Origin of the sequence: Candidatus Symbiopectobacterium sp. NZEC127 (assembly GCF_025962675.1) — a bacterium.
Taxonomy (GTDB): domain Bacteria; phylum Pseudomonadota; class Gammaproteobacteria; order Enterobacterales; family Enterobacteriaceae; genus Symbiopectobacterium.
The window spans coordinates 1-461,373 of record NZ_JAGFPG010000001.1; the positions used below are offsets into that span (position 1 = coordinate 1).

Annotated in this window: 402 protein-coding genes, 4 tRNA genes, 3 pseudogenes, 1 riboswitch and 1 other annotated feature (1 of these 411 only partly in view); of the genes and pseudogenes, 233 read left to right on the forward strand and 176 right to left on the reverse strand. The window is 53.3% G+C overall.

Going from position 1 to position 461,373, the window contains the following annotated elements; genetic code table 11:
- Nucleotides 1-172: 172 nt before the first annotated feature.
- Nucleotides 173-1,093 (reverse strand): hypothetical protein, encoded by a 921-nt coding sequence (locus tag J5069_RS00005; protein ID WP_264641934.1) that lies wholly within the window; start codon nt 1,091-1,093, stop codon nt 173-175.
- Nucleotides 1,094-1,437: 344 nt separating this feature from the next.
- Entirely contained in the window at nt 1,438-1,788 is a 351-nt protein-coding gene (locus J5069_RS00010) for a hypothetical protein (RefSeq protein ID WP_264641935.1), read from the reverse strand.
- Between the two features lie 129 nt (nt 1,789-1,917).
- Between J5069_RS00010 and J5069_RS00015 the strand changes: the two genes are divergently transcribed.
- Complete coding sequence (locus tag J5069_RS00015) at nt 1,918-2,103, forward strand: hypothetical protein (RefSeq protein WP_264627904.1); 186 nt, start codon at nt 1,918-1,920, stop codon at nt 2,101-2,103.
- Between the two features lie 74 nt (nt 2,104-2,177).
- Here J5069_RS00015 and J5069_RS00020 read toward each other — a convergent pair whose 3' ends face one another.
- From J5069_RS00020 to J5069_RS00030, 3 genes are all read right to left on the reverse strand, one after another.
- On the reverse strand, nt 2,178-3,461 hold the full coding sequence (locus J5069_RS00020; protein WP_264641936.1) for a tyrosine-type recombinase/integrase: 1,284 nt from the start codon (nt 3,459-3,461) through the stop codon (nt 2,178-2,180).
- A gap of 161 nt (nt 3,462-3,622) precedes the next feature.
- A tRNA-Asn gene (locus J5069_RS00025) sits at nt 3,623-3,698 on the reverse strand.
- A gap of 188 nt (nt 3,699-3,886) precedes the next feature.
- Complete coding sequence (locus J5069_RS00030; RefSeq protein ID WP_264641937.1) at nt 3,887-4,630, reverse strand: aspartate/glutamate racemase family protein; 744 nt, start codon at nt 4,628-4,630, stop codon at nt 3,887-3,889.
- A 206-nt stretch (nt 4,631-4,836) separates the two neighbouring features.
- Between J5069_RS00030 and hypT the strand changes: the two genes are divergently transcribed.
- Entirely contained in the window at nt 4,837-5,724 is an 888-nt protein-coding gene (gene hypT / locus J5069_RS00035) for a hypochlorite stress DNA-binding transcriptional regulator HypT (RefSeq protein ID WP_264643668.1), read from the forward strand.
- Nucleotides 5,725-5,807: 83 nt separating this feature from the next.
- On the opposite strand, the gene J5069_RS00040 is transcribed toward hypT, so the two are convergent.
- The gene (locus J5069_RS00040; protein WP_264641938.1) at nt 5,808-7,094 is read right to left on the reverse strand and encodes a dicarboxylate/amino acid:cation symporter; all 1,287 of its coding nucleotides are present in this window, start codon (nt 7,092-7,094) and stop codon (nt 5,808-5,810) included.
- Nucleotides 7,095-7,727: 633 nt separating this feature from the next.
- Here J5069_RS00040 and J5069_RS00045 point away from each other — a divergent pair.
- Complete coding sequence (locus tag J5069_RS00045; protein ID WP_264641939.1) at nt 7,728-9,917, forward strand: sigma 54-interacting transcriptional regulator; 2,190 nt, start codon at nt 7,728-7,730, stop codon at nt 9,915-9,917.
- Between the two features lie 344 nt (nt 9,918-10,261).
- Here the strand turns inward: J5069_RS00045 and fdhF are convergent, their stop codons facing one another.
- Nucleotides 10,262-12,415 carry a formate dehydrogenase subunit alpha gene (gene fdhF, locus J5069_RS00050; protein WP_264641940.1) on the reverse strand — a complete coding sequence of 718 codons (2,154 nt, stop codon included), beginning with the start codon at nt 12,413-12,415 and terminating at the stop codon, nt 10,262-10,264.
- 38 nt (nt 12,416-12,453) lie between these two features.
- Nucleotides 12,454-12,996 carry a 4Fe-4S dicluster domain-containing protein gene (locus J5069_RS00055; RefSeq protein WP_264641941.1) on the reverse strand — a complete coding sequence of 181 codons (543 nt, stop codon included), beginning with the start codon at nt 12,994-12,996 and terminating at the stop codon, nt 12,454-12,456.
- Between the two features lie 535 nt (nt 12,997-13,531).
- On the opposite strand from J5069_RS00055, the gene J5069_RS00060 reads away from it, so the two are divergent.
- Nucleotides 13,532-15,211, forward strand: a complete 1,680-nt coding sequence (locus J5069_RS00060) for a methyl-accepting chemotaxis protein (protein WP_264641942.1) — start codon at nt 13,532-13,534, stop codon at nt 15,209-15,211.
- 66 nt (nt 15,212-15,277) lie between these two features.
- Here J5069_RS00060 and hycI read toward each other — a convergent pair whose 3' ends face one another.
- The 11 genes from hycI to J5069_RS00115 all read right to left on the reverse strand — a co-directional run bounded on the left by hycI (nt 15,278) and on the right by J5069_RS00115 (nt 26,664).
- On the reverse strand, nt 15,278-15,724 hold the full coding sequence (hycI, locus tag J5069_RS00065) for a hydrogenase maturation peptidase HycI (protein WP_264643669.1): 447 nt from the start codon (nt 15,722-15,724) through the stop codon (nt 15,278-15,280).
- 72 nt (nt 15,725-15,796) lie between these two features.
- Nucleotides 15,797-16,198 carry a formate hydrogenlyase maturation HycH family protein gene (locus J5069_RS00070; protein ID WP_264641943.1) on the reverse strand — a complete coding sequence of 134 codons (402 nt, stop codon included), beginning with the start codon at nt 16,196-16,198 and terminating at the stop codon, nt 15,797-15,799.
- Nucleotides 16,195-17,001 (reverse strand): NADH-quinone oxidoreductase subunit B family protein, encoded by an 807-nt coding sequence (locus tag J5069_RS00075; RefSeq protein WP_264641944.1) that lies wholly within the window; start codon nt 16,999-17,001, stop codon nt 16,195-16,197. The genes J5069_RS00070 and J5069_RS00075 overlap by 4 nt, the downstream gene beginning before the upstream one ends.
- The gene (gene hyfH / locus J5069_RS00080) at nt 16,994-17,575 is read right to left on the reverse strand and encodes a hydrogenase 4 subunit H (RefSeq protein ID WP_264641945.1); all 582 of its coding nucleotides are present in this window, start codon (nt 17,573-17,575) and stop codon (nt 16,994-16,996) included. The genes J5069_RS00075 and hyfH overlap by 8 nt, the downstream gene beginning before the upstream one ends.
- Nucleotides 17,576-17,587: 12 nt before the next feature.
- Nucleotides 17,588-19,327 carry an NADH-quinone oxidoreductase subunit C gene (locus tag J5069_RS00085; protein WP_264641946.1) on the reverse strand — a complete coding sequence of 580 codons (1,740 nt, stop codon included), beginning with the start codon at nt 19,325-19,327 and terminating at the stop codon, nt 17,588-17,590.
- Nucleotides 19,320-20,903 carry a hydrogenase 4 subunit F gene (locus J5069_RS00090; protein ID WP_264641947.1) on the reverse strand — a complete coding sequence of 528 codons (1,584 nt, stop codon included), beginning with the start codon at nt 20,901-20,903 and terminating at the stop codon, nt 19,320-19,322. Before J5069_RS00090 ends, J5069_RS00085 begins: the two co-directional genes overlap by 8 nt.
- Nucleotides 20,904-20,907: 4 nt before the next feature.
- Nucleotides 20,908-21,558, reverse strand: a complete 651-nt coding sequence (gene hyfE, locus J5069_RS00095; protein WP_264641948.1) for a hydrogenase 4 membrane subunit — start codon at nt 21,556-21,558, stop codon at nt 20,908-20,910.
- A gap of 24 nt (nt 21,559-21,582) precedes the next feature.
- A complete protein-coding gene (locus J5069_RS00100) occupies nt 21,583-23,037 on the reverse strand; it encodes a hydrogenase 4 subunit D (RefSeq protein WP_319801648.1) in 1,455 nt (484 codons plus the stop codon).
- Nucleotides 23,038-23,052: 15 nt separating this feature from the next.
- Nucleotides 23,053-24,021, reverse strand: a complete 969-nt coding sequence (locus J5069_RS00105) for a respiratory chain complex I subunit 1 family protein (protein WP_264641949.1) — start codon at nt 24,019-24,021, stop codon at nt 23,053-23,055.
- Nucleotides 24,022-24,031: 10 nt separating this feature from the next.
- Nucleotides 24,032-26,050 (reverse strand): hydrogenase 4 subunit B, encoded by a 2,019-nt coding sequence (gene hyfB / locus J5069_RS00110; protein ID WP_264641950.1) that lies wholly within the window; start codon nt 26,048-26,050, stop codon nt 24,032-24,034.
- Nucleotides 26,047-26,664, reverse strand: a complete 618-nt coding sequence (locus tag J5069_RS00115; RefSeq protein ID WP_264641951.1) for a 4Fe-4S dicluster domain-containing protein — start codon at nt 26,662-26,664, stop codon at nt 26,047-26,049. The genes hyfB and J5069_RS00115 overlap by 4 nt, the downstream gene beginning before the upstream one ends.
- A gap of 324 nt (nt 26,665-26,988) precedes the next feature.
- Between J5069_RS00115 and J5069_RS00120 the strand changes: the two genes are divergently transcribed.
- From J5069_RS00120 to J5069_RS00160, 9 genes are all read left to right on the forward strand, one after another.
- The gene (locus J5069_RS00120; RefSeq protein WP_264641952.1) at nt 26,989-27,867 is read left to right on the forward strand and encodes a hypothetical protein; all 879 of its coding nucleotides are present in this window, start codon (nt 26,989-26,991) and stop codon (nt 27,865-27,867) included.
- A gap of 83 nt (nt 27,868-27,950) precedes the next feature.
- Nucleotides 27,951-28,220 carry a HypC/HybG/HupF family hydrogenase formation chaperone gene (hypC, locus tag J5069_RS00125; RefSeq protein ID WP_264641953.1) on the forward strand — a complete coding sequence of 90 codons (270 nt, stop codon included), beginning with the start codon at nt 27,951-27,953 and terminating at the stop codon, nt 28,218-28,220.
- 84 nt (nt 28,221-28,304) lie between these two features.
- Nucleotides 28,305-30,224, forward strand: coding sequence for an FTR1 family iron permease (locus J5069_RS00130; protein WP_264641954.1), 1,920 nt, complete (start codon nt 28,305-28,307; stop codon nt 30,222-30,224).
- Nucleotides 30,225-30,274: 50 nt separating this feature from the next.
- The gene (locus J5069_RS00135; protein WP_222160176.1) at nt 30,275-30,805 is read left to right on the forward strand and encodes an iron transporter; all 531 of its coding nucleotides are present in this window, start codon (nt 30,275-30,277) and stop codon (nt 30,803-30,805) included.
- Nucleotides 30,806-30,886: 81 nt separating this feature from the next.
- On the forward strand, nt 30,887-32,308 hold the full coding sequence (locus tag J5069_RS00140) for a Fe-S-containing protein (protein WP_264641955.1): 1,422 nt from the start codon (nt 30,887-30,889) through the stop codon (nt 32,306-32,308).
- A 2-nt stretch (nt 32,309-32,310) separates the two neighbouring features.
- Entirely contained in the window at nt 32,311-33,615 is a 1,305-nt protein-coding gene (locus tag J5069_RS00145; protein WP_264641956.1) for an ABC transporter permease, read from the forward strand.
- Entirely contained in the window at nt 33,605-34,759 is a 1,155-nt protein-coding gene (locus J5069_RS00150) for an ABC transporter permease (protein ID WP_319801649.1), read from the forward strand. Before J5069_RS00145 ends, J5069_RS00150 begins: the two co-directional genes overlap by 11 nt.
- Before the next feature lie 4 nt (nt 34,760-34,763).
- On the forward strand, nt 34,764-35,462 hold the full coding sequence (locus tag J5069_RS00155) for an ABC transporter ATP-binding protein (protein ID WP_264641957.1): 699 nt from the start codon (nt 34,764-34,766) through the stop codon (nt 35,460-35,462).
- On the forward strand, nt 35,449-35,949 hold the full coding sequence (locus tag J5069_RS00160) for a TlpA family protein disulfide reductase (protein ID WP_264641958.1): 501 nt from the start codon (nt 35,449-35,451) through the stop codon (nt 35,947-35,949). The genes J5069_RS00155 and J5069_RS00160 overlap by 14 nt, the downstream gene beginning before the upstream one ends.
- A gap of 48 nt (nt 35,950-35,997) precedes the next feature.
- Here J5069_RS00160 and J5069_RS00165 read toward each other — a convergent pair whose 3' ends face one another.
- On the reverse strand, nt 35,998-36,972 hold the full coding sequence (locus J5069_RS00165; protein WP_264641959.1) for a DMT family transporter: 975 nt from the start codon (nt 36,970-36,972) through the stop codon (nt 35,998-36,000).
- 109 nt (nt 36,973-37,081) lie between these two features.
- A complete protein-coding gene (locus J5069_RS00170; protein WP_264643672.1) occupies nt 37,082-37,903 on the reverse strand; it encodes an AraC family transcriptional regulator in 822 nt (273 codons plus the stop codon).
- Nucleotides 37,904-38,250: 347 nt separating this feature from the next.
- On the opposite strand from J5069_RS00170, the gene cbl reads away from it, so the two are divergent.
- Nucleotides 38,251-39,204, forward strand: coding sequence for an HTH-type transcriptional regulator Cbl (gene cbl / locus J5069_RS00175; RefSeq protein WP_264641960.1), 954 nt, complete (start codon nt 38,251-38,253; stop codon nt 39,202-39,204).
- Between the two features lie 509 nt (nt 39,205-39,713).
- The gene (gltP, locus tag J5069_RS00180; protein WP_264641961.1) at nt 39,714-41,033 is read left to right on the forward strand and encodes a glutamate/aspartate:proton symporter GltP; all 1,320 of its coding nucleotides are present in this window, start codon (nt 39,714-39,716) and stop codon (nt 41,031-41,033) included.
- A gap of 66 nt (nt 41,034-41,099) precedes the next feature.
- Here the strand turns inward: gltP and J5069_RS00185 are convergent, their stop codons facing one another.
- A complete protein-coding gene (locus J5069_RS00185) occupies nt 41,100-42,440 on the reverse strand; it encodes an anaerobic C4-dicarboxylate transporter (protein WP_264641962.1) in 1,341 nt (446 codons plus the stop codon).
- A 336-nt stretch (nt 42,441-42,776) separates the two neighbouring features.
- On the opposite strand from J5069_RS00185, the gene J5069_RS00190 reads away from it, so the two are divergent.
- From J5069_RS00190 to ygjG, 4 genes are all read left to right on the forward strand, one after another.
- On the forward strand, nt 42,777-43,007 hold the full coding sequence (locus tag J5069_RS00190) for a hypothetical protein (RefSeq protein WP_264641963.1): 231 nt from the start codon (nt 42,777-42,779) through the stop codon (nt 43,005-43,007).
- A gap of 196 nt (nt 43,008-43,203) precedes the next feature.
- The gene (locus J5069_RS00195) at nt 43,204-43,365 is read left to right on the forward strand and encodes a hypothetical protein (protein WP_264641964.1); all 162 of its coding nucleotides are present in this window, start codon (nt 43,204-43,206) and stop codon (nt 43,363-43,365) included.
- Nucleotides 43,366-43,472: 107 nt separating this feature from the next.
- Nucleotides 43,473-44,897, forward strand: a complete 1,425-nt coding sequence (gene patD / locus J5069_RS00200) for an aminobutyraldehyde dehydrogenase (protein ID WP_264643673.1) — start codon at nt 43,473-43,475, stop codon at nt 44,895-44,897.
- 362 nt (nt 44,898-45,259) lie between these two features.
- Complete coding sequence (gene ygjG / locus J5069_RS00205) at nt 45,260-46,666, forward strand: putrescine aminotransferase (protein ID WP_264641965.1); 1,407 nt, start codon at nt 45,260-45,262, stop codon at nt 46,664-46,666.
- A gap of 67 nt (nt 46,667-46,733) precedes the next feature.
- Here the strand turns inward: ygjG and J5069_RS00210 are convergent, their stop codons facing one another.
- Nucleotides 46,734-47,045 (reverse strand): ArsR/SmtB family transcription factor, encoded by a 312-nt coding sequence (locus J5069_RS00210; RefSeq protein ID WP_264628262.1) that lies wholly within the window; start codon nt 47,043-47,045, stop codon nt 46,734-46,736.
- Nucleotides 47,046-47,148: 103 nt separating this feature from the next.
- Nucleotides 47,149-48,405, reverse strand: coding sequence for an NEL-type E3 ubiquitin ligase domain-containing protein (locus J5069_RS00215; RefSeq protein ID WP_264641966.1), 1,257 nt, complete (start codon nt 48,403-48,405; stop codon nt 47,149-47,151).
- 402 nt (nt 48,406-48,807) lie between these two features.
- Here J5069_RS00215 and fusA point away from each other — a divergent pair, with 402 nt between their 5' ends.
- Both fusA and mltB read left to right on the forward strand, forming a co-directional pair.
- Complete coding sequence (fusA, locus tag J5069_RS00220) at nt 48,808-50,910, forward strand: elongation factor G (RefSeq protein ID WP_264641967.1); 2,103 nt, start codon at nt 48,808-48,810, stop codon at nt 50,908-50,910.
- A 176-nt stretch (nt 50,911-51,086) separates the two neighbouring features.
- Entirely contained in the window at nt 51,087-52,232 is a 1,146-nt protein-coding gene (gene mltB, locus J5069_RS00225) for a lytic murein transglycosylase B (protein WP_264641968.1), read from the forward strand.
- Between the two features lie 3 nt (nt 52,233-52,235).
- Here the strand turns inward: mltB and J5069_RS00230 are convergent, their stop codons facing one another.
- The 9 genes from J5069_RS00230 to nifJ all read right to left on the reverse strand — a co-directional run bounded on the left by J5069_RS00230 (nt 52,236) and on the right by nifJ (nt 66,070).
- Nucleotides 52,236-53,675: a glycoside hydrolase family 1 protein gene (locus J5069_RS00230; RefSeq protein ID WP_264641969.1), complete on the reverse strand. Its 1,440-nt coding sequence runs from the start codon at nt 53,673-53,675 to the stop codon at nt 52,236-52,238.
- A gap of 28 nt (nt 53,676-53,703) precedes the next feature.
- Nucleotides 53,704-55,173 carry an FGGY-family carbohydrate kinase gene (locus J5069_RS00235; RefSeq protein ID WP_264641970.1) on the reverse strand — a complete coding sequence of 490 codons (1,470 nt, stop codon included), beginning with the start codon at nt 55,171-55,173 and terminating at the stop codon, nt 53,704-53,706.
- A gap of 35 nt (nt 55,174-55,208) precedes the next feature.
- A complete protein-coding gene (locus J5069_RS00240) occupies nt 55,209-56,471 on the reverse strand; it encodes a PTS sugar transporter subunit IIC (protein WP_264641971.1) in 1,263 nt (420 codons plus the stop codon).
- 106 nt (nt 56,472-56,577) lie between these two features.
- The gene (locus J5069_RS00245; RefSeq protein ID WP_264641972.1) at nt 56,578-59,307 is read right to left on the reverse strand and encodes a sigma 54-interacting transcriptional regulator; all 2,730 of its coding nucleotides are present in this window, start codon (nt 59,305-59,307) and stop codon (nt 56,578-56,580) included.
- Between the two features lie 134 nt (nt 59,308-59,441).
- Nucleotides 59,442-59,735 (reverse strand): PTS sugar transporter subunit IIB, encoded by a 294-nt coding sequence (locus J5069_RS00250; protein ID WP_264627681.1) that lies wholly within the window; start codon nt 59,733-59,735, stop codon nt 59,442-59,444.
- A gap of 15 nt (nt 59,736-59,750) precedes the next feature.
- Entirely contained in the window at nt 59,751-60,122 is a 372-nt protein-coding gene (locus J5069_RS00255; RefSeq protein WP_264627684.1) for a PTS lactose/cellobiose transporter subunit IIA, read from the reverse strand.
- Nucleotides 60,123-60,409: 287 nt separating this feature from the next.
- Nucleotides 60,410-61,831, reverse strand: a complete 1,422-nt coding sequence (locus tag J5069_RS00260) for an esterase/lipase family protein (RefSeq protein WP_264641973.1) — start codon at nt 61,829-61,831, stop codon at nt 60,410-60,412.
- 43 nt (nt 61,832-61,874) lie between these two features.
- Entirely contained in the window at nt 61,875-62,312 is a 438-nt protein-coding gene (locus J5069_RS00265; protein ID WP_264641974.1) for a hypothetical protein, read from the reverse strand.
- A gap of 245 nt (nt 62,313-62,557) precedes the next feature.
- Nucleotides 62,558-66,070 (reverse strand): pyruvate:ferredoxin (flavodoxin) oxidoreductase, encoded by a 3,513-nt coding sequence (nifJ, locus tag J5069_RS00270; RefSeq protein WP_264641975.1) that lies wholly within the window; start codon nt 66,068-66,070, stop codon nt 62,558-62,560.
- Between the two features lie 476 nt (nt 66,071-66,546).
- Between nifJ and nifH the strand changes: the two genes are divergently transcribed.
- The 15 genes from nifH to nifM all read left to right on the forward strand — a co-directional run bounded on the left by nifH (nt 66,547) and on the right by nifM (nt 84,343).
- Entirely contained in the window at nt 66,547-67,428 is an 882-nt protein-coding gene (gene nifH / locus J5069_RS00275) for a nitrogenase iron protein (protein ID WP_264641976.1), read from the forward strand.
- Between the two features lie 57 nt (nt 67,429-67,485).
- The gene (gene nifD, locus J5069_RS00280; RefSeq protein ID WP_264641977.1) at nt 67,486-68,934 is read left to right on the forward strand and encodes a nitrogenase molybdenum-iron protein alpha chain; all 1,449 of its coding nucleotides are present in this window, start codon (nt 67,486-67,488) and stop codon (nt 68,932-68,934) included.
- Nucleotides 68,935-68,989: 55 nt separating this feature from the next.
- On the forward strand, nt 68,990-70,558 hold the full coding sequence (nifK, locus tag J5069_RS00285) for a nitrogenase molybdenum-iron protein subunit beta (RefSeq protein ID WP_264641978.1): 1,569 nt from the start codon (nt 68,990-68,992) through the stop codon (nt 70,556-70,558).
- A 73-nt stretch (nt 70,559-70,631) separates the two neighbouring features.
- A complete protein-coding gene (nifT, locus tag J5069_RS00290; RefSeq protein WP_264641979.1) occupies nt 70,632-70,850 on the forward strand; it encodes a putative nitrogen fixation protein NifT in 219 nt (72 codons plus the stop codon).
- A gap of 10 nt (nt 70,851-70,860) precedes the next feature.
- A complete protein-coding gene (locus tag J5069_RS00295; protein ID WP_264641980.1) occupies nt 70,861-71,523 on the forward strand; it encodes a NifB/NifX family molybdenum-iron cluster-binding protein in 663 nt (220 codons plus the stop codon).
- A gap of 357 nt (nt 71,524-71,880) precedes the next feature.
- Complete coding sequence (locus J5069_RS00300) at nt 71,881-75,969, forward strand: hypothetical protein (protein ID WP_264641981.1); 4,089 nt, start codon at nt 71,881-71,883, stop codon at nt 75,967-75,969.
- Between the two features lie 176 nt (nt 75,970-76,145).
- Entirely contained in the window at nt 76,146-77,519 is a 1,374-nt protein-coding gene (nifE, locus tag J5069_RS00305; RefSeq protein ID WP_264641982.1) for a nitrogenase iron-molybdenum cofactor biosynthesis protein NifE, read from the forward strand.
- Nucleotides 77,520-77,529: 10 nt separating this feature from the next.
- Nucleotides 77,530-78,915: a nitrogenase iron-molybdenum cofactor biosynthesis protein NifN gene (nifN, locus tag J5069_RS00310; protein ID WP_264641983.1), complete on the forward strand. Its 1,386-nt coding sequence runs from the start codon at nt 77,530-77,532 to the stop codon at nt 78,913-78,915.
- Nucleotides 78,902-79,369: a NifB/NifX family molybdenum-iron cluster-binding protein gene (locus J5069_RS00315; RefSeq protein WP_264641984.1), complete on the forward strand. Its 468-nt coding sequence runs from the start codon at nt 78,902-78,904 to the stop codon at nt 79,367-79,369. Before nifN ends, J5069_RS00315 begins: the two co-directional genes overlap by 14 nt.
- A 214-nt stretch (nt 79,370-79,583) precedes the next feature.
- Nucleotides 79,584-80,432 carry a Fe-S cluster assembly protein NifU gene (gene nifU / locus J5069_RS00320; RefSeq protein ID WP_264641985.1) on the forward strand — a complete coding sequence of 283 codons (849 nt, stop codon included), beginning with the start codon at nt 79,584-79,586 and terminating at the stop codon, nt 80,430-80,432.
- Between the two features lie 30 nt (nt 80,433-80,462).
- Entirely contained in the window at nt 80,463-81,668 is a 1,206-nt protein-coding gene (gene nifS / locus J5069_RS00325) for a cysteine desulfurase NifS (RefSeq protein ID WP_264641986.1), read from the forward strand.
- A gap of 15 nt (nt 81,669-81,683) precedes the next feature.
- On the forward strand, nt 81,684-82,877 hold the full coding sequence (gene nifV, locus J5069_RS00330) for a homocitrate synthase (protein WP_264641987.1): 1,194 nt from the start codon (nt 81,684-81,686) through the stop codon (nt 82,875-82,877).
- Nucleotides 82,846-83,103, forward strand: coding sequence for a nitrogenase-stabilizing/protective protein NifW (locus tag J5069_RS00335; RefSeq protein ID WP_264629001.1), 258 nt, complete (start codon nt 82,846-82,848; stop codon nt 83,101-83,103). The genes nifV and J5069_RS00335 overlap by 32 nt, the downstream gene beginning before the upstream one ends.
- On the forward strand, nt 83,100-83,543 hold the full coding sequence (locus J5069_RS00340; RefSeq protein ID WP_264641988.1) for a nitrogen fixation protein NifZ: 444 nt from the start codon (nt 83,100-83,102) through the stop codon (nt 83,541-83,543). Before J5069_RS00335 ends, J5069_RS00340 begins: the two co-directional genes overlap by 4 nt.
- Nucleotides 83,543-84,343 (forward strand): nitrogen fixation protein NifM, encoded by an 801-nt coding sequence (gene nifM, locus J5069_RS00345; protein ID WP_264641989.1) that lies wholly within the window; start codon nt 83,543-83,545, stop codon nt 84,341-84,343. The genes J5069_RS00340 and nifM overlap by 1 nt, the downstream gene beginning before the upstream one ends.
- Here the strand turns inward: nifM and J5069_RS00350 are convergent.
- Entirely contained in the window at nt 84,340-84,753 is a 414-nt protein-coding gene (locus J5069_RS00350; protein ID WP_264628439.1) for a GNAT family N-acetyltransferase, read from the reverse strand. The genes nifM and J5069_RS00350 overlap by 4 nt on opposite strands.
- A gap of 145 nt (nt 84,754-84,898) precedes the next feature.
- Nucleotides 84,899-85,432, reverse strand: a complete 534-nt coding sequence (locus tag J5069_RS00355) for a flavodoxin (RefSeq protein WP_264641990.1) — start codon at nt 85,430-85,432, stop codon at nt 84,899-84,901.
- Nucleotides 85,433-85,824: 392 nt separating this feature from the next.
- Between J5069_RS00355 and nifL the strand changes: the two genes are divergently transcribed.
- From nifL to J5069_RS00375, 4 genes are all read left to right on the forward strand, one after another.
- Nucleotides 85,825-87,321 carry a nitrogen fixation negative regulator NifL gene (gene nifL, locus J5069_RS00360; RefSeq protein ID WP_264641991.1) on the forward strand — a complete coding sequence of 499 codons (1,497 nt, stop codon included), beginning with the start codon at nt 85,825-85,827 and terminating at the stop codon, nt 87,319-87,321.
- The gene (gene nifA, locus J5069_RS00365) at nt 87,318-88,886 is read left to right on the forward strand and encodes a nif-specific transcriptional activator NifA (protein ID WP_264641992.1); all 1,569 of its coding nucleotides are present in this window, start codon (nt 87,318-87,320) and stop codon (nt 88,884-88,886) included. Before nifL ends, nifA begins: the two co-directional genes overlap by 4 nt.
- Nucleotides 88,887-89,067: 181 nt before the next feature.
- Complete coding sequence (gene nifB / locus J5069_RS00370) at nt 89,068-90,474, forward strand: nitrogenase cofactor biosynthesis protein NifB (protein ID WP_264641993.1); 1,407 nt, start codon at nt 89,068-89,070, stop codon at nt 90,472-90,474.
- Entirely contained in the window at nt 90,474-90,989 is a 516-nt protein-coding gene (locus J5069_RS00375) for a nitrogen fixation protein NifQ (RefSeq protein WP_264641994.1), read from the forward strand. Before nifB ends, J5069_RS00375 begins: the two co-directional genes overlap by 1 nt.
- Before the next feature lie 4 nt (nt 90,990-90,993).
- On the opposite strand, the gene J5069_RS00380 is transcribed toward J5069_RS00375, so the two are convergent.
- Nucleotides 90,994-93,177 (reverse strand): TonB-dependent siderophore receptor, encoded by a 2,184-nt coding sequence (locus J5069_RS00380; RefSeq protein ID WP_264641995.1) that lies wholly within the window; start codon nt 93,175-93,177, stop codon nt 90,994-90,996.
- Nucleotides 93,178-93,360: 183 nt separating this feature from the next.
- Nucleotides 93,361-94,575, reverse strand: coding sequence for a TetR family transcriptional regulator (locus tag J5069_RS00385; protein WP_264641996.1), 1,215 nt, complete (start codon nt 94,573-94,575; stop codon nt 93,361-93,363).
- A gap of 124 nt (nt 94,576-94,699) precedes the next feature.
- Between J5069_RS00385 and J5069_RS00390 the strand changes: the two genes are divergently transcribed.
- Nucleotides 94,700-95,944, forward strand: a complete 1,245-nt coding sequence (locus tag J5069_RS00390) for a multidrug effflux MFS transporter (RefSeq protein ID WP_264641997.1) — start codon at nt 94,700-94,702, stop codon at nt 95,942-95,944.
- Between the two features lie 60 nt (nt 95,945-96,004).
- Here the strand turns inward: J5069_RS00390 and yghU are convergent, their stop codons facing one another.
- Both yghU and J5069_RS00400 read right to left on the reverse strand, forming a co-directional pair.
- Nucleotides 96,005-96,835, reverse strand: coding sequence for a glutathione-dependent disulfide-bond oxidoreductase (gene yghU / locus J5069_RS00395; RefSeq protein ID WP_264641998.1), 831 nt, complete (start codon nt 96,833-96,835; stop codon nt 96,005-96,007).
- Nucleotides 96,836-97,007: 172 nt separating this feature from the next.
- Nucleotides 97,008-97,718, reverse strand: coding sequence for a hypothetical protein (locus tag J5069_RS00400; RefSeq protein ID WP_264641999.1), 711 nt, complete (start codon nt 97,716-97,718; stop codon nt 97,008-97,010).
- A gap of 445 nt (nt 97,719-98,163) precedes the next feature.
- On the opposite strand from J5069_RS00400, the gene J5069_RS00405 reads away from it, so the two are divergent.
- The 3 genes from J5069_RS00405 to J5069_RS00415 are packed head-to-tail and all read left to right on the forward strand — an operon-like array spanning nt 98,164 to nt 99,058.
- Nucleotides 98,164-98,517 (forward strand): DUF1971 domain-containing protein, encoded by a 354-nt coding sequence (locus tag J5069_RS00405; protein ID WP_264642000.1) that lies wholly within the window; start codon nt 98,164-98,166, stop codon nt 98,515-98,517.
- Nucleotides 98,517-98,879 (forward strand): DUF1971 domain-containing protein, encoded by a 363-nt coding sequence (locus J5069_RS00410; protein ID WP_319801650.1) that lies wholly within the window; start codon nt 98,517-98,519, stop codon nt 98,877-98,879. Before J5069_RS00405 ends, J5069_RS00410 begins: the two co-directional genes overlap by 1 nt.
- Nucleotides 98,876-99,058 carry a DUF1869 domain-containing protein gene (locus J5069_RS00415; protein ID WP_264642001.1) on the forward strand — a complete coding sequence of 61 codons (183 nt, stop codon included), beginning with the start codon at nt 98,876-98,878 and terminating at the stop codon, nt 99,056-99,058. Before J5069_RS00410 ends, J5069_RS00415 begins: the two co-directional genes overlap by 4 nt.
- 52 nt (nt 99,059-99,110) lie before the next feature.
- Here J5069_RS00415 and J5069_RS00420 read toward each other — a convergent pair whose 3' ends face one another.
- From J5069_RS00420 to J5069_RS00440, 5 genes are all read right to left on the reverse strand, one after another.
- Nucleotides 99,111-99,920 (reverse strand): 3-keto-5-aminohexanoate cleavage protein, encoded by an 810-nt coding sequence (locus tag J5069_RS00420; protein WP_264642002.1) that lies wholly within the window; start codon nt 99,918-99,920, stop codon nt 99,111-99,113.
- Between the two features lie 16 nt (nt 99,921-99,936).
- Nucleotides 99,937-100,599 carry an aspartate/glutamate racemase family protein gene (locus J5069_RS00425; RefSeq protein ID WP_264642003.1) on the reverse strand — a complete coding sequence of 221 codons (663 nt, stop codon included), beginning with the start codon at nt 100,597-100,599 and terminating at the stop codon, nt 99,937-99,939.
- A 13-nt stretch (nt 100,600-100,612) separates the two neighbouring features.
- Nucleotides 100,613-101,020, reverse strand: a complete 408-nt coding sequence (locus J5069_RS00430; RefSeq protein ID WP_264642004.1) for a GlcG/HbpS family heme-binding protein — start codon at nt 101,018-101,020, stop codon at nt 100,613-100,615.
- 54 nt (nt 101,021-101,074) lie between these two features.
- A complete protein-coding gene (locus J5069_RS00435) occupies nt 101,075-102,946 on the reverse strand; it encodes a TRAP transporter large permease subunit (RefSeq protein ID WP_264642005.1) in 1,872 nt (623 codons plus the stop codon).
- Nucleotides 102,947-103,065: 119 nt separating this feature from the next.
- A complete protein-coding gene (locus J5069_RS00440; protein WP_264642006.1) occupies nt 103,066-104,091 on the reverse strand; it encodes a TRAP transporter substrate-binding protein in 1,026 nt (341 codons plus the stop codon).
- Between the two features lie 455 nt (nt 104,092-104,546).
- Between J5069_RS00440 and otnK the strand changes: the two genes are divergently transcribed.
- The 4 genes from otnK (at nt 104,547) to J5069_RS00460 (ending at nt 108,129) form a co-directional block, all read left to right on the forward strand.
- Nucleotides 104,547-105,854: a 3-oxo-tetronate kinase gene (gene otnK / locus J5069_RS00445; protein WP_264642007.1), complete on the forward strand. Its 1,308-nt coding sequence runs from the start codon at nt 104,547-104,549 to the stop codon at nt 105,852-105,854.
- Nucleotides 105,854-106,474, forward strand: a complete 621-nt coding sequence (locus J5069_RS00450) for an aldolase (RefSeq protein ID WP_264642008.1) — start codon at nt 105,854-105,856, stop codon at nt 106,472-106,474. Before otnK ends, J5069_RS00450 begins: the two co-directional genes overlap by 1 nt.
- An 18-nt stretch (nt 106,475-106,492) precedes the next feature.
- A complete protein-coding gene (gene otnI / locus J5069_RS00455; protein ID WP_264643675.1) occupies nt 106,493-107,275 on the forward strand; it encodes a 2-oxo-tetronate isomerase in 783 nt (260 codons plus the stop codon).
- 92 nt (nt 107,276-107,367) lie between these two features.
- Nucleotides 107,368-108,129, forward strand: a complete 762-nt coding sequence (locus J5069_RS00460) for a DeoR/GlpR family DNA-binding transcription regulator (protein ID WP_264642009.1) — start codon at nt 107,368-107,370, stop codon at nt 108,127-108,129.
- A gap of 121 nt (nt 108,130-108,250) precedes the next feature.
- On the opposite strand, the gene nudK is transcribed toward J5069_RS00460, so the two are convergent.
- Nucleotides 108,251-108,835, reverse strand: a complete 585-nt coding sequence (gene nudK, locus J5069_RS00465; protein ID WP_264642010.1) for a GDP-mannose pyrophosphatase NudK — start codon at nt 108,833-108,835, stop codon at nt 108,251-108,253.
- A gap of 83 nt (nt 108,836-108,918) precedes the next feature.
- Here nudK and J5069_RS00470 point away from each other — a divergent pair, with 83 nt between their 5' ends.
- Nucleotides 108,919-109,674, forward strand: coding sequence for a DeoR/GlpR family DNA-binding transcription regulator (locus J5069_RS00470; protein ID WP_264642011.1), 756 nt, complete (start codon nt 108,919-108,921; stop codon nt 109,672-109,674).
- 8 nt (nt 109,675-109,682) lie between these two features.
- On the opposite strand, the gene J5069_RS00475 is transcribed toward J5069_RS00470, so the two are convergent.
- Nucleotides 109,683-111,410: an HD domain-containing phosphohydrolase gene (locus J5069_RS00475; RefSeq protein WP_264642012.1), complete on the reverse strand. Its 1,728-nt coding sequence runs from the start codon at nt 111,408-111,410 to the stop codon at nt 109,683-109,685.
- A gap of 501 nt (nt 111,411-111,911) precedes the next feature.
- Here J5069_RS00475 and J5069_RS00480 point away from each other — a divergent pair.
- From J5069_RS00480 to ccmI, 17 genes are all read left to right on the forward strand, one after another.
- On the forward strand, nt 111,912-112,652 hold the full coding sequence (locus tag J5069_RS00480) for an EAL domain-containing protein (RefSeq protein WP_264642013.1): 741 nt from the start codon (nt 111,912-111,914) through the stop codon (nt 112,650-112,652).
- A gap of 360 nt (nt 112,653-113,012) precedes the next feature.
- Nucleotides 113,013-114,434 (forward strand): ammonia-forming nitrite reductase cytochrome c552 subunit, encoded by a 1,422-nt coding sequence (gene nrfA / locus J5069_RS00485; protein WP_264642014.1) that lies wholly within the window; start codon nt 113,013-113,015, stop codon nt 114,432-114,434.
- 43 nt (nt 114,435-114,477) lie between these two features.
- Nucleotides 114,478-115,044: a cytochrome c nitrite reductase pentaheme subunit gene (nrfB, locus tag J5069_RS00490; protein ID WP_264642015.1), complete on the forward strand. Its 567-nt coding sequence runs from the start codon at nt 114,478-114,480 to the stop codon at nt 115,042-115,044.
- Nucleotides 115,041-115,712 (forward strand): cytochrome c nitrite reductase Fe-S protein, encoded by a 672-nt coding sequence (nrfC, locus tag J5069_RS00495; protein ID WP_264642016.1) that lies wholly within the window; start codon nt 115,041-115,043, stop codon nt 115,710-115,712. The genes nrfB and nrfC overlap by 4 nt, the downstream gene beginning before the upstream one ends.
- Nucleotides 115,709-116,671, forward strand: coding sequence for a cytochrome c nitrite reductase subunit NrfD (nrfD, locus tag J5069_RS00500; RefSeq protein WP_264642017.1), 963 nt, complete (start codon nt 115,709-115,711; stop codon nt 116,669-116,671). Before nrfC ends, nrfD begins: the two co-directional genes overlap by 4 nt.
- A gap of 21 nt (nt 116,672-116,692) precedes the next feature.
- Nucleotides 116,693-118,567 carry a heme lyase CcmF/NrfE family subunit gene (locus J5069_RS00505; RefSeq protein WP_319801651.1) on the forward strand — a complete coding sequence of 625 codons (1,875 nt, stop codon included), beginning with the start codon at nt 116,693-116,695 and terminating at the stop codon, nt 118,565-118,567.
- Nucleotides 118,560-118,958 carry a heme lyase NrfEFG subunit NrfF gene (gene nrfF, locus J5069_RS00510; RefSeq protein ID WP_264642019.1) on the forward strand — a complete coding sequence of 133 codons (399 nt, stop codon included), beginning with the start codon at nt 118,560-118,562 and terminating at the stop codon, nt 118,956-118,958. Before J5069_RS00505 ends, nrfF begins: the two co-directional genes overlap by 8 nt.
- On the forward strand, nt 118,955-119,773 hold the full coding sequence (nrfG, locus tag J5069_RS00515; RefSeq protein WP_264642020.1) for a heme lyase NrfEFG subunit NrfG: 819 nt from the start codon (nt 118,955-118,957) through the stop codon (nt 119,771-119,773). The genes nrfF and nrfG overlap by 4 nt, the downstream gene beginning before the upstream one ends.
- A 138-nt stretch (nt 119,774-119,911) precedes the next feature.
- On the forward strand, nt 119,912-120,532 hold the full coding sequence (ccmA, locus tag J5069_RS00520) for a cytochrome c biogenesis heme-transporting ATPase CcmA (RefSeq protein WP_264642021.1): 621 nt from the start codon (nt 119,912-119,914) through the stop codon (nt 120,530-120,532).
- Nucleotides 120,532-121,188 (forward strand): heme exporter protein CcmB, encoded by a 657-nt coding sequence (gene ccmB / locus J5069_RS00525; protein WP_264642022.1) that lies wholly within the window; start codon nt 120,532-120,534, stop codon nt 121,186-121,188. The genes ccmA and ccmB overlap by 1 nt, the downstream gene beginning before the upstream one ends.
- A 63-nt stretch (nt 121,189-121,251) precedes the next feature.
- Nucleotides 121,252-121,992 (forward strand): heme ABC transporter permease, encoded by a 741-nt coding sequence (locus J5069_RS00530; protein ID WP_264642023.1) that lies wholly within the window; start codon nt 121,252-121,254, stop codon nt 121,990-121,992.
- A complete protein-coding gene (ccmD, locus tag J5069_RS00535; RefSeq protein WP_264642024.1) occupies nt 121,989-122,207 on the forward strand; it encodes a heme exporter protein CcmD in 219 nt (72 codons plus the stop codon). The genes J5069_RS00530 and ccmD overlap by 4 nt, the downstream gene beginning before the upstream one ends.
- Complete coding sequence (gene ccmE / locus J5069_RS00540) at nt 122,204-122,689, forward strand: cytochrome c maturation protein CcmE (protein ID WP_264642025.1); 486 nt, start codon at nt 122,204-122,206, stop codon at nt 122,687-122,689. The genes ccmD and ccmE overlap by 4 nt, the downstream gene beginning before the upstream one ends.
- Entirely contained in the window at nt 122,686-124,641 is a 1,956-nt protein-coding gene (locus tag J5069_RS00545) for a heme lyase CcmF/NrfE family subunit (protein ID WP_264642026.1), read from the forward strand. The genes ccmE and J5069_RS00545 overlap by 4 nt, the downstream gene beginning before the upstream one ends.
- Nucleotides 124,638-125,195 (forward strand): DsbE family thiol:disulfide interchange protein, encoded by a 558-nt coding sequence (locus tag J5069_RS00550; RefSeq protein ID WP_264642027.1) that lies wholly within the window; start codon nt 124,638-124,640, stop codon nt 125,193-125,195. The genes J5069_RS00545 and J5069_RS00550 overlap by 4 nt, the downstream gene beginning before the upstream one ends.
- Nucleotides 125,192-125,653 (forward strand): cytochrome c-type biogenesis protein CcmH, encoded by a 462-nt coding sequence (locus J5069_RS00555; protein WP_264642028.1) that lies wholly within the window; start codon nt 125,192-125,194, stop codon nt 125,651-125,653. Before J5069_RS00550 ends, J5069_RS00555 begins: the two co-directional genes overlap by 4 nt.
- Complete coding sequence (ccmI, locus tag J5069_RS00560; RefSeq protein WP_264642029.1) at nt 125,650-126,516, forward strand: c-type cytochrome biogenesis protein CcmI; 867 nt, start codon at nt 125,650-125,652, stop codon at nt 126,514-126,516. Before J5069_RS00555 ends, ccmI begins: the two co-directional genes overlap by 4 nt.
- Before the next feature lie 379 nt (nt 126,517-126,895).
- On the opposite strand, the gene napC is transcribed toward ccmI, so the two are convergent.
- Genes napC through napF form a run of 7 tightly spaced genes read right to left on the reverse strand, consistent with a single transcriptional unit; the run spans nt 126,896 to nt 132,777 of the window.
- A complete protein-coding gene (napC, locus tag J5069_RS00565) occupies nt 126,896-127,495 on the reverse strand; it encodes a cytochrome c-type protein NapC (RefSeq protein WP_264642030.1) in 600 nt (199 codons plus the stop codon).
- 8 nt (nt 127,496-127,503) lie between these two features.
- Entirely contained in the window at nt 127,504-127,950 is a 447-nt protein-coding gene (gene napB / locus J5069_RS00570; protein WP_264642031.1) for a nitrate reductase cytochrome c-type subunit, read from the reverse strand.
- A complete protein-coding gene (gene napH, locus J5069_RS00575; RefSeq protein ID WP_264642032.1) occupies nt 127,947-128,810 on the reverse strand; it encodes a quinol dehydrogenase ferredoxin subunit NapH in 864 nt (287 codons plus the stop codon). Before napH ends, napB begins: the two co-directional genes overlap by 4 nt.
- On the reverse strand, nt 128,797-129,489 hold the full coding sequence (napG, locus tag J5069_RS00580; protein ID WP_264642033.1) for a ferredoxin-type protein NapG: 693 nt from the start codon (nt 129,487-129,489) through the stop codon (nt 128,797-128,799). The genes napH and napG overlap by 14 nt, the downstream gene beginning before the upstream one ends.
- Before the next feature lie 5 nt (nt 129,490-129,494).
- Nucleotides 129,495-131,981 (reverse strand): nitrate reductase catalytic subunit NapA, encoded by a 2,487-nt coding sequence (napA, locus tag J5069_RS00585; RefSeq protein ID WP_264642034.1) that lies wholly within the window; start codon nt 131,979-131,981, stop codon nt 129,495-129,497.
- A complete protein-coding gene (gene napD, locus J5069_RS00590) occupies nt 131,978-132,247 on the reverse strand; it encodes a chaperone NapD (protein ID WP_264642035.1) in 270 nt (89 codons plus the stop codon). The genes napA and napD overlap by 4 nt, the downstream gene beginning before the upstream one ends.
- The gene (gene napF, locus J5069_RS00595) at nt 132,244-132,777 is read right to left on the reverse strand and encodes a ferredoxin-type protein NapF (RefSeq protein WP_264643676.1); all 534 of its coding nucleotides are present in this window, start codon (nt 132,775-132,777) and stop codon (nt 132,244-132,246) included. Before napF ends, napD begins: the two co-directional genes overlap by 4 nt.
- A gap of 252 nt (nt 132,778-133,029) precedes the next feature.
- Between napF and narQ the strand changes: the two genes are divergently transcribed.
- Both narQ and narP read left to right on the forward strand, forming a co-directional pair.
- Nucleotides 133,030-134,748, forward strand: a complete 1,719-nt coding sequence (gene narQ, locus J5069_RS00600) for a nitrate/nitrite two-component system sensor histidine kinase NarQ (protein WP_264643677.1) — start codon at nt 133,030-133,032, stop codon at nt 134,746-134,748.
- Nucleotides 134,749-134,822: 74 nt separating this feature from the next.
- Complete coding sequence (narP, locus tag J5069_RS00605) at nt 134,823-135,455, forward strand: nitrate/nitrite response regulator protein NarP (protein ID WP_264628303.1); 633 nt, start codon at nt 134,823-134,825, stop codon at nt 135,453-135,455.
- A gap of 11 nt (nt 135,456-135,466) precedes the next feature.
- Here narP and J5069_RS00610 read toward each other — a convergent pair whose 3' ends face one another.
- On the reverse strand, nt 135,467-136,342 hold the full coding sequence (locus J5069_RS00610; protein ID WP_264642036.1) for an EamA family transporter: 876 nt from the start codon (nt 136,340-136,342) through the stop codon (nt 135,467-135,469).
- 82 nt (nt 136,343-136,424) lie between these two features.
- On the opposite strand from J5069_RS00610, the gene J5069_RS00615 reads away from it, so the two are divergent.
- Nucleotides 136,425-136,931, forward strand: coding sequence for a MarR family winged helix-turn-helix transcriptional regulator (locus J5069_RS00615; RefSeq protein WP_264642037.1), 507 nt, complete (start codon nt 136,425-136,427; stop codon nt 136,929-136,931).
- 17 nt (nt 136,932-136,948) lie between these two features.
- Here the strand turns inward: J5069_RS00615 and J5069_RS00620 are convergent, their stop codons facing one another.
- The 5 genes from J5069_RS00620 to J5069_RS00640 are packed head-to-tail and all read right to left on the reverse strand — an operon-like array spanning nt 136,949 to nt 143,488.
- Entirely contained in the window at nt 136,949-137,962 is a 1,014-nt protein-coding gene (locus J5069_RS00620; protein WP_264642038.1) for a substrate-binding domain-containing protein, read from the reverse strand.
- Entirely contained in the window at nt 137,955-139,391 is a 1,437-nt protein-coding gene (locus tag J5069_RS00625; RefSeq protein ID WP_264642039.1) for an inositol monophosphatase family protein, read from the reverse strand. Before J5069_RS00625 ends, J5069_RS00620 begins: the two co-directional genes overlap by 8 nt.
- Nucleotides 139,392-139,446: 55 nt before the next feature.
- Complete coding sequence (locus J5069_RS00630; RefSeq protein WP_264642040.1) at nt 139,447-140,553, reverse strand: ABC transporter substrate-binding protein; 1,107 nt, start codon at nt 140,551-140,553, stop codon at nt 139,447-139,449.
- Nucleotides 140,554-140,577: 24 nt separating this feature from the next.
- Nucleotides 140,578-141,663: an ABC transporter ATP-binding protein gene (locus tag J5069_RS00635; protein ID WP_264642041.1), complete on the reverse strand. Its 1,086-nt coding sequence runs from the start codon at nt 141,661-141,663 to the stop codon at nt 140,578-140,580.
- A 1-nt stretch (nt 141,664) separates the two neighbouring features.
- The gene (locus tag J5069_RS00640; RefSeq protein ID WP_264642042.1) at nt 141,665-143,488 is read right to left on the reverse strand and encodes an ABC transporter permease; all 1,824 of its coding nucleotides are present in this window, start codon (nt 143,486-143,488) and stop codon (nt 141,665-141,667) included.
- A gap of 1,224 nt (nt 143,489-144,712) precedes the next feature.
- Between J5069_RS00640 and tssB the strand changes: the two genes are divergently transcribed.
- The 16 genes from tssB to J5069_RS00720 are packed head-to-tail and all read left to right on the forward strand — an operon-like array spanning nt 144,713 to nt 166,374.
- On the forward strand, nt 144,713-145,216 hold the full coding sequence (tssB, locus tag J5069_RS00645) for a type VI secretion system contractile sheath small subunit (RefSeq protein WP_264642043.1): 504 nt from the start codon (nt 144,713-144,715) through the stop codon (nt 145,214-145,216).
- Between the two features lie 31 nt (nt 145,217-145,247).
- Nucleotides 145,248-146,726: a type VI secretion system contractile sheath large subunit gene (gene tssC / locus J5069_RS00650; RefSeq protein WP_264642044.1), complete on the forward strand. Its 1,479-nt coding sequence runs from the start codon at nt 145,248-145,250 to the stop codon at nt 146,724-146,726.
- A gap of 5 nt (nt 146,727-146,731) precedes the next feature.
- On the forward strand, nt 146,732-147,163 hold the full coding sequence (tssE, locus tag J5069_RS00655) for a type VI secretion system baseplate subunit TssE (RefSeq protein WP_264642045.1): 432 nt from the start codon (nt 146,732-146,734) through the stop codon (nt 147,161-147,163).
- Between the two features lie 18 nt (nt 147,164-147,181).
- Nucleotides 147,182-148,948, forward strand: coding sequence for a type VI secretion system baseplate subunit TssF (gene tssF, locus J5069_RS00660; protein WP_264642046.1), 1,767 nt, complete (start codon nt 147,182-147,184; stop codon nt 148,946-148,948).
- Nucleotides 148,912-149,910, forward strand: a complete 999-nt coding sequence (tssG, locus tag J5069_RS00665) for a type VI secretion system baseplate subunit TssG (protein ID WP_264642047.1) — start codon at nt 148,912-148,914, stop codon at nt 149,908-149,910. The genes tssF and tssG overlap by 37 nt, the downstream gene beginning before the upstream one ends.
- A gap of 38 nt (nt 149,911-149,948) precedes the next feature.
- Nucleotides 149,949-151,169 (forward strand): type VI secretion system-associated FHA domain protein TagH, encoded by a 1,221-nt coding sequence (gene tagH, locus J5069_RS00670; protein WP_264642048.1) that lies wholly within the window; start codon nt 149,949-149,951, stop codon nt 151,167-151,169.
- Nucleotides 151,169-151,690, forward strand: a complete 522-nt coding sequence (gene tssJ, locus J5069_RS00675; RefSeq protein WP_264643678.1) for a type VI secretion system lipoprotein TssJ — start codon at nt 151,169-151,171, stop codon at nt 151,688-151,690. Before tagH ends, tssJ begins: the two co-directional genes overlap by 1 nt.
- A gap of 2 nt (nt 151,691-151,692) precedes the next feature.
- Nucleotides 151,693-153,033, forward strand: coding sequence for a type VI secretion system baseplate subunit TssK (gene tssK / locus J5069_RS00680; RefSeq protein WP_264642049.1), 1,341 nt, complete (start codon nt 151,693-151,695; stop codon nt 153,031-153,033).
- Between the two features lie 13 nt (nt 153,034-153,046).
- The gene (icmH, locus tag J5069_RS00685; protein WP_319801668.1) at nt 153,047-153,823 is read left to right on the forward strand and encodes a type IVB secretion system protein IcmH/DotU; all 777 of its coding nucleotides are present in this window, start codon (nt 153,047-153,049) and stop codon (nt 153,821-153,823) included.
- A gap of 13 nt (nt 153,824-153,836) precedes the next feature.
- Nucleotides 153,837-156,479 carry a type VI secretion system ATPase TssH gene (tssH, locus tag J5069_RS00690; RefSeq protein ID WP_264642052.1) on the forward strand — a complete coding sequence of 881 codons (2,643 nt, stop codon included), beginning with the start codon at nt 153,837-153,839 and terminating at the stop codon, nt 156,477-156,479.
- Nucleotides 156,480-156,481: 2 nt separating this feature from the next.
- Nucleotides 156,482-158,020 (forward strand): sigma-54 interaction domain-containing protein, encoded by a 1,539-nt coding sequence (locus J5069_RS00695; protein ID WP_264642053.1) that lies wholly within the window; start codon nt 156,482-156,484, stop codon nt 158,018-158,020.
- Entirely contained in the window at nt 157,996-158,568 is a 573-nt protein-coding gene (gene vasI, locus J5069_RS00700) for a type VI secretion system-associated protein VasI (RefSeq protein ID WP_264642054.1), read from the forward strand. Before J5069_RS00695 ends, vasI begins: the two co-directional genes overlap by 25 nt.
- A gap of 11 nt (nt 158,569-158,579) precedes the next feature.
- A complete protein-coding gene (tssA, locus tag J5069_RS00705) occupies nt 158,580-159,980 on the forward strand; it encodes a type VI secretion system protein TssA (protein ID WP_264642056.1) in 1,401 nt (466 codons plus the stop codon).
- A 25-nt stretch (nt 159,981-160,005) separates the two neighbouring features.
- The gene (tssM, locus tag J5069_RS00710; protein ID WP_264642057.1) at nt 160,006-163,503 is read left to right on the forward strand and encodes a type VI secretion system membrane subunit TssM; all 3,498 of its coding nucleotides are present in this window, start codon (nt 160,006-160,008) and stop codon (nt 163,501-163,503) included.
- A 49-nt stretch (nt 163,504-163,552) separates the two neighbouring features.
- The gene (locus J5069_RS00715) at nt 163,553-164,989 is read left to right on the forward strand and encodes a VasL domain-containing protein (protein WP_264642058.1); all 1,437 of its coding nucleotides are present in this window, start codon (nt 163,553-163,555) and stop codon (nt 164,987-164,989) included.
- A gap of 26 nt (nt 164,990-165,015) precedes the next feature.
- Nucleotides 165,016-166,374 carry a tetratricopeptide repeat protein gene (locus tag J5069_RS00720; protein ID WP_264642059.1) on the forward strand — a complete coding sequence of 453 codons (1,359 nt, stop codon included), beginning with the start codon at nt 165,016-165,018 and terminating at the stop codon, nt 166,372-166,374.
- 155 nt (nt 166,375-166,529) lie between these two features.
- On the opposite strand, the gene J5069_RS00725 is transcribed toward J5069_RS00720, so the two are convergent.
- A complete protein-coding gene (locus tag J5069_RS00725) occupies nt 166,530-166,874 on the reverse strand; it encodes a hypothetical protein (protein ID WP_264642060.1) in 345 nt (114 codons plus the stop codon).
- A gap of 142 nt (nt 166,875-167,016) precedes the next feature.
- Here J5069_RS00725 and J5069_RS00730 point away from each other — a divergent pair, with 142 nt between their 5' ends.
- On the forward strand, nt 167,017-168,012 hold the full coding sequence (locus tag J5069_RS00730; protein ID WP_264642061.1) for an alpha/beta hydrolase family protein: 996 nt from the start codon (nt 167,017-167,019) through the stop codon (nt 168,010-168,012).
- A 175-nt stretch (nt 168,013-168,187) separates the two neighbouring features.
- Here J5069_RS00730 and J5069_RS00735 read toward each other — a convergent pair whose 3' ends face one another.
- Complete coding sequence (locus J5069_RS00735; protein WP_264642062.1) at nt 168,188-168,931, reverse strand: SDR family oxidoreductase; 744 nt, start codon at nt 168,929-168,931, stop codon at nt 168,188-168,190.
- Between the two features lie 230 nt (nt 168,932-169,161).
- Here J5069_RS00735 and J5069_RS00740 point away from each other — a divergent pair, with 230 nt between their 5' ends.
- The gene (locus J5069_RS00740; RefSeq protein ID WP_264642063.1) at nt 169,162-169,581 is read left to right on the forward strand and encodes a winged helix-turn-helix transcriptional regulator; all 420 of its coding nucleotides are present in this window, start codon (nt 169,162-169,164) and stop codon (nt 169,579-169,581) included.
- 294 nt (nt 169,582-169,875) lie between these two features.
- Here the strand turns inward: J5069_RS00740 and J5069_RS00745 are convergent, their stop codons facing one another.
- Nucleotides 169,876-170,619 carry an SDR family oxidoreductase gene (locus J5069_RS00745; RefSeq protein ID WP_264642064.1) on the reverse strand — a complete coding sequence of 248 codons (744 nt, stop codon included), beginning with the start codon at nt 170,617-170,619 and terminating at the stop codon, nt 169,876-169,878.
- A 121-nt stretch (nt 170,620-170,740) separates the two neighbouring features.
- Here J5069_RS00745 and J5069_RS00750 point away from each other — a divergent pair, with 121 nt between their 5' ends.
- Both J5069_RS00750 and J5069_RS00755 read left to right on the forward strand, forming a co-directional pair.
- Nucleotides 170,741-171,088, forward strand: coding sequence for a winged helix-turn-helix transcriptional regulator (locus J5069_RS00750; protein ID WP_264642065.1), 348 nt, complete (start codon nt 170,741-170,743; stop codon nt 171,086-171,088).
- 223 nt (nt 171,089-171,311) lie between these two features.
- Nucleotides 171,312-171,929: a LysE family translocator gene (locus J5069_RS00755; RefSeq protein ID WP_264642066.1), complete on the forward strand. Its 618-nt coding sequence runs from the start codon at nt 171,312-171,314 to the stop codon at nt 171,927-171,929.
- Between the two features lie 153 nt (nt 171,930-172,082).
- On the opposite strand, the gene J5069_RS00760 is transcribed toward J5069_RS00755, so the two are convergent.
- Nucleotides 172,083-172,736, reverse strand: coding sequence for a CPBP family intramembrane glutamic endopeptidase (locus tag J5069_RS00760; protein ID WP_264642067.1), 654 nt, complete (start codon nt 172,734-172,736; stop codon nt 172,083-172,085).
- 191 nt (nt 172,737-172,927) lie between these two features.
- Here J5069_RS00760 and J5069_RS00765 point away from each other — a divergent pair, with 191 nt between their 5' ends.
- From J5069_RS00765 to J5069_RS00795, 7 genes and pseudogenes are all read left to right on the forward strand, one after another.
- A complete protein-coding gene (locus tag J5069_RS00765) occupies nt 172,928-173,086 on the forward strand; it encodes a hypothetical protein (protein WP_264642068.1) in 159 nt (52 codons plus the stop codon).
- A gap of 1,207 nt (nt 173,087-174,293) precedes the next feature.
- Nucleotides 174,294-175,712: a toll/interleukin-1 receptor domain-containing protein gene (locus tag J5069_RS00770; protein WP_264642069.1), complete on the forward strand. Its 1,419-nt coding sequence runs from the start codon at nt 174,294-174,296 to the stop codon at nt 175,710-175,712.
- A 1,248-nt stretch (nt 175,713-176,960) separates the two neighbouring features.
- Nucleotides 176,961-178,104, forward strand: a pseudogene (locus J5069_RS00775) (IS3 family transposase).
- Between the two features lie 335 nt (nt 178,105-178,439).
- Entirely contained in the window at nt 178,440-179,168 is a 729-nt protein-coding gene (locus J5069_RS00780) for a hypothetical protein (protein ID WP_138255513.1), read from the forward strand.
- Nucleotides 179,168-179,779: a TIR domain-containing protein gene (locus J5069_RS00785; RefSeq protein ID WP_264642070.1), complete on the forward strand. Its 612-nt coding sequence runs from the start codon at nt 179,168-179,170 to the stop codon at nt 179,777-179,779. Before J5069_RS00780 ends, J5069_RS00785 begins: the two co-directional genes overlap by 1 nt.
- Nucleotides 179,780-180,325: 546 nt before the next feature.
- Nucleotides 180,326-181,519, forward strand: a complete 1,194-nt coding sequence (locus tag J5069_RS00790; RefSeq protein WP_264642071.1) for a toll/interleukin-1 receptor domain-containing protein — start codon at nt 180,326-180,328, stop codon at nt 181,517-181,519.
- On the forward strand, nt 181,516-182,334 hold the full coding sequence (locus tag J5069_RS00795) for a hypothetical protein (protein WP_264642072.1): 819 nt from the start codon (nt 181,516-181,518) through the stop codon (nt 182,332-182,334). Before J5069_RS00790 ends, J5069_RS00795 begins: the two co-directional genes overlap by 4 nt.
- Before the next feature lie 322 nt (nt 182,335-182,656).
- On the opposite strand, the gene J5069_RS00800 is transcribed toward J5069_RS00795, so the two are convergent.
- Genes J5069_RS00800 through J5069_RS00820 form a run of 5 tightly spaced genes read right to left on the reverse strand, consistent with a single transcriptional unit; the run spans nt 182,657 to nt 186,456 of the window.
- Nucleotides 182,657-183,319: a hypothetical protein gene (locus J5069_RS00800; RefSeq protein ID WP_264642073.1), complete on the reverse strand. Its 663-nt coding sequence runs from the start codon at nt 183,317-183,319 to the stop codon at nt 182,657-182,659.
- The gene (locus J5069_RS00805; RefSeq protein WP_264642074.1) at nt 183,313-183,804 is read right to left on the reverse strand and encodes a TIR domain-containing protein; all 492 of its coding nucleotides are present in this window, start codon (nt 183,802-183,804) and stop codon (nt 183,313-183,315) included. Before J5069_RS00805 ends, J5069_RS00800 begins: the two co-directional genes overlap by 7 nt.
- A gap of 36 nt (nt 183,805-183,840) precedes the next feature.
- Complete coding sequence (locus tag J5069_RS00810; RefSeq protein WP_264642075.1) at nt 183,841-184,866, reverse strand: nucleotide kinase domain-containing protein; 1,026 nt, start codon at nt 184,864-184,866, stop codon at nt 183,841-183,843.
- Nucleotides 184,859-185,413, reverse strand: a complete 555-nt coding sequence (locus J5069_RS00815; protein ID WP_264642076.1) for an adenylate kinase — start codon at nt 185,411-185,413, stop codon at nt 184,859-184,861. Before J5069_RS00815 ends, J5069_RS00810 begins: the two co-directional genes overlap by 8 nt.
- Entirely contained in the window at nt 185,410-186,456 is a 1,047-nt protein-coding gene (locus J5069_RS00820; protein WP_264642077.1) for a thymidylate synthase, read from the reverse strand. Before J5069_RS00820 ends, J5069_RS00815 begins: the two co-directional genes overlap by 4 nt.
- An 899-nt stretch (nt 186,457-187,355) precedes the next feature.
- Here J5069_RS00820 and J5069_RS00825 point away from each other — a divergent pair.
- From J5069_RS00825 to J5069_RS00835, 3 genes are all read left to right on the forward strand, one after another.
- A complete protein-coding gene (locus tag J5069_RS00825; RefSeq protein WP_264642078.1) occupies nt 187,356-188,300 on the forward strand; it encodes an ArdC family protein in 945 nt (314 codons plus the stop codon).
- A 319-nt stretch (nt 188,301-188,619) separates the two neighbouring features.
- Nucleotides 188,620-188,856, forward strand: a complete 237-nt coding sequence (locus J5069_RS00830) for a type II toxin-antitoxin system CcdA family antitoxin (protein ID WP_264642079.1) — start codon at nt 188,620-188,622, stop codon at nt 188,854-188,856.
- A gap of 2 nt (nt 188,857-188,858) precedes the next feature.
- On the forward strand, nt 188,859-189,173 hold the full coding sequence (locus J5069_RS00835) for a CcdB family protein (RefSeq protein WP_039535807.1): 315 nt from the start codon (nt 188,859-188,861) through the stop codon (nt 189,171-189,173).
- A 33-nt stretch (nt 189,174-189,206) separates the two neighbouring features.
- Here the strand turns inward: J5069_RS00835 and mobC are convergent, their stop codons facing one another.
- Together mobC and J5069_RS00845 are read right to left on the reverse strand one after the other, a co-directional pair.
- Entirely contained in the window at nt 189,207-189,959 is a 753-nt protein-coding gene (mobC, locus tag J5069_RS00840; RefSeq protein ID WP_264642080.1) for a MobC family replication-relaxation protein, read from the reverse strand.
- An 8-nt stretch (nt 189,960-189,967) separates the two neighbouring features.
- The gene (locus tag J5069_RS00845) at nt 189,968-191,704 is read right to left on the reverse strand and encodes a type IV secretory system conjugative DNA transfer family protein (protein WP_264643679.1); all 1,737 of its coding nucleotides are present in this window, start codon (nt 191,702-191,704) and stop codon (nt 189,968-189,970) included.
- Between the two features lie 1,624 nt (nt 191,705-193,328).
- On the opposite strand from J5069_RS00845, the gene gcvA reads away from it, so the two are divergent.
- Both gcvA and J5069_RS00855 read left to right on the forward strand, forming a co-directional pair.
- Nucleotides 193,329-194,234, forward strand: a complete 906-nt coding sequence (gene gcvA, locus J5069_RS00850) for a transcriptional regulator GcvA (RefSeq protein ID WP_264642081.1) — start codon at nt 193,329-193,331, stop codon at nt 194,232-194,234.
- A 188-nt stretch (nt 194,235-194,422) separates the two neighbouring features.
- Nucleotides 194,423-195,313, forward strand: coding sequence for an oxidoreductase (locus J5069_RS00855; RefSeq protein ID WP_264642082.1), 891 nt, complete (start codon nt 194,423-194,425; stop codon nt 195,311-195,313).
- An 83-nt stretch (nt 195,314-195,396) separates the two neighbouring features.
- On the opposite strand, the gene J5069_RS00860 is transcribed toward J5069_RS00855, so the two are convergent.
- A complete protein-coding gene (locus J5069_RS00860) occupies nt 195,397-196,191 on the reverse strand; it encodes an AraC family transcriptional regulator (RefSeq protein WP_264642083.1) in 795 nt (264 codons plus the stop codon).
- Between the two features lie 77 nt (nt 196,192-196,268).
- Here J5069_RS00860 and J5069_RS00865 point away from each other — a divergent pair, with 77 nt between their 5' ends.
- The 3 genes from J5069_RS00865 to J5069_RS00875 are packed head-to-tail and all read left to right on the forward strand — an operon-like array spanning nt 196,269 to nt 199,385.
- Nucleotides 196,269-198,320: an FUSC family protein gene (locus J5069_RS00865; RefSeq protein ID WP_264642084.1), complete on the forward strand. Its 2,052-nt coding sequence runs from the start codon at nt 196,269-196,271 to the stop codon at nt 198,318-198,320.
- Nucleotides 198,310-198,525, forward strand: a complete 216-nt coding sequence (locus tag J5069_RS00870) for a DUF1656 domain-containing protein (RefSeq protein WP_264642085.1) — start codon at nt 198,310-198,312, stop codon at nt 198,523-198,525. Before J5069_RS00865 ends, J5069_RS00870 begins: the two co-directional genes overlap by 11 nt.
- A complete protein-coding gene (locus tag J5069_RS00875) occupies nt 198,522-199,385 on the forward strand; it encodes an HlyD family secretion protein (RefSeq protein WP_264642086.1) in 864 nt (287 codons plus the stop codon). The genes J5069_RS00870 and J5069_RS00875 overlap by 4 nt, the downstream gene beginning before the upstream one ends.
- Nucleotides 199,386-199,564: 179 nt before the next feature.
- Here J5069_RS00875 and J5069_RS00880 read toward each other — a convergent pair.
- The 3 genes and pseudogenes from J5069_RS00880 to J5069_RS00890 all read right to left on the reverse strand — a co-directional run bounded on the left by J5069_RS00880 (nt 199,565) and on the right by J5069_RS00890 (nt 200,559).
- Nucleotides 199,565-199,773: pseudogene (locus J5069_RS00880) on the reverse strand (TraR/DksA family transcriptional regulator).
- Nucleotides 199,763-200,347, reverse strand: coding sequence for a DUF2857 domain-containing protein (locus J5069_RS00885; protein WP_264642087.1), 585 nt, complete (start codon nt 200,345-200,347; stop codon nt 199,763-199,765). Before J5069_RS00885 ends, J5069_RS00880 begins: the two are co-directional and overlap by 11 nt.
- Nucleotides 200,348-200,349: 2 nt before the next feature.
- A complete protein-coding gene (locus J5069_RS00890; RefSeq protein ID WP_264642088.1) occupies nt 200,350-200,559 on the reverse strand; it encodes a helix-turn-helix transcriptional regulator in 210 nt (69 codons plus the stop codon).
- Nucleotides 200,560-200,892: 333 nt separating this feature from the next.
- Between J5069_RS00890 and J5069_RS00895 the strand changes: the two genes are divergently transcribed.
- Nucleotides 200,893-201,819 carry an Rpn family recombination-promoting nuclease/putative transposase gene (locus J5069_RS00895; RefSeq protein WP_264642089.1) on the forward strand — a complete coding sequence of 309 codons (927 nt, stop codon included), beginning with the start codon at nt 200,893-200,895 and terminating at the stop codon, nt 201,817-201,819.
- A 73-nt stretch (nt 201,820-201,892) separates the two neighbouring features.
- On the opposite strand, the gene J5069_RS00900 is transcribed toward J5069_RS00895, so the two are convergent.
- Nucleotides 201,893-202,813, reverse strand: a complete 921-nt coding sequence (locus tag J5069_RS00900; protein WP_264642090.1) for a hypothetical protein — start codon at nt 202,811-202,813, stop codon at nt 201,893-201,895.
- A gap of 532 nt (nt 202,814-203,345) precedes the next feature.
- On the opposite strand from J5069_RS00900, the gene J5069_RS00905 reads away from it, so the two are divergent.
- Nucleotides 203,346-204,260: an Rpn family recombination-promoting nuclease/putative transposase gene (locus J5069_RS00905; RefSeq protein ID WP_264642091.1), complete on the forward strand. Its 915-nt coding sequence runs from the start codon at nt 203,346-203,348 to the stop codon at nt 204,258-204,260.
- A 350-nt stretch (nt 204,261-204,610) separates the two neighbouring features.
- Here J5069_RS00905 and J5069_RS00910 read toward each other — a convergent pair whose 3' ends face one another.
- Nucleotides 204,611-204,961 (reverse strand): hypothetical protein, encoded by a 351-nt coding sequence (locus J5069_RS00910; RefSeq protein WP_264642092.1) that lies wholly within the window; start codon nt 204,959-204,961, stop codon nt 204,611-204,613.
- Nucleotides 204,962-205,100: 139 nt separating this feature from the next.
- Between J5069_RS00910 and J5069_RS00915 the strand changes: the two genes are divergently transcribed.
- Nucleotides 205,101-205,271, forward strand: a complete 171-nt coding sequence (locus J5069_RS00915) for a hypothetical protein (protein ID WP_164669135.1) — start codon at nt 205,101-205,103, stop codon at nt 205,269-205,271.
- 86 nt (nt 205,272-205,357) lie between these two features.
- Here the strand turns inward: J5069_RS00915 and J5069_RS00920 are convergent, their stop codons facing one another.
- The 3 genes from J5069_RS00920 to mtfA all read right to left on the reverse strand — a co-directional run bounded on the left by J5069_RS00920 (nt 205,358) and on the right by mtfA (nt 207,778).
- Nucleotides 205,358-206,641 carry a tyrosine-type recombinase/integrase gene (locus tag J5069_RS00920; protein ID WP_264642093.1) on the reverse strand — a complete coding sequence of 428 codons (1,284 nt, stop codon included), beginning with the start codon at nt 206,639-206,641 and terminating at the stop codon, nt 205,358-205,360.
- Nucleotides 206,642-206,802: 161 nt separating this feature from the next.
- A tRNA-Asn gene (locus J5069_RS00925) sits at nt 206,803-206,878 on the reverse strand.
- A gap of 108 nt (nt 206,879-206,986) precedes the next feature.
- Nucleotides 206,987-207,778: a DgsA anti-repressor MtfA gene (mtfA, locus tag J5069_RS00930; RefSeq protein ID WP_264642094.1), complete on the reverse strand. Its 792-nt coding sequence runs from the start codon at nt 207,776-207,778 to the stop codon at nt 206,987-206,989.
- Nucleotides 207,779-207,874: 96 nt separating this feature from the next.
- On the opposite strand from mtfA, the gene J5069_RS00935 reads away from it, so the two are divergent.
- From J5069_RS00935 to J5069_RS00970, 8 genes are all read left to right on the forward strand, one after another.
- A tRNA-Ser gene (locus J5069_RS00935) sits at nt 207,875-207,964 on the forward strand.
- A gap of 329 nt (nt 207,965-208,293) precedes the next feature.
- On the forward strand, nt 208,294-209,559 hold the full coding sequence (locus tag J5069_RS00940) for a CobW family GTP-binding protein (RefSeq protein ID WP_264642095.1): 1,266 nt from the start codon (nt 208,294-208,296) through the stop codon (nt 209,557-209,559).
- Between the two features lie 122 nt (nt 209,560-209,681).
- Nucleotides 209,682-210,404: a zinc ABC transporter ATP-binding protein AztA gene (gene aztA, locus J5069_RS00945; protein WP_264643680.1), complete on the forward strand. Its 723-nt coding sequence runs from the start codon at nt 209,682-209,684 to the stop codon at nt 210,402-210,404.
- A complete protein-coding gene (aztB, locus tag J5069_RS00950; RefSeq protein ID WP_264643681.1) occupies nt 210,404-211,291 on the forward strand; it encodes a zinc ABC transporter permease AztB in 888 nt (295 codons plus the stop codon). The genes aztA and aztB overlap by 1 nt, the downstream gene beginning before the upstream one ends.
- A 15-nt stretch (nt 211,292-211,306) precedes the next feature.
- Nucleotides 211,307-212,254 (forward strand): zinc ABC transporter substrate-binding protein AztC, encoded by a 948-nt coding sequence (aztC, locus tag J5069_RS00955; RefSeq protein ID WP_264642097.1) that lies wholly within the window; start codon nt 211,307-211,309, stop codon nt 212,252-212,254.
- 58 nt (nt 212,255-212,312) lie between these two features.
- On the forward strand, nt 212,313-213,569 hold the full coding sequence (gene aztD / locus J5069_RS00960; RefSeq protein WP_264642099.1) for a zinc metallochaperone AztD: 1,257 nt from the start codon (nt 212,313-212,315) through the stop codon (nt 213,567-213,569).
- 190 nt (nt 213,570-213,759) lie between these two features.
- Complete coding sequence (locus J5069_RS00965) at nt 213,760-213,927, forward strand: YqaE/Pmp3 family membrane protein (protein ID WP_264642100.1); 168 nt, start codon at nt 213,760-213,762, stop codon at nt 213,925-213,927.
- A gap of 251 nt (nt 213,928-214,178) precedes the next feature.
- A complete protein-coding gene (locus tag J5069_RS00970; RefSeq protein ID WP_264642101.1) occupies nt 214,179-215,090 on the forward strand; it encodes an AEC family transporter in 912 nt (303 codons plus the stop codon).
- Here the strand turns inward: J5069_RS00970 and J5069_RS00975 are convergent.
- A complete protein-coding gene (locus tag J5069_RS00975; RefSeq protein ID WP_264642102.1) occupies nt 215,087-216,592 on the reverse strand; it encodes a sensor domain-containing diguanylate cyclase in 1,506 nt (501 codons plus the stop codon). The two genes, J5069_RS00970 and J5069_RS00975, sit on opposite strands and share 4 nt — an antisense overlap.
- Nucleotides 216,593-216,885: 293 nt before the next feature.
- Here J5069_RS00975 and J5069_RS00980 point away from each other — a divergent pair, with 293 nt between their 5' ends.
- Nucleotides 216,886-217,776 (forward strand): lipid kinase, encoded by an 891-nt coding sequence (locus tag J5069_RS00980; protein WP_413542191.1) that lies wholly within the window; start codon nt 216,886-216,888, stop codon nt 217,774-217,776.
- Nucleotides 217,777-217,821: 45 nt separating this feature from the next.
- On the opposite strand, the gene J5069_RS00985 is transcribed toward J5069_RS00980, so the two are convergent.
- The 3 genes from J5069_RS00985 to moeA form a co-directional block, all read right to left on the reverse strand.
- Nucleotides 217,822-218,421, reverse strand: coding sequence for a nitroreductase family protein (locus J5069_RS00985; protein ID WP_264642103.1), 600 nt, complete (start codon nt 218,419-218,421; stop codon nt 217,822-217,824).
- A 310-nt stretch (nt 218,422-218,731) separates the two neighbouring features.
- The gene (moeB, locus tag J5069_RS00990; RefSeq protein WP_264642104.1) at nt 218,732-219,514 is read right to left on the reverse strand and encodes a molybdopterin-synthase adenylyltransferase MoeB; all 783 of its coding nucleotides are present in this window, start codon (nt 219,512-219,514) and stop codon (nt 218,732-218,734) included.
- 2 nt (nt 219,515-219,516) lie between these two features.
- Nucleotides 219,517-220,755 (reverse strand): molybdopterin molybdotransferase MoeA, encoded by a 1,239-nt coding sequence (gene moeA / locus J5069_RS00995; protein ID WP_264642105.1) that lies wholly within the window; start codon nt 220,753-220,755, stop codon nt 219,517-219,519.
- 351 nt (nt 220,756-221,106) lie between these two features.
- Between moeA and J5069_RS01000 the strand changes: the two genes are divergently transcribed.
- The 4 genes from J5069_RS01000 to gsiD all read left to right on the forward strand — a co-directional run bounded on the left by J5069_RS01000 (nt 221,107) and on the right by gsiD (nt 226,574).
- Nucleotides 221,107-223,017: a dipeptide ABC transporter ATP-binding protein gene (locus J5069_RS01000; RefSeq protein ID WP_264642106.1), complete on the forward strand. Its 1,911-nt coding sequence runs from the start codon at nt 221,107-221,109 to the stop codon at nt 223,015-223,017.
- A 27-nt stretch (nt 223,018-223,044) separates the two neighbouring features.
- Entirely contained in the window at nt 223,045-224,604 is a 1,560-nt protein-coding gene (gsiB, locus tag J5069_RS01005; RefSeq protein WP_264642107.1) for a glutathione ABC transporter substrate-binding protein GsiB, read from the forward strand.
- Between the two features lie 134 nt (nt 224,605-224,738).
- A complete protein-coding gene (gene gsiC / locus J5069_RS01010) occupies nt 224,739-225,659 on the forward strand; it encodes a glutathione ABC transporter permease GsiC (RefSeq protein ID WP_264642108.1) in 921 nt (306 codons plus the stop codon).
- Nucleotides 225,660-225,668: 9 nt separating this feature from the next.
- Complete coding sequence (gene gsiD, locus J5069_RS01015; RefSeq protein WP_264642109.1) at nt 225,669-226,574, forward strand: glutathione ABC transporter permease GsiD; 906 nt, start codon at nt 225,669-225,671, stop codon at nt 226,572-226,574.
- 61 nt (nt 226,575-226,635) lie between these two features.
- Here gsiD and J5069_RS01020 read toward each other — a convergent pair whose 3' ends face one another.
- The 5 genes from J5069_RS01020 to bioA all read right to left on the reverse strand — a co-directional run bounded on the left by J5069_RS01020 (nt 226,636) and on the right by bioA (nt 232,081).
- Entirely contained in the window at nt 226,636-228,333 is a 1,698-nt protein-coding gene (locus J5069_RS01020) for an NAD-dependent malic enzyme (RefSeq protein ID WP_264642110.1), read from the reverse strand.
- 180 nt (nt 228,334-228,513) lie between these two features.
- Entirely contained in the window at nt 228,514-229,401 is an 888-nt protein-coding gene (cdd, locus tag J5069_RS01025; protein WP_264642111.1) for a cytidine deaminase, read from the reverse strand.
- A gap of 189 nt (nt 229,402-229,590) precedes the next feature.
- The gene (locus J5069_RS01030) at nt 229,591-230,286 is read right to left on the reverse strand and encodes a CidB/LrgB family autolysis modulator (protein WP_264643683.1); all 696 of its coding nucleotides are present in this window, start codon (nt 230,284-230,286) and stop codon (nt 229,591-229,593) included.
- A complete protein-coding gene (locus J5069_RS01035) occupies nt 230,286-230,696 on the reverse strand; it encodes a CidA/LrgA family protein (protein WP_264642112.1) in 411 nt (136 codons plus the stop codon). Before J5069_RS01035 ends, J5069_RS01030 begins: the two co-directional genes overlap by 1 nt.
- A 92-nt stretch (nt 230,697-230,788) precedes the next feature.
- Nucleotides 230,789-232,081: an adenosylmethionine--8-amino-7-oxononanoate transaminase gene (bioA, locus tag J5069_RS01040; protein ID WP_264642113.1), complete on the reverse strand. Its 1,293-nt coding sequence runs from the start codon at nt 232,079-232,081 to the stop codon at nt 230,789-230,791.
- A 132-nt stretch (nt 232,082-232,213) separates the two neighbouring features.
- On the opposite strand from bioA, the gene bioB reads away from it, so the two are divergent.
- From bioB to J5069_RS01075, 7 genes are all read left to right on the forward strand, one after another.
- A complete protein-coding gene (gene bioB, locus J5069_RS01045; RefSeq protein WP_264642114.1) occupies nt 232,214-233,251 on the forward strand; it encodes a biotin synthase BioB in 1,038 nt (345 codons plus the stop codon).
- Between the two features lie 5 nt (nt 233,252-233,256).
- A complete protein-coding gene (bioF, locus tag J5069_RS01050; RefSeq protein WP_264642115.1) occupies nt 233,257-234,429 on the forward strand; it encodes an 8-amino-7-oxononanoate synthase in 1,173 nt (390 codons plus the stop codon).
- Nucleotides 234,422-235,183 (forward strand): malonyl-ACP O-methyltransferase BioC, encoded by a 762-nt coding sequence (bioC, locus tag J5069_RS01055; protein WP_264642116.1) that lies wholly within the window; start codon nt 234,422-234,424, stop codon nt 235,181-235,183. Before bioF ends, bioC begins: the two co-directional genes overlap by 8 nt.
- Nucleotides 235,176-235,856 carry a dethiobiotin synthase gene (gene bioD, locus J5069_RS01060; RefSeq protein ID WP_264642117.1) on the forward strand — a complete coding sequence of 227 codons (681 nt, stop codon included), beginning with the start codon at nt 235,176-235,178 and terminating at the stop codon, nt 235,854-235,856. Before bioC ends, bioD begins: the two co-directional genes overlap by 8 nt.
- Before the next feature lie 114 nt (nt 235,857-235,970).
- Nucleotides 235,971-236,624: a hypothetical protein gene (locus J5069_RS01065; RefSeq protein WP_264642118.1), complete on the forward strand. Its 654-nt coding sequence runs from the start codon at nt 235,971-235,973 to the stop codon at nt 236,622-236,624.
- Between the two features lie 1,201 nt (nt 236,625-237,825).
- On the forward strand, nt 237,826-239,838 hold the full coding sequence (gene uvrB, locus J5069_RS01070; RefSeq protein ID WP_264642119.1) for an excinuclease ABC subunit UvrB: 2,013 nt from the start codon (nt 237,826-237,828) through the stop codon (nt 239,836-239,838).
- A gap of 26 nt (nt 239,839-239,864) precedes the next feature.
- Nucleotides 239,865-240,299 carry a VOC family protein gene (locus J5069_RS01075; protein WP_264642120.1) on the forward strand — a complete coding sequence of 145 codons (435 nt, stop codon included), beginning with the start codon at nt 239,865-239,867 and terminating at the stop codon, nt 240,297-240,299.
- 18 nt (nt 240,300-240,317) lie between these two features.
- Here the strand turns inward: J5069_RS01075 and J5069_RS01080 are convergent, their stop codons facing one another.
- Nucleotides 240,318-241,226 (reverse strand): gluconeogenesis factor YvcK family protein, encoded by a 909-nt coding sequence (locus tag J5069_RS01080; protein WP_264642121.1) that lies wholly within the window; start codon nt 241,224-241,226, stop codon nt 240,318-240,320.
- 31 nt (nt 241,227-241,257) lie between these two features.
- Between J5069_RS01080 and J5069_RS01085 the strand changes: the two genes are divergently transcribed.
- The 9 genes and pseudogenes from J5069_RS01085 (at nt 241,258) to J5069_RS01125 (ending at nt 246,058) form a co-directional block, all read left to right on the forward strand.
- Complete coding sequence (locus J5069_RS01085) at nt 241,258-241,416, forward strand: hypothetical protein (protein ID WP_264642122.1); 159 nt, start codon at nt 241,258-241,260, stop codon at nt 241,414-241,416.
- Between the two features lie 47 nt (nt 241,417-241,463).
- Nucleotides 241,464-241,613: riboswitch (molybdenum cofactor riboswitch) on the forward strand.
- A complete protein-coding gene (gene moaA, locus J5069_RS01090; protein ID WP_264642123.1) occupies nt 241,601-242,590 on the forward strand; it encodes a GTP 3',8-cyclase MoaA in 990 nt (329 codons plus the stop codon). (Overlaps the previous riboswitch by 13 nt.)
- A gap of 32 nt (nt 242,591-242,622) precedes the next feature.
- Nucleotides 242,623-243,141 carry a molybdenum cofactor biosynthesis protein B gene (gene moaB / locus J5069_RS01095; RefSeq protein ID WP_264642124.1) on the forward strand — a complete coding sequence of 173 codons (519 nt, stop codon included), beginning with the start codon at nt 242,623-242,625 and terminating at the stop codon, nt 243,139-243,141.
- Nucleotides 243,142-243,143: 2 nt separating this feature from the next.
- Nucleotides 243,144-243,629: a cyclic pyranopterin monophosphate synthase MoaC gene (moaC, locus tag J5069_RS01100; protein WP_264627517.1), complete on the forward strand. Its 486-nt coding sequence runs from the start codon at nt 243,144-243,146 to the stop codon at nt 243,627-243,629.
- The gene (moaD, locus tag J5069_RS01105; protein ID WP_264642125.1) at nt 243,626-243,871 is read left to right on the forward strand and encodes a molybdopterin synthase sulfur carrier subunit; all 246 of its coding nucleotides are present in this window, start codon (nt 243,626-243,628) and stop codon (nt 243,869-243,871) included. Before moaC ends, moaD begins: the two co-directional genes overlap by 4 nt.
- 2 nt (nt 243,872-243,873) lie before the next feature.
- Complete coding sequence (gene moaE, locus J5069_RS01110; RefSeq protein WP_264643684.1) at nt 243,874-244,341, forward strand: molybdopterin synthase catalytic subunit MoaE; 468 nt, start codon at nt 243,874-243,876, stop codon at nt 244,339-244,341.
- Between the two features lie 137 nt (nt 244,342-244,478).
- Nucleotides 244,479-245,189 (forward strand): Bax inhibitor-1 family protein, encoded by a 711-nt coding sequence (locus tag J5069_RS01115; RefSeq protein WP_264642126.1) that lies wholly within the window; start codon nt 244,479-244,481, stop codon nt 245,187-245,189.
- A gap of 173 nt (nt 245,190-245,362) precedes the next feature.
- Nucleotides 245,363-245,658, forward strand: a pseudogene (locus J5069_RS01120) (type II toxin-antitoxin system MqsR family toxin).
- Between the two features lies 1 nt (nt 245,659).
- Nucleotides 245,660-246,058 carry a type II toxin-antitoxin system MqsA family antitoxin gene (locus J5069_RS01125; RefSeq protein WP_264642127.1) on the forward strand — a complete coding sequence of 133 codons (399 nt, stop codon included), beginning with the start codon at nt 245,660-245,662 and terminating at the stop codon, nt 246,056-246,058.
- Between the two features lie 23 nt (nt 246,059-246,081).
- Here the strand turns inward: J5069_RS01125 and J5069_RS01130 are convergent, their stop codons facing one another.
- Genes J5069_RS01130 through cecR form a run of 5 tightly spaced genes read right to left on the reverse strand, consistent with a single transcriptional unit; the run spans nt 246,082 to nt 251,803 of the window.
- Nucleotides 246,082-247,188 carry an ABC transporter permease gene (locus J5069_RS01130; RefSeq protein WP_264642128.1) on the reverse strand — a complete coding sequence of 369 codons (1,107 nt, stop codon included), beginning with the start codon at nt 247,186-247,188 and terminating at the stop codon, nt 246,082-246,084.
- An 11-nt stretch (nt 247,189-247,199) separates the two neighbouring features.
- Nucleotides 247,200-248,360, reverse strand: a complete 1,161-nt coding sequence (locus J5069_RS01135; protein ID WP_413542192.1) for an ABC transporter permease — start codon at nt 248,358-248,360, stop codon at nt 247,200-247,202.
- On the reverse strand, nt 248,353-250,095 hold the full coding sequence (locus J5069_RS01140; protein ID WP_264642130.1) for an ATP-binding cassette domain-containing protein: 1,743 nt from the start codon (nt 250,093-250,095) through the stop codon (nt 248,353-248,355). The genes J5069_RS01135 and J5069_RS01140 overlap by 8 nt, the downstream gene beginning before the upstream one ends.
- Nucleotides 250,092-251,090 carry a secretion protein HlyD gene (hlyD, locus tag J5069_RS01145; RefSeq protein WP_264642131.1) on the reverse strand — a complete coding sequence of 333 codons (999 nt, stop codon included), beginning with the start codon at nt 251,088-251,090 and terminating at the stop codon, nt 250,092-250,094. Before hlyD ends, J5069_RS01140 begins: the two co-directional genes overlap by 4 nt.
- Before the next feature lie 32 nt (nt 251,091-251,122).
- On the reverse strand, nt 251,123-251,803 hold the full coding sequence (gene cecR, locus J5069_RS01150; RefSeq protein ID WP_264642132.1) for a transcriptional regulator CecR: 681 nt from the start codon (nt 251,801-251,803) through the stop codon (nt 251,123-251,125).
- Nucleotides 251,804-252,138: 335 nt separating this feature from the next.
- On the opposite strand from cecR, the gene rhlE reads away from it, so the two are divergent.
- The 11 genes from rhlE to pbpG all read left to right on the forward strand — a co-directional run bounded on the left by rhlE (nt 252,139) and on the right by pbpG (nt 264,140).
- Entirely contained in the window at nt 252,139-253,503 is a 1,365-nt protein-coding gene (gene rhlE / locus J5069_RS01155; RefSeq protein WP_264642133.1) for an ATP-dependent RNA helicase RhlE, read from the forward strand.
- Nucleotides 253,504-253,751: 248 nt separating this feature from the next.
- On the forward strand, nt 253,752-255,140 hold the full coding sequence (locus J5069_RS01160) for an MFS transporter (RefSeq protein ID WP_264642134.1): 1,389 nt from the start codon (nt 253,752-253,754) through the stop codon (nt 255,138-255,140).
- 97 nt (nt 255,141-255,237) lie between these two features.
- Complete coding sequence (gene dusC, locus J5069_RS01165) at nt 255,238-256,173, forward strand: tRNA dihydrouridine(16) synthase DusC (protein ID WP_264642135.1); 936 nt, start codon at nt 255,238-255,240, stop codon at nt 256,171-256,173.
- 65 nt (nt 256,174-256,238) lie between these two features.
- On the forward strand, nt 256,239-257,192 hold the full coding sequence (mmuM, locus tag J5069_RS01170) for a homocysteine S-methyltransferase (RefSeq protein WP_264643685.1): 954 nt from the start codon (nt 256,239-256,241) through the stop codon (nt 257,190-257,192).
- A gap of 10 nt (nt 257,193-257,202) precedes the next feature.
- Entirely contained in the window at nt 257,203-257,739 is a 537-nt protein-coding gene (locus J5069_RS01175) for a hypothetical protein (RefSeq protein WP_264642136.1), read from the forward strand.
- A 64-nt stretch (nt 257,740-257,803) separates the two neighbouring features.
- Complete coding sequence (locus J5069_RS01180; RefSeq protein ID WP_264642137.1) at nt 257,804-258,271, forward strand: GNAT family N-acetyltransferase; 468 nt, start codon at nt 257,804-257,806, stop codon at nt 258,269-258,271.
- A 163-nt stretch (nt 258,272-258,434) separates the two neighbouring features.
- Nucleotides 258,435-258,974, forward strand: coding sequence for a class IV adenylate cyclase (cyaB, locus tag J5069_RS01185; protein WP_264642138.1), 540 nt, complete (start codon nt 258,435-258,437; stop codon nt 258,972-258,974).
- 341 nt (nt 258,975-259,315) lie between these two features.
- Nucleotides 259,316-260,734 (forward strand): flavocytochrome c, encoded by a 1,419-nt coding sequence (locus J5069_RS01190; RefSeq protein ID WP_264642139.1) that lies wholly within the window; start codon nt 259,316-259,318, stop codon nt 260,732-260,734.
- A gap of 74 nt (nt 260,735-260,808) precedes the next feature.
- The gene (locus J5069_RS01195) at nt 260,809-261,162 is read left to right on the forward strand and encodes an FMN-binding protein (protein ID WP_264642140.1); all 354 of its coding nucleotides are present in this window, start codon (nt 260,809-260,811) and stop codon (nt 261,160-261,162) included.
- A gap of 401 nt (nt 261,163-261,563) precedes the next feature.
- Nucleotides 261,564-262,982 carry a flavocytochrome c gene (locus J5069_RS01200; RefSeq protein WP_264642141.1) on the forward strand — a complete coding sequence of 473 codons (1,419 nt, stop codon included), beginning with the start codon at nt 261,564-261,566 and terminating at the stop codon, nt 262,980-262,982.
- 204 nt (nt 262,983-263,186) lie between these two features.
- Nucleotides 263,187-264,140 (forward strand): D-alanyl-D-alanine endopeptidase, encoded by a 954-nt coding sequence (gene pbpG, locus J5069_RS01205; protein ID WP_264642142.1) that lies wholly within the window; start codon nt 263,187-263,189, stop codon nt 264,138-264,140.
- Nucleotides 264,141-264,212: 72 nt separating this feature from the next.
- Here pbpG and J5069_RS01210 read toward each other — a convergent pair whose 3' ends face one another.
- On the reverse strand, nt 264,213-264,899 hold the full coding sequence (locus tag J5069_RS01210) for a glutathione S-transferase family protein (RefSeq protein ID WP_264642143.1): 687 nt from the start codon (nt 264,897-264,899) through the stop codon (nt 264,213-264,215).
- A gap of 252 nt (nt 264,900-265,151) precedes the next feature.
- Here J5069_RS01210 and bglX point away from each other — a divergent pair, with 252 nt between their 5' ends.
- Nucleotides 265,152-267,482: a beta-glucosidase BglX gene (bglX, locus tag J5069_RS01215; RefSeq protein ID WP_264642144.1), complete on the forward strand. Its 2,331-nt coding sequence runs from the start codon at nt 265,152-265,154 to the stop codon at nt 267,480-267,482.
- Nucleotides 267,483-267,743: 261 nt separating this feature from the next.
- Here the strand turns inward: bglX and J5069_RS01225 are convergent, their stop codons facing one another.
- Together J5069_RS01225 and J5069_RS01230 are read right to left on the reverse strand one after the other, a co-directional pair.
- On the reverse strand, nt 267,744-268,385 hold the full coding sequence (locus J5069_RS01225) for a LysE family translocator (RefSeq protein ID WP_264642146.1): 642 nt from the start codon (nt 268,383-268,385) through the stop codon (nt 267,744-267,746).
- 61 nt (nt 268,386-268,446) lie between these two features.
- On the reverse strand, nt 268,447-269,286 hold the full coding sequence (locus tag J5069_RS01230) for a helix-turn-helix domain-containing protein (RefSeq protein WP_264642147.1): 840 nt from the start codon (nt 269,284-269,286) through the stop codon (nt 268,447-268,449).
- Between the two features lie 130 nt (nt 269,287-269,416).
- Between J5069_RS01230 and dinG the strand changes: the two genes are divergently transcribed.
- The 4 genes from dinG (at nt 269,417) to J5069_RS01250 (ending at nt 278,714) form a co-directional block, all read left to right on the forward strand.
- Nucleotides 269,417-271,516, forward strand: coding sequence for an ATP-dependent DNA helicase DinG (gene dinG, locus J5069_RS01235; protein WP_264642148.1), 2,100 nt, complete (start codon nt 269,417-269,419; stop codon nt 271,514-271,516).
- A gap of 56 nt (nt 271,517-271,572) precedes the next feature.
- A complete protein-coding gene (ybiB, locus tag J5069_RS01240) occupies nt 271,573-272,541 on the forward strand; it encodes a DNA-binding protein YbiB (protein WP_264642149.1) in 969 nt (322 codons plus the stop codon).
- Nucleotides 272,542-272,862: 321 nt separating this feature from the next.
- Entirely contained in the window at nt 272,863-276,783 is a 3,921-nt protein-coding gene (locus J5069_RS01245; RefSeq protein ID WP_264642150.1) for a hypothetical protein, read from the forward strand.
- Nucleotides 276,784-276,839: 56 nt separating this feature from the next.
- Nucleotides 276,840-278,714, forward strand: a complete 1,875-nt coding sequence (locus J5069_RS01250) for a M3 family metallopeptidase (protein ID WP_264642151.1) — start codon at nt 276,840-276,842, stop codon at nt 278,712-278,714.
- A gap of 54 nt (nt 278,715-278,768) precedes the next feature.
- Here J5069_RS01250 and J5069_RS01255 read toward each other — a convergent pair whose 3' ends face one another.
- The 6 genes from J5069_RS01255 to rhtA form a co-directional block, all read right to left on the reverse strand.
- Nucleotides 278,769-279,083 (reverse strand): DNA-binding protein, encoded by a 315-nt coding sequence (locus J5069_RS01255; protein ID WP_264628834.1) that lies wholly within the window; start codon nt 279,081-279,083, stop codon nt 278,769-278,771.
- Between the two features lie 353 nt (nt 279,084-279,436).
- Nucleotides 279,437-280,159, reverse strand: a complete 723-nt coding sequence (gene glnQ, locus J5069_RS01260; RefSeq protein WP_264642152.1) for a glutamine ABC transporter ATP-binding protein GlnQ — start codon at nt 280,157-280,159, stop codon at nt 279,437-279,439.
- A complete protein-coding gene (gene glnP, locus J5069_RS01265) occupies nt 280,156-280,815 on the reverse strand; it encodes a glutamine ABC transporter permease GlnP (RefSeq protein ID WP_264642153.1) in 660 nt (219 codons plus the stop codon). Before glnP ends, glnQ begins: the two co-directional genes overlap by 4 nt.
- A gap of 26 nt (nt 280,816-280,841) precedes the next feature.
- Nucleotides 280,842-281,585, reverse strand: coding sequence for a glutamine ABC transporter substrate-binding protein GlnH (gene glnH / locus J5069_RS01270; RefSeq protein ID WP_264642154.1), 744 nt, complete (start codon nt 281,583-281,585; stop codon nt 280,842-280,844).
- Between the two features lie 362 nt (nt 281,586-281,947).
- On the reverse strand, nt 281,948-282,454 hold the full coding sequence (gene dps, locus J5069_RS01275) for a DNA starvation/stationary phase protection protein Dps (RefSeq protein ID WP_264642155.1): 507 nt from the start codon (nt 282,452-282,454) through the stop codon (nt 281,948-281,950).
- 341 nt (nt 282,455-282,795) lie between these two features.
- Nucleotides 282,796-283,677, reverse strand: a complete 882-nt coding sequence (gene rhtA, locus J5069_RS01280; RefSeq protein WP_264642156.1) for a threonine/homoserine exporter RhtA — start codon at nt 283,675-283,677, stop codon at nt 282,796-282,798.
- Between the two features lie 409 nt (nt 283,678-284,086).
- On the opposite strand from rhtA, the gene ompX reads away from it, so the two are divergent.
- Together ompX and J5069_RS01290 are read left to right on the forward strand one after the other, a co-directional pair.
- The gene (gene ompX, locus J5069_RS01285; protein WP_264642157.1) at nt 284,087-284,602 is read left to right on the forward strand and encodes an outer membrane protein OmpX; all 516 of its coding nucleotides are present in this window, start codon (nt 284,087-284,089) and stop codon (nt 284,600-284,602) included.
- Nucleotides 284,603-284,837: 235 nt separating this feature from the next.
- Nucleotides 284,838-286,013 (forward strand): MFS transporter, encoded by a 1,176-nt coding sequence (locus J5069_RS01290; protein WP_264642158.1) that lies wholly within the window; start codon nt 284,838-284,840, stop codon nt 286,011-286,013.
- Nucleotides 286,014-286,052: 39 nt separating this feature from the next.
- Here J5069_RS01290 and J5069_RS01295 read toward each other — a convergent pair whose 3' ends face one another.
- A complete protein-coding gene (locus tag J5069_RS01295; protein WP_264642159.1) occupies nt 286,053-287,474 on the reverse strand; it encodes an EmmdR/YeeO family multidrug/toxin efflux MATE transporter in 1,422 nt (473 codons plus the stop codon).
- A gap of 317 nt (nt 287,475-287,791) precedes the next feature.
- Here J5069_RS01295 and J5069_RS01300 point away from each other — a divergent pair, with 317 nt between their 5' ends.
- Nucleotides 287,792-288,094, forward strand: a complete 303-nt coding sequence (locus tag J5069_RS01300; protein ID WP_264628100.1) for an ArsR/SmtB family transcription factor — start codon at nt 287,792-287,794, stop codon at nt 288,092-288,094.
- A 15-nt stretch (nt 288,095-288,109) separates the two neighbouring features.
- The gene (locus tag J5069_RS01305; RefSeq protein WP_264642160.1) at nt 288,110-288,652 is read left to right on the forward strand and encodes a rhodanese family protein; all 543 of its coding nucleotides are present in this window, start codon (nt 288,110-288,112) and stop codon (nt 288,650-288,652) included.
- A 238-nt stretch (nt 288,653-288,890) separates the two neighbouring features.
- Here the strand turns inward: J5069_RS01305 and J5069_RS01310 are convergent, their stop codons facing one another.
- Both J5069_RS01310 and J5069_RS01315 read right to left on the reverse strand, forming a co-directional pair.
- Nucleotides 288,891-291,509, reverse strand: a complete 2,619-nt coding sequence (locus J5069_RS01310) for an ADP-ribosyltransferase (protein WP_264642161.1) — start codon at nt 291,507-291,509, stop codon at nt 288,891-288,893.
- A 47-nt stretch (nt 291,510-291,556) separates the two neighbouring features.
- A complete protein-coding gene (locus tag J5069_RS01315) occupies nt 291,557-291,994 on the reverse strand; it encodes a hypothetical protein (RefSeq protein WP_264642162.1) in 438 nt (145 codons plus the stop codon).
- A gap of 276 nt (nt 291,995-292,270) precedes the next feature.
- On the opposite strand from J5069_RS01315, the gene J5069_RS01320 reads away from it, so the two are divergent.
- Nucleotides 292,271-293,677, forward strand: coding sequence for a GGDEF domain-containing protein (locus J5069_RS01320; RefSeq protein ID WP_264642163.1), 1,407 nt, complete (start codon nt 292,271-292,273; stop codon nt 293,675-293,677).
- On the opposite strand, the gene J5069_RS01325 is transcribed toward J5069_RS01320, so the two are convergent.
- Nucleotides 293,668-293,943 (reverse strand): YceK/YidQ family lipoprotein, encoded by a 276-nt coding sequence (locus J5069_RS01325; protein WP_264627567.1) that lies wholly within the window; start codon nt 293,941-293,943, stop codon nt 293,668-293,670. The two genes, J5069_RS01320 and J5069_RS01325, sit on opposite strands and share 10 nt — an antisense overlap.
- A 67-nt stretch (nt 293,944-294,010) precedes the next feature.
- Nucleotides 294,011-295,027 (reverse strand): diguanylate cyclase domain-containing protein, encoded by a 1,017-nt coding sequence (locus tag J5069_RS01330; RefSeq protein WP_264627566.1) that lies wholly within the window; start codon nt 295,025-295,027, stop codon nt 294,011-294,013.
- A gap of 255 nt (nt 295,028-295,282) precedes the next feature.
- Between J5069_RS01330 and J5069_RS01335 the strand changes: the two genes are divergently transcribed.
- Nucleotides 295,283-295,786, forward strand: a complete 504-nt coding sequence (locus J5069_RS01335; protein WP_264627565.1) for a phospholipase D family protein — start codon at nt 295,283-295,285, stop codon at nt 295,784-295,786.
- A gap of 137 nt (nt 295,787-295,923) precedes the next feature.
- Here the strand turns inward: J5069_RS01335 and J5069_RS01340 are convergent, their stop codons facing one another.
- Entirely contained in the window at nt 295,924-296,373 is a 450-nt protein-coding gene (locus J5069_RS01340) for a hypothetical protein (RefSeq protein WP_264627564.1), read from the reverse strand.
- A gap of 398 nt (nt 296,374-296,771) precedes the next feature.
- On the opposite strand from J5069_RS01340, the gene J5069_RS01345 reads away from it, so the two are divergent.
- Nucleotides 296,772-296,999 (forward strand): YdgH/BhsA/McbA-like domain containing protein, encoded by a 228-nt coding sequence (locus tag J5069_RS01345; RefSeq protein WP_264627563.1) that lies wholly within the window; start codon nt 296,772-296,774, stop codon nt 296,997-296,999.
- A 55-nt stretch (nt 297,000-297,054) separates the two neighbouring features.
- On the opposite strand, the gene J5069_RS01350 is transcribed toward J5069_RS01345, so the two are convergent.
- From J5069_RS01350 to J5069_RS01370, 5 genes are all read right to left on the reverse strand, one after another.
- Nucleotides 297,055-297,339 (reverse strand): type II toxin-antitoxin system RelE/ParE family toxin, encoded by a 285-nt coding sequence (locus J5069_RS01350; RefSeq protein ID WP_264627562.1) that lies wholly within the window; start codon nt 297,337-297,339, stop codon nt 297,055-297,057.
- On the reverse strand, nt 297,329-297,574 hold the full coding sequence (locus tag J5069_RS01355) for a CopG family ribbon-helix-helix protein (protein WP_264642164.1): 246 nt from the start codon (nt 297,572-297,574) through the stop codon (nt 297,329-297,331). The genes J5069_RS01350 and J5069_RS01355 overlap by 11 nt, the downstream gene beginning before the upstream one ends.
- Nucleotides 297,575-297,803: 229 nt before the next feature.
- Nucleotides 297,804-297,880: transfer RNA gene (locus J5069_RS01360), tRNA-Pro, on the reverse strand.
- Nucleotides 297,881-297,958: 78 nt separating this feature from the next.
- On the reverse strand, nt 297,959-299,662 hold the full coding sequence (yejM, locus tag J5069_RS01365; RefSeq protein ID WP_264642165.1) for an LPS biosynthesis-modulating metalloenzyme YejM: 1,704 nt from the start codon (nt 299,660-299,662) through the stop codon (nt 297,959-297,961).
- A gap of 15 nt (nt 299,663-299,677) precedes the next feature.
- Complete coding sequence (locus tag J5069_RS01370) at nt 299,678-299,905, reverse strand: YejL family protein (protein ID WP_195312827.1); 228 nt, start codon at nt 299,903-299,905, stop codon at nt 299,678-299,680.
- Nucleotides 299,906-300,071: 166 nt separating this feature from the next.
- On the opposite strand from J5069_RS01370, the gene yejK reads away from it, so the two are divergent.
- Nucleotides 300,072-301,082, forward strand: coding sequence for a nucleoid-associated protein YejK (gene yejK / locus J5069_RS01375; protein WP_264642166.1), 1,011 nt, complete (start codon nt 300,072-300,074; stop codon nt 301,080-301,082).
- Between the two features lie 114 nt (nt 301,083-301,196).
- Here yejK and rplY read toward each other — a convergent pair whose 3' ends face one another.
- The 3 genes from rplY to J5069_RS01390 all read right to left on the reverse strand — a co-directional run bounded on the left by rplY (nt 301,197) and on the right by J5069_RS01390 (nt 303,663).
- Entirely contained in the window at nt 301,197-301,481 is a 285-nt protein-coding gene (gene rplY / locus J5069_RS01380) for a 50S ribosomal protein L25 (protein WP_264642167.1), read from the reverse strand.
- A gap of 172 nt (nt 301,482-301,653) precedes the next feature.
- Entirely contained in the window at nt 301,654-303,420 is a 1,767-nt protein-coding gene (locus tag J5069_RS01385) for a DEAD/DEAH box helicase (RefSeq protein ID WP_264642168.1), read from the reverse strand.
- A 3-nt stretch (nt 303,421-303,423) separates the two neighbouring features.
- Complete coding sequence (locus tag J5069_RS01390) at nt 303,424-303,663, reverse strand: YecH family metal-binding protein (RefSeq protein ID WP_264642169.1); 240 nt, start codon at nt 303,661-303,663, stop codon at nt 303,424-303,426.
- 227 nt (nt 303,664-303,890) lie between these two features.
- On the opposite strand from J5069_RS01390, the gene rsuA reads away from it, so the two are divergent.
- The 3 genes from rsuA (at nt 303,891) to J5069_RS01405 (ending at nt 306,766) form a co-directional block, all read left to right on the forward strand.
- Nucleotides 303,891-304,592, forward strand: a complete 702-nt coding sequence (gene rsuA, locus J5069_RS01395) for a 16S rRNA pseudouridine(516) synthase RsuA (RefSeq protein ID WP_264642170.1) — start codon at nt 303,891-303,893, stop codon at nt 304,590-304,592.
- Nucleotides 304,593-304,765: 173 nt separating this feature from the next.
- Complete coding sequence (locus J5069_RS01400; RefSeq protein ID WP_264642171.1) at nt 304,766-305,947, forward strand: Bcr/CflA family multidrug efflux MFS transporter; 1,182 nt, start codon at nt 304,766-304,768, stop codon at nt 305,945-305,947.
- A 459-nt stretch (nt 305,948-306,406) separates the two neighbouring features.
- Entirely contained in the window at nt 306,407-306,766 is a 360-nt protein-coding gene (locus tag J5069_RS01405; protein ID WP_264642172.1) for a YejG family protein, read from the forward strand.
- Nucleotides 306,767-306,801: 35 nt separating this feature from the next.
- Here the strand turns inward: J5069_RS01405 and yejF are convergent, their stop codons facing one another.
- The 9 genes from yejF to mtr all read right to left on the reverse strand — a co-directional run bounded on the left by yejF (nt 306,802) and on the right by mtr (nt 317,406).
- Entirely contained in the window at nt 306,802-308,397 is a 1,596-nt protein-coding gene (yejF, locus tag J5069_RS01410) for a microcin C ABC transporter ATP-binding protein YejF (RefSeq protein WP_264642173.1), read from the reverse strand.
- Nucleotide 308,398: 1 nt separating this feature from the next.
- Nucleotides 308,399-309,424, reverse strand: a complete 1,026-nt coding sequence (locus J5069_RS01415; protein WP_264642174.1) for an ABC transporter permease — start codon at nt 309,422-309,424, stop codon at nt 308,399-308,401.
- Nucleotides 309,421-310,518, reverse strand: coding sequence for a microcin C ABC transporter permease YejB (locus J5069_RS01420; protein WP_264643686.1), 1,098 nt, complete (start codon nt 310,516-310,518; stop codon nt 309,421-309,423). Before J5069_RS01420 ends, J5069_RS01415 begins: the two co-directional genes overlap by 4 nt.
- A 9-nt stretch (nt 310,519-310,527) precedes the next feature.
- Nucleotides 310,528-312,336 carry an extracellular solute-binding protein gene (locus tag J5069_RS01425; RefSeq protein WP_264642175.1) on the reverse strand — a complete coding sequence of 603 codons (1,809 nt, stop codon included), beginning with the start codon at nt 312,334-312,336 and terminating at the stop codon, nt 310,528-310,530.
- 318 nt (nt 312,337-312,654) lie between these two features.
- Nucleotides 312,655-313,230 carry a bifunctional murein DD-endopeptidase/murein LD-carboxypeptidase gene (mepS, locus tag J5069_RS01430; protein WP_264642176.1) on the reverse strand — a complete coding sequence of 192 codons (576 nt, stop codon included), beginning with the start codon at nt 313,228-313,230 and terminating at the stop codon, nt 312,655-312,657.
- A gap of 422 nt (nt 313,231-313,652) precedes the next feature.
- The gene (locus J5069_RS01435) at nt 313,653-314,354 is read right to left on the reverse strand and encodes a phosphatase PAP2 family protein (RefSeq protein ID WP_264642177.1); all 702 of its coding nucleotides are present in this window, start codon (nt 314,352-314,354) and stop codon (nt 313,653-313,655) included.
- Nucleotides 314,355-314,393: 39 nt separating this feature from the next.
- Nucleotides 314,394-315,380 (reverse strand): GTP-binding protein, encoded by a 987-nt coding sequence (locus tag J5069_RS01440; protein WP_319801652.1) that lies wholly within the window; start codon nt 315,378-315,380, stop codon nt 314,394-314,396.
- A gap of 71 nt (nt 315,381-315,451) precedes the next feature.
- On the reverse strand, nt 315,452-316,024 hold the full coding sequence (gene yeiP / locus J5069_RS01445; RefSeq protein ID WP_264625602.1) for an elongation factor P-like protein YeiP: 573 nt from the start codon (nt 316,022-316,024) through the stop codon (nt 315,452-315,454).
- Between the two features lie 131 nt (nt 316,025-316,155).
- Nucleotides 316,156-317,406: a tryptophan permease gene (mtr, locus tag J5069_RS01450; RefSeq protein WP_264642178.1), complete on the reverse strand. Its 1,251-nt coding sequence runs from the start codon at nt 317,404-317,406 to the stop codon at nt 316,156-316,158.
- 211 nt (nt 317,407-317,617) lie between these two features.
- Between mtr and J5069_RS01455 the strand changes: the two genes are divergently transcribed.
- Nucleotides 317,618-317,872, forward strand: a complete 255-nt coding sequence (locus tag J5069_RS01455; protein ID WP_264642179.1) for a YkgJ family cysteine cluster protein — start codon at nt 317,618-317,620, stop codon at nt 317,870-317,872.
- Nucleotides 317,873-317,983: 111 nt separating this feature from the next.
- On the opposite strand, the gene J5069_RS01460 is transcribed toward J5069_RS01455, so the two are convergent.
- Together J5069_RS01460 and J5069_RS01465 are read right to left on the reverse strand one after the other, a co-directional pair.
- Nucleotides 317,984-320,578 carry a M66 family metalloprotease gene (locus J5069_RS01460; protein WP_264642180.1) on the reverse strand — a complete coding sequence of 865 codons (2,595 nt, stop codon included), beginning with the start codon at nt 320,576-320,578 and terminating at the stop codon, nt 317,984-317,986.
- Between the two features lie 293 nt (nt 320,579-320,871).
- Nucleotides 320,872-322,050, reverse strand: a complete 1,179-nt coding sequence (locus tag J5069_RS01465; protein WP_264642181.1) for a sugar efflux transporter — start codon at nt 322,048-322,050, stop codon at nt 320,872-320,874.
- 420 nt (nt 322,051-322,470) lie between these two features.
- On the opposite strand from J5069_RS01465, the gene fruB reads away from it, so the two are divergent.
- From fruB to fruA, 3 genes are read left to right on the forward strand one after another with little or no spacing between them, the layout of a single operon-like run.
- On the forward strand, nt 322,471-323,601 hold the full coding sequence (gene fruB / locus J5069_RS01470) for a fused PTS fructose transporter subunit IIA/HPr protein (protein WP_264642182.1): 1,131 nt from the start codon (nt 322,471-322,473) through the stop codon (nt 323,599-323,601).
- Nucleotides 323,598-324,539: a 1-phosphofructokinase gene (gene fruK, locus J5069_RS01475; protein WP_264642183.1), complete on the forward strand. Its 942-nt coding sequence runs from the start codon at nt 323,598-323,600 to the stop codon at nt 324,537-324,539. The genes fruB and fruK overlap by 4 nt, the downstream gene beginning before the upstream one ends.
- Before the next feature lie 16 nt (nt 324,540-324,555).
- Nucleotides 324,556-326,244, forward strand: a complete 1,689-nt coding sequence (gene fruA, locus J5069_RS01480) for a PTS fructose transporter subunit IIBC (protein WP_264642184.1) — start codon at nt 324,556-324,558, stop codon at nt 326,242-326,244.
- 56 nt (nt 326,245-326,300) lie between these two features.
- On the opposite strand, the gene nfo is transcribed toward fruA, so the two are convergent.
- The gene (gene nfo, locus J5069_RS01485) at nt 326,301-327,143 is read right to left on the reverse strand and encodes a deoxyribonuclease IV (RefSeq protein WP_264642185.1); all 843 of its coding nucleotides are present in this window, start codon (nt 327,141-327,143) and stop codon (nt 326,301-326,303) included.
- A gap of 113 nt (nt 327,144-327,256) precedes the next feature.
- A complete protein-coding gene (locus tag J5069_RS01490) occupies nt 327,257-328,327 on the reverse strand; it encodes a YeiH family protein (RefSeq protein WP_264642186.1) in 1,071 nt (356 codons plus the stop codon).
- Nucleotides 328,328-328,441: 114 nt separating this feature from the next.
- Between J5069_RS01490 and yieE the strand changes: the two genes are divergently transcribed.
- From yieE to J5069_RS01505, 3 genes are all read left to right on the forward strand, one after another.
- Nucleotides 328,442-329,314 carry a DNA-binding transcriptional regulator YeiE gene (gene yieE / locus J5069_RS01495; RefSeq protein ID WP_264642187.1) on the forward strand — a complete coding sequence of 291 codons (873 nt, stop codon included), beginning with the start codon at nt 328,442-328,444 and terminating at the stop codon, nt 329,312-329,314.
- 143 nt (nt 329,315-329,457) lie between these two features.
- On the forward strand, nt 329,458-330,933 hold the full coding sequence (locus J5069_RS01500) for an amino acid permease (protein ID WP_264642188.1): 1,476 nt from the start codon (nt 329,458-329,460) through the stop codon (nt 330,931-330,933).
- A gap of 513 nt (nt 330,934-331,446) precedes the next feature.
- Entirely contained in the window at nt 331,447-332,409 is a 963-nt protein-coding gene (locus J5069_RS01505; protein ID WP_264642189.1) for a 2-hydroxyacid dehydrogenase, read from the forward strand.
- Between the two features lie 74 nt (nt 332,410-332,483).
- Here the strand turns inward: J5069_RS01505 and J5069_RS01510 are convergent, their stop codons facing one another.
- The 4 genes from J5069_RS01510 to ptrR all read right to left on the reverse strand — a co-directional run bounded on the left by J5069_RS01510 (nt 332,484) and on the right by ptrR (nt 335,904).
- A complete protein-coding gene (locus J5069_RS01510) occupies nt 332,484-332,693 on the reverse strand; it encodes a KTSC domain-containing protein (RefSeq protein ID WP_264642190.1) in 210 nt (69 codons plus the stop codon).
- A gap of 275 nt (nt 332,694-332,968) precedes the next feature.
- The gene (fghA, locus tag J5069_RS01515) at nt 332,969-333,811 is read right to left on the reverse strand and encodes an S-formylglutathione hydrolase (RefSeq protein WP_264642191.1); all 843 of its coding nucleotides are present in this window, start codon (nt 333,809-333,811) and stop codon (nt 332,969-332,971) included.
- Nucleotides 333,812-333,836: 25 nt separating this feature from the next.
- A complete protein-coding gene (locus J5069_RS01520) occupies nt 333,837-334,958 on the reverse strand; it encodes an S-(hydroxymethyl)glutathione dehydrogenase/class III alcohol dehydrogenase (RefSeq protein WP_264625882.1) in 1,122 nt (373 codons plus the stop codon).
- Nucleotides 334,959-335,037: 79 nt separating this feature from the next.
- Nucleotides 335,038-335,904: a putrescine utilization regulator PtrR gene (gene ptrR / locus J5069_RS01525; RefSeq protein WP_264642192.1), complete on the reverse strand. Its 867-nt coding sequence runs from the start codon at nt 335,902-335,904 to the stop codon at nt 335,038-335,040.
- 762 nt (nt 335,905-336,666) lie between these two features.
- On the opposite strand from ptrR, the gene J5069_RS01530 reads away from it, so the two are divergent.
- The 3 genes from J5069_RS01530 (at nt 336,667) to yeiB (ending at nt 340,463) form a co-directional block, all read left to right on the forward strand.
- The gene (locus J5069_RS01530) at nt 336,667-338,343 is read left to right on the forward strand and encodes a methyl-accepting chemotaxis protein (RefSeq protein WP_264642193.1); all 1,677 of its coding nucleotides are present in this window, start codon (nt 336,667-336,669) and stop codon (nt 338,341-338,343) included.
- A 216-nt stretch (nt 338,344-338,559) separates the two neighbouring features.
- Entirely contained in the window at nt 338,560-339,228 is a 669-nt protein-coding gene (folE, locus tag J5069_RS01535; RefSeq protein ID WP_264642194.1) for a GTP cyclohydrolase I FolE, read from the forward strand.
- 71 nt (nt 339,229-339,299) lie between these two features.
- Complete coding sequence (gene yeiB / locus J5069_RS01540; RefSeq protein WP_413542211.1) at nt 339,300-340,463, forward strand: DUF418 domain-containing protein YeiB; 1,164 nt, start codon at nt 339,300-339,302, stop codon at nt 340,461-340,463.
- A 14-nt stretch (nt 340,464-340,477) separates the two neighbouring features.
- Here the strand turns inward: yeiB and sanA are convergent, their stop codons facing one another.
- A complete protein-coding gene (gene sanA / locus J5069_RS01545; RefSeq protein WP_264643688.1) occupies nt 340,478-341,251 on the reverse strand; it encodes an outer membrane permeability protein SanA in 774 nt (257 codons plus the stop codon).
- A 177-nt stretch (nt 341,252-341,428) separates the two neighbouring features.
- Entirely contained in the window at nt 341,429-342,766 is a 1,338-nt protein-coding gene (gene rimO / locus J5069_RS01550; RefSeq protein ID WP_264642196.1) for a 30S ribosomal protein S12 methylthiotransferase RimO, read from the reverse strand.
- Nucleotides 342,767-342,997: 231 nt separating this feature from the next.
- Here rimO and J5069_RS01555 point away from each other — a divergent pair, with 231 nt between their 5' ends.
- On the forward strand, nt 342,998-344,131 hold the full coding sequence (locus J5069_RS01555) for a PQQ-dependent sugar dehydrogenase (RefSeq protein ID WP_413542193.1): 1,134 nt from the start codon (nt 342,998-343,000) through the stop codon (nt 344,129-344,131).
- Between the two features lie 40 nt (nt 344,132-344,171).
- On the opposite strand, the gene J5069_RS01560 is transcribed toward J5069_RS01555, so the two are convergent.
- A complete protein-coding gene (locus J5069_RS01560) occupies nt 344,172-344,789 on the reverse strand; it encodes a glutathione S-transferase family protein (RefSeq protein WP_264642197.1) in 618 nt (205 codons plus the stop codon).
- A gap of 250 nt (nt 344,790-345,039) precedes the next feature.
- Here J5069_RS01560 and J5069_RS01565 point away from each other — a divergent pair, with 250 nt between their 5' ends.
- From J5069_RS01565 to J5069_RS01580, 4 genes are all read left to right on the forward strand, one after another.
- Nucleotides 345,040-345,891 (forward strand): MetQ/NlpA family ABC transporter substrate-binding protein, encoded by an 852-nt coding sequence (locus J5069_RS01565; RefSeq protein WP_264642198.1) that lies wholly within the window; start codon nt 345,040-345,042, stop codon nt 345,889-345,891.
- An 84-nt stretch (nt 345,892-345,975) separates the two neighbouring features.
- Nucleotides 345,976-346,992: a methionine ABC transporter ATP-binding protein gene (locus J5069_RS01570; protein WP_264642199.1), complete on the forward strand. Its 1,017-nt coding sequence runs from the start codon at nt 345,976-345,978 to the stop codon at nt 346,990-346,992.
- Nucleotides 346,985-347,644 (forward strand): methionine ABC transporter permease, encoded by a 660-nt coding sequence (locus J5069_RS01575; protein WP_264642200.1) that lies wholly within the window; start codon nt 346,985-346,987, stop codon nt 347,642-347,644. The genes J5069_RS01570 and J5069_RS01575 overlap by 8 nt, the downstream gene beginning before the upstream one ends.
- A 306-nt stretch (nt 347,645-347,950) precedes the next feature.
- Entirely contained in the window at nt 347,951-349,120 is a 1,170-nt protein-coding gene (locus tag J5069_RS01580) for a serine hydrolase (RefSeq protein ID WP_264643690.1), read from the forward strand.
- Here J5069_RS01580 and deoR read toward each other — a convergent pair.
- Complete coding sequence (gene deoR / locus J5069_RS01585) at nt 349,117-349,890, reverse strand: DNA-binding transcriptional repressor DeoR (protein WP_264642201.1); 774 nt, start codon at nt 349,888-349,890, stop codon at nt 349,117-349,119. The two genes, J5069_RS01580 and deoR, sit on opposite strands and share 4 nt — an antisense overlap.
- Nucleotides 349,891-350,129: 239 nt before the next feature.
- A complete protein-coding gene (locus J5069_RS01590; protein WP_264642202.1) occupies nt 350,130-351,818 on the reverse strand; it encodes an aspartate:alanine antiporter in 1,689 nt (562 codons plus the stop codon).
- 360 nt (nt 351,819-352,178) lie between these two features.
- Between J5069_RS01590 and J5069_RS01595 the strand changes: the two genes are divergently transcribed.
- Nucleotides 352,179-352,547, forward strand: coding sequence for an inner membrane protein YbjM (locus tag J5069_RS01595; protein WP_264643691.1), 369 nt, complete (start codon nt 352,179-352,181; stop codon nt 352,545-352,547).
- A gap of 64 nt (nt 352,548-352,611) precedes the next feature.
- Here the strand turns inward: J5069_RS01595 and J5069_RS01600 are convergent, their stop codons facing one another.
- Nucleotides 352,612-352,875 carry a GrxA family glutaredoxin gene (locus tag J5069_RS01600; protein WP_264642203.1) on the reverse strand — a complete coding sequence of 88 codons (264 nt, stop codon included), beginning with the start codon at nt 352,873-352,875 and terminating at the stop codon, nt 352,612-352,614.
- A 263-nt stretch (nt 352,876-353,138) separates the two neighbouring features.
- Between J5069_RS01600 and nfsA the strand changes: the two genes are divergently transcribed.
- The 9 genes from nfsA (at nt 353,139) to rlmC (ending at nt 361,729) form a co-directional block, all read left to right on the forward strand.
- Nucleotides 353,139-353,861, forward strand: a complete 723-nt coding sequence (gene nfsA / locus J5069_RS01605) for an oxygen-insensitive NADPH nitroreductase (protein ID WP_264642204.1) — start codon at nt 353,139-353,141, stop codon at nt 353,859-353,861.
- Between the two features lie 18 nt (nt 353,862-353,879).
- Complete coding sequence (rimK, locus tag J5069_RS01610; RefSeq protein WP_264642205.1) at nt 353,880-354,758, forward strand: 30S ribosomal protein S6--L-glutamate ligase; 879 nt, start codon at nt 353,880-353,882, stop codon at nt 354,756-354,758.
- Between the two features lie 107 nt (nt 354,759-354,865).
- Nucleotides 354,866-355,345 (forward strand): YbjN domain-containing protein, encoded by a 480-nt coding sequence (locus tag J5069_RS01615; protein ID WP_264643692.1) that lies wholly within the window; start codon nt 354,866-354,868, stop codon nt 355,343-355,345.
- A 384-nt stretch (nt 355,346-355,729) separates the two neighbouring features.
- Nucleotides 355,730-356,839 carry a spermidine/putrescine ABC transporter substrate-binding protein PotF gene (gene potF, locus J5069_RS01620; protein WP_264642206.1) on the forward strand — a complete coding sequence of 370 codons (1,110 nt, stop codon included), beginning with the start codon at nt 355,730-355,732 and terminating at the stop codon, nt 356,837-356,839.
- Nucleotides 356,840-357,003: 164 nt separating this feature from the next.
- Nucleotides 357,004-358,137, forward strand: a complete 1,134-nt coding sequence (gene potG, locus J5069_RS01625) for a putrescine ABC transporter ATP-binding subunit PotG (RefSeq protein ID WP_264642207.1) — start codon at nt 357,004-357,006, stop codon at nt 358,135-358,137.
- A 12-nt stretch (nt 358,138-358,149) separates the two neighbouring features.
- Nucleotides 358,150-359,130, forward strand: a complete 981-nt coding sequence (potH, locus tag J5069_RS01630) for a putrescine ABC transporter permease PotH (protein WP_264642208.1) — start codon at nt 358,150-358,152, stop codon at nt 359,128-359,130.
- Entirely contained in the window at nt 359,127-359,972 is an 846-nt protein-coding gene (gene potI, locus J5069_RS01635) for a putrescine ABC transporter permease PotI (protein ID WP_195312871.1), read from the forward strand. Before potH ends, potI begins: the two co-directional genes overlap by 4 nt.
- Before the next feature lie 79 nt (nt 359,973-360,051).
- The gene (locus J5069_RS01640) at nt 360,052-360,528 is read left to right on the forward strand and encodes a YbjO family protein (RefSeq protein ID WP_264642210.1); all 477 of its coding nucleotides are present in this window, start codon (nt 360,052-360,054) and stop codon (nt 360,526-360,528) included.
- A 64-nt stretch (nt 360,529-360,592) separates the two neighbouring features.
- Entirely contained in the window at nt 360,593-361,729 is a 1,137-nt protein-coding gene (rlmC, locus tag J5069_RS01645) for a 23S rRNA (uracil(747)-C(5))-methyltransferase RlmC (RefSeq protein WP_264642211.1), read from the forward strand.
- 43 nt (nt 361,730-361,772) lie between these two features.
- On the opposite strand, the gene J5069_RS01650 is transcribed toward rlmC, so the two are convergent.
- From J5069_RS01650 to artP, 6 genes are all read right to left on the reverse strand, one after another.
- Nucleotides 361,773-362,552: a class I SAM-dependent methyltransferase gene (locus tag J5069_RS01650; RefSeq protein WP_264642212.1), complete on the reverse strand. Its 780-nt coding sequence runs from the start codon at nt 362,550-362,552 to the stop codon at nt 361,773-361,775.
- 272 nt (nt 362,553-362,824) lie between these two features.
- Nucleotides 362,825-363,556, reverse strand: coding sequence for an arginine ABC transporter substrate-binding protein (locus J5069_RS01655; RefSeq protein WP_264642213.1), 732 nt, complete (start codon nt 363,554-363,556; stop codon nt 362,825-362,827).
- 175 nt (nt 363,557-363,731) lie between these two features.
- Entirely contained in the window at nt 363,732-364,400 is a 669-nt protein-coding gene (gene artM / locus J5069_RS01660; protein ID WP_264642215.1) for an arginine ABC transporter permease ArtM, read from the reverse strand.
- Entirely contained in the window at nt 364,400-365,116 is a 717-nt protein-coding gene (gene artQ / locus J5069_RS01665) for an arginine ABC transporter permease ArtQ (protein WP_264642216.1), read from the reverse strand. Before artQ ends, artM begins: the two co-directional genes overlap by 1 nt.
- A gap of 9 nt (nt 365,117-365,125) precedes the next feature.
- Nucleotides 365,126-365,857 carry an arginine ABC transporter substrate-binding protein gene (artJ, locus tag J5069_RS01670; RefSeq protein WP_264642217.1) on the reverse strand — a complete coding sequence of 244 codons (732 nt, stop codon included), beginning with the start codon at nt 365,855-365,857 and terminating at the stop codon, nt 365,126-365,128.
- A 20-nt stretch (nt 365,858-365,877) separates the two neighbouring features.
- The gene (artP, locus tag J5069_RS01675; RefSeq protein WP_264643693.1) at nt 365,878-366,606 is read right to left on the reverse strand and encodes an arginine ABC transporter ATP-binding protein ArtP; all 729 of its coding nucleotides are present in this window, start codon (nt 366,604-366,606) and stop codon (nt 365,878-365,880) included.
- 261 nt (nt 366,607-366,867) lie between these two features.
- Here artP and J5069_RS01680 point away from each other — a divergent pair, with 261 nt between their 5' ends.
- From J5069_RS01680 to J5069_RS01690, 3 genes are all read left to right on the forward strand, one after another.
- A complete protein-coding gene (locus tag J5069_RS01680) occupies nt 366,868-366,993 on the forward strand; it encodes a hypothetical protein (RefSeq protein ID WP_264642218.1) in 126 nt (41 codons plus the stop codon).
- The gene (locus tag J5069_RS01685; protein WP_264642219.1) at nt 366,990-367,802 is read left to right on the forward strand and encodes a polysaccharide deacetylase family protein; all 813 of its coding nucleotides are present in this window, start codon (nt 366,990-366,992) and stop codon (nt 367,800-367,802) included. The genes J5069_RS01680 and J5069_RS01685 overlap by 4 nt, the downstream gene beginning before the upstream one ends.
- Nucleotides 367,803-368,006: 204 nt before the next feature.
- Nucleotides 368,007-369,125, forward strand: coding sequence for a glycosyltransferase (locus J5069_RS01690; protein WP_264642220.1), 1,119 nt, complete (start codon nt 368,007-368,009; stop codon nt 369,123-369,125).
- 28 nt (nt 369,126-369,153) lie between these two features.
- Here the strand turns inward: J5069_RS01690 and hcr are convergent, their stop codons facing one another.
- Both hcr and hcp read right to left on the reverse strand, forming a co-directional pair.
- Nucleotides 369,154-370,170 carry an NADH oxidoreductase gene (gene hcr, locus J5069_RS01695; RefSeq protein WP_264642221.1) on the reverse strand — a complete coding sequence of 339 codons (1,017 nt, stop codon included), beginning with the start codon at nt 370,168-370,170 and terminating at the stop codon, nt 369,154-369,156.
- A gap of 59 nt (nt 370,171-370,229) precedes the next feature.
- Nucleotides 370,230-371,882, reverse strand: coding sequence for a hydroxylamine reductase (gene hcp, locus J5069_RS01700; protein WP_264642222.1), 1,653 nt, complete (start codon nt 371,880-371,882; stop codon nt 370,230-370,232).
- A 264-nt stretch (nt 371,883-372,146) separates the two neighbouring features.
- Between hcp and J5069_RS01705 the strand changes: the two genes are divergently transcribed.
- Nucleotides 372,147-373,031, forward strand: coding sequence for a hypothetical protein (locus J5069_RS01705; protein ID WP_264642223.1), 885 nt, complete (start codon nt 372,147-372,149; stop codon nt 373,029-373,031).
- 118 nt (nt 373,032-373,149) lie between these two features.
- Complete coding sequence (locus J5069_RS01710) at nt 373,150-374,817, forward strand: ATP-dependent endonuclease (RefSeq protein ID WP_264642224.1); 1,668 nt, start codon at nt 373,150-373,152, stop codon at nt 374,815-374,817.
- 93 nt (nt 374,818-374,910) lie between these two features.
- Here J5069_RS01710 and cspD read toward each other — a convergent pair whose 3' ends face one another.
- Complete coding sequence (cspD, locus tag J5069_RS01715) at nt 374,911-375,132, reverse strand: cold shock-like protein CspD (protein ID WP_252318527.1); 222 nt, start codon at nt 375,130-375,132, stop codon at nt 374,911-374,913.
- Nucleotides 375,133-375,489: 357 nt separating this feature from the next.
- Here cspD and clpS point away from each other — a divergent pair, with 357 nt between their 5' ends.
- Together clpS and clpA are read left to right on the forward strand one after the other, a co-directional pair.
- The gene (clpS, locus tag J5069_RS01720) at nt 375,490-375,882 is read left to right on the forward strand and encodes an ATP-dependent Clp protease adapter ClpS (RefSeq protein WP_264642225.1); all 393 of its coding nucleotides are present in this window, start codon (nt 375,490-375,492) and stop codon (nt 375,880-375,882) included.
- A gap of 30 nt (nt 375,883-375,912) precedes the next feature.
- A complete protein-coding gene (clpA, locus tag J5069_RS01725) occupies nt 375,913-378,189 on the forward strand; it encodes an ATP-dependent Clp protease ATP-binding subunit ClpA (protein WP_264642226.1) in 2,277 nt (758 codons plus the stop codon).
- A 141-nt stretch (nt 378,190-378,330) separates the two neighbouring features.
- On the opposite strand, the gene J5069_RS01730 is transcribed toward clpA, so the two are convergent.
- The 7 genes from J5069_RS01730 to trxB all read right to left on the reverse strand — a co-directional run bounded on the left by J5069_RS01730 (nt 378,331) and on the right by trxB (nt 385,661).
- The gene (locus J5069_RS01730) at nt 378,331-378,780 is read right to left on the reverse strand and encodes a hypothetical protein (protein WP_264642227.1); all 450 of its coding nucleotides are present in this window, start codon (nt 378,778-378,780) and stop codon (nt 378,331-378,333) included.
- A gap of 155 nt (nt 378,781-378,935) precedes the next feature.
- Nucleotides 378,936-379,382, reverse strand: coding sequence for a hypothetical protein (locus J5069_RS01735; protein WP_264628578.1), 447 nt, complete (start codon nt 379,380-379,382; stop codon nt 378,936-378,938).
- Nucleotides 379,383-379,880: 498 nt separating this feature from the next.
- Entirely contained in the window at nt 379,881-380,099 is a 219-nt protein-coding gene (gene infA, locus J5069_RS01740; protein WP_002211347.1) for a translation initiation factor IF-1, read from the reverse strand.
- A gap of 127 nt (nt 380,100-380,226) precedes the next feature.
- Nucleotides 380,227-380,940, reverse strand: coding sequence for a leucyl/phenylalanyl-tRNA--protein transferase (gene aat, locus J5069_RS01745; protein ID WP_264643694.1), 714 nt, complete (start codon nt 380,938-380,940; stop codon nt 380,227-380,229).
- Nucleotides 380,940-382,700, reverse strand: coding sequence for a heme ABC transporter ATP-binding protein/permease CydC (gene cydC, locus J5069_RS01750; protein ID WP_264642228.1), 1,761 nt, complete (start codon nt 382,698-382,700; stop codon nt 380,940-380,942). The genes aat and cydC overlap by 1 nt, the downstream gene beginning before the upstream one ends.
- Before the next feature lies 1 nt (nt 382,701).
- Nucleotides 382,702-384,465, reverse strand: a complete 1,764-nt coding sequence (gene cydD / locus J5069_RS01755; protein ID WP_264642229.1) for a heme ABC transporter permease/ATP-binding protein CydD — start codon at nt 384,463-384,465, stop codon at nt 382,702-382,704.
- Nucleotides 384,466-384,701: 236 nt separating this feature from the next.
- Complete coding sequence (trxB, locus tag J5069_RS01760; RefSeq protein ID WP_264642230.1) at nt 384,702-385,661, reverse strand: thioredoxin-disulfide reductase; 960 nt, start codon at nt 385,659-385,661, stop codon at nt 384,702-384,704.
- Between the two features lie 548 nt (nt 385,662-386,209).
- Between trxB and lrp the strand changes: the two genes are divergently transcribed.
- From lrp to J5069_RS01790, 6 genes are all read left to right on the forward strand, one after another.
- The gene (gene lrp / locus J5069_RS01765) at nt 386,210-386,704 is read left to right on the forward strand and encodes a leucine-responsive transcriptional regulator Lrp (protein WP_196906846.1); all 495 of its coding nucleotides are present in this window, start codon (nt 386,210-386,212) and stop codon (nt 386,702-386,704) included.
- 117 nt (nt 386,705-386,821) lie between these two features.
- Complete coding sequence (locus tag J5069_RS01770) at nt 386,822-390,250, forward strand: DNA translocase FtsK 4TM domain-containing protein (RefSeq protein ID WP_264642231.1); 3,429 nt, start codon at nt 386,822-386,824, stop codon at nt 390,248-390,250.
- A gap of 145 nt (nt 390,251-390,395) precedes the next feature.
- On the forward strand, nt 390,396-391,007 hold the full coding sequence (gene lolA, locus J5069_RS01775; protein ID WP_264642232.1) for an outer membrane lipoprotein chaperone LolA: 612 nt from the start codon (nt 390,396-390,398) through the stop codon (nt 391,005-391,007).
- A gap of 7 nt (nt 391,008-391,014) precedes the next feature.
- The gene (locus J5069_RS01780; protein ID WP_264642233.1) at nt 391,015-392,358 is read left to right on the forward strand and encodes a replication-associated recombination protein A; all 1,344 of its coding nucleotides are present in this window, start codon (nt 391,015-391,017) and stop codon (nt 392,356-392,358) included.
- 97 nt (nt 392,359-392,455) lie between these two features.
- Nucleotides 392,456-393,751 carry a serine--tRNA ligase gene (gene serS / locus J5069_RS01785; protein ID WP_264642234.1) on the forward strand — a complete coding sequence of 432 codons (1,296 nt, stop codon included), beginning with the start codon at nt 392,456-392,458 and terminating at the stop codon, nt 393,749-393,751.
- A gap of 165 nt (nt 393,752-393,916) precedes the next feature.
- Entirely contained in the window at nt 393,917-395,065 is a 1,149-nt protein-coding gene (locus tag J5069_RS01790; protein WP_264642235.1) for an MFS transporter, read from the forward strand.
- A 43-nt stretch (nt 395,066-395,108) separates the two neighbouring features.
- Here J5069_RS01790 and pflA read toward each other — a convergent pair whose 3' ends face one another.
- From pflA to ycaO, 4 genes are all read right to left on the reverse strand, one after another.
- Entirely contained in the window at nt 395,109-395,849 is a 741-nt protein-coding gene (gene pflA / locus J5069_RS01795) for a pyruvate formate lyase 1-activating protein (protein ID WP_264642236.1), read from the reverse strand.
- A gap of 261 nt (nt 395,850-396,110) precedes the next feature.
- Complete coding sequence (pflB, locus tag J5069_RS01800; RefSeq protein ID WP_264642237.1) at nt 396,111-398,393, reverse strand: formate C-acetyltransferase; 2,283 nt, start codon at nt 398,391-398,393, stop codon at nt 396,111-396,113.
- A gap of 54 nt (nt 398,394-398,447) precedes the next feature.
- Nucleotides 398,448-399,305 (reverse strand): formate transporter FocA, encoded by an 858-nt coding sequence (gene focA / locus J5069_RS01805; protein WP_264643695.1) that lies wholly within the window; start codon nt 399,303-399,305, stop codon nt 398,448-398,450.
- A 477-nt stretch (nt 399,306-399,782) separates the two neighbouring features.
- The gene (gene ycaO, locus J5069_RS01810) at nt 399,783-401,540 is read right to left on the reverse strand and encodes a 30S ribosomal protein S12 methylthiotransferase accessory factor YcaO (RefSeq protein WP_264642238.1); all 1,758 of its coding nucleotides are present in this window, start codon (nt 401,538-401,540) and stop codon (nt 399,783-399,785) included.
- Nucleotides 401,541-401,809: 269 nt separating this feature from the next.
- Here ycaO and serC point away from each other — a divergent pair, with 269 nt between their 5' ends.
- The 6 genes from serC (at nt 401,810) to J5069_RS01840 (ending at nt 409,238) form a co-directional block, all read left to right on the forward strand.
- Nucleotides 401,810-402,895 (forward strand): 3-phosphoserine/phosphohydroxythreonine transaminase, encoded by a 1,086-nt coding sequence (gene serC / locus J5069_RS01815; RefSeq protein ID WP_264642239.1) that lies wholly within the window; start codon nt 401,810-401,812, stop codon nt 402,893-402,895.
- A 141-nt stretch (nt 402,896-403,036) separates the two neighbouring features.
- The gene (gene aroA, locus J5069_RS01820) at nt 403,037-404,323 is read left to right on the forward strand and encodes a 3-phosphoshikimate 1-carboxyvinyltransferase (protein ID WP_264642240.1); all 1,287 of its coding nucleotides are present in this window, start codon (nt 403,037-403,039) and stop codon (nt 404,321-404,323) included.
- Nucleotides 404,324-404,508: 185 nt separating this feature from the next.
- Nucleotides 404,509-405,198 (forward strand): (d)CMP kinase, encoded by a 690-nt coding sequence (cmk, locus tag J5069_RS01825; RefSeq protein WP_264642241.1) that lies wholly within the window; start codon nt 404,509-404,511, stop codon nt 405,196-405,198.
- A gap of 123 nt (nt 405,199-405,321) precedes the next feature.
- Nucleotides 405,322-406,995, forward strand: a complete 1,674-nt coding sequence (gene rpsA / locus J5069_RS01830; protein WP_264642242.1) for a 30S ribosomal protein S1 — start codon at nt 405,322-405,324, stop codon at nt 406,993-406,995.
- A 100-nt stretch (nt 406,996-407,095) separates the two neighbouring features.
- Nucleotides 407,096-407,380 carry an integration host factor subunit beta gene (gene ihfB, locus J5069_RS01835; protein WP_195312909.1) on the forward strand — a complete coding sequence of 95 codons (285 nt, stop codon included), beginning with the start codon at nt 407,096-407,098 and terminating at the stop codon, nt 407,378-407,380.
- A 238-nt stretch (nt 407,381-407,618) separates the two neighbouring features.
- Nucleotides 407,619-409,238: a methyl-accepting chemotaxis protein gene (locus tag J5069_RS01840; RefSeq protein ID WP_264642243.1), complete on the forward strand. Its 1,620-nt coding sequence runs from the start codon at nt 407,619-407,621 to the stop codon at nt 409,236-409,238.
- A gap of 64 nt (nt 409,239-409,302) precedes the next feature.
- Here the strand turns inward: J5069_RS01840 and hisIE are convergent, their stop codons facing one another.
- Genes hisIE through hisG form a run of 8 tightly spaced genes read right to left on the reverse strand, consistent with a single transcriptional unit; the run spans nt 409,303 to nt 416,376 of the window.
- Nucleotides 409,303-409,917 (reverse strand): bifunctional phosphoribosyl-AMP cyclohydrolase/phosphoribosyl-ATP diphosphatase HisIE, encoded by a 615-nt coding sequence (hisIE, locus tag J5069_RS01845; protein WP_264642244.1) that lies wholly within the window; start codon nt 409,915-409,917, stop codon nt 409,303-409,305.
- A complete protein-coding gene (gene hisF, locus J5069_RS01850; RefSeq protein ID WP_264642245.1) occupies nt 409,911-410,687 on the reverse strand; it encodes an imidazole glycerol phosphate synthase subunit HisF in 777 nt (258 codons plus the stop codon). The genes hisIE and hisF overlap by 7 nt, the downstream gene beginning before the upstream one ends.
- A complete protein-coding gene (gene hisA / locus J5069_RS01855; RefSeq protein ID WP_264642246.1) occupies nt 410,669-411,406 on the reverse strand; it encodes a 1-(5-phosphoribosyl)-5-[(5-phosphoribosylamino)methylideneamino]imidazole-4-carboxamide isomerase in 738 nt (245 codons plus the stop codon). Before hisA ends, hisF begins: the two co-directional genes overlap by 19 nt.
- Nucleotides 411,407-411,411: 5 nt before the next feature.
- Nucleotides 411,412-412,002 (reverse strand): imidazole glycerol phosphate synthase subunit HisH, encoded by a 591-nt coding sequence (gene hisH / locus J5069_RS01860; protein WP_264642247.1) that lies wholly within the window; start codon nt 412,000-412,002, stop codon nt 411,412-411,414.
- Nucleotides 412,002-413,069, reverse strand: a complete 1,068-nt coding sequence (hisB, locus tag J5069_RS01865; protein ID WP_264642248.1) for a bifunctional histidinol-phosphatase/imidazoleglycerol-phosphate dehydratase HisB — start codon at nt 413,067-413,069, stop codon at nt 412,002-412,004. The genes hisH and hisB overlap by 1 nt, the downstream gene beginning before the upstream one ends.
- 15 nt (nt 413,070-413,084) lie before the next feature.
- Entirely contained in the window at nt 413,085-414,155 is a 1,071-nt protein-coding gene (hisC, locus tag J5069_RS01870) for a histidinol-phosphate transaminase (RefSeq protein WP_264642249.1), read from the reverse strand.
- Nucleotides 414,152-415,471, reverse strand: a complete 1,320-nt coding sequence (hisD, locus tag J5069_RS01875; RefSeq protein ID WP_264642250.1) for a histidinol dehydrogenase — start codon at nt 415,469-415,471, stop codon at nt 414,152-414,154. Before hisD ends, hisC begins: the two co-directional genes overlap by 4 nt.
- A 5-nt stretch (nt 415,472-415,476) precedes the next feature.
- Nucleotides 415,477-416,376, reverse strand: coding sequence for an ATP phosphoribosyltransferase (gene hisG / locus J5069_RS01880; RefSeq protein ID WP_264642251.1), 900 nt, complete (start codon nt 416,374-416,376; stop codon nt 415,477-415,479).
- 65 nt (nt 416,377-416,441) lie between these two features.
- Nucleotides 416,442-416,563, reverse strand: a sequence feature (His leader region).
- A gap of 384 nt (nt 416,564-416,947) precedes the next feature.
- On the opposite strand from hisG, the gene J5069_RS01885 reads away from it, so the two are divergent.
- Nucleotides 416,948-417,769 carry an SDR family oxidoreductase gene (locus J5069_RS01885; protein ID WP_264642252.1) on the forward strand — a complete coding sequence of 274 codons (822 nt, stop codon included), beginning with the start codon at nt 416,948-416,950 and terminating at the stop codon, nt 417,767-417,769.
- 46 nt (nt 417,770-417,815) lie between these two features.
- Here J5069_RS01885 and J5069_RS01890 read toward each other — a convergent pair whose 3' ends face one another.
- Entirely contained in the window at nt 417,816-419,747 is a 1,932-nt protein-coding gene (locus J5069_RS01890; protein ID WP_264642253.1) for a methyl-accepting chemotaxis protein, read from the reverse strand.
- Between the two features lie 576 nt (nt 419,748-420,323).
- On the opposite strand from J5069_RS01890, the gene J5069_RS01895 reads away from it, so the two are divergent.
- The 3 genes from J5069_RS01895 (at nt 420,324) to J5069_RS01905 (ending at nt 424,351) form a co-directional block, all read left to right on the forward strand.
- Nucleotides 420,324-421,685, forward strand: coding sequence for a 2-hydroxycarboxylate transporter family protein (locus tag J5069_RS01895; RefSeq protein ID WP_264642254.1), 1,362 nt, complete (start codon nt 420,324-420,326; stop codon nt 421,683-421,685).
- A gap of 194 nt (nt 421,686-421,879) precedes the next feature.
- Entirely contained in the window at nt 421,880-422,638 is a 759-nt protein-coding gene (locus J5069_RS01900; protein WP_413542212.1) for a flagellar brake protein, read from the forward strand.
- A 348-nt stretch (nt 422,639-422,986) separates the two neighbouring features.
- Nucleotides 422,987-424,351, forward strand: a complete 1,365-nt coding sequence (locus J5069_RS01905; protein ID WP_264642256.1) for an APC family permease — start codon at nt 422,987-422,989, stop codon at nt 424,349-424,351.
- 83 nt (nt 424,352-424,434) lie between these two features.
- Here J5069_RS01905 and sbcB read toward each other — a convergent pair whose 3' ends face one another.
- Complete coding sequence (gene sbcB, locus J5069_RS01910; RefSeq protein ID WP_264642257.1) at nt 424,435-425,865, reverse strand: exodeoxyribonuclease I; 1,431 nt, start codon at nt 425,863-425,865, stop codon at nt 424,435-424,437.
- 380 nt (nt 425,866-426,245) lie between these two features.
- On the opposite strand from sbcB, the gene J5069_RS01915 reads away from it, so the two are divergent.
- From J5069_RS01915 to J5069_RS01970, 12 genes are all read left to right on the forward strand, one after another.
- Nucleotides 426,246-426,731, forward strand: a complete 486-nt coding sequence (locus tag J5069_RS01915; RefSeq protein WP_264628235.1) for a hypothetical protein — start codon at nt 426,246-426,248, stop codon at nt 426,729-426,731.
- A gap of 601 nt (nt 426,732-427,332) precedes the next feature.
- Nucleotides 427,333-428,274, forward strand: a complete 942-nt coding sequence (locus tag J5069_RS01920) for a siderophore ABC transporter substrate-binding protein (protein ID WP_264643696.1) — start codon at nt 427,333-427,335, stop codon at nt 428,272-428,274.
- Nucleotides 428,275-428,295: 21 nt separating this feature from the next.
- Nucleotides 428,296-429,255: an ABC transporter permease gene (locus tag J5069_RS01925; RefSeq protein ID WP_264642258.1), complete on the forward strand. Its 960-nt coding sequence runs from the start codon at nt 428,296-428,298 to the stop codon at nt 429,253-429,255.
- Nucleotides 429,245-430,249, forward strand: coding sequence for an iron chelate uptake ABC transporter family permease subunit (locus J5069_RS01930; RefSeq protein WP_264642259.1), 1,005 nt, complete (start codon nt 429,245-429,247; stop codon nt 430,247-430,249). Before J5069_RS01925 ends, J5069_RS01930 begins: the two co-directional genes overlap by 11 nt.
- Complete coding sequence (locus J5069_RS01935; protein ID WP_264642260.1) at nt 430,246-431,004, forward strand: ABC transporter ATP-binding protein; 759 nt, start codon at nt 430,246-430,248, stop codon at nt 431,002-431,004. The genes J5069_RS01930 and J5069_RS01935 overlap by 4 nt, the downstream gene beginning before the upstream one ends.
- Before the next feature lie 152 nt (nt 431,005-431,156).
- Nucleotides 431,157-431,498, forward strand: coding sequence for a PTS system regulator TmaR (tmaR, locus tag J5069_RS01940; protein WP_264642261.1), 342 nt, complete (start codon nt 431,157-431,159; stop codon nt 431,496-431,498).
- A gap of 247 nt (nt 431,499-431,745) precedes the next feature.
- Nucleotides 431,746-434,025: a ComEC family protein gene (locus J5069_RS01945; protein ID WP_319801653.1), complete on the forward strand. Its 2,280-nt coding sequence runs from the start codon at nt 431,746-431,748 to the stop codon at nt 434,023-434,025.
- A 37-nt stretch (nt 434,026-434,062) separates the two neighbouring features.
- On the forward strand, nt 434,063-435,811 hold the full coding sequence (gene msbA, locus J5069_RS01950) for a lipid A ABC transporter ATP-binding protein/permease MsbA (protein ID WP_264642262.1): 1,749 nt from the start codon (nt 434,063-434,065) through the stop codon (nt 435,809-435,811).
- The gene (gene lpxK / locus J5069_RS01955; RefSeq protein ID WP_264642263.1) at nt 435,808-436,800 is read left to right on the forward strand and encodes a tetraacyldisaccharide 4'-kinase; all 993 of its coding nucleotides are present in this window, start codon (nt 435,808-435,810) and stop codon (nt 436,798-436,800) included. The genes msbA and lpxK overlap by 4 nt, the downstream gene beginning before the upstream one ends.
- A gap of 43 nt (nt 436,801-436,843) precedes the next feature.
- Entirely contained in the window at nt 436,844-437,026 is a 183-nt protein-coding gene (locus J5069_RS01960) for a Trm112 family protein (RefSeq protein ID WP_222157225.1), read from the forward strand.
- Nucleotides 437,023-437,769, forward strand: coding sequence for a 3-deoxy-manno-octulosonate cytidylyltransferase (kdsB, locus tag J5069_RS01965; protein WP_264642265.1), 747 nt, complete (start codon nt 437,023-437,025; stop codon nt 437,767-437,769). Before J5069_RS01960 ends, kdsB begins: the two co-directional genes overlap by 4 nt.
- Nucleotides 437,770-438,039: 270 nt before the next feature.
- Nucleotides 438,040-438,933, forward strand: coding sequence for a YcbJ family phosphotransferase (locus tag J5069_RS01970; RefSeq protein WP_264642266.1), 894 nt, complete (start codon nt 438,040-438,042; stop codon nt 438,931-438,933).
- A gap of 5 nt (nt 438,934-438,938) precedes the next feature.
- On the opposite strand, the gene elyC is transcribed toward J5069_RS01970, so the two are convergent.
- A complete protein-coding gene (gene elyC, locus J5069_RS01975) occupies nt 438,939-439,727 on the reverse strand; it encodes an envelope biogenesis factor ElyC (RefSeq protein WP_264642267.1) in 789 nt (262 codons plus the stop codon).
- A 188-nt stretch (nt 439,728-439,915) separates the two neighbouring features.
- Between elyC and cmoM the strand changes: the two genes are divergently transcribed.
- The 7 genes from cmoM to J5069_RS02010 all read left to right on the forward strand — a co-directional run bounded on the left by cmoM (nt 439,916) and on the right by J5069_RS02010 (nt 450,662).
- On the forward strand, nt 439,916-440,701 hold the full coding sequence (gene cmoM / locus J5069_RS01980) for a tRNA uridine 5-oxyacetic acid(34) methyltransferase CmoM (protein ID WP_264642268.1): 786 nt from the start codon (nt 439,916-439,918) through the stop codon (nt 440,699-440,701).
- Nucleotides 440,698-442,020, forward strand: a complete 1,323-nt coding sequence (gene mukF, locus J5069_RS01985) for a chromosome partition protein MukF (RefSeq protein WP_264642269.1) — start codon at nt 440,698-440,700, stop codon at nt 442,018-442,020. The genes cmoM and mukF overlap by 4 nt, the downstream gene beginning before the upstream one ends.
- Nucleotides 442,001-442,723 carry a chromosome partition protein MukE gene (gene mukE, locus J5069_RS01990; RefSeq protein ID WP_264642270.1) on the forward strand — a complete coding sequence of 241 codons (723 nt, stop codon included), beginning with the start codon at nt 442,001-442,003 and terminating at the stop codon, nt 442,721-442,723. Before mukF ends, mukE begins: the two co-directional genes overlap by 20 nt.
- Nucleotides 442,724-442,725: 2 nt before the next feature.
- Complete coding sequence (gene mukB / locus J5069_RS01995) at nt 442,726-447,165, forward strand: chromosome partition protein MukB (protein ID WP_264642271.1); 4,440 nt, start codon at nt 442,726-442,728, stop codon at nt 447,163-447,165.
- A 329-nt stretch (nt 447,166-447,494) separates the two neighbouring features.
- A complete protein-coding gene (gene ldtD / locus J5069_RS02000; protein WP_264642272.1) occupies nt 447,495-449,219 on the forward strand; it encodes a L,D-transpeptidase in 1,725 nt (574 codons plus the stop codon).
- 179 nt (nt 449,220-449,398) lie between these two features.
- Nucleotides 449,399-449,947, forward strand: coding sequence for a YcbK family protein (locus tag J5069_RS02005; protein ID WP_264642273.1), 549 nt, complete (start codon nt 449,399-449,401; stop codon nt 449,945-449,947).
- An 82-nt stretch (nt 449,948-450,029) separates the two neighbouring features.
- Nucleotides 450,030-450,662 carry an MBL fold metallo-hydrolase gene (locus J5069_RS02010; RefSeq protein WP_264642274.1) on the forward strand — a complete coding sequence of 211 codons (633 nt, stop codon included), beginning with the start codon at nt 450,030-450,032 and terminating at the stop codon, nt 450,660-450,662.
- 43 nt (nt 450,663-450,705) lie between these two features.
- Here J5069_RS02010 and J5069_RS02015 read toward each other — a convergent pair whose 3' ends face one another.
- From J5069_RS02015 to pncB, 4 genes are all read right to left on the reverse strand, one after another.
- Nucleotides 450,706-451,896, reverse strand: coding sequence for an amino acid aminotransferase (locus J5069_RS02015; RefSeq protein ID WP_264642275.1), 1,191 nt, complete (start codon nt 451,894-451,896; stop codon nt 450,706-450,708).
- 230 nt (nt 451,897-452,126) lie between these two features.
- Complete coding sequence (locus tag J5069_RS02020; RefSeq protein ID WP_319801654.1) at nt 452,127-453,242, reverse strand: porin; 1,116 nt, start codon at nt 453,240-453,242, stop codon at nt 452,127-452,129.
- Nucleotides 453,243-453,556: 314 nt separating this feature from the next.
- Nucleotides 453,557-454,957, reverse strand: coding sequence for an asparagine--tRNA ligase (gene asnS / locus J5069_RS02025; RefSeq protein ID WP_264642276.1), 1,401 nt, complete (start codon nt 454,955-454,957; stop codon nt 453,557-453,559).
- A gap of 161 nt (nt 454,958-455,118) precedes the next feature.
- The gene (pncB, locus tag J5069_RS02030; protein WP_264642277.1) at nt 455,119-456,324 is read right to left on the reverse strand and encodes a nicotinate phosphoribosyltransferase; all 1,206 of its coding nucleotides are present in this window, start codon (nt 456,322-456,324) and stop codon (nt 455,119-455,121) included.
- A gap of 243 nt (nt 456,325-456,567) precedes the next feature.
- Between pncB and pepN the strand changes: the two genes are divergently transcribed.
- From pepN to J5069_RS02045, 3 genes are all read left to right on the forward strand, one after another.
- The gene (gene pepN, locus J5069_RS02035; protein ID WP_264642278.1) at nt 456,568-459,180 is read left to right on the forward strand and encodes an aminopeptidase N; all 2,613 of its coding nucleotides are present in this window, start codon (nt 456,568-456,570) and stop codon (nt 459,178-459,180) included.
- A gap of 316 nt (nt 459,181-459,496) precedes the next feature.
- Nucleotides 459,497-460,507, forward strand: a complete 1,011-nt coding sequence (gene pyrD, locus J5069_RS02040; RefSeq protein ID WP_264642279.1) for a quinone-dependent dihydroorotate dehydrogenase — start codon at nt 459,497-459,499, stop codon at nt 460,505-460,507.
- Nucleotides 460,508-460,729: 222 nt separating this feature from the next.
- Complete coding sequence (locus J5069_RS02045) at nt 460,730-461,296, forward strand: cell division protein ZapC (protein WP_264642280.1); 567 nt, start codon at nt 460,730-460,732, stop codon at nt 461,294-461,296.
- 14 nt (nt 461,297-461,310) lie between these two features.
- Here J5069_RS02045 and J5069_RS02050 read toward each other — a convergent pair whose 3' ends face one another.
- Nucleotides 461,311-461,373, reverse strand: the 3' end of a protein-coding gene (locus J5069_RS02050) for a YcbX family protein (protein ID WP_264642281.1). 1,041 nt of this gene lie beyond the right edge of the window; 63 of the gene's 1,104 nt are visible here — the last part of the coding sequence; its start codon lies beyond the right edge, outside the window; the stop codon is at nt 461,311-461,313.

Consider the following 461,373-nt stretch of genomic DNA (forward strand, 5'->3'; position numbering starts at 1 on the left):
AAAATTGTTAGCACCATGCGGCAGAATGGCATGGATGATGCGGCTGTAATGAAAATGACTGGGCTGACAGCAGAGGAACTGGCGCAACTGCATCAGTAATCGCTTATCAAACAACAACGCGCGTTGTGAGCATGGGCGATGAGTATGCCTGAGTCTGTCTTCGTAGTGAGTTTTATCCTTTCAATATATGAGGCTTGCCGCGTTCAAGTGCAGCTTTCAATGTGTCGCCACTGAGTCGATCGCTGATCCCGTCAGCCTGAGCCCACTGCTCAAAGATAGACACCAGTTTATACGGCTGATTAATTAATGGGGTGATGATTTGATTATGCTTACAGGAAAGCCAAAAAAGACGTGAGAGAGGAGATGATATACGCGTGGATGAGGGTGGAGTTGAATCTTTTTTTAATAATATTCTACGAAGTTTATCGAGTTCAGTTTGACGGAGTACAAAGCAAGCATCCTGAGGGATATGATGGATAGGAAAATACCGCTTTTTGCAATGATCCTTTAGACAGCAGGAAGGAATATGCTGATTAACCTCTTCGGCTAATGCTTTGGGTAACCTAATTATTTGTTGTTTTATTCTTTCGGATAATGAGTTTATTTCAAATGCCTGAAATAACTCTCCTGCATGTATGACTGAGATACCATAGTTTACATCACAGTCTTGCTGCAAGGGCCGACGTAGATGCAGCGTAGTTGCTAATAATCGTTGTGTTTCAAAAAACTCATGTCCAATTAACGCCGTATCAATAATTTGGGAGTGAGGCGATATATACTCACCTGTTGCACTAGGTATTAAATTGTTTCCGTTAGAAAAACTGTGAGTGTCAAGAAAACATAAACGGTTAACCAATGAATCATCAATTTTAATCAGATGTATTTTACCTTGCGATAATCGTACTCTTCTAAGTTTAATCGGTGATTGAAAGTAAATGGATAAATGTAATTTATTGCACAGAGCATATCTGTATATGTCACTGTCTGATAAATCCAGACTGGCTTGTTTTTTCATAATGTGAACAGCTTCATTAACTGTCACCCAGTCGCACATCTTGCTGCCAGCTTTTGCATATGGATCATGTTGTTGCATAACACGCCTCCTTGTGACCTAGGCTGACGTTACGATGCTATCATTAATTATCATGTCAAATTTAAACGGTGTGTGTCGATAACTTAATACTTCTCAAGAGTAAAAATCGAGTGGTTAAACCTGAGCTGGGTGTTATTTATAATAATGCCCATCACTTTTAGAGGGTTGGGTTTGGGAATTTTCTTTAGCGGGAAAAAAGAAATGAAATCTTTATTTGCAAAGATGATTTTAATAAAGAAATGCGAGCAGCAATGAAAAAATAATTTGTAGAATATTCTGTTAATGCAAAACTCCTCGTAAACATACCCCAACCATCCTCACTGACGGTTGGGGACTTATCACAGTCAGATACTAATCTTGCTAGTCAATGCTTGCGCGCGTTCTTGCATATCGGTGAGGGCAGGAATAAGTAGGCAGATAGCCGTCAGCCCATGACCTAATTGGCACAGGCTCTCAGGCGTGGATTCGTATACCTCATTCTCGGCAAAGGTGATCAGTGCATCGCCAATAAAATTGAGGCAATGACAAAGCCCGGCGCGCGCCTCGGCACAGTAATAGGCGGTCAGCGACAACTCATCCTTGTTCATGCTTGCGAAGTCCAGATGAGCCAGTGCGGCACTCATGGCAGAATAGAGGCTATCGCACTCCGCCAGTGATTGATAAGGCGTGCTCGTGTTACAATCGATATCAGCCATAGCATTAATCTCCTTAATGTTGTGGTTAGACGCCCTGGCAGTGTTACAGCACTGTTGGGGCGTTGTTTTGACCGGTATTACCATGATAGGGTGTACACCTAAATGTTACTCTACGCTTTAGGTGTACACATGTCAATCAGGGATAGTCAGGCGCGCGGTGCAGGAAAATCGCCTCCGTTCCATATGCGCATTCATCCTGAGTTGAAAGCGCAGCTCGAATCGGCAGCGGCGGATGCAGGGATGAGTCTCGGTAATTGGTTGAAAACGCTTGCCCGGGCAGAGTTAAAGCGCCTTGGTATCGAGCCAAAAGGTTAAGTGAGTCTGGTTGGGGCCACCTGTATTGCATGGCCCCTTACTAACCTTTTCGCTAAGAGAAGGGTAGAAACGCCTTAACCACTGACTCTGCTCTTTTCATTTTCCCGACAGCTTCTCGCATAAATATACGGCGCAACGTACCCCTCACGGTTTACATCCAGATAATCCGACCACCACTGCATCATCGCAATGCGCGCATGAAGGTGCTCCGCTTTATGAACATAGGCTGCCCGCACGCTGTTACGCTCCTGATGGCTCATTTGGCGCTCGACGGCATCCCGCGACCACAGTTCCGATTCCATCAGGGCACTGCATGCCATCGCGCGGAACCCATGACCACAGACATCATTTTTGGTGTCATACCCCATTAACCGCAGTGCCCTGTTAACCGTGTTTTCACTCATCGGTTTGGACGGGTTATGGTCGCCGGGGAACACCAATGCCTGATGGCCGGAGATATCTTGTATCTGTTGCAGAATAGCTACGGCCTGTTGAGAAAGGGGGACGAGGTGCGGGGTGCACATTTTTGCTCCGCGCCCGGAGTAGCGCACGTTAGTAATGGCCTCCCGGGTGGCGGGAATGGTCCATATCTTGTTTTTGAAATCAAACTCACCCCAGCGGGCAAAACGTAATTCACTGGAGCGGATAAACAGATGCAGGGTGAGCATCACCGCTAATCGAGTCAAATGCCTTCCGGCCGTATAATCGCCAACGCGCGCCAGCAACTCCGGCAAGCGCTCAAGCTCTAGGGCAGGGTAATGACGCTTTACCGGCGGTGCGGTTACCCCTTCAAGGTTCAGCGCCGTGTTGTTTTCTACCAGCCCCTGCTGCACGGCATAACGCATGATGTTGCACAGATACTGCCGGGAGCGGGATGCGACTTCCAGCAATCCCTTTGCTTCGATGCCTTTTAGCAGAGTGGTGAAGTGCTGCGTTTTTAACTCCGTCACGAGCATGTTTCCAATCGACGGAAAGAGATGGTTGTTCATGCTGGCAAGCAGTCGGGCGGCGTGGTTTTCTGACCAGGCCTTGTTGCTGCGATGCCAGTCAAGTGCGACGGTTTTAAAGCATTTTTCAGGGGAACTGGCAGCCTTTTCAGCGATACGCTGCTGCATCGGGTTGATGTTCTGCGCCAACTGCTTGCGGATGGTTTCACTCTGCTGACGTGCTTCGGCAAGGGTGATCAGCGGATAAGCCCCCAGGCTGAGACGGGATTCTTTGCCTTTGATGCGATATTTAAGATACCAGTTGCGTGAACCGTTGGGATTGACGAGTAAATACAGACCGTGTGAATCGGAGGCTTTAAAAGGTTTAGCGGATGTTTTTAAGTTGCGGATTTTTAGATCGTTAAGAGCCATTTGGGGGTAACTCCATTATCGAACCAATCTGACCCCAAATCTGACCACCAAATTCGCCCGATGCAGAGGGAAAAGTAAGAACGCATCGGGAAAGGTTTTCACGCTAACCTGTTGAACCTAAAACACATAGGGATTCGCAAGGATGCATAAGAACAAGAATTTGGCTCCTCTGACTGGACTCGAACCAGTGACATACGGATTAACAGTCCGCCGTTCTACCGACTGAACTACAGAGGAATCGTGTGAACGGGGCGCATAATAACGGCGTGGTGCGGGGATGTCAAAGGAAGAACATGCAAAGGACGATCGTTTGCTGAGAGATTAGGCAGATCGCCCTTTTTTTCTGCGTTGCGGCGAAAATCAGGGCAAATCAGCGGTGTTTATCGCGGTCAACCTTGGTGCATAAAAGTGGTGGGGCATCGTTCTCAGGCAGCAATCGGGTGATGGGGCGTACCCTGATGGCTGGGATGGCGCGGAGAGTGGGCGAAATACCACTCAACGGTTTTCTTGATCAGTGCATCCGTTGCATCAATGTAGTGTTCTGGTGCTGATGTCATATCGTGCTGGAGAATTAACGGCAGCTCAGTACAGCCGAGAATCAACTTTTCCACGCCCGCATCAAGCAATCTGTCTCTGACCGGTGCCAGAAGTCGATGCGCATCGGCAATGCGGCCTGCCTTGTAGGCATAAATGCTGTCCATTACCGCCTGCTGTGCAGTGTCATCCGGGATCTGGCAGGTGACACCCAGCGCGCTAAGGTTATCCTGATAAATTTTTGCTTTGCACGTGGCGGTGGTTGCCAGTAATCCAACAGCGTGCAAATGTTGCTGTTTAATCAACTCGCAGGTGGTGTCGATGATACTGATCATTTCGACATGAGTGCGTTTTTTTAATTCATCAAACCAGAAGTGAGCGGTATTACAAGGAATGATAATACATTCTGCTCCGGCATTTTCGAGGATTTTCATATATTGAACCATTTTATCCAACGGTGATGCGCCATGGTTCAAAATACATTGCGTTCTATCCGGGATGTCAGGGATGGATACCGCAATGGTAGGAATATGATCCTGGTCTTTATTGGCCGGTGTGTTGTTAATTAATTTCTGCATGGCGTCAACCGTCGCCCCTGGCCCCATTCCACCAAGAATACCGATTAAATTATTCACGTTATTAACCTCAATACATGAAAGGATTGAAAATATCTTCGCACAACCAGCCGGAATGTGAATTGCTAAATTCCCATCCCCTATGTATGATTTGCATAGCCAACCCGGTGGCTATGCTTTTCCTGGTTATGCTACTGCGCAGGCTGTACAGCAGCGGTGGTGGTAGCGTCAGGCGCTGTGCGGCCTGAGGATGAATAGAGGTGAGTGTGCTTAATAACATTGAAACAAAATGGCTGTATGACTTTATTGCGTTGGAAGAACATCGCAGTTTTACGTTGGCTGCGGAAAAACGTAATATTTCTCAGTCGTCATTCAGCCGTCGAATTCGTGCGCTGGAAACGGCCATCGGCATTGAATTATTTGACAGAAATGCCACCCCGTTAAAACTGACGGAGCAAGGGCGGCTGTTTCATGCCCATATTCGTAATACGCTAGACGATCTGGCCTATCAGTTAAATAAATTACACGGCGGTAGCCACTATAAAAATAAAATCACCCTGGCCGCCGCGCATTCACTTTCGGTATTTATTCTTCCTGAATTGTTAAAAACGGTACCGGAACCACAGGAAAAAATATTCTATGTGGAATCTATCGATGTCGATGAGGCTGTTCTCAATCTTAAAGAGGGGAAAAGCGATTTTATTTTTTCCTTCTTTAATGAAGAACTGATGTCTGAACCTTTTATGCACACCAAGATCCTCGAATCCCATCTCTATCCGGTCAGCGCTTGCGATAAAACCGGAAAGCCCGTTTTTAACCCCCGATCCGAAACGGTGCCGCTGCTCAATTACACCGATACCAGCTATATGGGGCGGCAGGTGAACCGTTATCTTTCTGCCACCAACAGCGAGCGTTTTTCAATAACGTTTGTTTCTTCGATGAGTGACCTGCTTAAACGTATGACGTTGCAGGGCTACGGCATTGCCTGGTTACCGGATTACTCCATTCGGGAGGAACTTAAAAATCGGGAGCTGGCAGTGCTGGATATGCCCGATGCGGTAATGCGCATGGGGGTTTACCTGTATCGAATGAATGCCAAACTCAATGTCGCGTCTGAGAAATTTTGGCGCTATATGAAGAGCTTGAATCATTAACCAGCGGTGCGTAGTTTCGCAGGTAAAAAAAGCGGCCAATCGGCCGCTTTTCAGTTGTGTGCTATTTCACTGATGTTGATGGTTTAGCTGACTTTGACTTCGTCGTATTCGACTTCTTCGTCAACGTCATCCTCAATCAATCCATTTTTCTGTTCGAGCTTCGCGACCACTGCGGTGGAGATACTGTTGCCCACTACGTTAGTGGCAGTACGGCCCATATCCAGGAACTGGTCGATACCGATAATCAACAGAATACCGGCTTCCGGCAGGCTGAACATCGGCAGCGTTGCCGCCACGACAACAACAGAAGCGCGTGCAACACCCGCCATGCCTTTACTGGTGATCATCAGCGTTAACAGAATCAGGATCTGCTGAGTGATGCTCAGGTCAATGTTGTAGGCTTGCGCGATAAACAGGATGGCAAAAGACTGGTACATCATCGAGCCGTCGAGGTTGAACGAATAACCCAACGGCAATACGAAGCTGGAGATCTTTTTCGGCACACCAAACTTGTTCAGTGCTTCCATGGTTTTAGGATAAGCCGATTCGCTGCTTGCCGTAGCGAAGGCCAGCATGGTGGGTTCGCGAATCAGTTTGGCCAGGTGGAAAATCGGTTTGCCGAGGAACAGATAGCCAGCGCCAAACAATACCGCCCACAGCACAGCCAGACCAATATAGAACTCGCCAATCAGTTTACCAAAGTCATAAATCAGACCCAGACCTTGCGTGGTGATAGCAGAAGCCAACGCAGCAAACACGGCGATGGGTGCCAGATTCATCACGTAGTCAGTGACGCGGAACATCACTTTAGCCAGTTCATTAATCAAAGAATCGATGGCTGTGGCTGCTTTGTTTTTCGCTTTGACATAGGCCAGCGCAGAACCAAAGAACAGTGAGAACACTAAAATCTGGAGGATTTCGTTGTTCGCCATGGCTTCTACGATGCTTTTCGGGAAGATATGGCTGATGAAGCTCTTCAACGTAAAGCCGTCAGTATTCAGTCCAGTTGCAACCGCTGTGGCTGGCGCGGTCAGGTTCATGCCTGCGCCTGGTTGGAAAATGTTGGCAAACAGCATACCGATCAGCAGTGAAATAACTGAAGCGGTAATGAACCAGGTCATCGCTTTAAGACCGACACGGCCTACATCCGATGAGTTGCCCATACTTGCCAGCCCGGAAACCAGGGTAGCAAACACCAGCGGTGCGATGATCATTTTGATCATGCGTAAGAAGATGTCGGTGACCATGTTGAAGTATGATGCAACTTCTTTTGCTCGTGCGCCATCCAGAAAATGATGACAAGCCCAGCCAATCAATATCCCTAAGATGATAGCCAGCGCTATCTGCTTAAATAACTTCTGCCTTTGCATAGTGACCTCATGTTGATGAATAAACTCAGGCAATAAACATTGTTATTGGTAGTCAGCAGATCTCGGCGGCCATGCCTGCGAAAAGCACGACCTGCTGCACCAGTCATGTTTTATGGGTGATATTGCCTGGGCCAAGATATTACAACGATTCTACGGTTTTACCTTTTTTTTCTTATACCTCACCATGCAAAGACAGAAACAATTATGCAAAAAACGCATTTATTTTAGTTTTTTTATCTAAAATGAGAATTAAATGGTGATTGTTCATTCGTTGAGCTGAATTTAATTTATATTTAAAACAATAAGTTAATGGTTGTTGTTGTCATTGATATGCATGGTTATCATTTTTGCTTATGAAAACTGCGCTCTTAGTAATTAATAGAATGAAGAGCTGAGGGAAAAGTGTGCTGCAACAGCGCGCCGATCGCAGACAAATTCTCTGTTGCGGCATTCATTTATTGCAGTAATTTTCTGTGAGTAATATCAAAATTCGTTAATACGGGCCACCCTGGTTGTCTTCAGGAAAATGAATCACGATTCAGATCAAGCTATGGCTATCGCATCGTGTCATTTCCTGTGGTCAGCCCTTACACTATTACCCTTAAGGATTATGGTGATTAAACTGCGGTGGCTATGGCGATACATTTGACGGATTCTCCATCCCGACAGTCTATTCTCTGGCAGGATACGCTGTTAAAGGTTTCCCAATCATTGTTGCAACAACGCACAGTCGACGATCTGTTGCAGGTTTTGCAGGGGGCCTCCTTTTCGGTGGTGAGGTTTCAGCGTGTCCATCTGCTCTGGTTGAACCCGCTACATAATCAGATTCGCTTTTACCGCTACGATCCGCTTACCGACAAGGTGATGAGCAGTGAAGAGGGGGCATTGCTGGCTGAAGGGCCGGGCAGTGCGAGCTGGACCTATGCCACACTCCAGCGGCGCGATCGGTTGCATTTTTTGCGCGATTACCCTTATCTGGCGCAACATCCTGCCTATTTAGGGTTAAGCGATTACTGCCTGGTGCCACTGGTACGAACGGGTGCGGATCGCGTGATGGGGGGCCTGGAGTTTCTCAAGGCGGACGGCAGCCTGTTTGATGACAGTGAAATCGCTTTTTTTCAAGCATTGGCCAGTGTAGTGACCTGCGCGCTGGAAAATATCATGACGCGCGAGCAGTCGCAGAAAGAGACAGAATCCCTGCGCCATGAACGCGATCACTACCGCATTCTGGTGGATGTTACTAATACCGTTATCTCCAAACTGGAATTAAAGGCGTTAGCGCAAGAGGTCTCGCGCGAGATCCACCGTTTCTTTGGCATTGATTTTATCGCGCTGGCGCTGGGGGATGGTGAGAACGAGGACGGGCCGTTAACCTACTATGCCACTCATTATCCTGCTGGAGAAAGTCCCGCAGGAAAAACCTCATACCACAAACAAGGCAAAGTGCCGCTGACGGAAACCCTGGCAGCGCAAGTAATGCAAAACAATGCCGTGGTGCTGAGTGCACCGGGTGAGGGGACACCCGGTACACCGACGCGTTGTTCGTTGGCGCAGCGACTAGACGGGGGCTTAACCCACGCGTGTCTATTGCCGCTAACCTTTGGCACCAGAGTATTAGGGGTGTTGGAGTTGGCCCACCGTCATGAATTGGCGGTAACCGACGCGGATATTCGGCTGTTGCGGCAAATTGCGGCACGTATCGCAATTGCGCTGGATAACGCCGTGGCCTACGAGCAGATAACCCGCCTGAAAGACAGCCTGATCCATGAAAACTTCTATCTGACGGAACAGTTGACCGAGCATGTGCGTCAGCATGGCGACGATGCTTTTGGTGAAATCATTGGTTGCAGCCAGGCCATTCGTCAGGTGTTGGAACAAGTAGAGATGGTGGCCGCCAGCGACAGCACGGTGCTGATTTTGGGCGAGACGGGCACCGGCAAAGAGTTGATTGCCCGGGCCATACACCGCTTGAGCCCAAGGCAGGGCAAACGCATGGTAAAAATGAACTGTGCCGCTATCCCTTCCGGGCTTCTGGAGAGTGATCTGTTTGGTCATGAAAAAGGGGCTTTTACCGGGGCAAGTGCGCAACGTCAGGGCCGTTTTGAACTGGCGGATAACAGCACGCTGTTTCTCGACGAGGTGGGCGATATTCCACTGGAGTTGCAACCCAAACTGCTGCGCGTGTTGCAGGAGCGAGAAATTGAACGACTCGGTGGCAGTAAGGTCATCTCTGTTGACGTGCGCCTGATTGCAGCCACCAACCGTGATTTAAAACAGATGGTGGCAGATCGAGAATACCGCAGCGATCTCTATTACCGGTTGAATGTCTTCCCCATCGTCATTCCCCCGTTGCGGGAGCGCCCGGAGGATATTCCGCTGCTGGTGAAGTTCTTCACGCACAAGATAGCCCGCCGGATGAACCGCACTATCGACAATATTCCCTCTGAGGTGCTGCGTCGTTTAAGCCGCCTGCCGTGGCCGGGCAATGTGCGGGAATTGGAAAATGTCGTCGAGCGCGCGGTGATCCTCACGCGTGGCACCACCTTGAATCTGCAACTGGCGGAGTTTCAGCAGATGCCACCGTCAGCGAGCGATGTTCAAAAACCTGCAACTACCTCACTGGATATGCCACCCCGTCAGCCGTTACAGGACGACGAAGTGGAATCCGAGCGGCAAAAAATTATCCGCGTGCTGCGTGAAACCAACGGCATTGTCGCCGGGCCAAAAGGCGCAGCGGCACGCATGGGGGTGAAACGTACCACATTGTTATCGCGGATGCAGCGTATGGGGATCTCGGTGAAAGATATCGAGGAGATGGAGTAAGTCCAGGGATTACTCAAAAACTTTTTCGCTACATGTGGGGTGTTGATATCCGCGTTGAATGGTGCTGAGGAAAACGATGACGCCAGGATGAGCCGCATGGATGCGGCGAAAGCCAGCGCCGTGCCGGGAGCACGTCGCTGGCGGTCCGTCCGGCGACAACGGTTTCCGAAGGTATCGCGTAGCGACACCATTCCGCAAAGAGCGCGGGGTCACGGGGTGTGGGCGACTGCACACCCCGTGTCGGGCGCGTGCCACGCGAGTGGCAGAGATATGCAGAACGGTTAGCGCACGAAACATAGCGCAGTCCTCTGCATAAATTCGCCCTCCGTCGGATGACGGATCCTTTACGCTCCCGCCACCTCGGCTTCCTTCCGCAGGCGGGCTTTCAATGCGCTGTATTCTTGTTGCACAAAGTTTTCAGCCCATGCCTGATTCTCAATGGCTTCCAGTTTCACCGCGCAGTGCTTGTATTCTGGCGTTTTGGATATGGGGTCAACTTCATCCAGCGTCAGTTCGTTACAGGCACCGATCCACCATTGATAGGTCATGTATACCGCACCTTTATTGATGCGTTCGCTGACCATCACGCGGCTGATCACCTTGCCACGACGGGAAGAGACCCACGCCAACTGCTGATCGCGCAGGCCAAGGTGTTCAGCGTCTGCCGGGCTGACTTGTACGTAGCCCGGTTCGTCCGCCAGCGTTTGCAGCGCAGTACAGTTGCCGGTCATGGAGCGGCATGAGTAGTGGCCCACTTCGCGCACCGTGGAGAGCACCAACGGATAATCGCTGTCGGTTTGTTCCATCGGCGGACGCCATTCCGTGGCAAACAACAATCCTTTGCCGCCGGGACGGTCGAACTTGTTACCGGCGTACAGCCACGGTGTGCCGGGGCTATCCTCCGTCAGACACGGCCAGGGAATGTAGCCCAAACCGGACATTTTCTCGTAGGTTGCGCCGAAGTAGAGCGGGCACAGGTGGCGCAGTTCGTCCCAAATTTCTTGAGTATTGTTGTAGTGCATCGGGTAGCCCATCGCCGTTGCCATCAGGCTGATGATCTCCCAGTCAGGCTTGACGTTGCCTTTTGCCTGCACCGCTTTGTAGAAGCGCTGGAAGCCACGGTCAGCAGCGGAATACACCCCTTCATGTTCTCCCCAGGAGGTCGCCGGGAAGATAACGTCCGCCATTGCCGCCGTCTTGGTCATAAAGATGTCTTGTACGATCAGCAGTTCCAATTCGGCGAAAGTTTCACGCACCATCGACAAATCCGGCTCCGTCTGAAGTGGGTCTTCCCCCATCAGGTAGTTGGCCTTGATCTTACCTTCCTTGATTTTGTGCGGCACATCCGTCAGTGAATAACCGACATGTCCGGCCAGATCTTGCACGCCCCAGGCTTTGGCAAACTTGGCTCGCACGTCTGGGTCGGTCACATTCTGGTAGCCGGGGAATTGGTTCGGCAGTGCGCCCATGTCGCACGCCCCCTGCACGTTGTTTTGACCACGCACCGGGCCAACGCCGACGTTGGGACGCCCCAGATTACCAGTGAGCAACGCCAGACCGGAAAGCCCTTTCACCACGTCAACGCCCTGCGTCCACTGTGTGACGCCCATGCCCCACAGGATGGTGGCAGACGGCGCGGCGGCATACATACGCATGGCATCGCGAATCAACTGCGGAGACAGACCGGTGATTTCTGCAACGTATTCCGGAGTGTATTTGGCCACCAACGCACGGTATTCATTAAATCCTTCCGTGTGCTGTGCCACAAAGTTGGTGTCGTAAAGTCCCTCGTTGATCAATACGTTGGCAAACGCGTTAACCAACGCCATGTTGGAGCCATTTTTCAGTGGCAGCCAGAGATCGGCGATGCGGGCGGTTTCGATGTGGCGCGGATCGCACACGATAACTTTTGCGCCACGCTCTTTGGCTTTGATGATGCGACGTGCCACGATGGGGTGAGAGTCAGCGGCGTTGTAGCCAAACACCAGAATGCACTCAGTATTCTCAATCTCGCAAATGGAGTTGCTCATGGCACCGTTGCCGAGCGTCACCTGCAATCCGGCCACGGAAGGGCCGTGGCAGACGCGAGCGCAGCAGTCGATATTGTTGGTGCCGGTCACTGCGCGCGCAAATTTTTGCATCACATAGTTGGTTTCGTTACCGGGACCGCGTGATGAACCGGTATGCATGATGGCATCGGGGCCGTACTTTTCTTTGATGGCGAGCAGCTTCGAACTGGCAAAACCGATAGCTTCATCCCAGGACACTACCTCAAACGGCGCGCCTTTTTGGCGCCGGATCATCGGCTGGGTCAAACGCGGGGTGAGCAGTTTGGTGTCGTTGAGAAAATCCCAGCCGTAGTAGCCTTTCAGGCACAGTTCGCCCTCGTTGGTTACGCCGTTCGCACCTTCTGCGCCAACCACTTTGCCGTTTTCAACCAGCAGGTTGATCTTGCAGCCTGACCCACAGTAAGGACAGACGGTAATCACTTTTTGCATGATGTTGTATCTCCTTGCACGTACCTGGACGGCACCGTTCAGAACTGGATTCCTGCGGCGTCATCAAGTGCCGCACGCCGTTGTTTTTGTTGGATCATGGTGTCGATATCATCGCGGCTGACCAGATGCAGCGCCTTGGTGGGGCACACCTGAACACACGCCGGGCCAGCCGTGCGCTCCTGACACAGATCGCATTTATGTGCTTCGGCTTTCATCCCACTCCCCATCAACTGATGATGGCTGATTCTGACGACCGGTTTACTGATCACGGTCATGGCACCGTAGGGACATGCCACCACGCAGGTCTTGCAGCCGATACATTTTTCCTGCCTTACCTGAATGCTGTCCTGCGCGCGGACAATGGCGCCGTTGGGGCACACATTGGCACAGGGGGCGTCCTCACAATGGCGGCATTGAACGGTGGTGCTGACATCAAGACTCTTTACCACCGTGAGACGCGGTGCAAACTGCGTTGCACTGAGCGATGCCGTATTGCCATCGCCGTGGGCCAGCACGCAAGCGACTTCGCAGGTGCGACAACCGATACATCTTTTGGAATCTGCAATAACGAACCGGTTCATGACGGGCTCTCCTTCCTCGGCTCTGTACATAACGTAGGTGTCGACACTTTGCCGGTGTCGGCGGATCGCCCTACATAAAGCAGGGTTTATGCCAACCTGATAATAAAAATGTAATATGTTGATTGGTATATTAAAAATAAGATGTTGTTGGGTGTCGATATCCGGTGACGACACCACTGAAGCTGGATTTCGGCAGATTTGACGATGGCAGTGACGGGAATAAAGAGCGTTTTATGTAATTTGCCTCACGTTTCCTTATTCACTGCCTATACTTCAAAAGGGTGCCTGTAATGGACTCGGCGTGCATATTTTATAAAAAAGGGTTTCTTATTTAACGGTGTTCTCATTGGCCGATATTCCGGTGCAGGCAAGCTTTCAGGGCGCATGTCTGAAACTCGGTAATGTTTCCTGCTGGCTCCTGTCGGTGGGTCTGACTATACGATGGCGATTCAACCTCCTTCCGTTTTTCGGTGCAGTGTTGTGCCTTTGGGCTTGCCTGTCACTGATGTATGGGAAGGCATGATGGAGTGGTGATATGAGCTTTCTGAAGAACATCAGTATAAGAGTTATGGTGTTGATGATTGTGGCGTTTCTCTTGGCAATCTGGGGCGTAGCATCTGGCTATAGCCTGTACTCCCTGCAACAGGCGACCCAGCTTATCGCGCAAAGTGAAGTGCAAAAAAAGAGCCATGCGCAACTGCTCTACGGTGTTGAACAATCTTTTCGTGCCATGACGACGCTCGAACGGGCGGCAAACTACACGCAAAACGGTGAGGCGGAAAATGCCCGGCAGGCGCTGGCGCAGGCACAGCCGACGATTGCCAATGTGAAATCGGCGTTGGACGCGTTCAAAAACAGCGCACACGGCGATGTCACATCCGCTGCGGTTGAGGGCGTGGTTCGCACTTGGTCGGCGTTGGTGACTTCTGCATTGGAACCGTTACAGCAGGCGTTGCAGCAAAATGATGCGGATGCGTTACGGCAACGTCTGAACCAAACCTCTCCCATGGTGAATGCCTTTGGCGATGAAATCAAACGCTACACCGATCAGGTTGCCGCATCGCCCGCCATCGGCGAAGCGCAAGGCCACCACGAGAATAACCGTAATGCGCTGATTGCTGCCTTGCTTGTCGGGGTGTTGGCACTGTTTTTCACCGAATATTATCTGAAAAATTATCTGGTGAAGCCGATCAGCGTGCTGAAATCCCATCTGGCACAGTTAACAGCGGGGCGTTTGGGCTATGAACTCACCGAGTTTGGCCGCAACTGCGCGGGCCGTCTGATTCCCGATATCAAACTGCTACAGAAAACTTTGCGCGATACCGTCACCTCTATCCGACAAGGCGCAAGCGTTGTGCAGGATCGCACGGCCAACATCAAGGAGGGGAACGATAGCCTTTCCTCGCGCACCGAGCAGCAGGCGGCGGCGCTACAGCAGACCGCTGCCAGCATGGAACAGATGAGCGCCACGGTAAAACAGAATACCGAAAACGTGCATCAGGCGCGTCGTTTGGCGCAGGATGCGTCAAATATGGCGAAACGCGGTGGTGACATCAGCAAAAATGTAATGCAAACCATGAATGACATCAGCGCCAGTTCGCGCAAGATCTCTGATATTAACACCGTGATTAATGGTATCGCGTTCCAGACCAATATCCTGGCGCTGAATGCGGCGGTAGAAGCGGCGCGGGCCGGTGAACAGGGCAAGGGTTTTGCCGTGGTGGCCGGTGAGGTGCGCAGTCTGGCGCAGCGCAGTGCTCAGGCGGCGAAAGAGATTGAAGCGCTGATTGCGGAATCCGTCACGCGTGTGTCAGCCGGGGCCAGTCAGGTGCAGCAATCCGGTGAAGCCATGAGTGGCATTATCGAGTCAGTGAGCCACGTTAATGATGTGATCAGTGAAATTGCTGCGGCGACCGAGGAGCAGAGCCACGGCATTTCGCAAATCAGCCAAACGGTGCATGAAATGGATCGTGTGACACAGCAGAATGCGGCGCTGGTGGTGCAGTCTGCCGAAGCGGCGGCCGAGTTGGAAGACGAAGCCGACGGCTTGTTGGCGGCGGTCGATGTGTTCCACCTGACGGAGTCAGCGCCTGCATCCCGACCGACACAGAGTGTCATTAAACCGTTGGTCAAACGGCCAGGCGTAGCGCCTCGACCCACGGCGCTGCTTTCCGGCGGGCAGAACGCGGCCCATGGCGGCTGGGAGAAATTCTAAGCCGCAATAGCAACGCCCCGCCTATCGCGGGGCGTTTTGCTTTTTGATATCCGTAACTGTAAATGCTTACAATCGCGCGAATCCGCCGTCACCGTGCCAGTGCGGTAACTGCTGATAAATCTGCTCTACAGCCTGCGTGACTGCGCGGTTGACCGGGCAATAAAATGCCACCAGTGCTGGCTGAATGCCGACAAAAATCACTTCCGGAATAAACGTTTGCAGCGTATCAATCATAAAGGTGAGCGGCATGCTGTGGGTATTCATCAGCATATCTTCGGCAATGCGCGTCGGATCGACGATGCGTATGGCTCCCGGTTCGAGTCCCATGTCCGTGGCGTCTACCACTAACAGGCGCTGCGGCGGCGCGGCGCGCAGGCGATGGACCGCATTTTCCGGGATGGCACCCCCGTCGATGACCGCCCAACCCGCTAGCGGACTCTGTTGCAAGCGCTCGGCGAGCAACGGGCCTGCGCCGTCGTCACCCATCATCACATTGCCTACCGCCAGTATCATGTTAGGGGCAGAGCGCGGTGCATCCGTATCAACCGCTTCCAGACTGGCAAGATGCGTTTCCCAATCCATGGCTTACTCCTCCCTCCGTTTAACCATCAGGTACAGCGCAGACTCGCGCTCAATGGCGACCAGATAGTCGAGCAGGGTGGCGCTCCAGGCGGCAAAACGATCGCCGTCTCCCAGCGCGCTAAATGCCTGATGCAACAACCGGGTATGTGAACTGTCGAGGGTAATTTCGCCAAATTTCAGCAAGCCCGCCATTTTGCGCTGTGCATCACCTGCAGGCAATTGGGCTATCCATGTCTGATAGTCGTCGAGCGGACACGTCAGCACCGGTTTCAGGCAGTCGATCACGCCGACATGGTGGCCGATGGCCAGCGAATAATACATGACTTGCTGCGCCTGTTCCGGCACCTTCTCTTTACTGTCGAGAAACTTTTGGCTTAGCGCGTAAAAGATGACTTTTGCACTCATAGTGGCCGAACTCCCTGCTGCCAGCCGTGATATTGCGCCAGTAAGCGCCGCACGATTTCACTCAAACGCGGATCGTTTTGGTGTGCCAGATAGGCGTTAACACGCGCCTCCAGCATCTCCTGCGGTGACTGGAGCAGCAGGTTGATAAACGCGTCGCTGATTTCTCGGCCCTGACGATAGCCCGCCATGCGTCTGGCTTCCCGCTCCAACTGCACGCGTAAATCCAGCGGCGCGTCAGGCAACAGCAGCGCGGCCTGCTCATCTTCTCCTTGTTGCGTGCTGACGCCGTGCAGTTTCTGCTCCAGCAACCCCAGCGCCACGGCAAAGCCGTATATCGTGGCGGCTGGCGTAGGGGGGCAGCCGGGGATATACACATCAATCGGCACGATGGTATCGCTGCCGCCCCACACGCAGTAGAGATCGTGGAAGATACCGCCGCCGCAGCCGCAGGCACCGTAGGAGATACAGATTTTCGGGTCGGGTGCAGATTCATAGGCACGCAGCGCCGGGCTGCGCATCGCCCGCGTGACCGCGCCGGTAAACAGCAGAATATCGGCATGGCGCGGCGAGGCCACCACCTTGATGCCAAAACGCTCGGCATCGAAAACCGGGGTGATGGCGGAGAATATTTCGATTTCACAGCCGTTGCAGCCACCGCAGTCGACTCGATAGACGTAGGCAGAACGCTGGATATCTTTCAGCAACGTTTTCTTTAACTGCTGGGTCTGTTCATCTAGCTGGATGGGCGTGCTGCGCGTATGGACCGATGAAGGAACCTCTACGCCGTTGAGTGGTTCACTCATGATGGCCCCCTTGACTGAAAGCCGCCGCAGGCGGCGTGATAAAATGCTGGCTCAGCGTTACGTTGCCTTTATGCGGCATGCTCTGTTTGCGTTTGCATTCCGGGCAGGTTTCGAACTGCGCGCGCCGGGCTTCTGCGTCCTCCGCCGACATGCCAGCCTGTTGCAGCAGGGCTACCGTATAAGCCACCTCTTTCTCCGGGGCGAAGGGGCGGTGGCATTCGTGGCATGCCAGCAGTCGGAAGGTGGCGCGTTGAAACAGGTCCGCTTTATTGGCGACAGCCATCTCAAACTCTTGCGACAGCACGATCGCACGCGTCGGGCACACTTCCTCGCAGCGTCCACAAAAAATGCAGCGTCCGAGAAACAGTTGCCAGGTGCGGGTGCCGTTCACCACATCGGTTTCCATGGTCAGCGCATTAGCCGGGCAGGCAACGGTGCAGGCCGCGCAGGCAATGCACTGCTCGGGGTCGTACTGCGGTTTGCCGCGAAACCCGGCGGGCACCTCGAGCGGTGCAAACGGGTATTTGACCGTACTGTTGCCCGCGTCGCGCAGGATTTTGAACAGTTTTAACATGGTGTCATCCCTCTATTTCAGCGGCGAACGCGTGCGTTCCAGCCCATAGCGCTCGATCTCTTTATAGGGCACGGTAGTGATTTTCTGTTTGCGCACGTCGATCAGCGTCACCCGATCGGTACAGGAGTAGCACGGATCCAGGCTGCCGATGATCAGCGGCGCGTCGGACACCGTATTACCGCGCAGCATATAGCGCAGCACCGGCCAGTTGGCGTAGGTAGCGGCACGGCAGCGCCAGCGGAACAGTTTCTGGTTATCGCCGGTCATGCTCCAGTGCACGTCTTCGCCACGCGGCGCTTCTGCGTATCCCAGGGCGAACTGATAAGGTTTATACGCAAACCCTTCGGTCAACAGCGGGCCTTCGGGCAGATTGTCCAAACCGTATTCCACGATAGCCAACGAGGTCAGCACTTCGCGAATGCGCACCAGCACACGGGAATAGACGTCCCCGGCGCTCAGGTGGTGCAGTTCCATCGGCAAATCGATGTAGGCGGAGTAGGGGTGATCGATACGCATGTCGCGTTGGAAGCCGCTGGCGCGAATCATCGGGCCCACCGGGCTGTAATCACGTGCCACCTGTGATGACAAAATGCCAATGCCCTGCGTGCGTTGCAGCATATTGGGCGTATTCAGCAGCATGTCAGAGAGTTGCATAACTTCGGTACGCATCTCACGAATCAGCTTGATGGTTTTCAGCCTGTCCTCTTTCAGAATATCGCGGCGAATGCCGCCAATCAGGTTCAGGCCGTAGGTTTTACGCGCGCCGGTCAGCATTTCGGCAATGGTCATGGATTTTTCGCGGATGCGAAAGAATTGCATAAACCCGGTATCAAAACCGACGAAGTGGCTCGACAGACCGATGTTCAGCAGGTGACTGTGCAGGCGCTCCACTTCCAGCAGAATACTGCGAATGGCGTGTGCCCGTGGCGGCACCACAATGCCCATCGCATTTTCGATCGACGTGGTGTAGGCCACGCTGTGGGTGAAACCGCAGATGCCACAGACCCGGTCGGACAGGAAGGTGACTTCGTTATAGCCCATACGGGTTTCCGCCAGTTTCTCCATGCCGCGGTGGACGTAGAACAGTCGGTAGTCGGCGTCGATAATTTGCTCGCCGTCGACAAACAGGCGGAAGTGACCGGGTTCGTCGGAGGTGATGTGCAGCGGCCCAATCGGCACCACGCGGGTGTCGCCAGTGGCTTCGTTCACAAAGGAGTAGGTTTCATTATCCTGTGTCGGTGCCGGGCGCTGGCGGTAATCCATCGCATCTTTGCGCAGCGGGTAAAGATCGTCCGGCCAATCATCGGGCAACACCAGACGGCGTTCGTCCGGCAGACCGACGGGGATCAGGCCATACATATCGCGCACTTCGCGCTCGCCCCACACGGCGGCAGGCACGCGCGGCGTCACCGAGGGAAATTCAGGGTTGATCGGGTCTACCAGTGCCTTGACGATCACCCAGCATTTTTCTCCCTGTTCCATCGACAGCACATAGTAAATGGCAAAATAGCCGTTCAACGTCCGTTCATCGTTACCAAACAGGACTGACAGCCAACCGCCATGCTGATAGTAGAGATGCTCCACCACATCCGGCAGGCTTGCCAGTTTCACCGTCAGCGTCAACTGGTCGTCGGTTTGCCACGCCTGTTCCAGTATGGCGTGGGGGAACCGCTGCTGCACCTGCGCGGCATAACCCGCGCCGCGTTTGGCGTTGGTTGCAGCAGCCACGGGGGGAGTAGGATGTTCATTCATCACGGGACGTCTCCTGACGAGAAAGGGTAAGCGGTGCGCGTTCGATCGGCGACAGTGCCGTGGCAGTGGCGGCCTCGGTGGTGTGCGATTGCAACACCAGCGCGCTGGCGCTTTCCAGTAAACGGGTAACGGGTTGTGGAATATGCGTGCCCATCAGCAGCATTAATGCCAGCAGAATCGCCATCGGTGCGGTGGTCAGAATGCCTAACTCACCTTTGCTGACGGCGGCGGGACTGTTGCCCAACACGGTGCTGGCGACCATGCGTACCAACCCAGCCAGCACGATAGTCAACAGAAACAGCAACACGATAACCAGCCACAGATAGCCCGCATTGATGCCGGCGGTGACGGTCATAAACTCGCTTAAAAACAGATTGAATGGCGGCATGCCGCCCAGCGCCAGCGCGCCGCCGGCCAGCAGCGCGCCGGTAATAGGGGTGACACGCAGGATGCCCTTCACCGCATCCATATCGCGCGTGCCATATTTAAGCAGCACGTTGCCGGAGCCGCAGAACAGCAGGGTTTTCGCCAGACTGTGATTCAGCGTGTGCAGCAGTGCCGCCAGCACGCCGAGCGGGCCACCAATACCGAGCGCCACGGCAATCAATCCCATATTTTCCACGCTGGAGTAGGCGAGCAGACGTTTCATGTCGCGCTGAACCAGAATCAGGAACGCGGCCACCGCGACAGACAGCAGCCCGAACACCAGCAACAGTCGCTGCGGAAATACCGGGCCGATGGCGGCGCTGACGATCATGGTATAACGCACGATCACCAGCAGCGCGCAGTTGAGCAGCACGGCAGAAAGCAGGGCGCTGGTCGGGCTGGGCGCTTCGCTGTGGGCATCCGGTAACCAGGCGTGCATCGGGAACAACCCGGTCTTGGTGCCGAAGCCGATGATGACGAAGATAAACGCCAGATGCATCAGCGTGCTGTCCAGTTCGGAAGCGTGTTGCAGCACTTCGGTCCAGAAGATGGCATCACCCGGTGTCGCCATCACGTTGGCGGCGTTGGCGTAGACCAACACGGTGCCGTATAACCCAAATGCGACCCCGACAGTACAAATGATGACATACTTCCAGGCCGCCTCCAGCGACGAGCGCTGGCCGTACAGGCCAACCAGAAATGCAGAGCTGAGCGTGGTGGCCTCAATCGCGGCCCACATCACAATCAGGTTGTTACTGGTGATCACCAGTAACATGGTGAACAGAAACAGGTGGAAGAAGCCGTAGTAGTGGCACAACGTCGGGACAGAGACCTCGCCGCTGTTCACTTCATGGTTCATATATCCCACTGAGTAAAGCCCGGTGAGAAAGCCGATAATGCCGAGAATGGCGAGAAACAGCGCGCTCAGGCTATCCAGATGCAGCCAGCGATGTGCTGCCAGAATCTCGCCCTGAGAAGCAATCATGCCCACCACGTACAGCGACAGCACCAACAGCAGGCTGATGCCGCACAGGTGAATAATGCTCACCGCCGTGCGCGCCGCGCCGCCGCACCAGCGGCAGAGAAACGCCAGCAGCGCGGTGATGAACGGCGTGGCAAGCAGGGTGAAAAGCAAGGTCGAACTGGTCATGCGCTTACCCCTTCAGTGCCGTAAGTTGTTGAACATCCAAGGTATGCAAGGTGCGATGGATTTTACGTGCCATCAGCGCCATGACGATAACGGCAAAGATGGCGTCGGTGGCGATACCAATCTCCACCAGCTCCGGCGCGCGGTGCGCCAGCAGCGCCAATGTCAGATGCGCACCGTTCTCCATCAGGCAATAGCCAAATACCTGTTTGAGGATGTTACGTTGGGTGACGATACACAGCAGACCGATCATAAAGTGACCGAGAGACACCGCGAGCGCCGGTTTAAGCGCACTGACCATCGGCAGTTGCACCGGGGCCACCACAAAGTAGCTCAGCACCACAATCAATACCGCCAGTAGCAAGATAGCCACCGGGCTGATAATGCCGCCGTCGGCGCTGGGGTCGTCCAACCGGCGAAAGGCGCGGTACATGATGGCGGGCACCAGAATCACTTTGGTGACCAGCGCGGTCAGCGACCAGAGATACAGCTCGTGCGCTTGCAACAGGTTTGCCAGCGCGACGAATATCAGCACCAGCACCAGCGATTGCAACGCGTAGAGTAACGATGAGGTGGTAGGCCGTTTGGCGACGATCACCAGTAGCGAGGTGATGATCAACAGTCCGGCCAAATTGTTGACGATAAGCGAACCAGTCATTTCATTTTCTCCTTTCGCCCGTGCCTATTGCAGCCACAGCGCAGCAAACACGCTGGAACACAGCGACATGATGATTAACACCACCAACACGCCCTGCATGGTGACAGGGAGCGGTGCCGCCGTTGCCACCTCTTCCGACGGCTCACCCGGTACCGTGCGTCCGAACCAGTAAAGGAACCAGGCAAAGCTGGCGACGGACTCCACTAACGCGATCGCCAGTAGCGGTAACAGCCAGAGGTGCTCTGCCGAAAGCGAGAAACCGGCGGCAAACAGCGGGAATTTGCTGAAGAAACCGTTAAACGGCGGCACCCCGGTAATCGCCAACGCGGCCACGCAAAAACCAATGCCGAGCAACGGCGTTTTACGCATCAATCCTTTCAACCGTGGCAACATGCGGGTGCCGCAGCTGTAGCTGAGCGCACCGGCGACCAGGAAGAACAGGCTCTTGGCGAACGCGTGGTTGAAGATGTAGGCAATCCCAGCTTCAAACGCCATGCGTGAGCCGAAGGTCGCCAGTGACAGTGCGAAAAAGATGTACGACAGTTGGGTGATGGTGGAGTAGGCCAGCAGGCGTTTCATGTCCTTCTGCGGTAAATACATCAGAAAGCCGTACACCAGCGTGAAGGTGGCCATCACCAGCCCGACCACGCCGATCACATGCGGGATGTCGTCCGTCGCCAGAATGGCGCGGGCAAAAATATACACGCCCACTTTCACCATCGAGGCGGCGTGCAGATAGGCACTGACCGGCGTCGGTGCTTCCATCGCATCCGGCAGCCAGACGTGCAGCGGCCACTGGGCCGATTTCCCCCAGGCGGCGAACATGATGCCAGCGAACACCACAATTTTGTCGGCACTGTCTAACTGGCTGATGGCGCTCAGCGCAAAGGTGCCGGTTTTGGCAAACAGCCAGGCGGTGGCAAGGTAGAGGCCGATAGAGGCCACGTGGGTGATCAACAGCGCTTTTAGCGCTGAGCGCAGCGGCTTGGGTTGCTGGTAGTAACCAATCAACGCCCAGGAACACCCGCCGGTGATTTCGAAAAACAGCAATTGCCCGAGCAGCGTTGAGGAGAGCGTCAGGCCCGCCATCGCCCCGATGAACACCAGCAGAAACGCATAGTAGCGATTGGTGCCTTCGTGCGGGTGCTCCCGGTTGCCTGAGGTCAGATAGCCGCAGGAGTAGACGCTGACCAGCAGGCCGAGGAACACCACGGCAAAACCGATGAGCAGGCTGACGCGGTCAAACACAAAGCCGAACAGCTCGGCATCGCCGTAGCGATACAGCGTAATCACCGTATCGTGCTGCCCTGCCGCATGCCAGCCCCAGGCCAGCGACGCCATACCTAACGTCGCCAACAGGGCAAACAGACTGCACAGCACTTTGGCGTGACGCTGTGGCGCAATGGCAATCCACAGCGCGCCGATAAAGGGCAGCAGCAGCGTCGCCAGCGCGCGACTTTCTATAACGAACGTATCCATAATCGCGATGGGCTCCTATAGACCGGTGAGGTAAAAAACAAAGGCCAGCGCGGCGATACCGAATCCGAGCCAGGTAACGCGCCCGGTCAGCAGAAAGCGCCCGCGCGCCAGGCTGTTTTCAAACACCGCAGCGGCGACAAACACCAGCAACAGCTTTAATAGCAGCGTGATGCTGCCCCACAGCATGGCACCGAGGGTGAAGCTGTCCGCCTTGCCAAACGGCACGAAAATGGAGAGAAACAGCACCGCTACCACTACCTGCTTGAGGCTGATCCCCCATTTCACCAGTGCCAGTCCGGCACCGGAATATTCGGTCAACGGGCCTTCCTGTAGCTCCTGTTCAGCCTCGGCAACGTCGAAAGGAATTTTCCCCATCTCGATAAAGGTGGCGAAAGCGCAGGCCAGCAGCGCCAGACCGGTCGCGGTAGGCGAGAGCCAGGCCCCCTCTGCCAGCACATGGCTGATATTGCCGATATTGGTGGAACCGGCAATCAGCGCCACCACCAACAGAGACAGAATCAAAATCGGCTCGACCAAAATACCGAGCGTCAGTTCGCGGCTGGCACCGATACCGGCAAACGGGCTGCCGGAATCCAGTCCTGCCAGTGAAAAGAAGAAGCGAAACAGGGCAAACAGATAGAGCAGGGTGATGATGTCGCCACCGGCACCAAACGGCGAACGCAGCGTCACGGCCGGCAGCGTCATGGCAACCAACAGCATGGAGCCGATCAGCACAAAGGGCATCAGGCGAAACACGCCGCCAGCGTGCTCCGGCGCGACGGATTGCCGCTTCAGCAGCTTGATGATGTCGCGGTAGTCCTGTAACAGTCCCGGCCCTTGACGCGAATGCATCTTGGCGCGAATCACCCGCGCCAGCCCGGAGAACAGCGGGGCAAGCGCGAAGAGCGCCAGCGCCTGTAACAAGGCGCACACCAGACGGATGAGGAGCGGGGCGGCACCGGATAACGTGGTTTCAGTAAACATCGGATTCTCCTTATGCCATCGTGATCAGCAGCAGCACCACCAGCGCCGCTACCACGTACAGGCAATAGAGCCGGAAATCGCCGTGTTGGATCCACTGCATCGCACGGCTCACCCGCTGCAAGGCGCTGGCTAACGGCATCACCACGCGGTTATCCAGCATGGGCTCGGCGTTTTCAGCGGCACGCGTCGTCTGTTCCAGCGCCCGTTGTAGCATCGGGCCCGGTGCCAAGGTTTTCCGTATGCGGTAGAGCGGGGCAAACAGCACGCGCAGCGGCTGGGTAAAGCTGCCCGCCGAAGCGGCCATGGCACCTTCGTACTCATAGCCGCACGCCCAGGGCGTGCCACGCTGGCGAAATGCCTGACGACCGCCTTTTGCGCCCACGTAGAGCAGCAGTGGCAACAGCGGCAGCGCCAGCAGCAAAATAAAGATCAACGGGGTCGACAGAGAGGTTTGTGCCGGATTGCCGGGGAACAGCGTTAGCCCGTGTGCCACCACCGGAGCAGCTGTGCCGGTCAGACTGACGGCAACCTGGGTGATAACCGGCGCCACCAGACTGGCTCCGACGCCCAGCGCGACACACAGCAGCGCCAGCAGGCCCATGGCGAGGGTCATCGGCCAGGGCACTTCCCGTGCCCGATCGGCTTTCTCACTGCGCGGGGCACCGGAGAAGCTGATGCCATACACTTTAACGAAACACATGGCGGCCAGCGCACCGGTGATGGCGAGCATCACAATGGCAATCGGGGCAATCAGTCGCAACCCAAAGCTCCCCTGATGACTCAGGGTGAACAGCGACTGATAGGTGAACCATTCGCTGACAAAGCCGTTGAGCGGTGGCAGCGCGGAAATCGCCATACAGCCGACCAGAAACGCCAGCGCGGTATAAGGCATGCGGCGGGCAAGGCCGCCCATCTTTTCCATGTCTTTGGTGTGCAGCCGGTAGATCACCGCGCCAGCGCCAAGGAACAGCAAGCCTTTAAACAGTGCATGGTTCAGCAGGTGGTACAGCCCTCCCAGCAGGCCTAACGCGGCCAGCAGCGGCTGATGCGTGGCGATACCAATCATGCCAACGCCGACGCCCATCAGAATAATGCCGATGTTCTCTACCGTGTGATAAGCCAGCAGGCGCTTGATATCGTGCTCTGCCAGCGCGTACAGCACCCCCAGCACCGAAGAGACCGCGCCGAATGCCAGTACCACTACGCCCCACCAGGTTGCGGTGGCACCGAGCAGATCGATTCCCACCTTGATGATGCCGAAGATGCCGATTTTCACCATCACGCCCGACATCAGCGCAGAGGCGTGGGACGGTGCGGCGGGGTGGGCGCGCGGCAGCCAGCCGTGCAGCGGCAACATCCCAGCCTTTGCGCCAAAGCCGAAGAATGCCAGCAGGAACACCACGGAAGCCTGTAGCGGCGGCAGTTTTGCCTGACGGAAATCGGCAAAATCCAAACTGCCGCTGGCGCGGTAAAGCAGGAAGAATGCCACCATGATCAGCACCGATCCGGCATGGGCGATCAGGAAGTAGAGCAACCCGGCGTTGATGGCTTCGTCATCCTGATCGGAGATCACCAGGAAGTAGGAACTGAGCGACATCACTTCAAACAGGATGATGAAATAGAAGGCGTTATCCGTCACCACCAGCGCCACCATCGAGGCGATAAACAGGTTCATATAGAACCCCATCGCGCCAGCGCGTCCGCGATACTCTTGCAGATAGGCGAACGAATACAGGGCGGTGATGGTTGCCAGCAGTGAAATCACCAGCACCATAAAGGCAGCCAATGCATCCAGCCGCAGCGTTAATCGCGCAAAGGCGACGAAGGGGCCATCGAACGATGCCAGTAACGGCTGGGCACCGGTCAGCACCGGAAGCGCGGCGGCGACACCGGCGAGTCCGGCGAGCAATGCAGCGGCGCCACTGAGCTTGATCGCCCAGTCGTCGTTGCGGGCCAGACAAAGCGATAACAGCGCGCCCGCCACATAGAGCGCCAGCGAGAGAGCCAGCCATGCAAAGGGGGTCATCATGATTTTGGCTCCCATTCCGTTGCCGCAAAGGGTTGATTGCCCTGCGGCCACATCATTGCCTGACGGCGCTTGGCCTCGGTAGCGGCGGCAATATGTGACTCATCCACGATAAAGAGTGCCTGCGTTGGGCAAACACGCACACATTCCGGTCTATCCTGAAAGGCACACAGGTCGCATTTTACCGCCACGCTTTTCACACCCGCATTCCACGACAGGAACGGATTGATGGAGGCAACGCTGACGGGCACGTCCGTTAATGCTTCAACGGGAATGTGGTGAGCGAAGGTCTGCGGCACGGCCAGCGGTTTGCTGCCAGACGGGGTTATCGCGCCGAACGGGCACGCGATGGCGCACAGCTTGCAGCCGATACAGGCCACTTCATCCAACACCACAGAATTATTGCGCTGCGTGATGGCGTTAACCGGGCATACCTGTGCGCACGGCGCATCCTCACAGTGGCGACACAGCACGGGGGCGGTGCCTTGGGCATCTCGCTCCACCGTCAAACGGGGATGGGTTTGCAACCCATGCTGGCGGTGGACCTGCGTACAGGCCGCCATACAGGTGTTACATCCGATACAGCGTTTGGGCTCCGCAATGACGAAGCGATTCATAGCCATACCCTCCGGGGCTTTCTCCTATTGTTGGGCTGCGTGAAGCATATTCTGTGCCACGTCAGCGAGTTAGCCGGAGAGGCCCGTCCTTGCTCGGGTGCTGTGCTGCGGCGTCCGTCGGTGACGGCATTGACGATGTCGGTTTCGACATTAGTGACGAGAAGGGTGACGATGGCGTGACGCACCGGCTTACCGGAATTGCCTTATCATTTTCCACTGAAGAGGGATAAAATATTTCTGTCTGTGTTTAATCGCCCTAAAGTTGTTTTCTTGAAGGGGCGGCGATAATTATTGTGTACATTAGTATTTTTACTGAGGTGCACGATGTTTTTCATAAATACTCAATCTCGAATTGATGTTAAAAAAGACACAATCTATTCCGCGTTGCTGAAAAAAACCAATAACAATACCCTTTCCTCGAAAACATTAAAGAAGTTAGCGAAAATAGCCACTACTTCCTTCGAGTTGCCCAAGTCGGATGCCAGGGGAATTTTTATACATAATAAACCCGTTATACCATCGGGTCCGTCGATAATATTGGCGTATAATATCTATAAAGCACTGGCACAAGTGTCTAATGATAATCTCAGGCCGCAATTGAAGGTGTTTATCGCGCATTGCGGAAGACCCTCTATGGATAGCCATCAAAGAACAGGGATCCCGAACTCTGCGTCATCATGTACAGCCACTACATCTGAATTTATAGAAAAAAATAGCGGTAGAATCGGAGCTACGCTGGGCGAGGGGGCGCAGGCCATTGTGGTCGAAGATAACAAAAACCCCGGGAAAGTGTTGAAAATTTTCTTTGATGATGTTTCGGCCGATGAGGTCGCGCGGCAAGCAGATTCTTTCCGGCTATTTTATGGAAAGAATTCTGCCTGTATTATTGCGCAGGGAATTATTCAGTTGGATAAAATTGATGGTGTTCCTTTGTCCAAGGTTGATTATTTTTATGATAATGCAGCGGAGGATTTTATTTTGTTATTATACGAAATGTGTGAAAAAGGTTGTCCTCCCACAGATATGTCGGAAAATAACTTTTTATACAATGCCTCAAGGAACCAATTTTACCCTGTTGATATCTCCTATTTCCCTGGAGACAACATTGACAGTAGCGGTTTGCATTATATTCTCAAGTTCATCGAAGAAAAAAGCAAACCTCAGCCAGTTGGGTCATCGACAATGACGGGTATAGCGATATAGGCGGAAACATTGATTGTATCGTTGGCATAAACATTGCTAAATCGGTATACGGCAGCCCATATTCATCAACAAGGATCATCACCATGTGTCTCGGCATTCCCGGAAAAGTCATCGCATTAGCGGATAACGTGCAGGATACGGCGTGGGTGGATGTCTGCGGCGTTAAGCGTGAAGTGAATGTCGCGCTGGTGGCAGACGGCGTTGACGCTGCCAGCCTGATCGGCAGTTGGGTATTGGTACACGTCGGATTTGCCATGAGTCGGCTGGATGAACAGGAGGCGCTCGACACGCTGGCAGCGCTGCGCCAAATGGAAGAGGTAGAGCACGATGTTACAATATTTCTGAAACAGTGAGGCATTTTGTGATTTACGTCAAGAAATGTAAATGTTAAAACGTGATAATGAAAATAACTCTCATTGTCGATGACCATCGTATTTATGTCTATATGGCAGAAGTGTTTGATTGTACTGTGTTTTGTGTTTTCCAGCCTGTCGGCGTTTGCCGCAACGGATTACAACACCTTCATCCATGACATTCAGGGCCGCCTGGATAAGACCGCTGAGCTCTACCAGCAGAAGAAACCGGATGAAGCCCGTACCGAAGTTCAAATGGCCTACTTCGAGGTGTTTGAAAACCTGGAAGGGCCGATTCGTATCAATATCTCCGCACAGAAAAGCTATCAACTGGAAGCCACCTTTGGTGAAATTCGCCGCATGATTGGCGAAGGTAAGCCGCAAGCCGACATCCAGGCCAAGGTGAACTGGCTGAAAAGCGAGCTGGACAGTGTGCTGCCGGTGCTGACTGACGGTCACAAATTGGTGGCGCAGGAGCAGCACGGGGCCTATGGCAACAGCGATATCGCCCTCTACTGGCAGCAAAGCTTCAAGACCATTGATGATGGGTTGGCTCAAGCGGTGGCTGACTATCAGACGGGTGATTATCAAAAAGCCAGTCAAAGCGTACAGCAGGCACACTATCAGGGATTTAAAAACTCCGAGATGGAAATGTCGGTGCGCCAAAACCGCTCCTCGCAGCAAGCCGCGTCTATCAACCAGCAATTTAGTGCACTGATTGCGCTGACTACTCAGCCGGATCAAATGAGCGAAGTGGCTTATCGGGTCACTACGCTGCTGCAAGATATTGAAGATGTGCTGCCGGGCTTGCCCACCACCCGTGACGATCAGCCGGTGTCAGCGGCACCGGATAACAGCATGGCTGGCGCTGACGTCCCGGATGCGGACTGGGCCAGCGTGGTGAACAACATCAATCAGGCTATCGCGGCAGCGATTGCACAGTATGAAAACGGGCAGGCGAAACCGGCCATTATGGCGGTGCAGGATGCCTACTTCGATCTGTTCGAAGCCAGCGGTATGGAGAACAAGGTCGGCTCGCGTGATTCTGCGTTCAAATCCACGCTGGAAGGCTACTTCACCCGTCTGGTCAGTATGATGAGCGCCGGACAGCCGGTTTCTGCGCTGCATGCGCAGGCCGATGCGATGCAACAGGACTTGGCTAACGCGGTCACCATGCTGGGCAGCGGCAGCGAAACGCACTGGAGCCTGCTGATTTACAGTCTGTTGATCATCGTGCGTGAAGGGCTGGAGGCGCTGCTGATCGTGGCTGCCATCGTGGCCTATCTGGTGAAAAACAATCATCATGACAAGCTGCCGTTAATCCGCCAGTCGGTGTATGTGGCGCTGGTGTGCAGCGTATTGACCGCCGTGCTGTTCCAGATGCTGTTCAGCAATTCCGGTGCCAGCCGCGAATTGCTGGAAGGGTTCACCATGCTGATTGCGGTGGTGATGTTGTTCAGCATGAGTTATTGGCTACTGTCGAAAGTCGAAGCCCGACACTGGAAAGCCTACCTGGAAGGAAAGCTGTCGCACTCCCTGAGCAGCGGGTCGGTGATCGGGTTGTGGCTGACCAGTTTCCTGGCGGTATACCGCGAAGGCGCGGAAACGGTGCTGTTCTACTTTGCATTAGTGGGGGATGCCAGCAACGTGGCGGGGCACCTCTCTATTCTGGCGGGCTTCCTGATTGGCTGCGTGATTTTGCTTATCGCTTATCTGGTGATGCGCTTTACCGTGGTCAAACTGCCGCTGAAACCCTTCTTTATGTTTACCGGTTGTTTCATGTACCTGATGGCGTTTGTGTTTGCCGGTAAAGGTGTACTGGAGTTAATCGAAGGCAAGCTGTTCGAGCCCACGCTGTTGACGTGGGTTCCGGAAATCAGCGTATTGGGGATTTACCCCTACGTAGAAACGCTGATACCACAAGTCGTATTGGTGTTCGCTGCTCTGGCCGCGCTGTGGATTATGCGTCGGCGCGCTGAGACGTTCGAATACGGGAAGCAATGATAAGCAAAAATCAAAAACAACATGATAGTGATGATATGAGGATGGGTTTGATGAAGATGCAAAAGAGTTTGATTGCCAGCGCGATTATTGCCGGAGTATTAACGGCACCTGCCGCGTTCGCGTTTACCGAACATCCGGCTGGTGAGCCGATCACCATCAACGAACTGGAGATCGCTGCGGTCTACTTGCAGCCGATCGACATGGAACCGCGCGGCATGGGTCTGCCTGCGGCTAAATCCGATATTCACCTGGAAGCCGATATCCACGCCGTGGAAGGCAACAAAAACGGCTTCGGTGCAGGTGAATGGATGCCGTACCTGACCATCGCTTACACCCTGGTGAACACCGATACCGGTGCCAAGCAGGAAGGGACCTTCATGCCGATGGTCGCGAGCGATGGCCCGCACTACGGTGCCAACATCAAAATGATGGGCGTTGGTAACTACAAAGTGACCTACCACATCGAGCCGCCGTCAAAAGCTGGTATGCACCGCCATACCGATGGCGAAACGGGTGTTGGCCGCTGGTGGAAACCGTTTGATGTCAGCTACGACTTCAAATACGTTGGTCTGGACAAATAATTCGATTCTGGATTGCGTAAGGCCGTTACGGAAATTCCCCCTGCCGCCCTGGGCGCGGGGGGCTTCGCCTGAGTGTGCGCTATGAGTCATTTTTTTGTTACCGTGCTACAAGCGTTTCTGCCTGTTGCACTGCTGTTAGGGCTCCACTGGAGTCACCGTTCTGCCCCTCGTCTGCGCCCGCTGGTGTGGACCACGCTGCTGGCCCTGCTGGTCGGTACCTTGGTGGGAATTCGCCTGCCTTCAAGCCAAACCGTTCAACTCATATTTACCTTGATTCAACTGGTCGCGCTGGCGCTGTTTTTGCTCAGCCAGCTAATGCAGAGTAGCAAACTCGGCTATCTCTGGCAGGGGCTGTTGATCATCGGGGCCGCAGTGCATTGGGGCGACGATCCCAATCTGACGGCACTGACTACCACCCACGTGGTGAATACCGATTTACTGTTGAATATCAGTGCGGTGATCCTGGCCTTTGGCTGGGTGGCTTTCAGCGCCGTGCTGTGCGGCATGATGGTGCGGCGTTTACCGCGCCTGCGCTGGCCGCTACTGTTGCTGCTGGTGGCACTGTTGGTGCTGCCGCTGAGCGGCGGCCTGATGTTGCTGTTGATGAAGCTGCAAGCGTTGGGATTGACCAAACCGCGCCTGAGCTTTGTGGCGCGCGTCACCAATAACGGCGCGGCGCTTAACTACCTTTGCGCATTGCTGCTGGCGCTGCTGTCGGCGGGGTTCATGCTGCCGCTACTGAAAACCCGTCAGCAGATGCAGGCAACTGACGAAGCGATCGCCAAACGCAAGGCAACCGCCGATTACCGTAATACGCGCCGGACCTTTACCGCCGCGTTGGTGGCGCTGCTGGTGGTGGCGCTGGGGCAGCTTTATTGGGATCAGGTAGCCTCGCAGCCGCCGCGCTTGTCGGAAGCGCAACCCGTGACGCTCGGTCCGGATGGCAAAGTGCATATTCCTATCGAACAGGTGCGTGACGGCAAGCTGCACCGCTTTGTCTGGATTGCCGATGACGGCAAAGCCGTTCGCTTCTTTGTGATTAACCGCTATCCTGACCGGCTTCGCCTCGGCGTGGTGTTTGATGCCTGTCTGCTGTGTGGCGATCAGGGCTATGTGATGGAAGGTAACCAGGTGATTTGTGTCGCCTGCGGTGTGCGCATCTTTATTCCGTCTATTGGTAAAGCCGGTGGATGTAACCCGGTACCGATTGAAGGCTGGAGCAACGACGACAACGAACTGGTGATCAGCTATGCGTCGCTGGCGGTGGGGGCGAACTACTTCACCACGGTGGTATCCATGGATGTGGTGGACCCGGTCGACGGCAGCAAGCTGACCAACCTGAAAGCCGAGCACAAATACCGTTATGCCGGCAAGACCTACTTCTTTGCGTCGGAAGCCAACTACAACAAGTTCCGTGACAACCCCCGCAGCTTCGTGACAGCACATTCGGCGGGTAATACCGAGTCTGCGACGGATAACGCCGCAGCGGACGAGGAGGAGTAATCATGTTATGGCGCATGCTACGTCAGTCATGGAGCCGCAATGTGCGGCGCAAATCGCTGGCGGTATTGACGGTGTTTCTGGCCGCCGGGTTGATCTCGGCGCTGCTGGCGGTATCGATCGATATTGGCGACAAAATGGCGCGCGAGCTGAAATCCTACGGTGCCAATATTCTGGTGGAGCCTGCCGGTCAGGCGGCGCTGCCGGCGCTGTTTGGTGAAAACAGCAATCCGCTGGCCAGTGAGGAATTTCTTGATGAATCAGAACTGCCCAACATCAAGGATATCTTTTGGCGTAACAATATCGTTGGCTTCGCACCGCTGCTCAGCGGGGATGTGATCGTCGCCGGCAAGCACATTTCCGTGCTGGGCACCTTCTTTTCGCAACCGATCACCATCCCGGACGAAGAGGATTACCACACCGGGCAACAGAGCGTTAGCCCCTACTGGCAGGTGACCGGCAACTGGCCGAGCGAACCGGTGAGCGAAAACGCCTTGCAGAGCGGGCAGGGGATCGACGTGTTGGCGGGAAAACAGCTGGTACAGCAAAACGGTTGGCAGGTGGGGCAAACCTTACGTTTGCAAGGGCCAGAACACGCGCTGGAGGTGCGTATCAGCGGTATTCTCGCCAGCGGTGGCGATGAAGAAAACCGTCTGGTGATGCCGCTGGCGGCGGTGCAGAACATGCTGGGGCTGGAAGGGAAGATTCAGGCCGTGCGTGTGTCTGCGCTGACGGTGCCGGAAAACGAACTGTCACGCCGGGCGCGCGAGAATCTCGAAGCGCTTAACGCCGAAGAGTACGACCTGTGGTACTGCACCGCGTACGTGTCGTCGATTGCCCACCAGTTGGAAGAAGCCATATCAGGATCGGTGGTTCGTCCTATCTGGCAGGTGGCGGCGTCAGAAGGGGTGGTTATCGACAAGATTCAGTTGCTGCTGGGCGTGGTAACCTTTGCCGCACTGGTCGCTGCTGCCATGGGCATCGCGTCATTGATGACCAGTACCATTATGGAGCGTTCCAAGGAAATCGGTTTGATGAAAGCGCTTGGCGCACGGCAGTGGCAGATCATGCTGCTGTTCTATCTTGAAGCGGCAATGAGCGGCCTGCTCGGCGGCGCACTGGGCTGCATTGCAGGCTGGGGATTGGCGCGCGCGATTGGCCTGATGCTGTTCGGCGTACCGCTCAGCTTTGCCTGGGTGGTGATCCCGTGCGTGCTGGTGATCGCCATGCTGATTGCCATCATCGGCACCTGGTTCCCGGCGCGGCGCATTGCCCGTCTCTATCCGGTGGAGGTGCTGTATGGCCGTTAATCCATCGGGTTCAGATCGCTGGATCGGCAGTATGTTCTGGCGGCTGGTGATTCGCGCATTGCGCTTGCGCATGCAGCGTGTCAGTGTGGTGTTTGCCGCACTGACCGTCGGTGCCGCCATCGTTACCGCCATGTCGGCGGTGTACTTTGATATCAATGCCAAAATGAGCCAGGAACTGCGTACCTTTGGTGCCAACTTTTATATTGGTCCGGCGCACGGCGGCTCCCTGGCACAAAGCGGCTTTCAGCCGATTCTCGATAACGCCCCGACGGGGTTGATCAATGCCGCCAGCCCGTATTTGTACGGTATGGCGCGTACCGAGTTGGAGAAAGTGGTTTTGATGGGCGTGTGGTTTGACGCGCTGCGTCAACTCTCTCCCTACTGGCAGGTAACCGGCGACTGGATCGGCGTCAAGTTTGACGATCGTAACGCGATGATCGGCGTCAAGCTGGCGGAGCGACTGCATGTCAAAGTCGGCGATAACGTTACGCTTATCGATGGCAGCGAGCGTCAGCGCCTGCGCATCAAAGGGATCGTTGAAGCCGGTGACGCTACCGACAATATGCTGATCGTGAATCTGGAGCTGGCGCAAAAATGGCTGCAAAAGGAAGGCATCATCAGTAACGCCCTGTTGAGCGTCAGTAACGATCTGGGGCAGGTAGATCGCTTTGCGGCCAGCCTGCAACAACAATATCCCGATCTGGAAATCCGGCCTATCCTCAAGGTTTCCGCCTCGGAAGGGCAGGTGCTGGACAAGATTAAAGGGCTGATGGGACTGGTTTCTGCCGTCATTCTGGTGCTCTCTTCACTGTGCGTGAACACCACTTTGATGGCGATTGTCGGCGAACGTGCCAAAGAGTTTGCGTTGCAGAAGGCGTTGGGCGCGAGCGGTAAAGATATCGTGCGCCAGATGCTGGCCGAAACTGGCGTGATTGCGCTTGCAGCGGTGGTCTGCGGTTGCCTGCTCGGTTATCTGTTGGCTCAGGTGCTGGGACTGACGGTGTTCAACGCCAGCATTTCGCTGCGTGCGCCGGTGCTGCCGCTGACGCTGCTGCTGTCCTTGCTGGTGGCCGCCGCCGCCGCTGTGTTTCCTACCCGGCGCGCGATCCACGTCGAGCCCGCAAAAGTGTTAAAAGGGGAGTGATTCAATGGGTGTTGCACATAACCCGCAAGAGGCGGTGATTGAAACCCGCCAACTGTACAAACGCTTCGGGCAGGTCACTGCGCTGGAAAACATCAATATTTGTATTCAGCGCGGTGAATTTGTCGCCATCATGGGGGCATCCGGCTCGGGGAAAACCACGCTGATGAATATCCTCACCTGCCTTGATACCGTGACGGAAGGACAGGTGCTGCTGGATGGCGTCGATGCTGCCGCGTTGGATGAAGAAGGTCGGCGACGCTTTCGCGCGGACAAAATCGGGCTGGTGTTTCAGCAGTTCCACCTGATCCCGTTCCTCACCGCGCTGGAAAACGTGATGCTGGCGCAGCACTACCATAGCGTGGTGGATGAAACCGCGGCGCGTCAGGTGCTGGCGCAGGTCGGGTTGGAGCACCGCACCGATCACCTGCCTAGCCAGCTTTCCGGTGGGGAACAGCAGCGCGTCTGTATTGCTCGGGCGCTGGTGAACGAGCCGCCGGTGATTTTTGCCGATGAACCGACCGGTAATCTGGACGAAGAGAACGAACAGCGCGTGCTGGCGTTGTTGCAGGATCTTCATCATCAGGGACGTACTATTGTGATGGTGACGCATAACCCGGAACTGGGGCGGTTTGCCGATCGTATTATCCGCTTGCAGCACGGCAAGTACCTGAGTGAGGAGGTTCAACAACATGCAGTGGCGTAAACTGATAACGCTGGGGTGCCTGATGGGCGCGCTGGCACTGCTGTCGGGCTGCAAAGAAGAGCAGGTACAGGTTGGCGCACGCGCGCCTGCGCTGGCGGCCTACGATCTGACCGGTCAACAGGTGGAACTGGCACGCTGGCAGGGCAAACAGGTCTATCTTAACTTCTGGTCTTCCGGCTGTGGCGGATGTCTGGCGGAGATGGGCACGTTGGAAAAACTGAGCAAAACCTACGCGGATAACGTGGTGGTGGTGGCGGTGAATACCGATCCTGACGGGGTGGACATTGCCGCGCTGTTGGCCCAGCAGCACATCAGCTATCCGGTCATCCGCGACCAACTGGGCATTACCAAAGAGCGCTATCAGGTGGTGGGCACGCCGACCTCGTTCGTGATTGACGCGTCTGGCAACGTGACAGCCCAGCATGAAGGGGCGCGCAATGAGCAGCAGCTAACGGCGTTGTTCAAACAGCTAGCCACCGGGGCTTAATGCCCTTTTAGCGCGTGGCGCAGAGGGAACCCTGCGCCACCGTCAGGTTTATTTTTTCTGCGCCGCCGTCTCCACCTTCACCACCACGGGTTTTGGCTTGATGCGCATGGCACCCACCACACCCACCAACAAACAGCAGATACCGCACAGCGTCAGCAGCGGCGGCCATGCCTGACGCAGCATAAAGGTGTAGGTCAGCCCTGCCAGCGTTTCGAACACGATCAGCGGCCCCACCAGCACCGTCGGCAGACGTTGGCTGGCTTGGTTCCAGCAGAAGGTGCCAAGCCAGGAGCAAAGCAACCCGATCGCCAGCATCAAGCCAATAAACACCAGCGGACGCGGGCCAAACGGCAGGGCAAAATCCGGTTTGGTCAGCGCAAGTTGCCCGCTGACAAGGACGTAGGCCAGCAACGCCATCGGCAACGTCACGAGCCCTTGCGCGGTGGCCCAGGTGGTGGATTTTTTATCCAGATTACGACGCAGCCAGCGCGCATTACGCAGTGGATACCAGGTCCAGCAGATCACGGCGACGACCGCCATACCGATCCCACCGAGATAACGCTCCATATCGACCTGCTCATCCTGGGCGCTCAGTTCCGCCAGATTCACACATAACAGTCCAAGCAAAATCAGCACCAGCGGCGGCGTTAATCGCCACCAGGAGAGCGCGCCTTCCTGTCGTCCGTACAGCAGATTAGCGGTAACGGCAATCACCACCGGCAGCGTGCCGATAATCATGGTAGAGACCGGAGCGCCGGTACGCTGGATGGCGCTGGCAAGGAAAAAGTAATAGAGCAGATTACCCACCGCCGAGAGCTTCAGCGCTTCGGTCCAATCTGCCCGGCTTAAGCGGCGCAGACGTGTTCTGTCAGCCCATGCCAACGGCAGTGCGATCAGCCCAAACGCTACATAGCGACCCGCAGACTGCAACGCGGCAGGATATTCCGGCACCATCAACGGGCCCACGAAAATCAGCCCCCACATCAAACCCGCCGTCAGGGCGAAAACGATACCGCTTAACATATCACACCCGTTACCCATTTATGCTTGAAGGGCCAGGCCCTTGTGTTGTCGTATCAACGGCAGCCTAACCGGTAAGACGGATAACATATTGTAGGATATTGCGCTTTTTTTAGCGGTGGCGGCCGTGCGGCGCAACCTGTTTTTGATAGCGCACCGGCGTAATGCCGTAACGTTGGGCAAAGCTGCGCGTCAGATGGGCTTGATCGGTCAGTCCGACCTCCGCAGCCACCTGCGCGGCAGGCATACCGCGGCACAGCAGCTGTTTGGCCCGCTGCAAACGGATCGCCATCAGCATCTGGTGCGGGGTGACGTTGTAGTGCGCTTTGAAACGCCGCAGGAAGTGGTAAGGGCTGAGGGCGGCGACGGCGGCCAGCTGGTTAAGCGTGACTGCCTGCGCAAAGTTATCGTTAAGGTAGTGCTTCACCTCGTCAAAACGCGACAGGGCTTGCGTTTGCAACGGCTGTGCCACGCGGGCAAAGGGCCGAAAAATATCGATGATGCTCAGCATCAGGCTATCGCAGGCCAGCGGGTCGTGAGCACGCCACAGCGCAGCCAGCAGAGCAGACAGTTGGCGGGCTGCCAGTGGGTCATGACGCACCACATCGTTGAACCACCAGCCTTGCTCACCGGAAAGCGCCTCCAACTGCACAGGATCAATATAGATCATGCGGTAACGCCACCCTTCTGCGCCGACGGCCTGCCCGGTATGCAGTTCGTCAGGATTCATCAACACCAGCGTATCCTGCGCTGCCACGTGCTGAGCGCCCCGATAGCGAAAACGCTCGGCACCAAAGTCAATGGTGCCGATACCAAAGGCGTCATGGGTATGGGGTTCAAAAGCACAGCGAGCAATGTGCGCCTGATATAATTCAACGCCGGGTTGCTGTGGCACATGGCGAAATTGCGCGCGATCCAACGGACCTTGAAACATCTCGCGATCGACGCCTTCTTTTTTATCCAGTAATGAGAGCGGGGCGTTATTCATGTTCAGGTCCATGACGTTTTTTTGAATGGGTAAGACTGGATTTGTATAAATCATAACAAAAAGATTTATAGTTCCGCGATGAAAATTAAATCCACAGAAAAAGTAATTATATTAATATGTTGATTTTTAAGTGTTTTACTGGCTTATGCGCCGCAAGGAATAACTCAACCTGTCTCTGCTTATTTTCTTAGTAGAAAATAATATAACACCATCCGATTGCTTATTTGTCGCGGCATTTTTTCCCCCGTATCTATATGGTGTTAGGGTAAAACGATGCAGAGATGGAGAACCAAGTGAATTTTCAACAACTGAAGATTATTCGAGAATCGGCACGGCGTAACTATAATCTGACGGAAGTCGCCAATTCGCTGTTTACGTCTCAGTCGGGCGTGAGTCGCCATATCCGTGAACTGGAAGAAGAGCTGGGCATCGAAATTTTTATTCGCCGTGGCAAACGACTGCTTGGCATGACCGAGCCGGGCAAAGAGTTGCTGGTGGTTGCTGAACGTATTCTGAATGACGCCAACAACATTCGCCGTCTGGCTAATGTGTTCACCAACAACGATGTGGGTCAACTGGTGATTGCCACCACGCATACTCAGGCGCGTTACAGCTTGCCCAATGTGATTAAAGAGTTTCGTGCCATCTATCCGCAAGTACGCCTGGTGCTTAACCAGGGCACGCCGGACGATATTGTTGCCATGCTGCACTCCGGCGAAGCGGATATCGGCATCGCCAGCGAGCAATTGATGAATGACGCCACGCTGGCGGCATTTCCCTACTACCGCTGGCATCACGCTATCCTGGTGCCGCAGCAACATCCCCTGATAGACGTGCCAACGGTGACGCTGGATATGCTCAGCAAAGTGCCGCTGATCACATACCGGCAAGGGATTACCGGGCGTTCTCGCGTCGATCGCGCTTTTCTGGCGGCAGGCATGACGCCGGATATTGCCCTGAGTGCTCAGGATTCGGATGTGATTAAAACCTACGTTGAATTGGGCTTGGGCGTGGGGATTGTTGCCGATCACTCCTACGAACCGGCGCGTGATAAAGGGCTGGTGCGCCTGAATGCTGAGCACCTGTTTGAAGGGAACACGGTGTGGATTGGGCTAAAGAAAAGCCAGCTACAGCGCAATTATGCCTGGAAATTCCTGCAACTGTGCAACAGCGAGCTTTCGCTGGATGAGATCAAGGATAAAGTCTTCTCGGATAACGGAGAGTCCGTTATCGACTATCAGATTTAGCGCCTATTCCATTAGGCCCTCAACCCCCAGACTCTCGGCACTAACGGTTTGCTTGATATCGATCAAGTGAACCGTTGTTGGCTGCCGTTATGCATCCTGCTGCTTCTTATGCCTCCGCCTGACATATCTTCTTTATCTTTTCTTTATCACGGTGAATAACTGCTTTTTTCACGCGTTTTTCAGTGTTTTATCACATTTTTTTGACATAACTGTGACTTTTAACCCGATTTGGCTGCTTGATCTCACGGAAGTGGGATAGTAGTATCCCCGGCCATAACAATAACGTATGTCTGATGTTTTGCTTTCAGATACAGTCACTTGTCAATCCATTCAACGCTATTGCGGGCATATTCGAGCGCGCGCCGCAGCGCAGGGTTATCAAGGCGTGCTGCATCGGCATTCACATTGGTCGCATTTTATCTCAGTCACCCGTGTGCGCCGTTCAACCGGAAGAGAGGCGCAGTGGCCGTGCGTTCGCGGCGCCGGGTGGTGTTGCAATGGAATTCACTATGAAATCAGTCAAAATCAGCCTTGCCTGGCAAATCCTTATTGCGTTGTTCCTCGGCATCCTTGTCGGTGCCGTACTGCATGAAAGCCCCGATGACCGCCAGTGGCTTATCAGTAACATTTTGATGCCTGCCGGTGATATTTTTATCCGGCTGATCAAAATGATCGTGGTGCCGATTGTGATCGCAACGCTGATTGTGGGTATCGCTGGGGTAGGGGATGCCAAGAAGCTGGGGCGTATCGGTCTTAAGACCATTGTCTATTTTGAAGTGATCACCACCTTTGCCATTATCCTTGGCATTACGTTGGCAAACCTGTTCCAACCCGGTCACGGTATCGATATGTCGTCATTGACCACGGTTGACATCTCTCAATACCAAAAGACCACCGAACAGGTGCAGAGTGGGTCGCACAGCTTGGTGGTGACCGTGTTATCGCTGATCCCGCCCAACATTTTTGCCGCGATTGCCAAAGGCGACATGTTGCCGATTATCTTCTTCTCCGTCCTGTTCGGGCTGGGGCTGTCGTCGCTGCCCAAAGCGCATCGCGATCCGTTGTTGAACGTGTTTCGCGGCGTATCGGAAACCATGTTTAAAGTCACGCACATGATCATGCGCTATGCGCCGGTTGGGGTGTTTGCGCTGATTTCGGTGACCGTTGCCAACTTTGGTTTTGCATCGCTGTGGCCGCTCGCCAAACTGGTGATTCTGGTGTACGTCGCCATTCTGTTCTTCGCATTGGTGGTATTGGGTATGGTGGCACGCTTGTGCCGTCTGCGGGTCACCATGTTGATCCGTATTTTGAAAGATGAATTGATTCTGGCCTACTCCACCGCCAGTTCTGAAACCGTGTTGCCGCGCATCATTGAAAAGATGGAAGCCTACGGTGCGCCAAAATCGATCACCAGTTTTGTGGTGCCGACGGGCTACTCATTTAATCTGGATGGCTCCACGCTTTATCAAAGTATTGCCGCCATTTTTATTGCTCAACTGTACGGCATCGATCTCTCACTGTGGCAAGAGATTGTGCTGGTGTTAACGCTGATGCTGACCTCCAAAGGGATTGCCGGTGTGCCGGGCGTCTCGTTTGTGGTGCTGCTGGCAACCTTGGGCAGTGTCGGCATTCCGCTGGAGGGTCTGGCCTTTATCGCCGGTGTGGATCGCATCATGGACATGGCGCGCACGGCGCTGAACGTGGTAGGCAATGCGCTTGCCGTACTGGTCGTCGCGAAGTGGGAAGGGCAGTTTGATGAAGAGAAAGCCCGAGCCTACGAGCGTGAAATCAAAGGCACTGGCGAAACGCTGGTACAGCGCAAGGTTTGATCGGCGCGTTGGACAGACAATAAAAAAACCGCCCGAGAACCGGGCGGTTTTTTTGTGTGGCAAGAATCAGAGGAAGCCGTACATGGCGGCAAATACCCAACCAAACACACAGGATGTGGATACGCCAATCAACCCCGGCAGAATAAAGCTGTGGTTGATAACGAAGCGACCAATCTTGGTGGTCCCGGAGCGGTCAAACTGGATGGCAGCCAGATCGCTTGGGTAGGTTGGCAGAATATAGTAGCCGTAACAGGCTGGCGCTGAGGCGACGATATACGCCGGATCCACACCGATGGCTAACGCAACCGGCACGATCGCTGCCAGTGCTGCCGCCTGAGAGTTAACAAACTTCGACACCAGCAGCAGGATCAAGGCATAGGCCCACGGGTACTGTTTCACCAGGGTACCCAGCGTGGCCTTGATTTCCTCCAGATGCGCACCGAACATGGTCTCTGCCATCCAGGCAATCCCATATACCGCAACGATGGCGATCATCCCAGAGCGGAACACCTCGTTTTTGGATATATTGGCCGGGTTGGTTTTGGTGGCAATGATAATGATGGCACCCGCGAACAGCATGAACATCTGGATGACCAGCACCATGGAGAGCGGTTTGCCGCCAAAGCTTGGACGCAAACCTTCATCAGCACCGAGAATCGCTACCGCAGCAATGGCGGCCAGGAAGATCCACATGGCGACCCAGTTGCTCTTGGGCAGTTTTTTATCCAGCAGCGTCGCGGTATCACCGTAAACGTAATGCTTGTTTTCCGGCACGGAGATAAATTTCTGGAAGTCTTCATCTTTATCCAGATCTTTACCGCGGAACCAACTGAAAATACCAATTGCCAGAATACCTAACAGCGTGGACGGAATGGTAATGGCCAGCAGGTCGAGAAATTCCAGATGGCGACCGTTAAAGGTAAAATTCCCCAGCATGGCGACCAACGAAACCACCGCCACGGAAACCGGGCTGGCGATAATCCCCATTTGCGCGCCGATCGAACTGGCGGCCATGGGGCGTTCCGGGCGGATATTATTTTTGATGGCGACATCATAAATAATCGGCAGGATGGTATACACCACATGCCCTGTACCGCAAAGAATGGTCAGGATACAGGTGACAAACGGTGCAATGACAGAAACATATTTCGGGTTACGGCGCAGCAGACGCTCTGCGATTTGCAGCATCACGTCCAACCCGCCGGAGGCCTGGAGGGTGGCGGAAGCAGCAACCACCGCGATAATCACCAGCATAACGTCGACGGGCGGCGTGCCGGGTTTGAGTTTAAACACAAAGACCAGAATAACCAGCCCGATACCACCGAGCAGGCCGAGCGCTATACCGCCTTTTCTTGCCCCGTAAAAAAGGCAGATCAGAACGATCACTAATTGTAAGATAAAATCCATAAGTACCCCATTGCTCAATATTGACGAGTTAAATTAATTAAGTTGGCTTACTGTCGTCGTGGGTACTATAGGGATTATTCGATTATTATTTATTTGATCCATGTCTACAAATTTTTATATTTATAAACTTTAATTCAAATAAAAGAAGCAGATCCCAATAATAATTATTATTTGGTTTATTTAGTTATTTAACACTAAAAATAATTATATTAGAGAAATTAAAACAGAAGGTGAATTTATTGCGTTAATTATCTTAATTAATGTTCATTATATTTTTCAATGTTGTTTTTGATTTGTTGTTTTATTGCTTTACTTAAGTATGTTTTTTGCTGCCAAATGGATAATGAAAATAAGGCAGGGTGTTTTGTCACGGTGTTTATTACCTATGATAATGATTTTCAATGCCTTTACCTCTTTGGTGGTAAGAGGTTTTTTTTTCGTTACCGTTACGCCATTGCAGCAATCATTGTGCCAGTTGTCATGTTATGGCTTTCGCTAAAATCGTTTTTCACCTTTATTGCGTTTTCTGATGCAGAAGTGGAAACCGATAACGGTGTTTTTTTATAGCATAATCGGTTATTAAAAAAATTATTTACTGTCTGATTTAAGAATAACTTTAGTTAGCGTGAAGAAAATATTCAGACAGTGCCTGCAAGGCTCGCCGATTTGCCATTGTTATCGTCGTGCCGCGATGAGCAGGCCGAGATGTTCGACTACACTTAAGGGTCAAAGACGCAGTCAGTAACAGGCGGAAGAGGTCAATATGGCAGAGCAACAAGCGGACGATCCCAAAGCGGTTACGGTAGGGGATGGATTAGCCAAAGTGCACGAAGCGGCAGAGCAGTTAACCGAAGAGGAGATCGACGCGTTGGCGGATGCTGCGCGTGCAGCGGCGCAAAATGCTAATAAAGAACGTCCGGATTGATCGCAGGGTGGTGAACGAAAGTGGCAGGTTTTTTGCACACTTAGCACCACAATGCAGAGAAACCCTATGCAGACAACAGACTGATTTCTGGTGACGAGGACGCGATGATGGACGACAAACTGCTGATAGACGGTAAGCTCGAAGCGGGCCAGGGCGCTGCGCTGACGGTGTTCAACCCCGCGACGGGGGAAGAGATTGCACGTATACCCCAGGCAGACCTGCACCAGGTTGATGCAGCCGTGCGTGCTGCGGAGAGCGCTTTTGCGCAATGGGGGCAGACCACGCCAAAAACCCGCTCGTTGCTGCTGTTGGCACTGGCGGATGCTATCGATCAGCACGCAGAATCCTTTGCGCGTCTGGAGTCGCTGAACTGTGGCAAACCCTACCACGCCGCGTTAAATGACGAACTGCCCGCCGTGGCGGACGTGTTCCGCTTTTTCGCCGGTGCAGCAAGATGTCTGAGTGGTTCTGCCGCCGGTGAATATCTGGAAGGGCACACCTCAATGATTCGACGCGATCCCATCGGCGTGGTGGCATCCATTGCGCCCTGGAACTACCCGTTGATGATGGCCGCCTGGAAACTGGCACCCGCGCTGGCGGCCGGTAACTGTGTGGTATTGAAGCCGGCGGAGCAAACGCCGCTCACCACGTTTCATCTGGCATCTTTACTGGCCGACATTTTCCCTGCGGGTGTGGTCAACGTGGTATTCGGTACCGGAGCGGCCATCGGCGACGCGCTAACCGGGCATCCGCTGGTGAACATGGTGTCGCTCACCGGATCGATTGCAACCGGGGCACACATTTTGTCGCATACCGCCCCCAGTATTAAACGCACGCATATGGAACTGGGCGGCAAAGCGCCGGTAATCGTGTTCGATGATGCCAATATCGATCAGGTAGTAGACGGCATCCGCAGCTTTGGTTTTTACAACGCCGGGCAGGATTGCACGGCGGCCTGTCGCTTGTATGTGCAGCGCGGCGTCTATGATGAGGTGGTCAGCAAATTGGGTCAGGCCGTCGCCAGCCTCAATATGGGCGACCCTAACAGCGAGGATACTGAGCTTGGGCCGTTGATCACCGCCGCACAGTTGGAGCGTGTCGCCCACTTCGTCGAGCAGGCCAGCGCGTTGCCACACATTCAGGTGGTTACGGGGGGGCAACGCGTTGAAGGGCCGGGGTACTACTTCCAGCCGACCGTTCTGGCGGGCGCACAGCAGGATGATGATATTGTACAAAAAGAGGTGTTTGGCCCGGTGGTGTCGATTACCCCGTTTGACGATGAGGCGCAAGTCGTCGCCTGGGCCAATGCGTCCGGCTACGGGCTGGCGTCCTCGGTGTGGACGCGCGACGTGGGGCGGGCGCATCGTCTGGCGGCCTGTCTGCAATATGGCTGCACCTGGGTCAATACCCACTTTATGCTGGTGAGCGAAATGCCGCACGGTGGGCAGAAACTGTCCGGCTACGGCAAAGACATGTCGATGTATGGATTGGAGGATTACACCGTCGTGCGACATATAATGATTCGTCATTGATCGTTGCGAGGTTGTGTTTCGTAAATGTTAATGTAAACCGCTGTTATCAGTGTTGATATCCGGCGTCAGGGGCAATAGAGGCACTGACGCCAGCGCCTTTTAGGGGGTTATTCAGATGCCCCATCGTGGGGCAATATGCGCGATAATGGGGCAATCATGTTGTTTTTCCATATATTTACTCCCATTAGCGTTTCCGATACGGTAGTTAATTCCGATAAGTACGCATAATCCCACCGCTTTGTTCTTGCTGGCCTTCCAATGTAAAAATTTTGTTTCAAAGTGCGCCTTTTGACAGACAATTGGCGTGTTCTGTGCATTAATTAAATTGATATCACATGATATCCGTTGCGAAGGAGCACAGTTTGTCCAGACTACGCACTACACTCACCCCGTTAGAGTGTTCTCAACGGGCGCTACAGTGGGTCCATAAAGAGACCCTCACGCAAGAAGAAACCATCGCATTAAATCAGGAAGTGCTGAGCAACTTCCGCGATTACGTCAATCCGGGTTTTCTGAGCTACAGAAAATCCGTCACCTCTGGGGGGGACTTTGGCGCCGTAGAGTGGCGCGCCAGCGGTCCGAATACGCTTGTTGATACGCAAGGAAAGGAATATCTCGATTGTCTGGGGGGGTATGGCATTTTCAACGTTGGCCATCGTAACCCGACGGTGCTTGCGGCAGTAGAGAGTCAGTTGGCCAAGCAGCCGTTGCACAGTCAGGAATTGCTCGATCCGATGCGTGCCATGTTGGCGAAAACGTTGGCGGCGCTTACGCCGGGCAGTTTGCAGTACAGCTTTTTCAGCAACAGCGGCACCGAAGCGGTGGAAGCGGCGCTGAAATTGGCTAAAGCCTATCAGGCACCGCGCGGACGCTTCACTTTTATCGCGACCAACGGTGCCTTTCACGGCAAATCGTTAGGTTCATTATCCGCAACGGCCAAACCGGCATTCCGTCAACCGTTTATGCCGCTGTTGCCCGGTTTTCACCATGTGCCCTTTGGCGACATTGAGGCCATGAAACAGCAGGTTGCCCTGTGTGAAAAACGCGGAGACGGCATTGCGGCTATCATCCTGGAGCCAATTCAGGGAGAAGGCGGTGTTATCGTTCCCCCCGCTCACTACCTGCCGGCGGTTCGCGCGCTGTGCGATGAAATTGGCGCGTTGCTGATTCTGGATGAAGTGCAAACCGGAATGGGGCGCACGGGTAAAATGTTTGCCTGTGAGCACTATGGTGTGCAGCCGGATATCCTCTGTTTGGCGAAAGCGCTGGGGGGCGGTGTGATGCCCATCGGCGCGACCGTGGCGACAGAAGCGGTCTTTTCCGTGTTGTTCGATAATCCGTTCCTGCATACCACGACGTTTGGCGGTAACCCGTTGGCCTGTACTGCGGCGTTGGCGACCATCAACGTTTTGCTCACGCAGAATCTGGCGGACAGAGCCGCACAACAAGGGGCGTTTTTACTGGATGGATTACGGCAGTTAGCCACCGACTATCCAGAACTGATTGTCGAGGCGCGCGGTTTAGGATTGCTGCAAGCGATCGAATTCAGAGAAAACGAAATTGGCTACGCCTTCGCCAGTGAGCTGTTTAAACGCGGCATTCTGGTGGCGGGTACGCTGAACAATGCCAAATCGGTCCGTATCGAACCGCCGTTAACCATTACCCACAACCAGTGCGCACAGGTTTTGCTGCAAGCCGGTGAGGTGTTGAAAAAACTGCGGGGAGCACAACCGAATGACATTCAACTTAAGGAATACGCTGTAGGGTGAAACGCTACCTTGATACGCTGAGTAAAACTCATGCACGAAAGCCGGTCTGCAACCAGACCGGCTTTTTTTATGCGCCGCGCTGCTCCAGTGCGGTTAACAGTGTGTCTAACAGGCCGGGGAAAAGCGCATCCAGATCGTCACGTCGCAGTGAAAGGAGGTTTTCTCGGCCATTAGGGCGTTGCCAAATCACGCCACTGTCGCGCAATACCCGCCAATGGTGCGACATGGTGGATTTTGCCGCCCCTTGCGAAAGGGCTCCGCAGGATTGCTCCCCCTGCTGGGCTAAAATACGTACTACTTCTAACCGTACCGGGTTACCCAAAGCCAGTAAAACGTTCTCTAATCGAATCTGCTCAGGTTCGGGATGGTGAGCGATCATAGTACTCCGTATCCATTTATTAACGACGCCATCTGGTCGCCGTAACCGTTCGTCAGCGGTCACTATAGCGGGAGTGTTTGATGATGTCATCCTGACGTGTGTTTTACGCCTTGCTGTAATTATCCTTGCTCCAGAATTCATTCTCAATGGCACTATTGAGTTGATGTTGAGAAAAGAAATCAGCAATCAGCGCGCGATCAATCTCAAGCTGCATTTTTTTTAATACTATTTTTCCCGCATTTATTTCGGCATCTGGGATATTTTTTAATATGTTCTTTCGCAGCAAATCATCAACATTTTTTTGGTATTCAAACTCCAGCATATGGTATCTTTTCTCCTGAGCGGCCCGTATTTTTTCTGGCGCAAGCCGTTCAATCAACGCATGTAACGGCTCCCACTGTGCGAGCCAGGCTGGAAATTGAATGTTTTCATTTTTTTTAATGGTTTTCTCCGCCGAGATTAGGTCTTCTGCTGAAATTTTTGAGCAAATAAAACTGTGCATATCTGGCGCGAAGTGTTGCAAATCTAACGCGCTGTGCAAACGGGTTTGGAAACCGAGGTAAACTTCAACTTCATCCGTGTTAGGATGCCGCTTCATATGCTGATTGGCCATTATCGTTAATTGTCTGGTGCGATAAACGCGTCTGGCCATGATAATCAACGCATCCAGTTGGTTGTCATATTTTCCCTTGTTAATGTCGTCAACAATCATCACTTGCTGCATCTGGTTGTAAGTAAACAGGGTCTTGTCGTTGCAACTGGCGGTTCCGTCATAGGCGATAGCAAACAAGGTTTCTGCCAACGAGGGTGATAAAACAATATTGTCCAGAAACGTTCTGATGTGCTGTTTAAATTCCGAAGAGTGAGTAACGACATCACAGGCTCTGAGTTTACTCAAGAATTGGGAAAATGATGCACTGTTGCTGTTTTTAGCCAGCGTCTCCCAGTGTGCCAATTTCGTTAGGTGTGGTTGTGATACCAGAAGTTTGCTGTTTAGATCTTCTGGCGTATACCAATGGTGGATCTCCATAAGCAACATTCTACCCTCTGTGGCAGTGTTTATATTTACCTCTGAGGGAAAGTAATTTAACTGCGGCTGGAAAAGAATTCTCAGTATATCTGCCGTGGTATTTCCTGCATTCACAGAAGGGCGGGGCGGGGCGCTGATGGGTATTTCTTGGCTTAACTCTGAGAGATTGCCGGGATATATGGCGTTATACTGTAGTTGAAGATATTCGTTTTGTGCACGATTGACCCTTGTTAAAAAAATACCGGCTCTGATTGGGTTTCTATTACTCCATCTGGCGTCTGATGTGAACGTGAGATGATCTGCTAATTCATTAACATGGGAGTAGGGCATGGTGATATCCTATCAGTCAAAGGATTAATATCTTTTTTTTTGATAGCCATGTCTTGCATATTCCAATTTAGTTTTTAGGGATAAATAAAAGTTATTATTCACGCTTTTGTTTATATTATGGTTTTTATAAAAAGCGTTTCGAGTTAGGCCCGTTTTTTGTAACCAAAACCTATCACCGATTGCAGGGAATGTTGCTGAGGCGTAGGCTGCAAGTGGGCCATCCTCCAGACGTCCATCAACGCGCAACGGATCGCGATTGGGCAACCTGTTGAATGACATTTTCAAAAAAATAGTTCGAATATACTCGAACAGTTGTACTATAATCGTCGCCGTTATCAATCCGGGTTCTCCCTGCGACAGTTCACTGCCACGTCCGAACCCTTTCGTTATTAAGGACACATCATGGCTCGTACAACGTCTATTGACCGTTACCGCAACATTGGCATCTCTGCACACATCGACGCGGGGAAAACCACCACCACGGAGCGCATCCTGTTTTACACCGGGATGAGCCATAAGCTGGGTGAAGTGCATGACGGTGCGGCCACGACTGACTGGATGGCGCAGGAGCAGGAGCGCGGGATCACCATTACCTCTGCGGCAGTGACCTGTTTTTGGCAGGGGATGGACAACCGCTTTGCCCAGCACCGCATCAACATCATCGACACCCCGGGGCACGTGGATTTCACTATCGAGGTAGAGCGCTCGATGCGCGTGCTTGACGGCGCGGTGATGGTGTATGACGCCGTGGGTGGCGTTCAGCCGCAATCGGAAACCGTCTGGCGTCAGGCCAATAAGTACCGGGTTCCGCGTCTGGCGTTCGTGAATAAAATGGACCGCGCCGGTGCCGATTTTTTCCGCGTGCGCCAGATGATGGTTGAGCGCCTGAAGGCCAATCCGGTGCCGATCGTCGTGCCCATCGGCAGCGAAGAGCATTTCAGCGGCGTGGTGGATTTGGTGAAGATGCGTGCCATTTTTTGGGATGATGCCACTCAGGGGATGACCTTCAGCTACCAGCCCATCCCGGCTGAGGTGGTGGAAACGGCGCAGGTATGGCGTGAGCAGATGGTGTCTGCGGCGGCGGAAGCCTCCGAGACGTTGATGGATCGCTATCTTGAGCAGGGCGATCTGAGCGAAGCGGAGATCGTACAAGGCTTGCGTCTGCGCACCATTGCCGGTGAGATTCAGCCTATGCTGTGCGGCAGCGCGTTCAAAAACAAAGGGGTGCAGCGCCTGCTGGATGCCATTGTGGAACTGATGCCCTCACCGCTGGATATTCCGGCGGTGCAGGGGGTGGATGAGCAGGGCGCACCAGCAGAACGCCATGCCGATGACGATGAAGCGTTCTCGGCGTTGGCATTCAAACTGATGAGCGATCCGTACGTCGGTCAATTGACTTTCGTGCGTGTTTATTCGGGCGTGCTGAGCAAAGGCGACAGCGTCTTTAACCCGGTGAAGGGCAAACGGGAACGTATTGGCCGTATCGTACAAATGCATGCCAATACGCGCCACGAGGTCGATGAGATCCGCGCCGGTGATATCGCCGCCTGTGTCGGACTTAAGGATGTCACGACCGGTGATACCTTGTCCGATCCCGATACGGTTATCACGCTGGAACGGATGGTCTTCCCGGAACCGGTGATCGCGTTGGCGATCGAACCGAAAACCAAAGGCGATCAGGAAAAGATGGCGCTGGCCTTGCAGCGATTGGCGGCAGAGGACCCGTCGTTACGCCTGAAAACGGACGAAGAGTCAGGCCAGACCCTTATTGCCGGTATGGGGGAACTGCATCTGGAGATCATCGTTGATCGCATGCGACGTGAATTTGGCGTGGAAGCGAATGTCGGTCGACCGCAGGTGACCTATCGCGAAACGATACGCCAGACGGTAACGGACGTAGAAGGCAAGTTTGTGCGCCAATCTGGCGGCAAAGGGCAGTATGGTCATGTGGTGCTGTCACTCGAACCGCTGGCCGCCGGTGCCGGGTTCACCTTTGTGGATGCCACCAAGGGCGGCGTGGTGCCGCGTGAGTACATCCCCTCGGTGGAAAAAGGGGTGCGGGAAGCGATGAGCAACGGCGTGTTGGCGGGTTATCCGCTGGTGGATGTGAAAGTCACGCTGACGTTTGGTTCCTATCATGAAGTGGACTCGTCAGAAATGGCGTTTCGCATGGCGGCGATCTTCGGTTTTAAAGAGGGAGTAAAACGCGCTCATCCGGTGATTTTGGAACCGATGATGCAGGTGGAAGTGGAAACACCAGAACCCTACGCCGGGAACGTGATGGGGGATTTATCCTCACGGCGTGGCATGGTGCAAGGCATGGAAGAACGGCTGGGTGACCGGGTGATTCGCGCTGAGGTACCGTTGTCAGAGATGTTTGGCTATGCCACCACGCTGCGTTCCATGACCCAAGGGCGCGCTACCTTTACCATGGAGTTCAAGCATTACGCGGAAGCACCGCGCAACGTGATGGAGGCGATTATCACGGCGCGCGCCAAAGCCTAGTGCACCCTTTCATGTGAGTGAAAAACCCCGGCAAACGTTGCCGGGGTTTTCTTTTTTTTGCACTTACCACAACATACCCATTATCGCGCTGTTTCATTTCGATATTTCTGTTTTTTCATACCGAACTTTGGCTTACCATAGCTGTATCCTATCATTTGGCGTTAAATGGCTTTCTGATGCGTTATTTGGCTGTTGTGTTACCCCTGCTGTTGGCTGCCTGTAGCAGCCATGCCCCCGCACCTTCGGCGGCAGATCCTGCCACCCAACCGCCGGTAGCCGGTGGCTTTCTGTTGCAGCCTGAACATACCGGGCCACTGCAACAGGGTGATTTTGCATTCAATAAAGAAACAGACCGTTTTGTTGCGCGAATGGTGCAAGAGCACGGTTTCGATCGCCAGCAATTGCACGATGTCCTGATACAGGCCAAAAAGCTCGATTGGGTGATCCGTTTGATGGATCAGCAAGCACCGGTCTCAGCCGGTGGACCTCCGACGCCAAACGGGGCCTGGGTGCGTTATCGCAGCAAGTTCATTACGCCGGATAACGTGCAAAATGGGGTGCTGTTCTGGAATCAATATAACGACGCATTACAACGCGCCTGGCAAACCTATGGTGTGCCGCCCGAGATCATCGTCGGCATTATTGGCGTGGAAACCCGCTGGGGCCGGGTGATGGGAAAAACCCGCATCATTGACGCCCTGGCGACGCTGGCGTTTGCCTACCCACGCCGTGCCGACTATTTTGCCGGTGAGCTGGAAACCTTCCTGCTGATGGCGCGCAAAGAGGGAGACGATCCGCTCTCGCTCAAAGGCTCCTATGCGGGTGCCATGGGCTACGGCCAGTTTATGCCATCGTCGTTTAAGCAGTACGCGGTCGATTTCAACGGTGATGGGCATATCAACTTGTGGGACCCGGTCGATGCCATTGGCAGCGTGGCCAACTACTTCAAAGCGCACGGCTGGACCGCTGGTGCCGAGGTAGCTATCCCGACACAAGGGCAGGTGCCCAACACCTGGGACAGCGGTTTCAAAACGCGTTATCCAGTGGCGACGCTGACGGCGGCCGGGCTGCGTACTGCCCAACCGCTGATTGGTCATACCGAGGTCAGTTTACTGCGCTTGGATATGGGCAACCAATTCCAATACTGGTTCGGCTTGCCGAATTTCTACGCCATCACCCGCTATAATCACAGCGTCCACTATGCGATGGCCGTGTGGCAACTGGGGCTGGCGGTGAAGCAGGCCAGCCAGGGTAACGCCGTACAGGCAATGCCCACCCGTCAGCCGACGAGTGGGGCGCAGCCTAGCCTGCGCTGGGAATAAACGTCACGCTGGGGCGTTGCCGTTATTGCGGATCAACGCCTGATACCAGTAGAAGCTGTCCTTCTTGATGCGCGTCAACGGGGTGGGATCGAACTCACCCCGATCGATATAGACAAAGCCGTAGCGCTTCTTGAAACCATCGCTCGAACTGAGCACATCGATAAAGGTCCAGGGGTTGTAGGAGATAACCTCTGCACCGTCCTGAATGGCGAGCCGCATCTGCTCGATGTGATCGCAAATATAGGCAATGCGATAGTCGTCGTGCACCTGACCGTCCGGCGTGAGCTCATCGCGTGTACCCAATCCATTCTCTGTCACCATCAGCGGTAGCCGATAGCGTTCATGCAGTTCACGAAATGCCAGGCGAAAGCCAATCGGATCGATCTGCCAGCCATATTCTGTTGCCTTCAGGTAGGGGTTCTTTTCACGCTGATAGTAACCGGGGATTACGGACGCCAAACGATCGCCCGTTTCGTCTTTGATGCGCTCAATGTCCTGTACGCTGATGTCTGCCGGGCAGGCGCTGGCAACGTTGGTGCGATAGTAGTTAAAGGCGATGAAATCCGGCGCATGCTGGCGCAGATAGTCAAAATCACCGTCTTCCACCTGCGGATACCAGCCGTGCTGTTGCAAAAATGCGGTGTAGTAACCGGGATAGTCGCCATAGCAATGCACGTGCAGCATGGCGTGGTTGCGCAGATCGTGGTTGTGACGCGCGGCTAAAACATCTTCAGGGCGCGGTGATGCCGGGTAGATAGGCACATAGGAGACCGCCGGACCAATCTTCGCCTGTGGCAGCAGTTCATGGCAGGCTTCAATCGCCTTGGCGGTCGCCAGAAACATGTGGTGGTTCATCTGATAGCGGCGGCGATCGGCCTCGTTGGCGTCCAGACCCTGCAATCCCATAAGCACATCCACTGACAGCATCAGGTTCTGTTCGTTAATGGTCAGCCAGTATTTCACGCGGTCGCCAAAGGCGCTAAACAAGGTGCGTGCATATTTCTCGAAATCGGCGATGGATTCACGCGCCAGCCAGCCTCCGTACTTTTTATTCAACCCTTCCGGAAAATCGAAATGGTACAGGGTGACGATGGGTTCAATGTGGTGGTGGCGCAGTTCATCAATCAGTGCCAGATAAAAATCAATCCCAGCCTGATTCGGCTCGGCTTCATCGCCATTGGGGAAAATACGGGTCCAGGCGATGGAAAAACGGTAGGAGCGCAGGCCCAGTTCGGCCATCAAGGCGATATCTTCCCGCCAGTGGGTGTAGTGTCCACTGGCGACTGTGGTATCAGCTTGTTGATGAGATTTCAGCAACGCGCGCGTGTCCGCGGTGGAAAGCCCTTTGCCATCCTCCAGATAGCCACCTTCTACCTGAAAAGCGGAGGTGGCGGCGCCCCACAGAAAGTCGGCGGGAAAGTCAGTTTTTATCTTGTTCAGCATGCAATCACCTTGGTGTAGTAGAAAACGGTCATGAGTAAATGTGTTCTCGCACGGTGCGGCTTTTTACCGCCTGCGCTTGATACAGCGCCACGTTGTCCGGCTGCGGCGAGAAGCTCCGTGTGTGTTGATGGCGGGCAATCTGTTGGTGGGCTTGCGCGTAGCTGCGGTAGTGTTGCAGCGTGACCACCGCAGAGATCCAGGCACCCGCCGCCGTGGCGTTCTCATCGAGTGCCACCACCGGGCGGTTGTAAATATCTGCCTGAATCTGGTTGAAGGTGCCGAATTGGGTGATGCCACCCGCGGTGTAGATATCGGTTATTTCCCCCACCAGCGGGGCGATGCCCTGAATCTGGTGATGAAGTTCATGGGCAATACCTTCCAGAATGGCGCGGGCGAAATCCCCCCGTGTGTGGTGCAAGGCGATGTCATAAAAGAACGCTTTTGCTTCACCGGGCGATTGCTGGGCGAGCTTCCCTTTGAAAAAAGGCGACAGCACCAGCCCGTAGCCGCCGGGTGAGGCGGCGCTGACTTCCTGATTGATGGTGTGATAGTCGCCGTCAGCCTGATAGAACGTGCGGTTGAACCAGTCATAGGCGCAACTGGCGGAGAGCAACGCGCCTTCAATCACGATGTTGCCCGGCAGGGCGGCGTGGTTGTAGGCAAAATGGCCGTCGAGTGACGTAGTGCTCAGCGTTGCGGCCATGCCCATGACGTAGGCACCGGTGCCGACATTGACGATCACCCGGTCTGAAGCGAACTGCCCCATGCCCAAGGCGCAGCACTGCTGATCGCCACCGGCGCTGATCACCGGAATGCCCGCCGGCAGACCGACCTGCGCGGCGATCGACGGTTGCAGTGCACCGACCACGCTGCCGGGAGGGAGCAAGGTGCAGAGCTTGTCCTTATCGAGCTCGAACAGCGCCAATAAGCTGTCATCCCACTGCCGGGTGCGCAGGTTAAACAGGTTGGTGCGTGACGCCAGCGAATAGTCGGTACAAAAACGGCCGGTCAGCCTGTGTAGCAGGAAGTCGTGGATGCCGACCAACTTTGCGGCGCGGTGATACAGTGCCGTTTGGTTTTGCTTCAGCCAGCGCATCTTGGCGGCGGAAAACACCGGTGAAATCGGCAGTCCGCAGCGTTGATGCACCTGAGGGGAGGCATCAGCCAGGCTGTCGCACAGCGCCTGTGAGCGCGTGTCTTGCCACATCAGCGTGGGTGACAGCGCGTTGCCTTGCGCATCGACAGCGATAATTGACGAACGCTGTGACGTCAACGCCAGCGCGTGCAGCGCCAACCCCTGAGCGGAGAGATACTGCGCCGCCGCGTGCAGCAGCACCGCCAATGCATCATGCCAACGCTGTGGATCCTGTTCCACGCGTCCGTCATCGAAATAGCGTGGCGTGGTGCTGACGGCGTGCTGAAACTGCGTGGCACCCTGTATGTCGAACAGCACCAGCTTCATCTGTGTGGTGCCGGTATCAATCACGGCGATCGTCATCTGTGCGGCCTCCCTTGTTTCAAATCTGTCTCGCCTCAAGCCTGCGTGGCCTGAGTGCGCATGGTATTATCCAGCCGTTTGAAAAACGGATAGTAAATCAGCGTGTTGAGCACGATCAGAAACACCTGTAGCAGCGCAAACAGCCAACTGCCCTGGATAAAGGCGTTAGCAAATACCGGCATACCGATCACGTTGAACACGCCAATCATGCGTGGCAGCACGTCGGTTGCGATCAGGAAATAGGCGACGGTGACGTTCAGTGCCGGGGCCAGCACGAACGGAATCGCCAGCATCGGATTAAGTACAATGGGAATACCGAAAATAATCGGCTCGTTGATGCACAGGAACGAGGTTGGCAACGCCATACGGCCTAACTTCTTCAACCCTTCACTTTTGGCTTTGAAGGCCATCAACAGGTTCAGACCCAGCGTGGAGCCACTGCCACCCAGACTGGCCCAGATGCCCCAGAAGGCATAGCCGACAATGTGCGGCAGCGGATCGCCGTTTTGGAACGCAGTCAGGTTTTCCAGATCCATCGCCAGATAAAGCGGTTTCCAGATAGTCCCGGTCACCATCGGACCGTGAATGCCAAACAGCCACAGCACGTGCGCTACCACCACAAACGTGATCATGCCGCTGTAAGAGCCGGTGATGCCGAGTAAGGGCTGCTGGATAATAAAGTAAATGTAGGCGTGCAAGCTGCCGGCAGAGGTCAGTTTGAACAGGGCCGCAATGGTGGCAAAAATAATGACGTTGATGATGGCGGGGATCAGGCCGTTAAAGGTCTCCGCGACCACCGGAGGGACATTGTCGCCCATACGTATGGTGAGCTGGCGATCGACGACAAAGGAATAGATTTTATTCACCAGCAGGGCAACCATAATCGCCACAAACAGCCCGCCCGCCCCGAGATATTTAAACGGCATGACCTCCGCGCCATCCACTATCGTCACCGGACTGGTGATCAGAAAGCACATGATAGCAATCGAGCTGACCACCATTTCATTATGGCCCAACGATCCGGCCAGTTTATAAGCAATAAAGAAACACACGTAAATCGACATTATTTTTAACGTCACGCTGGCGGGTAATGCAATCGCCTGCTGTAATCCGTGTGCCTTAATAAAAGCCAAATAACTGTCAATCGGCAGATTCGCCAATAGCGTGGAAAATGCCCCGATAATAAATACTGGAAGTGCAGCGGTAAAACCGTTGGAAATTGACATCAAATATTTGTTGCTTTGCATGTGCGAGGCGGCTAATTGCAGCCCGGACATGGCATTTTGTAGGTTAGCCATCTTTCTTTCCTTTATAATTATACGTACCGGATAGAAAATTTTTGGTATAGAACGCCCGGCAACGTGACTCGCCTGGTCGATGCTTTATATATTTTCTACACATTCATTATGGATATGCGTTAATAACCTCTTTTGTTGATTGACTGATGTCCTGTGAAATAAAAAAACGGCAAAGGGTACATATTTCGTCTTCACTGATGTTCAGCGAAAACGCCTGTTCAATGGCGGCCAGCTCGTGACGAATAAGACGAATCATCGCGTCATGCTGTTGTAGGTAACGCACCTTGTCGGGAAAGTCGCTATGGGTTGGCCCCTCCAGCAAACGATCGAGCAGGCACGCCAGATGCATGGTCAGCCCGATAAGCATATTGGAAGAGAGTGTTATCCCCAGCGCCGCAGACACGCGCGCGTTAAACCCTTTGATGGTAAGCAGCGCCGTATCGGGTTTCACATGCTGCAAAATCTGTGTCAGCGTTTCGGCTACCAGCAGATAGGTAGATTCTCGCTCGATCAGCCGATCCAACGCCGTCACGCCGTCGTAGTACAGCACATCAGCCAGATCGAACTGGGTGAGCGCCGTGGCGAGGGGGAACGGGCTGACCAGCGCAACCAGCGTATAGCGTTGGCCCAGTACAGCCAGTTCCTGATTGAGCTGGGCATCGTTATCAAAACGCTGCGAGAGCACGGCGACGCGCTGCATACGACTCGATAGCGCCTGTGACAGGCGGTTTTCCAATACTTTTGCCGTGCCTTCTCCGGTGGTGCAGATCATCACGATGGCCAGTTTCTTCTCGGCGGCGGCGGGCACGCGGGCGGGTGCTGGATCTCTATCGCGCGGCACTTCCTGTTCAAGCAACTGGTTAACCATCAGCACGTTATGGTACACCTCCTGTAACGGTAGGCCGTTCATGGCGCTCTGGATCGCCTCGACAATGTGCATGGTGCTGATTAACTGTATGGTACGCGTTGCCACATCGCAGTGTTGCGCCAGGGCGGCACCAAAGGTAGTCAGTGAGCCCATATCGACCAGCAACAGCACTTCCGACACGCCTTCGCTGGCCTGAATGTGACGAATAATCCGCTCCAGCACCAACTGCGCCTTTTCGTACAGAGGAACGTTAAAACCCACCGCATAATTGACCCCGAGCAGCTCGTTGGCGGTGGCAACCAGTGCGCTGGCGGTGTCCATCCCGTGCGCCACCACGATCACCTTGACATCGGTCTGTCGCTGCTCCAGATCCCGTTCGCTGTAGACAAAGAACATGGCGAGAAACCCTGCCTCATCAATGGGCAGCGTGATTTCCATCACTCGCTCAATCATGCGCAGGCAATCCAGCGCCGCATTGAAAGCCTCCGGGTGACCGGTGCGAATACGGTTAAGCTGCGGATGGACAATGCTTTTGTTGCGACGCACGCGATCGAGCGCATTTTCAATATGGGTTGCCAAACCGTAATAGACTTTATTGTCCAGCGTGCGCTGCAATTTCCCTTCGGCATAGCGGATGATCTCTTCGGTCAGGCGCAGCACTGCTGCCGTGACCAGATTCTCCAGACGACGCGTATCATATTTGCCCTGATAGCGGCTAATCCGAGTTTGGAAATAGTCCGCGATATCTTTCTCAATCTCTTCTTCCAGGGTATTGCCTTCAATCCCCTGGCTGCGCAGTTCCGACATGCGCAGATTAAGCATGTCGTAAATGTCGTTGAGCGCATCGTCTTCAAACAGCGGCGTGTTGCTGGTGCCAGAGAAGGTGACGCTCTTCTTGTTGATGCCAATAATGGTGTTCCAAATTTGGCGATGCTCAAGATGGGTATACAGCGCCTGACTGACGTGGTTAGGCAGCGTTCGACTGTTGATGGCGAAGCTGGTTTTTTTGCCGGTCATGAATTCCGCATACGCGCCCGCACAGGCGAAACGAATATCCGCTTTGAGCTGACCAATGTTGTTCGGGCAGTCGTAGCTCAGCAGGGCGCGCAGGGCATTTACGGAAACGCTGATACTCTCCTGCAAATGCGCCGCTTCCTGATTGAAAAAAAACTGGATCAGCGCAAAACGTTCCTGAAAGGTGCGTTTTCTCAAGGCAGGTAAATGGATAACCATCGGAAAACGGCGGGTAAAGGTGCGTAACAGGCTGGAGTCCGGCTCTTCCGTGGTGGCGGAAAAAATGCGCACGCTGGCGGTGCGTTCGACCTGCGTTTCCCCTAAACGGCGGAAAATTCCCTTGTCGATAAAGGTGAAAAAGATTTCCTGTCCTTCTGGCGGCAAACGGTGCACTTCATCCAAAAATAGCACCCCGTGATTCGCCTTTTCCAGCAGGCCAACCTTATCTTCATCGGCGCCGGTATAAGCCCCTTTTTTACAACCAAACAATTGCGCCAGCAGCAGTTGCGGATTGTTAGCATAATCGGCGCAGTTAAAAATCACAAACGGAGCCTGTGCCGGCAGTTTGCCGATGGCTTTGGCATACTGGTACATCAGCTCGGCAAACAGGGATTTTCCCACGCCGGTTTCACCCAGAATCAGCATATTCATCCCGTTGGGGGGATAGAACACCGCCGCCTTGGCCTGCTCTATCGCCGGAAACAGACTGGCGTTGCTGCCGATAAACTGCGCGAATTCGCCTTCACTGTTACGGGCCAGGGTTCCTGGGTTGATTGCCTGAAACAGAACGGGTTTACCTTTTATTTTGACCGCTTTTCCTTGCGCGACCAGGCTGTTCAGATCGTTGCTGACATTGGCTCTGGCATAGCCAAGCGCCTCCGCCAACTGCGGGGCGGAGATGCCAGATTCGACGCTAAGCGCCTTCAATTTGTCATAGACGATGTCGATCCGCATGCTCTGGTGCTCCTGATCCATTTGCGCAAAATAGTGCTGGTGCAAGGACTATCATTAGCCTGAGAACTATCTGCTGCCAATATACCGAGTGACGCACGGCGCGGCGAAACAATGCGCCAGTAATAACTGCATGCTCACAAATTACGGGCGAATTCGAGTACCTTTCCACCGTTCATCGAGCCGTAATCTACGGCGTTAATCACCGCGATTTTCAAATTTGGGTAGCGGCTTTTCATCGTGCCTTCAATAAAACTCACCTGCGGCCCGATCAGTAAGACGTCGGTTTTGTCGGCGAAGTTTTTAAAATTGCTTTCCGACGTCGCGTTAATTTCAACATCGAGCGCTTGTTTGACGGCATCCTCACGCATTCTTTTTACCAACATGCCCGTGGAAAAACCGCCCATACAAACCAGCGTAATATGCAACATGGCCTACTCCTTGTTTCAATAATGTGCCTGGGTAAGTGAGAGTGCTTGCACCTGTTTGCTTAATTCAGCCATGTGCTGGTAGCAAGCCACCTGCTGCCGGGCCAAATCTTTCACCGTGATGGCGTTCATCAAATGATCCTGAGCGTGCACCATCAGCAGCGTGACGGGGTGATGCACACCGCGCGCTTCATCTTCTATCAGGTTAGTTTGTGCCTGATGAGCAACACGCAACGCCTCGGTGGCTTGTTCCAACAACTCCTGTGCAGGAGCAAACTCCTGACGCGCCGCGCACTCAATGGCCTTGATGGCATGGCTTCTCGCCTGACCTGCGTTGACAATGATGTTAATCACCAACTCCTCAAAATCGCTATCCACCTGCTCGTTCATCACTACCAGCTCCTTAAATGATGACAATCACTGCTCTGTTTTTCACTGACAAGGTATAAGCAATAACAATGCCAAGAAAATAAAATGATTATTTTCAATGCATTAAATGATGTTTTGGCAAACTGTATCGATCTGTTTTACCCACAGCGCGTTATTGGCAATCGGGATAACGGGGTGAAATACGACACCCAGAAGGGCAGAAGCGGAGGACGTGCTCGCACAGGGGGAGAACGGCGCGAGTGTCTAGCCAGCGCGTCTTAACATAAGACGCGCTGGTGGCGTAGGGTTTAGACTTTGTCGAATCGTGTTAACGCGAACACTTTATTGCCCGGCTGACGCGGTAGAATAATACGCACAAAATGGGTGGAGTTTCGTTTAAACCATCGAGTTGCTGATTCATCTTCGTAATGAATGGGAATCTGCATCTCTGCGCCCAGTTTTAAGTTAGAAAAATAACTGATGTTTTTACCTGGCGCAGCAGCAGAAATCGAGAGGAAAAGTATTGGTTTGTCGCGCTTGGGTAACAATGGATAATAACCTTCTACCAAGTCAGTTCGATCGAAATAGATGTTTCTTCGCGCTGCATTTTGCAAATTGACGTGAACGCCCTGAATGACTGAAGAGTGAAAGTAAACATTGGCCGAATCACTTTGTTTATTGGTATTGGAAAAAAACTCCAAAAAATAATCCGTTACCGGTTGATCCTGATCGTCAGTGACGTAAAAGTTTGCCTGCAAATATTGATGGTAATAGTCGGCGTTTTCTTTTCTTTCCGCTGTTTTTTCACTGAATGCCTGCCACTCTAGTTGAATCTTCAGGTATTGGTCAAACGCGTCGCAGGCCAGCGCCTCTAATATAAACGTGCCCAATTGCGCTTTTTCTTCTGGTGTTTCTTCAATATCGTCCTGATTGCTTTTATCTGCTCTGTCAGGATCAATGACAGAGCCGTGGGTTCGGGTAGGTAATACGGCAAGCGGTATGGAAAAACCATCAAGCCGTGATTGCCAACAAGTGACGGCTTTATCAATGTCACTTTCCCGGAAATCAATCGTGATTCCTTGCGTATTCAAATTGGCGGCACAAACTCTTACTGTGCCGTCAGCGCCATCTTCATTGACGATTTGGCGTAATAGGGAGGTATAGGGATGGGTGCCCACAATTACAAACGGCCAGACTTTATCTTCACCGTAATAGCGTGCCGTGTCGTCAGAATCGGGGCCAATGAGCATATCGCGCTGGGCTAATTCCCACTGGTAGGGTGAGCTCAGTTCAAGATCGTTAAGGATACCTTGCCCGGTATGAAACCAGTTGTTATAGCCCTTGACGATACGCCCCAGCATACTCTTGCCCGTTGCTGCCAGTTTGGATCCATAATTGGCGGGGGCGAGCATAATAAAACGTTTCATCGGACAGGCTTCGGCTTTACCACGGTAGTGTGAGGTGAGCCATTCACGCGTTACCAGTCCCCCGGTACTGTGAACAATAACGTCGAATAAGGGGGGCAACTCTGCTTTTTCCATCATGTCATCGATGACTTGTCCCATCTTTTTGCCGACATCGGCCACACGCACATCGTCATCCAGTGATATATAGTCTCCTAACCATAACTCGGTGGTTGTATAGTTATTTTTTCGTAAGAATTCAGCCAAAGCATAAAATGATTTAGAGGTGTCACTCCACCCATGAATAATTAACACATGTTTTTTCATTGAGGTATCTCCTCGATTGTGTGTGTAAGTCTGAAGTGAATTTTTATTGAAATAAAAAGAAGGTTATTATTTTATTGTCAGTGGGTTCGGGAATTGATTTATGTGCAAATATATGCCACAGCACGATAATGTCGACGGCTACATGTAAAAGCAACGTGAGCGTATATCGGAATTTAAAGCCATCTTCAGCAAAGGCGAGAGATAATTTTTTACTTGTGAAAGGGATATTTTGTGCTTGCAAACGGATTTCATCACGCACGCTGGCGGCCAGTCGTGTACAGGGTAATAGCACGCCTAAATTGGCAAAGAAAAAAACGGCTGCACCCAAGGCGATCCCTATTTTTTGATCAAGAATGAGCGTCTGTTTTCCTGAAAATAACCAACCCGCTATCGCAAATATAGCAACAGACCAATATGTCCAATAAGCATTAATACGGCTTTCAAGTCTTTCATGCAAATCAAGAAGCTCTTTAAATTCCATAAAGGTACGCCGCAAGATTGAACAATCTATGTTGTCAGGGGAGTCTATTCATAATGATTAATCATGAGTGATTATTTTATATTCGCTTTATTTATGATGGCTTTTTGTGATCGATATCAAAAAACGATTCTTTATATTTTTGCTTAGCGTGCAATGCTTTATTTCGGGTTGGGGTTTACATCTACCAACCCGATAATAAGGAAAGCATTATTCCATTAGGTGTGCCAGAGATACCCGAAACTCGATCAGCCCTCCGCCAACCGACGATAACGTTCAAAGCGATCTTTGGCATCCTGCTCGGTTTGCTCAAACAGGCTGTCGGCGACTGCCGGATGCTGGCGTTTGAGCGAGGCATAGCGCACTTCGCCCATCAGAAAGGCTTGAAAATCCTCTTCCGGCTCGTCCGAATCGAGCACAAACGGGTTTTTGCCTTTATCCTGGCGCAGCGGATCGAAGCGATACAGGTGCCAGTAACCGGCGTCCACCGCGCGTTTTGCCTCGCGCTGGCTGCATCCCATGCCTGCGCTCAGTCCGTGGTTGATACAGGCCGCGTAGGCGATGATCAACGACGGGCCCGGCCAGGCTTCCGCTTCGGCAATGGCGCGCAGCGTTTGCGCCTTATCGGCCCCCATGGCAATCTGCGCCACATAAACGTTGCCGTAGCTCATCGCCATCATACCGAGATCTTTTTTGCGCGTGCGTTTCCCCTCTGCGGCAAACTTGGCGATGGCCGCTACCGGTGTGGATTTGGACGACTGGCCGCCGGTGTTGGAATACACCTCGGTATCGAATACCAGCACATTGATATCTTCCCCAGAAGCCAGCACGTGATCCAACCCGCCATAGCCAATATCGTAGGCCCAGCCGTCGCCACCGAAGATCCACTGCGACGGTTTCGGCAGATAGTCGCGATTCTGGTAGATGCGTGCCAGCAGCGGTGAGGTGGTGTGTTCCTGCGCCAACTGGGCGATAACGGCTTCAGCCCGTGCCCGCGTGCCATCGCCGCGCTCTTTGTGCTCCAGCCAGTCGGTGAGCACGGTATGCAATGCCGGGGTGATAGGCAACGCCAGCGCGGTTTGAATATCGCTCGCCACTTGTGCACGCACGGCCCGGCTGCCGAGTAACATCCCTAAACCGAATTCGGCGTTGTCTTCAAACAGCGAGTTGGCCCAAGCCGGGCCTTGCCCCTTGTGGTTGGTGGTGTACGGGATCGACGGTGCGCTCGCGCCCCAGATTGACGAGCAACCTGTCGCATTGGCTACCAACATGCGATCGCCAAACAGTTGCGTCAGCAAGCGCGCATAAGGCGTCTCTCCGCAACCGGCGCAGGCACCGGAGAATTCCAGCAGCGGTGTTTCAAACTGGCTGCCTTTGACGGTGGTTTTGCTAAACGGGTTCACTTTGGGCGACAGTGCCAGCACATGTTCCCATAGTCCAACCTGATGCCGCTGGCTTTCCAGCGGTTGCAGGGTGAGTGATTTGCCACGTGACGGGCAGATATCCGCACAGTTGCCGCAACCGGAGCAATCCAGCGGCGATACCGACAGATGATACTCCATCGTCTTGGCCCCTTGTGCCGGGGTGCTGAGCAAGGAAACCGGCGCTGCTGCGCGCTCTTCCTCATTCAACAATGCCGGGCGGATAGCCGCGTGCGGGCAGATAAAGGCGCACTGGTTACACTGGGTGCAGCCTTCCGGCTGCCAAACCGGAACCTGAATCGCAATGCCGCGTTTCTCATAGGCTGCGGTACCGGGGGGAAAGGTGCCATCTTCCATGCCAATAAAGGCGCTGACGGGCAACGCGTCACCTTCCTGGCGGTTCATCGGTTCCAGAATCTGGCGGATAAAATCGGGTACGGCGCGCGCGAGCGGGCGTGTGTCATCGGGCAGCGTGGCCCACACTGTGGGGATAGCCACTTCCACCAACGCCTGCATACCCTGATCGATCGCGGCATGGTTCATCTCCACCACCTTTGGCCCTTTACTGCCATAGGATTTAACCACCGCGCTTTTTAAATAGTCGGCGGCGGTTTCCGGAGGAATAATGTTGGTGAGCTTAAAGAAGGCGGCCTGCATGATCATGTTAAAGCGCCCGCCCAGGCCGAGACGTTGAGCAATCTGCACCGCATTGAGGGTGTAGCAGCGAATGTGGTTCTGGGCCAGATAGCGCTTCATGGCGGTGGGCAGCTTTAACGCCAGCTCATCCGGCGTCCAGGTGCAGTTGAGTAGAAAAGTCCCGCCCGGTTTCAGCCCGGCCAGCAGGTCATATTTTTCGACGTAGCTCTGTTGCGAACAGGCAATAAAATCCGCGTGATGAATAAGATAGGGTGAGGTGATCGGGCTTTGCCCAAATCGCAGGTGAGAGACGGTGATCCCACCCGATTTCTTCGAGTCATAGGAGAAATAAGCCTGGGCATAGAGCGGCGTTTTATCGCCGATAATCTTGATGGCGCTTTTGTTGGCACCCACCGTGCCGTCCGATCCCAGCCCCCAGAATTTGCAGGCGGTGGTGCCGACGCGCGCGACATCAATAACCGCGCTGGCCTGCGGCAGTGAGGTGTGGGTGACATCATCGGTGATGCCGACGGTAAAGCCATCCTGCGGCAGTGGCCGGGTAAGATTCTCAAAGACCGACACGATGTGCGTTGGCAAAATGTCCTTGCCGCCCAACCCGTAACGACCGCCGACGATCAGTGGCGGCTGAGCGTGACGATAGTAGGCATTTTTCACGTCCAGACACAGCGGCTCCGTTTGCGCGCCGGGTTCCTTGGTGCGATCCAGCACGGCAATGCGTTGTACCGAATCCGGGATCTGCGCAAAGAAGTGCGACAGCGAGAACGGGCGGTACAAATGCACCGTCAGCAATCCCACTTTCTCACCGCGCTGGTTGAGATAATCCACCGTTTCCTGAATGGTTTCGCATACCGATCCCATGGCAACGATCATCCGTTCGGCATCGGGCGCGCCGTAATAATTAAACAGATGGTATTCACGTCCGGTGAGTCGGGTGATGTCAGCCATGTAACTTTCCACCATCGCAGGCAGCGCGTCGTAAAAACGGTTGGCGGATTCTCGTTCCTGAAAGTAGATATCCGGGTTTTGCGCCGTGCCGCGCACCACCGGATGGTCGGGGTTCAACGCGTTGCGGCGAAAGCGGTTGAGCGCGTCGCGGTCCAGCAGCGGTTCCAGCTCATCGTACTCCAGCACTTCAATCTTCTGGATCTCATGGGAGGTGCGAAAGCCGTCAAAGAAATTGATAAAGGGCACGCGCCCTTTGATGGCCGTCAGATGCGCGACCGCAGACAGATCCATCACTTGCTGTACGCTGCTTTCTGCCAGCATGGCGCAGCCGGTTTGGCGCACCGCCATTACGTCCTGATGATCGCCAAATATATTGAGCGAGTTGGTCGCCAATGCCCGGGCACTGACGTGAAACACTCCCGGCAACAGTTCGCCGGCGACTTTATACAGGTTGGGGATCATCAACAGCAGCCCCTGCGAAGCGGTATAGGTGGTGGTGAGCGCTCCGGCCTGTAGCGCACCGTGCACTGCACCGGCAGCGCCGGCTTCGGACTGCATCTCGATCAAACGCACCGGCTGGCCGAACAGGTTTTTTTTATGCTGTGCGGCCCATTCGTCCACGTTTTCCGCCATCGGCGTGGAGGGCGTGATGGGATAGATAGCGGCCACGTCGGTAAAGGCGTAAGAGATGTAGGCGGCGGCGGCATTTCCATCCATCGTTTTCATTTTTCTGCTCATGCGGGCTTCCTCATTGGTATGGCGCGGGTGATTACGGGGCGCAGAGCGGTCGCGCCATCGATTCGCCGTTTCAGCGAGGCTTGAAGCACAGCCTGTGCCATTTCGCTATCGAGATGAAAAAATGTTTTTATTGAATGGGTTATGCGCTTTTCTTTGCTTCTGGTGCGGTGTGCCATCAGGGAAAATTGCATGAAATAAGACAGAAAGCACCACATCCTGTCGTGCAGCCAACAAACTGTCGTGCCTGTCACCGCAAAACCGCGTTGCCGCTCCTCCGTGGCGCGATTGTCCGCTTTACAACAATTGGTTTGCCCTTTGTCTTGTGTTTGTTTCTTCCCCGGCGGCTAAGCTTCTAACAAAATGAATACTTTCAATATATTAACCGTTTTGGCATGGCTGGTACGTTCCCTGCAACAGGGAGAATGCAACATATTCGGCGTACCACACGCCGCCAACCCGAAACAGGAGAAGCAATCATGGCTTTGCGTCAATGTGCCATCTATGGCAAAGGGGGGATTGGTAAATCCACCACCACTCAGAATCTGGTCGCCGCACTGGCGGAAATGGGCAAGAAGGTCATGATCATCGGTTGTGACCCCAAGGCGGACTCCACGCGTTTGATCCTTCACGCCAAAGCGCAGAACACCATTATGGAAATGGCGGCAGAAGTCGGTTCAGTTGAAGACCTCGAACTGGAAGATGTTTTGCAAATTGGCTACGGCAACGTGCGCTGCGCCGAATCCGGTGGTCCGGAGCCGGGTGTGGGCTGTGCGGGACGTGGGGTGATCACCGCCATCAACTTCCTGGAAGAAGAAGGGGCGTATGAGGAAGATCTTGATTTTGTGTTCTACGACGTCTTGGGCGACGTGGTGTGCGGCGGCTTCGCCATGCCGATTCGCGAGAACAAAGCGCAGGAGATTTACATTGTGTGCTCCGGCGAAATGATGGCGATGTATGCCGCTAACAACATTTCCAAAGGGATCGTGAAATACGCCAAAACCGGCAAGGTGCGTTTGGGGGGATTGATTTGCAATTCGCGTAATACCGATCGTGAAGATGAGCTAATCGTTGCGCTGGCAGAAAAACTCGGCACGCAGATGATCCACTTCGTACCGCGCGACAACATCGTACAGCGCGCTGAAATTCGCCGTATGACGGTCATCGAATATGACCCGAACTGCAAGCAGGCTAACGAATACCGCACGCTGGCCCAGAAGATTGTCAACAACACCATGAAAGTGATCCCAGTGCCTTGCACCATGGATGAACTGGAAGATCTGCTGATGGAATTCGGCATCATGGAAGAGGAAGACACCAGCATCATCGGTAAAACCGCTGCCGAAGAGAATGCGGCCTGATTGCTCAACGGCGTCAGCCCCCGCCCGTGGGAGCCTTGATGCAGAAGGAACAGTGAAATGACAAACGCAACCCGTGAACGCAATCAGGCGATCATCCAGGAAGTGCTGGAGGTTTTCCCTGAGAAAACGCGCAAAGAGCGCCAAAAACACATGATGGTTACCGACCCGGCGCAGGAGAGCGTGGGGAAGTGCCTGGTATCAAACCGTAAATCGCAACCGGGCGTGATGACGGTGCGCGGCTGCGCCTACGCCGGTTCCAAAGGCGTGGTGTTTGGACCGATCAAAGATATGGCCCATATCTCACACGGTCCGATTGGCTGCGGCCAATACTCCCGTGCCGGACGCCGCAACTATTACACCGGGGTCAGCGGCGTAAACAGCTTTGGCACCCTGAACTTTACCTCGGATTTTCAGGAAAAGGACATCGTGTTTGGTGGTGACAAGAAACTCACCAAACTGATTGAAGAGCTGGAAATGCTGTTCCCGCTCAGTAAAGGGATCTCCATTCAATCGGAATGCCCGGTGGGATTGATTGGCGATGATATCGAAGCAGTGGCGAATACCAGCCGTAAAGCGATCGGTAAACCGGTGGTGCCGGTGCGCTGCGAAGGGTTTCGCGGCGTGTCGCAATCCCTCGGTCACCACATTGCCAACGACGTGATCCGCGATTGGGTGCTGGATAACCGTGAAGGGAAACCCTTTGAATCCACGCCGTATGACGTGGCGATCATCGGGGACTACAACATCGGCGGTGACGCCTGGGCGTCGCGTATTCTGTTGGAAGAAATGGGGTTGCGCGTGGTGGCGCAGTGGTCAGGCGATGGCACGCTGGTGGAAATGGAAAACACCCCTAACGTGAAATTGAATCTGGTGCACTGCTACCGTTCGATGAACTACATCTCGCGGCATATGGAAGAGAAGCACGGTATTCCCTGGATGGAATACAACTTCTTTGGCCCGACCAAGATTGCCGAATCGCTGCGCAAAATCGCCGAGCAGTTTGATGACACCATCAAGCAAAACGCCGAAGCGGTGATTGCCCGCTATCAGGCGCAAACGGAGGCGATTATCGCCAAGTATCGTCCGCGTTTGGAAGGGCGTCGGGTGCTGCTGTATCTCGGCGGTTTGCGTCCACGCCATATCATCGGTGCTTATGAAGATCTCGGCATGGAGATTATCGGTACCGGTTATGAATTCGGCCACAACGACGACTATGACCGCACGCTGCCGGATCTGAAAGAAGGCACCCTGCTGTTTGATGATGCCAGCAGCTATGAGCTGGAAGCGTTCGTCAAGGCGCTGAAACCCGATTTGATCGGCTCTGGCATTAAAGAAAAGTACATCTTTCAAAAAATGGGCGTGCCTTTCCGCCAGATGCACTCCTGGGATTACTCCGGTCCGTACCACGGCTATGACGGTTTCGCCATTTTTGCCCGTGACATGGACATGACGCTGAATAACCCCTGTTGGCGTGAACTGACGGCTCCGTGGCTGAAATCGGCCTAACCCTTATCCTGATATCCCGTTTGTTCACCGATTTGTGGCGCGGGAGGAGTACACCATGAGTCAAACTGCTGAAAAAACACAGTCCTGCTTTCCGTTGTTTGAGCAGGATGAATACCAGGCGCTGTTTCACAATAAACGCCCGATGGAAGAGGCGCATGATGAGCAGCGTGTGCGTGAGGTCTTCGAGTGGACCACCACCCCGGAGTACCAGGAACTTAACTTTGCGCGCGAAGCGCTGACCATTGATCCGGCGAAAGCGTGCCAGCCGCTAGGCTCGGTATTGTGTGCGCTGGGTTTTGCCAACACCTTGCCCTATGTCCACGGCTCTCAGGGGTGCGTTGCCTATTTTCGCACCTATTTTAACCGTCATTTCAAGGAGCCCGTCGCCTGCGTTTCCGACTCCATGACGGAAGACGCCGCGGTGTTTGGCGGGAATAACAACCTGAATGCCGGTTTGCAGAACGCCAGCGCGCTCTACAAACCGGAGATGATTGCGGTTTCCACCACCTGCATGGCGGAAGTGATTGGCGATGACCTGCAAGCGTTTATCGCCAATGCCAAGAAAGACGGGTTTGTGGACGCGCAAATGCCGATCCCCTACGCCCACACGCCGAGCTTTATCGGCAGCCATATCACCGGCTGGGACAACATGTTTGAAGGGGTTGCACGCACTTTTACCGGCGGTGAAGACAAACACTACCAGCCAGGCAGCCTGGCGCGTCTGAATCTGGTTACCGGCTTTGAAACCTATCTGGGTAACTACCGGGTGCTGAAACGCATGATGGAACAGATGGGGGTGCCGTGCGCCATCCTGTCCGATCCGACTGAGGTGCTGGATACGCCAGCCGACGGCCACTACCGCATGTACGCTGGCGGTACCACCCAGCAACAGATGCGCGACGCACCGAACGCCATCGATACGCTGCTGCTGCAACCGTGGCACCTGATAAAAACCAAGAAAATGGTGCAGGAGAACTGGAACCAGCCGGCCACCGAGGTGACGGTGCCGATTGGGCTGGATGCGACGGACAAACTGCTGATGGCGGTTAGCGCACTGACCGGCGTGCCGGTCGGCGAGGCGTTGACGTTAGAGCGCGGCAGGCTGGTGGATATGATGCTGGATTCCCACACCTGGCTGCACGGCAAACGCTTTGGCCTGTACGGCGACCCGGATTTTGTGATGGGGCTGACGCAATTCCTGTTGGAGTTGGGCTGTGAACCGACGGTGATCCTGTGCCATAACGGCAACAAGCGTTGGCAGAAAGCGATGAAAAAAATGCTGAGTGCCTCTCCCTATGGGCAGGAGAGTGACGTGTATATCAACTGCGATCTGTGGCATTTTCGCTCGCTGATGTTCACCAACAAGCCGGATTTTATGATCGGCAACTCCTACGGCAAATTTATTCAGCGCGACACATTGGCGAAGGGGGAACAGTTTGAAGTGCCGTTAATCCGCCTGGGATTCCCCATTTTCGATCGCCATCATCTGCATCGCCAAACCACCTGGGGCTATGAAGGGGCGATGTCGATTCTCACGCAGTTGGTCAATGCGGTACTGGAGAAGCTCGACAGAGATACCATGAAGCTCGGCAAGACCGACTACAACTTCGATCTTGTTCGTTAATCCCCTGACCAAAGTGGCCTGCTTTGCGGCCCGGCACTGTCCGGGCCGTCACCTTGCCACTGAGGAGGTGTGTATGCCGATAGTGATTTTCCGTGAGCGCAACGCGCAGCTGTATTGCTATATCGCCAAGCAGGATTTGGAGGCGAGGGTGATCGGAATAGAGTTTGACCGTCAGGATTGCTGGGGGGGGGAGGTGGCGTTGGAAGGGGGAAAACGCTACTACGTGAACCCACAAACGGAAAAACCGCAGTTTCCCATCAGCCTGCGCGCCTCGCGTCCCGGCCTGGCATGAGGAGGTGAAGATGTCTGATGATGATCGTCTGTTCTGGCGACTGTTTGCGCTGATGCATTGCCTGCCAGAGCTGTCCTCGCCGCAACTGTTACGCTGGATTGCGCAACAGGATGAGGCCTCGCTCGATCTGGCCTATTTGTCGTCGCTGGATCAACCACAACTGATGGCGCGTTTTCCCGGCGATCGCGCGGTAATGACCCGGGGCCGGTGGCAACGGGTGATGGCGTGTCTGCGCGGTGAACTGCCTGCGCATCTGGCGGTAATGTCGCCGCCGGGGCGCGAACCGCAACTGCTGGTGGCCTTTTCGTCACAGGATGGTATCGCGATTAACGGCCATTTTGGGCAGTGTCGCCTGTTTTTTATCTATGCGTTTGATGGCAACGGCTCGTGGCTACACGGGTTGCGTCGTTATCCCAGCGAACCGGGGGAGCAGGAAAGCAACGAAGTGCGTGCTCAACTGCTTGCCGGCTGCCACCTGCTGTTCTGTGAAGCGATTGGCGGCCCGGCCGCAGCGCGGATTATTCGCCACAATATTCATCCGATGAAGGTGCCGCCCGGTACCACCGTCTCTTCACAACGTGACGCTTTACAAACGCTGATGGCCGATCGCCTGCCGCCTTGGCTGGCAAAACGGCTGGAGAAAGGTAACCCGCTTGAGACGCGGGTGTTTTAGCTATCGTAATAACCATGCCGTTCCCGCGTAAGCGGGAACGGTTAACCGCGTAAATGCCTTTCTTGCCTCAAAATCCCCTGATTCTCGTTTAATAGTGAAAAACGCTAATCTTGCTCCTCACCGAGGATGAGCCCGCGCCGCGTTGCTATAGGTATCAGGGGGAACCTGATTCGTGAATTATCGCTTTTGTTCCATCAGCCGTGAGGAACAGGACGCTAGAGTGTTGACGTGACAATGCGCCGTATATTTACCCGCATGACCGAGTCGTAAATTCAGAACCTGTACCCGTTGCGAAAATCAATGTTAACTCCCTGTGTGACTATCCTCTTTTTAATAAACGTACAAGGAAAGTAGACCATGCCAGTAATATCAACCGCGTCTCCTTTACTCAATGCTGTTTTGCCTCTCAACGCTGAAGCAGAGAAAAAGCAACATTACAAAAATCATTCAGTTAATAGCCATCTCGTTTCAATAACCTCACCGTCTGATGCTGATGCCAGACATTTGAAAAAAAGCAGTGTCAGCGTTAGCTATAACCTGCTGAGTTGGTTGAAGGCATGGTGTCCAATTAAAAACACCCAAAAGGCCGCAGAAAATGATGAGCTCAGTGTCATGGGACCTTCATTATTACAGCAGGCAGAGGCTATTTCCGCTCAGCGTCATGAGGGGTTGGCACCTTTCTCACCACCGCCCTTAAGGCTGAGGGGGAAAGCCGGATGGCTTATGGGGGCAGGTATTTTGGCGGGTGCAACAGCGGGCACATTAACGTTGCGTCACAACGCAGCGCATCAGTCGAGCGGCGCCACGGACTGGCCCGCAGGCACGCGTACACTCGCTGCACCCGGCAATGATTCGATTGGAGAATATCATCACATTGAAAATATCGGGTATTTTGAACATATTCCTCCCGCGTTACAAAGTGCCAACCTTATCAGCGAATCGTACCTGCACCCAAACGAAAAAGATCATTCAAATTCTGATAATAACCATGACATAAGATCGGGTGTTATCGGGTTTTTGAAAAAGAATAATTTTCTGGATAAAAATGTAGTCAATAATCAAATCAAAAAAGAAGTTTTGGTCTCGGCGGTGGCTGAATATATTTATGGTGATGACGGTGATGGTGTTAAAACGCTAGCCAATAAAGAAATAAGCGTTGCCAAACATATTTTGGCGGAAACCGATCTCTACGGTGGAAGAAGAGGGGAGAGTATCTCTGCTGAATTTTCTCAGGCCGTAATCAGTCACTGGATGTTCAATCAGGTTCTCGGTATGTATCCGGGAGAGTATCTGGCGGATAAAATTAAATCTAACGACTACCCCTCCTATTTTACGGTCAGCAGCCTTAAGTACATTCTAGGATTGAATCAGATCTTTAATGATGGCCTGCTGAACTATCAAGAGATTCCTGCTGACCGCTGGGGGGAATTTAATAGCATGTGGTATTTATATGTAGAAAAAGAGATCCCCATGCTGAAATGGCCAGAAAAGAACATTGATAAAATTTCACTGGGGAGTCAGGTTTTTGCCGATCTCTATGCAGGGTCTGCCCTGTTAGATAAAACGCATGATTTGAAAAAATTCACCCTCAACGAAACGTTACAAATCGGAAGTGGGCTATGGGATATGGTGACCGACCAGGGCGCCGGCCTGGATAATATTGGCTATTTTTTGCTTCCCTCTCTCATTATTCCCGTGAGTAACCAGAAGAAACTGCCAGTCACCCGTGGACATTCATTCAGAACACAGGTTGCAGCTGTAGAGGATTATATTCATTATCGAAAAGAGGTAATGGCTATACAACAGGCGTTAACCAAGCAGTTTGAAAGATATACCTCCGCTGTCAATGCCTGGCTCAGTAAAGGAAAACTGGCTGATAAAATTATTGCTGATTGCCCTACATCGGAGCTGCCAGGGTTGCCTGATTTAGCCGATGGGATTCGCTCTAAGCAACAAATGCGTGAAAAAAAAGAAAAACAAGCCAAGCAGTTGTACTTGAATGAATTTGTAAAACCCTGCAAAAAAGCGCCAGAGAAACTCGATGATGAATATAATAAACTGACTCGCGAGGTGGTGAGCAGTTTTCAAAAACTCGATGAGAATATTATTTTTTCTTCGTTTGGTACGATTGATAGAACTGAAGCGGATTTTATTTTATCATCAGATGTAAAAATAAATCCCGTGCAGTTTTATATGCGCGCCGATCGTCCCGTTGCTTGTGTGCACGGCGTCTGCCGAATCACTGATTTTGATGTCAAGTTAAAAGACACCGATCTGTTTTCTGTAAATAAAGATAATCAGGAGAGAATTTATGCGTTGAAGAGGGTGATGAGTCATTCAACCTTTTCCTATCGACTTATCCGTGTCGATCGTGATATCAGAAAGTATATTAATAACGGGCTGCTCGATAATGGTTTTACTAAAAATTACGTGGTTGAGACAGATCGAGTAATCGACAGCGATAATTTTAATTTCAGCATCACTACGCTACGTTCCCCAATCGAAAATAATAATACCGATGCTCATCCTTTGATAGGCTATCTTTCCAAAAAACACAGTGATGATTTCTATCATCAGTTATATGCTTCCGGTAATGATAAATCCGGATTGCAAAAAGCGTGGGGTTTTGTCAAACACGTAATTCCTTTTTATGATTGTATTGAGGGTATTGTTAATAATGATGCCGCACAAGCGGTTCCCGCTTGTATGATGGATATTATTGGTCTGATTCCTGTCGCAGGGCAGGCGGCAAACATGGCAGGTAAATTTGGAACGGGGCTGGCAAAAGGCTTACGCTATGGAGGTAGGTCGCTAATGCGCGGAACGGTAGGTGATGCCGGAACTGTGCTGCTTAAGGAAATCAGACTCCCCCACGCAAATGAATTCCTCGGGTTAAGTAAAAGTGCATTGAGAGCCGTAGACCCGGGGTTCGAATTATTAAGTAAGGGCGGTAAATTGTTGGACCGCAAACTAGAATCTTTTCTGAGAATGAAACAGAGTAGTATCCCGTTAGCGGATAAAATGTCTTCTTTTCGCTCGGTGGAACCATTACCGTTAACCACCAAAGCCTACATGACCGCGCGTTTGCCTCATTCAGAGATTGAAGTACCCATACAAAAAGTAGGTGCGGATTTGCGCGGTGAATATTATTCATTGGTTAATCCTGAAACCGGCGGAATGTTTGGACGGCATTATCACCTATTAGACGACGGCAGGTTGAAACCTGTTGCAACGAGAATACATCAACAGAAAATCAGGCAAAAAAGCACAGTAGAAATAAACCGAATGGATCAAAACCATTTTCCTATGGCAGCCCATAGCCCTGCTATCGATATCACACACATCCCTCCGCTAAGGAAATTTTTGTCATCGTCTGCTTATCTTCCTCCTCATATGCAATTTAATCGCGCTCCCATTGTTCATCAGGGAATACAAAGGCATCTTTCTGACGATTTCACGCATATGGGGGTGGAGTTAAAAAATTTTGTTACCACCAACTATAACCAAAATGATGTCTATTTTGGCCGTTTTAGTCAGACTCCCGATGAAATTCCCGTGCGGTTTGCTCAATTGAAAAATAATCTTCAGCACTATAAAGAAGGTGTTTTATTGGCGAAGCACTGTGCCGATGCTTTGGAGTATGAATTTTCTCGTACGACGATGAGAAACATTCACGGTGAATTACAATTCGCCCCTAGGGGAAACAGGATTGAGTCCTATTTATCCAAAGTGATGAAACTGGATGAAATAGCAGATGCAAACATTGCTAAGATAATAAAGAAAGAAATGATGCAAAGACTGAGGTATCACACCGAAAAAATTAAAGATTATCTCAACAATGAGATTGATAATATCTATTTTGCCTCAAGTGACACTTATGCCCATCCTTATGTTTATAATCCTAATAGCCCAATGGGCTTTGTGGGCAAAGAGGATACTTTTAGACGAATCATTATTATGGTGGATAATTATCATGCCTCACCCCTACTCAGTACAAAATTACACCTTACGGCCTTACATGAGGCGTCACATTTTTCCGGAACACTCGATTTTCAGATTGCACCGTCAACCAGTTTGGTGGGCGATGCCAGTGAATTTATCGAAACGTTTAATGATGGATTGTTGGGGATCAATAACGAATACGTTCATATTGACGACGATTTTATCAATGCGTATCGGCGTGAATTCCCCCATATCGCCATTACTGAAGGCCAATTTAGAGAACTGCTCAAAAGGGATCCGGTGTTAAGAGCGAATGCCTTTATAGAGAATGCGGATTTTCTGGCAAGAATCATCTCCGATCTCGCCAGTCGCGCGCGCCACAATAGCGATATGTATCATCGGAGTAGGAGAGAAACTCAGTTACCTCGCTCGATGGTGTCCGTACTTCTCTACCGATTGATGATTGCCAGCATGAAATCGGTAACACCGGATGCCCACGTCTAAGGCTGATTCCGCCGCGCTGCACGGCGGTGTGTTGACGGGTTTTGCTCCTGTCTCTTTTACGTCATTGTCACGTTTGTTGCAAAGCGAACAATTGTATCATTATGAAATAAAGAGATTTATTCATGGCCCGCGAATTGCAATAGCGTCCTAAAGTCAACTGACATGACGAGGGCACTATGAAGGGGAATGACATTCTGGCGCTGCTTGATGAGCCCGCCTGTGAGCATAACCATAAACAAAAAACCGGGTGCAGCGCACCGAAACCCGGCGCCACGGCAGGGGGGTGCGCCTTTGATGGCGCACAGATCACCTTGCTGCCGCTGGCGGATGTCGCTCATCTGGTGCACGGCCCTATCGGGTGCGCGGGCAGTTCCTGGGATAATCGCGGCAGTCAGAGTTCCGGGCCAAGGTTGAACCGGCTCGGCTTCACCACCGATCTCAATGAGCAGGATGTAATCATGGGGCGCGGTGAACGGCGGCTGTTTCATGCCGTGCGCCATATCGTGGAACGCTACGATCCTGCCGCCGTTTTTGTCTACAACACCTGCGTTCCCGCGATGGAGGGTGATGATATCGATGCGGTGTGCCGTGCCGCAACCGTGGCAGTGGGCGTGCCGGTGATCGCCGTCGATGCCGCAGGGTTTTACGGCAGCAAAAATTTTGGTAACCGTCTGGCCGGTGAGGTGATGCTCAAGCAGGTGATCGGCACGCGCGAACCGGCTCCGTGGCCGGAAAGCAGCCCGATCCCTGTCGCGCAGCGTCACGATATCGGCTTAATTGGCGAGTTCAATATCGCCGGTGAGTTCTGGCATGTACATCCGCTACTCGACGAACTGGGCATTCGTGTGTTGGGCAATTTGTCCGGCGATGGACGCTTTGCCGAAATTCAGACCTTGCACCGCGCGCAGGCTAACATGCTGGTGTGTTCCCGCGCGCTCATCAACGTGGCGCGCAGTCTGGAGCAACGTTACGGCACACCGTGGTTCGAAGGTAGTTTCTACGGGGTACGTGCCATGTCTGACGCGCTGCGCCAGCTTGCCGCCCTGTTGCAGGACGATTCTCTGATGCAACGTACCGAAACGCTGATCGTTCGGGAAGAAGCCGCTGCGGAAAAGGCGTTGGCACCGTATCGCGCACGGCTTAAAGGGCGCAAGGCACTGCTCTATACCGGCGGTGTGAAATCCTGGTCGGTGGTATCGGCGCTGCAAGATCTCGGTATGACGGTGGTTGCTACCGGCACGCGGAAATCCACGCAGGAAGATAAAGCGCGCATCCGCGAACTGATGGGAGATGATGCCGTGATGCTTGATGAGGGCAATGCGCGCACCCTGTTGGACGTGGCCTATCGCTACGGTGCGGACATGATGATTGCCGGGGGGCGCAACATGTACACCGCCTACAAAGCGCGCATTCCGTTTCTTGATATTAATCAGGAGCGTGAGCACGCCTATGCGGGCTATCGCGGCATTGTCACGCTGGCAGAACAAATTTGCCTCACGTTGGAAAGCCCGGTCTGGCCGCAAACCCATCTCTCTGCCCCCTGGCGCTAAGGAGTACGCAATGGCTGACGTTATCCGTAATAAGAAACCCCTTGCCACCAGCCCTATCAAGAGCGGGCAACCGCTCGGTGCCATTCTGGCGAGTCAGGGCTTTGAGCAGAGCATTCCGTTGGTACACGGCGCACAAGGGTGCAGCGCTTTTGCCAAAGTGTTCTTTATCCAACATTTTCATGACCCGATCCCGCTGCAATCGACGGCGATGGACCCCACCACCACGGTGATGGGCGCGGATGGCAACATTATGACGGCGCTCAGCACCCTGTGTCAGCGCAATGCTCCTAAAGCCATCATATTGATCAGCACCGGGCTGTCGGAAGCGCAGGGCAGCGATCTGACGCGCGCGGTACGTGAATTTCGTGCAGAGCACCCGCGCTTTAAATCCACCGCTATTCTGACGGTGAACACGCCGGACTTCTATGGATCGCTGGAGAACGGGTTTAGTACCGTGGTGGAAAGTGTGATTGAACAATGGGTGCCGGAAAAGCCGCCGGCGGGCGTGCGCAACCGGCGCGTCAACCTGCTGCTCAGCCATCTGGTGAATCCCGGTGAAGTGGAACTGCTGCGCAGTTACGTTGAGGCATTCGGCCTGCAAGCGGTGATGGTGCCCGACCTGTCGTTGTCGCTGGATGGGCATCTTGCCAGCGGAGACTACCAGTCTGTGACGCAGGGCGGGACAACGCTGCGCGCTATCGAACAGATGGGGCAGAGTCTAAGCACCATCAGCGTGGGGCTGTCACTCCAGCGTGCTGCCGGGTTGATGGCGCAGCGTAGTCGCGGTCTGGCGCTAACCGTGCCGCATATGATGACGATGGCGACGGTGGATGCGGTGATCCATCATCTGCAACAACTCTCCGGGCGCGAGGTACCGGCATGGATTGAGCGCCAGCGTGGTCAGGTGCAGGATGCGATGATCGACTGCCATATGGCGCTACAGGGCAGAAAGGTGGCGCTGGCGGCCGAAGGCGATCTGCTGGCCGCGTGGAGCGATTTTGCACTGAGCCACGGCATGCAGCCGGGACCGGTGGTTGCTCCCGTCAGCCAGCCCGGATTGCTTTCTCTGCCGGTTGAACAGGTGGTGATTGGCGATCTGGAAGACATGCAGGATCTGCTGGTTAAACACCCGGCGGATATGCTGGTGGCGAACTCTCATGCCGCCGATCTGGCGGAACAGTTTGGTATTCCGCTGATACGCGCGGGCTTCCCGGTGTTCGATCGGCTGGGTGAATTTCGCAGGGTGCGACAAGGCTACGCCGGGATTCGGGATACCTTGTTCGAACTGGCGAACCTGATGCTGGAACACCATCATCCGGTCTCTGCCTATCACTCGCCGCTGCGTCAGCAATTTCGCAGCGCACCGCGTTCGGAGGTGGGGCATGCAACCTGTTAGCCGTCATCTTAGCACCATCAGTTCGGCCGTCTGGTCAATGCAGGTCGCCTTCGCCAGTTCGGATTACCACCATGTGGATCAGCATTTTGGTGCCACACCGCGGCTGGTGGTCTATGGCGTAAAACAAGATCAGGTGCGGCTGCTGAAGGTGGTGGATTTTAATGTGCAGCACGGCCATCAGGAAGAGAAGCTGGCGAGCCGTATCAACGCGCTGGAGGAGTGCGTAACGCTCTACTGTGTCGCCATCGGCGATGCGGTGTTTCGCCAACTGTTGCAAGTGGGGGTGCGCGCCGTGCGCGTGCCGCCGGAAACCTCTATCGCGCAACTGTTGCAGCAGATACAGCTGTGTTGGGCAGACAGCGAACAAAGTTCCCGTCGACGCCAGCGCGATCCGAACCGCTTTGTACACCTGCTGGCGGAATCCGAATGGCAGGATGAAGACGACGCCTGTTAAACGCTGACAAGATCGTCGCTTGTGCGACAAAACCGACATAAACCGCGACATTGGTCGCGGTTTTTTTTGCCCATTAAACCTTATCACATTGATTATAGGCGATTTTTGTGAGTGGTATCACATTTGCTAGTTCCTTGTGAACCCGTCCATGACGTGCGTGTGGGAGGAAGACGACCCGTGAGGCCTTCCCCCGTCACCCTAGGGAGCAAACAGCATGTGGAACTATTCCGAGAAAGTGAAAGACCATTTTTTTAATCCGCGCAATGCCCGCGTGGTGGAGCAGGCGAACGCGATCGGTGATGTCGGCTCGCTGAGCTGTGGCGATGCCTTGCGGCTGATGCTGCGGGTGGACCCGATAACCGAAACCATTTTGGAGGCCGGTTTCCAAACCTTTGGGTGCGGCAGCGCCATTGCCTCTTCGTCGGCGCTGACTGAGCTGATCATTGGCCGCACCTTGCAGCAAGCCGAGCAAGTGACCAACCAGCAGATTGCGGACTATCTCGATGGCTTGCCGCCGGAAAAAATGCACTGCTCGGTGATGGGACAAGAGGCTTTGCGCGCCGCCATTGCGCAATACCGTGGTGAAACGCTGGACGACGATCACGAAGAAGGCGCACTGATTTGCAAATGCTTTGCCGTGGATGAAGGGCAGATTCGTCGCGCGGTGATGACAAACGGGTTGACCACGCTGCAAGAGGTGATCAATTACACCAAAGCGGGCGGCGGGTGCACCGCCTGCCATGAAAAAATTGAACTGACGTTGGAAGCGCTGCTGGCTGAGCGAGATGCCGCTCCGGTAATGGCAGTGGCGGCAGCGGTGGTGGACGTTAAAGATCCCCAGTGGCGTCAGGTAGCGGATGCAGTGGCGGAATTGCGCCCGCATATTCAGGCGGATGGCGGTGACATGACGTTGCTCAACGTCAGCGGCCATCAGGTCACGGTCAGCCTGTCGGGAAGCTGTAGCGGCTGCATGATGACTGACATGACGTTGGCCTGGCTGCAACAAAAGCTGGTGGAGCGCACCGGGCGCTATATGGAAGTGGTTGCGGCACAGGCCGCGTGAGCTGACTGCGTATTCAGTGAGGCAACGAACATGAAAAATATCTATCTGGATAATAACGCCACCACCCGTCTCGATCCCATGGTGCTGGAAGCCATGATGCCCTTCCTGACGGATTACTACGGCAACCCCTCGTCGATTCACGATTTTGGTACGCCCTGTCGCGGGGCGCTAGAACGGGCGCGGCAGCAGGTCGCCAGCCTGCTCGGTGCGCGCCACGACAGCGAAATTATCTTTACCTCCTGTGCCACAGAGGCGACGTCTACGGCGATCCACTCTGCCGTTGCACTCGATGCCAAGCGGCGCGAAATCATCACCACCGCGGTAGAACACCCGGCGACGCTGGAAGTGTGTGAACATCTGGAGCGTCAGGGCTATACCATCCATCGCCTGGGCGTGTCGGCGCAGGGCGAACTGGATATGGCGCAGTATCGCGCCTTGCTAAGCGAACGCGTGGCGCTGGTGACGGTGATGTGGGCGAACAATGAAACCGGAGTGCTGTTTCCGGTGCGTGAGATGGCCGCGCTGGCCCATGAGCACGGCGCACTGTTTCATTGTGATGCGGTTCAGGCCGTCGGGAAGATCCCGATTGTGCTCTCCAGCAGCGAGATCGACATGCTCTCTTGTTCAGCGCATAAGATCCACGGGCCGAAAGGGGTGGGCTGTCTCTATCTGAAACGCTCCACCCGGTTCCGTCCGCTGCTGCGTGGCGGACATCAGGAGCGCGGGCGCCGCGCGGGCACGGAGAATATTGCCGGCATTGTCGGTATGGGCAGCGCCTGCGAACTGGCAGACGTGCATTTACCCATGATGACTGCGGCGGTTGCCCCGCTGCGCGATCGCTTACAGCACGCGCTGAGTCAGATCATCCCAAGCGTGATGGTGATGGGTGGGGAGCAACCGCGCACCCCTAACACGCTCAATATCGCCTTTGAGTTTATTGAAGGCGAAGCCATCCTGCTGCTGCTCAACCACGCTGGGATCGCCGCTTCCAGCGGCAGCGCCTGCACATCGGGTTCGCTGGAGCCTTCCCATGTGATGCGCGCCATGAGCATTCCTTACACCGCCGCTCACGGCAGCATCCGCTTCTCCCTGTCGCGCTATACCCGTGAAAAAGAGATTGACGGGGTGATCGCCGCGCTGCCGTCGATCGTCGAACGGTTGCGCACGCTCTCGCCCTATTGGCAGCAGGGAAAACCGCAGGCGACGGCGGGCGATTTTGCACCGACCTATGGCTGACACAGGGGAGAAAACATGGCGGATATGACGCTCAACGGCACGGTGATGATAAACGACACCACGCTGCGTGATGGGGAACAAAGCCCCGGTGTGGCGTTTCGCGCCAGCGAGAAGCTGGCGATTGCCGAGGCGCTGGTGGAGGCGGGCGTTCAAGAGTTGGAAGTCGGCACGCCTGCGATGGGTGGTGATGAGCGGGCGCGCCTGTCGGTGATCCGCCGTCGTTTGCCGGAAACCGTGATGATGACCTGGTGCCGGATGAACGCGCAGGAAATACAGCAAAGTGCAGATTTGGGCATGAACTGGGTCGATATTTCCATTCCGGCTTCCGATCGCTTACGCCAGCAAAAGCTGCGCCAACCGCTTGATGCCTTGTTACCGCAGCTTTGCCAATTGATCGAGCTGGCACGTCGGCAGGGGGTGCGCGTCTGCGTGGGGTGTGAGGATGCCTCTCGCGCCAGCGATGAAACCTTAGCCACGCTGGCGCAGGCGGCGCACGCTGCTGGCGCGCAGCGCCTGCGTTTCGCCGATACGCTGGGCGTGCTCGATCCTTTTACCACCTTCACCCGCATCAACGCCCTGCGGCAGGTTTGGGCAGGGCAAATCGAAATGCACGCCCATAACGATTTGGGGATGGCAACGGCAAATACGCTGGCGGCGGTCAAGGCGGGGGCGACGCATGTCAATACCACGGTGTTAGGGCTGGGCGAGCGCGCGGGCAATGCGGCGTTGGAAACGGTGGCGCTGGCGCTGGAGCGCTGTCTGAGATACGACAGCGGTATCCATTTTCCAATGTTGCCCGCACTGTGCCAACGGGTGGCGAACGCCGCGCAGCGCACGATCGATAAACAGCAACCGCTGGTGGGTGAGCAGGTGTTTACTCATGAGTCGGGGATTCACGTCGCGGCGCTGTTGCAGGACAGTGGCAGCTACCAGGAAATTGAACCGTCGCTGCTGGGACGGGAATATCGGCTGGTGCTGGGTAAGCACTCTGGACGGCAGGCGGTGGAAGGTATTTTTGCCCGACTTGGCTATCAGCCCGATGTGGCGCAGACCGCGGCGCTATTAACCGCCGTGCGCGAGTTTGCCGAAAGTACCAAGCGTAACCCGCTGGATTATGAACTGCTGGAGATGTTCCAGTCGCTGTGCGACAGCACGTTATTACCGGGGAGGCGGGACGATGGAATGGTTCTACCAACTGCCCGGCGTTGAAACGCTGGACAGCGCCGAGGCTTTTTTCAGGTTTTTCTCGGTTCCTTATGAAACCCAGGAACTTCAGGCGTGCAATCTGACGGTGCTCAGCGAGTTTCACCGTCGACTGCGCGCGGCGGTGCCGCTGCGCAATTCGTTGGAACTGGCGCCGGATGCTGATTGGCAACTGGCACGCCGTCTGTTGGCAGAGAGCTATCAGAGCAAACGGCCGGGAGCTCTATCATGATGGCGCGCTTCGAATTTGGTGATGCGGTGCGCGTGGTGCGCCCACTGCGCAATGACGGCACGGTGGCAGGGCTAAAACGCGGGGAGCTGCTGGTGCGGCGTGGCAGCATCGGCTATGTGCGCGAATGGGGCACCTTTCTACAGGACCAGCTGATTTATCAGGTGCATTTCCTCGAGGGAGACAAAATCGTCGGCTGCCGCGCACAGGAACTGATCGCCGCAGATGCCCCCTGGCACCGCGGCGAGTTTCAATACGGCGATTGGGTGGTTTGCCTGCACGCTCTGGCGGTAAACGGCGAGACGGTAGTCAGTGCGGGTCAGCAGGGACAGATTCAGGCGACCGATCAGGGCGAGCGCGGCGAATGTTACACCGTGGTGTTTGGTGAACGCTGGTTTCAGGTGCCCTCCAGCACGCTGGAACTGTGCGAGGAGACGTCCTGATGCTGGCCTGGCAGCGTTTTAGCCAGTGGCAACTGGCGCACAAACTGTGGAACAGCGCGCCTGATACGCTGCCACCCGAGCGCCAGCGCGCGCTGGAACGGCAACTGGCACCGCAGTTGCGCTTGGAGCAGGCCGTGGAGGAGGCGGCATTGCAACATCAGCCGACGCTTCCTGACGCCTTGACCCTTGCCGTAACCGATGCGCTGGCGGCTACGCTCGGCGAGGCGGGGTTCTCAGCGACCGATCGGCAGGCGGTGATTTTGCATCATACGTTGATGGAATGGCAGATGGCGCAGGTATCAGCGCGAGCAACTGAACCGACATCCTCAGAAGTGGACGACTGGTATCAGCAGCATGTAGATCGCTTTTGTCGCCCGGAGCAGCGACTGGCACGGCATCTGCTGCTGACGGTTGATGACGGAGAAGAGACGGTGGTGAAAGCGCAAATCCTGACGTTGCGGGACAAACTCACGCGTGAGGGTGAAACCTTTGCCGCGCTGGCGGCGCGTTACTCCCAGTGTCCGACGGCGATGGAAGGCGGCGTATTGGGCTGGGTCAGCCGAGGTTTGCTGTTTGCGCCGCTGGAACAGGCACTGTTTGCGCTGCCATCGGGCGCGTTGAGCGAGCCCGTGGCGACCGACCTCGGTTGGCATCTGTTGCAGTGCGAAGCGGTTCGGCCAGAAACACCGCTGGCACGGGAAGAGGCGTTGCCGAAAGTCTTTCAGCACCTGCTGCACCAGCGGCAAAAACAGCAGCAGCGGGCGTGGCTGCGCAGCCTGACCGATGCCTGGCGTGGCTAGCGCGTTTTGGTCATTTTCACATAGGCGACGCCCTCTTTGTGGCACACTTCGCCCGCCACCTGAAAGCCAAAACGCAGATAAAATTCCGTGGCGGTGAGTCGGGCGTTCAACATGATGTCATTGATGCCCTCCGCGTGGAGTTTATCTAACACCTGAGTTAACAGCCTGCTGCCATATCCCTGACGCTGAAAAGCGGCATCAGTGGCGAATTTGCGTATCTGCCGCGCTGTGTTGGTGAGTGGGAAAACAGAAAGACAGCTGACAAGCGTATCCTCCTGATAGAGCCCGTAATGCTGGGCCTGCTCATCGCCTTCCATACGCAGAAAATCGAGAGGGCGATCGGGCCACAACTCTTTTTGACGCAGTGGCAGACAGGTATCAACCGTGATAGGGCGGACAGTGATTGGCATGGTGTTCTCTTGCGGGGGCGTCGTCTCGGTGAGTATCAAGACTATGATGAAACCTGTAGGAGGGGAAAGCGGAAAATGCGGCGACGCTAAAAAAGACAAGGTGCATTTCGTCGTGGAGAAACACACCTTGTGCTCGATAACTGCATCAGGCGGCCAATGCGGTTTTTATCTGCTCAAGCCAACTGTCCAGTCGCTCTTCGGTCAGATCGTACTGGTTGTCCTGATCCAACGCTAACCCGACAAACCTGTCGTCAATCAGTGCGGCAGAGGTATTGAAATCATAACCTGCACTCGGCCAGGCACCGACCACGCGGGCTCCGCGATCGGTCACAGCGTCATACAACGCTTTCATGCCGCTGACAAAATTGTCTGGGTAGCCGACCTGATCGCCCAGACCGAACAGCGCAACGGTTTTGTCCGCCAGTTCCATGCCGGATAATCCGTCAATAAATTCCTGCCAGGACTCGCCTTCGCACCCGGCATCCATACCCGGTAGCTGTCCTTGCCCCAGCGTAGGCGTGCCGAGCAGCAGCACGGGATAGGACAGAAAACTGTCCAGCGTGGTTCGGTTGATATTGACCGGCGCGTCTGCCGCATCGCCCAGTTTTTGATGAATCAACTTGGCGATCTTGCGTGTTTTACCGGTATCGGTGCCAAAAAATATACCAATGTTCGCCATAACATGCTCCTGACTGACTCGATGAAAGTGGAAAAGCGGCGGTGGGTATCCGCACATTCTGGTGACTATCAGGGTGCGAAGATCGTGCCAGCTTTTGATAGGGTGCAGTTGGCGATAATTTGCACATTTATGGCGCAATATTGCACTATCAGTGACCGTTCTGGTGCTGATGCCACCCGAGAAAACAGGACAATGATCCAGGGAAAACGCTGCCAGCGCATGAAATGGCGAAAAAACCCGCATCAGGATCAATGTTCAGGCGAGTTAATGAATAAAAGGTGCAGTGTTTGCATGGTTATTCGCACCGGTAACAGGCCGGAGAAGGTTGTCGGATCGTGGCACAAATTGTTGCGAACCTGACATAACGGCGTCGGTTGTTGTAAGGATAAGCCATGACCATGAACCTGATGACGGAATCTTTCCCACTGGGGGAGATTGCCAGCCATTTATCGCGCCAGCATCCGGCGCTGTTTTCTACCGTGGTGGAGCAATCGTCGGTGGCCATTTCCTTAACGGACCCGCAGGCGCGCATTGTCTACACCAACCCGGCATTTTGTCGCTTGACCGGCTTTTCGCTGTCGCAGCTGCTTGGGGAGAATCACCGCGTGCTGGCGAGCCAGCAGACGCCGCGCGAGGTCTATCAGGAGATGTGGCATACCCTGCTGCAAGGAGAGGCCTGGCGCGGTCAACTGATCAACCGGCGCAGTGATGGCAGCCTTTATTTGGCGGATATCGACATCACCCCCATCGTGAATTCGCAGGGGGAGTTGGAGCACTATCTGGCCATGCATAAGGACATCAGCGCGCGCTATGCCCTCGAACAGCGGCTGCGTAACCACATGACGCTAACCACGGCGGTGCTGAACAATATCCCTGCGGCGGTGGTGGTGGTGAATGAAAACGACCGCGTGATCATGGATAACCTGGCGTACAAAACCCTGTGTGCCGATTGCGGGGGACAGGAACTGCTGGCGGTGCTGGATTACCACAATAATAAAGCGGCGCTGCGTGACGGTGTGCCGCAACCGGTGTCGGTGCGTGGCATGACGCGCTGGCTCACTGTGGGTATCTGGGCGCTGCCGGGCGTTAATGAAGAAGCCAGCCGCTATTTCACCGATAGCGCATTGCCGCGCACGCTGATTGTGATCACCGATTGCACCGAACAGCAACAACAGCAGCAGCAGGGGCAACTCGACCGATTAAAGCAGCAGATCACCAGCGGCACGTTGCTGGCGGCGATCCGCGAATCGCTGGATGCGGCGTTGGTGCAGCTTAACTGTCCGCTTAACATGCTGGCGGCGGCACGGCGTCTTAACGGTGAGGATCGCAGCAATGTGGCGCTGGAATCCGCCTGGCGTGAGGGCGAAGAGGCCGTGGCGCGCTTACAGGCTTGTCGTCCATCGTTGGCGTTTGAAGCGCCAGATGAATGGCCGGTTAAAACCCTGCTGGACGATCTCTGCGCCCTCTACCACACCCGTTTTAACGGCTTGCACTGCGTGTTGGCGTCGCCACACCTGACCGGATTTGGTCAGCGAACGCAGGTGCTGGCCTGCCTCAGTTTGTGGCTCGATCGTACGCTGGCATTGGCGACGGAGATTGTGCCCGCCGAGACCTTTCCTTTTTCACTGGCGGTACAGATCTACGCCCGGGAAGAAGGCGGCTGGCTATCACTCTACATTGAAGACAACGTCCCCTTGATGCAGGTGCGCTATGCCGCTGCGGCAGCTGCAACCATCAGCACACCGGGCAAAGGCATGGAGCTACGCTTGATACAAACGCTGGTGGCGCATCATCAAGGCGCTATCGATCTGACATCGCGTCCGGCAGGCGGTACGTGCCTTACGCTCCGCTTTCCCCTCTCTGCGGTTTTGACTGGAGGTGCAAAATGACTCGCGTACCTGATACCGGCACTGTGGTGTGGCGTTTCGATCTTTCACAGCAATTTACCGCGATACAACGTCTTAGCAGCGCCTTGAGCCGCTCAACCAATGTCCGTGAGGCGCTGCAATCCGTGCTGCGAATATTGCATGACGATGCCTTTATGCAACATGGCATGATCTGCCTTTATGATACCCAGCGCGGGGTGCTGGTGGTGGAAGCGCTGCACCAGGCAGATGAGCAGTTAATTGCCAGCGGCAGTCAGGTGCGCTATCGGCCCGGCGAAGGCTTAGTGGGCACCGTGCTGTCACAGCACCAACCGCTGGTGTTGCCGAGAGTGGCTGATGACCAACGCTTTCTCGATCGTCTTGGCTTGTACGACTACAACCTGCCGTTTATTGCGGTACCCCTGTTTGGCGTGGAGACCCAACCCATCGGGGTATTGGCGGCCCAACCGATGGCTCGCTATGAAGAACGGCTTCCGGCCTGCACGCGCTTTCTGGAAACAGTCGCCAATATGGTGGCGCAAACGGTGCGCCTGATGCAGCCTGCGCGTCCGGGGGCGGAAGCGCCAAGCCCTGCCGAGCGCGCTCCTGTCTGTGCCGCTGCTCCGCGCCCGTTCGGGTTTGAAAATATGGTCGGAAAAAGTGCCGCAATGCGCCAAACCATGGAGATTATCCGTCAGGTTTCACGTTGGGACACCACGGTGCTGGTGCAGGGAGAAAGCGGCACCGGTAAGGAGCTGGTGGCTAATGCCATTCATCACCATTCGCCGCGAGCCGCCGCACCGTTTGTGAAGTTCAACTGCGCTGCCTTGCCCGATAACCTGCTGGAAAGCGAACTGTTCGGCCATGAAAAGGGGGCATTCACCGGCGCAGTTCGCCAGCGTAAAGGCCGGTTTGAACTGGCGGATGGCGGTACATTGTTTCTGGATGAAATTGGTGAAAGCAGCGCCTCGTTTCAGGCCAAACTGCTGCGTATCTTACAAGAAGGCGAAATGGAACGGGTGGGGGGTGACGAAACCCTGCGGGTGAATGTGCGCATTATCGCCGCGACCAACCGCAATCTGGAGGAGGAAGTGCGTGCCGGCCATTTTCGTGAAGATCTCTACTATCGTCTGAACGTGATGCCGCTGGCGCTCCCGCCGCTGCGCGAACGTCAGGAAGATATCGCCGAACTGGCGCACTTTCTGGTACGTAAAATCGGGCAGCATCAAGGCCGTGCGTTGCGTATCAGCGACGGGGCAATCCGCATGCTGATGAGCTATAGCTGGCCGGGCAACGTGCGCGAGCTGGAAAACTGTCTGGAGCGCTCCGCTGTGATGTCGGAAAGTGGGCTGATCGACAGAGACGTCATTCTGTTCAATCACCGCGAAGCGGCCCCCAAGGCGAGCGTGGTGGCACCTGCGCACGAAGAGAGCTGGCTGGATCAATCGCTTGATGAGCGGCAGCGGCTGATTGCCGCGCTGGAGAAAACCGGCTGGGTGCAGGCCAAGGCGGCACGCCTGCTGGGCATGACACCGCGCCAGGTGGCCTACCGTATCCAGACGCTGGATATCAATATGCACCGCTTGTAATCACCCGCCCGTGTCGGGATTGTGGCATTAGAGACATTGTCGCGTCACTGCGACAATCCCGACAAAGCCTCTCTAAGCAAAAATATGATAATTCATTGTTTATAAATGTTTTTTATATTAAATCCAATCGGTACGGCCTTTGCAACTCTATAAACAGGATTCCGTAACCGTAGGCACTATTATGACAGCATGTCCTTCCGCATCCGGCGCAGCAGGCTGCCGGACATCTCAATTCAACGGGTTGACGCCGTTGCAGGCCAGCAAAGCTGCGCACCATCCTTGCTATTCGGTGAATGGTCACCACCGTTACGCGCGTATGCATCTGGCAGTCGCTCCTGCCTGCAATCTGCAATGCAACTACTGCAACCGCAAGTATGATTGCAGCAATGAATCGCGACCTGGGGTGGTATCGACGCTGCTGACGCCCGAGCAGGCGGTGGCACAGGCGCGCCAGGTGGCCGCGGCCATTCCACAACTGTCGGTGGTGGGTATTGCCGGGCCGGGCGACCCGCTGGCGAATATGACGCGCACCTTTAACACCTTGACCCAACTGCGCGAGCAACTGCCGGATGTGAAACTGTGCCTGTCCACCAACGGCCTGCTGCTGCCAGACGCGGTGGATCGTCTGCTGGACGTTGGCGTGGATCACGTCACCGTCACGCTCAACACGCTGGACCCCGCCGTTGCTGCACAGATCTATGCCTGGCTGTGGTTGGATGGCGAACGCTATACCGGCGAAGAGGCGGGCAGAATACTGTTGGCGCGTCAGGAAGAGGGCATTCGCCGCCTGACGGAGCGCGGGGTATTGGTCAAAATTAACTCAGTGCTGATCCCGGATATCAACGAGGCGTCGATGCTGGCCGTCAGTGAAAAAGTCCGCGAGTGGGGCGCTTTTTTGCACAACATTATGCCGCTGATTGCACGTCCTGAGCACGGTACGGTCTTTGGTCTGCAAGGACAGCCGGAACCGGATGCGGACTGTATGGCGCGCGTGCGGTCGCGCTGTGGTCAGGCGATGCCACAAATGTCGCATTGCCAACAGTGCCGTGCCGATGCAATCGGGATGCTGGGCGAGGATCGCAGCCAGCAGTTCCCGCTGTCGGCGTTGCCTGCCACGCCACAGCCGTACACACCGTTGATGCACCAGCGCGCGCAGTTGCATGCCAGCATGGCGACGCTCGGTGAGTCGGAGGAGCCTGACGCCTGTTTGGTGGCGGTGGCGTCATCGCACGGCGACGTGATTGACCAGCATTTCGGGCACGCGCAACGCTTTCAGATATACAGCCTGTCGGCGGCGGGGGTGGTGCGGGTCAATGAGCGTTTTACCCCGCAATATTGTCACGGTAGTGCAGAATGCCCGCCGGAGGAAAATGGCGATCGCATGGCGCGACTGCTGGAACTGCTGGCGGATGTGCAGGCGGTCTTTTGTGCGCGCATCGGTTACGGTCCCTGGCAGCAGTTGGAACAGCGTGGCATTCAGCCCTGTGTGGAAGGTGCCTGGCAGAACGTGAACGAGGTGCTGGCCGACTGGTGGCAAACGCGGCAGGCACAGCCTGCTGTACAACCTAAGGCGCAAGGGGCGGCCTGATGACGCAAGCGCATTACTGGCTACGCCGACTGCTGGCACAATATGAATCGGGGGCGGCCAGCTTTCCTTACCATATGGGGCTATCCACGGCGGCCTGGCGCGCCTTGCTGGCGCAATTGCGCTGGTCGGCCGCGCCGCTCACCCCAGCGCATCAGCAGCGGTTGATACTGTTAACCGAGTTGCAATCACACCGCAACGCCGAGTGCGACCAGCTTGCCAACTGGCTGGACGAACATAGGGTAGACGACGCGGCACCGATGCACCGTGTGATTGCCCGCGCATCGCTGGGATTTAACCACCTGTGGCAGGATTTGGGGCTGGATTCACGGGCGGAACTGCGGGAGCTGATGACGGACTGCTTTCCATCGCTGGTGGCACTCAACGTGAACAATATGCGCTGGAAGAAATTCTTCTACCGTGAGCGGTGTCTGCACAGTGACGGGGAGCTGGTGTGCCGCTCCCCCAGTTGTGATGACTGCTGTGAATGGGCGCACTGTTTCGCGCCCGAAGTGTGAGGGTTTAGAACGACGTGGTGACGCCCAGATAGTAGGCACGCCCCGGTTCGTTGTAGGTGGAAGCCCCATCTGCGGCGCGGTACAGGCGTTTATCAAACAGGTTGCTGATGCCGCCGTTGACGAGCAGGTTTTTATTCACCTGATAGCTTGCGCCCGCCCCCCAGACGGCATAACTGCCGATGGTGCGCGAAGAAAGGCCATTTGGTACATTTTCTATGCGGTTAGTCGCGGTATGGCGCGGCTTCTGCTCGCCGTACTGCGTCCAGCTCAGGGTAGTGGAGAACGCCTCGGTAGCTTGCCATTCCAGCATGGTGTTAACGGTGTATTTGGGAATGATGGAGAGCGGGTTACCGGTTTTCTTCTCTTTTGATTCGATCATGTAAGTGGCATTGGTGCGCCAGTTCAACACATCGTCGACCAGAGGAACCAGCAGATTGCCTTCTAGCCCTTGCACGATAGCCTTGCCGCCATTTTCCCAGCGCAGCACGTTATTGTTGCCGACTGTTGGGACAACCAGATTGGAGCCGGAAACGATTTTGTTGTTATAGTCGTTGCGGAAATAGGTCACACCCGCTTGGTAGCCCGCGTGATTAAACTCCAACCCGATTTCTTTGTTGATACTGGTTTCCGGTTTCAGATCCGGGTTTCCCAACAGGTAACAGCCGCCATTAGATATGTTTATCGGACAGCCGTTACCGCGCGAATAGAGGAGATAACCGGCCGATGACTGGTACAGGTTAGGGGCTTTAAACACACGCGCAATGCCAGCTTTCAGGCTAAACATGTCGCCCAGTTCCTGTTGCAGATTAAGGCTGGGGCTGTAGTTGCTGCCAAAACGGCTATGATAATCAAAACGCAACCCAGGGATCACTTTGGTTCCAGGCACCACTTCAATGTTGTCTTCCAGATAGACCGCGCTCAGATCCGCACTATTCTTGCTACTGCGCTGGCTGGGATCGATCGACGATCCTGGCAGTGCCACACCTGAATTGTCGGTATACGAACTGGAGGCCGGGTCATTTAACTGCTCGCGGTTCCATTCGGCACCCAGCGTCAGCGTCTGCTCGACCCATTGTTCCAGCGGAATATTCACTTCGCCGTTGACGCGGTAGTTATCCAAGCGGCTGGTGTTGTAACGTCCCGGATCGGTGATCGAGCCTTCAAAACGACCATACAGCCCCTCTTCCAGACGGGTATTGTTGGTGTGATCGTAGGCAACGCCAAAGCGTGATTGCCCCCAATCCCAAATGCCGTTATGGGTCAGCGCGTAGTTCTGGCGATACATGCGGTTGGTTTCTGCGCCACTTTCTGCCAGTGCCTGAGGGATTACCTGACTACTGCTGAACTGGGTGTCACCGGTATAGATATTGCCCTGACGGCTGTAGCCCGCATCGAAATCGATAATCTGCTGCGGCGACAGTTTCCATGACAGCTGGGTGTTGATGTCACGATTGCGCACCCCTTCGCGGCCCGCCGCGTAGGAACCGTTCTGATTATGGTTAATGTTCGGGTCATCCGCGTCAGTTTTATTGATATTGCCGTACATGCGCATGGTGAGTGCTTCACCCGCTAACGGGCCGGACAGCGTGAAATTGGTGCGTCGGGTGGCACCTTCCTTGCTGCTCTCTGGCTGGTTACCGTACAGGGATAGCGTGCCCGTCCAGTCATTGGTTGGGCGTTTGGTGATGATGTTGACCACGCCGCCGGCAGCACCGGAACCATAACGCGCCGCTGCCGGGCCGCGCAGTACTTCAATGCGTTCCACGGCTTCGACCGGCACCCAGTTAGTATCACCGCGCGTGTCGCGTTCACCGTCCCACGAATAGCGGATGGCGTTGCGCGAAGTAACCGGGCGGCCATCAATCAGAATCAGGGTATTTTCCGGCCCCATGCCGCGCAGGTCGATTTGGCGGTTGTTACCGCGCGCGCCCGTGGCGCTGTTACCGGTCAGATTCACCCCCGGCATCTTGCGGATGATCTCTGACAGATCGTTGACCGGCGGTGATTTTTGGATGTCTTCTGCTGTGATAATCGAAACACCCGGCTGCTGCTTTAGCTCCTGTTCGGCGGTGGCTCTGACGGTGATGGTATCTTCATCGGCAGCATACGCCATGCCGGAGACGGAACCGACCAAACCCGCGACGATCAGCGTCAGCGGCGTGAGTGTGAAGAGAGGCGCTTTGTGCATTGTCCTTTTCCCTTTTGTCAGTAAGATGGGCTGCGCTGGCCCAAACGCTAATGATTCGCGTTCGCTAATCTGGCAAAAAATAGTACGTATGTACAGCTTTTTGTCAATAAAATGTAAAGGCACAAAAAGCATAAGGGAATGGCAATGCGTGGAGAGGTTCTCCCGCAGGAAAGCCGTCAGGGATTAACGGAAGGCGTGATACAGCGCGGCTATCGCCGGGTAAATTTGCCGATGGGTCAGCGGGTGTTCATGTTGCGTTAACAGCGCGCGAATGAAAAAGCCGTTCATCAGCGTCCCGAGCGGCTGGGCGGCATTGTCGGGTACCACCAGTTTCAACAGCGCAATTACCGTGTTTGACCATTCCAGTGCCATAGGACGCAGGGAAGGGCGCGAAATAGCGGCGGTAAACAGTTCGTACTCGCGCGCCAGATCTTGAATGTCGGTGGTGCCGCGCAAAATAAACTGGGTCAGTACTTCGCAAGGGTCGTCATGGCGGCGCGCATTGAGCCAGTGAAACATATCTTCGCGAAACAGGGCGATGGCTTCACGCATCACTGCATTGAGCAGGTCGTCCAGGCTTTTAAAATGGTAGGTCGTTGATCCCAGCGGTACTCCGGCTTCAGCGGCGACCGCGCGGTGCGTCAGCGTGGCGATGCCGTCACGGCGGATAATCTGCGTAGCGGTGGCAATAATCTGTGCCGCGCGTGCATGCCTGCGCTCTACCGACAGGCTGACCCCGTTCACGCCGTTGGCGGATAACCAGGCGACCGCCGGTGTCGGGGGAAACGGTGGCGAACTGGGGGAATAGGCCTGTATTGAACCGCTAGGTCGTGCGGTTTCTTCATGGCTGTTATAGGCCGAACGCACCATATCGCAGACGTCATCAAGCATGGATTGGCGTTCATCCCGGCTGATGGCGGCAAAGCCGGTGCCGTGAAGCAAGAACACGCCTTCTGCGGCCAGAAAAGCAATGCGCAAGCGTTTGGTGAGCGGTGTCGCTTGTGCCAGACGCGCCAGTTGCGTGCGGTAAAAGGTTTGTACCGGTGCCAGCATGGCCGGGGCATGGACCAGCGCGGTCAGCAAGCCAATGGCGCGCGACGCAGTTTCTTCAGTCTCTTGTCCGATAGCGCTGATATGACCCAACATATCGGCACCCGGTGTGTCGCCATAACGCACGCTTTGCTGCTCAGCGTCTTGCGAAAAACGAGTCAGTTCCCGCTGTAACAGGGTTTGAATCAGTTGATCCTTACTGGGGAAACGGTAAACCAGCCCACCTTTACTGATGCCTGCCTGAGCGGCAACGGCATCGAGGGTGAAACCGTGCACACCACTGCGCAGCAAAACGGCTTCCGCTGCATCAAGGATCTGATCGCTATCAATGGTTTGTTTGCGTGCCATTTCCCTACCTTGCATTTCCGACTGATCAGTCATATATTGCGCTGCGTATTACGCATGTTAGCCGATTGGTCAGCACTTTGCCGACGGTTATTACTTCTTTTGCATTGTTAACAAGGTTACATCAATGTCTGAGTCTTTACGGCCGGGCGTGCACCGTTTTACCCTTATCGCCATTCTCGGGATACTGTGCGCGTTTGACGCCATGTCCATCGACCTCTATTTGCCTGCATTCCCTGCGATCGCCCACGCCATTGGTGCCGATGCTGCTGGTATGCAAACTTCGCTTTCGGTGTTTCTTATCGGGTTGGCGTTCGGGCAGATTCTCTATGGGCCGTTTACCGATCGCTACGGGCGAAAAGGACCGTTGCTGTTGGGTATCGTGCTGTTTCTGGCTGCATCGCTGTGTCTTTCTCATGCGACCTCATTGACCGAGTTTGTTTTCTTCCGCCTGTTGCAGGGCATTGGCGGTGCGGCAGGGTTGGTGATCCCGCGAGCCATCGTGGCCGATCTTTACGCCGAGCGTGAAGCGGCCAAGGTGTTTTCGCTATTGATGCAGGTGATGGCGATAGCGCCGATTGTGGCACCGCCGTTGGGCAACCTGTTGTCGGGTACGCTGGGTTGGCAGGCGATTTTCTGGGGACTGGGTATCGTCGGGGCAATCATGCTGTTTGCCACCTGGCGCTGGGTGCCAGAGAGTCTGCCGCGAAGTCAGCGCATGCAGGGCAATATTGGTGCGGCTTTTGTCGGTTATACCGCGCTGTTTCGCCAGCGCATCTATATGGGATTCACCCTGTCCGGGGCGTTTACCATGGGCGGACTGTTTACCTACATTGGCGCATCGGCATTTATTTTTATCGATTATTTCCATCTCTCTCCCACCCTCTACAGCACCCTGTTTGCCGCGAATGCGCTGGGCATGGTGGTGTGCGGGCAGATCAACATCTTTCTGCTTAACCGCTGGCGCGAGCAGCAGATTCTCGCCGTGGGATTAGGGATACATCTGGTCGGAACCTTGTTGCTGGTAGGGCTGTGGTTGAGCGGTGGCGCGACGCTGTGGCTGTTAACGGCGCTGCTGTTTATGACCATGAGCAGCCTGAGCCTGGTGTTTGGCAACGGCGTGGCGGTCGCCATGGGATCGGCGGCGGGGCAGACCGGCGTGGCGTCGTCGCTGCTGGGGGTGATGCAGTACCTGTTCGGCGGTGTGGTCGGCGTGCTGCTCGGCGTTTTACACGATGGTACGCTGTTGCCGCCGCTGCTCATGCTGGCAGTGTGTGCGCTGGCGGCACTGCTGTGCTGGCGCGATGCGCATCGACAACAGGCGGGAAAACATGCCGCGTTGTCCTCCACCGCCTCTGAGATATCGCACTGATAGCTTGGTGAGCATAACAACGCTATCGCCAGCGAACTGGCGATAGCGCCGGGAAGGGCATTAATCCAGGTCGGATGCCTGATGGCGTTCTGCAACGCCATCGTTGCCAGTGCGGTTGACCTTACGGCCACGGATGGCTGCGGGGCGTGCCGCAATCTCATCAGCCCAACGTTTCACGTGGGTATAATCCTGTACGGATAAAAACTCGCTTGCGCCATACAAGGTGCCTTGCACCAGCCAGCCATACCAGGGCCAGGCGGCGATGTCGGCGATGCTGTAGTCATCCCCCGCCAGATAACGGTTTTCAGCCAAACGGCGGTTTAATACGTCGAGCTGACGCTTGGTTTCCATCGCGTAACGGTTTATCGGGTACTCAAATTTTTCCGGCGCGTAGGCATAAAAATGGCCGAAACCGCCGCCGACGAACGGTGCAGAGCCCATCTGCCAGAACAACCAGTTGAGGGCTTCGGTACGCGAAGCCGCATCGTGTGGCAGCAGGGCACCAAATTTCTCTGCCAGATAGAGCAGGATCGAACCCGATTCAAACACCCGCACCGGTGTTTCACCGCTGCTGTCGAGCAGCGCCGGGATCTTGGAATTGGGGTTGACCTCAACGAAACCGCTGGAAAACTGATCGCCTTCGCCGATGCGAATCAGCCAGGCATCGTATTCGGCACCGGTATGTCCAAGCGCCAGCAGCTCTTCCAGCATTACCGTGACCTTTACGCCGTTCGGGGTGCCCTGCGAATAGAGTTGCAGCGGGTGCTTGCCGACCGGCAGCGCCTTTTCGTGGGTTGGGCCGGAAACCGGACGGTTGATATTGGCGAAAGCGCCGCCAGAGGGGGCTGGCTGCCATACGTTGGGCGGCACATAGGTCGAAGAACTGGCCATGAAAAACCTCCATTGATGGTTGACGTAGCGTGCAACAGCGCCTGAAACGCTGCTGCACACCCGAAAGGTAACGGTCCAGTTATAGCGCTGATGGGGGGTAAAGTCAGCACTGCGCCGAGAGTAAGCGCATTTTTCACCCCGAACTTCGCTAGCACCCCTTGCTGTGACGGTGTTATTTTCCTGCTTTAAAGCCGTCTTTTATCACGCGCTTTCCATCCATAGAGAGGGATGCCGTGACATATTTATTGATACCGTTGCTGGTTAATAGCCCATCCATTCTGATCGACAATACGTGCTTGTCATTAAACGGGCCCGGTTCATTTAGCGTTACGGAGTAAAGTGCGTGTTCGGAGAAATAGGTATCTAACCAGCTTTTTTTACCGTCAAGGAAAGGCTTGATGGCTGCGGCATCAACCTTGCTGAGCGCGATCAGGTAATCATCCAGTTTAAAGCTGTCGGCATTGCCCGTGACGGTGATTTTCACCCGAACCGGTGCTTTGAATTCGCCGGAAAAAGCATCCATATCGAGGCTGAGCAGTTTTTTGCCATCCTGCGGATCCTGGTATTCTACCGAGCAGGTTTTCAATACGCCTTTCGGTGTCACAAAGGCAGGGCTACTGCTCAATGCTTCGCCGGTGCCAAAAAAGGATTTAACCGACGTCACTTTGGTCTCTTTGCCCAATATCTCGACCACGCGTCGCAAGCAGATATCAGGGCCATCGGCTTGTAACGAATAACGATAATCGCTGGCAATGTCTCCACGCCGTTGTACCGGGGTTTTGGGTTTTTCCGCAGGAGCGGCAGCTGTCTGTTGTGTGGATTGATCGCAACCCACCAATAAGGTGGTGAATATCAGTGAAGCAAGCAGTGTTTTCGATTTCATCAGGTTCCTTCCTGCATTAAGAGTGACGCAGAAACCGAACGTCGGTTTATCACAAAATTAGCGCTACACGCTATTGCGCCAGCGACCTATTCCTTTAGCCACGCCGGTTTCTATCAATATCGCGGGGATTGTAGTAAAAGCTATTATAAATCTCTAGTATTTTCAGGTGACTAGGTAATTTTTGTCTTTTTTAATAATGGATGCGTCCCATAAAAGAAATTTTTATTCCAATAAAGAATAAAATCAATGTCGGGAATGGTTTATTTACCGTTAACCTTATGCGGTATTTTTCGCTTTATCTTTACCGCGTTAATTAATTATTTTCATCTGTAGGATGGTATTATTTTTGAAGTTGTATTTTTCATGAATCTTTTGTATTGTCGGAAGCGCATGAGGTCGTTTGAAAGGGTTCAAACGCACGCTGTACCCATAAAGGGGGATAAACATGCTACCTATTCCGCAGCAATGTATTCATACGCGGTCCACGCCTTTTTGGAATAAAGACACCGCGCCTGCCGGCATTTTTAAACGCCATCTGGATGCGGGCACCCAGCCCGGCGTTTACCCGCGGTTATCGGTGATACGCGGTGCCGTAAAGTATCTGGGTTTTGCCGATGCAACCACACCCGAACCTGAGCGTGAATTGCTGATTACTGCCGGACACTTTGGTGTATTTCCGCCAGAGAAATGGCACTGCATCGAAGTCATGACGGAAGATACCTATTTTAATATCGAATTTTTCGTTGAGCCCGACGTATTAAAATCTGCACCAGCAATGGTCAGTAACATCAAGGAATAATGATGATATTGATTCCTGAAAATTATATTCATAAATATGCCACGACGTTCTGGAGCAATACCACATTGCCAGAGCCGGTTTGCGGTATATATGCGAATAAGCCGGGCGTTTACGGACGTGTGTCGGTCATGCAGGGCGCAGTCAGCTATCAAGCGTTCTCTGCGGCGGATGCGCCGACGCCTGACAGCGAAATGCGCATTGAAGCGGGGGCATTCTTGGCAACGGCACCGTCGCAGTGGCAGCGTATCGCGCCGTTGACCGAAGATACCTATTTTATGATTGATTTCTTCGCCGATCCTGAGGTGAAGCTGCAAGGATTTGGGTTGAAAAAAGTGTTGAACGCAGAGCGAGGTGTAGAATGAGCAAAATAACGTACACGGTGACAGTCACCAACAACAGCAACGGCGTGTCAGCCGATTATGAGACTGAAACCCCCATTACCTTATTAGCGCCGGATGTGGCGGCTGAAGTGATCAGGGAGTTGATTAATACCGTGCGCGCGTATGACACGGAAGATGAACATAACGTCTGCGGCTGGTAGTAAAAAGGAAGTAGCAGACGCCGATTGACGTCTGCTTGATATCGCTATCCCGTCAGGCCAATGGCCTCAAACCAAACATCTGCCGGGCATCCTCCGGCGTCGCGACCTCGAAACCGATATTTTTGATGATGGTGCTCATGCGCTCAATCAATATCGCGTTGTGCTCCACTTTCTGCGTGGGCGACAGGTAGGCGCTGTCTTCAAACCCGACTCTGACCATACAGGCACCCAGACCCAACGCCGCCGTTAATATCGAAAAATCATCCCGGCGTCCGTAGTGGGTGATGCTCCACAGCGCATCGCGTGGGATATATTGGCTAAACAGCGCCAGCGTGGCGGGCGTTGCCGGGCAGCCACCTTTATGGCCTAACACCATGGCATAGATAACCGGCGTCGGCAGCGGCATTTCCTGCGCGATAAGCTGCATGTTATGGATCATGCCCAGTTCGAACACTTCAATTTCCGGCACAATGCCGGTCTGCACACAGCGCTCGGTGACGTACTTGATCTCCGGCATCGGGTTGCGATACACCACATCACCCAGATTCACGGAACCGGCATTCAGCGACGACATCTCCACCAGCGGGCAGTCCAGCGGTGAGCAGCGCTCTTCGATGGTCATAGCCGAAACGCCGCCCGTTGAGCCCTGAATAACCATATCGGTGTGTTGGCGGATCAAACGCAGCGTTTCCTGAAATTGCGTTGGATCGCGCGTCAATTGCCCATTACGCTCGCGCACGTGCAGGTGCACCATCGCTGCACCTGCATGGTAGGATTCGATCGCTTCTCTGGCGACATCTTCCGGATTGGCGGATGTGGTGTCTCCCGCCACCGGCGCGACGGAAATAACAATTTTTCTCATACCTTTGCCTCTGCGGTTAGTTCTGCGCATCCAGGCGCTGTTTCAACAACTGAATCCCGCGCTCTGGCGAGGTCAGCACCGGTACCGGCAGTTCACCCACTGACGCCAATACGCGCGACATTGACGCCTGAGCCAGCACGATGGCATCACAGTTTTTCCCGAGCGCCTCGTGAATGCCCGCCGCCACGATGGCATCGTGTTTATTCAGTTCACCGGCCAGAAACGCGGTGAACGCGTCGGCCATCAACTGCGAGTGAATCACCGTCTGTTTACCAAGCTCGGCCGCTTTGCGTTGAATCAGCTCGAGTGTGGGTGCCAGGGTCGTGCCAACCGTCGCCAGTACGGCAATGGTGTCGTAACGTTCAACCGCCTCCAACGCCATGGCTTCATCAATACGCATCACCGGGATCGGGCTGATAAACTGGCAACGCTCCACGCTTGCACCAATCGAGGAGCAGGCGGTAAAGAAGATGTCGCAGCCAGCCAGATTCGCGCTGGTGACATAGGCGGCAATGCGCGCATTGATGGCGGGTGTGACGCCGCCTTGTGCCATGACATCGGCAATCATGGAATCTTCCACGATGTGCATCAGTGTGACGTCCGGCATGATGCGTTTTGCCAGCTCATCCACCATCGCGAGCGTCCCTTTACTGGTGTGAAATATGGCCGCTTTTTTCATTGTTAACCCCTTATTATTCTGAGATCGCGGAAACGATCAGTTCAGCCGCTTCGACATCTTCCGCAACGCTGATTCCACCCACGGCGACGGCGCCAATCACAGCCTGACCGCGCAGTACCGGGATGCCGCCGGGCAGCGGTGAAAAGTTGTCGTCAGCAAAATAGGAGAGCGAGAGATTTTCTTTTTGCAGCCGCTCCAGCAATTTTGCAGTGGGAATACCAAACTGTGCGGCGGTATAGGCTTTGCGCTGTGTCAGCGTTGCCGTGAAGGCCTTGGTGCCATCCATGCGGGCATAGGCCAGCAGTACGCCGCTGCGATCGCATACCGCGACCGTCAATGGACGACCCGCGTATTTGTCTTGTGACAGCGCCAGTGCGACATTAACGGCGCGCTGCGCGTGTTCAAACGTCAGATTTTCCATGCTATTTCCTTATCCGCTGTCAACAGCCGGATGTAATGGTGTTAGCGGCTGCTGTTATAAGAACCCAATGGAAATCCATGGGAACATGGCAACAATAATCAGCCCGACCGTAGCTGCGCCCAGATAAGCCCAAATGTAAGGCAGCGGCTCATTGGGATCGGTTTTACTGACCGCACAGCAGCCGTAATAGCCGACGCCAAACGGCGGTGCGAACAGCCCGATGCCCATTGCCAGCACCACGACCATGGCGTAATGCACTTCGTGTACGCCCAAATCGCGTGCAATCGGGAACAGCAACGGCCCGAACAGCACAATGGAGGGAATGCCTTCCAGCACGCTGCCCAGAATGATGAACGCCACCACCGAGATAGCCACGAAGGTCATGCCGCCGCCCAGTGAGGCCATCAGTGTAGCCAGATCTTTGGAGAAGCCGGATTGCGTTAAGCCCCACGCCATGGCCGTTGCCGCACCGATGATAAAAATGATGGCACCCGACAGTGATGCGGTATCAATCAGCATCGACCAGGCGCGTTTCATATCAAAATGGCGGTAATACACGGCCCCAACCAGTGCGGTATAGGCCACGCCAATGGTAGACACTTCGGTTGCGGTAGCGACGCCTTCGATGACCGCGGCGCGGATGATGAACGGCAGGATCAGCGCGGGCAGCGCGATGACAAACAGCTTGGCGATCTCTTTTCTCTTATAGCGTTTGACCTGGCTTAAGTCTTCGCCCCGATTACGCCACCAGATAACCAGACACAGCATGGCACCGAGTACGGCAGAAGGCAGCAGCCCGCCGACAAACAGCGCAGCGATGGAAACCCCGGTGACGGAGCCGATGGTGATCAGCACGATGCTGGGTGGAACCGTTTCTGTTTGCGCACCGGTGACGGAGAGCAGGGCGACCAAATCCCCGCGCTTGGCACCGCGTGAGGTCATTTCCGGCAGCAGCACCGGCGCAATCGCTGCCTGATCGGCGGTTTTAGAACCGGAGATACCAGACACCAGATACATGGCACCGACCAGCACATAGGAGAGCCCGCCGCGCACGTGGCCGAGCAGACTGGAAAGGCACTGCACCATGGCTTTTGCCATGCCGGTCATCTCGATCAACCCACCGAGGAACACGAACAGCGGCACCGCCAGCAGCATCATGTGCGACATGCCTTCTTCCAACCGACCGACCATGGTGGGCATCGGGGTCCGCGTGGTCAATGCCAGATAACCGAAGGTCGCCAGGGCAAATGAGAACGCGATAGGCACACCGGACAGCACGCCGATGGCGACAATCACCACAAAGAACAGGATCAGGTTCAGCTTGCCGAGCGGCATCAGAATCGAGCCGGAGAAGGAGAAGGCCACCACTGCGATCGCCACGACCAGCAAGCCGAGATAGGTTGCCTGTGAACGCGGTGCGGACAACATCAGACGCAGTAGCATGGTGATCAGCATCAGCGTGATGCCAACCGGGATCGACGCAGCGCGCCAGAATACGCTGATCTCCAGCGCTGGCGTCACCACGATCAACTCTTCCAGCGCGTATTCCCAGGCGGGTTCGAAAATCAGAATCAGGAAGGCCAATGACACGCCCATCGCCAGGGCTTCAACAAAGGCGCGTTTCCCCTCGGACAAATGTGACACCAGTGCCGTCATGCGCATGTGCTGTCCACGTCGCAGCGCAATGACCGCGCCCAGCATGGTCAGCCAGACGAAGCCAATGGTTGCCACTTCGTCGGACCAGACCAGCGGTGCGTGAAACACGTAGCGGGAGATAACGCCGGAGAGCAGGACGATAATTTCCGCCAGCACCAGAAGCCCCGCCAGTGCCTCGATGCCACGGCCCATATAGTCATAAAAAATTTCCAGACCAGTGGCCAGTCTCCCCGGTGGCAGGAGCGGCTTGATGTGATGTGAAACTTCCATTCGCTTTACTCTTGTGAATGTTTGATAAACAGGAACGTTGCTAACAGGCCGTGACCTTAACGGTTCGCCACGGTGCCAGGGGCGTTTACCTTGGCACGTGGCAACCGCGCTGAACGCCTTTAGGAAAGTTTGCCCACCGCCCCTTCCAGCAGGGCCCAGGCCTCATCACCAAATTTCTTGTGCCAGGTGGCGTAGTAGCCGCTCTCTTTGAGTTTTTGACGGAAACTGGTGGGATCGGTGGTGTTGAAGGTAAGACCGGTCGCTTTCAAATCGTCCAGCAGGCTGGCGTTCAGACGGCTGATTTCCGCACGCTGATTCATCGCGCCTTCTTTGAACGCCGTGGCAACAATCTGCTGCAAATCAGGCGGCAAACTCTGCCAGGATTTTTTGTTCATGATGCACCAGTAGCCGTCCCAAATATGGTTGGTCAACGAGCAATACTTCTGCACTTCGAACAGCTTGCCGGTTTTCAGTACCACCAGCGGGTTTTCCTGCGCGTCGATCACACGGGTCTGTAATGAGGAGTAGACTTCGGAATACTGCATGCCGACGGGAGCGGCACCCATGCCTTTAAACATGTCCACGATGATCGGGCTGACCGGCACGCGGATTTTCAACCCCTGCATATCGGCCACGGTGTTCACCGGCCCGGCATTGCTGGTTATCTGGCGGAAACCGTTGTCCCACATGTTTTCCATTGCGTGCAGTCCCACGCGGTCAAATCCCTGGCGCACCAGTGCACCGAGCGGGCCATCCATGGTTTTCCACACTTGATCGTAATCGGCGAAAGCAAAGCCAACGGCATTGATCGCCGCCACCGGGGCCAGCGTGGCAATCACCAGCGAAGAGGGGTTAAACATATCGATACCGCCGCGCCTTACCTGAGCCAGCATGTCGGTATCACCCCCTAACTGGTTGTTCGGGAACACATCAATCACCACGCGCCCTTGAGTGCGCTCTTTGATCAGATCGGCGGTTTTCTGTGTCCAGATGCTGAACGGATGTTCTTGCTGCAAATTGGTGCCGTATTTGAAATGGAATTCAGGCTGCGCAGCGTTTGCAATAAAAGGGAATCCCATAACCGCCGTGGCCGGCGCGACAACGGCGGCGGCTTTTAGAAATGTGCGTCGTGTGATGTTCGACATGATGTCCTCTCTCAATCATTCTGGTTAGGTACAGAGAATATTGACCGGTTAGAACCGCTGGATCGGCCGGTTGGCTTATCTCTCGTTCAGTTCTGAAGCTGTTTTGTTGTTTTTTGTTAAATCTTGCGTCGGGCGGGTTTACGAGCATCGACCGCTGGCGCGTTCTCGTTTTTATTTCTATAACGTGCTTATTTATCACGTTTTTATTATGATTTATAAATACTGTCACCTGAGTGTTAGCGCGTTTTGTGTCCAGCATCAGTATGCGTTAATCGAAATAAACCACAATGACCTAACGCCCAATTTGTGACTTTTGTATAATTTCTCGGCCTTTTTTAAAAATAAATCACAAAAAAGTGCGCGAATCGGCGATAGTGTGACCCGTATTTAATATTTTTTCACAACCAGCGATGATAATGAGGCACTTTCCTCGACGACGGAACAGGGTTATCTCTATGCCAACCAACACACCACGGCTCCACGCCGTGCCGCCCAGAATAGGTGTTATCGCCGATGATTTTACCGGGGGCACCGATATCGCCAGCTTTTTGGTCAACGGCGGTTTGTCCGCTATTCAGGTGACGCAACTGGATGAACAAAAAATCACAACCGATGTGGATGCCATCGTTGTTAGCCTGAAGAGCCGTTCCTGTCCGGCAGAGGAAGCGGTCGCCCTGAGCCTTGAGGCGTTGCGTTGGTTGCAACAGCAAGGGTGTGAGCAGATCTACTTTAAATATTGCTCGACCTTCGACAGCACGGCGCAAGGCAACATTGGCCCGGTAACGGATAGTCTGCTGGACGCGCTGGCGCAGGACATCACGCTGTTATGTCCGGCATTGCCGGTGAATGGGCGCACCGTTTACCACGGTTACCTGTTTGTCAACGGTGTGCCGCTGGATGAATCCGGCATGCGTAACCACCCTGTGACGCCGATGCGCGATGCCAACGTGATGCGCTTAATGGAAGCGCAGGCGACAGGGCGCGCGGCAAACATTCCCTGTTTCGTGATTGATGCGGGCGTGCAGGCGGTGCAGCAGGCAATTGCTGATTTGCGTCAGGCGGGTTATCGCTATCTGGTGCCCGACGCGCTGAATTCCACGCATCTGGAAACCATTGCCGAGGCGAGCCAAACGCTGACGCTGCTTACCGGTGGCTCGGGTCTGGCGGGCGGACTGGCCTCTGTACAAACGCGGGGTTCATCGTCGCGTAACGTGGATGCCAGTGAGGCGGGCAAACCCGCTAACGGTGGCAAGACGGTGATTTTATCGGGTTCTTGCTCTGTCATGACCAATGCGCAGGTCGCCACTTATGCGGCTCAGGCCCCTGCGCTGCCGCTCGATGTTGCCGGTTGTATTGAACGCCTTGCGGATTACGTTTCAGAGGTGGCGGAGTGGGTCTGCCAACAGCAAGGTGCGCTTGCGCCGCTCGTCTATTCAACCGCTGGCGATGACGTTGCGCGCATTCAGGCGCGTTACGGTGCCAAGCCAGCCAGTGCGGCGGTAGAGGCTTTCTTCGCCGCGTTGGCGCTGAAGCTGGCTCAGCACGGGTTCGATCATTTTATCGTGGCAGGCGGAGAGACCTCTGGTGCGGTGATGCAGCGCTTGCAGGTGGGTGCGCTACTCATCGGCCCGCAAATCGCGCCCGGCGTTCCCTGGGTACGGGCGGCGAATGCAGCACGCTTTTTCGCGCTTAAATCCGGCAATTTTGGCGATGAACGCTTCTTTTTTACCGCACAGGATTTCTATCAGAAGGATAATAAATAATGGAACGTGAACTGCGTGAACAGATGGTTTCCTGCGGTGCGTCATACTATCAGCGCGGATATTCCGTTGGTTCTGCCGGAAACCTGTCGTTGCGCTTGCCGGATGGTCATATTTTGGCGACGCCCACCAACTCGTGTCTGGGATCGTTGAAGGCCGAACGGCTATCCAAAGTGACGATGGACGCAGAGCAAGTGACCGGCGATCGCATGTCCAAGGAGATCGCCTTCCACCTGGCGATTTATCGCCAGCGCCCGGACTGCAATGCCATTGTGCACCTGCATTCGACCTACCTGACCGCGTTGTCCTGTCTGGACAGTCTCGATCCGGATAATATCATTCGTCCTTTCACCCCCTACTATGTGATGAAAGTAGGCAAGATGCCTCTGCTGCCTTATTTTAAGCCGGGCAGCATTAAGATTGCGGAAACGCTGGCGCAGCGAGCGCACGAGGCGAATGCCTTTTTGTTGGCAAACCACGGTCCGGTGGTGTTGGGAACCTCGCTGACGGAAGCGGCCAATGCCATGGATGAACTGGAAGAGACCGCAAAGCTGATGTTTTTACTCAAAGATAGCAACGTGCGTTATCTCACTGAGGCCGAAATCAGTGAGCTGCGTCCCTGAGGGCGAAAAGGAGACATGATGCCCAGATTTGCCGCTAATCTCTCGATGCTGTTTACCGAAGTGCCGTTTCTGGCACGGTTTGAAGCCGCTGCCAGAGCCGGGTTCAGCGCGGTAGAGTTTTTGTTTCCTTACGCGTATCCGGTGGAGGATATTCGCCAGGAACTGCGTCGCAATGGATTGCAACTCGCCCTGTTTAACGTCAATCCCGGTGATTATGCGGGCGGCGAACGCGGTTTGGCGGTGCTGCCCGGCCGCGATCGTGACTTCGAAGAAGCACTGGAACAGGCTTTACACTATGCAGGGCACCTGGGGTGCAAAAAGCTGCACGTGATGTCGGGCAATACGCCAGCATCGCTCTCCACTGCTGATGCGACCGAACTATGGCTCGCCAATATGCGGTTGGCCGCGGATCGGCTGGCGCAGCAGCAGGTAATGCTACTGTGCGAAGCGCTTAATCCGCGCGATGCGCCGGGCTATTTTCTGCACGACCAGCGCCTTACCGATCGGCTGGTGAGTATGATTGACCGCCCTAATGCTCGCGTACAACTGGATCTCTACCATGCCCAGATTACCCACGGCGATCTCAGCATGCTGATCCGCTCGCTGGCCGGGCGTATCGGTCACGTACAGATTGCGTCCGTGCCGGACCGGCATGAGCCGGTATCGGGGGAAATCAATTACGCCTTTATTTTTCGGGAACTGGCAAAGGCGGGATACCGTGACTGGATAGGCTGTGAGTATCATCCCGAATCCGGTACGCATGCAGGGCTCATCTGGCGGAAAGCGTTTGACGAACCATAAACAGAATTGAACAATACGCCTTGGCAATAAGCGTATTCCATCAGGCGGTTACCGGCGCATGGCCGGTGAAAAACAGTATAAAAAGGCGATAGATGATTCCAGCTAAAAGACAGCAATTGATACTCACAGCACTGGTTGAACGCGAGCTGATCTCGATCACCGAATTGACCGAACTGTTGGGTGTGTCACACATGACCGTGCGCCGGGATATCCAAAAGCTGGAACAGGAAGGACGCGTGCTTTCCGTGTCGGGAGGCGTGCAACTGTCGGAAAAAATCACTTCGGAACCGTCGCACCTGACCAAACGTGCGCTGCAATTTGCCGAAAAGACGCTGATCGCCCATGCGGCGGCGCAGTACGTTCAGCCGGGGATGTCACTGTATCTGGATGCGGGCACCACCTCGCTGGCACTGGCGCAGGCGTTGGAATCTCTGGACGATCTGCTGATCGTCAGTAACGATCTGATGGTGATCAACTACCTTATCGAACATTCCGACTGCAAGCTCTACCACACCGGTGGCTTGGTGCTGCGCGAGAACCGTTCCTGCGTCGGCGACAGTTCCACCCATTTTCTGCATAACCTTAACGTGGATATCAGCTTTATCTCCTCCTCCTCGTGGAATGCGCGCTGGATTTCCACGCCGACCGAGGCCAAAGTTGCCATCAAGAAAGCGGCGGTGGCGGCGGCGAATAAACGTATCCTGATTTGTGACTCCAGCAAGTACGGCAAGGTGGGCACGTTTAATGCGGTCTCACTGGAAGAGATGGATATCGTTATCACCGACGGTAATTTGCCGGAAAGCGCAAAAAGCGCCTTGCTGCAAACCGGCGTGCACCTGGTGGTAGCGGAGTAGGGAACGCAACACCGGAACATGCCCTTTCTGATCCACGGCCAGCGCAGCGGCTTTCAGATGGGCAAGGTGGCTGGCGATCAAAATGGGTTGTGTTGCACTAGAGGGTGTCGACATCGCGCACTTAAAGTATGCCTTTCAGCGCGATGTACTGTAGCAACATGATGGTTTTGCCATCGGCGATCAGACCGCTGTCAATCGCCTCCAGCGCTTGCTCCAGGGGCATTTCCAGCACTTCGATATCCTCCCCTTCCGCTTTAATCCCTCCTCCGAAACCTGCACGATCGTGCGCGCGGTATTCGGCAATAAAGAAAAACAGCTTCTCGGTGACCGAGCCGGGGCTCATAAAGGCTTCAAACACTTTTTGCACGTTGGTGATGCGGTATCCTGTTTCCTCCTCCGCTTCCGCTTTTATCCGGCTTTCTGGATCCATGTTATCGAGCAGGCCAGCCGCGGTTTCGATCAGAAAACCGTGATAGCCATTGACATAGGTCGGAAAACGAAACTGGCGCGTTAACACCACTGTGCGCTGTTGCCGGTTATACAGCAGGATGGTGGCACCGTTGCCGCGATCGTAAACTTCACGGTGTTGTCGCTGCCATTCGCCGTCGCGGCGTTGTAAATCAAAGGTGTATTTTTTCAGCGTATACCAATCGTCAGAGAGAATCTGGCAGTTTTGTATGCGTATTTCTGCATGTTTAAATGGCATTTGGTGGCCTCTTTGTGTATTTTAGGCATCATAAACAGCAAAAACACGCATGGTCAATTAATTTCGTGCATAAAGAGGACCCGATGCTCACGCCACAACGTAAAAAAGCCATTCTCGAAAAGCTTGCCAGTGATGGGCAGGTGTTATCTAAAGCACTCAGTGAGTGGCTTGAGGTTTCGGAAGACACGGTGCGTCGCGATTTACGGGAATTGTCCGCCCAAGGGCTGCTGCAACGGGTACACGGCGGCGCCGTGCCTGCCGCTGATGCCAAGGTCACCTTTTCCGAACGTCAGTCGCTACGCATGGATTCGAAGATGAGGGTGGCGAAAAAAGGGGCCGAACTGATTTCACCAGGCCAGGTGGTGATTATTGACGGCGGCACCACCACGGCTGAATTGATCAAATTTCTGCCTGTGGATTTATCCATTACCGTGGTAACGCACAGCCCAAGCATTGCGCTGGGGTTGGTGGCACATCCGCTGATCGAAGTGATTCTGATTGGTGGCAAACTCTACAAACACTCCATCGTGACCGTGGGTGCTGCCGCCTTGGAAGGTATTGCGCAGTATCACGCCGATATTTTCTTTATGGGCGTCACCGGTGTGCATCCGGAAGCGGGGCTCACCACCGGCGACTATGAAGAAGCCTGCATCAAACGTGCGTTATCAAAACGTGCTGCCGAGACCATTGTGCTGGCCTCGGCAGAAAAAATAAACGCTGCATCACCGTTTGTCATCGGTGATTTGTCAGTGATGAATACGCTGGTGGTGGAAGAGGACACCGATGTCACATTGTCAGCGGCACTGGCGACCCACGGTGTTAGCGTTATCAATGCTTGAGCCCCACGCTATAACTTATGCACCTTGAGTCCGTACTCTTGCGGGTTGGCGATGTTAACCAGTTTGCCAACCTGAGATAAATCCCCTTTGGATACCACGCTGCTGATATTGGTATCGGGAAAGCGCAGATTTTTCACTAAATGCACCACCGTCGGCCGGCCTTTGTTATCAATATCAAGGATCCAGCCCAGGAAACCGGCCGAGAATTTCGCCAGGCTACCGATGGGATAGGGGCCATAAATCTGGATATATTTCACCAACAGCGGCTTGTCATAGGCGTCGTGCGCTTCATGAATTTTGCGATAAGCCTCCAGCGGCGTGCGGGGCGAAACGCTGTTGCGCGCGTGTCGTAATGTGTTGACGGCTTTGATCACCGACACCAACCTGACCAGCGGTGACAGTTGAGTGCCCGATTTGCCCGCTGGATAGCCGCTGCCATCAAGACGTTCATTGGCATTCTCGATCACTTCACGGCAAATGGGACTCATTTCCCAGCCAAGTTCGCTTAATTTATGGCACAGTTCGGTAACATGGCCGCGCAGTATCGCTTTCTGCGCCGGGTTCATATTGACCTTCAGGGAGGGAAGGTTGGCATTGACTAACAGCGGCTTACCCATGGTGTGCAGCAGCGTACCGAGAACCGCTTCGCGTATTTGCGCATCGTGAGGATCGTGAAGCAGCAACATGTCGGCTACTGTTCCGGAGACCTGCACCGCATGCCGCACCCAGTCGGCTTCGTCGCGCAGAAAAGAGAGCGCGTACAAGAAGGCTTTGCGATCGTTTTTGACCAGATACAGCAAGGTGTCGACGCAGTCATAAAAAATTTCCAGCGGCAGCTGGTTGCGGGTTTTTACGTACATCAGTCCAATCTGGAGGCGATGTGCCACTTCCAGCACGCCGCGTTCCATCGGGGTTTGGCGCGTACGTTTCTCGCGTTCCTGATTTTCCCGTAACAGAATGCTTTTCTCCTTGGCACTCGGAATGAACAGCGGAGATTGATAGATCATGCTGCCGGTGATACCGGTACGAAATGCCGCCTCTCTTTCCACTTCGTTCGTGCAATGAAACAGCGCTTCAGATTGTGATGAAGATAAATTAATGAATTGAACACCCACTGCGGCATAACCGTTATTGCCAAAGGGGCGCATATGTCGAATTTTGCCTTGTGCAAACAGGGTGGTGCCATTAGGAAATTCTATGGTGATACCCGGAATGTCCTGACCCACTTCTACGGCAATACTTTCTACCAGATCGATTTCGACCAGGCAGCCACCGGTTGAAAGATTGCGTAATTTCCCGGTTACGGTCAGCACATGGCGATAGATTTCAACGCGCACGCGTGCCTGCATCCCGAGAATAAAAGGAATCCGAATCGCGCCTCGGTTTTCATTGATAAATACCGACTCTGGCAGTTGGCATTCCAGTCGGTACAGCATGCTGTCTACCTTAAACAACCGGGTCGGGATATTACACAGGCTGTAGGTTTCTCGCTCACTGCTATCGACGCCTTTGAGGGCCTCCAGATCGAAATTTAATCCCCCTTCATCGAGGTAGTGCTCAATATCAGACCCCGAGTATTCGACTTCCAATATCATACTGCTGGTATCGAGACTGAGCTCCCTGACATCGGCTTTCAGAGGATATGGCATATTTTTGGCATAAATTGACATCGCGTGAGGGTGTTGAATCAGCGAACGAATAACATTATTTGGCGGGGGGGCGTAATGCTCCATCATACGATATCCCTCTTGGTATAGATAAGCCCTGGTGTTTGGCGACGTTTCCGTTTTCTTAGCCGAATGGTAAGCAAATTATTTGATGGATTAACGTTGGTAATAATCAAAAAAATCTAATGATTTATTGGTTAAAAGCAAACGCCAATCCTGTTAATAAGCTAATAAACTCAGCGTTTTTTTCATCCTAACAAGGTTTATACGCGGTTACAATGACTCTATTTTTGAGGTAAATCGAGGTATTTTTCGATAAAACGACATAATTTTCTTATTACAATTAAAATATTGAAATTTATCCTTATTAAATTCTTTTTTAATGGTTTTTAATGCTGCTTTATGATATAGATTTTAGCGATCATTAAATTGCGAGCAATAGATCAAACCTATCAAATAGGGATTATTGATCATTCTAAACAATTTTCAAATGCTTTGAATAAATGTTTAGAATTTATAAGGGCGAAATTAAAAAGCCTAATTCCTATGGAGAGGGAGTAAAACGGTAAGATGAACACGACTCTGTTATACGTTAATGGAAAACGGATTTGGCTAAAAGCCGAGTACCAACCTATCATTCATCTTCCTGAAAATAGAATCTTTAGGTATGAAACCCTTGCCCGGTTTTACGCTTCAAACGGCGAGTTAATCCCAACGCAATCAATGATAGAAGAGATCGAAGCGTGCGGATTGATTAACCAGGTCACCGATTTCATCTTCGACCTGGTCTGCCGGTTAATATATTGTAAGAAAACGTTATCAATCTCCTTCAACCTCTCGCCGCTTATTTTCAATAATATTGAGTATTTGGATAAGTTGCATCAAATATGCTTATTATATGATGTTGACCCGAGAAACATCGAAATAGAGTTGAGTGAAAAGATTACCCAAAAGCAATTGATTGAAGGCGTAGCGTTTTTAAACCAGGCAAAAAGGTATGGCTTCATGATCTCACTCGATGATTTTGGTGCTGGCTGCTTGAAAACCGATAGCCTTTCCTTGTTTAATTTCGATACGATAAAAATCGATCGCTCTATTGTTAATGGCATCGGTACCGATCCCAGCAAGTTGGAGAGGATGCAAAAATTATTGCATGTGTTAATTCCTCTTGGTGTCAATATCATCTGTGAAGGTGTCGAAAAAGCGGCAGATTTAAACAAGCTGAAACGCTATTTACCCATTTTTATTCAGGGTTATATTTTTTACCGTCCTCTGACGCTTAATCAGCTCAAGCTGCTGGAAAATTTTTAACCTTTCTCTCTGTCTCTCACCGTCCAGCGGGTGCCTGTGGGCACCTGAATCCCACCGTAGGCTAGCCGCACCCCAAAGCGGTTTAACACGCCATTGGCAAGGCGAACAGCACCTCGCCGGACTTAAATCCACAAAATAATTGTGGAAATGCGGTGGCCTTCATAAATACACGGATACATTTCATCACTTCTTCTTACTTTTGATCAAAAGCAATATTTTGAATGCATCTTTTTGCTACTGATAGTCGCGGGTAATGTCATGACAGTTTTTGGGGTTATGTCGTATTGCTGTCATCAAGATTCGTAAAATGGCCGCCAGCGGGTGGCCCAATTCGGACATATATGCATGGTCAGGATCAGCATGTTAATCCCCTCTCTATGGGGCATGGTAGCCAGCCTTTTTATTCTTTTTTCCGCGCACGCGGAGGATGCAGCGCCTGCGAAAACGCCTGCCGCTGTTGAAGCACGTAACGATACCTTCACGCAAAAACATCCCGACCAGTACAACTCATGGAAAGCGACCAGTGAGCAATCTGAGCGCCATGATGCCCTGGCCGAAGACCCCAGGATGGTGATCCTCTGGGCGGGTTATCCGTTTTCACGGGATTACAACAAGCCGCGTGGTCACGCCTTCGCCATCACCGATGTACGCCAAACCTTGCGTACCGGGGCACCCAAAAATGCAGAAGACGGTCCACTACCGATGGCGTGTTGGAGCTGTAAAAGCCCGGATGTTGCCCGCCTGATTCAACAGGAAGGGGAAGACGGGTATTTCAAAGGGAAATGGGCGCGCGGCGGACCGGAGATTGTTAACGATCTTGGCTGTGCCGACTGCCACAACACCGCTTCGCCAGAGTTTGCCCAGGGTAAACCGGCACTGACGCTTTCTCGCCCTTATGCCGCCAGAGGCATGGCGGTGATAGGTAAGCCGTTCGAAAAAGCCGGTCGTTTCGACCAGCAAGCGATGGTCTGCGGGCAGTGCCACGTCGAGTACTATTTTTCCGGCAAAGACAAAGCGGTCAAACTGCCGTGGGACAACGGCACCAAAGTGGAAGACATGGAAAAATACTATGATGCCATTGCCTTCTCCGACTGGAACAACTCACTTTCTCGTGCGCCGATGATCAAGGCGCAACACCCGGAATATGAAACCTGGAGCGCGGGCATTCACGGCAAAAACAACGTGACCTGTATCGATTGTCATATGCCCAAGGTGAAAAACGCGAAGGGCAAATTGTATACCGATCATAAGATTGGCAACCCGTTCGACAACTACGAGCAAACCTGTACCAACTGTCACACACAAGACAAAGCATCTATGCAGGGCATCGTGGCTGAGCGTAAAGCCGCTATTCAATCACTGAAAATCAAAGCGGAAGATCAACTGGTTCACGCGCATTTTGAAGCCAAAGCCGCCTGGGATGCCGGTGCAACCGAAGCCGAAATGCAACCGATTCTGACCGACATCCGCCACGCGCAGTGGCGTTGGGATCTGGCGATCGCCTCCCACGGCATTCATATGCATGCGCCGGACGAAGGGTTGAGAATGCTCGGTACTTCTCTGGATAAAGCGGCCGAGGCACGAACCAAACTGGTGCGCCTGCTGGCGACCAAAGGGATCACGCAAGAGGTCAAACTGCCGGATATCTCCACCAAAGAAAAAGCGCAGCAGGCGATAGGACTCAACATGCAGCAAATCACGGCGGAAAAACAGGACTTCCTCAATACGGTGGTGCCGCAGTGGGATGAACAGGCGCGCAAAGCCGGGCGATTGAGCCAATAACCCCTCACCGCCCGCGTGCGGGCGGTCATTACGTGGAGTGGATATGAGCGTATTACGTTCGTTATTAACTGCCGGGGTGTTGGTGCTAGGCATGTTTTGGACCGTGCCGGGGCAGACGGAACCCGCATCTCAGGCAGCGACAGGAAAACGGTGGACGGTGATGCCACAGCGCAACCCCGATGAGGCGTGTTTGCAGTGCCATAAGCCGGAAGAAGAGGGCATGAAGGGTAAACACGCTAAGGCAATGAATCCGCAGAATCGGCAACCGATAACCTGTACCAGTTGTCACGGCAAGCCGTCGCTGCATCACCGTGAAGGGGTGAAAGACGTGATGCGCTTTAACGACCCGATGTATACGGTAGAGCAGCAAAACGGCGTCTGTATGTCATGCCATACCCCGAAACAGCTGCAAAAAGCGTTCTGGCCGCACGATGTTCACATGGCAAAAGTGGCCTGCGCCAGCTGCCATCAGTTGCACCCGACACAGGATAAAATGCAGGGGCTGGATGACAAGGGGCGCATCAAGCTGTGCGTCGATTGCCATAGCGATCAGCGCAACAACCCAGACTTCAATCCTTCCTCGGTTCATCTGGGTAAGAGGCAGCCATGAGTTGTTCTCGTCGTCAATTTATTGCTCGTATGGGCGGGCTGATTGCTATCACCAGCACCACCGGGCTGGTGGTGGCGCAGACGCTGAATATCAACGGCGTGCGCTACGGCATGATCCATGACGAATCGCTGTGCATTGGCTGCAACGCTTGCATGGAAGCTTGTCGGGACGTCAATCAGGTGCCAGCGGGCGTATCGCGTCTGAAGATTATTCGCAGCGAGCCGATCGGCACCTTCCCGGATGTGAAGTACCGGTTTTTCCGTCACTCCTGCCAGCATTGCGACAACCCGCCGTGCGTGGATGTCTGCCCGACCGGTGCGTCATACCGCGATGCGGCAAGCGGCATCGTTGATGTCGATCCTTCCCTGTGCGTCGGTTGTCAGTACTGTATTGCCGCTTGTCCTTATCAGGTGCGCTTTATTCATCCGGAGAACAAGACGGCAGACAAGTGTGATTTCTGCCGCAAGACCAACCTGAAACAGGGAAAACAGCCTGCCTGCGTGGCGGTGTGCCCGACAAAGGCATTGACGTTTGGCAACCTTGACGATCCGGACAGCGACATCTCCCGTCTGCTTAATCAACGGGCGACCTATCGTTACAAAATTGCGCTGGGAACTCGGCCCAAGATGTATCGCGTACCGTTTAAATTTGGGGAGGTTCATCAATGACGCCTGTCTCTTCAAGCCCGTTCCACTTTGATTCATTAGTGTGGGACTGGCCGATCGCGATTTATCTGTTTCTGATCGGGATCTCCGCGGGGTTGGTCACGCTGTCGGTGCTGTTGCGTTGTTATCGCCCGGCTCTGGCAACGTCAGACAGTACCCTGATGCGCACCACGCTGTTGCTGGCACCCGGTGTGATTATTTTGGGATTGCTGATTTTGGTGTTCCACCTGACGCGCCCCTGGACGTTTTGGAAACTGATGTTCCATTACAGCTTTACCTCCGTAATGTCGGTGGGGGTGATGCTGTTTCAGGTTTACATGGCGGTGCTGGTGGTCTGGTTGGCGAAGATTTTCGATCAACAGCTGATTGGGCTGCAACAGCGCTGGTTGCCGAAACTCCGCATTCTGCCCGCGGTGCTGGCCCGGCTGACGCCGCTGATGAAAACGTTGGATATCGTGATGCTGGTGTTGGCGGTGATGCTCGGAGCCTACACCGGTTTCCTGCTGTCGGCGCTGAAAACCTATCCGCTGCTCAATAACCCAATCCTGCCGATCCTGTTTCTGTTCTCGGGCATCTCCTCTGGCGCTGCCGTGGCGCTGATCGCCATGACGCTGCGCGCGCGCCGCAATCCGCACAGTGAAGAAGCGCACTTTATTCATCGGTTGGAAACCCCCATCGTTTGGCTGGAAATCTTTGTGCTGTTTGCCTTCTTTATCGGTCTGGCATTAGGCGATGAAGGGAAACACCGCGCACTGATCAACGCGCTGGCGGGAGGGTTTTGGGCCACATGGTTCTGGGTTGGCGTGGTGGGGATTGGGTTGGTCGCCCCGTTGCTGCTCAAATCCTGGGCCAATCGTTGGCATTCACCCTATGGCGTGCTGGCCGTCAGTGGCATGAGCCTGACCGGCGTGTTGCTGCTGCGTTTCTTTATTTTGTATGCGGGACAGTTAACCGTTGTGTAGCCCCCGACAAGAGGCATGTTGATGTTGCTATTGCCAGAGTTTGGCTATATTGCGTTGTTGCTTGCAAGCGTCGTCGGCGTGGCGACGACGCTGCTTACCGCATCAGGCTGCTACCGCCATTGGCACACGGTTTATCGATTGGCGCGCGTGTGGACGTGGGTGCTGTTCGGTCTGGTGCTGTTTGCGTTTGTCGTACTGACGCTGAGTTTCATGCTGAATGATTTCTCGGTCAATTATGTCGCACAGCACGGACACCGTGATTTACCGTTTGGGCTAAAAATAGCCGCCGTGTGGGGCGGCCATGAGGGCTCACTGCTGCTGTGGCTGCTCTGTTTGTCGGGATGGAGCGCGCTGTTTGCCTTTCGCTATCGTCACGCGCAAGGAAATCTGTTTCCGCTTACGTTAGCGGTGCTGGCCGCCATCGCCAGCGCACTGCTGATGTTCATCGTGCTTTTTTCCGATCCCTTTACGCGTCTGCTGCCGCCTGCGGTGGCAGGGCGCGATCTTAATCCGATGCTGCAACATATCGGCCTGATTCTGCATCCACCGCTGCTCTACCTGGGCTACGGCGGGTTGACGGTAAGCGCCGCGCTGGCGCTGGCGGCGCTGCTCAACGGGGAATTTGACGCACGCGCTGCCTGGGTGTGCTGGCGCTGGGCGCTGCCGGCCTGGTGCGCCTTAACCCTGGGCATCATGTTGGGGTCATGGTGGGCCTATAACGAGCTGGGGTGGGGCGGTTGGTGGTTTTGGGATCCGGTAGAAAACGCCTCGTTGCTTCCCTGGATCACCGCCAGCGCGCTGTTGCACAGTTTATACGTGACCCGGATGCGCGGGATCTTCCGCCATTGGTCGATGATGCTGGCGATATTGACGTTTATCCTCAGCCTGCTTGGCACCTTGATCGTGCGCTCCGGCATTCTGGTGTCCGTTCACGCCTTTGCGCTTGAACATGACAGAGCCGTGCCGCTGTTTATCCTGTTTTCCGCATTAAGCATGGCCGCGTTGCTGATTTATGGCTGGCGCGCAACAACCTACCGCCCAGCGGCGCGCTTCTGCGGCTGGTCGCGGGAAATTGCCCTTCTGCTGGCATTGTTGTTATTTGCCGCTGTTGCGCTGGTGGTGCTGCTGGGCACGCTCTATCCGATGGTCTACGGGCTGGCAGGGTGGGGCAAAATGTCGGTGGGTGCCCCCTATTTCAACACGGTATTACTGCCTTTCGCGGGCGTGATGTTGCTGCTGATTGGGCTGTCGGCAGGGGGTTTTTGGAAACGCAGCGCGCGTTGGCCAACGCGACGTCTCGGTTGCACGCTGGCATTGAGCGTTATGACGATGCTGATGCTGTGGCCGCAGGGCGTTAACGTTGCGCTCGGTGCGGGGCTGGTGGTGTGGATGTTGGCGGCACAGTGGTTACAACCGATAACGGCGCTGCGCCAGCAACTTCCGGCGCTGCTGGCGCATAGTGGCGTCGCGCTGCTGGCGCTGGGGATCATCTTCTCTGCGGGCAGCAAACAGGAGATCAGCGCCAATGTGGCGCAGGGTGAGCAGATTGCGCTCGGGGATTACCGTTTCCATTTTCTTCAGCTTAATTTGCTGGTTGGGCAAAATTACACCGCCGAGCAAGCGGTGATCGCTATTTCTCGCGGCGACGCGCCGATCGCTACGGTCACGCCGGAACGCCGCCACTACAACGTACGCCAGCAGCAGATGATGGAGCCGGGCATCGCCTGGGGACCGATCCGAGAGTGGTACGCCGTGATGGGCGAAAAAACCGGTGAAAACCGCTACGCCATGCGTTTCTATGTACAAACCGGTATTCGTTGGATTTGGGGCGGCGGCCTGCTGATGATCGGCGGTGCACTGTTGGGATGGTGGCGCGGGAGGCAAGCCTATGACTAAACGTGCGATGCTGCTGTTCCTGTTACTGAGTGCGGTTGTGCAGGCGCAAGTGGTCGATACCTGGGCGTTTTCCAGCCCTGTACAGCGCGAGACGGCGCTGAATATCGCCGGGGAGTTACGCTGCCCGCAGTGTCAAAATCAAAGCCTGCTGGAGTCGACTTCACCCGTGGCGGTCAGTATGCGGCATGAAGTGTTCTCCATGGTCGAACAGGGAAAAACCAAATCAGACATCATGGCGTTCATGACCGAGCGCTATGGCGATTTTGTGCAGTATAACCCGCCGTTAAAAATGCATACCGGCCTGCTGTGGTTCACGCCGCTGCTGCTGCTGCTGGCCATTGTTGCCATCCTGTGGCGCGTGGTACGCAAGCAAGCCAGGGGGCGGTCATGATAGTCACTGCTGCAACCGTGCTGGTGGTTATCGTTGGTGGCCTGCTGTGGCCGCTGATTCCCGTTAAAAAAACCAAAGAAGACAACCGGCTGTCGGGTTTAACCCTGCATCTCTGGCAATGGCAGTGCCGACAGGCGAAAACGCAACTCTCGGCCCGTGACGCGCAGGCGTTGAGGGATGAGTTGGAGAAGGATCTACCCGTTGCCGAACGCGCAGCGGCGGCACAGCGGACGATGCCGCTATTACCGCTGGTTATCGCCGTTGCCGTTATCGTGGTGAGCGGTTTTACCGGCTATTCCCTGAGTCACCGTGGTGAAGCGCTCGTGGCCGAGCGTCAGCGGCTTGCCGATCCGCTGCGTGGTTTTAGTGACGCGCAGCAGCAGGAAAAACAGCTTGCGACCCTGCAACGGGCGATTCGTGCCACACCGGATAACAGCGTGCTATGGGCTGAACTGGGGGAGTATTACCTCTACCGTAACGCCTATGACAACGCACAGCGCGCTTACCGCCGAGCGATGGCGCTGAAAGGCGAGAATGCCGAGCTCTATTCGGCATTAGCCACCGTGCTGTACTACCAGTCCGGCCAGATAATGACGCCAGCGACGCGGGAAATGATTGATAACGCGCTGGCGCTGGATGCCAATGAAGTGACCGCGTTGATGCTGTTGGCATCGGATGCTTTCTTGCGCGCGGATTATGCCGCTGCCGTGACCCTTTGGCAGCGTTTGCTCGATGGCTACAGCCCGCGCATTAACCGGGTTCAGCTGATAGAAGCCATTAACACGGCAAAGCTGTTACAGCAGAGCCAGCAATAGACGCACGACAGTCCTCAATCGCCGGTTTTATTGATCTCGATAAAACAGATTAACTCTTTATGAGTAGGCCGCTGACGGGGGGAAACAAGGGCGTCATGGTATGCTAAAACCCTCTGTAAGGTAAGGAGTTAACGCCTGATGCTCGAAGCGCGCGATGTGGTCTGCATTCGTGATGAACATGTGCTGTTTAGCGCCTTATCGTTCACGGCCAGCGCGGGTGACATGGTGCAGATTGCCGGTGCGAATGGCGTCGGAAAAACCTCGTTGTTGCGCATATTAAGCGGCCTGGCAAGGCCCGGTGCGGGTGAGGTGTTCTGGCAAGGACAACGCACGGAGCGGGTGCGAGCGCGTTTCAACCAGCAGCTTTTGTGGTTAGGGCACCAGCCGGGTATCAAAGGCGTGTTGACCGGGGAAGAGAATCTGCGGTTTTTCTATCCGCAGCACAGCCAGCAATCACTGTGGCAGGCGCTGGCCTCGGTTGGCTTAGCGGGCTATGAGGATGTGCCCGTCGCGCGCTTGTCGGCTGGACAACAGCGGCGCGTGGCGCTGGCGCGGTTGTGGTTGACGGATGTCCCGTTGTGGATATTGGATGAGCCTTTGACGGCGCTCGATGTCGCCGGTGTCGACATGTTAACGCAACGCATGGAGCTCCATGTCGCGCAGGGCGGCATCATTATCCTTACCACGCATCAGCCGCTGCACCCGCGCGCTCAGAACATACGCTGTATCCAATTAGTGCCGGATGAGGGAGACCGATAATGCGACGGCTTATGGTGCGTGAACTGCGCGTCGCGTTACGCAACAACGCTGAAATCCTTAACCCGATGTGGTTTTTTCTGATTGTAATCATTCTGTTCCCGCTGGCGATAGGGCCTGAGCCGCAACTGTTGCTGCGTATAGCTTCGGGCGTGGTATGGGTTGCCGCCTTGCTGGCGTCACTGCTGGCAATGGATCGCCTGTTTCGCGACGACTATCAGGATGGTTCGTTGGAACAGTTAACGCTACTGCCTTTGCCCTTGCCGTTAGTGGTTCTGGCGAAAGTGGTGGTGCATTGGATGGTCAGCGGATTGCCGCTGTTACTGCTTTCCCCTCTGGCGGCACTGCTGTTTGGTCTGAGCTTTCGTGAGTGGTCGGTGATGGCGCTGACGCTGTTATTGAGCACGCCGACGCTCAGTTTTTTAGGCGCTATCGGCGCTGGGTTAACGGTCGGGTTACGCCGCAGCGGCGTGCTACTGAGCCTGCTGGTGCTGCCGCTGACCATCCCGTTATTGATTTTTGCCACGGCAGCCATTGAAGCCGCCATGATGCAATTACCGGTCGGTGGCTATCTGGCGATCCTCGGTGCCTTTCTGGCGGGTAGCGCAACGCTGTGTCCGTTCGCTACTGCCGCGGCGCTAAGGGTGGGCCTGAATTGATTATCGATCTTCGGATTTTATCGTCCCGCAGGGATGCGTTTTACGCAAAGTGAGCACACGATTATGTTGAATAAAAACCATCAGCATACCCCGCCACAGCGGCTTTATCACCGCTGTGGCACGCTTGTTCCCCTCTTTGCGCTGATCAGCGCAGTGATACTGATCGGCGGTCTGGTGTGGGGATTTGGATTTGCACCCGCAGACTACCAGCAGGGGCAGGGCTATCGCATCATGTACCTGCATGTGCCCGCCGCCGTCTGGTCCATGGGGGTTTATGCCACCATGGCGATTTTTTCCGTGTGGGCGCTGAGTAAACGCTCGCAGACAGCGGAGCTGATTATCGCGGCGATGGCACCCGTCGGCGCGGTGTTCACCTTTATTGCGTTGACCACCGGCTCCACCTGGGGGAAACCGATGTGGGGCACCTGGTGGGTTTGGGATGCACGCCTGACGTCTGAACTGGTGTTGCTGTTTATCTATATTGGCGTGATTGCGCTCTACAACGCGTTTGACGATCGCCGGTTAGCCGGGCGCGCCATGGCTATCATGGTGCTGGTTGGCGTGGTGAATCTGCCTATCATTCATTTTTCCGTGGAGTGGTGGAACACCCTGCATCAGGGGTCGACGAAAATGCAAAAAACTATCGATCCGGCAATGCGTCTTCCACTGCGACTGATGATGTTAGGGTTTATGAGCCTGTTTGTGACTTTGTCACTGATGCGTTTACGTAACCTGATCCTGATGCAACAGCGCCGTTCCTCCTGGGTGGCTGCGCTGGTTAACCCAAAAGGAGCCGCACGATGAATATTGCGTTTACCAGTTGGCAAGCGTTCTTTGCAATGGGCGGCTATGCCTTTTATGTCTGGTTAGCCGCAGCGTTAACGCTGCTGCCGCTTTGTGCCCTGATAGGTCACACCCTGTGGTGCCGTCGCGTATTGCTGCGGGACATTGATCGTCAGCAGGCGCGTGAACAGCGCAAGCATCAGGCGCGCCAGAATACCGGGGAGGTGATGCCGTGAGTGTAGCGCGCAAAACCCGACTTTATGCCATTGGGGCCGTTGTTTGCGGGCTGGCGCTGACGATTGGTTTGACGCTCTATGCGTTACGCTCGAATATCGATCTCTTCTATACGCCCAGTGAAATCCTGTACGGAAAAAATGAGACGCAAGAAATTCCGGTGATCGGACAACGTTTACGCGTTGGCGGCATGGTGATGCCGGGCAGCGTGCGGCGTGATAGCCAAAGCCTGCAAGTGCATTTCACCGTGTATGACGCCCAAGGCTCGGTGGAGGTGACCTATCAGGGTATTCTGCCGGACCTGTTCCGCGAAGGGCAGGGCGTGGTGGCACAGGGCGTGTTGGAGTCTGAGAACCGCATTGCGGCAAAAGAAGTGCTGGCGCGTCATGATGAGAAATACACGCCCCCGGAAGTGAAAGCCGCCATGGACGGACAACATCAACACCAGCCATCGCCTGCGGCCAAAGAAGGTGCCCGCTTATGATGCCGGAAGTTGGGAATTATCTGCTCTGTCTGGCGCTGGGCGTGGCGTTATTGCTCAGTATTTATCCGCTGTGGGGGGCGACACGTCAGGATGCACGCTTAATGGCGCTGGCTCGCCCGCTTGCCTGTACGCTGTTTGCTTTGGTGTTGGCGTCGTTCCTGCTGCTGGTCTACGCGCTGGTCATTAACGATTTCACCGTGCTGTACGTAGTGAACAACTCGAATCGCGCTTTGCCGGTGTGGTATCGGGTAGCGGCGGCTTGGGGGGCACATGAAGGCTCGCTCCTGCTCTGGGTGCTCCTGATGAGCGGCTGGACCTTCGCGGTTGCCCTGCTTAGCCGCGGCATGTCGAGCGACGCCGTGGCGCGCGTGTTGGCGGTGATGGGGATGATCAACGTCGGTTTTTTACTGTTTATCGTGCTGACCTCGAACCCGTTTATCCGCACGCTGCCGGATTACCCGATTGAGGGGCGCGATCTCAATCCGTTGCTACAGGACATTGGTTTAATCTTCCATCCGCCACTGCTCTACATGGGCTATGTCGGGTTCTCGGTGGCGTTTGCCTTTGCGGTGGCGTCGCTGCTGGCTGGACGTTTGGACAGCGCCTGGGCGCGCTGGTCGCGCCCGTGGACGCAGGCGGCATGGTCGTTTTTAACCTTGGGGATTGTGCTGGGTTCCGGCTGGGCCTACTACGAGTTGGGCTGGGGCGGCTGGTGGTTCTGGGATCCGGTTGAGAATGCATCGCTGATGCCGTGGCTGGTGGGGACGGCGCTGATGCACTCGCTGTCGGTCACCGAAAAGCGCGGCAGCTTTAAAGCCTGGACGGTATTGTTAGCCATCGGCGCGTTCTCGTTGTGTCTGCTCGGCACCTTTCTGGTACGCTCGGGCGTGCTGGTCTCGGTGCACGCGTTTGCGTCTGACCCCTCGCGCGGGATGTTTATTCTGGCGTTTCTGGTGATGGTGATCGGGGGTTCGTTACTGCTGTTTGCCATCAAGGGCAACCGGGTGCGTTCGCGGGTCACCAACTCGCTCTGGTCGCGTGAAACCTTCCTGCTCGGCAATAACCTGATTCTGGTGGCGGCCACGCTGGTGGTGCTACTGGGTACGCTGTTACCGCTGGTGCACAAGCAGCTTGGACTCGGCAGTATTTCGATTGGTGCGCCGTTTTTCAACATCATGTTTACCGTGCTGATGGCCCCTTTTGCCCTGTTGCTGGGGGTAGGGCCGCTGGTGCGCTGGCGGCGCGATGAGCCGCAAAAACTGCGTAAACTGCTGTTGATTGCCATGGGTGTGACGGCGCTGCTGTCACTGCTGCTGCCGTGGCTGTTGCAAGACACCATTATCGCCATGACGGTGGTCGGGTTGTCGATGGCGCTTTGGGTGTTCTTCCTGACGTTTTATGAACTGCACAGCAATGCGACCCGACGCCACGGCCTGCTGCGCGGATTGACTTCGCTGTCTCGCAGTCAGTGGGGCATGACCTGCGCGCACCTTGGCGTTGCGGTCACCGTCGTGGGCATCGCGTTCAGCCAAAATTACAGCGTCGAGCGGGATGTGCGCATGAAGGCGGGCGACAGCGCGCTTGTCCATGATTACCGTTTTACCTTTGAAGGCGTGCGCGATGTGGCTGGCCCCAACTGGCACAGCGCCAAAGGAACCATTGTGATTACCCGCAACGACAAGCATGAAGCGACGCTGAAAGCGGAAAAACGCTTCTACACCACCAGCGGCATGATCATGACGGAAGCGGCGATCGATGCTGGCATTACCCGCGATCTCTATGCCGCACTGGGGGAAGAACTGGATGACGGCAGTTGGGCGGTACGGCTCTATTACAAACCCTTTATGCGCTGGATTTGGTACGGAGGCGGGTTGATGGCATTGGGCGGTATCCTGTGCATGTTCGATCCGCGTTATCGCCTGCGCCGCGCCGTTCGGGAGAGTCAACCATGAGCCGTAGAGTGTTGTTTATTCCGCTGGCGCTGTTTTTGCTGTTGGCCGTGGCGCTGCTGTGGCAACTGGTGCGTAACAGCGGCGGTGACGACCCGATGCGGCTTGAATCCGCGCTGATCGGCAAACCCATCCCGGCATTCCGTCTCGAATCGCTGGACGTGCCGGGAAAAATCTACCAGCAATCTGAACTGCAAGATGGCAAACCGCTGCTGCTCAACGTCTGGGCGACATGGTGCCCAACCTGCCGGGCGGAACACCGCTTCCTGAATATGCTGGCGGCGCAGGGCGTTCGCATTGTGGGGATGAACTACAAGGACGATCGCGTTAAAGCGGTTGACTGGCTGAAAGAACTGGGCAACCCGTATGCCATGAGCCTGTTTGATGGCAACGGTATGTTAGGGCTGGATCTGGGCGTGTACGGTGCGCCGGAAACCTTTCTGATCGATGGTAAAGGTATTATTCGCTACCGCCACGCCGGCGATCTGAATATGCAGGTGTGGCAGGAGACGCTGAAGCCGCTGTGGGAGAAATACAGTCGCGAGGGGGGCGTATGAAACTGATGGTTTGGTTGGGCGCTCTGCTGCTGTCGTTTGGCGTACTGGCATCCTCGACTGACGCGTGGCGTTTTGACAACGAGGTGCAAGAGCAACAGTTTCGTGAGTTAACCACGCAATTGCGCTGTCCGAAATGCCAAAACAACAGCATTGCCGACTCGAATTCGATGATTGCCTCGGATATGCGGCAAAAAGTGTATGAGCTGATGCAGCAGGGGCAGAGCAAACAGCAAGTGGTTGACTACATGGTGAACCGCTATGGCTATTTTGTGACTTACGAACCGCCATTAACGCCCTTCACCATTTTGCTGTGGCTGCTGCCTGCGCTCTTTCTGGTTGCCGGCATCTGGGTGATTGTGCGACGTACGCGTCGCACCACGCGCACTGAGCCACCGATAAGTGAACAAGAGAAAAAACGGCTGCAAGCGTTGTTGGGACGCACGGAGAAACGACCATGATGTTACTGACAACCGTCATTATTTTATCGTTGGTGGGGCTGACTGTATTGCTGTTTGCGCCTTGGTCTTCGACAAGCGAATACTCGCGCGACGCGATAAATCAGGCGCTGTATCACGACCGGCTGCGTGAAATACACGCAGATATCGCCAATGAAGGCGAGCGCACGCCACTGGTGGAAGATCTGCAACATACGCTGTTGCAGGACATTCCCGGCAGCGCGGGTGTGCCGCAACGTCCGCTGAGCCGCTGGGTGCTGTTGCCGGGCATTGTGTTGCTGGCGGCGGTAAGCCTGAGTGTGTTTTGGCACACATCCTCGATCGATCGGGTGCAAGAGTGGCAGCAGGTGGTGACATTGACGCCAGACCTGTTGAAACGTGCACTCGACCCGCAAGCGGAGCCGCTGACCATGGAAGAGGTCACTCGTCTTGGTCTGGGGCTGCGCAGCCAGTTGGAAGCGCAGCCGGATAATGCGCAGGACTGGTGGTTGCTGGGACGGATTGCCAGCTTGCTCAACAACTACGATATGGCGGTACAGGCCTATGCTAACGCCTATCGACGCGATCCGCACAACAGCGAGTTGGCGTTGGATTATGCGGATATCCTGTCGCGCTCTACCAACCCGCGCGACAGCGAGCGTGGCGGTGAGATGCTACGTGAACTGCTGCCAGCGGGTTCCAGCAATGTGCGCGCCTTGAGCCTGTTGGCGTTCAATGCCTATGAAGGGCAACGTTATCAGGAAGCTATCGACGCCTGGAAGGGGATGTTACGCGTCTTACCGCAAAACGATACGCGCCGTGGGGTGATTGAACGCAGTATTCAGCAGGCGGAAGCCGCATTGGCGGCGACACCGCAGCACCCGTGACGTTTTAATGCGTGGTCTGTTGTTGGTAAGTGTATTTTTGCCTCTACCGTTAGGGTTTCGTGCGCGCGGTTCGGACGGTATCTCTTTGTCCTCCTCGGCCTCTCTTTCGTCATCCCTGGCTTCCCACTCGTCATCCCTGGCTTCCCACTCGTCATCCTCGGCTTCCCTCTCGTCATCCTCGGCGAAAGCCGGGGATCTCTGACAGAATAAACGCGTTTCTGCTGCAAGAGATTCCCGCCTGCGCGGGAATGACGGAGGTAGGTGGGAATGACGGAGGTGGATGAGAATGATTGCTTTGGGTGAAATTCGCTATTTCAGTTAGGTTTTCAGCTGCAACGGAGTCAGTGTAAGCCGACCCCGTTGGGTAGAAAAGTGAGGATCAGAACTCGCTTTTGACACCGTGCATATCTGGCAACTGATGCGCGATGCCTTTATGGCAATCAATACAAGTTTGGCCGGTTTTAATCGCTTCGGTGTGTTTCTCCATCGCTACCGTTTTTTGCCCTGAGTAGTCCATATAGTCAAAATTGTGGCAATTGCGACACTCCTGCGAGTTGTTGTTTTTCATTCGTCGCCACTCGTTTTGCGCCATCGTCAGCCGGTGTGCTTCAAATTTTTGCGGCGTATCAATGGTGCCCATGATCTTACCGTAAAGCTCTTTGCTGGCCTGAATCTTACGCACCATCTTGGGCACAAACTCATGCGGAACGTGGCAGTCCGGACAGGTGGCGCGCACCCCGCTACGGTTGTTGTAGTGGGCGGTGGTCATGTATTCCTGATAAACGGTATTGTTCATCTCATGGCAACTAATGCAAAACGCCTCGCTGTTGCTGTTTTCCATGGTTTTCTGAAAGGTGGCCAGAAAGAAGATACCGCCAGCAAAACCGGCAATTAACAGCGTCCCTAATGCCAGCCGACTCGGTCGACGCCACCACTGCCACACTCTGTGTAGCCATCCCGCTTTTTCAGGTTGTTTCATTGAAAACCTCACTGTCCAAAACCTTTAGAAGGGGTGAAGGTGTTGCCGGTAATCGGTGTAGCATCCGTCTGCGGCACGTGGCATTGCAGACAGAAATAACGGGCTGGTGCGACATTGCCCAGCGTCTTGCCATCACGATCGACAAAGTGGGTCGGGCTGACGCGCGGCGCGTTGGTGGAGCGGTAGTTTTCTACGCTATGGCATTGCAGGCAGCGGTTAAATGTCGGCGTCACCTGATAGCCATCCACGCTGTGCGGGATCATCGGCGGCTGGTTGACGTAGTTGAGCGCCATTTTCTCCTGCTGTTTGGGCATGCGCGTATTGCCCGGTTGGGCAGTGGAGACTTCCGGTGACTGGCTTAACAGATCGGCCTGCGCCGTTGCGAAGGTACTGACAATCATCGCCAGGGCGGGTATCCAGCGACACCATCCCGTTCTTAAGCTCTGGCTTTTCATGATTTTGCTCCCGATTTCCATCTAAGGGTTATTTTAAAAACGTCTTCTGCGCAGACATCAATACAGCGTCCGCAGGTTATGCAGTCACGGTCGGTAACCTGCACCGGACTGTGTTTATCAAGTAAAGGGGCGCGCAGTACCTGCGGTTCCGGACAGACATGAAAGCAGTCCATGCAGCGGGTACAGCGCGCGCGTTCGGTGGCTTCCACTACCAGTGCGCTTTTGCTGCCCAGTGCGCTATACAGTGCGCCCGTTGGGCAGAGGTGGCCGCACCAGCCGTGCTCAACCACCAGTAAATCAAATAAGAACAGTGCGATAAGCAGCCAGACGCCCGCGCCAAAGCCGAAAATCAGCCCACGGCCGGTTAATGACACCGGATTGACCCACTCCCACAGCAATCCACCTGTCACGGCGCTGCCGAGCAGGATCAGCCCCAGCAGCCAGTAGCGCAGACTGCGGGACAGCGTAGCGGAGGTGGTAATACCGAGGCGTCGCCGCAGCCAGGCCGCCAAATCGGTCAGCGGATTGACCGGGCACGCCCAGCTACAAAACAGGCGCTTTCCTGCCAACGCATAGCCGACAGCAATAATCAGCGCGCCGACCAGTGCGAGCGTGGCGGGCAGATGACCGCTGGCGAGGCTTTGCAGCACCATCAGCGGATCGCTGAACGGCACGGTATCAAGCAACCGACTGGCGCTGTAATTGCCGTGCAGGATCCAGACACCGAACAGCGGACCACTGAGAAACATCAGCAGTATCAGCGATTGTGTCAGTCGCCGCAGCGCCAGCCAGCGATGGCTGCGCCACCACCCTTTTCTGGCCTGCGCCTCGCGTCCGGCGTCTTGCTTACGATTTGCCATCGCGCGCCTCCAGCCAGCTAAAGCGGTAGTGATGTCCAAGTTCCCCTTTTGCCAGCGAACGCGGCAACACCTTGATCGCCGGTTGCTCCAGTACGCAGGCTTTCTCGCATTTTCCGCAGCCGGTACAGGTATTGCTGTGTACCGTCGGCAGGAAGCGGGCGTGTTTGCCGGTGCGCGGGTTGCGTTCCGGTTCCAGCGTGATCGCGCTGTCAATCAACGGGCAGACGCGATAACAGACATCGCAACGTAACCCTTGAAAACTCAGGCAGTTTTCCTGGTCCAACAGCACCGCTAATCCCATGCGGGCATCATCGATGGCTTCCAATGGCTGTAAGGCGCTACTGGGGCAGGCCGCGACACACGGGATGTCTTCACACATTTCGCAGGGGATATCGCGCGCGGTAAAATAGGGGGTACCCGCCGCCGGACCGGAAACCAGCGTCGCCAGTTTCAACGTCTGGTACGGGCACGCCTGTACGCACTGACCGCAGCGAATGCAAGCACCGGAGAATGCCGCTTCAGGCATGGCGCCCGGTGGGCGCAGTCGCAGCACATCGGCCTGACTGCGCCGCTGCTGGAGACCGAGCACCGCCACCGCGGCCGATAATCCGGCAACGGTACGCACCGCGTCGCGCAGAAAGCGACGGCGGGCAGGCGATGAATTTTCCGGGCGAGCCATCTGTGTTACACCTTAGCCAACTTGACGGCACACTTCTTGAAATCCGCCTCTTTTGACAAGGGGTCGGTGGCGTCCAGCGTCAGGATGTTGACCAACTGGGCGGCGTCGAAGAACGGCATATACACCAGACCGCGCGGCGGCTTGTTACGGCCTCGCGTCTCGACCACGGAAACAATTTCTCCCCGGCGCGAGATAATCTTCACTTTTTCGCCGCGGCGCAGATTGCGCTCTTTGGCATCCAGCGGGTGGATAAACAGCACCGCCTCGGGAAACGCGCGGTGCAACTCCGGTACGCGGCGCGTCATGCTGCCGGTGTGCCAGTGTTCCAGAACGCGACCGGTGGAGAGCCAGAGATCGTATTCGCTGTCAGGGGCTTCCGCCGCCGGTTCGAAGGGCAGGGCGAAGATCACCGCTTTGCCATCCGGCTTGCCGTAGAAGCGATACTCTTCACCCGCTTTAACGTAAGGATCGTTCCCTTCGCTGTAGCGCCACTGGGTTTCTTTGCCGTCAACCACCGGCCAGCGCATGCCACGTACCTGATGGTAGGTGTCAAACGGCGCTAAATCGTGGCCGTGGCCCCGGCCAAAGGCGGCGTATTCTTCAAACAAGCCTTTCTGCAAGTAGAAACCGAGCTCGCGTGACTCATCGTTGAGCTGGTTTTCTGCCAGTTCACTGAGCGGGAAGCGTTTAACCGCATCGTTGGCGAACAGCACGTCATAGAGCGTTTTGCCGCGATATTGCGGTTTTTGCGCCAGCAGCGTTTCCGGCCACACCTCTTCGACTTTGAAGCGCTTGGCAAAGCTGACCACCTGCCACAGATCGGATTTGGATTCACCGGGCGCTTTAACCTGCTGACGCCAGAATTGCGTGCGACGCTCGGCGTTGCCGTAGGCACCCTCTTTTTCCACCCACATGGCGGTGGGCAAAATCAGGTCAGCGGTCAGTGCGCTGATGGTGGGGTAGGGATCGGACACCACGATGAAGTTGCGCGGATCGCGCCAGCCGGGCATACGCTCCTGGTTGATGTTCGGTCCGCCCTGCATGTTGTTGTTGCACATCACCCAATAGGCATTGAGCGTGCCGTCTTTCAGTGCACGGTCTTGCGCCACGGCATGCAAGCCAATTTTTTCGGGGATGGTGCCAGACGGCAGTTGCCACAGTTTCTCCGCGATGTCGCGGTGTTTCTCGTTGGTGACCACCATGTCCGCTGGCAGGCGGTGGGCAAAGGTGCCGACTTCACGCGCGGTGCCACAGGCGGAAGGCTGGCCGGTTAACGAGAACGGACCACAGCCCGGTTGGGAGATCTTGCCGGTCAGCAGGTGAATGTTATAGACCAGATTGTTGGCCCACACGCCGCGCGTGTGCTGGTTAAAGCCCATGGTCCAGTAAGAGATCACTTTCTTGTGCGGATCGGCATAGAGTTTTGCCAGCGCTTCCAACTGATCGGCGGGCACACCGCTGAGCGCTGCGGTTTTCTCCAACGTGTATTCCGCGACAAACGCTTTATAAGCCTCAAACGTCATTGGCTCAGACGCATCAGAACCGGGGTTTTTCGCTGCCTTTTCCAATGGATGGGTCGGGCGCAGGCCATAGCCAATATCCGTCGCGCCTTGACGAATGTTCACATGCGCCTTGAGGAATTTCTCGTTAACCGCATTATTCTGAATGATGTAGTTGGCGATGTAGTTGAGAATGGCGAGGTCGGTTTGCGGCGTGAACACCATGCCGTTATCCGCCAGTTCGAAGCTGCGGTGTTGGTAGGTGGAGAGCACCGCCACGTTGACATTGGGGTTCGACAGGCGGCGATCGGTGATGCGCGACCAGAGGATCGGGTGCATCTCGGCCATGTTTGAGCCCCACAGCACGAATGCATCGGTTTGCTCGATATCATCGTAGCAGCCCATGGGTTCATCCATGCCGAAAGTGCGCATGAAGCCAACAACTGCCGAGGCCATGCAGTGGCGCGCATTCGGGTCGATATTGTTAGAACGGAACCCGGCCTTGAACAATTTGGCAGCGGCGTAGCCTTCCCAGATGGTCGACTGGCCGGAACCGAACATGCCGATACCGTTCGGACCTTTCTCTTTCAGCGCGGTTTTGAACTTCTGCTCCATGATGTCAAACGCCTGATCCCAGGAGACGGGGGTAAATTCCCCTTCTTTATCGTATTGACCATCACGCATGCGCAGCAGCGGTTGGGTCACGCGATCCTGTCCGTACATGATTTTCGGCAGAAAATAGCCTTTGATGCAGTTGAGGCCGCGGTTTACCGGTGCGTCGGGATCGCCCTGGCTGGCAACAATACGGCCATTTTGCGTTCCGACCAGCACGCCACATCCCACGCCGCAGAAGCGACAGGGCGCTTTATCCCAGTGGATGCTGTCCTGCTGCTCGGTCACGGCGCGGACAGCCGTCGGTATACTGATGCCTGCTACCGTTGCCGCCGCTGCGACAGCGTTAGCCTTCATAAAGTGTCGTCGACTGAGTTTCATGGTGTTTCCTCACCCTGAGGTTGTTCATCAAGCTGGTGATAAACCAGCGAAACCGCCAGTACGCCTGCAACTTCACGTATTGACGCTATGTGTGTTAACAGCGTGTCTTCTGAATCTGACTCCAGCACCACGGCCATTTTTCCGCTCTTGCTGTCGCAGGCGGCAACCTCCACATTAGGGAGTGCGCCCAATGTCGCCGCCACGCTCGCGGTGTTTTGCGTGCGGGCGTGAACCACCAAACTGCAAACGTGCCAGACTGTGTTCATCGGTTTTCCTGTTGCGCCGTGAGACGCGGTGCGGGGGTGTGCGTAACCACCGTTTTTATTATTGATATCGCGTGAGCGGGGCACCCGGCGATACAGGCGCCACAAGCGGTACAGACCGCCTCATCGAGTTGCGGTGTGGCAACGCGATGAAGCGTTGGGCGAAACAGGATGGCTCCCGCTTCGCAGCTATCCTGACAACTGCGGCACTCCACCTGCTGTTGCGCCAGACAGCGCTCGCCGATCAACAGGGAGTACTCCCAAGGCGTGGTGTGACGCTCGGCAAACAGCGCTTGCGGGCAGGCACTGGCGCAGTCATAACAAAACGTGCATTCACCGCGCAGGAAGTCGATCACCGGAAATCCCCCCGGTCCGCGTTGCACGATGCCGGTGTCGCAGGCATCAACGCAGGCGTTGCAGCGCGTGCAGGCATCGATAAAAACCGCTTCCGCACCGCTCCACGGAGGGCGCAGCGTGCTGTCTGCGCGCTGTCGGCCACCGCTGAACAGGAAACGACGGGAGAGATCGGTCATGGCAATACGTTGCTCCGGCAGGGGAAACATGCCCCCAGAAAAAACACTGTTTTTGTAGGGGTTACACTATTCCTCTTACCGTTTAGTGGATAATCACCCTTTAGAGGTAAATACGGATGCAGGATCAAGCTTATGCCGGATTACCCCACGGCCTGCTCGCCTGATTGACGGCAGAAAGTGATAATGGTGCCAGCAGCATTCTTGCTGCTTTCTGGGTGACTCATGTGATGTGAAAGGGGATTAATCGTCGTGATGGTCAAACGTCCTGTCTCTACCAGCCTTGCCCGCGCTTTCTTTTACATTGCCTTGCTGTCATTCCTGACAACCGGTATTGCGTTGTTAACCTTGGCCAGCGGCCTGCGCGATGCCGAAGCCATCAATATCGCCGGTTCAATGCGTATGCAGAGCTATCGCATGGGCTATGACTTGCAGGGCGATCGCGCCGAATTAACCCAGCACCGCCAGTTTTATGCGCAAACGCTGGATTCGCCGGTGTTTCATCTGTTGGCGCGTTGGTACGTGCCGCGTGAGGTGCATGAACAATACACGGCGCTGTTGGTGAACTGGACCCTGATGGACGAGCGGTTGGGCGCGGGGGATCTGGTCTGGTATCAACAGAATATTGCCCGCTATGTCACGCAGATCGACCATTTCGTACTGGCATTGCAGCACTATTCCGAGCGCAAAATGAAGATAGTGGTGGCGACATCAATGATTGGGGCCGTCACTATTTATATACTGATCTTCTTCACGCTGCGCCGCATTCGCCGTCAGGTGGTAGTGCCGCTTAGCAAACTGATGGCAGCCTGTGCGGCGGTGGAGAAAGGCTACTTCACCCATGCGCGCCTGGACACGTCGCTGCCAAATGAACTGGGGCTGCTGGCGCAAACCTTCACCCGCATGACGGACGAGTTGCATAAGGTGTACCGTTCGCTGGAGGAGAAGGTTCGGCAGAAAACGCTGCGCTTGCAAGAAGCGAACCGCATGCTGAAGGTGCTGTATAACTGCTCTCAGGCGCTGAATGTCAGCACCATCGACAGGCACTGTTTCCAGCGCATCTTGCAGATCGTCCACCGCTATGAAACGGTTGGCTGTCTGGAAATGTGTGTCGGTGAGAACTGGCGGCTGAGCGAAGGGAAGGAAAATGGGGGGGCGGCGTGGCAGGCATTGCCCATTCGCTTGCAGGACGTCGAGTTTGGGCAACTGCGCTGGCAGGCCTCCACGCAGCAGCCGTCGACGCAACTGATGGAGAGCGTCGCCAACATGCTGGGTCGCGGTCTCTATTTTAATCAGGCCCAGAAGCACTACCAACAGCTGTTGCTGATGGAAGAGCGCGCCACGATCGCCCGAGAGTTGCATGACTCGTTGGCCCAGGTGTTGTCGTATTTGAATATCCAACTGACGCTGCTCAAGCGCGCGGTATCGGAAGAAAATGTGCAGGCCCGGCATATCATCACAGATTTTGAGCAGGCGCTGAGCGATGCTTATCGTCAACTGCGCGAGCTGTTGGTGACGTTTCGTTTGACGTTGCAGCAGGCGGATTTACCGGCTGCATTACAAGAGATGATTGAACCGCTGCGTGCGCAAACCAGCGCCAGCATCCAGATCGATTGCCGCATTCCGACGCAGGCGCTGGATGCCGCGCAGCAGGTGCATTTGTTGCAGATCATTCGTGAAGCGGTGTTGAACGCCATCAAGCACGCGCAGGCAACGACTATCGTGGTCAGTTGCCGCACTCAGCCTGATGGCGGTCACTGTGTTGATATTCGTGATGATGGACGCGGTATCAGCAGCCACGAGGAGCCCGTGGGGCATTATGGCCTGAATATTATGCATGAACGCGCCGAGCGTTTGGGAGGCACGCTCTCTATCGGTTCCCATCCTGACGGTGGAACGCGGGTAAGCGTGTGCTTTTCAGCGCCAGCGACCGAACACAGCAGTACCAACAATATCAATGATAAAGAAGAATAAGATCTAGACCCTAAATAATTCGCGTGTTGTCTTGCAACGTGAAGTATGACGGGTATGTCCTTTGGGAGTGGGTAATGTCAGATACATTGAGCTACCGCGTGATGATTGTCGACGATCATCCGCTTATGCGCCGGGGCATCCGCCAGTTATTGGAAACCGATGCAATTTTTGAGGTAATTGGGGAAGCCAGTAATGGTATGGAGGCGCTTAGCCTCGCCAATCGCGATTCACCCGATATTATTTTGCTCGACCTCAATATGAAAGGGTTGAGCGGACTGGATACGCTCCACGCACTGCGGCGCGATGGCATCTGCGCGCGCATTATCGTGCTGACCGTGTCGGATTCACCGGGCGACATTTACGCGCTGGTGGATGCGGGGGCGGATGGGTATCTGCTGAAAGACAGCGCCCCGGAGAACCTGTTAGCGGCAATCCGTAACGGCGATGCCTTCAGTGAGCAGGTGAAGGAGGTTTTACAAAACCGCATGGCGGTGCAGGAGATCCCTTCGCCGTTTACCGTACTCACCGAGCGTGAACTGGACGTGCTTCAGGAAGTGGCGTCGGGGCTGTCCAACAAGCAGATCGCCTCTGCGCTGTTTATTTCGGAAGAGACCGTGAAGGTGCATATCCGCAATATCCTGCGCAAGTTAAACGTCAGTTCACGCGTGGCAGCTACCGTGCTGTACCTGCAAACGCGCGGTTTATAACGTCAGGGGCGTCAGATCTTCGGTTTTTTGATCAGCGCCCACTGGATCGACAATACGCTCACCATCACGATAATCAGCCCGGGCAACGCCATTCCCTGAATGCGCTGCCCGAGAAATACCCACCCGAGCACCACGGCCGTGACCGGGCTCAGCAGGCTCATCGCCGACACCGCGACCGGAGAAAGACGGCGAATGCCGCGGAACCACAGCGCATAGGCCAGCATCGCACCTGCCACGCACAACCACAGATAACCGGCAATCTGGGTGACTGTCAGCGTGGGTAGCGGCGGATCGACCAGCAGCGCCACCGGCAACAAAAAGATTCCGCCGAGCAGTAACTGCCATCCGGTCAGTGCCATCACCGGCATCGAGAGCGACCAGCGCCGTGACAGCCAGGTGCCCAATGCCATGCTGACCGCACCCAGAAATGCCGCGCCGATCCCGATGGTGTCTACCACCGTTTGCGGTGAAAGCAGTAACATCGCCATGCCAATAATACCGGTAACCGCTGCCAGGACGGCGGTTAGCGGGGATCGCTGCCGGTCAATACCCCAGGCCAGCAGCATCACCAGCAGCGGCTGTATCGCACCGATAACGGCAGCCATGCCGCCGGGTAAACGGTAGGCGGCGATAAACAACAGTGCCTGAAACGCGCCGATATTGAGGATGCCGGTGACGATGAGCTTCCACCATTCGTTTCGTAAAGGGAAATGGCGACACCATAACAGCAGCGCAAACCCGGCAGGCAGCACACGCAGCAGTGCCGCGATAAAGGGTCTGTCAGGCGGCAGAAATTGGGTGGTAACGATATAGGTTGTGCCCCAAATCGTAGGTGCCAGCGCGGTGAGCAGCAGATCGAAAAGGGGATAACGTGACAGAAAGGCCATGATTTTATCTTTGCTTCAAGCTAAATTAGTGAGCAAAGTATGCAATGATAATTATCTTGATATCAAGATAAATGAGCGAGTGATGACAAAAAAAACGCAGGCGGATGCCGTCGATCGAATTTTAGAACAGTGGAAGCGTGAACGCCCGGATCTGGATTGCAGCCCGATGGGACCGATTGGCCGCCTGAAGCGCTGCGCATTGCTGCTGGAGCCGCGTGTCGATGAGGCCTTCGTGGAGCATGGCTTGGTACGTTGGGAATTTGATATGCTTGCCACGCTGCGGCGCGCTGGTGCGCCGTTTGTGCTGTCACCCACGCAGCTGTTTTCGACCCTGATGATCACCTCTGGTACCATCACACACCGACTGAAAGCGTTGGAGAAACGCGCGTTTATTTCGCGACTGCCCAATCCAGAGGATGCTCGCAGCATGCTGGTGGCGCTGACGCCACAAGGCCGCGAGGTGATCGACCGCGCCGTCGAAACCCATATCGAAAACGAACGACACCTGCTGTCCGGGCTATCTGCGGCACAGCGCCAGCAGTTGAACGAGGCGCTATCCACCCTGATGCGCCTGCTCGAGGATGAGTAACGATCATCAGGGAAAATCTAGCGTAAGCTGCTGCGCCGCACGGGAAGGGCGTTGAACACGTGCCGCGACGGTGTTCCCGTTGCCGGGGCGATCACCAATTGGCACGCGGCTTCCGCCATCTCGGACAAAGGCTGGGCGAAAGTGGTCAGGTCATAGCCCAGCCAACTGGCCTGTTCGATATCATCGAAGCCGATGACGCTGATATCTTCTGGAATGCGTAGGCCGAACTCGTGCCGAGCGACGTCGATAAAGCCACAGGCAAGCAGGTCGGTGACGCAAAACACCCCGTCCGGACGCGATTCTGCGTTTAACAACTCGCGCGCGGCGGCAGCGCCAGTAAGGTAACTGGCGCTGCCCGGTTGGGTCAGCGTGACGTTAATCCCCCGTTCAGCCGCCGCATCGAGAAAGCGCGTTTCGCGCAGCACCATACTGGGAGAACGCGCCGATGACGACACCAGCGCAATCTGCTGACAGCCGGCAGTGAGCAACAAGTTCAACGCATCGGCCATCGTCGAACGGTAGTCAATCTCGATATTGTCCGCCCCGGAAAACTGTCCCATGCGGTTGATCAAAATCACCTGCTGTCCGCTTTGCAGGCAGGTTTCAATCAGCGCACCCGGCGGCTTTCCTGACAACACAATCGTTGCCGTCGAACGATAATTCAGGGTTTGTTGCAGGGCTTCCCTGACACTCTCTTCACCGTCGTCGGTGTTGATCACCATCACCGCGCGTCCGGCGTGGTTCAAACGACGGGTGAGGTGTTCCAGCAAACTGGCCTGATAAGGTGCAGCCAGATTACCGCCCAGAATACACACCGGGCGGCAGGCCTCTTTGGAGAGGCCGCGTGCCAGATGATTGACGTGGTAGTTAAGCGTTTGTGCGGCGGCAAGGACCTTGCGCCGCGTCTCCGCTGAGACGCTGCTGCCCGGCGTGAAGGTGCGCGATACCGCCGAGCGCGATACGCCTGCCAATTGCGCGACTTCGGCGGCGCTGGCAAACCCGCTGTTTTTGCTGTAACTGCTCTCACTCATCGTGCCATTCCGTTGCAATCAATGCCTTTTCACGCAGGATGGCATGTTCAGCCAGACGCGTCAGCGACGGCTTCGGCGTTTCAAACCATTCGTCCGGGTGTAGCTGACGCTTTTCTCGAATCAGCGCGATGGCATCGTCAAGCGTCGGGTAACGTTCCGGGCATTCAAGGTGCATAAACAGGGCGACCAGCGCCACAGAACGGCTGCGTCCGCCGCGACAGTTGACCAGAATATTGCCCCGACGGCGGTTGCGATAAGAGGGTTTATCGGGAATTTGCTGCAACAGCGCGGAGCGCATCAAGTGATAGCCCGCGTGAAGCATCTCCTGCGCATTGCCTTCGCCATCAATCAGCCCGAGTTTGTAATAGCGAACCGGTCCGGCACCGTGGGAAAGCAGATGGGCATCAGGTGCCGCTTCCTGGGTGGTCACCCAATCGATATCGAGATTCACCGCGCAATTAATCACAATACCGATATCGTGTTCGGCCAGCAGCGCGGCGTCGCAGACGCCGCTGGCACCGCCGATATAGATATCCATGCCCCAGCCGGGGAAGTTTTCGCTAATCAGGCTGATAGGCGGACGTGGGTATACCGGCGTGGACGGAGAAACTGGCGCAGGCGTGACCGTCCCGCTGGCCAACGGAATGCTGGCGGCGCGCGCCAACGCTGCGGCGACGCCCGGTGCTGCTGCCAGCACGGGCAAACCCTTATACAGGCCGGCGGCATCCTGAGGAATGATGCCGGTTTGCCCTCCCGCTTCGCGCACCAGCAATAATCCAGCCAGACAGTCCCAGGCGTTCATATGGATTTCCACATAACCCTCCGTGCGGCCTTCCGCGACCCAGGCCAGCGCCAGCGCGCCCGAACCGCCACGGCGAATGCTGGCACCCAGATTGAGCAGGGCGGCCATCACGTCCAGATAGCGGCGCTGGCTGTGACGCGCAGACCACCCCAGTTCAAAAGAGGCCAACTGCGTATCTGCGATGGTAGTGCAGCGCAGCGGTTGGTCGTTTTTCAAGGCGTAGTGTCCACGGCGTGCCAGATAGAGTTCCTGACTGACCGGGTTATAGATGGCGCCAAGCTCGGTGGTGCCACGATAAACCCAGGCGATGCACACGCAGAAATGGGCGATGCCGCGCGCAAAGTTGGCGGTACCATCAATCGGATCGACAACCCACAAACTCGCGGTGTTGGCGGGTTGGCGCGCGGATTCTTCACCCAAAACCAGATCGTCGGGAAAAGCTGCGCCAAGTTCCCGTAAAATCAGGGCTTCAACCAGGGTGTCTGCTTCGGTCAGGATATCCTGATGGCCCTTGAGTTCATATTCTCCCGCTTTGCGCGAAAGAAAATAGCGCAGGGCGGTATCGCCAGCGTCCAGAATGATGCGTTTTAATGCCGCTTCGCGCTGCTCAATGTCGATGTTCGTCAACGTAATCTGCCTGTTTAAAAGTGAAGTTGGGTAATGTCATGGTCAGCGTGAAACGTTATTTCTTGTAGTTCAGGCTCCAGATATCCTGCCAGTCCTGACGGCTTTTCCAATCCTCTTTAGCCGTGACCGTCAGGTATTCCATTAACTCTGAGCGGTACTTTTCGATCCCGGACGCTTCGTTGGCGGGCAGTGAGACCGTCTGGTTGGTGGACATTTTGCCATCGACGCTCTGCGGCTCAATCCCTTCTGCGGTCAGCAAATAGTGGATAAACAGCTTGGCGGCGTTAGGGCTGTGGCTGCCGGTGGCGATCACCCCCAGGCTGGGATAATTCCAGCCGATAAACGGTTTGAGTCCGTTACACAGTCCCAGCTTCATCCCCTGTTGGTTATCACGGAATTTCGCGGTTGAAACCAGACCGACAAAATCCGCATTGCCGTCCGGTGCGCCAATGGCAGAGGCCGCGTCATTATCGGAGTGGGTGAGCAACACGCTGTTTCCTGCCAGCGCTTTGACAAACGCCGCCGTAGCTGATTTCTCGCTGGTTTGCAGCGGCTTACCGAATTGTTGCTGATACGCATCACGAATTTGCTGATCGTAGTGGGTTTCCATCTGGCTAAACCAATCGGTGTAGGCAGGTTTGCCGGTCGGATCCTGCATCGCCACCTTGCCCCGCCACGCGGGTTGGGTAAGCTGCCAGATATTGGTGACAGGGCAGGTGGTGTGACGCGCGGTATTGTAGGCAAACACGTTAGGCGCCAGCACCACGGTTAATGGGTTTTGATAACGGGCGGCGATGTTGCCTTTCAGGTCATCCGGAACCCAGCTTTGCACATAGCCTTTACTGAGCAATTGCGTGATTGCCGCAGGGGTATCTTCCACGATGGCGACATCGGCCCTGACGTTTTTGGCTTGCGCTTCGCGGCTGATAATTTCGATGATTTGCGGCGCATCGGCTTTTACACCGGTGGCTTTAAGCCCGTATTTTTCGCTAAAGGCTTTGGCCTGCTGCACGATTTTACCGGTTGAAGCATAAACGGTGATCGGGTTCTCTTGCTGTGCGGCGGCGATCAGCGCTTGCAGTTCGGCGGTTTCAGCATGGGTTAATGGGCTGCTTAGCAAGGTACTGGTGACCAACAGTGCGGTGAACGTGCGCTTCATCATGACTCCTGATAATAAGTTAGGGGGTTACTGGGCGGCTATCTCGTGGCGCAGCCCGTGACGATTGAAAAAGTGCAGAGAGTGGGACGGCAACTGACAGAACACTTGCTGATGAGGCTGCCAGCGTGGCCGCAGTTGCGTCGAATGAAACAGGCGATCGTTGCCGGTGACCAGTTCAATGATCCAACTGCCGCCGGTAGGCATGATGTTATCGATGGTCATGGCAACGCCGTTATGGCCCGCATCCGCGCTGAGGACGATCTCTTCAGGTCGGATACCGCACAGCTCGGTGTGCTCGCTGTCGTGCAGGGAAAATCGCTGGTGCAGATGCTGTGCCAAATGGCTCAACGGCGGGTGTAACGGGATCATATTGAGCTTGGGCGTACCAATAAATTCGGCGACAAAGCGGTTGGCGGGGGCGGCATAGATTTGATCCGGCGTCCCAACCTGCTGCATCTGCCCGGCGCTCATCACCGCGATGGTGGTCGCCAGGGTCATCGCTTCCCACTGGTCGTGACTGACAAACACGATGGTAGTACCGAAAGTTTCGTGTAAGCGACGCAGTTCGGCCCGCATTTCCAGACGCAACGTGGCGTCCAGATTCGAGAGCGGCTCGTCCAGCAACAGCACGCCGGGATTAACTGCTAGCATGCGCGCCAGGGCGACGCGCTGCTGCTGTCCTCCGGAGAGCTGCGCCGGATAGCGCTTGGCATAATCCGCGATGCGCAATTTTTCCATCACGTCCTGAGTGCGTGCGATACGCGCTTGTGTCGGGACTTTTTGCAAACGCAGACCAAAATCGACATTCTGTTCGACCGTCATATGGGGCCAGAGCGCGTAGCTCTGAAACACCAGACCGATGCCGCGTTTTTCGGGAGGGACATAAAGGCCCTGCGTGACGGAATCGACCACCTTGTCGCCGATGATAATCTCCCCGCCGCTGGCGTGCTCAATCCCGGCGATCATACGCAAAATCGTGGTTTTTCCGCAGCCAGACGGCCCGAGCAAACACATGAATTCGCCATCGTTGACGGTCAGACTGATGTTGTTGACTGCCGGACTGTCGCTGCCGGCGTAGGTTTTGGTGAGGTGGGACAACTGGATGGAAGGCATGTTAGTTCTCCAGCGCGTCAGCCAGACCGGTGCCGGTGATCTTCTGGATCATCACCGTACCTGCCCATGAAATCAGCGCAATCATCAGTACCACGGCGTTGGCCGCCTGCTGGTAGTTGTAGTCAATCAAACGCAGGGAATAGGTGGTCAGCACGTCGGTTGCTGGGGTGGCGAGAATGACGAACAGACTGACGCCCTTAATGCCGGAGATAAACGGCAGCAGGATGCCGGTCGCCAGCGGGCCTGCTTGAATCGGAATCACGATGCGGCGCAGGCGCGCCAACCAACCGGCGCCGGCAATCTGCGCGGCTTCTTCGGCCTCTTTGCCGAGCTGGGTCATGGCGGCAATGCCCGAGCGGCTGGCATACGGCATTTTTTCTGCAATCAGCGCCAGAATTAAGATCAACGGCGTGCCGTACAGCGCCGGAATGGGGCCTCTTGCTACCGCAAACAGAGAGAGAAACGCGGTGGCAAAGGCAATGCCAGGTACCAGATAGGGCAGAAACGTCAACTGACGCAGGAAGGCGGCAATCCAGCGGAAGTGGCAGCGCATCACGGTATAGCCCACCAGCAGACCGAGCACGCCGCAGGTAACCGAGGCGGATCCGACGATAAGCAAGGTATTTGCCACCGTGCGCCAAAATTCAGGCGTCAGTAATATGCCGTTATGCAGCGCTACGGTATCGAGGTTGTGACCAACCCAGTAGGCCAGGGTGAAATTATCCGCCGTGAAGCGACCGGGCAGCAGCATCACCGTAGAAAGAAACAGCGTCAGCAGCGGAATGGCGACCCCTATCAAAATAAAAGTAAGCGGTACGGCGGCGGCCAAAATCCGCCAACGCCCGAGCGCGCGGCGACGCTCCATGACCCCTTTGCCGCCTACCGTGACAAAGCGTTTCGCTTCGCGCAGCATTTTCATATCCAGCAGCAAGGTGATCATACCCATCAGCATGATCACCGTGGCGATAACCGCCGCCACGCCGGACTGTCGGGTGCTGATGGCCCGATACAGGCTGGTCGATAACGTATCAAAATGGACCGGCAGGCCGAGAATATAGGGCAGGGCAAACTCGCCGATGCAGTCGGCAAAAATCAACAACGACGCCGATAACAGCGCGGGACGCACCAGCGGGATAATGATTTTGAACGCAATCACCTTGCGTGAGGCACCCAGCACGCGGGCGCACTCTTCCATCTGACTGTCAATACGCCTCAGGGCATTGCCAACGATCAGGATAACCAGCGGTGTGTAGTGCAACGTCATGATGACCACAATGGGAAAATAGCCGTAGGCCATCCAGTTGGGCGTCTGGATCCCCATTGCCTCCAGCCAGCCGGGCTGACCGCCAATCGCATGGTTCTTGAACAGGGTGGTCCAGGCCAGCGCGAAGGTCCAGGAAGGCAGCATAAACGGTACAATCAGCAGGGTGGCAAACCCTTTGCGCCCGGCAATATCGGTGCGGTGGATAAGCCAGGCCAGCGTGATGCCCACCACCAGTGCGCCCACGACGGTACTCACTGCCACAGCCAAGGTGTTCAGTAAGGGTGTCCACAGCAACAGGTCGGACATTCTCGAGGCCAACGTGCGCAGCAGGTAATAGGCGGTAAATGCGCCCTCGGCGGCATCGGTGCGGCCTTCATCGCCGCTTTGCACCAGTGTTGCATTCAGCAAAACGGAAAGCACCGGTGACAGAATGATCCCGCTAAACAGCATCAGCAGCAGTGCGCCCAGTAAGTTGGCAGGCTCGTGGCTGGCGATAGACAGCGCATGGCGCAGCTTTGGCCACGCGATTTTGCGGTGGCGAATTTCGGCTTGGTAAGACACAGATTTACCCCTGTCTGTTGACAACAGGCAGGAATATAACGAGGCAATGTTACAGTTTGTCGAGTTGTTTGCACCTATGTGCAAATCCTATATTGCCGTTCATTGTTGTTAAGGTCAGGAGCCTAAATGGGCCCGTCTACAGAGAAGTGAGCCGCGACAACACCGCTTTTTTCAGGACGAACCAATCGCCACTGAATATTTTCTTTAGCGCAGCATGATGAAGTTTCGTCTATCGGCCCAGCCTTGGGCGTATTCTCTTTCTTCAACCTTGCTATTGATGGCACAGATTAACCTGATTGGTATCGAGCAATGAACGCGTTGCAGAAAGTTGCACTAGGGATTAAACGGACCCGCTGTTTTCAATTTGTGCGATGGCTTATTATAGGAATATTCTCATTCTGCTTCTTCAGAAAACTCCTCCCTACGAGCAGGCCCATAAACAAAGCATTGCGGGGCTGTTTCATTTTTGTCCAGTAAATCGATCAAATACGCAGATTTTCAGACTTTATTGCATTGCTCTTTTTGTCATTATCTGATTTGTTGGAATTTGTTTGCTGGCATTTGGTTTAAGTGCGCGGATTTTATCGTTTATCATGTTGTTTTCCTCTGTGTTAACCCCAGAAAATAAAGGTGAGAATAATCCTAAATTAACGCCGTGATGTTAAGGGCTAATCCAGGAATGGTGGTATTTAATCGAGGTTTAAGAAAAAGGGAAAAATCAGAATAATATCCAAATGAATTACTTAACATGCTAACTATTTTGTTTTTATTAAAATAAAAAGGGTATAAATACCCCTGTTTTTCCCTAATGAAAATCAGTCGTTTTTTGTTCGATTTTTTCGATTTTTAAAAAAAACTTATCAATGTATGTTATTTATATTGTTGTTTTTGATCGTTTTTTTATTTTTTCCACGCTGTGCGTAGTGTCTGATTTAAGACCCGTTGACCGTTGGTTTATATTATGTGTATGATTGCGATACATGTGGCAACAGTTGTTTTTCTTCCTTTTTGGGTAAATATTCCGTTTGCTCCGTTTTACCGTGCATGCATGTCTTTAAATATTTATTTTCATTTTTTTAACACGGTTTTGAATTTTACATCGCTGGTCGAATGACAAATCTTATTTGCTCTCCGCAGGTTTGCTCTCTCATTACTGATGACAGCATTCAGTGGGATTCGGCTTTACTTTTCCTGGGTGATGGAGCCCTATACTGGTATAGACTTATGGCAAAAGGAACTGACGGTGCATCTGTCGCACCAAAAGAGCGTATTAATATCAAATATGTCCCCGCCACTGGAGGCCAGCAGGCAGAAATAGAGTTGCCGCTGACGTTGATGGTCGTGGGAAATATGAAAGGACGTACCGAAGAGACACCGATCGAGGAGCGTGAGACGGTATCAATCGATAAAAATAATTTCGCTTCGGTAATGAAAGAGGCCAAGCTGGAACTGAATTTCAACGTTCCGAATCGCCTGGAAGACGATTCTCAAGATGATATGCCGGTGAAGCTGAATATTGCTTCACTGAATGACTTTTCCCCCGATCGTATTGCTCAACAGGTGCCTGAATTGCGCAAACTGTTGGCGCTGCGTGAAGCACTCGTTGCCCTCAAGGGGCCGCTCGGCAATATTCCCGCTTTCCGTAACCGTTTACAGGATCTGTTAGCCAGCGATGAAGCCAGAGAACAACTGCTGAAAGAGCTGGATCTGGTGAAACCGGCTGAATAATTGATGCCCACAACGAGATAGGGAAATAACGATGTCAATCATTGAAGCACAAACACAGGCCAACGCCGCCAGTGCCTCTGGCTCATTGCTGGATGAAATCATGGCGCAGGCGCGCATTACGCCAGTCGATGAGGGCTATAGCGTCGCCAAACAGGGAATTGCGGCGCTGGTGGCCAATATTCTTGACAACGGCAATGCCGCAGAACCGGTAAACAAAGCGCTGGTTGATAGTATGATCGTCGAACTGGACAAGACATTGAGCAAGCAGGTCGATGTCATTCTGCATGCTAAACCGCTACAGGAACTGGAATCCTCCTGGCGCTCGCTGAAACTGCTGGTCGATCGCACTGACTTTCGTGAAAACATCAAGCTGCTGGTGCTCCATGCTACCAAAGAAGAGTTGCTGGATGATTTTGAGTTCGCACCGGAAATTACCCAGTCTGGCTTTTACAAACACGTTTATTCCAGTGGTTACGGGCAATTTGGCGGCCAGCCTATCGGTGGGGTGATCGGCGACTATGCCATGACGCAAAGCTCACCTGATATCAAACTGATGCAATACGTCAGCGCCGTGGGTGCCATGGCGCACGCACCGTTTGTTTCTTCCGTCGCGCCGACCTTTTTCGGTGTCGATAGCTTCACCGATCTGCCGACCATCAAGGATCTTAAATCGGTGTTTGAAGGCCCAGCCTATACCAAGTGGCGTTCGCTGCGTGAGTCCGAGGATGCGCGCTACCTGGGATTGACGGCACCGCGCTTCCTGGCACGTTTGCCCTACGATCCGATTGAAAACCCCATCAAGGGCTTCAATTACAAAGAAGATATTAGTTCCGATCACGATCACTACCTGTGGGGCAATACCGCTTATCTGATGGGCTCGGCCATCACCGACAGCTTCGCCAAATACCGTTGGTGCCCGAATATTATCGGCCCGCAAAGCGGTGGTGCTATTACCGATCTGCCCGTGCATGTGTATGAAGCCATGGGGCAATTGCAGGCAAAAATCCCGACGGAAGTGCTGATCACTGACCGCCGCGAATATGAGATGGCCGAAGAAGGTTTCATCACGCTGACCATGCGCAAGGACAGCGACAACGCCGCGTTCTTCTCTGCCAACTCGGTGCAGAAGCCCAAGGTGTTCCCCAATACCAAAGAGGGTAAAGAGGCGGAAACCAACTATAAGTTGGGCACCCAACTGCCGTACATGTTCATCATCAACCGTCTGGCGCACTACATCAAGGTGTTACAGCGCGAGCAGATTGGCGCGTGGAAAGAGCGTCAGGATCTGGAGCGTGAGCTGAATACCTGGATCAAACAGTACATCGCGGATCAGGAAAACCCGCCGGCAGACGTGCGTAGCCGTCGTCCGCTGCGTGCGGCGCAGATCAAGGTGCTGGATGTGGAAGGGGAGCCAGGCTGGTATCAGGTCTCGCTGTCAGTGCGTCCCCATTTCAAATACATGGGCGCTAACTTCGAACTGTCGTTGGTTGGGCGTTTGGATAAGGAATAAGGCCGATGCCGTCACTTTCTGCCTGGGAACGGGGAAATACGGCAAGTCTGTTCGATCGTATTCGGGGGGAGACGCGGCGCGCCTCCCCTGAAACGGAGCTTGAGACACTGATTTTGTCCATCAAACGCCAGTTGGACAACGTGCTCAATACCCGTCCGGGCAATTGCCGCAGTGCACCTGAGCTGGGCGTGATTGATTTCAATGACGCGACGCAGGGGGGCGCAGATATCTACGGCAAAATTTGCGAAGCGATCCGGCAGTGCATTTGCCGCTTTGAACCGCGCATTGTGCATGTGGACATCCTCGACTCGGGTTCGTTATCGAATCCTTTGGAGATGTCATTTCAGGTGACCGCTCACGTCAAGCTGGACGATTTGGAGCAGGTCACTTCGTTCAACATTCACATGGATAACCACCGCCATTACCGAATGGTCTGACCCTGTCATTGAGGCGTTATGTCATTGGAACAGTTTTTCAGGGATGAGTTGACCTTCTTGCGCTTGCAAGGGCGTGAATTCGCCAAGGCCCATCCTGAGCTTACGCGCTTTTTGTCCGAGCAGACCACGGACCCGGATGTCGAGCGGTTGCTCGAAGGGTTTGCCTTTCTGACCGGAAGCCTGCGCGCCAAGCTGGAGGATGAGTTTCCCGAACTGACTCACGGTTTGCTGGGCATGCTGTGGCCGAACTATCTGCGCCCGGTGCCGAGCATGACCATCATGCAGTTTTCGGTGCTGCCTGGGGCGCTGGCACAACCTGCTTTCGTGGCCGGAGGGTGTGAGCTGGATAGCTTGCCGATGGACGACGTGGTGTGCCATTTTCGAACCTGTCATGACGCCTGGATTTACCCGGCGGACATTCGCCACATCAATGTACAAAGCGGCAACGATCTCTCCACCATCACCGTTGATATCGCGCTGCATGGCCCGCAGTCGCTGCAACAGTTGCAATTGGACAAGCTGCGCTTTTACCTCGGCGGCGATACCTATACCGCCTCTGAGCTCTATTTCTGGCTTGCCAGTCAACTGTCGCACATTGAGCTGGAGGTAGCAGGACAGCGTTTTCGCCAGGAGGCGAGCGCGCTGAAGATGGTCGGCTTTGAGCGCGAAGACGCGCTGCTGCCGTACCCCGGTAATGTCTACTCCGGTTATCGCATTTTGCAGGAGTATTTCTGCTTTCCAGAAAGCTTCCAGTTTTTTGAACTGTCCGGCGCCCATTGGCCCGATTTGCCGCTGACGCTTACCTCGTTCCAACTGCATTTCTGCTTCGATCGTCCATTGCCAGCCGAACTGAAGATCCGATCGGACGCGTTTTTGCTCAACTGTGTGCCCGCCATTAACCTGTTTCAGCATGACAGCGAGCCTATCAACCTAAGCGGCCGTCAGACGGAGTATCCGCTCAAAGCCAGTTTCCGCCATGCTGACAGCTTCGAAATTTTCTCGGTGGATAACGTGGAAGGGTGGGTGGAAGGTCGAGCCGGGCGCTCGCGCGGCGTGCCACGAATCTACCAACCCTTTGAAAGTTTCCAGCATCAAATCGAACGTGCCAAAGGGCGGCTGGCGCTCTACTACCGTATTCGGGTGAAAGAGGCGGTAGAGGGCAATGGGTTCGAGCACCTGCTGTCATTTGTGCGCGGGGATGAACGTGAAGCGATCAATCTTGATGAATCGGTCTCGGTCACGTTGACCTGCACTAACCGCGCTCGCGCCGCGCAACTGCCAGTGGGCAGCATCTGTGTGCCTACCGGCACATCGCCCACCTTTGCCACCTTTCGCAACCTGATGCGACCTACCCGGCCGCTGCGTCCGGCGATGGACGGCAGCCTGCACTGGACGCTGATCTCTAATCTGTCGCTCAACTATGTGTCGCTGTTGCGCCGTGATGCGCTGGTGCAGATTCTGCGTACCTACGATTTTCCCGCGCTGCACGATAAGCAGGCAGAACAGGCATCGCGCAAGCGATTGGCTGGGATAGAAACCATCGAAACCACACCGATCGACCGGTTGGTGCAGGGGATGCCGGTGCGTGGTCTGAAATCGGTACTGTCGGTGCGGCAATCGGCCTTTGGTAACGAAGGTGAGCTGTATTTGTTCAGTACCGTGCTGGCGCACTTTTTCTCACTGTACGCCAGCGTTAACGCCTTCCACCTGCTGGAGGTGGTCAATCTCGATAACAAGGAGCGCTACCGATGGCCGGTGCAGATAGGTCAGCACTCGATGATGTGACGTTCTATCAGGACGCATCGCGCTTTAATTTCTACCAGTTGGTGGAACTGCTTAACCAATTGGAAGGGGTGGATCTGGAACGGGCATTGGATTTCCGCCCGGAACAAGAGCGATTGCGTTTTCGTTCCACCGCGTCTATCGGCTTTCATCCCGGCGATATCGTACAGGTGGAGCGCGATGAGAACGGACGTCAGGCGCTCGAAGTGGCGTTTCTGGGTCTGCACGGCAGTCAGTCGCCACTGCCAGGCTACTACCTGGACGATCTCGCCTGGGAGTACGCACAGGGTGAACAGAAACTGGGGCTGTTCCTCGATTTCTTTCATCACCGCTTGCTCACGCTGCTGCACCGTGCCTGGCGTAAATACCGCTATCACGTGCGTTTTCAGAACGATGGCGAAGATGGCTTCTCACGGCTGATGTTTGCGCTGGTTGGGCTGGGGAACGATGCAGTGCGCGACAGCTTGCCGGTCAACCGCGCCAAGATGCTCTCTTATGCCGGGGTGCTCGCCAGTCCCAGTCGCTCACCGGAAGTGGTGGCGGGGCTGGTGAGCCACTGTTTTGATCTGGAGGACGTCGAGGTGCTGGCCTGGCAAAAACGTCGGGTGGCGATCCACGACAGTCAGCAGAACCGGCTTGGCAAGGCCAATATCGCGCTGGGCGGTGATTTTGTCATTGGTGACAGCGTCAATGACTGTGCGGGCAAGTTCCTGTTGAAGATTGGCAGCCTGAGCTTTGGCCGATTCCTTAGCTTCTTGCCCAACGGCGAGCACTTCCAGCCGCTGGTGCGTTTCGTCTCTTTTATCCTGCGCGATCAGTTGGCCTGGGATTTACGCCTTGGCTTTGCCGAGGGTGAAGCCAAAGGGTTGAGGTTGGGCAGTGAGCAGAGCGGCATTTTGGGTTGGAGCAGCTTCCTTGGGCAGCCTCCGACGGAGCCTTACGTAACCATCTGTGTTCAAGAGTAAATCGTGTCTTCACGTATACATCGCGTTCAGGAGTCAATGTGACCGTTAGTCATCCACTCACTCTGGTTGTTCTCAACAGCGAACAGCTGGATATCAATTCTCAGGTGCAGCACCAGTTTGACCACAACGGCGGCACGCTGGGGGCGTCAGAAAAGGACCATTGGCAACTGCGCGACAGGCTGGGTGCCGTGCTGCCGGAGCATGCCCGCATCGAGATGAGCGACGGCCATTTCAGTTTGTGCGATCTGAGCGGACAGTCCTTTATCAATGGCTCGCTGTCGCCGATCGGCCGCGGGCGCAAAGTGCTGTTGTCACACGGCGATGAGTTGGTTATTGGCCCATTTCGTCTCGGTGTCTATCTGAGCGACCTGATGCAGGAAAAAAGTATCGACCAACTGCTGGGGCAGGGCACTGCGCGTGGGCTCGATGGCTGGCTCGGGGATGCGACCAAACGTCAGACACAGACGGACGCCCCGCGCGATGACGTCACTAACGATCCGCTGTGGGCATTGCAGCAAGAACGGCGCCATAGCCTGCTGAGTGCCCACGGTGACGATGCGCAGGCGGCGTTACCGACTGCGCTTACTACTTTTTCAGCTGCTGAGGACACCATGGACCAGAAATTTGTGGAATTACCCGACATCAATAATCCCCTTGCGACGCAGGATGCCGCGGGTTCACTGGATAGCCACCTGTTGGCACCGTTGATGCGCGGGCTGGGACAGACGTTGACAGTGGAGGATGCCAGGCAACAGCGAGAGATGCTGGAAGAGATGGGAAAAAGCCTGCGTGCCATGGTGGAAGGGCTGTTGGTGTTGCAGCGCGGGCAAGGCGCATTGGCAGATACCCATCTGCGCCCGATTGAAGATAACCCGCTGCGTCTGGGCCTGGACTATGCCGACACCTTACCGTTGCTGTTTGCCGATGGGAAAAGTCCGGTACACCTTTCTGCGCCAGCAGCAGTCGCTGAAGTGCTGAATAACGTCCGGGTGCACCAGGCGGCAAACCAGCAGGCCATTACCGTTGCGCTGGAAACCATCCTGCAAGCGTTCTCGCCAGCCGCCTTGCTCGACCGTTTTGCGCACTATCGCCGCAGCGGCGAGCAAGATGTGGTGGATGACGGTTGGGCTTGGGAAATGTACCAGCACTACTACCGTGAACTGACCTCTGTACGTCAGCAAGGTTTTCAGAAGCTGTTTCAGCAGGTGTACGCCCAGGCGTATGACCACGCGGTGCGCCAGCAGCAGGTACAACAATGATGTGGCGTCTGCTCTGTTTTGTCAGCCTGTTGGCTTTGCTGCCAGGCTGCACCACCCTCGGCAAGATGGCGAAAGTCGCCGCCAATCCCGATATTCAGGTGGGCAGCAACGATCATCAACCCTCCACGGTGGGGTTTAGCCTGCTGGCAGAGCCGGACGTAAACCCTAACGAGAGCGGTGATGCCGCGCCCATCGAATTCCAACTGGTGTTACTGGCTGAGGATTCACGCCTGCTGGCCGCCGACTACGACCAGATCACCGAGGATATCGAAAAAGCGCTGACCAAGAACTATGTCAGTCATCAGGACTATACCCTGCTGCCGGGGCAGTTTAAGTACCTGCCGCCCGAAGCGTTGGATGCCAAGGTGCATTACATCGGCGTTATCGCGCGCTATGCCGATCCAGAGAGTGCGGAATGGCGCAAGGTGATCAAACTGAAAAACACCGGGCGCAGTTATCAGGTTCTGGTGCACCTGCGCCGGGATGAAGTCGACATCAAAAAAGACCAGGAAGAAGAATAACCATGTCGAGTCGAAATCGCATTATTTGGCGGGAAGGGCTGTTCATCAAACCTCAGCATTTTCAACAGCAGCAACGGCATACCGACTACACCCTGCACGCGCGTCTTAGCGCGCTCAGCGACTATTTTTATGGCCTGCAAACGCTGGCTATTAACGAAGAGTATCTCAACTTTGGCCGTATCGCGCTGGTCAACGCCAGCGGCGTGATGCCGGATGGCACCGTGTTCAACATTCCCGGTGACGATGTGCTGCCACCGCCGCTGGAAATCACTGATGTGGCGCTGGCGAATCAAAAAGTTTATCTCGCCTTGCCGCTGGCGGTAAGCGGTGTCAGCGAAGTCGGGCAACCGGGGCAGGGGGTTGCCAGCCGCTTGCAGGCGCAACGCCACGATGTGCGCGATCTGCACAGCGAGGGCGGCGATGTGGTGTCGCTCGAGGTGGGGAAGGTCAGCCTGCGTCTGATGCTGGAGCGCGACGATCGCAGCGCCTACGCCTCATTGGCTATTGCCACTATTCTCGATAAACGCCCCGATGGCGGGTTGGTGCTCGATCCGAACTTTATGCCGTGCAGTGTGAGCATCACGGCCATTCCTGCCCTGAAGCGTTTTTTGGGGGAATCTGCCGGGCTGGTCGCCGAACGTGCGCGCAGTCTGGCACAGCGCATCGCCGCGCCAGGACAACAAGGCGTCGCCGATGTGGCGGAATTTATGATGCTGCAACTGCTTAACCGCGCGCAGCCCCGCTTGTCCCACCTGGCGCGCCTGGGCACGTTGCACCCCGAAAGGTTGCATGAAGCGCTGGTCGCACTGTGTGGCGAACTGATGACTTTTACCGATGAATCCCGACTGCCGCCAGAGTTTCCTGCCTATCGCCACGAACATCCGCAGAGCAGCTTCGAGCCGATAATGCTGGCGCTGCGTCAGGCTCTGAGCACCGTGCTGTCGCCGCGAGCCGTCTCGGTCCAGCTCATTAAGCAACCCTATGGGATTATGGTGGCGATGGTGGGCGACGCTGAGCTGTTGTCCAGCGCCGAGTTTGTGCTGGCGGTGAAAGCGCGGATGCCGCAGGAGCACCTGCGCAAGCAACTGTTGCAACAGACCAAGATTGCCTCCAGCGAGAAGATCCGCGAACTGATCAGTCTGCAACTGCCGGGCGTGCCGCTGCTGCCGCTGCCGGTTGCACCACGCCAACTGCCGTATCACGCCGGTTACAGCTATTTCCAATTGGACAGACAAAGCCCTTCCTGGCAGGTGCTGGTGTCCGGCAACACCCTGGCGTTCCACATCGCGGGCGAATTCCCGGAGCTGGATATGCAGCTGTGGGCCATCCGCGGTCAGGGTTAACTGAGGGGAAATGATGAGCATCGACGTGATTAAAAACGATCAACTGGGCGACCTGCTGTATGACCATGCCCGGCAACTGGATAGCGACTCCGATTACTGGTTCAGCCTGCGCGGACAAAGTATCAACCCGATGATCGATGCGGTGACGCCGCTGTTGGGGATGGTAGAGCGGGTGCGTCAGCTCTCGGCTTACGAGGGCGTGGCCGATCTCTACCAACGGGTGGTGTCCGAGATTCAGGCCATTGAGCAGGAGTTGCAGGCGCATGGCTACGAAAACGGCGTGATCCTGTCGTTTCGTTACATTCTGTGCACCGTTATCGATGAGGCGGTGATGGCGCGGGAATGGGGGGCGCAGAGTATCTGGTCCGCACATTCGCTGCTGACGCGTTTTCACAATGAAACCTGGGGCGGTGAAAAAGTGTTTGTGCTGCTGGATCGCCTTCAGGAAGACCCGGCTCGCTACCGCGACATCCTCGAGTTTATCTATCTGTGCCTGTGTCTGGGGTTTGAAGGGCGCTACCGGGTAATGGTGCAAGGACGTGAGGAGCTGGACCGTGTGGTGCGCAAACTGCACGACACGTTGCATCCGGAACCTGCTGCGATCCCTACGGTGTTTCACCAACATCTCGGGCAGCAGGCATCGCGCTATCGTCTGCGCAAACAGGTGTCGCTCAGCGTCCTGTTTCTCGGCCTGTGTGTCGTGCTGGCTGCGGCGTTCGGGGCTTACCACTACCAGTTGATTCACCAAACCCAGGATGTGCTACGCCAACTGGGCGAATTATTACAGTAACAGGAGCTGCACCGTGATTCGAATCGAACTGCCTACGCTGGTTGAACGTCTCAACCCTGTGTGTCGCCATATGCTGGAACAAGCGGCGGCGCTCTGCATACAGCATCAGGGCGCGGAAATCCGCATTGAGCACCTGTTGATGAACATGCTGGATACGCCGCTGTGCGACGTACGCCAGATCTGCACGCGCGCCGACGTGGATGTGCAGGCCCTCGGGGCTCTGCTCGAACCAACCGTCGCAGACAGCGATTTCGTGGCGGCAGGCTATCCCTCTTTCTCACCGCTGCTGGTGGAGTGGCTGCAAGACAGCTGGTTGCTGGCATCGGCTGAGTTTCAGCACAGTCACCTGCGTAGCGGCGTGTTGCTATTGGTATTGCTGATGATGCCAAACCGGTATCTGTCGGCAGTCGCATCGCGCCCACTGGCACACATCAACCGTGAACTGCTGCGCCAGCAGTTTGATGAGTGGGTGAAAGAGTCATCGGAAACTCCGGTTGCTGTGAACGCGATGGCTGCAACGGAGCAAGCGGCAGCGGTGAGCGCTCAGCTGGGCCGCTATACCCAGAATGTGACTGAGGCTGCACGGCAAGGACAGCTCGATCCGGTGCTGTGCCGCGATCGCGAAATCGATGTAATGATCGATATCCTTTCACGTCGCCGTAAAAACAACCCGATGGTGGTTGGGGAAGCCGGGGTGGGTAAAAGTGCACTGATTGAGGGATTGGCCCTACGCATCGTTGCCGGACAGGTGCCGGAACGGTTGCGCGAGGTGGAACTGCTGACGCTGGATCTGGGTGCGATGCAGGCCGGTGCTTCGGTGAAGGGGGAATTTGAGAAGCGCTTCAAAGGTGTGATGCAGGAGGTCAAAGACTCGCCCCGGCCTATCATTCTGTTTATTGATGAGGCACACACTCTGATTGGTGCGGGTAATCAGGCTGGCGGACTGGATGTCTCCAACCTGCTGAAACCCGCGCTGGCTCGGGGGGAGTTGCGCACCATTGCCGCGACCACCTGGAGCGAATACAAGAAATACGTTGAGAAAGATGCTGCACTGTCACGCCGTTTCCAACGGGTCAACGTGGGAGAGCCGAGTGCGGACGAAAGCGCCGTTATTTTGCGTGGGCTGCGCGCCATTTATGAGAAAGCGCACGGCGTACTGATTGATGAGGATGCGCTGCATGCGGCGGCACACCTCTCCGCGCGCTATATCTCTGGTCGCCAACTGCCGGATAAAGCGATTGATGTGCTGGACACTGCCAGCGCGCGGGTTGCCATCAACCTCACCACGCCGCCTCGTGCTGTCAGCCAGTTGCAAACGCGCCTGCATCAGCAGGAGATGGAAATCGCACAACTGGAGCGCCAACGTCGCATTGGGCTGGGTGATACCGCTGAACGACTGGCGACATTGCGTACCGAGTGTGAAACCTGTGTCGCAGAGCTGGCGCAGCAGGAAGCCGATTGGCAACAGCAGAAGCTGCATGTGCAGCGCATTATCGCCTTGCGCAGCGCTCTGCTGGCCGATGAACGACCTGATGATGATCAACTACCCGATGATATCGAAGCGATGGCTGATGAACTGACGGCGTGCGAGCGTGAATTGGAGGCGCTCCAGCAGGCGTCTGTATTGGTATCCCCACACGTGGACAAAACCCAGATTGCCGCCGTGATCTCCGAGTGGACCGGCGTGCCGCTCAACCGCATTTCGCAAGGAGAAATGGAGGTGGTGACTCGCCTGCCTGAGTTCCTGGGTGAAACCATCAAAGGCCAAACGTTGGCTATCGCACACCTGCACAAACATCTGTTGACGGCGCGAGCGGATCTGCGTCGTCCTGGTCGTCCGTTGGGCGCTTTCCTGCTGGTCGGGCCGAGCGGTGTGGGGAAAACGGAAACGGTGTTGCAGATTGCCGATCTGCTGTTCGGCGGGCGTAATTACCTGACCACCATCAACATGTCGGAATATCAGGAAAAACACACGGTATCGCGCCTGATCGGTTCCCCGCCCGGATACGTAGGGTTTGGTGAAGGCGGTGTGTTGACCGAAGCCATCCGTCAGAAACCCTATTCAGTCGTGCTGCTGGACGAAGTGGAAAAGGCCCATCCTGACGTGCTTAACCTGTTTTATCAGGCGTTCGATAAAGGTGAATTGGCCGATGGTGAAGGGCGGGTCATCGATTGCCGCAACGTGGTGTTCTTCCTCACCTCTAACCTCGGTTTTCAAACCATTGTTAACTATGCCGCCCATGCGTCACAGGATGTGCAGACGGAACGCTCGAATGATCTGCTGGATGCGCTCTATCCCGAGCTGGCGGCATTCTTCAAGCCGGCGCTGTTGGCGCGCATGGAAGTCATTCCCTACCTGCCGTTGGATCACGCCACGATGGTCGCCATCGTCCACGGCAAGCTGGCGCGCCTGGTGGCACTGCTGCAACAGCGTTTTGGTGCCGAAACCGTGATCGACGAGGCGGTGCCGGAAGAGATTCTGCGTCTGGCAAACCGCAGCGAAAACGGTGCCCGAATGCTGGAATCGGTGATCGATGGCGCGCTGTTGCCACCGGTTTCATTGCAACTGCTGCAACGCCTTTCCGCTGGCGAGCCGGTTCGGCGGGTGCATTTCCAGGTGAAAGAGGGCCAGTTCCAGTCTGAGGTGGAGGGCTGAATATGCAACGAGCCCTCGATCTGGCGCTGGCGCTAACGCAACCCCGAGACGAAGCGGCGTTGCGCGACTGGCTGCTGGAGACCATTCAGCGCGTCTGGCAACCGCAGGGGGTGCTGCTGGGCATGGTGGATGTCAGCGGCCGTCAACTGACGTGCCACGGGCACGTTCATGATGCGCCAGTATCGTTGCAACTGGCGGTGGATGATTTTAGCCACCCACTGGCCTACGTATTGCACAAAAATCAGGTGCGCACCTGGGATTCTTTGTACGGTGGCGCACGCATCGAGCATCACGATTTTCGTCAGATGTTGTGCCGTGTTGGCACGGCCTGCGGGCTGCATGCGTTACCGTTGTTGGCAGAAAATGGCAAACCGCTGGCGGTGTTGGCGCTGCTGGATTCGTCTGACCGCCTGTTTGCACTGCATCACAGCGGCGAGGGAGTGCGCCTTGGGCAAGTATTCTGCCGCCAGTTAATGTTGCTGCGTCAGTTAGCCATTACCCAGCGTGAACAGACGGCGCTGCGTGATTCGCTGCGCCAAATCAAAGATCAAGATGTGCATCGCCGCGATCGGGAGAAGCAGGTTGAAGCGACGCTGATCGGCCAGTCTTCCGCCACCAAGGCACTGCATACCCAGATCTATCAGGCGGCACATCATCGTCTCGCGGTGTTGATACTGGGCGAAACCGGTGTCGGCAAGGACGTGGTGGCACGCTTGTTACACCAGTGCTCGGACCGTGCGGATAAGCCATACGTCGCGATCAACTGTGCGGCTATTCCGGAGAATCTGGTGGAAAGTGAGCTGTTTGGCTACGAAAAAGGCGCGTTTTCTGGCGCGCAGAGCAACAAGGTTGGACTGGTGGCACAGGCTAACGGTGGCACGCTGTTTCTCGATGAAGTCGGCGATATGCCACCGTTGATGCAGGCCAAGCTGCTGCGCGTGCTGGAAACACACCGTTTCCGCCCGCTCGGCGCGGGCAAGGAGAGCCATTCCGATTTCCGCCTGATTGCTGCCACGCACCAACCGCTGGAGCAGCGCGTGGCAGAAGGCACCTTCCGTCAGGATCTCTACCACCGCCTATGCCAATGCCTGATGCAGATCGCGCCGCTGCGCGAACGCCCGGATGATATCAGCCTGCTGAGCGAACACTTTATCGTACAGATTAGCCGACAGCAGCAGAAACGCGTCGGGCCGTTGCACCGCGCTCTGTTGCGCCAACTGGTGGGATATGACTTCCCCGGCAACGTGCGTGAACTGCGCAACTTGCTGGAGATTGCCTGCGCGCATACGCCGGAGGGGGAAACGGTGACGTTGGCTGCCTTGCCACAAGAAATATGCGAACGCATGGCGGGAAGCGCGGAGGAAACCAAAGCGCATTTTCAGGAGATCCACGATCTGCGCGTCGCCACGCAGCAATATGAGGCCGCGGTGATCAAAGCACGCATGAGCCAGTTCCATGGTAACCGTCTGCTGGTGGCGGAGAGTCTCAATATTCCCAAACGTACACTCGATCACAAATGCCAGAAGCTGGAGGTGAACTGATGCTGCTGACTGCATTACCGCTGCTGTTAGCGACGACGGGCGCTCCGGATTCGGCTTGGCTGGCATTGTGGGAACAGTGCCGCAGTGAAACCACCTCTGAGGTACGGCTGGCCTGCTATGACGCACTCAGTCGTGAAGGGGAGCGTGCGGGAGCAATGTCGTCTGCGGAGAAAAACGATGGCTTCCACTTACAGCGTGAGGCAAACGGTGGCGATATGACCTTAACGCGCTCGCTGGCTGACGGCAATCAACTGGTAGTGAGCTGTACCAGCAACATCACGCACCTGCGGCTGACGCTGGTGACGCCCTGGGTGGGAGAGGCGGTTAACGTGCAGTTGGACGGTATCCGCAGCGCAGACAGCTGGTTTGTGCGCAACCACGGTCAACTGCTGGAGTATGGGCGTGGCTTGCCGGCGATCGATGCACTTAAACGCTGGATGGGACATCAGCAATTAGTGTTAAGCGATGCCAGCGGCAAACCGCTCCGCATCGACCTTACCGGTCTTACTGAGGCGCTGACGCCGTTGCGTCAGCAGTGTCACTGGTGATGGCGGTGTTGATGCATACCCATCCCTGGGCCGGGCGCTTGTTGACACCGTTGCCGGACGACCTGTTGCGCGCTGCCGTGGCGGCGGACGATCCCTTGTGGGAACAGGTGGAAAACGAGCTGGTCAAGCTGGGATCGCTGGCGCACAGCCAGGTGGATCTCAATGCGGTGGCGGGTCAATGCCTGACGCTGCTGGAGACGCGCACCAAAGATATGCGGGTGCTGGCGCAACTGTTGCGCTGTTTACAGCATCCCGCCAGAGCGACGCCGTTCACCACCGCGTTAACGCTGTTGGATGCCTGGCTGGCGCACTACTGGCAAGTCGCCTGGCCAGCCAGCCCGGTGCAGAAACAGAAAGTGATGATCTCTATCTTGCGCCGTTTTGAGAGCGTGCTGCCGCGCGCCGTGGAAAACGCGTCTGCCAGCGAATTGGAACAGCTGGAGCGCCAGGCGCTGGCGCTATCAGAACGCTGGCGTCAGCTTGCAAACGACAAAACGGCACTGATGGATGAACTGGTCAGCAGCATCAGTCGTGTGCGGCAACGCCAGCAGGCTCAGGCCGATCGTGAGTCAACGCCTGCCGCAGCGCCGAGCCATGACGCGGCATCTTTGCACGTCACTGCGCCAGCACCGGCCAGTGCCGTAGAGATCAATGCTTCCGATGAGCGCGGCTGGCGTCAGACACAGCTCAATGTGGCGGCGCTGTTGGTTGAACGCCAACCGGATGCGCCCGTGGGTTACCGGCTGCGGCGCAATGCCCTGTGGTCCGGCATTACCACGCCGCCGATGAGTACCCAGGGCAATAAAACCCCATTGGCACCGGTATCGCCGGACCGCGTGGATGAATACCAGGGTGCGCTGGCGCAGGCCGATCAAAGCCTGTGGCAGCGCATTGAACAAAGTCTGGTGCTGGCACCCTACTGGTTTGACGGTCATATGCTCTCGGCTACGGTTGCGACACACCTCGGGCACGCTGCGGTCGCTCACGCTATCGCGGATGAGCTATCCGTATTTCTCCAACGGGTGCCCGAACTTAGCGATTTGGCGTTTAGTGACGGTTCGCCCTTTTTAACCAGGAAGTGTCACCAATGGCTGCAATCCAGCCAGCCAGCACACGGTGGCGGCAGGCGTCAGGAGGGGTTGGCAACGGAAGTCGCCAACTGTCGCGTCGAAAAGGGCATCAATGCGGCGCTGGCGCTGATGGATGAACGGATGCATCGCCTGAAAGCGCCGCGCGATCGCTTTTATGCCGAGTTGGTGCTGGCGGATTTACTGATGGAAGAGGGCATGAAAGCGCTGGCCGCACAGCACTATCAGCATTTGTGGCAGACCTGTCAGCGTTTAGCGCTGATGCAGTGGGAGCCAGAAATGGTGGGCCGTGTGGAGCAATTGGCTGCGATCCGTCAACGATAAGAGATTCAGGAGTGAGTGGTTACCTATGTTCAAAACGATTTTAACGTTTTTGCGCAAGCAATTGCCAAAATTGAAACCCTCCTGGCTGTTGCTGGGTGTGCTGCTGTGGAGCATTGTGCTGATCGCGGCCTGGTGGTTCGGCCCACTGTTGCAGGTGGGGGAACGGCGTCCGCTGCAAGGGATATGGGAACGGGTGGTGTTCAGCGTTATCTGGTTATGGCTGGGATTTGCCTACAGCGCCTGGTGCGTTTGGCGACGCGTTCGACAACTGCGTGCCGAGCGGCGTGAACAGCAGGTCATCGAGCTGGATCCGCTGCAACGCGATGTTGACCATCAGCAAACCTTCCTCGATCGCTGGCTGGCGGCGTTCCAGAACCAACTCGGTGCGCGGGCGTTGTACACCATGCCGTGGTATCTGATGATTGGGCTGTCAGGCAGCGGTAAAAGCAGCCTGGTGCACCGCGCCAACCCGGCCAATAAGCTCAATCCCAAGCTGGATGCGGAACTGCGGGATATCGCTTCCGGCCAGCAGGTCAGCTGTTGGGTTGGAGAGTCGGCGGTGATTTGGGACCCTAGCGGTCACTTGTTAGCTCAGCCAGCGCTGGATGGCGATATGGACGGGCAGCGCCATGCGCGCCTGTGGCAGCATTTACTGCAATGGCTGTGCGAAAACCGTCGACGTCAGCCACTCAACGGCTTGGTGTTCACGCTGGATATCGCCTGGCTGGCTCAGGCCAGCGTGGCGGAACGTAAAGCCTATGCGCAGGTGATGCGGGCGCGGTTACAGGATATCGCGGTTAACATCAATACCCGGTTGCCGGTCTACATCGCCTTGACCCGGCTGGATATGTTGAGCGGTTTTGACAAAGTGTATCGTCAACTTAACCGTGAGGCGCGTCAGGCGGTGCTCGGTGTGACGTTTACCCTCGAATCGAGTCAGGGCAACGCGTGGCTGGATGATTTGGCTGGCTTTTGGGATTCCTGGACGGAACACCTCAACAGTAACTTGCCGGATATGTTGCTTAATCAGACCGATCGCGGCGTGCGCAATAACCTGTTTGCCTTTGTGCGTCAGTTGGCCGGCTTGAAAGCGTATGTGCTTGAGGTGCTGACGGAAACCCTGACGGCGGGCGATGAGCGCGCTTTCATGGTGCGTGGCCTGTATGCCTGCTCCGTGTACCAACAGGGCGTACCGTTTGATGCGTTTGCCCAGTCCGCTTCGCGACGCTATCAGTTACCGGAGCCGGTGAACAGCGCGATGCGCGGGGAGTCGACCACCTTTTTTGTACAGCGCCTTTTCCCTGAGGTGATCTTTTCTGAAGCGAGCCTGGCGGGGGAAAGTCGCCTGCATCATCTCTATCGCCGTCGCCGTTTGAGCATCGGCATCAGCGCTATGGTAGTGGCTGGCATTGCCTTGATGGGCGGCTGGCACCATTTTTATCGTGTCAACGAAGAAGCCGGGCGCAACGTGCTGACCAAAGCGCAAGCGTTTATCGGTACCAATGAACTGGAAGGCCAGCCGGGCTACGGTTTCCAGCAGCTACCGCGTCTTAATCTGATCCGCGACGCCACCTTGTCGTTCGGTAACTACCATGAGCGCACGCCGATGCTGGCGGATCTCGGCCTGTATCAGGGGGGGAAGATCGGTCCGTTTGTTGAAGGAACCTACCTGCAAATGCTCAATCAGCGCTTTCTGCCTGCGGTGATGCAGGGGTTGCTGGAAGATCTGATGCAGGCACCGGCCAACAGTGAACAGAAGCTGACCATTCTGCGCGTGATGCGCATGCTGGATGATGCCTCCGGGCGTAACAATGCGCTGGTGGAACAGTTTATGGCCCAACGTTGGCAGCGCGCGTTCCCGGGACAAGGCCCAGTGCAGGAACAACTGATGCAGCATCTGGATTACGCGTTGCTACATACCGACTGGCACCGTGACCGCGAGCAGAAAGACGCCGTGGCGATAAGCAGCTTTGAACCGTTCAATGCGCCGATTAGCGCGGCACAGCGGGAGTTGGGCAAACTCCCGATGTACCAGCGGGTGTATCAGAGTCTGGTGATGAGAGCAATGGAGGTGTTGCCACCGGATCTGGCGATTCGTGACGAAGTGGGGCCGACGTTTGAATCGGTATTTACCCTGCGCAATGAAAGCGCAGGCAGCGTGCCGCGCTTGCTTACCTATCCGGGGTTTAGCGACTACTACCTCAAGCAGGATAAGGCGTTGCTGGAATTGACGGCGCTGGATGCCTGGGTACTGGGACAGCGTGAACGCGCCCAGTTTAGCGACGCAGACCGGCGTGAGATTCTGCGCCAGGTGAACGATCGCTATATCACCGATTACATCAACCAGTGGCAAAAGGTACTGGCTAACATCGATGTGCAGACGTTGGCAACCCCGGAACAGGCGCTGGATATCCTGACGGATATCACCGGTAACGATCAACCCTTCCAGCGTGTGCTGACCACGGTGAACGACAATACCCGTATCCGTAAGCTGGCTGATGATGACAACGACACGGCGCAAAACATCAATACCCGCGCTGGTCGCCCCTTCATGGCTATTAATGCGGCATTGAGCGGCCGGGGAGAACAAGGCCCGCTGGTGCAGGAAGTGAACCAGAAACTGACCGATCTGTACCACTATCTGGATCAGATAGTGAATGCCACCGATCCCGGGCAGGCCGCACTTAAAGCCCTACAGGCGCGTCAGGGTAACAAATTTTCCGATCCACTGTTTGCTTTGCAGCAATATGCGCGCGGCTTGCCGGCGCCGCTCGATCGCTGGGTGGGCAGGTTGGCAGCGGAGAGCACCAGTCTGGTGACGGGGCTGGCGATGTCTTCCCTCAATGATGAGTGGCTGAATAAGGTGGTGACGCCGTTTAACGAGAAACTGGCGAATCGCTACCCGTTCGATCCCACCTCTAACAAGGATGTACCACTGTCAGAAATAGAACAGTTCTTTATGGCGGGTGGCACGCTGGACAGCTTTTACCAGACCAACCTCAAAGCCATGCTGGAGAGCGGGATGCTGGAGGAGGGCATGTCAACGCCGGGCCAAACCGAGCTGATGAAGCAGTTGGAGCGCGCCAACCGCATTCGACAGACGCTGTTTAATGCGCAAGGCAGTCTGGAAGTGCATTTTGTGCTGGAGCCGCTGGAGCTGACCGCGAACAAGCGTCGCAGCGTATTGAACCTTGACGGCCAGTTGTTGGAATACACCCACGGTCGCCGTTTGAAAACGCCTCTGGTATGGCCGAACAGCATGCGCGATGGCGCGGAAAGCAAGCTGACGCTGGTACCGGACGATCGCGAGCGTTCGCCGCGCAGTGTGAGTTTTAGCGGACCCTGGGCGATGTATCGCCTGCTCGACAGCGCCCAGCTTACTCAAGTCAACGACAATACCTTTGACGTGCGCTTCGGGCTGGAACAGGGGGCGATGACCTATCGCGTCTACACCGATGCCAGCCACAACCCGTTTGCAGGCGGCCTGTTCAGCCAGTTTACGCTGCCAGAGTCTCTCTACTAACTAACCGGACGGGCATCCCGTGTGGTGCCTGCCTGCGAGATGAAGTGATATGCAAGATGCACAACAGGCCCTGAATGTGGGCCGCGATCCACGGATGTTGCCTGAGTTTGACGCGTTGCGGGCAGAGATCAACAAACTGAGTCACGCCTCGCGTCCTGATGTTGACTGGATGCGGGTGCATGATATGGCGACCACCCTGTTTGAAAAACAGGGAGTGGACTTGCAAACCGCCCTTTACTTCGCGCTGGCACGTTCACGGTTGGCGGGGTTGAGCGGTTTTACCGAAAGCTGCGAGTTTCTCGCCAATCTTATCGTCACCCAGTGGGACAACTTCTGGCCGCCGGTGCATCAGGAACGGGCACGCGTGGAGATGTTGGATTGGTTTATTGCCCGCATCAGTGAAGTGATTCGCCAGTACGACATCAGTCATGAAGATAAACGGCTGGTGTATCGCTGTGAACGCGCGCTGCAACTGATGAGCGAGAAGCTGCATAACGTTGGACTGAGCCGTATTCCGCGCGTGGAGAATTTGCTGCATTTTATCGAAGGTTATACCCACCTGTTTGATGAGTCGGAAATCGTCATCGTGTCGGACGATCCGGCATTGAACAAGCATGACATGCAGGTCCCGCCGATGGTGTTTTTTCACTCCGAGATGGAGGCCGTGACGGCGGACCCGAGCGGCGTTGTCACGCGCGACGGAAAGGCGCCGTTACCAACGGGCAGCATACTTATCGGACGGGAGAAAGGGCAGATGAAACCGACGGTGCTGAAAATTGAGACACACAAGAAACCCACACCGGCCTGGTTGTGGTTCGCCGCCGGTTTGTTGAGCTGTGCGCTTCCCGTGGCGGCATTCAGCGTCTGGCAATACGTGCAGGAGCAAAAGGCGCAGGCACTGGCATTAGTGCAGCAGTCGGCTTCTGCGCTGCCGAGTGCCCCCGATTACAACGCGATTCGCAGCGTACGCATTGCGCTGGGAGAACAAAAATTGCAAAGCATGGAAGGGGCACTGATCGGTCATTATCAGACGCAACTGGAGCAGGTGAAAAATACCTCGCCGCTCTACCTCTATCAGTACGGCGATGGGCTGAAAAACGTCATGCATCAACTCTATCCCGATTCACTGGCGGTGAAGGAGATGGAGCGCCAGTGGCAACGCTCGCTTGACCAGCTCCAGGGAGAGCAACCGCGTATTACCGGCTACGAGCAGGCGCGTGCCAACGTTGACGATACCCTGCAACACTTGCTTGAACTGGAACGGCAGCGGCGTACGGTGACCCTCTCGTTCCTCAAATCCAAACTGTACGATCTGCAAAAGGATTTGGCCGCAGACGTGCCCTTTACCCTGCGCCTGCGTGAGCTTGAAGCGCGCAATGCCAAGCATCAATCGCTGTCTCCGGCTGAACTGCGCGGGATTGAGGATGAGCTGCGCGCTTTCTCCATCAGGCTGTATCGCCTGCAACAAGGCGATGTGGCGCGTTAATGATGAAACCAAACGGTCTAAATTGCATGTTCAAAGATAAACGACTCGCACTGGCGTTCGCGGCTTGCTGTTTGGTGGCGTGCCAGGCTCCGGTGACCACGCTGTCAGAGGCAGAACTCACTGCATCGGCGCAACGGGGCAACGGTGAGGCGCAGTATCAGTTGGCGAAACAGCTGGCGGGGCAGAGAAAGTATCCCGAAGCGATGAAATGGATGCAGCAAACGGTCGGAGAGACGCAACGCGCGGCGACGCCTGAAATGCGTGGCGCGGCGGCTCTGCAAGTCGGTGACTGGTATCAGGCTGGGCTGGGGGAACCGAAGAATGCGCTTGCCGCACGGCACTGGTGGAACAGGGCCTCACGCCTTGGCAATGGTGAAGCGGGGTATCGTCTGGGAACGGATTGTCAGGCGCAGCATCAGGGCAAGCTGGTTGCCGCCTGTCTGGATGATTTTGAAACCTCTGCGGCCAATGGTTACGCGCCATCACAGTTGAGGGTGGCGCAGTGGCATGCCAGCCGAACAGGCGGTGAGGCTGATGCCGTCAATTGGTTGCAGAAGGCCGCTGAGCGCGATAACCGGGATGCGCAATATCAACTGGCAAAACGCTATGAGCAGGCCAGCGGTGTGGCAGTTCGGCGCGATGTGGCGGAGCGCTGGTATTTCCGTGCGGCAACGCTCGGTCAGCCGCAAGCACAGCTGTGGATCGCGCAACATGAAAGCGGGCAGAACGCGTTGGCCTGGTATCAACGGGCGGCATCTAACGGCGAGCCGAGCGCTCAGCTGTGGCTGGGCAAAGCGTATCGGGAAGGCACATTGCTACCGATGGATGGACAAAAATCCCACGACTGGCTGACGCGCGCGGCAGCAGGGGGATCGGGCGAAGCCAGCTATTTACTCAGCCAGCAGCAAACTCGACACGAAGGGCGTGAGCAACTGTTGCAGCAATCCTCCGCAGCGGGGTTCGTGCGGGCGCAGCGTGAATTGGGAGACGTGTTTTTCAAACGCAACGCGCTGGAACGCGCGCGCGAAGAGTATGCAAAGGCTGCGGCGAGCGGTGATACTGCTGCACGCGTGGCCTATGCCGATATGCTGCGGCTTGGGCAGGGTGGTAAAACTGATTATGTGGCGGCGGCAAAACAGTACGGACTGGCGGCGCAAACCGGGAGCCGCATGGCGCAATACCGGATGGGCATGATGCGCCAGGATGGGATGGGGGTTTCGCGTAACCGCATTCATGCTTATGCCTGGTACGCCATGGCGGCGACGGAGGGAATGAACGATGCCATTCATGCACGCAACGATCTGGAAGCGGTGATGCAGCCCGATGAAATCAAAGCCGGGCAGCGGCTGGCGATGCACTGGTCGTCAGGGAAAATGGACGAGTAGACGGTGGATGTTTATCTGAGTCAAAAGGCGGCTAGTACCCAGTACTATGATGCACTGGGTCAACGTGCCGCTTTCAATCTTTTACTCACGCTAAAAAGGGCAGGTACAGGAAATAAGATACGGATTATGTCTAAGAGATATAATGAAGAGCCCTGTTATTTATTTTTCTTACAATAGCAGTAAGATTTATAACTCAGGGGTAAAGCGCCAATGTGATATGTACAAAACAGGCCAAAGAGCGTCACGATAAAATTGCTTATAAACGATGGCGTACTGATTGGATATTTAAAATAAATGTTTAAAATAAACACTGCGATTATCAGCAAAACTATCGAAAATAGGTTATAAAAGCGATTTTTTAAGGTGTGTACTAAGGAAAGTAATGTTTCTTCGGTATCACCTTTTTTTACACCACGACTGATGATCTTTTTCATATGCGCAATGTCTTTGGGCGTGAAACCCTTGCCCAGCAGTTTTTCTTCCATGTCATCGTTGTTCATGTTTGATCCTTCAATTTTTTGACTATCAAACAAGTATACATTATTCTATCTAATTGAATGTAGTGGTATTTGCTGCGTTCTCTGTTATTTTTGGGAATGATGGATATTATTCAGTGCCAGTTCAAACGATAAGGATTTCGTAATGAGATGTTATACCCGTTTCACCGGCGGTGTGCTTTTGCTCGCCGCGCTTTCTCTCTGTCTGCCAGCCACAACCCTCGCACAAAACAGTCAAAAAAATGCAATAAGTATCGACAGTTTGAGTAGTGCGCGGGCAAAATTCAAGACCGAAATTATTGATACCAGTTTCCAGGGAGATGGTGAACCACAAACGCCGCCTGCTGATATTTTTTCGCTGGTTCATTATCCCGCCAAAGATGGCCCCATGGCTGCTTTTCTTACGCCCAATCCTAATGATGGAAAAAAATATCCGGCTGTAATTTGGTTGGTGGGCGGGTATGGTGGTATCGGTGATGATGATTTTTTCTGGGCAGAGCATCCCAAAGATAATGATCAGAGCGGAAGCGCATTCAGACATGCGGGTTTAGTTATGATGGTACCAAGCTTTCGTGGAGAAAATAATAACCCAGGGCGCTATGAGATGTTTTATGGCGAAATTGATGATATAGCGTCTGCCAGAACGTATTTAGCCTCATTGCCGTATGTCGATCCAAACAGAATTTATTTGGCCGGGCACAGTACAGGCGGCACCCGTGTTTTGCTGGCGAGCGAAGCGCTGAGTGGTTTTAGAGCCGCGTTTTCTTTAGGAGGAATCCCCGATCTGAAAGCGCGTATTGAAGGCGGCCGCATGATGGTCGCTGTGCCATTTAACCAGAAAAATCCTGAAGAGTTCCGCCTCCGTTCACCCGGTATGTTCGTAACATCAATAACATCGCCAACGTTTTACTTTGAGGGTGAAGAAAGTTACTGGCCGGAATTTAATCGTTTAAAAAATCAGGCAAAAGATAATAACATTCCTTTTCATGTCTATGAGATTGAGGGGGCTGACCATTTCAATATAATTAGCCCTGTGACAGAAATGATTGCTCAGAAAATAGTGGAAGATACGGGTGAAAAGGTAAATATTTCATTCAGTGCTGATGATATTAACCGAATAAAACGTGATATTTCGCGTTGATTGGGGGCTACGCGGGCTAGCACTACACTTTTTTTGCTGATCTGACAGAGAACGGCAAGGAGTGCAGAACCGCATTCAAGTAAACATGCTGTGCGTGTCTTGGCGACCACGCTCAGCATTTACGTCGGGCATCATGGGGCGCTGCTTACTCTGACTCGCAGGCTTGCTCTCGTCCTCAATGCCCATTGATCCGTTCAAATACCTGGTCAAAGCGTCCTTCCCGTTCAGCCAGACGTTGCAACCGGGCGCGTTCGACAACGATTTCTTCTGGCGTTGGCTTTTCGCAAAAGAGTGCCATTACCTCATCGATAAACGGTGTGAGCGGCAGATACCCTTCCCGGTCGGCCTGACCGGGCGTAAGTTCGGTCTGAACAGCGGGTGGAATCAGTTCGATAACTTCTATCTGCCCGGTAAGACGATGGCGTAAAGACTGGGTCAGGGAATGGATAGCAGCCTTGGTTGCGCTATAGATTGCCGCGTCAGTGCGCGGCACAAATGCCAGACCGGATGAGACATTGACAATGACAGGGGCCTGTTGCTTCCGTAGATGGTCAAGCAGGGCATTAGTGAGACGAACGGGTCCGAGTAAATTGGTAGTGATATGGGCCTCAGCATCAAGCAAATCGCCGGTTGTACCGAGATCGTCGTAACGCATAATGCCTGCATTGTTGATCAGCACATTAAGAGCCGGATGCTCGTCCACCACCCGCTGTGCAAACGCGTTAATGGACTCGGGGTCATCGATATCAAGCTCAATCGCATACATATTTGCTCTTCCTGCGATCGTTTCTCTGAGGGACTGCAAGCGCCTGCCGCTGACAATGACGGTATTACCCAGTTCGTGGAAACGCAGGGCAAGTTCCCGGCCAATGCCCGAACCACCCCCGGTGATGAGTATGGTGTTGTCTGTTGTTTTCATGCTGAAGTCTGCCTTCTGAGTTGGCGTAAGAATGGGTACGCTTCAGACAGTAAGTGTATTTACTTTTTTTAGGAAGTAGGCACCGAAAAGTACCCTACTTACCTTTCGGTTAGATTTGGGCACACCTCAGCGGCGAGCCGTTTCATTCTGGTAAGAAAATTCGATTTGCCGCATACTTTCTGAAACAAACAGCCCAAAAGGGCGATAACCCTCGAAAAGAGAGTAAAGGTATGAGCGACAACACACTCGGTCATGAAGACGTGCAGAAAAAGCTCTCGCAGGCCGATAAACTGGACCCTCAGGTTGAAGCGCTGGTTAATGACGTCATCGCCAGGGTTGCAGACAAGTGGACCATGCTGATCCTCGAGGTACTGGCTGAACAGGGCAAACTGCGCTTTACACAACTGGCGAAACACGTGGCTGGGATCAGTCAGAAAATGCTCACGCAGACGCTGCGGGATATGGAACGGGAAGGGTTGGTTATTCGTACGGTTTATCCTGTCGTGCCGCCCAAAGTGGAGTACCAGTTGACGGATCTGGGTCTCAGTCTGGGGGCTGCATTTTGTGGCGTGTGGATGTGGGCTGAAGAAAACCTTGCAACGATCAAGCGTGCTCGCGCGACCTTTGATCAGCGAAAAAATGGTGAATAAAACTCATTGCTCCGGCGATCCAGCGTAAAAACGCAGGTGGGAGACGGGTACATTCATGTATTGATTGGGTAACAAAGCTCAGCAGACACGAACATGGCATTTCTATTGATGTGAATTGCCACTGTTTAACAGGCATCTCGGAGTCGCAGTGCTAACTAACAGTCAAATTTTACTTCTGCTCCTCGCATATCGCTGCCCCACTTAACTTCCAGGCAGGCAGCTTCGTGCCAGAAGAGGACTGTGCGTCCTTTATATTTAATAAATGACACATAGTCCTACGGGCATGTTACTCAGCTAAAGATTACCAACCCCGCCATCAACCAGCAGTTCTGTGCCAACGACGAATGAAGATTCATCAGAAGCAAGAAAAACTGCCGCTTTAGCTAATTCATACGGCGTTCCTAAACGACCGATAGGTACCAGAGCTCGAATCTCTTCTCGAAGCTTATCTTCATTTGCTCCGCCACTCAGTTTGTTCAATGCTGGTGTTTCAGTAGGCCCCGGACTTAAGCCATTTACCCGAATTCCACGGGGGTGAAGCTCCGCAGAAAGTGTTCGAGCCAGGGAAAGAAGAGCGGCTTTACTTGCAGCGTAAGCACTACTTTGTGGAAGACCAATCCGTGCGCTCACTGAGCCACAAACAATGACGGAAGAGGGATTAGAAAGCATTGGAAGCAGCGCCTTAATGAGGAAAAAGGGGCCTTTAAGATTCGTGTTCATCAAACGATCGTATGCTTGCTCATCCCAATTCTCCAGCGGTTTGTGTGTCACATCCCCTGCATTTATATACAAAATATCAAGTCTTGGCCATTGTTCCTGTAACGCTGCGGCCAGGCTGATTTGTTGGGAGATATCTCCGGCATCGCTTAGAAAAGTGGTGATGTCTCCGTACTCTTTTTTTATCTCCAAAAGTTTTTGTTCGCTACGACCTGTGATTGCTACCTTTGCTCCCTCTGCCAGAAACTGGCGCGCAGTTTCTAAACCAATACCGCTGTTGCCACCCGTAATCAGTGCATATTTACCATCAAGTCTGCCCATCGTTTCACCTCATGTTTTATTCGTGGCGTAATTATTTATCCTTTAGTATCCTTTGGGAAGTAGGCACCATTTGGATACTAAAGAACCACATGGGATGCTTTGACGTGAGGCGGGGGATGCTATGACACAAAATATTTTGCCCTTAACTGAGGCGGATGCAGGATGCCCGATGGTAAGTTTTGTGAGTCTGATTGCGGGTAAGTGGGCGATCCCAATCCTTTATCGTCTGATTTCATTAAATAAGCCTGTTCGTTTCAGCGATTTGCTGCGGGCTGTAGAGCCTATCACTCAAAAAGAACTTACTCGCCAACTACGGCAGTTTGAGGCCCGCGGGTTAGTCACCAGAAAAGTGTTCGCTGAAGTTCCCCCAAGAGTTGAGTACCAAATAACCGAGTTGGGGAAATCATTGCGTCCGACATTAGACTCATTGGCTGATTGGATGAGGGCTAACGCGGCTGCGTTGAAATGAATTGCCGCGGGCAATATTAATGGCCCTCAGCCATGAATATCATCATATCCGGTGTCTGTTTCTTGCTCTTATCAGCCCTGGAATCCCGCTAACGGGCGGCGCAATGCCAGAAGTGGTCGTTGCTAACATCGCACTATGTTAATTTATGGGAAGCAGGTCATGAGGTGTGCTGTTCACGCACTGGGCAGACTGACTAAACGTATAGTATGCGTGGGGGAAATTTATGACAGATGATTTGATTGCACTCTCTGCTATTGGGATCGCAATCCTTTTTGGTGCAATGAGTCCAGGGGCCAGTTTCCTTCTCGTTGCCCGTACGGCCATGTCCAGTTCACGGCATGCGGCACTGTCCGTGGCAGCGGGTATGGGCCTTGGTGCTCTTGTCTTTGCTGTTATCGCGTTAGCGGGCCTGCATGCTCTGCTGACGCTGATTCCATCGCTTTACACCGGTCTGAAAATTGCTGGCGGTTGTTATCTTTTATGGCTGGCGTTGAAAATGTTTCGTAGTCCCTCAAAGCCGCTTATCAACCCAACCGGTATAGGCGAAATGAGCGCGTTAAAAGCCTTTGCAACAGGCATCATTACACAAATCAGTAATCCCCATACGGCTCTGGTATTTGCCAGTATTTTCTCCGCCGCGCTCACCACGAATATCCAACCCGCCATGTATATCGTCTTGCCCGTAATGGCGTTTACTATTGATATGCTCTGGTATGCATTCGTCGCATTTTTATTATCAACTGATAGACCCCGTCAGGCGTACATTAAGTACCGTAAGCTCATCGACAAATTAAGCGGGGGAATAATGGCCTGGCTGGGAGTGCGGTTGCTGTTAAAGTGATCTGTAGGCGAGGTGCTGGAGATATCCGAGTCTGTTGAACTCTGCGTTTATCAGGGCTGCAATACCAGCCCTGTGCGAGGCGTGGAAATTCATCACTGCATGCTAAATAAATCCGCACGACCATTAAGTATCATATCCAAGCCTTAAATTACATCAGACTGTGGAGACATACCAGAATAGCAAAACGGCTGAATTGGTCAGCATATGTGTCAATATTGGCATCAGCAGCCCTTTGCTGGTCAGACGCGCGTAACACAGCAGCAATGATATTGTGATTAACTCAGTCAGCGTTACCGTGGATGTATATTGTGTATGCGCAGCGGCAAAGAGCAACGACACAAGAATACAACACGCCAGCCTATTGTTAGGCAACCACGTAAGAAGCCCTTGCAGCAAAAAACCTCGGAAAACGATCTCTTCAATGATTGGGCTGAAAAGGATCATCGCCAACACAACGCTCAGCCATCCTTGTTTCGAAAAATCAGCCATCTGCTGTACCCAACGCTCTTCACTGGGCATCATCATGCTTGTCAGCATCAAAATGAGCAGCAGAACAAAGGCGAGTTTAAGCATCAAATGGGAGGAAAAAAGCCCGAGAGGCAGTAACCCATACCGTTTTGTATACCTAAACCAGAATGGCACAATGATAATAAAAGCCAGAAATGAAAAAAAAGCTAACGAATAGGCAGGATTAATCGATACACCGCGATATAGCCAGACCCCGGTAAAGATTGAAATACTGTACCAGAGCACGGGCAACCCGAAGCACCAAAGCGATTGTTCCAGACGATCTGTATGATGTGACATATCTTCCCTGAGTTAATGTAACTATCTCATCGTAAGTGAAATCTAATTTCGCAGTAACGAATATCACCTTCCTTCGACGCGCGCAAGGCATGGATTAATATGATGTAATTGAATGAGGGGATCCTGACTATTCGCCCTCCTGTTCGTTAGAAAAAGATAATTATGGTATCTGGTTGGAAAGATGCCCCACTATGAGCCAACAAGCGCAGCGCGATCTGGCGGAGTTGATGGGCAGACTGGTGACGCTTTTGCTGGCGGGTTACATGGCCAGACAACAGACGATATCACTGGTAAACGACGTGGATGATGCGGATGTAATGAAAATGAGGACAGCAGAGGAGTTGGCGTAACTACATCAGTAATCGCTTATCAAGCGAGAATACGTGTCGAGAACAGGGGCTATCGCTCTCTACGCGTGACGCTATGTTATTCTCCCTCCCTTCAGAAAACTAAATCTGCTACGTTCAAATTCTGCATTCCATTGATCATCTTCACGTTAAAACGTTGTGGTATCAACAATAAAGGTGTCAACAAAATAGCATGCTGTCGGTAGTTTCATTATTAAAAATTGAAATTTTATTGATATGCAGGAATAGCTAATTTACCGGTGATGGCGCTGATGCATTTATAGCGAGTGTCTGTGTGCGGTATGTTTTAGCTGGCGAGGAGGCTATCTGTGTTAGAGAAGGGGATCGGGGCAATCTACAGACCATGCAAATCGGACAGTTTTATCAGGGTAACGGGAGGCTTTACGTTGCGGGTCTTTAGATCGTTAAGAGCCATTTGGGGGTCACTCCATTATCGAACCAATCTGACCTCAAATTTGACCACCACATTCTGCCGACACAGCGGGGAAAACGCACACGCATCAGGAAGGGTTCTTGCGTTATTTTCTTGAATCTAAAGCAAAAAGCAGACGCCCGAGGACATCTGCTTTTTTGAATTTGGCTCCTCTGACTGGGATCGCCTTTGCCTGTAGTTGGCTAATAAATAAGCTAAACGAGGAGGGGGTTTCTGTCAAGACCACCAGAATGACCACCAATTTTGCTCGGTCTGAACATACAACGAGTTAACATTTTAATCTTCACTACCCTATATATTTCTTTGCAAAACTAGCTAACTCTTTCGCTCTGACGGGACCCCTGCCATTATTGACTGCGAACTGCCTGATCTCGTCTTCTGTTGCTCTGAATCCTTGCTTTTTTAGGCTAGCAAAAATTCGTTTTACCATGTCTTTATCCGATGAATGACTAAGTCCTGTTGGCATGTTGATGCAACGACCTAGGCGTAGAATTTTATCCCCAATGGAGGGTAATAGCGGTGCTTTTTGTACTTCCTAGGTCGATGGGCCGACTATTTCAGGCACCCTGTGGATAACCAGCGTTTACTTTGACCTCTGACCAGGATAAGAAAACGATGTTATCGACGTTTCGAACACTACGGTCAATAGTGTTGTAACTTGATAAAAGTTTAATACTCAATACATTGAGTCTATAATAGGCACTTCGATCGGGTAACCGTTATCTGAGTATTTATTTGATATTAGGGGCAGATGTAGTGAGACTTGAGGATTTTCTTAGAAATTCTGTGCTGCCAGAAATTCAGGTGACGTCGCTGTATTTCAAGCCAAACATACCTAAAAATAAACTGTTCAACGCAATTCAAGGATATGCCCCTAACGTAGGGATGAGCACTGTCGTAGCTCTGCTTGATGAAAGTATCTGGGGTAGCGGTAAGGAAGGGATGATTATTACAAATGATGATATTATTCTTAGCAAAAGGCTTGGCGGCCATATTATCTCTCTTACCTTAGTGAATCAGATACATATTGATAACAAGAATCTTATTGTAAATGATCTGCCTGTGGCTAAATTCAGTAACTCTGAAGTTCTGCCTCTTGCGGCCTTCGGCGAAAAACTAAATGAGTTCGTGATTGCTACCAAAAAGGCTGGGTGCAGAGTAGAGAGTTCTACAGCTCTTGACGACTCTATAGTGGAAAAACTGAACTCGTTTTTGGTATGTATCACCGAGCCGATTTATTTCTCATCCGCGCCAATAGAACGACGTAAGCCTGGAGCTGTTACAATTAACTATGAGCTTGGTGCAAGCATTAGCGAGGAGCAACGTCGACTTATACGTTTTAAGGGTAATTTTGCCGCTAATGAAGACATTCTTAGTGTATCTTGGTTAGATGGGCATAACTGCAAGGACTATTTTTTTTGCATAACCAACTATGGAGTTTATTCAATCAGACCTGGTTCGTCGGTAGTTTTTATCTCCCATGATGATTTGCGAAATCTAGATGTAATTGAGGAGTACGAAGAAAGTAGATATATTGGTGTTCGCTTATCAAATGATCAAGAGATTATTGTTTTAGTACGGAATGTTTTCATTCGTCCATATGCGTATAAACTATTTATCGGCTTGATAAATATATTAAAAAAGTATAAATCGTCAAATCAACGTCACTCTCAAGTAGAAATCAATAAAACCTCTAATTCAACTATTTCAGTGAAAGATATGATGACTTTGCAGAATGCCATAAAGTATGATTTATTTATCTCCCATGCTTCAGAAGATAAAGATAAATTTGTTCGCCCGCTCGCCAAGGCGCTAGAATCTTTAGGGGTTAAAGTCTGGTATGACGAGTTTACGTTGAAGGTTGGGGATAGCTTAAGAAAAAGCATCGATCAAGGGTTGGTTAATTCGAGATTCGGAACAGTTATTCTATCATCTGCTTTCTGCTCAAAGCACTGGACGCAATATGAGTTTGACTCGATGGTCGCTAAAGAGATGAATGGTCATAAAATGATCTTGCCTGTTTGGCACAATATTACGAAAGATGAAGTTATTAATTTTAGCCCTGCACTCGCTGATAAGGTTGCGTTGAACTCTTCTTCACAGAGTATTGAATATATAGCTGAACAGCTTGCAATGGTAATATTAAGTGCAAAGGAGTCTGTCCCTAATTCTTGAACTGATCCTCAAGGTTGTGATAGTAATATATTTGGCGATTATCTGTACTTGAGGCAGGCATTCAGTCGGACTCAAGCCATTTAATTTAAGTTATAGGGTTTATTGTAATTTTTACGTTTTGTTCATGAGTTTATGTTTGTTAATATAAAATCACCTTTTATTTTTATTTTCTCATCATCCCTTCAATCAACGTTGGATGCAAATAAGTTATTTTCTCTTTAGGAATGCTAATTATAGATTTATTTTCTTTTAATAACACACCATGCAAATGATTTTTTTCTTGAATTCGTCCCAGAACTTTTCCTTATTTTTTGAATTGACAGCCCTTTTAGGTATTAACAAGTAAAACAAAAAGCTATTAAACGCCACCATTCTGACTATATAATTATTTGTGCTAAGGTTTAATCTATCAATTGAGGTGCTTCTTAAAAAATAGGGTTCCAAAGGCTCAATTAGACTGTTTTTTCAATGTTGATTCTATTTGCTGATGTAACCAATTGAAGTGATATAATAACACCTGGTGGCTTTCTATTGTCATGGATTATATATGAATAAAATCTCTTCAAGGCTGCCACTGCTTCATATCCATTTTTTGAGGCGCGTGCGGAGTTATATGATATCTTAAGTAGTTCACGCAATAAGGGATTGTAATCGTATTCAAATGTTATACTATCACCTGGCTTTAATGGCGCTCCCATATATTCTTTGAAAAGTTTTACAAATTAACAATCAAGTTGAGATAATACTTCATTGTTACATGTGGTACAAACATCTTTAATAACAAGGTCTCCTTTGAAAAAAAGAATCGTTTTTATCACTTATAGTTAACAAGTCAACCTGGAAAAAATCAATTATTCCAGAAGGGAAAATATGTTCTCTTGTAAAGTCTGTTTTGATTTCGCAGAATGCACAAACTTTGTTTTTTCTCATGAAAATCACCAGTTTTTGAAATTAATTTCTCTCGTTCATTCTGTCATTTTTCGTTCACCAGGCAAGTCGAATATGACAAAATCCCCTTTTCTCCAGAAAAGGGGCTACTTTATAGGCTGTTAGTCATTACCAGTCAACGCTAAACCCAGCAGAGCTACCAACGGTATGCTGAGTATCTAACGAAACTTTGGCCGATATGTTCTGTTTGATGTCACGTTATAGAAGAAACCGGCAGAGAGGTCTTGTTTGATCCTGATCTTACCCGCTAATAGTGGACACGCGACTAAGTGAGTAAACTCTCTACCAGAGGTGACTCGCATGACAAAGTCCGTACCAACAAGCAAGAAGCCCCCGAAACAGCATCCACCGGAGTTTCGCCATGAAGCCCTGAAATTGGCAGAGCGTATCGGCCGCTGCTCGAGAACACAGTCTTTATGAATCACAACTTTATGCATGGCGCAGTAAACAACAACAGCAAATGACATCTTCAGAGCGCGAAAGCGAACTGGCCGGAGAGAATGCCCGCCTTAAGCGGCAGTTGGCTGAGCGGGATGAGGAACTGGCCATTCTCCAAAAGGTCGCGACATACTTTGCGAAGCGCCTGAAATGAAGTTTGTCTTTATCGAAAAACACCGTGTAGTGTTCAGCATCAAAGCCATGTGTCGGGTAATGCGGGTCGCCCGCAACGGCTGGTATGTCTGGCGGTGTCGCCGTCATCAGGTCAACTTGCGTCAGCAGTTCCGGCTTATCTGCGATGATGCCGTCAGCAAGGCATTCCATCACGCAAACAGCGGTACGGTGCCCCGCGGCTGTCTGATGAGTTACACGGACTATAAAGCGAAAACCATTGCTGCCAGTCTGCGCCATCTGGGGCTACGGGCAAAAGCCGCCCGGAAGTTCAGTCCGGTCAGCTATAGGGAGTACGGGCTACCTGTGTCTGAAAATCTGCTGAAACACGATTTTATCGCCAGCGGACCGAATCAAAATGGGCAGGAGACATCACTTACTTACGTACAGATGAAGGCTGGCTGTATCTTGCCGTGGTCATTGACCTGTAGTCGCGAACCGTTATCGGCTGGTCGATGTCATTGAGAATGACGGCGGCACTGGCCTGTAATGCACTCCACATGGCACTGTGGCGGCGAAAACGCCCCCAAATCCTCATTGTTCATACCGATCGTGGCAGTCAGTATTGTTCAGCAGATTGTCAGGCCATGCTGAAGGACGATAATCTCCGTGGCAGTATAAGTGCAAAGGGATGTTGTTACGACAATGCCTTAGTGGAGCGTTTTTTCCACTCGCTTAAAGTGGAATGTATCCACGGAGAGCACTTTGCCAGTAAGGTAATAATGCGAACGACGGAGTTTAATTATATCGAGTGCTATAACAATCGCTGGCGTCGCCACAGTGCCTATGTGGCGGTCTCAGCCCGGAACAGTTTGAAAACCAGAACTTCGCTTAGAGCTGTGTCCATATATGGTGGGTAGGATCACTCTGCTTATCGATATGGATTGCAATAGACAGCTAGCTGGTGAAGATATCCACTGCTTTGTGCTAAGAAAACCCTATTGCAGTCCACCAGATATATCTAAAATTTGGTCGGGTTGAGAAAAGTGAAACTGGCATCACCCAAATATTTCGGATAAATCCTAATTAGAGTATAGTGGTGTTTGAACATTAACTAATAGTTGTATTATGGTTGACGTTAACTAATTGATAGTGTTATAAAATATTAATAATCTCAACTTTTTTGATAAAAAATGCGCTGTGATTGAAATTTTTCATAAGGATTCACTTATGGTTAGGGGATTGTTACTGGCTGGAATTATTTTAATTGCAATTATTTTGATGGGGTGCTTCTCATTTTTGCCTGCCTCGCAATGGTGGTTTATCAAAAACATTATATCAAATTTTGATCTTGTAAAAGCACTCCTTTCTATTCTAATATTATTATTGATTACTATATTTTTGTTCTTCGGTGTTATGGAGAAAAAATACTCATTAAAGTTAGAAAAATTAACTTTCGGTGGGTTAAATATTTTATTTGACAGTTCTGACTTGCTATATGAAAGATCTGTTCGAAATTTTCTTGATACTAAAAGAAGTGTATTCAAAATTGATCCACATTCTGACTCATTTGAAGAGGTTTTTAACTCTCTATATGATATTTATAATTTCATTCGTGTTGAAATAAGAGTGCTGGATGTAAAGCGAAAAAGAGATATGGAATTGTATCGTATATCTAATAAAATGTTAAAAAAACTAAATCAACTTCTTACCAAACATCAGAATAATTATAGGCGTTGGCATAAATACATTTCAGCAAACGATACTGTACTGACGGGAAATAAAGATTCTACCGGTGAAAGTGTTTCTTTAATTTATCACTTAACGCCAATTGGAATAATCCAGACTCATTACTATCATTTCAGTCAATTGATGGCTGACTTTGAAGATATTAACAAGTTTTTCTGTACGGAAATTAGTGTTAAGTTTAACATTGATATTGCTAAGTGGGAGGGATAATGCATAAAACTTTTCTGAGTTATCATCATGCAAACGAACAGGATTTGAAGGACGAAATCATTGAAACATATGGTGGTGAGTTGTTTATTGACAAGTCTGTGAGTGACGGAGATATCAGCACTAATGTTAGTGATAATTACATTATGAGGAAAATTCGGGAAGATTATCTTGGTGACTCTACCGTAACAGTAGTACTCATCGGGACAGAAACTGCCAACAGACCTTTCGTTAACTCAGAAATTCAGGCATCTTTATGGGGGGACAATCCTGCTGGATTACTCGGTGTAATTCGAGATGAGATATATTCTAGCGTGTTTAGCTCTGGTGTGTGTGATGATACTTCATGTAATTGTGGCATTGGAATTAGAACCATTGAATGGGGATATGAACATTATCTTCCCTGGTTAATTAAAAATAATCATAGGTATTCAAAGGTCGTTCCTCACTACGAGGATACTGATGTTTACTGCTCACTTGTTAAGTATTCGGATTTTATAAGTGACTGTGAATTTTATATTAACCAAGCATTTGATAAAAGAAGTGCTATGGAACCAGCATCAAAGAGAAATCCCCCTGATGTTTCTGCTATAAGAACTAGTTCATTATGGTGATAAAGTTATTTTTACTCTCAAGTTAGATTAAGGGATTAGACATATGTAATACCAAGAAAATTAAAGGAAAGGTGTTTTTAAGTTATTGTCATGACGGTAAAATATTTCCATGATGAATTTTCAAAGAAATTACATGATGAATTTGAATCTGTAATGGATAACTCTCTTGAGCGTCGTTTTGGCAGTGAAGATATTGACTACGTCATGTGCGTATTCTTGAAAATCATATCACTAAGATTTCATATGTTAGTGTCTTGGTCGGTAATTAAGCATGGGGGATATTGACTGGAAAATTAAAAAGACGCTTGACAAACAACATAGACTTATTTGTGTCCAGTTGCCAACATTGTTATCGAATTACTCTGGACAAGTAAATGTGTTCAGTCGAGTCAATGATAATATTGAGTCAGTATTTGCGCTGTCAGTAATTTTTGCTAATTATTACAGCTAATATTTCATCGTTTATGGGATATATAGAGCAAGTCAATTGTTGTAGTAAAACTCTGATAAGAAATACTCGTGAACGCCGCTTAAGGAATGTATAATATGCATGAGCCAAATTTAGCAAAACCATTTCTGGTTGTTTATATTATCTGGCATCCGGATTTCACCGATGGTGCTGAACTGGCTGAAATATTGCGTGGACACTTTCGTCGAGAACTCTATCAGAATGTTGCTGGAGGAACCGGGTTAAGCGTTATTTTTCGTTCTGAGTCTCTACCTGGAACGGGGAAGCCGTTGCCGATTAATTTTTCAGAATCAGAGGCCACCGCAGTCCTCATACTTGCAGAATCATGTATGGCAAATGATCCTGTATGGGGGATTTACCTTCGGGAGCTATCCACGCAGTCAGAAATAGCTGGACTGGGTACACATCTTTTTCCCGTTGCTATTGAAGCCGAAGGATTAAATCTTGGACTGGAAGAGCAGGCATTACGCTGGGATCAATGGATACAGGATGGAAGCAGCAATACTGCAAATCTTCATATACGATTGATTAGTGAGCTTACATACGAATTTTGCAGGATGCTGCGCCATTACCTGGAACATCTGAAACAACCAGAAAAAGATGAAGATGAGTTGCTTAATTATCTCAGGAAAGTTCAGATATTCCTTAGCCATTCTAAACATGATGAAGATGGAGAGCGGATTGCTCGTTTGATACGTGATCAATTACATAGTGGGCATGGGCTAAGTTCATTCTTTGATGTCCATGACATCCCTGCCGGGCTTCGGTTTCATAAGGTGCTATTGAAACAGTTAGCGCAAAGCGCAGTTGTTGCCATACATACCGATTCTTATTCTTCGCGTGAATGGTGTCGCCGAGAGATTATAGAAGCTAAACGAAATAGTGTGCCTTTAGTTGTTGCCAACTGTATTAGCGAACTGGATGAAAGGGGATTTCCTTATATGGGAAATGTCCCCATAGTGAGAATGGATCCCCGGCAGGATGAACGGATTAATGTCATTATTGCCCGCCTGCTTGATGAGGTACTGAAAGATTTTCTGTGGCGTTGTCGTATACAATTGGTTAATACTGAGCAAAGTGCAGTACAGTTTGTTCCGCGTGCACCGGAGTTAATTTCACTTGCTGGCTTAAAGTTTCCCGACGTCGGGCAGCCTACAATTGTATACCCTGATCCTCCTTTAAGCGCGGAAGAGGAGCGTTTATTTGAAGAAATTAAGCCTGGTATTAGGCTTAGAAGTTTTACCGAATGGCTGGCAGAGGGGACATCATGACTTATCGTGAAATGCTTAGTCAGCATGTTATTGCAATATCTATATCAGATAGCCCAGATATGCCTGTACTGGGGTTAAGTGAACAACATTTATATGACGCGATGACAGAAATTGCGCGTCATTTATTGGCCTTAGGAGCCAGGATTGTTTATGGCGGAGATTTACGTGTTAATGGTTTTACTGAACTGTTATTTGAGTTAGTAGCGCGCCATCGAAGGGATGCTGATGAGGGGGATGAACGCCCCAGTATACTGAATTATCTTGCATGGCCGGTGCATATGCAAAAAGATGTCAGTGACTTGGAAAAGTTCAGTGCGGATCTGATCGGGATGGCAAAGCTTGTTTTGTTCAATCGGGATGGCGAGTTGTTGCCAATGGCAGAACGGGCCCATTACACAGCAGCTATGCCTTCTGATGACGACTGGGCAAAAGGTTTGACAGCAATGCGACAGGCTATGTTACAGGGCACACACGCCCGTATTATACTCGGCGGGCGGGTTGATAAGTATAAGGGGGCAATGCCGGGTATAGCAGAAGAGGCCTTATTATCACTTCATGCCAAACAGCCCCTTTTTATTATGGGGGGCTTTGGTGGATGTGCAAAAGATATCACAGAGTCACTGAATATAGTGGCATCTGACGGAATGTCGCAACGCAACTGGGTTGGTCGGGAAGAATTTGTCGGTTTTTCTTTTCAGGATCTGAACAATGGCCTCACTGAGGATGAAAATTTTGTGCTTGCACAGACTCCGCATGTGGATCAAGCTATCACTATGATTTTGAGAGGTTTTTTTCGATTAGAGAAAAGTGGCTGAAAAAGTGGTTTTAACTTCCAATATACCTACCAATTCTATTGTATCGGCAAGGTATTACCCACATAAATAGATCGCTTCGTTTGTTGATTTAGGCACTATAGGCTTTGTCGAACAATTTAACCGGACGCATCTAGCAGAAATCTTAAGTTTGATTTTTCAGAGTATTGAATTAAGTCCGAGATATCACGAAGCTCTGAGTTACCGAATTAAATATTGAGTTTATCTATTGATTGATAAATAGATTTATGCCGGGAGAGTACCAATTGATGGTTGAAAAATTGGTACTCTCAAAAAATATATGTAACCAAAATATGTATACTTACTAATAGAGTTCTCCTGTTTTCTGATCTACGCGTTTATAGAAATCAGAAAAATCACATGGGTCAGATATAACTAGATTTTTTTCACTGCGAAAATGAAGCTCTATCCTTTTTATAAGTTCAATTGCAGACGTGGAGTTATTTAAGGAGATCTTTTTATAATTTCTAATTTTATGATATTCAATTGAGTCTAAATCTACTTCAACTGCTTTATGACCGAAATAATAGAAGTGGTCTGAAATCAACACTTGGTCAGTGCTAGTATCTCGTTCAAGATTGGTAATATTATATGAACCATTAGCATTACTATGATGAGAATCTTCTTGAATCCACTCATTGTTGTCATTTTGATGGTAGATATTATCTCCTAACATCTGTACATGACTACCATTTCGCGCTGGTTTTTTGATAGAGAACCTAGAATCTTCCCAATAATCATTGAAACTAATTTTCTCAGAAACTTTCATTAATAGGATACATTTTTTTTTAGCTGATTTTAAATTGGAGCCACCAACTCCTAGTATCCAATCACCTACTTTAGCAGACTTTCTAATTCCAGGTTTGCATGTTGCTAGGGTACAACTGCCATGAAATGGATTAGGTGCAAAACCAAAGTCTCGCGTTATTGCATAGGCATACAGATGAGAGTTAGATTCAATCAGCATACGACATTTCCCCCTTGCACTTTATCCCGAACCGTACCATCAGGCTTTTCAAAGGATGTTTTACCTTCTAGTGCATTGATAATGGCGTCACTTCTCCAGGCAACGATAGATGTTGCATATTTTTCGAGATTCTCTGGTAATTTTACATCTCCTTTTAAACCATTCTCATATACACCGATTATTGGTTTTCCAAGCTGATGAGCTACTTGAATTTCCCAGTTTACCCAAGGTCTGGTATGTGTCTCTCTCCCGATAACAACTATAACTTGACCTGCCCATCTCATTTTCATTCTAAGTAAACGTGCAATCGTTCTATCACTAAGTTTTTTTTCATCAACACGTTTCTGGTTTTCAGGTTTCATTCTGATAGAACTATTACGTAGCTGATAACCCTTTGCTGCAGCTAAACGAGAAACTCCATCAACACTAGCATCATCCTTGTGGTGATGGCTAACAAAAACATTTTTCTTAATTTCTTTAGTCATTTTTAAATCCTTCTGAATACTTAGTTTTATCAATTTTTAAATTAATATTGAATTGTTACTTTGGTAATGATATTTTTGTTTTGGTCTTTTATTACTAAACTTAGTTCGACATCTTTTATCTATCTCGCATGCACCACTGTTTTCCATATCCATTAAGGTATAAACTCTTTGTTCTTTAGGTAGAAAATGGAATATATCATTTACATCCCATTCCTCACTATATTTTTCTGCAATGTTATTTTGGTTAATAGTAAACCAAAACAAACACTCTTCACTATTCATTCCGTCCCTATCAGCAAAAATCCAATTTATACCTCTTTCACACCCTGGGCCTGAAATAACAAAATTCATCTCTGTAAAAGGAAATTTTGTTATGTATGTTAAATCTACAAATATCTGGTAAGCAAGGAAATCTCCAATGCCTGAAAATGATTTTAGATGTTTAAATACTTCGAGCTGATTTGCCGAAGATTGTACGCCATTAATTATCTTATCTTGGTTGTAAAAAACAAACTTTATCATTCTAATAATCATGTTTTTTTCAGTCATATTCTCTATTTTCTCTAGGAATTTTCCAAAGTTAAACTTTGGCCCACCTAAAATATATGCTGCACTAAAAAATACATAATCTGGTTTTTCTCTAGAAATAATATTTATTTTCTCTCTAATTTTTTCATTAATATCATTAATAGTGATTTTTGAAAAATCTAAGGGAGCATTGATTTCATTTAATGTATCACTTTTATTTATTACTCTAAATAAAAAGCAATTGAGAATTTTATTTTCATAACTCAAGAGGTTATTGTTAATTACATTTTTTAATAACCATTTTGTTTCTCTGTCCCAGACTCTTTTAGTATTTACAAATTTGTAGTTTCTCAATATTTCGTCATCTGTCCAATAAGGTGGAAGATTCAATATTTCTTTTTTGTAATATATGGAAGTTCTTTCTCTCTGATGATAAAACCATTCCCTTATAACAGTTTCATTTAAAATAGGTTTAGCGGTTTTAATCTTCATCTCTCTGACATTACAAAAAATCTGATCATTTTTGCTATTCACTAAATAATACCTTTTCGAAGAATTTTTTAAAGCTATCTATTCCGTTCGTGCTATTGTCGAAATGATAGTCTGATTTTGATTTATTCTCAGTGACATACTTATCGATTTCATATTTTTTATAATTGTTATTTTTTCTTTCGATATGAACTATAATAAACTTATTATTCTTGCACCACGCGAATTCTTCATTCGATCTTATGTCAGTAATTATTATGTTTTTATTCGACTCTTTGTCCTCTTCTAACAATTTCAACTCTTCTGATAGCATTCTAATAAATATTTTTTCTTCGATTGCTCTTAGCTTGTCTAAACTTAGCCATATGTCTCTTGGTGAATGGGAAATTAAGTCGCCGGTAGGTAAGGTTATATTTAATGGTGACATTTTTTCTTCAGGCTTATAGTCTTTTTTCATCCAGGGGTAGATATAGTTAGCCAATTTCTTTAGTTGATCGCTAAATGATACTCTAATAAATTTTTGATTGGATATCAGATAATTAGCGAGGAAATCTTTCCCACTACCCGATATGCCCATGAATGCAATTTTCACAGACGCTCCTTATTGGATTTATTAAAATGATTTGAATCTACGCTTAAATTGAAATCATTGCTTAAGTTGGTTGTTAACGCTATTGATTTGTTAAATCTTTCTTGAAAGATATATGACAAAGCTGCTTCTGCATATCCCCATAGTAAGTTTTTTTCAGTTTCTACAAGATGTTTACGAAATATATTTTTTAGTTTTTCTACCTCCTCTTCTATTGTGTTTATTTTATGTTGGGGAGCCGTTATTTCTTTTTCAAGAAATGAAACTATATCACAGAATAATAATTTTATACTAGGTAATGTTAGCGGGAATGATATTTCATCATCGTTTATCAATCCTGTTATTTGTTTTTCTTTTCTTTTGAAAATCTCATTGGCTTGCTCCATTCTATCTTCATATATATGTAGGTTGGTTACTGATTGATGTAAATATCCTAATTTAATCTGACTGTCAACTTCTCTTTGTAATATAAAAAGCACTATTTCTTGAAGTAAGCTAAATTCGAATATATTTATATTGCTTACACCAAATATTAGATCACCACTTCTTTGAGTTATTTTAATGTTTAATTTTTTATCTGGAGTGATAAAAAAATGGATTAAATTATTACAAGGTATATCTACACTATTTTCTAAGTTGTATAAATTTATTAGGCTATTATTAGTGTCTCTGTCAGGCATGTATAAGCTAATGACTGCTCTTCTAGTAAATATTCCTTCTTTTTTGAATTGTTGCACAACATTTTCGAGTTGTCCATGAGCGTAGAGTCTTTCTCCATATGCCGCTCGCCAAATGATCCCATCATCTGAATATTTAGGTGCTCTTGGCAAAAAAAAGGTTAGATATGGATTAATTCGGTTATCGCCAGCGAGCACCCACATAGCCTCAGCAAAAGTAGAGAATATGTTGTTTTTTCGGCCTGATAAACTTAAATGCCTTGATCTCGGATTACGTAGGATCATACTCACGTCATGGATAGTCACAGCATCCCCGTTCCTTGTCGATATTTGAACGCCTTCATTAAGTACTTTTTCTAGAGTCTTCATTATTACATCGTTAATAGTTTCTCCGTAAACGACGTGCATAAACAAAACCTCATGCTATGAAAAAAGATTTTCGTAGTTAATAAACTGCATTTGACTCTGACTCTGACTCTGACTCTGACTCTGACTCTGAATTTGATTTAGCCATAGTCAGGACTAAACGGATAGCTCGTTTCTTCTCTTGCCTCTGAGAGAATGCCGAATGTGATAGTCACTTGGCTTTCAACTGCAACAGGTGATGACCCATCGAGGCTAGCGCCTTCAGTTCATAGTAACTGCTCTTGTATGAACGTGTACAAATGTTACTCAAGATATGTACTTAGTCAATCGCGCAATCAGATAGTTATGGAAATTTAGCTTTATTACACAAGGAACCTTGGTTCAAGCTGTTTGCGAGTAAAAATGACGATGCAGATTACTACCTACTACCTACTACCTACTACCTACTACCTACTACCTACTACCTACTACCTACTACCTACTACCTACTACCTTATACTACCTACTACTTACTACCTACTACCTACTACCTACTACCTACTACCTACTACCTACTACCTACTACCTACTACCTACTACCTACTACCTACTACCTACTACCTACTACCTACTACCTACTACCTACTACCCCAAACCCCAAACCCCAAACCCCAAACCCCAAACCCCAAACCCATTTCACCGCCGCAGACCAAGGGGCGCTACGCCCGGCTATGCAGGGGCAGTTTTTTCTCCCGTGTGTTTTCCGTTCCCGTATCAGCTTCCGGTTAATCGTTTCCCAACACAACCCGTCCCGCAAGGGTAAATGGCACGCATTCTGCGCCCTTGCGTGCCGGAACGATGCCGGGAAAACGAACCGTCAGGCGACACGAAGACGAAATTCACACCACTGACGGAGAAAAAACATGACTATTTTCCTGCATACCCAGACTAGCGCCCCTAACACCGCAGCGGCGACCAGCGTATCCCCGCTGGAGCAGTCAGGCTCCTCAAAAACGAAATTTTCTAAAACCAAAACCGATATTTACCAGACCGTCACCGACAGCATCATCGCCGCGCTGGAAGCTGGCGTAAAACCGTGGTCTTGCCCGTGGCAACGAGTGCCGGGCATGTCTGGGTTGCCTTCCAACTTCGCAACCGGTATTGCGTATAGCGGAATGAATATCATGCTGCTGTGGTGCAGTGCATCAGAACAGGGTTTCGGTGATTCACGCTGGATGACCTACAAACAAGCACAGGCAGTAGGTGGGCAGGTTCGCAAAGGCGAGCACGGCACGACAGCCATTTTCTACACCACCCTGGAGAAGGAAAACGAAGACGGAGAAATCGGCCAGATCCCGATGCTGAAAACTTTCAACGTGTTTAACGTTCAGCAAATTGACGGCTTGCCTCTGACAACTGAAACAGTCAGCCCGGAAGCAACCTTTGACCCGTTGCCGGAGGCTGAAAATCTGTTCCAGAAGAGCGGCGCAAACATCATTGAGAAAGGACAAAATGCCTTTTTCAGACCCTCAACCGATGAGGTTTGGTTACCCGAGCGTCATCTTTTCGCTGATGCAGCTAACTTTTACGCTACCGGCCTGCATGAGCTGGTTCACTGGAGTGGTGGTAAAAAACGCCTTAATCGTGAAATGAAAGGGAAATTTGGCAGTACAGATTATGCGGAGGAGGAATTAGTGGCGGAACTGGGAAGTGCTTTTCTGATGGCAGATTTGGGGATTGTCGGAGAGGTGCAGCATGAAAGCTATATTGCCTCATGGCTCCAGGCGCTGAAAAACGATAAGCGCTATGTTTTCAAAGCGGCCAGCGCCGCCTCAAAAGCGCATCGTTATCTGATGGATAAGATTTGAGTCGGATATGATAAGTCGCAAAGGAGTGCGGCTCTAACCTTATATCGGGGCAGGGAAGGTGACAGATGTTTAAATTTCCCTGAGAATTTTCCGGGCATCGAATGCCCGGAAAATTCTCAGGCTGCGGGTGCGGGCGGCAAAGAGCCCGCGCATCTCGCAAACGGCGTTTGTACAGCGGTGATTGCTGTAAACGACGGCTCAGGTATGGCGGCTGACTGTGAGGTTTGCAGGACTATAACAGTAGCAGAGCCTGTTTTTGGTGTTATGATAAGTGTATTATTCCGTGTAATACGCACGTATTTCATGCAGGAGAGAAACCATGACCGCGAAACAACGCAACACGCAGAGCGTGACCATGACAGTGGAGCGTGCCTTACTGGTAAGAGCGCGTGAGGCGGGTATTAACCTGAGTGCTACTCTGTCAACCGCATTGGATGCGGAGCTTCGCTCTCATGAAGCGAAAAAATGGCAGGAAGAAAACAGGGAGGCTCTCGCAGCACTCAATTGTTTTCATGATGAGCAGGGTTGTTTCAGCGATGAATACAGGACGTTTTAACCATGCAATTCACTGTATACGGTAATACCGGGAAAAGCGTCGTTTACCCACTGTTGCTCGATGTCACGAGCGATATTATTGGGCAATTGAATCGTCGGATAGTGATCCCATTGCTGCCTATTGAAAAGTATCCGGCAGGCCGCCGACCGGATCGCCTTGTCCCCGTCGTCAGGCTGACGGACGGCAAAGAATACGCCGTAATGACTCACGAGCTGGCAAGTATCCCTCTCCAGGCTCTGGGGGCGGTGTTTTGTGATGCGTCGCAGTACCGCACTCAGATAAAGGCTGCAATAGACTTCCTCATCGACGGGTTCTGACGTTTCTTTCTATGCTGTTAAACAGGCATGCCTTTAATCGTCGCTGGCGGGAGTCTGTTCAAGTTCGTCTATCGTGCGGAAGAGAAACATCTCCCGGTTTTTCGCATTAAACGGAACCAAAATTCCGTTCCTTACCACCGTCCTGATACTGTCAAATAGCCTGATGAGCGCGATTTTGGTTTTGTTGTTCTGCATAACATACATCGCATAGTGCCAGCGTCCGGCGTCGCTGGCGGCGAGATGACTGTTAATGATGCTGATGTAACGGGCGCGGGTTTTCATCGACCGCTCTGTTTCCACTGCAACGATGGCACCGCTGCTTAAGGTAATAATGCCGTCCGGTCGGTGTCGGAAGCCCGGGTATCGCAACATAAACTCTCTCCGATCGCCGTTAAGCCAGCCCGTACCGCCTTTTTCCTCAAGGGCGATCCTGACCCGCTGATTTAACAGTCGATGTTCCAGCGTCGAGTGTTTGAGTTTTCCCGGTTCAAAATAGGCGGGGAAAACCTTGTCATCAGCGCTAACCACCATCGCCAGTCCCTGCATGCTGAGCCCCCACAATGATTTTTTCCCGGTCAATACCGGATATTCGTGTTTAATCAGGAGGCCCATCGCAACCGCTTTATTGAGCAGTTTATACATCGCATGGTTATGTTTTCCTTTATAGCCGACAACTTTTTTTAAGGTCCGCAAATCAGAGATCGTTTCTTCCTTGAGAAAATACAGCAATGCCCGCATTCTTCGTTTTGCGGCTTCATTTCTTTCAGCAACGTTATGAATAAGCATTGATAGCCTCACAGGTTAATGGAAGGTTTGTGAATCTGATTTTCTTTTTCGGTGTGCGGAGGATTTTTATGCTCAAACGAAAGCAGATCGATATATTGCTTTTTTGCCGGTATGTGGAATAGTTTGGTTGCCTTCGCCAGATCATTCTGGGTGAAAACAAAACCAACAAATTGGGGGAGGTTAAGCAACATGTTGCTGTCTATATAATATCTCTCAGCCTGGCGGATCATCCTGTCCGTTTCCATTTTCTCCGTCAGGGATATATCCGTTTTCACTTTCCTCATTTCATCGTCTACCAGAATTGAGCCGGTCATCCTTGCCACCCAGTCGGCAGTGTCCGGATCGCGAAGGCGATAAACCAGCATAAACTTGCAATTCTCAATCACAGAACCGGCAACGGCATCACCCTCCAAATCTGCCGGGCAATCATACAAATCTTTTACCGACTGGTGGGCCATGATGATATGCACACCTTTGTCCCTCGCTGCGCCAAGTCCTTCAAGCGCAGGGCGGGACAGGTGATACTTGAGTTCATCAAGAAAAATAGCGACGGGACGAGATTTGTCTTTTATCCGGTCACGCATTTCGGCTATCTGAATCAGGCGAGTTAAAATCATTCGCTGAGCCGATATGATTTTCTGATTACGCATTGAGCCGATGATGTAGCAACATCCGCCTTCATCAAAAATGGTCTTTAAGGAAAATCCGTTGCGGGCATTAATGGAATTCACTAAAGCGATTTCTTCAAGCTCGCCATAAAAAGCAGGCACATCTTCACTGAGGGATTTCACAAAGTCAGTGTTAAATAAGTCGCGTAACGTCATGCCCTTTTCATAAATAGCTGCCGTATTTCTGGCTGCGCGACGGTCGGCGATACGGTAAAAGTCAGCACCTTCGCCTTTTTTACCCAGGCTGAAACCGGCATTAAACAGCTCCTCCAGTTGTTCATGAGAAATATCAGCCAGTAAATCAAGCTGAAAATGAAGGTCATTCAGATTAATAAGAAAAAATTGTTTTCCCGCTTTCTGACAGGCCTCCCGCAGAACATGCGGTGCCCACTCATCATTTTTGGGATCTTCGACAAACACGCCTTCACCTGCAAGTATTGCCTGATAAAGCAGTTCACAGGCACTGACGCCTTTACCAGAACCTGTGGTGCCGATAAGGTCAGCGTGTTGAGTTTGAAATTCTTCGGCGGTGATATATTGTGGCTGATTATCTTTGTCCAGCCCGATAAAGATACCGTTATTAAGGTTAATATAATCCAGCGGATTATACGCAATGCTGTCAGGTAACATGTCCCTGACTTCACGAACATCCGTTCTGACATTTCTTTCCAGCTTGCTTTTTTTAATCATCCGATGTTTTAAACTGTCGATTTCACCCGTCAGCAGCCTTCGGACAGTAATATGAAAAGCCAGACCAGCCAGCGTAAATCCGACAGTCAGTATCCAGAGTGATAATCTGAGCAAAATGTTATTGTCGAGTACTTTGAAGAAAAAACTTAGCCCCTGAATGGTCAGCGGTGACAGGGTGCCAAATATGAAAAAGAAGGTGGATACACCCGCCACCAATTTTAACCAAAAGGGGGCGTTTTTTCTTTCTTCACGTGGCAGATTAAATATAAATGGCAGCGTCAGTCCGGCAAATATGGATAATATTACCGGGTTGTGTTGCAGCCAGAGTAGAAAAAAAGAAAAGGCATCCGTAAAGGCATTCAGCCTTTGTATCAGATGGGTTGCCATTGCAGTGATCTCCGGTGTGATTGTGGTGTTATGGGGGCAGTGCATGGGCGTCACCGATGGGCGTGATACCCCACGCCCATCGGTGACGCCCACGAAGGACGCCCACCAGGGGGCAACAAAGCAATGAACGCCTGCGGCGCTCATGCCCGTTATCCGCGCTTTCAAGGTCCCGCCGACCCGTGGTCGACTGTCCCCTGAAACGCCCGCATGACGGGCAATGACATGCGCCAGTACATGCGGGCTGGACGCCCTTATTGCCTGGCGCATGGGGGTAATGTCGCGGCTGGACGCCGCACCAAAACCCCCAGGGTCAAGAGCGGCACACCGTCGCGCGCTACGCGCGACCAACCCCTTTAAGACGGTCGCTTTGGCCCTTTATTTCCCTTGCGCGTTCCTTGCAACGTGAAATAAGCGGGAAGCTGACCTTTAAAGGGGTTGGTCGCGCCACGCTACCGGCTGTTGGCCGGAGACTTAGCCGCGACGGTGTGCGGGGCTGCGCCCCCCAAATAAACCGACGCGTGGGCGCGTCTTTTTGCTCGCTGGGGCGGCAAAATTTATTCGGCTCCCCCCGGCCTGCTCGGCTCCCTGGGGGGAACGCTCGCCGGTGGGTGCGGGCGACGCCAATTAGCAATTTCTGCGAAATTGAATTTACTCGCCGCACACCACTTTTTAATGCCTGCGCGGGGCAGGCATTAAAAAGCCTGAAAGCGCCATGCCCTGCGCCGGACTTGCCCAAATTACTGCGTAATTTGCCCCGCCCCTGCGGGGTGGCTATCGCCATCCGTTGCTAAAGACAGGTCGGTATTTATGGAGGGTATTTTGCCGAGGGCGCGTTATTTTTATGCGCAGGCTTATTCTTGGTTATTGCGGATCGTTTCGAGTGTGTCGAGATAACACTGGTGGTGACTTTGTTTCACGCGGTTTTCATCCAGATAAAATCCGTGTTTGACGGTGGCCTGGGTGAATTTCTATTTGTCATCATCGAGTGATTATCTGGCGGATAACGACAGAGTCTGCGGATGCGTATTCAACTAAAGAATATGGCATGTCGGGTGGTTTGGCATTCGCTGCTTGCGCTTCTTCCTGCCATTTTTCCGTAAAGACATAAACGCCAATTTATTGAGTTAATAAATGAGTCACATCCCGATCCTGTATTCCGGTTTTAACGGGTCAGCGAGAACATTCAGCGGCACCCTGAATTGTGGTTATGTGACAGCCCGGTCTTATTGTTAAAGAGCGATACTGTGTCCGAACGAATAAGCGTCCTTGCGGTTAGCCAGACAGTGCTGGCGAGAGTAGGGTGCGCTATGGAGGGGCTGTTTCGATAGGGAAAACTCAGATTGGAAAAATCAAAGAAAAAAGAGGAGTCGTTAGAAGGGGGTTAGTGGTATTGGTTCAGCGTAGGGCTGATATTTTTGTGGGTTAGGGCAGTGTCTTAGCTAATTATCTGTTTTGTGCCAAAGACGGATGTTGGAACAATATACCTCAATTGATTTTTATGGCGGGCATCCATGCTGCATTCTGGTAAGGCAATCCGTACGTCTAATGGCCTTTGTTATTTCTCTGGCGCAGGGGGGCGGATCTGTAGTGATATGAGTATTCACTCATTAAAAGAGAGAAAAGAATGCGTAATCTTCCACCTACTGCCACGCTGCGCGCGTTTGAGGTCGCCACGCGCCACGCTACCTTTACCTCCGCCGCTGAAGAGCTGTTTATTACCCAAAGTGCCGTCAGCCATCAGCTAAAAAACCTTGAGGATCTCTGGGGCCTGCAACTTTTTCAGCGCGGGAAAACACTGAGCCTGACACCTGCTGGAGCAGCGCTCGCGCCGCTGGTGCGGGAATTTTTCAGCAAACTCGATACTACCCTTTCGGAGCTGCGTGAGCAAAACGGCCGGGTAAGATTGCATGTAAATACCACCTACTCTTTTGCGCTGAAGTGGCTGTTGCCGCGTCTGCCTGCCCTGGCTTGTTTACATCCAGAGATCTTGGTGTCGTTGAGCAGTTCGGATCAAGCTATCAATTTTGCAGGGACAGAGTCCGATGTGGCAATCCTATTTGGTCACGGCAACTATCCTGCACTTTTCACCGAGTTTTTGTTTCGCGAGCAGATATTTCCAGTGGTCAGCCCGTCGCTCCTACAGCGTTTTGGCACTCCTGCGGAACCTGCTGAACTGCTGCGCTATCCGTTGCTGACGCGTGACGGTGCTGATTTGGTGCCAAAATGGGATACCTGGTTTGAGCAAACCGGAGTCAATATCAATGTACTGCACGAGAGTGTGCGCTTTGCTGATACCAATATGACGATTGAGGCCGCGCTCCTCGGTCAGGGTATTGCGCTGGCACGTAGTGGACACGTTGAAAAAGAGATCGCCAGTGGCACGTTGGCGCGTCTTTTTAACGTCCGGTTTCCTTCACCGGCGGCCTATTACTTTGTCTGTCCGCAGGGGATCGAAACACAGCCGCACATCATGAAATTCCGGCATTGGTTGCTGGAAGAGTCACAGCAGGCGCAGCGGCGTTATCATTGAGGTATGAGTATTTTTTCATGCCATGATGACGACACTTCACTGTTCTTCATGGTGTGTACTGTTTAGCATCTGTGCATGTCCGTAACTATTATTTCACTTAACGTTATTTGCTGCCTTGCTACATCTCACTTGGAATACGCTGTTGCTGGCACACTGATGGTAGGTTAAGTGAATCAGGAGAACTAACGATGCCAGACCATCCGAGAATTGCGCTGATTGGGCCAGGTGCGATTGGTACCACCATTGCCTCGATGTTGCATGAAGTGGGTCGCACGCCGTTACTCTGCGGGCGCTCGGCGCATCCGAGGTTACTTTTGCGTTACGATGATGTCGAAATTGTTGTTCCTGGTCCGGTATTAAGCGATCCCAAGGAGGTGTCCGATCCCTGTGATCTGGTTTTTGTCGCAGTGAAAACAACCCAGAACGCCGATATTGTTGGTTGGTTAAGCGCGTTGTGCAATGAAAACACAGTGGTCTGCGCTCTGCAAAACGGCATCGAACAGAAAACCCAGCTTGAACCTTGGGTCAATGAAGCAACGGTGCTGCCCTCAGTGGTTTGGTTCCCGGCTCAGCGCGAACCGAATGCATCGGTCTGGCTACGCGCCAAACCGCGTCTGACGCTGCCGGATGTTTTGCCGGCAAAACGTGTGATTGATGCGCTGAGCGGTTCTTGCTGCGCGGTTGAGCTGTCTGCTGACTTTGCCTCTGTTGCATGGCGCAAGCTACTGCAAAATGCGCTTGCTGGTCTGATGGTGCTTGCGAATCGCCGCGCAGGAATGTTTTCCCGTGAGGATATTATCGTGTTGGCTCAGGCGTATCTGCGTGAGTGTCTCACCGTCGCCCGTGCCGAGGGGGCGGTGTTGGACGATGAGGTTGTACAGGAGATCGTGGTTAATTATCAGCGTGCATCCCCAGATTTAGGCTCGTCGATTCTCGCCGATCGTCAGGCTAACCGTCCTATGGAGTGGGATATTCGCAATGGCGTGATACAGCGCTTAGGTCAGGTTCACGGGATCCCCGTTCCCATCAGTAATGTGCTGGTTCCACTGCTGGCGGCTGGCAGTGAAGGGCCGGGTTAAAGCGCAGAAGTTACCGGTTTGGCCTGTCATTCAAACAGCAGTCTGTCGCTTAACATTGTCCTTTAATGCACTAGCGCATGCGTTTAACGTGCGCTTGTTTTCCGTTCGGCAAAATAGTGAGCGGGCGTGCTGCCCATCGTTTTCCTGAACATCGTAATAAAGGCATTAACAGATTCATACCCTAATTTAGACGCCACGTTTTGTACCGATATGCCGCTTGCCAGTTCCTGAAGCGCAATAATCAAGTGCAGTTGCTGACGCCATCGCCCGAAGGTTAACCCGGTCTCGCGCACCATCAGCCGCGCTAATGAACGCTCGCTGAGCGCCAGTCGCTTTGCCCACGCATTAAAGGTGCTCCGGTCCTCCGGGTGGCTGACCAACGCATCAGCCATGGCGCGGATTTTGGGATGAGACGAGACCGGCAGGCTCAATTTCTGCTGCGGCATGCTGACTAATTCATCGAGTGTGACTCTGGTCAGCCTGGCAGCATGGCTATCCGGCGGATAACCAATATCCTCGATGGCTAACCGACCAACCAGTTCTTTAATCAACGGGGAAATCGCCAGCGTGCAGCATCTCTCCGGAAGCGCTGCGGCTCCGGGTTCAATGAATAAATAATTGAGATGTGCGTTCCAGGTCGCGTTAGCGCTATGAGGGATCCCGCCGGGGATCCAGACGGCACAGTTTGGCGGCACAATCCATATATCGTTTTCCGCCCGACAGATAACCGCGCCATACAGCGTAATAATCAGTTGCCCTTTACGGTGCGTATGAACCGGCACTTCTGCCTCGTAATCAACAAAATCAAGGTGACGTGCGACCGCCGGGCACAGCGTGGCGTCAGGATCAAACAATGTAGTAGCGAACCGGGATTTCATAACATTGGCAGGATATAGGGATTTTTTGACAGAATAGAGTATTTAAGCGGGGACGCAAGCCGGTAATAATCCCCGGCATGAACAAAATTGATTTCGGCCACTTTCCTTGTTTACGCACACTACACGCTGTGTACCGTCGGATAAGCCTTTTGCAGACTCCCACTGCGCTGCTAAGCGATGCCAATGCCTTACTCTATTCCGCGAGAAGCTTTGCCGCTGCAATGCTCGCTTATTACATTGCGTTATCGATAGGCCTTGAGAGTCCATCCTGGGCGATCATTACCGTTTATATCGTTTCACAAACCTCGGTGGGCGCGTCACTGAGCAGAGGCCTCTATCGTCTGGTCGGAACTCTGGTTGGTGCCGGGGCGACCGTTTTCATCGTGCCCGCTTTCGTCAATATGCCGATCTTTTGCAGTGTGATGCTTTCTGGCTGGATCGCTTTCTGCCTCTATTTATCCCTGCTTGAACGCACACCCCGTGCGTATGCCTTTGTGTTAGCCGGGTACACCGCGAGCCTGATTGGCTTTCCGGCGGTAGTGGATCCCGGTGCAATTTTTCATATCGCCATTATCCGGGTGCAGGAGATCATGATTGGCATTTTCTGTGCTGCACTGATTCACCGGTATATTTTGCCGACGCGTATCTCTGGGCTGTTTAACAGCACGTTATCCCAGACGCTGCGCTCAGCACGGCAGGGGATTGCCGACACGTTAGCAGGCAAACCCGATGGGGTTGCAGGGCCCTTGCATCTGGCGCTGGCATTGCAGTTTTTGCAGGGCATAAGCCATCACATCCCTTATGACTTTGCCCTATCGGTTCCGGTCCGACAGGCCAGAAAAGCTATCCATGACAGGCTGGCACGCTTATTAATCGTGAACTGTGAATTACGCGACCGCTTACCGATGATAGAGACGATGTCAGCCGATCTACAGATCCTGCTGGACGATGCTCTGTCCTGGTTTGTCTGCGAGGATAAAGCGGAACGGAAAAGCACGGCAGAAGCGCTAAAAAAACGCAGTGAACAGTTTGCGCAGCTGTGTGCGGCGCGTGCCATGACGTTCGAAGACGCGTTGCGGGCGAGCGTTGTGCGTTATCTGACGGAGGCTATTATCCTCATGCAACAGTGTGAGCGCCTTTCTGACGCCATCTATCTGGCAAAGCCGGCGTCAGCGCAGACGGAAGGCAGGGCGGTGAAAGGTTACGTTTTTCACCGCGATCCCTATACCGCTGCCCGCACGGCGCTGGGCGCTTTCGTCATCATCCTGAGTGGCTGCCTGATGTGGATTTACTCTGCCTGGTCAGAGGGCGACACGGCAGTTTCTATCCTTGGCGTCTGTTGCACGCTGTTTGGCAGTTTCGACACGCCGTCCCCGCATATTGTGAAATACATTATTGGCTCCGTTTGGGGCGTATTGCTAAGCCTGGTCTACAGCTTTGCTGTGCTCCCTCAGGTGAGCGATTTCACGGTGTTGGTTGCGGTGCTTGCCCCGGCATATCTGCTCGCCGGATCGCTCCAGGCCCGGCCACCCACTACCTTTATGGCGATGGGGATCACCCTGACGCTGCCTATTTTGAGCGAGCTAGGCGCACACTATCGGGGAGATTTTGTCGTGGCGGTTAACACGGCTATCGCATTATTCACCGCGACCGGCTTTGCTGTCATCAGCATGAGCCTGCTGCAAACCGTGCAGGCAGATGCGGCCATAAACCGTCTGCTGAAGCTTTGCCAACGCGACATTCGCCGAAGCGTGAACGGCAAGTTTAACGGTGATGAAATGCACTGGACTCATTTAATGATCGACAGAGCGGCGCTGTTGCTGCCGCGTTTGCCACGCAGCGGGAAGTCATCGGCGCTGGCACTTAACGCTCTGTTGCACTATCTGCGTATTGGACTCGCGGTGATGCACTTACGTCGCTGTGATACGCCGGCGGGCAGAGAGATCAATGAGGTGCTTTATCTCCTTACTCGCATGACCAGCACCGGGTGTTTGCAGGCGCGCATTGCCTCCATCATCGACCTCCGTGTGCCTGCACCAGATGAACAATCGCGCCAGTGGGTCGACAGGCTGGTTGATCTGCATTGTGCGCTGCGGGAGCAGAAGAAGGCGCTCGCTGATGATGAATGACATGAATATCGGGGGAGTTTTTATACCCAGCCTGCTGGTGGCAGCCATCGTTGCCCTGGCCTGCACGTTGTTACTTGTGCCAATTTTCTCTTTCAGCAGGCTTTACCGTCGCTTGCCTTTTCGCCCGCTGATTGATTTCTCAATCTATATCGTTACCTTTTTTCTGCTCTTGCAGAGCCTGACCGCGCTGGGAATATTCGCATGAAATCTTTACTCTCTCTGTTGGGCCGCTATGCGCTGACGTTAAGCGCAGTAGCGGTGGCAACCCTTCTGGCTTTTATGATGTTGCGACACTATGCGCAGACGCCCTGGACCCGTGATGGCCGGGTCCGTGCGGATGTGGTGCGGGTTGCGCCGGAGGTTTCCGGCCAGATAAGTAACGTGGCGGTTCGTGACAATCAGTGGGTTAATCATGGCGATGTTCTCTATTCCATCGATCCACACTGGTTAACGCTGGCGGTGGTCAGCGCGCAGGCAGACGTTGAAGCGAAACGTCATGAGATGCTGATGCGCCAGGATGCTGCCCGGCGTCGCTCTCAGATCAAAGGGGTGATTTCCGGCGAAGATGTACAGCAAACCGGCAGTGCGGCAAACATCGCGGTAGCCAATTATCATAGCGCGCTGGCCGCGCTGGAACTGGCACAGCTTAATTTATCCCACGCCACCATCAGGTCACCGGTTGCAGGATATGTCACGCATCTCCGGCTTCGCCCTGGTGATTATGCTAGTGCGGGGGAGACAAAAGTCGCTATCGTCGATGCGCAGAGTTTCTGGGTAGTCGGCTATTTTGAAGAGACCAAATTGCGTCATATTCGAGTGGGGAGCAGCGCACATATCGCGCTGATGGGATTTGACCCCGTTATAACCGGCCATGTTGAAAGTATCGGCCATGGTATCGGTGACAATAATGACGAAACGGGTGGGCTTGGCCTGCCGGAAGTTGAACCGACATTTAGCTGGGTGCGGCTGGCACAGCGTATCCCGGTTCGCATTCATATAGACACGTTGCCTGAGGGTGTCGAATTAGTGGCAGGATTGTCCGCCAGCGTGTCTGTTACTCCATAACATGGGTTTTGAAGATGCAGCAGGTCGATAAACGTCCTAGTTATTCAATGTCACTACCACTTTTCGCACGCAACAGACTGTCATGTTTAATCGTATTTAAATACAGGACACCGCCAGCTCACGTCCGAGCGAATGTCATCTACCCAAAAAGAGATATTCTGTGTCTGACATTGCATTTTCTAGCAACGCTTACATTCAATCTGGGTCTGGCAATCAATACATGTGGTCACACCGGGCAAGGTCTGGCGGCGTTTATCTGGAATGGGGTCACCACAAAGTCGACAGTAAAATAATGACGATGTTGAAGCCGGTTTAAAACGGATTTTTTTATCATGGTTTCCAAGGGCTGCTCATTGAATTCCTGCTCGCGATTGATTTTATCGGGCATTCGCCTTTCCCCTGACTAATTTTTCTTTTTCACTAAGCACGATACGCTGCCAGACAGCGGTCAGGGTGGGAGCATCATCCTTGCCAGCGAGTTCTTCGGTGATTTGCATCATGGCATCGAGTGCATGCAGTGATTCGATATTATCCACGCGTTGCTTTTGCCAACGTAGCCAGATATCTGCATCGATATCTTCATTTGGAAGCCGCGTTCGTCCCTGAGCAACACGAAGACCCAATAACCGGCGACGGGCACACGTTTCATGGCTAGTCAGGCCAAAATACCGGTTTATAAGTTCAAGTGAACCGCCAAGCGAAATTGCCCGATTAATTTGATGCTGAAGTTTCACTTCCTGGTCGGATTGGAGCAGAAGAAGATGCAAAGCCTCATGGTGAATGATCACATTCATAAACTGGGCAGATGCTCTGCTGATAATAAAAAAATCATCCAGGGTCATTCTATTGAGCGCATTCATTTCATCGTAAGTGAAGCCTAATTTTTCGCAATAACGAATTTTCCCTTCTTTTAGCGCGCGTAAGGCATCAATCAATATGACGTAATTGAGTGAGGGGATCATGGCTAGTCACCCTCCTGTTTTTTCTGGTTGCGGTAGAATAATTTTTGTTCAATCCATTCATTAATCTCGGATTCAAGCCAGGCAACGCTGGTGGGGCCAATTTTAATAGATTGCGGAAAATCACCTGTTTTCATATACAAATAAATTTGTGAGCGCTTAAGCCCTGTTTTTTCTCTGACTTGTTTCAAACGCAATAATTGATGAGATGTCATTATTATCCTCCTGAGTCCGTCAGACACAATGTGCACTAACACAACAACACAGACGGAACTGAAGAGAAAGCTTGTGAGCTCGTATTACGGGTTATTCAACCCTTAATACGGATCGCCTAATAGTCTTTTCATGAAAGCGCGTAGATTTTCACCTCTTGAATTGCATCGTTAAAAAAGACAATTACGGTATCTGGTTGGATAGATGTCCCACAATGAACCAACAAGCGCAGCGCGTTAGCAGCTAATGCCGTACTAAGGATCACGTTCTCTTTGACGAAGCAGAGAGGTCGGGATTGCTAACATTGCAACAGATGACTTTTCGAGCCTGACACAATGAAAAAGAGCAGCAACACGCCGACGCCCCATGATGCGGCTTTCAAACAGTTTCTGACCAACCCGGATACCGCCAGAGATTTTATGCAACTGCATTTGCCTGGCGAACTGCGGGAGCTGTGTGACCTTACCACCCTGAAGCTTGAGTCAGGCTCTTTTATTGAAGAAGACCTGCGCACCTACTTCAGCGATGTGCTCTACAGCGTAAAAACGCGGGTAGGGAAAGGGTATATTCATGTGCTGATTGAGCACCAAAGCTCAGCGGATAAGCACATGGCATTTCGCCTGATGAGATACGCCATCGCGGCCATGCAGAAGCATCTTGATGCGAAACACAAGACATTACCGCTGGTTATCCCGATACTGTTTTATGCAGGCAGCCCCAGCCCCTATCCGTATTCCACCAACTGGTTAGACGGATTCGATCGTCCGGACGTGGCTGAACGGCTTTACGGTAACCCTTTCCCGCTGGTGGATGTGACAGTGATCCCGGATGATGAGATCATGGAGCATCGCAGCATGGCGGCGCTGACTCTGTTGCAAAAGCACATTCGTCAGCGCGATCTGGCGGAGTTGATGGACAGACTGGTGACGCTGCTGCTGGCGGGTTACATGACCAGACAACAGACGATATCACTGGTAAACTACATGGTAGAGGCAGGAGACGCGTTAGACGTAGAGGCTTTTGTCCGAGAACTGGCATACCGTGTGCCACAGCATGAGGAAGAACTGATGACCATAGCGCAGCGACTCGAGCAGAAGGGTATTGAAAAAGGCATTGAGCAGGGCGTTGAATTAGGAAAGCGCAGTGAACGCCTGGCTATACTGAAAATTGTTAGCACCATGCGGCAGAATGGCATGGATGATGCGGCTGTAATGAAAATGACTGGGCTGACAGCAGAGGAGCTTGCGCAACTGCATCAGTAATCGCTTATCAAGCAACAACGCGCGTTGTGAGCATGGGCGATGAGTATGCCTGAGTCTGTCTTCATAGTGAGTTTTATCCTTTCAATATATGAGGCTTGCCGCGTTCAAGCGCTGCTTTCAATGTATCGCCACTGAGTCGATCGCTGAGCCCGTCAGCCAGAGCCCACTGCTCAAAGATAGACACCAGTTTATACGGCTGATTAATTAATGGGCTGATGATTTCATTATGCTTACAGGCAAGCCAAAAAAAACGTGATTGAGGAAATGACATACGCGTGGATGATGGCGCTGTTGATTCTTTTTTTGATAATATTCCACGAAGTTTATCGAGTTCGGCCTGACGGAGTACGAAAAAAGCATCCTGAGGGATATGATGGATAGGAAAATAACCCGTTTTACAATGATCAGTTAGATAGCATGAAGGAATATGCTGATTAATCTCTTTCGCTAATGCCCTGGGCAACCTCGTTATTTGCTGCTTTATCCTATCGGATAATGAATTTATTTCAAATACTTGAAATAATTCTCCGTCATGTATGACTGAGATACCATAATTTGCACCACAATTTTGCGACAAGGGACGACGTAGATGAAGCGTAGCTGCCAATAATCGTTGTATTTCAAAAAACTCATGACCAATTAACGCCGTGTCAATGATTGGAGAATTAGGAGATATATACTCACCTGTTGTACTGGGTATTAAATCGTTTCCGTTAATGAAGTTGTGAGTATCAAGAAAACATAAACGGTTAACCAATGAATCATCAACTTTAATCAGATGTATTTTACCTTTCGATAGACTGACTCTTCTGAGTTTAATCGGTGATTGAAAGTAAATAGATAAATGTAGTTTGTTGCACAGAGCATATCTGTATATGTAACTGTCTGATAAATCCAGACTGGCTTGTTTTTTCATAATGTGAACAGCTTCATTAACTGTCACCCAATCGGACATCTTGCTGCCAGCTTTTGCATATGGATCACGTCGTTGCATAACACGCCTCCTTGTGGTTAATGCTGACTTTACGGTGCTGTCATTAATTATTATGTCAAATTTAAACAGTGTGTGTCGATAATTCAACACCTCCCAATTGTAAAAAATAAAAAGTCGAATGATTAAGCCTGCGTTAGGTGTTTTCAGAATAATGCTTGTGACTTTTAGCAGGTTGGGTTTGGGAATGTTCAGTAGCGGGAAAAAAGAAATGAAATCTTTATTTGCAAAGATGATTTTAATAAATAAATGCGAGTGGGAAAAAAGAAATAATATGAAGAATATTCTGTTAATGCAAGACGCCTCGTAAATATACCCCAACCATCCTCACTGACGGTTGGGGTCTTATCACAGTCAGACAGTTAGCTTGCTGGTTAGCGCTTGCGCGCGCTCTTGCATATCGGTGAGGGCTGGTATAAGCAGGCAGATAGCCGTCAGTCCATGACCTATATTGCCTAAGAATCACGTTCTCTTTGACGAAGCGGAGAGGTCAGGGTGGTTAATATCGTGTCAGACGACTTTCGAGCCTGACACAATGAAAAAGAGCAGCAGCACGCCGACGCCTCATGATGCAACTTTCAAGCAGTTTCTGGCAAACTCAGATACCGCCAGAGATTTTATGCAACTGCATTTGCCTGGCGAATTACGGGAGTTGTGTGACCTTACCACTCTGAAACTCGAGTCAGGCTCTTTTATTGAAGATGACCTGCGCGCCTACTTCAGCGATGTGCTCTACAGCGTAAAAACGCGGGTAGGGGAAGGGTATATTCATGTGCTGATTGAGCACCAGAGCTCAGCGGACAAGCACATGGCATTTCGCCTGATGAGATACGCCATCGCGGCCATGCAGAAGCATCTCGACGCGAAACACAAGACATTACCGCTGGTGATCCCGATACTGTTTTATGCAGGCAGTCCCAGCCCCTATCCCTATTCCACCAACTGGTTAGACGGATTCGATCGTCCGGACGTGGCTGAACGGCTTTACGGTAACCCTTTCCCTCTGGTGGATGTGACAGTGATCCCGGATGATGAGATCATGGAGCATCGCAGCATGGCGGCGCTGACTCTGCTGCAAAAGCACATTCGTCAGCGCGATCTAGCGGAGTTGATGGACAGGTTGGTGACGCTGTTGCTGGCGGGGTACATGACCAGACAACAGACGATATCACTGGTAAACTACATGGTAGAGGCAGGAGATGCGTTAGACGTTGAGGCCTTTGTCCGTGAACTGGCATACCGTGTGCCACAGCATGAGGAAGAACTGATGACCATAGCACAGCGACTCGAGCAGAAGGGTATTGAGAAAGGCATGGAATTAGGAAAGCGTAGTGAACGCCTGGCTATACTGAAAATCGTTAGCACCATGCGGCAGAATGGCATGGATGATGCCGCCGTGATGAAAATGACAGGGCTGACAGCAGAGGAATTGGCGCAACTGCATCAGTAATTGCTTATCAAGTAACAATGCGAACCAAGAACCGGGGAGCCACCGCTCTCTGCATGTTATGCCGCGCAGTTCTTTATTCCTTCAGTACATCAGACTTATCGCGTTCAAACTCTTCATACCATTGATCATCACCACGTTGTGACTTTGTCGTTATTCAATCTATAGCAAGTGTCTTCGTGCGATATATGTTAGCTGGCGTAGGAGGCTATTTGTGTAAGCACCGGGAACATGACAAAGGCATGCGATAACCACGGGGTATGCGATACGAAAAATGGTCGTTATACCGCTAGACCAACAAAAAGCCCTGACCGTTAACGATCACGGCAGAGCTTTAATGGGCAGTGCTACATTCAGAGAGTGGTCTTGGTGGTCAGCGCTTGCGCGCGCTCTTGCATATCGGTGAGGGCAGGTATAAGCAGGCAGATAGCCGTCAGCCCATGACCTAATTGGCACAGGCTCTCAGGCGTGGATTCGTAGACCTCATTCTCGGCAAAGGTGATCAGAGCATCACCGATAAAATTGAGGCAATGACAAAGCCCGGCACGCGCTTCGGCACAGTAATAGGCAGTCAGCGACAACTCATCCTTGTCCATGCTTGCGAAGTCCAGATGAGCCAGTGCGGCGCTCATGGCAGAATAGAGGCTATCGCACTCCGCCAGTGATTGATAAGGCGTGCTCGTGTTACAATCGATATCAGCCATAGCATTAATCTCCTTAATGTTGTGGTCAGAAGTCCGGTTAGTGTTCCTAGCACTGCCGGGCTTCGCTCTTGCAGTTGCAAAGCACCGTGTAATTGCGGTGTAATTACAACGATACCATGCTAGGGAATTTGTAATTACAATGTCAAGTGAAAAATCAAAAACAGACCAGTACCAAATCCGGCTTTCTCACGAGTTTCGAGCACAACTGGAAGAACAAGCCCATAAGGATGGTGATAAGACATTGGCTACGTGGATAAAGCGCGTTTTGCGCAAGGAACTCCAGACACGCGGTATTGAACCAAAAGGTTAAGTGAGTCTGGTTGGGGCCAACTGTATTACATGGCCCCAGGCTAACCTTTTCGCCAAGAGAAAGACCGAAACGGCTAACTCACTGCTTTATCCACTGACCTGGCTCATTTCATTTTCCCGACAGCTCCTCGCATAAATATACGGTGCAACGTATCCCTCCCGATTCGCATCCAGATAATCCGACCACCACTGCATCATCGCAATTCGGGCATGAAGGTGCTCCGCTTTATGGACATAGGCTGCCCGCACGCTGTTGCGCTCCTGATGGCTCATTTGGCGCTCGACCGCGTCCCGTGACCACAATTCTGATTCCATCAGGGCACTGCATGCCATCGCGCGGAATCCATGACCACAGACATCATTTTTGGTGTCATATCCCATTAACCGCAGTGCCCTGTTAACGGTGTTTTCACTCATCGGTTTAGACGGGTTATGATCGCCGGGGAACACCAATGTCTGATGGCCGGAGATGTCTTGTATCAGTTTCAGAATAACTATCGCTTGTTGGGAAAGGGGGACGAGGTGCGGGGTGCACATTTTCGCTCCGCGCCCCGAGTAGCGCACGTTGGTAATGGCCTCCCGGGTGGCGGGAATGGTCCATATCTTGTTCTTGAAATCAAACTCACCCCAACGGGCAAAGCGCAACTCACTGGAGCGGATAAACAGATGCAGGGTGAGCATCACCGCTAATCGGGTCAAATGTCTTCCGGCCGTATAATCGCCAACGCGCGCCAGCAGCTCCGGCAGGCGCTCCAGCGTAAGGGCAGGGTAATGACGTTTAACCGGCGGTGCGGTTACCCCTTCAAGGTTCAGCGCCGTGTTGTTTTCTACCAGCCCCTGCTGCACGGCGTAACGCATGATGTTGCACAGATACTGCCGGGAGCGGGACGCGACTTCCAGCAATCCTTTTGCTTCGATGCCTTTAAGCAGTGCAGTGAAATGCTGCGTTTTTAACTCCGTCACGAGCATGTTGCCAATCGCCGGAAAGAGATGGTTGTTCATGCTGGCAAGCAGCCGGGCGGCATGGTTTTCTGACCAGGCCTTGTTGCTGCGATGCCAGTTCAGTGCGACGGCCTTAAAGCATTTTTCAGGGGAACCGGCAGTCTTTTCAGCGACACGTTGCTGCATTGGGTTGATGTTGTGCGCCAGCTGCTTGCGAATGCTTTCACTCTGCTGCCGTGCGTTGGCAAGAGTGATCAGCGGATAGGCACCCAAGCTGAGACGGGATTCTTTACCCTTGATGCGATATTTGAGATACCAATTGCGTGAACCGTTGGGATTGACGAGTAAATACAGACCGTGAGAATCGGAGGCTTTGAAAGGTTTAGCGGAAGGTTTTAAGTTGCGGATTTTTAGATCGTTAAGAGCCATTTGGGGGTCACTCCATTATCGAACCAATCTGACCCCAAATCTGACCACCAAATTCGCCCGATGCAGAGGGAAAAGTAAGAACGCATCGGGAAAGGTTTTTACGCTAACCTGTTGAACCTAAAACACATAGGGATTCGCAAGGATGCATAAGAACAAGAATTTGGCTCCTCTGACTGGACTCGAACCAGTGACATACGGATTAACAGTCCGCCGTTCTACCGACTGAACTACAGAGGAATTGCGTAAGCGGGGCGAATATTATCGGTCGGCTGGCAGGCTGTCAACGGTAAATTCGCCCGTATTGTCTGATTGCTTAGGCTGTGTACAGTTAAGGCTAATTCTTCATCAATAGAGTACGGGGGCCCGCTGGTTGGCCTGCTGCCAGGATTGTAATCGCGCCAGTGGGTCTTGCTGGTAGAAGCGACTAAAACAGCCATAAAGTGTCGGAAAACGTTCGAACAGAAGTTCTGGTGCACTAAAGAAGTATTCAGATAGCACCGCGAAGCATTCCGTCGGATCCTGTGCTGCGTAAGGATCCATGCTGGCGGCATCCTCTCCTACTTGATCGATTTCATCTTGTAGTGCTTCCATTGCTGCATGTAACTGCGTTTCCCACTCCACCACATCGCGTAAGGGAATCGGTGGAATACCGGTGGCTTCCCCGCCGTTACGGATATCCAGCTTGTGTGTGACCTCGTGGATAACCAAATTGAACCCCGATAAATCAAAGCTGTCCTGCACTTCTTGCCAGTTCAAGATGATGGGGCCCTGATCCCAGCTTTGGCCGGATTGCACTACTGGCCCGGCGTGCACCAGACCGATATCATCCTGCCATTCATCATTAACAATAAAAGGGCCCGGATAGATTAACACCTCATGAAAGCCGTTTAGCCACTCGATGCCGAGCCGCAGAACGGGCAGGCAAAACAGCAGTGAGATCCGCTGCTCCATAACGGAAGTCAGCGTCAGTCCCTGTAAAGGAATGATGCGTTTTTGATGTAAAAATTCACTGGCAAGCACGATAAGTCGTTGTTGTTCGCTATCGCTCAACGGCGCCAACAGCGGAATAGCAAGGGCATCTTGCCACTGAATAGGGGTGTTTTCCGGTGCGTGCTGCGTTTTCCATGGCCATTTCATCGTCGTGTTGCTCGCTAAGTCGTCACTTGAATACAAAGGCAAGGATATCTGCTGTTAAAATGCCGTAAAACAGGGCATGATAGCAACCACTTAAACGGAGAGGTGCCAGAGCGGCTGAATGGACCGGTCTCGAAAACCGGAGTAGGGGCAACTCTACCGAGGGTTCAAATCCCTCCCTCTCCGCCACATATTCAAGCAGTTATAGCCATTCCCTTCTGTGATTAAAATCCCGCTGAGATGATCTGAGAGAAAATCCAGCTTGCGCGCTGCGCTCGTCGGTACCCATTTCACTCTTTCCTATTGAGACAAAAATAACCCCTGAAACGAAGGGTAATCCCTGAGCTTTCTGCCCTTTCGCTTGTTTTCATTATTCCAGCGTCATGCGGGTGCGTTGTTACTTATCTCAAAACTTTAATTGTTATGTTATAACATAATGAAAATTTGACGGTCATGACGGTTGTGGACTGGGTGTGGGTCTATGCCGGGAAATGACAGGGTGAAAATAGGGGAGGGATATGTCGGATACAGTATCAACGATGAGGTGGGGTAAACGAATACCGCTGATTATTCTCAATGGGTTTCTCGGTGCGGGGAAAACCACATTACTAAAAAGCTTACTGGTTCAAGCCCATAAACGCGACTATGCCGTTGCGGTGATTGTCAATGATATGAGCGAGTTGGATGTCGACGGCGTGCTGATTTCAAATACGGAAATTGTTTCGTCTCACCGCCAAAATATGGTCAGCATCGCCGCCGATAATATCAGTAGTGATACGGGGATTGTGAAACTCGACAACGCCATCACGCGCTTGTTAAGTAGACAAACGGGAAGTGATAAGACGCCTGATTTCATCTTGCTTGAGACCTCTGGCAGTAGTCATCCTCTTCCGCTGGTACGCTATTTTCGCGATCACCCGCAAGTTTGTCTGCATGCTTTCCTGTCGCTGGTAGATGCGGTGATGCTCCATGAGGATTATGACGATGGGCATAGCCTTATCACTGCCTTGCAGCAACATCTGGATCAGGGAAAAAGAGGTGTGGTCAACCTGTTGGCAGAGCAACTTATGTTCTGTAACCAGATAATTTTGACCAAATATGACAGATTACCGCGCGAGACGCTCGCTGACATTGGCGCGGCTATTCATCCATTAAACCCACAGGTTGGCATTATTGCTGTACCGTGGGGAAACCTTGATCTGGAGGCGGTGCTGGCGTTACCTCCTTACGACTTTCACCGTGTCGCGCTGTTGATCGACGAATTGGCCGATGACATTGACACCCGTTGTGCGCCGGAATCAACAGCACCATCGCACTCTGTTCTCTCTTCATGCGTCATTCAGGATGAACGTCCTTTCCATCCTCAGCGGTTGTGGGATATCTACCACCACCATATGGGTACCGGGGTGTATCGCAGTAAAGGGTTTTTCTGGTTGCCGGGAAGGGACGATCTTGCATTGTTGTGGAATCAGGCTGCTGGCAGCATCAGTCTGGCGTTCATTAGCTATTGGAAGTCGGGTGTGCTTGAACATACGGACAATCATTTGACCGCAGAAGAGCGACAGGCACTTCAACAGCAGTTAGCCACATCATCAGGTCGATTTGGCGATCGACATTGTCATCTGACCGTAATCGGCGAGAAAGCGGAAATAGAGGCGTTTGCTACCGTGCTGCGCCAATGCTTTCTTACTGAAGACGAGATTATCTGGTGGAAAACAGGAGGGATATTTGCCGATCCCTGGCCCAGCACGGTTGTTCATTTAAAGGGACACGGCACCCTCTGAGCTGATTTTCACTCGGCCCGACACTCCCCCTCTACAGAAATGGATTTATTGTCATTTACCAATTCTTAATTGTTATGTTATAACGTATCAATTCGTAACCTGTTGTATGGGAAGTGGCAAATATGATTGATGCCTCGGTGCACCTCAATGGATTGGCATTCGGGTATGGCCGTCATCCCGCGATAAAAAGTATCACGGGCACTATTGCCGCGGGCACATTAACGGCGTTGGTAGGGGCTAATGGATCGGGGAAATCGACGTTACTCAAAGGTATTGCCGGCATTTTGCGCCCGATGGCGGGGCGTTATACCAAGGCTCTGGGCGCGCGCATTGCCTATCTGCCACAAACGACTGAACTGGATCGCAGTTTTCCTGCTTGTGTGCGTGATGTGGTTGCGCTTGGGCTATGGCCTGAAAGGGGATTGCTCCGGCGACATCGCGCACAGGAGCGCCAAAGGGTGGTCGATGCATTGACTGCGGTCGGTCTGGCGGGTTTTGAAAACACACCGCTTGCCGCATTGTCAGGGGGGCAATTTCAACGAGCGCTGTTTGCGCGGGTTATTGTGCAAAATGCTCACATCATCCTGCTTGATGAACCGTTTAATGCCATCGATGCAGAAACCACTCGGGTGATGTTGTCGCTCATTAATCACTGGCATCAACAGGGCCGAACGGTGCTGGTGGTTATTCACGATCTCAATCTGGTTAGAGACCACTTTCCTGAAACCCTAGCCGTTAATGGCGAGTTGCTGGCCTGGGGAAAGACTCATGCGGTGCTCGATTCGCTTGCGTCATCACTGTCAGCGGACACATCGTACGCCGTAGCGAATGGGGTTGTGGAATGATGGACTGGCTTTATACCTCTTTATTCGCGCCCTTTATTGAATTTGGTTTTATGCGGCGTGCCCTGCTTGGTGCACTTTTCCTTTGTTTTAGCGCCTGCCCGGTGGGGGTATTTTTAACGTTGCGTCGCATGAGCCTGATGGGGGATGCGATGTCACATGCCATCTTGCCTGGGGCTGCTGTCGGGTTTTTGTTGTTTGGGCTGGATATCGTTCCGATGACGTTGGGGGGCGCTGCCGCAGGGGTGATTGTGGCCCTGAGCGCAGGCGTGGTGTCGCGCTTGACGGTTCAAAAAGAAGATGCAGCCATGGCGGCGTTCTACCTGATTTCTTTGGCGTTCGGTGTACTCATCGTGTCACTGCGTGGTTCCAGCGTCGACTTGATGCACGTGCTGTTCGGTACGGTTCTGGCCTTGGGGAACGACGCGCTGTTGCTGATTTGGTCGGTAACGCTGCTCAGCCTGTTAACACTGTTGGTTTTCTGGCGCGCGCTGATTGCCGAATGTCTGGATCCGCTATTCTTACGATCGGTTTCGCGCTTGGGCTCGCCGGTTCATTTTCTTTTTCTGATGCTTGTCGTGCTCAATCTGGTTGCTGGCTATCAGGCGTTAGGCACGCTGTTATCCGTAGGTGTCATGATTTTACCCGCGGTAACGGCGCGCTTCTGGGCCCAAAGGGTACAAACCATGTGCGCGCTTGCCGTACTGCTGGGGATCGTCGCCTGCGTCAGCGGTCTGCTGTTCTCTTTCCATTTCTCGTTGCCTTCCGGCCCCACCATCATTCTTGCCTGCGGGTTTTTATACCTGTTATCCGCCGCCATCGTTGTGCTGAAAAATAGTCATGTCATCACCCGAATCACTTTTCGTCGAGTGAATAACGGGCAATCCTGAAAGGAGTTAATGGTTATGCGTTTCACTGATTTTTTACGCGGTAATGTGGCGATATTGCTCTTTATCGCTGCGTGGAGTCCTTTACCGGCTAATGCAAAAATACAGGTTATTGCCAGCTTCTCGATTATTGGCGATATCGCCAGCAATATTGGTAAAGAACGCATTGAACTGCGCACGGTTGTTGGGCCAGACAGTGATGCTCACGTGTATGAGCCTTCTCCGGCAGATGCTATTGCGCTGTCCAAAGCAGATGTCATCCTCACTAATGGCTTGCAGCTCGAAGGTTTTATCACGCGTCTGGTTGCCGCGAGTGAAACGTCGGCACAGATAATTGAGGTCACCAAGGGCGCGAATATTATTCAGGATCCCGCTGGTGGGCATTACCATTTTTATAATGGCAAAGCGGTATTTCATGCCGCACCTTTCGATCCCCATGCCTGGCAATCTATTGCCAACGTGCGTGTTTATGTGAAAAACATTGCTGATGCCTTCTGCGTTGCGGATAAACCAGGGTGTGATAGCTATCGGGCCAACGCCAAAATATATGATGCCAGACTGACCCAATTGCATGAATATATTCAACTCAGCATTAAAACGATTCCAGAAAACAGACGCACGGTGGTAGTAGGGCATAATGCATTTCGTTATTTCGAACGTGACTATGGCATTCATTTTTTATCACCGCAAGGGGTGTCGACCGCATCTGAAGCATCTGCGGCCGATGTAGCTGGAATATTAAGAGAAATAAAGAAGAATAACGCGGCAGCGGTATTTTCCGAGAATATCGCAAACTCGCGTCTGGTTGAGCAAATCGCTGCTGAAGCCGGGCTCAATCTCGCCGGTGTGCTCTATTCAGACGCACTATCTGGCGCAGCAGGGCCTGCACCAACCTATATCGAGATGATGCAGCACAACGCCAATACGTTGATTGCTGCGCTGAGTAAAAACCAAAAGACCCAATAATTATCACCGTGACAGGTGAGATTTATCATTGCTGAAAATAATGAATATGGAGATAACCATGAAAAGACACTTATTGTCATTAACCATTGCCACAATATTTATCGGGTTTGCTGCTACACCGTCTTTGGCTGAAGATGTCAATGCCTGGCGTTTATTCGTCGCCGATCATGATAAACCGGTGATCACTGTGATTGATGCGCTTGACGGTGACAAACTGAATACCTTTAGCGTCACAGGACCGGCCACGTTATACCGCAGCGAGAGTGGTGCGGTGGTTTTTGCGGTGCAGGGCAGTGCCAATACCGTAACGGCCCTTTCATCGGGAATTTCTTTCCACGATCACGGCGATCACGCGGATATTGACGTTGATGACCCTGCGTTGCTCAATGTCGAATTTACCGGTGCCAAACCCGGCCACTTTGTGGAGCGGCAAGGCAATGTGGCGCAGTGGTTTGATGGCGAAAAGCATGCACTGCTGTTTAATGAACAAGCCGTTCTGCAAGGCAAAAATGCGGCAACCAGCGTGAACGTTGTGGCGGCGCATCACGGGGTCGCTGTGCCCTACGACCACTATGCTGTCGTCTCAATTCCTAACCCGGAGGATGCTTCCAAACGGCCTGTCGGGGCGCGCGTAGTGGGACTGGATGGGAAAAAAGTGGGTGAAGACGCCTTATGCCCAGGATTGCATGGTTCAGCCGGTTCGGGAAATCGTTATGCGCTGGCATGCAGCACCGGATTATTGCTGATTACGCAAAACACTGCGGCACCGGAAATCAAACATCTGCCTTATTCGCCTTCGCTCCCGCAAGGCAGCGTATCCACGCTGATTGGCGGAAAAGGGATGCAATATTTTATCGGTAATTATGGCCCTGACCGCATTGTGTTGATTGATCCTACCCAGTCTGACAGCTTCCGGTTAATTCAATTGCCAACCCGTCGCGTGCATTTTGCCGTCGATCCGGTGCGCGCTAAATATGCCTATGTGTTTACCGAAGATGGCAAGCTGCATCAGGTTGATGTGATAAAGGGGCAAATTACCCAATCGGTCCGTGTCACCGAACCCTATTCTATGGATGGGCATTGGAACGATCCGCGGCCACGTATTGCGGTGGCTGACGACAAAATTTTTGTTACCGATCCTCTGAAAAGTAAAATACATGTTCTGGATGCCGTGGCATTCACCGAAAGCGGAGAAATCCCGGTTGATGGGCAGCCCTTCAATATTGTGGCTGTAGGCGGTTCCGGCAAGGTGCACGACGACGGACATCATCATCAGCACGAGCATCATCATGATGATGCAAAAAAAGGGAAATGAGGTATCACCTTTTGAGGTGATGTACTCCTGCTGAACTTGAAAAACGGCGCTGTCATGGATGGCGCTGTTTTTTTATTAGCGAATCGCGCTGAATTCATTTGTTTTTTCGCCATCAGAGCGCTTTTGTACTAGGTTGAATAGTGACGGGTTAATGGTAACCCGTGGTTTGTAACGGTGACTGGAGGTGACCATGGGATTCTGGCGTATTGTGTTAACCATTCTTCTTCCGCCGTTGGGTGTGTTATTAGGGAAAGGGGTAGGGCTGGCGTTTTTGCTTAATATCATACTGACATTGCTGGGTTATATTCCGGGCTTGATTCACGCCTTCTGGGTGCAGACTCGGCCTGAAACACACTGAGCGCTTGCCGCGCTGTTGTTCACCAACACCACGGCACGCCGTGGTGTTTCATTTAAAGAGCATTTGCTGCTTTTAGCATCGTTGTGATGTCGATCGTTGACGTCTCTGGCCTTTTTGTGCTCATCAAAGGCGATTGTCATGATATCCCTCATTACTGGCGTAACGGAGAATGGTATTGTTACACCTTCACTGCTGCTGCATTTAACCCTGCTCAAGGCTGATGCGGTGCGGTCTGTTTTCGGGGATAAGAGATGGTTGATGTTCTGATAAAAGCGTTTTCATTTATTCTGGTTATTATAATTGGCTATCAATTAAAACGGCGTGGGGTGTTACAGCCGGAAAGCGGAACGGCGTTGTCCAAGTTGATGATGAATTTCACGTTGCCAGCCGCCGTTATTACGGGTTTTGCCAGCTTTCAGGTCGATCACTCGCTGTTGATTTTGGTGGCGTTTGGGCTTGGCTGTAATCTGCTGTTGCTCGGCATTGGCTATATGATTGGCCGTCGTCGCCCGGAAGGGCTGAAAGCGTATTACATGATCAACTCACCCGGCTATAACATTGGCTGTTTTACGCTGCCCTATGTGCAGAGTTTTCTTGGGCCGGTTGGCATTGTGGCGACGTGCCTGTTCGATGCCGGTAACTCGGTCATCTGCACCGGGGGAAGCTTTGCGGCGGCGTCCGCAGCAACCGGCAGAAGCTCCGGTTGGCTGAACATTATCAAACGCTTGTTTTCCTCCGTGCCGTTTGATGTCTATGTGTTCCTGATGATTGCCGCGTTGATGGGATGGCATTTACCGCCGCAGGTAATCCTGGTGGTCTCCACGCTGGGCAATGCCAACCCGTTTGTGGCGATGTTGATTATCGGCATGCTGCTGGAGATCAATATCGAACGCTCGCAGTTAAAACACGTGCTGACCATCCTGCTGCTGCGTTACGGTTCGGCGGCGGCATTTGCCTGCTTGTTCTATTTCTTCACGCCCCTGCCGTTAGAAATCCGCCAGGTGTTAGCGGTGGTGGTGTTTGCGCCGCTCTCTTCGTTATCACCGATATTTACGTCGCGCTTTAGCGGCAATTTATCCGTGGTTGCCAGCTTTGCCAACTCGGCATCGATCATGATAAGCATTGTTATCATGACCGTACTGCTGACCAGTATGCAGCTTTAAAGTGATGGGTTGCGGCGATGGCGCTCTGCGTTATTGTCCGCACTTTCCACCCGGTTGCGGCCGAGTTGTTTGGCGCGATAGAGCGCAATATCGGCGCGATTGATAAAGGTATCCAGATTCTCGTTTTCACGGTACTGGGTGACGCCCACGCTGATGGTGATATGGATTTTTTCTTTCTGGTAGGACACTTCGGCGATTTCCACGGCGCGGCGCAGAATATCCGCCCGTTGCAGCGCATTCTCCAGCGTGCAGTCATCAAGTAGCACGACAAACTCCTCGCCCCCCCAGCGGCACGCCTGATCGGAGCTGCGGATCGCCTGAAGCAGAAGCTGTGCGATATTTTGCAGCACCAAGTCGCCCACACCGTGGCCGTAGGCGTCATTGACCCGTTTAAAATGGTCGATATCCAGAATCAGGATCGACATGGGTTTGCGGTGAGTAAAACGCATGGCACGCAGGCGTTTGAAAAAGTAATCAAACGCCTGACGATTCATCACGCCGGTCAGCTTATCCGTGGTAGCCATGCGTTCGAGGCGACGCTGGTAACCGCCAATGGTTAACCACAGCAAAAACAGAAACAACAGGCTGGCGGTCAGGCTGACGCCGAGATTTTTCATTAAGGTAATCCACAGCCGATGTTCACTGGGATGGCTGCGCTGCTCGATCATCAAATACCAGTCAAATTCGGGAATCAGGCGCGTATTGAGAAATACCGGCCCCTCGTCGTCGTATTGATAGCTGCCGCCCGGATTGGTCAAAATGGCGGTCGCGAGGGCGGATAACTCCGGCTGCTGGTGGATATTCAGCGCATTACGAAAATCATCACCGTGCAACACCACCTGGCCGCTCTTGTCCGTAAAGTAGATGGTACGACGGTAACGCTCCTGATATTTCTCTATCAGATGTTTGACCTTTTCAACCGAAATCCCGACGCCAGCAATGCCGATAAAATTGCCGCTATAGTCTTTGACCTTGTGGTTGATAAAGATATCGAGGCGGTCGCGTTTTTCCGGGTCGTGTCCCACTTCAATCAGATAAGGATGTTCATCCGACAGTTCGCGCGCCTGAAAATACCACTGATCTTCTTGAACGTTCTCTGACATGGTTTTTAAAACCCGCTGCGGATCGTAATAACGTTTGGTTTTGTCAGAAATAAAGAAGGAAAAAATGGTATCAAAGCGATTATCGATTTCACGCAGATAGCGAATCATGGCTTGCGGATCGGATTCATTGTCCAACACCCAGTCTCGCACGAAAGTATCGTGTGCCATCAGCGAGGAAATAAAAATAGGGCGCAGCAGATCCTGCTGAATTTCTGAATAGACATTGTCACTGGTGAGCGGCAGGGTATTTTCTTTAATCTCCGCCTCCAGCGATTGTTGAGCCACTTTAAAACTGGTCCAACTGATGATCAGAAATGCGGTCAGAAGCATGACAGTGAACAACACGGCTGCTCGTGTTTTGTTTAACCATACAGCGCTTGTCATTAGATCTACACGCAAAGCTGTATCCTCGTAGTGTTCTGTGCTGGAGTGAAGGACGCCGATGATTATGCATCAAGATGATACATGCAGCTAACTGAAGTTAAGCAGTCACCTGACAAAACGGCAAACAGGAGCGCCATTTCTGTTGCGCGCTCTCCTGATGTTGCTCAAGCGAAAGTCGAAAGCCATTCAATGTCATGTTTTGTAGACTATTGTCGCCTTCGGCAAGGGGCGTTGAGTGAACGATTTATCCTGTGGTTAAATCAAGGGTTGTTTGGGTACACCATACGGGAAAGACGATCATGCCGCCGATGATGACAAGCCAACAGGAACCCGTCACCGCCTTGCTATTGATCAATGAAAAAGCGAGGAAAGGTGACTGCGCACGCGAAGAGGTACTGGCTCAGTTAATGGCGCAGGGGCTGCGCGTGTTGGTTCCCAGCGCAGAATTGTCGATGACCTACAGCGAATTGATCGAGCACTATGCCGATCGCGTCGATATGGTTATCGTCGGTGGCGGTGACGGCAGCCTGAACGCCGCCGCGCCGGGCCTGGTGGCGACAGGGTTGCCGCTGGGGGTGCTGCCGTTGGGCACCGCCAACGATTTTGCTCGCACGCTGGATATCCCTTTCGATCTGAAAAGCGCCATTTCGGTTATCGTTGCAGGCCACCGTCGGGCTGTGGATTTAGGAAAGGTGAACGGTCACCTTTTCTTTAACGTGTCCAGTATCGGTTTCTCCGCGGTTTTGGCGCGTGAACTGACGGCTGAATCTAAAAAACGCTGGGGAACGCTCGGCTATGCGCTGGCTGCCTGTAAGCTGCTGCGCCAAAGTCGACCATTTCGTGCGGAAATTGTTCATGAAGGCGCGGTCGAACGTGTCAGAACGGTACAAATTTCGGTGGGTAACGGGCGTTTTTATGGCGGTGGGATGACGGTAGAACAGCGCGCCGCGCCGGATGACGGGCTGCTTGATGTCTACAGCCTTGAAGTGACTCACTGGTGGCAGATGATTGCGCTGATCCCGTTTTTGCGTCGAGGCACTCAGGGGCGTTGGCGTCAGGTGCGGGCGTTCTCCACGACGGAGCTGATTCTTAACACCCGGCGACCGCACGATATCAACGCGGACGGAGAGTTGATTGGCCGTACACCGGCGCATTTTACCATCAAACAAAAAGCGATTGAGGTGTTTGCCCCGCGCTGATTCAGAGGCGTAATTACGCCCCTGAACGTCAGTGCGGTTTATCCCTTATTTGAATACACGAAAGCGGGTTTCGTCATCAATATAGGTTTTTTCACCGGCCGGTTGCTCAATGGAACCGAACGGTAACTGCGCCCGCAGCTTCCACTGTGCGGGCAAATCCCACGCTTGCTTCACATCATCATCAATCAGCGGGTTGTAGTGCTGTAGCGATGCGCCGACGCTTTCTTGCGCTAAGGCGGTCCAGACGGCGAACTGGGCGATACCGGTGCCGTGTTCAGACCAGATGGGAAAGTTGTCAGCATAAAGCGCAAACTGCTTTTGTAAGGTCTCGATGACGTCGGTATCTTCAAAGAACAGCACGGTCCCTGCGCCCGCAGCAAACGAGGCCAGTTTTTTTTCTGTGGGTTCAAAAGCGTCCGCCGGCACGATTTTTTTGAGCTGGTGTTTAACGATATCCCACAGCTTCTTATGCTCTGCGCCGAACAGGATCACGACGCGAGAACTTTGCGAGTTGAACGATGACGGGCTCTGCTTGACTGCGGTAGTGACGATCTCGGTGATTTTCTCTTCAGAAATCGGCAGATGTGAACCGATGGCGTAGATGGAACGGCGAACCTTGATAGCCTGCAAAAATGCGTTGCTCATGCTTTATTCCCCTCTAATCATTCTTTATCAGGATGTTATTACACAACCTTGGCGCAAAATACCTATACCCTAAATAATTCGCGTTGCAGGAAGGCGGCAAGTGAATGAATCCCGATGAGCTTACTTAGGTAAGTGATTCGGGTAAGTGAGCGCAGCCAACGCATCTGCAACGTGAAGTATGACGGGTATATGATACTCTGGCACCCTTGGGTTACAGGTTCAAGTCTGATAACTCAATACCATAGAAGAATAGCTGCTAAGCAAAAATGTGCTCAACCTATGGGGGGTAACCCGCGCTACCGTAGCCCGATCAGTGTCCGCACACCTCACAGTGTGGGCTTTTGGGTAGCGTAATCGTGCGAAACTGGGTGGTCATGGCGTCATACAATACCAACCGACCAACGGCCGGTTCGCCAAAATGCGCCAGCAGTTTTATCGTCTCCATCGCCTGCAAGGCACCGATGATACCGACCAGGGGGGACATAACGCCGGCTTCGGCGCACGTTAGCGCGTTTTCACCAAACAGGCGGCTCAGGCAGCGGTAACAGGGTTCTTGTTCGCCGTAGGTAAACACACTGATCTGGCCTTCCATGCGAATGGCTGCGCCGGAGACCAGCGGCGTTTTGCTGTCAAAACAAAAGCGGTTAAGGCGATCGCGTATCGCCACGTTGTCGGTGCAATCCAGCACCACCTGATGGCGGCTTACCAGCGCCTGCAAGGCGTCGTCCGACAGATCGTCGTTAATACACTCCAGCGAAATATGGGGATTAATGGCGGCCAGTTCCGCAGCGGCAGAGGCCACCTTCGCCATATTGATACGCGCATCGCGGTGCAAAATCTGACGTTGCAGGTTGGAGAGCGCAACGGTGTCAAAATCCAGCAGCGTCAAATGCCCCACGCCTGCCGCAGCCAGGTATTGCGCTGCGGCACAACCCAAACCGCCCAAACCCACCACCAGTACGCTAGCCGCTTTAAGCGCTTCCTGTCCGTCAAAATCGAAGCCTTTTAGCATGATCTGACGGTTGTAGCGCAGCATTTCGCTGTGGCTTAGCACATCTTCACTCTCTGGGGCTTTCGGGGTGGTGGTTGACATCCTCACTCTCCCAGCAGCGCATTGAAGGGTTCAATTTCTACCCATTCTCCGGCGGCTACCGGCCCGCGTTCGGCTTCGAGTACGATAAAACAGTTGCCGAGGCTAAATGAGCTGAAGATGTGCGATCCCTGATGGCCGGTGGCTCTGACTTCCAACTCACCGTCGTCATTCCGGCTGACTATGCCGCGTTGAAAATCGAGTCGACCGGGGGTTTTCTTCAACGCCGAGGCGGTTTTCACCCGTTGGCGCGCTGGGAAGTGCCACTGACTGTGGCCGGAAAGCTGCGCAATAAGCGGTTGCACCAATTGATAGAAGGTGACGGCGGCAGAGACCGGATTACCGGGCAGGCCGCAGAACCAGGCCTGACGCAGTTTGCCGAAAGCGAACGGCTTGCCGGGTTTGATTGCCAGCTTCCAGAAATGGATGTCACCAATATCGTCCAGAATCTGCTTGGTGTAGTCGGCTTCCCCCACCGAAACGCCGCCGCTGCTGATCACCAGATCGGCCTCGCTGTCAGCGCGTTGAAACGCGTCGCGCAAGGCGACCGGATCGTCACGAATGATGCCGAGATCGAGAATATCGCAGCCCAGTTTTTCCAGCATCAGACGTACGGCAAAACGATTGGTGTCGTAAATTTGCCCTGCCTGCAATGGCTGACCGATGTGCTGCAACTCATCGCCGGTGGAAAATATGGCTACGCGCAGGCGGCGTATCACGGTGACGTCAGCCACGCCCAGCGACGCCAGCAGTGGCAGGCGAGCTGGCCCCAATGCGCAACCCGCTGGTAAGACGCGCGCGCCGCGCTGAATATCTTCGCCTGCCAGACGGATATTTTGCCCCGCCTTCACCGGTTGTGTGAAACGCACGCCGTTAGCCTCTGCTTTGGCATATTCCTGCATGACAACCGCCTCTGTTCCCGGCGGAACCGGCGCGCCGGTCATGATGCGGATACAGCTTCCCGCGGGCCAATCACCCACGAACGGGTTACCGGCAAAGGCTTTTCCGGCCACGGGCAGCGGCGTATCACCCTGTGCCAGATCGGCCATGCGCACGGCGTAGCCATCCATCGCGGCATTGGCGAACGAAGGCACGTCGAGAGGGGAGGTAATGTCGCTGGCGGTAATGCGGCCGGCCGCCTGGTCAAGAGCGACGATTTCCGTCTGTGCCAGCGGTGAAACCAGCGCCAGCATACGTTGCAGCGCTTGCTCAAGCGCGAGTAAACCTGAGGTAAATGCTTCCATGATGACTCCATTCGCCGACGTCTATGCGTCGGGAGATCGGGCAAAACGCGATACAGTGCACTGGGATTATGCCAGCAAAGTGAACGCTATTATGTCAGAGAACACCCAGCGGGTGAATGTGACAACGTCAAGGTTATGGCAGGAAAGCGCACCATCAGGGAGTAACACGCTTTAATACTGAACAGGTATAGACGGATTGATTATGTGCTGTAACGCAATGTTATAAGACACATATTTTATTAATTGCACGGCAGTTTTATGCTAAACCTCCCTCAGTGTGCTAAATAAAACTAAAACCGTTTTTCATACGGACTGATTCTGCTACACGTTAAACAAGGAGAGAAACCGTTCATGATATCCCATGCGCCCGTGCGTGAAGCGACTGATACTACACTGATTCTGCCGGAACAGCAGATCCTGTCAGTGCGGTCACTCGGCGTGCGTTTTCATGCGCAGCGGGAGCCGGTATCGGTGATCCACGATCTCTCGTTGACGGTCACGCGCGGTGAAACGCTGGCGATCGTCGGTGAGTCTGGCTCGGGAAAGTCAGTCACGGCGCTGGCGATCATGCGGTTGATCGAGCAGGCGGGGGGCGATATTCATCACGGCGAGATGTTGTTTCGTCGGCGTGACGGTCACATTCTGGATATAACAACTGCCAGCCAGCGTGAGATGCGTCGTTTACGCGGTGCGGACATGGCGATGGTATTCCAGGAGCCAATGACCTCGCTCAACCCGGTGTTTCCGGTTGGTGAACAGATTGCCGAGTCCATTCGTCTGCATCAGGGCATGTCCGCGCGGGACGCGAAGGCAGAAGCGTTGCGCATGCTCGATCTGGTAAGAATTCCGGAAGCGAAAAACGTGCTGGGCCGTTATCCGCATCAACTCTCGGGCGGCATGCGCCAGCGCATCATGATCGCCATGGCGCTCTCCTGCAAGCCGACATTGCTGATAGCCGATGAACCGACCACCGCGTTGGACGTCACCATTCAGGCACAAATTTTACAACTGATTCAGCTATTGCAGCGTGAAATGGCGATGGCTGTGATTTTCATCACCCATGATATGGGCGTGGTGGCGGAAGTGGCCGATCGCGTGCTGGTGATGAATAGCGGCCACTGCGTTGAAACCGCGGGCGTGAGCGAGATATTTGCCACACCACAGCATGTGTATACCCGTGCGTTGTTGGCGGCAGTGCCGACGCTAGGCGAGATGCGCGGGCGTAGCGAACCTGCACCGTTTTCGCTGCATCTCACCGACGTCCAAGGGCAGACGATTGCCAGGCAGACAGCGGCCAGCGCGGCGCCGGCGAGCCTGCCCAAACCGTCGACGCCCGTATTGCAGGTGCGCGATTTGGTCACGCGATTTCCGCTGCGCCGGGGAATACTCAACCGCGTGACCCATCAGGTGCATGCGGTGGAGCACATCAGTTTCGATCTTTACCCCGGCGAAACGCTGTCATTGGTCGGGGAGTCCGGCTGCGGAAAATCGACGGCAGCGCGCGCCTTGTTACAACTGGTGCCCAGCCAGCAGGGCACTATCACCTTTGCCGGTGAACGTATTGAAGGTCTGGGCAGTGAGGCGCTGCACCGGATACGCCGCAATATTCAACTGATTTTTCAGGACCCTTATGCATCGCTGGACCCCCGTCTGACGGTGGGGTTCTCGATCATGGAACCGCTGTTGGTGCACAAGGTGATGGATAAAACGGCAGCCGAAGCGCGGGTGGCGCAACTGCTCAAGCGTGTGGGGCTATTGCCGGAACATGCCGGACGCTATCCGCATGAGTTTTCTGGCGGGCAGCGGCAGCGCATATGCATTGCGCGCGCACTGGCGTTAAACCCCAAGGTGGTGATCGCCGATGAGGCGGTGTCAGCGCTGGATGTCTCGATCCGGGCACAAATCGTCAACCTGATGATGGAATTGCAGCAGGAATACGGTATCGCATTCCTGTTTATTTCTCACGATATGGCGGTCGTGGAGCGCATCAGCCACCGCGTTGCGGTGATGTATTTGGGGCAGATTGTGGAAATCGGCCCGCGTCAGGCGGTGTTTGAGAACCCTCAACATCCTTATACCCGTAAACTGATGGCAGCAGTACCGATCGCCGATCCGGGACGCCGCCATCACCGCCATGCGCTGCTGGCGGATGATATACCCAGTCCTGTTCGGGCGCTGGGCGATGAACCAACCATTGTACCGCTGGTCGAGGTGGGTGAACGGCACTATGTGGCCCACCACACGATTGCGGGCGCTTATTGACAGAGGATACAGGGAGATACGATCACAATGACACTTTTGACTCGCGTTAATCTGCTCACCGCCAAACGTGCGGGGGCGCTGGCGGTGGCGGCAGCCTTGATGGCGTCTGCACCCGCCTGGGCGGCGAAAGATGCTGTAATTGCCGTGGCATCCAATTTCACCACGCTCGATCCTTATGATGCTAACGACACCCTGTCGCAAACGGTGGCGAAATCGTTCTATCAGGGGCTGTTTGGTTTCGATAAGGACATGAAATTAGTCAACGTGCTGGCCGAGAGCTATCAGGTCAGCGACGATAACCTGACCTATACCATCAAACTGCACAGCGGTGTGAAATTTCATGACGGTACCGATTTCAATGCGCAAGCGGTTAAGGTGAATCTCGATCGCGCCAGCAATCCGGAAAATCGCCTGAAACGCTATAACCTGTTCAAGGTGATTGCGAAAACGGAAGTGGTGGATCCGCAGACGGTGAAAATCGTGCTGAAACAGCCGTTCTCGGCCTTTATCAACAACCTGGCCCACCCTGCTGCGGTGATTATTTCGCCCGCCGCGTTGCAGCAATATGGTAAGGAGATTGGTTTCCACCCGGTGGGTACAGGCCCTTACAAGTTTGTCACCTGGAACCAGACCGATTATGTCAAAGTGGAGAAATTCTCCGGTTATTGGCGTGCGGGGCTGCCTAAGCTCGACAGTATTACCTGGCGTCCGGTGGTGGATAACAACACCCGCGCCTCGCTGCTCCAGACCGGCGAAGCGCAGTTCGCTTTCCCGGTGCCGTTTGAGCAAGCCAAGGTGTTGGAGAAAAACAACCAGTTGGCGGTAGTGACATCCCCTTCCATTTTGCACCGTTATTTGAGTTTCAACGTGACGCAAAAACCGTTCGACAATATCAAGGTGCGGCAGGCGATTAACTATGCCATCAACAAAGAGGCGCTGATCAAGGTGGCATTCTCCGGTTATGCGGTGCCGTCACAGGGACCACTGCCGAAGAGTATCGATTTTGCCCAGCAGTATCAGCCATGGCCTTACGACCCGGCAAAAGCGCGCGAGCTGTTGAAAGAAGCGGGCTATCCGGACGGATTTACCACCACGCTGTGGGCATCGCATAACCACAGTACGGCGCAGAAGGTGCTGCAATTTACCCAGCAGCAGCTGGCGCAGGTAGGGATTAAAGTACAGGTTACGGCGATGGATGCCGGGCAGCGTGCCGCCGAAGTGGAAGGCAAGGGCGTGAATGAAACCGGTGTGCGCCTGTTCTATACCGGCTGGTCTGCCTCGACCGGGGAAGCCGATTGGGCGCTGACGCCGCTGTTTGCCACGGCGTCCTGGCCTCCGGCGCTGTTTAATACGGCGTTTTACAGCAGCGAGCAGGTGGATGCAGACTTGGCGAATGCGTTGAAGACCACCGATCGTGCGCAGAAGGAAAAACTGTACAAAGATGCGCAGGACAAAATCTGGGCAGATGCGCCCTGGGCGTTTTTGGTGACGGAACAGCTGGTTTCGGCTAACAGCAAGAAACTGAGCGGGTTCTATGTGATGCCTGATACCGCATTCAGTTTTGATGAGGCTGATTTGGCGCAATAAGTGGCACAGGGTTTTTCTCAGCCGCGTGATCGACGCGGCTGAGAACCTGCTGTTTTCGTGTTATCGCCGTGTGTAGAACAGGATGCAGAGCGCGCCATGCCAGACAATGAAACAAGAAGGATAATCATGTTGTTATGCTGAATTATTTCCTCAAACGGCTGCTGGGCATGATCCCCACCTTGCTGATTGTGCTGGTCGTGGTGTTCATGTTTGTACACCTGCTGCCGGGCGATCCTGCTCGCCTGATGGCGGGGCGCGAGGCTGATGCCGCCGTGATTGCTATGGTACGGCAGGATTTAGGCCTGGATAGACCGCTCTATGAACAATTCTGGCGTTTTTTCACCCATGTGCTGCAAGGGGATCTGGGCACCTCGATGGCCTCTAAGCGCCCGGTCACTAATGAGATAGCCATCCGCTTTCTGCCGACGCTGTGGCTCACCTTAACCAGCATGGTGTGGGCGGTTATTTTCGGCATGAGCATCGGTATGATTTCCGCTATCTGGCGCAACCGCTGGCCCGATAGGCTGGGGATGACGCTGGCGGTATCCGGCCTGTCATTTCCATCGTTTGCGTTGGGGATGCTGCTGATGCAGGTGTTTTCCGTTGAGCTCGGCTGGTTACCCACCGTCGGTGCGGAGAGCTGGCGTCACTATATTTTGCCCTCAATCACCCTGGGCGCTGCCGTTGCCGCCGTGATGGCGCGTTTTACCCGCGCCTCCTTTGCCGATGTGCTGCAAGAAGACTATATGCGCACCGCACGCGCTAAAGGTGTTCGTGAGTTTTTGGTCATCACCAAACATGGTTTGCGCAATGCGCTGATCCCGGTGGTCACCATGATGGGGCTCCAGTTTGGCTTTTTGCTGGGCGGGTCGATTGTGGTGGAAAAAGTGTTCAACTGGCCGGGGTTGGGGCGTTTATTGGTGGACGCGGTGGAGATGCGCGATTATCCCGTGATCCAAGGGTTAGTGCTGTTGTTTTCACTGGAGTTTATTGTGATTAACCTGCTGGTGGATGTGCTTTATGCGGCAATCAACCCGTCAATTCGCTATCGATAAGGAACTGCGATGAAACATTGGCGACGTAAGGCCGTGCTGGCAACGCTGCCGCTGCTGCGGGAAACCACCATCCGCACTCCGCTCGGTGAGTTCTGGCGACGTTTTTTGTTGCAGCGTACCGCCGTGATGGCGGGGGTCTTTGTGCTGTTGCTGATCGCTGTGGCGCTGTTGGCGCCTTATCTGGCGCCGTTCGATGCGGAAAACTATTTCGATTATGACCGTTTGAACGAGGGGCCCTCTTCGTTGCATTGGCTCGGCGTCGACGCGCTGGGCCGCGATATCTTCAGCCGTGTTCTACTCGGTGCGCGTATTTCGCTGGCGGCAGGCATCTTGTCCGTCGTGGTGGGCATGGTGATAGGCACGCTACTGGGGCTGGTGGCCGGTTACTATGAAGGGGTATGGGATCGGCTGATTATGCGCTTGTGCGACGTGCTGTTTGCCTTTCCGGGCATTCTGCTGGCGATTGCCGTGGTCGCGGTGATGGGCAGCGGCATGGCTAATGTGATTGTCGCCGTGGCGATTTTCAGCATTCCTGCCTTTGCGCGTCTGGTGCGCGGTAATACCTTGGTGTTGAAACAGCAAACGTACGTGGAATCAGCGCGTAGCCTTGGCGCATCCGACAGCACTATTTTATTGCGCCACATTCTTCCCGGTACCTTCTCGTCAATCGTGGTCTATTTTTCAATGCGCGTGGGCATGTCGATCATTACCGCGGCCAGCCTCTCTTTTCTTGGCCTGGGGGCGCAGCCGCCGACGCCGGAGTGGGGCGCTATGCTCAATGAGGCGCGGGCCGATATGGTGATGGCACCGCACGTGGCGCTGTTTCCCAGCCTGGCGATTTTCCTGACCGTGCTGGCGTTTAATCTGTTGGGGGATGGTTTGCGCGATGCGCTCGATCCCAAATTGCGCCCGTAGTCCAATACCAATAAAAACGGCCCCGATAAAGGGGCCGTTATGTTTCAGGCAGTAAAATCGCTTAGAACGAGGTGCGTTTATAGCTGCGGTATTGCGGTTGCCAGAAGTTGTGCGTAATCGCCTTCGCCAGCGTATCGCTGGAGGTCACTTCTGCCACACCCTGCAACTGTGCGGCTTTTGCCACGTCCATCGCGATACGGCGAGACACATCCTGGATATCTTCCAGGTCAGGCAGCAAGGCACCTTCACCATTGTTGGCCAGCGGTGAACAGTCGGCCAACGCGCGGCTGGCGGCCATCAGCATGCCATCGGTAATGCGTTTGGCACCACTCGCCAGTACGCCCAAGCCAATGCCCGGGAAGATATAGGAGTTGTTACACTGGGCAATCGGGAACAGGGTGTCTTTGTGCTTGACCGGTGCAAACGGGCTTCCCGTTGCGACCAGTGCGGCACCGTCGGTCCAGCGGAGAATATCTTCCGGACGCGCTTCCACGCGGGAGGTCGGGTTGGATAGCGGCATCACGATCGGACGCGCACAGTGGGTGTGCATTTCACGAATGATCTCTTCCGTGAACAGACCCGGCTGGCCGGAGACGCCAATCAGGATGGTCGGTTTGGCATTACGCACCACTTCCAGCAGTGAGATCGCATCGCTGGCAACGTCCCACTCGCTCAACAGCTCACTCTTCTGCACCAGCTTGCTCTGGAAATCGAGCAGGTTCGGCAGTTTGTCCGTCAGCAGGCCGAAGCGATCCACCATAAACACGCGGGCACGCGCTTCTTCTTCGCTCAGACCTTCAGATTTCATCTGCGCGATAATTTGCTCGGCGATACCGCAACCGGCGGAACCGGCACCGAGGAAGGTGACCGTTTGATCGCGCAGTTGTGTGCCAGCAGCACGGCTGGCGGCAATCAGGCTGCCCAGCGCTACGGCGGCGGTGCCTTGGATGTCATCGTTAAAGCAGCAGATTTCATCGCGGTAGCGGTTTAACAGCGGCGTGGCGTTGCTTTGTGCAAAGTCTTCAAATTGCAGCAACACGTTCGGCCAGCGGCGTTTCACGGCCTGAATGAATTCTTCCACGAAGGCATCGTATTCTTCACCGGTGATACGCGGGTGACGCCAGCCCATATAGAGCGGATCGTTCAGACGCTGCGGGTTGTTGGTGCCGACATCCAGCACCACCGGCAGGGTATACGCCGGGCTGATGCCGCCACAGGCGGTGTAGAGCGCCAGCTTGCCGATAGGGATCCCCATGCCGCCGATGCCCTGATCGCCCAGGCCAAGAATACGCTCACCGTCGGTGACTACAATCACCTTCACGTTCTGCTTGGTGGCGTTTTGCAACATGTCATCGATGTTTTCACGGTTCGGATAGGAGATAAACAACCCGCGAGCACGACGATAAATATCTGAGAAGTGTTCGCACGCCTGACCGACCGTTGGGGTGTAGATGATCGGCATCATTTCGGTCAGGTGTGCGTCCAGCAGGCGGTAAAACAGGGTCTCGTTAGTATCCTGAATGTTACGCAGATAGACGTGCTTCTCCATATCATTTTTGAATTCCTGATACTGCCGCCAGGCGCGTTCTGCCTGCTCTTCAATGGTTTCCACGGCCTCAGGCAACAGACCGTGCAGGTTGAAGTTGGCACGCTCTTCATTGGTGAAGGCGCTGCCTTTGTTCAGCAACGGGAATTCCAACAGGATAGGACCAGCATAAGGGATGTAGAGTGCGCGTTTGCTTTCGTATTCTAATTCCATGACTTTTCTTACTCTTCGGGTAACAGAAACGAATTTAGGTAATGACACGACATGACAGCGCGGATCTTAAATTACCCATAAAATATGTACAGAAAATGTTAATTAAAATAGTTACACATGACTTGCGTCACAACATTTTGTCCATACTCCCTAATGTGTTCATCATTTTTGTGCGCTGTATCAGTCGATAAAGTGTTGCTGTACATCGGTACACCCGGCTTCAGCCAGAATAATTTGCAACATCACCCACTGACTGATGGCGGTATTGCGCGGTTCAACCAGCGCGGCGCGGCGCACGCTGTGAATATCTTCACCGGCTAGATTCATCAGGTTCAGCGCTACCTGAAGCGGCGGCAGGCTGGGATTGAACGCGGCATTTTCTGCATAGCGTCCGGTATACACCGTGCCGCGATCGGTTTCCAGCGCGACGCCGCTCAGGGCGTTGCTGTAGGGCGCATGACTGCGGTTGGCAGCGTCCAGCGCGGTCTGCGCCAGCAGATCGGCATCAAGCAGGGTGCGCCCGTGATTGACCGGGTCCATCAACAGCGTGGTGATGTTCAGATCCTGCGGTCCAAAGGCATCGGGTAAATAGTGGTGCAGCCGTGCGGGTTCGCGCCCCGGCAGGTGGATATGCAGCGTGTTTGCCCGGTTCAGTTCATTCATAAACTGACGGCAGTGCCCGCAGGGGGTGTAGTTCACCGTGATACTGGTCAAACCGCGCTCCTGGCGCAGCCAGGCATGGGCAATGGCGCTCTGCTCCGCGTGCAGCGTTTGCTGCAACGGCACCGCACTGAACTCCATGTTGGCACCAAAGTAGAGGTTGCCACTTTCTCCCTGAGCAACGGCACCCACTTGAAAGTGAGAAATCGGTGCAACGGCGCATGCAGCCGCAAGGGGGAGCAAGGCGTAGGCCAATGTTTCCGGTGTCAGGCCGCACTGGGTGCACAGGGTTGTTACGTCATCAGCAAGCAGCATCCCGGCGAAGTCAGGACGCTCAAGTAGTGGCAGCAAGGCATGTTGCAGTGTGTCAGAAAGTTGTGCAAAAGGGGCGTGATAGCGTGGGTGCATAGCGATGTACTCTTTTTGCCATTATTGTTTGTTGTCAGGGTAAAAAGTAGCGTATCAATAAATTGTGATCAGTATCTCGTCGAACGTGAACTTATTGAAAATAAGATGCAAACTGCGCGATATATCTCAAATTATCGAGCAGAATGCAACGGCGCTGTGCTTCTCGCGCCGTCTGCATCATCTTTGCCGCTAGTGAAACAGTTGTACCAGCAGCGGAAAGATAAAAGGCGCAATCAGTGAGGTCATGATGCCGCAGATCACCAAGGCCAATGAACTGAACGCCCCTTCCTGAAAATCGATCTCGACGCAGCGGGCGGTGCCCAGCGCGTGTGACGCCGTCCCCATGGAGAGTCCGCGCGCCGCCTTGGTGCGAATCCCCACGCGATTAAACAGTGTGTGCCCGAAGACCGCACCGAGGATGCCGACAAAAATCACACAGACTGCGCTGATGGCGGGAATGCCGCCGATGGTGCTTGCGACCGCCATGGCGATGGGCGTTGTCACCGATTTCGGCAGCACCGACGCGGCGATCTCCGGCGTAGCACCTAACCACAGCGCAATGACCGTGCCGGAAATAATGGCCGCCATGCTGCCGATAAAGCAGACGCTGATGATGGATTTCCAACGCGCACGGATCTGATGAAGCTGTTCATAGAGAGGAAACGCCAACGCTACCACGGCGGGCTGCAACAGATCGTTCAGCACTTTACTGCCCGCGAAGTAGTTTTCGTAAGGAATATTGAGCAGCAGCAATAGCGGGATCAGGATAGCCATCGACACCAGCAGTGGGTTTAGCAGCGGCATTTTGCATTTTATCGCCAGCTTGCGCGCCGCGAAGAAGGTCAGCAGCGTCAGAGGCAACGACCACCAGATGTTGGACAACATCATTTTTTTCCTTCCTCATCCGGTGTTTCGAGCGTGGTGATGATGTGTTCACGTTGCATCAACTGCGTGCAAAAGCCAACGACCAGCATGACAACCAGCGTGCTGATAAGACAGGACACTACGATAGGGCCAAACTGCTTGCTCAGCAGATCATAGTAATTCATGACGCCCACGCCGATAGGCACAAACAGCAATGCCATGTAGCGAATCATCAAGTGGCAGCCGGGTTTTACCCAGGGCGCAGGAAGGATCTGCGAGGCTAACAGGGCAAAGAGGATAAGCATACCGATAATGCTGCCGGGAATAGTCAGCGGGAGTAACGCGGATATCGCATTACCTGCGAACAGACACAGATAAATAAGTGCGAAAGCGCGTAAATACTGCCCGCAAAGGATTGTCGTATTACGCATGGGAAGTTCCTGATAAGCTGAGGCGATTATCATAGCGCTAATCAATTTGGTGTGCCACAGATCACAGGTTTTTCCCGCTGACTTTCCCGCCGTTATTGAAACAACTCGGGCCGCTGTACGGCATCACGCAGTGCGCTGGTCAAGCGTGTTAAGGCTTCTGGCGAGATAATATAGGGCGGCATCACATACAGCAGCTTGCCAAAAGGGCGGATCCACACACCGCGCTCGACAAAAAAGCGCTGCACGCGCGCCACGTTCACCGGACGCGTGGTTTCCAGTACGCCAATCGCGCCTAAAACACGCACGTCTGCCACCAGTGCGGCATCCAGTAATGGCAGTAATTCCGCGCGCAGTTGGCGCTCAATCGCCATTACCTGTGTCTGCCACTCCCCGTCAGCAAGCAACGCCAGACTGGCATTGGCGGCGGCACAGGCCAATGGGTTCGCCATAAAGGTCGGGCCGTGCATGAAACAACCGGCCTCGCCATTGCTGATGGTGTCTGCGACCTGTCGCGTGGTCAAGGTGGCTGACAGCGTCAGGTATCCTCCGGTCAGCGCTTTACCCAGACAGAGAATGTCGGGGGCGATACCGGCATGTTCACAGGCAAACAGTTTGCCCGTGCGGCCAAATCCGGTGGCTATTTCGTCGGCTATCAGCAAGATACCGTATCGATCGCACAACGCACGCACGCGTTTAAGGTAAGTGGGGTGGTAGATACGCATCCCGCCCGCGCCTTGAACCACCGGCTCAAGGATAATGGCGGCGATGTCGTGGCTGTGCGTTTCCAGCAGATCGTGGAGCGGCTGGATGTCAGATTCGTGCCACTCGCCATTAAAACGGCTGCGCGGCGCGTCGGCAAAAAGATGAGACGGCAGGTATCCCTGATAGAGGCTGTGCATGGCATTGTGCGGATCGCACACCGACATCGCGCCAAAGGTGTCGCCATGGTAGCCGTGGCGCAGGGTCAAAAATCGCGCCCGACGCTCGCCGCGCGCCTGCCAATATTGCAGCGCCATTTTGAGCGCCACTTCGACGGCCACCGAGCCGGAATCGGCCAGAAACACGCACTCCAACGGCGCAGGCGTAATGGCGACCAACTTTTGGCACAACGCAATGGCTTGAGGATGGGTAATGCCGCCAAACATCACGTGCGACATCTGCGCTATCTGCTGCTGCAAGGCCTGGTTCAAGCGCGGATGGTTGTAACCGTGGATCGCCGCCCACCAGGAGGACATGCCATCCACCAGTTCTCGCCCATCGTCCAGTTGCAGGTGATAACCGTGGGCCGCTACCACCGGATAACAGGGAAGGGGGTGCGTCATTGAGGTGTAAGGATGCCAGATGTGGCGTTGATCAAATTCCAGGTCTGCGTTCGAAAGCAACATTATCAATAAACCGTATTGTAAACTAAATTCACACTCATATGGTTGACAGTATAGCGTTGTCATTTACACTTACGCCACATTTTCATGTCGCCTCGGCGGCATGGCACCCTGTCGAACAAAGAGGCCAACCATATGGCAGAACGTATTCACTGGACGCTGGAGCAAGCGCAACAACTGTTTGATAAACCGTTTTTAGAGCTGATGTTTGAGGCGCAGCAGGTGCATCGTCAGCACTTCGATCCGCGTCAGGTGCAGGTCAGTACGCTGCTCTCCATCAAAACCGGGGCTTGCCCGGAGGATTGCAAGTATTGCCCGCAGAGTGCGCGTTATCGCACTGGACTGGAAGCGGAACGCTTGATGCAGGTCGAGCAGGTGCTGGATTCTGCGCGTCAGGCTAAAGCGGCGGGCTCAACCCGTTTCTGTATGGGCGCCGCCTGGAAAAACCCCCATGAGCGCGATATGCCTTACCTGCAACAGATGGTGAAAGGCGTCAAGGAGATGGGGATGGAAACCTGTATGACGTTAGGCACGTTGCACGGCGATCAGGCGGAACGATTGGCTGACGCCGGGCTGGATTTCTATAACCATAACCTGGACACCTCGCCGGAGTTCTACGGCAATATCATCACCACCCGTACCTATCAGGAGCGGCTGGATACGCTGGATAAAGTGCGCCACGCGGGCATTAAAGTCTGCTCCGGCGGCATTGTCGGGTTGGGCGAAACGGTACGCGATCGCGCCGGGTTGTTGGTACAGTTGGCAAACCTGCCGACGCCGCCGGAAAGCGTACCGATCAATATGCTGGTGAAAGTCAAAGGCACGCCGCTGGAAAATAACGACGACGTTGAGCCTTTCGATTTTATCCGCACCATCGCCGTCGCACGCATCATGATGCCGACTTCTCACGTGCGCCTGTCCGCCGGTCGCGAACAGATGAGCGAACAGACCCAGGCCATGTGCTTTATGGCCGGTGCCAACTCCATTTTCTATGGCTGCAAGCTGCTGACCACTCCCAATCCGAAAGAAGACAAGGATTTGATCCTGTTCCGCAAACTGGGTCTCAATCCGCAACAAACGGAAACCGAGGCGGGCGATAACCAACAACAGCAGCGTTTGGCGCAGCAAGTGTTGGAAGCCGACACCGAACAGTTCTACAACGCTGCCGTGTGACCATCATGGGATGGCAAGAACGGATAGACGCGGCGCTGGGACAGCGCCGTGAACAAGACGCTTATCGCTCACGCATTGTTAATCAGGGGGGCGGGCGTTGGTTGACGCAGCAGGGGCAGCGCTACCTGAATTTCTCCAGCAATGACTACCTGGGCTTAAGCCAGCATCCTGCCATTATCGACGCCTGGCAAACCGGTGCGACGCGCTATGGCGTGGGCAGCGGCGGCTCGGGTCATGTCACGGGCTACACCGACGCGCATGCGGCGTTGGAGGACGAACTGGCGCAATGGCTGGGTTATCCGCGTGCGCTGCTGTTTATCTCCGGCTATGCCGCGAATCAGGCGGTGGTTGCTGCCCTGATGCAAGGGCAAGATCGCATTCTGGCAGACAAGCTCAGCCATGCGTCCTTACTGGAAGCCGCCGCCCAGTCACCGGCCACCTTGCGCCGCTTTGCACACAATCAGCCTGCGGCGCTGCAACGCCTGCTGGAGGGAGATGCTCCGGGCGAAACCCTTGCCGTCACGGAAGGTATTTTCAGTATGGATGGCGACAGCGCGCCGCTGGGCGCACTGCATGGGTTGACGCAGGCGCGCGGAGCCTGGCTGATGGTGGACGATGCGCACGGGGTAGGTGTGTGCGGCGAGCAGGGGCGCGGCAGTTGCTGGCAGCAGGGGGTAAAACCTGAGTTGCTGGTCGTTACGTTTGGTAAGGCGTTTGGCGCGAGCGGGGCCGCTCTGTTATGCAGCGAACCGGTAGCCGACTACTTCTTACAGTTTGCCCGTCACCTGATCTACAGCACCAGTATGCCACCGGCTCAGGCTTGCGCATTGCGCGCGGCATTGTCCTGCATTCAGCAGGGCGACGCGCTGCGTGACAGGCTAGGCCACCATATTGCTCAGTTTCGCGCCGGGGCCGGGGATTTACCCTTTACCTTGATGCCATCGCAAAGTGCCATTCAACCGCTGATCGTCGGTGACAACGCCGCTGCCTTGCACGTGGCACAGCGTTTGCGTCAACAGGGATTCTGGGTGAGTGCGATGCGCCCGCCCACCGTACCGCCCGGCAGCGCGCGGCTGCGCATTACGCTGACAGCCAGCCACACGGATGATGACATCGCCCGCCTGCTTGCCGCTTTGCACACGGCGGCGCATGAGCAACAGGAAGGTGTCAATGAGTAATGAATTGCATAACAAACGGGCCATTGCCCAGGCTTTTGGCCGTGCGGCGCAGCGCTACACCCGGTTTGCCGAGCTGCAACGCACCAGCGGTGAACATCTGATGACCCTGGCGCTACCGCTTGCCGGACAGCAGATACTGGATGCGGGCTGCGGCACCGGGCATTTCAGTCAACGTTGGCGCGCGCTGGGTAAACAGGTGATCGCGTTGGATCTGTCTGCTGGCATGTTGCAACAGGCGGTGGCTGAACAAAGTGCAGATGCCTACGTACAAGGGGACATTGAGCATTTGCCGTTAGCGGATGCCAGTATCGATCTCTGCTTCAGTAATCTGGCGGTGCAATGGTGCGAGGATTTGCCGCGTGCCATCGCGGCCTGCTATCGGGCCACACGTCCCGGCGGCGCGGTGGCGTTTTCGACGCTGGCTGAAGGCTCCCTTGGCGAGCTGGCTCAGGCGTGGCTGCGGTTGGATGGGTCAAAACGCGTCAATGATTTTTTGCCGTTGGCGCAGATCGCCGATGCCTGTCGCCCCTATCGCCATCGGCTCTATCCGCAAACGCTGAGCTACCGTTTTGCGACCGTGAGCGATGTGATGCACTCCCTGAAAGGGATTGGTGCCACTTGGCTCCATGGCGATCGTTCGCGCGGTTTGCTCACCCGGCGACGCTTGCAAGCGCTGGCACAGGTTTATCCTGCCGCACCGGGCGGGTTTCCCCTCAGTTATCATTTGGTTTATGGAATTATTTATCGTGACTAAACGTTGGTTTATTACCGGAACAGACACTGAAGTGGGCAAAACCATCGCCAGCGGCGCATTGCTACAGGCAGCAGCGCGGGCGGGGTATCGCTGCGCGGGCTATAAGCCGGTCGCCTCCGGGGCAGAGATGACACCGCAGGGCATACGCAATGAAGATGCTTGTCATCTGCGAGCGTGTAGCAGCGTGTCGCTTACTTACGATGAGGTCAATCCGTTGGTGTTCATCGAGCCGACCTCACCGCATATCGTGAGCAAGGTTGAGCAGCGACCGATTGATTTCGAGGTGATGTCGCGCGGTCTGGCGGCCTTGACCGAAAAGGCCGATTGGGTGCTGGTGGAAGGGGCCGGTGGCTGGTTCACGCCACTGACCGCACAGCAGACGTTTGCCGACTGGGTACAACATGAGCAACTGCCGGTGATTCTGGTGGTGGGTATCAAACTGGGGTGCATCAACCACGCCCTACTGACGGCTCAGGCCGTTACACAGGCGGGATTGACGCTGGCGGGCTGGATTGCTAACGACATTCAACCGCCCGGACGCTGGCATCAAGACTATCTGGAGACGCTGCAACATCATCTTTCTGCGCCGTTGCTCGGTGAAACTCCCTACGTTATTGCGCCCTCTACGCAGGATTTGGGGGCGTATCTGGATATTGCACTGCTGCGAGTTTGATACGTTATTGTCTGAAACAAAAAATAAGGCATTAACCTTCTTACTGATAGGTAAACGCCTGACAATAATGTGCCCTTATTCGTTAAGTGTTTCTTATCAGATAAGGGAGTTGTGATGACAAGTATTAGTACATTTTACAATATGGCTGCTTGCGCAGCTGGTGTGGAAAATCAGGAAGCAATAAATAAGGCTATATCGCCCAAAGGATTGCTGGAGCATATTATTAATTTCTTTACCTTTGGTGGCGTGCGCAAAGATAACAAAGAACTGTACCGTCAGATTAATGATAATATTATGCAGCTTATAAATTCTTCAGAAGCAATGCATGAGTTCACAAGTACAGGAACTATTGCTTTGAATGACATTCAAGGTTGTAAAGTAACCTTTACTCTGCCGGGTAATAATAATGAGAACGGTATGGTTATAGTGACCGTCAGCAAGGGTAAACATGAGGAAAAAGGTGAGGTTCCGAGTGATAAGTTTAAGTCTTCACTCGCAACAACGATGATGAGGCGGGGTGCGAATACGTCAAGTACCATTGTGAAAGACAATGGAGAGGATACTTGCTTTGCGTTCGATGATCACTATATCGATGATAATGTTGAGGATTATATTAGTACCCTTAATATACAGTATGATCCTGTCGATAGTGCTATAGATGAAGCTCTGGGCTTCCTTGATATTCAAGATGTGAACAATATCATACAGGAAGGCGGGATTTTTTCTGTATCAAGTAAGGATATCCCTGTTCAGCCATCCTGGAAATAATTTTCTATCAAAGATCGTATTTAAACGCGTTAATAAAAGCATCTCATAGGTCAATCACTGGACTATGAGATGCCGCTGCATTTATTTCCCTTCAATATCAATTGACGTTGCCGTATTTTATTAAACACCGAGAAGATATCTTCCCCATCGCTGAAGCGTCAATTTCATTAGGGTGATATTGTTTGCCACTCTGGTCTTGGGTCGGGCTAGACCCCCTCATGCCCTACGTGTTCGCTTCGGAGCCGCTACGCACCTGTGAACGCTCTCATGATAGCCACAGGTAAAGGATCTTAGGGGATAGATTTGAACGTTATTTGCCGGCAGTCTTGTTTAAGATAAGGTTTATCGATGGGCCGGTTGAGGAGCACAGCCAACACGCCTATAACACGAAGTCTGTTAGGTTGCGATAATTTTAAGGCCATGGGGCTTCGAAACCATGGTCGCGCAAAATCGCGGTCAAATTCCTGCTATGCCTGTCACTCTGTTCTCGATTGACGTTTGCTTACTTCGACTCTCCAGTTTGTGCGCCAAGACGCTTTTTTGTGCAAAACGGCAAAAAACCATGCAGATGTGAAATCCTCGCAAAAACGCTAAAAATATCCTGATTTCCTGCAGCCCCATAGCGATAAGATATTTCACTAACGCAGCAGGCATGCGGGCTTGTGGGAGTTATCCACTACTTCTGTGGATAACCATGTGCATTAGGTTTAGAAAAACGGTGGCAAGCGAGAGTTGGCGCGGGTTTTGGTTGAGTTGATGTGATTCTCTGCTTTTTTGTTTAATCGATATAAATCAGTCAGTTAATTAAAATCAAGCCTCGATTTACGCCTGACTGAGGGTTGCATGTTTTTACAACACTGGTCAAACCACTTTGTTAAGACAAATGCACGTTCTGGGGATAAATAGCACATTTTTAACTGGATAAATAGGTAACGCTGTGTTAGCGCTTTTTTTGCGCCATCTTGCCGCTTTTTTGCAACGCACCGACGCTGACCGAAGGTTTACCCCTCACCGAATTTTAATCAATAAATGACTGGATGCTGTTTTTATATCCAGTATACTGTCGCTAACCGAATTTCTGAGGCGCATTGTTAGTACTATGCACTGTTAGTGCTATGCTTGACGCCTTATCCCCATTGTTGAATGTTACTGTGCGTTGCTTGGTTTCGCGACGTTTGGTCCACTGGCTGGCAGGTTGTTCATGAGCAAACCCTTTAAACTGCATTCCGATTTTACCCCCTCAGGCGATCAGCCTGAAGCGATCCGTCTGCTGGAAGAGGGGTTGGAAGCGGGGTTGGCGCATCAGACGTTGTTGGGGGTAACCGGTTCGGGAAAGACCTTTACCATTGCCAATGTGATAGCGGATCTCAACCGTCCCACCATGGTGTTGGCGCCCAACAAAACGCTGGCGGCGCAGCTCTATGGTGAGATGAAAGCGTTTTTTCCTGACAATGCGGTAGAGTATTTCGTCTCTTACTACGATTACTACCAGCCCGAAGCCTACGTGCCCAGTTCGGACACCTTTATCGAGAAGGACGCGTCGGTCAACGAGCATATTGAACAGATGCGTCTGTCAGCCACCAAAGCGCTGCTGGAGCGGCGCGATGTGGTGGTTGTGGCGTCGGTCTCTGCCATCTACGGGTTGGGCGATCCCGATCTCTATCTGAAAATGATGCTGCACCTGACGGTCGGCATGATCATCGATCAGCGTTCAATTTTACGCCGACTGACTGAGCTACAATATTCACGAAACGATCAGGCGTTTACGCGAGGTACTTTTCGCGTGCGCGGTGAAGTGATTGATATTTTTCCGGCAGAATCCGATGAGATTGCGCTGCGCGTCGAGCTGTTCGATGAAGAGGTTGAACGCCTGACGCTGTTCGATCCGCTCACCGGTCAGCAGCTACAAACGGTGCCGCGTTATACCATCTACCCGAAGACCCACTATGTCACGCCGCGTGAGCGCATTCTTCAGGCGATGGAAGATATCAAAGTGGATCTCGCAGAGCGCCGCAAGACATTGTTGGAAAACAATAAACTGCTGGAAGAGCAGCGTCTGACACAGCGTACCCAATTCGACCTCGAGATGATGAATGAACTCGGCTATTGCTCTGGTATCGAAAACTACTCACGTTATCTCTCCGGGCGCGGGCCGGGCGAGGCGCCACCGACGCTGTTTGACTACCTGCCTGCCGATGGATTGCTGGTGATCGATGAGTCCCACGTGACCATCCCGCAATTGGGTGGCATGTATCGCGGTGACCGGGCGCGTAAAGAGACGCTGGTGGAGTATGGTTTTCGTCTGCCGTCGGCGCTCGACAACCGGCCGATGAAGTTTGAGGAGTTTCAAGCCCTCGCGCCGCAAACCATCTATGTCTCAGCGACGCCCGGCAATTATGAATTGGAACATTCCGGCGATGATGTCGTCGATCAGGTGGTGCGCCCCACGGGGCTGCTTGACCCGTTACTGGAAGTCCGTCCGGTTGCGACGCAGGTGGACGATTTGTTGTCTGAAATCCGCAAACGCGTTGTGTTGAACGAGCGCGTACTGGTCACCACGTTAACCAAACGCATGGCGGAAGATCTCACCGAATATCTGGAAGAGCACGGTGAGCGCGTGCGCTATCTGCACTCGGACATTGACACCGTTGAGCGCGTTGAGATTATCCGCGATCTGCGGCTGGGCGAATTTGATGTGCTGGTGGGCATTAACCTGCTCAGGGAAGGGCTGGACATGCCCGAAGTATCGCTGGTGGCGATTCTGGACGCTGACAAAGAGGGCTTCCTGCGTTCGGAACGTTCCTTGATTCAGACCATTGGACGTGCCGCACGTAACCTCAATGGTAAAGCCATTCTGTACGGCGACAAGATAACGCCGTCAATGCAGCGCGCCATGCAGGAAACGGAGCGGCGACGTGAGAAGCAGCAGGCGTATAACGAAGCGCACGGCATCGTGCCTACCGGTCTTAACAAAAAGATCGATGACATTCTGCAATTAGGCAAGCCGACGGCGAAAGGCAAAGGCCGCGCCGGACGTAAAGCCGCTGAGCCAGCCGCAGAATATCATGCACTGACGCCAAAAGCGCTGGAGCAAAAGATTCGTGAATTGGAAGGTCAAATGATGACGCACGCGCAGAATTTGGAGTTCGAAGAGGCGGCGGCGTTGCGTGACCAGATTCATGCCTTACGTGAGCGATTTATCGCCGCATCCTGATTTCCCTGTGAGGGCAAGGTGCTGATATGACATTTTCTCTACCGGATGTAGATGTATTGTTTATCGCGGGCTTCGGCCCGATCGCTTCGGACGCGGCGGCAAGTCGTGCGCTCTATCTGGAGACGCTGGGTTTACCGCTTAAACCATTGGGGGAGTCGAGCGATTATCTGGTGGCCGATACCCTGGGGGGCGTGAAGCACTTTGCACTGTGGCCGTTGGCGCAGGCGAGCCAGTCTTGCTTTGGCACTGAACGCTGGCCGGAGGATGTCTCCGTGCCGCAAAGCTGGCTGGAGTTTGAGGTTGCGGATATGGCGACCGCCACGGCTGCGGTTAAACGGGCGGGTTATACCCTACTGGTGGATAACCGGCTCGAACCGTGGGGGCAGTGGGTGACGCGTTTCCTCAGCCCCGAAGGCATGCTAATTGGTGTCACCCATACGCCGTGGCTGCGTAGCGAATAGCACGCTGACAGAGCGGTTTTAGCCCAGGCGTTGCAGGGTAATTTCCAGCGCCTGGCGCAGCAGTTCACGATCGTGATGGTGCGGCACGTCGGCAGCGCTTAATGGTTGTTGCACGATAAGACGATCGTTGATGCCTTGCACCTGCGTGTGTGGACTGACAATAACTGCGTCCACCACTTTACGTCCCACCTTGGTTTCGATCATGGCGAGCTTTTGTGCCAGCGTCATATGGGCAGCAGCCTGATTGGGTTCACGCCCAAGATTGCCGATATAGACCATCTGCGCTGGCGTGCGGCGCAGGGCGCGCGCCAGATCGTCGAGCAACAGCAGGGGCATCAGGCTGGTCAGAAAGCTGCCTGGGCCAATCAGGATCACATCGGCCTGATCGATGGCATCAATCGCTTCCTGGGTCGCCTTGACCACCGGGTGGAGTTGCAGATCCTGTGGCAGGACGTTCAGATTGTCTATTTGCACTTCACCGTAGATCTGGTTTCCTCCGCTGTCGGTAGCCACCAGATCGACGGGGTGTTCTGACATCGGGATCAGCACCGCGTCTACCTTCAGCAGTCCGCGAATCAGGTTAATCGCTTCCAGCGGTCGCACGCTCAGGTGATCCAGCGCTTTGAGCATCAGGTTGCCCAGATTGTGCCCGGCGAGTTCGCCGCTGCCGGTGAAACGATATTCAAACATGGCGGAGGCCACGCTGGGGCTGGTGATCAGTTGATTCAGGCAGTTGCGCATGTCCCCCCAGGCGATACCACCCTCTGCGCGACGGATCCTCCCCGTTGAACCGCCGTTATCGGTGGTCGTCACAATGCCGGTAAGTCGTGAACCCAATGAGGAAAGTGATGACATGACGCGACCGAGGCCGTGCCCGCCACCCAGCGCGACGACCTTGTCGAGATCGGCTAACGTGCGATTGCGCATAGAGACCTTTTGCAAAAGAGGGGGAATTCACGTGGCTAAGGTAGCTGATTTCCCTGATAAAGGCGAAAAAAACCAAAAATCTTTGCTTCAGGATGATTTACGACAATTTTTTCCGCCACTTTTCGACTATGCTGAAGTCCTGTGGAAGAGAAAAAACCTTTATATATCCGCTATATACATAAATATATAACGATTATCTGGGTGACGTAATGCATGAGTAACGTTAGACTCTTCTTTGATAAAATCAGACTCCTAGCCTTTGTGCCTAAGTGATGTGGCAGTGACTGCATCATACGGTGCTCTGGCCGTGGCCCTCGAGGTCACCAGGGTGCAGGGGAGAAATGCCCGCGCCTCCCGAATTTGGAAAGGTGTTTATGCTAAGTCAATTGACGGATGCGTTTGCGCGCAAGTTTTACTATTTGCGCCTTTCGATCACAGATGTATGCAACTTTCGTTGCACCTACTGTTTGCCTGAGGGCTATCAGCCTTCTGGCGCACCCACCAAGCGTTTTCTCTCTCTGGATGAGATCCGTCGGGTCAGCCGCGCTTTTGCTGCGCTCGGCACGGAAAAAGTGCGTTTAACCGGGGGAGAACCTTCGTTAAGGCGTGACTTTGTCGACATTTTGGCCGCCATCCGAGAAAATCCTTCGATCAAAACCCTGGCGGTGACCACCAATGGCTATCGGCTGGCGCGCGATGTAGCTGTATGGCGCGATGCCGGGCTAACGGCGCTGAATGTCAGCGTTGATAGTCTGGATGCCCGCCAGTTTCACGCGATCACCGGGCAGGATAAGTTTCATCAGGTGATGGCCGGGATCGATGCCGCCTTTGACTGCGGTTTTGCCAAAGTCAAAGTGAACACCGTGATGATGCGTGATGTGAACGATAATCAGCTGAATGGGTTTCTGCACTGGATCAAGGACCGCCCTATCCAACTGCGTTTTATTGAGCTGATGGAGACCGGGGAGGGGAGGGAGCTGTTTGCCCGCCACCATCTGCCCGGAACGGTCATTCGCGACAAGTTGTTGGCTCAAGGCTGGCAGTTGGCTCCGCGCGGCCGCAGTGATGGTCCAGCCCAGGTGTTCCGTCACGATGATTATCAGGGCGAAATCGGTCTGATCATGCCCTACGAGAAAGATTTCTGCCTGAGCTGCAACCGTCTGCGCGTGTCTGCCGTGGGTAACTTGCACCTGTGCCTGTTCGGCGAACAGGGCATTCCCTTGCGTGACCTGCTGGCGGAAGACAGCCAAATGGACGACCTGGCGTTGCGTATTGCGGGTGGGCTATCGCTGAAAAAACAGACCCACTTCCTGCATGACGGCAACAGCGGCATAACGCAGAACCTTTCTTTTATCGGTGGCTGATTTACCCTAAATAATTCGAAGAGGTGTGTGATATGAGCAAAGTCAGTGATGACTTCATTCCGCTGCAAATCGCGGTATTGACCGTTTCTGCGCGTCGCACCGCGCAAGATGATACCTCTGGTGACTATTTGCGCGAAGCGGCGCAAGAAGCCGGGCACCAGGTTGTGGCCAGCGCCATTGTCAAAGAGAACCGCTACCAGATTCAGGCGCAGGTTGCCGCCTGGATTGCCAGCGAAACGGTGCAGGTTATTGTGATCAACGGTGGCACCGGTTTCACCGCTGGCGATGTCACGCCAGAAGCGATCTCGCCGCTGTTCGATCGCTCGATTGACGGTTTTGGTGAACTGTTCCGCATGGTCTCCTATGAGGATATCGGCACCGCCACTATTCAATCCCGTGCTGTCGCTGGGCTGGCAAACCAAACGGTTATCTTTGCCGTACCCGGCTCGACACGTGCGTGTCGCACCGCCTGGGAACGTATCATTCAGGAACAGTTGGATGCCCGGCAAAAACCGTGCAATTTTTTCCCCCATTTAAAGAAATCGAATTAACCATGTCATCTCAGTTCACCCATATTAATGCCGCCGGCGAAGCCACCATGGTGGACGTATCAGCAAAAGCCGAAACGGTGCGCGAGGCGCGCGCGGAAGCCTTCGTCACGCTGTCAGCGCAAACACTGTCGATGATTATCAATGGGCAGCACCACAAAGGTGACGTGTTCGCCACCGCGCGTATTGCCGGGATTCAGGCGGCCAAACGCACCTGGGAACTGATTCCGCTGTGTCATCCTCTGCTGTTAAGCAAAGTGGCGGTGGAACTGACGGCCGAGCCCGAGCACAACCGGGTGCGTATCGAATCGCTGTGCCGTTTAACCGGTAAAACCGGCGTGGAGATGGAAGCGCTGACCGCCGCCTCGGTAGCCGCGTTGACCATTTATGACATGTGCAAAGCGGTGCAAAAAGACATGATTATCGGCCCCGTGCGGTTGTTGGCAAAGAGCGGTGGTAAATCCGGAGATTTTCAGGCGGAGGTGGAATGATCAACGTGCTGTTTTTCGCGCAGGTTCGGGAACTGACGCAAACGGATTCGCTTAGCCTTCCGGCGGAATTTCCCAACGTGGAGGATTTGCGTCAGGCGCTGGCCGCGCGCGGTGAACGCTGGGCGCTGGCGCTGGAATCCGGCAAACTGCTGACGGCAGTGAACCAGACGTTGGTCGAGCCCTCACATCCGCTACGTGATGGTGATGAAGTGGCGTTTTTTCCACCGGTAACCGGAGGCTGATGATGTCAGTGAACCCACAACCTGAAACCCGTATTGAGGTCGGCACCGCGCCGTTTGACGTGGGGCTGGCCTATCAGTGGCTGGCGCAATGTGACGAAGACGGTGCCGTGGTCACGTTCACCGGCAAAGTGCGCAACCACAATCTGGCTAGCGATGTGAGTGCTTTGACGCTGGAGCACTATCCGGGGATGACAGAGAAAGCGCTGGCGGAGATCGTTGAGCAAGCCAGAGAACGCTGGGCGTTGCCGCGTGTCTATGTGATCCACCGTGTCGGGCCGCTCTTTCCCGGCGATGAGATCGTGTTTGTTGGCGTGAGTGCGGCGCATCGTCAGGCTGCCTTTGACGCTGCGCAATTTATCATGGATTACCTGAAAACCCGCGCGCCGTTCTGGAAACGGGAAGCGACGCCAGAAGGCGATCGCTGGGTGGATGCGCGTGACAGTGACCATGCCGCGGCTGAACGCTGGTAATTAACGTTCGTTGACGCTGGCGTGATTTTCGCCACCTGCGGCACAGTGCCATGTGATACACTTATCAATGGTGGGCGATGCACGCCCGAGTCACAATCTCTGTCTGCGATGCCAGACAGCAACGTAAGGGTAGTATCATGGATCGGTTCCCTCGTTCAGGCGATTCGATAGTCGAACGCGCTAATAGCGGCCTTCAGGCGTATATGGCGCAGGTTTATGGCTGGATGACCTGCGGTTTATTGCTGACGGCGTTTGTTTCCTGGTATGCGGCACAATCCCCCGCGATAATGAGTTTCGTCTTTTCCAGCCGGATTACCTTTTTCGGGCTGATCATTGCTCAGTTGGGGTTGGTGTTTGTGATTTCCGGCATGGTACAGCGCTTGAGCGGTAGCGTGGCGACAGGGCTGTTTATGCTCTATTCGGCGTTGACCGGGTTGACGCTCTCCAGCATCTTTATTCTCTATTCAGGACAATCTATTGCCAGCACCTTTGTCATTACGGCGGGGATGTTTGGCGCCATGAGCCTGTACGGTTACACCACCAAACGCGATCTGAGCGGCCTGGGCAGCATGCTGTTTATGGGCCTGATCGGTATCGTGCTGGCGTCGTTGGTCAATATCTGGCTGAAAAGCGATGCCTTGATGTGGGCCGTGACCTATATCGGCGTGGTGGTGTTTGTGGGTTTGACGGCCTACGACACGCAAAAATTGAAAAATATCGGTGAGCAACTCTCTGCCGACGACAGTGACAATTTCCGCAAATATGCCATCGTCGGCGCATTGACGCTCTATTTGGACTTTATCAACCTGTTCCTGATGCTGCTGCGTATCTTCGGCAACCGCCGCTAAGACGCAACAAGACACATCGCCCCGTGCGTAATACGTGCGGGGCTTTTTTTTGGGCGTAACGTGGCCATTACCGTAGGGTTGACGTTGAGGTTTGTAACCTACTTGGTGATTATATTTTGATGGATGTAACCTAATGGGTTACAATTTTATTGATGCCGAGCATGGATGCGCAGATGGAAAAGAAAACTCCACATACCCGTCTGCACGTCGTGCAGGCCATGGTTGCAGAGGGAAACTCAGGGCAACACGATCGGCGCTTGATTCAGCTGACGAACTGAATCTCGATTTTGATGGAATGTGTGCCGTAATAGTGGCGCTGACCCGTCAGGATTTTTACAAGAGTATGACCACATACCACGATCATACGGTGTGGCAGGATGTGTATCGACCGATGATAAAGGGTATCAGGTTTTATATGAAAGTGACGGTACTCGATGATGTACTCATCGTCTCATTTAAGGAGAAGTAGAATGAAATGTCCTCAGTGTGGCGGTGCCGACATGGAGCAAACTGTAAAAGATGTTCCGTATTCATGGCGGGGTAAAAAAACGATCTTGCAGCAAATTCGAGCGTCACATTGCCCTCAGTGTGGTGAAGCCGTGATGGACAAAGCCGAGTCGGCCGAGTACATGGCGAAAGTGGTCGAGTTTAAGAATTCGATCATCAATGATACGGTCAAACCGGCGTATATCATGAACGTACGAAAGAAACTCGAATTATCGCAACGTGAAGCCGGGCGGATATTTGGTGGCGGTGATAACGCATTTTACCGGTATGAAGCGGGAAAATCTCAGCCGCATCCTTCTACGGTGAAATTGCTGAGACTTCTCGATCGTCACCCTGAGTTGCTAAGCGAAATCTGTGGTTGAGTTGAGCAAAAATCGATGACGGTTCACGACATATTTCGCCGAAACAACCCGTAGGCCGCGCTGCCAGTGGTCGCAGTAATAGCCAGCAACGGCCACAGACTGTGCCATATCACGCTGAAATCGGCTCCTTTAAGGTAAATCTGCTTGGTGATGTCAGTGAAATGGCGGATGGGATTTACCCAGGTCAGGTTCTGTAGCCACAGCGGCATGTTTTCCACCGGTGAGACGTAGCCTGAGAGCAGGATGGCGGGCATCAGAAAGACGAACACGCCGATAAACGCTTGCTGCTGCGTGGCGCACAGCGACGAAATCAGTAAACCAAATCCCACCAGCGACAAGCCGTACAGCAGCATAGCGGCATAGAACAGCAGCAGTGAACCGGCAAACGGGATGTGGTAAGCGAAGATCCCAGCCAGCAGCACGATGGTGGCCTGGCCGGTGGCGACAATCAGCGCCGGGACCGCTTTACCAACGAAAATTTGCCAGGTTGCCAGCGGTGACACCAGCAGTTGATCCAACGTTCCCTGCTCACGTTCGCGCGCTACAGAGAGCGCTGTCACAATCAGCACTCCGATGGTAGTGATCATGGCGATAAGCGAAGGCACCACAAACCACTTGTAGTTCAGATTGGGGTTATACCAGTGACGGACCACCAGCTCGCTCTGGTTGCTGCGCGTTTTTCCTGCCATCAACTCCCGCTCGTAATCCTGAACAATCTGCTGTATGTCATTTGCCGCAATTTGCGCGCTGTTAGAACGCCGTCCATCGAGAATCACCTGAAGCGAGGTGCTGCTGCCGTTGGCAAGGTCGCGCGAGAAGTCGGGCGGGAACCGCACCAGCAGCAACGCTTTCTGATTGTCGATAGTAGGCGCAATGGCCTGTGGGCTGCGCAGGGTCAATACCTGAGAAAAGGTGCGCGCGTTGGCAATGCGCTGTGTCAGTTCAATCGATGCGGGTCCACTGTCTTCACTGTAAATAGCGATGGTGGCATTGGTGACATCCAGCGTCGCGGCGAACGGGAACAGAGAGACCTGAAGCACTACCGGGAGCACCAGCAGGCTACGGGTTTGCGGTTCGCGCAGCAGCGATTGTAGCTCTTTGACGATCAGCGTCCATAAGCGGTAAAACATCGCGATCCCTCCTAATCCAGTCTGCGCCGCGTTTTTAACGCGGTCAGCCCGATGAAAAACAGCGTGGCAAGGCTTAAAAAGCCGAGATTGACCAGTAAGATGCTGACCACGTTACCCGTGAGGAACAAGCTTTGCAGCGTACTGACGAAATAGCGTGCGGGGATAACGTAGGAGACGGCGCGTACCAGCGCTGGCATGCTGTCAATTTCAAAGATAAATCCGGAGAGCATGACTGCCGGCAAGAACGCGGCGTTCAGTGCCACCATCGCTGCATTGAACTGGTTGCGCGTCAGGGTGGAAATCAGCAGCCCCATGCCGAGGGTGCAGGCGAGAAACAGGCTGCTGATGCCAAACAGTATCCAGAGCGATCCGCGATAGGGAACACGCAATACGAAGACAGCCACTACCATGCACAGCACCATGGCTATCATGCCCAAGCCATAGTAGGGGATCAGCTTGGCCAGCAGCAGCTCTGCGCGCGTGACCTGGGTTGACAGCAGCGCTTCCATGGTGCCGCGCTCCCATTCTCGGGCTATTACCAACGAGGTCAGGATGGCACCAATGACGGTCATGATAATGGTGATGGCACCGGGAATGATAAAGTGCTGGCTGACGGCTGCCGGGTTAAACCAATAGCGTAGCTGTACTTCAATCGGTTGTGAAAATGTTCCCCCCTGAGCCAACGCGCGCTGCTCCTGCCAGACCTTCCAGACCCCTTGCACATAGCCGGAAACGAAATTGGCGGTATTCGGCTCGCTGCCGTCGGTGATCACCTGTAGCGGGGCCAGCCCTCCGGGTCGTGATAACTGTTCGGCAAAGTCACTGGGGATGGTGACTAAACCGCGAATACGTCCCGCCTGCATCAACTGAATCAACGTCTGGCGGTCACGGCTGATGGTCGGTTCAATATAGGGGGAGGCGGCAAAGGTTTGGGCCAAATCACGCGCCGCTTCACTCTGTTCTTCCAGCAGAATACCGACGCGTAAGCGACTGGAATCGAGATTGATGCCATAGCCAAAAATAAACAACAACATCAATGGGATGACAAATGCAATCAGGCTGCTGCTGGGATCGCGCACGATCTGCTTGCTCTCTTTGCGACACAATGCCCGCAAGCGCCGCCATGAAAAGGTGGTGCTGCCCGACACGGGTTTGCTGTTAGCGTTAGTCATGTGCATTCTCCGTGTCGTAGGCATGAATCAGGGCGATAAAGGCCTGCTCCATGGTGGGATCGGGCATGTCTGGCGTAACAACCTGCTGCTTTAAGGCATCGGGTGTTCCGCTGGCAATCAGTTTGCCGCGATAAACCAGACCGATACGATCGCAATATTCCGCTTCATCCATAAAGTGCGTGGTCACCATGACGGTCACGCCCCGATTGACCATACCGTTGATGTGCATCCAGAACTCACGGCGGGTGAGGGGATCGACGCCGGAGGTGGGTTCATCAAGGAACAGGATATCCGGTTCGTGCATTAAAGCGCAGGCCAGGGCTAAGCGCTGTTTGAATCCGAGCGGCAGGGCATCGGGTGTTTGTCGGCTTATTGGCGCAAAGTTGAATGCCTGTGTCATGGCCGCGACTTTGTCGCGTTGCTGGCGGCCACGTAGACCGTAGACGCCGGAGAAGAAACGCAGATTTTGTTCTACTGTCAGGTTACCGTACAGGGAAAATTTTTGTGCCATGTAGCCCAGATGCTGACGCGCTTTGCCTGAGCTGATTTTAAGGTCCATGCCCAGCACGCGCGCATGGCCTTCACTGGGCGTGAGCAGGCCACACATCATCTTGAAGGTGGTTGATTTCCCTGCGCCGTTGGGGCCCAGCAAGCCAAAAATCTCGCCGCGTCGCACGGTAAAATCGACCCGATCAGTGGCGACAAATTCGCCGAATTTTTTGGTCAGATGACGGGCTTCAATCACCTTGTCGTCGCCGTCATCGGGGATGAGCGGCATAATACGCGCCAGTGACGAATCGCCTTTCGGGCCGCCGCCCAACAGGTCGATAAAGGCATCCTCAAAACGGGGCGCTGTCACGTCGATGTTGTCCGGCGTCAGCGGGAGCGTATCACACAGGCTGTTCGGGGTTGCGCCTGCCTTAAGCATCAGGCGTAAATACTTGCCTTGAATCACGCCATCGCTGACCGCGGGATGTTGCAATGCCTGTTGCAGCAGCGTGCGGTGTGCAACGCCATCGGCATGCGCCAACACACAGCGCCCGGCCATGGTGGCGGTAAGATCTTGCGGCGCGCCGCGATACAGCAGTTCGCCGTTATTCAGCAGCAGCACATCACGACACTGTTCTGCTTCATCAAGATAAGAGGTGCTCCACAGGATCAGCATGCCGTCGTCGGCGAGTTCATGCACCATGCGCCACAGCTCGCGCCGCGAAATGGGATCAACCCCGACGCCCGGCTCATCCAGCAACAGCACGTTAGGCTGGCCCAGCAGGGTACAGGCCAGCCCCAGCTTTTGCTTCATGCCGCCAGAAAGCTTTCTGGCCAGACGCGTGGTAAAGCGCGTGAGGTCGGTAAAGGTCAGCAACCGTTCAAAGGTGTCCTGACGCTGTGTGCCGATAATGCCGCGCAGGTCGGCGTAAAGCGTCAGGTTTTCCATCACGCTTAGGTCTTCATACAGCCCGAACTTTTGCGGCATATAACCGAGGATGGCGTGCAGTTGCCGGTCATCCTGTACTGGATCGAGCCCCATTACGCGCAGGGTCCCGCTGCTCGGCGTTAACAGACCGGCCAGCATGCGAATCAACGTCGTTTTACCCGCGCCGTCCGGCCCCACCAGGCCGATAACCGCACCGGCATCAAGCGTGGCCGTCAGCGGTTTCAGCGCGGGCGTGGTGCTGTCAGGGAAGGTTTTCTCTACCCCATCCAGCGTAATGCGCGGCAAGGGACTGTTCATGGCGTTACGTTGTCAGCAGCGAAGCGCAACGTTACCGGCATACCCTGGCGCAGCAGGTCGTCCGGATCGCTCACGATAATACGCAACCGGTAAACCAGATCGGTGCGTAACGCTTGTGTTTCTACGCTTTTCGGGGTGAATTCTGCGCTCGGTGACACAAATCCGACCGTGCCGTGGTAGGGGCGGTCTGGGCGACTGTCCGTGTAAATCAGCACGTCTCGTCCCGGTTTCGCTTGCCCGAGCTGCGGCTCGTCAATGTAGGCGCGAATCCATACCGGGCGGGTTAACGAGAGGGTGAATACGGTGCCGCCCGCGCTTAGCATGCTGCCTGCTTCTACGGCGCGTGTGAGGATCACGCCATCAGAAGGAGCGGTTAGCGTGGTATCGCCTAGATCGAGAATGGCCTGTGCCTGTGCCGCTTGTGCTTGCGCCAGTGCAGCCTCGGCGGCGGTAATTTCCTGCGGGCGGTTACCGCTTTCGAATTGGCTCAATTTCTGTTTAGCGGCTTGCAGCGTAGCAAGTGCCTGCTGACGCGCCGAGCGGGCATCATCCAGCGTATTTTGTGCCACGGCACCTTTGCCCCACATGCCTTGCTGGCGTTGATAGAAACGGTCGGCGTAATCATAGGCAGCCTGCGCCAGGTCCACTTGAGAACGCACCTGAGCGACTTCTTCACGGCGGTAACCTTCCGCAAGCAGTGCCAACTGGGCCGCCGCGCTGGCAACATTGGCGTCAGCCTGACGCAGCGCATTATGGTGCGGTGCGGCATCCAACGCCGCGATCGCCTGTCCCGCCTTGACGCTGTCGCCCTCATCCACCTGCAAGGTTGCCAGACGTCCACTGACGCGAAATGCCAGATTCACCGTGCGAATATCCACGTTACCGTACAGCGTGATGGGGGTGTCGCGGTGCGCATAGTGCGTCCAGCCCGCATAGAGTGCGGCTGCCAGCAGCAAAAGCACCACGATGGTCACGCGCGATTTAACTTTATTCATGAAAGGCGTCCCTTTTTAACCGGCTGAAGGCATCAGCGATGATGTACGGCTCTCAGGCCGTCAAGCACCAGTGTTATGTGTTGTGTCACCACGTCGTTAATCACCAGACTCTGTTCCAGGCCGATGTCGTCCCAGCCCGCACGTAGGCGTATGGTTTCCCGAGCAACGCGGAACGCCAGCGCTTCACCGATCAGCGCATGGGCGTGGATAACGGTTCTGCGATCGTTGCTGTCTAACCCGGTGTAACCGGCGACCAACTGCGTCATCAACTGGTGCATGGGCGCGATAATGCGCTCGTGCATCAGCGGATAGGCATCCGTCGGTGACAACTGCTCGCGCGACATAAAGCGGCTGAAGTGTAAGGTTTCCGGGCTGGTCATCAACCGGGTAAAGTTCAGTACCAGTTTTTGCAGATAAGCCATGTAGCGCTCTGGCGTGCCTGCGGGCTGTTGCAGGTACTCGGTAATTTCTGCGCGCAAAGGGAGATAGGTGTGCGCCACTTCATCGGCACTAGCGCTTGCTACCGCACGATATAACCCCTCTTTGGAGTGAAAATGATAGGTGATGGCCGCGATGTTCTGCCCGGCACGGCGGGCAATGTCGCGGGTGGTGGCGGCTTGCAGGCCATACTCGCCAAACACTTCAAGGGCTGCCTGTAACAGTCGCTGCTTGGTGTGATCGCCACGTGTGGACGATGTTGCCTGAAATAACATGGCATGCCGCCTTTTTAATCAATCGTATGATTAAATTTAGCCTATTCTCGTTTTTTATACGTGATTACCATCACGTTACTGAATGTGAGCCCGTATCTGCTCGATGGCACTGACGCGAATAATTCAGAATAGTAGCTATCAGGATGGCATATCAGGAAGGTGAAATCTCTGTTACACTAGCGGCCTTATGCACCGTAGTTTGTGCCCGTTCATTGTGGTTGTTGCTCACGTCGTTATTCCTTGGTTGATGGTGGCTCAGCAAACCCGCCTGATGTTCCCCCTGGAAACTGCACCGGCTTTGGCTCGGTCAGGGTGGATCTGGAGTTGTTTTCTCTATGTCTTTTTCATCTCTCGGCCTGAGCGCCGATATTCTCCGTGCTGTTGAAGAACAGGGCTATCGTGAACCTACGCCGGTACAACGCCAGGCGATTCCGGTGGTGCTGTCTGGGCAGGATTTGATGGCAAGTGCGCAAACGGGTACCGGTAAAACCGCCGGATTTACCCTACCGCTGCTGCAACTGCTGAGCACCAAGCCCAGTGACGTTAAAGGCCGCCGCCCGGTGCGTGCATTGATCCTGACGCCGACGCGCGAACTGGCCGCCCAGATTGGCGAAAACGTGCAGGCGTACAGCAAGTACCTGCGCTTGCGCTCGCTGGTGGTGTTCGGCGGCGTCAGCATCAACCCGCAAATGATGAAGCTGCGCGGTGGCGTCGACATTCTGGTGGCAACGCCGGGGCGTCTGCTGGACCTGGAACACCAGAATGCGGTCGATCTTTCTCATATCGAGATTCTGGTGCTGGATGAAGCAGATCGCATGCTGGACATGGGCTTTATTCACGACATTCGCCGCGTGCTGGCAAAACTGCCCGCCAAACGCCAAAACCTGCTGTTTTCTGCCACCTTCTCTGATGAAATCAAAACGCTGGCCAATACGCTGCTGACCCGTCCGGCGTCGGTCGAAGTGGTGCGTCGTAATACCCCATCGGAACTGGTGACCCAGAACGTGCACTTTGTCGATAAGAAACGCAAGCGCGAACTGCTCTCCTTGCTGATCGGCAAAGAGAACTGGCAGCAGGTGCTGGTGTTTACCCGCACCAAGCACGGTGCCAACCATTTGGCTGAGCAATTGGGCAAAGACGGTATTACCGCCGCGGCTATCCACGGTAACAAGAGCCAGGGAGCGCGTACCCGTGCGCTGGCGAATTTCAAAGAAGGGTCGATTCGGGTGCTGGTGGCAACGGATATCGCCGCGCGCGGTCTGGATATCGATCAACTTCCGCATGTGGTGAACTACGAGCTGCCCAACGTGCCGGAAGATTACGTGCACCGCATTGGTCGTACCGGGCGTGCGGAATCTACCGGTGAGGCGCTGTCGCTGGTGTGTGTGGATGAGCACAAGCTGTTGCGCGATATCGAGCGACTGCTGAAACGCGAAATTCCGCGCATTGCCATGCCGGGCTTTGAGCCCGATCCGAACATCAAGGCAGAGCCGATTCAAAATGGCCGCCAAAGCCAGCGCGGTGCACCGCGCGGCGGCGATCGTTCCGGCAGTGAACGCCACAGTACGGCACCGCGCCGCCAGCGCAGTGGCGAAGGCTCCCCTTCTGGAGAGCAACGCCGTGGCGGTCAGGGTAAACCTGCTGCATCGCGCCCGCAGGGTAACGGTCAGCGCCGTCCGGCACGCGCCAGAAGCGAGTAATAAAAGCGTTCGCAGGGGAGCTGTCATTCCCCTTTACTCGCCCCTCGTCATCCTCGGCTTCTCCCTTGTCATCCTCGGCGAAAGCCGGGGATCTCTGACAGAAAAAACACGCGCAGTCTGCCAGAGATTCCCGCTTGCGCGGGAATGACTGTGTTAGGCAGGCCTTCCCATTACTCTGGATTATCAGTAAGCTGCTTAACTCGCCCTCATCCGCAAGCCGACGCGCTTTGCCCAATAAAGACTGAATAATGAGAACAGCCGCCCCCGGTATCACTGAAGATGGTCTGCCGACCCCGCAGCGACACTATGCCATGTTGACCATTGCCATCAGCATCACGCTGGCAGTGATGGATGCCGTGGTTGCCAATGTGGCGTTGCCGGTTATTGCTACGGATTTCAATATCAGCGCGGCCAGCGCCATCTGGATTGTTAACGGTTATCAACTGGCGGTGGTGGTATGCCTGATTCCGTTCGCGCGTTTGGGCGAGATTTACGGCTATCGCACGGTGTATATGTACGGGTTGACCCTGTTTATCCTGTCGTCTCTGGCCTGCATGTTGGCGAACAGCATGCCGCTGTTAACGCTGGCGCGCGTGGTGCAGGGCATCGGCGCGGCAGGGCTGATGAGCGTGAACACCGCGTTAATCCGCTACATTGTGCCGCGCGCCAAGCTGGGCGGGGCGATTGGTATTAACGCGTTGGTGGTTGCCATGGCTGCCACCGTAGGGCCAACGCTGGCGGGAGGGATTTTATCCGTAGCTTCCTGGCCGTGGCTGTTTGCCATCAATCTGCCCCTTGGCCTCGCGGCCATTGTGTTGGCGATGCGCAGTCTACCGGATAACGATCGAAGCCAGCAGCCGTTTGACAGTGTGAGCGCGCTATTGAGCGCTCTGATGATCGGTTTGGCGATCACCGCCATCGAGAGCATCGGTCATAAAAGCAATGCCGTGCTGATCGGTGGGCAACTGGGGCTGGCACTGGTGGCGACCTTACTGCTGGTTCGCCGGGAAGCGTCGGCCACTGCGCCGCTGTTCCCGTTTGATTTGCTGCGCATTCCAGTGTTCAGTTTGTCGCTGGCGACCTCAATCGCCTCCTTCACCACGCAGATGCTGGCCTTTGTTTCTCTGCCGTTTCTGTTTCACCATGAACTGGCGCTGACTCCGGCCGAAGTGGGGCTAATGATGACACCCTGGCCGTTGGCAACCGGCATCATGGCTATGGTGGCTGGCAGACTTTCCGATCGGATGTCACCGGCGATACTGGGCGGTGTTGGCTTGCTGCTGCTTGCCGTCGGGATGCTGGCATTGAGCCAGCTTTCCCCGGTCACCACCCTGGCTGATATTGCCTGGCGCATGGCCCTGTGCGGCGCCGGTTTCGGGTTATTTCAGTCGCCCAATAATCGTTTGTTGGTCACCTCAGCACCGCGCCAGCGTAGCGGCGCTGCGGGCGGCATGCTGGGTACCGCGCGTTTGATAGGGCAGTCAAGCGGCACCGCGCTGGTGGGTATGTTGCTGGCACGGTTTGATATGCAGGGCGGTTACTATGCGCTTTATATGGGGTGCGGCACCGCTGCGCTGGCGTGCTTGTTGAGCTTCACCCGCCAGGCCTTCAATCCCTCGGTTGCGGATAAAGGTTAGCGGCAGAGTAACGCTTGCTTTTCCTGCCCGCCTCAGTACCATGGCGGGCTGATTTAACCGGCGCGCCGTGCGGCGTCCTGATGAGCTCAATAGCGTTATGCGTATCCTTCTTGCGCCCATGGAAGGCGTTCTCGATGCCCTGGTGCGGGAACTACTGACCGATATCAATGACTACGATCTGTGCGTCACCGAGTTTTTACGCGTGGTGGATACGCTGCTGCCTGTCAAATCCTTCTACCGCCTTTGCCCAGAACTGCATCATGCCAGCCGGACGCCCTCCGGCACGCAGGTACGCATTCAATTGCTGGGACAGTATCCGCAATGGCTGGCGGAAAACGCGGCGCGTGCGGTGGCGCTCGGTTCCTACGGCGTTGACCTCAATTGTGGCTGTCCGTCCAAACTGGTGAATGGCAGCGGCGGTGGCGCCACGTTGCTCAAAGATCCTGAACTGATCTATCAGGGAGCGAAAGCGATGCGTGAAGCGGTGCCGCGTCATCTCCCGGTGACGGTGAAAATTCGTTTAGGCTGGGATTCGGGCGATCGTCAATTTGAAATTGCAGATGCTGTTCAGCAAGCGGGCGCTACCGAGTTGGTGGTTCATGGGCGCACCAAAGAAGACGGATACAAAGCGGAGCGCATTAACTGGGCGGCCATTGGTGAAATCCGTAAGCGCTTATCGATCCCGGTAGTGGCGAATGGCGAAGTGTGGGACTGGCAAAGCGCTCAGGATTGCATCGCGGCCACCGGGTGTCAGGACATTATGATTGGGCGCGGCGCGCTTAACGTGCCTAACCTCAGCAAAGTGATTAAATACAATGCATCGCCGCTGCCCTGGCCCGAAGTGGTCGCGTTGTTGCAGCGCTATACCCAACTTGAGAAGCAGGGTGATACTGGCATGTATCACGTGGCGCGCATCAAGCAGTGGCTCGGTTATTTGCGCAAAGCGTATGCTGAGGCCGACGATCTGTTTCGCCAGATTCGAACCCTGACCACGTCAGAGGCCATTGCGCGAACCATCTCCGCACTGGCCTGACAGGGTGGTAGGCCGCATTGTCAGAAGGCAGCGGTGTTAAACGCAATGCGCCAAGGAGCGCGATGATGTTACCTGAGAATCCCCTTGCCGCGCTGTTGGCGCGCTCACCCGTGGTGATCCTGGACGGTGCGCTGGCTACCGAACTGGAAGCGCGCGGCTGTGATTTGTGCGATCCGCTCTGGTCGGCGAAAGTGCTGCTGGAAGCGCCCGCGTTAATTTATCAGGTGCATTACGACTATTTTGCTGCCGGGGCACAATGCGCCATCACTGCCAGCTATCAGGCGACGCCGCAGGGTTTTGCGGCGCGTGGGCTGAGCGAAGCAGAAGCATTGGCGTTGATCGCGCGCAGCGTCGAACTGGCGGTGCGTGCCCGAGAAGATTATCGCGCGGCGCATCCCGATGCGGGCGCGCTGCTAGTGGCGGGATCGGTGGGGCCGTATGGGGCTGTTCTGGCGAATGGCGCGGAGTACCGTGGCGATTATCAGCTCCCGCAGGCGGAGATGATGGCATTCCACCGGCCGCGCATCGCCGCGTTGGTTGACGCGGGCGTTGACGTGCTGGCATGCGAAACCCAGCCCTCGTTGCCGGAGATGGCCGCTCTGTTACAGTTGCTGCGCGAGTTTCCCTCTATCACAGCCTGGTTCGCGTTTACCCTGCGTGATGAGCAGCACATCAGCGATGGAACCCCGCTGTGTGACGTTGTGGCGCTGTTGGATAACCATCCGCAAGTTGTTGCCATGGGCATAAACTGCGTCGCAGTGGAAAGTGCGACGGCGGCGTTAGCGCATTTATCCTCACTGACATCACTGCCACTGGTTGTCTATCCCAATTCCGGCGAGCATTATGATGCTACCACTAAACGCTGGCGCGCAACCGGGGAACAGGCGTGTGCGTTGACCGCGCATCTGTCAGCCTGGAGAGCCGCGGGCGCGCGCCTGATCGGTGGGTGCTGTCGCACCACTCCGCAGGATATTGCCGCTATTTCTCATGCATGCAGGCATGAGGAGCATCATCATTGAGGGAGACATCATGACCAACGAGACCGAAGGCGCTTATCGCCAACTGTGCGACACACTGGCACTCACTTTACCCATCACTTTTCTTGATATCGCTGCCGAGCAAACCGTTGTCATGTCGTCGCCGGACGCTGAAGCGTTGCGGCTGGCGGTAGGGTATGAAAAAACCGCCGCGACTTTTTTTCGCCATCTGCCCCCGACGCCAGACGAAATGGAACGGGCAATCATGACCGTAGAGGATGAAGTCACACGCATTCGCCATCAGGTGGATACGCAACATCCCCTTTATCTGTGCGACCCGGCACTGGCGTCATTGGCCGAGGCGACCGGCGTGTCGGCCAATGCGCACGGCTGGCATATTGAGCAGGACGATATTGAGCGACTGTTTAAACGCTTCGAACAGGTGATGCTGGGCCGCCCCGCCAGTTGGGAAGCCATTCCGCTGGACAACGCATTTACTGCCCGTTTGCTGATTTTGCGCGAGTTTATGCACCACCTGGGCTATCTGTCGGTATTTATTGTTAACACCACGGCCAGCGAGTCCCTCTAACGCTTGCCTCTGCGCGCAGTCTCAGGGTAAGGTCAGATTTTCTCTGGCCGTTGGTAGCGTGTTTATGGACATCCACGATCTGCATGACAACCCCGCGCGCATTGCTTGCGTTGCCGCATTGCTCTACGCCGAATGGTCGGCGTTTCCCCGCTGGTCGAGTGCGCCGGCCATTGAATCAGCGCTACGTCAGCGCGGCGTGGCGAGCGATTACGCCTTCACGCTGGGCATGTTTACTCCCGATGACAATGCGGTTGCCACCGCCAGTATTATCCGCTATGAGTTGCAAGATTGCCCGGAACGAGAATACTGGCTGGGTGAAGTGGTCACGGCTCCTTCGCAGCGCGGCAAAGGGTTGGCCACCGCGCTGGTGAATGCCTGTGTGGCGCGCTGCCAGCAGCAGGGCATCGAGATGCTGTATTTGTATACGCCCGACAAGCAGGCGCTCTATGCCCGAATGGGTTGGCAACCGCTAGAGCAGCGCCCGGTGGCGGGAGAAATTGTCACTGTGATGCGTTTATCGCTCGGAAAGTGAAACATGCTGGCAGACTGTGTGATGAAGTCTATTATCTGTGGTAGGTTTGACATAGTAGCGGATATGCAGGCTGTGTTTTATCCAAAGGGACAGCCGTAAGCAATGCCATGAGGGTTCTGGCGGCGCTGGCGGCCTCGTCGTTCACCGGACGTGGAGAAGAGTCATGACGACACACTTTTTGGGGAAATATGAGATTGAGCTGAAATTCAAGATTAAGGATATTAGCGATTTTCGTGACATTTTATTAAGTCTTCATCCAGAAGCTTTCGTGTTTGAGAATAATGAATACGATATCTATTACGATGACCCGCACGCCTCGCTACAAAAAAGAAATATGAGCATGGTGTTACGGGCTATGTCGCCTTCTGGAATTAAATTATGGATTGTTAAAGGTCCAGAGAAAAGGCGTTGCGAGGCTGTTAATATCGAATCATTCGAAAAAGCGGACAGCATGTTGCATACGTTAGGCTATATTCCCATTCATCGCGTGAATAAAACCCGCAGTATCTATTTCCTCGATCAGTTCCATATCACTCTCGACTATATTGATATACTGGGACACTACGTGGAAATATCGGTGATGACCGATGACGAGGCTGCGCTGTCAGACCTGGAAGAGGCCTGCGTGCAGTGCGCGCTGCGTCTGGGGCTGGATATGGAAAATAAAGAGCCTCGCTCATATCGTCAATTATTGGGTTTTTGACGGTGTCAACCTGGATTAAACTCGATGCATAGAATTGGCAAAAGGATTTATCATTCTATGATCGAGTTAAAATAATTATTCTGTTATCAGCGTAGTATCTGAATAAGCACCGTCGTTGCACGTCGTACACCATGATTAAAATCCATGATGGGGCCACGCGGTGTGAATTATGTTGTGAAAACATTAACGCTTTGTATAAGGATGTTCTGGGACGAATTGATTTTTCAGATATCGATGATAAGGGTGGCAGGCAGTAAATATTATATCATCGGCTTTTGTAAGTAAAAAAACCAATCGTGTTTGCTTCATCCTACAAAATAACAGAATAAAGGAACCGAATTATGAAAAAAAAGGTGCTGTTATTCAGTGCGCTGGCACTCGCTTTTTCTTCCATGGCGCAAAGTGAGACGCCCGAGTCTACCGACCTGCTGATCATCGGTGCTGGGGGCGCTGGCATGTCTGCGGCCATTGAGGCACATAACCAGGGGGCAAAAGTTATCCTGCTGGAAAAAATGCCGTTTGCCGGGGGCAACACGGCGCGCGCCGAAGCTGGCCTGAACGCAGCGGGCACGTCTTATCAAAAAGCCAAGGGCATTCAGGACAGCCCGGAGCTGTTCTTCCAGGACACCATGAAAGGCGGCCGTAACATCAATAACCCGGATCTGGTGCGCACACTGTCTGAACGTGCAAAAGATTCTGTACAGTTTTTGAAAGATAACGGCGCTGAGCTGGCCGATTTAACCCGTACTGGCGGTGCCAGCGTGGATCGTACCCACCGGCCTGCCGGGGGCGAACCGGCCGGTAGCTTCATTGCCACCGCGTTGATCAAAAAAGTGAAAGCGCTGAATATCGATCTGCGCACCAATACGTCCGCCACTGAAATTGTGCAAAATGACAAGGGCGAAGTCACCGGCATCAAAGCGAAAGGCAAAGATGGCAAAGAATTTGCGCTCAATGCTAAAAAAGTGATGATCACGTCCGGTGGATTTGGTGCCAACTTTGACATGATCAAGCAATACGATCCGAAACTCGCCAATTTCAAAACCACCAATGCGCCGGGTTCGCTGGGCGAAGGGGTTAAGATGGCGGAAAAAATCAACGCCAAGCTGGTGGATATGGAATATATCCAGATTCACCCCAGCACTGTGCCGGGCAAAGGTATTCTGATCACCGAAGCCGTGCGTGGTGATGGCGCGATTTTGATCAATGAAGAGGGCAAACGTTTTATCAACGAATTGCAGACGCGTGATGTGGTTTCTCAAAGTATCCTGAAACAACCGGGCGCTCACGCGTATCTGGTCTTCAACGATGACTTGGTAAAACAAAACAAGACCATCAACAGCTACTTCAAGCAAAAACTGGTGGCTGAAGGTGATACACCGGAAGCGTTGGCTAACGCCATCAAGGTTGACGCCAAACAGTTGCCGCAAACGCTGAAAACCTACACCGGCTATGCAAAAGCCAACAAAGATACCGAATTTGGGCGTGACAGCTTTAAACAGGCGCTGGATAGCGGTAAATATTACGCCATTGAAGTGACGCCGGGCATCCACCACACCATGGGCGGTATTGCCATTAACACCAAAGCGCAAGTGGTCAACAAAGACGGGAAAGTCATCCCGAACCTGTTTGCAGCGGGTGAAGCGGCGGGCGGTGTCCACGGTGCCAACCGTCTGGGCGGTAACTCACTGGCGGATATTGTTACCTTTGGTCGCATCGGTGCCGATGAAGCAGTGAAAGAAATCAAAGCAGGTAAATAAGTCATATTCTTCAGGGGACGCCGCTTCGTGAGCAGCGGCGTTGCTGTTAACACAAAACCAGAGAAAGCGAGAGCATGATGAAAAAATTCGTTCCATCGTTGGTGGCTACTGCCGCCTTGTTGTTTGTTGCCTCAGCCGGCGTTCAGGCTGCCCAAACGTATAAAGACGGTACTTACACCGGTAAAGCGCAGGGTAAAGAAGGGGAGATCGAAGTTTCGGTGAAAGTCAGCGCGGGCAAAATTGCCAATGTGGAAGTGGTAAAACACGAGGACACAGAAGCGCTGATGCTCGGTGTCATTGATAATATCGTGCCGGAAATTGTGGAAAAACAAACGGCAGACGGTATTGATGCAGTGACGGGCGCCACCATGTCCAGTACGGGTGTACTGGAAGCCGCGAAACAAGCGCTGGCGCAAGCGAAATCCTAATCGGTTAGACGCCTGTGGCCGATGTCACAGGCGTTATTACTGTCCTCACTGTTTATTCCTCTTTATTCTATATACCAAGCGGTATTTTTTTATTCCAGCAATAACCCTGCGTCGATATTCTCTCTTTTACTACATGTTATCGCCGAATGTTTTCGTTATGTTGATGTCATGCGGGAATATTGATAATAAAAAGGTTTCATTATGCTGCCAGGTGTAATTCATCGGCAGTGGGAAAACTTGAGGCATTATCATTTCATGATCGAGTTAAAATAATTATTCTGCTATGGGTGTAGTATTTGAAAAGCAGCGTCGTTGCACGTCGTATACCATGATTAAAAGCCATGATAGTGCAATGCACTGTGAATATGTTGTGACACTATTATTGAATAAAGGAATATATCATGAAAAGAAAGGTGCTGTTATTCAGTGCGCTGGCACTCGCTTTTTCTTCTATGGCGCAAAGTGAGAACCGGGAATCTACCGATCTGGTGATCATTGGTGCCGGTGGGGCGGGCATGTCCGCTGCCATTGAAGCACACAACCAGGGTGCTAAAGTTATCTTGTTGGAAAAGATGCCGTTTGCCGGGGGAAATACCGCGCGCGCAGAGGGCGGTCTGAACGCGGCGGGCACGCCTTATCAAAAAGCCAAAGGTATTGAGGATAATCCTGAGCTGTTCTTTAAGGATACGATGAAAGGGGGACGGAACATCAATAACCCCGAACTGGTGCGTATCCTTTCAGAACAAGCGAAAGACTCGATTCAATTTTTGAAAGCCAATGGCGCTGAATTAGCGGATGTGTCGCGAGCGGGCGGAGCCAGCGTCGATCGCATTCACCGGCCAGTGGGAGGGGAACCCGCAGGCAGTTTTATTGCTACGGCGCTGATCAAAAAAGTCAAAGCGCTTAATATTGATATGCGCACGCGCACTTCCGCGACGGAAATTATCAAAAATGATAAAGGTGAAGTCACGGGTATTAAAGCCAAAGGCAAAGAGGGGAATGTTTATACCATTGATGCCAAGAAGGTGATGATTACTGCCGGTGGATTTGGTGCCAACTTTGACATGATTAAACACTACGACCCCAAGTTGGTTGGTTTTAAAACGACCAATGCGCCAGGTTCGTTGGGTGAAGGGGTGAAAATGGCGGAAAGTATTAACGCCAAGCTGGTGGATATGGAATATATCCAGATTCACCCAACCACCGTCCCCGGAAAAGGTATTCTGATCACGGAAGGGGTGCGCGGTGATGGTGCCATTTTAGTCAATGAACAAGGGAAGCGTTTTATTAATGAATTGCTGACGCGCGATGTGGTCTCGCAAAACATTTTAAAACAACCTAACGCCCATGCTTATGTGATATTTAATGACGCCCTGGTTAAACAGAATAAGACCATTGACACCTATTTTAAACAGAAACTGGTGTTCGAAGGTGATTCCGTTGAGGCACTTGCCACGGCCATCAAGATGGATCCTAAACAGCTGTCTGCCACGCTCGCGGCCTACACTGGCTATGCAAAAGCGAAAAAAGACACCGAGTTTGGCCGTGAAAGCTTTAAGCAAACCTTGGATAGCGGGAAATATTACGCGATTGAAGTGACGCCGGGCATCCACCACACCATGGGCGGTATCGCCATCAACACCAAAGCGCAGGTGGTCGATAACCAAGGTAAGGTGATCCCGAACCTGTTCGCGGCAGGTGAAGCGGCGGGCGGGGTACACGGTGCCAATCGCCTGGGCGGTAACTCACTGGCGGATATCGTTACCTTCGGCCGGATCGGTGCCGATGAAGCGGTGAAAGAAATCAAAGCCGGTAAATAAGCGTCACCAAAAACAGCGCCTGTGGCAGGGTCCACAGGCGTTATTGCATGTTCTTGCGTTCAGCGCGGTAGCAGGAAGAACAATCGCTGTTAAACTTTGTCACAAAAGCTTTTTCTGCTGCGCAGTGCGTAGCGGCGAGCGCTAACTTATAATGCCCGGGTTGTTACCGATACCGTAACCGTTATTTATTTAAGACGTTGAATAATGATTAAAAAACATAAGTTTTCTCTGCTCGCATTGCTGTTGCTGTCCACGCACATGACATTCACCCCCTCCGTGTTAGCGAAAACGGATGCGCCAGCCATTGCAAGCGCGCATCAAGAGATCGCCTCAGGCAGTGCGATGGTGGTCGATCTGCGTGATAATAAAGTGCTTTATTCCGCTAACCCCGATGTGGTGGTGCCTATCGCCTCTGTCACCAAACTGATGACGGCGCTGGTGGTGCTGGATGCGAATTTACCGTTGGATGAAGTTATCTCGGTCGATATCAGCCACACGCCGGAAATGAAGGGCGTTTATTCTCGCGTCCGCTTGAACAGCCAGATCAGCCGTCGCGACATGCTACTGCTGGCCCTGATGTCCTCGGAAAACCGCGCCGCTGCCAGTCTGGCACATCACTACCCGGGGGGCTATCAGGCGTTTATCGCCGCGATGAACGCCAAGGCAAAAGTGTTGGGCATGACGCACACCCGCTACGTGGAACCAACGGGGTTGTCGATCAACAACGTTTCTACCGCACGCGATCTGATCAAATTACTGATCGCCAGCAAGCAATATCCGCTGCTGAGTCAGTTGAGTACCACGCAGGAGAAAACCGCCACCTTCACCAATCCGGGTTACAGCCTGCCGTTTCGCAATACCAATCATCTGGTCTACAAGAATGACTGGAATATTCAGTTGACCAAAACCGGGTTTACCAATCAGGCTGGGCATTGTCTGGTAATGCGTACCGTGATCAATCAGAAACCGGTGGCGCTGGTGGTGCTGGATGCCTTCGGGAAGTACACCCACTTTGCGGATGCCAACCGTCTGCGCCGCTGGATGGAAACCGGACAAGTAACCGCAGTTCCGGGGGCGGCACTGAGCTATAAAAAGCAAAAAGCGCTGGCTTCACGCGCGCCGGGTCAGGTGGCTCGCGTCGCAACGGATACCGAATAACGCGTTATCACGCAGCAGTTGTGTGGCAAACCCTGACGGATACCTTGTCCGCCGGGGTTTCGTTCCCCACCGTCAGGCGCGAAAATCGTTCACCACAACGCGCTTGCCGTTATCCGTGACTTCATCTTCATGGGCGGGTTCGCGCCAGGTTTCCGCTAAGGCGCTGGTGTACCAGCGTTGCATGGCAGGCTGCGCTAACAGATGTTGGCAGTAGCTATTCACGGTTGCTGAAACCGGCAAATTATAGGTTTGAATGCGAAACACCACCGGTGCGAAAAAAGCATCCACGGCGCTGAAAGCATTCCCTGCCAGAAATGGCCCACCAAAACGGGTGAGTCCCTCCGTCCAAAGCACATCAAGACGCGCCAACTCAGCGTGCAATGCCGCTGAAATCTCCGGTAGCACTACGCGTACACCACAGCTCATTGCACACTGATTGCGTAGTGCGGTAAAGCTCGAGTGCATTTCCGCTGATGCGCAGCGGGCCCAGGTACGCGCCGCGCTCTCTTCCGGCCACACGCCGCGATGGCGTTCAGCCAGATATTCAATAATAGCCAGCGAATCCCACACCACCTGCTTGTCATCGGCCAGACAGGGCACTTTTGCCGTTGGAGAAAAGGCTTTGAAAGCGGTTTGTACCGCACCTGCACTGAACGGTGTCAGTTGTTCGGTAAAAGGAATCTCCAGTGCGGTCATCAATACCCAGGGGCGCAGCGACCAGGACGAATAGTTTTTATTGGCGATATGCAGTTGATACATCGTTAGTGATGCTCCAGGCAGTGTAGCGGTGGGGGATAGTAGTAGGAGTATCATGAAATGCGCCTAATGACACGCGGCAGATGAGAGATGGCGCAGGATTGCGTAATTCTTTCAGTTTTTACTAAAGACAATCAGAACAAATACATTATGATTACGCGCTGGATATTTTGACGACGTTAATGACGTCATCTTCAAACCTCACAGGCGCTCCCCGATGACGTGGAGTGCGGCATGCTTGGGCTAGAATAACGAATGAAATGGCTTACCCCTTTGACGATTGCGATTGGCTTGGCCTGCTCTCCGGCCGGGGCGCAACTGACCAACACTGCGCCGGTTGCGGCGCAAAGCGATGCAGCACAAAGTCATGCCGCCCATCAGGCGCAGCGTGATGCCTTTGTCTCCGATCTGCTGCGTAAAATGACCACCGAGGAAAAAATCGGACAATTACGTCTGATCAGTGTGGGAACCGATAACCCGAAACACGTGATCCGCGAGATGATCAGAGACGGGCAGGTTGGGGCGATCTTCAACACGGTAACGCGTCAGGACATTCGAGCGATGCAAGATCAGGTGATGGAACTGAGTCGCCTGAAAATTCCGCTGTTCTTTGCCTACGATGTGGTGCACGGCCATCGCACCATTTTCCCGATCGCGTTGGGGTTAGCCTCTTCCTGGGACATGAACAACATCGCTAAAAGCGCACGAGTCTCCGCCTACGAAGCCACCGAAGACGGGCTAAACATGACCTGGGCACCGATGGTGGATATCACCCGCGATCCACGCTGGGGACGGGTATCGGAAGGCTTTGGCGAAGACACCTGGTTGACCAGCCAAATTGCCCGCGTGGTGGTGAAAGCCTTTCAGGGCGAGGCCCCGACGGACAGACATTCGCTGATGACCAGCGTCAAGCACTTTGCCCTCTATGGCGCAGTGGAAGGCGGACGCGATTACAACACTGTGGACATGAGTCCCCAGCGTATGTTTCAGGATTATTTGCCGCCGTATAAAGCAGCGATTGATGCGGGCAGCGGTGGGGTGATGGTTGCGCTGAACTCTATCAACGGCGTGCCTGCAACCTCGAACCGCTGGTTGTTGAAAGATTTACTGCGCGATCAGTGGAAGTTCCAGGGGATTACCATCACCGATCACGGCGCGATTAAAGAGCTGATGAAACATGGTGTGGCGAGCGATCCGCGCGACGCGTCGCGTATTGCTCTGAAATCTGGCATCGCGATGAGCATGAGCGATGAATATTTCGTGAAGTATCTGCCTGAGCTGGTGAAAAGCGGCGCTGTCACAGCGCAAGAGCTGGATGAGGCTTGCCGTCAGGTGCTGAACGTGAAGTATGACATGGGACTGTTTGCCGATCCTTACCGCATGCTGGGCGCTGCCAGTAGCGATCCGGTGGACACCAATGCGGAAAGCCGCTTACACCGTGCCGAGGCGCGCGATGTTGCCAAACGCAGTCTGGTGTTGCTGAAAAACCGCCTCAATATACTGCCGCTGAAAAAATCAGGCGTGATTGCGGTGGTTGGGCCGTTGGCGGACAGTAAGCGCGATACCATGGGCAGTTGGTCTGCGGCCGGGTTAGCGCGCCAAACGGTGACCGTGTATCGCGGTATTCGCACCGCTGTGGGTAATGACGCGACGGTATTCTATGCCAAAGGCGCTAATGTCAGTAATCACAAAGGCATTATCGATTTCCTGAACCAATATGAAGATGCGGTGCAGGTTGATCCGCGTTCTCCGCAGGCAATGATTGATGAAGCGGTGGCCGTGGCGAAGAAATCTGATGTGGTGGTAGCGGTCGTCGGTGAAGCAGCCGGTATGGCGCATGAGGCTTCCAGCCGTTCCAACATTGATTTACCGCAGAGCCAGCGCGATCTTATCGCCGCACTCAAAGCCACCGGCAAGCCGCTGGTGTTGGTGTTGATGAACGGTCGCCCGCTGGCGTTGGTGCGTGAAGATCAGCAAGCGGATGCGCTGCTGGAAACCTGGTTTAGTGGTACCGAAGGGGGCAATGCCATCGCCGATGTGCTGTTCGGTGATTATAACCCGTCAGGCAAGTTGCCGATGTCCTTCCCGCGCTCGGTTGGGCAGATCCCGATTTATTACAACCATTTGCCAAGCGGTCGTCCGTATACGCCGGAAAACCCCGGCAAGTACACCTCGCATTACTATGACGAAGCGAACGGTCCGCTGTATCCGTTTGGCTACGGCTTGAGTTACACCACCTTCAGTGTGTCAGACGTGAGCATGTCCAGTCCGCTGATGAAACGTAACGGCAGCGTGAAAGCGAGCGTAACGGTCACCAACACCGGTAAGCGTGCTGGCGAAACCGTGGTGCAGTTATACCTGCACGATGTGGTCGCTTCAATCAGTCGTCCGGTCAAGGAACTGCGCGGCTATGAGAAAGTCATGCTGCAACCGGGCGAAAGCCGCGTTATCAGCTTTACCGTTACTGAAGACGACCTGAAGTTCTACAATGCACAAATGCAGCAGGTGGTTGAGCCGGGCAAATTTGAGGTATTTATTGGTCTGGATTCGCAGCGTGTGAAACAACAGAGCTTTACGCTGCTCTGATCCCCGTCAGGTACTCACGATCCTCGGCATTTGCCGGGGATCGTCTGTCTTTACGGCATGGTTGGTGCGATGCTATCAACCGCCGTGAACCAGAATGATGTAGCCGACCAGCATCAGACCGCTGATGCCGCCTAACGTCATCAATGAAAACAAGCCGATCATGGCGATTTTGCCGAGATTCATAAGGTTATCCTTTTGTTAATCGCCATAAATTATAAAGCCTCTTGCGTATGAAACAAGCGGCCTGCACGTTTAACGGTATCAACCCGGCCATAACCCCAGCAACAGATAACCGCCAAACAGCATCAGAATAGCCCCTGCGCCGCGTTCAATCAGATAAAGGTAGCGTTGCAACGCTTGCTGTATGCGTTGTTGACCAATAACCGCAGCTAAGGCGATATCCCACAGTAATACCACGCTGAACATCCACCCTCCGCTGACGGTTTGCTGTATCAGTGTGACGGATGGGCCAAGAATACTGGCCATCAGGCTGATATAAAACAGCATATTTTTGGGATTAAGCAACGAGGAACCCAGGCCAAGTAACAACTGGTGTGTCAGTGAAGGCAGGCGATGTGTTTCTGTGGCCGTTAGCGCGGTGGTACGTGCTGAACTGCGCACCAACTGTGAACCTACCCACAGCAGATACAGCGCCCCGGCGAGTTGCAGCACAATAAACAGAGGGGGCGCCTGCTGAATGGCAGCGCCGCCCAGAATAGCCAGCAGGATATAGCATCCGTTGCCGAGCGCGATGCCTACACAGATGCCGATACTGCCGCGCAGGCGGTGGCGCAGCGCATAGGCGGCCAGCAAGAAGAAATCGGGACCGGGGCTGAGCAATGCGACAAAATGCGCTAAAGCGAGCGCGGGGAAATGGGCAGGAAACAGGGTATCAATAACCATAACAGTGACCTCAATAAAATAAACGAGGCCAAGTCTAGTGAGCTTGTCGGGCTAATTATTGTCAAATAGTGATCGCGGCAGAGGGGGACCCGCTTGCTTGCTGATATTGTCCCGGCGTCGCCGCCGTGTGCAGCACAAAGATTTTGTGAAAATGGCTCTGATCGCTAAAGCCGCTTTGGTATCCGGCATCAGCCAGCGGTACGCCCTGCTTGATCAGCGTCTTGGCATATTCAATGCGCGCATTGTTAAGGAAAGCCATGGGCGTGATGCCGGTATCTTCGCGGAAATGTCGTACCAGTGTTTCCCGGCGCAGGTGCAGTTCCTGTGCCAGCGTGGTCAGAGACGGCGATGTTTGCAAATTGCTCAGCAGACGCTGGCGCATATAGCGCGTTGTGGATTGCTCCGTGAGTGGCTGCTGGGCAGAACAGTAACGGGACAACAGCGTGGATACCATCGCGTTCAACTGCGGTGTTGCGCTGTGTATATCGTGGCGATACAGGCTATTGAGCAGTTGCAGGCCATCACCAAACAGCGCGGGGTCTTGCACGCGCACTGGGTGGCAATGGAGCGCGGCCACCGGCTGCCCGCACTGTTGGGACAAAATTGCCCGGCACCAGGACGCGTCGAGGTAAAACATATGATAGCTGCGCGTTTGTCCGGGCAGCGGGGTACAACTGTGCGGCGCATCGGGGTCTATCAACACCATATCCCCCGCGCGCAACAGGTGGTCTGCTCCGCGATAGTGGCAAACGGTGTTACCCGCCACGACTAAACCGAGGGAGAGCTGGGTGTGCGAATGGGTTTTGTAACCCTGAGCGCTGCACCAGGTTGAACGGCACTCGACCTGAGGCAGGTGCGGAGAAAACCAATACGCTTGTTTGACGCGGTGCACCGCAGACATGGGAAAGACTCGTTATCCGTATTTTCTTTACCCTACTGGCTGCGTGCGGGTTTGTCGAGGGGAATGGCGGCTGACGTTTGCCGCCGTCTGTGGGACAATAGCCGCAGAATTGGACAGACATTGAGATGGCATGGCGCTTACCCCCACAATCAAGCAGCAAATCGACCAGTGGTATAAGGCGCTGCAACAACATATTCCTGATTTTATCTCTCGTGCTCCGCAGCGACAGATGATCGCCGAAGTGGCGAAAACCCTGGCGGGGGAATACCCGCGTCACGCGGTTATTGAGGCACCTACTGGCGTGGGTAAAACCCTGTCCTACCTGATTCCCGGCATTGCAATTGCGCGCGCAGAAAGCAAGACGCTGGTGATCAGCACCGCCAATATCGCGTTGCAGGATCAGATTGTGACCAAAGATCTGCCGCTGCTGAAAAAATTCATCCCGGATCTCACCTTCACCGCCGCTTTTGGCCGGGCGCGCTATCTCTGCCCACGCAATCTGGCGGCACTGACCTCCGAGACGGCGCAAGGGGATTTGCTGGCGTTTCTCAGTGATGAGCTGGAACCGGCCAGTAAAGAAGAGCGCGGGGCCTGTCTCAAGATGGCGAAAGCGTTTCAAGGCTACGAGTGGGATGGCATGCGCGACCACTACAGCCTGACGGTCGAAGATACGCTATGGCGTAAGGTCAGTACCGATAAAGCCAACTGTCTGGGTAAAAATTGCCACTATTACCGTGACTGCCCGTTTTTTATCGCCCGCCGTGAGATTGAAAATACGGAAGTGGTGGTGAGCAACCACGCCTTGGTGATGGCGGCCATGGAGAGCGATTCGGTGCTTCCGGCCGCGAAAGATCTGCTGTTGGTGCTGGATGAGGGGCATCACGTGCCGGATGTGGCGCGCGATTCGCTGGAAATGGCGGGGGATATTACCCCGGCGTATGTCAAAACGCAGTTGGACAGTCTGATCCAACTGGTGGCGACCTGTATGGCGCAGTTCCCGCCCAAATCGCCGCCGCGTCTGACCAACCCCGAACGGTTGACGGCACATATTGAAGAGATGCTCGAGCAGAACGCCGCCTTTGTTGCCATGAGTGAGCTGTTTCTGGGGGGCGAAGGGCAAGAAAGCGAGTATCGCTTCCCGATGGGGGTGATGCCGGAAGAGATGCGCCAGGTGTGCGTACGGCTGCATAAGTTGACGGATGGCCTGCGTGGCTTAACCGAATACCTGTCTCACGATCTTGGTGAGAAAACCGGTAAGCACGATGTGGTGCGGGTTCATCAGGCGCTATTGCGTATGAGCCGTGTCATGAGCTATCTGGAGAGTAAAACGCAGCTCTGGCATTTGGCTGCGCTGGAGAAAGTCTCCAATGCGCCGGTATCCAAATGGCTGCATCGGAAATACCGAGAAGGGCAGTGGCGGCTATCGTTACATTGTGCGGGAATACGCGTTTGTGACCAGCTCGACCGGCTACTGTGGCGCAATGTGTCGCACGTGGTGCTGACCTCTGCGACCTTACGCTCCCTGAACAGTTACCAGCGACTGAAAGAGCTTTCTGGCCTGGATGAAGAGGAGGGCGATCGTTTTATTACGCTGGATTCGCCTTTCAACCACTGTCAGCAAGGCAAACTGGTGATCCCCAAAATGCACTGTGAGCCGTTGTTGGAAAATGAAGTGCCACACATTGCCGAAATGGCGCGTTTTTTCCGCCAATCACTGGCGCAACAGGCGCACAAAGGGATTTTGGTGCTGTTCGCCAGCCAAAGGGCGATGCAGCAGTTTCTCTCACAGGTCACCGATTTGCGCTTGATGCTGTTGGTACAGGGGGATCAGCCGCGTTCGCGCTTGATTGCGCTACACCGCCAACGCGTTGAGGCGGGCGATGTCAGCGTACTGGTTGGCTTGCAATCTTTTGCCGAAGGACTGGATTTGAAAGGTGAGCTGCTGTCGCAGGTACATATCCATAAGATTGCTTTTCCCCCGATTGACAGCCCGGTGATCCTCACTGAAGGAGAGTGGCTAAAAAGCCAAAAACGCCATCCCTTCGTGGTACAAAGCCTACCCGCCGCTTCCTTTAACCTGATTCAGCAGGTCGGGCGCTTGATTCGCAGCCATAGCTGTTTTGGCGAGATCGTTATCTATGACAGGCGTTTGTTGACCAAGGGATACGGTGCGCAACTGCTGGCGGCGTTGCCGGTATTTCCCATTGAACAACGCGATGTGCCAGCCTGATATAAACATGCTATTTTTGCACAAAGAGATCGATCGTCTTTTTCGCGGGAGAACGCATGGACTTTACCACCATCATCAAAGAGGTCGGGCGGGGGAAAAATCACGCACGTGATTTGGATCAAGACGCCGCCTACACGCTGTATCGTCATATGCTGCAAGGTGATGTGCCCGATCTGGAACTGGGCGGTATACTGATTGCCTTGCGAATCAAAGGGGAAGGTGAAGCAGAACTGCGCGGTTTCTATCAGGCTGCCAGCGAGCAAGTGTTACGCCTGCACGCGCCTGCGGGTCGCCCTATGCCTATCGTTATCCCTAGCTACAACGGTGCGCGACGTCAGGCCAACCTGACGCCGCTGCTGGCGTTACTGCTGGTTAAATTGGGCTTTCCGGTGGTGGTGCACGGCGTTGAAAATGACCCAACGCGGGTAACCAGCGCGGAAATTCTGCAAGCGCTCGGGGTGAAAAGTGCGAACAGCGCCAAGGCAGCGCAGTCATTGATTGATGAGGGCTTCCCGGTATTCATTCCAATTTCAGCCCTGAGTCCTGCCTTGGATAAACAGTTGCAGCTGCGCTGGCGCATGGGCGTGCGCAATAGCAGCCATACGCTGGCTAAATTGTTGACGCCGTTCGGTGAGCAAGAGGCATTGCGTTTAACCAGCGTTTCTCATCCGGAATACGTTAGCCGCCTTAATCAGTTTTTTCTGGATATCGAGGCGCGAGCGCTGCTGATGCACGGCACGGAGGGCGAGGTGTATGCTAATCCACAGCGCTGCCCTGAAATTCACTTTATCCAGGGCCAACACAGCGTAGTGCTGCAACAACGCCAGGATATTGTGGTAGCGCCGGATAAGTTGCCGATCGCCCGTGATGTGGCGACGACCGCGCGTTGGACCGCGCAGTGCCTGGCGGGGGAAATTGCGCTACCTTATGCCCTGCGTTTGCAACTTGCCTGTTGTCTGGTTGCGGGCGGTATGTCTCCGACCATGGAACAAGCGGTGGCGACGATTAGTAAACGTTTTGGCTAAAATACCAGTGTCTGAGCGCTAACATCACCCTTCATCCCCTGAAAAACCAGTTGAATACATTTGGTATTCACTGGTTTTTTTTCGACGCGTTTATCTCCCCCCCGATAGGTTTCCTGGTTACGACGGTTATTTGTTATTCACCCGTGCTAAAACTGATGATAATCAGATCGTATTTATCGAGTAATAAAGGAATTATCGCGAGCTCTGTTATATTTCTGTGTGTTAATTTCTATAGCAGGGGAATGGTTTAATTTGTATTTAGTACAGCGCTATATTATATGCCTTTAAGCAATATGCCCTATAACTATATAAGGAAATATCATGCCAAGAATTTCTTTGGTGGCGGATCAGCATCGACACGTCATCGGTAATTATACTTATCAGCAAGATAAAAAATATGGGGGTCAGCGTCAACAGGATGAGCAGGTAAAACGATTAGCCAGCACGCCGGGATTACATTCAGGAAATAGGGACAGGCACAGTATAGCTCATGCGCTATTACAGCTTTTATCATTACTCAGTACGGTGTCTAATAGCTCGGTGAGCACCGCAAAGGCGTTAACCGGTTCGGAATTACAATCAGTTACGCCACGCAGCCCAGAGGGTGTGCCGCAACATGTCACCTTGAGCATCGGCATGATAAATCAGCGCGATAAGGCATCGCGGCCAGCAACGGGAGTAACACCTCTTTTCCCTATGCCTCCGGCTGAGGTGCTAACAACACACCCTATTATCCGGCATCGAAAAACGCCTTCGGTGAATAATGGAAAAAACAATGAAAACCTCATCCATTTTTTGAGAAAAAAAGGGGTGTTACCGTGCAGTGAAAAATATTGTGCTTTATCTAAAGAGCAACTGGTCTCTGGGGTTGCACATTGGCTTTTTAATATGGACATTGAGGGTGACTCAGTGCCATTACACAGAATGGATATCGTGGCCAGGCATATTCTCCGTGCCTCAGGGGAATATGGAAGTCAAAAAGGAGAGCATCTTTCGCGTGAGCAAGTTGCGATAGTGATCAGAAACTGGGTGTTTGACACCTTTCTGGGAATGCCACTCAGTGAATATTTAACCCGAAAAATGGCAACTGCTGATTACCCTAATTATTATACCGTGAGCAGTATTAAACACCTGGCGGCCTTGAGCACGCTTGACAGTGAAAAACATGTTAACCTGGAGAGCGTCCCAACAGAGTGGCGAGCCGATCTTGAAGCAATGTGGTCGTCATTTTTGCAAAAAGAGTTGCCGTTGCTCTGCTTCTCCGAGCAAAAAATAGATGACCTGTCATTAAACAGCACCGAATTTAGTCATTTGTATACGGGTACACGCTTCCTATCTGATGTTGGCCAGTTACGTCACTTTAACCGTGAGCAGAGTATTCAACTGGGCGAAGCGCTATGGCGTATTGCCCTTGAAGAAGGTGTCAGTGCCGATAAAGTGGTCTATTTTTTACTTCCAGCGCTGTTTTTTGCTGCTGAAAAAATACCGGGAAGGATCCATTCGGAAAAAAGATTTCACAGTATAAGTAGAGATATTATCGATAATTATATTGAGATCAGGAAAAAGAGTGAAGCAACGCGGCAACGGTTAATCACACAGTTGCAATGTTATCAATCTGCCGTAGACCACTGGCTCAGTAAAGGGCAATTGGCTGAAAAAATTATTGCTGATTGTCCGCCCCATGAGTTACCGGCTCTAGATGACAGGGCGGATGCCATACGAACACTGCAACAAAAACGTGAAAAATCGCAAAGTCAATCCAAACAGCTTTATATGAATGGTGTATTAAAACCTTGCCGCGCAGCGCCAGACAGCCTGGATGGCGAGTACCATCGATTGACGAAAAACGTCTCTGATTGCTTCGGTGAACTGGATAAAAGCCTGATCGGTTCTGTGTTGGAAAACATGGAAGAAAATGAGCTTAATTTCTTTTTTTCACCGAATGCGACGGTCTACCCTGCCTCTTTTAGTATGAATACGCGGCACGCCATGATTGTCGCTTATAACTATGCGCTGGATAAGAATTTATATATTAATTTAGAAAAAACAGATCTTCTATCTGTAATCCATGGTGAGCAGGAAAGAATTTACGCGCTGAAGTGGGGAGGCCAAGATACATCCAGCGGTTATTCTATTGTCAGGGTTGACCGTGATATTCTGCGTTACATTGAAGCTGATGTTCTCGATTATCGGGATTTTGGTCGTCATCGAGTGGTTGCTGGCCGAGAATTAACAACCGATAAAGATACGTTTCATTTCACTATTCTTACTGACCGAAAAAATCCATTGGGGAATGGAGATGATAAAAATAAAATCATTGGCACGTTGAGCGATATGCACAGTGAAAATCTCTATCACTTGCTCTACAAGACGGGCAATGATGCGTCTGAGTTGCAAAACGCCTGGAAACTCGTCAGTAAGGTTGTTCCATTCTATGACTGTATCGATGGAATTATCAATAATAATCCCGTACAGGCAGTGCCCTCGTGCATGATGGATGCGCTGGCGATCGCCCCTGTATTGTCTCAGGCTGCGCGTATGGGAGGGAAATTTGGTATGGGGTTAGGGAAGGCCGCCTATCATGCAAGAAAGATTTTACGTACAGGAGAAAAAATAACAGGAACTGAGGTCTTTTTGAAAGAGATATCAGTACCTACCCTGCAAGAAATGACGTCGCTGGGAAAAAACACACTCAGAAGCCTTGATCCCGGATTTGAACTTATGACAGGTATAGGAAGAGGATTTACTGAAAAATTGGTCGCTTTCCTCAACAGAGACAAAAACACCCTCGCCCTTGCAGAAAAACTCGTCTCTGAACGGTGGCTGGAAAGGCTGCCAGTGCCTCCCTCTTCTGTCATTTCCGCTCGACTGCCTTATTCACAGGTAAGTGTACCTGTAGAAAGAATCAGCAGAGTGAATCATCCGGGTATTTATGTTTTAGCCAATCCAGACACTGGCGCATTGGCGGGTAAACGCTTTCTATTGAACCAGGATAATCAGCTTATTCCACTGCATCGCCAGAATGTGATGCCACAGCATCTCATTCTTAACGCACAGATTCCTGAGCTGAAAAATACACATCTTCTCTACAATATTCCCAGGAGAATTGTTGAGGTTAACTCACAGACATTCGATGTTAATCTGGTAGAAAATGAATTTATCGAACACCTCGGTGTCTCTTTGTTAACCGATTTTTTACCACCACGATTTGGTCATACTCCCGAAAATAGAATAGATGTGGACCTTACTTTTTATCGGGAAACGGTGTTGGAAAATTACTTTCCCGATCAATGGTTGGACATCATCGCTGCGAAAACTGAAATGTCACATGTTTATATTCATAGTGTGACCGATGGGCTTGAGTCTATCCCCGAAAGATTCTATTTTTTAAGAGAGAATTTATGGTACTTCACTTCAACCATTAATGATGCGAAAATAATGTCCAATGAGGTGAGAAATAAAATTTATGAAGTGTATTTCTCAAACGTTGAAAGGCGAGTTGATGCCGATATTTCTGAACGTATCATCAGTGATTATATGGAAGAAGTGCTTGCTATCGATACGCCTGAGATCATTGGTATCGCGTTGGAAAGACTCAAGCACTATTTAGATAAGATTTGCCATTATTTTGATAACTATTATGACAAAATCTATCTGGCTACCGCCAGACGAAGCGGCGTACCCTATGCCGAGACGCAAGGTTCATTAGGGTTTACTCACTATATTGATGCCAATAGGCGTGTAATGATTTTAGCGGACAGGTTTACTAATAGTGAATTATTTAATAATGCATTGCATTTGACGGCATTGCATGAGGTCTCCCATGTTGCTGGTGGAACGAGAGATTTTTTCCCGAGCCCCTACACCTCGAGAATTGGCGAGCCGGAGGATATCCCCGAGGCGTTCGAAGATCAATTAACCGGGAGAGATCAAACCAACATTTTACACTTTGATGATGACTTTTTAGAGGCTTACGCACAACGCGTCGGTATTCAACGCCCCAATATTGAACGGTTTAAACAATTGGTTCTCCATGACGATATGCTCAGAGCCAATATTATCATGGATAATGCTGATTCACTGGTCAATATTATCGATGATCTCCATGGCCGCTTGTTCCCCAGCAGGATGCCGCGCGATGTCGGGCAATCATCTATGCAATCCAACATATCAAAAGGTATGATTATGAAAGCCTTGTTAAGCCTGACCGCTGTGGTAAGTGAGAGCAGAAAGGGGGCTTGATGTTTACTGACCGACGCCCTGATAGGTGCTTGGGTCAACTTTAGAAAGGGATGCATATGCAACAGGCTTTAGCGTATTTCAATGCTCTGAATCGCGACTATCTCGCCGTGCATCAGGAGAAAGAAGCGTGTTTTTGGCAACACTATATGGGGATTGGCGGAGACCGCGCTGCGGAGAAGTTCGCTGCTGCTGAAAGCGCCTATAAACGCTTTATCGCTGATCCTGAACGGTTGAAAGCGTTGCGTACTCATATTGCTGCGCTTGAAGCCCTGCCAGACGTGGGGCAGACCTCGCCGGTGGCTGAGTTACTGCATGGCTTGCAGGGGTGGTATCGTTTTTTTGATTGTAATGTGATTGAAGATCCGCAGGCGCAAGCGCTGATGGATGAGATTATCGCTGCGGAAAGTGCGCTCTATACGCGACGGAAAAATTATGAGGTCACTCACCTGAATGCTGAGGGGGTGAAAGTCTCTGCCTCCTTAGGTGAATTGCTCACCAATCAGGCAACCAACGACAACGAATCTTATCGCCAAAGTTCACAACAGGCCCTACGCGATGTGGAACAGTGGTTATTACACCATGGTTTCCCTGAACTGATTACACTGCGTAACCGGTTTGCCCGGCAGATGGGATATCGCAATTATTTTGACTATAAAGTGAATAAAACGGAGCGAATGACTCCAGAACAGTTGTTTGCCATTCTCGACCGTTTTGAAGCGCAAACGCGCGAAGCGAATGCGCGCAGTCTGGCCGCCCTCGCGAGCGAGAAGGGCGACAGCGCGCTGCAACCGTGGAATATTCGTTATGCCAGCGCAGGAGACGTTACCCGCCAACTCGACCCCTATTTTCCTTTTTCCGCCTCGTTAGAACGCTGGATTAACAGCTTTAAGCGACTGCACATCGGGTTTAATGGCGCAGAGATGCAACTGGATTTGTTGGTGCGTAAAGGTAAATATGAAAACGGTTTTATGCATGGCCCGGTTCCGCCCTTTGTTCAGGAAGGGCAGTGGCTGCCGGCAAAAATCAATTTCACCAGCCTGGCTAAACCGGACCAAGTGGGCAGCGGCGCAACGGGTATCAACACCCTGTTTCATGAAGGCGGCCATGCGGCGCATTTTGCCAATATCCGTCAAAATGCACCTTGCTTCTCGCAGGAGTTTCCGCCTACATCGATGGCCTATGCGGAAACGCAATCCATGTTTTGCGACAGCCTGCTGCACGATGCTGACTGGCTGAAACGCTATGCCAAGAACCGTCAGGGCGAAGCGCTCTCTGATGCGTTGATTGAGGCCGATATCGCTGTGCGCCAACCGATGCGTGCTTTTAACGAGCGCCATATTCTGTTGGTGCCTTACTTTGAATGGCAGCTTTACAGCATGGATGATGATGCACGCACGCCAGCTACCATCACCCAGCTGGCGCGAGACATCGAGCAGTGCATTTTGGGCGTTGGCGGGAGCCCGCGCCCTACCATTGCCATTCCGCATCTGTTATCGATGGAGTCGGCCTGTTCATACCAGGGTTATCTGCTGGCGCTGATGGCGGTTGAGCAAACGCGGCATTTCTTTCTCAAGCGCGATGGTTATCTCACGGATAACCCGGCCATTGGCCCGGATCTGGCCCTGCATTACTGGCGGCCTGGCAACAGCGTCAGCCATGATGACACGCTGCGCAGTCTGACAGGCGAAGGGTTCAATCCGGCTTACCTGGCTCAGGCTTGTAATTTGACGGTTGAGCAGGCGTGGCAGCAGGCGCAAGCGGCTATCCAGCATGCCGCCCAGCATCCGCAACCTGAGGCTGATGCCGATTTGAACGCCCATATCCGTATTGTCGACGGTGCTCGCGTGCTGGCAGACAACCGCGATGGCGATAGTGCGATGTGCGAGGCGTTTGCTTTGTTTATTGAGCGCGAATATCCGCATATAGCGTGAATCGCTAAACCTTCTCGCTTTACCTCTGCCACCCGAGAGGGGTAAGGCGGCATACTATCGGCTGGCAGCAGGCGTAGTCAGTGGCTGTACGGCCAGACGCAACCCCATGGCCTTGAGGATTGCGGTCAGACTGCTCAATGCCGGATTGCCTTTGGGCGATAGCGTACGATATAACTGCGTGGGATTAAGGTGTGCTTGTTCGGCTACGCTCTGCACTCCGCCAAACGCTTGTGTGAGTTGGCGCAGAACGCTTAACAATTCCGGTTGGTCACCATTGCTGAGAATATCATTGATTACCTCAAGAGCCAGAGCAGGATCGTTGCGGTAGAGCGTAGCCATTGCTTCGTCATGGGGTCTGCTTCTTTTCATCTTTGCCTCGTCGTTGCCCTGCGGCGGTCAAATAGTGCTCAATCTGATAGGTGTGCATTTTCGTTTATAAACGACTCTTCGTCAAATGTGTTAACGCCTTGGCATTCCTCTACCGTATCGATGACTGACGACGGGCAACGGGATTGTCATGTCTAAGGCCATGGAGAACCTATTGGGGAGGTTAGCGTTGTGGTCACTAAAAGATCTATTCCGTGGGCAGGATCAAATGTAAACCTGGGAGAGGGCTCGAAGAGCGTTGTTTACTGATGTAATCTCAGGTGGATGGATAAAGAAAACGGGCGTAACCGTCAGGATACGCCCGTTATTGCGAACATGAGTACGAAGTCGCTCTATCAGGAAACGTGCTGCAAGAACTCCCGCAACCGCTCGCTGGGGGGATTGGTGATCAGTTCTTCAGGATCGCCATCTTGAGCGATACGGCCTTTATCAATAAAAATCAACCGTGAAGCGACTTTATGAGCAAATCCCACTTCGTGCGTGACGATGACCATGGTCATGCCTTCGTCCGCAAGATCTTTCATTACTGTCAGCACTTCGTGACGTAATTCGGGATCGAGTGCCGAGGTTGGCTCATCAAACAGCATCAGTTTGGGTTTGACGGCGAGTGCACGGGCAATTGCCACGCGCTGCTGCTGACCGCCAGAAAGCTCGGACGGAAAATGGTTCGCACGTTCAGACAGACCCACTTTCGCCAACAGTTCCAGTGCCAGCTTTTCAGCTTCCGCTTTGCTGGCACCGCGCACGCGAATCGGGCCAAATGCCACATTTTCCAGCGCGGTCAGGTGTGGGAAAAGATAAAATTGTTGAAACACCATACCCGCTTCCTGACGGATAAGGCGCTCATCAACTTTAGGGTCGTTCACTTTCAGGCCGTCGACAATCAGCTCACCGCTGGTAATTTCTTCCAGCTTATTGATGCAGCGCAGCAGGGTGGACTTACCGGAGCCTGAAGGCCCGATAATCACCACCACTTCACCCTGGTTGATATTCAGATTGATGTCATGCAACACCTTTGTCTGACCAAAGTGTTTAGAAACGTTCTTGAATTCAATCATATAATTTTAAGTTTTCTTTCCAGAAGACGCAAAATGAAACTCAGTACCAAGGTAATGACCAGATAGATCACCGCAACCGCACTCCAGATTTCCAGTGCGCGAAAATTGCCCGCAATGATTTCTTGTCCGGAACGCGTCAGTTCCGCCACGCCGATAACGATGAACAGCGAGGTATCTTTGATACTGATGATCCATTGGTTGCCTAATGGAGGTAACATCCGACGCAACGCCAACGGTGCAATCACATGGCGTAGCGTATCGCGTTTTGATAGCCCCAGTGCCAAACCCGCCTCACGAAAACCTTTGTGAATCGACAATACCGATCCGCGCGTAATTTCCGCGATATAGGCACCGGAGTTGATCATTATGGTGACTACCGCAGCGGCGAAAGGATCGATACGCACCGACGTCAGGATCATCGGCAAGGCAAAGTAAATAAACATGACTTGTACAACAATCGGTGTGCCGCGGATGATTTCAATAAACACCAACGCGATGTTATTAGAGATCCAGCTCCCGTAAACGCGGGCAAAGCCCGCGACAACACCGATAACCAAGCCACCCAGCAGACCCAGCACGGATATCAGCAAGGTCATTTTTGCCCCTTCTAACAGAAGAGGCAGAGAAGGCCAGATGGCACTCCAATCAAACTGCATGAACGTTCTCCAGACTGATACGGCAATTATTTCGGTTCAGTGCCGAACCATTTTTTATAAATTTCAGCATAGGTGCCGTTGTCACGCAGCGTTTTCAATGCCGCATTTACTTTTTCACGCAGTTCGCTGCCTTTCGGGAAGGCGACACCGTATTGTTGTGCCTTGATGGAATCACCCACCGCTTTAAACTGACCGTTGCCCGCTGTTTTGATGAAGTACAGGATATTCGGCGTATCATGCAGTACCGCATCGGCACGACCGACACCTAACTCCATGTATGCATTATCAATATTCGGGAACTGGCGCAGTTCTTTCGTCTTGATATTGGCTTTGGCGTAGTCAACTGAACCGGTGCCGCTTTTCACCGCCACCACTTTGCCCGCCAGATCCTGTTCACCCTGAATGCTGGTGTTGTCTGCTTTTACCATCACCAGCAAGCCGCTGTTGTAGTAACCATCAGAAAAATCGACGGCGCGTTTGCGTTCTTCAGTGATGGTGATCCCTGCCAGCGCCAAATCAATATTGCGGGTTTGCAGGGCAGGAATAATACCTGCGAAGTCCATCGGTTTCAGGGTGTATTCCAGTTTCAGTTCTTTCGCGATAGCGTCCCAGAGATCGATGTCGAAGCCGACGTATTTATCGCCTTGCTTGAACTCGAAGGGAACAAACGCTGTGTCTGTGGCAACGATGAGAGGCTTGTCCGCCGCGTAGCTGGAAACGCTCATGGTCAGCGCCAGCGCTGCCAATGAGGCCTTAAGTAGTGATTTCATCCGATCCTTCCTAATTAGCCGTTTGTGGGAAGCCTGTTTCAAGCAGGCACTACTAATAATAGTATTTAAGGAAAAAAGCTGTAGAAACAGAGGGTTATATTTTATAACTCCTTGTTTTTATTCAGTGTCGCCAATGCACGCGAACGTCGCCTCCGGCACGGGACGCCGCTATGAATAACTGATTATGCTGCGAGACACAACCGTTGATTGTGTTTGAAGGGATAAAAGCTAACTTTTTGTACGAATATTAAGAGGAAAAAGTGCAAAGGGTAGGGCACATAAAGCGTAACTGAATGTGTAGGCCATCGAGAACAGCATGTCTACGATGGCCCGCTAACCTATATGCCGGTATGACGCGGCGGTTATTCAGCGATGTTGGCTTCGATAAACCACAGGAATTTATCCAGATCGCGAGAGGCTGCCGTTAACATATCCGCACTGTCTTCATCGTCAGTTTTCGCAATAGCACTGCGCACTTCGTTCGCGACAACGCCGTAACGCTCCGCCAGCGCTTTCAAGTGATCCTGTACGCTGTGGATATTGGTTGGGTAGCTTTTCAGCGAGGTCTCTTTATTAATGACCTGTACCGTACCCAGTGCAACGCCACCCAGTTGTACTACGCGCTCTGCCAGCGTATCAAGATGGTCGGTAAGGGCGGTGCGGAAGCCATCCAGCATTTCGTGAACGGCGATAAAATTGGCGCCGCGCATGTTCCAATGGGCTTGCTTGGTGATCAATGATAAATCGATTAAATCGACAACTAACTTGTCCAATAGCTTGATGGTGGACGTTTTGACGTGCTCATCCAGATTATTGCGGGTATAGATGAGGTCGGATGCTGCTGCTTTTACCAATTTAGCCGTAGCCATAAGGTATCTCCTCCTGACAAGTGAAATAATAATCTGACTGCTCAATGGAAATAACTATAGCAGAGTTCGATGCAGGGAATAACAAGGTAATACCTATTATAGAAATTGCCCATGTACTGTGCAGGTGTATCTCTTTTGGGCTGATTTAATTATAGAAATCGCTCATCGTTATTATAGTAAATAACCATAATGAATGAGAATTATTTAGCTCTGGTAATACCCTGCGGCTATTCAGACGCTGGTATCATCCGTAATGCAATATATCTGAAAGGGGCCTTCTCTTGCCGCAGTAGGTTGCCTGCAAGAGAAGAAACGCGATTGAATTCAGGCGGAGTGGGGTGTCAGCCTTGGGCGCTATCGGTGATGCGTGCTCGTTTTACTGTGAGCGTTGCACCGAGGGAAGCGGCAATGATGCAAAACAGCGCTAACCATTGTGTCAGCAACAGATGCTCACCGAGAAACAGAATCCCGGAAAGAGCGGCAATGACAGGCTCCACGCTCATCAGCGTGCTGAAGGTCTTGGCGGGAAGACGGGTTAGTGCCATCATCTCCAGCGAGTAGGGCAGTGCCGTGGAAAGGATCGCAATCGCGATGCCAAGCGGAAGAATGGCAGGAGAGAGCAACGACGTGTCTGCGAAATAAGCCCCTACAGGGCAAAACACCATGGCCGCAATCAATGAGCCAATCGCTGCCGTCGCTGGGCCATGGTTGGCGCCCGCTCTTTTTCCGAACACAATATATAACGCCCAGCAGGCTCCTGCGCCGATGGCACAGAGCGCGCCTTGCATATCGACGTTGGCGATGTCATTGTCCAGTGGCAATAGGAACCACATACCGGCTAGCGCCAAAAGAATCCAAAGGAAATCGAGCGCCCGACGCGACGAGAAAATGGCTACAGCGAGTGGGCCGGTAAATTCAAGCGCGACCGCTACGCCAAGTGGAACCGTGCGAATAGAAAGATAAAACAAAAAGTTCATGCCACCGAGAGTCAGGCCGTACAGCAACAGCGGCAATCGATTCCCCTGAATACGCATGCGCCAGGGTTTAAAAACAACGCACAAGATCAGAGCACCAAGCCCAAGGCGCAGTGCGGTGACGCCGGGTGCACCTATCAACGGAAACAGGTTTTTCGCTAAAGCAGCCCCACTTTGGATGGAAAGCATCGCAATCACGATCAGAAGAACAGGCAGCAGCGTCGAGCTGCGCAAAGCAGATAAGGTCATCCTTTGGGCCTTGATAAGCAGGGAAGTCGTTACGATGGTGTGGGAAAAGACGCCCATAAATTAGGATTTTTCCACATTAATCTAGTGTAAAGGATTTGTCGGCACCGCGCTTACTTTAATTGACTTTTATTTACGATATATTTATTTTCAGTGCGGGATGAATAGCGGGCTGTATATTAACTGAACGCAATATTAAGATTTATCTGTATTTTACTGCCAGGTGGGAATTAATTTTAGTTTCGTGGTCATCGTTTTTTAATGATTAAAAATCATCATGTTATGCATTCATTGAAAATATTTGTTACATCTGTAGGCCGTTTGATAAATATTTAATGCGCAGCATCATCGGTTTTTTTTGTTATATTAACCCTGCTTAAACTTCTTTCATAAGATGAATTCGAGGCAGTATATGAAAAAATTTGCGTGTCTTTCCGCACTGGCTTGCGTATTTGCAGTAAGCGCAGGTTCCGCATTCGCCGGCCAAAGTACCGTATCCGCCGGTTATGCTCAGGGTGATGCCCAGGGCGTGGTGAACAAAGCGAAAGGTTTTAACCTTAAATACCGCTATGAGTTTGACGACAGCCAGGTTGGCGTGATCAGCTCCTTCACCTATCTGGAAGACAGCCAGTCCAACGACGGTTACTACAATAAAGGCCAATACATGGGCTTTACTGCGGGCCCGGCTTACCGTATCAATGATTGGGCAAGCGTCTACGGCGTGATTGGCCTGAGCCACGGTAAATACACTTACAATGCGGCTGACGGTACTGATAACAACCATAATGATGATTATGGTTTCACCTACGGTGCTGGTCTGCAATTCAACCCGATTCAGGACGTTGCCCTGGATGTTGGTTATGAACAAAGCCGTATCCGCAGCATCGATGTTGGCACCTGGGCGGTTGGCGTAGGCTACCGTTTCTAAGGGTGTCGCGCGGTCAGAAAATCAATTCTGAACCGGAATGCGATGTCATATAAAAAATCCGCCATCATGGCGGATTTTTTTTGTCTGTAGCACGAAACGATAGCGCTAAGATGGCTGATTATTATCTTGACGTTAAGATAATTTGTGCAAAAATACGCGGTACGAACGTAAGCGACTACCTGCGTTTTTCATGGCACAACCCTCAGCGGTAAGATAACAATCACAGGATCATTTTATGCCCGCTTCCTCCAGGCACTCACGCCAGTTTCTCTTTATCGCCATTCTGCTGCTTGGGATAAACCTGCGCCCGATTCTGGCCGTGGTTGGTCCGTTGCTTGAACAAATTCAGCAGGCTACTGGTCTGGACGACAGTCAGGCTGGTCTGTTAACCACGCTGCCGATTTTGGCAATGGGGATCTGTGCGCTTTATGGCGGCTGGTTGCAACGTCATCTGGGGGAGTATCACGGCATTCTGCTCGGCATTACCATCATTATGGTCGCTTGTCTGGTGCGTTTTCCATGGGATACACGTGCTGGGTTGCTGGTGAGTGCGGCGCTTGGTGGGGTAGGGATTGCGTTAATTCAGGCATTGGTGCCGTCGTTTATCAAGCGCTTCTTTCTCCAGCGCAGCAGTCTGTTGATGGGGCTTTATACCACGGGGATCATGGCGGGGGCAGCCGTTGCTGCCGCGACGGCCTCGCCGTTATCGGGTCTCGCTGGCTGGTCCGGTGCGTTGGCATTTTGGGGTATCCTTGCATTTATCGCGCTGTTGGTCTGGCGCAAAGCGCCGTCTTCGCGTGAGGCTCACGAGCCGAATGCGATTTATCACCCTGCGCCGCACGGTTTGCAACATTGGGCCTTGATGCTGTTCTTTGGGATAGGAACGGGCGCTTACACGCTGGTGCTTGCCTGGCTACCACCCTATTACATGCAGTTAGGCTGGAGTGCCGCGCAAAGTGGCTTTTTGCTGGGAGGGTTAACGCTGACGGAGGTGTGTGCGGGGTTGGCCGTTTCCGCATTGATTTCGCGCTTTCCCGATCGGCGTATGCTGCTGGTGCCGATACTGGTGTTACTGCTGGCAGGCATGATGCTGCTGTTGATCGCACCGCTGTCTCTGGCTTTTGTCGCGATGATTCTTCTCGGGATGGGTATCGGTGCGCTGTTTCCACTTTCGCTAATTGTTGCACTCGATCATGCAACAAATGTGCAAGAAACCGGTCGATTGATGGGCTTTGTTCAAGGCGGTGGCTATATCCTCGCGAGCGTGATGCCGACGCTCGCGGGTGTGATTCGACAGCACACCGAAGGGTTGGAACAAGCCTGGACCATCATGGCATGGGGTGTGGTGGTGCTTATTGTGATGGCATTTCGCTTTCGGCCATTGAGCGCCCGCAAAACGCTTGGGCGCTAATGTAGCGCTGCTGGTCAAGCCAATAACGTCTACCGCGTATTAAGCGGTGGGAGGCCGGTAGCGCCACAGCCACCGGCCGCTGGTCATACGGCGATAGTACAACAAACCGCGCACAATCCAGTCAAAGAACATGCCCATCCATACGCCGATAACGCCAAAGCCGAGCCAGATACCCAGGATATAACCCGCCACAATGCGGCATCCCCACATGCTCGCCATGGCTACCCACATGGTGTAACTGGCATCTTTTGCCCCTTTCAAACCCGCAGGCACCACCCAGGCCGCGGCCCAAAAGGGGGTGAATAGCGCGTTCAGCCACAGCAACTGCTTGGCAACCTCAATAACTTCCGGCTCGTTGGTATACAGTGATGACAGGAAACTGGCCGAAGGTATTGAGGATAAGGCGAGGATGCATAAACCGATATTGGAAAGCACAAAAATATACTGCAACTGGCGAATCGACTGAAAAACCTGCCCTTTACCCAGGCGTGTTCCAACGATGATGGTGGCTGTAGACCCCAGGGCATTGCCGGGGAGGTTGATCAGTGCTGCGATAGAGAAGGCGATAAAATTGCCCGCGATAACCTCTGTGCCCATTCCGGCGACAAAGCGCTGTGTGATCAACTTGCCTAGATTAAACATCACGGATTCTACGCTGGCAGGAATACCGATGCTTAACACTTCATACAGAATGGTGTAAGTGAAAGGGGCAAAATAGGATTTGAACGGAATGCGCAGTGCGCCGTTAAAGCCGTGCATCAACGTGAGGATCACAAACACCGCACCGATATAGCGTGACAGCGTCGTGCCAATACCTGCGCCATAAAACCCCAGACCCTGCCAGGAAAAAATCCCGTATATCAGCACGCTACTGATCAGTATGTTGAGGATGTTCATGCCGATGTTGATAAACATCGGCAGCTTGGTATTACCGGCACCGCGCAGCGCCCCACAGCCGACTAACGCAATCGCCATGGCCGGATAGCTCCAGCCCGTTTGCCGCAGGAACACCAGCGCCAACGCTTTAACATGTGGATCGGCGGAACCGGCAATCAGGTCGATAATGGCTTCACCTGCCAGTTCAATCAGCAACACCAACAAAAAGGAGACCAGTACCAGCAAAGACATAGACTGACGCGTTGCAGCGCGGGCCTGTTTGCGATTGCGCTGGCCCAGACTGAATGCCACCACGACTGCTGTGCCCAGCGCGACGGCGGTAAAGAAAGCGATGATGAGCATGTTGAAACTGTCGGCCAGACCCACGGCGGCCATGGATTCCTTGCCCAACCAACTGACAAGAAAGGTGCTGAATACCCCCATCAGCACCACACACAGTCCTTCGATAAAAATGGGCACGGCCAGCGGTGTGATCTCACGCCAGAGCAGAACACGGTTTGAGTGCCGCTTTTTGTACCAATCCGTTTGGTGATATCTATTGACTAATCGAGAGAAGTTTTTCATGCACCGCTTTGAATGTATTCTGAATAAGACCTGGTTGCGCAACAGTGTCATCGCGATAACGCTACCTGCTGGTATCATTACGCAAAGCCGCGATAGTGTGTCTTGTTTTACTACTGAAAACGTTGATCTGACTAATGATCGCCCCCAACAGTACGTCAGGTGCAGAAGAAATCTGAAACAGTGGACCGATTTTTAATAGAGTAACAGCCAACCGAACGATGCTCCAGCCCTGGTCACACTTTTAAGAGAAAACGCTTGATTTGTTTTAATTTTAATTTTAGTATTTACTTAATTAAGGCTATTCTAAAGTAATAATGATGCCAGATGCAGTGAGTGAATTGCAGCGGCGTGCCCATGACGCTGCGTTGTTGTTAAAGGCGATGGCCAATGCCAATCGGTTGCTGATCCTGTGTATGCTGGTTGAGCGTCAGCAAGTGAGTGCTGGCGCACTCGGGCAGGCGTGCGGCTTGAGCCCTTCTGCCACATCGCAGCATTTGGCGCGTATGCGTTCTGAAGGGTTGGTCGTCGCTCAGCGTGAAGGCACGACAATGTTATACGCGATCGCTAACCACGATCTGGAACGTATCATCACGACGCTCAAAGACATTTATTGTCCTTGAATAGAGAGGAATACCATGGCAACTCTGCCCTACCTTTCCCCGTTAGATGCTCGGCAGCGTCAGGCTGATGGGGCGTTGATGGTCGACATTCGCCAGACCGCTGAATTCCAGCGTGAGCACATTGCGCAATCACGTCTGTATTCACTGGCGGATCACGCCAACCAACCGCCGGGAATCACACTACCCGCGAATAACACGGTGGTTTTTTACTGTTTATCAGGGGCGCGCTGCGAACAATATGCACAACAGATAGCAGCACTGGTTCCCGGGCAAAACGCATTTTTGCTGGAAGGGGGACTCAACGCCTGGAAAAAGGCGGGTTTGCCGGTTGACGTGGACCGCTCTCAACCGCTGCCAGTGATGCGCCAGGTGCAAATTGTCGCCGGTGGGCTAACAGCGATAAGCGTTGTCTTGGGGTACACGCTGCATCCGGCTTTTTTTAGTGTCGCCGGTTTCATCGGTGCGGGATTGGTGTTTGCGGGTATCAGCGGATTTTGCGGTATGGCCAGATTGCTAATGCACATGCCTTGGAATAAGCGCCGTGGCCTTAATGGCTAAAACACGGGTTTGGTGCGCCAGCCAAAGCGGTTTCAGATAAAAAAAACCCCGACTGGAGTCGGGGCAAAGGTATCTAGAACCTTACTTATAAGGCGGTGCGGAGTATATAATTCAAAACAGCGTTCATACAATATAAAACAGTGTTTTATTTATCTGGATTGTGACGGCTATCTTGCTTTGCTGTTACGTCACGTCAGACGCTGCTTGCCCAGAAAAGCTAACGCCGCATAGCGCAAGGCTAGATTGACGCTATTTTTACGTTGGTCTCATCGAGACGAGAGGCATCCAGCACCTCTTTCAGTTCGACATTATCACCCTCAATAGAAAGACATCGGAACAAGGTGCGATCTTCAATCAGCACTTCCGCTTCATGCAGGTTGTGGGTGAACCCGCTGATGGCGTGTGCGGTATGGGTGACATGGATTTTGTACAAGGCTTGATGGGGTCCTTTACCGGCTTTGTGGGCCATCGCGATATTCTTGTCGGCGGAGGTGGATACAAATTTTTTAACCAGAAGGGTATCTCCGGGTTTTAAGGTTGCCCTGAGCTCGGGGGATAACTCGCCACCGCGATATACCACACCGTGAAAACTGGGCAGTTTGTTCAGCAACGACCGTATATTTGTCACCATCTGGAATGATTGTTCTGCGAACAGCGGACTCAAGAAGTGTTCAGGCATGTCGAGTTCGAGATACTCATTGATCATGTCAGAAACGTTGCGCGTGTAATCGTTAATGGCGCGTCGTTCGGCGGCGTTTGTCTGGTATTGTCCTCCGCCGCGCTCCCGATATTGGTTATAAAGGCTGGCGGCGGGGCGGGAAGCGCCAAGCGTCTCCATTATCGCTTCTGTTGGCGTGTGGATATACTGTTCACCCTGCAACAGGCTGAATTGAAATGTGGCAATCTCTTTGCGGCGTCGAAAGGTCGCTAACAACCCCGTTCTTTTCCGTGCATAGATGGTAAACACATTTTCCTTTTCCTTTATTCTAAAAAACCTGTCATCTAAGCCGATAAATTTCTTACCTTCAATATTGATAAATAAAGCCGGGTGCGCAGGATCTCGACCAATGATCATGGCATCTTCTTTGGTAAATCCCCGATCCCTGTTCCTGGTGAGGGCATCTTGAATGGATGTTGATATCCGAGTACAGGATGTGCCAGGCGCTCGGCGAGTACGGCATTCTGTATAGCTAACGCGTTCAAGGGGAGGTTGTTTTCTTTCAAAGTAACTGCCATCAAATAAAACGATCTCCCGATCATCATCAAGAACATACATGCCTTGAAATGTACCGGGGCGTACAGCATAAAAACGGTTTTTGATACAAATGGCTAATTTATCGGTAGCAGAATGTGGGTCTGAATAATGGAAAATACCCTGCGCATCAGGTTTGGTCTCAGAGAAAAAGGCCTTATCCAGTTCAGGAAGGTTGTGCGTGCGTAGGTTAATGTGATGTGTGGCTGACAGCATCTCCGGTTCGGGGATATTGACGTTGACGTGCTCGAAAGAAAGGGTGTTATCAAGCACCACCGCGCGGCTCTCTTGTGCCAGTGAGTTTTTTATTTTATCAATAAACTCATAGCCCTCTGTATTAAAACGACCGACCTTGTCTAACGTTATCATCAAGACAAGGTTGACGATATCGTTCGATACTTTATTCCATTCTTGTTGCCTTTCCTCGCTGGTATCGCCTTCGAAAGCGTGTTCGAGATGAATTGCCAACGCAGCAAGAGGAGTGATTGGATTGGGCAGAATGGCCGAGGCATCAATGTCTCTTTCCCAGATGTCACGAGTGACTTCGGCATCTGATGTTATCCGCGAATCCAGATCGCTGAAAAAACATTCGCGCTGCCTGTTCGCCATAAAAGTGAAGAAGGTTGAGGATGCAATAGGTGTGCGCTGTGCGCCTATTTTGTGTTTATCCCGTTCGCGATTAACGCTATTGGATTGTGACGTTAACCAATTATCTATGCCTGAGTAAATTACCCCATCCTGGCGGTTTTTGAGTGAAAAGTGAGAAGCGATGCTCTCCTTACGGGCGTTATCATGACCGCTATCGAGCACCCAAGTTCGCATATCTTCTATACTGTCAAACTCTGCAAATTTGTTCTCAGCTCTGGGTAGATACAGCGTAACATGGCGATTGCTGTTATTGTAAAAAACGATGAGATCGGTCGCCTGATAGCCATTAATATCCAATAACCACGCCGTTACATTGTTATTTTTAGTCAACCCGGCTCCCGACAATAGATCAGATATCGCGCGGTGACTGAGTTGTTGAGAGGAGAGGTTGATAATAAAATCGATAAAGTTCTTTTTGCTATGGATGCCCTTGTTATTAAAGATGTCGGTGTAGATGGATGAGGCTTGTTGGTAAAAGTTGATATCCCACACCAGCTGGATAAACGTTGTTGGAAGTAGTTGAACTTCGTTTTCCCGGTCAAAGACATTGGCAGTATCAGGTGCAACGCGATAAATACCGGATTGGCTATTTACAGATACCAGATTTTCCTGAGCATCAGCGGGGAAGTTTCGTAGCAGGTAGCTTGACAACGATCCATATTCTATCGGTTTTCCCGTGAAGCACCAACCACTAAAGCAATCCGAGCAACTCATCGCTGAATTGAACAGCATAAAGTAATTTTTATCTGGATCGATATCTAGATTGAATTTCTCTTTTAAGTTTTTCTTCATGATTGATGCGGCCAGCGTTGTCAAAGAAGGCATTCGTTTCTGGTAATCAGCATAAAATTTCTTTAATGACATACCTGCATTTTCAAAAAAAATATCTCCTCTTTTTTTATCCACCGTATAGTAAGTTTTTTCGTCATTGGTAATGATGCCCGTTTTGCCAAACACATATATCTTTTCGGGCGATGACGCTGCCGAATGCGTGGCTCCATCGGTTATTGAATAGGTCGCTTCTCTGGTTTTCCTGCGGTTTTTTTTTCATTATCATCGGTACATTGTTGGCGATTTGTTGTGATCTTTGTTTTGATGGGCAAACGTATATTTAAAAAAGGCAGCGTTTGATTATATTTTTTTAATGCCAGCGGGGGAGGGGGGATGTCTAGGTTTTCGCCAGTGAGCACCGTATGTCCACGGACGTGATTCAGTAATAACATAAAGCATATTATTTGTTTTAATTGCAAACGGCGCCCCCTGTGCTGACAAGTATGATATGAGGGTGCGATGTTTTTAATATTCAAAGTGAATGTTATTTCTTGAACCTTGTTATACGCTTTGTGTGATGCTTTCTTATTGCACTGCTTTGCATTTACTTCCATTTTATCATGATGATAATTTCCTATGAGCGCTCTATGCTGGTTTATGGTTATAGCCATAATGGTTGACCTCCTGTTTTCGGTTAATAATAGGCCTGAATAACATGTGGAAATAAGTAATAGGTTCTCTGAAAGGCGCCAAAATGAGCATAACGTTTAGGTGAAAAGAAAAAAAACTATTTCCGCTCTTTCCGCAATCAAATGGGTGAGGGTGATTACTGTTGTAAATCTGATGCTGTTGTAGGGAAATAATCCGTAATGAAACTGTTAGCACGGTAGTATATGGCAGATGAATCGCCTATGATAGCATCTGGTTAACCACTTTATGTCCTACCCATGACTATTTCTGTAAAAAACGATTATCATATCGAGCCATTATTGAGTGAATGGCGCACCCTGGTTGACATCACGCAGCCGGAAGCGCATGCCCTGCTGATATCCCTGAGTGATGATGAAATACGCTATCTGGTAGACCACTTTTATGATTACATGCTCAACGATGAGCATGCGCATCGCTATCTGAATACCCGCCAGGTCACAGAACAGTTAAGTATCAGTATGTTCCACTGGTTGCGCAGCGTGTTGGGCAGCTCTCAGCAAGATTTGGCTGTACTACTCGCCCAACAGCACCATGTGGGCGTGGTGCACGCACGCATTGGTCTGCCTATCGATTTGGTGGCACGCGGTGCCCGTAAATTAAAAAACGATCTCTATCCGCTGTTAACCAATAAAGGGGAACACTCTCCGTTTGTTATCAATAGCGCGCTTTGTTTTAGCGGATTGGCAATGGATACTGCTCTGGAAGCGATGACCATAGCCTATTCCCCTACCTATAAAAATGCCATGCGCGATCAGGAACGCTATCGCGTATTGAGCGTGTACGATGACGTTAGCGTAGAACGAGAAAGGCAGCTTGGGGCGCTAATGAACTGGGAAAACCAGTTTATCTATCACGTGGCGACAGAATTACCTTTGGCTGACATTACCCCCCTGGGGCGCTCGGAATTTGGATTATGGTTCTCTCACAAGGGAAAACACCTGTTTGGTTTCCCCGATCTGCTGCGTGAAACGGATACGCTGATCGACAAAGTTGACAGTGAAATCGATGTCGCTTCACCAGGGCAGGTTTCTCAGGCGGAGGAGCGCATGCGCCTGTTACGCCATGTGCGGCAACTCACCGGGCAAATTACGCTGATTATCACGTCCATGTTTGATGAACTGGTCAAGTTTGAAAACGGTAAGGACACTCTGACAAACCTGCTGAATCGGCGTTTTATTCCGACCATTATGCGCCGGGAAATTGCGCTGGCGACCAGCGACAGAAAACCCTTTACGGTAGTGATGATGGACGTGGACCATTTTAAACAGGTTAACGATCGCTACGGTCACGACACCGGCGATGCAACGCTGAAAAGTATTTCAGCCATGATCTACGATCACGTTCGCAGCAGTGATTATGTCTTCCGCTATGGCGGGGAAGAGTTCATGGTGCTGTTAGTGGAAACGTCGCTGCATCAGGCAAAGGTGATCGTCGATACATTGCGTGAAAAGGTGGCCGCAACGGCGATCAGCGCCTTCGGTAGCCAATCGTTTTCCGTTACCCTCAGCATTGGGGTGGCTGAGTTTGATTACCACCCGGATTACCAGCGACTGATCGATAAAGCGGACGCGGCGCTCTATCAGGCCAAAACCAGCGGCCGTAATCGGGTTGAATTACACGGTCGAGACCCTATTTATTCATAAGGGCCGTGTTTCATGTCTATGGGCAACAAGATTGTGTCGGCGAGCATTGAGAGCGGCAGATCGATAATCACCAGGTATTTCCACCAGCGATCCTGAAGCAGCCACTGCACGCCGGGATAGTATTGGTGGCCCTGTCCTTGTCCTTTGACCGTTCGGCTTATGATACTGCCACAGCCAGACAGTTGGCTGGTGATGATCAATGCAATCAGGAATCGTTTCACGGTGTAAACTCGGTTAGCCACTGGGCGGTGAGATAGTGGTGACATAGTGGTGAGACATAGTCTACCTGATAATCAGCGCGGTGCGCGGTATCCGCCTGCTGACAACAAAAGATCAATGCACCTGGCGTCTGCGGTGCTCTTTTTCTTCATACATCACGGTGTCGGCCGCACGCAGGGCTTCATCCGGCGTACTTAGCGCCGGGTTGATGGCAATGGTGCCGATACTGGCTCCCGCGTAGTCTATGTGACAGCCCTCAAGCGCATAGTGTCCAATCAATAATGGACTCAATCGTGCTTTGAAGGTCTGCGCGGCATCCTTAGCATTTTCATCAAGATAAGGGCCTGTCGTCGCGACGATGAATTCATCACCGCCAATACGTCCCAGCATATCTTCTGCGCGTATCCCTTGACTCAGTCGCTGGCCTACTGCACACAGAAAATCATCACCCGTCTCATGCCCGTAGCGGTCGTTAATCAGCTTAAACCCATCCAAATCGATAAAGGCGATGACAACAAAACGTTTAGTGCCTTGCGCTTGTGAGAATAATTGGGGTAACTGATTGAACACCGATCGTCGGTTGGGCAACTGGGTCAACTCATCGGTGTAGGAGAACGCGGTCAGCGCTGCGTTGGCGTCCTGTAATTGGCAGAGTAGCTGCTCTTTCTGGATATATTGAGCAATCAGCTCGGCAAACAGCTGTAATATTTGTTCGCTGCGGCCATCCAGTTTCTGTTTTTCACCGCTGACCGCGCACAGCGTGCCGTACAACGAACCGTCATCCAGACGTACCGGCGTGGTGACGTAGGTGGTGATACCCAGCTGTTTCGCCGCTTGAGAATCGCCCCAATGGCTGGGCACATCGTCAATAATACAGCGGTCTTCCGCTAACGCCCGTCGACAGAGCGTGTCCTCCCAGGGAACGGAAAGCCCTTCGGGGATCTGCATTTTTTTGCTATTACGGGAGAAAAGCACGTGTTGCAAATTTTTACCGGATTCAATACGGGTGAGGTATGTGGATTCCATATTGGTGACAAGTTCAAGCATTTCGAGAAGTTGTCTGACTAACCCCTCGAGTGATTTTTCTGACACCAGCACCGATGAAATCCGTGCGATCAGTGTTTCCTGCATAACCTTTTCCCCCGTATCACTTCAGCTCAACGCACCTTAATTGCGTTGTTTATATAACTATTATATCTGAGAAGAGGACATGTGAAATTGGAATAATCTACAGGTGATGGGTCATTATTAGGTCTATTTGTCGGTCACGTTGACCCTCTGGAGCTCAATGGATGTGGCGTATTCACGTGATCGGCATCAATGCTGAAGGGCGTAGGGCAGCGTAGCGTAACATGCCTACGAAGCATTGATGAGTGGGGCTGCTTTATGAAGAAGATGTTAACCATGGCAACGGTTGGATTGTTGATGACAATGAATGTGGCATCGGCTTCTGTGCAGGTGGGATTCAGCCCTGAAGGGAGTGCAAGAGCGCTGGTGCTGGAAGTGATCAATAACGCTAGCAAATCGATTGACTTGATCGGCTATGCGTTTCAATCGCCAGATATTGTGCACGCCTTGGTAGCGGCGCAAAAACGCGGCGTTGAGGTGCGCTGTGTGATTGACTATAAGCGCAACCAAAATAAAACCAGCAGGTCGGTAATCGAGTATGCCAGGGAGAATAATGTCCAGGTCCGTTTGAGCAAGCATTACCCTATTCAACATGATAAAACGATGATTATCGACGGCAACACTGTTGAAACGGGGTCTTTCAATTTTGCGCGCTCTGCTGAATTTGAAAATTCAGAGAATGTCCTGATTATACGCGATGAGCCTGCTATCGTAGCCGCCTATCAATCGCACTTTACCAGCCGTTGGAACCTTGGGAAATAATCCCTTGGTCATTTAACGCTTATCCCTGATGCGCGAATGACAACACGCTCATCGCTGAGTGCTTTCCTTCCTGCTTTACGGTTTTTGCTTTTGGCAATAGTAGGGAAGGAAAGGCACCTTTCAACGTTGGTTTTTGTCTAATCGACCCACTTCAGACCAGAATCCGTGGTCTCAATATTTTCAGAATCACACTCTGAACCATCGGCATAATTGCAGGTGCCGACCATCAGGAGAGAGACTGACGGATTTTTACCACAAGTTTTTCCGTAAGCTTCATTGGCTAACGTTCGGGATTCGTTGGGCTGAATGGGCTTATTGAAGCTGAAATGCGCGGCATCACACCGGAATCGGCCCTGTTCATTTTTTACAAAAATATAGGCTTCAAATTTCTTCAGCGGGCTGCTTTGCAGGTTTTTTACGGTATAGCTACAAGCGCAGCCGCCTTCAGTATCCTTGAGTTTGCCCTCGGTGATTGCCAGCATTTTGGTTGCAGCTTGCTCCGCAACGGGGGCAGCGGTTTCCGTTGCGCTAACCCAAGTAGACGTCACCAAAGATACCGTAAATAGAGCCAATAGCATGCGTTTCATTGTGTCTTCCCTGTTGAAATAATTAGACCTTATGTCTAGATAATTATATGAAAACAAATAGGAATGTTGAATTTATAAAAACAGCTGTGCGTTGATATGGCTTTTTATTCTGTTAATTTTTTATTGGTGAGCGTGTTCTGCTTTTGCGGGGCAGGATGTGTTTGCATGAGCGGACGATGCGCTGTCATTCACTTTGTATTGTTCGCCCGTCAGGATAGGCAAAAAGGATAAAGCATTGAGACGAAATGAGGGCGGGTAAGGTATTATATTTTGATTCAATTTATTTGAATGATTATAACGATTTTATCTGATATTCACCTCTGAGCGATGGCGCTATGATTTACTCCATCAAAGGCAAATAGCCTTTTCATCAAACATCGAACAGAAGGATTTATATCATGAACGTTATCAAAAAATTTGCCGCAGTTGTTGCTCTTGGTCTGGTTTCTTTCGGTAGCTTTGCTGCACAAGACGTTGGTACGGTGCAAGTGAGCGGTGCAGAAACGCTGAGCGCGTTTGAAGCTCAGGTGGCTGCAAAAGCTGAAGCAGCAGGCGCATCTTCCTACAAGATTGTGTCTGTCACCGGTAACGATCAATTGCGTGGTACAGCAATACTGTACAAATGATGTCAAGATTGCAGGTGGGCCAGTCAGAAAGGGGAGCGAAAGCGCCCTTTTTTGTTCACCATTTTGATGGTAAACGCCGGTGTGTATGGAAGAGTCGCAGAATTTGGATCTCATTGTCTTTCACACGGTATGGGATGATGTAAGGATAGGGTTGTAACACCAGCTCGCGTGTTCCAATAACGCGGCCAGGTCTTCCCATTGCCGGTTGCTGTGGCAGTAGTTCTGTTACCCGTTGAACTTCGCTAACAAATTGGCGGGCAGTCTGTGGAGCGTCTTGTGCAATGAAGAGATATTCAGCTTCCAGATTGGCCGCTGCTTTGCGTAGCCATCTAATTTCCATGTCTCGAAGAACCTAGCTGTTTAAATAGGCCACTCATCTCATCTGCTGAAATAAAATCGTCAGCATCGGCTTCCTTGATGGCTTGCTCGATCTCTACGATCTGCCAGGCTTCTCGTGCAAGATAATCTTCGATGGCTTGCCCAGCCAAAAAAGAGCGGGTACGTCCAGTGGCTTTGGCAAGTGCTTCCAATTGCGCCGTGACTTCATCATTTAAACGAACTGACATGACACTCATCTGAGCACCTCACTACATTGTGTACATTGTATACAATGTAGTCTTTTGTATTTGATGAAGCAAGTGTCGTGGATCATTGAGCAACCACACTCGTCTATCCACAGATTTTAGCCGATAAAATGAAGTGAATCCCGTCAGGGTTTTTCCCCCGGAATTCCCCCATTATTCCCCCGCCAAATTCCAGGCATAAAAAAACCAACCGTAAAAGGTTGGTTTTCTTGGGATTATTTGGTCGGCACGAGAGGATTTGAACCTCCGACCCCTGACACCCCATGACAGTGCGCTACCAGGCTGCGCTACGTGCCGACGTTATGGGGCGCTATATTACCGTCTCCTGAACCGATTGCAATAGCCAGCTGGCGCGATCGCTTTAGATTTAGGCAGTTAGTTGGCAATAAATCGCCTTTCGCTGGTTAGCACCTGCAACAGCAGCGGTAAACTCGGTTTTTCATCACGCAATTTTTCACCGTCGCTGTTGTAAGCATCATAGTGACCATTGGCTTCCAATTGGATGATCTGCTGAGGCGTGGTGATCATCAACGAACCCCGGTTGCCGTTCACCAGCCAGTTATTACGTCGCTGGGCAGCAAACAGGTCTTCTCCTTGCGAGTAATCCGTGGCGGCCGTTTTTACATGCAGCAATCGCTGCATCAACGTGACCATAACGTCTTTTGGATCGGTCATTTTGCTGATGGTTTGCGCCGGTGTACCTGGCCAATGCACCACCAGTGGGATCTGCCACTGTGACCGACGGTAGAGACTGCCTTTATCCCGCTCGCTGGATTTGGCCGTAATAATCACCACGGTATTGTCCAGTTTGCCTTGGCTTTGCAACGTGTTGAGTATAGTGCTGATGCTTTGATCGGTGGCTTTAGCATCCGTTGGCGCGCGAGTGCCGTTGGTGCCAAGCTCGATATAAGAGAACCACGGCGATGCGGTTTGCGTACCGGTTTCCAGCCACGCCTGCCATTGTTGAACCGTCTCTGTATCACGCTGAATCACCGGTACTGACAGCGAAAAGTCTGACAGCAATGCCTGCCGATAAAGCGGGTTATCAAAGCCATTGCTAGAGAATAAACCAAATTGATATCCCTGTTGGTTCAGGGAACTCACCAAGGCTGATGGCGTGCGTGCACCCAATACCCCATCCATGTAGGTGGTCGAGATGCCGTAAAACAGGTTAAACAGGCTGCTTTGGGCATTCTGGCTTACATTGAAATGGTTGCTGAAGTGCACATTCTCTTCTGCAAAACGCATCAACTGCGGCATGCGGATAAGTGGAAGCTGGTCTGCCACCACAATCAACAGATTGTAGCCGCTGCCGGCATCGCGGAACTGAATATTGTTCAGCGGGTATTCCAGCGTAATAGCCTCAGGGTTGCCCTGTAGCGCAATGCGGCGCTCATAAGCTTGTGCGTCCAGCAGGCCATGTTTTTCCAGAAACCGTCGCGCCGTCATCGGATAGGATAATGGCAATGTCGCCCGCTGCATGGTGATAGGACGATAAAAGTTGGCATCGGCCCAGATATACATCATATGCGAGGCAAAAAATGCGCTGATAAACACCGCGGCGACCGGCATGCCAATGCGGTGACGGTTCAGGCTACGCAGTTTTTGCCAGCTCCAGGTGCCAAACAGCATTTCAACCATGAAAATCACGGGAATGCCGATAAACATCAGTTGCCAATCACGGGCCAGGTCGCTTTGCTCTGGGTTGATCACCAGTTCCCAGACGGTGAGATTCAAGTGAAGGTGGAAACGGCTAAACACCTCCATATCGAGCAGCAGCAGCGTCAGCCCTGCGGTCGCCAACGCCGCAGAAAGAAAACGCAGTAAACGCTGCGACATCACCACGAACGTCAGCGGAAAGACAATCAGCAGGTAGACGGCAAAAACGATAAAACTAAAATGCCCCAGCCAGGTGACAAGGGCATAGCTACGGCCAAGTAACGACGAGGGCCAATCCGCCACAAACAGATAGCGGCTGCCCACCCCCAGACTCAACAGGATATTAAATAGCGCGAACCAATGCCCCCAACTGATCATCTGGGAAACTTTTTCGCGATAGTTGTGACGGTTGCTTACCATAGCCTCTGGTCGGTGTTAGTGCGCGTTATGGGTAGTGATGGATGCCTGCAACGCATCAGCAAAAGAACGAGCCAATACCTGACGCTGCCCCGGTGCTACGCTGGTGTTGATAAGGTTGGTCACCATGTTGCCCAATACCATCAAGGAGAGGTCAGTGGGGGCATGGTGTTTTTCCAATACGCTTACCAATTCGGAAAGCACTTGTTCGACGAGTTCGTCACTGTAACGGGATAATTGTGCCATAAAAGGGCGGTTCTCAGGCTGATAAAGGGGAATATCTTACCGTAACGACCTGAGGTTTTCCGCAATTTTATCATATTAGCCTCAACCGCTGGCGGGGAGAGGCTTTCTCTTGCAGGAGACCAGCGTTGGTGTTTGAATACGCTCCTTGCCAAAAGGAGAGTTTATCATGAGTCTGGATATCGACCAGATTGCCTTGCATCAGCTTGTCAAACGTGATGAGCAAACGTTGGAGTTGGTGTTACGGGATTCGTTATTAGATGCCACCCCCGCCGTTGACGAGATGATGGCCGAGCTGCACCGCGTTTACAGTGCAAAAAACAAGGCCTACGGCGTGTTCGAGGAACAGAGCGAACTGGCGCAGGCGCTGCGTGGCTGCCGTAAAGGGGAAGAGGATTTCCTCGGATTTAGTCGCGCGGCCACCGCACGGTTACGTGATGAACTGGCGAAATATCCCTTTGCGGAGGGCGGTATCGTACTGTTCTGCCAATATCGCTATCTGGCGGTTGAATATCTGCTGGTGGCGGTGCTGAGCAGTTGCAGCAGCATGCGCGTCAATGAACAACTGGATATCAGCAGCACGCACTATCTGGATATCCCCCATGCGGATATCGTGGCGCGTATCGATCTTACCGAGTGGGAGACCAACCCGGAATCTCTGCGTTATCTGACTTTCCTTAAAGGGCGGGTGGGGCGTAAGGTTGCTGATTTCTTTATGGATTTCCTCGGTGCTAGCGCCGGGCTTGATACCAAGGCGCAGAATCGCGGCCTGTTACAGGCGGTGGATGACTACTGCGCCGACGCGCAGTTGGATAAAAACGAGCGTCAACAGTACCGTCAGCAGGTTTACAGCTACTGCAATGAACAGTTGCAGGCTGGGGAAGAGATAGAGGTCGCTGCGCTGTCGCAGGAACTGCCCCCGCTGGGAGAGAAAACCTTCCATGCGTTTTCGGAGGAGCAGGGCTACGAACTGGAAGAGAGTTTCCCGGCGGATCGCAGCACGCTGCGCCAACTGACCAAGTTTGCTGGCAGCGGCGGAGGATTGACAATCAATTTTGATGCCCTACTGCTGGGGGAACGTATTTTCTGGGACCCGACCACTGACACGCTGACTATCAAAGGTACTCCGCCTAATTTGCGCGATCAGTTGCAGCGCCGTTTGAGCAGCGGTGATAAGTAAGTGGTGATAAGTCAGCGACCAGAAAACGAAAAACGCCGCATAAGCGGCGTTTTTCTTATCGACATTCTTGCTGGTTAGGAAAACACGCGGCGTCCCACGGGCTCTCCCAAACGATTAAGCGCGAACGAAGTCGATGTGAGTCAGTTTAGGCTTGAACGCGTGACGCTGAACGGCCTGAACTTTCACTTTTTCTTCTTTACCATCGACAACCAGGGTCAGAACTTCACCGTAAAAACCTTCTTTAGCTTCCAGGTTTTTAACGCTGTCGTGATCCAGGGCGATAGATACCGGCGCTTCCGCACCACCGTAGATGATGGCTGGGAATTTGTTAGCTGCGCGCAGGCGGCGGCTCGCACCCTTACCCTGCTCATTACGTACTTCTACATTAATCGTGATCATGATTTTCTCTACTTTAGAAAATACACCTGCTACAGGCGACCCAGCAACAGGTTAGGTTATTCGCAATGGAATGTGTTATTCACAATGGAACAGAGTGGCTTTTGCATGACAAAAGCGCGCTGCATTCTAACGGAATATCCGCGTGGCGGCAAATGAAACCGCGTGGTGCCAGCTAGCGCAATTCATTGGCGCGGCGAAAACGGCCTTCATAATCAAACAGTTTTTCCCGTACTTGCCAAAAGCCTTGCCGCTGTTTGCCCTGGCGTCGCGCCACGACAAAGTCCGGCGGACGCAGGGCGGCCTGCTGGCGTAAGATATCCTGTGCGGATTGCCAGGTCAGCGCCAGCCCCGGCGCACGCTGGTGCACCCGTAAAAACTGCTGAGTAAACACGCGGCGCTGGGCTGGGGTATGCAGGCGAAAACGTTCGCTGACGTCTGCACCATCTTCATCAACATAGGTGATTTTTAGCCATTCGCCTTTCTCATCCTGCCCGGTGGTCAGTTGCATGCCGCTACAGCGCAGCACCAGCGCATCTTTCAACTTGAGCGCGGCTTTCAGCATGTCGTCAGGATCGACCATAATGTGATCGCATTGGTGGCAGCGGCGCGCGGCAATGTCGTTTTCTGCGCCACATTCCGGGCACACTTTAAAGCGGAAACGGTAATCGCACTGCGCTCGTACTCCGTTGTCGTCCTCTTCATAGCCCTGGCAGCGGCGACCATAATGCTCAACGATATCCCCCTCCGGCGTGGTTTTTCCCCAAAACAGGTTGGCAAAACCACACTGCGGGCAAAGCACCTGTACTGGCTGACTGCCGCTGTGAGGTTTATGGCTGCCCACTTCCGGCATATACAAATCATGGGGATTTCCGGCGTAATCCAGAATCAGGCAATCGGTTTTGCCCGGTGACAGACGCAGGCCGCGTCCGACGATCTGCTGATACAGGCTGACGGATTCTGTCGGGCGTAGAATGGCGATGACGTCCACGTGCGGCGCATCAAAGCCCGTCGTCAACACCGCCACATTGACCAGATAGTGCAACTGTTGCTGCTTAAAAGCGGCGATCAGCGCATCGCGATCTGCGGCGGGGGTTTCACCGCTAATAAAAGCGGCTTTCCCCGAGGGCAACAGGCCGTGAATTTCCCGGGCGTGTTCCACGGTCGCCGCAAAGATCATCACGCCTTTACGTTCTGCGCCGTAGGTGACTATCTGATTGACGATCTGGGGGGTAACGCGCTGCTGCCGCCGTAATTCACGGTTGAGTTCCGCCTCGTTAAACAGGCCGTGGGACTGTACGCTCAGACGGCTGAAATCATATTGCACCACCGGCATATCCAGGCGCTGCGGTGGTACCAGAAAGCCGTGTTTGATCATGTAACGCAGCGGGAGTTCATAGATACAGTCGTGAAACAGGCACTGCTCATCACCGCGAATCATGCCGTGGTAGTGATACTGATAAATCCAGCCTTTGCCCAAGCGGTAAGGGGTTGCGGTAAGACCGAGCAGGCGCAATGCGGGATTTTGCGCGCGCAGATGCGAAATGATTTGCTGATATTGACTGTCGTCGTCATCGCTGATGCGGTGGCACTCATCAATAATCAGCAGCGAGAACTGGGTAAAGGCGGGCAGATTACGCGCCACGGATTGCACGCTGCCAAACACCACCTTGCCTTCGCTGCGTCGCTGGTTAAGCCCGGCAGCAAAGATGTCGGCATCCAATCCCCAGGCACAATATTTGGCGTGATTCTGTTCAACCAACTCTTTGACATGCGCCAGTACCAACACACGCCCACGAGCCAACCGCGCCAGCTCGGCAATCACCAGGCTTTTTCCCGCGCCGGTGGGCAGCACGATCAGCGCAGGATGTTGATGTTGCCGAAAATAGGCCAGCGTGGCGGAAACCGCCTCCTGTTGATAGGGGCGTAAGGTGAACGCCATGGCTTAGTGTTGGCAGATCTTGCTGGCAGCCGTGTTGAATCCTGCGTCCTGCGGGATAAATTTGCCTTTGTTTGCCAGAAAATCCACCAGCTTGGCCGCGCTCATGTCGGCGGCGGAGCAGGTATGAAAGCGTGCCTCGGCGCCGAAACGCGCTTCAATGGCGGCAATCAACCCCTCAGTGGTGTAGGATTCGGCAGAATCCAGCATCATATGCAGTACTTCATGACCGTGAATAGATGACATCGCGTGCTCCTGTAATAACCCTGAAAATAAAAGATGTATTTATTCTATATTTTTATGCGCCATGGGCGAACCCTTGCCGGCGGTTAGTGAGACGCAATCGCACATTTTGTGCGTATCCATGAACACATAGGGGGGAAAACGCCGGACATTCTAGGAGCAATCGCCATCACTCGCTATACTACCGCATGATTTTCCTTCCTTAACCCAGACAGGCACTTGATTTTCTCATGCGATTGGACAAATTTTTATCCCAGCAACTCGGGATCAGCCGTGCATTGGTGGCGCGGGAGTTGCGTGCTCAGCGCGTAACGGTAGACGGTGAAGTGGTTAAAAACGGCGCATTCAAATTGTCACCGGAACATCAGGTCGAGTTTGATGGCAATGCGCTGATGCAGCAGAATGGCCCGCGCTACTTTATGCTTAACAAGCCACAGGGGTACGTGTGTTCAACGGAAGATCCGGATCACCCGACCATTCTCTATTTTATCGATGAGCCGGTTGCGCACAAACTGCATGCCGCGGGTCGACTGGATATTGACACCACCGGGCTGGTATTGCTGACCGACGATGGACAATGGTCGCACCGCATCACGTCGCCCAAACATCACTGTGAAAAAACCTATCTGGTGACGCTGGAACTGCCGCTGGCAGAGGATACCGCGCACCAGTTCGAACAGGGTGTGCAACTGCACGGTGAAAAATCGCTGACCAAACCCGCACAGTTGGAAAAGCTGGATGACCATCAGGTCCGGTTAACCATTAGCGAAGGGCGCTACCACCAGGTCAAACGGATGTTTGCCGCCGTGGGCAATCGCGTGGTTGGGTTACACCGGGAGCGCATTGGTGCCATTGCGCTCGAGGACACGCTTGAACCGGGCGAGTATCGCGCACTGACGCAAGAAGAAGTGGACAGTGTTATGCCGCATTGAGCCGCCTTACGCCATACTGGATTCAGTCTGCGTCATGCGCTTGTCATCAACCTGATGTAAACACGTTTTGGCCCTGAACCGGCCACCGAACCTCTCGTATCTGTCACCGTGGTGGAGGCCTGCCGCTGCGGTGAATTTTATTATTTTGCAGGCAAGAATTTGGGAGAGATGCAGTGGGGAAAGCGCCATCACATTTTGGCTTGATATTTATTCTTGGCTTGTTGTCGATGCTGACACCGTTTGCAATCGATATGTATTTGCCGGCGTTGCCAGTTATTGCCAAAGAGTTTGGCGTGGAACCGGGTCAGGTGCAGATGACGCTGAGCGCCTACATCATGGGTTTTGCTATCGGTCAGTTGTTCTACGGCCCGATGGCGGACAGCCTGGGGCGCAAGCCGGTCATATTGGGCGGTACGCTGGTGTTTATGTTGGCAGGCGTGGCCTGTGCGATGGCACAAACCATTGAGCAGCTTACGGTGCTGCGCATGCTGCACGGCTTGTCTGCGGCAGCGTCTGCGGTGGTGATCAATGCGCTGATGCGTGACACCTTCGCCAAAGATGAATTTTCACGCATGATGTCGTTCGTGATGCTGGTCATGACGGTGGCTCCGCTGTTGGCCCCGATGTTGGGCGGCGTGTTGCTGCTGTGGTTTAGCTGGCATGCGATTTTCTGGACGCTGGCCGGGCTGTCACTGATCGCCTCGGTGCTGGTGATGCGCTTTGTCAAAGAGTCGTTGCCGGTAGAGAAACGCCAGCCGTTTCATTTTCGTACCACCGCCGGGAATTTCGCTTCGCTGTTTCGCCACAAAAAAGTCTTTAGCTACATGGTGGCAAGCGGGTTTTCGTTTTCCGGCATGTTCTCGTTTTTAAGCGCCGGTCCTTTTGTCTATATCGATCTCTACGGTGTGTCTCCGCAACATTTCGGCTATTACTTTGCCCTGAACGTGGTCTTTCTGTTCCTGACCACCTACACCAATAGCCGCGTAGTGCGCCGCCTGGGGGCGAACCAGATGTTTCGCATCGGGTTACTGATACAGTTCGCTGTCGGTATCGCGCTGGTAGCTATCTATGCATTGGATCTGGGCTTTTTGCCGTTGGTGCTGGGGGTGGCTATTTATGTCGGCTGTATCGCGATGGTGATGTCAAATGCTATGGCCGTGATACTGGATGATTTTCCGCATATGGCGGGCACCGCGTCCTCGCTGGCTGGCACGCTGCGCTTTGGCATGGGTGCATTGGTCGGAAGCCTGCTGTCACTGATGAGTTTTACCAGCGCCTGGCCGATGATCGCCTCCATGTCACTCTGTTCCGTTGCCGCTTTTCTATTGTACGGCTACGCTGCCCGTTCCCGCTGATTCCACCTGCTATTTCCGTTTGCCGCAGTGATGCGGTAAACGGAAGCCTCTCTTTGCTGACCTTCTCGGTCGAGCTGCATTATTCTGATCTTCCCTTTTTCTTCCCGGTCAAGTGGTATCGATGTCACATTGTCTTTTTTTGGAATGTTGTTCTATAAATGTAAAATGTATGATTTAAAAGTGAACAATGTAAACAAAAGGGGTTGAGATATTACAGGGAAAGCGTTAAATATAGGGCAACCTATAAAAATCTTAAAATGTGATCAACGTGGCATTAATCAGTATTGCAATCATTTCCATTCGCTAAGAAGGGTGACTTATGACTATTGCAACGCGGATTCTTGTAGAAATGCTCATTCTGCAGTGCCGCCTTATTTGGGCACTGCGTGTAAACGTTCTTTCTTTGACGTCATTGTCATTGCGCTTGTTCACCATCATCATACCTGAGGGAAAGTAACAGTGGACACTCTCCAACTTTCGGTAGTGCATCGTTTGCCGCAAAGTTATCGTTGGCTATCGGGTTTCGCCGGTATCAAGGTGGAACCGATTCCGCTGAGCGGTATACCCCTGCGGGGACGAGATGAGGACAACAACCTGATTGGCTTTAAATTATTAAGCCATGATGGAGATATGGCCTGGGTCATTTTACGCCAGTTGAACCAGTCTCTGGCTGAAATTCAGATTGATTGCGCAGTGTTGGAATGGGAAGGGGAACCCTGTCTGTTTTTGCACCGTGATGATGAAAGCACCGCATTGTGTCGCCTGAAAAACGTGGGCGTCGCTATCGCGGAACCCCTGAGCGCGCTCTATCCGTTTTAAACGCCATGTCTATGCCATGACATGGCGTATATGCCTTACAGGGTAGCCATGCGCAGCAGTTCTTGTGTATAGGCGCTCTGTGGCGCGGAAAAAACCTGTTCACAACGCCCTTGTTCTACCACCTCGCCTTGACGCAGCACGATAACCTGATGGCACAACGCGCGCACCACCTGTAGGTCATGGCTAATGAACAAATAAGCCAGATGGCGTTTTTGCTGCAAGGTTTTCAATAATGTCAGAATCTGCGCCTGAACGGTCCTGTCCAGTGACGAGGTGGGTTCGTCAAGGATCAGCAGTGCGGGTTCCAGCACCAGCGCCCTGGCGATAGCAATACGCTGCCGCTGACCACCGGAGAATTCCGACGGGTAACGGTGACGAAATTCAGGATTAAGCCCGACTTCACGCATCACCTCGATAACCCGCATTTCTCGATCGGACGCACTCATCTTCTGGTGCACTTCCAACCCTTCTTCGATAATTTGCAGCGCGGTGCGCCGAGGATTCAACGACGAATTGGGGTCCTGAAACACCACCTGGATCTGGCTGCGCAGCGGCAGCATTTGGCGGCGATTAAACTGATGCAGCGGTTGTTCATCGAACACAATGTTACCGCGTGAGGCGATGAGCCGTAACAATGCCAGACCGGTGGTACTTTTACCTGAACCGGATTCCCCTACCAGTCCCAGGCTTTCGCCACGCCGTAAGGTGAAATTCAACCCATTGACCACGGTTTTTTCTGCCACCGTGCGGCGCAACAGCCCGCGCTTGATGGGGAATGAAATCGAAAGTTGCTCTACGCGTAGCAGCGTCGGTGAATCGTCGGGCAAAGGCAGAGCTGAACCCGAAGGCTCTGCGTCCAGCAGTTGCCGGGTGTAGCTGTGCTGCGGTGCGGCAAACAGGTCGTGGCAACGATTTTGTTCCACGCAGCGTCCACCCTGCATCACGGCAACCTTGTCGGCCAGTTGCTTGACGATATTGAGGTTATGCGTGATGAACAGCAGACTCATGCCCAGTTCCTGCTTGAGTTCACGCAATAAGGTGAGGATCTGTGCCTGCACGGTGACATCCAGCGCTGTGGTTGGCTCATCGGCAATCAGCAAGTCGGGCTGCATCAGCAGGGCCATCGCGATCATCACTCGCTGGCGTTCACCGCCCGACAGTTGATGAGGAAAGTCTTTTAGGCGCGTTTGCGCCTGCCGTATGCCTACGCGATCCAGACAGGTAAGCACTTCACTGCGCGCAACGTCTCGTGTCATTGCGCGGTGCAATGTCAACACCTCTATCAATTGCTTTTCAATGCTGTGCAGCGGGTTCAGTGACACCATCGGTTCCTGAAAGATCATGGCGATACGGTTGCCGCGCAGTTCGCGTAACCGTGTTTCTGGTGCATGCAGCAGCGATTCGCCGTCAAACAGGATATCCCCTTGAGGGTAGATAACCGGTGGAGAAGGCAGCAAGCGCAGCACCGACAGCGCAGTGACGCTCTTGCCCGAGCCGGACTCTCCCACCAGCGCCAGCGTCTCACCGCGCTCGACGTTGAGGGAAACTGAATCCACCACCTGATGCACCTGCCCGCCCTGGCGAAACGCGATGCTGAGATCCTGAATCTGTAACAGCGGAGTTGGGTTCATATCAATGTGCCTTGCTGGGATCAAAAGCGTCGCGTACCGCTTCGCCAATAAAAATCAGTAACGACAACAGGGTTGCCAACACCAGAAATACGGTAATGCCGAGCCAGGGAGCCTGAAGATTGTTCTTGCCCTCCAGCAGCAGCGCGCCCAGTGACGGCGAGCCGACCGGAAGTCCAAAGCCCAGAAAATCCAGAGACGTCAGGGTGGTGATTGAGCCGCACAGAATAAACGGCAGGAACGTTAACGTCGCGACCATGGCGTTGGGCAGCATACTGCGCATCATGATCGCGCGATCGCTCACTCCCATGGCCTGTGCCGCGCGAATGTAGTCAAAATTACGGGTACGCAGGAATTCGGCACGCACCACGCCCACCAGACTCATCCAGCCAAACAGGATAGTGATGCCCAGCAGCCACCAGAAATCGGGCTGGATCACGCTGGACAGCAGGATAATCAGGAACAGGGTCGGCATGCCCGACCAGACTTCGATAAAACGTTGCCCCCACAAATCGAGCCTGCCGCCGTAGTAGCCCTGGGTTGCGCCGACCACAATGCCAATCAGGCTGGAGAGCAGGGTCAGCGAAAGCCCAAACAGCAGGGAAATGCGAAAGCCGTACAGCACTTGCGCTACCACATCTTTCCCCTGACTGTCAGTACCGAGCCAATTCTGCCCGGAAGGCGGGGAGGGGAATGACTGGGTGGTGGCATAGTTGATGGTGTCGTAACGATAACGGATCGGCGGCCAGATACTCCAGCCGTGTTGCGCGATACGTGCCGCCACGTAGGGATCGCGAAAATCCGTGGTGGTGGCAAACTGGCCGCCGAAGGTGGTTTCCGGATAATTCACCAGCAGCGGGGCATAGAAGCGATTGTCATAGCGCACCAGCAGCGGTTTATCGTTGGCCAGCAGTTCGGCGAACAGGCTGAGGGTAAACAGCACCAGAAAGATCCACAGTGACCAGTAGCCACGGCGATTGGCGCGAAAACGGGCCCAGCGCGCCAGATTTATTGGGCTGATTCGGCTCATTGGCGCCCCTCAAAATCAATACGCGGATCGACCAGCGTGTAGGTCATGTCGCTGACAATATTTAGCAGCAGGCCAATCAAGGTGAAGATATACAGCGTACCGAACATCACCGGGTAGTCGCGTTGCAGCGTGGCATCATAGCCCAACAGGCCCAACCCGTTGAGTGAGAACATCACCTCAATCAGCAGTGAACCGGTGAAAAACATGCTGATAAAGGTGGCCGGGAACCCTGCGATCACCAGCAGCATGGCGTTGCGGAATACATGGCGGTACAGGATGCTGTTTTCATCTAGCCCTTTGGCGCGCGCGGTGACCACGTATTGCTTACGAATCTCATCCATAAACGAGTTTTTGGTCAGCATGGTCAAGGTGGCAAAGCCGCCAATCACCGTAGCCAGCACGGGCAGCGCGATGTGCCACAGATAATCGGTGATTTTGCTGTACCAGGGCAGGGTGTCGAAGTTACTCGATACCAGCCCACGCAGCGGGAACCAGTCCAGATAGCTGCCACCGGCAAACAGCACAATCAGCAGGATGGCAAACAAGAACGCCGGGATAGCGTAACCGACAATGATCAGCGTGCTGCTCCAGGTATCAAACGGGGTGCCGTTTCTAACCGCCTTTTTGATGCCAAGCGGAATTGAGACCAGATAAATGATCAGCGTGCTCCATAATCCCAGCGTGATAGAAACCGGCATACTCTGCTTGATAAGCTCCATCACCGAGGAGCCGCGGAACAGGCTGTCGCCAAAATCGAATCGGGCATAGTTCCACAACAGGGTGAAATAGCGCTCGTGAATCGGCTTATCAAAGCCGTAGCGTTTGGTGATTTCCGCAATCACCTGTGGGTCCAGCCCGCGAGCGCCGCGGTAGGCATTTTCCACGGTCAGCGTTCCGCCGCCGCCGCCGCGTGCCATGGCGCCATCCATCCCGCCACCGGCACCAAAGCCGCTGCCCTGGCCCATCTCGATGGCGGCAATGGCTTGATCCACCGGGCCACCTGGGGCTATCTGCACAATAAAAAAGTTAATGGTAATAATGGCCCACAGCGTGGGGATCACCAGCAAAAGTCGGCGTAGTAAATAGGTTCCCACCATGGCTCCTTAACGGCGTTCGGGCGGCAATGACTGCGCCCGCTGTGCATCGTACCACCAGCTGTCCAGCCCTAACGTATAGGCCGGGCGGGTTGCTGGCATGGCGAATTTATCCCAGTAAGCGTAGCGATCGTGATTGGAATACCACATGGGGATCATAAATTGATTCCAGGTCACCACCCGATCCAGCGCGCGCCCTAATACCAGCAATTCCGCCTTATTACCCTGATGCGCATCGATTTGCTCAATGAGGGCGTCAATCGCCGGATCGCTCACGCCCGCTGTGTTATAGGTTGAATCCAGGTATTTCGTATGCCAGTAAAATTTGAGATTACCATCCGGATAAATTTTTGCTGGGTAAAGGCGGGCGGTCATATCAAAATCGCGGGCGCGCAGACGATTGGTAAACTGCGCGCTGTCAATCAGGCGCAGCTTCATGTCGATGCCCAAACGTTTGAGGTTTTGCTGGAACGGCAGTACGTACTGCACGTTGGCGGCGCTGGGAAGCAATAATTCGAAGGTAAAAGGCTGCCCGGTTTTGCGGTTGACCAACTTCTGGTTTTTCAGTTCCCACCCCGCGTCTTCCAGCAACTGCAAGGCTTGTTGCCAATGTGCACGATCGTAGCCGCTGCCATCACTCTCTGGCGGTTGAAAACTGGGGCCAAAGACTTCAGGCGGTATTTTGTCCCTGAGCGGCTCCAGCCATTTCAATTCTTCTGGGCTGGGGGTGCCTTGCGCGGCATATTCTGTGTTTTGGAACAGGCTGTTGACGCGTTGATAGGCGCTATAATAGAACGCCTTGTTCATCCAGTTAAAATCAAAATTAAGCCCGATGGCCTGCCGAATGCGGCGATCCTGAAACAGCGGGCGCTCACTATTGAATACCAGCCAGCGGGTATCCTGCGCCGCCTGATTCGCGAGATCGCGTTTGACGATATAACCGCGAGCGAAGTTACCGCCTTCATACTGTGTTGCCCAATGCTTGGGTGAACCTTCGACACGCATATCGAAAGCGCCCGCTTTGAACGCTTCCAGCGCGACACTGTCATCCAGATAATAGTCGTATCGGATTTGGTCGAAATTATTCAAGCCGCGATTCACCGGCAGATCGGCACCCCAATAGTCTTGCACGCGTTTATAGGTAACGTATTGGCCGGTGCGGTATGACGTGATGCGATAGGGCCCACTGGCCGGTGGGGGATAGGACAGCGGATCGGCCAGACTGTGATTTTTCCAAAAACTCTCAGGCATAACGGGCAATGTTAACAACCCCAGCAGCCGTTCCTTATCCGGTTCAGGCATTTCCAGCCGCACCGTGCGCGGCCCGATAGCGGTCACCGTGACCCCTTTGTACACCACACGGAATTGCGGAACACCCTGTGTCATGAACATCGTGAAGGTGAAGGCCACATCAGAAGCCAAAATCGGCGAGCCGTCGTGAAACGTGGCTTTCGGATTCAGCTCCACTTCCATCCAACGAAAATCGTCAGAGTGGCGTGCATGCAGTGCAATCAGTGGGTAAAAGCTGCCTGGCTCATCATCGGATGAGGTAAACAAGGTATCGTACAGGCGTTCGGTACGTTCAGCCGCCACGCCGCGCAACGCAAAACGGTTGAAATTGTCATAGGTTCCCAGCGCGCTGAGCGTAATGCTCCCCCCTTTGGGCGCGTCAGGATTAACGTAACCAAAATGCGTGAATCCCTCGGGATATTTAGGCTCCCCCAACAAGGCGAACGAGGTGTTCTGTTGGACGGTGTCGGCAAAGGCTCCCCAACAAAGAGAACCGAGCAAAGCCAGAGTGGCCACACGTTTTAGCATTGCGCTGTGTTTCTCCTGCAAAGCCGTGCAATTATCTTGCATCAGACCAAAGTTGCGGTGATTTTCATTTGAATATAGGTCAAACCGATGTTGCCGCCTATGGGTAATAGGCAAACCCGTCCCTTTTTACCATGAAAATTACGCGTAACCTACTTTATATCAGAGGGTTGAACAGCTTTTCATCAAGAGTGGCTTTCAGCGTTAAGCGTGGAGGGGGATGCATGCAATTTAAGGACAAAAAAACGCCGCTGATTAAGCGGCGCTCTGTTTTCGTTTCGTTTTGCACATCAAGGGAAATGTGACTAACTGATAAGGCGGTTAACTGGTCGCGCTCTTGCTAATGACGCGACGGCCTTCTTGATAACGTTTGTTCCAGTACACTTCATCCATGCTGGAAATCATCACACCCGCACGGGTGGAGGCATGAACAAACTGGTTATTACCGATATAGATGCCAACGTGACGACCGGTAGAACCTGCACGGAACAGCACCAAATCGCCGGGGCGAAGTTTGCTACGTTGCACCTGGGTGCCCGTTTCCTGCTGTTCATAGGTCGAACGCGGCAGGTCCATGCCAAACTGTTCGCGGAAGGTACGCTGTACAAAGGCAGAACAATCAATACCTTTGCGGCTGTCACCGCCTAAACGGTAACGCACACCTTTCCAACTGGCATATTGATCCATCAGTTTGGATTTGACGTCCAGGTTACGCACCATGGCTTCAAATTCGTCCTGAGAGGCCTGCAATAAAAGACTGTCTTTATCATTTATTGCAGAACGATCAGTTTGTGCTTGATGAGATCCTGTATTTGTACAAGCAGATAGCGCAAGTGCCATCGCCAACGCGGGAATTGCCCGCCAGATATATCTCAGGCTCGGTTGAGATTTGACCATTATCGTTATGTTCCCTTGATTTCCTTAACGACCACCATCGTCATGTATGCAACTACGCCATATATAAACGCCGAAACGAAACGAGAGTCAGACTAAAACAGAGTTTCACCTGGACCAACCACTTGAGGATGAAACTGTGTGGAATCGCACATAATTTCTTCCATTGCGAGGATAACCGTGTTCGGTAAAACTCAAACTTTACCGAGACTACCCTAACGCTCCGGCGATTGCGAGCCTTTTTACGGAAATTCTTTATAAGAATTAATGATGTAATAAATCGTAAATTTGCGCATAGGATTTATCCTAAAAAAAGCGGCTTGCCATAACGCAAACAGATGACATCGCTATGACAGCCCGGCATCCAGGCGCTTGGGGCCAGAATGCCGGTATGGTAGGGGGGACGTTGCGCCAGAGAGACGCTTTCAGCGACGGTAGCGTGCCGGTAATGAACGATGCAAAAAATTAATCATTGCATCGCTGGCCGGCGAGATGAGCCACCAGCTCAGCGCCACCATAACCACAGACAGTGAACCCACTGCAATGTCGCTAAACCAGTGGGCACCGATCATCACGCGCGGTGTGGTAAAGACAACCACGATAGCTAATGAGACCAAAAACGAGCGGCGCGGAAAATAGCGCAGCATAAAAGCGGAGTAAATCATCAGCATCATGCCATGGTCGCCAGGGAAGCTGTCGCGCGAGGCATCTTTGGTGGGCCAGCCGGTCAATTCGCCAACACGATTGATATCACTGAAGTAATAGGTCGGGCTGGCGTGTTGTACCGGCAGTAAGTGGCCCAACTGATTCAACACCACGGCACTAATCAGCATTACCACGCCCAGGATCAGCAAGCGTTGGCGTTCAGTGCTATCTCCGCGCCGGTAGTGGTAAAGATACAGCAGCCCCATCGCCAGCAGCGCACAGGCATCGAAAGCACGATTGTTGGTGATGGCGACGGTGTACAGCAGCAACGGACTGGTCGCCAGGTGCTGGTTAAAGTAGAAGAAGATGGCGCTGTCGAGGGTAAACCAGAATCCGTGGTTAGCAGGAAGATACCAGGAAAAGAACAGCGCCACGCCTGCTGCGTTGAGCAGTAGAATGGCAAAAAACTGACGTTGTGACATGCAAATAACTCAAAATATTAAGAAAAAAACGCTTTAATGCTATTCCTGCAAACTTAAACGAGAGCTCAACAACTGGCTTTGAAACTGGTTCCACGGGGCCGATGCGGTGTGAATCAACTCAATCCGACTGTCCAGTGGGGGAAGCGGTTTGGTTTCAATATGCAGGTCCAATCCCTGCCGATTGATAATCAGCGTGCCTTCGGGAATGCGCATTACGCCTTTAATGCGATCGACCGGCGTCAGCCGAACCCAATCCAACAGGGCGGCAGTGGAAAACTGTGTTTCTGGCGAGAAAATCCAGCCGCAGGCAAAGTAGCCTTGCCCTTCATTGAGCGCTCGTCGCCAGGATTCTCCGCCGGGCAGGCGCAGTGCGGCCAATCCGCGTTCCGAATTATGGGCATGATGATGCGCACCATTCGGCAGTTCGCGCGTATTGCGGCGTGGTTCATCAAGCTGTGACAGTAAGATTTTTCCTTGTGCGGCGCTGACTATCGGGCGATCGCCCGCTTCGGCCTGTTGCCAACGCTGTAGCGCGGCGATGTCGTCTGCGCTGTAGGTATCCTGCTTGTTGGCAACGATAATGTCCGCTGCGGCTAACTGATCGCGAAAGTTTTCGTTTTCGGTATAACGTTTATCCTGTAACTGGCGCGCATCCAGCAGGCAGAGAGAGGCCTGCAAGCTGAGCCAGGGTTGATAACTTTCCGCGGTGAGTAACGAAAGAATCTGCTTCGGGTGTCCCAATCCGGTCGGTTCGATCAACAAGCGGTGTGGCTTCTTTTGTTGCAACAGCACATTCAGGCCAATCTGCATTGGCAGACCGTTCACGCAGCACATGCAACCGCCGGGGATCTCTTTCAATACCGCGCCGCTGTCAGACAATAACGCGCCGTCGATGCCGATTTCACCAAATTCATTGACCAGTACCGCCCACACTTCGTCTTCGGGTTTTTGTGTCAGCAGGTGTCGAATGGTGGTGGTTTTACCGCTGCCCAGAAAGCCAGTGATCAGGTTTACTTTGGTCAACACATCAGACTCCGGAAATGAGAGGTGAACGGGGGGAGAGAGGCGCGCCAGCCAATGACCGGCGCGAGAGAGACTTAGTCGGCGCGGCCCATATAGCGACGCTCAGCGATATGAATACGAATGTTTTCACCCGCGCTCAGGTATTCCGGCACCTGAACCACCAGACCGGTGCTCATGGTCGCCGGTTTGTTGCGGGCGCTGGCTGAAGCCCCTTTAATGCCCGGTGCGGTTTCCACAATTTCCAAATCCACCGTTTGCGGCAGTTCCAGCGCCAGGATTTGTCCATCCCAGGTCAGCACCTGGATGCCCGGCATCCCGCCTTCCGGTATAAACAGCAGCTCGTCTTCAATTTGCTCTTTTTTGAAGATATAGGGCGTGTAATCTTCATCATCCATAAAGACGTACTCATCACCGTCCACGTAGGAGAAGGTGACAAAACGGCGTGTCAGGGTGATGGTATCGAGAATGTCGTCGCCCTTGAAACGCTCTTCAACCTTCAGGCCGGTACGTACATCGGAGAAACGCATTTTGTATAACGTGCTGGCACCGCGAGCGCTGGGGCTTTGGATATCAACATCCTTTACCAACAGCAGCTTGCCACCGTAATTGATCACCATGCCACGTTTGATTTCGTTCGCTCTTGCCATGAAAAAACCCTGTAATAAAGAAAAAGACATTTTTGTGGCGACACGTTACTCGCGCCGCTGAATTCAGGCAAGCGGCATTTTATCATCCGCTCGCGCATTCATCGCTGTCGTTCTATTTTATCGCAGGTCGGTCAGGCGTACACCGGCAGAGCACCTAACAGCGTAAGCAGATGTGCCACGATGTTAATGGCACCAAACGCCAGAACGATAGCCACCAGCCACATTCCACCCGGTGCTCGATAGGTCGTGCTATCAGCAGCAAATCGCTTACGGGCGGCCACCGCCATACAGGCGGGAATGATCACCGCCCACAGCGTTGCCGCCAGCCCCGCAAAACCGATAGCATGTAGAAAACCGTCCGGGTACAGCAAGGCGGCTAGCGTTGGCGGGATAAAGGTAATGCAGGCGGCCTGTGTACGGCCTCGGGGCGTATCTTCTAGCGAAAAAGAGTCGTGAATATAATCAAACAGTCCTAATGAGACGCCGAGGAACGAACTGGCCAGTGCCATATAAGAAAAGGCGTTTAGCAAAGGGATCAGATAAACACTTTGCGCGGCGTTGCCCATGTGCTCAAGCAAATTGCCGATATTGCCGCCTTCGGCAACCACCGCTTTAAACCCGTCGCGCGGAATATTGCCCTGTATGACATACTGCCACAGCAAATAGATTGCCAGTGACAGTAACGTGCCATACAACAGGCTGCGCGCCACCGTGCGGCCCTCTTTGTGATAGTACTTTACCAATCCGGGCACATTGCCATGGTAGCCAAAAGAGGCCAGCAGGTAAGGCAACGCTGCCAGTGCGTAAGGAAAGTAAGGCGCATCCGCGGGGGCGCTCATCAGCAGACGAGGATGGTTGACCTGGGTGAAAAGATCGCTGACGGCCAACACAAAAGTAATCACCATGCCTCCAATCAGCAGGGTGCTCAGCCGGTCCACGGCGCGCGTGGAGAGCCAGACGATAAAAGCGACCAGCAGGGAAAATACCAACCCCGATGTGGCTTGCCCTATGGGAAAAACCTCTGCCAGCGTATGGGTGATGATTGAGCCACCCGCAGAAATGTAGGCATAGGTCAGGATATAAAGCACAAAAGCCACTGACAGACCGTTCAGGGTATTCCAGTGTTTCCCAAGCAGATCTTTCACCATGGTGTGAAAGCTGGCACCGGCGGGGTAGTGCAGGTTGGTTTCCAGAATCATCAGCCCGGAGGCAAACATGCAAAACCAGGTGGCGACCAGCAACAGCACGGAGCCGCTAAACCAGACACCGGCGGTAACAATCGGAATGGAAAACATGCCTGCGCCCACGGCAGTGCCAGCAATGATCATGGCGCCGCCAAAGGCAGAGCGAGAACGGGAAAGCGGGAAAACGTCGGCTGACATTGCAGCTCCAGGGTAAATGTAACGTACTAGTTTAATGATACGGAAAACTTATGGTTAAGTAAATCGTCGATCTGCCACGCAACCGTGAATTAGCCAACGCTTATCAGGATAAACGTAAAAAAAGTGGTGAATATCTCTGTATTGGACTGGTGTTATCGAGCAAATTTGCTAGGCTGAAGCCGCCATTAAACCCGCGTTGCGAGTAAACAGGATGGAATGTCGTTCAGGCTGTGGGGCCTGCTGTATCGCCCCGTCAATATCCAGTCCGCTGCCGGGAATGCCCGAGGGGAAGCCCGCCAATGTACGCTGCCTGCATCTGGACGCCGCGATGCGCTGCGGCCTGTTCGGTTCACCGTTGCGACCTGCGGTGTGTGCGACGCTGCAACCGCAGGCGGAGATGTGTATGACAAACCGTGATGATGCACTGACTTATCTGATCGAATTGGATAGGGCGACAGCGCCCTGAAACGAATAAACGTGGTAAGTGAAGTCTGAAGTGATCTGCCATTGCCGGTGTTAACAATGCCGAGTAAAAAACCGTTTTACTCGGCATTGATGCTACAGCATACGATGTGCGCTATGCGCCATTGACGGTATATTGCAAGGATGAACTGACCGGCTCAATTTTTTTGGTAAGGATTTTAACTCCATTGCGCACCAGCGATACTGCGCGAGGCGTATTGGTTTCTGGAATATTGATGTGAAATTTATTCATTATATTGCTTTCAATTCTTGAATTATGAAGCCGGAAACGTAAAGTCTTATTGCTTGATTCTACCCATAGTTGCCAATCTGCTGACGGTGATACCTCTTGGTTATCATTGTAGATATAGCCATATGCGCCATGTAGTGCAGGATAAATGTAGGGTTGTAAGATCCCTTGAGGATCGTAATAACCAATTAACGTTGTTACCGGAACGCCAAAGGCATAGGGCGCGCGCTCAACTGACAAATCAACCAGCTCGGGTTTCTGAATCCAGCTATTGCCATTAGAGATATAGTAAAGCGTATCTCCACCATTAACGACCCTACGCAGCCCATTAATAAGTAGTTCAGTACTTGACGTTGCAACATGTTTAATAATAATGACTTTTCTATTGTTATCCGGCGAACTGGGCGGAACGGAGATTGTGGGTGTCCAGTGTCCATCCCATATTCCAATATCGACAACGGTATAATCAGCGATATAGGATTGTAGATTAAGTGCTTCGTTATTTACCATGGGAACAGTAATTCTGAATTGGCTCTGATTCAGCAGAATTATTTCATTCCACAGGGTGCCATCGGATTTATAACTGGCCTGAAATCCTCTATGAATCTCGATAGGAGGAGCCTGATTTATATGCAGATAGCTGACGAATCCAGCGTCGTCATCAATGGTTATGACTCGCCCGGCATTGTTTAAATGCGCGATGGGAATGTGGATGTCTCTTGTCCAGTCACCATCGCGTAACACGATTGCCAGAACTGCATTGTTGGATAAAAATGCCGCTAAGGTGGGCGCACTTAAATCCGTATTAGGTGCGGTAAATGGCTTATCAATATCCACCCTATGAATATGCGGCACCATCGTTCTGGTGGTTGGATCCCACATGCGAAAGCCGCTAGGTGAGGTGCTGGAGAAAACCATTTTACTTTCGAGAAAAGTTTGAACAAGCTTTGCGGTATACGGTGTGTGCAGGGTAAAACTGTTAAATGGACTCATCGGTTCCCCATTTGCCATCGGATCAAAACCAAATGAGTGCCCGTAAAAGGGGAGCTGGCAAGTACCCTCAACACAAGACTGCGCATTATCTACCTGTGCTCTAAAGTTTGGCAGGAAAATATCATAACCGGCATCCCACCCCCATGTTGAATTAATGGTATTGGCTGGACGATGTACAGAACCATCAAACCCACCGGGGAAGTGTGACAAATCATAGGCATGTCCTACTTCATGACTGAATTCATTACCGACAGATTCATCCAGTGTTGCCATCCCTGAGCCACCTGAACCGCCGTGGATTTGTACCCCATTTTCATATTTACCCACGCTATTATGTACCGTGATTTGAGCTGAGTTGACAAAGTGCCAGTGGCCTGAGCCCTCCGAACTATTCAGACCATAATTGGCAAAGTTTATTCCTAGGGATATTAATCCTTTACCAATGTCTTCACGTAAAACACCATTATGCCAATCCCCCATGCCTGGTGCGCGGTCAGTATAAAAGTTTCCGTTTGGTAGCATAACTTCGGTTAGATGCACCGCTTGATATGCGCTAACGACCATCCGCGAAACGGGAACAGTTTGGAAATACTCGCGATGAAATTCCGGTGATTCGGTAAAGGTAAACTCATTACGCGGTGGTGTGAGCATGCCAATATCAATGGTATTTAGCAGTAGCTGTGTGGGTGCGCCGACAGGGATATTTTGCAAATCTCCCGTTAAATTGCCGCTAGTAAAGGTCATGGATACGCCAGGTTTAATCCATTGTGGTGGAAGCGTAACACTCCAGGTATGCTGCGCATAAAGAATATTTTCATTGTACAGTGCATTCTCTCTCAACCACCGGCTTTCAAAAAAATTAAATTTTTCTTCATTGCCGGTAAAAATAAAAGTGCTTGTGCCATTATAATAAACGGTGGTGGTTTGACCCGCAGTGGAATTAATGATGATCATGTTTCCGGAATTGGTATTTCGGGGTAGGTAGATGTTGTTAACCCATAACCCATCGGCAATGCGGATCAATACTGATACATATTGTTGTAGCAGACTACTAAGATGGCTTGCCGTGGGATCGTTAAGGGTAAGGAGTTCTTCTTTAGTGTTGATAATGTGGTGAGATCCAGTAGGTGGTGTAAACGAGAGGCCTGAGGGCGTTGGCCTTGGTAAACTATCAGGTGGGTTTAATGATAATGGGCCTAACGTAGAGCCACTTGAATCTTTAACAGTAACGCTCAGATTGTTAACAATAACAGCGGGTCTGACCATTAACAATGTTCTGCGATTTTCCACCAGAGTGGGTTGTGTATCATCAGGGCGTGGAGTAGCAGGGATTATTTGACTTTGTGCGAAATGAACATTCGCTTGTAATGAGCCGGTTAAATCATTGATGCCTTCGTTAGTATTGAAAACTAACGTGTCAGCATTGAAGGGCGACGGAGGGCATGGATGGTGATGATTATTGTTCATATAAAACCTTTTTGTGAGTCATCGCTGCATAATATTCATTATGCAGGTTAATTAATTTTGACCAACGCTTAGCAAGGTATATATTAGGTGTGTGATAAAAGCGGTTTTCGGGTTTTACAAAATCCATTTTTCCCGTAAAAATTTACTTTTTTATTTTAGTTGATATAAGAAACTGCATTATCGCTTGTATGAAAATAAGAGATTGCTTACAGCTGTTGTAAACATAATAAAATTCGCAGGATGTTATCCTGCGAATTATTATTGATTGAATTATGACGGTATTTTAAAGGCGACTATACATCCTTGATTTTCCACATACAGTAACCCGCCCCGACGCTCATTAACAGGGAGATAAAAAACACGGCGTGATACCCCCAGAATTGTGCCACGATGCCCGCCAGCGACCCGGAAATGATCCAACCCACGCGGGTGGTGTTGGTAAACAGTGTTGTAGCGGTGCCCGCTTGTCCTGGCATTAAATCCTGAAAATAGAGCATGCCAATACCGGCCAAAATACCGATGAAAACAGCGTTCAGCAGCTGTAATGCTAACAGCGCCCACTCTGCGCTGAACAGCACCAGTCCGACATAAAATAGCAGTCCTGCGCCGACGGCAATACGCATCAAAAAGCGTTTGCCAACGCGTTTTGCCACATAGCCCGCAATCAACATTACAGGAATTTCCAACCCTGCTGCGGTGCCCATCATGATCCCGGCCAGCTTCTCAGACAGCCCCAGGGCGTTGACCACATAGAGCGGCATGGAAATCAGGTAAACCCCGTTACACGTCCACATGGCGGTACAGGCGAAAAAAAGCAGCAGCGTGTCGTGCCGGTTTTGACGTGGCGATGCCAGCGTAGTATCCGTTTTCAATGCGGATTTCGGCATTGAGGGGAGCAAAAAGGTCACCAGCGCGCCGCATAACAAAAAGACAACCGCTGCGCTGAGGTACATCACCGGGAAGCCAAAACCCAGCGCCAGAGCAAACGCCACCGGCGGGCCAATCACCCAGGACAGGGAGATCTGGGCACGCATCACTGAGCTGAACATCGCCGCTTCACGCCCCGTGCGATCGGCATGCTCGCGCGCCAGCGCGAACAGCTGTGGGTTAGCGGTCGAACCAAAGCTTGAGAGAATGACGCCGACAATCAGCAAGATAAAGTAATTGCGGTTCCAGGCGTACAGCACACATCCCAACGCACCCAGTATGCAACAGTGCAGAATCAGCCGTTTACGATCGCCTTGCTTGTCGGAGCGCGTTGCCAGCATTTGGCTCACGACAATGCCGATAACGGCACTGCCCGTGTAGTAGAGCCCCACCATCAGCGGGTTTACCTTCACTTCGGTCGAAAGGAACAGGCTCAACGTCGGCAATTGCAATGCCCCGGCAATACCGGTCAGGAAAGCAATAACCAGGAACGCAGAGGATGTCAGATCGGGCTGACGCCGCAGTACGGAGTTCAATATAGACATAATTAACAATCTAGGGCAGTGCGTTTGTGAGTCAGAAAACGTATGGAAGATACGCGCGTGCAAAAAACGTGCAAGATGAGAGTCAGTGCCGTTTGAGTCAGAAAATGCAGGCTGTAATCACACAGCGCGCGTATTCTACGCGAGCATTGCGCATTCTGAAAAGATGTTTCATCTTTTTTGCTTCAGCAGGCCTTCAGCTAGTATGGTTTTTCACTATCAATTCAGCATGCTGAATAACTAAAATGTGCGTGATGTCAAAAATCCATCACATGAATGCCGTGGAATATTTGCATAAAAGCAACATTAGGCACAGACTCAGTGAAACGTTTCAGTCATCCTTTTTTTGCATTGCTTGCCATTTGTGGCCTTATATCTTCATTTGTTTGCTGAAACGATTCAACAAAAGCGGAGAGGAGCGTCATGTTCCAGTTATCACAGCAAGATATTCATATGGGGGCGACTGCTGGTAATAAGCAGGACGCTATCCAGCAAGTGGCGGCCGCGCTGGCTGCTGCCGGGTGTGTCAGCCCGGCGTATGTCGATGGCATGTTGCAGCGTGAACTGCAAACGTCGACCTATTTAGGCAACGGTATTGCTATCCCACACGGCACAACCGATACGCGCGATCTGGTGTTGAAAACCGGCGTTCAGGTGTTTCAATTTCCGCAGGGGATTGCCTGGGGAGAGGAAACCGCCTATGTGGTGCTGGGTATCGCTGCGCGTTCTGATGAACACCTGGCGTTATTGCGTCAGCTAACCCACGTGTTAAGCGATGAAAACGTTGCAGAGCGTATGGCAAAAACGGCGTCAGCAGAAGAGTTGCGCAGTTTGCTGATGGGTGAGCAGCAGGGCGCGGATTTCCGTTTTGATACCTCGCTGATTACGTTGGACGTCGCAACTGACAGCCTGCTGACGCTACAGGCGCTGAACGCGGGCCGCTTGCAGCAGATCGGTGCCGTCGATGCCGGGTTTGTCAGCGCCGTCGTCAGCCAGAAGCCGTTGTATCTGGGTCAAGGGGTGTGGTTGAGCGATAACCCACAGGGCAATCTGGCGAGTGCTGTCACCGTAAGCCGCCCGACTGCTGCGTTTACCGCACATGATGAGCCGGTGGCGCTGTTAATTACGGTTGCCGCCGCAGATGAACAAGCGTTGGCCCCGATTGATTATTTAAGCAACCTGCTGATTGCGCAGAAAGCTGAACGCTTGCTGAAGGCCGATGCTGCCACGCTGCTGGCATTGCTGACCAGCGACGTACCGGAAGACAACGACGTGCTGACCGCAGATTACACCATCCGTAACGAGCACGGACTGCACGCACGTCCGGGTACCATGCTGGTGAATGTTATCAAGCAGTTCACCAGTGAGATCACGGTGACCAACCTTGACGGTACGGGTAAACCGGCCAATGGCCGCAGCCTGATGAAGGTGGTGGCGCTGGGCGTTAAAAAGGGCCATAAGCTGCGCTTTACCGCAGCGGGCAGCGATGCTGAACAGGCGTTGGTTGCGATTGGCGAAGCGATTAATTCTGGATTAGGAGAGGGCGCAGCATGAGCAGGCGAGTTGCCACCATTACCCTGAATCCCGCGTATGACCTGGTGGGATATTGCCCTGAGATCGAACGGGGTGAAGTCAACCTGGTGCAAACGGCGGGTCTTCACGCCGCAGGCAAAGGTATTAATGTTGCCAAAGTGCTGAAAGACCTCGGGATTGACGTCACGGTGGGTGGATTTCTGGGCAAAGACAATCAGGACGGCTTTCAGCAATTGTTCAGCGAACTGGGCATTGCCAACCGTTTTCAGGTTGTACCCGGCCGCACGCGTATCAACGTCAAGCTGACGGAAAAGGCCGGTGAAGTGACCGATCTCAACTTCTCCGGGTTTGATGTTACACAGCAAGACTGGCAGCGCTTCGTCAATGATTCGCTCAGTTGGTTAGGGCAGTTCGACATGGTTGCGGTCAGCGGCAGCTTGCCAGCGGGCGTCGATCCGGATGCGTTTACCGATTGGATGTCACGCCTGCGTACCCAATGCCCGTGCATTATTTTCGACAGCAGCCGTGAGGCGCTGGTCGCCGGGCTGAAAGCCGCGCCTTGGTTGGTGAAACCCAACCGTCGTGAGCTAGAGATCTGGGCTGGCCGCAAGCTGCCCACGCTGGAAGATGTGGTAGACGCTGCCCACGCGCTGCGCGAGCAAGGTATCGCTCATGTGGTGATCTCGTTGGGGGCGGAAGGTGCTCTGTGGGTTAACGCCTCGGGTGCCTGGTTGGCCAAGCCACCGGCTTGCGATGTTGTCAGCACCGTAGGTGCCGGTGATTCGATGGTCGGCGGATTGATTTATGGCCTGTTAATGCGTGAATCGAGTGAACACACCTTACGACTGGCAACCGCAGTGTCTGCGCTGGCCGTAAGCCAAAGCAATGTTGGCATTACCGATCGACCTCAGTTGGCCGCGATGATGGCGCGCGTCGACCTGAAACCCTTCAATCACTAACAGCAAGAGATAGATCATGAAAACGCTGCTGATAATAGATAAATCACTGGGGCTTGCCAGAAGCCACCTGGTGAAAAAACTGCTCGGCGCGGCGGCCGCGAAAGCGGACCTGACGCTGACTGACAAGATCGATGAAAGCGAACTGGCGATTGTCTTGGGCGGTGCACTGTCTGCCGACAGCGCGCTACACGGCAAAAAGGTGTATGTCGGTGATGTTGAGCTGGCTGCAAGCCAGCCAGAACAGTTCCTGACGCAGGCCAAAGCGCAGGCGGAGCCGTATCAGGCACCCGCGGCGGCACCGGTGAGTGCGCCTTCAGTGCCGCGTATCGTGGCAGTGACGGCGTGTCCGACCGGCGTGGCGCACACCTTTATGGCAGCAGAAGCCATTGAGCAGGAAGCGAAAAAACGCGGCTGGTGGGTGAAAGTGGAAACGCGCGGCTCGGTGGGCGCCGGTAACGCTATCACCCCGGAAGAAGTCGAGCAGGCCGATCTGGTTATCGTGGCAGCGGATATTGAAGTGGATCTGTCGAAGTTTGCTGGCAAAAAAATGTACCGCACCTCAACCGGCCTTGCGCTGAAGAAAACGGCGCAGGAACTGGATAAAGCGCAGGCAGAAGCCACGGTGTACCAGTCATCGGCGCAAAGTGGTGCACAGCCAGCCAGTACAGGACAGAAAAAGGGCGGCGCCGGACCGTACCGCCATTTGCTGACGGGCGTGTCCTACATGCTGCCGGTGGTGGTGGCGGGCGGTTTGTGTATCGCGCTCTCATTCTTGTTTGGCATTGAGGCGTTTAAAGAGGAAGGTACGCTGGCAGCACACCTGATGACCATCGGGGGCGGTTCTGCCTTTAAGCTGATGGTACCGGTGTTAGCGGGTTACATTGCATTCTCTATTGCTGACCGTCCCGGTCTGGCTCCGGGGATGGTTGGCGGTATGCTGGCCATGAGTACCGGTGCGGGGTTCCTGGGCGGTATTATCGCGGGCTTCCTGGCGGGTTATCTGGCGAAAGCGCTCAGTGACCATGTCAAGCTGCCGCAAAGTATGTCTGCTCTGAAGCCGATCCTGATTATTCCGCTAGTGGCGACGCTCATCACCGGTCTCATCATGATCTACGTGGTAGGTACGCCGGTGGCGAAAATCCTGACGGGCTTGACCAGCTGGTTGCAATCCATGGGCACGGCGAACGCGGTGATCCTGGGCGCAATTCTGGGCGGCATGATGTGTACCGATATGGGCGGTCCGGTGAACAAAGTGGCCTACGTGTTTGGTACCACACTGCTCAGTAGCCAGATTTATGCGCCGATGGCGGCGGTTATGGCCGGAGGCATGGTTCCGCCGTTGGCGATGGGCCTTGCGACGCTGGTGGCCGCGAAGAAATTCAGCGCGTCCGAGCGTGAAGGGGGCAAAGCCGCATTTGTGCTCGGCCTGTGCTTTATCTCTGAAGGGGCAATCCCTTACGCGGCGCGTGATCCGATGCGCGTACTGCCGTGCTGTATTCTGGGGGGCGCCATTACTGGGGCGCTGTCGATGGCCGTGGGCGCACACCTGATGGCACCGCACGGCGGGCTGTTTGTGCTGTTGATCCCAGGGGCGATCACGCCGGTACTGGGCTACCTGTTCGCGATTCTGGCGGGCACGGCGGTGGCGGGTCTGCTGTATGCTGTGCTGAAACGTCCTGACGAGCAGTTGGTGAAAGCGGCGTAAGTGGTAAGCCAATACTGAACGCGATGCGAAAACGCCAGCCGTAAGGCTGGCGTTTTTTATGCGGCTTGTGCTTTTAGCCAGGCAATTTCATCGGCCCAGATATCCGGGTTAACGGTTTCCAGAATCAGCGGAATGCCGTCAAAACGCGGGTCGCGCATGATATAGCGGAAGGGCGCGTGCCCGATGTTTCCCTCTCCCAGACTGTGGTGGCGATCGACGCGGCTATTAAAGGCGCTTTTGGCGTCATTAAGGTGCATACCGCGCAGATAATCAAAACCCACGGTACGCTCGAACTCGGCAAAGGTGTCATCACAGGCGGCGTCGGTGCGGAGATCGTAGCCACCGGCAAAGGCGTGGCAGGTATCAATGCAGACGCCCACGCGGGTTTTATCCTCGACGCCATCGATGATGGCCGCCAGATGTTCAAAGCGGAATCCCAGGTTGGTGCCTTGCCCGGCGGTGTTTTCGATGACGGCCGTTACGCCTTGAGTGGCATCAAGAGCGATATTGATCGACTCGGCAATACGCGCCAGACAGTCACGCTCATCAATCTGTTTCAAATGGCTGCCGGGGTGAAAGTTAAGCAATGACAGCCCCAATTGTTGGCAACGCGCCATTTCATCAATAAAGGCGCTGCGTGATTTCTCCAACGCGTCGCTGTCCGGGTGACCGAGATTGATCAGATAGCTGTCGTGGGGAAGAATCTGTCCCGGTTGGTAGCCGTACTGCTGGCAGGCAGCCTTGAACTGCGCAATGACCGTGTCGGATAACGGTGAGGCCTGCCATTGGCGCTGATTTTTGGTGAACAAGGCAAATGCGGTTGCCTTGAGTTCGTGGGCTCTGATGACTGCCTGATCCACACCGCCGGCCGCGCTGACGTGTGCGCCTACATATTTCATGCTGTTCTCCTTATTGCTCTGGCGCACAGTATGCCATTGTTATTAACCAAAGGTGATCGCTTGCGCTAAAAAGCGTAACAACATGCTAACCGCTCAGCGCAAAAACGGCGTACTTATGCCAACAGGGCCGTGATGCCAACGTTGATACCGGCACCGCCGACAATCAGCCAGATAAACAGCAATAGCGCCAGCAGCAAAGGCTTGACGCCTGCACGACGTACGGCGCTAAGGCGGGTTGTCACGCCCAATGCGCCCATCGCCATCGTCAGTAACAGGTTATCAATCTGGTGGAGTGCAGTGAGCCAGGTATCAGGCAACCAGTGGAGCGAATTGAAGCCGGCAACGGCGATAAAACCCACGGCAAACCAGGGGAAGGCCATCGGCGTTTTTTCTGTCTCACCGCTGCTGGTGCGGCGTTGCAGAAATCCCCCCAATACCATGAGAAACGGAGCCAGCAACATGACGCGTAACATCTTGCTAATCACCGCGGTGTTTTCGACATCGGGCGCAATGCTGTGGCCTGCCGCCACGACCTGAGCCACTTCATGCACGGTCGATCCAATATAAACGCCGAACATCTGTGGCGAAATGGGTAAATAGTCGCCAGTCATGGCAAGCGAGTAGAGACAAGGATAAAGAAACATGGCGATAGTGCCGAAGATGACAACGGTGGCGACGGCAATCGCGACGCTGTCGCCCTCCGCCTTGACCGTTGGCGCGGTGGCGAGCACCGCTGCGGCGCCGCAAATGCTGCTGCCTGCACCGATGAGATATACTGTCTTGTCATCCAGGCCAAGCAGGGTTTTACCCAGATAGCAGGCAAGAAGAAAGGTGGATGTCAGCACCAGTGCGTCAATGATAAGCCCGCTGATACCCAGTGCAGCAATATGTTGCAGGCTAAGACGAAAGCCATACAGCACAATGCCTAAACGCAACAGATGATGCTTTGACCAATTAACGCCATCATCACAGTAGCGTTGCAGGTGTGGATAAAGCGTGTTGCCGAGCAACGCGCCGCCAACCATGGCAAGGGTGAGTGAACCCAGCCCCATGCGGGCAACCGAGGGCAGCGCGGCCAGTTGCAGCAAACCGACGGTCATAAGGGCAATAAAAAGCAAGCCAGGCAGCTTGCACAAAAGCGGATGGCTTGATTTATCGCCTTGAATTATAAAAAGAGATGCCATTGCAATACCTGTTTGAAGTCGAGCTAACCTGGGACATAGCCTATGATGAGTGGTCATAAAAGAGAAATTGATTATATGCTTATAACCTATTGCTATTTCCGGTAAGGGCGAACGATGCACATCACGTTGAGACAACTTGAAGTTTTTGCAGAGGTACTGAAAAGCGGATCGACAACACAAGCGTCCGTTATGTTGGCTCTTTCTCAGTCTGCCGTGAGCGCAGCGTTATCCGATTTAGAAGCGCAACTGGGCGTACAACTGTTCGATCGCGTCGGTAAGCGGCTGGTGGTGAACGAGCATGGGCGCTTGCTGTATCCGAAAGCATTGGCCATTCTGGAGCAGTCGCTGGAGATAGAGAAAATGTTCCAGCAAGAGAATGGCGCGCTACGCGTGTTTGCCAGCAGCACCATTGGTAACTATTTACTGCCTGCCATGATAGCTCGCTACCGGCAGGATTTCCCTTCCATCCCTTTCGAGCTTCACGTGGGAAACACCCAGGACGTAGTGACGGCGGTGGCGGAATTCAGCGTTGATCTCGGTTTTATCGAGGGGCCCTGTCATCACCCGGATTTGGTGACGCAGCCCTGGCTGGAGGATGAGCTTGTGGTTTTTTGCGCCCCCGATAGCCCCCTCGCGCAGCAGAGGCTGACAGTTTCCATGCTGGCGGAAGCGCCATGGATCTTGCGTGAACGTGGCTCTGGCACGCGGGAAATCCTCGATCACCAACTGTTGGCACAACTGCCCCATTTCAAACTGGTGATGGAGTTGGGGAACTCGGAGGCCATCAAACACGCCGTGCGCCACGGCATTGGTATCAGTTGCCTGTCGCGCCGCGTCATTGCCGATCAGCTTGCTGCGGGGTCGCTGGTGGCGTTGCAATTGGAACAACCGCGTTTGATGCGCACACTTTATCTGGTGCACCACAGACAAAAACACCTTTCCAATGTGCTGCAACGCTTTCTGGAATACTGTCAGCTGGCAAAGTAGGGGTCGCAGCAACCATTCGACTTTCTTATTGCTAATGATGGCGCGGCAGTTATGAAGCTCTCTTATAACTCGATAATGATTGCGCTTCTGTAGAAAACGATTTGCTACAATCCCGCCTCATTTTAGACAGAGCGCAGGATATTATGGCTCAGCAACAATTACATAGCACATCTCAGGGCGCGCCTACGCTGCGCCGTGAGCTTAAAGCGCGGCATCTCACCATGATTGCCATTGGCGGTTCCATCGGCACCGGTCTGTTTGTCGCGTCAGGTGCGACCATTTCCCAGGCCGGTCCCGGTGGCGCGCTGCTCTCCTATGCGCTTATCGGGCTGATGGTCTACTTTTTGATGACCAGCCTGGGCGAACTGGCCGCGTTTATGCCGGTGTCGGGATCGTTTTCCACTTACGGTGCCAAATACGTAGAAGAAGGCTTCGGCTTCGCGCTCGGATGGAACTACTGGTACAACTGGGCGGTGACGATTGCCGTCGATCTGGTGGCGGCGCAGTTGGTGATGGGTTACTGGTTCCCTGAGGTTTCCGGCTGGATTTGGAGTGCCCTGTTTTTAGTATTGATGTTCCTGCTTAACTACATCTCGGTGAAAGGGTTTGGCGAGGCGGAATATTGGTTTTCACTGATTAAAGTGGTCACCGTGGTGGTCTTTATCGCCGTTGGCGTGCTGATGATTGTCGGTATTCTGCGCGGCGCAGAGAACGCGGGCTGGCACAACTGGCAAATTGGCGATGCGCCTTTTTCTGGCGGCTTCTCAGCGATGATTGGCGTGGCGATGATCGTTGGTTTCTCCTTTCAGGGGACCGAACTTATCGGCGTAGCGGCGGGCGAATCAAAAGATCCTGCGCAAAATATTCCACGCGCTATTCGTCAGGTGTTCTGGCGTATATTGCTGTTTTACGTGTTTGCCATCTTGATTATCAGCCTGATTATCCCTTATACCGACCCCAACTTGCTGCGTAATGATGTCAAAGACATCACGGTCAGCCCGTTTACCCTGGTGTTCCAGAATGCCGGGCTGCTGTCAGCGGCGGCGGTGATGAATGCGGTAATCCTGACGGCGGTGCTCTCTGCGGGTAACTCCGGGATGTACGCTTCAACGCGTATGCTCTTTACCCTGGCGCAGGAAGGCAAGGCACCGCGGATATTCGCGAAACTCTCCAAAGGTGGAGTGCCGCGCAATGCGCTGTATGCCACTACCGTGGTGGCAGGTCTCTGTTTTCTGAGCTCGATGTTTGGTAACCAAACGGTGTATCTCTGGCTGCTGAATACCTCCGGCATGACCGGGTTTATCGCCTGGTTGGGGATTGCGATTAGCCATTATCGTTTCCGCCGTGGCTATGTGCAGCAAGGGTTGGATCTTAACGCGCTGCCATATCGCTCGGGATTCTTCCCCATTGGGCCTATCTTTGCGTTTGTGCTCTGTCTGCTGATCACCCTGGGGCAAAACTACCAGGCCTTTTTGCAGGATAACATTGACTGGTATGGCGTTACCGCAACCTATATTGGCATTCCATTATTTCTGCTGATTTGGTTCGGTTATAAGTTGTCTCGCGGAACGCGTTTTGTGAAATATGAAGAAATGACTTTTCCTGACTTTCACAAATAACGGTTAAGCGTGTGATTCGATCGCGCCATTGGTAATCTGATTACCAATGGCGTTTTTTATGGAAATAGACTGCTGTTGAATAATGTGGTGACATCGTTAATTCGCAACGCGTAAAAGAATTTCTCCGCTTATGTCGTAATTCAGTATATCCGCCGTGCTTTTCTATCATATTGTATAAGCGTAGTGACAAATAGTTTACCAAGGTAACTATTTGGCGCGCATCCACCATCATTTCGATCAAAAAGCGTCTTTCATTGGCGTCAGTCACAACGATGAATGTTAATAAACTCAATGCCATTTGCAGTTAACTTGATGTGCGAATTAACATTATTCCCGGTTGTTGATAACAACACGTGCTATTTAGTTAAAGTAAAAAAAGTGTCGAATGACAATAAGTCGTGGCAATATGAAAAAAATTAACCTTCATCGCATAAAAAACAGTATTCATTGTCGTTTTTAATGTTTGTTATTATCATCAAATAAATCACAACGATAACTCTCGGGGCTGACATCATGTTGAAAATCACTTTCCTGGATAAAGGGGCATTGCCTGAAACTATTTTCTGGAAAAAGCATTTTTTTCGCAGACCGCAATGTCAACACGAATGGATCGAATATAGCTATACGCCGCCGGAACTGGTGGTGGAACGCGCGCAAGGGTGCGAGGTGATTATCACCAATAAAGTGGTGCTGACGCGTGAGATCCTGCAAGCGTTGCCCGCGCTAAAACTGATCGCGGTTACCGCAACCGGTGTGAACAACATTGATATTGCCGCCGCACAGGAACTGGGGATCGCTGTACGCAACGTTCCTGCTTATTCGACGCAATCGGTCGCCGAACACGTGATCGCGATGATATTTTCTCTCAAGCATAGCCTGATGGGCTGGTATCGCGATCAGCTCAGCGATCGCTGGGCCGAGCACAATCAGTTTTGCTATTTCGATCATCCGGTAAAAGACATCGCGGGCTCAACGCTCGGCATCATTGGCTCCGGCGCGATAGGGCAAGAGGTAGCACGATTGGCCAGCGCGGTGGGAATGAAAGTGCTGTTTGCGGAACGGCGCAGCGCGGCGCAGTGTCGGCCCGGCTACTTACCGTTCGACCAAGTGATGCAAACGGCCGATGTTATCTCGCTGCATTGCCCACTGACAGCGGAGACCCAGGGTTTGATCAATGCCCAGACGCTGGCACTGTGTAAACCGTCGGCATTTATCATCAATACGGCGCGCGGCGCGTTGGTGGATGAACCGGCACTGCTGACGGTACTGTTGCAGCACCGTATCGCGGGTGCCGCATTGGATGGATTGACACAGGAGCCACCGGCGTTAGATAACCCGTTGATGAAAGCGGCGAAAACCATGCCAAACCTGTTGATTACTCCCCATATCGCCTGGACATCCGGCTCGTCGTTGCAAGTGCTGATGGAGAAAACCATCGCCAATATCGATGAGTTTGTGCAGCAGCAGGGGCTCTAACGCTGTTCCGTGTCTTGAGATAGCGCGCAGCGGGCCGTTATAGGCCCGCTACCGATAAGGCGCTTGCCGTGTTATTACAGTTTATCGTAGGGAAATGAGTTTTTGATGTAGCGCGTGTAGTAGCGATACTTTGCCGTGCTGGACAGCAACTCTTCATAGATCATCCGTGCGACACCTTTGTATAAATAGGTGCTGCCGTTCAGCAGTTCAACTTCCAGATGTTTTTTCTCTTCGTCATAGCCGACAGAAAACAGTTCGCTTGAAGCCACTCGTTTACGTTGCAAATCAAATCCCTCCCAGTGAAATCCCCCTGTTTAAACCTCGTCCTATTCTGACGCAGTGTTCAGCTAAACAGGTCCCTGAAACAGTTTCTTGCATTGCCAAGTCGATTTACGATTGTGTGACAAAAAAAGCAGTTTAACAATCAGTTGCTGTCTGCGATATCGCAAAAAACGCTATCAACGCGCGCTGTCATTGCTGATTGCCAAGTACCGAGTGACTGCGATCACAAAAGGAAAATGAGGCAGACCAGACGATCTGCCTCATTGGGGGAGGCCGGTTAGGCCTTCAAATGGCTGGCATGAAAACGCAAGTGGTCTTCAATAAAGCTGGCAATAAAATAATAGCTGTGGTCATAGCCAGACTGGGTGCGCAACGTCAGCGGCCAACCCTGTTCTGCTGCCTGCTGTGCCAAGCGCGCGGGCTGCAACTGGTCGGGTAAAAACTGATCGCTGTCGCCCTGATCGACCAGCAGCGGCAATCGAGCCGAGGTTTGTGACAGCAGATAGCAGCTGTCATAGTCACGCCAGGTCGTTTCGTCGGTGCCCAGATACGCGGTAAAGGCTTTGCGCCCCCAGGGAACCTCGCTGGGATTAACGATTGGCGCAAACGCTGAGGCAGACCGATAACGCTCCGGATGGCGCAGTGCCAGCATCAATGCACCGTGACCGCCCATCGAGTGTCCACTGATCGACTGACGATCGCTGACGTTGAAATGCTCACGCACCAAAGCGGGCAGTTCGCTGCTGACGTAATCGTACATACGATAATGCGCTGACCAAGGCGCTTGGGTGGCGTTGACGTAAAATCCTGCACCCTGACCCAGGTCGTAACCGGGATCGTTAGCCACCGTGTCTCCACGCGGGCTGGTATCTGGCATCACCAGCACCACCCCCAGTTCGGCAGCGATACGCTGTGCGCCCGCCTTGGTGGTGAAGTTTTCATCATTGCAGGTCAACCCGGACAGCCAATACAACACCGGTGGTGGTGTATCGTCTGCGGTTGGCGGCAGATAAATGCTGAACGTCATCGGGCCATTCACGCTGCTTGAGGTATGGCGATAGCGCTGTTGCCAACCGCCAAACAAGCGATGCTCTTCCAGTAATTCCAGCGTCTGGTTCATGGGGGCGTGCCTCCTTGTGCGCGGATTAACGGTAGTGGATAACGGTACGAATCGATTTGCCTTCATGCATCAAATCGAAGGCTTCATTAATCTGTTCCAGCGGCATGGTGTGAGTAATAAAATCTTTTAGCGGAAACTCGCCCTTCAGATAGCGATCGACGATACCGGGCAGTTGGCTGCGGCCTTTGACACCGCCAAACGCCGAGCCGCGCCATACGCGTCCTGTCACCAATTGGAACGGGCGAGTGGCGATCTCTTCTCCGGCACCGGCAACGCCGATGATAACGGATTCGCCCCAGCCCTTGTGGCAGCATTCCAGTGCGGAACGCATCACGTTTACGTTGCCGATACATTCAAACGAGAAGTCCACGCCGCCATCGGTCAGCTCAACAATCACATCCTGAATCGGTTTGTCGTAATCTTTGGGGTTGATCAGATCCGTCGCCCCCAGTTTGCGGGCCAGATCGAACTTGCTGGTGTTGATATCGATACCAATGATGCGTCCAGCCCCGGCCATCTGTGCGCCGATAATGGCCGACAGGCCGATACCGCCCAGACCGAAGACGGCGACGCTGTCACCGGGTTTCACCTTGGCCGTATTCAATACGGCACCCATGCCAGTAGTCACACCGCAGCCCAGCAGGCACACTTCTTCCAGCGGCGCTTCCTTATTGATCTTCGCCAGGGAAATTTCAGGCACTACCGTCAGTTCTGCGAAAGTGGAGGTGCCCATATAATGAAAAATAGGCTTGCCATCTTTAAAGAAACGCGTGGTGCCGTCCGGCATCAACCCTTTGCCTTGCGTGCTGCGAATCGACTGGCACAGGTTGGTTTTGCCGGAACGACAGAACTTACACTCGCCACATTCTGGCGTGTACAGCGGAATAACGTGATCGCCGACGGCGACGCTGGTCACGCCCTCGCCAACCGCTTCAACGATACCGCCACCTTCGTGACCCAGAATGGCCGGGAATACGCCTTCCGGATCTTTGCCAGACAGCGTGTAGGCATCGGTGTGGCACACGCCAGTCGCGACGATACGCACCAGGACTTCGCCTTTTTGCGGCGGCATCAAATCAACGTCTTCAATCGAGAGCGGTTGGTTAGGGCCCCAGGCGACAGCGGCGCGGGTTTTGATCATGTTCATGGCGTGCTCCTATAGGTAATGCAGTTGCAGTAATGGGATGTGCCTCTCGTGACATTGTTCGGCGAGAGGCGCAAGCGGTTCAGGTATCGAACTGCTCGATAATCAGTTTCTTAAAGGCTTCCACATTGGGACCAAAGGCGTCTCGTCGCCATATCAGCCAGGTGGATGCGTTAGCCAGCGGCTCAGGCAGCGGGTGGCGTTGCACCCGATCGCGGGCTGCCAGCGCGTCCAGCACCGAAAGTGGCAACAGCGCCACACCGGCACCGCTCGCGACAGAGGCCAGCATCGCTGCATAGGAAGTCACCTCAACCGTATGACCGGGTGTGACGCCTGCCTGATGGAACCAGTTTTCCAATTTATGCCGATAGGCGCAGCCCGGGCGAAAAGCCAGCAGCGTGCTGCCTGCCATCTCCTGCGGGTCGGTAATGGGCGCATGGTCGAGGGCGGAGACCAGCACCAGCGTTTCGCCAAACGCGGCGCACCCGTTGAGCTCGTCGGCCTGTATTGGCCCGTCTACCAGCGCGGTCGCCAAGGTTCCGGCTCTTACGCGCTCGACGATATCACTGGACACCGAGCAGGTCAGGGCGACAGACACGGCGGGATAGCGCGTATGGTAGGCCGACAACAATACCGGCAGATGGCTTACGGCGAGGCTTTCCATCGCGCCCAAGGCGAAATTGCCGGTGGGTTCACCCGCGCGCGTCATGCTGATCGCTTCCTCACTCAATGCCAAAATACGTTCTGCATAGCAGAGAAAATTGTGCCCCACCGGGGACAAGCGCAGCCGCTGTTTCTCGCGGATAAACAGATCGCGCCCTAATTCCTGTTCCAGTTGACGCAATCGGGTCGTCAAGTTTGAGGGGACACGCTGCAACAGTTCGGCGGCGCGAGCCACTGAGCCCGTTTCCGCCACCAGGCAGAACATCCGAAGCTGCGTCAGGTCCATACACCCACCTTTCATTTTGTGAGACTAACTTTGATGAACTTATTCATTTTAAGTGATTAACTCAGTCTAACGATTACGACCTGACTTGGCAACGTCCTTGTTACATCTGACAGAAAATCAGTGCTGAGGCGCAAGCCGTTCAGCACGATGCTAAAGCGTGATAAACCTATTTCAAGTCTGTTACAAAACCGCAATATTGCACCTGCTTCATGAAGGAAATGCCTGATCTTTTGCCATGTTATCGCAAGGTTATGGGTAACATTTTCCTCACTAAAGGGAGTGATACCGGATATTCACTGTGACTTTGCATAATTATTAGTTTGCTATATATAAAAATAAATTAATATTTCCTGGCTAAAACTCGAGAAATATCTACTGTTATTATGCCCGGAGCAGGGCGAATAAATACACGGTGTAAAAAGGCGCTGATGGCCAACGGTTTTTCATGTTCAAAAATAAAAAAACCAAATGAAAGCGGAATTTATTACGAAAAAAATCAGTTCGTGCTAACAATTGACTATATCTATTGTTGCCGATGTTTTTATCGTGTTTAATGCTCGGCCGGGGTAAAGGTGAGTCGTTTATTGCCGATGATGTTAGTTAAGACCAGTAAATGTTTTTTTTTGTTACACGACAAGGAGTGTTTGATACGTTGTGGCGCATCACCTATGTGTCACGCAGTGACGGCCGATCTCGATGAATACGCGGAAAACAGACAAAAAGCGTAAAAGAAGATCGCTGAATTAGTTACAGGAGTCATCCGTGAACTTTTTAAGAAATATCACCATCAGGGCAATGCTTCTTATCATTTTGGGGGCTTTTTTGCTGTTGTGGGCCGGCGTTTCCCTTTATAGCATGTCATCACTAAGCAAAATGACGGGGCTGCTTGAAGCGAGCGAAATACAGAAAAAAAATGTAGAAATGTTGTCGAGAGGTAATGACCAATATTTCCGTACTGTGACCCGCATGGTGCGGTCAATGGATTTCAAGCAGGCCGGTAACAGCGCAGACGCTGAAAAAACCTTGACCGCCGCCGCGACCGCATTAAAAAACACCAGCGAGGCTTTAGAACAATTCAAAAATACCGATCACTCTATCGTCGAGCCTGAGATTGCTTCTGCCATGGTCAACACCTGGCAGGCGGTTATCAGCAATGGGTTGCAGCCAATGATTGCGGCAGCGCAGGACAACAAACCTGAGCTGTTCCAACAATTGTTCATGAACACCTACCCGCCGCTCAGCGTTGCTTTTGGCGGTGCGATGGAAAAATACCAGAACAGCATTACGTCGCGGTCAACCGAGTCGTTGCAGCAAGTCTACTCTTTACTGTCATGGGGCAGAAGTGTGCTTCTGGCGGCATTGGTGCTTGGTGCTCTGATGCTATTGATCACCGATCGTTATCTGGTGAACTACCTGGTGCGACCGCTGAACGATATCAAAGCGCATTTCCGTGTGATGGCTGATGGCGATCTTGGCAGTCCGGTCCAGGAGTTTGGGCGTAACTGCGTAGGACAACTGATCCCTTATCTCAGAGACGTGCAGAGTAAATTGATTGGCACGGTCTCCACCATTCGTGACAGTTCTGGTGCCATCTATCAAGGCTCGAGCGAGATTCGCAGCGGCAATAATCATCTCTCGGCGCGTACTGAACAGCAGGCCGCCGCCTTGGCCGAAACCGCTGCCAGCATGGAGCAACTGAGCGCCACGGTGAAACAGAATGCTGAGAATGTGCATCAGGCGAGTACGCTCTCGCAAGATGCGGCGGTAGCCGCACGGCGCGGCGGCGAAGTGGCGTCGGACGTGGTGGAAACCATGGCCAGCATCACCACCAGTTCGAAAAAGATTGCCGACATTACCAGCGTGATTAACGGTATCGCGTTCCAAACCAATATCCTGGCGTTGAACGCCGCGGTGGAAGCCGCGCGGGCGGGCGAACAAGGGCGTGGGTTTGCCGTGGTGGCCGGTGAGGTACGTAGTCTGGCACAGCGCAGCGCTCAGGCGGCCAAAGAGATCGAAACGCTGATTGCCGAGTCGGTAGCGCGGGTCGGTAAAGGCTCCGAGCAGGTAGCGCAAACCGGTGACGTGATGAATGCCATTATTGTGGCGGTGACGCGGGTTAACGATCTGATGGGCGAGATCGCCAATGCGTCAGACGAGCAGAGCCGTGGTATCAGCCAGGTTGGGCAAGCCGTTGCTGAGATGGACGGTGTGACGCAGCAGAATGCGTCGCTGGTTGAGCAATCGGCAGGGGCGGCTGCATCGCTGGAAGATCAGGCACGTCAGCTCACCGAAGCCGTTGCGTTGTTCAAACTTTCTGATCAGGATAAACGTCAGTCACCTGCGGCGGCGCTGCCGCGCAAAAGCGCAACGTCTGCGCCTGCGCTGTTAGCCAGCAGCAAGAAAGGTGCCTCAGCAAACGATAACTGGGAGACGTTCTAACGCCCCGCGGCGTAATAGCGTCTCACTAAGCACCCTGTTATCCCACAGCGTCAGGCGGACAAGTCTGACGCTTTTTTTTCGTTCCATGATCCGTTATCCCTCCGCATGAAGTTGAACCTATTTCACCGATCATGAAGTACAATCACTGGATAATCCTGCGTCACTCCACTAGAGTGAACGCGCTTGGAATGTCACACCTGCCGGAGAAGAAAGAGAATGACCCCCACGTTGAGTCGCGAAGCGGCGCTGGTTCATGAAGCGTTGCTGGCGCGCGGTCTGGAAACCCCGCTGCGCGGCGCGCTGCTGGATGCTGCCACCCGCAAGGCGCGCATCGCCGAACACATGACCGAAATCATGAATCTGCTGAGCCTCGATCTGCAAGATGACAGCCTGGCGGAAACCCCGCATCGCATCGCAAAAATGTATGTGGATGAAATTTTCGCCGGTCTGGACTACGCCAATTTCCCTAAAATCACCATCATTCAAAACAAAATGAAAGTGGATGAAATGGTTACCGTGCGTGATATCACACTGACCAGCACCTGCGAGCACCATTTTGTCACCATTGATGGCAAGGCCACCGTCGCCTATATCCCGAAAGAAGGGGTGATTGGCCTGTCGAAGATCAACCGTATCGTGCAGTTTTTTGCACAGCGTCCGCAGGTGCAAGAACGATTGACGCAGCAGATTCTTGTCGCACTGCAAACCCTGCTGGGCACCAGCAATGTTGCGGTATCGATTGACGCCGTGCACTACTGTGTCAAAGCGCGCGGTATTTGTGATGCGACCAGCGCGACCACCACCACATCGCTGGGTGGTCTGTTTAAATCGAGCCAGAATACGCGTCAGGAGTTCCTGCGCGCCGTGCGTCACCACCAGCACTGATCCTCCTGCCGCAGCCACCGGGTGTGGCTGTCGGCGGCATGCGTCCCATTGGATTGGCACAAACTCCTATGATGCCTCACTCGCCTTCATCGCCGCGCCGTATCGCCACACTGGATTTCGTGCGCGGCGTGGCGGTATTGGGCATCTTATTGCTCAATATTACCGCGTTTGGCCTGCCCAAGGCCGCTTATCTCAATCCTGCCTACGCCGGTTACCCTGCGCTGCATGAGGCCCTGACCTGGGCTGTGATGGATCTGCTGGCCCAGGCGAAATTTCTGACATTGTTTGCCCTGCTGTTTGGCGCAGGTTTACAACTGCTTTTGCCGCGAGGTACGCGCTGGGTTCATGCGCGTCTGTTCTGGTTGATGCTGATTGGGCTATTGCACGGTATTTTGTTGTGGGACGGCGATATTTTGCTGGATTATGGCCTGATCGGTCTGCTCTGCTATGCCATGATCCGACAGGCGGACAGCAGCCGTATGCTGATGCGTATCGGCGTGGTGATGTACGCCGTAGGCGTCGGCATGCTGGTGGTATTAAGCCAGATTCTCAGCCCGGAGCCGGGGCGCTACTGGTTGCCGAGTGATGCAGACATCGCCTACGAGGCCTATTGGCTCCAACTGGGTGGCGTAGAAGCGTGGAGCAATCGCGTGGATCTGCTGATCGAGAGTTTATTGTCGCTGGGTGTGCAATATGGCTGGCTGCTGGCAGGCTCATTGCTACTGGGCGCCGGGCTGATGCGCAGCGGCTGGCTGCGCGGTGAGTTCAGTGGGGCGCATTATCGCAAAGTTGCCCTGTGGTTTATCGCGATGGGACTGCTGATTGATGCTGTTGGCATGGTGTTGCAGTGGCATCTTGCCTGGGAGTTCCGCTGGAGTGGTCTGTTGCTGCAAATTCCTCGCGATATTGCCGCGCCGATTCAGGCTATCGGTTATCTGGCACTCTGCTACGGGTATTGGTCAACGCTGCGACAATGGCGGGTGTCAGCCTGGATAGGAGACATCGGACGGATGGCGTTGAGCAGCTATCTGTTGCAGACGCTGATCTGCACCCAGCTCTTTTATCACTGGGGCGGTTTTATGCAGTTCGATCGTTTGCAATTGCTGGGCATCGTGCCGTTTATCTGGTTGATTAACGGCTTGGCGGCACATTACTGGCTGCGTCATTTCGAACAAGGCCCACTGGAGTGGGGATGGCGACGCTTAACCAGGCTGATTGCCGGGCCTTCGCGCTAATCCGGTCACCCACATTACGGTTGTTGTGGTGCCGAGTTACCGTTGGCGTCGGCGCTAGCGTCATGCTCTTTTTCTGCCGGTGGGTTGTCTAACGTGCTAAGCAATTCGGGCGGTACGGCGGGATAATCAGGTTCATCCTTGGCAATTTTGTGCTCCGCCGGGATCGGTACCAGCGGACCCAGAAAGCGGGGTTCGCGTTTGAGAATGTAGAGATCGAACAGCGTACCAAGCCGGGCACCCACTTCACGCAGCCGGATTGTCATCATGTTTTTCGGCGAAGGCACCGCATAACACTGTGCCTGAATGCCCATATGCATGGCGATAAACAGCGCGCGTTCACAGTGGAAGCGTTGGGTAATAATCGTGAAATCGTTGGTATCAAATACTTTGCGCGTGCGCACAATCGAGTCCAGGGTTCGGAACCCTGCGTAATCAAGCACAATGTCGCTGGGTGAGATGCCCGCCGCGATCAAATCGCGTCGCATGGTCATCGGCTCATTATAACTTTGCAGCGCGTTATCACCGCTTAGCAGCAAATAGCTGACTTTCCCGCCGTTGTAGGCATTGATAGCCCCCTGAATACGGAACAGGTAATACTGATTCAGTGCGCCAACGCGGTAATATTTTGCCGTGCCCAGTACCACCCCCACTTGACGCTCCGGCAGTGCGGCTAAATCGTCATAGATATAGGGTGCCGTTTTCCAGCCAATCCACCGGTCCAGTGCAAATGCTGACAGTAATGATACGCAAAGAACAATACCTGAACCGACTATTAGGCGCTTCCATATGCTCATACGGGTATCAAAATGAGAAAAATGATCATGAACAAAGGCTACTTTACCCGTCTGGCGTAAGCAAGCCATAGCCAAGCTAATAGCCGATTATTGATTGATTGTTGCGCGATTGCGCGAAAAGCAGGCAAAAAAAACCGGCCAGCAGGCCGGTTTATGCAGTGAGCGATCCGGTTAGTTTATCCGGCTGCCCCACAGATCGTATTCATCCGCGTGTTCGATAACCACCTGCACAACGTCACCCACTTTGACGTTGGTTTCGCCGTTAAGGTAGACGCTGCCATCGATTTCCGGTGCGTCGGCCATGCTGCGGCCAATCGCGCCTTCATCATCCACTTCATCGATCAGCACCCGCAACGTGCGGCCGATTTTCTCTTGCAACCGTTCAGCGGAGATACGCTGTTGCAGCGCCATAAAGCGGTGAAAACGTTCTTCTTTGATCGCTTCCGGCACTTGATCCGGCAGGTCGTTTGCCGTCGCGCCGACGACCGGGCTGTATTGGAAGCAGCCCACGCGATCCAGTCGCGCCTCGCTCAGAAAATCGAGCAGCATTTGGAAATCTTCTTCGGTTTCACCGGGAAAGCCGACAATAAAGGTAGAACGCAGCGTTAAATCAGGGCACATCACGCGCCACTGTTTGATTCGCTCCAGGGTACGCTCTACCGCGCCGGGGCGTTTCATCAGCTTGAGAATTTTCGGACTGGCGTGCTGTAACGGGATATCCAGATAGGGCAGGATCTTGCCCGCGGCCATCAGCGGAATCACGTCATCCACGTGGGGATAGGGGTAAACATAGTGCAATCGCACCCACACGCCCAGTGAGGCAAGCTGTTCGCACAGGCTGACCATGCTGGTTTTTACCGGTTGCCCGTTCCAGAAACCGGTGCGCTGCTTCACATCGGCACCGTAGGCGGAGGTATCCTGTGAAATCACCAGCAGCTCTTTCACACCGGCTTCGACCAGTCGTTTGGCTTCATCCAGCACGCTGCCGATCGGGCGGCTATCCAAATCGCCGCGCATCGACGGGATAATGCAGAAGGTGCAGCGATGGTTGCAACCTTCAGAAATTTTCAGATACGCGTAGTGCTTGGGGGTCAGTTTGACGCCCTGCGCGGGTACCAGGCTGGTAAAGGGATCGTGTGCCGGTTTGGGAACATAATGATGCACATGCGAGATCACCTGCTCATAGCTGTGCGGACCGGAGATTTCCAACACTTTCGGGTGCACTTCGCGGATTTGGTTCTCTTTGGCACCGAGGCAACCGGTAACGATCACTTTGCCGTTTTCGTTCAGCGCTTCACCAATGGCTTCCAGCGACTCTTGCACCGCGCTGTCGATAAAACCGCAGGTATTGACGATAACCACTTCGGCGTCATCGTAGGTGGGCACAACCTGATAGCCCTCATTGCGCAGCTCAGTCAGGATACGCTCGGAATCGACCAGGTTTTTCGGGCAACCGAGACTGACAAAACCGACTTTCGGCGCGGCGGCAGGTGTTTTTGTGTGGGACATTCAACGTTACTCACTTTGCATCAATGGCGCGGGATGTTAATGACATTACAGCGAACATTATACAGCTAAGTGTGGGGTTAATGCGAGAACGTGGCGATGCGCGCTATCAGGCGCGTGATTTGTGCGTTCAGGACGCGCTAACGTCAAGAAAAGTAAAACGTCGTCGCTTTTTTTGCGTGCACTGACTGCGCTGCCTACAGTTAGTGAAATGCCTTGCCTAGGAGCCCTACCATGCTGTTTTCATTGACCCGGATCGTTACCGCCCCTGCGCGTGGGTTGCTGCTGCTTGTTCTCACCGTTTCCATGCCGCTGTTGGCGGCAGAGCCTGTGGTGACCGAGTTGCAGGACAAGCTGGACCACCCCTGGTCACTGGCCTTTTTACCGGGAAATAACGGTATGCTGATCACCGAACGCGCCGGGCAACTGCGCCATTGGCAGCAGGGAAAAGGGCTCTCCGCACCCATTGATGGCGTACCGGCGGTGTTTGCCAAATCGCAGGGCGGTTTGTTGGAAGTCGCTTTGGCCCCGGATTTTGCGCAAAGCCGTCGTCTCTACCTGAGTTTCGCCGAAGCGGGCGAGGACGGCAACGCGGGTACCGCCGTGGGCTATGGCCGTTTGTCTGAGGATTATCGGCGCTTAGAGCACTTCACCGTATTTTTCCGTCAACAGCCCAAACTCTCCAGCGGCAATCACTTCGGCGGTAAGTTGACTTTCGATAACCACGGCATGCTGTTTATCTCTCTCGGTGAAAATAACCAGCGTCCCACCGCGCAGGATCTGGATAAGCTGCAAGGGAAGATCGTGCGGCTGACGGCAGAAGGCAAAGTCCCTGTCGATAATCCCTTTGTGAACAAGGCCGGGGCGCGACCCGAAATATGGTCGTACGGCCACCGAAATCCTCAGGGGCTGGCTTTTAACCCGGTTACCGGAACGCTGTGGGAGCACGAGCATGGCCCGCGCGGTGGCGATGAAATCAACTTTCCCGCCGCCGGAAAAAACTATGGCTGGCCGCTGGCGACGCACGGTATCAACTACTCTGGGTTGAAAATTCCAGAGGCGAAGGGAACCCGCGTACCGGGCATGGCCGACCCGGCGCATGTGTGGGAAAAATCGCCCGGGATCAGCGGTATGGCATTTTATCAGGACGAGCGCTTCCCGCAGTGGAAAAATTCGGTGTTTATCGGCGCGTTGGCAGAGCGAAACCTGATTCGCTTAACGCTGGAGGGCGATCGTATCCTGTCTGAAGAGCGCTTGCTGACGGATCGTAATGAACGTATCCGCGAGGTCAGGGTCGGGCCGGATGGCTACCTGTACCTGCTGACCGATGACAGTGATGGCAAATTATTGCGCGTTGGACTGAAATAACCGGCGCACCCTGTTGGAGAGTCACGCCGGATAAATCACATCAGGTTAACGGCAACATGACCGTGTCGCGGAAGGCGGGGCGCGCGGTCAGCTGTTGATACCAGCGTTCCAAATGCGGCAATGACGGGCGTTCGATGTCCATGTTAAACCAGCCATAAGCGATACATCCCAGGGGAATATCACCAATACCAAATGCCTGCCCGGACAGCCAGGGTTGACGGGAAAGGGCATCGTCAGCAATCGCCAGCAGGCGTTCGCACTCCACTTTCTGTTTGGCAATCAGCGCTACATCACGCTGTTCGGGCGCGGTACGCACCAGGCCAATAAATACGGTGCCAAACGGCACAGCCAACGATATTGCCCAGTCCATCCACTTTTCTGCATTGGCGCGCTGACCGTGATCGGCCAGATAGAGGCTCTGCTGACCGTATTTGGCGGCCAGATAACGCACAATGGTATTGGATTCCCACAACACCAGATCGTCGTCTTGCAGGCAGGGAATTAGCCCATTTGGGTTCATGGACAGATAATCTGCTTCGCGATTACGGCCAAACTGACCGCCAGCCAGAATGTGCTGATAACTCAACCCCAGTTCTGCGGCGAACCAGCGGACTTTTTTGACATTACTCGAATTCTCTCGGCCCCATAAAGTAAGCATGATAACCCTCTGATGGCGAATGGGAGGAAGCGCGTTGACGCCCCGACAGCAACAACATCAACCACTATACCTGCTTTCAATGGCGCGGAGGGAGAAGAAAAGGGAATTATCATCCTGAATAGCATGCTGTTTTGATCCCGGCTGGCGTGTGCTAACGTGTCGCCGACATAAAGATATGCCAATTTAATCTTTATCATCCCAAAGCGGATTTTTCATAATGCAGTACACAATATAAAACAGGGAAACCACAATGACTTTGACCCATCGTTTTCGCGCTTTGCTGGGCGCGGCGCTTATTTCCGCACTGCCGTTTGTGGCGGGCACTTCCTCGGCATTGGCCAGCACCGATCCGCAGACCTTGACGTTTGGCGTGGCACCCGGTCCCTATGGCGACATGGTAAACCAGACCATCAAACCGCAGCTCGAGAAAAAAGGCTACAAAGTGGTGGTGCGTGAGTTTAGCGACTACGTGCAGCCCAATCTGGCGCTGGCGAACGGCAGCATTGATGCCAACCTGTTCCAGCATTCGCTCTATCTGGAAAAGTTTGCGGCAGACAAAGGCTTGAAGCTGGCGAAGCTGATCATCGTGCCAACGGCAAGCATGGGATTCTATTCCAAAAAAATTCACTCGCTGGATGAGTTGAAAAAAGGCGACGTGATTACGTTGTCCAACGATGCGACCAATCTGGCGCGCGGACTGCGTTTTTTGCAATCGCTCGGGTTGATCACCATCAAACCGGATCTTGATGCTACCAAAGCATCAGAAAAAGATATTGTTGATAACCCGCGCGGTCTGGTATTCAAACCGCTGGAAGCGGCCCAGTTACCGCGCACGCTGGATAGCGTAACCGCCTCGCTGGTTAACGGTAACTTTGCGTTTGCCGCCGGGCTGAAGTTGTCCACCGCCCTTAAACTGGAAATTCTGGACGAAAACCTGAAAAACGTGATTGCCGTGCGTGCTGATGATATCGATAAGCCGTTTGCCAAAGATATTAAAGCTGCCGTTGAGTCCGACGCGTATGCCGCCGCGATCAATGCGCCGGGCAGCGTGTTCAGCGAATTTCAGAAGCCAGAATGGATGAAGGCGCGTGCCGCACAGTAAGCCGCTATAAGCTCGATAGCGTGTTATTATCCCGGCCTTTGGCCGGGATAATGTTTTTGGCCGGGATAAAACAGAGAATCGGTGATGATAGAACTCAACGCGATTAGCGTGAATTTTTCGCAGGGGAAAGCGGGCGCAACGGCGGCGGTCGATAACGTCAGCTTGCGTATCCAGCAGGGTGAAGTTTTCGGGATTGTGGGCACCAGCGGTGCGGGAAAGAGCACCCTGTTGCGTACCATTAACCTGTTGCAGCGCCCGACGAGCGGCAGCGTTACGGTGAATGGTGTCACGATCAGTGATTTAAGCGGCAGCGAGCTGCGCCGCGCCCGTCAGGGCATTGGCATGATTTTCCAGCATTTCAACCTGATGCAGACGCGTACCGTGGCGGAGAACGTCGCATTCAGTTTGAAAGCCGCGGGCAAATCTGCGCAGGAAATTGCCCAGCGCGTGCCTGAAATGCTGAATCTTGTTGGATTGTCCGATAAGGCGGATGTCTATCCTTCCCGCTTGAGTGGTGGGCAGAAACAGCGCGTCGGCATTGCACGCGCGATTGCCAACCATCCGCAAGTGCTGCTGTGCGATGAGCCGACCTCGGCCCTCGATCTGGAAACCTCAGCCGCCATTCTGGTGCTGCTCAAGGAGATTAATCAGCGCCTGGGGATCACCATTGTGCTGATTTCTCATGAAATGAGCGTCATCAAAACGGTGTGTGACCGCATGGCGGTGATGACGCAAGGCCGCGTAGTGGAAGAAGGTGAGGTGTTCGATGTGTTTGCCGCACCGCAGCATCCGTTCACGCAACAGTTGGTCTCCCACACGCTGAATCTGGAACTGCCCGCTCGCCTGAAAGAAGAGCTGCAAGGTACGTTGCTGAAAATTCTGTTTATCGGCGATTCCGCCGAGCAGCCGGTGTTATCCGATGTGGCGGTGCGTTATGGCGTTTCGGTCAACATTTTGCACGGCAAGATTGAATATATCGGCAACCGTGCGTTAGGTATTCTGGTGGTGCTACTGACCCACCCGACGGACAGCGAGCAACTGGCTGGCGCTATCCATTACGTTCAAACCCGCACGGCGCGCGTGGAGGTGTTACATGGGTGATTTTTGGCTCGACCTGACCGTTGCGTTTGGCGAAACCTTTCAGATGGTCAGCATCGCGACGCTGTGCGCCATTGTCGGAGGCCTGCCTTTGGGCCTGCTGATTTTTGTCACCGACAAAAACCTGTTTTGGCAAAACCGTGCGGTGTATTTGTGCAGCACGATTTTGGTCAACATTATCCGCTCTATCCCGTTTGTCATCCTGCTGGTGCTGTTGTTGCCGCTCACCCAGATACTGCTGGGTAACACCATCGGGCCGGTGGCGGCCTCGGTGCCGATGTCGGTGGCCGCGATGGCGTTTTATGCGCGTCTGGTGGACAGCGCCCTGCGCGAAGTCGATCCCGGTATTGTCGAGGCTGCAGAAGCGTTCGGCGCCAGCCCGATGCGCATTATCGGGACTGTACTGCTGCCGGAAGCCAAGGCGGGCTTGCTGCGCGGTCTGACCATCACGCTGGTCAGCCTGATTGGCTACTCCGCGATGGCGGGCATTGTGGGCGGCGGCGGCGTCGGTGATTTAGCCATTCGCTTTGGTTATTACCGCTATGAAACGCAGGTGATGGTGGTGACCGTGGTGGCGCTGGTTATTCTGGTACAAGTGGTGCAGATGTTGGGTGACTGGTTTGCCAAGCGGGCGGATAAGCGCGATCGTCGCTAACGGCCCGCTACCGGCGAGCGGCCCATGCTGCTTGCCGGTTTTTCCTTCCTTCCATGAGAAAACTCTCATAACGCATTTATATATCAGCGTATTTTCTAGACGTTTGCATTTCTTTGAGTATCTTTACAGAGTAGGGCGTTTCATTGTCATGCGGCGGACGGTAACGTTGGCAGCTTATTGCTATTCGTTGCAAAGAATATCGAAATTTGACCAGATTAACTGCGCGACTAACGACATGGAGGACGCATGAACACCACGGCCCATTTTCCCCAGACTCGATTTTCCAAGGCCGCGTGCTCCCGCCTGATGCTGTGCAGCGCGACGCTGCTGTGGCTGACGCTGACCCCACACGTACAGGCTGAACAGGCGCCTGCCGCGCCGCAGATCGACGCCAAAGCCTTTATTCTTATTGATTACCACAGCGGCGTGGTGTTGGCGGAACAGCGGGCGGATGAGCGGCTTGATCCCGCCAGTCTGACGAAAATGATGGCAAGCTACGTCATCGGTCAGGCGATAAAAACGGAAAAAATCAAACCAGACGATCTGGTTACCGTCGGTAAAGATGCCTGGGCAACAGGTAACCCCGCACTGCGTGGTTCATCGCTGATGTTTTTGAAACCCGGCGATAAAATTCCGGTCCTGGAGTTGAACAGAGGCATCGTTATTCAATCGGGCAATGATGCCAGCATTGCGTTGGCCGACTACGTGGCGGGCAGTCAGGATGCGTTTGTCAGCCTGATGAACAACTACGTCAAATCACTCAACCTCACCAATACCCATTTCCTCACCGTGCACGGACTGGATGCTACCGGGCAGTACAGCACGGCGCGTGATATGGCGCTGTTGGGGCAGGCGTTGATTCGCGATGTGCCGGAAGAGTATGCCCTGCACAAAGAAAAAGAATTCACCTTCAATAACATCAAACAGCCCAACCGTAACCGTTTGTTGTGGAGCAGTAACCTGAATGTCGACGGTATCAAAACCGGACACACCAGCGGTGCCGGGCACAATCTGGTGGCATCCGCGACGGAAGGCAACATGCGGTTGATTTCTGTGGTGCTGGGTGCACCGACGGATGCCATTCGTTTCCGCGACAGCGAAAAGCTGCTGACCTGGGGTTTCCGCTTCTTCGAAACGGTCACGCCGGTTCAGGGCAATACTACCTTTACCACTCAGCGTGTCTGGTACGGCGCACAGAGTGAAGCGCGGCTGGGGGTTGCTGACGATGTCGCCCTCACGGTGCCAAAAGGGCAAATGCGCAATCTGAAAGCCAGCTTTACCCTGACGTCGCCACATTTACAGGCACCGTTGGCGAAAAATCAGGCGGTCGGCACGGTGGATTTCCAGTTGGATGGCAAAGTGATCGCCCAGAGGCCGCTGGTGGTGCTGGATGAGGTGCCGGAAGCTGGCCTGTTCGGGCGACTGTGGGATGCGGTATGGCTAACCCTGACCAAATGGTTCGGCGGCTGGTTTTAACAGCCGGGATAGATCAGCATGATGCCGTTGTCGAGCGTGAAATCCTGATAAGTGCCCTGCGGGGCGCAGTCGGTCACCAGCGTGTCGAACTGTGTCAATGCGCCGATAGCGGCAGGCTGTATTCGGCCAAATTTGCTGCTGTCGGCCACCAAAATAGTGCGCTGCGATAGCGCCATCGCCCGGTGTTTGATATCCAGTTCGGCAAAATTAAAACAGGTCGCTCCCCGCTTGATATCGACCCCCGCCGCAGAGATAAAGGCTTTGTTGGTGCAGATCGGGTCCAGTTCACTCTGCCGCGTCAGTGGGGTGAAAATGGCATTATCGGGATGGAATTCTCCGCCGCATAAAATGACTTTGGCGGCAGGTTTGGCTTGCAGCGCCAGAAAGGTGTTCAGGGAGTAGCAAACAGCGGTAAAGGGCAGCTCTTCGTCGATGGCATCGATAATAAAGGGCAGGGTGGTGCCGCAGTCAAAAAAAACGGTATCACCGGCTTCGACCAGTTGCGCCGCCAGACGGCCCGCCACCCGTTTTTCCTGCACCTGCTGGTTCTGTTGATCGGACACAAAATAGTGACCCATAGCGCTGCCCTGTGGATCGTTTACCACGTAGCCGCCCAGAAGAATCACACTGGCTGAGGTGGCGTTCAGATCGCGACGCACGGTCATTTCGGAGACGCCCAACAGTTCTGCTGCTTGTTTCAAGTGCAACCGATCGCCATTCTTCAATGCCTGAGTCAGTTTGTTGATCCGTGCTGCGCGCCGTGTTTCCATCGTATGGTTATCCCCCGTGAGTCCGGCGTGAATAGTACCATTCAATAGAATCGGGTCGCAAAGGGAAGTCTGGTCGGTAACAAAAGAAAAGGCCCATCATTCTTGAACCTGAAAAGGCGGGAACGACGGGCTCCTCAATAAGGGGATTTCAAAGAAAAGCAGCGGCACTTAATCAGACGTTATGCATGAGAAAAAGTTCGTTTTTTTTTAAAGAATAGTGACAATTTTTTTCAACCTGCTTAAAACGGCAATTCAGGCCAGATAATCACGATCAGTGAACCGGCCAATGTCAGCAACACGTTGGCGATGGCATAAGTGCCCGCGTAGCCGAGCGCCGGGATATTACTGCGCGCGGTATCGCTGATGATATCCATGGCGGGCGCACAGGTGCGCGCACCCATAATCGCGCCAAACAGCAGCGCCCGGTTCATGCGCAGCACATAGGCACCAAACAGAAAGCAGATAACCACCGGGATCAGGCTGATCGCCAGTCCGGCAAACAGCATTTGTATGCCCACGGAGCCAAAGCTGGTGCCGATAGTGCTGCCCGCGCTCAGGCCAACGCCCGCCATAAACACCATCAGGCCAAATTCTTTTACCATATTCAGCGCACCTTGCGGGATATAGCCAAAGGTCGGGTGGTTGGCACGCAAGAAACCCAGCATGATCCCGGCAAACAGCAATCCGGCTGCGCTGCCAATCGCAAAATTGAAGTTGCGGAACTGGAAGGTGATAAGCCCGACCATGATGCCGATAATGAAGAAGGCGCAGAACGCCAGCAGGTCGGTGACCTGACTGTGGATGGAAATAAACCCGATACGATCGGCGATGCTTTTCACCCGCCGGGCATCGCCGCTCACCTGTAGCACATCCCCTTTGTTCAGCACTACGCCGTCATCGATCGGCATTTCAATCTGGTTGCGCACGATGCGGTTTAAAAAGCAGCCGTGGTCGGTCAGTTTTAACTGGCTGAGGCGTTTGCCGACGCCGTTGTTGTTTTTGACCACAATCTCTTCGGTGACGATGCGCATATCGAGCAGGTCACGATCGAACACTTCCTTGCCGTCGCGGAAATTGGAGTTGAGGCGTGCATGGGCATCCGGATAGCCCACCAGCGCGATCTCATCGCCCAGTTGCAAGGTCGCATCCCCATCCGGCGTGGCGAGAATGCCGTTACGACGCAGGCGTTCAATGGAGCAGCCGGTTTGCCGGTAAATGCCCAGTTCGCGCAGATTTTTTCCGTCCGCCCAGGCAACCAGCTCCGGCCCGACGCGATAAGCGCGGATAATGGGGAGATACACTTTACGTTGACTGTCGGGATCGAGACCGCGTTCCCGCGCGATTTGTTGCGCGCTGGTCGGCAGATCCTGATGTTGCAGTTTTGGCAGATAGCGTGCGCCAAAAATCAGGCTGACCAGCCCGATCAGATAGGTCAGCGCATAGCCAAGGCTCAGGTGATCCAATTCGACGCCAAGCTGTGGATTGACGCTGTTGGCATTGCGTAGCGCATCTCCCGCCCCAACCAGCACGGGCGTTGAGGTCATTGCACCTGCCAGCATGCCTGCCGTCAGGCCGATATCCCAGCCGAAAAGTTTGCCCAACAGCAGTGCCAACACCAGCGCCGAGCTGACCAAGACTAAGGCAAGGGCGAAATAGTTTTTACCGTCACGAAAAAAAATGGAGAAAAAATTAGGCCCTGCTTCGATGCCGACGCAAAAAATAAACAGCATAAAACCGAGATTCAGCGCATCGGTATTTATGGCAAAGTGCTGCTGCCCCAATAATAGCGATACCACTAAAACACCAATGGAATTACCCAGTTGAACGCTGCCTAGTCGTATTTTCCCCAGGCACAGACCCAATGAAAGCACCACAAATAGCAGCAGTATGTAATTCCCGTTTAACAACTCAGCGACGTTTATATTCATGGCCTGTAACGTGTTGTTTACTAGTAAGTTCTTGATATTAATGAAGGTAAGGGCTAAATTTAATCCCATTCACTCAGAATACTCACTGTAGGGCAATAGTGGAACAGGGCGTGAAGAATCCGGCAGGGAAAGCGCGTGATTCGGCATAGGTGCCATCCGTTTCCTGAAAATAAATTGCCCGACGCGTAGCAAGAGTGCTGCCATTTTAGTTGGGTGTTCGTGTTACAGCCAGCCTTTATTTTATAAAAGTGATGCCGCCTTGCTTGCTGTTATATCAGGGATATTCCGATGTTGTTCCGATTAAATACACCTCACTCGACCTCGTCTGGCGACGTCGGCGTGGGGCAAAGAGAGGCGAATATGGGAAGCAATAAGGGGTGGGTAGGTGCAACCTGCTGTTTTTTGTTGTTTACCGTGGTGTTTTTGAGTCAAAAAATGGATGTCTTTTCCGCAACGCAAACGGGATTTCGGGGAGAGCCTGGGATGCTGTTGTTTTTGCTGCCCGGCATTGTAGCCAGCGGGTTATCGGCGCGTGGTCGTTTGCGTTACCCCTTTCTCGGCGCGCTGATGGCGATGCCGCTGTGCCTGATTATTCTGCACTTTTGGCGCACGCCAATGAACGCGTTCTGGCAGGAACTGGCCTACGTGATGAGCGCAGTGTTCTGGAGTTTGATGGGCGCGCTGGGGTTTTTGTTCGTGTATGTCTCGTGCCAGCGGTATTTTCGCTGAAGATAACAACACTCAAGGCGCAGAGTGCGCCTTGAGTGACGGGTTTGGTCACTGCGTTGCCGTTTTACTGAAACAGGTTCAGATTCGCTTTGGCATAGGCTTCGAAGTCGGTGCAACCGCCGATGTGTTTTTCGTCCAAAAAGATCTGTGGAACCGTTTCAACCGGTTTACCCACGGTTTTAGACAGGTCGTCTTTGCTGATCCCTTCGGCGTGAATATCAACGTAGCGGAAACTGAAGTCGTCACGTTGTTCAGTCAGTTTTTCTGCCAGCGCTTTGGCACGAACACAGTACGGGCAGCCAGGGCGGCCAAAAATAACAGCAAACATGTTAACTCCTTATCAAAACAAAAGGCTGTAAACGATATTGTTCTCGTCTTTCTGAGAGGTACTATGCCCCTATCCGCGCTGAAAAAAAAGCAGTAAATCCCTGTTGCATTAATATGTAATGGCTATCAAACCGCATAACATACGCTGAGCAGCATTGGTCAGTCGCAACGGCTGGCTTATACTGCCTGTTAAGCGCCTGGCTGTCCGGCTCACAGAGCCGACCCCCGCTGCCTTCAGGACACACCATCATAAGGACTCGAAGAGTGACGCCAACTATCGATCTGCTGCTAAACCATCGCTCCATTCGTGCTTTTAGCACACAGCCTATTGCGCCGGACGCGCGCGATGCCATTATTGCTGCGGCCCAGAGCGCGTCCAGCTCGAGCTTTTTACAATGCAGCTCGATTATTCGCATTACCGATCCCACGCTGCGCCAGACGTTGGCCCGCTATTGTGGCGATCAGCAGCATGTGGCTGACGCCGCCGAGTTCTGGGTGTTTTGCGCCGATTTCCACCGTCATCTGGAGATCTTTCCGCAGGCGCAAACCGGGATGGCAGAGCAATTGCTGCTGGGATGCGTTGATACGGCGCTGATGGGACAGAATGCGCTGGTCGCGGCGGAATCGCTGGGCCTGGGCGGCGTGTTTATCGGCGGTATCCGTAATCACATTGCCGAGGTCACCTCGCTGTTGTCGCTGCCACAGCAGGTGTTGCCGCTGTTTGGCCTCTGTCTGGGCTATCCCGCTGCGACGCCCGATCGCAAACCGCGCCTGCCCGCCTCGCTGGTGGTGCATGAGAATGGCTATCAGCCGTTAGACAAAGCCGCGCTGGCACAGTATGACCAGCAATTGGGGGATTACTACCAGCAGCGTGGCAGTAATCGTCGCCGCGATACCTGGAGTGAGCACGTGCAGCGCACGCTGCAAAAAGAGCTAAGGCCCTTTATTCTGGACTACTTGCATCAGCAAGGCTGGGCAATTCGCTAAAACAGGGGAGAGGAACTGATGAAGATCGCCATTTTATCCCGGGACGGCAGCCTCTACTCCTGCATGCGGTTACGTGAAGCCGCAGAAGCACGCAAGCACGTTGTCGATATTATTGACCCACTCTCGTGCTACATGAACATCAACTCTGCTGCGCCCACGGTGCATTATCGCGGCAAGCAGTTGGTAAAATACGATGCGGTAATCCCACGCATTGGCTCACAGATTACCTTCTACGGCACCGCCGTGTTGCGCCAGTTTGAAATGCTGGGAAGCTTTCCGTTGAACAATGCGCTCTCAATCACCCGTGCACGGGACAAGTTGCACTCGCTGCAACTGCTGGCGCGCGAGGGCATCGATTTACCGATCACCGGTTTTGCTCACTCGCCTGACGATACCAGCGATCTGATCGCTATGGTGGGCGGCGCACCGCTGGTGGTTAAACTGGTTGAGGGCACTCAGGGAATTGGCGTGGTGTTGGCAGAAACGCGTCAGGCGGCCGAAAGCGTGATTGATGCGTTTCGCGGCCTGAATGCGCACATTCTGGTTCAGGAGTATGTGAGCGAGGCGCAGGGCAGGGATGTCCGCTGTCTGGTGATTGGCGATACTGTGGTGGCGGCCATCGAACGTCAGGCCAAAGAGGGAGATTTTCGCTCCAATTTGCACCGTGGCGGCACTGCACGACCGGTCGTCATCACGGAGCGTGAGCGTGCCATTGCGGTGAAAGCGACCCAAACGCTGGGGCTGAGCGTGGCGGGCGTGGATATTTTACGCGCGGCGCGCGGACCGCTGGTGATGGAGGTAAATGCCTCTCCCGGTTTGGAAGGGATTGAACGCACCACTCAATTGGATATCGCCGACATGATGATGGCGTTTATTGAGCAGCACGCATGCGGCTGAGTATCACCAGCCTGATAGGCAATCCCGCTTTTCTATTGGTATCGTGCGCAAATTTTACGTAAGCTAGTAAGGTTTTTACGTTACAGGCGCAAATGAGGCAAATTATGATGGATTCACTCATCGTTCCGGATCTGAATCTGCTGCGGCGGTGGTTGGATCAACTTAATATTCTCTATTTTGAATGCGACTCTTGTCAGGCGTTGCATTTGCCCCATATGCAGAATTTCGACGGCATTTTCGATGCCAAAGTCGATCTGGTGGACGGTGTTATTCTGTTTTCCGCGTTGGCAGAAGTAAAACCCAGCGCGTTGATTTCCCTGGCGGGCAACCTGAGCCAAATCAACGCCAGTTCTCTGACGGTGAAAGCCTTTCTTGATGTGCAAGACGATAATCTGCCAAAGCTTATCGTCTGTCAGACGCTCGACGTGGCGGCCGGCGTGGTCATTGAACAGTTCCGCCACTTTATGCAGCAGTCTGAAGAGCAGATCTCCATGGTTATTCTGGAGGCCTGTGCTAACAATATGCTGTTTCTCGGCGAAGAAGAAGAGAGCTCTCCTGCGCGCAGCCTGTCACACAGCCTGCATTAATTCTGTTGCTGCCTGCGGGCAGCAATCACTTTTTCTTATTTGCTGATTATGTTTGGTTTATTCTGCTAAAAATGATTTTTCTGATATATTCCACCGCCCAGAGTAATGACTTGCCGTTCACCGCGCCAACTCCTGCATAATTAATCGATAAAAGCCGTTTTTTACGTTGCGCATATAGCACCGCGAACACGAGGCGGTTATGCTAACTTCCTGTGACCGTCAGGCGATGACAATGCATTTATGTCTGTGTGTACTATGATTATTTTTAGTGCATAGCCATTCAACATCCTCGTCCGTCGGCGCGATAAGTTCAGGTATGTGTCCGGTATCGTCCTGATACGGATTTTATTCCATGATTCACCCCTGGTATGGAGGAAGGAACGGATGTTCACCCAACGTAAAACATGGCTCTCGGGTGTTGTTGCCGGCTTGATGATGGCCGCGTCCGTCACCGCATCTGCGGAAGAAAAAACGCTGCATGTGTATAACTGGTCAGATTACATTGCGCCGGACACCCTGAGCAATTTCCAGAAAGAAACGGGCATCAAAGTCGTTTATGACGTGTTTGACTCCAACGAAGTGTTGGAAGGCAAATTGATGGCAGGCAGCACCGGTTTTGACCTGGTGGTACCTTCTGCCAGCTTTCTTGAACGTCAGCTTGCCGCGGGCGTTTTCCAGCCGCTGGATAAAAGTAAGCTGCCTAACTACAAAAATCTCGATCCCGAGCTGATGAAGCTGATTGCTCAGCACGATCCGGATAACAAATTTGCCATTCCCTATCTGTGGGCGACCACGGGCATTGGCTTTAACATCGATAAAGTCAAAGCCGCGCTGGGTACGGATGCGCCAATCGACAGTTGGGATCTGGTGTTGAAGCCGGAAAATCTGGAAAAACTGAAAAGCTGCGGCGTTGCCTTCCTGGATGCGCCGGAAGAGATTTTCGCCACCGTGCTGAATTATCAGGGTAAAGATCCGAACAGCACTAAGGCCGATGATTACAGCAAAAGCGCCACCGACCTGCTGCTGAAATTGCGCCCGAGCATCCGCTATTTCCACTCTTCCCAGTACATTAACGATCTGGCCAACGGCGACATCTGCGTGGCTATCGGTTGGGCCGGAGACGTGAAGCAGGCGGCTAACCGTGCCAAGGAAGCGAAGAACGGCGTGAACATCGGCTACAGCATTCCGAAAGAGGGGGCGATGGCGTTCTTTGACGTGCTCGCCATGCCGGTTGATGCCAAAAATAAAGAGGAAGCCTATCAGTTCCTCAACTACCTGATGAAACCGGAAGTGATTGCCAATGTCAGCAATTACGTCTTCTATGCCAACGGCAACAAAGCCTCCGTTCCGCTGGTTGATGAAGCCGTACGTAATGATCCTGGCATCTTCCCGCCGGATGATGTGCGCGCCAAGCTGTTTACGCTCAAAGTACAATCACCGCAAATTGACCGCGCGCGTACCCGTGCCTGGACCAAGGTAAAAAGCGGCAAGTAACTGTTTTTGTACGTTGAGATTATGAGATAATCCGCAGGCGGCTAATACCCGCCTGTTTGTGCTGTATGTGGTGTAACGCATGGAGGGAGCGAGGGTGCCTGTCGCAGATCTTTCTCCACCGTGGGTTATTCGTTTGTTCTGCTTTTGCCGGAGAGCAATGCTAAGTGAATGATGCAATTTCCCGTCCCCAGCCTAAAACGCACAAGGCCGTAACGCCACTGTTGGAAGTGCGCAATTTGACCAAATCCTTTGACGGTCAGGCGGCCGTGGATGATGTGAGTCTGACTATCTACAAAGGTGAGATTTTCGCGCTGCTGGGGGCTTCCGGCTGCGGCAAATCTACCCTGTTGCGTATGTTGGCCGGTTTTGAACACCCCACGCAGGGGCAGATTGTGCTGGATGGACAGGATCTGTCGCTGGTACCGCCCTATCAGCGCCCTATCAATATGATGTTTCAGTCGTATGCCCTGTTTCCGCATATGACGGTTGAGAAGAATATCGCTTTCGGTTTGAAGCAGGACAAGCTGTCCCGCGCTGAAATTAAAGACCGGGTGGAAGAAATGCTGACGCTGGTGCATATGCAGGAGTTTGCCGGGCGTAAACCGCATCAGCTTTCCGGCGGTCAGCGTCAGCGCGTGGCACTGGCGCGCAGTCTGGCTAAACGCCCGAAACTGCTGCTGCTGGATGAACCGATGGGCGCACTGGACAAAAAGCTGCGCGACCGTATGCAACTGGAAGTGGTGGATATTCTTGAGCGTGTTGGCGTGACCTGCGTGATGGTGACCCACGATCAGGAAGAGGCCATGACCATGGCCGGGCGCATCGCCATCATGAATCGCGGCAAGTTTGTGCAAATCGGCGAGCCGGAAGAGATTTATGAACACCCGACCACGCGTTTCAGCGCCGAATTTATCGGCTCGGTCAATATGTTTGAAGGGCTGCTGAAAGAGCGTCAGGACGATGCGTTGATTATTCAAAGCCCGGGTCTGGTTCATCCGCTGAAAGTGAATACCGATGTCTCCGTGGTGGATGGCGTGCCGGTGCATGTTGCACTGCGCCCCGAAAAAATCATGCTGTGCGAAGAGGTGCCCGAAGACGGCTGTAACTTTGCTGTCGGCGAAGTGGTGCATATTGCTTATCTGGGCGATCTGTCGATTTACCATGTGCGTCTCAACAGTGGGCAGATCATCAGCGCCCAGTTGCAAAATGCTTACCGCTATCGCAAAGGCGCACCCACCTGGGGTGATGAAGTGCGCTTGTGTTGGGAAGCGGACAGCTGTGTGGTGTTGACGGTGTGATAGGGCGAGATAATGACCATGTTTCCTGAACATAACTTTTCGGATGGTAAAGCGGCGGAACCACCGGATGCGCCGCGCAGTCCTCTGCGCCTGTTATTGACACAGTGGCACCTGAAATACGGGCGTAAACTGGTGATCGCGCTGCCTTATATCTGGCTTATTCTGCTGTTTATGCTGCCGTTCCTGATTGTTTTCAAAATCAGCCTGGCAGAAATGGCGCGCGCGGTGCCTCCTTACACCGATTTGCTCTCCTGGGCGGATGATAAGCTCGATATCACCCTTAATTTGGGCAACTATCTCCATCTGCTGGATGATCCGCTCTATTTCGAAGCCTATTTGCAGTCGCTGAAAGTGGCGGCGGTATCGACGGTACTCTGCCTGATCATTGGTTATCCGCTGGCATGGGCGGTGGCACATAGCCAATCTTCCACGCGCAACATTCTGCTGCTGTTGGTTATCCTGCCTTCCTGGACCTCATTTCTTATCCGCGTGTATGCCTGGATGGGGATACTGAAGAACAACGGGATATTGAATAACTTCCTGCTGTGGCTGGGCGTAATCGATGAGCCGCTGATCATCCTGCACACCAATCTGGCGGTGTATATCGGTATCGTCTATTCCTATCTGCCGTTTATGGTGCTGCCGATTTATACTGCGTTGACCCGTCTGGATTATTCGCTGGTGGAAGCCTCACTGGATTTGGGGGCGCGCCCGTTGAAAACCTTTTTCCACGTGATTGTGCCGTTGACCAAAGGCGGAATTATCGCCGGATCGATGCTGGTGTTTATCCCGGCAGTTGGCGAGTACGTGATCCCTGAGCTGTTAGGCGGCCCGGACAGCATCATGATTGGCCGTATCCTGTGGCAAGAGTTCTTTAACAACCGCGACTGGCCGGTAGCCTCTGCGGTGGCGACCGTTATGCTGCTGCTGCTGATTGTGCCCATCATGTGGTTCCACAAGCATCAGAACAAAAGTACGGGAGATCAGGCATGAATAATTTACCTGTGGTTCGTTCCCCGTGGCGTACCCTGATCCTGGTTATCGGTTTTACCTTTCTGTATGCGCCGATGCTGATGCTGGTGATTTACTCTTTCAACAGCTCCAAGCTGGTGACGGTGTGGGCAGGCTGGTCGACACAATGGTACAGCGCGCTGTTTCATGACAGCGCCATGATGAGCGCCGTGGCGCTGAGCCTGACTATCGCTGCCGCCTCCGCCACCATGGCGGTAGTGCTTGGCACGCTGGCGGCGGTGGTGATGGTGCGTTTTGGCAGCTTTCGCGGCTCCAACGGTTTTGCGTTTATGCTAACCGCGCCGCTGGTAATGCCTGATGTGATTACCGGTTTGTCGTTGCTGCTGCTGTTTGTTGCCTTGGGGCATGCTATCGGCTGGCCCTCAGAGCGCGGCATGCTGACTATCTGGCTGGCACATGTGACCTTCTGTACCGCCTATGTCACCGTGGTCATCAGTGCGCGTCTGCGCGAGTTGGATCGTTCCATCGAAGAGGCCGCAATGGATCTGGGGGCGGCACCGCTCAAGGTGTTTTTCATCATCACCGTCCCGATGATTGCGCCGGCGCTGGTTTCTGGCTGGCTGCTGGCGTTTACGCTGTCGCTGGACGATCTGGTGATCGCCAGTTTCGTTTCCGGGCCGGGGGCGACCACGCTGCCGATGCTGGTGTTCTCCAGTGTGCGAATGGGCGTTAATCCGCAAATTAACGCGCTGGCCTCGCTGATATTATTGGTGGTAGGTGTGATTGGCTTGATTGCCTGGTGGTTTATGGCACGTGCGGAGAAGCAGCGTATTCGTGATATGCAGCGAGCCAGACACGGTTGAGCTCAGTGGTAAGGATATAAACTGCACAGCGCCACCCTTCAGGTGGCGCTGTTGTCTCTACAAAGGAACGCGATTAACGATGCTGCAAAGCAAGAAGACACTGGTTGCACAAGGTAATTACGCCCCTGTCGCTGTGACAGTTGCGGGCATCGGTATTATCGCCACCTGTGTACTGAGCCTTGTGATGCTGCTGTGGGATCTGGGATTAAGCAGTTTTGGTGGCTGGATTGGCAGCAGCGCCGAGTCCTGGGATTCAACGCTGGTGCTATTGGCCGCTCTGGTGATTCTCTGCTTCGAGGTGCGCTGCGGCGTGGCGGTGATGGCAGGGAAAAACTGGGGGCGCTGGGGCTACCTTATTGCTCAGGGCGCGATATCTGGCTACATGCTGCTGGCCTCTTTTAGCGATTTTTTGCCTGATATTTTTCACTTTAGCGGAGAGACCAACTGGGACGTTTTGCACCAGTTTGCCACACAGCGTCTGCCCGACGCGTTGGTGATTTTTTTGCTTTTTGTCCCACATCGCAGCCGCCGCTATTTTCAACGCCATACCGCGTAGCGCTGCGCCATCACGCCTGACAGTGCTATAATGTCGCCCCGACTTTATTGGCTCCTCTTCTCCTATGCAGTGTGCACGATATACCGAAGGCAGTTGCCGTTCCTGCCAGTGGCTGGAAAAACCTTATACGCAGCAGCTTTCTGACAAGCAGCACCATCTGGCTACGCTGCTGGACAAACAGGCAGTTAGTGCCTGGCTGCCCGTGGTTCCCTCGCCACAGCAGGCCTTTCGCAACAAGGCCAAAATGGTGGTGAGTGGCAGCGTCGAGCGCCCGGTGTTCGGTATTCTGCGTCAGGATGGCAGCGCGGTTGATTTGTGTGACTGTCCGCTTTATCCGGCATCGTTTACGCCAGTGCTTTCTGTACTCAAAACTTTTATTGCGCGCGCCGGGTTGACGCCCTATCAGGTGGCCCGGCGGCGCGGTGAATTAAAATATCTGTTGCTGACCGAAAGTCGCCTGCGCGGTGAGTTTATGCTGCGCTTCGTATTGCGCTCGAAAACCAAGCTGGCGCAGTTACAGCAGGCGCTTCCCTGGTTACAGCAGCAGTTGCCGCAGTTGGCGGTGATCTCTGCCAATATCCAGCCTGTTCATCAGGCAATTCTGGAAGGGGAAGAGGAGATTGCGCTGACGAAAAACCAAATGCTGGAAGAGGCGTTCAATCAGGTGCCGCTTTTCTTGCGTCCGCGCGGTTTCTTTCAAACCAACCCGCAGGTTGCCGCCACACTCTATGCGACAGCGCGCGACTGGGTTGCGGCATTGCCAGTGACTAGCATGTGGGATCTGTTTTGCGGCGTCGGCGGCTTTGGCTTGCACTGCGCCACGCCGGAGATGCCGCTGACCGGCATTGAAATCAGCGCCGAGGCTATTGCCTGCGCACAGCGTTCCGCCACACAGCTCGGGCTGACGCGGGTGACATTTCAGGCGCTGGATTCCACACAATTTGCCACTGGCAATGCCAGCGCACCGGATCTGGTGCTGGTAAACCCACCCCGCCGCGGCATAGGGCGTGAACTGTGTGAATATCTGAGCCAGATGGCCCCGGCATATATCCTCTACTCAAGCTGTAATGCACAGACCATGGCGAGTGATATCAGCCTGTTGCCGGGATACCAGATTGTCCAGGTGCAACTGTTCGATATGTTCCCGCATACCGCGCACTATGAAGTGCTGACGCTATTGCAGCGCAAGCGTTTGGCGTAATATCACCATAAAGCTCATAGGGAATGGCTAATGTGAATTGGCATTAGCTTTTTCGCGCAATACAGACAAAATCCTGCCCAATAATCGGCTCATTCTCTAATAATTCAGAAACGCGGAGTATTTTTTGTTGCGTCTCCGCTTCTTCGAGCCGACGTTCAACATCAGGAAGCATCCAGATAGGGCCGACAACGCCTTTAATTTCAATGTGTTTAAAGTCAGCCTTCGCCACTTCAGCGTCCATTTCTTCAGGCAAGTGGAAGTGCCATGACGGTGAACGTGTCCTGAGTCCTGTTTTGACCTCATGGGATACCATGTCAAAATAAGCATCATCAAGAATCAGTTCGCGCTTGATGCCATAAAATACGCCCGCGTATCGATTGATTGCGAAAGCAAAGAGTATTCCTCCCGGTTTAAGAACCCGATAGGCTTCTTTTAACACCCTCAATCTGCTGTTTTCATCGGTAATATGATAGAGCGGGCCGTGCACGATGACGGCATCGAAGGTGTTGTCAGGAAAGGCTAAATCTTGAGCGTCGCCGACGTGAAAACCGTGCAACGCAATGCCGGTTTCTGCACTGACCTTTCTCGCTTTTTCGATATGTATCGGAACGATATCAAACAGGTGTACTTCATGACCGCATTTTGCCAGTTCAAAGGAATAGACGCCGGTAGCGCCCCCGATATCAATGACCTTCTGCTTATTCAGCAAGTATTTCTTTAGCAATTGAAGCGTTCGTCGTTGCTGAATTTTTCCAAAAGCATCTAAATGACGAAAATGTTCATTAAAGGTATTCGTATAATAGTCGACGACGTTGTTTTCCATTTTCGATCTCAGTTGTTAGCAGAACCGATCCAAATGAAATGTCACAGCGGGGTTGTGCAGTACGTCTTATCCTTATCTCATAGCAACATAGGTAACACAATATGAAAGTATCGCCACGCGTCAAGACTGTGATGTATTGACGTTGCTGGTGTCCTGTTTGCTCCCGAGCCCTGATGACGGCTACTGCGATCTAGGCGTGCAGCAAAAAAAAGCGCCCGAAGGCGCTTATCGTATTGGGTTTATTCGTGATGTCGCACAGGGCAGACAAGGCCTTATTGCGGGAACCATTTGTCGTTAATGGCTTTATAGGTGCCGTCTGCTTTGATGGCGTCCAGCGCGCCGTTCAGTTTTGCCAGCAGCGCTTTATCATCAGGACGGACCGCGATACCGAGACCGGTGCCGAAGTATTCTGGGTCAGTCACGTGTTCGCCAACGGATGCCAGCTCCGGGTTATTCTTGATCCACTCATTGACTACCGCGGTATCACCGAAAACGCCGTCGATGCGCCCGTTTTTCAAATCCAGCACCGCATTTTGATAGCTGTCGTAGGACACGGTCTGGACTTCCGGGTGCTTGTCATTCATGTACTTCTGGTGCGTGGTGCCGTTTTCCATCCCAATACGCTTGCCTTTCATGGCGGCAAAATCACTGAATTTTCCCTTCTGCGCGATGACTACGGCAGAGTTGGCATAATAGGGTTGAGTAAAGGCCACTTGTTTGCTGCGCTCTGGCGTGATGTCCATCCCGGAGATCACGGCGTCGTAACGACGGAATTTCAGCGCCGGGATTAGGCTATCGAAAGCCTGGTTGGTGAAGGTGCAGTTAGCTTGCATCTGCTTGCACAGGGCTTTTGCCAGGTCCATATCAAAGCCGACGATCTCGTTGTTGGCATTGAGCGATTCAAATGGCGGATAGGTGGCGGAGGCGGCAAAACGAATAGTGTCTGCGGCGTTAGCGCCGAATGCCATACCTGCCAGTAACGTGGCGACCACGAATTTTTTCATGTTGTGCTCCAACGATTTTTTTAAATTTTTCCTGCGGCATGTTCCCCGCTCAACGGCAATTACATTGCCATCAAGTGAATTGATATGCAAATAAAATGATTAAAAATACATTTGAATGGCGATAAAACAGACAAAAAAAGCAGGCCGAAGCCTGCTGTTTATTGCAACGTAGAGATCAGTTGCGGTGTTCAAACACCAGTGCACGCCGTTCGATAAGGCGCATCAATACTGTCAGCAACCCATTGACACATAGGTAAATAATCCCTGCGGCACCGAAAACGGCGACGTCATAGGTGCGGCCATACATCAGTTGGCTGTAACCCATCACCTCCATCAGTGTGATGGTATAGGCCAGCGAGGTACTTTTAAACACCAACACCACTTCGTTTGAATAGGACGACAGGGCGCGTTTAAAGGCATAGGGCAATAAGATACGCAACGTTTGTGCAGGCGACATGCCCAACGCCGCGCAGGATTGCCACTGCCCGGAAGGGATGGCGCGCACCGCACCGTAAAACAGCTGTGTGGTATAGGCCGCGCTGTTTAATGCCAGGGCTATCATGGCGCACAGCCAGGGCTGAGAGAGCAAGTGCCACAGCCACGGGATCTGCTGGATTGCCGGAAACTGGCCCGGACCATAATAGATCAGGAAGATTTGCACCAGCAGCGGTGTACCGGTAAACAAAGTGATGTACGCCCGGGACAGCAGGGACAACACCGGTGTTTTTAACGCAAGAACCGCCGTCAGTACCAAAGAGATAACCAGTGCGGCAATCAGCGCCACCAGCGTAAGGCTCAGGCTGGTGTGCAACCCTTTGAGCAATTCAGGTAAGTACGCGAGCATCAGGACGGCCTCCGTTCAAAGCGCGTAGTACGCAGTTCGATACGCTTCAGGACGTATTGACTCAACAAGGTGATTACCAGATAAATCGCTGCCGCAATCACATACCAGGTAAAGGGCTCTTGGGTGCGTGTGGCGATGCTCTTGGTTTGCAGCATCAGATCGTTCACGCTAATCAAAGACACCAACGCGGTATCTTTCAGCAATACCAGCCATTGGTTGCCGAGGCCGGGCAGGGCATGGCGCCACATTTGCGGCATGATCAAGCGAAAGAAGATGGCCGCTTTACTCAACCCCAGGGCTTGCCCTGATTCGCGTTGCCCCTGAGGGACCGCTTTCAGCGCGCCGCGCAGCGTTTGTGACGCATAGGCGGCATAGAGCAGCGCCAACGCAATCACACCGCACAGGAACGGGCTGACTTCAAACGTCTCAATGTCTAACTTGATGGGAAACGCTGTGCCACCGACATTGAGCGTAAAGCCATCCGCCAGTATCAGCAGCAGTTGTGATGAACCAAAATAGATAAACAGCACCACCAGAATTTCCGGCAGGCCGCGTAGCAGCGTCACTAACGCTGTGCCGCACCAGGCAACGGGCTTCCAGCGCGCCATTTCCCATACGGCAAACAGCATCGCCAGAATCAAACCGAGTACCAGTGCACAAACGGCAAGGCCGACGGTCATGCCGGCGGCGCTTGCAAGAGGATGAAATTCTATCATTTAGCGAGATTACTGCTGAAACCATTTGTTGTAGATGGACTGATAAGTGCCATCCTGTTTGACTTTGTCCAGCGCGTCATTGAAGCGTTTGACCAGCGCATCGTTACCCTGACGCACCGCAATGCCCAAACCGATGCCAAAGTAGTTCTTATCCGTTACGCTGCTGCCTACGGTAGCCAACTGGTCGTTCTGTTTCAGCCACTCATTCACCACGGCAGTGTCACCGAATACCGCGTCCAGACGGCCACTTTTCAGATCCAGAATGGCATTCTGATAGCTGTCATACGGCACGGTCGTCACATCTTTGTGTTGATCCAGCAGATATTTCTGGTGAGTGGTGCCGTTCTGCACGCCAACGCGTTTGCCTTTCAGGGCAGCGATATCGGCCACTTTGCCTTTCTGTGCGATAAACAGCGCAGAGTTGTCGTAGTAGGGTTGGCTAAAGGCCACCTGTTGCTGACGCTCCGGCGTAATATCCATCCCAGCCATAACGGCTTCATAACGGCGGAATTTAAGCCCTGGGATCAGGCTGTCAAAGGCCTGATTGCTGAACGTACAGGTGGCGTTCATCTCTTTGCACAGCGCGTTAGCAAGATCGACGTCAAACCCTTGAATCTTGTTATCATCGCCCACGAATTCGAACGGAGGGTAAGAGGCTTCGGTCGCAAAACGGATGGTTTCTGCGGCGCTGGCGGCAACGCTGGCGCTGGCGAGGAGTGCTGCAACGAGTAATTTTTTCATTGTCATTTCCATCTTGTTCATCAATGAGAAAGATAACTGGCGAACTCGGCGGTTTGCGGCGCGGCAAAGTGGCCCGCATCACCCTGTTCGACAATACGGCCATTTTCCATGTACACCACACGGCTGGCAGTTTTACGTGCAAAATCCACTTCGTGCGTGACAATTACCTGGGTGATACCGGTCTGCGCCAGTTCCTGAATAATACCGACCACCTGGGCCGTGATTTCAGGATCGAGCGCGGCTGTCGGTTCATCGAACAGCAGCACCTGAGGTTCCATCATCAGTGCGCGGGCAATCGCCACGCGTTGCTGCTGCCCACCGGACAAATGCAGCGGGAAACGATCGGCAAAATCGCGCAGGCGTAACCGTGTTAACAGTTTGTCTGCACGTGCCAGCGCCTCGTCTTTGCTCAAACCCAATACCCGGCAAGGTGCCTCGGTCAGGTTTTGTGTGACGGTCAGGTGGGGCCACAGGTTGTATTGCTGAAACACCATGCCGACATTGCGGCGCAGTTCGCGGATGGCGCCGTCACTCGGCGGCTGCGCAAACGTAAACTGGTTGCCTGCGATGGCAAGTGTGCCCGAACGCGGCATCTCCAGCAGGTTCAATACGCGCAGCAGCGAGCTTTTTCCCGCACCGCTGGGGCCCAATAACACCAGCGTTTCGCCGGCCGGACAATCAAGGGTGACATCGAATAGCGCCTGATGCGCGCCATAGAAACAGTTAATGCTGTTTAGTTGAATACTCATGCGCAAGAATTGAATAGACATTGATGCCGCGAATGTTAACGTCGGCAGGATACTTATGCAATCGCCGTGGGTTAAAATTTGCTGATTAGCGGACTAATGCATAAATAATAGCACAAAATATCGGTTAAGCGGCGGGGTGGCTGTAATTGTCGGGACCGAAGGATAACAGACAGCAAATCTGCCCGTACCGGCGGCAATCATGCTGCGGTTTAGCGCCGATAGCCTCAAAAAATACAGGTTATGAATGCGTTATAGTGACGAATGGTTGAAGTTGTTTGTGGCAAGATTAATGGTTTGTATATTTTTGGTTATGGCGTTGGCGCGGCAATGGCGACGGTAAGCCGTGCTGGTGAGCAAGCGCGTACAGCAAAGAGCGTAATAGAATGAATGCAAGTGCAATTCCCATCCTGATGTATCACCACGTTGGCCCCAAGCCTGGGCTGGTGACGCTGTCGCCCGACACCTTTATCGAACAGATGACCTGGCTGGCGCGTGCCGGGTGGAAAACCGTGAGCGCGGCTGAATTGGAGGGGTTTTACCGTGGCGAGCCCTTGCCGCGTAAAAGTGTGATGATCACCTTTGACGACGGCTATTTGGACAATTGGGTTTATGCGTTTCCGGTGCTAAAACGTCTTGGGTTGCATGCGCATATTTTTCTGATTACCGGCCAGATTGGCGACGGACCGGTTCGTGAGCTGACTGAGGTGGCTTTCTCTCACAAGGTGTGTGAGGAGCGCGTGGCTAACGGCCATGCTGACGATGTGATGATGCGCTGGTCTGAAATTGAAGAGATGCAAGCCAGTGGGCTAGTCGAGTTTCATGCGCATACCCATACGCATCAGCGCTGGGATTGGAACATAACGGATACTGCCGAGCGTCACCGCGCGTTGGAAAACGATCTGCGTCTGTGTCGTGAAACGCTGCTTGCACGACTGGGATCGTGCAGCCGCCATTTCTGCTGGCCGATGGGATTTTATAACCACGATTACGCCGCCATTGCCCAGGCGCAGGGGTTTGATTATCTCTACACCACCGAGCGGCGGATGAATATGCCGCAGCACCTCACCTGGCGTTTGGGACGTATCAGCACCAAAGAGCGTGAAGATACCTCCTGGCTTAAACGGCGGCTGTTTATGTATACCACACCGGTTATTTCTTCATTGTTTGCGTTACATAAAGGTCAGCGTTATACCTGATGGTTTTTTTTGACGGCAATGACAACATGCCCAGAGTAATGTTCCTGGGCATTTTATGTATTTATTTTCCGAAAATACGCCTCTGTATAAAAAGTATTTACCTTCCGTTTAGCTTCGCTCTCATAAAATTACGCCAGACGTGAAACACACCGTGCATATCCTCGGTCGAGGGTACGGTGTTGATTGTTTTTATTAGGTTTATTTATGAGAAAACGCATTCTCTACACAGAATCCTCTAAGCATGTTGGCGGGCAGGAATTGCAGGCTATGATGCAATTACACGCCTTGCAACATTTAGGTTTTGAGGTGTTATTGGCATGTCGTCCGGAAAGTGAAGTGGCTAAACTTGCCGCTGAAAAACATATTCCAATATACCCGATCATATTTAGAAATAGTTATCATTTCCCCTCTCTGTGGCGCTTCAGACAGCTTATTAATGAATATCATCCTTTATTTATCGTCAGTCACAGTGGGCACGATGCAAATATTGCTGCACTGGCCACCAAGCTGGTCTGGAACAAGCCAACGTTGGTGCGGCAAAAAACCTATCTGACCAGCAGAATCAAACCGTTCAGCACCAATTATCTGGCGGATCAGGTGGTGGTGCCCAGCGCTGGTATGAAGCGCGCGATGGTGGCTGGCGGCTGCCGGGATGAAAAGATCGAGGTGGTCGCGCCTGGGTTCGACTTTGCTACCTTGCATGCTCAAAGCGAGCGGCCCTTGCCCGCAGATCTGCAATGCTGGCTGGAGGCCAGCACGTCGCCCGTCATTGCACAGGTAGGTATGCTGCGCGGTGAAAAAGGGCACGCTACCGCGTTGGCTGCGTTGGCGGCGCTCAAGCAGTCAGGCCATGCGTTTCGTTATCTGATCGTCGGAGATGGCCCTGAGAGCAAGGTTATCAACGCGATGATTGCGCGCTACGGTTTACAAGATAACGTGATGATGGCCGGTAAACTGTTCCCGGCAGCGGCCGTCTATCGGCATGCGGATCTGGTGTTGATGCCTTCACGTAATGAGTCATTTGGCATGGCGCTGGTTGAGGCGATGTTTTTTGGCGTTCCGGTGATGGCGAGCAACGTGGGGGGCATTCCGGATGTTATCCGCCATCAGGAAAACGGCGTACTGTTACCGTGCGATGATGTCGCGGCCTGGCAGGACGCCATTGCCGATTTCCTTATGCACCCGGAACCCTACCGTCAGAGAGCCCGTCACGCCTACGATGACGTAGTGTCGCGCTATTCTATCGATGCCTGCGTTAAAAAAATTATTGCCTTGGCCTATAAGGAACCCACACCCACAATTGCGGGTGTGGCGACGCCTTAACGTTGGTGCGTGATGCCCTGGCTGGGCGTTACGCCAACACCGTGTCCCCGTGCAGTTGGCAACTGCACGCCAGCACATAGCCTTGTGCAATCTCTTCTGCCGTCAGCGTCATGGTGCTACTGGTGGTGTAATCGCCGGAAAGCACTTTGGTTTTGCAACTGCCGCAGACACCTGCACGGCATGCGGCATTAACCGGTATTTTATTGCTTTCCAACGCGGCTAACAGGCTGATACCAACAGGCACACGCAGTCCATTAAGCGGTTGGCGAATGGTCAGCGTCAGCTGTTCACCGTCCTCTTCCAATGATTCAGCACCAATCTGGAACTGCTCTTTGTAGAAGCGTGTCGTGGGGACGCCAGCATCGGCAACCAGTGTGGCAACCTGCTGCATATACGGGGCCGGGCCACAGGTCATGACGATACGCTGTGCCAGATCCGGCACCTCTTGGTTCAGCAGCGCAGGTGTTAACCTTCCTGCGAGAAAACCGGGTTCGGCGTCAAACTCGGCGACCAACGTCAGCGTCAACTGTGATGGATACTGTTCTGTCAGGCGCTGCCACTCGGCGGCGAAAATCACCTGCTGCGGGTTGCGGACATTAAAGATCACCTGCAAGTGAACGTTCGGACGGTTTGCCAACAACCAGCGACTCATCGACATGATGGGCGTCACGCCACAGCCTGCGGCCATCATCAGATAACGTTCCTGCTCGGCATGGCCCGCATCGACGCAGGTAAACTCGCCCTGTGCATCGGAAAGCCACAAATAGTCACCGGGTTTGACCTGCTGCGTCAGCCAGCCTGAACCGGTGCCATCTTCCAACCGCCGTACCGTCAGCGTGATAAACGGGCTTAACCCTGGGGTTGACGACAGGGTATAGGCACGCAGGGTGTCAGGGTTGTTGGCAATGCAAACCAGCGCGTACTGCCCCGGACGATAAGGATAGAAATCGTGGTTAATCAGCGAAAGCGTCCAGACGTCGGGCGTTTCCTGACGAATGGAGTGAACTTGCATGCGGTTCGGGCATGCGGAGGTCGGTTGTGTCATGTGTGCTCTCCAAACAGCACAAGCGACGCGTTGCCGCGCCGCTTGTTATCCTATTGCTCTCAGGCGGACAAAAGGGTGTTGATGTCTTCTTCTACGGTGGTAATCGAGCACATACCGAATTTTTCGTTCAGCACGGCCAGAAGGTTATCCGTCAGGAAGCCGGGGGCAGTAGGACCCGTTCTGATGTTTTTCACGCCCAGCGACAGCAGCGTGAGCAGAATGACGATGGCTTTTTGCTCAAACCAGGAGAGTACCAGGCTCAATGGCAGGTCGTTCACGCCGCAACCCAGTTTTTCCGCCAGTTTCACGGCCAGAATAATGGCTGCGTAGGCATCGTTGCATTGACCGACATCGAGCAGACGCGGCAACCCTTCCAGCGTGCCAAAATCCAGCTTGTTAAAACGGTATTTGCCGCACGCCAGCGTCATGATCAGGCAGTCATCCGGCACGCTACGGGTGAAATCGGTGAAATAGCTGCGCTCGCCGCGGCTACCGTCACATCCCCCCACCAGGAACACGTGACGCAATTTGCCTTTAGCCACCAAATCGATCACGGTATCCGCCGCGCCAAGCAGGGTCTCACGTCCGAAACCAACGGTGATGTTGTGCTCGATTTCGCTGTATGGGAAACCGGCCAGGCTTTGTGCCTGAGCAACGATCTGGCTGAAATCATCTCCTTCCAGATGGTTGACGCCCGGCCAGCCAACAATACTGCGCGTCCAGATACGATCGCCGTAGTTTCCGACATACGGATCGATAATACAGTTGGATGTCATCACGATAGGGCCAGGGAACTTGGCAAATTCAACCTGCTGGTTCTGCCAGCCGCTGCCGTAGTTACCCACCAGATGCGAGAATTTTTTCAACTCGGGATAGCCGTGCGCAGGCAACATTTCACCGTGGGTGTAAATATTGACGCCAGTGCCTTCGGTCTGTTCCAACAGCATCCGCAGATCTTTCAAATCGTGACCGGAAATCAGAATAGCTTTGCCTGCCACCGGGCGCACGTTCACCTGGGTCGGATGAGGATGACCGTAGGCGTCGGTTTCACCTTTATCGAGGATCGCCATCACGTTGAAGTTCATTTTGCCAATCGCCATGGCATTGTTCAGCAGCGTGTCCATGTCGCTCGGCTGCGTGCCCAGCCAGGCCATCAAAGCGTGGAATTCGGCATAGATAGCGTCATCGTATTGGCCGAGTACGTGGGCATGCTCCATATAGGCGGCGGCCCCTTTCAGACCGTATAGGCACAGCATACGCAGACCGTGCAGGTCGGCACCAATCGTGGCTTTATCATGATCCAGTGCGAATTGGCTGGCCTGTTGTAGCAGGGTCGGAATATCGTTGCCCGCCAGTTGCAGTTCAGACAGGGGATGGTCAACGCTGGCATCCGCTTCGAGCAGACGGCAGCGCGTTTTCAGTCCGTGACGCAGTTGGATTGCTTCTTGTGCGTAACCGATAATTCTTTGCGAGTCGAAGTTGACGTTGGTCAGCGTAGCGAAGAAAGCGCGAGGGACGAAGTTATCGACCGTATGGTCGATGATATCCAGCGAACGGGCTTTTAGTGCCCAGGCAGATAAACCTTGCAATACCGCGACCAGCAGGTCTTGCAGATCGGAGGTTTCAGCGGTTTTGCCGCACATGCCTTGCGCATAGGCGCAACCGTTTCCAGCCGGGGTACGGATTGTTTGCTCACATTGCACACAAAACATAACGTTATCCTTTTTTTAAAGTTGCATTTGTAATGCTTGTTTTGAAGCATAGTGATTTCGCCTCGAGTTAAAAAGGCTTTTTACATGCAATTTTAGGTAAATTTGATGTAGCGCAATTTTCATCTTGGCGGATGAAAATACGTCTCAATTCAGATTGTTCGCGCAGAGGGAGACAGTAAAGCCTACTTTATGAAAGGGGCTGTTAAGGCTTTCACGTAGAGTACCTGCCACTCAATAATCTGTAGCACAGGAGTTCTGTTGCATATGCTGGATGTTAGCTCTCAGGGGAACCGTGTTTGTCAGCAGTATGAAAATCTTGCCCAGTCATCATCGTCGAGCTTATCGACATCCTCCACATTGACCCGCCAGATCGTCAATATTGACAGCTTACCGGTGGAAATGATCCAAAAAATTGCGACCTACCTTCCAACCACTGATTATGACAATTTGAGAGTAACGAATCGGACGATTTGCGATGCCCTGATATCGATCAACAGTATGCACACTGCGTTGGCGGAAAAACCTCTCTATGGTGCACAAGGCGCATACTACAAAATTTGTGCAGAGGCTAAACATCTTGCGGCCCGTTGTCGTAGATTGACCGAGTGTGAAATCACAACGTTGCTGAACATACGCGTGCAACCAGACTTTACTATAAACAGGGCTATTTCGGTTCAGTTCCAATACCCGATAGACGATTTGACGTTGAACGATGGCATCATGGAGATCGTGGAGGCATTTTGCAAAAAGCTGACGACGATGGTCATGCACCAGAAACCGTCATCGTGCCCGGCGCTGCGCTACCGGTACCAATATAATATCAGCATTGAGATGCGCACCTTTGATGCGCAAGCAGAAGTGATTTTTCAGGCGAGTAACCTTTGCACATTATCCCAACTCAGTGATTTTTATGCCTGTGCGTACCAACTCTATAATGAACTAGCGATTCCGCAACGCATTTACCTGACCACAATGATGGTCAAATTACACCGGTTTTGGCGCGCGCACCCGCCCGCCAACCTTGACAGGCAGGAGGTCGATAACACCATTCGATCTTATGTGACGCTGCTGCGTTCAGGCAATGATGTGCTAGCGTACTGTAAGGCTGCGAAGAGAAACTCGGCTGGTGAAGCAAGTTCGAACCCGTAAGGGATCACAGAAAAGGTATCTGCCGGATGACACTGGCGTCGGGGTAAAGCACGCTGGTTAAGGTATACAATGAAAACAGCGCTGTGCAGTGGTACAGCCGCAACATCAGGAGGTGTGCATGTACCTTGAAAGCGTGGAGATTGTTGGGTTTCGCGGCATCAATCGTCTGTCACTGGTACTGGAGCACAATACGGTCTTGATTGGGGAAAATGCCTGGGGAAAGTCAAGTCTGTTGGATGCCTTGTCCCTGCTGCTGTCGCCGGCATTGCCGCTGTATCACTTTTCGTTGCAGGATTTCCACTTTACCCCCGGTGATGAAGCGAGCCGGGAGCACCATTTGCAGGTTATCTTCACCTTCTGTGAAAGCGGCGTCGGGCATCACCTTGGGCCGCGATACCGTGGCCTGGTGCCGGTTTGGGTCAGGGGCGAGGGGCGATTACAGCGCATTTTCTATCGTCTGGAAGGTGAAGTGGATGAAAGCGGTGCGGTGTGCACCTGGCGCAGTTTTCTTGACGCTGATGGGCAACCGCTGGCGCTGGACAACATTGATGCGCTGGCGCGTGAACTTATTCGTTTGCACCCGGTGTTGCGGCTACGCGATGCGCGTTTCACCCGGCGCAAACGGGTTGACGTCGCGCCGTTGCCGGTGCGCGAGAGTAATAGCGACGACCTGACCCAACACCTGAACCAACTGATGCAGGAACTGACCCGCAACCCGCAGCGGCTGACCGATCAGGATCTGCGTCAAGGGATGGTGGCGATGCGGCAACTGCTGGAGCACTATTTTTCCGAGCAAGGGGATGAGGGCTTCACGCCGCGCCATCCCCGCCACGCGCGCGCGCACAACGGAAAATCCTGGCGCTCTTTGGATAATATCAACCGGATGTTGAGCGATCCCAATAGCCGCAGCCGTCGTATCATTCTGCTCGAACTGTTTTCAACGCTGTTGCAGGCGAAAGGCGCGGTATCGCTGGATACGGAATCGCGTCCGCTATTGCTGGTAGAAGATCCTGAAACCCGATTACACCCGATCATGCTGTCGGTGGCCTGGGAGTTGCTGATGCATCTGCCGTTGCAAAAAATCACCACCACCAATTCCGGCGATCTGCTGTCGTTGGTGCCGGTGGAGCAGGTGTGCCGCCTGGTGCGGGAGTCCTCGCGGGTGGCGACTTACCGGATTGGCAAGCAAGGGATGAATCCTGAAGACAGCCGTCGTATTGCATTCCATATCCGCTTTAATCGCCCCTCATCGCTGTTTGCACGCTGCTGGCTGCTGGTTGAAGGCGAGACGGAAGTGTGGATGCTTAGCGAACTCGGCCGCCAATGTGGGCATCACTTTGAGGCAGAAGGGGTGCGCGTCATTGAATTTGCTCAATCCGGGCTACGCCCGCTGCTGAAATTTGCGCACCGCATGGGCATTGAGTGGCACGTGCTGGTGGACGGCGATGACGCGGGTAAAAAATATGCCGCCACGGCGCGCAGCCTGCTGACCCAACAGGGCGAAACCGATCGCGACCATATTACGATGCTTTCTGCCCCCGATATGGAGCATTTTATGTATCGCAATGGCTACAAGGACGTTTTCCATCGCATTGCACAGTTGCCGGAAAATGTGCCGCTCTCAGCCGCGAAAGTGATTGTGAAAGCGATTCACCGTGCCTCAAAACCGGATCTGGCCATCGAGGTAGCAATGGCTGCCGCTGAACGCGGCAATGACGCCATTCCTGTCTTGATTCGCACACTTTTTTCACGCGTACTCTGGTTGGCGCGTGGGCGGGCCGATTGAGCCGATCCGCGCTCAGAGAAACTAGAATAAAAATGCCGGTCGTGAAACCAGCATTTTCTTCTGTGATAATGAGGAGCGTATTTCAGACCACCGCTAGGCAACTGCCTCGGCTACCAGCGGGACGATCAAACTGGCATGATTTCCTTTGGGCCCTTTGTGAACATCAAATCTGACCGCCTGGCCTGCCTTCAGCGTGCGATAACCGTCCATTTGTATCGTCGAGTAGTGGGCAAAGATATCTTCGCCTCCCCCTTCGGGACAGATAAATCCAAAGCCTTTGGCATTATTGAACCATTTAACAGTACCTGTCTCCATGCATTTACGTCCTTCGCAAGAGTGTTATCAAAACGAGAGGTTAGGTTATTTGGTCGACATGAATGCGAATTGATTAAAACCCCGTCAATTCACCTGTACACTCTAGTGAAATCGAAAAGAGCGTCAAGCCATCCCACAGGGGCAGCACAGGGCAGTTTGTCAAAGTTTGATGCAGGTAACGCAATTGATGATTTTGGTGCAGGGTTGTTGCTTCAATACGTGTGCTGTTACCGATGACATCACCGGACGATTTCTTGCTTCTTGGCAACACAGTGCGCGTGCAGGTGATAAAATAAAGAGTAAATGGCTGATGTGGGACACTCAGCATGGTGTCGCATTAATGAAGATGGATGAATAATGAGTAACCGCAGTAGGGTGATTGAAAATAAGTGGATGCAGGCTATCCACGATGATGCAACGTCGGGGATACGTATGGAAAGCCGCCCCTGGACGCATTCTGACAGCGATCTGCTGGAAAAACCGCAGCAAAAATTGCAGCCGCCATCGCTGTATAACGTGATTTTAAACAATGATGATTACACCCCGATGGAATTTGTTATTGACGTTCTGCAAAAGTTCTTTTCTTATGATATTGAACGCGCAACGCAACTTATGCTGACGGTTCACTATGAAGGGAAGGCTGTCTGTGGTGTTTACAGTGCCGATGTGGCGGAAACTAAGACGGTGCAAGTGAATCGCTACGCAAGGGAAAATGAGCACCCGTTGCTCTGTACGCTGGAAAGGGCCTGAAATCAGGTAATTTATTGTGGGGAGGCGCCTATGCTTAATCAAGAACTGGAACTCAGTCTCAACATGGCTTTCGCCAGAGCGCGTGAGCGCCGCCACGAGTTTATGACCGTGGAGCATTTGCTACTGGCGTTGCTTAGCAACCCGGCAGCGCGCGAAGCGTTGGAAGCATGCTCGGTGGATTTGGCCGCATTGCGCCAGGAACTGGAAACGTTCATCGAACAGACCACCCCGACGTTACCGCAAAATAATGAAGAACGTGAAACGCAACCGACGCTAAGTTTTCAACGCGTATTGCAACGTGCCGTGTTTCACGTTCAGTCCTCTGGCCGCAGTGAAGTCTCTGGTGCCAACGTGCTGGTGGCGATCTTCAGCGAGCAGGAATCGCAAGCGGCTTACCTGTTGCGTAAGCACGATGTGAGTCGACTGGATGTGGTGAACTTCATTTCCCACGGCACGCGCAAAGAAGAGCCCGGTCAGGCTCCTAACGCGGAAAACCCTGTCAACGAAGAGCCGGTAGGCGGGGAGGATCGCATGGAAAACTTCACCACTAACCTCAATCAATTGGCTCGCGTTGGCGGTATTGACCCCCTGATTGGTCGTGAAAAAGAGCTGGAGCGCACCATCCAGGTACTGTGCCGTCGGCGCAAAAACAACCCGCTGCTGGTCGGGGAGTCTGGCGTAGGGAAAACGGCCATTGCTGAAGGTCTGGCCTGGCGCATCGTTCAAGGCGACGTGCCGGAAGTAATGGCCGGTTGCACGCTCTATTCCCTTGATATCGGTTCGCTGCTGGCGGGCACCAAGTACCGGGGCGATTTTGAAAAACGTTTCAAAGCGCTGCTCAAACAGTTGGAACAGGATCAAAGCAGCATTCTGTTTATTGATGAAATCCACACCATCATCGGTGCGGGTGCGGCGTCTGGTGGACAGGTCGATGCAGCCAATTTGATCAAACCGCTGCTCTCCAGCGGCAAGATTCGGGTTATCGGTTCTACCACTTACCAGGAATTCAGCAATATCTTTGAAAAAGACCGTGCCCTGGCGCGTCGTTTCCAGAAAATCGATATTACTGAGCCCAGCGTTGAAGAGACCGTGCAAATCATCAATGGGCTCAAACCGAAATATGAAGCTCACCACGACGTGCGTTACACGGCCAAAGCCGTGCGCGCCGCCGTTGAACTGTCGGTTAAATACATCAACGATCGCCATCTGCCGGACAAAGCTATCGATGTGATCGATGAAGCTGGCGCGCGCAGTCGCTTGATGCCTGCCAGCAAACGCAAAAAAACGGTGAACGTTTCAGATATTGAATCGGTGGTGGCGCGCATCGCCCGCATCCCCGAGAAAACCGTGTCTGCCAGCGATCGCGATGTGCTGAAAAACCTGAGCGATCGCCTGAAGATGCTGGTGTTCGGTCAGGATAAAGCTATCGAAGCGCTGAGTGAGGCTATCAAGATGAGCCGCGCCGGTTTGGGCAGTGAGCGCAAGCCTGTCGGCTCTTTCCTGTTTGCCGGGCCGACCGGGGTTGGGAAAACCGAAGTCACCGTACAACTGGCCAAGGCCATGGACATCGAGCTTCTGCGCTTTGATATGTCGGAATACATGGAGCGCCATACCGTAAGCCGCCTGATCGGTGCGCCTCCGGGCTACGTGGGTTTCGATCAAGGCGGATTGCTGACGGACGCGGTGATCAAGCATCCGCATTCGGTGCTGCTGCTCGATGAAATTGAAAAAGCGCACCCGGACGTCTTCAATCTGCTGTTACAGGTGATGGATAACGGTACGCTGACCGACAACAACGGCCGCAAGGCCGATTTCCGCAACGTGATTGTCGTCATGACCACCAATGCGGGTGTGCAAGAGACCCAGCGCAAATCGATTGGCCTGATTCAACAGGACAACAGCAGCGACGCGATGGAAGAGATTAAAAAGATCTTCACGCCGGAATTCCGTAACCGCCTGGACGGCATCATCTGGTTCAACCATCTGTCAGCGCAGATTATTCAGCAGGTGGTGGATAAGTTTGTCGTGGAACTGCAAGCGCAGTTGGACGCCAAGGGCGTGTCGTTGGAAGTCAGCGAAGATGCGCGCAACTGGCTGGCAGGAAAAGGCTATGACAAGGCGATGGGCGCGCGGCCTATGGTGCGTGTGATCCAGGAAAACCTCAAGAAGCCGCTGGCAAACGAACTGCTGTTTGGGTCGTTGGTGAACGGTGGCTCGGTGAAGGTGGAACTGGACAGCGCGACGCAAGCGTTGACCTATAGCTTCCACAGTGCGCAAAAGCTAAAAACGGAAGGGACTGTGCACTGAGTGTGTCACTGAGCGGTAAAAGCAAAAGCAGTGCGAAAGCACTGCTTTTTTATTATCAAGCATAAACAGATGCATTCAAAACACCGAACGCATCATTGTGAATCAGTACTGAATTGAGCTATCAGCAAAGCGATTCATGTATTAACTGATCGGACTTTTGACAACGGTCAGTGACTGGGTTGTTCGCACAGACTCAATGACAAATGCATCATTTATTGGTCTGATATAACCAAATATCATGGCATGTACAAGTCTATTGTCAGGTTCATTCGGAAGGGGTAACTCATAAATTATCAATTGCAATCGTGTGCCTATAATGACCAGTTCACCATAATAGAAAGAAGGATCAAGCAAACTAATATGCATTTGGGAATCAAAGGATTCAAGCTCGATCACTGTATCCCCAAGTACCGAGGGAGTAACATCTAAAAATTTTCCACTTAATACAAACTGTCTCGAACCATAAGGTGCTTCCGGATGCTCATAAGTCGCTATTCCTGAAAAAGATTGCCCACCTTGTGCCGAGTAATATAATTGAGCTCTTAAACTTACAGGTATTAAAGCCCAATTCAGAGGCTGAACTGTACTCATGATAATGATCCTAATAATTGATTTCGTAATGCCATAGAATATGCACAGCATGCTGTATGATCTGAATGTTTTTCTAACTATTTTCTTTTATTACCATCTATTTCGTGATGAAAATCTAAATGGTGAAATTATTCTTTTACGTTGATGATTTTATTTTAGCTCTCTTGCCCCCACGCTACGGTGAGTGATTCCGTCGAACGTACTCGGTGGTAAATAGGATCACCGCCAGGGGTTGCGAGTTCCCCATTAATAACAGTGTGTAAGATTTGAACTCCATTTGGGTCGTATTCTTGGAACAATCTTATCTGTATGACAGAGTCTTGAATAACAAAATCTGCGTAAGTGATGAGGGTAGAATAAATGTCAAAAATAAACATCAAACCATGAAGTGTTTTGAAGTCGACAACCGTGTTTCCGAGTACAGGAGGTTCGGACTCTAAAAATTTACCGGTAAGAACGATTTGCCGTCTTTCGAACGGTTCTGAAAAATTAGTATACTTCACTATTCCCGCTAATGATTGCCCGCCAGTTTCGCTAAAATAAATTTTCCCTTCCATTTGAATAGGTATGTTACCGGAAGAGTTTAGTGGGTTTATACTCATGATAAATATCCTCATCGAAAAAATATTGGTGGCTAACTATTCTAGTACTCGCATGGTTCTGTTTGATACGGATGGTATTGATAGGTAAAGTCCATACGAAAAAAAGCAGGCGCAAGTATAGTTTGTTTGATTATTATTATCTTGTGAGGCTTTTCAGGTGTTTTATCATATTAATATGAAAAAGAATAACAGAGGGAAAAAGGAATGCAAATTTTCAAGGGGAGGAATAAAGTAAATATTCTATAGCAGAGAAATCATTTAACAGATAACGGATAATAGAATAACAATAACAGTTACCAATGGTTTGATAATTCGGCAATAAAAATGAATTTTATGAATGTGTCTTGGTGTGTTCCTGTTTAATGGATAAACAGTAGCTGGGTATTTCGGGGATTCGTTGGTATGCAGAGTAAAGCAAAAACCCTCTCCTGAAACAGGAAAGGGCACATAAGGCGGGTACATCCTCAGGTGTCGCAGCGTTAGCGACAGGAGAACCGATTAACGGCTACGGAAGACAATGCGGCCTTTACTCAGGTCGTACGGGGTCAGCTCTACAGTGACTTTGTCACCCGTCAGGATGCGGATATAGTTTTTACGCATTTTACCGGAGATATGAGCGGTAACCACGTGTCCGTTTTCCAACTCAACGCGGAACATGGTGTTAGGCAGTGTATCAAGCACGGTGCCTTGCATTTCAATATTGTCTTCTTTGGCCATCGAATCCTCTAGGTTTAACTACCTTTACTTTTTAACGGGCACGATAATGCCGAAAAACCGGCATTATGTAAAGGATCGTTGATCATCTCAACCGCAACTTTCGGATAAGAAGGGCGCAACGGCATGCTTATTCCCCCCCGATTGGAGCCAAAGGAAGGGCTTGCGGATGCCAACTGGATGCCGCGAGTGGGACGTCCTGCAACGCGCGTAGCGCCGTCAGATACCTCGCGCGCGACACCTCTGTGGCGCCAAGAGAAGCCGTGTGAGCGTTTAGCACCTGACAATCGAGTAACTGCCCGCCGCAGCGCATAAAATGCGTGACAAGGGCAACCAGGGCGCATTTAGAGGCGTTGTCGCGACTGCTGAACATCGACTCGCCACAAAACAGCTTTCCTTGCGCAATGCCGTACAGTCCACCCACCAGTTCATCGTTGTGCCAGACTTCGATGGAGTGCGCATGCCCCTGCTGATGCAGTGTGCAGTAGGCGGCAATCATCTCTGGGCTGATCCAGGTTCCTTCCTGACGCGCGTGAGCGCAGGCGTGTATCACGGCAGCGAACGCGTAGTTTAGCGTGATGTGAAAAGGCTGCTTACGCATGAACTTGTGCAGGCTACGGCTGATATGCAGTGCCTCAGGATGCAATATTGCGCGGGGATCCGGAGACCACCACAGAATGGGATCACCGGGCGAGTACCAGGGAAAAATACCGGCTCGATACGCCGCCAAGACTCTGCCAGGCGATAGGTCTCCGCCAAAGGCCAATAAGCCGTTGGGATCTGCCAACGCTTTTTCCACCGGAGGAAACAGCGTGGTATTGGGTGACAGTTGAAATAGCTGCATCATGCCTGCCGGGTGGCGTGTTGATGGAACTGCCAATAGCGGCCGCGTGCTGCCAGTAGATCGGCATGGCGACCCTGCTCAACCAGGCGACCATTATCCAGTACGCAAATACGATCCAGAGACGCCAGATCGTGCAAGCGATGGGTAATGATGAGAACCGTTTTGCCGTGGGTGTGTTCACGCAGTAGATGCAGTATTTTCTGCTCGGTATCGGCGTCCAGCCCTTCGGTTGGTTCATCCAGCAACACCAAGGGGGCAGGGTGGAGTAAGGCGCGAGCCAGCCCCAGGCGGCGTTGTTCCCCGCCGGAGAGTTGACGTCCGCCTTCACCGATCCAGGCATTAAGGCCCTCTGACGTTTCCAGCAGATTGCCTAATCCTACTTGTTCCAGTTGTTGGCTCAGTTGGGCATCGCTGGCTTGCGGTGCAGCCAGCAGCAGGTTGTCACGCAGTGTGGCGCTAAAAATATGTATCCGCTGTGGCACCACGCTCATCATGCCGCGCAGCGCCGGTTCACTCCACTGTGCGAGCGGCAGGCCGTTCAGGGTAATGTCCCCGGTGTCGCAGTCCCAGGCGCGGGTCAGTAATTGCAATAGCGTTGATTTGCCACACCCGGTACGCCCCAGCAGCGCAATGTGTTCGCCCGGCGCGATATCCAGCGTAATGTCCTGCAATACCGGCAGCGGTTGTCCGGGATAGGTGAAACTCACCCGCTGTAATGACAGCGTTGCCGTCGCGGTTGAGGTTGAGGAGGGGGTTGTCGTTGTGAAAACCACCGCAGGCTGCTGACGTAAAATCTGGTCAACGCGCGTGGCTGATGCGATCACCTGGCCCATGTGTTGAAACGCACCGGTAACCGGGCCTAACGCTTCGAACGCGGCCAGTGCGGCAAACACAAACAGGGCAATCAACGCCCCCGGTTGTGTGTCTCCGCCAATCCCCGCCGCCGCCAGCCAGAGCATGGCGGTAACGGTAAAACCGGTGCAGAGCAGCATCAGTGCCTGCGACAGGCCCGTCAGACGCGCCTGACGCTGCTGCTGCGTCAGCCAGGCCTGTTCCGTGTCGGCGAGCAGGCGGCGAAAGGCGACTTGTGCGCCAAACAGGGTTAATTCGGCTTGCCCCTGTAGCCAGGTGGTTAACTGGGTGCGATAACGCGAGCGCAACAGCGTGAGGTGGGTACCAATCGGTTTACCTGCACGATAGAACACCGGCGGTAGCAAGGCTAACAGCAGCAGCATAATGGTGCCGAGGGTCAATGCCAGCGAGGTGTCCAGCCAGCTCAGTCCGTAAGTGACCGCCAGAATCACCACCAGCGCGCTGACCAACGGCGATATGACGCGTAAGTAGAGGTGATCGAGCGTATCAACATCGGCAACCAGACGATTTAGCAGGTCGGCCTGACGAAACTGGGCGAGCCCGCCCGGTGAAAGCGGAAGCGTGCGCGAAAAGGTAAAAACACGCAGGTGTTGCAGTACGCGGAAGGTCGCGTCATGACTCACCAGACGCTCGGCATAGCGCCCGGCGGTGCGCAGGATCGCCGCACCGCGCACGCCCGCCGCAGGCAGCATGTAGTTGAAGGTCATCAATCCGGCAAGGCCCGCCAGTGACGCCCCAGCGAGAAACCAACCGGAGAGCGTCAGCAACCCAATACTCGCCAGCAGTGTGATAATGGCAAGCACTACGCCGATGCTGAGCCGCCAAATGTGGCGACGATACAGCAGGAGAAAGGGTTTCAGTACCTGTAATGGGGTATTCTGCGACATATTAGTAAGCTCCCTGACGCTGCGCCAGAAGATCGGCAAACGGCCCTGGCTGTTGACTCAGCGTGTGGTAGTCACCCTGCTGCGCCAGCCGTCCTTTTTCCATCACCCATACGCTGTCGTAATGGCGGGTGTCATCAAGGCGATGCGTCACCAGTAACGTGGTTTGCTGGCGTGCGGCGTTTTCCAAGGCGTGCATGACGCGCTGTTCACTGTGTGAATCCAGACTGGCCGTCGGTTCATCCAGAAGGAGTAACTGCGAGTGCTTTAACAATGCCCGTGCAACGGCAACGCGTTGCGCCTGCCCGACAGAGAGTCGCGCTGCGCCATCACCCACCACGGTATCAAGACCCTGTGGCAACAGGGGCAGAAACTCGTGCACGTAAGCGTGTTCCACCGCCTGTTGCAGCGCGTCCTCGCTAGCGTGTGGATTCCCCAACAGAATATTGCTGCGCAGCGTTTCTTCTGGCAAATGTGGATTTTGTCCCAACCAACTGAGGTGTTTACGCCATGCATTGGCATCCAGCGCATGCAGTTCCTGCCCGTTGATACACAGCGAGCCGCGATAGGGTAAAAAACCGAGCAGCACGTTAAGCAATGAACTTTTACCTGCACCGCTCACGCCGACCAGCGCTACCCGCTGTCCCGGCTCGAGCGTAAAGGTCAGCGGTTCGGTTAACGCAGTGCCAGTGGGCGATAGCACCACCAGTTGGTCAGCCCGGATGGCAATGGTTTCAGCGTCAAAAGGCTGTGTGCCGAGGCCGACCTCTTCCGCTTCCGCAGTAAGAAAGCTCACCAGCGATTCCGCTGCGCCGACCGCCTGCGCTTTTGCGTGATAAAATGTGCCCAGATCGCGCAACGGCTGGAAAAACTCGGGGGCGAGAATCAAGACCAGAAAGCCGGCAAACAGGGTGACGCCGGTACCATAATGGCCAAAGTTCAGCTCGCCAAGATAAGAAAAGCCGAAATATACCGCGACGACCGCGATGGAGATAGAGGCAAAAAACTCCAGTACGCCGGAGGAAAGGAATGCCATGCGCAGCACTTCCATGGTGCGGCTGCGAAAATCTTCCGACGCCCGGCGAATGTCATCCACTTCTGCCGCCCCGCGATGAAACAGTCGCAACGTCTCCATGCCGCGCAACCGATCGAGAAAGTGACCGCTCAGCCGCGCCAGTGCCAGAAAATTACGGCGGTTGGCATCCGCAGCCCCCATGCCGACCAGCGCCATAAACAACGGGATCAGTGGGGCAGTCACCAGCAAGATAAGCGCTGCGGCCCAGTTGATGGGAAACACCGCGGCCAGAATCAACAGCGGAATCAAGGCGGCAAGGTACATTTGTGGAAGATAGCGCGCATAGTAATCCTGCATATCTTCGACCTGCTCTAAAATCAGCGTGGCCCAACTGCCGGCCGGCTTTCCCTGCACCCAGGCGGGACCCAGGCGCTGTAATTTCTCCAGCACCTGATGGCGAATTTGTCGCCGCACTGCCTCACCACAGCGAAAGCCTACCTGCTCGCGCAACCAGTGGTTGAGTGCACGTGCGGCGAACAATCCAACCAACAGCATGAAGGGGGTGACAAGTGCCTGACGCGACACGTGCTCAATAATCAAGGCGTGCAACAATGTCGCCAACACCCACGCCTGTGCCACGATCAGCAGGCCGCTTACCAACCCCAGCAGTAAAGAGAGGCGGAGCCAGCGTTGTGCCAGTTTGCTCTGTTGTTTTAGCCAGCGTGCAAGTTGTTGCTGTCGAGTCTGTTTCATAGAGTACCGGGCTGCGCTATAGAAAGGGGAATACCCAAAAGGCCAACCTTTATGTAACTGTTATATAACAAAAAGCGGGCAGGTATTCAGCGTAGACTCATGTTACCGCGCTAAAGTGCAGGTGCAAACCAAAAGGAGAGAGAAAATGCGGGGAGAGATCAATTTTGCCAAAAGGGAGCCAGAATAACCCCCGTATTCAGGTGGGACGATCTGAATACGGAGGAAAGGGCAGCAGATTATCGGGTCGCTAGGCCATCCAGATAGCGCTCTGCATCCAGCGCGGCCATGCAACCCGTACCGGCCGAGGTAATGGCCTGACGGTAGATATGATCCATCACGTCGCCTGCGGCAAACACACCAGGGATGCTGGTTTGCGTGGCGTTGCCGTGGATACCGGACTGGACCTTGATATAGCCGTTTTCCAGCGCCAGTTGGCCGTCAAAAATGGCGGTGTTGGGGCTGTGGCCAATCGCGATAAATACGCCAGCTAGCGCCAGCTCTTCGCTCTCATCCGTGTGGGTGTTACGAAGACGAACGCCGGTCACGCCCATGTCATCGCCCAGTACTTCGTCCAGCGTGCGATCGGTGTGCAGCACAATGTTACCGTTCTGCACTTTGTCCATCAGACGATCGATCAGGATTTTCTCTGCGCGAAAGCTGTCACGACGGTGGATTAAGTGAACTTGTTGCGCAATGTTGGACAGATAAAGCGCTTCTTCTACTGCGGTATTGCCGCCACCGACTACGGCAACGCGCTGGTTACGGTAAAAGAACCCGTCACAGGTTGCGCAGGCAGACACGCCTTTGCCTTTGAATGCCTCTTCGGAAGGCAGACCGATATAGCGAGCAGAAGCACCGGTCGCCACGATCAAGGCGTCACAGGTATATTCTTCACTGTCGCCAAACAGACGGAACGGACGCTGTTGCAAATCAACACGCTGAATGTGATCGAAGATGATCTCGGTGTTGAACTTTTCGGCATGAGCGTGCATGCGGTCCATCAGCAACGGCCCGGTAAGCCCTTCCGCGTCGCCCGGCCAGTTTTCCACTTCCGTCGTGGTCGTCAACTGCCCGCCTTTTTCCATGCCAGTAATCAATACCGGATGCAGGTTGGCGCGCGCGGCGTACACCGCAGCGGTATAGCCCGCGGGGCCAGAACCTAGAATCAATAGCTTGTGGTGCTTGACGGTACCCATGTGTTCCTCTTTTTTGCAACGGTCTACTTAACGCCGATTGTAAGGAAATTACCGGGCTAAAAAAAGTAGGCAGCAAAATTGTTACCTATTTGTTTAATCGGTTGCGCCAATAACCCATACAATTCACTGATAAGACAGCGTCATTTATTAGCAAAATGATTGAAAATGGTCTTACCGAGCGAGCAGTAGGGTTTTATTTGGCAGTTTCTTCTGATTTTCATTGTTTTGCTTTGACAATCGGCTACCGTTTTGCGAAAACATCTAAGGAAGAGGAAACTATTTGTATGTGAATGGTTGAAAGCTCGGTTTTTCTTTATGTTGTGGCTTTTACCGTGCGACCCGATGAGGGTGCGTTTATAACAGGACAGACAGGGTGTTATAAACGCAGGGATGACATCGCGGTACGCCGTGGCGGTGAAAGGAAAGTGACGTAAAGCGACCCTTGATATACCAAATAGACAGCGCGTCTTCTTTTAGGGCTGCTCTGATACATTGATGTGGGTCGGAGTGTAGCAAGGGCAAGGACGTAGTGAAGAGAGACAATAAGAATGGTAGACACAAAAAAACGACCGGGAAAAGATCTTGATCGCATCGATCGCAATATCCTGAATGAGCTACAAAAAGACGGCCGAATCTCCAACGTGGAACTTTCCAAACGCGTGGGGCTTTCTCCTACGCCGTGTCTGGAACGCGTGCGCCGCCTGGAGCGTCAGGGCTTTATCAATGGCTATACCGCATTGTTGAACCCGCATTACCTCGACGCTTCACTGCTGGTGTTTGTGGAGATCACGCTGAACCGCGGTGCGCCTGATGTTTTTGAGCAGTTCAACACTGCCGTGCAGAAACTGGAAGAGATTCAGGAGTGTCATCTGGTCTCCGGGGATTTCGACTATCTGCTGAAAACACGCGTGCCGGATATGTCCGCTTACCGTAAGCTGCTGGGTGAAACCTTACTGCGTTTGCCGGGTGTGAACGATACCCGTACCTACGTGGTGATGGAAGAAGTAAAACAGAGCAATCGTCTGGTGATCAGAACGCGCTAAACGCAGGGGTGCAAAGCCCGCTAATTTCAGCTACACTCCTGTGAATATATACAGTCACAGCGCCGAGTTCGCCTCGGCGTTTTGTCATGAACATGAACAGGACCCCTGGAGAGACGCTTGAGCCAGGAATACACCGAAGACAAAGACGTGGCGCTGAAGAAACTCAGCGGCAGTCGTCGTTTATTGGAAGCGATTTTAATCGTTGTCGCGCTATTCGCCGTTTATTTGAGCGTAGCGCTGTTAAGTTTCAGCCCGTCTGACCCGAGTTGGTCACAAACTGCCTGGCATGAGCCCATTCATAATCTGGGCGGTGGCGTCGGCGCGTGGCTGGCCGATACGCTGTTTTTCATCTTTGGCGTGCTGGCTTATGCCATTCCGCCGATCATGCTGTCGCTGTGCTGGGTGGCCTTTCGCCAGCGCGATAATCAGAGCGATGTCGATCTGTTTACTCTGTCTTTGCGCCTGATTGGCACCTTGGCGCTGATCCTGACGTCCTGCGGTCTGGCAGCACTCAATGTGGACGATCTCTACTATTTCGCTTCTGGCGGCGTGCTGGGCAGTTTGCTGAGCAGTTCAATGGTCCCGCGTTTCAACAGCATGGGCGCTACGCTGATTCTGCTCTGCGTCTGGGCGGCGGGCTTGACGCTGTTTACCGGTTGGTCATGGTTGACCATTGCGGAAAAGATCGGCGGGGCCGTATTAGGCTGTCTGACGTTCTTCTCTAACCGTTCGCGCGCAGAAGAAAACTACCGTGATGACGATTTGCACGACAATGCGGATCGGGAGAGTGAACAACCCGATACGTTAACCGCATCAACGGAGGCAATAACAGAAGATGTGGATGCGGATGATATATTGCTGGCACCGCCGCCGCGTGAGCGCGCCGCTGATGAAACAGGGCAAAACAGCACGCTGAGCGTCGCTGATGATCACATCACGCCGGTGCAGGAATCGGCTCCGGTTGATACGGTGCCAGACCCAGTGGCTGCGCCCAGCGCATTCAACCCTGCGACGCCAGCAACCGCCGTCAGCCACGACACCACTGCGCCGGATTCATTGCCGCCGCTTTACGCGTTTGAATTGCCACAGGCGGCTACGCGGGAAAATACCCCGTTCCCCGCCTTTTCGCCCTCGCAGGTGCCCGATCGCGATCGCACGCCGCCGCTGGGCGCTATGCATGAACTGGGTGCTCCCGCCGTGGCAACGGCCACGCCTGCGTCTACCGATATCGTGTCCTTTATGCCCGCCTTTACGGCCGCTGGGGAGGATAATCCTCAGGTGAAACAGGGGATGGGGCCGGAATTGCCGCGCCCAAATCCGGTGCGGATTCCTACCCGGCGTGAACTGGCGTCCTATGGTATCAAGTTGCCCTCGCAGCGTCAGGCGGAAGAGCAAGAGCGAGAAGCGCAACGTCAGGTTCAGTCCCAGCCTGAAATCGGCGAAATGGCAGCGCCAGACGCTGCTGACGTTGACGAGGCCGCACAAGAGTCCGCCTTGCGCCAGGCTTATCTGGAGCAACAAGAGCAGCGCTACGGCGAGGACTATGCCGAACGCGAGCAGGATGAAGAGGCGCTGTTGCAGGCACAATTGGCGCAGGCGTTTTCTCAGCAGCAGCAGGCGCGTTATGAGGCCAGTGCAGCGCCAGATAGCCCGAGCGCAACGCCAGTCGTCGAGCCGATAGGTACCAAAGAGGCGGCCTCACTCAGTGCGGCGGCGGCCTTTGTCGCCGGTGTCGCTGTTGATGCAGATGCGAATGAACCTGTCTTCTCTTTCTCGCCGTTTAACGATTTGGTGGATGAATCGCCTAAAGAGCCCCTGTTTACCCTGTCGCCTGCCGATGTGGCTGAGCCCGAGCAGGCAGCCGTGCCCCCGTCGCCCACATGGCGTGCGGTGACCGACGACGATGATCGCCCGGCAACGCACGCGCATCCGGTGACGGCGTCCCAACATGATGAGCAGTCCGCGTATGAGGATGAGCCGCAAAGCGATGCCGCGCCGTCATTGATGGATAGCCTGATTCATCCTTTCCTGATGCGTAACGATCAGCCGCTGCAAAAGCCAACCACACCGCTGCCGACGTTGGAGCTGCTTACGGCACCACCGGAAAACGAAGCCCCGGTTGACCATTTTGAGCTTGAACAGACGGCGCGTCTGATTGAAGCGCGTCTGGCGGATTATCGCATCAACGCTAGCGTGGTGGGGTACGATGCAGGGCCAGTGATTACCCGTTTTGAGCTGGATTTGGCTCCCGGCGTGAAAGCCGCGCGTATTTCCAACCTGTCACGCGATCTGGCGCGCTCGCTGTCGGTTGTGGCGGTGCGCGTGGTGGAAGTTATCCCCGGCAAACCGTATGTCGGGCTGGAACTGCCGAATAAACTGCGCCATACGGTTCATCTGCGCGAAGTGCTGGATTGCAAGGCATTTCGTGATAACCCGTCGCCACTGGCGGTGGTGCTGGGCAAAGATATTGCCGGTCAGCCGGTAGTGGCCGACCTGGCGCGGATGCCGCATCTGCTGGTGGCCGGGACGACAGGGTCGGGTAAATCTGTCGGCGTGAACACCATGATTATCAGCATGCTGTACAAGGCAACGCCGCAGGATGTGCGCTTTATCATGATCGACCCCAAAATGCTGGAGCTGTCAGTCTACGAAGGTATCCCGCATCTGCTGACCGAAGTGGTTACCGACATGAAAGATGCGGCGAATGCGCTGCGCTGGTGTGTCGGTGAAATGGACCGCCGCTATAAGCTGATGTCGGCCTTGGGCGTGCGTAATCTCGAAGGCTATAACGAGCGGGTGAAAGCGGCGGAAACCATGGGGCGTCCGATCCCTGATCCGTTCTGGAAACCCGGCGACAGCATGGATACCACACCGCCAGTACTGGAGAAATTACCCTTTATCGTGGTAATGGTGGATGAGTTTGCCGATCTGATGATGGCGGTTGGCAAAAAGGTGGAAGAGCTGATCGCTCGCCTGGCGCAGAAAGCGCGCGCGGCCGGTATCCATCTGGTGCTGGCGACGCAACGGCCTTCCGTGGACGTTATCACTGGCCTCATCAAGGCCAATATTCCGACGCGTATCGCCTTTACCGTGTCGAGCAAGATTGATTCGCGCACCATTCTCGATCAGGGCGGTGCAGAATCGCTGCTGGGGATGGGGGATATGCTGTATATGGCACCAAACTCCTCCATTCCGGTGCGCGTGCACGGCGCGTTTGTTCGCGATCAGGAAGTCCATGCCGTGGTACTGGACTGGAAAGCGCGTGGGCGTCCGCAGTACATTGACAATATCACCAGTGCCAGCGACGACGGCGAAGGCGGTAATCTGGAGTTTGGCGGTGATGAAGATCTGGATCCGCTGTTCGATCAGGCGGTGGCCTTTGTTGTAGAAAAACGGCGAGCCTCCATTTCTGGCGTGCAACGTCAATTCCGCATCGGCTACAATCGTGCCGCGCGCATTGTGGAACAGATGGAAATGCAAGGCATCGTCAGCGCGCCGGGGCATAATGGCAACCGAGACGTGTTGGCGCCGCCACCCATGGACTGATGCCATTTACAGACAATTCGCCTACCGAAGCGCGTGATTCTCTGGCAATAGTTATGGGTAGCACGACGAGCAGTACGACAGGTGCAAAGTACGATAGTCAGATCGCGATGGCGGTCTTTTGAATCGACAGCAAAGGATGTAAATAATGAGAACAGGCTTAGTGGCAGGCGTGCTGATCGCCGGGATGACGTCCAGCGCGGTCTATGCCGATGCGGCGAGCGATTTACAGAGCCGACTGAATAAAGTGAACAGCTTCCACGCGACGTTCACCCAGAAAGTCACTAGCGCTGAAGGGACGGCGGTGCAGGAAGGTCAGGGCGAACTCTGGCTGAAACGCCCAAATCTGTTCAACTGGAAGACCACCGCGCCGGATGAAAGCGTGCTGATCTCTGATGGCAAGACGCTGTGGTTCTACAACCCGTTCGTTGAACAGGTGACAGCGACCTGGCTGAAGGAGGCCACGGGCAATACGCCCTTTATGCTCATCACCCGTAACGATGCCAGCGAATGGGGCCAGTATAACGTGCGTCAGCAAGGGGATGATTTTGAGCTAACGCCGAAAGCGGCCAAGGGCAATCTGAAACAGTTTGCCATCAACGTCAATGCCAGCGGCACCATCAAGAGCTTTGTCGCGACGGAGCAGGATGGACAACGCAGCAGTTACACCCTGAAAAACCAGCAAAACGGCGCTGTGGATAGCAGCAAGTTCACCTTTACGCCGCCAAAAGGCGTGACGCTGGACGATCAACGGCAGTGAGGCCATCGTGAGTAACCTGTCGCTGGATTTTTCGGACAATAGCTTTCAGCCTCTGGCCGCACGTATGCGGCCCGCTACGTTGGCGCAATATATCGGTCAACAGCATCTGTTAGGCGCGGGTAAACCCTTGCCGCGAGCGATAGAGGCGGGGCAGTTACACTCCATGATTCTATGGGGACCGCCGGGCACCGGAAAAACCACGCTGGCAGAACTGATTGGCCACTATGGACAAGCCGACGTGGAGCGGATCTCTGCCGTGACCTCCGGCATCAAAGAGATTCGCGAAGCGATAGAGCGTGCGCGGCAGAATCGCGATGCCGGACGCCGTACCATCCTGTTCGTGGACGAAGTCCATCGCTTCAACAAGAGTCAGCAGGATGCCTTTCTGCCGCACATTGAAGACGGCACCATCACCTTCATTGGCGCAACCACCGAAAACCCTTCCTTTGAGCTTAATTCGGCGCTGCTGTCGCGTGCGCGCGTCTATTTGCTGAAGGCGCTCACCGCAGAAGATATCCAACAGGTGTTGCAGCAGGCGATGACCGATAGCGCGCGAGGGTTTGGCGGGCAGAACATCGTATTGCCACCCGAGACGCAGCGGTTGCTGGCTGAACTGGTGAACGGCGATGCGCGGCGCGCATTGAACAGTCTGGAAATGATGGCGGATATGGCCGAGGTCGACGCGCAGGGCAACCGAGTGCTGACACCTGAATTGCTGCACGAAGTGTCGGGCGAGCGTAGTGCGCGCTTCGATAACAAAGGCGATCGTTACTACGACCTCATTTCTGCACTGCATAAATCGGTGCGTGGATCGGCTCCTGATGCCGCACTGTATTGGTATGCTCGTATTATCACCGCCGGTGGCGATCCGCTCTATGTTGCACGGCGTCTGTTGGCGATAGCCTCCGAAGATGTGGGCAATGCCGATCCGCGGGGAATGCAGGTGGCGATCGCTGCCTGGGATTGCTTCACCCGTGTGGGTCCGGCAGAGGGCGAGCGTGCTATTGCTCAGGCGATTGTCTATCTGGCCTGTGCACCAAAGAGTAATGCGGTCTACACCGCGTTTAAAGCGGCGATGCAAGATGCCAGAGAGAAACCGGATTACGATGTGCCGGAGCACTTGCGTAATGCCCCCACCAAACTGATGAAAGAGATGGGGTTGGGTGCCGAATACCGCTACGCCCATGATGAACCCAATGCGTATGCCGCGGGTGAGGACTATTTCCCTCAAGCCTTAGCGCAAACGCGCTACTATCAGCCAACGTCACGGGGTCTGGAAGCCAAAATTGGTGAAAAGCTGGCCTGGCTGACTGCACAGGATCAAAATAGCCCGACAAAACGCTACCGCTGAACTGGGCGTTGCGGTAAGGTTATAAGGTTCTTTTCTGCCGCGCGACGGGTGTCGCGCAACGTAAAATTTCACCAAAAAATATCAAAACAGGATTAGCATGCTCGATCCCAATTTACTGCGTAATGAGCTAGACGCAGTTGCCGAAAAGCTACTGGCTCGCAGAGGTTTTAAACTGGATGTAGACACGCTGCGTCAACAAGAAGAACGCCGCAAAGTGCTACAAGTAGAAACGGAAAGTCTGCAAGCAGAGCGTAACTCCCGATCGAAAGAGATCGGTGCGGCTAAAGCTCGTGGTGAAGATATCGAACCGTTGCGTCGCGAAGTGAATACCCTGGGTGAAAAGCTGGATGCGGCCAAAGCCGAGCTGGATGCGTTGCAAAATGCCATTCGTGAGCTGGCGTTAACCATTCCGAATATGCCGGATGACGCTGTGCCGTTGGGCAAAGATGAGCACGATAACCAGGAAATCAGCCGCTGGGGTGAGCCACGTCAGTTCGATTTCCCGGTGCGCGATCACGTTGATTTAGGCGAACTGGCAAAAGGCGTTGATTTCGCTGCAGGCGTTAAACTGACCGGCGCGCGTTTCGTTGTCATGAAAGGGCAGATTGCTCGCCTGCATCGCGCACTGTCACAATTTATGCTGGATCTGCATACCGAACAGCACGGTTATCAGGAGGCCTATGTGCCTTATCTGGTTAACCATGCCACGCTGTACGGTACCGGTCAGTTGCCGAAGTTTGGTGAAGACCTGTTCCACACCAAACCGTTGGATGAAGAAGCGGAAAGCAGCAATTATGCGCTGATCCCGACGGCGGAAGTGCCGTTGACCAATCTGGTGCGTGACGAAATTCTGGACGAAGACACACTGCCGATCAAAATGACGGCGCATACTCCGTGTTTCCGTTCTGAAGCGGGCTCTTATGGCCGTGATACCCGTGGTCTGATCCGTATGCACCAGTTTGACAAAGTGGAACTGGTGCAGATTGTGCGCCCGGAAGACTCTATGGATGCGCTGGAAACGCTGACGACGCATGCGGAAACCGTGCTGCAACTGCTGCAACTGCCGTATCGCAAAGTGTTGTTGTGCACCGGTGACATGGGTTTTGGCTCAACCAAAACCTACGATCTGGAAGTGTGGCTGCCAGCGCAGAATACCTACCGTGAAATCTCTTCTTGCTCCAACATGGGCGATTTCCAGGCTCGCCGTATGCAAGCGCGCTGCCGCAACAAAAGCGACAAAAAAACGCGCCTGGTGCATACGCTGAACGGTTCCGGTCTGGCGGTTGGACGTACACTGGTTGCCGTGCTGGAAAACTATCAGCAGGCGGACGGGCGTATTGCGATTCCAGATGTGCTGCGTCCTTATATGGGCGGGCTGGAGTTTATCGGCTAAACACCCTGTTTCTCCGTTGTTACAAGCGCCCTTCGGGGCGCTTTTTGCATTATGGCCGCGCGATATCACAAAACGTGCGGACCGAGATTGCCCTCGTTGACTTTTAAACGCGCAGTGGCATGATGCGCACACACTTCCTTGTTGTATTGGTTACCCACGCCCACTATGTCTGCTTTTTCTCGCCCAGTGCTGTTATTGCTCTGCGGCCTTATGCTGCTTACGGTTTGTATCGCTGTGCTTAATACGCTGGTTCCGTTATGGCTCAACTATCAGCATGCTTCCGTGTGGCAAGTGGGCGTCGTGGGGTCATCCTATTTTGCGGGTAATTTGCTGGGGACGCTGTTGGCCGGACGCTTGATTCTCCGCCAAGGGTTTAACCACAGCTACTACCTCGCCGCTGTGCTGTTTGGTGTGGCGACATTGGGGCTGATGTTGTCCACGGACGTAATCAGTTGGCTGGTATGGCGCTTTGTTGCAGGCGTCGGCTGCGCGCTGATTTGGGTGGTGGTGGAAAGCGCGCTGTTGTGCAGCGGCTCATCCGCGCACCGTGGGCAACTGCTGGCCGCCTATATGGTGGCCTATTATCTGGGGAGCGTCGTTGGTCAGCTCTATGTCGGCGTGCTGCCAACCGCAGTGGCGAGTGTTATCCCCTGGATGGTGATGTTGATTGTGCTCGCCGTGCTACCGTTGCTGTGTACCCGTTTACCGCGTCTGGCGCAGCCGGATCATCCGGTTCATGTCGGGAAAATGCTGCGTAAGCGCAGTGCGCGGCTGGGCATCAATGGCTGTGTGATTTCTGGCGTGATACTGGGGTCGCTGTATGGTCTGATGCCGCTTTATCTCTCCCACAGTGGTACCAGCGATGCCGACGTCGGGTATTGGATGGCGCTGTTGATTGGTGCCGGTATCGTCGGCCAGTGGCCGGTGGGGCGCATGGCGGATCGCTATGGACGCTTGCTGGTGCTGCGCGTGCTGGTGTTTGCGGTGATTGTCGCCTGCGTTGCGCTCTTGAGCGTTGGGCATCTGGTGATGGCACCTGCGCTGTTTTTGTTGGGTGGAGCCGGTTTCACGCTCTATCCGGTAGCGATGTCCTGGGCGTGCGAAACGGTACGTCATGAAGAACTGGTGGCGATGAACCAGTCATTGCTGCTCAGTTACACCGTTGGCAGCCTGGTTGGCCCCAGTATGGCGGCTGCGCTGATGCAAACCTATTCCGACCGTGTGCTGTTTGTGCTGATTGCCGCCGTATCGTTGGTTTATTTGGTCATGCTGCTGAAGAAAAGCGATCGCCATCCAAAACCGTTGGCGGCGTAATGCGGAGCCCCACGCTTCCCAATGGGTAAGCGTGGGGAGGACATCAGTAAATAACCTTATGCCCGTAGCTTTGCAGTATCGACTGCACGCGGTTCATGGTGTCCGCTTTCGGCGGTTTTACACCATCCAGCTTATACTCTTCCCCCATGGCGACCCACTTATGCTTGCCCAGCTCGTGGTAGGGCAGCAATTCGATTTTCTCGATGTTGGTCATGTCCTTGGTGAAATTCCCCAGCAGGTGCGCAGAGGCATCATCATCCGACCAACCGGGGACGACGACGTAGCGAATCCAGGTGCGCTGGTTACGTTTGGCTAAGTAGCGGGCGAATTCCAGCGTGCGGTGGTTGGATACCCCCACCAGATTCTGGTGGATGCCGTCGTCCATCTGTTTCAAATCCAGCATGACCAGATCGGTGACATCCAACAGTTCATCAATCACCGGATCGTAGCGACGCACGAAACCATTGGTGTCGAGGCAGGTATTGATGCCTTCTGCCTGGCACGCGCGGAACCAGTCACGCACAAATTCAGCCTGAAGAATGGCTTCACCGCCCGACGCGGTAACGCCACCGCCAGAGGCATTCATAAAGTGGCGATAGGTCACCACTTCTTTCATCAGATCCTCAACCACGATCTCCTTGCCGCCGTGCGTGTCCCAGGTATCGCGGTTATGGCAATACAGGCAGCGCATCAGGCATCCCTGAAAGAAAACGATGAAACGAATACCGGGACCATCAACGGTTCCGCAGGATTCATAGGAGTGAATGCGACCGATTAGTGACATTGCAAGTGTTTCTCCAAATGTGGCCGTTCAATAGCAGCCGGTGTTAACACGAACAGGGAAATGCAACGGTGCGCCGACGTCATGTAGGACGTGTAATAAACGAACGGTAAACCGTCTCGCCGGTATCGTGTTGAATCTGTTTTGCCAGCCCGCCGCAGTGCAAGGAGCGGGCTGGCAAAACAGGTTATCAGTGCGGGGGTGAGAAAAAGGCCCCACCGGGGTGGAGCCTTTATTTTACGCCTTTTCAGTCAGTCAGGGAAATTACATTGACTGAGTGAAAGTACGGGTAATAACGTCTTGCTGCTGTTCTTTGGTCAGCGAGTTGAAACGCACGGCATAACCAGAAACACGGATGGTCAACTGCGGATATTTTTCCGGGTGTTCCATCGCATCCAACAGCATTTCACGGTTCATCACGTTCACGTTCAGGTGTTGACCACCTTCGATGCTGGATTCGTGGTGGAAGTAACCGTCCATCAGACCTGCCAGGTTAGTCTTACGCACGTCATCATCTTTACCCAACGCGTTAGGTACGATGGAGAAGGTGTAAGAGATACCGTCTTTCGCATAGGCGAACGGCAGTTTGGCAACGGAGGTCAGAGAGGCAACTGCACCTTTCTGATCGCGACCGTGCATCGGGTTAGCACCCGGTCCGAACGGTGCGCCAGCGCGACGGCCATCCGGCGTGTTACCGGTTTTCTTACCATATACCACGTTAGAGGTGATGGTCAGAACAGACTGGGTCGGAGTAGCGCCACGGTAGGTGGTCAGTTTCTGAATTTTCTTCATGAAACGTTCTACCAGGTCACAAGCCAGGTCATCAACACGCGGGTCGTTGTTACCGAACTGCGGGTATTCGCCTTCGATGTCGAAGTCGATAGCCAGGCCGTCTGCGTCACGAATCGGTTTCACTTTCGCGTATTTGATGGCAGACAGGGAGTCAGCGGCAACGGACAGACCGGCGATACCACATGCCATGGTACGGAATACGTCACGATCGTGCAGCGCCATCAGCGACGCTTCGTAGCTGTATTTGTCGTGCATGTAGTGGATGATGTTCAATGCAGTGACATACTGCTTGGCCAGCCAATCCATGAAGTGGTCCATACGGTCCATAACCACGTCAAAGTCCAGCACATCGCCTTTGATCGGTTCAGATTTCGGACCGACCTGCATTTTCAGTTTTTCGTCCACGCCGCCGTTGATAGCATATAGCATGGTTTTTGCCAGGTTGGCACGTGCACCGAAGAACTGCATTTGCTTACCGATAACCATCGGGCTAACGCAACAGGCGATAGCATAGTCATCGCTGTTGAAGTCCGGACGCATCAGGTCGTCATTCTCGTATTGCAGAGAAGAGGTATCGATGGACACTTTAGCTGCATACTTCTTGAAGTTCAGCGGCAGTTTTTCAGACCACAGGATAGTGATGTTCGGTTCCGGAGACGGCCCCATGGTGTACAGGGTGTTCAGGAAACGGAAGCTGTTTTTGGTTACCAGCGTACGGCCATCAAGGCCCATACCGCCCAGAGATTCTGTTGCCCAGATCGGGTCACCGGAGAACAACTCATCGTATTCAGGGGTACGCAAGAAGCGCACCATACGCAGTTTCATCACCAGGTGGTCGATCATTTCCTGCGCGTCTTGCTCGGTGATTTTACCGGCTTTCAGGTCACGTTCGAAGAAGATATCCAGGAAGCTGGATACACGACCGAAGGACATGGCGGCACCGTTCTGAGATTTCACCGCAGCCAGGTAGCCGAAGTAAGTCCATTGAACCGCTTCTTTCGCATTGGTAGCCGGAGCAGAGATATCGCAGCCGTATTTGGCAGCCATTTCTTTGATCTGAGACAGCGCATGGTGCTGGTCAGCAATTTCTTCACGCAGACGGATAGTCGCTTCCAGATCTTCGCCGTTTTCCAATTTGGATTGCAGAGAAGTGAACTGAGCGAATTTGTCTTTCATCAGGTAGTCGATACCGTACAGCGCAACGCGACGGTAGTCACCGATGATACGGCCACGGCCATAAGCATCCGGCAGACCGGTCAGCACGCCAGATTTACGGCAGCGCAGGATATCCGGAGTGTAAACATCGAATACACCCTGGTTATGGGTTTTGCGGTATTCGGTGAAGATTTTTTTCAGTTGCGGATCCAGTTCACGGCCATAAACCTTACAGGAACCTTCAACCATTTTGATGCCGCCAAACGGAATCAGCGCACGTTTCAACGGCGCGTCAGTTTGCAGGCCAACGATCTGTTCCAGGCTCTGGTCGATATAACCGGCGTCATGAGAGGTGATGGTCGCTGCAACGTTGGTATCAAAGTCAACCGGCGCGTGAGTGCGGTTTTCTTGTTTGATACCTTCCATAACAGCATCCCACAGCTTGGTGGTTGCCGGAGTAGCGCCAGCCAGGAAGGACTCGTCACCTTCATACGGTGCGTAGTTCTTCTGAATGAAGTCACGTACGTTGACGCCATTCTGCCATTCACCCGCGCTAAAACCTTCCCACGCGTTAGCCAATTTTTCATTCAGTTCGGTCATATTACACCTACCTTTGGTTTGGAATTCATAACCCGATTTGCAGTCGGCGACAGATTAATGTTTGTCGCCACCGCGCAAATAAATAACCCAATACGTTAACCCTACCAGAAAACCGCCGCCGACGATGTTGCCCAGCGTGACAGGAATCAGGTTGTCCACGATAAAGTTGTGGAGGGTAAGGTGCTCAAATTGGGACGGCGCTTTGCCGATGGCTTCCCAAAATTCAGGCGCCGCGAAATTCTTGATAACGATCCCCATGGGGATCATAAACATATTAGCAATACTGTGCTCAAAGCCGCTGGCAACGAACATGCCGACCGGCAGGATCATCGCGAACATTTTATCGGTCAGCGTCCGGCCTGAGTAGCTCATCCATACCGCCAGACACACCAGCAAGTTGGCCAGGACCCCGAGGCAAAACGCTTCGACAAAAGTATGTTCCACTTTGTGTTCTGCGGTTTGCAGTACGTTCAAGCCCCATGCGCCGTTGGCGACCATGTGCTCACCGGCAAACCAGATCAGGGCGACAAAAAACAGTGCGCCGAACAGGTTGCCCACATAGACGTTACACCAGTTGCAGGCCAGCTGTTTCCAGGTGATACGGCCACTTGCCTTGGCAATTACTGTTAATACCGTTGAGGTAAACAGGTCAGCGCCGCAGACAACAACCAGCATCAGGCCGAGCGAGAAGCAGATCCCACCAATCAGTTTAGTCACGCCGTAAGGCATGGACGCGGCACCGGTTGTGGCTGTGATATAAAAAACGAAGGCGATTGAAATAAAGACACCAGCAGTAATCGCCAAAAAAAACGTGGTCAGGGGTTGTTTCGTAGCTTTATAGACACCAGCATCTTCAGCGACTTTCGCCATGGCTGCCGGTAGTAAAAGTGTAAAGGGGTTGTCAGCTTTCACACTAACGTTCTCCAAGATTTATCCGCGAGGGAATACTAACAAAGCAGTATAAAGCAAAATTTGACTTGGATCATATCCTGAAAATTTAGCAGGGTTAAACCCTTGGGGTAAGTGCACTAAATCACAGTCAACTAATTGAAATATATAGTAAAAAAATATTTTAAAAATTATCAAAAGAGTTGAACGTAGGGGGTAGAATACCGTGAAAAAGAGTTAAATGAAATGCGTTTTTGTATCATTTCGGTGTTCAGGGTTGCTGCAAATTAATTAAAAACTCACCATTTAATAACAATAAGTACATTATTCTTCATTTTTTGCGAAATGCCGGATTATTCAGATTGCGTAGCGATAAGATAATGCGATGATGAAATCTTCCGTACTGCGGGAAAATTGATCGAAAAAAGGCAGGTATTGCGTCAGAGCTTGAGAAGGGTGAAGGCTCCCCGGCGCTAACCGGGGAGGATGGGCGATACGGCATTAGCCCCAGAAACGACGCTTCGCGGCTTGCAGTTTCTCGTACGCTGCCAGCAGCGATTGGTGCGCGGGCAAGGTGGCGAAGGTGTCATCGACGTCAAACAGTCCGTAGAAGCTCTGCTCACCGGCAATAGCCGCACTCGCTGCTTCGAGGGTGTCGCTGCCGTACATTTTCACAAACGCATCGTAATACTGCGATGGCTCACGCGCCTCGTCCAATGCCAGCGTCAACAGCGTCTGCAAACAGCGGTAGTAGTTGCTACGCACTGGACTAAAGACCGAGCCATTAAAGTCCTGCGTCCATTCCGCCCAGATTAATGCCTGTTCCAGATCGCCGCCTGCCAGTGCCAACATGGATTTTAATTCGCCGATGCGCAGCGTCAGCCAGCCGTTATCCTTGCCGGTTGCCAGCCCCAGCAATTCACGCACGCGGGTGAAGTCATCAAACCCTTCGTCATCCAACTGGGCGATCAGATCGAGATACGCCTGCTTTTCCCACTGACTGCCGGGCAGGGAGAGGATGGTCTCGCGTAAATGCACACCCATATTGTTGTTTGCCAACAGCAAATCGTCTGCCGGATAAATGTCGGACATCCCCGGTACGATAATGCGGCAAGCATACACGGACAGGTGCTCATAATCGGCGATGTACACCTCTTTATGCTCTTTGTGGAAAATCGCCATCAAGGTAGCAAATTCCTGCTCGGTGCTACCTTTGAAGCTCCAGTCAACAAAGGGATAATCCGCGTCGGTTTTAAACAAGTCCCAGGAGATCAAACCGCTGGAATCGATAAAGTGGGTTTCCAGATTGGCATGATCTGCCACATCGTCATTGTCGAAACTCGGCGGGGTAAACACGTCGAGATCTTTCAACCCGCGTCCTTGCAGCAGTTCGGTAACGGTACGCTCCAGCGCGACGCCGAAATCAGGGTGCGCGCCGAAAGAGGCGAAACAGGTGCCGTTGCTGGGGTTAAACAGCACCACGCAGATCACCGGATAGTTGCCACCCAGCGACGCGTCATAGGCGAGGATCGGGAACCCTTCTTGTTCCAGCGTGGCGATGGCTTCCACCACGCCGGGGTAGCGTTGTAACACGCTGTCCGGAATGGTCGGCAAGCTGATGGCTTCAGCAATAATGCGGTTCTTGATGTGGCGTTCGAACACCTCAGACAACCCCTGGACACGCGCTTCATTGGCGGTGTTGCCAGCGGACATCCCGTTGGAGACGTAGAGGTTGCCGATGATATTCATCGGAATATAGACGGTGGTGTCATCGGATTGCCGGGTAAACGGCAGGGCGCAGATGCCGCGTTCGTCGTTGCCGGATTGCAGATCGACCAGCATGCTGGCGCTCAATTCGTTGTCAGGATCGTAAAATGCGCGCAGGTGAGCATCCAGAATCCCTTCCGGCACGCTGTCATCGTCCGGCAGCGGGAACCACTGCTCGTTCGGGTAGTGTACGAAATCACCGTTAGCGATTGATTTACCCAGATAGAAGTCGGCAAAGAAGTAGTTGGTGGAAAGACGCTCGAAATATTCACCCAAGGCTGAGGCCAAGGCGGCTTTCTTGCTGGCGCCTTTACCGTTGGTAAAGCACAGCGGGCACTCTTTGTCGCGAATATGCACGGACCAGACGTTAGGCACCGGGTTCAGCCAGGAGGCTTCTTCGATGTTGAACCCCAGGTCACGGAGTTGCTGTTGAAAACGGGCGATGGAGTCTTCCAGGGCGGCGTCTTTGCCTGGGATGAACGTTTGGCTCATGATTGTCACTTTTCTCTTTTGTGGGACGTGCATCATACGGACTTTTCACGGACAACTCCACGCCGTCACCGTGCGGGTTTTATACGTGAAAGCGTAATAAGGATTGCAGCGGGAAGGAGCCAGTGATAAAAACAAATGATGACGGTTGCCGCAAAAAACCATGATGGCTGCTGCAAATAGCCAATGTGGTTGTTGCAAAAAACCATAATAATCGCTGTAAAACAGACAAAACGTTAAAAATAGTCGTACTAAATACGTGGTGAGGGGAAATGACACAAGTTTTCAATTTTAGCGCCGGTCCAGCCATGCTGCCGGTTGAAGTGCTGCGTCGTGCCGAACAAGAGTTGTGTAACTGGCGTGGACTGGGAACCTCCGTAATGGAAATCAGCCACCGCAGTAAAGAATTTATGCAGGTGGCGGCGGAAGCCGAACAGGATCTGCGCGATCTGTTAAAGATCCCCTCCAACTACAAAGTGCTGTTTTGCCAAGGCGGCGCGCGCGCGCAGTTTGCCGCCGTGCCGCTTAACCTGCTGGGCGACAGCACGAAAGCTGACTATATCGACGGCGGCTATTGGGCGCACAGTGCGATTAACGAAGCGGAAAAATACTGCAAACCGAACGTTATCGACGTGAAAACCCGCATTGACGGCCTGCGCGCCGCTAAACCGATGCGTGAATGGGCGCTGTCTGACGATGCGGCCTTTGTGCACTACTGCCCGAATGAAACCATTGATGGTCTGGCGATCGAAGAAACGCCTGACTTTGGCGACAAAATTGTGGTCGCTGACTTCTCCTCCAGCATCCTTTCCTGCCCGATCGATGTCAGCCGTTTCGGTGTGATTTATGCCGGTGCGCAGAAAAACATTGGCCCTGCGGGCTTGACGTTGGTGATTGTACGCGAGGATCTGCTGGGTAAATCCCGCAGCGTGCTGCCGTCGGTACTGGATTACAAAATCCTGGCGGACAACGACTCCATGTACAACACCCCGCCGACCTTTGCCTGGTATCTCTCTGGCATGGTGTTCAAATGGCTGAAAGAGTACGGCGGGTTGGTGGAGATGGAAAAACGCAATCGTGAGAAAGCGGATCATCTTTATGGCGCTATCGACAGCAGCGATTTTTACCGCAACGACGTGCTGGCTGCCAACCGCTCACGCATGAACGTGCCGTTCCTGCTCGGTGACGACGCGCTGGACAAACTGTTCCTGGAAGAATCTAAAGCGGCTGGGCTGCATGCGCTGAAAGGCCACCGCGTGGTGGGCGGGATGCGTGCGTCGCTGTACAACGCGATGCCGCTGGAAGGTGTGCAGGCGCTGACCGCTTTTATGGCGGATTTTGAACGTCGCCACGGTTAATACCGCTGCGAGTGACGTTGCGGTTTGACCGCGGCGTTGCAGGCCGTACCGTTGCCGCTGCGCGTTAAGCGGCAACCTGTTTCCAGTAAACCCCGGTTTGCGCCGGGGTTTGTTATGTTGATGACCGGAGTTAAGAGTTACATGCAGGAATCCCTTACCCTACAGCCTATTTCCCTGATTGACGGTGTGATTAACCTTCCCGGTTCGAAAAGCGTCTCTAACCGTGCTTTGTTGCTGGCCGCATTGGCAACGGGAACGACGCGTTTGAAAAATCTGCTCGATAGCGATGACGTTCGCCATATGCTCGACGCGTTGCAACTGCTAGGCGTGCAATATCAGCTTTCGCCCAGCCGCACCGAGTGCGACGTCACCGGTATTGGTGGGCCGTTCACCGCGTCGCAACCGTTAGAGCTGTTTCTCGGTAATGCGGGCACGGCGATGCGTCCGCTGGCCGCCGCGCTGTGCTTGACCCAGGGCGATATTGTCTTGACCGGCGAACCGCGTATGAAAGAGCGCCCGATCGGCCATCTGGTGGATGCGCTGCGCCAAGGCGGCGCGACCATCGACTACCTTGAGCAGACTGACTATCCGCCATTGCGCCTGCACGGCGGCTTCCAGGGCGGTGAGATCGCCGTGGATGGTAGCGTCTCCAGCCAGTTCCTGACCGCGTTGCTGATGACAGCGCCGTTGGCGAGCAAAGACACCCGCATCAGCATCAAAGGCGATCTGGTATCCAAACCCTATATCGATATCACGCTGCGCATGATGAAAGATTTCGGCGTCGACGTGCACAACGAGAATTACCAGCACTTCAGCGTGCAGGGCAACCAGCAATACCGTGCGCCGGGTGAGTATCTGGTGGAGGGCGATGCCTCCTCAGCGTCCTATTTCCTCGCCGCCGCTGCCATCAAAGGCGGAACCGTGCGTGTCACCGGCGTGGGGCGCAACAGCGTGCAGGGCGATATCCGTTTTGCCGATGTGCTGGAAAAAATGGGTGCGATTATCCGCTGGGGTGATGACTATATCGAGTGTCAGCGCGCTGAACTGCATGCTATCGATATGGACATGAATCACATTCCCGATGCGGCGATGACCATTGCCACCGCGGCGCTGTTTGCCGAGGGCGGTACCACGACGCTGCGCAATATTTATAACTGGCGGGTAAAAGAGACCGACCGCCTTGCCGCCATGGCGACAGAGTTGCGCAAAGTCGGTGCGACGGTGGAAGAGGGTAATGACTATATTCGCATTACGCCTGCCCCGCAGTTACGTTTTGCCGAGATCGGTACTTACAACGATCACCGTATGGCGATGTGTTTCTCGCTGGTGGCATTATCCGATACGCCAGTGACCATTCTCGATCCCAAATGCACGGCAAAAACCTTTCCGGACTATTTTCAACAGCTGGCACGCCTGAGCCACGGTTAATCACTGGGCGGGGGTTGCACTTTTCCTGTAGGGCGGGCATTAGCCCGCCCTATGTTTGCAAGGCATCTTCTGAAATTTTATCTTTCTCCGGGTGTTAGGTTAACGGTTTTGCTCGTTGGCGCGTATAATGAGGCACCGTAAGTCGTAACAGACCTCACGGTTGACCCGAGTAATAGGAGAAAGAGATGGCGGTAACGGCACCGGTAATAACGGTTGATGGGCCGAGTGGCGCAGGCAAGGGAACGCTGTGCAAGGCGTTGGCAGAAACATTGCAGTGGAATTTGTTGGACTCGGGCGCGATTTATCGCGTGCTCGCCTTGGCTGCCTTGCATCATCAGGTTGATATCGGTTCGGAAGAAGCGTTAGTGCCGCTGGCGTCGCACCTTGATGTGCGTTTCGTTGCTGAAGACGGGCAACTGAAAGTGATTCTGGAAGGCGAAGACGTCAGTAATGAAATTCGTAATGAAACGGTCGGGAATACCGCCTCGCAGGCGGCCGCTTTCCCGCGTGTGAGAGAAGCGTTGTTGCGCCGTCAGCGCGCGTTTCGAGAAGCGCCGGGGCTGGTGGCGGATGGCCGCGATATGGGCACGGTGGTGTTCCCCGATGCGCCCGTGAAGATTTTTTTGGATGCCAGCGCGGAAGAACGTGCACAACGACGCATGCTACAGTTGCAGGAAAAAGGCTTTAATGTTAACTTTGAACGTCTTTTGTCCGAGATAAAAGAACGGGATGCGCGCGACCGGAATCGTTCGGTAGCGCCGTTAGTCCCTGCCGCAGATGCGCTGGTGTTGGATTCGACCGATATGTCTATTGATGACGTTATTGCGAAATCGCTCTCTTATGCGCGCGAAATCCTTGCTCAATCACAGGGTTGATTGAGGCGCGGTATAGTATTGTTTTTTTAACCTTGTTGTAAGGATAACAGCAGGGCATGTGAAACAACCCCATCAAGCAGGATGCCAGATGGACGTTAAATTGAAACCCTTAAGATTAACAACATGACTGAATCTTTTGCTCAACTCTTTGAAGAATCGCTGAAAGAAATCGAAACTCGTCCGGGTTCCATCGTTCGCGGCGTTGTCGTTGCTATTGATAAAGATGTCGTACTGGTTGACGCCGGTCTGAAATCTGAATCTGCCATTCCGGTAGAGCAATTCAAAAACGCACAAGGCGAACTCGAAATCCAGGTGGGTGACGAAATTGACGTTGCCCTGGACGCGGTAGAAGACGGTTTCGGCGAGACCCTGCTGTCTCGTGAGAAAGCGAAACGCCACGAAGCCTGGCTGATGCTGGAAAAAGCCTACGAAGAAGCTGCGACCGTTACCGGTGTTATCAACGGTAAAGTGAAAGGCGGCTTCACGGTTGAACTGAACGGCATCCGTGCGTTCCTGCCGGGTTCTCTGGTTGACGTTCGCCCGGTTCGCGATACGCTGCACCTGGAAGGCAAAGAGCTTGAGTTTAAAGTGATCAAGCTGGATCAGAAACGCAACAACGTTGTCGTTTCCCGCCGTGCCGTTATCGAATCCGAGAACAGCGCTGAGCGCGATCAACTGCTGGAAAACCTGCAAGAAGGCATGGAAGTTAAAGGTATCGTTAAGAACCTCACTGACTACGGTGCATTCGTTGACCTGGGTGGCGTTGATGGTCTGCTGCATATCACTGATATGGCGTGGAAACGCGTTAAGCATCCGAGCGAAATCGTCAATGTTGGCGACGAGATCACTGTAAAAGTGCTGAAGTTCGACCGCGAACGTACTCGTGTGTCCCTAGGCCTGAAACAGCTGGGCGAGGATCCGTGGGTTGCTATCGCTAAGCGCTACCCGGAAAACACCCGTCTGACCGGTCGTGTGACCAACCTGACTGATTACGGCTGCTTCGTAGAAATCGAAGAAGGCGTCGAAGGTCTGGTACACGTATCCGAAATGGATTGGACCAACAAAAACATCCATCCGTCCAAAGTGGTTAACGTGGGCGACGTGGTTGAAGTTATGGTTCTGGATATCGACGAAGAACGTCGTCGTATCTCCCTGGGCCTGAAACAATGCAAATCCAACCCGTGGCAGCTGTTCGCTGAAACCCACAACAAGGGTGACCGCGTAGAAGGTAAGATCAAGTCTATCACTGACTTCGGTATCTTCATCGGTCTGGATGGCGGTATCGATGGTCTGGTACACCTGTCTGACATCTCTTGGAACGTGGCTGGCGAAGAAGCCGTTCGCGAATACAAGAAAGGTGACGAAATCGCTGCTGTTGTTCTGCAAGTTGACGCAGAGCGCGAGCGTATCTCCCTGGGCGTTAAACAACTGGCTGAAGACCCGTTCAATAACTATCTGTCACTGAACAAAAAAGGTGCGATCGTTACGGGTAAAGTCACTGCTGTTGACGCAAAAGGTGCTACAGTTGAATTAGCCGATGGCGTTGAAGGTTACCTGCGCGCTTCTGAAGCCTCTCGTGACCGTGTAGAAGATGCTACGCTGGTTCTGAACGTAGGCGACGAAGTTGAAGCTAAATACACCGGTGTTGATCGTAAAAACCGTGTTGTAAGCCTGTCTGTACGTGCGAAAGACGAAGCGGATGAGAAAGACGCTATCGCTACCGTAAATAACAAGCAGGAAGAAGGTAATTTCTCCAGCGCAATGGCTGAAGCATTCAAAGCAGCTAAAGGCGAGTAATAGGGTGGGGTGAGTCGGCCATGCGGCTGACTCATTCTGTTACGGTAGTAAGTCAATCGTGGCTATCCAATATTGATATAACCACGCACTTGGAGGAATTATGACCAAGTCTGAACTGATCGAAAGACTTGCTGGACAGCAATCTCATATCCCGGCCAAGGTGGTTGAGGATGCAGTGAAAGAGATGCTCGAGCAGATGGCGGCAACGCTGGCTGATGGTGATCGCATTGAGATCCGAGGGTTCGGCAGTTTTTCACTTCACTACCGTGCACCACGCGTTGGGCGCAATCCGAAAACCGGTGAAAAGGTGGAGCTGGAAGGTAAATACGTTCCCCATTTCAAACCGGGTAAAGAACTGCGCGATCGTGCAAATATTTATGGCTGATACGCCGAGATAATCTGCACGGAACACCGTGGTATTACTTGCAATAGACTGTAATGTCTAGCTTTTCTGAAAGGCACCTGTTAAAGGGTGCCTTTTTTATTGCCGCTAAACCCAACTATCTTGCAATCGTTGTCAATATTGCGAGGTTTCCGCCAAAAGCGCAAAGCACTGATAAACCCGTCCGTTATGCCAACCGATAACCTTATTAAGTCTATGGTTTACTTTGTAAGGGAATATCATGTTGAAAAATATATCGATTCGTACAGGGTTATTAGCATTGCTCGGGGTGATGGCCGCACTGCTGCTACTGGTCAGCGCCACGGGGATCATTGCCATCAATAAAAGTTACGATGCGCTGGTGGTACTTAATCGCATTCAGGGCGTGGAACTGGGCAATCTGGCGAGCAGTAACACCAATATGCAGCGTGTGCGTGTAGCGGCTTCTTTTGCGATTCGCGCGTTGGAAACGCAGCAGTGGGATGAGGCCATGGCGGCGGCGGGCCGTTCTGGGCAATATGCCATTGCCGCAAAAGCCGATTTAGACCGCTTTTTTACTGCAACCAAGGGCACCGGGCAGGGAGAGATACTGGCTCAGGATATCGCTCAAGCTTATAAAAACTATTACGAAAATGGCATCTTACCGATGCTGGATGCGTTAACAAGCCGCGAGGTAGAGCGCTATTACCAGTATCAGGTTACCCAGCTCAAGCAACTCGGGACCGTATTTGATAAAGCCAACAAAACCTATTTCGACTATGCCCAACAGGCTGGCGTTAATCAGCTTACGCAGGCTTCAGAAGGTCGGGTGCGTATGCTGTGGCTTATCGGCGCGTGCTGCGCCGCTGTGGTGGTGCTGATTGTGATCTCATGGTTAATGCTGCGCGCGCTGCTGCTTAAACCGCTCAGCAGTGCCATCAACCATTTGGAATTTGTCGCGGCAGGGGATTTAACCCAAACGTTACCCGCGTCAGCGAAGAATGAACTGGGTCGATTAAACAGCGCGTTGCACGATATGCAACAGTCGTTATCAGACTCCGTGGTGCGAGTGCGAGAGGCCAGCGAGCAGATAGACGTAGGTAGCCGTGAACTGGCGCAAGGTAATGAAGATTTATCACGCCGCACCGAGGAGTCTGCTGCCTCGTTGCAGGAAACGGCGGCCAGCATGGAGCAATTGACGGCTACGGTGCGCAATAACGCAGACAATGCGCGTCAAGGGCATGCGTTAGCGGAAGATGTGGCGCAAACCGCGCAGCAGGGTAATAAGGTGGTGCAGGAAGTGATGGCGAAGATGCAGGAAATTGCCACCAGCGCCAACAGCATTGGCAACATTCTCGGTGTGATTGATGGTATTGCGTTCCAAACCAACATACTGGCGTTGAACGCCGCCGTGGAAGCCGCGCGTGCGGGTGAACAAGGGCGCGGTTTTGCTGTGGTCGCCAACGAAGTGAGGACGCTGGCGCAGCGCAGCGCGCAAGCGTCGAAAGAGATTCATGCGCTGATCGTGGATTCCAACACGCGCGTCAGCGAAGGCTCTAACCTGACGGCACAGGCCAGTGAAACCATGTCTGCCATTTCTACGCAGATTATTAACGTCAATGCGTTAATGAAGGAAATCTCGCAGGCATCCCAGGAGCAGAGCCACGGCATCGATCAGGTCAATATTGCGGTCACTCAGATGGAAGTGGTTGCGCAGCAAAATGCATCGCTGGTCGAGGAGGCGACGATGGCAACCCGCTCGCTGGAGGATCAGTCAAGACAACTGATTTTGGCGATGGATACCTTTAAAGTGAGGCGCGCGCAATCGTTGCCGGGGACGGCATTGTCGTCATCGGCGCTGCTGACGCACGCGCCGCTGTAGGTTGCTGTTGATGAGCTACAGGGAAATTCCGGGCCAGGCCGGAATTTCCCTGACAGTGATACCGCTATTTGCTATGACGTGCTTTCAGGCGGCCGATAATGGTTGCCAGATCCAGCTCTTGATCCTGCAACAACACCAGCAGGTGATACATCAAATCTGCGGCTTCGTTAGTCAGCTCTTCGGTATCGTGTACGGTGGCGGCCAGTGCCGTCTCCAACCCTTCTTCACCGACTTTCTGCGCAATGCGTTTGGTGCCGCTGGCATACAGTTTTGCGGTATAAGAGCTGGCCGGATCCGCCTGTTTGCGGCTCGCTAACAATTGCTCAAGCTGATGCAAAAACAACCACTCGTGCTGTGCCGGGGCGAAACAGCTGCTGGTGCCTTGGTGGCAGGTTGGACCGATGGGGTTCGCCAGCACCAGCAGGCTGTCATTGTCACAGTCCGGCGTGATGCTTACCACGTTAAGGAAGTGGCCGGAGGATTCTCCCTTGGTCCACAGTCGCTGTTTGGTGCGCGAATAGAAGGTGACCTTGCCGCTCTGCTCGGTGGTGTCCAGCGCCGCCTGATTCATGTAACCCAGCATCAACACTTCGCCGGATACCGCATGTTGCACAATGGCGGGGATCATCCCGTCGGTTTTTTCCCAGTCGAGTTGGGCTTTCTGTTGTTGGCTTAACACGCTCTGATCTCCACACCTTGTTGCTTAAGGTATTGCTTTAACTCGCCAATATTGATGATTTGCTTATGGAATACGGAAGCGGCCAGCGCACCGTCTACCTGAGCCTGCTCAAAGGCTTGCAAAAAATGTTCAGGCGTACCGGCACCGCCGGAGGCGATCAATGGAACATGGCAGCGTTCACGCACCAATTTTAGCTGTTCCAGATCGTAACCGTTACGCACGCCATCCTGATTCATCATGTTCAGCACAATTTCACCGGCACCGCGCTGTTGCACTTCCTGCACCCAATCCAGTGTTTGCCACTGGGTAACACGGGTGCGGCTTTCATCACCGGTGTACTGATTCACATGATAACGCCCGGTAGCGCTGTCGAACCAGGTATCGATCCCGACCACGATGCATTGTACGCCATAACGATCGGCAAGGCGGGTGATAAGGATAGGATCGGCCAGCGCCGGGGAGTTAATCGAAATTTTATCGGCACCGAACGAGAGGATTTGTCCGGCATCTTCGACGCTTTTAATGCCACCGGCCACGCAGAAAGGGATATCAATCACCTCTGCTACGCGGGATACCCAGCTTTTGTCGACCACGCGCCCGTCAGACGACGCGGTGATATCGTAAAACACCAGTTCGTCAGCGCCTTCCTGAGCATAGCGCTGTGCTAACGGAACGATATCGCCGATGATTTCGTGGTTGCGAAACTGCACCCCTTTTACCACCTGACCGTCACGCACGTCGAGACAGGGAATTATCCGTTTTGCCAGCATGTGATAGCCTCCGTTACGTTGAATTTTCCTTCCAGCAGCGCACGGCCTACGATCACGCCTTGCACGCCGCTGCCGCGCAGATTGGCAATATCCTGCAACCCGCCAATCCCGCCGGAGGCCTGAAAGGCCACCTGAGGATAACGTTGACATACCGCGCGATAGAGTTCGACGTTGGAACCGCTCAGCGTGCCATCACGGGAGATATCGGTACACAGCACGTGCTTGAGGCCGACCGGCAAATACTGCTCAATAACGCTTTCCAGCGTGGCACCTGAGTTTTCTTGCCAACCGCTGACCGCGACCTGTTTTACGCCCTGTGCATCGATGCGCACATCCAGCGCCAGTACCAGCGCATCTGCGCCGTAACGGCTGAACCATTGTTGCACCAGCTCAGGCTGTTTTACTGCGGTGGAGCCGATCACCACGCGGCTTGCGCCTGCTTCCAGCAACGCAACGACATCCTGTTCGGAACGAATGCCGCCACCGACTTGTACCGGTACGCTGACACCGGCCAGCAGGGTTTTTAACAGCGGAATTTGTCGCGCGGACGGATCTTTCGCGCCGGTCAAATCCACCAGATGCAGCACCTCTGCCCCCTGTTGCTGATAGGTCTGCAAACGGGGGAGGGGATCGCTGCCATACTGGCGTTGCTGACCGTAGTCACCCTGATGAAGACGAACCACCTGTCCGTCGATAAGATCGAGTGCGGGGATAATCATGCTGATTACATCTCCAGAAAGTTTTTCAGCAACTGAGCGCCTGCGGCCCCAGAGCGTTCTGGGTGAAATTGCACGCCGTAGAAGTTGTCCTTCTGTACCGCGGCAGTAAAGGCCTCACCGTACTCTGCTTGTGCGATGGTGTTGGCACATACCGGCATGGCATAGCCGTGCACAAAGTAGAAGTAGGCACCGTCATCAATGCCCTGGAACAGACGGTGCCCGGCCTGCGGCGTGACCTGGTTCCAGCCCATGTGCGGTAGCGGCAGGCCGCGGTCTTGCATTTTTTTTACCGCAGCCGGAATGATATTCAACGTATCAATCCCGCCATTCTCGTCGCTGGCCGAGCCGAGCAGTTGCATGCCGAGGCAGATACCGAGCACCGGCTGGGTGCAGGCTTTGATCAGCGGGATCAGGTCACGGGCGGTAAGCTGGTCCATGGCGGCCTGCGCGGTGCCGACGCCGGGCAGAAACAGTTTGTCGGCGCGCAGCACCACCTCGGGGTCGCGGCTCACCACCGGGTCATAGCCCAGGCGGCGCACCGCGTAGGTGACGGAAGCGAGATTGGCGCAGCCGGTATCGAGGATCACCACGTTCATCACAGCACCCCTTTCGAGCTGGGCAGGGTATCACCCTCGACACGAATGGCCTGGCGCAGCGTGCGGCCAAACACTTTGAACAGGCTTTCTACGCGGTGGTGATCGTTACGGCCTTTGGTTCTCAAGTGCAGGGTGCATCCCATGGCATAGGAGAGTGAGCGGAAGAAGTGCTCGACCATTTCCGTGCTTAAATCGCCTACGCGCTGGTAGTTAAATTCGGCTTTATATTCCAAATGTGGACGCCCGGAAATATCCAGCGCGCAGCGTGCCAGACACTCATCCATCGGCAGCACAAAACCAAAGCGACCGATACCGCGCTTGTCGCCCAGCGCCTTGTTAAGCGCTTCGCCCAACGCCAGACCGGTGTCTTCAACCGTGTGGTGATCGTCGATGTAAAGATCGCCTTTCACATCGATGTTCATACGGAAACCACCGTGGGTGGCGATCTGGTCGAGCATGTGGTCGAAGAAACCGACGCCAGTGTGGATCTTGCTGCCACCTTCCTGATCCAGCCACACTTCCACATTAATGGAGGTTTCCCGCGTTACGCGATTGACCAGCGCATGACGGTTACGTTGGGTGAGCTTGTCGGTGATGGTCTGCCAGTCCAGGCCATCACGCTGATAGCGTAATCCGGCGATCCCCATGTTTTGCGCCAGTTGCACGTCCGTTTCGCGATCGCCAATCACGTAACTATTGGCACTGTCCATCGGGTTCTGTTGCAAAAAGGCATCCACCAGAGCGGTTTTGGGTTTGCGACACGCGCAGTTATCCGCCGGCAGATGCGGACAAATCAGCACCTCGTCAAACTGAATGCCCTGTGAGGTAAGAATCTGCATCATCAACTGGTGCGGCGGATCGAACGTCTCCTGCGGGAAACTGGGCGTACCGAGCCCGTCTTGATTGGTGATCATCACCAGCTTGAAACCGGCTTTCTGCAAGCTCAGCAGGGAAGGGATGACGGCAGGCTCCAGCGCCAGTTTATCCAACCGGTCAACCTGGAAGTCTTGCGGCGGCTCGGCAATCAGCGTGCCGTCGCGGTCAATAAAAAGATATTTCTGTCCCATGTCTGCTCCTGGTGATTACTCGTTAATGCCGGATAAGGCGCGCAGTGCGGCAACCACCTGCTGGCATTCGCCACGGCTGCCGACAGTGATGCGCAGGCATCCGGAAAGGCTGGGCTGTTTGTTCTGATCGCGTAAAATAATGCCCTGATCCCACAGCGTTTTGAAGACATTACTGGCGGCGGCGAAACGTACCAGAACATAGTTGCTGGCGCTGTCGAACACCTGCTCCACACAAGGCAGAGGCGCTAATGCCGCCATCAGCCAGGCGCGGTTTTCCGCAATCTCGGCGACGCGTTCGCGCATGGTATCGATCCCGGCGTCATCGAGCGCTTGCGCGGCGATATCCGCCACCGGCGTTGAAAGCGGGTAAGGCGCGATGACCTTCAGCAACAGCGCGATCACGGGTTCATTTGCCAACGTAAAACCGCAACGTAACCCTGCCAGCGCAAACGCTTTGGAAAGGGTACGCAGCACCACCAGATGCGGATAGTCAGCCAGCCAGCCTGCGACCGTGGAGTTGGGGTTGAATTCGATATAGGCTTCATCCACTACCACCAGCGCTTTGCCTGCGGCCAGTGCCAACAGCTTACGCAGATCGTCTGCGTCAAGGACGTTACCGGTCGGGTTGTTGGGGCTGCACACGTAAATCAGTTTTACGTTGTTGAGATTGTCTGCAATAGCGGGCAGGTCTAACTGCCAATCTGCTGTGCTGGGCACCGTGCGGCGTTCCACGCCCAGGGTTTCCGCGCTGACGCCATACATGCCGTAGGTGGGAGGGCAATAAAGCACGGCATCTTGTCCCGGTTCGCAAAAGGCACGGATCAGCAGTTCGATCCCTTCATCTGCGCCGCGACTGACCAGCACCTGTTCCGGTTTGACGCCGGCATAGGCAGCATAGCGCTCAATGACTACAGGCGGCTGACATTCGGGATAACGGTTCAGCGTTTGTGCGGTGAGCTGAAATTCCGGTGCCTGAAAATATTCGTTGGCATTGAGCCACACATCACCTTTACCGCCCAGACGGCGCGCCGATTGATACGGCGTAAGCGTGCGCACATTGGCACGGGCCAGTTGTTCAATGCTCATTGGGACTCCTTCTCTTTCAGGGCAGCGACGCGCAGTGTGACGGCATTCTTGTGGGCAATCAGTTGCTCCGCCTGTGCCAACACCTCAATGGTGGGAGCCAGGCGCAGAAAACCTTGCGGCGTTAACTGTTGAACGGTCATCCGTTTCTGGAAATCCGCCAGTCCCAGACTGGAGTGAGTGGCGGTATAACCATAGGTTGGCAGCACGTGGTTGGTGCCAGAGGCGTAATCCCCTGCGGATTCCGGTGACCAGTCACCGAGGAACACAGAGCCTGCACTGGTGATTTGTGCAACCAGCGCTTCGGGTTCGCGGGTTTGAATGATCAAGTGCTCCGGGCCGTACTGATTACTGATGTCGATGCACTGCGCCAAATCGCGCGCCACGATGACTCGGCTGCTGTCCAGTGCCTGACGCGCGATCTCTGCGCGCGGCAACTGGGCTAGCTGCTGCTGTACCGCTTGCGCCACGGCGCGGGCCAGTGCGGCATCAGGCGTGACCAGAATCACCTGGGAGTCCGGGCCGTGTTCCGCCTGCGATAACAGATCGGAAGCCACAAACGCCGGGGTGGCGCCGCTGTCGGCGATCACCAGCACTTCAGAAGGCCCCGCAGGCATATCGATGGCCGCACCGTCCAGACGCTGACTGACCTGACGCTTGGCTTCGGTCACATACGCATTGCCCGGGCCAAAAATCTTGGCAACGCGGGGGACGCTCTCGGTGCCGAATGCCATGGCGGCGATAGCTTGTGCACCGCCCAATTGAAACACTTCCTGCACGCCACACAGTTGGGCGGCATACAGAATTTCATCGGCAATCGGCGGTGGTGAACAGAGAATTACGCGACGGCACTCGGCGATGCGCGCTGGCGTTGCCAGCATCAGCACCGTGGAGAACAGCGGTGCGGAACCACCGGGAATATACAGGCCCACGCTGTCGATAGGGCGCGTTACCTGCTGGCAGCGCACGCCCGGCTGCGTTTCCACATCAACGGGCGGCAAACGCTGTGCGTTGTGGAAGGTCTCGATATTGCCGACGGCGACTGCCATCGCCTGTTTGATGTCGTTGCCCAGTCGCGCGGCAGCGGCAGAAATTTGCTCCGGCGTAACGCGAATCGCCTCTACGTCAACCTTGTCAAACTGGGCACTGAAAGCGCGCAGTGCGCTGTCGCCCTCGACTTTTACCCGATCGAGAATCTCGTTCACGCTGCGGGTGATGCGGTCGGAAGCCGAAATGGCCGGACGGGTCAGTAACTGCTGGCGCTCTGGTTCGGCGCACTGTTCCCACTCAATAAGCGTATCGAAATTGCGGCTGGTCATGGCGGTTACTCCATCATCTTCTCGATAGGCAGCACCAGAATGGAACTGGCACCCAGGGTCTTGAGTCGTTCCATGGTTTCCCAGAACAGGGTTTCGCTACTGACCATGTGCATGGCAACGCGGCTTTGATCGCCCGCCAGCGGCAGGATAGTCGGGCGCTCTGCGCCGGGCAGCAAGGCAATCACTTCATCAAGACGTTCACTAGGGGCGTGCAGCATGATGTATTTCGATTCGCGCGCCTGAATGACGCCTTGCATACGGGTCAACAGCTTGTCAATCAACTGCTGTTTCTCGGCGGGCATCTCGCCGTCACGTTGAATCAGGCAGGCCTTGGAGCGGTAGATAACGTCCACTTCGCGCAGACCGTTTGCTTCCAGCGTGGCACCGGTAGACACCAGATCGCAAATGGCATCGGCCAACCCGGCGCGCGGCGCGACTTCCACTGAACCGTTTAACAGGCAGGATTTAAAATTGATCCCTTGTTTATCGAAGTATTTTTTCAGCAGGTGTGGGTAAGAGGTGGCAATACGTTTGCTATCAAGGCACTGAGGGCCGGTGTATTCTTCATCCAGCGGCATGGCCAGTGACAGGCGGCACGCGCCAAAATCTAGGCGACGCAGCATAAAATAACGTGGGTCTTCCCCTTGCGCCCGGCGGTTGAGCAACTCTTCTTCCAGCACGTTTTCGCCAATGATGCCCAGATCGACCACGCCGTCCATCACCAGACCGGGGATATCGTCATCGCGCACCCGCAGGATATCGATAGGCATATTTTCTGCAAACGCGATCAAACGCTGCTGCTGCAAGTTAATTTTAATACCGCAACGCGCCAGCAACTCCCGGGAGTCATCGCTCAGTCTGCCTGATTTTTGCATTGCAATGCGTAAACGTGTTTTATCCAGCATGGAAACCTCTTTTACCTGTCAAAATGGATGCGCTGCTGACCACCACTTTTGTTTATCATCGGGCCATAAAAAAACCCTCGGAAGATGATCTTCCGAGGGCTCTCTTTAGGTTCTGCGCCACTGGAAGATCCGAATGTCTTCCAGCACCAACTGCCTGAAAGACTAATCAGGATGATGGTGATGATGGTGGTTTGACAGAACGCGTAACATAAAAAATTCTCTTAAATAAAGGGCACTAATTGCATTGCCAATAAACCTAAACCATCTCACTGTCGTTGTGCAACCTTTTTTTGTTGCGCGCGCTTTCGCTCCGTTTATTTCTGGAAAATGCACAAGCGGATTTTGTAACTGTAATGATAAATAGTCACATTATCGTCGGTGGGTTATGGATTAAATAGGATAATCTGCCAGCGAAGGGCGCGGGTTAGAACGAAGCTAGGGTTTTACGCAACGTTGCATTTTTTGGGGTCGCACGGTGGGCAGATGAAGCGAAAAAGGCGTCTTGTCGGATACGAGGCGGCGATTCGAGAGTAGAATAGAAAGTAACCTCAGACAGCCGGGAGTGATGTCGATGAAAAAGGTGTCAATCGTAGGATTAGGGTGGCTAGGCATGCCGTTAGCGTTGGCGCTCAATGCGCGTGGCTACCGGGTAACGGGGACGAAAACCACGGCTGACGGTGTGGAAGCGGCGCGCATGAGTGGGATTGCCTGCTATGCGCTGCATTTAACGCCGGAACTGGTGTGTGATGCTGACGATCTCGACAGCGTGCTGAATGTCGATGCATTAGTGATTACGCTCCCTGCCAGCCGAACGGCACAGGGGGGAGAGAATTACCTGCTGGCCGTGCAACAATTGGTGAATAGCGCGCTGGCGCACGGCGTTCCGCGCATCTTGTTCACCAGTTCGACCTCGGTATATGGCAAAGGCGCAGGAACGATGCGTGAGTCCTCTGCGTTGCATCCAGAGACGTCAGCAGGATATGTGTTGGTACAGTTAGAGCAATGGTTGCACGCCTTGCCTAATACCTCGGTGGATATTCTACGACTGGCCGGACTGGTGGGACCCAATCGACATCCTGGGCGATTTTTATCAGGAAAAACCGATCTCCCCGATGGGGACGTCGGCGTCAATCTGGTGCATCGCGATGACGTGATTGCCGCGATTGAATTGCTGTTACAACTGCCCGCAGGCGGTCATCGCTATAATCTCTGCGCGCCACAGCACCCTACTAAGCGAGCGTTTTACACCGAACAGGCGCATCGTCTCGGCGTTGTGGCACCACATTTCAACGCCGAGAGTGAGCCGGGCGGGCGAATCATTGACGGGCAGCGTATCTGTCGTGAGCTGGGCTTTGAGTACCAATACCCCGATCCCATGACCATGCCCTGGTAAGTGATCCTGATTGCCGCAGTGTTTGCCTGCGGCAATCAAGTCAGCGTCAAAAGTGCGTCCAATCCTGCTCATGGCCCGCAACCGGCGCTTTTGCTGGTAGAGCCTGGGTTGCCGGACGCGCCAGCCGCGACGGTGGTGTCGTTTCCGAATCGCCAAGCCGGAAGGTTGCCATCAGTTGGGTTAACACGATCGCTTGTTCTTCCAGCGTGTTAGCGCTGGAGGAAGAGGCGCTAACCAGTGTGGCATTTTGCTGTGTGGTGCTGTCCAGTTCGGTAATGGCGCGTGAGATTTGCTCAATGCCTCGGCTCTGCTCCTCCGAGGCTGACGAAATCTCTTCCATAATATCGTTTACCCGAGCGACCGAGTTGACGATGCTTTCCATGGATTGCCCGGCCTCAGCCACCAGTTTACTGCCCACGCCGGTGCGCTCCACGGATTCGTTGATTAACGCGGCAATGTCCTTGGCTGCCTGAGAGCTGCGCTGCGACAGGGCGCGCACTTCACCCGCTACCACGGCAAAACCGCGCCCTTGCTCACCGGCGCGTGCCGCTTCGACAGCCGCGTTAAGCGCCAGAATATTGGTCTGGAACGCGATGCCGTTAATCACCGTGGTGATATCGGCAATCCTCCTGGCACTGGCAGCAATATCATCCATGGTAGTAACGACGTTACGCACCACCTCTCCGCCTTTCTGTGCATTTTGCGCGGCTTCGGACGCTATTTGGCTGGCATGCCGCGCGTTATCGGTGTTGTTTTTGACCGTCGAGGTCAGTTGTTCCATGCTGGCGGCGGTTTCGACCACGGCGGCCGATTGTTGTTCGGTACGCGAGGCCAGATCGCTATTGCCTGCGGCAATCTCTGCCGCAGAGGATGACACCCGGCCAACGCTGTCGCGCACCTCAGCAATGACGTGGTGTAACCGGTTGTTCATTTGCGCCATGGCTGCCGTGAGTCTGCCCAGCTCATCATTGCTGTCGGACTGGATGGTGGCGGTCAAATCACCGCTGGCGATTCGTTCCGCCAGCGCCAGGTTGCGTTGCACCGGGCGTGAAATCTGGCGCACGATATAAAAGGTGATCAACATACCGATCAACACCGCGATGGCACCTATCACCAGCGTGATAGTGGCAGAGCCGTAGGCCAGTCGGTCGTTTTGGTCTTTTATCGAGGCAATCAGCGATTTAATCACCGCGCTGCTTTTGTCTCCCCCCACTTTTACCGCGTTTTCTGTTTTCTTCAACGTGGCCATTGCGCTGTGATGCTCCTGATGCAGCGCGACGTAGCGTTGCGTATAACGCCACAGCTCATCAAGCAGTCCCTGTGTCTCTGCGGGAAGCGTCGGCAGCACCGCCTGATAGGCCTGCTGTGCGGTTTGATAACGGGCATCCAGTGCCTTTGCCGCATCGTCGGTGTCGCTTTGATACAGCACGCTGGCTACCTGCTTGAGCGCCGCGCTCAGGTAGGCAATATCATCCGCCCGTTGATACTCTGACAGCCCCAAAGGCTGTGCGGCAATGCCGTCGCGAAAACGCTGAATGGCGTCCTGTCCATTTAGCTCGGTGATCTGTTTTTTTAACGCCACGGTATTCTGAGAGGCCTGGGACATCTCTTTGATGGCCTGTTGGAAATCGGCCAGGATACGGTCCAGCGTTTGCAGGTCATTCTGCTCTTCAGGGCGCCAGGGCAGCGAATGCGCACTTTGCGTGAGCTCGGCGGCATGTTTGATGAAATTGCTCAGCACGTTCTGGGTGGCATCATCTGGCGTATAGAAATACTTGAGTCGATTGATTTTTGCCTGAAAGACTTCAATGTTGATGTTGTAAATCAGGTTGGTTTTTTCATAGATGACGCGAATGTCATGAAAGCGCATGGCGCTAAGTGAAGAAGCCAACACCACTAACAGCAATACCACGCCGAAGCCTAAATAGAGCTTGTGCGAAATTTTAATGTTTTTCACTGCGTTGTTGAATAACCCCATGGAGATGCCCCTTGCGTGACGCTGTTGATTGGCCAATGCCGCAGGCCTTTTATTGTCATTTTTTATGTTATCGGTGGCGGCGGGGCACGAATTTAGCGTGTCGCCTGAGCAGGTGATGAATCTGTGATAAGGATTGATATTTCCAGCGGGGTGCCCATAGGTTGCTGGGCAAATGCACAGTTATCAACGTACTGACAGAGTGAAGGCGGATAGCCGTACTTTACCATCGACAGCATCTTCCGTTGGCAGGGGTAGTGTATTCTCGATGAACGCATTGATAAGCCGGTGACAATAATCGCGGCACACTACTGTAATCGTTAATAAAATAAAGCGTAATTTGTCGCTATTTATATCTGCGTTTTTTGATAGAAAATAACCAGAATTAATATAGTGTTTACGTGTCGCGCAGGGCCACTAATTTTATTTTCCTCTCATATTGCCAAAGAAGATCTGGAAACACTGAGCGGCGATTATTCGATCGTCGACAGACTATTATCCGTCACGTTCCACTGCATTCCAGAAGAGATGTCAACGCATTCTATTTTTGTAGATAGCAATAATACCATGGCGGTGAACATGAAAGATGATATGAGTGATGTCAGGCGAGTTGATAAGGCGCATCGACCCGATTTACTTAAAAATAAATGGCAGCGTATCTGGCACGATTATAAGGTGGGTGTGATCCCGCTACCGCTGTTTATTCTGGCGGGAGGATTGGTGGTACTGAACTGCGTCAACGATACCTTATCAAGTGATATTGTCGTGATGGTCGTGACCCTGGCTTTTTTCGGTTTTGCCTGTGGTGAATTCGGTCGTCGTTTACCGCTGGTGGGTAAAATGGGGGCCGCGGCCATTTGCGCCACCTTTATTCCCTCTGCCTTGGTGTATTACGGGCTGTTACCCCAGGCGGTGGTGGCATCAGTCAGCACCTTTTATCACGACAGCAATATTCTGTACCTCTACATTTGCTGCATTATCGTGGGCAGTACGCTTAGCATGAACCGCACTACCTTGATTCAGGGATTCTTACGCATCTTTATTCCGATGCTGTGCGGTGAGGTGGTCGGCATGTTGACGGGGATGGCGGTGGGCCTCGCACTGGGAATGGATCCGTTCCATCTGTTTTTCTTTTTGGTGTTACCCATTATGGCGGGGGGCATTGGCGAAGGGGCGATTCCGCTTTCGATTGGTTACGCGCTACTGCTGAATCAGGATCAGGCCGATGCGCTGGGTCATATGTTGCCGATCGTGATGTTGGGGAGCCTGACCGCCATTATTCTGGCGGGAATATTGAATCAACTCGGCAAACGCTTTCCACATCTGACAGGAGAGGGGGCGTTGATGCCTGACAGCATGAGCCTCAGCAACAGCTCGCCCGACTTGTCTGCGCCGCCCAGCGCAAAGCCTGAATTAGCTTCTATCGCGGCGGGGGCGCTACTCGCCATGCTGCTCTACATGGTGGGGGTGGAAATATACCGTGTCTGCGGGTTGCCCGCCCCGGTTGGCATGCTGTTTCTGGCGATCGCGCTCAAGCTGATAAACGGGATTTCACCGTCGCTGCTGGCGGGCTCGCAGGTGGTGTATAAATTCTTTCAAACGGCGGTAACCTATCCCATTTTGTTTGCGGTCGGGGTGGCGATGACATCCTGGCAGGCGCTGGAAGAAGCATTGACGTTGGCGAATCTGTTGGTGATTGTTTCCACCGTGCTGTCATTGGTGATTACAGGCTTTCTGGTGGGCAAAAAGATTGGCATGCATCCTATTGACGTTGCGATTATCTCTTGTTGTCAGAGTGGGCAGGGAGGTACGGGAGATGTCGCCATTTTAAGTGCCGGAGAGCGGATGGCATTAATGCCGTTTGCGCAAGTCGCTACCCGCGTTGGCGGCGCATTGAGCGTGTCACTGGCGCTTCTGGCGCTGAACACGGTGCTGGCCTGAATGCCTGATGCGTATTGGCTTGACGCCATGCCTCTCCACACCGTAACGTTAAGGGGCTCAGCATCATTTCCTGCACGCCATGTAATGATAGTTTCGCAACCGCTGAGCTAAAGTTTACTAATCCGCTGCCGATACCCATGTGATGTTTTTTTCATGCGATTGGCTGCCGATGTGCATAGACCATTCATTTCATGATGGGGATAGGTGTGGTGGAACAGAATTCCAAAGAACAGTTTGTCAAGCGCAATAAACTGGCTATCTGCGCGACGTTACGCGACTTGCAAAAAAATGATATCACTGTGATGGTTAACCATGCGCGCGGGCAATTTATCAGTAAGATTCTGGATGTATTTCCAGACGATAACCTCTTTGTTTTCGACCTTGGTGGCGTTGAAACCGAAAACAGTCGCGCGTTGTACGCAGGCGATCTTGCTTTCGTGGCTGAACCGGCAGGCGCTAAAGTAGAATTCAAGTCCAGTATTGCTCGCACTGTTGATTTTCAAGGCTTACCAGCGTTCACGGCCCAGGTTCCACCCGAGCTGTTCTATATACAGCGCAGAAACTATTTTCGCATTACTACCCCCGTGTGGCCACCGCTGCTGTGTCGCGGTGAGTTAGTGGATAAGACGCCGTTTCAGTTTGAAATTAAAGATATTTCCCTCGGTGGTTTAGGGCTGTATACCGAACGGGACATGAGCGACGTGATTTCGCCGGGCGACATTCTGGAAAATGTCGAGATGGACCTGGATGAATACGGCTTCTTCTGCGTCGATATGCAACTGGTGGGTCAGGCTGACAGCAAAGTCGTTGACAGCAAAGGCGAAGTGAAAGTGATGAAGCGGCTGAGCTTTAAATTCCCGGCGCTTTCGGCTTCTCAAGAGCGCGATTTGCAGCAGGTGATCTACGAATTGGAACGCTTACAAATCCAAAAAAGAAAGCGTTTTCAGGATTGATTGCTGGCGCTACCGCGCAGAATAATATTTTTTTACATTTAGCTCGGCGAGAATCCCACTAAATGTCATTAAGAATAACACTATAGCTTGTCAGAATACCCCAATTAGGGCATTATACGCGCCCTGTAAATAGCCGACGCTTCACTAGCGTCGGTTATTTTTTTGCATCAAACCATGACGCAACATCTGTGTTTTCAACCAAGAGGCCGGACATCGATCCGGATAGATAATCAGTATTCTGTGTGCCAAACGGCCACGATGAGGAAAGGAAAATGGGGCAATTTCTCAATAGGGCACCGGCGTTTGTCGGTCCAACGTTGTCTGTTGTGGGAATAGGAGAGGCTTATCATGTCTGTTAACAGTGCCGCTCCGGCTTCGCAACGTGCTCAGTTAAGAAAAACCCTGACGCTGTGGCAGGTGGTCATGATGGGGCTGGCGTACATGCAGCCAATGACCATTTATGATACTTTCGGCATCGTGACCAATTTGACGGATGGCCATGTCGCCACCGCCTATGGCTTCGCGCTGATTGGTATCCTGTTTACTGCTGTCAGCTACGGCAAACTGGTGCGCCGTTTTCCTTCCGCAGGCTCAGCCTACACTTACGCGCAAAAGGCGATCAGCCCGCACGTCGGCTTTATGGTTGGCTGGTCTTCGTTGCTCGATTATCTGTTTATGCCGATGATTAACATCCTGCTGGCGAGAACCTATCTGGAAGCGATTTTCCCAGGGGTACCGGCCTGGATTTTCGTGGCAGGACTGGTCGCCCTGATGACGATGTTCAACCTGCGCGGCATTAACATTGTTGCCAACCTTAACTCGATTATCGTGGTGGTGCAGGTAGCGATCATGGCGGTTTTCCTGGGCCTGCTGATTCACGGGGTGTCACAAGGTGAAGGCGCGGGTACGTTGGTCAGCACGCGACCGTTCTGGTCCGAGAATGCGCATGTCGTACCGATGATTACCGGCGCGACCATACTGTGTTTCTCTTTCCTGGGTTTTGACGGTATCAGCTCATTGTCAGAAGAGACCCCGGATGCCGGACGTGTGATCCCGAAAGCGATATTCCTGACCGCACTGATTGGCGGCGTGATCTTTATCGTGGTGTCATACTTCCTGCAACTCTATTTCCCTGACGTTGCCCGGTTCAATTCGCCAGAATCTTCTCAGCCGGAAATTATGCTGTACGTGGCGGGGAAATTCTTCCAGTCGATTATTCTGGTGTTCTCCTGCGTTACCGTACTGGCTTCCGGGATGGCTGCGCATGCCGGGGTTTCCCGCCTGATGTATGTCATGGGGCGTGACGGTGTGTTCCCAGAACGCTTCTTTGGTTATATTCACCCGCAGTGGCGCACGCCGTCGCTGAACGTACTGCTGGTCGGCGTGGTGGCACTCTCTGCGGTCTCTTTCGATCTGGAAGTGGCAACGGCGTTAATTAACTTTGGGGCGCTGGTGGCATTTACCTTTGTCAACCTGTCGGTGATTTCGCAGTTCTATCTGCGTGAAGGCCGTAACCGCACGCTGAAAGACACCTTCCACTATCTGGTGTTGCCGCTGTTAGGCGCATTGGCGGTGGGGGCGCTGTGGCTCAATCTGGAGAAAAGCTCCATGACGTTGGGGCTGATTTGGGCGTCTATTGGCCTGATCTACCTGGCGTTTGTGACTCGCACTTTTCGTGAGCCGGTACCGCAGTGCAGCGAAGAACTGCTGTAATGATGTAGTCGATAACCGCACGTTTCGATCTTGGGCCGGTTCACGATGTGAACCGGCTTTTTTATGCCTTAGCGCCGTAAAAATCAGCCGACCAACGTCTGCGTATAGACAAACAGGGCTTTCAGCAATTCAGTTTTGCGCTTGTCGTCTTCATGCTGGGCATAGAGGTCGTTCAAGTGTGAGACATAATCCTGAAGGCGCTCAGGCGTGAATACCGCTTTACGGTGCTGTAACCAACGCTGTTGCTCGCTGTCATCCAACGTACCGGGAAAATTTCTGGCGCGATAACGGAATAATAACTGCGCGATGCGATTGTCATTGAATGACAGATCCAGCGCGGGCAGGTTCTTTGCCGCTGTCTGCTGAATAATGTTCATGGCAGCCCGGTCGGCATCGCCAAAAAAGCCATCATATAACCGCATATCCACGTCACCGTCCGGCGTGAAGGGCGGCGCATCGGCATAGAGCGCAACCACTTTTTCGCGAAGATCGCTGCGTTGGCGTAACAGCGCCAGATTATCGAGACAGCGCTGGCGATCGATACCCAGTCGCGCAGCATCTTCTGGGCGCAGCGTGTTGGCGGGGGCCAGCACTGGGCATTTATTGATATGCACCAGTTTGATGGGGGCCGGGCTTTGCTCTGGAGTCAGACGATCACGCGGGGTATAGAGCCGTTCACGTAGCCCATCAGCATCCAGCTCAAGCAGCGGGGTGATATCACCGGCCAGATCGCACAGGATCACCGCATTGCGATTTTCCGGGTGCCAGGCCAGCGGTACCACCCAACTGGTATTGCCGCGCGCCGCGCCAAACATCCCACTGACGTGCACCAGCGGTTTCATTTGGGGGATATCGATAAGCTGACTGACCTTGTTTTTATTGCGCAGCGCAAACAGATACTGGAACAGTTTCGGCTGGGCTTGCTTGAACAACTTTGCCATGGCAATGGTGGCATACACATCGGACATGGCATCGTGGGCGTGTTCGTGCGCTACGCCATTGGCCTGTGTCAGGTGCTCCAGGCGAAAACTGGGCAAGCCATCATCATTTTGCGGCCACACAATGCCGTCCGGGCGCAAGGCATAGCAGGCGCGCAGCGCATCCAGCAAATCCCAGCGTGAATTCCCGTGCTGCCAACAGTAGGCGTACGGATCGTAGAAGTTGCGGTAAAAAATGTTGCGGCTCACCTCATCGTCGAAGCGAATATTGTTGTAACCCATGATGCAGGTGTTCGGCACGCTGAAGGCAGCATGAATCTGGCTCGCAAATTCCGCCTCGCAAACCCCTTTGGCCTGCGCGATTTGCGGCGTAATGCCGGTGATGAGCACCGCTTCCGGTTCGGGCAGGTAGTCATCCGTGGGCTGGCAGTAAATGACCAGAGGCTCACCAATGATATTGAAGTCCATATCGGTACGCACACCGGCAAACTGCGCCGGGCGATCGCGGGCAGGATGTTTGCCGAAGGTTTCATAGTCATGGATAAAGTACGTTGGCTGTATTGATGTGTCGCTCATTGTCTTATTAATCGCTCTCATGCGTTATTTTGTCTATTACAACCAGTGTGTTATGTAAAAAATCCGTCTTTGTTTGTCTTACTTGGCACCACAAACCGTTAAGTTGCATTTGCTAGACCGATGCCATTTGCGTACATAATTGCTACCTATTCCAATTTACTGCGTGTACACCATACTATTACGGCCCACTGCGACACAAAGCTAAAGTTACTACTTGGAAAATATCAGAGTTCACGCCCGTTTCATCCCAACTTTCTTTTTTATTCGGCATGTCGCGCATATAGGCGAAATCATGAAGGTACCTGATAGGACCGTGATTGCAGGATGATATCATGTCAAGTAGACTTGACAGTGAACCATGTGTTCAAAAGGGGCAATACATGAAAAAAGACCATAGCATATCTGGAAAAATTAGCTTCTATGCCAGTGGTATAGATTCAGTTAGGGTTTCCCGTCCCTTAAATATATTGAATGCCATGGATCAACTTGAAAAGTATTTCTCGGAGATAAATAGTGAATTCTCTGCCCGCATAGAGTACGGACGCCAGCTTGTGGCTGATATCACCTCTTTACCTTCACCTGTCAGTGAAGAACTCCTTACTCTGATTGAGAATGATCAGGAGTCTTTGCGAGCTATGTATCAAGACATGGCTGATAACGCAGGTGGGGTTATGGGATGCTGCAAGCCGGGAGAAACGCTTTACGAAGAATTGTTACAGGCAATGGCTGTGACGAAAGGACTGTTTGACCAGCAAGAAGCACTACGTTGGGCAATCATGGAACACAACGCGGATGTTATGCCGAAAGGGAAAGCGACAAAACTATCTTCTGCTGAAGAGGTGGACGCTTTTTTTGCCTCTTTATGAACAGAATAATCAGGCATATAGATGCAACCACGTACACAACGTTTGTTCTTTCTGCCAAAAGATTGCCTGATGACATAAAGCAGCATTTAAAAGATGCTATTAAAGAACTTCTGACAAACCCACAGCCTAAGAGGTTGAGGTTAGAGAAGTTAAAAGGCAACAACCAGCCTCCTGTCTTTACCATCCATATCACAGCAAATCATAGCCACAAACTCAGTTTTGAGCTAAACGGAGATGTAGCTGTGCTACGCAGGGTCGGAACCCATAAAGCGATAGATCGCAGACCATAGCCTCATCGTGATTTTCCCCAGCAACAGGGGACACGCGACTCAGTGAGTCAACGCTCAACCAGAAATAATTCACATGACAACGTCCGTACCAACCAGCAAGAAGCCCCTGTAAACCTCGCGTAGTGTCATGTCCACATTACGTGGGTAAGATCAAAGCACGGGTTTCCTGATGTGCATCAATTCCTAAGGGGCAGGAATCCCTATGCATTCGCATCGTCATTCGTTACAATTTCGCACTTTAATGCGAATGATAATTAAATTCCTTCTAACACGCAGTGCCGTGCAAGAAGGTAATTAACAAGGAGACGATGATGCGGTTTTCCAGTGCGATTAAAACGACGCTGTTAGCTTCTTTGCTGGTGGTAGCAGGGTGCGATCAGTCAGAGAAGTCCTCTACGGCCAGTTCAACCATTAGCGTTGAACATGCCCAAGGGGTAACAACGGTACCGCTGCATCCGAAAAAAGTTGTCGTGTTTGATCCCGCCATTCTGGATACGCTGGATGCATTGCAGATCCCGGTAGCCGGTGTGCCGCAAAGCAGCGCGCATCTTCCTCCTTTCCTGGCAAAATATTCCGGCAGTGAATACCTGAATGCCGGCACCCTGTTTGAGCCCAATTATGAAGCGCTGAGCAGCGCCAAGCCGGACCTGATTATTGCGGGTGGTCGTGCCCGTGATGCCTATGAAAAACTGAGCGGTATTGCGCCGACCATTTCTCTGGATGTTGATGAGCAGCAATTTATGCCGAGCTTTATCCATCGCATTGAGCAACTGGGTGAGATTTTCGGCAAACAGGATGAAGTCAAAGCCAAGCTCGACGATTTCAAACAACGCGTCGCACAAACCCGTGAAAAAGCGGGGCAAGCCGGTACAGCCATGGTGCTGATGGTCAACGGCGGCAAGATTTCTGCCTATGGCCCGAAATCACGCTTTGGCTTTGTGTTTGACGAACTGGGGTTCGCCACTGCCACCGAATTTCCCGATCCGGGTCGCCATGGCAACGTGGTTACCGCTGAGCTGCTGCTGAGTATCAACCCTGAATGGCTGTTTGTATTAGATCGTGATAGCGCTATCGGCACTACCGGTGGCTTGCCAGCCCAGCAAGTGTTGGATAACCCGCTGGTGACGAAAACCAAAGCGTGGCAGAACCAGCATGTGGTGTATCTTGATTCCGCGTCACTCTATATCGCCGGTGGCTTGCAGAGCTATTCGCGTCTGATTGATGACGTCAATAAAGCGTTAGACAAGAAGTAATCAGATAGCACGATGCTTGCCATGAAACCTGTCTATTTGTCGGCGGTATTCGTCCTGTTGGCGGGGATGATCGTTGCCAGCCTGTTTGTCGGTGCGGGTCAGGTGACCCTGGATGCCGTGTGGCGCGATCCTATTATGCGCGATATCTTCCTGATCAGCCGTGTTCCGCGCACGCTGGCGCTGCTGCTGGCGGGCAGTGCCATGAGCGTGGCCGGTTTGATCATGCAGTTGTTGACGCAGAACCGCTTTGTCGAGCCGTCTCTGGCGGGCACCACGCAGTCCGCCAGCCTGGGATTGTTGGTGGTGATGGTGTTAATGCCCTCCGCCTCGCTGCTGGTGAAAATGACCGTTGCCAGCCTGTTTGCTATGGCAGGCACCGTGCTGTTTATGCTGCTGTTGCGGCGCATCGTGCTGAAATCGGCGCTGGTGGTGCCGCTGGTGGGTATTATGCTGGGCGCGGTGATCGGTGCGATCACCACCTTCGCTGCGATGCACTTTGACCTGTTGCAGTCGCTGAGCGGCTGGGAATCTGGCGATTTCTCCGGCGTGCTGCGCGGGCGCTACGAGCTGTTGTGGCTGGTGGGCATTCTTACACTGATTGCCTGCTGGACGGCAGATCGCTTCACTGTTGCGGGCATGGGCCGCGAATTTTCCGTCAACGTCGGTCTCAACTATCGGCAAGTGATGCTGCTCGGGCTGGCGATTATTGCCATCATCAGCGGGGTGGTGATGGTGGTGGTCGGTACGCTGCCTTTCCTCGGTCTGATCGTGCCAAACCTTGTCAGTATGCTGCTTGGTGATAATGTGCGTAAAACCATTCCCTGGGTGTGCCTGCTGGGAGGGGGATTGGTGTTGCTGTGCGACGTGATTGGCCGGGTAATTCGTTATCCGTTTGAGATCCCGGTGAGTGTCATTCTGGGCGTCATTGGTGCGGTGGTGTTCCTTATCCTGTTGTTGAGTCAAAAACGCCATGTCAGTTAACGAGGTTAAACTATCCCGCAGCGATAGCGGACTGATGTCCGCTATCGGAACGCCAGCGAAACGCTTGTGGTTACTCGGCGCGTTGGCGCTGACGGCGATCGTTATTTTTATGACCATCAAGCTCGGCAGCAATTTGCAGTACATTCTGGTGCATCGTGGCCTGACGTTGGCGACCATGCTGCTGGTGGCGTTCGCCGCCAGCACCTCCACGCTGCTGTTTCAAACGGTGACCAACAACCGCATTCTCACGCCCTCCATCATGGGTTTCGAAAACCTGTTTGTGCTGATCCAAACGCTGATCATCTTTATGTTTGGGGCTAAGGGCATTCCCTGGGTGGGCGTCAGCGGCAAGTTTCTGTGTGAAGCGCTGCTGCTGGTGATGTTTTCTGCGGTGCTTTATCGTTGGCTGTTTTTGGGGCGACGCGACAACCTGCATCTGGTGCTGCTGGTCGGCATTATCTGCGGCACGCTGTTTCGTAGCGCCTCGAGCCTGATGCAGCGCCTGCTGACGCCCACGGAGTTTGCCGTATTGCAAGGGCGCATGTTTGCCACCTTTACCCGCGCTGTGCCGGAGCTGATCGCGTTGACCGCGCTGATCGTGGTGGTGGTTGCCATTATTATCTGGCGGCGGCGTTTCGAACTGGATGTGCTGGCGTTAGGGCGTGATAGCGCAGTGAATCTGGGCATCAACTTCAACCGCAGTGTCACCCTGATTCTGCTGCTGGTGTCGGTACTGGTGGCGGTTTCTACCGCGCTGGTCGGCCCGCTCACTTTCCTGGGCTTTATGGTAGCCAATCTGGCGTATCTGGTGGCTGGCTCCAGCCAGCATCGCATTTTGTTGCCCACGGCGTTTCTGCTCGGGGTGATATCCCTGGTCGGCGGACAGCTGATCCTGGAACACCTGCTGAATATGGCGGGGGCATTGTCCGTTGTGATTGAATTTATCGGTGGGACTCTGTTTATCTTGTTGTTATTGAAAAAGGTTGCCGTGTGATTGAGATTGAGCATCTAACCAAGGCCTATTACGATCAAGTGGTGCTGAATGACATTACGGCCACCATTTCCCGTGGTGGCGTAACGTCAATCATTGGGCCTAACGGGGCAGGGAAATCCACCCTGCTGTCGGTAATAAGTCGCTTGTTGGCGGCGGACAGCGGTCGCGTCACCGTTAATGGGATGGATATTGCCACCACGCCCGGTGAGCAGATGGCGACCTGCCTCTCTGTGTTGCGCCAGGAAAACCGTTTTACCAGCCGCCTCACCGTTGAAGAGTTGGTCGGCTTTGGCCGTTATCCCTACACCAAAGGGCGTTTGAACGCTGAGGACCGCAAACGCATTGCGGATGCTCTGGCTTTCCTCAATCTCACCGAGTTTAAAGATCGTTTTCTGGACGAACTGTCCGGCGGTCAGCGCCAGCGCGCCTATGTGGCGATGGTATTGTGTCAGGATACCGAATACGTTCTGCTGGATGAGCCGTTGAACAATCTCGATATGAAACACGCGGTGGCGATGATGAAACAGATCCGTCGCGCCGCGGATGAGTTGGGCAAAACCATCGTACTGGTCATTCATGACATCAACTTCGCGTCTGCTTACTCGGATTATATTATTGCGATGCGCAAAGGGCAGATTGTCTATAACGGCAAGCCGGAAGAAGTGATGGTCTCCTCGGTGTTGGAATCCATTTTTGATACCCAGGTCGAGATTGAACAGGTACGCCATCAACGTATTGCCGTCTATTATCGTTGATATTGTCACCAATTTTCGCCTTTGAACGGGCGGCAGGTGGGGTAACTGAAAAACCGACTTGTCGAGCATAGTCACTCCCCTGTATCGTGAGCGGAGTGACGGTCAACACACCGTTGATCTCAAAGTTAACTGATCCACGTGAGGGGATAACAATGGATAAGGCGACCAAGCCCTGTTTCCAGGATGTGCTCGAGTTTGTGCGAATTTTCCGTCGCAAGAACAAGTTGCAGCGTGAAATTGTCGATAACGAAAAGAAAATCCGTGATAACCAGAAGCGCGTACTGTTGCTGGATAACCTGAGCGAATACTTGAAACCGGGCATGAGTATTGAAGATGTTCAGGGCATTATTGCCACCATGCGCGGTGACTATGAAGATCGCGTGGATGAATACATCATCAAGAATGCCGATCTGTCAAAAGAGCGTCGCGATCTCTCCAAGAAATTGAAAGAGATGGGCGAAATGAAGTGCGCCGTGCCGGGCCAAGACGCGTAAGCGCTACCTCCTTTTTATCAGGCCGCCTGTGCGGCCTTTTTTATTGCTGCATTTTCTGGTTGCTGCGTGATGCTTCTCGCGTTGCCCCAAGCCCGCTGACGATTGCGATCGCGCTTCACCCCTTGCGCTGCGTCATGAAAATTGACGTCATCCCATGCGAATCCCGCTGCAACTCTGTGGCATAAGGCTGTACCGTTCCACCACAACGCGTCACGCTGCTTGCTGCTGAATCATAAAGGAGGCAGCCATGGCGAGAATGACGTTTAGCATGGCGTCATGTGCCGTTATTGCGGGAACTCTGCCTCTGCTGTGGTTGCCGCAGATACCGTCACGCTGGGCTTCGGTCACGGTGTTGATGGTGTCGATGCTGCTGTTGGCAACCTGCCGCGCCAGAATAGCGCGGGTGTTGAGCCTCTCCGTTATCTGTTTGGCACTTGCGCTACTTGATGCCCATTCCATGCTAACGACCATGGCCGACATCGATGGTAAAGCGCTAAGCGCTGAGGTGAAGATCGTAGAGATGCGCATCTCCGGTCATCAGGATCAACAGATTCTGGTTCAGGTCGAAAAGCTGCGAGGCAGATGGGTTTTTCCGGCGTTTTACGCCACGCTCACGGTGCCGAGTGCGATGGAGGCGTGGTGCGGTGGACAGCGTTGGCTGATTCGTGCCCGTTTTCGTCCGCTTCATAGTCGGTTAAATCAAGGTGGATTTGACCGGCAACGCTGGGGGATTGCCAAGCGGCAGTTGGCGTCGGCGCGCGTGCTGCGTGCTACGCCGATTACGCTAGCGTGCGGTGCGCGTCAACGCCTGTTAACGCAGGTTGAACAGCACGCCAGCGCGCTGCGTTGGCATGCCATCTTGCTGGCGCTGGTGTTTGGCGTAATGAAATCGTTAACGTCTGAAGCCAGCGCCGTGTTGCAGCAGACGGGCACCATGCACCTGATGGTGATTTCTGGATTGCATATCGTTTTGGCTGCCATGTTCGGTTGGGGACTGATGCGTGCTGTGCAACGCCTGTTGCCGTTGCGTTGGATCGTGCCGCAGTTACCCCTGTTGGCCGGTGTGCTCTTCGCCTGGAGCTATGCGTGGTTAGCGGGCGAAAACCCGCCGGCGATCCGAGCCGCGCTGGCATTTAGCCTCTGGACGCTGATTCGTTTATGGGGCGTTACCTGCACCTCTTGGCAAGTGTGGTTGTGGTGTATCGCATTACTTTTTCTCGGCGAGCCGATGATGGTGCTGTCCAACAGCTTTTGGCTCTCTTGTGTCGCCGTCGCCGGGCTGATTTTCTGGTTTCAATGGGCACCGTTGCCCTATCCATTTTGCCAAGGGTGGCGTTGGGCTCTCTTGCGTGTGGCGCATTTGCAATGTGGCATTACCTTACTGCTGCTGCCGTTGCAGTGGGGGATTTTTAAGGGCATCAGCCTTACATCGCTACCGGCTAATATCTGGGCCGTGCCGCTGGTTTCTTTTATTACTACGCCCCTGGTGTTGTTGGCACTGCCGCTGGCGTCGTTCCCCATGTTAAGTTACAGCACCTGGTGGCTGGCGGATCGATCGTTGGATGTGGTGTTTCTGGTGCTCAAACCGCTGCAACGCGGCTGGATAGCCATTGACGAACACTACCTTGCCTGGAGCCTGATGGGGTGGTGCGGCGTTATTATCTGGCGCTTTGGCTGGTGGCGCCTCTATCCTGCCAGCGTGGCGGGGTTAGTGCTGTATCTGGTGCTGCAGCGGGCTGCAGCCCCGCAAGCGGAATGGCGATTGGACATGTTGGATGTGGGGCACGGATTAGCCATGGTTATCGAACGGGAGGGGCATGCAATCCTGTTTGATACGGGCAGCCAGTGGCCGGGCGGTGACATGGCGCAATACGAGATTTTGCCCTATTTACGCTGGCGTGGCATCACGCCCGAGTCGGTTATTCTCAGTCACAGCCATCAGGATCATATCGGTGGCCTTGGCTCTTTGTTGCAGGCGTATCCTGGGCTCACGGTGTACAGCCCGTTTACCCAGCCGGGGCATCGCGCTTGTATTCAGGGGGAGACCTGGCAGTGGCGCAGGTTGAGGTTCACGGTATTGTGGCCGCCAAAACGGGTGGCGTACGCGGGAAACGATGATTCCTGCGTGGTGCGTATCGATGATGGTAGACACCGCGTGTTATTGACCGGAGATATCGAAATGAAAGCAGAACGACGCCTTGAGAGCGCGATGCGAGACGAATTGGCTGCTGATTTGTTACAAATTCCCCACCACGGCAGTAAGACCTCATCCAGTGCACCATTTTTACGCGCGGTGAATCCCCAGTATGCGCTTGCCTCCACTGGACGCTATAATCCGTGGCGTCTGCCGTCTGCTGCGGTTATCGCCCGTTATCGCAAAGGTGGACATCATTGGGTCGATACGGCGCAATCAGGACAAGTCAGTGTACGTTTTTTCAACGAACACTGGCAGGTTTTACCCTATCGTGAGCGGCTATCGCCGTTTTGGTATCATCAGTGGTTTGGCGTAAAGCGCGATAGTGAGTAGAATAAGCGGCTATTTATAAATAATTCAGGTTTATTGCATGCTGAATGATAAAGACCTCTCCACCTGGCAGACCTTCCGTCGCCTGTGGCCGATGATTTCTCCCTTTAAGGCGGGTTTAGCCGCGGCGGCCATTGCGCTTATCATCAATGCGGCGGGTGACACGCTGATGCTCTCGCTGTTGAAGCCTTTGCTGGATGAAGGGTTTGGGAAAACCGATCGCAGCATTTTGCTGTGGATGCCACTGGTGGTGATGGGCCTGATGCTGGTACGCGGGGTAACCGGTTATGTGTCCGCTTACTGCGTCTCCTGGGTATCCGGCAAGGTGGTGATGAATATGCGCCGTCGCTTGTTTAGCCACATCATGGGTATGCCCGTCGGCTTTTTCGATCAGCAATCAACCGGAACGCTGCTCTCTCGCATTACCTATGATTCCGAGCAGGTGGCTTCTTCTTCATCCGGGGCGTTAATTACGCTGGTGCGCGAAGGAGCGTCGATTATCGGCCTGTTTGTGCTGATGTTTTACTACAGTTGGCAACTGTCTATTATCCTGATTGTGATTGCGCCTATCGTGGCTATCGCAATCCGCGTAGTGTCTAAGCGTTTTCGCAATATCAGCAAAAATATTCAGAACACTATGGGGCAGGTGACCGCCAGCGCCGAGCAGATGTTGAAAGGCCATAAAGAAGTGCTGATTTTCGGCGGTCAGGACGTCGAAGTGGCGCGTTTTGATAAAGTCAGTAACCGCATTCGTACCCAGGGTATGAAAATGGTTTCGGCATCAGCGATTTCTGACCCGATTATCCAGTTGATTGCGTCTCTGGCGTTGGCATTTGTGCTTTATGCCGCCAGCTTCCCAAGTGTGATGGATACGCTGACGGCCGGGACCATCACCGTGGTGTTCTCCTCAATGATCGCCCTGATGCGTCCGCTTAAATCGCTCACCAACGTCAATGCCCAGTTCCAACGCGGGATGGCGGCCTGCCAAACGCTGTTTGCCATTCTGGATATGGAACAGGAGAAGGACGAAGGCACGCGCGTGCTGGAAAGAGCCGAAGGTGAGCTGGAATTCCGCAATGTCAGCTTTTCCTATCCGACCAAAGAGACGTTGGCACTTAAGAATGTCAGCCTGCACATTCCTCCGGGTAAAACGGTCGCGTTGGTCGGGCGCTCAGGATCCGGCAAATCCACTATCGCCAACCTGATTACCCGTTTTTACGATATCCAATCCGGCGAGATTCTGATGGATGGGCATGACCTGCGCGAATATACACTCTCCTCGCTGCGTCGTCAGGTTGCGTTAGTGTCGCAACATGTGCATCTGTTTAACGACACCATCGCCAACAATATCTCCTATGCCTGCGGCGATCGCTATTCGCGAGAAGACATCGAGCGCGCGGCTAAAATGGCGCATGCTATGGACTTTATCAGCAAAATGGATAACGGTCTGGATACCATTATCGGTGAAAATGGCGTCTTGCTCTCTGGCGGGCAGCGTCAGCGTATTGCCATTGCGCGCGCATTGCTGCGTGATTGTCCGATTCTGGTGCTGGATGAAGCAACGTCAGCACTGGACACTGAATCAGAAAGAGCGATTCAGGCTGCACTGGATGAACTGCAAAAAGATCGTACCGCATTGGTGATTGCGCACCGTTTGTCTACCATCGAGAGTGCGGATGAAATTTTGGTGGTCGAGGATGGGCAGATTATTGAACGTGGGCCACACGCGGAACTGCTGGCGAAAAATGGCGCTTACGCACAGTTGCATAGAATGCAGTTTGGCGAATGATAGCGCGCATCTGGTCCGGCGCATCGCGGCTCTACTGGCTGCTTATCCCTTTCGCGGTGTTGTATGGACTGATTACGGCGGTTATCCGCTATAGCTATCGTGCGGGCTGGCGTCGAGTCTGGCGTGCGCCCATCCCGGTCGCGATCGTGGGCAACCTGACCGCAGGGGGAAATGGTAAAACGCCGCTGGTGGTCTGGTTGGTAGAACAACTGCAACGCCAAGGGTATCGCGTTGGCGTGGTGTCGCGTGGCTACGGTGGCAAGGCGGAGCGCTATCCGCTGGTGGTGGATGCCTCGGTGTCTACTGCCCAAGCGGGCGATGAACCGGTGCTGATTTACCAGCGCACGGGCGCTGCGGTGGCGGTATCCCCTGTGCGGCGCGATGCGATTGAGGCGCTACTGGCGCGTCAACCGCTCGACGTGATTGTCACCGATGACGGTTTGCAACACTACGCGCTGGCGCGGGATATCGAGATCGTGGTGGTGGACGGTGAGCGTCGCTTTGGTAACGGCTGGTGGCTACCTGCCGGGCCGATGCGCGAGCGGGCTGCGCGCCTGCACAGCGTGGATGCCATAGTGGTTAACGGTGGAGAACCCCAGTCCGGCGAAATTGCCATGCATTTGCAGCCGGGTGACGCAATTAACGTGCTCACGGGGGAAACCAGCCCGGTGGCGAGCTTGACGAGATGTGTCGCCATGGCTGGCATAGGTCATCCGCCCCGTTTTTTTGCTACGCTGCGATCGCAAGGCGTGAGCGTTGTGCGTGAAGTCACGTTTGCCGATCACCAAACGTATCTGCCAGAAGCAATTCAGGCGCTGACCGAGGATAATCGGCAGCCATTGCTGATGACGGAAAAAGATGCGGTGAAGTGTCGTACTTTTGCTCAGGCCAACTGGTGGTACGTGCCGGTCGATGCGCAACTTGCCGAGCCGGGAGCATCAATATTGCTGGATAAGATAACGTCATTGTTGACTTCACCACGCGCGTAACGTGGCTACCCCTTTTGTTTGTAAGCACCTTAATGGAGGATGCATGGATCACCGTTTACTCGAGATCGTTGCCTGTCCGGTATGCAACGGACGGCTGTACTACAACAAAGAGAAGCTGGAACTGATTTGTAAAGCGGATGCTTTGGCCTATCCGGTGCGTGAGGGTATTCCGGTCCTGCTGGAAAACGAAGCGCGCAAAATTCCCGCCGATGAGATTACACAATGAGTTTTACTGCGATCATACCTGCGCGCTATGCCTCAACGCGCTTACCGGGAAAGCCGCTGGCCGATATCAACGGTAAGCCGATGGTGGTGCATGTGATGGAACGCGCTCTGGAATCCGGTGCCAGCCGTGTGATTGTCGCGACGGATCATCCTGACGTTCAACGTGCGGTGGAGCTGGCCGGCGGGGAAGTGTGCCTGACCAGCGCCGATCACCACTCTGGCACTGAACGTCTGGCTGAGGTTATCGAACGCTACCAATTCCCAGATGATGAAATCATCGTCAACGTGCAAGGGGATGAACCCTTGATTCCTCCGGTGATTATTCGCCAGGTAGCGGATAATCTGTCTGTGTGTCAGGCCGGGATGGCAACGCTTGCGGTACCGATCACCACCGCAGAAGAAGCGTTTAACCCCAATGCGGTAAAAGTGGTGATGGATGCGCAAGGCTATGCGCTCTATTTTTCCCGCGCCACCATTCCCTGGGATCGTGAGCGTTTTGCCCAAAGCAAAGAGACGATTGGTGACCATTTCTTACGCCATATCGGCATCTACGCTTACCGCGCGGGTTTTATCCGTCGTTATGTGACCTGGCAACCCAGCAGCCTGGAGCAGATCGAACTGCTCGAGCAGTTGCGCGTGCTGTGGTACGGCGAGAAAATCCATGTTGCGGTAGCGCAGGCCGTGCCCAGCGTCGGTGTGGATACGCCAGAAGATTTACAGCGCGTGCGCGCTGCGATGGTGTAACGTTCGCCACTACGCTCTTACCGTCATTCCCGCCTATCCCCCGTCATTCCCGCGTAAGCGGGAATCTCCTACAGGCTAAACGCGTATCTTCTGTCAGCGGTCCCCGGCCTACGCCGAGGACGACGGGTGGTTGTCACCTCGGCGCTCAGTTCCAAAACGATGCCGCAGCCTGCCGATGGCACTTTATTTGATCTATATTGAAGAAATTGACGGCGGTCCACCGCATGATGGCACGCGGGATCCTGAAGCAGGAGCGAGGTTTAGCAACGTATGGAACATTTGAAGGCTGAATTAAGCACGGTGTTGGGGGAAAAATTAAGCCGGCTCGAACGCATCAGTGAGCAACCCTACGCACATTTGTACGCGCTGTATGACAATAACGGCAACGCCATGCCGCTGTTGGCGAAAAGCTATGTCTGTCAGGGTATTGCGCAGCAAGAGGCGTACAAGCTCTCCATGCTGGCGCGCGAGGGAGATGTACGCTTACCAACGGTGTACGGTGTGGTGATCACCCAAGAGGCGCCCTATAAAGAACTGCTATTGATTGAGCGCCTGCGTGGTGTGTCAGTTGAAGCGCCGACCCGTACCCCGGAACGTTGGTCGTCGCTGATGGATCATGTGGTTGAGAGCGTGCTGCTCTGGCACCGTATCGACAGTCACGGCTGTGTGGGCAGCGTGGATAGCACGCAGGATAACGACTGGCTCAGTTGGTACGAACAGCGGCTGGAAGTGCTCTGGTCAACGTTATTGAATGTCGGCGCATCGTTACTGACGCAGGAAGATCGCAGCGTGTTGTACCGCTCACGCCAGTGTCTTGACGGCTTGTTTGATGATTTTGATGATAGCTGCGTATTGGTGCACGGTAATTTATCGTTGCGTAGCATGCTGAAAGACCCGCGCAGCGATCAGTTGCTGGCGATGATCAACCCCGGCATGATGTTATGGGCACCCAGGGAATATGACATGTTTCGCCTGTGCGAGCCGGGCATGTCAGAAGCGTTGCTCTATCGCTACCTGCAAAAAGCGCCGTTGGCGGAAAATTTTGTTTATCGCCGCTGGCTTTACGTCATTTGGGAAGCGGTTTCCCGCTACCTGCATACCGGGCAATTGGATCGGGCGCTGTTCGATCGCGCCACGCGCGAATTAACGCCCTGGCTGGAATAACCCTCTCAGTGTGATGCCGCTTCTGGCGGCGCTTCGCTGCCTTTCAGCCGTTGCCACAGCAAGCCCAGCGTTTCATACCAGGCGCGCTCGCTGTGCGACAAGTAAAACGCTGAAGGGAATACTTTTTCCCACGGATTGAGCGGGCTGGTAATGGCCAACTGATTAGCGGGGGCGGGCGTTGGATTCAGTCCCTGTGCCTGGAAGAACACCATGGCACGCGGCAGATGACTGGCTGACGTGACCAACAGAAAAGGTTGTTGCCCGATAAGGGCCGCCGTGCCTGCGGCTTCTTCTTCCGTGTCGCGCGGTGTATCCAGCGTGATGATGTCCTCGCGCGGAATCCCCAGACTCTCCGCAACCAATGCCGCGGTTTGTGCGCTGGTCATCGGATTTCCCTGCGCGGCTGCGCCAGTGAAGATCAGCTTCGCACCGGGATTGGCACGATAAAGACGCACGCCTTCGGTCACCCGTGACAGGCTGTTTCCGATCAAATTGGCGCTCGGTGCCCACTCAGGGTTATAGGTATAGCCCCCGCCCAGTACCACGATATAGGGAATAGGCGCCGCGCTCGCCCGCCAGGTCGCATAGTGGCTTTCCAACGGCAGCAGCAGCTTATCGGCGACCGGTTGCACACTCAGCAGCAATAACGCCAGCCAGGCGCAGGAAATAACGGCTTTTCCCCCACGTTGCCAGCGCGAGAACCACAGCAGCGCCAGACCGACGCCCATCAGAACCAGCAGTAACGGAAGCGGTTGTAGCAGGCCGCCAACGACTTTTTTGAGGGTAAACAGCATGAAATCAGGGTCCCTTTGGGTGAAAAAACGGCATCCGGCAAAATATCGTGCGGTCAGGCGGTTTATTCTCGTTCCGCCTGTGCCAGAATAACAGGTTGAAGGAAATATGGCGTTATACCCGAATACCGGGTATATGAGGGCACACCGTGCCGCACGATCGCCCTAACGATGACGTGGAACGCAGCGCAATGCAAGATCGCAATTTTAACGATATCGCCGAAAAATTTGCCCGTAATATCTATGGCACCACCAAAGGCCAGGTGCGTCAGGCGGTGCTGTGGCAGGATCTGGATGGGTTGCTGAAAACGTTGCCAGCGCGGCCTTTGCGCATTCTTGACGCGGGCGGTGGTGAAGGGCACATGGCCTGCCGTTTGGCGGCTTTAGGACATCAGGTCTTGTTGTGCGATGTTTCAGATGAGATGATTCACCGCGCCAGCCGCATTGCTCAGGAACAAGGCGTGGCTGAGAACATGCGATTCGTGCACTGCGCTGCGCAGGATATTGCCTCCTATATGGAGCATCCGGCGGATGTGATCTTGTTTCACGCGGTGTTGGAGTGGGTTGCTGAACCACAGGCGATATTGCGGACGCTAACGGATTGTCTGGCACCCGGCGGTGCCTTTTCGCTGATGTTTTATAATCATCATGCACTTTTGCTGCGCAATGTGGTGCTGGGGAATTTTGCCTATGTGCAAGCCGGTATGCCAAAGCGCAAACGACGTTCGCTATCGCCGGATCACCCCCTCGATCCCCAGCAGGTTTATGGCTGGCTCGAGGCGTTGGGGATGATGATTGAAGGAAAGACCGGTGTACGGGTGTTTCATGACTATTTGCAGAACAAGCAGCAACAAATCGATAATTTCGAGGAATTGTTAGCGTTGGAACAGCGCTATTGTCGCCAGGAGCCTTTTGTTAGCCTGGGACGCTATATTCATGTCATGGCGCGTAAACGCCCTATAAAGGATGCACTATGAGTGATTTTTCCCAGACAGTGCCGGAACTGGTTGCCTGGGCGCGAAAAAATGATTTTTCCCTGTCACTCCCCACCGAACGCCTGGCGTTTCTGCTGGCTATTGCCACGCTGAACGGCGAGCGAATGGATGGCGAAATGAGCGAAGGGGAACTGGTGGATGCCTTTCGTCACGTCAGCAAGGGATTTGAACAAACCCATGAAACCGTGGCAATGCGCGCCAATAACGCCATCAATGATTTGGTGCGCCAGCGCTTGGTTAATCGCTTTGTCAGTGAAGTGGCGGATGGCAATGCCATCTACCGGCTGACGCCGCTCGGTATTGGCATCACCGACTATTACATCCGCCAGCGCGAATTTTCGACGCTGCGCCTCTCGATGCAGCTCTCCATTGTGGCGCAAGAACTGTTGCGCGCCGCGGAGGCCGCCGAAGAAGGGGGCGATGAGTTTCACTGGCACCGGAATGTGTTCGCGCCGCTCAAATATTCGGTGGCGGAAATTTTTGACAGCATCGATCTCTCACAGCGCGTGATGGACGAGCAGCAGCAGGGTGTGAAAGAGGATATCGCTGCGCTGCTGACGCAAGACTGGCGCGCTGCCATTTCCAGCTGCGAGCATCTGCTGACAGAAACGTCCGGCATTCTGCGTGAATTGCAGGACACGCTGGAGGCGGCGGGCGATAAGCTGCAAACCAGCTTGTTGCAGATTCAGGAAGCGACGATGCAGCATCCTGAGCTGGAGTTTGTCGATAAACTGGTGTTCGATCTGCAAGCCAAGCTGGATCGCATCATCAGTTGGGGACAACAGACCATCGACCTGTGGATTGGCTATGACCGACACGTCCACAAGTTTATCCGTACCGCCATTGATATGGATAAAAACCGGGTATTCGCTCAGCGCCTGCGCCAGTCGGTGCAAAGTTATTTCGATCAGCCCTGGGCACTGACCTTCGCCAATGCCGATCGCCTGCTGGACATGCGCGATGAAGAGCTGGCGCTGCGCAGCGATGAAGTGACGGGCGAGTTGCCGCCGGAACTGGAGTATGAAGAATTCAGCGAAATGCGCGAACAGATCGCCGCGCTGATAGAAGCGGCGCTGCAAAAATATAAAACCGAGCGCATCCCGCTCAACCTGGCGGACGTGGTGCGTGATTACCTCAGCCACTATCCCCGGGCGCAGCATTTTGATGTGGCACGAATCGTGGTCGACCAGGCGGTGCGCCTGGGTGTGGCCGAAGCGGATTTCACCGGATTGCCTGCGCTATGGCAGTCAATCAATGATTACGGAGCCAAGGTACAGGCCCATGTCATCGACAACTATTGATAAAATCATGCCAGTTAAACTGGCAACGGCGTTAGCCAATACCCTGTTTCCCGCGCTTGACAGCCAACTGCGTGCGGGGCGGCATATCGGCGTGGAAGAGTTGGAGAACCACGCTTACCTGATGGATTTTCAGGACGTGTTGGAGGAGTTCTACGCGCGCTATAACGTGGAACTGATCCGTGCGCCTGAAGGTTTCTTCTATCTACGACCGCGATCGACCACCCTGATCCCGCGCTCGGTGCTGTCCGAACTGGACATGATGGTGGGAAAAATTCTTTGTTATCTCTACCTCAGCCCAGAGCGGCTGGCGCAAGAGGGCATTTTCACTCAGCAGGAGCTTTATGAAGAGCTGCTGAGTCTGGCCGATGAAAACAAGCTGCTGAAGTTGGTCAACCAACGCTCAACCGGCTCGGATCTGGATCGACAGAAATTGCAGGAGAAGGTCAGAACCTCGCTCAATCGCCTGCGACGCTTGGGGATGGTCTACTTCATGGGCAACGACAGCAGCAAATTCCGCATCACCGAAGCGGCGTTCCGTTTCGGTGCCGACGTGCGCAGCGGTGACGATGCGCGTGAAGCTCAGTTGCGCATGATCCGCGATGGCGAAGCGCTGCCGTTAGACAGCGGCCTGTCGCTGAACGATGAGGTGGAAGAGGGCGAAAGTGCGCAAGACAATGCGGCAGAGAGTGGAGAGGAAGAATAACAATGATTGAACGCGGTAAATTTCGCTCACTGACGCTGGTCAACTGGAACGGTTTTTTTGCCCGTACCTTCGATTTAGACGAATTGGTCACCACACTGTCCGGCGGTAACGGCGCGGGGAAATCGACGACGATGGCGGCCTTTATCACCGCGCTGATCCCGGATTTGACGCTGCTGCATTTCCGTAACACCACCGAGGCGGGAGCCACCAGCGGCTCACGTGATAAAGGGTTGCACGGCAAGCTGCGCGCTGGCGTGTGTTATGCCACGTTAGACGTCGTCAATTCCCGCCATCAGCGCGTGCTGGTCGGGGTGCGTCTGCAACAGGTCGCCGGGCGTGATAAAAAGGTCGATATCAAACCCTTCGCCATCCAAGGGCTGCCCACCACGTTGCAACCGACGCAGGTGCTGACCCAGTCATTGGGCGAACGCCAGGTTCGGGTTTTGACGCTGCAAGAACTGAAAGAGCGAGTGGAAGAGATGGAGGGCGTGCTGTTCAAACAGTTCAACTCCATTACCGATTACCATGCGCTGATGTTTGATTTGGGCGTGGTGCCTCGTCGGTTACGTTCCGCTTCCGATCGCAGTAAATTCTATCGCCTGATTGAAGCTTCTCTGTACGGCGGGATCTCCAGCGCGATTACCCGATCGCTGCGTGATTACCTGCTGCCGGAAAACAGCGGGGTGCGCAAGGCGTTCCAGGATATGGAAGCGGCACTGCGTGAAAACCGGATGACACTGGAAGCCATCCGGGTGACACAATCGGATCGCGATCTGTTCAAACACCTGATTTCGGAAGCCACATCCTACGTGGCCGCCGACTATATGCGCCATGCCAATGAGCGTCGGGTGCATCTGGACGGTGCGCTGGCGCTGCGTCATGACCTGTTTGGTAGCCGCAAACAGTTGGTGCATGAACAGTACCGTCACGTGGAAATGGCGCGCGAGCTGGCGGAACAAACGGACGCCGAAAGCGATTTGGAAACCGATCATCAGGCCGCCAGTGACCACCTCAATCTGGTGCAAACGGCGCTGCGTCAGCAGGAAAAGATTGAGCGTTACGACGGCGATCTGGAAGAGCTGCGCTCGCGTCTGGAAGAGCAGGACATCGTAGTAGAAGAAGCGCGCGAGCTGCTCGAAGAGAACGATGCGCGCGCGCAGGCTGCCGAGCTGGAAGTGGATGAACTGAAAAGCCAGCTCGCCGACTACCAGCAGGCGCTGGACGTGCAGCAGACCCGGGCGATCCAGTATCAACAGGCGCAACAGGCATTGGAGCGTGCTCGTTCCCTGTGTCAGTTGCCGGACTTAACCGCAGATAACGCCGACGAGTGGCTGGAAACCTTCCACGCGCGGGAGCAGGAAGCGACTGAGCTGTTGCTGCAACTGGAACAAACCCTGAGTGTCTCCGATGCGGCACATAGCCAATTTGAACAAGCCTATCAGTTAGTCTGCAAGATTGTGGGTAACGTTGCGCGCAGTGAGGCCTGGCAAGCGGCACGTGATGTGCTGCGCGACAGTACCTCCCAGCGCTATCAGGCCGAGCGTGTGCATCCCCTGCGCGGTCGCCTGGCCGAGCTGGAGCAGCGCCTGCGCGAACAGCAGGAAGCGGAACGCCTGCTGCAAGAGTTTGGTAAACGCTATGGTCAGTCCTGTGAGCCGGAAGACTTAGACAGCTTGCAGCAGGAACTGGAGGTGAAGATTGAAACCCTCTCTGCGCTGGTTGCGGAAGCCGGGGAGCGCCGTTTGGCGCTGCGTCAGGAACTGGAGCAGATCCAGCAGCAAATCCAGACATTAACCGCGCGGGCACCGGTGTGGCTGGCGGCGCAGGAAGCCTTGACGCAACTGACCGAACAAAGTGGCGCAACCTTTGCTGATGGTCAGGAAGTGACCGAGCATTTGCAGCAACTGCTGGAGCGCGAGCGTGAAATCACGGTAGAGCGTGATGATGTGGCGGCCCGCAAGCGTCACATTGACGATCAAATCGAACGCTTAAGTCAGCCGGGTGGTGCAGAAGATCCGCGAATGACCGCGCTGGCAGAACGTTTTGGCGGCGTGTTGCTGTCCGAAATTTATGATGACGTTACCCTTGATGATGCGCCGTATTACTCCGCGCTGTACGGGCCGTCACGCCACGGCATCGTTGTCGCCGATTTGTCGCTGGTGCGTGATCAGCTTGAAGGGCTGGATGACTGCCCGGAAGATCTCTATCTGATTGAAGGGGATCCGCAATCGTTCGATGACAGCGTGTTCGCGGTAGAAGAGCTGCAAAAAGCGGTGGTGGTTAAAATCGCCGATCGTCAGTGGCGCTATTCGCGTTTCCCTGAGGTGCCGTTGTTTGGCCGCGCGGCGCGTGAAAATCGACTGGAGAGCTTGCGTGACGAACGTGAAGCGCTGGCGGAGCAGTACGCTACGCTGTCGTTTGACGTGCAGAAAACCCAACGTTTGCATCAGGCTTTCAGCCGTTTTATCGGTTCTCACCTGGCTATTGCGTTCGATAACGATCCTGAGGCGGCGCTGCGCCCCTTGAGTTCACGGCGCGGAGAGTTGGACCGCGCCATCAACAATTTTGATGCAGAAAACCAGCAGCAACGTCAGCAATACGATCAGGCCAAAGAGTGCGTTTCACTGCTGAACCGCCTGATCCCGCGCGTCAGCCTGCTGTGTGATGATACGTTGCACGACCGGATCGAAGAGATTCGCGACGAGCTGGATGCCGCAGAAGAGTCCGCACACTTTATTGCACAGCACGGTGCGTCGCTGGTGAAACTGGAACCGCTGGTGGCGGTGCTGCAAAGCGATCCACAGCAGCATGAACAACTGCGGGCGCAGTACACCCAGGCACAAAGCGCACAGCGTCAGGCTAAACAGCAGGCGTTTGCCATAACGGAAGTGGTGCAACGGCGAGCCCACTTCGGCTATAGCGACTCAGCGGACATGCTGGGTGAAAATGCCGATTTGAATGACAAATTGCGTCAACGGTTAGAGCAGGCAGAAACCGAGCGTACCCGTTCGCGTGAGCAACTGCGCCAGCAGCAGGCACAGTTAACGCAGTACAGCCAGGTGCAGGCGTCGTTGCGCAGCGCGCATGAAGCCAAAAATGAGATGCACAAAGAGCTTATTCAGGAGTTGCAGGAGATCGGCGTGCGCGCGGATGCGGATGCCGAAGCGCGCGCCCGCACCCGCCGGGATGAATTGCATGCCGCCCTGAGTGCCAACCGCACGCGCCGTAACCAGTTGGAGAAGCAGATTACCTTCTGTGAAGCGGAAATGGATGGTTTGCAGAAGAAATTGCGCAAGGTGGAGCGCGATTACCACCAACTGCGTGAACAGGTGGTAACGGCGAAAGCGGGCTGGTGTGCCGTGATGCGGCTGGTGAAGGATAATGGCGTGGAGCGCCGTTTGCACCGACGCGAACTGGCCTACATGGACGCAGACGAATTGCGTTCTATGTCGGATAAGGCGTTGGGGGCATTGCGACTGGCGGTTGCGGATAATGAACATCTGCGCGACGTACTGCGTGCTTCGGAAGATCCGAAGCGGCCTGAGCGCAAAGTGCAGTTCTATATCGCTGTTTATCAGCATCTGCGTGAACGTATTCGTCAGGACATTATTCGCACCGATGACCCGGTTGAAGCCATCGAGCAGATGGAAATTGAACTTAACCGTCTGACGGAAGAGCTGACCGCGCGTGAAAAAATGTTGGCGATCAGTTCCAAGAGCGTGGCGAATATTATCCGTAAAACCATTCAGCGTGAGCAAAACCGCATTCGCATGCTGAACCAGGGCTTGCAGGCAGTCGCGTTCGGGCAGGTGAAAAGCGTGCGTTTGAACGTCAACGTACGCGAAACGCACACTACGTTGCTCAATGTGCTCTCGGAACAGCAAGAGATGCATCAGGATCTGTTCAGCAGCAACCGATTGACCTTCTCGGAAGCGCTGGCGAAACTTTACCAACGCCTCAACCCTGAAGTGGATATGGGTCAGCGCACGCCGCAAACCATCGGTGAGGAGTTGCTCGATTACCGCAACTACCTTGAGATGGAAGTGGAGGTCAATCGCGGTGCCGATGGCTGGTTGCGTGCAGAAAGCGGCGCGCTCTCCACCGGTGAAGCGATCGGGACCGGGATGTCGATTCTGGTGATGGTGGTGCAGAGCTGGGAAGATGAATCCAAGCGCCTGCGCGGCAAAGATATTATCCCTTGTCGTTTGCTGTTCCTCGATGAAGCCGCGCGTCTGGATGCGAAATCCATCGCCACATTATTCGAGCTGTGCGAACGGTTGGAAATGCAGTTGGTGATTGCCGCACCGGAAAATATCAGTCCGGAAAAAGGCACCACCTACAAGCTGGTACGTAAAGTGTTCCAGAATCAGGAGCATGTGCACGTGGTTGGACTGCGCGGTTTTGGCAGTGAGAATGAAACGCCGCAGGTGCAGGCATCGTAGCGATAACCCTATGACGTAACGTGCAGAGGCCGTGTTAAACGGCCTCTTTTTTTGTCTCTCTATTTCCCTTTTTTGCGCCGCACACATGACGGACCAGTGAAATAATCCTGCGGGAAGTGGCGCAAAAAACGTTGTCTCTTTATATACTAACTGTGATGATGAGCGAATAATTAAAGTGGCAAGTCATCTCACCGTTTTGCGCTATTTTATAACAATCAGTTTCTGCATAACGTGTGTTGGGGAGTCATATCCATTGGACCTTGTGGCTTTCATTGCCGATAAAAATATCGTGGCTGATATCGCGTTTATTGAATACAGGGGATAAATGGATGTTGTTATGTGAGCAAAAAGCGCAGAGCACGCTGTGCCGTGTTGGCACGCTGTGGGCCTTGGGCCTGTTTTCTTTCTGTTCGTTGTCGGCAATCGGGCAGGCGACGGTAATTCCCCATGCCGCGCCGAGTGTCTCTTCGCATACCGCAGGCACCGTTTCGCACGAAACCAGCGCGGCGGCGTTACAGGCACTGGCGGCGAAAGGCGTCAAACCGCATTATCTTTCAGAAATTACCTCACTCTACGCACTGCATCCGGCACAACGGCTGTGGGCGGATGAGCATGCCGTGGTGCAGCTTCAGCAGCAGTTGGCGGAAGTGGCGCTGTCAGGGGTTCAGCCGCAGTTTACGCAATGGGTTACCTGGTTGACTGATGCCAGTATCAACGGGATGGCGCGCGACGTGCTGTTGTCGGATGCCATGCTGGGCTATCTGCAATTTGTTGATGGCGTGGAGCGTAACGGCACCGACTGGCTCTACAGCAGCGTCCCCTACCGTTTGCAGCCGCCCGCGCCTGCGCGCGTGGAGCAATGGCGGCAGGCACTGGTCGCGGGCAATGGCGTCGGGTTTGTCTCATCGCTGGCACCGCGCCATTCACAATATGCCAAGATGCATCAGGCGTTGAAAACGCTGTTGTTGGACACGCGTCCCTGGCCGGTGTTGACGATGTCGGATACCTTGCGTCCTGAACAGCAAAGTCAGGATCTGGCGGTACTGCGTGAAATATTGCAACGCACCGGTATGCTTGCCACCCCAGAGACCATTACCCTGTTCAATGAGCAACCTGCTGCTGCCGACGCGGCTGCACCGTCACCGGATACCTACACGGGCGATCTGGTCGAGGGGGTTAAACGCTTCCAGCAGTGGCAAGGGTTGGAAGCCGACGGCGTCATTGGCAAGCGGACGCGGGATTGGCTGAACGTTTCGCCGCAAACCCGTGCCGCGCTGCTGGCGCTCAATATTCAGCGCCTGCGCCTGGTGCCGGATAATGTCAGCACCGGCATCATGGTGAACATCCCTGATTATTCGTTGAACTATTATCAAAACGGTACGCAGCGCCTCTCTTCGCGCGTGATTGTCGGACAACCGAAACGCAAAACGCCGCTGATGAGCAGCTCATTGTATAACGTGGTGGTTAACCCGCCGTGGAACGTGCCAACAACGCTGATTCGCCAGGATATCGTTCCCAAGGTCATCAAGGATCCCAGCTACTTGCAACGGAACAACTATACGCTGCTCTCTGGCTGGCACTCCGAAGCGGAGACCATCGATCCGACCATGATTGACTGGTCCGTAGTATCGGCCGATCGTTTCCCGTATCGCATTCGTCAGGCTCCCGGTGCCAACAACTCGCTGGGACGCTATAAATTCAACATGCCCAATTCCGAAGCGATTTATTTGCACGATACGCCGAATCATGGGCTGTTCCAGCGCGACATTCGCGCGCTCAGTTCGGGCTGTGTGCGCGTGAACAAAGCCTCCGAGCTGGCTGGACTGCTGTTGCAGGATGCCGGTTGGAACGATGCGCGCATTTCCTCCACGCTGGCGCAGGGAAATACCACCTATGTGCCGGTCAAGCAGCGTATTCCCGTCAATCTGTACTATTTGACGGCCTGGGTGGCTGACGACGGCAAACCCCAGTTCCGCACAGATATTTACAATTATGATGATACGGTAAAACGCGGGACGGGCATCCTGGGCAAGGCAGGGCAACTCCTCCAGTAACCGCTGATATTCTGGGACGTTAGCGCCGTCACAGGGTTTACATCGACGCGGAGGATCTACGCGATCCTCCGCATACCCTGTCGTAAAGCGGGTTGACTCAACTGCACTGCACGGTTATGGTGCCAAACGGCGCGTTTCTTGTCGCCGTTATGTTCATCTTTTAAGCCGGGGCACACTTCATGGAATTCATCGATCATCATCGCCGCAGATGGCTGGCGCTGGGCGGAGTCGCGTTGGGGGCTGCCATGCTGCCGGGTCAGGCGTTTGCCACGCTATCAACCCCGCGTCCGCGCATTCTCACGCTGGCAAACCTCAATACGGGCGAGTACCTCAAAACTGAATTCTTCGATGGTCGCCGTTACAACAAAGATGAATTGTCCCGTCTGAACCACTTCTTCCGTGATTACCGCGCCAATAAAACCAAATCCATCGATCCTGCGCTGTTCGATCAGCTTTATCGCTTACAGGTGATGTTAGGCACCAACAAACCGGTGCAGCTGATTTCGGGCTATCGCTCGGTGGACACCAACAATGAAATGCGCAGCCATTCGCGCGGCGTAGCCAAACAGAGCTATCACACCAAAGGTCAGGCGATGGATTTTCACATCGAAGGTGTGCAACTGACCAATATTCGCAAAGCGGCGCTGAAACTGAAAGCGGGCGGCGTAGGCTACTATCCTAAAAGTAATTTCGTGCACATTGATACCGGGCCGACGCGGAGCTGGTAACCCTTCACGCTGATAGACCCTGCGGCCTGACCGTGTCATGATGAGGGCCACGTAAGGGTGCTTTTTCGTGAAGTGGAGTGCTATGAAATACCAGATTGTTCCCGTGACGGCGTTCAGCCAAAACTGCACGCTGTTATGGTGTGAAGAAACCCGCGACGCGGCGATTGTTGACCCCGGTGGCGAAGCGGAAAAAATCAAACGCGCTGTCGCGCAGTGCGACATAAAGGTGTCGCAAATCCTGTTGACGCATGGACATCTCGATCACGTCGGTGCGGCTCAGCAGCTGGCCGAACACTATCAGGTGCCGATTATCGGCCCACACCCCGCTGATGCCTTCTGGCTCGATGGTTTGCCCGCACAGAGCCGTATGTTTGGCCTGACAGAGTGTGCGCCGTTAACGCCGACGCGCTGGCTGCAAGAAGGGGATTCGGTGACGGTGGGTAACACAGAGCTGGCCGTGTTGCATTGTCCGGGACATACGCCGGGCCATGTGGTGTTTATCGATAAGGCATCACGCTTGGCGCAGGTGGGTGATGTGATCTTCAACGGTGGTGTAGGGCGCAGTGATTTCCCACAGGGCGACCATCAGGCACTGATCACGTCTATCCGTACCAAATTGTTCCCACTCGGGGATGATATTACCTTTATTCCTGGACACGGCCCGATTTCGACGCTGGGGCAGGAGCGCAAGACCAATCCTTTCGTGCACGATTAATGCATCGGCATCCCCGGCGTAGCAGGGGATGCCTGACGGCATATTACAGCACGGCCACAATGGCTTCGCACAGCGGAGCCATATTTTCCGGCGTCATACCCGCCACGTTAACCCGTCCAGAATTCACCGCATAGACCGCAAATTCATCGCGCAGACGCAGTACCTGCTCTTTGGTCAGGCCGCTGAAGGAGAACATGCCATTCTGCTGAATGATAAAGGAGAAATCCTGCGTCGCCCCTTTTTCCTGCAAGGTATTGACGAACAGATGACGCATGCGTTGGATGCGCTCGCGCATCGCCGTCAGTTCCTGCTCCCACAGAGTACGCAACGCCTCGTTGCCGAGGATGGTCGCCACCACCGCCGCGCCGTGTGCCGGCGGGTTAGAATAGTTAGCACGGATGATGGATTTCATCTGGCTGAAGGCTTTATCCGCCACATCAGCATTGGCTGCGACCAGCGTGCAGGCACCGACACGTTCGTTATACAAGCCAAAGTTCTTCGAATAGGAACTGGATACCAACAGTTCCGGGTGGGATGCGGCAAAAATACGCAGCCCCTCTGCATCCTCTTCCAGCCCACGAGCAAAGCCCTGATAGGCAAAATCAAACAACGGCAGCCAGCCTTTTTGAACGGACAGATCAGCCAGCGTTTGCCACTGCTGCGCCGTAGGATCGATACCGGTCGGGTTATGGCAACAGCCGTGGAATAACACCACGTCACCCGCCTGAACCGCTTCGAGGCTTTTTACCATGCCGTCAAAGTCCAGCGCGTGGTTGGCGGCATCGTAGTAGTGATAATCGCACACTTCCAGCCCGGCAGCCTGGAACACGTTTTTATGGTTAGGCCAGCTTGGGTTGCTTACCCAAATGCGCTTGGCGGATGTCTGGCTGGCGATAAACTCTGCGGCGATACGCAGGCCACCGGTGCCGCCCGGCGTTTGTGCGCTACGTGCGCGTTTTTCACTGATAATCGCGCTTTGCTTGCCGAACAGCAGTTCCTGCGTGAGCAGGGCGAACTCGGGCAGGCCATCGATCCCGAGATAGTTTTTGGTGGCTTCATTTTCCAGCAAGAATTGTTCTGCTTTTTTTACGCTGGCCAGCACCGGTGTCTTTCCGGTTTCATCTTTGTATACGCCAATACCCAGATTGATTTTTTGTGGACGAGAGTCGACGCGAAACAGATCGGCCAGGCCAAGAATCGGGTCAGCGGCAGCGGCAGTAATATGTTCAAACATTGATGGCTATTCCATGACAGAGGTTAGGCAAGAACCTTCAGGTTACCGCTAGCCATAAGCTTTGCCAACCGTTTGCGATCAAAATGCAGGTGAATTAACAGGAAAAATTGTGGCAGGAGCGGTAGCCATAAATGGCGCTAATAGTCAGGTCGCAGAAAACAAAAAGACAGGGCGCAAGGCCCTGTCTTTTTCGCTATCAGACTGCGTAATGCAGTGGTGATAAGACGAAATTAGAACTGATAAGTTACACCAACAGCAACTTTGTCATCGTCATTCACGCCGTAAGCGTTAGTGTCTTTGATCAAGTTGATGTCGTATTCAGAGTATACGGAGAAGTTTTTGTTGAACGCGTAAGTTGCACCAACGCTCACGTATTTAGTGGTGTACGCATTACGGTTGTTGGTGTCATCTTTAGCTTTTGCAGAAACGTAACCCAGAGACGGAGTCAGACCGAAATCAAAGTTGTACTGAGCAACAGCTTCGAAGATTTTGGTTTTGTCAGCAAAATTGGTCAGCGGCGTAGCAGGGTCTCTTCTGCCGTCAACATAGCTTGCATTACGCAGTTCAGAGTAGATAGCTGCAACGTAGATGTTGTTAGCATCATATTTCAGACCAGTACCCCAAGCTTCGGCTTTTTTACCTTTACCGGTAGCAAACTGGTTTTGCTCATCAGTACGATTAATTGCAGCATAGTTAGCAACAATACCTACACCAACCGGAGATACGTACTCCAGAGAGGTACCCCAGCCATCACCATTCTGAGTGTCAGGGCTGCTATTGCTACGTTCGTTCAGTGTGTCGTGGTTGTTTTTGCCTTGATATTGCAGGCCAAAGTTCAGACCATCAACCAGACCGAAGAAATCTTTGTTGCGGTAGGTCAGAACGCCAGTAGAACGGCCAGTCAGGAAGTTGTCGGAGTTGGACTGATCGCCGCCCCACTCAGGCAGAACGTCGGTGTATGCCAGAGAATCGTAAGCGATACCCATGTTACGGCCGTAGTCAATAGTGCCGAAATCAGCAATTTTCAGACCAGCGAAAGCATAACGGGTTTTAACATCTTTACCTTTGTCATTACCGCCGTCTTCACTTTTGTTACCAGCGAATTCAGCTTCGTAACGGCCATAGCCAGTTACATCGCTAGTGATCTGAGTTTCGCCTTTGAAACCCAGACGTGCATAAGATTTATCACCATTTTGACCGTCGTTGTCAGAGAAACGGTGTTTAGCGGTAACTTTACCGTACAGGTCCAGTTTGTTGCCGTCTTTGTTGTAAACTTCTGCTGCGTTTACTGCACCCGCAGCCAACAAAGCCGGGATTACTACTGCAAGAATATTGCGTTTCATCATTATTACCCTCATTGGTGTTTTAAGACACCCGCCGCTGCCATCAACAATTCTCGAAAAAAGTAATAAAACTCTTACGGAACTATCACTGGAAGTTTGGTGTCCTCCTGTGTCTGAACGCAGTGTTCCATTCACTCGCCCGTTAATCTACCCTAAAAATGATACTAAGTTCGTAATCGGGTAACAAAAAGAAAGATTGTGTTTCAATTTGTAAATTTCAGGGAACTTTGTGAGCCTTATCTGAAAGAAAAAAAAAGACCGCGATTTATTCGCGGTCTTTTTTCTAGTTATTTGTTTTACTTATGTTTAATGCGTATTTAGAAACTAGCGTTGCGCGGAGTACGTGGGAAAGGGATAACATCGCGCACATTTTGTACACCGGTAACATAAGCAATCAGACGTTCAAACCCGAGTCCAAAACCAGAATGAGGAATGGTGCCGTAGCGCCGCAGATCGCGGTACCACCAGTAATCTTCTTTATTCAGCCCCATCTCTTCCAGACGGCTATCCAGCTGTGCCAGACGCTCTTCACGCTGAGAACCACCGATAATTTCGCCGATGCCCGGTGCCAGTACGTCCATGGCCGCGACGGTTTTACCGTCTTCATTCATACGCATATAGAAAGCTTTGATGTCTTTCGGGTAGTTTTTTACCACCACCGGCGCTTTAAAGTGCTGCTCTGCCAAATAACGCTCATGTTCGGAGGCAAGATCGACGCCCCAGAACACCGGATTCTCGAAGGTGTGTCCGCAATTCAGCAGGATCTCGATAGCGTCGGTGTAATCCACCTGGGCAAAATCCGCGCTGACAAAGTTTTCCAGACGGCTGATCGCTTCTTTATCTACACGCTCGGCAAAAAACGCCATGTCATCGGCGCGCTCGTCGAGCACGGCTTTGAACACGTATTTCAACAGGCTTTCTGCCAGCGCTGCGGCATCGTCCAGAGTGGCAAAGGCCACTTCCGGTTCGATCATCCAGAATTCAGCCAGGTGACGGCTGGTGTTGGAGTTTTCGGCACGGAACGTAGGGCCAAAGGTGTACACATTGGAGAGCGCACAGGCGTAGGTTTCACCGTTCAGTTGGCCAGAAACGGTCAGGAACGCCTCTTTACCAAAGAAATCTTCACTGAAATCCACTTTGCCCGCCTCGGTACGCGGCAGGTTTTCCAGATCCAGCGTGGAAACGCGGAACATTTCACCGGCACCTTCGGTATCCGACGCGGTGATAAGCGGCGTAGAGACCCAAAAATAACCGTTCTCATGGAAGAAGCGGTGAATGGCCTGGGCCAGCGTGTGGCGCACGCGTGCCACAGCACCGATCAGATTGGTGCGCGGGCGCAGGTGCGCAACTTCACGCAGGTATTCAATGCTGTGGCGTTTTGCCGCCATCGGATAGGTGTCCGGATCGTCTACCCAGCCCACCACCTCAACGGCGGTCGCTTGAATTTCGAATGATTGACCTTCGCCCGGAGAGGCGACAACGGTGCCGGTGACGATGACCGAGCACCCGGTGGTCAATTTCAGAACGTCGTTCTGGTAATTGGGAAGATTATTATTTACGACCGCCTGTAACGGATTAAAGCAGGAACCGTCATAGACGGCGATAAAGGAGATACCGGCTTTAGAATCTCTCCGGGTACGTACCCAGCCGCGCACGGTGACTTCACTGTCAACGGCGACACGGCCTTGCAGTACGTCGACTACAGGCACTACGCTCATAAAATTCTCTCTTCTCAATGAATGGTATTTAACGGGTCAACCCCTAAGGGTGATTTGCTATGTTACTTGCCGTCTGGCAGGACACAAGCAGAAATCACCGGAATGCGTCAAGTTTTGCGCATTCCGGCAACGTTGGGTTAAATACTGAGCAGCCGGGGAGACTAACTGGCTTTTCTGATGCGCGGCAGATCGAACGCTTTGCGTAGCGCAGAAATAAACGCGGCGTCGTGGCAGATGGTTTTGCCGGGGCTATCGGAAAGTTTCGCCACCGGACGACCGTTGCATTCCACCAGCTTGATGACGATGTTCAACGGTGTCACGCCGGGAATATCGCAGGTCAAACGCGTGCCGATGCCAAATACCAGATTGATGCGCTGAGAAAAATGGCGATAGAGCGTAAGCGCTTTTTCCAGATGCAGGTTATCGGAGAACACCAGCGTCTTGCTCATGGGATCAATGCCTAAGCGCTGATAATGTGCGATGGCCTTTTCGCCCCAATCGATCGGATCGCCAGAATCGTGACGCAGACCCTGATAGGCGTTGGCGAAATCGAGATCGAAATCGCGCAGGAACGCGTCCATGGTAATGCAATCGGTCAACGCGATACCGAGCTGATCGGGGTATTCCACCAGCCAGGCGTGCAGGGCGGCACGTTGGCTGTTAGCCAATGTCGCGCTGAGTTGCTGATGCGCCTGAAACCACTCATGCGCCTGCGTACCTACCGGTGTCAGTCCCAATTGGCGCGCCAGATCGTAGTTGCTGGTGCCAATCAAATAGGGGAACTCTTGCTGCAACATGCTCACGATGTCGTGTTGCACCTCGCGGGAGAAACGACGTCGGGTGCCGAAATCCATCAGTTTGAAATGGCTCAGATCGATACCCTGGCTGCGTTCACGGAATTGCGCAAACGTGCGGCGCAGTTGCGCCACGGCGTGCACGGCGCTGACGTCCGGGGTGCGCGAGCGGTGTATCACTTCACTGATGACCGCCAGCAAGGGCACTTCCCACAAAATCACTTCGCGCCACGGGCCGCGAATACGAATATCCAGCTTGCCGTGATGGTTGCTCACGGTAACCTGCTGTGGGTTAAAGCGAAAATGGCGTAACCACAGTAGATAGTCTGCGGTAAAAAAAGGCAGCGTAGAGAGGTAAGCGAACTCGTCGTCGCTGAGTGACAACTGGCTCATCAGCGCAATCTGCGCGGTGATAGCCTCTGCATAACTCCCTAACAGCTCATCGCCGCGGCAGCGGAATTCCGCTGTAACGTCCACATCATAATAATGATGAAACACCGCTTGCTGCATATGAAGCTTGTAAGCATCCGTATCCAGCAATGAGTTCAAAATCGGGGAAGGGTGTAAAGTCATAATGCGTTACAGCATCCTCGTCAGACGCGTTTCCACTATCAAAATCATCAGCAACGTTCGGTGAGTATACCTTGATTCACGCTGCGTTGTCGCTATCACCAGATAACATCATAATTCGGCCAGAAAAGAGAGGACCATTCGTGCTTTAACATGGTTATTATTCTCATTCACTTAGTCATGGCAACATCGTTGTAACAGGCATAAACTGAACTGTCAAAGCAAAGAGTGAGGTGTAAACATCCTATGAATCAACAGCCGCAAGTAAAATACCGTCATGATTACCGTGCACCGGACTATACCATCAGCGATATCGCGCTTGATTTTGTTCTGGATGCGCAGAAAACGCACGTCACGGCAGTGAGCCAGGTGGTTCGGCAGGGAGAGGCGGGGGCGCCGTTAAAACTGGACGGTGAAGGACTGACGCTGTTAAGCCTGACAGTGGATGGCCAGGACTGGCCGCACTATCAGGTTGAGGATGATGGCTTGGTGCTAACGCAACTGCCCGCCGCATTCACGCTCAGCATCGCCACAGAGATAAACCCCGCCGCCAACAGTGCGTTGGAGGGGTTATACCAATCTGGTGCTGCGCTTTGCACCCAATGTGAAGCGGAAGGGTTCCGCCACATTACCTATTATCTGGATCGCCCCGATGTGCTGGCGCGCTTTACCACGCGTATTACTGCCGATCCGGTTCGCTATCCTTATTTACTCTCCAACGGAAACCGCATCGCACAGGGCACCCTGGACGATGGCCGACACTGGGTGGAGTGGCAGGACCCGTTCCCGAAACCGTGCTATCTGTTTGCGCTGGTGGCAGGGGACTTCGATGTGCTCAGCGACAGCTTTACTACCCGTTCCGGGCGCGAAGTGGCCTTGGAGTTGTATGTCGATCGCGGCAACCTCGATCGTGCGGGTTGGGCGATGACCTCACTGCAAAATGCCATGAAATGGGATGAAACCCGTTTCGGTCTGGAGTATGACCTCGACATCTATATGATCGTCGCGGTGGACTTCTTTAATATGGGCGCGATGGAGAATAAAGGGCTCAACGTCTTTAACTCCAAATACGTGCTCGCCAAGGCGGAAACCGCAACCGATAAAGATTACCTGAACATCGAAGCGGTGATCGGCCACGAATATTTTCACAACTGGACCGGTAACCGCATTACTTGCCGTGACTGGTTCCAGCTTAGCTTGAAAGAAGGGCTGACGGTGTTCCGCGATCAAGAGTTCAGCTCCGATCTGGGATCGCGCCCGGTAAACCGCATTGATAACGTGCGCGTGATGCGCGGTGCGCAGTTTGCCGAAGATGCCAGCCCGATGTCGCACCCGATCCGCCCTGATCAGGTGATCGAAATGAATAACTTCTACACCCTGACGGTTTACGAGAAAGGGTCGGAAGTGATCCGCATGATGCACACGCTGCTGGGTGAAGATAACTTTCAGGCGGGTATGCGGCTTTATGTGGAACGCCATGACGGCAGCGCAGCCACCTGTGATGATTTTGTGCAGGCGATGGAAGATGCCTCGGGGGTAGATCTGACGCAGTTCCGCCGTTGGTACGGCCAGTCGGGTACACCGGTGGTGACGGTGCGTGATGATTACAATGCCGCAACGCAGCAATATCTGCTGTCGGTCAGTCAAAAAACGCCCGTGGGCGCGGACGGTCAGGAAAAACGCCCGCTGCATATTCCGCTGGATATTGAGCTGTACGATCAGCAGGGCAACGTGATTCCGTTGCAATATGCCGGCCAGCCGATCGATTCGGTGCTAAACCTGACCGAAGCAGAGCAGACGTTTGTGTTTGATAATGTGCCGAGTCAGCCGATCCCCTCTTTATTAAGGGAGTTTTCTGCGCCGGTTAAGCTCAACTACGCCTGGAGCGATGCGCAACTGACCTTCCTGATGCGCCACGCACGCAATGATTTCTCGCGCTGGGATGCGGCGCAAAGCCTGCTGGCGAACCATATTCGCCTCAACGTGGCGCGCTATCAGCAACACCAACCGCTCTCGCTGCCCCTGCATCTGGCCGATGCGTTCCGTGGGGTATTGCTGGATCCGGCGCTGGATCCGATGTTGGCAGCACAAATACTGACGCTGCCCAGTGAAAACGAAATGGCAGAGTTGTTTGAGATTATCGACCCGCTAGCCATTGCGGCGGTGCGCGAAGCGATGGTTCGCACGCTGGCGACAGAGCTGGCCGATGAATGGCTCGCGGTGTATCGCGTCAACGCCACCGCTGAGTACCGCATCGAACATGCTGATATTGGCAAACGTGCGCTGCGCAACACTTGCCTCTATTATCTGGCGTTTGGCGAAGCGCTTCAGGCTGATGCGCTGGTTAGCGCGCAGTATCAGCAGGCGGACAACATGACGGATGCGTTGGCGGCACTCTCCAGTGCGGTCAGTGCGCAACTGCCGGTGCGCGATGCCTTGATGGCGCAGTTTGACGATCGCTGGCACACCGATGGTCTGGTGATGGACAAATGGTTTACCTTGCAAGCCACCAGCCCGGCCAGTGATGTGTTGTCTCGAGTGAGAGCGCTGCTGCACCACCGTTCATTCAGCTTGAATAACCCCAATCGCCTGCGTGCGCTGGTCGGAGCGTTTGCCGCCAACCCGGCCGCGTTCCATGCAGCGGACGGTGAAGGCTACCGTTTCCTGACCGAGATCCTCAGCGATCTCAATACCCGCAACCCGCAGGTCGCTGCGCGGTTGATCGAGCCTCTGATCCGGTTGAAACGCTATGATGAATCGCGTCAGGCGTTAATGCGCCAGGCTCTGGAGCAATTGAAAACGCTGGATAACCTGTCTGGCGATCTGTTCGAAAAAATTGGCAAGGCGCTACAAAGCTAATCTGCCTCGAGGTTCCCGTATCAGGCGCGGATCTCAGATTGATGAGAAAGTCTGTTGTTAGGTGAAGTGCGGCGATGGGGTCGTAGTGGCGTAAGCCGCCGGAGTGCCCCTCGTCGTGATTCACCGGGAAACGCAGGCATTCAGAAAACGTTTTTTCAGCAACCTCAAGGTTCCCGCGCCGGGCGGGAACCTGTTTTCTGTGATAAGTGTTTTACTTTCCCTCACGATCTCATTACCATTTCCCGCCGTGCGTCAGGAAGTCACCCGCTTTATTGTTGTTTTTGCATGCATGACTTTTGGGATCTCAGGAGACACTATGTTCTATCCCGTAATCAAGAAGGCACTCTTCCAGCTCGATCCAGAACGGGCTCACGAATTTACCTTCCAGCAGTTACGTCGTCTATCTACTACACCGTTTGAATTTCTTATTCGCCAATCCGTTCCCACCAAACCAGTTACCTGCATGGGCCTCTCTTTTAAAAATCCACTCGGTTTAGCCGCAGGTCTGGATAAAGATGGCGATTGTATTGATGCGCTGGGGGCAATGGGTTTTGGTCATATTGAAGTCGGTACGGTAACACCGCGTCCGCAGCCCGGTAATGATAAACCGCGTCTGTTTCGCGTCGTGGAAGCGGAAGGGTTAATTAACCGCATGGGTTTTAATAACCATGGCGTTGATAACCTGGTCGAGAACGTTAAAAAATCCCGTTTTGGCGGTGTGCTGGGAATTAATATCGGCAAGAATAAAGATACGCCCGTCGAGCAGGGGAAAGATGACTATTTGATCTGCATGGACAAGATCTATGCGCACGCTGGATATATTGCGATCAATATCTCATCACCGAATACGCCGGGATTGCGTTCTCTGCAATACGGCGAAGCGTTAGACGATCTGTTGCAGGCGATTAAAAATAAACAAGATGCATTGCATCAACAGCATCAGAAATATGTGCCGATCGCCGTGAAGATCGCGCCGGATCTTTCTGACGAAGAATTGATCCAAATTGCAGACAGTTTGGTACGCCATCACATTGATGGGGTGATTGCCACCAATACCACACTGAATCGTGACTTGATTCAGGGGTTAAATCATTGCGGGCAAACCGGGGGATTAAGCGGGCGTCCATTACAACAGCGCAGCACCGAAGTTATTCGTCGTTTGGCGCAAGAAATGAACGGCCGGTTGCCGATTATTGGCGTTGGTGGGGTCGATTCACTGATGGCCGCACGGGAAAAAATGGCTGCGGGTGCATCCCTGATACAGATATATTCCGGCTTTATTTTTCACGGACCGCGCCTGATTAAAGATATCATTACCCATATTTAATCTTTTCATCACATCATTTCTCGTTGGGGGTTTATTTATTCCCCCAGCTAGTCTATATTTTACTCGTTTGTGCAATTAATCTTCTTTTTTACAAAAAACGCGACTGACATACCCTCACAAAGCGTATGACGGATATAAACTGTTTTCTTGTCAAGGATGGCAATGGTATGTGGTGTGCAGACGCAACGGCGTCGATGAATAGCCCAGGGGAAGGTGAATAATATGAAGTTAAAACCTGACGACAATTGGCGCTGGTATTTTGACGCGGAACACGATCGTATGATGCTGGATTTAGCCAACGGCATGGTATTTCGTTCTCGTTTTTCGGCCAAAACGCTCACGCCAGATGCGTTTGCCCCGGTATCATTTTGTGTTGATGACGCCGCATTGTTTTTCACCTTTCAGGAAAAATGTCAGCCTATTTCGTTGCAGCATGAATTGCAGGCAGAGCTGATATTAAATGCGCTGGTGGCTCACCGTTATTTAAAGCCCCTGATGCCCAAGAGTTGGTATTTTGCGCAGCAACCCCACGAACAGCAGGCACCGCAAATGGGCGATGCGGTCTGGGTAATGCTGGCAGAAAGCCAGGAGATTGCCTGCTTTATGGTGGTGGAACACGGTGAAAAAGCCAGCCTGTGCGTGTTGGCACAAGAAGCGCTAACGCTAAACGGCAAAACCATGCAGTTAGGTGAAGCGATTAAAATTATGCATGACCGCCTGTTGCCCCAGCAGAGCGCGCTGGCAGGGGCGATGCCATCGGCATCCTTCCCCTATGCCAAGGTGGTGTAGGGGAAAGATGCTTGTCAGGCGAGCACCAGATCTCCTTGCGGCACGCAGCTGCACGCCAGAATAGTGCCATCCTCACG

Bases quoted from the DNA above. Each gene is read 5' to 3' on its own strand.
- nifU (WP_264641985.1), top strand. From the start codon at position 79,584: ATGTGGAACTATTCCGAGAAAGTGAAAGACCATTTTTTTAATCCGCGC.
- nifA (WP_264641992.1), top strand. From the start codon at position 87,318: ATGACTCGCGTACCTGATACCGGCACTGTGGTGTGGCGTTTCGATCTT.
- J5069_RS00825 (WP_264642078.1), top strand. From the start codon at position 187,356: ATGACTATTTTCCTGCATACCCAGACTAGCGCCCCTAACACCGCAGCG.
- J5069_RS01970 (WP_264642266.1), top strand. From the start codon at position 438,040: ATGGAACATTTGAAGGCTGAATTAAGCACGGTGTTGGGGGAAAAATTA.
- patD (WP_264643673.1), top strand. From the start codon at position 43,473: ATGGACGACAAACTGCTGATAGACGGTAAGCTCGAAGCGGGCCAGGGC.
- J5069_RS01520 (WP_264625882.1), bottom strand. From the start codon at position 334,958: ATGAACATGATCAAAACCCGCGCCGCTGTCGCCTGGGGCCCTAACCAA.
- J5069_RS00385 (WP_264641996.1), bottom strand. From the start codon at position 94,575: ATGGCACGCAAACAAACCATTGATAGCGATCAGATCCTTGATGCAGCG.
- tssE (WP_264642045.1), top strand. From the start codon at position 146,732: ATGCCGTCACTTTCTGCCTGGGAACGGGGAAATACGGCAAGTCTGTTC.
- tssK (WP_264642049.1), top strand. From the start codon at position 151,693: ATGTCGAGTCGAAATCGCATTATTTGGCGGGAAGGGCTGTTCATCAAA.
- J5069_RS00155 (WP_264641957.1), top strand. From the start codon at position 34,764: ATGGGTGTTGCACATAACCCGCAAGAGGCGGTGATTGAAACCCGCCAA.
- J5069_RS01905 (WP_264642256.1), top strand. From the start codon at position 422,987: ATGTCTGTTAACAGTGCCGCTCCGGCTTCGCAACGTGCTCAGTTAAGA.
- J5069_RS00130 (WP_264641954.1), top strand. From the start codon at position 28,305: ATGTCTATATGGCAGAAGTGTTTGATTGTACTGTGTTTTGTGTTTTCC.
- J5069_RS01650 (WP_264642212.1), bottom strand. From the start codon at position 362,552: ATGGAAAACAACGTCGTCGACTATTATACGAATACCTTTAATGAACAT.
- J5069_RS00075 (WP_264641944.1), bottom strand. From the start codon at position 17,001: ATGAGTGAACCACTCAACGGCGTAGAGGTTCCTTCATCGGTCCATACG.
- uvrB (WP_264642119.1), top strand. From the start codon at position 237,826: ATGAGCAAACCCTTTAAACTGCATTCCGATTTTACCCCCTCAGGCGAT.
- nifN (WP_264641983.1), top strand. From the start codon at position 77,530: ATGGCTGACGTTATCCGTAATAAGAAACCCCTTGCCACCAGCCCTATC.
- J5069_RS01920 (WP_264643696.1), top strand. From the start codon at position 427,333: ATGCGGTTTTCCAGTGCGATTAAAACGACGCTGTTAGCTTCTTTGCTG.
- J5069_RS00405 (WP_264642000.1), top strand. From the start codon at position 98,164: ATGCTACCTATTCCGCAGCAATGTATTCATACGCGGTCCACGCCTTTT.
- J5069_RS00375 (WP_264641994.1), top strand. From the start codon at position 90,474: ATGACGCAAGCGCATTACTGGCTACGCCGACTGCTGGCACAATATGAA.
- deoR (WP_264642201.1), bottom strand. From the start codon at position 349,890: ATGGAAACACGGCGCGCAGCACGGATCAACAAACTGACTCAGGCATTG.
- yejM (WP_264642165.1), bottom strand. From the start codon at position 299,662: ATGGTAAGCAACCGTCACAACTATCGCGAAAAAGTTTCCCAGATGATC.
- J5069_RS01840 (WP_264642243.1), top strand. From the start codon at position 407,619: ATGTTGAAAAATATATCGATTCGTACAGGGTTATTAGCATTGCTCGGG.
- pepN (WP_264642278.1), top strand. From the start codon at position 456,568: ATGAATCAACAGCCGCAAGTAAAATACCGTCATGATTACCGTGCACCG.
- J5069_RS00425 (WP_264642003.1), bottom strand. From the start codon at position 100,599: ATGAAAAAAGCGGCCATATTTCACACCAGTAAAGGGACGCTCGCGATG.
- J5069_RS00980 (WP_413542191.1), top strand. From the start codon at position 216,886: ATGATGACAAGCCAACAGGAACCCGTCACCGCCTTGCTATTGATCAAT.
- J5069_RS00915 (WP_164669135.1), top strand. From the start codon at position 205,101: ATGTCAAGTGAAAAATCAAAAACAGACCAGTACCAAATCCGGCTTTCT.
- bglX (WP_264642144.1), top strand. From the start codon at position 265,152: ATGAAATGGCTTACCCCTTTGACGATTGCGATTGGCTTGGCCTGCTCT.
- J5069_RS01250 (WP_264642151.1), top strand. From the start codon at position 276,840: ATGCAACAGGCTTTAGCGTATTTCAATGCTCTGAATCGCGACTATCTC.
- J5069_RS02005 (WP_264642273.1), top strand. From the start codon at position 449,399: ATGGAATTCATCGATCATCATCGCCGCAGATGGCTGGCGCTGGGCGGA.
- rplY (WP_264642167.1), bottom strand. From the start codon at position 301,481: ATGATCACGATTAATGTAGAAGTACGTAATGAGCAGGGTAAGGGTGCG.
- J5069_RS00380 (WP_264641995.1), bottom strand. From the start codon at position 93,177: ATGCACAAAGCGCCTCTCTTCACACTCACGCCGCTGACGCTGATCGTC.
- fghA (WP_264642191.1), bottom strand. From the start codon at position 333,811: ATGAACCAGACGCTGGAATTACTGGAAGAGCATCGCTTGTTTGGCGGT.
- J5069_RS01925 (WP_264642258.1), top strand. From the start codon at position 428,296: ATGAAACCTGTCTATTTGTCGGCGGTATTCGTCCTGTTGGCGGGGATG.
- gsiD (WP_264642109.1), top strand. From the start codon at position 225,669: ATGAAACATTGGCGACGTAAGGCCGTGCTGGCAACGCTGCCGCTGCTG.
- J5069_RS00830 (WP_264642079.1), top strand. From the start codon at position 188,620: ATGACCGCGAAACAACGCAACACGCAGAGCGTGACCATGACAGTGGAG.
- tmaR (WP_264642261.1), top strand. From the start codon at position 431,157: ATGGATAAGGCGACCAAGCCCTGTTTCCAGGATGTGCTCGAGTTTGTG.
- J5069_RS00420 (WP_264642002.1), bottom strand. From the start codon at position 99,920: ATGAGAAAAATTGTTATTTCCGTCGCGCCGGTGGCGGGAGACACCACA.
- J5069_RS01160 (WP_264642134.1), top strand. From the start codon at position 253,752: ATGAGAACAGCCGCCCCCGGTATCACTGAAGATGGTCTGCCGACCCCG.
- glnP (WP_264642153.1), bottom strand. From the start codon at position 280,815: ATGCAGTTTGATTGGAGTGCCATCTGGCCTTCTCTGCCTCTTCTGTTA.
- aroA (WP_264642240.1), top strand. From the start codon at position 403,037: ATGCAGGAATCCCTTACCCTACAGCCTATTTCCCTGATTGACGGTGTG.
- J5069_RS00265 (WP_264641974.1), bottom strand. From the start codon at position 62,312: ATGGAATTTAAAGAGCTTCTTGATTTGCATGAAAGACTTGAAAGCCGT.
- J5069_RS00460 (WP_264642009.1), top strand. From the start codon at position 107,368: ATGATTCCAGCTAAAAGACAGCAATTGATACTCACAGCACTGGTTGAA.
- nrfC (WP_264642016.1), top strand. From the start codon at position 115,041: ATGAGTTGTTCTCGTCGTCAATTTATTGCTCGTATGGGCGGGCTGATT.
- nifB (WP_264641993.1), top strand. From the start codon at position 89,068: ATGACAGCATGTCCTTCCGCATCCGGCGCAGCAGGCTGCCGGACATCT.
- J5069_RS01710 (WP_264642224.1), top strand. From the start codon at position 373,150: ATGTACCTTGAAAGCGTGGAGATTGTTGGGTTTCGCGGCATCAATCGT.
- J5069_RS01290 (WP_264642158.1), top strand. From the start codon at position 284,838: ATGCCCGCTTCCTCCAGGCACTCACGCCAGTTTCTCTTTATCGCCATT.
- J5069_RS02045 (WP_264642280.1), top strand. From the start codon at position 460,730: ATGAAGTTAAAACCTGACGACAATTGGCGCTGGTATTTTGACGCGGAA.
- J5069_RS00940 (WP_264642095.1), top strand. From the start codon at position 208,294: ATGTCGGATACAGTATCAACGATGAGGTGGGGTAAACGAATACCGCTG.
- J5069_RS01180 (WP_264642137.1), top strand. From the start codon at position 257,804: ATGGACATCCACGATCTGCATGACAACCCCGCGCGCATTGCTTGCGTT.
- J5069_RS00875 (WP_264642086.1), top strand. From the start codon at position 198,522: ATGAAATCTTTACTCTCTCTGTTGGGCCGCTATGCGCTGACGTTAAGC.
- yejK (WP_264642166.1), top strand. From the start codon at position 300,072: ATGAGTCTGGATATCGACCAGATTGCCTTGCATCAGCTTGTCAAACGT.
- J5069_RS00760 (WP_264642067.1), bottom strand. From the start codon at position 172,736: ATGTCACATCATACAGATCGTCTGGAACAATCGCTTTGGTGCTTCGGG.
- nrfD (WP_264642017.1), top strand. From the start codon at position 115,709: ATGACGCCTGTCTCTTCAAGCCCGTTCCACTTTGATTCATTAGTGTGG.
- J5069_RS01560 (WP_264642197.1), bottom strand. From the start codon at position 344,789: ATGCTTACTTTATGGGGCCGAGAGAATTCGAGTAATGTCAAAAAAGTC.
- J5069_RS00135 (WP_222160176.1), top strand. From the start codon at position 30,275: ATGAAGATGCAAAAGAGTTTGATTGCCAGCGCGATTATTGCCGGAGTA.
- J5069_RS02015 (WP_264642275.1), bottom strand. From the start codon at position 451,896: ATGTTTGAACATATTACTGCCGCTGCCGCTGACCCGATTCTTGGCCTG.
- J5069_RS00355 (WP_264641990.1), bottom strand. From the start codon at position 85,432: ATGGCGAACATTGGTATATTTTTTGGCACCGATACCGGTAAAACACGC.
- J5069_RS01455 (WP_264642179.1), top strand. From the start codon at position 317,618: ATGGAATGTCGTTCAGGCTGTGGGGCCTGCTGTATCGCCCCGTCAATA.
- J5069_RS01225 (WP_264642146.1), bottom strand. From the start codon at position 268,385: ATGGTTATTGATACCCTGTTTCCTGCCCATTTCCCCGCGCTCGCTTTA.
- J5069_RS00235 (WP_264641970.1), bottom strand. From the start codon at position 55,173: ATGACGATCGCCGTGATTGATACCGGCACCACACAGATGAAGCTGGTG.
- J5069_RS01680 (WP_264642218.1), top strand. From the start codon at position 366,868: ATGGTTGAAGTTGTTTGTGGCAAGATTAATGGTTTGTATATTTTTGGT.
- J5069_RS00070 (WP_264641943.1), bottom strand. From the start codon at position 16,198: ATGAGTGCAAAAGTCATCTTTTACGCGCTAAGCCAAAAGTTTCTCGAC.
- J5069_RS00240 (WP_264641971.1), bottom strand. From the start codon at position 56,471: ATGGCTAACCTACAAAATGCCATGTCCGGGCTGCAATTAGCCGCCTCG.
- J5069_RS01320 (WP_264642163.1), top strand. From the start codon at position 292,271: ATGACTATTTCTGTAAAAAACGATTATCATATCGAGCCATTATTGAGT.
- ycaO (WP_264642238.1), bottom strand. From the start codon at position 401,540: ATGAGCCAAACGTTCATCCCAGGCAAAGACGCCGCCCTGGAAGACTCC.
- rhlE (WP_264642133.1), top strand. From the start codon at position 252,139: ATGTCTTTTTCATCTCTCGGCCTGAGCGCCGATATTCTCCGTGCTGTT.
- elyC (WP_264642267.1), bottom strand. From the start codon at position 439,727: ATGCTGTTTACCCTCAAAAAAGTCGTTGGCGGCCTGCTACAACCGCTT.
- lrp (WP_196906846.1), top strand. From the start codon at position 386,210: ATGGTAGACACAAAAAAACGACCGGGAAAAGATCTTGATCGCATCGAT.
- J5069_RS00550 (WP_264642027.1), top strand. From the start codon at position 124,638: ATGAGCCGTAGAGTGTTGTTTATTCCGCTGGCGCTGTTTTTGCTGTTG.
- J5069_RS00120 (WP_264641952.1), top strand. From the start codon at position 26,989: ATGTTTTTCATAAATACTCAATCTCGAATTGATGTTAAAAAAGACACA.
- mtfA (WP_264642094.1), bottom strand. From the start codon at position 207,778: ATGAAATGGCCATGGAAAACGCAGCACGCACCGGAAAACACCCCTATT.
- gcvA (WP_264642081.1), top strand. From the start codon at position 193,329: ATGCGTAATCTTCCACCTACTGCCACGCTGCGCGCGTTTGAGGTCGCC.
- J5069_RS01065 (WP_264642118.1), top strand. From the start codon at position 235,971: ATGACAAGTATTAGTACATTTTACAATATGGCTGCTTGCGCAGCTGGT.
- otnK (WP_264642007.1), top strand. From the start codon at position 104,547: ATGCCAACCAACACACCACGGCTCCACGCCGTGCCGCCCAGAATAGGT.
- J5069_RS01200 (WP_264642141.1), top strand. From the start codon at position 261,564: ATGAAAAGAAAGGTGCTGTTATTCAGTGCGCTGGCACTCGCTTTTTCT.
- J5069_RS01575 (WP_264642200.1), top strand. From the start codon at position 346,985: ATGGGTGATTTTTGGCTCGACCTGACCGTTGCGTTTGGCGAAACCTTT.
- napC (WP_264642030.1), bottom strand. From the start codon at position 127,495: ATGAAACAACCTGAAAAAGCGGGATGGCTACACAGAGTGTGGCAGTGG.
- J5069_RS00015 (WP_264627904.1), top strand. From the start codon at position 1,918: ATGTCAATCAGGGATAGTCAGGCGCGCGGTGCAGGAAAATCGCCTCCG.
- hisF (WP_264642245.1), bottom strand. From the start codon at position 410,687: ATGCTGGCAAAACGGATAATTCCCTGTCTCGACGTGCGTGACGGTCAG.
- moaC (WP_264627517.1), top strand. From the start codon at position 243,144: ATGTCATCTCAGTTCACCCATATTAATGCCGCCGGCGAAGCCACCATG.
- J5069_RS01035 (WP_264642112.1), bottom strand. From the start codon at position 230,696: ATGCGTAATACGACAATCCTTTGCGGGCAGTATTTACGCGCTTTCGCA.
- J5069_RS00780 (WP_138255513.1), top strand. From the start codon at position 178,440: ATGGTTAGGGGATTGTTACTGGCTGGAATTATTTTAATTGCAATTATT.
- J5069_RS00790 (WP_264642071.1), top strand. From the start codon at position 180,326: ATGCATGAGCCAAATTTAGCAAAACCATTTCTGGTTGTTTATATTATC.
- cmoM (WP_264642268.1), top strand. From the start codon at position 439,916: ATGCAAGATCGCAATTTTAACGATATCGCCGAAAAATTTGCCCGTAAT.
- J5069_RS01295 (WP_264642159.1), bottom strand. From the start codon at position 287,474: ATGAAAAACTTCTCTCGATTAGTCAATAGATATCACCAAACGGATTGG.
- J5069_RS00170 (WP_264643672.1), bottom strand. From the start codon at position 37,903: ATGTTTCAAGGTCCGTTGGATCGCGCGCAATTTCGCCATGTGCCACAG.
- J5069_RS00140 (WP_264641955.1), top strand. From the start codon at position 30,887: ATGAGTCATTTTTTTGTTACCGTGCTACAAGCGTTTCTGCCTGTTGCA.
- rimK (WP_264642205.1), top strand. From the start codon at position 353,880: ATGAAGATCGCCATTTTATCCCGGGACGGCAGCCTCTACTCCTGCATG.
- J5069_RS01590 (WP_264642202.1), bottom strand. From the start codon at position 351,818: ATGAATATAAACGTCGCTGAGTTGTTAAACGGGAATTACATACTGCTG.
- glnQ (WP_264642152.1), bottom strand. From the start codon at position 280,159: ATGATTGAATTCAAGAACGTTTCTAAACACTTTGGTCAGACAAAGGTG.
- ccmI (WP_264642029.1), top strand. From the start codon at position 125,650: ATGATGTTACTGACAACCGTCATTATTTTATCGTTGGTGGGGCTGACT.
- moaE (WP_264643684.1), top strand. From the start codon at position 243,874: ATGTCAGTGAACCCACAACCTGAAACCCGTATTGAGGTCGGCACCGCG.
- J5069_RS01465 (WP_264642181.1), bottom strand. From the start codon at position 322,050: ATGTCTATATTGAACTCCGTACTGCGGCGTCAGCCCGATCTGACATCC.
- otnI (WP_264643675.1), top strand. From the start codon at position 106,493: ATGCCCAGATTTGCCGCTAATCTCTCGATGCTGTTTACCGAAGTGCCG.
- ybiB (WP_264642149.1), top strand. From the start codon at position 271,573: ATGGACTTTACCACCATCATCAAAGAGGTCGGGCGGGGGAAAAATCAC.
- hypC (WP_264641953.1), top strand. From the start codon at position 27,951: ATGTGTCTCGGCATTCCCGGAAAAGTCATCGCATTAGCGGATAACGTG.
- kdsB (WP_264642265.1), top strand. From the start codon at position 437,023: ATGAGTTTTACTGCGATCATACCTGCGCGCTATGCCTCAACGCGCTTA.
- cmk (WP_264642241.1), top strand. From the start codon at position 404,509: ATGGCGGTAACGGCACCGGTAATAACGGTTGATGGGCCGAGTGGCGCA.
- J5069_RS00865 (WP_264642084.1), top strand. From the start codon at position 196,269: ATGAACAAAATTGATTTCGGCCACTTTCCTTGTTTACGCACACTACAC.
- J5069_RS00745 (WP_264642064.1), bottom strand. From the start codon at position 170,619: ATGGGCAGACTTGATGGTAAATATGCACTGATTACGGGTGGCAACAGC.
- J5069_RS00150 (WP_319801649.1), top strand. From the start codon at position 33,605: ATGGCCGTTAATCCATCGGGTTCAGATCGCTGGATCGGCAGTATGTTC.
- J5069_RS00785 (WP_264642070.1), top strand. From the start codon at position 179,168: ATGCATAAAACTTTTCTGAGTTATCATCATGCAAACGAACAGGATTTG.
- J5069_RS00255 (WP_264627684.1), bottom strand. From the start codon at position 60,122: ATGAACGAGCAGGTGGATAGCGATTTTGAGGAGTTGGTGATTAACATC.
- moeB (WP_264642104.1), bottom strand. From the start codon at position 219,514: ATGTCAACCACCACCCCGAAAGCCCCAGAGAGTGAAGATGTGCTAAGC.
- potF (WP_264642206.1), top strand. From the start codon at position 355,730: ATGTTCACCCAACGTAAAACATGGCTCTCGGGTGTTGTTGCCGGCTTG.
- J5069_RS01300 (WP_264628100.1), top strand. From the start codon at position 287,792: ATGCCAGATGCAGTGAGTGAATTGCAGCGGCGTGCCCATGACGCTGCG.
- ccmB (WP_264642022.1), top strand. From the start codon at position 120,532: ATGCGACGGCTTATGGTGCGTGAACTGCGCGTCGCGTTACGCAACAAC.
- J5069_RS01730 (WP_264642227.1), bottom strand. From the start codon at position 378,780: ATGAGTACAGTTCAGCCTCTGAATTGGGCTTTAATACCTGTAAGTTTA.
- bioC (WP_264642116.1), top strand. From the start codon at position 234,422: ATGAGTAATGAATTGCATAACAAACGGGCCATTGCCCAGGCTTTTGGC.
- mtr (WP_264642178.1), bottom strand. From the start codon at position 317,406: ATGTCAGCCGACGTTTTCCCGCTTTCCCGTTCTCGCTCTGCCTTTGGC.
- J5069_RS01135 (WP_413542192.1), bottom strand. From the start codon at position 248,360: ATGACTAACGCTAACAGCAAACCCGTGTCGGGCAGCACCACCTTTTCA.
- gsiC (WP_264642108.1), top strand. From the start codon at position 224,739: ATGCTGAATTATTTCCTCAAACGGCTGCTGGGCATGATCCCCACCTTG.
- J5069_RS01685 (WP_264642219.1), top strand. From the start codon at position 366,990: ATGAATGCAAGTGCAATTCCCATCCTGATGTATCACCACGTTGGCCCC.
- bioB (WP_264642114.1), top strand. From the start codon at position 232,214: ATGGCAGAACGTATTCACTGGACGCTGGAGCAAGCGCAACAACTGTTT.
- J5069_RS01490 (WP_264642186.1), bottom strand. From the start codon at position 328,327: ATGGCATCTCTTTTTATAATTCAAGGCGATAAATCAAGCCATCCGCTT.
- J5069_RS00895 (WP_264642089.1), top strand. From the start codon at position 200,893: ATGAAAAAGAGCAGCAACACGCCGACGCCCCATGATGCGGCTTTCAAA.
- J5069_RS00615 (WP_264642037.1), top strand. From the start codon at position 136,425: ATGACAAAAAAAACGCAGGCGGATGCCGTCGATCGAATTTTAGAACAG.
- J5069_RS00985 (WP_264642103.1), bottom strand. From the start codon at position 218,421: ATGAGCAACGCATTTTTGCAGGCTATCAAGGTTCGCCGTTCCATCTAC.
- J5069_RS01190 (WP_264642139.1), top strand. From the start codon at position 259,316: ATGAAAAAAAAGGTGCTGTTATTCAGTGCGCTGGCACTCGCTTTTTCT.
- J5069_RS01790 (WP_264642235.1), top strand. From the start codon at position 393,917: ATGTCTGCTTTTTCTCGCCCAGTGCTGTTATTGCTCTGCGGCCTTATG.
- mobC (WP_264642080.1), bottom strand. From the start codon at position 189,959: ATGCTTATTCATAACGTTGCTGAAAGAAATGAAGCCGCAAAACGAAGA.
- bioA (WP_264642113.1), bottom strand. From the start codon at position 232,081: ATGTTGCTTTCGAACGCAGACCTGGAATTTGATCAACGCCACATCTGG.
- nrfB (WP_264642015.1), top strand. From the start codon at position 114,478: ATGAGCGTATTACGTTCGTTATTAACTGCCGGGGTGTTGGTGCTAGGC.
- ccmA (WP_264642021.1), top strand. From the start codon at position 119,912: ATGCTCGAAGCGCGCGATGTGGTCTGCATTCGTGATGAACATGTGCTG.
- J5069_RS01335 (WP_264627565.1), top strand. From the start codon at position 295,283: ATGAAGAAGATGTTAACCATGGCAACGGTTGGATTGTTGATGACAATG.
- J5069_RS00055 (WP_264641941.1), bottom strand. From the start codon at position 12,996: ATGAACCGGTTCGTTATTGCAGATTCCAAAAGATGTATCGGTTGTCGC.
- J5069_RS01435 (WP_264642177.1), bottom strand. From the start codon at position 314,354: ATGTCACAACGTCAGTTTTTTGCCATTCTACTGCTCAACGCAGCAGGC.
- J5069_RS00230 (WP_264641969.1), bottom strand. From the start codon at position 53,675: ATGCTGAACAAGATAAAAACTGACTTTCCCGCCGACTTTCTGTGGGGC.
- J5069_RS00905 (WP_264642091.1), top strand. From the start codon at position 203,346: ATGAAAAAGAGCAGCAGCACGCCGACGCCTCATGATGCAACTTTCAAG.
- J5069_RS00900 (WP_264642090.1), bottom strand. From the start codon at position 202,813: ATGCAACGACGTGATCCATATGCAAAAGCTGGCAGCAAGATGTCCGAT.
- pyrD (WP_264642279.1), top strand. From the start codon at position 459,497: ATGTTCTATCCCGTAATCAAGAAGGCACTCTTCCAGCTCGATCCAGAA.
- J5069_RS01885 (WP_264642252.1), top strand. From the start codon at position 416,948: ATGAAAAAGGTGTCAATCGTAGGATTAGGGTGGCTAGGCATGCCGTTA.
- J5069_RS00635 (WP_264642041.1), bottom strand. From the start codon at position 141,663: ATGCCTTCCATCCAGTTGTCCCACCTCACCAAAACCTACGCCGGCAGC.
- J5069_RS02010 (WP_264642274.1), top strand. From the start codon at position 450,030: ATGAAATACCAGATTGTTCCCGTGACGGCGTTCAGCCAAAACTGCACG.
- gsiB (WP_264642107.1), top strand. From the start codon at position 223,045: ATGACACTTTTGACTCGCGTTAATCTGCTCACCGCCAAACGTGCGGGG.
- J5069_RS00505 (WP_319801651.1), top strand. From the start codon at position 116,693: ATGTTGCTATTGCCAGAGTTTGGCTATATTGCGTTGTTGCTTGCAAGC.
- J5069_RS00735 (WP_264642062.1), bottom strand. From the start codon at position 168,931: ATGAAAACAACAGACAACACCATACTCATCACCGGGGGTGGTTCGGGC.
- hyfE (WP_264641948.1), bottom strand. From the start codon at position 21,558: ATGACTGGTTCGCTTATCGTCAACAATTTGGCCGGACTGTTGATCATC.
- J5069_RS01390 (WP_264642169.1), bottom strand. From the start codon at position 303,663: ATGTCATCTATTCACGGTCATGAAGTACTGCATATGATGCTGGATTCT.
- napH (WP_264642032.1), bottom strand. From the start codon at position 128,810: ATGGCAAATCGTAAGCAAGACGCCGGACGCGAGGCGCAGGCCAGAAAA.
- potH (WP_264642208.1), top strand. From the start codon at position 358,150: ATGACCATGTTTCCTGAACATAACTTTTCGGATGGTAAAGCGGCGGAA.
- J5069_RS00480 (WP_264642013.1), top strand. From the start codon at position 111,912: ATGAACACGACTCTGTTATACGTTAATGGAAAACGGATTTGGCTAAAA.
- moaB (WP_264642124.1), top strand. From the start codon at position 242,623: ATGAGCAAAGTCAGTGATGACTTCATTCCGCTGCAAATCGCGGTATTG.
- tssF (WP_264642046.1), top strand. From the start codon at position 147,182: ATGTCATTGGAACAGTTTTTCAGGGATGAGTTGACCTTCTTGCGCTTG.
- hcp (WP_264642222.1), bottom strand. From the start codon at position 371,882: ATGTTTTGTGTGCAATGTGAGCAAACAATCCGTACCCCGGCTGGAAAC.
- tssG (WP_264642047.1), top strand. From the start codon at position 148,912: ATGGCCGGTGCAGATAGGTCAGCACTCGATGATGTGACGTTCTATCAG.
- narP (WP_264628303.1), top strand. From the start codon at position 134,823: ATGTCAGATACATTGAGCTACCGCGTGATGATTGTCGACGATCATCCG.
- J5069_RS00920 (WP_264642093.1), bottom strand. From the start codon at position 206,641: ATGGCTCTTAACGATCTAAAAATCCGCAACTTAAAACCTTCCGCTAAA.
- J5069_RS00215 (WP_264641966.1), bottom strand. From the start codon at position 48,405: ATGCCCTACTCCCATGTTAATGAATTAGCAGATCATCTCACGTTCACA.
- J5069_RS01615 (WP_264643692.1), top strand. From the start codon at position 354,866: ATGGATTCACTCATCGTTCCGGATCTGAATCTGCTGCGGCGGTGGTTG.
- J5069_RS00630 (WP_264642040.1), bottom strand. From the start codon at position 140,553: ATGATGAAGCGCACGTTCACCGCACTGTTGGTCACCAGTACCTTGCTA.
- trxB (WP_264642230.1), bottom strand. From the start codon at position 385,661: ATGGGTACCGTCAAGCACCACAAGCTATTGATTCTAGGTTCTGGCCCC.
- nifV (WP_264641987.1), top strand. From the start codon at position 81,684: ATGGCGGATATGACGCTCAACGGCACGGTGATGATAAACGACACCACG.
- J5069_RS00965 (WP_264642100.1), top strand. From the start codon at position 213,760: ATGGGATTCTGGCGTATTGTGTTAACCATTCTTCTTCCGCCGTTGGGT.
- J5069_RS00755 (WP_264642066.1), top strand. From the start codon at position 171,312: ATGACAGATGATTTGATTGCACTCTCTGCTATTGGGATCGCAATCCTT.
- hisA (WP_264642246.1), bottom strand. From the start codon at position 411,406: ATGATTATCCCCGCACTCGATCTTATCGACGGACAGGTGGTTCGTCTT.
- dusC (WP_264642135.1), top strand. From the start codon at position 255,238: ATGCGTATCCTTCTTGCGCCCATGGAAGGCGTTCTCGATGCCCTGGTG.
- fruB (WP_264642182.1), top strand. From the start codon at position 322,471: ATGTTCCAGTTATCACAGCAAGATATTCATATGGGGGCGACTGCTGGT.
- J5069_RS00340 (WP_264641988.1), top strand. From the start codon at position 83,100: ATGATGGCGCGCTTCGAATTTGGTGATGCGGTGCGCGTGGTGCGCCCA.
- lpxK (WP_264642263.1), top strand. From the start codon at position 435,808: ATGATAGCGCGCATCTGGTCCGGCGCATCGCGGCTCTACTGGCTGCTT.
- J5069_RS00855 (WP_264642082.1), top strand. From the start codon at position 194,423: ATGCCAGACCATCCGAGAATTGCGCTGATTGGGCCAGGTGCGATTGGT.
- hisB (WP_264642248.1), bottom strand. From the start codon at position 413,069: ATGGGACAGAAATATCTTTTTATTGACCGCGACGGCACGCTGATTGCC.
- mukE (WP_264642270.1), top strand. From the start codon at position 442,001: ATGTCATCGACAACTATTGATAAAATCATGCCAGTTAAACTGGCAACG.
- J5069_RS01125 (WP_264642127.1), top strand. From the start codon at position 245,660: ATGAAATGTCCTCAGTGTGGCGGTGCCGACATGGAGCAAACTGTAAAA.
- J5069_RS01080 (WP_264642121.1), bottom strand. From the start codon at position 241,226: ATGCGCAATCGCACGTTAGCCGATCTCGACAAGGTCGTCGCGCTGGGT.
- glnH (WP_264642154.1), bottom strand. From the start codon at position 281,585: ATGAAATCACTACTTAAGGCCTCATTGGCAGCGCTGGCGCTGACCATG.
- J5069_RS00715 (WP_264642058.1), top strand. From the start codon at position 163,553: ATGCAAGATGCACAACAGGCCCTGAATGTGGGCCGCGATCCACGGATG.
- J5069_RS00020 (WP_264641936.1), bottom strand. From the start codon at position 3,461: ATGGCTCTTAACGATCTAAAAATCCGCAACTTAAAAACATCCGCTAAA.
- artJ (WP_264642217.1), bottom strand. From the start codon at position 365,857: ATGAAAAAATTACTCGTTGCAGCACTCCTCGCCAGCGCCAGCGTTGCC.
- hisC (WP_264642249.1), bottom strand. From the start codon at position 414,155: ATGAGCATTGAACAACTGGCCCGTGCCAATGTGCGCACGCTTACGCCG.
- J5069_RS00350 (WP_264628439.1), bottom strand. From the start codon at position 84,753: ATGCCAATCACTGTCCGCCCTATCACGGTTGATACCTGTCTGCCACTG.
- nudK (WP_264642010.1), bottom strand. From the start codon at position 108,835: ATGCCATTTAAACATGCAGAAATACGCATACAAAACTGCCAGATTCTC.
- J5069_RS00970 (WP_264642101.1), top strand. From the start codon at position 214,179: ATGGTTGATGTTCTGATAAAAGCGTTTTCATTTATTCTGGTTATTATA.
- J5069_RS00090 (WP_264641947.1), bottom strand. From the start codon at position 20,903: ATGACCAGTTCGACCTTGCTTTTCACCCTGCTTGCCACGCCGTTCATC.
- J5069_RS00415 (WP_264642001.1), top strand. From the start codon at position 98,876: ATGAGCAAAATAACGTACACGGTGACAGTCACCAACAACAGCAACGGC.
- napF (WP_264643676.1), bottom strand. From the start codon at position 132,777: ATGACCGATCTCTCCCGTCGTTTCCTGTTCAGCGGTGGCCGACAGCGC.
- J5069_RS01690 (WP_264642220.1), top strand. From the start codon at position 368,007: ATGAGAAAACGCATTCTCTACACAGAATCCTCTAAGCATGTTGGCGGG.
- J5069_RS00400 (WP_264641999.1), bottom strand. From the start codon at position 97,718: ATGAAATCGAAAACACTGCTTGCTTCACTGATATTCACCACCTTATTG.
- nrfA (WP_264642014.1), top strand. From the start codon at position 113,013: ATGTTAATCCCCTCTCTATGGGGCATGGTAGCCAGCCTTTTTATTCTT.
- J5069_RS00725 (WP_264642060.1), bottom strand. From the start codon at position 166,874: ATGAACAACGATGACATGGAAGAAAAACTGCTGGGCAAGGGTTTCACG.
- yeiB (WP_413542211.1), top strand. From the start codon at position 339,300: ATGCCTCACTCGCCTTCATCGCCGCGCCGTATCGCCACACTGGATTTC.
- J5069_RS00475 (WP_264642012.1), bottom strand. From the start codon at position 111,410: ATGATGGAGCATTACGCCCCCCCGCCAAATAATGTTATTCGTTCGCTG.
- aztB (WP_264643681.1), top strand. From the start codon at position 210,404: ATGGACTGGCTTTATACCTCTTTATTCGCGCCCTTTATTGAATTTGGT.
- cyaB (WP_264642138.1), top strand. From the start codon at position 258,435: ATGACGACACACTTTTTGGGGAAATATGAGATTGAGCTGAAATTCAAG.
- J5069_RS00870 (WP_264642085.1), top strand. From the start codon at position 198,310: ATGATGAATGACATGAATATCGGGGGAGTTTTTATACCCAGCCTGCTG.
- nifS (WP_264641986.1), top strand. From the start codon at position 80,463: ATGAAAAATATCTATCTGGATAATAACGCCACCACCCGTCTCGATCCC.
- J5069_RS00805 (WP_264642074.1), bottom strand. From the start codon at position 183,804: ATGACTAAAGAAATTAAGAAAAATGTTTTTGTTAGCCATCACCACAAG.
- J5069_RS00260 (WP_264641973.1), bottom strand. From the start codon at position 61,831: ATGAAAAAACATGTGTTAATTATTCATGGGTGGAGTGACACCTCTAAA.
- hyfB (WP_264641950.1), bottom strand. From the start codon at position 26,050: ATGATGACCCCCTTTGCATGGCTGGCTCTCTCGCTGGCGCTCTATGTG.
- J5069_RS01245 (WP_264642150.1), top strand. From the start codon at position 272,863: ATGCCAAGAATTTCTTTGGTGGCGGATCAGCATCGACACGTCATCGGT.
- J5069_RS00185 (WP_264641962.1), bottom strand. From the start codon at position 42,440: ATGGATTTTATCTTACAATTAGTGATCGTTCTGATCTGCCTTTTTTAC.
- J5069_RS00145 (WP_264641956.1), top strand. From the start codon at position 32,311: ATGTTATGGCGCATGCTACGTCAGTCATGGAGCCGCAATGTGCGGCGC.
- fusA (WP_264641967.1), top strand. From the start codon at position 48,808: ATGGCTCGTACAACGTCTATTGACCGTTACCGCAACATTGGCATCTCT.
- msbA (WP_264642262.1), top strand. From the start codon at position 434,063: ATGCTGAATGATAAAGACCTCTCCACCTGGCAGACCTTCCGTCGCCTG.
- nifM (WP_264641989.1), top strand. From the start codon at position 83,543: ATGCTGGCCTGGCAGCGTTTTAGCCAGTGGCAACTGGCGCACAAACTG.
- ptrR (WP_264642192.1), bottom strand. From the start codon at position 335,904: ATGGACCTGACGCAGCTTCGGATGTTCTGCCTGGTGGCGGAAACGGGC.
- J5069_RS01115 (WP_264642126.1), top strand. From the start codon at position 244,479: ATGGATCGGTTCCCTCGTTCAGGCGATTCGATAGTCGAACGCGCTAAT.
- rlmC (WP_264642211.1), top strand. From the start codon at position 360,593: ATGCAGTGTGCACGATATACCGAAGGCAGTTGCCGTTCCTGCCAGTGG.
- serS (WP_264642234.1), top strand. From the start codon at position 392,456: ATGCTCGATCCCAATTTACTGCGTAATGAGCTAGACGCAGTTGCCGAA.
- nifH (WP_264641976.1), top strand. From the start codon at position 66,547: ATGGCTTTGCGTCAATGTGCCATCTATGGCAAAGGGGGGATTGGTAAA.
- J5069_RS01385 (WP_264642168.1), bottom strand. From the start codon at position 303,420: ATGGCGTTCACCTTACGCCCCTATCAACAGGAGGCGGTTTCCGCCACG.
- J5069_RS01230 (WP_264642147.1), bottom strand. From the start codon at position 269,286: ATGTCTGCGGTGCACCGCGTCAAACAAGCGTATTGGTTTTCTCCGCAC.
- fruA (WP_264642184.1), top strand. From the start codon at position 324,556: ATGAAAACGCTGCTGATAATAGATAAATCACTGGGGCTTGCCAGAAGC.
- fdhF (WP_264641940.1), bottom strand. From the start codon at position 12,415: ATGCAAAAAGTGATTACCGTCTGTCCTTACTGTGGGTCAGGCTGCAAG.
- J5069_RS01415 (WP_264642174.1), bottom strand. From the start codon at position 309,424: ATGAGCCGAATCAGCCCAATAAATCTGGCGCGCTGGGCCCGTTTTCGC.
- tssM (WP_264642057.1), top strand. From the start codon at position 160,006: ATGTTCAAAACGATTTTAACGTTTTTGCGCAAGCAATTGCCAAAATTG.
- hcr (WP_264642221.1), bottom strand. From the start codon at position 370,170: ATGACACAACCGACCTCCGCATGCCCGAACCGCATGCAAGTTCACTCC.
- napA (WP_264642034.1), bottom strand. From the start codon at position 131,981: ATGAAACTCAGTCGACGACACTTTATGAAGGCTAACGCTGTCGCAGCG.
- nifT (WP_264641979.1), top strand. From the start codon at position 70,632: ATGCCGATAGTGATTTTCCGTGAGCGCAACGCGCAGCTGTATTGCTAT.
- J5069_RS01030 (WP_264643683.1), bottom strand. From the start codon at position 230,286: ATGTTGTCCAACATCTGGTGGTCGTTGCCTCTGACGCTGCTGACCTTC.
- J5069_RS01640 (WP_264642210.1), top strand. From the start codon at position 360,052: ATGCTGCAAAGCAAGAAGACACTGGTTGCACAAGGTAATTACGCCCCT.
- J5069_RS01130 (WP_264642128.1), bottom strand. From the start codon at position 247,188: ATGTTTTACCGCTTATGGACGCTGATCGTCAAAGAGCTACAATCGCTG.
- J5069_RS00800 (WP_264642073.1), bottom strand. From the start codon at position 183,319: ATGCTGATTGAATCTAACTCTCATCTGTATGCCTATGCAATAACGCGA.
- nrfF (WP_264642019.1), top strand. From the start codon at position 118,560: ATGACTAAACGTGCGATGCTGCTGTTCCTGTTACTGAGTGCGGTTGTG.
- yghU (WP_264641998.1), bottom strand. From the start codon at position 96,835: ATGGCCAGTTCTTCGACCTATGTGCCGCCCAACGTATGGCAGCCAGCC.
- mltB (WP_264641968.1), top strand. From the start codon at position 51,087: ATGCGTTATTTGGCTGTTGTGTTACCCCTGCTGTTGGCTGCCTGTAGC.
- J5069_RS00115 (WP_264641951.1), bottom strand. From the start codon at position 26,664: ATGAATCGCTTCGTCATTGCGGAGCCCAAACGCTGTATCGGATGTAAC.
- J5069_RS01500 (WP_264642188.1), top strand. From the start codon at position 329,458: ATGGCTCAGCAACAATTACATAGCACATCTCAGGGCGCGCCTACGCTG.
- J5069_RS00470 (WP_264642011.1), top strand. From the start codon at position 108,919: ATGCTCACGCCACAACGTAAAAAAGCCATTCTCGAAAAGCTTGCCAGT.
- yejF (WP_264642173.1), bottom strand. From the start codon at position 308,397: ATGAACCCAACTCCGCTGTTACAGATTCAGGATCTCAGCATCGCGTTT.
- cydC (WP_264642228.1), bottom strand. From the start codon at position 382,700: ATGTCGCAGAATACCCCATTACAGGTACTGAAACCCTTTCTCCTGCTG.
- J5069_RS00555 (WP_264642028.1), top strand. From the start codon at position 125,192: ATGAAACTGATGGTTTGGTTGGGCGCTCTGCTGCTGTCGTTTGGCGTA.
- J5069_RS00160 (WP_264641958.1), top strand. From the start codon at position 35,449: ATGCAGTGGCGTAAACTGATAACGCTGGGGTGCCTGATGGGCGCGCTG.
- J5069_RS00610 (WP_264642036.1), bottom strand. From the start codon at position 136,342: ATGGCCTTTCTGTCACGTTATCCCCTTTTCGATCTGCTGCTCACCGCG.
- J5069_RS01425 (WP_264642175.1), bottom strand. From the start codon at position 312,336: ATGCTAAAACGTGTGGCCACTCTGGCTTTGCTCGGTTCTCTTTGTTGG.
- J5069_RS01000 (WP_264642106.1), top strand. From the start codon at position 221,107: ATGATATCCCATGCGCCCGTGCGTGAAGCGACTGATACTACACTGATT.
- ihfB (WP_195312909.1), top strand. From the start codon at position 407,096: ATGACCAAGTCTGAACTGATCGAAAGACTTGCTGGACAGCAATCTCAT.
- J5069_RS01345 (WP_264627563.1), top strand. From the start codon at position 296,772: ATGAACGTTATCAAAAAATTTGCCGCAGTTGTTGCTCTTGGTCTGGTT.
- J5069_RS00720 (WP_264642059.1), top strand. From the start codon at position 165,016: ATGTTCAAAGATAAACGACTCGCACTGGCGTTCGCGGCTTGCTGTTTG.
- mepS (WP_264642176.1), bottom strand. From the start codon at position 313,230: ATGGTCAAATCTCAACCGAGCCTGAGATATATCTGGCGGGCAATTCCC.
- J5069_RS00435 (WP_264642005.1), bottom strand. From the start codon at position 102,946: ATGGAAGTTTCACATCACATCAAGCCGCTCCTGCCACCGGGGAGACTG.
- J5069_RS00165 (WP_264641959.1), bottom strand. From the start codon at position 36,972: ATGTTAAGCGGTATCGTTTTCGCCCTGACGGCGGGTTTGATGTGGGGG.
- J5069_RS01315 (WP_264642162.1), bottom strand. From the start codon at position 291,994: ATGGCTATAACCATAAACCAGCATAGAGCGCTCATAGGAAATTATCAT.
- J5069_RS01960 (WP_222157225.1), top strand. From the start codon at position 436,844: ATGGATCACCGTTTACTCGAGATCGTTGCCTGTCCGGTATGCAACGGA.
- J5069_RS01175 (WP_264642136.1), top strand. From the start codon at position 257,203: ATGACCAACGAGACCGAAGGCGCTTATCGCCAACTGTGCGACACACTG.
- J5069_RS00910 (WP_264642092.1), bottom strand. From the start codon at position 204,961: ATGGCTGATATCGATTGTAACACGAGCACGCCTTATCAATCACTGGCG.
- icmH (WP_319801668.1), top strand. From the start codon at position 153,047: ATGAGCATCGACGTGATTAAAAACGATCAACTGGGCGACCTGCTGTAT.
- mukF (WP_264642269.1), top strand. From the start codon at position 440,698: ATGAGTGATTTTTCCCAGACAGTGCCGGAACTGGTTGCCTGGGCGCGA.
- moaD (WP_264642125.1), top strand. From the start codon at position 243,626: ATGATCAACGTGCTGTTTTTCGCGCAGGTTCGGGAACTGACGCAAACG.
- potI (WP_195312871.1), top strand. From the start codon at position 359,127: ATGAATAATTTACCTGTGGTTCGTTCCCCGTGGCGTACCCTGATCCTG.
- J5069_RS00890 (WP_264642088.1), bottom strand. From the start codon at position 200,559: ATGACATCTCATCAATTATTGCGTTTGAAACAAGTCAGAGAAAAAACA.
- lolA (WP_264642232.1), top strand. From the start codon at position 390,396: ATGAGAACAGGCTTAGTGGCAGGCGTGCTGATCGCCGGGATGACGTCC.
- nrfG (WP_264642020.1), top strand. From the start codon at position 118,955: ATGATAGTCACTGCTGCAACCGTGCTGGTGGTTATCGTTGGTGGCCTG.
- J5069_RS01595 (WP_264643691.1), top strand. From the start codon at position 352,179: ATGGGAAGCAATAAGGGGTGGGTAGGTGCAACCTGCTGTTTTTTGTTG.
- J5069_RS00845 (WP_264643679.1), bottom strand. From the start codon at position 191,704: ATGGCAACCCATCTGATACAAAGGCTGAATGCCTTTACGGATGCCTTT.
- nifJ (WP_264641975.1), bottom strand. From the start codon at position 66,070: ATGAGCAGAAAAATGAAAACGATGGATGGAAATGCCGCCGCCGCCTAC.
- J5069_RS00060 (WP_264641942.1), top strand. From the start codon at position 13,532: ATGAGCTTTCTGAAGAACATCAGTATAAGAGTTATGGTGTTGATGATT.
- nifE (WP_264641982.1), top strand. From the start codon at position 76,146: ATGAAGGGGAATGACATTCTGGCGCTGCTTGATGAGCCCGCCTGTGAG.
- J5069_RS01915 (WP_264628235.1), top strand. From the start codon at position 426,246: ATGAAAAAAGACCATAGCATATCTGGAAAAATTAGCTTCTATGCCAGT.
- cspD (WP_252318527.1), bottom strand. From the start codon at position 375,132: ATGGAGACAGGTACTGTTAAATGGTTCAATAATGCCAAAGGCTTTGGA.
- J5069_RS00250 (WP_264627681.1), bottom strand. From the start codon at position 59,735: ATGTTGCATATTACGCTGGTTTGTATGGGCGGTTTTTCCACGGGCATG.
- J5069_RS00195 (WP_264641964.1), top strand. From the start codon at position 43,204: ATGGCAGAGCAACAAGCGGACGATCCCAAAGCGGTTACGGTAGGGGAT.
- tssA (WP_264642056.1), top strand. From the start codon at position 158,580: ATGCATACCCATCCCTGGGCCGGGCGCTTGTTGACACCGTTGCCGGAC.
- J5069_RS00740 (WP_264642063.1), top strand. From the start codon at position 169,162: ATGAGCGACAACACACTCGGTCATGAAGACGTGCAGAAAAAGCTCTCG.
- J5069_RS00105 (WP_264641949.1), bottom strand. From the start codon at position 24,021: ATGTTTACTGAAACCACGTTATCCGGTGCCGCCCCGCTCCTCATCCGT.
- artP (WP_264643693.1), bottom strand. From the start codon at position 366,606: ATGAGTATTCAACTAAACAGCATTAACTGTTTCTATGGCGCGCATCAG.
- J5069_RS00005 (WP_264641934.1), bottom strand. From the start codon at position 1,093: ATGCAACAACATGATCCATATGCAAAAGCTGGCAGCAAGATGTGCGAC.
- J5069_RS01930 (WP_264642259.1), top strand. From the start codon at position 429,245: ATGTCAGTTAACGAGGTTAAACTATCCCGCAGCGATAGCGGACTGATG.
- infA (WP_002211347.1), bottom strand. From the start codon at position 380,099: ATGGCCAAAGAAGACAATATTGAAATGCAAGGCACCGTGCTTGATACA.
- J5069_RS01600 (WP_264642203.1), bottom strand. From the start codon at position 352,875: ATGTTTGCTGTTATTTTTGGCCGCCCTGGCTGCCCGTACTGTGTTCGT.
- rsuA (WP_264642170.1), top strand. From the start codon at position 303,891: ATGCGATTGGACAAATTTTTATCCCAGCAACTCGGGATCAGCCGTGCA.
- J5069_RS00730 (WP_264642061.1), top strand. From the start codon at position 167,017: ATGAGATGTTATACCCGTTTCACCGGCGGTGTGCTTTTGCTCGCCGCG.
- artQ (WP_264642216.1), bottom strand. From the start codon at position 365,116: ATGATAGAATTTCATCCTCTTGCAAGCGCCGCCGGCATGACCGTCGGC.
- J5069_RS01555 (WP_413542193.1), top strand. From the start codon at position 342,998: ATGCTGTTTTCATTGACCCGGATCGTTACCGCCCCTGCGCGTGGGTTG.
- J5069_RS01565 (WP_264642198.1), top strand. From the start codon at position 345,040: ATGACTTTGACCCATCGTTTTCGCGCTTTGCTGGGCGCGGCGCTTATT.
- pflB (WP_264642237.1), bottom strand. From the start codon at position 398,393: ATGACCGAACTGAATGAAAAATTGGCTAACGCGTGGGAAGGTTTTAGC.
- J5069_RS00085 (WP_264641946.1), bottom strand. From the start codon at position 19,327: ATGAATGAACATCCTACTCCCCCCGTGGCTGCTGCAACCAACGCCAAA.
- nfo (WP_264642185.1), bottom strand. From the start codon at position 327,143: ATGAAATATGTAGGCGCACACGTCAGCGCGGCCGGCGGTGTGGATCAG.
- vasI (WP_264642054.1), top strand. From the start codon at position 157,996: ATGCCAGAAGCTGGAGGTGAACTGATGCTGCTGACTGCATTACCGCTG.
- J5069_RS01305 (WP_264642160.1), top strand. From the start codon at position 288,110: ATGGCAACTCTGCCCTACCTTTCCCCGTTAGATGCTCGGCAGCGTCAG.
- J5069_RS01210 (WP_264642143.1), bottom strand. From the start codon at position 264,899: ATGTATCAACTGCATATCGCCAATAAAAACTATTCGTCCTGGTCGCTG.
- pflA (WP_264642236.1), bottom strand. From the start codon at position 395,849: ATGTCACTAATCGGTCGCATTCACTCCTATGAATCCTGCGGAACCGTT.
- J5069_RS01705 (WP_264642223.1), top strand. From the start codon at position 372,147: ATGCTGGATGTTAGCTCTCAGGGGAACCGTGTTTGTCAGCAGTATGAA.
- rhtA (WP_264642156.1), bottom strand. From the start codon at position 283,677: ATGACCTTATCTGCTTTGCGCAGCTCGACGCTGCTGCCTGTTCTTCTG.
- napD (WP_264642035.1), bottom strand. From the start codon at position 132,247: ATGAACACAGTCTGGCACGTTTGCAGTTTGGTGGTTCACGCCCGCACG.
- J5069_RS01890 (WP_264642253.1), bottom strand. From the start codon at position 419,747: ATGGGGTTATTCAACAACGCAGTGAAAAACATTAAAATTTCGCACAAG.
- serC (WP_264642239.1), top strand. From the start codon at position 401,810: ATGACACAAGTTTTCAATTTTAGCGCCGGTCCAGCCATGCTGCCGGTT.
- nifK (WP_264641978.1), top strand. From the start codon at position 68,990: ATGAGTCAAACTGCTGAAAAAACACAGTCCTGCTTTCCGTTGTTTGAG.
- J5069_RS01350 (WP_264627562.1), bottom strand. From the start codon at position 297,339: ATGGAAATTAGATGGCTACGCAAAGCAGCGGCCAATCTGGAAGCTGAA.
- J5069_RS00315 (WP_264641984.1), top strand. From the start codon at position 78,902: ATGCAACCTGTTAGCCGTCATCTTAGCACCATCAGTTCGGCCGTCTGG.
- J5069_RS00390 (WP_264641997.1), top strand. From the start codon at position 94,700: ATGTCTGAGTCTTTACGGCCGGGCGTGCACCGTTTTACCCTTATCGCC.
- moeA (WP_264642105.1), bottom strand. From the start codon at position 220,755: ATGGAAGCATTTACCTCAGGTTTACTCGCGCTTGAGCAAGCGCTGCAA.
- fruK (WP_264642183.1), top strand. From the start codon at position 323,598: ATGAGCAGGCGAGTTGCCACCATTACCCTGAATCCCGCGTATGACCTG.
- napB (WP_264642031.1), bottom strand. From the start codon at position 127,950: ATGAAAAGCCAGAGCTTAAGAACGGGATGGTGTCGCTGGATACCCGCC.
- tssC (WP_264642044.1), top strand. From the start codon at position 145,248: ATGTCAATCATTGAAGCACAAACACAGGCCAACGCCGCCAGTGCCTCT.
- rimO (WP_264642196.1), bottom strand. From the start codon at position 342,766: ATGTCCCACACAAAAACACCTGCCGCCGCGCCGAAAGTCGGTTTTGTC.
- artM (WP_264642215.1), bottom strand. From the start codon at position 364,400: ATGCTCGCGTACTTACCTGAATTGCTCAAAGGGTTGCACACCAGCCTG.
- J5069_RS01370 (WP_195312827.1), bottom strand. From the start codon at position 299,905: ATGGCACAATTATCCCGTTACAGTGACGAACTCGTCGAACAAGTGCTT.
- J5069_RS00835 (WP_039535807.1), top strand. From the start codon at position 188,859: ATGCAATTCACTGTATACGGTAATACCGGGAAAAGCGTCGTTTACCCA.
- J5069_RS01195 (WP_264642140.1), top strand. From the start codon at position 260,809: ATGATGAAAAAATTCGTTCCATCGTTGGTGGCTACTGCCGCCTTGTTG.
- J5069_RS00860 (WP_264642083.1), bottom strand. From the start codon at position 196,191: ATGAAATCCCGGTTCGCTACTACATTGTTTGATCCTGACGCCACGCTG.
- J5069_RS01895 (WP_264642254.1), top strand. From the start codon at position 420,324: ATGAAAGATGATATGAGTGATGTCAGGCGAGTTGATAAGGCGCATCGA.
- dps (WP_264642155.1), bottom strand. From the start codon at position 282,454: ATGGCTACGGCTAAATTGGTAAAAGCAGCAGCATCCGACCTCATCTAT.
- J5069_RS00040 (WP_264641938.1), bottom strand. From the start codon at position 7,094: ATGCAAAGGCAGAAGTTATTTAAGCAGATAGCGCTGGCTATCATCTTA.
- moaA (WP_264642123.1), top strand. From the start codon at position 241,601: ATGCTAAGTCAATTGACGGATGCGTTTGCGCGCAAGTTTTACTATTTG.
- J5069_RS01900 (WP_413542212.1), top strand. From the start codon at position 421,880: ATGGGGATAGGTGTGGTGGAACAGAATTCCAAAGAACAGTTTGTCAAG.
- J5069_RS00750 (WP_264642065.1), top strand. From the start codon at position 170,741: ATGACACAAAATATTTTGCCCTTAACTGAGGCGGATGCAGGATGCCCG.
- J5069_RS01140 (WP_264642130.1), bottom strand. From the start codon at position 250,095: ATGAACAGTCCCTTGCCGCGCATTACGCTGGATGGGGTAGAGAAAACC.
- J5069_RS00440 (WP_264642006.1), bottom strand. From the start codon at position 104,091: ATGTCGAACATCACACGACGCACATTTCTAAAAGCCGCCGCCGTTGTC.
- J5069_RS00100 (WP_319801648.1), bottom strand. From the start codon at position 23,037: ATGGATACGTTCGTTATAGAAAGTCGCGCGCTGGCGACGCTGCTGCTG.
- J5069_RS00430 (WP_264642004.1), bottom strand. From the start codon at position 101,020: ATGGAAAATCTGACGTTTGAACACGCGCAGCGCGCCGTTAATGTCGCA.
- narQ (WP_264643677.1), top strand. From the start codon at position 133,030: ATGGTCAAACGTCCTGTCTCTACCAGCCTTGCCCGCGCTTTCTTTTAC.
- J5069_RS00450 (WP_264642008.1), top strand. From the start codon at position 105,854: ATGGAACGTGAACTGCGTGAACAGATGGTTTCCTGCGGTGCGTCATAC.
- J5069_RS00795 (WP_264642072.1), top strand. From the start codon at position 181,516: ATGACTTATCGTGAAATGCTTAGTCAGCATGTTATTGCAATATCTATA.
- J5069_RS00545 (WP_264642026.1), top strand. From the start codon at position 122,686: ATGATGCCGGAAGTTGGGAATTATCTGCTCTGTCTGGCGCTGGGCGTG.
- pbpG (WP_264642142.1), top strand. From the start codon at position 263,187: ATGATTAAAAAACATAAGTTTTCTCTGCTCGCATTGCTGTTGCTGTCC.
- J5069_RS01505 (WP_264642189.1), top strand. From the start codon at position 331,447: ATGTTGAAAATCACTTTCCTGGATAAAGGGGCATTGCCTGAAACTATT.
- J5069_RS01655 (WP_264642213.1), bottom strand. From the start codon at position 363,556: ATGAAAAAATTCGTGGTCGCCACGTTACTGGCAGGTATGGCATTCGGC.
- aztD (WP_264642099.1), top strand. From the start codon at position 212,313: ATGAAAAGACACTTATTGTCATTAACCATTGCCACAATATTTATCGGG.
- clpA (WP_264642226.1), top strand. From the start codon at position 375,913: ATGCTTAATCAAGAACTGGAACTCAGTCTCAACATGGCTTTCGCCAGA.
- J5069_RS00335 (WP_264629001.1), top strand. From the start codon at position 82,846: ATGGAATGGTTCTACCAACTGCCCGGCGTTGAAACGCTGGACAGCGCC.
- J5069_RS01340 (WP_264627564.1), bottom strand. From the start codon at position 296,373: ATGAAACGCATGCTATTGGCTCTATTTACGGTATCTTTGGTGACGTCT.
- J5069_RS00190 (WP_264641963.1), top strand. From the start codon at position 42,777: ATGGATAATGAAAATAAGGCAGGGTGTTTTGTCACGGTGTTTATTACC.
- cdd (WP_264642111.1), bottom strand. From the start codon at position 229,401: ATGCACCCACGCTATCACGCCCCTTTTGCACAACTTTCTGACACACTG.
- J5069_RS00010 (WP_264641935.1), bottom strand. From the start codon at position 1,788: ATGGCTGATATCGATTGTAACACGAGCACGCCTTATCAATCACTGGCG.
- ldtD (WP_264642272.1), top strand. From the start codon at position 447,495: ATGTTGTTATGTGAGCAAAAAGCGCAGAGCACGCTGTGCCGTGTTGGC.
- J5069_RS00210 (WP_264628262.1), bottom strand. From the start codon at position 47,045: ATGATCGCTCACCATCCCGAACCTGAGCAGATTCGATTAGAGAACGTT.
- mmuM (WP_264643685.1), top strand. From the start codon at position 256,239: ATGTTACCTGAGAATCCCCTTGCCGCGCTGTTGGCGCGCTCACCCGTG.
- J5069_RS00620 (WP_264642038.1), bottom strand. From the start codon at position 137,962: ATGAGTGAGAGCAGTTACAGCAAAAACAGCGGGTTTGCCAGCGCCGCC.
- hyfH (WP_264641945.1), bottom strand. From the start codon at position 17,575: ATGTTAAAACTGTTCAAAATCCTGCGCGACGCGGGCAACAGTACGGTC.
- J5069_RS00695 (WP_264642053.1), top strand. From the start codon at position 156,482: ATGCAACGAGCCCTCGATCTGGCGCTGGCGCTAACGCAACCCCGAGAC.
- nifL (WP_264641991.1), top strand. From the start codon at position 85,825: ATGACCATGAACCTGATGACGGAATCTTTCCCACTGGGGGAGATTGCC.
- hisH (WP_264642247.1), bottom strand. From the start codon at position 412,002: ATGAACGTGGTGATCCTCGATACCGGCTGCGCCAATCTCGCTTCCGTC.
- bioF (WP_264642115.1), top strand. From the start codon at position 233,257: ATGGGATGGCAAGAACGGATAGACGCGGCGCTGGGACAGCGCCGTGAA.
- tssJ (WP_264643678.1), top strand. From the start codon at position 151,169: ATGTGGCGTCTGCTCTGTTTTGTCAGCCTGTTGGCTTTGCTGCCAGGC.
- J5069_RS01735 (WP_264628578.1), bottom strand. From the start codon at position 379,382: ATGAGTATAAACCCACTAAACTCTTCCGGTAACATACCTATTCAAATG.
- hisD (WP_264642250.1), bottom strand. From the start codon at position 415,471: ATGACCAGCCGCAATTTCGATACGCTTATTGAGTGGGAACAGTGCGCC.
- J5069_RS00245 (WP_264641972.1), bottom strand. From the start codon at position 59,307: ATGCGGATCGACATCGTCTATGACAAATTGAAGGCGCTTAGCGTCGAA.
- J5069_RS01330 (WP_264627566.1), bottom strand. From the start codon at position 295,027: ATGCAGGAAACACTGATCGCACGGATTTCATCGGTGCTGGTGTCAGAA.
- clpS (WP_264642225.1), top strand. From the start codon at position 375,490: ATGAGTAACCGCAGTAGGGTGATTGAAAATAAGTGGATGCAGGCTATC.
- J5069_RS02020 (WP_319801654.1), bottom strand. From the start codon at position 453,242: ATGATGAAACGCAATATTCTTGCAGTAGTAATCCCGGCTTTGTTGGCT.
- cydD (WP_264642229.1), bottom strand. From the start codon at position 384,465: ATGAAACAGACTCGACAGCAACAACTTGCACGCTGGCTAAAACAACAG.
- J5069_RS01075 (WP_264642120.1), top strand. From the start codon at position 239,865: ATGACATTTTCTCTACCGGATGTAGATGTATTGTTTATCGCGGGCTTC.
- cecR (WP_264642132.1), bottom strand. From the start codon at position 251,803: ATGTTATTTCAGGCAACATCGTCCACACGTGGCGATCACACCAAGCAG.
- J5069_RS01460 (WP_264642180.1), bottom strand. From the start codon at position 320,578: ATGAACAATAATCATCACCATCCATGCCCTCCGTCGCCCTTCAATGCT.
- tssB (WP_264642043.1), top strand. From the start codon at position 144,713: ATGGCAAAAGGAACTGACGGTGCATCTGTCGCACCAAAAGAGCGTATT.
- J5069_RS00295 (WP_264641980.1), top strand. From the start codon at position 70,861: ATGTCTGATGATGATCGTCTGTTCTGGCGACTGTTTGCGCTGATGCAT.
- J5069_RS01020 (WP_264642110.1), bottom strand. From the start codon at position 228,333: ATGGAATTAGAATACGAAAGCAAACGCGCACTCTACATCCCTTATGCT.
- J5069_RS01325 (WP_264627567.1), bottom strand. From the start codon at position 293,943: ATGTCACCACTATCTCACCGCCCAGTGGCTAACCGAGTTTACACCGTG.
- aat (WP_264643694.1), bottom strand. From the start codon at position 380,940: ATGCAGCTATTTCAACTGTCACCCAATACCACGCTGTTTCCTCCGGTG.
- nifD (WP_264641977.1), top strand. From the start codon at position 67,486: ATGACAAACGCAACCCGTGAACGCAATCAGGCGATCATCCAGGAAGTG.
- yieE (WP_264642187.1), top strand. From the start codon at position 328,442: ATGCACATCACGTTGAGACAACTTGAAGTTTTTGCAGAGGTACTGAAA.
- J5069_RS01355 (WP_264642164.1), bottom strand. From the start codon at position 297,574: ATGAGTGTCATGTCAGTTCGTTTAAATGATGAAGTCACGGCGCAATTG.
- hycI (WP_264643669.1), bottom strand. From the start codon at position 15,724: ATGATACTGGCGGTAGGCAATGTGATGATGGGTGACGACGGCGCAGGC.
- ccmD (WP_264642024.1), top strand. From the start codon at position 121,989: ATGAATATTGCGTTTACCAGTTGGCAAGCGTTCTTTGCAATGGGCGGC.
- pncB (WP_264642277.1), bottom strand. From the start codon at position 456,324: ATGACTTTACACCCTTCCCCGATTTTGAACTCATTGCTGGATACGGAT.
- gltP (WP_264641961.1), top strand. From the start codon at position 39,714: ATGAAATCAGTCAAAATCAGCCTTGCCTGGCAAATCCTTATTGCGTTG.
- J5069_RS01945 (WP_319801653.1), top strand. From the start codon at position 431,746: ATGGCGAGAATGACGTTTAGCATGGCGTCATGTGCCGTTATTGCGGGA.
- J5069_RS01580 (WP_264643690.1), top strand. From the start codon at position 347,951: ATGCTGTGCAGCGCGACGCTGCTGTGGCTGACGCTGACCCCACACGTA.
- J5069_RS00820 (WP_264642077.1), bottom strand. From the start codon at position 186,456: ATGAAGACTCTAGAAAAAGTACTTAATGAAGGCGTTCAAATATCGACA.
- sbcB (WP_264642257.1), bottom strand. From the start codon at position 425,865: ATGAGCGACACATCAATACAGCCAACGTACTTTATCCATGACTATGAA.
- hisG (WP_264642251.1), bottom strand. From the start codon at position 416,376: ATGCTGGATAAAACACGTTTACGCATTGCAATGCAAAAATCAGGCAGA.
- J5069_RS01255 (WP_264628834.1), bottom strand. From the start codon at position 279,083: ATGAAAAGAAGCAGACCCCATGACGAAGCAATGGCTACGCTCTACCGC.
- aztC (WP_264642097.1), top strand. From the start codon at position 211,307: ATGCGTTTCACTGATTTTTTACGCGGTAATGTGGCGATATTGCTCTTT.
- J5069_RS00530 (WP_264642023.1), top strand. From the start codon at position 121,252: ATGTTGAATAAAAACCATCAGCATACCCCGCCACAGCGGCTTTATCAC.
- J5069_RS00300 (WP_264641981.1), top strand. From the start codon at position 71,881: ATGCCAGTAATATCAACCGCGTCTCCTTTACTCAATGCTGTTTTGCCT.
- J5069_RS01570 (WP_264642199.1), top strand. From the start codon at position 345,976: ATGATAGAACTCAACGCGATTAGCGTGAATTTTTCGCAGGGGAAAGCG.
- J5069_RS00045 (WP_264641939.1), top strand. From the start codon at position 7,728: ATGGCGATACATTTGACGGATTCTCCATCCCGACAGTCTATTCTCTGG.
- ompX (WP_264642157.1), top strand. From the start codon at position 284,087: ATGAAAAAATTTGCGTGTCTTTCCGCACTGGCTTGCGTATTTGCAGTA.
- J5069_RS00410 (WP_319801650.1), top strand. From the start codon at position 98,517: ATGATGATATTGATTCCTGAAAATTATATTCATAAATATGCCACGACG.
- mukB (WP_264642271.1), top strand. From the start codon at position 442,726: ATGATTGAACGCGGTAAATTTCGCTCACTGACGCTGGTCAACTGGAAC.
- yeiP (WP_264625602.1), bottom strand. From the start codon at position 316,024: ATGGCAAGAGCGAACGAAATCAAACGTGGCATGGTGATCAATTACGGT.
- J5069_RS00765 (WP_264642068.1), top strand. From the start codon at position 172,928: ATGAGCCAACAAGCGCAGCGCGATCTGGCGGAGTTGATGGGCAGACTG.
- rpsA (WP_264642242.1), top strand. From the start codon at position 405,322: ATGACTGAATCTTTTGCTCAACTCTTTGAAGAATCGCTGAAAGAAATC.
- dinG (WP_264642148.1), top strand. From the start codon at position 269,417: ATGGCGCTTACCCCCACAATCAAGCAGCAAATCGACCAGTGGTATAAG.
- napG (WP_264642033.1), bottom strand. From the start codon at position 129,489: ATGGCTCGCCCGGAAAATTCATCGCCTGCCCGCCGTCGCTTTCTGCGC.
- hlyD (WP_264642131.1), bottom strand. From the start codon at position 251,090: ATGAATAAAGTTAAATCGCGCGTGACCATCGTGGTGCTTTTGCTGCTG.
- folE (WP_264642194.1), top strand. From the start codon at position 338,560: ATGACCCCCACGTTGAGTCGCGAAGCGGCGCTGGTTCATGAAGCGTTG.
- J5069_RS00885 (WP_264642087.1), bottom strand. From the start codon at position 200,347: ATGATCCCCTCACTCAATTACGTCATATTGATTGATGCCTTACGCGCG.
- aztA (WP_264643680.1), top strand. From the start codon at position 209,682: ATGATTGATGCCTCGGTGCACCTCAATGGATTGGCATTCGGGTATGGC.
- asnS (WP_264642276.1), bottom strand. From the start codon at position 454,957: ATGAGCGTAGTGCCTGTAGTCGACGTACTGCAAGGCCGTGTCGCCGTT.